Genomic DNA, 451,417 nt, shown 5'->3' with positions numbered 1-451,417 from the left:
ACGGTCGCGCTCCGCCTCGCCCAGCTGGGCGCTGCGGGCGGTCTCGACATAGAGCGCGGTCCATGGCGCGCGCAGGCGGTCGGCGAGGCGCTTGGCGTAGCGCACGAGCCCGGCGCAGCGCGGGTCCTCGCTGACGCAGACCAGCACGCGGTCCCCGGCCGCCCATGGCCCGGCGATGGCGTGGGCCCGCATGTGGGTCAGAAGCTGCTCGTCCACCCGCTGGGCGGTGCGGCGCAGGGCCAGCTCCCGGAGGGCGGTGAGGTTGCCGGGGGAGAAATAATTGTCCACCGCGCGGCGCGCCGTCTCCGGCACGTAGACCTTGCCCTCCTTCAGCCGCACCAGCAGGTCGCCCGGGGTGATGTCGATGATCTCGATATCGTCCGCCCGGTCGATCACCGCGTCGGGCACGGTCTCGCGCACCCGCACGCGGGTGATCTGCGCCACCACGTCGTTGAGGCTCTCCACGTGCTGGATGTTCAGCGTGGAATAGACGTCGATGCCGGCCGCCAGCAGCTCCTCCACGTCCATGTAGCGCTTGGCGTGGCGGCTTTCCGGGCCATTGGTGTGGGCCAGCTCGTCCACCAGCACCAGCGCCGGCCGGCGGGCGAGGATGGCGTCGAGGTCCATCTCCTCCAGCGTCCGCCCCCGGTAGGTGACACGGCGGCGGGGGACAACTTCCAGCCCCGCCACCAGCGCCTCGGTCTCGCGCCGGCCGTGGGTCTCCACCACGCCCACCACCACGTCCACGCCCTCGCGCCGGCGGGCGTGGCCGGCGGTGAGCATCTCGTAGGTCTTGCCGACGCCGGGCGCGGCGCCGAGGAAGATCTTGAGCCGTCCGCGCGCCTCCCGCCCGGCTTCCTCCAGCAGGGCCTCGGGCGAGGGGCGCCTGTCCGCGGCGCGGTCTTCCGTCATGGCCTTCTCCGGGGCCGGGCGTCATCGTCCGGACCGTGCGACTGGTCTGTCACCGGCGCGGGCCGTTGTCGAGGCGGCGGCCGCCGGTCGCGCCCAGCCTCGCCGCAGGACGGGCCGGGCGCCATAAAATTCGCGTATAGGTCCCGCGCGCGCTTTGGCATTCTCCTGGCGCCGCCGAGCCTCTAGAGTGCGCTCCCCATCCGCGTTCCCCCACACAGACGAGCCATCCATGACCGAGGACGAACTCGCCGCCCGCGTCCAGGGCGATAACGGCGTCACGCTCAGCCCCGACGAGGCGCGGGCCATCGCCACGCTGGCGCAGGAGCTGAACGGACGTGTCGCCGCCGCGGCGGATGCCCGGCCGGCCATGGAGGGCGCGCCGTGGAGCTTCGCCACGTTGCTGGTCGAGTTCGCCGGCACGGGGAAGGCGCGGGAATGAGCGCGCCCCGGACGGTTTTCCTCTTTTCCGGCGCGCGGGAGACATTGGCATGAGCGGGCATTTCACTCTCGGCGTCGTGGAGATGGCGGACGCCGTCGCCGACGGGGCCGTCACCGCCGAGGCGCTGGCCGATGAGGCCCTGACCCGGCTCGCCGCGCTCGGCCCGCGCTTCAACGCCATCATCCGCATCGATGCCGAGGCGGCGCGGGCATCGGCGCGCGCGGTCGATATCGCCCGGGCCAAGGGTGAGCCGCTGGGGCCGCTCGCCGGCGTGCCGCTCGCGCACAAGGATCTGATCTACCGCGCCGGCCGCCCCTGCACCGGCGGCTCGCTGATCCGGCGCGACTTCGTGCCGGACATCACCGCCAGCGTGCTGGAGCGGCTGGACGCCGCCGGCGCGCTCGATCTCGGCACCCTCCACCTCACCGAGTTCGCGCTCTCGCCCACCGGCTTCAACGCCCAGCTCGGCCATGGCCTCAGCCCGTGGAACACGCAGTACGGCTCCGGCGGCTCGTCCTCCGGCTCGGGGGCGGCGGTGGCGGCGCGGCTGGTGCCGGCCGCCCTCGGCTCGGATACCGGCGGCTCCATCCGCCATCCCTCGGCCATGTGCGGCGTGACCGGGCTGAAGCCCACCAACGGCCTCGTGCCGCTCTATGGCGCCATGCCGCTGGCGCCGAGCCTCGATTCCATCGGCCCGCTCACGCGCACCGCGCGCGACGCGGCCCGCATCATGACCGTCATCGCCGGCACGGACGCGCGGGATGCCTCGACCCTTCCGGCCCCGGCGCTGGACTTCGAGGGCGGGCTGAACGGCGACCTCAGGGGCGTCACCGTCGCCGTGCCGTCCGGCTACTACACCGAGCTCGCCACCCTGGAGATCGCCGCGCTCCTGGACGACAGCCGCGCGGTGCTGCGCGACGCCGGCGCCCGCATCATCGAGACCCGCAGCCCCGACATGGCGCTCGTGAACGCGCTGATGCAGGTGGTGATGGTGGTGGAGATGGCCACCCTGCACCGGCGCTGGCTGGCGGAGCGGCCGCAGGATTACGGCGCCATGGTGCGTGCCCGCATGCTGCCGGGCCTCGCCCTGCCGGCCACCCGCTATGCCGAGGCGCTGATGATGCGCGGCGCCATCGCCCGCGACTGGCTCGCCAGCGCCATGGGCGAGGCGGACATGGTGCACATGCCCACCCTTCCCGTGCCGGTGCCCTCCATCGCCGAGGCGACCGCGGGCACTCTGGAGGAGCAGGGCGTGGTGCTCGGCCGCGTCACCACCATGACGCGGGGCATCAATTACGTGGGCCTGCCGAGCCTGTCGCTGCCGTGCGGCTTCACCGCCAACGACCTGCCGGCGGCGTTCCAGCTGGTGGGGCGGCCGTTCAGCGAACCGGCGCTGCTGCGGGCCGGCGATGCCTACCAGCGCCGCACCGGTTTCCACACCCTCCTGCCGCCCGGCTGCGGTCCGCTCGCCTGAGCGGATCGCCGGATGCCAGCCCCCCGCGACCGGTCGAGATCCCGGACATGACTGAGACCGCCGAACTGCCCCCCGCGACCGGACCCGGATGGTCCGGGACGGGCTTCAACCTCGCCCGCTACTGCCTCGATCAGGGGGCGGCCGATGCGCGGCCGGCGCTGCTTGTTGCGGACGGTCCCGAGGGCAACATCGTCGAGACCTGGAGCTACGGCGCGCTCAGGGAGGCGGTGGCCCGCACCGCCGGCGGGCTCGCGGGCTACGGGCTGCCGCGTGGCGCGCGGGTGCTGCTGCGGGTGGGCAATACCTCGGAATTCCCTCTGCTGTTCTTCGGCGCCATCGCCGCCGGCCTCGCGCCGATTCCCACCTCGACCATGCTCACCCAGGCGGAGGTGGACCTCATCCTCGCCGATTCCGGCGCCGGGCTGGTGATCGGCGACGGCTCCGGCGCCATGCCGTCCGCTGCGGGCGGGGCGGTGGTGCTCGGGCCGGGAGACACGGCGGCGCTCGGGGCTTCGGCCCCGGCGGGCTTCGCCGACACCGCGCCGGACGATCTCGCCTTCCTCGTCTACACCTCGGGCACCAGCGGCCGGCCCAAGGGCGTCGCCCATGCGCAGCGGGTGGTGCTGGGTCGCAGGCCGATGCGCGAGGGCTGGTACGGTCTGAAGCCGGACGACCGTCTGTTCCACGCCGGGGCGTTCAACTGGACCTACACGCTGGGCGCGGGGCTGATGGACCCGTGGTCCGTGGGCGCCACCTCCGTCGTGCATCTGGGCGAGCGCCCGCCCGAGGCCTGGCCCGACCTCCTGGAGGCCACCGGCGCCACCCTGTTCGCCGCGGTGCCCGGTCTCTACCGGCGGATTCTGAAATATGCACGCATCACGCCCGCGCGGTTTCCCAAGCTGCGCCACGGGCTCACCGCCGGCGAGGCGCTGAAGCCGGCGCTCCATGCCGAATGGCTCGCCGCCACCGGCCGCCCGCTCTATGAGGCGCTCGGCATGAGCGAGATCTCCACCTATGTCTCGTCCGGCCCGCATGTGCCGACCCGGCCCGGCAGCCCCGGCAAGCCGCAGGCCGGCCGCCGGGTGGCGGTGCTGCCGGTGGAGCCGGACGCGCCGGGGGCGGATGCGCCGCTGCCGGTGGGGGATGCGGGCATCCTTGCCGTCCATCGCTCCGATCCGGGGCTGATGCTTGGCTATTGGGGCCTGCCGCAGGAGACCGCCGCCGCCATGCGCGGGGCGTGGTTCCTGACCGGCGACGTGGCCCGCTTCGATGCCGATGGCTACCTCTGGTACGAGGGCCGCGCCGACGACCAGATGAACGCCTTCGGCTATCGGGTGGCGCCGGAGGAGGTGGAGCGGGCGCTTGCCGGCCATCCCAACGTCGCCGAGGTGGCGGTGACGGAGACCGGCGCGGGCGATGTCTCGGTCATCACCGCCTTCGTGGTGCTGCGGGACGGCGTTCCGCCCGATCCCGCGCCGCTGGAGGCGCATGCGGCGCTCCATCTCGCCGACTACAAGCGCCCGCGGGCCTACCGCTTCGTCGCGGAGCTGCCGCACACCGCTTCCGGCAAGGTCCAGCGCCGCGCGCTCAGGGGCTGAGAGGCGACCGGAAAGGGCAGGCCGCCGGCATGCGGGCCTTGGCCCGTGCTTGGCCCGCGCCGACGCAAGCTCCACGCGGCGGCCCGTGAAACGGGCGGGAAGCGCCGTCAGCCTGCCGCGCGGCTGCGGCGTGCCTGTGCCGATACTCGCCGGCCAGAGAGGGCGGCTCACGGTCGCCCTACCGCGCGACCGGTCGATGTGCGAGCCAGCCGATGTGCGAGCCAGCCGTGGCACGCGGGCTCGCTGCCGCTTTGGCATGCGCCGTCGATCCACCAACGGTCGCGCCGGGCGCCGTCGGCCGCCTCCGGGGCGCGGCGCGCCACCATCCCGCCAGGCGCCCTCGCCGACTACAAGCGCCCGCGGGCCTACCGCTTCGTCGCGGAGCTGCCGCACACCGCTTCCGGCAAGGTCCAGCGCCGCGCGCTCAGGGGCTGAGGGGCGACCGGAAAGGGCCGGCCGCCGGCTGCGGGCCTTGGCCCGTGCTTGACCCGTGCCGACGCAAGCTCCACGCGGCGGCCCGCGAAACGGGCGGGAAGCGCCGTCAGCCTGCCGCGCGGCTGCGGCGTGCCAGTTCCGATACTCACCGGCCAGAGAGGGCGGCTCACGGTCGCCCCACCGCGCGACCGGTCGATGTGCGAGCCAGCCGATGTGCGAGCCAGCCATGGGCACGAGGACCCGCTGCCGCTTTGGCATGCGCCGTCGATCCACCAAGGGTCGCGCCGGGCGCCGTCGGCCGCCTCCGGGGCGCGGCGTCGCCACCATCCCGCCAGGCGCCCCCTCACGCCACCTGCGCCACCGGAGCCGTGCTGGCACGCGCATCCTCGAGCGCCATGCGCGCGCCCTGCTCGGCGATCATGGCGGTGGGAGTGTTGGTGTTGCCGGAGGTGATGGTGGGCATGATGGAGGCATCGATCACCCTGAGGCCGCCGATGCCCAGCACCCTGAGGCGCGCATCCACCACCGTGCCGGGGTCTTCCGGCCGTCCCATCTTCGCGGTCCCGACCGGGTGGAAGATGGTGGTGCCGATATCGCCGGCGGCTTTCGCCAGCGAGGCGTCGTCGTCGCCCACGGCGGGGCCGGGCAGGTATTCCTCCGGCCGGTAGGGGGCGAGCGCCTGCTGGCGCATGAGGCGGCGGGTGACGCGGATGGCGTCCGCCGCCACCTGCCGGTCCGCGTCGGTGGAAAGATAGTGCGGGGCGATGGCAGGCGCCGCATCGAGCGCGCGCGACGCCAGCCGCACCTCCCCGCGCGAGGTCGGGCGCAGGTTGCACGCCGCCACCGTGATGGCCGGGAAACGGTGCAGCGGCTCGCCGAACTTGTCGAGCGAGAGCGGCTGCACGTGGAACTGGATGTTCGCCCGCTCCTGGTGCGGATCGGAGCGCGTGAAGATGCCGAGCTGCGAGGGCGCCATGGTCAGCGGTCCGCGCCGGCGCAGGGCATAGTCCAGTCCCATGAGGGCGCGGCGCGGCAGGGAATAATAGGTCTCGTTCAGGGTGCGGATGCCGTGGACCTTGTAGATGGCGCGCTGCTGCAGGTGGTCCTGCAGGTTGCGCCCGACCCCGGGGCGGTCCAGCACCGGCGCGATGCCGAGCGGCGCGAGCCATTCGCCCGGTCCGATGCCGGAGCGCTGCAGCACCTGCGGCGAGCCGATGGCGCCGGCGCAAAGGATCACCTCGCCCTGCGCCCGCGCCTCCACCATCCGCCCGCCCTGCATGTAGCGCACGCCCACCGCGCGGCCGTTCTCGATCACGAGCCGGTCCACCAGCACGCCGGTCTCCAGCCGCAGGTTGGGACGCGAGAGGGCGGGCTTGAGGAAGCCGCGCGCGGACGACCAGCGGCGCCCGCGCTTCTGGTTCACGTGGAAATAGCCGACGCCCTCGTTGTCGCCGGTGTTGAAATCGGGAACCTTGCGCACGCCCATCTGCGCCGCCGCCTCGCCCACGGCGTCCAGCACGTCCCAGGAGATGCGCGGCGCCTCGATGCGCCAGCCGCCGCCCACCGCATGGATGTCGCTGGCGCCGAGGAAATGATCCTCCAGCGCCTTGAAGGAGGAGAGCACGTCGTCCCAGCCCCAGCCGGGCAGGCCCAGCTGGCGCCAGTGGTCATAGTCCGCCGCCTGGCCGCGCATGGAGATCATGGCATTGATGGCCGAGCAGCCGCCGATGACCTTGCCGCGCGGATAGGCGAGGGAGCGCCCGTTCAGGCCCGGTTCGGCCTCGGTGCGGAACATCCAGTCGGCGCGCGGATTGCCGATGGCGAAGAGATAGCCCACCGGAATGTGGAACCAGATCCAGTTGTCGCGCCCGCCCGCCTCCAGCAGCAGCACGCGGTGGCTCGGGTCCGCCGACAGGCGGTTGGCGACGATGCAGCCGGCGGTGCCGGCGCCGACGACGATATAGTCGAATTCGCCTTCCAGGCGCTCCGCCGGGCGGTCGGTGGCTTCCATGGCGTCTCTCCCCTCGCGCTTGATTGCCTCTTTGATCCCAGCTTGGAAATTTGCATTCAAGGCCGATAAACTCGGGACCATTCTGCAAAAATGCAGGCTATCGGGAACGGGCATGGACTGGGACGACCTGCGTATCTTCCTCCAGCTGGCGCGCACCGGCCAGATGGCGGCGGCCGGGCGCGCGCTGGGCATCGACGATACCACCGTCGGCCGGCGGGTGGCGCGGCTGGAGCGGCAGGTGGGGGCGGCGCTGGTGGCCCGCGCCGGGCGGCGCACCGTCATCACCGAGCACGGGCAGAAGCTGGCGCAGGCGGCGGAGGAGATCGAATCCCTCGTGCTGCGCAAGATCGTCGGCCTCGGCGAGGACGAGATGCAGGTGGCTGGCCGCGTGCGCATCGGCGCGCCGGAGGGCTTCGGCGTCGGCTATCTGGCGAGCCACCTCGCCGAGCTCTCCGCCGACAACCCGCGGCTGGAGACCGAGCTCGTCGCCCTGCCGCGCGCCTATTCGCTGGCGAGCCGGGAGGTGGACATCGCCATCACCCTCGACCGGCCGGCGGCGGGACAGGTGAGCGTGAAGCGCCTCACCGACTACACGCTGGAGCTCTACGGCACCGCCGCCTATTGCGCCCGGCGCGGCCGGCCGGCGAGCCTTGCCGACCTCGCCGGCCACCTGTTCGCCGGCTACATCCCGGAGCTGCTGTTCACCGCCGCGCTGGATTTCTCCACCCTGAAGGAGGGGGTGGCGGTGAGCCCGGTGGCGCGCAGCACCAGCGTCATCGCGCAGGTGAATGCGGTGGCGAGCGGCGCGGCCATCGGCGTCCTGCCCACCTTTCTCGCCGCCGCCCATCCGCAGCTGGAGGTGCTGCTTGCGGGCGAGGTGCTGCTGACCCGCAGCTACTGGATCTCGGTGCACGACGACCTGAGGCACCTCAACCGCATCAAGGCGGTGCTCGGGGCCATCACCGCCCGGGTGCGGGCCGACCGCGCCCTGTTCATCCGGCGATGAAGCGGGCGCGGGCCTCGCGGAAGCGGCGGGCGATGAATTCCCGCAGCACGGCGATGCGACGCACCCCGGCCGTGTCGGGATGCGCCAGCAGGAAATAGGATCGGCGGAAGGCGAGGGCGGGCAGGATGCGCACCAGTTCGTCCTGGTGGAGGGCGGCGGCGAAATCGTGCAGCACGCCGATGCCGGCTCCGGCCCGCACCGCCTCCATCTGCCCCACCACGCTGGCGCAGCGGAAGCGCCGGGCGGCGTGGCGCTCCAGCACGTCCGAATAGTCGAGGGCGGAGGCATAGGCGAGGTCCTCCACGCCCGTCACCACCACATGGGCGGCGAGATCCTCGGGCGCCTGCGGCGTGCCGTGGCGGGCGAGGTAGTCGCGCGCCGCGTAGGTGCCCAGCGTGTAGTCGGACAGGCGCGACACGACCAGCCGCCCCTCGGTGGGCCGGTCGAGCACGATGGCAAGGTCCGCCTCGCGCCGGGAGAGGGAGAAGGTGCGCGGCAGCGGCACCAGTTCCACCACGAGGTCGGGATGGAGCTGCGCCAGAGCCCCCAATTCGGCGGCGAGGAAGTAATTGCCGAGCCCGTCCGGCGCCCCCACCCGCACCGTGCCGGAAACGGCGGCTGCCTCCGTGCGCAGCGTTTCCGCGACGCCGAGCATCTCGGCCTCGATCCGCTCGGCCGCCGGCAGCAGCATTTCGCCCGCCTGGGTCAGCACGCAGCCGGCGGGCCGGCGATCGAACAATGGCGCGCCCAGCGCCTGTTCCAGCGCATCAAGCCGGCGCGCCACGGTGGCATGGTTCAACCCCAGCCGGCGGGCGGCCGCGAGCAGCTGCCCGTGGCGGGCGACGGCGAGGAAGATGCGCAGGTGGTCCCAATCCATGGCTTCAAATTTTGCACAATGGATGATGCGGAGAAAGTGTTGATGAGCGCGAGTTGAAGCGTGATGACAGGTGCTCCCTTCCGGCGGCACCGCCGCCCCAGCACGGGACCACGCATCATGTCCGCGCTTTCCGCTTCTGCCGCCTCTCCCTCCGCCGCGCCCGTCGCCATCCCGCACTACATTGCCGGCCGCCGTGTCGCCGGCACCAGCGGCCGCAGCGCGCCGGTGTTCAATCCCGCCACAGGCGCCCGCTCGGGCGAGGTGGCGCTGGCGTCGCAAACGGAGGTGCGGGCCGCGGTGGAGGCGGCGAAGGCCGCCGCGCCCGGCTGGGCGGCCACTACACCCCTGCGCCGCGCCCGCATCCTGAACGCCTTCCTGCGTATCCTCGAGGAGCGCATCGACGTGCTGGCCGCCGTCATCACCGCCGAGCACGGCAAGGTGCTCTCGGATGCCAAGGGCGAGATCCAGCGCGGCATGGAGGTGGTGGAATTCGCCACCGGCGCGCCGCAGCTGCTGAAGGGCGAGATCACCGAGGACGTGGGCACGCGGGTGGACAGCCACGCGGTGCGCCAGCCCCTCGGCATTGTCGCCGGCATCACCCCGTTCAACTTCCCGGCCATGGTGCCCATGTGGATGTTCCCGGTGGCGCTCGCCTGCGGCAACTGCTTCATCCTGAAGCCGTCGGAGCGCGATCCCTCCGCCGCTTTGCTGCTGGCGGAATGGCTGAAGGAAGCGGGCCTGCCGGACGGCGTGTTCGCCGTGGTCCAGGGCGACAAGACGGCGGTGGACGCCATCCTTCACGACCCGGACATCGACGCGGTGAGCTTCGTCGGCTCCACCCCCATCGCCCGCTACATCTACGAGACTGCCGCGCGCACCGGAAAGCGCTGCCAGGCGCTGGGCGGCGCCAAGAACCACATGATCATCATGCCCGACGCCGACATGGACCAGGCGGTGGATGCGCTCATGGGCGCGGCCTATGGCTCGGCCGGCGAGCGCTGCATGGCCATCTCGGTGGCGGTGCCGGTGGGCGAGGCCACCGCCGAGGCGCTGATGGCGAAGCTGGAGCCGCGGGTGCGCGCGCTCAAGGTCGGCCCCGGCACCGATCCCGAGGCGGAGATGGGCCCGCTGGTGACGCGCCAGCATCTCGACAAGGTGTCCGGCTATGTGGACCAGGGCGTCGTCGAGGGCGCGAAGCTGGTGGTGGACGGGCGCGGCCTCAAGCTCCAGGGCTATGAGGATGGATACTTCATCGGCGGCACCCTGTTCGACCACGTGACGGCGGACATGCGGATCTACCGCGAGGAGATCTTCGGCCCGGTGCTCTCCGTGGTGCGGGCGGCGGGGTATGACGAGGCGGCGCACCTCATCAACACCCACGAGTTCGGCAACGGCACCGCCATCTTCACCCGCGATGGCGACGCCGCGCGCGAGTTCGCGCATCGCATCCGGGTGGGCATGGTGGGCATCAACGTGCCGATCCCGGTGCCGATGGCGTTCCACTCGTTCGGCGGGTGGAAGGCCTCGCTGTTCGGCGACCATCACATGCACGGGCCGGAGGGCGTGCGCTTCTATACGCGCCTGAAGACCATCACCACCCGCTGGCCCACCGGCATCCGCGCCGGCGCCGACTTCGTGATGCCGACCATGCGCTGACGGCGCGCCCGGGCAGGGTGCTTCCCGGCCCGGGCTGCGAGCAATCACGCGCCTTCGCGACAACTTCCTCCGTTTGGGGGATGCGGGGCGGGTCGGTCCGGGCAAAACATGATACCGCGCTGCACGAGACCTCCCGAGGCAGCGCCGGCCGGATCGCTACCCCCGCACGCGATCCGGCCGGTCTTCCTTTCCTCTCCGTTTACCTCTCCCCAGTCCCGCGACCAGCGAGCCGGCTATCCGCAGGCGAGCGCGTGGTCTAGATCTGGGCGAAACGCGCCGGGGCCGGTACCGGCGCCGAAGTCGAGGGGAGGAACCGGTGTCGCGCGATGCCATCGGGCGCGAGGCGCCCGGACGAGCCGCTCTCGCACGCTGGGCGCCCGGCCTTGCGGCGCTCCTCGCCTATCGCAGGTCCGATCTCGCGCCCGATCTGCGCGCCGGCCTCGCCGTGGCGGCGGTGGCGATCCCCGTGGGCATCGCCTATGCCGAGCTCGCCGGCTTCCGGCCGGAGGTGGGGCTTTATTCCTGCGTCTTCCCGCTGGTGGCCTATGCGATGTTCGGCTCCTCGCGCCAGCTGGTGCTGGGGCCGGATGCGGCCACCTGCGCGGTGGTGGCCTCGGCCGTGGCGCCGCTGGCGGCGGGCGATCCCGCCACCTATGCCGCGCTGTCGGCGCAGCTGGCGCTCCTGACCGGGGTCATCTGCATCCTCGCCCGCTTCCTCCGGCTCGGCGTGCTGGCGGATTTCCTCTCGCGGCCCATCCTCGTGGGCTTCCTGAACGGCATCGCGCTCACCATCGTGCTCGGCCAGCTGGCCAAGATCACCGGCATCGCGGCGCAGGGCGACCACGTGCTGCGCGCCACCGCCGATCTCGTCCTGCGGCTCGGGGAGACGCATCTGCCCACCCTGCTGGTGGCGCTCGGCGCGTTCGCGCTGATGCTGGCCGGCGGCCGGCTGCTGCCGAAGTTTCCGGCGGCTGTCCTGGCCATGGCGGGGACCGGGCTCGCCGTGTTCCTGCTGGACCTGGACCTGCACGGGGTGAAGACCCTGGGCGCTGTGCCGGCCGGCCTGCCGGGCCTGACGCCGGTGCGGCTCGATCCGGATGCGCTCGCCTCCCTGCTGCCGGCCGCGGGCGGCCTCGCGCTGGTGAGCTTCACCAGCCTGATGCTCACCTCCCGCTCGTTCGCCACCCGCAACGGCTATGAGGTGGACCCGGACCAGGATTTCGCCGCGCTCGGGGCGGCCAACGTGGTGAGCGCGCTGACCCACGGCTTTGCCGTCAGCGGCGCCGATTCGCGCACCGCCATGGCGGACGCGGCGGGCGGGCGCACCCATGCGACCGCCCTGTTCGCGGCGCTGGCGGTGGGGCTGGTGCTCGTTTTCCTCACCGAGCCGCTGCGCTACGTGCCGGTGGCGGCGCTGGGGGCGGTGCTGGTGATGGCCGGCCTCTCCCTCATGGACCGCGCCACCGTCGTGCTCATCGCCCGCGCCGACCGGGGCGAGGCGGTGATCTGCCTGCTGGCGACGCTGGGCGTGGTGATGCTCGGCGCCACCAGGGGCATCCTCGTGGCGGTGGTGCTGGCGCTGCTGCGGTTCCTGCGCTCCACCGCCCGGCCGCGGGTCGAGATCCTCGGCAAGGTGGAGGGGATGCACGGGTTTCATGCCCTCTCCCGGCACCAGACCGCCACCGCCCCTCAGGGCATCATCATCTTCCGCTTCAACGGACCGCTGGTGTTCTTCAATGCCGGCCACTTCCGCCACGCCCTGCTGGCCGCCGCCGGCGCCGGCGCGCCGCGCGCCGTAGTGCTGGATCTGCTGCCGGTGACGGAGGTGGACGTGACCGGCCTGTTCACCCTCAAGGAGCTGACGGACACGCTGGCCGCGCGCGGCATCGCGCTGGTGGGGGCAGGGCGCCAGACCGAATGGCGCAACTGGATGGAGGCGCGCGGCTTCAGTCCCGACGCCATCGAGATCCATCCGACGCTGCGGCAGGCGGTGCGGGCGCTGTCGGAGGCCCCTGCCGCGCCCTCGCCGGCGTCGGACGCCGCATCCGGAACGCCCGACGGTTGATTTGTGTCATGGAACACGCAAGGCTTGCCCGTGCATAGCCTTCACCGATGCCAGCCGGCCGGGCAGGTCCCGGACCGGGTTGCCAAGGGCGGCGGTGCGGGGTTTGCAGAGGGAGACGTTGATGCCGTCCGCGATGCTGGCTGCCGAGGACACCGCCCCACGTCATCAGAAGTATGACCGCCTGATCGCCGCGGCCCGCGCCCTGCCGAAGCTTCGGGTGGCGGTGGCGCACCCCTGCGATGCGGTCTCCCTGGGGGCGGCGCTGGAAGCCGCCGGGCTGGGGCTGGTGGAGCCCATCCTGGTCGGCCCGCCGGCCAAGATCGCCGCCGCCGCCGCTGCGGCGGGCGCCGACATTTCCGCCGTGCGGCAGGTGGCCGCCGCCCACAGCCACGATGCCGCCGCCAAGGCGGTGGAGCTGGTGCGCTGCGGCGAGGCCGACGCCCTCATGAAGGGCTCGCTCCACACCGACGAGCTGATGAGCGCCGTGGTCGCCCGCGACACCGGGCTGCGGACCGCGCGCCGCATCAGCCATTGCTTCGTCATGGATGTCCCGACCCACCCGGATGCGCTGATCGTCACCGACGCGGCCATCAACATCGCGCCGGGTCTGGAGGACAAGCAGCATATCGTCCAGAACGCCATCGAGCTCGCCCACGCCCTGCGGTTCGACGAGGCGCGCGTGGCGGTGCTCTCGGCCATGGAGACGGTGAACCCCAGCGTGCCGTCCACCATCGAGGCCGCGGCCCTGTGCAAGATGGCCGACCGCGGCCAGATCACCGGCGGCATCGTGGACGGGCCCCTGGCGCTCGACAACGCCATCGACCTCGGCTCGGCCGAGATCAAGCACATCCATTCCCCGGTGGCCGGGCGCGCCAACATCCTGGTGGTGCCGGACCTCGAGGCCGGCAACATGCTGGCGAAAAGCCTGTCGTTCCTGGCCGGGGCGGACGCCGCGGGCATCGTGCTCGGGGCGCGGGTGCCGATCATCCTCACCAGCCGGGCCGATTCCAAGACCACCCGCCTCGCCTCGTGCGCCGTCGCCTCGCTGCTGGCCGAGGCGCAGCGGGCGGCCGCGCGGCTGGCGGAGGTCTGAGAGGGGAGGGCCGGTCGTGGCCAGGGTGCAGCTCGTCCTCAACGCCGGATCGTCCTCGCTCAAGTTCCAGGTGTTCCTGGATGACGGCGCGGACGTGCCCAACCGCATCTATCGCGGCCTGTTCGAGGGGCTCGGCACCGATCCCCACTTCAAGGTCAGGGATCACGAGGGCGCCATCGCCGGCGAGGAGCGCTGGCCGCGCGACACCGCATTCGGGTTCGAGGAGGCGCTGGCCCATCTCTCGGACTGGCTGTCCGCCCATCGCGGGGGGCACCAGCTCACCGGCGTCGGCCACCGGGTGGTGCACGGCGGGCCCAACTATACCCACGCGGTGCGGCTTACTCCCGAGATCATCGCCGAGCTGGACACCCTCTCGCCGCTTGCGCCGCTGCACCAGCCGCGCAGCCTGGAGCCCATCCGCATCATCGCCCGGCGGGTGCCGGGCCTGCCGCAGGTGGCGGCATTCGACACCGCCTTCCACCGCACCATGCCGGAGATGGCGCAGCTGTTCGCCATCCCCCAGTCGCTCACCGATGCGGGGGTGAAGCGCTACGGCTTCCATGGCCTGTCCTATGCGTACCTCGCCACCCAATTCCCCAAGGTGGACGAGCGGCTCGCGCGCGGCCGGGTGATCGCCGCGCACCTCGGATCGGGCGCGAGCCTGTGCGCCTACCAGGCCTCGCGCAGCCTTGCCACCACCATGGGCTTCTCGGCCATCGACGGGCTGATGATGGGGACGCGCTGCGGCACCATCGATCCGGGCGTGGTATTCTACCTGCAGCGCGAGCTCGGCATGAGCGCCGCCGAGGCCGAGCATTTCCTCTACACCAAATGCGGCCTCCTCGGCGTCTCCGGCATCTCCAACGACATGCGCGAGCTGCGCGAGCGGGCGGAGGCGGAACCGGGCGCGCGGCGCGCCATCGACCTGTTCGTCTACCGCATCAACCGCGAGGCCGGCTCGCTGGTGGCGGCGCTGGGCGGCATCGACGGGCTCGTCTTCACCGCCGGCATCGGCGAGAATGATCCCGCGACCCGCGCCGAGGTGGTGACCGCCCTGCGCTGGGCCGGCTTCGAGCTCGACGCCGAGGCCAACCGCGCCGGCGCCACGCGCATCACGCGGGGGGACGGGCCGCAGGCCTATGTGATCCCCACCGACGAGGAATGGACCATCGTGCGCGAGATGCGCGCGGTGCTCGCCGAGGGCACGACGTCAATCGAACGGCCGGTCGCGGGCTGAAGGAGGATCGGATGCATCCCCTGGACATGATGAAGGTCTATGGTCGCGTCGCCGAAATCTACCGCCTGCGCCTCGGCGAGGCGGTGGCGGCCTATGGCGAGACCATGCGCGGCGCGGCAAGCGCCTTCGCCACCGCGGTCCGCCCGCAGGACCCCGCCTCCGCCTGGCGCGATACGGTGTCCTACACCTTCGACGCGGCGCAGCGCTCGCTGATCTTCTGGGACACGCTGCGCCAGCGGGGCAACAACTGGATCGCCCACGAGAAGGCCGGCAAGCCGCCGCTGCTCGCCTTCGACTACGAGACCATCGCCGACGCCCGCGCCTTCGCCCGGCCGTGCAACTACGCGCTGGTGCGCATCCTGCCGCCCGACGGCGTGGCGCTGGACCCGGACAAGCGGCCGTTCCTCATCATCGATCCGCGCGCCGGCCACGGGCCGGGCATCGGCGGGTTCAAGGCGGATTCGGAGGTCGGCTTCGCGCTGAAGGCCGGGCATGCCGTCTACATGGTCATCTTCTTCCCCGAGCCGGTGCCCGGGCAGACGCTGGCCGACGTCTCGCTGGCCGAGGCCGAGTTCGTGCGCATCGTGCGCGAGCGCCATCCCACCCGCGACAAGCCGGTGGTGATGGGCAACTGCCAGGGCGGCTGGGCCGCCATGCTGGTGGCGGCGCTCGACCCGGACAACGTGGGGCCCATCGTGGTGAACGGGGCGCCCATGTCCTACTAGGCCGGCAACGATGCCGAAAATCCCATGCGCTACGCCGGCGGCGTGCTCGGCGGCGCGTGGACCGCCTCGCTCGCCAGCGACCTGGGCGGCGGGGTGTTCGACGGCGCCTATCTGGTGGACAATTTCGAGTATCTGAACCCGGCCAACACCTATTTCACCAAGTATTACACGCTCTATTCCAAGGTCGACACCGAGCCGGCGCGCTTCCTGGAGTTCGAGCGCTGGTGGGGCGGCTACTTCCTGATGAACCGGGCCGAGATCAAGTGGATCGTCGAGAACCTGTTCGTCGGCAACAAGCTCGCCGCGGGCAAGGCGGAATGGGCGCCGGGCAAGGCCTTCGACCTGAAGGCGGTGCGCTCGCCCATCATCGTCTTCGCCTCGCTGGGCGACAACATCACCCCGCCGCAGCAGGCCATCAACTGGGTGGCGGACGTCTACCCCACCACGCAGGCGCTCAAGGATGCCGGACAGGTGGTGGTGGGCCTCATGCACCAGTCCATCGGCCACCTGGGCATCTTCGTCTCCGGCGCCATCGCGCGCCGCGAGCATGCGCAGATCGTCGATCTGATCGAGTATGTGGAAGCGCTGGCGCCCGGCCTCTACGGCATGACCATCGAGGAGGATCGCTCCAGCGGCGAGCTGAAGTACGACGTCACCCTCACCGAGCGCCGGGTCGAGGACCTGCGCCTGCTGCAGAAGTACGACCGGCACGACGAGATCCCGTTCGAGGTGGTGGCCAACGTCTCGGAGGTGAACGCGCGGGCCTACGAGACCTTCGTGCACCCCGCCCTCTCGGCGGTGGTGACGCCGGAGATGGGTCGCGTCCTGCGCGCGCTGCATCCGCTGAGGGTGGCGCGCTGGGGCCTGTCGGACCTCAACCCCGCGCTCAAGGCGATGGCCCCGCTCGCCGATTTCGCCCGCAGCCAGCGCACGCCGCGCAACGAGGCCGGTCCGCACGTGGCGGCTGAGACCTTCATGGCGAGCGCCATCACCGCCGGCTGGGACGTGTTCCGCCGCCTGCGCGATGCCACCGTGGAGACCGAGTTCTTCCGTCTCTACGGCACCCTCGCCATGCTCGATCCCGACCTGACGGCGCCCACCAGCACCACGCTGGTGGAACAGGCGCCGGCCGAGGTTTCCGCTGCCCTTGCCGCCATCCGCGAGGGCGGCTTCACCGAGGCGGCGGTGCGCGTCGGCCTGCTGGCGCAGAAGCATGGGGAAGGCCAGCAGCGCCTGTCGGTGCTCAAGCAGATCCGCGAGCTGGTGGGGCAGGAGGTGGGCCTGCTGGCGCTGCCGGCCGACCAGGCCCAGGCCATCATCCGGCGCCAGTCGATCATCGTCGAGCACGCGCCGGACGAGGCGCTCGCCACCCTGCCGGCCCTGCTGCCCACGTCCGAGGCCCGCGCCCATCTCGTGGCGCTGCTGGATCGCCTGTCCACCCACATCGGGTTCGGCCCGGGAACCGCCGCGTTCGTGGCCGAGGTCCGGCAGGTGCTGGCGCCGGTGGCGCAGGTCATTCCCTTCCCGTCGTTCGGGGGGCAGGCGGTATGAGCGCCCCCGGCTCCGCACCGCTCGATCTGCCCGGCGCCGAGCTCCTGGGCTCGGCCCTGAAGGGGCGCAAGGCGCTCGTTCTGGGCATCGCCAACGAGCACTCCATCGCCTACGGCTGCGCCCGCGTGTTCCGCCGGCTCGGCGCCGACCTCGCCATCACCTATCTCAACGACAAGGCGCGGCCCCACGTGGAGCCGCTGGCCGAGGCGCTGGGGGCCAGCATCATCGCCCCCTGCGACGTGAGCCGGGCAGGTGACCTGGAGGCGGTGTTCGCGCGCATCGGCGCGGAATGGGGCGGGCTCGACATAGCGCTCCATTCCATCGCCTTCGCGCCGAAGGAAGACCTTCAGGGACGGCTGGTGGATTCCTCCGCCGAGGGCTTCGGGCTCGCCATGGACATCTCCTGCCATTCCTTCATCCGCATGGCGCGTCTCGCCGAGCCGCTGATGCCGGCGGGCGGCACGCTCCTGGCCATGAGCTACCACGGCGCCGACAAGGTGGTGCCCAACTACAACCTGATGGGCCCGGTGAAGGCGGCGCTGGAGAGCACGGTGCGCTACCTCGCGTTCGAGCTGGGGCAGAAGGACATCCGCGTCCACGCCGTCTCGCCCGGCCCGCTGAAGACCCGCGCGGCGTCCGGCCTCAAGGACTTCGACGTGCTGCTGGCGGAGGCGACCCAGCGCGCGCCCATCGGAGAGCTGGTGGATATCGACGACGTGGGCCTGACCACCGCCTTCCTCGCGACGCCGTTCGCGCGGCGCCTCACCGGCATGACCGTTTACGTGGACGGCGGGCTTTCCATCATGGCGTGACCGTCCGGGCGCCCTCCCCAAAAGGGGTGATCGGGGATAAGCTCATGCCGGAACCGTTGATCGGGGCGGCCGGCCCGGGGGATAGGGGCGGGCCTTGGTCCCGGTCTCGGGATTGCGTCATCACGGAGCAGGGTGCCGCGGAGACGGCGCCTGCATGACCGGGGGAAACGACATGGAGCGCGCCATCCTGCCTCGCGCGGCAACGCCTTCGCTCGTGCGCGCCCGCTTCGCGGGCCCCGTCCGGGCGGCCTGCGGCGCCTTCGCCGCGCTTGCACTGCTCGCCGCCCCCGCGGCCGGCCAGCAGCCGGGCGCGATCCCGGTGGGCGTGGTGCCCGCCACCCTCCAGCCGGTCTCCGATGCGCAGGAGTTCGTGGGGCGCGTCGAGGCGCCCGAGCGGGTGGACATCCGCGCCCGGGTGAAGGGCATGCTGGAAGCCGTGCTGTTCACCGAGGGCGAGACGGTGAAGGAAGGCCAGCCGCTCTACCGCATCGAGAAGCCGCCGTTCGAGGCCGACGTGCAGCAGGCCACCGGCGAGGTGGAACGCGCCAGGGCGGCCCTGAGCCTCGCCAAGATCCAGCGCGAGCGCGCCGAGGAGCTGCTGGCGCGCAATGCCGGCACCGCGGTGGCCAAAGACCAGGCGGTGGCCGGCGAGGAGTCCGCCAAGGGCGCCCTGCTGACCGCCGAGGCCGCGCTGAACACCGCGAAGATCAATCTCGGCTACACCGACATCGCCTCGCCCATCGCCGGCCGCATCGGCCGCACCGCCTTCACCCGCGGTCACATCATCGGCCCGGAGAGCGGCCCGCTGGCCACCGTGGTGAGCCAGAACCCCATGTATGTCACCTTCCCGGTCAGCCAGCGCGATTACCAGGCCGCGCAGAAGGACGAGGGGAAGGTCGACCTCTCCAATGTGGAGGTGCGCGTCAAGTTTCCCGACGGGACGGTGTATGACCAGGTCGGCAAGATCAATTTCGTGGACGTCTCCGTCAGCCGCAGCACCGATACCGTCATCCTGCGCGCCGACGTGCCCAACCCCTCCGGCAGGCTGGTGGACGGGCAGCTGGTGCGTGTCGAGCTGAAGGCCGGCACGCCGGAAGAGCGGATCGTGGTGCCGCAGGCGGCGCTGATCGCCGATCAGGGCGGCATCTATGTGTTCGTGGTGGAGGACGGCAAGGCGGTGGTCCGCCGGGTCAAGATCGGCGGCAACGTCGGCGCCAACGCCGTGGTCTCCGACGGGCTGAAGGCCGGCGAGCCGGTGATCGTGGAGGGCTTCGAGGCGCTGCGCCCCGGCGCCGCCGTGCGCGCCACCCCGGCCACCGGCCTGAAGGGCTGAGCCCATGCTCTCCTCCGTCTTCGTCGACCGCCCGCGGCTCGCCATCGTCATCGCCATCGTGACGGTGATCGCCGGCCTCCTGTCCCTGCTCGCCATTCCGGTGGCGCAGTATCCGGACATCATCCCGCCGCAGGTGTCGGTGACCACCTTCTACCCCGGCGCCTCCGCCGAGGTGGTGGATTCCACCGTGGCCCAGCCGATCGAGGCGCAGGTGGTGGGCGTGGACAAGCTCATCTACATGAAGAGCGTCTCCGGCGACGACGGCTCCTACACGCTGACCGGCTCGTTCGAGCTCGGCACCGATCCGGACATCAACACCGTCAACATGAACAACCGGGTGCAGGTGGCGCTGTCCAAGCTGCCGGAGGACGTGAAGCGCCAGGGCGTGACGGTGAAGAAGAAGTCGTCGGCGCTGCTCGGCGTGCTCGCCATCTCCTCGCCGAAGAAGACCTACGATCCGCTCTATATCTCCAACTACGTCACCATCAACATCCTGGACGAGCTGAAGAGCATTCCCGGCGTCGGCGACGCCTCGCTCTGGGGCCCGCAGGACTACGCCATGCGCGCCTGGGTGAAGACCGATCGCCTCACCGGCCTGAACCTCACCACCCAGGACGTGGTGAACGCCATCAAGGCGCAGAACATCCAGGCGGCGGTGGGGCGCATCGGCGCGCGGCCCATTTCCGACGACCAGCAGCTGCAGCTGAACCTGCGCACCAAGGGTCGCCTGTCCAGCGTCGAGGATTTCGAGAAGATCGTCCTCAGGACCAATCCGGACGGCTCGGTGCTGCGGCTCGGCGATGTGGCGCGGCTCGAGCTCGGCGCCGCCAACCTCGACCGCGAGACCCTGTTCAACGGCGGCCCGGCGGCGGTGCTGGCGCTCTACCAGTCGCCCGGCGCCAACGCCATCACCACCATCAACGCCGTCCGCACGCGCATGGACGAGCTGGCAAAGGCCTTCCCCGACGATCTCGCCTGGAAGATCACCTACGACCCCACCGTCTTCGTCACCGACACCATTCACGAAGTGCAGAAGACGCTGATCGAGGCGTTCATCCTCGTGGTGCTGGTGGTCTACCTCTTCCTCGGCTCGTTCCGCGCCACGCTGATCCCGACGCTGGCGGTGCCGGTGAGCCTGATCGGCACCTTCATCGTGCTGAACGCCATCGGCTATTCGGCCAACACTGTGTCGCTGCTCGCCATCGTGCTCGCCATCGGCATCGTGGTGGACGACGCCATCGTGGTGGTGGAGAACGTCGAGCGGGTGATGGAGGAGCATCCCGAGCTCTCCCCCGCCGACGCCACCAAGAAGGCCATGGCGGAGATCACCGCCCCCATCATCGCCATCACTTTGGTGCTGCTCTCGGTGTTCGTGCCGGTGGCCTTCATCCCCGGCATCTCGGGCGAATTGTTCCGCCAGTTCGCCATCACGGTGGCGGTGGCCATGTTCCTCTCGGCCATCAACGCGCTCACCCTCTCGCCGGCGCTGTGCGCCATCCTGCTGAAGCCGTCGCACGGGCCGAAGAAGGGGCCCATCGGCTATGTCATGCGCGTCATCGACAAGGTGCGCGATGCCTATGGCGCGGCGGTGGCGCGGCTCGTGCGCTTTTCGCTCATCGGCCTCGTGTGCGTGTTCGTGGCCTCGGGCGGCATCTTCGCTTTGTCGAAGGTGACGCCCACCGGCTTCCTGCCGGAGGACGACCAGGGCGCCTTCTTCGTGGTCGTGCAACTGCCCGGCGGCGCCTCTGTGGGCCGCACCACCGACGTGATCCGCAAGGCCGAGGCGCTGCTGAAGGAAGAGCACACGGTGGAGGACTACACCTCCGTCATCGGCCTCAACTTCATCGACAATTATTCCCAGCCCAACGCCGCCTTCATCGTCGTGACCATGAAGCCGTTCGAGGACCGCAAGGGCAAGGGCGACAGCGCCAATGCCGTGCTCGCCCGCCTCGGCGAGAAGATGCGGATGATCCCCGGCGGCACGGTGGTGCCGCTCGGGCCGCCGCCCATCGTCGGGCTGGGCACCGGCGGCGGCTTCTCCTTCGTGCTGCAGGACCTGCGGGCGGGCGATCCGAAGGTGCTGGCGCAGGTGCTGCGCGGCCTGCTCATCGCCGCCAACCAGGACCCGCGCCTCACCCCGCGTGTTCTCCACCTATTCGGCCACCAACCCCTCGATCCAGCTCGATATCGACCGCGACAAGGCGCAGGTGCTGGGCGTGCCGCTCGACAGCGTGTTCGCCGCGCTGCAGACCTCGCTGGGCGGGCTCTATGTCAACGACATGAACCTCTATGGCCGCACCTGGCAGGTGCAGGTCCAGGCGGAGGGCGAGGATCGCAAGAGCGTCGACGACATCTACCGCATCCACGTGCGCAACAATCAGGGCGAGATGATCCCGCTGCGCTCCATCGTCGAGGTGCGGGTGGAGGTGGGGCCGCCGGCGCTGATCCGCTACAACAACAAGCGGGCAGTGACCGTGCAGGGCACCCCGGCGCCGGGGATCTCCTCCGGCCAGGCGCTCGCCGCCATGGACGAGGTGGCCGCCAAGACGCTGCCGCAGGGCTTCTCCGGCGCGTGGACCGACACCTCGTTCCAGGAGAAGCGGGCGGAGGGCAAGACCGGCACCATCCTCGCGTTCGCGGTGCTGTTCGCCTTCCTGTTCCTGGTGGCGCTGTATGAAAGCTGGTCCATCCCGGTGCCGGTGCTGCTCTCGGTGACGGTGGGCATGCTGGGTGCCTATGCCGCCATCGTCATCGGCCAGCTCACCCTCGATCTCTACGGGCAGATCGGCATGATCGTGCTGATCGGTCTCGCCGCCAAGAACGGCATCCTCATCGTCGAGTTCGCCAAGGAGCGGCGCGAGCGCGGCGAGGACCTGCTGGTGGCGGCCACCGAAGGCTCGCGCCTCAGGTTCCGGCCGGTGATGATGACCTCGCTCGCCTTCATCCTCGGGCTCTACCCGCTGGTGGTGGCGCAGGGCGCGGCGCAGATGGCGCGGCAGAACGTGGGCACGCCGGTGTTCGGCGGCATGATCGCCGCCTCCTTCCTCGGCATCTTCGTGATCCCGCCGCTGTACGTGATGTTCCAGGGCCTGCGCGAGAAGCTGCGGCCGGGCGCCCGCCCCAAAACGAGCGCGCCGCCCGCCACGCCGGCGGAAGGCGGCGGCGCTCACTGACGGCAGGCGCCACGGGAAGGGGCTGAGGAACGGGCTCCGGCCTCAGGCCGCCCCGCCGCGTATGGCTGCGGCGGCCGCAATCCGTGGGGCGGCGGCAGCCGCCTTGCCGCACTGCAGCAGGGCGCGCATACTGGTCGTCCATTTTTTGGATCTTTTCCCGGGAATTTCAGCCATGCCTTTGAAGGAAGAGGATATTCAGGCCGGCAAGTGCTACAAGACGAAGGGCACCGAGAACTACAAGGTGGTGTCCATCACGCGCGGCATCGTCACCTACCAGACCTGGACCTCGCCGCTGCGCATCAACGTGGGCGTCAAGCAGTTCGCGGATGCGGTCTACAAGGAAGTGCCCTGCCCGAAATAGCCCGGCGCGGCCTCCGTCACGCAGCGAGCAGGCGCGGTCCATGCTCCTTCCCCGGGAGGGCCGGGCCTGTGCGGCATTGCGGCATCGACGGCGCGCGGAAGCGGCGGTATAGCTGACGGAACGCGCACAGAGAACGTTTACGGTGCTGTCGGTCGTCATCGCAACGCACAATTCCGAGCGCCAGCTTGTGCCCGTCCTGTCCGCTCTGGTGCAGGGCGTGACGGCCGGCATCCTGCGCGACGTCACGCTGGTGGACCACGGCTCCACCGACGGCACCGCCACCATCGCCGACGCGGCGGGGTGCGCGTTCCTCCAGTCGGTGAGCGACATGGGCATGCGCCTCAGGCAGGGGGCGGCGCAGTCGCGCGGCAGCTGGCTTCTGTTCCTGTCCGATCGCTCGATCCTGGAAGAGGGCTGGGCGCGCGAGGTCACCGCCTTCATCGAGACGGTGGAACGGCGCGGCCAGGCCGAGCGCATGGCCGGCACCTTCCGGCTGGCGGTGGATGGCTACGGCCTCGGCCCGCGTTTGGGCGAGGCGATGGCGGTGGCGCGCCTCGCCCTGTTCGGCCTGCCGGAGCCGGGGCAGGGACTGCTCATCGCCCACCGGAATTACGACCGCCTCGGCGGGCATCCCGCCGGGGGGCGGGCGGAACGACGCTTCCTCTCGCGCATCGGCCGACGCCGCATTCACCTGCTGCGGCCGCATGTGCTGCTGCCGGCTACCGCCGCCTGATCGCGCCCCAGCCGTCGCCGGGGCAAACCGCGCTGGACCGGCCGTTTCTTTGCGGTGCGTTCCCCAAACACCCCCTTGGCGAACGCCACAGCTTTGCGCATAGATGTCGATGCGGGGTCGGGCCAGCTGCTTTTCAGATGAGGCAGCGGGCACCGGTCGGTCATTTCTCGTGAGGAGGCCGGTCGAACGATCTGCGGGCGGAAGCCGGCGCGGGTGGAAAGCCCCGCGCGGCATGCTCCCTTACCGCGGCGCGCGCCCCGCCTTCCCTAACGGTGCCTTGCACCGAGGGAGCGGTCCATGGACCTTATCCGTCGTCTCCGTCATATCGGCCCGGCGCTGTGCCTTGCCGCTGCCGCGCTTGCCGCGCCGATCCTCGCGCCCGCCGCCGGGCATGCGCAGGAGCGCGAGTGGGCAGCCGGCCAGCTGCTGGCGCAGGTGCAGCGCCCGGCGGCGCCGGTGCCTTCCGCCACCCCCGCGCAGGCGCCGCAGGCACAGACCCCGCTGCCGCCCCGGCCGGCGAGCCTGAAGACCTTCCAGCGCTCCGACCTGATCAGCGGCCAGCGCCGCTATGAGCGCTACCTCCGGCGCGAGGTCTTCGCGCCCACCCAGCCGCTCGAAAAGGTGCGCCGCGACGCCGCCCAGGCCATGCAGCGCAACGATGCCCGCGCCGCGGCCGAGCTTTATGCCAGCCTCGCGGTGGCGCAGGCGCAGGACGCCGCGGTGTGGCTGCGGCTCGCCCGCGCGCTCGCCGCCATCAAGCCGAACGACGACGAGGATGCCTCCTCCTTCGTCGATAACGCGCTGGCCGCCGCCTATATCTCCTACCGCCGCGCGGCGACGCGCGCGGAGGAGGGCGAGGCGCTCTCCTTCATCGGCCATGTCTATGCCGACAGGCGCCTGTGGAACGCCGCCATCGACACCATTAAGGTCGCCATCGAGCTGCGCGACAACGCCGCCGACCGCACCTTCCTGGACAAGCTGAAGGAGGAGCACGGCTTCCGCCTCGTGGACTACACGGTGGAATCCGACGCAGCCGCGCCGCGCGCCTGCGTGCAGTTCTCCGAGGACCTCGCCGCCAACATCGACTTCGCAGCCTTCGTGCAGGTGGGTGGCATCGACAAGCCGGCCATCTCGGGGGAGGCGCGGCAGATCTGCGTGGACGGCCTGAAGCACGGCGAGCGCTACCGGCTCGCAGTGCGGCCGGGCATCCCCTCCGTCACCGGCGAGAAGCTGCGCAAGGCCACCGAGCTTTCCATCTATGTGCGCGACCGCCAGCCCTCGGTGCATTTCAGCGGCCGCAACTACGTGCTGCCGCGCACGGGCCAGAAGGGCATCCCCATCACCTCGGTCAACACCCGAGCGGTGAAGATCAACATCCTGCGCATCGGCGACCGGGGCCTCGTGCCCACCGCCATCCAGGGCGAGTTCCGCCAGGGGCTGGAGAGCTACACCCGCGAGCGCCTCGCCGACGGCACCGCCATCGCCATCTTCAACGGCACGCTGGAGGTGGACAATCCGCTGAACGTGGACGTCACCACCGCCGTGCCGGTCACCGAGGCGGTCGGCAAGCTGGAGCCGGGCGTCTACGTGATGACCGCTTTGCCGGAGGCCACCGGCAACGACGATGACTTCTCCACCCTCGCCACCCAGTGGTTCATCGTCTCCGACCTCGGCCTCACCGCGCTCTCGGGCACCGACGGCGTGCATGTGCTGGTGCGCGCGCTGGGCACCGCCGAGCCGGTAGCGGGAGCGGAGGTTCGCCTGATCGCCCGTTCCAACGAGGTGCTGGGCACCGTCCGCACCGACGCCAGCGGCTATGCCCGCTTCGATGCCGGCCTCTCGCGCGGGCCGGCGGGCCTCGGCCCGGAGGCGGTGGCGGCGCGCAGCGATGACGGCGACTATGCCTTCCTCTCCCTGCGCGAGACCGCCTTCGACCTGACCGACCGCGGCGTGTCGGGCAGCGAGGAGCCGGGCGCGCTCGACGCCTTCATGGCCACCGAACGCGGCGTCTACCGTTCCGGCGAGACGGTGCATTTCACCATCCTGCTGCGCAACGCCAAGGGCGATGCGGTGCCCAACCTGCCGTTGACCATCCAACTCGTGCGGCCGGACGGCGTCGCCGATCGCCGGATGGTGGTCACCGACCAGGGCGCCGGAGGCCGCATCCTCGACGTGGCGCTGCTGAAGGGCGCCATGACCGGCACCTGGCGCGCGAAGGCGCTGACCGATCCCAAGGCGCCCGCTGTTGGCGAGGTGACCTTCCTGGTCGAGGACTATGTGCCCGACCGGGTGGAGTTCGACCTGACCGCCCGCGAGACGCGCCTGCCGCGCAACCGCCCGGCCGAGGTGCTGGTGGACGGCCGCTTCCTGTTCGGCGCACCCGCCGCCGGCATCGACGTTGAGGCCGAGACCGAGCTGCGCGCCGCCGCCGAGCGTCCCGGCTTCACCGGCTTCCGCTTCGGCAATGCCGAGGACGAGGTGCTGGCCGAGCGCCAGCCCGTGGCCGACGCGCCGCGCACCGACCCGCGCGGCAAGGCCAGCATCCGCCTCGTCGCCGGCGAGCTGCCGCGCACCGCCCGTCCGCTGGAGATGGCGGCCTTCGTGCGGCTGGTGGAGAGCGGCGGCCGCGCGGTCCAGCGCACCATCGTGCTGCCGGTGGCGCCGGCGGGCAGCCAGATCGGCGTGAAGCCGCTGTTCTCCGAGCGCGTGCGCGAGGGCGATCAGGCGGCGTTCGACGTGGTGGTGGCCGGCACCGACGACAAGCTGCTCGCCGCCCCCGGCCTCAGCTGGAAGCTCTCCCGCGTGGAGACCCGCTACCAGTGGTACCGCGTGAGCGGATCGTGGGACTACGAGCCGGTGAAGATCGTCACCCGCGTCGGCGAGGGGCGGCTCGAGACCCGCGCCGACGGCCCGGCCCGCCTGACCGTGCCGACGGAGTACGGCCGCTACCGGCTCGAGATTTCCGGCGACGGGCTGCCGCTCACCAGCACCACGTTCGAGGCCGGCTTCGGCGGCGGCGCCAGCGCCGATACGCCGGACCGGCTGGAGCTGACCCTCGACCGCGCCGCCTACGCGGCCGGCGACACGCTCACCGCCACCGTCACCGCCCGCGCGGCCGGCACCGCCACCGTGCTGGTGCTGAACCAGGGGCTGTTGGAGCAGAAGGTGCTGAAGGTGGAGCCGGGCGCCAACAAGGTGGCGTTCCAGGTGGGCGCCGGCTGGGGGCCCGGCGCCTACGCGGTCGCCTTCATGCACCGCCCGCTCGACGTGGCGGCAAGCCGGATGCCCGGGCGCGCCATCGGCCTCGCGTGGTTCTCGGTGGACCGCGACGCCCGCACCCTGAAGGTGGAGCTCTCCCCGCCGCAGCAGGTGCGGCCGAACACCACTCTCGCCGTGCCGGTGCGCGTCACCGGCCTCGCGGCGGGAGAGAAGGCCTATGTCACCGTTGCCGCGGTGGACGTGGGCATCCTCAACCTCACCGGCTACAAGCCTCCGGCGCCGGACCAGACCGTGTTCGGCCAGCGGCGCCTGTCGCCGGAGATCCGCGACTTCTACGGCGCGCTGATCGACGGCATGCAGGGCGCGGCGGGACGGCTGCGCTCCGGCGGCGACGGCGGCGAGCAGGCCATGCTGGCGAGCCCGCCCAGCGGCCCGCCGCTGGCCCTGTTCTCCGGCCTCGTGGAGGTGGGTGCCGACGGCGCCGCCACCGTCAATTTCCCCGTGCCGGCGTTCGATGGCACCGCGCGGGTGATGGCGATCGCCTGGAGCGCGGGCAAGCTCGGCCATGCGGCGACCGACGTGGTGGTGCGCGACAAGGTGGTGATGCTCGCCACCCTGCCGCGCTTCCTCGCGGCCGGTGACCGCTCCAGCCTCAACCTCGACCTCACCAACGTGGAGGCGCCGGACGGCGACTACCGGCTCGATGTCTCCGCCACCGGCGCGGCCGTGGTGAGCGCGCCGGCAGCGCCGGTGACGCTGGCGGCCAAGCAGCGCCAGTCGGTGCGCCTGTCGCTGGAGGGGCGCGGCGCCGGCCCGGCGACGGTCACCGCGCGCCTGAGCGGGCAGGGGCTCGACATCGTGCGCACCTACGAGATGATGGTGCGCCCGGCCTATCCGGACATCGAGCGGCGCACCGTGCGCAATCTCGCGCCGGGGGAGAGCATCGCGGTCTCGCGTGATCTGCTCGCCGATCTCCTGCCGGGCACCGGCAGCGTGGCGGTAAGCGTGACGCCCTCCAGCACCATCGACGTGCCGGCCCTCCTCGCCGCCCTCGACCGCTACCCGTATGGCTGCACCGAGCAGGTGACGAGCCGGGCGCTGCCGCTGCTCTCCTATAACGAGCTCGGCGTGCTGGTGGGCCGCGCGGCCGATCCGGAAGCGGACCAGCGCATCCGCGACGCCATCGTGCGGGTGCTGGCGCGGCAGGGCTCGGACGGCTCGTTCGGCCTATGGACCGCCGGTGGCACCGACATCTGGCTCGACGCCTACGTGGGCGATTTCCTGACCCGGGCGAAGGAGAAGGGCTTCGCGGTGCCGGAGCAGGCGTTCGCCCTCGCCCTCGACCGGCTGCGCAACGTGGTGAACCTCTCCGGCGCCGACCTGCGCTCGCAGAGCGAGGGCATCGCCTATGCCCTCTACGTGCTGGCGCGCAACGGCCGCGCGCCGCTGGGCGACCTGCGCTATCTGGCCGACACGCGGCTGAAGGACCTCGCGACCCCGCTGGCCAAGGGGCAGGTGGGCGCCGCGCTCGCGCTGCTGGGGGATCGCGGCCGCGCCGAGCGGGCCTTCAACGTGGCGCTGGACGGGCTGCCGGCCAATCCCGGCGCCCCGGTGGCGGGCCGGTCCGACTTCGGCTCGGTGCTGCGCGATGCGGCTGCCCTCACCGTGCTTGCGCGCGAGGCCGGCCTCGACAAGCTGGCCGACGTGGCGCTGGCGCGGGTGGACGCGGCACGGGTGCGCACCGAGCGTACCTCCACGCAGGAGAATGCGTGGCTGGTGCTCGCCGCCCGCACCCTCGTCGCCAGCGCCGCCAACATGGCGCTGGACGTCAACGGCGGGCTCGCGCGCGGGCCGTTCGGCCGCAAGCTGTCGCGGACGGACCTCGACGCCGGCCCGCTGGTGCTGCGCAATGCCGGAACCGAGCCGGTGAAGGTGGTGATCGGGGTGAACGGCGCCCCGCTCGCGCCCGAGCCGCCGGTGGCCAAGGGCTTCACCCTGGAGCGGCGCTACTTCACCCTCGACGGCAAGCCGGCGGATCCCTCCAAGGCGGTGCAGAACCAGCGCTTTGCCGTGGTGCTCTCGTTCAGCGAGGCGCAGAGCGCGCTGGCCGACGTGCTGCTGGTGGACTACCTGCCGGCCGGCTTCGAGATCGAGAACCCGAGCCTGGTGCAGGGCGGCGACGGCGGCTTCACCTGGCTCGACGAGACCAGCGAGGCCGGCCACGTGGAGTTCCGCGATGACCGCTTCGTCGCCTCGGTGACGCGGCAGGAAGGCGACGACACCTTCATCGTCGCCTACACGGTGCGCGCCGTCTCGCCCGGCCGCTACGCCCACCCGCCCGCGGTGGTGGAGGACATGTACCGGCCCGAGCGGTTCGCCCGCACGGCGGCCGGCACCATGGAGGTCGCACCCGCCCGATGAACGCGCCGGCACCATCCGGACCGGACGGGCCCGCTCCCGTCGCGCCGGCTCCGGCCGCGCCGGAGGCGCCTGCGTCCCACGCGGCCATCCCCCCGCCACGGCCGCGCCGGGGCTGGCGGTGGCTGGCCGCCGGCGTGGCGCTGGCCGCAGCCTTGGTCGCGGGCGGCGGCTGGGCCGGGCTCGCCCATGTGCGGGCGAAGGCGCCGCCGCCACCGGAGCCGGCCGTCTCCGCCGAGGTGGTGGATCGGGAGGGACGCCTTTTGCGCCCCTTCGCCCTGCCGGACGGCCGCTGGCGCCTCGCCGCCGGGGTGGCGGACGTGGACCCGCGCCTCGTGGCCATGATCCTCGCCTATGAGGATCGCCGCTTCGCCCGGCATGGCGGCGTGGACGCGCTGGCGCTGCTGCGCGCCGCCGGCCAGGCCGCCACCTCGCTGCGGGTGGTCTCGGGCGGCTCCACGCTGACCATGCAGGTGGCCCGCCTCACCCTGCCGCCGCGCGCGCGCACCCTTCCTGCCAAGCTCGCCCAGATGCGCCGCGCGCTGGAGCTGGAGGCGCGGCTTTCCAAGGACGAGATCCTCGGCCTCTATCTCACGCTCGCGCCCTATGGCGGTAACATCGAGGGGGTGCGCGCCGCCTCCCTCACCTATCTGGGCAAGGAGCCGCGCCGGCTGACCCTCGGCGAGGCGGCCCTGCTGGTGGCGCTGCCCCAGTCGCCCGAGGCCCGCCGTCCCGACCGCTTCGCCGAGCGCGCCCGTGCCGCCCGCGACCGGGTGCTGGACCGGCTGCTGGCACAGGGCCTGCTGGCGGCGGACGAGGTGCGCCTCGCCAAGGCCGAGCCGATCCCCTCGGTCCGCCGCCCCATGCCGCAGCTCGCGCCCCACCTCGCGGTGGATCTGGTGGCGCAGCGGCCGACCGCCCCGCGCCACCTGAGCACCCTCGACGCGCCCTTGCAGGAACGGCTGGAGGATCTGGTGCGCGAGCGCACCCGTGCGCTCGGCCGCGGCCTGTCCGCCGCCATCGTGGTGATGGACAACGACAGCGCCGAGGTGCGCGCCTATGTGGCCGCCGCCGACTTCTTCGACCGCGCCCGCGCCGGTGAGGTGGATCTCGCCCGCGCGGTGCGCTCGCCGGGCTCGACGCTCAAGCCCTTCATCTATGCGCTCGCCTTCGAGGACGGCATCGCCCATCCCGAGACGCTGATCGAGGATCGGCCTGCCCGCTTCGGCGCCTGGCGGCCGGAGAATTTCGACCGCAGCTTCCAGGGCACGCTGTCGGTGCGCAAGGCGCTGCAACTGTCCCTCAACGTGCCGGCGGTGCGGCTGCTGGAGGCGGTGGGGCCGCAGCGGCTCGCCACCCGCATGCAGCAGGCCGGCGCCCGGCTGGAGCTGCCGCCCGGTGCCGCGCCGGCGCTGCCCATGGGGCTCGGCGGTGTCGGCATCCGCCTCGTGGACCTGACCATGCTTTATGGCGCTCTGGCCCATGGCGGCGAGGCGCGGCCGCTGGTCTACCGGCGCGATGCCGGCGCGCTCGCCGCTCCCCGCCGGGCGATGCTGGTGGATCAGGTGGCGGCCTGGTACGTGGGCCAGTGCCTCCTCGGCACGCCGGCGCCCGAGAATGCGCTGGGCGGGCGCATCGCCTTCAAGACCGGCACGTCCTACGGCTATCGCGACAGCTGGGCCGTGGGTTTCGACGGCCGCCGCACGGTGGGTGTGTGGGTGGGCCGGCCGGACGGGCAGGCGGTGCCGGACCTGACCGGCCGCGCCGCCGCCGCGCCGCTGCTGTTCGACGCCTTCGCGCGCATCGTGCGCACGCCGGCGACCCTGGGCCCGGCGCCGCGCGGCGCGGTCATGGCGGTGAATGCGCGCTTGCCGCCGCCGCAGCGCCATTTCGGCCGCACGCGGCAGGAGGACGCGCTTCAGGTGGTCTATCCGCCTGACGGGGCGCGCGTTTCCGGCACCGATGTCGATACGCTGGCGCTGAAGGTGGATGGCGGCACCTTTCCCGTCACCCTGCTTTTGGACGGCCAGCCGGTGGCGCGGGTGGAGGATCGCGGCCCGCTGTTCTGGGCGCCGCGCGGCCGCGGCTTCGCGCGCCTCACTGTGATCGACGCAGCCGGTCTGTCCGACAGCGTGACGGTGCGGGTGGAGTAGGCGCAAAAAAGAAAGTCCCGCGCCACCTTTCGGCGGGCGGGACAGGCACTGGGAGGAAACGAGGTACGCGTCAGCCGCGGCGCCAGGCGCCGCGGGGAAAGGTCCGGATCAGCGGCCGTTGGCCACGATCTGCGGGATGTCCTCGCGGGCATAGCCATGGCGGGCCAGCTCGCTGTTGGACATGCGGTTCAGGTGCTCGTAGCGATCCGCCATGCGGCGGGCTTCGGCGACGGCGGCGACGAACTCCGACACCATGGCGCCCATGCGCCCGAAAAGTCCGGTGTCGCGGCCGTGGGTTGCGGTGATCGTGGCCATGAATGCCTCCTGTTCGATGACGTTAAGATAGGTCATCTGCGTGCGATGCAATATGGCGATTTGTGCATGGCACCATTGCGCATGCCGTATGCCAGAGGCGGTATGGAAGTCTGTGGATGACGCGGAAGCCTGTTGAACCGCGTGCGGGAATTGCGTATAGAGCCGACCTGCCTTCGCGGCCGGCCCGTTCCGGCCCGCGCCTCGGCGCATCCGGCAGACCGTTGGGGGATAGTTCAACGGTAGAACCGCGGACTCTGACTCCGTTAATCCTGGTTCGAATCCAGGTCCCCCAGCCACTACCATGATACCCTTTTCAGTTTTAGTCGCTTCGGCAATTCCTGCGGCAGTGTCGCGGGTTAGCTGGAAGCCTGTCTGGGCCGAGACCCGCTGCTCGGCTTTCCGGGCCGTTCCGGCGCCGGTTTCTCGGCCCGGTCTGAGGCGGGGCCTTTTCAATTTCCGGATGCATCATTTTCCCGCTCCGGCAGACCGGTTCGCACGGGCGTAGAGACCGGTTCGACAGGTACATCAAACAGGTGGGGAGTGCCCGGATCAGAAGGTGAGGAAGCGTTGCTCTTGCGCAGCCCAGTCATGCGGGAGCGCTGCGGTCAGGCTGGTGATGGTCAGGTTGGCCGGAGCGGTGCCATCAGCGATGGCCCTGACGAGGCTGGGCGAGAGGCAGGCCAGCGGCAGGAGCCTTCGCACGTTGCGATCGCCCATCTCCTCGCGGGCTGCAATGTCTTCAATGGACAGAGAGCCGTCCATCACCTCGACCATCCAGCGCCGCGCCCGGCCGATGGCCATGAGGATCGCTTGCGATGCGTTGGGATCGAGCCGCGGGCGATGCGACGGCCCATGGGCGATGCCCTTGCGGCGCCCTTGCGGTTGCCAGGCGAAGGGGATGGAGACGGGCTCGGGCGCCGGATCGTCCTCGTTCGCTCTCAGCTCGACCACGAGCCGATCGCGCTGGAGGGTGATGCGGACGATCCGATCACGCAGTTCCGCCTTCTCCCATGGGAAGGCTCCGGCGATCGCCGCCTCGACCTCGGGTGCGGAGACCCGTGCGATCGTGCCTGCCTCGGCTTTGCGATGCTGGAGGAGCGCTTGGGAGACATAGTAGCGGTAGCGGACCCCCTTCTTGTTGGCATGGCTCGGGCTCATGTGGTTGCCGGCATCGTCGTGCAGCAGCCCGGCGAGGATGAAGACGCGGTTGCGCGCCGGTTCCCGCCGCCTGATGGCCGAGGCTGCCAGCTTGTCCTGAACAGCAGTGAAGGTCTCCGCATCGACAATGGGCTCGTGCTCGGCCTTGTGGACCTCCCCCTGCCAGCTGATCTCGCCGAGGTAGGTGCGGTTGCTGAGGATCTGTGCGGTCGCGCCGACACCGAAGCGATGGTCTTTGCGGGTGCGCACCCCCTCGGCGTCGAGCGCCTTCACCACGGCGCCGACCGAGCCGAGGTCGAGATAGAGCCGGAAGATGCGGCGCACGAGATCGGCATCGCCGTCCTCGACCACCAGCCTTTTGTTCTCGTTGCGATAGCCGAGCGGAACCGTGCCGCCCATCCACAGGCCCCGGCGCTTGGAGGCCGCGATCTTGTCCCGGACCCGCTCGCCGATCACCTCGCGCTCGAACTGGGCAAAGGACAGCAGCACGTTGAGGGTGAGCCGGCCCATGCTGCTGGTGGTGTTGAAGCTCTGCGTCACCGAGACGAACGAGACACCATGCTCGTCGAACAGCTCCACCAGCTTGGCGAAGTCGGTGAGCGAGCGGGTGAGACGGTCGACTTTGTAGACCACGACCGTGTCGATGCTGCCGCTGCGTACGGCCTCCAGCAGTTTCTGCAGTGCCGGCCGCTCCAGAGAAGCACCCGACAATCCGCCATCGTCATAGTGCGCGGGCAGGAGGCGCCAGCCCTCATGGGCCTGGCTCTTGATGTAGGCCTCGCAGGCCTCCCGCTGGGCATCAAGGGAGTTGAAGGCGAGATCGAGGTTGTGCTCGGTGGACTTGCGCGTGTAAATCGCGCAGCGCTGCGGCTTCTGGACCGGCTCACGCATCGGCGGCCCCCATTACACCAGCCGTCTCGGCCACACGTTTCTTCGACACTGGCCTCAGCCCAAAGAAACGCGGCCCGTTCCAGCTCGTGCCGGTGATCCGCTTCGCGATGGTGGAGAGGCTGGCGTAGGTCTCGCCATTCCACAGGAAGCCGCCCGGCACCACCACGACCTCGTGCATGACACCGTCATGCTCGCGCACCAGCACGGTGCCGGACTTGAGTCGGCGGCGGGGTTCCTGTCCCCGCCCTAGTCGGTCGATCTGCTCGGACAGGCTGCGCTCCAGCTTGCCGAGGCGCTGCTCCTGCAGGCGGTGGGCGATCAGCCGGGCGATCATGTCGCGCGACAGGCCGTCCGGCGCCGGAACACGGCAGAGGGCGCGGAAGCGCGACCGCAATTGGTCGAGGCTGGCTGCGGCAACCACAGCCAGTTCCTCTTCGAGCGAAGTCCCGGCGGCAGAAGCCGCCGGGATCTGATCAGGCCGGGCCGCCATGTCAGGCGGCCTCCGCGCGGACGCGGTAGACCGGCGCGCCGCCGCCTTCGGCCTTCTCACTGACCACCGCGAAGCCGCGCTTTCGCAAGCCGGTCAGTGCGGCCCGTGTCGTGTGCGGCAACCATCCGGTCACCTCGACCAGCATGGCCAGGGAGGCGCCCTGTGGCTTTTCCAGCAGGGCGAGCACGATGCCGAGTTTGCTGCCGGGCTTCGGGCGGATGGCGGAAGCAGCCGTCGTCGCGGCCACCGGCGTGGCCTTCCCGAGAGAAACTTCCGTCGTCTTCCGCTTGGAACGGGCCGGGATGGTGCTCGCCCCGACAGCTTTGGCGCCCGCGCGTCGGGTACCGGACTTCCCCACAGCGGGGGACTTGCGGCGAGCCCGCGTGGTCTGCACTTTGGTGGTCATCGTGATCTCCCTGCGATTGCGGCGGGCAATCTCGCCCGTCACCACCGCAACCCCGCTATGGCGCAGCACCGGCGGGGTTCCCTTAGGAGATCGGCGCCTCTCACCGCGCCGTCCCGCACAGCAATGCTCACTATGCACCGCCAGTCCAGTCCATCGACTTCGGGAATCGGGAATTTCGTGTGGGGCGGCGGGTTGAAGATCAGGCTTCATGGTCTTTGTGAAGCGCTCGCCGAAGATATGGCGAACTGCGCCTTTGCCATCGCCCATTCACGATGCGCCATCTTCCATGCCTTTTCGACCCGGTTCAAGAGCAGCTTCAGGGCGGCCTCGACGGAGAGGAAGTGGCGCGGGCCCGCACGGCCCGGCGCAGCTTGGTGTTGAGCGCCTCGATGTCATTCGTAGTGTAGAAGAAGCCTCAATGGCTTGCGACTTCTGCGCCAGTGATGAATCCTTCAGATAGCTCGCGCAATTTCTGGCACCGCCGTCATCCCGAAACGGGCCAAAGGGGCGATGCCCCCTGGACCTTGCCCTTGCGCCTAAGGTTGGCCGGAACAGATGATGCACAATCCGGCTCCAGAAAAGAGCATGCACCTCCGCCTTCGGCCCGATGGTGGCGGCCTTGAATGCAGCGTCGAGGGCGGCGGACATGAGCCGGGCGGGCTGGGTCCATGGACGGATCATCGCCACCCTTCCGGCCAGTGAAGCACCTTTACTCGTCTTCATCATTATCCTTGCGGCGGACGCGCTCCAGGGTGGCCGGATCGAACTTCGCCTTCAGGCGCGCACCCTGGGCATCAGTGGCCCGGACCTTGTAGCAGCCGTCGTCGGAGCGGATGGAGAGCACCGTCCAGCCCTCTGCCTCCAGCTTCTTCTGGAGCGCCTCGCGTGGCTGCCAGTCGGCCAGCGGCACGTTGCAATCGCGATCCGCGGCGGCCGGTGCCGCGGCGAGGCAGGCGGCCACGAGGCACCCCGCGAACCATGGGCTTTTCACCGTGTGTTCTCCTTCCGCCCCGGCCTCATGGGACGCACGCCAAGCTGACACCCACCTGAACGGTCTAACGGATTCTCTCGCCCGTTCCACTTCGGGCCGCGCTAGATTGCCATGCGGCGCGCCGAGGTGACAGATGCGTATCCTCCTGGTCGAAGACGATCCCGTCCTGGGCATGGCCGTGCGCGACCAGATCGTCGCGGACGGCCACGGCGCCGACTGGGTGACATGCCTCGGCGACGCCGAGGATGCCCTTCACGCTGCCGCCTTCGACCTGATCCTCCTCGACCTGATGCTGCCCGACGGACGCGGCTCGGATTTCCTCAGGCGCCTGCGCAGCGCGGGCGACGCGACGCCGGTAATGGTGCTCACCGCCCGAGACCAGATCTCGGACCGCATCGCCGCCCTCAATGCCGGCGCCGACGACTATCTGGTGAAGCCCTTCGACCTATTCGAGCTGTCGGCCCGCATCCGCGCGGTCGGCCGGCGCTATGCGGGCAATCCCAACCCGCTGGTCACGCTGGGCGACATCGAGGTGGACCTTGCCGCCCGCTCGGTGCGGCGGTCGGGGCGGGCCGTGGCGCTCACCGCCCGGGAATGGTCGCTGTTCGAGGCCTTCCTCCAGCGCCCGCACCAGCTCATGTCGAAGCCGCAGCTGGAGGAACGGCTCTATTCCTTCGACGCCGAGGTGGAGAGCAACACCATCGAGGTCTATATCGCCCGCCTGCGCAAGAAGCTCGGCGCCGACGTCATCGAGACCGTGCGCGGCATGGGCTATCGCCTCGGCACGCCGGGAGGCGGGGCGTGAGCGCGCCACGGCGGTGGAGCCTGGGCCGGCGCCTCGGCCTGTGGCTCGCTGTGTCGGTGGCGGCGCTGTGGCTTGCCGCGGCCACCGTGGCGGGGCTGGTGCTGCGGCACGAGATCGACGAGGTGTTCGACAGCGCGCTGCAGGAGGTCGCCCAAAGGGTGCTGCCGCTCGCTTATTCCGAGCTGCTCTCCCGCGAGGATGGGGCCATGCCCCAGCACATGGCTCCGGTCGGCCCGCACCGGGAATACATCACCTACGTGGTGCGGGACGGGGAAGACCGCGTGCTGCTGCAGTCCAGCGACGCCGATCAGATGGCGATTCCCGCCGGCCTCGTCCCCGGTTTTCACACCACGCCCCGGCTGCGCACCTACACGGAAGCGGCGGTGCGGGGCACCATCATCGTCACCACGGCGGAGCAGCTGGACCATCGCGCCGCCGCGGTATGGCGGGCGGTCATGGCGCTGATCTGGCCGCTTGTTGCCCTCGTGCCCATTGCGCTCGCCGGTGTCTGGCTCACGGTACGTCTCACGCTGAAGCCGGTGCTCGCCTTCCGCCAGGCCGTCGCCGCGCGCGGGCGGGGAAACCTCGCTCCGGTGCCGGAGCAGGGATTACCCGAGGAGATGGCACCCGTCGCGGGCGCCGTGAATGCCCTCATGGAGCGCCTGCGCGGGGCGCTGGAGGCGGAGCGGGGCTTCGCCGCCAACAGCGCCCATGAGCTGCGCACCCCCATCGCCGCCGCTCTGGCGCAGACCCAGCGGCTCGTGGCCGAGCTGCCGGAAGGGCCGGCGCAGGAGCGGGCACGCGCCATCGCAGGCGCGCTGCGCCGCCTCTCGCGCCTGTCCGAGAAGCTGCTCCAGCTCGCCAAGGCGGAAGGCGCCGGCCTGCTCGCGGAGGCGCCTGCGCCGCTCGCGCCCGTGCTGCGCCATGTGATCGCCGACCTCGACCGCCAGAGCGCCCGCGCCGGCGACATCGCCTTGACCATCGCGCCGGATGGCGGCCCCGTCAGCGATCTCGATCCCGACGCCTTCGCCGTGCTCGCCCGCAACCTCATCGAGAACGCGCTGAAGCACGGCGCGCCGGACACGCCCATCCATGTCCGCCTCGCCGCGGACCGGCTCGACGTCGCCAACCACGGCCCTGTGGTGCCGGCCGACCGCCTCGCCGTGCTGCTGCGCCCGTTCGAGCGCGGGCCGACGGGGGCGGAGGGCTCGGGCCTCGGCCTCGCCATCGCCGCCGCCATCTGCCGCGGGGCGGGGCTCTCTCTGGAAATCGCCTCGCCGATCCCGGGCGCAGCGGATGGCTTCAGCGCCATCGTGCGCTTTCCTGCGGACGCGCGATCCTGACGGGAAGCTGAACGCCATTGCGCGTGCGTTTCAGGCGGCTGTCAGGTTCGCTCGCAAGAATGCCGGCGTCATCACTCGCCGGGAGCTTCCCATGAAGACGCGCACCCTGATCGGAACAGCCCTTCTCCTTTCCACCGCTGGCCTCGGCGTGGCGCTTGCCGCCACGCAGATCGATCATCTCGACCTACCGTTCCACAGCCGGGACGAAGCCGTTCAGGCCACGGACCGGCCTGTTCGCCTCGCGGACAATGACCGCGGGCGCGAGTGGGGGGATGGCCATCACAGCCGCCGCGACGCCGGCCGCGACGACGATGACGAAGACGACGACGATGACGATGACGGCCGTTCGGGCGGTCGCCGCGGCGCGCTTCCCCAGAACGGCCCGGCCGACCCCAACGCTCCCGTGCCGGACAACGGCCTGTTCCAGGGCAAGGCCCGGCCCAAGGTCGAGGTGCAGTGACCTCCGCAAGGACGTCCGCCTGAACCCCGCGCAGCTCTCAAAGGAATAATCAGATGAAATTCTTTCTTCCCGCCGTGGCGGCCACCGCCACCCTGCTGTCGCCGGTGCTGGCCGAGGCGCGGCAGGTCACGTTCGAGACGACGCTGAAGCCTTATGGCGGCAACGGCGCCTATGTGGTGCTCTACGTCACCGATGCCGCCGGCGCCTACAAGGGCACGCTGTGGATGGCCGGGGGCAAGGCGAAATACTACCGCCACCTCTCCGACTGGCAGCGCGCCTCCGGCGGACGCCCCGCCGAGATCGACGGCATCACCGGCGCCAGCGTCGGATCCGGCAAGACGCTGAAGATCACCCTCGATCTCGCCGATGCCATGATCGACGCCGGCTACCAGGTCCATGTGGACACGGCGGTGGAGGACGGGATGGACAATCCCTCGGATGTGGTCGCCCCGCTGGCCTTGGCCGCATCGGGCAAGCCCGTGGCCGGCAAGGGCTATGTGAAATCCTTCACCGTCACCTTCTGATCCCCCTTCGGATACCCCCAAATGCTTCGCCGCCTCCATGGCCTTCCCGGCATCGCGCTGGCGCTGGCCCTCGCCGTCACCGCCCTCTCCGGCACGGTCCTTTCCGTGCAGCCGGCGCTCGATCGCGTAACCGTGCCGGCAATTCCGGCGGCGGCCAGCGTCGCGGACGTCGCGGCGCGGGTCGCCGCGCGCCATCCCGGCGTCAGCGCCATCCGGCTGCGGGCGGACGGCCGCCTCACGGCCGCCTTCGATGACGGCGGCACGCGTGGCGTGGAGCGCATCGATCCCGCCACCGGCGCGGGGCTGGGGCCTTACGCGGTGTCGGACACCACCCGCTTCATCACCAATCTCCACCGCGCCTTCCTCATGGGCGATGCGGGACGCGTGGGGGCGGCTATCGGCGCGCTGGCGATGCTCGGCCTCAGCCTCTCCGGCCTCATGCTGCTCGCCCGCCGCCTCGGCGGCGTGGGCGCGCTGCTGCGGCCCATCCGCGGCACCCCGGCGCAGCGCTGGCATGGAGAACTCGGCCGGCTCGCGGCGGTGGGCCTGCTCCTGTCGTCGCTGACCGGCCTGTGGATGTCGGCGGGCACCTTCGGGCTTCTGCCGGAAACCGCGGCGATGACCCCCGCCGTCACCGCCAGAGGCGGTGCGCCGGCGCCCGTCGGGACGCTCACCGGCCTGAACACCGTGAAGCTCAGGGACCTGCGCGAACTCACCTTCCCCGATCCTGCCGACCCCACCGACGTCTTCACCCTCGTCACCGCCGATGGCGAGCGGCTGGTGGATGCCGCCACCGGCGCCACCCTCGCCTTGACCCCGGCGACCGTGCTGGAGCGGATGAACGACCTCGTGCGCACGCTGCACACGGGGCGCGGCGCCTGGGTGCTCGGCCTTCTGCTCGGCCTCGCCTCGGCCATGGTCCCGGTGCTGGGCGCAACGGGTCTCGTCCTGTGGCTGCGGCGGCGGGCGGCGCGGCCGCGCATCGGCGCCAATGTTCCGGCGCGGGGGGCGGATACGGTGATCCTCGTGGGCAGCGAGGGCAATTCCACCTGGGGTTTCGCGGGCACCCTGCACGCGGCCCTCGCCGCCGCCGGCCACAAGGTCCACACCGCGGCCATGAACGATGTGAGCGCGGCGCATATGGCCGCCCCGCGCCTGCTGGTGCTCGCCGCCACCTATGGCGAGGGCGCGGCGCCCCAATCGGCCAGGCACTTCCTGTCCCGCCTTGCCAATCTGCCGGGACAGCCGGCGGTGGCGGTGCTCGGCTTCGGCGATCGCAGCTTCCCGCATTTCTGCCGGTTCGCGCGTGATGTCGCCGATGCGCTCGCCGCGCGCGGCTGCCCGCAGCTCTTGCCCATGAAACGGGTGGATCGCCGTTCGCCACAGGAATTCGCCCAGTGGGGCCACGATCTCGGCGACGTACTGGGGCACGACCTCACGCTCACCCATGTGGCGGAGCCGCCGAAGACCACCCGGCTGGTGCTCGTCGCGCGCGAGCTTTACGGCGAGGCGGTGGGGGCGCCCGTGGCGATCCTGCGCTTTCAGGCACCCGTGGACCCGCGCACCGGCGCGCCCGGCCTTCTGCCCGCCTTCGAGGCCGGCGACCTCGTTGGCATCGTGCTTCCCGGTGATGCCATGCCGCGCTTCTATTCGCTGGCCTCCTCCACCCGCGACGGCGTGCTGGAAATCTGCGTGCGGCTGCGCGAAGGCGGCCTGTGCTCCACCTTTCTGCACGCTCTTCAGCCCGGCGAAGGCATCGATGCCTTCATCCGCGAGAATCCGACCTTCCGTCCGGCCAAGGGACGCGGCCCGCTCATCCTCATCGGCGCGGGGGCCGGCATTGGGCCGCTCGCCGGCTTCGTGCGGGCCAATGCGGCGGGCCGGCCGGTGCATCTCTACTGGGGTGGTCGGAGCGCGGCATCCGACTTCCTCTATGAGCACGAGCTGGCCCAGCACCTCGCCGAGCGGCGGCTGACGACGCTGCGCACCGCCTTCTCGCGGGATGCGGACGAGAGCGCCTATGTGCAGGACCGCATCGCCGCCGACGCCCCGCGCCTGCGGGAACTGGTGAGGCAGGGCGCGCAGATCCTCGTCTGCGGCGGCCACGACATGGCCGAGGCGGTGACCCGCGCGCTGGAGCCGGTGGTGCGCCCGCTGGGCCTCGACCTTCCCACCCTCAAGTCGAGCGGACGCTATGTCGAAGATGTCTATTGATGCGCCTTGGGGTGCGACGACGCTCCGGCGCCGCGCCCTGAGCGGGCCGGCCATGGGCGCGCGCTGGTCCGCTACCTTCTTCGCCGCCGACGATATGGACGAAGCGGCCCTCACCCGCCGCCTTCAGGGCGCGGTGGAGCGGGTGGAACAGCAGATGTCCACCTTCCGGCCCGACTCCGATCTGGAACGGCTGAACGCCGCGCCCATCGGTGCGTGGACGCCCATCCCCCGCGAGCTGATGCACGTCCTCGCCACCGCCCTGGAGATCGGCCGCCTCTCGGGCGGGGCGTTCGACATCGGGGTGGGCGATCTGGTCAGGGCATGGGGCTTCGGCGCATCGCCCGGGCCCGATGGCGGACGCATCGCGGCGCTTGCCGGCCGGCCCTCCTTCGAGCCGCCCAAGACCTTCCAGCTAGATCCGGCCGGCGGCCGCGCTCGCCGGCTGGCGCCGCTGCGGCTCGACCTGGCCGGCATCGCCAAGGGTTTCGGCGTGGATGAGCTGGCCCGCGAGATGGGTGCGGCCGGCCTCTCCTCCTGGCTGGTGGGCATCGACGGCGAGATGCGCGCCGAAGGGCTGAAACCGGACGGCCGGCCGTGGACGGTGGCGCATGAGCGGCCGTCCGCGGGTGAGCGGGACATCCTCGGCATGCTGGAACTCTCCGGCGCCGCCGTCGCCACCTCGGGCAATTATCGCCATCGGGTGGAAGTGGGTGGGCGTGTCATCTCCCACACCATGGATCCGTCGCGGGGGGCGCCGCTGGAGAACGACCTTTGCGCCGTCACCGTGCTCGGCGCCACCTGCATGGCGGCCGACGCCTGGGCCACCGCACTGCTGGTGAAGGGCGCAAGCGAAGGCCCGGCCCTCGCCCGCCGCCTCGGCCTTGCGGCGCTCTTCGTGCGCGCTGACGGCATGGTGGAGGGGACGGGGCCGCTGGCTCCGCCCGCAGAGCCGCTGCCGGACAGCCGCTAGACGGCGTGACCGACCAGAGTGCCGATGGCCGCAGTCGCGGCCATGGCGATGGCGCCCCAGAAGGTCACCCGGATGGTCGGCTTCCAGATATCGGCGCCGCCCCCCCGCGCGCCCAGCGCACCCAGGACCGCGAGGCAGACCAGCGACCCGCCCGAGACGATCGGCGCGATCAGGGCGGTGGGTGCCAGAAGGGAGATGGCAAGCGGGATCGCCGCGCCGAGCGCGAACGTCACCGCCGATGTCAGCGCGGCCTGGATGGGGCGCGCGACCACATGCTCGGCCAGCCCAAGCTCATCCCGCGCATGGGCGGCGAACGCGTCCTTTGCCGTCATCTGCTCGGCCACCTGCCGCGCCAGCGCCGGCTCGACACCGCGCCGCACGTAGATCTGGGTCAGCTCGTTCAGCTCGCTTTCGGGATCCTCGGCGAGCTCGCGCCGCTCCTTCCGCAGATCGGCGTTCTCGGTGTCGGCCTGCGAACTCACCGAAACGTATTCGCCCGCCGCCATCGACATGGCGCCGGCGACGAGGCTCGCCACGCCCGCGACCAGGATCTCCGACGCATTGGTCGAGGCCGCCGCGACGCCCACCATGAGGCTCGCCGTCGAGATGATGCCGTCGTTGGCGCCGAGGACGGCGGCGCGCAGCCAGCCGATGCGCTCGATCAGGTGGTTCTCACGGTGGAGGGTGTACATGGCGATACCTGCCGGGAGGAGTTGCGGATTGGCGCGCAACATGGCGCCAGGGGAGTCGATCTACACAACTCTTTAGAATAAATCTAATCTGCTTGGGTGACGATGCGATGAGGCATGTCCTCGCCACGGCCCTCGAGATCGGGCGCTTGTCGGGCGACGCGTTCGAACATCGGCGTCGGCGATCTGATCAAGGCGTGGGGCTTCGGCGCAGCGCTGGGGCCCGATGGCGGGCGCATCGCCGCGCCCGCCGGCTGGCGCCGCTGCTGCTCGACCTTGCTGGCATCGCCAAGGGCTTCGGCGTGGACGAACTGGCGCGGGAGATAAGCGCGGCCGGCCTCTCCTCCTGGCTGGTGGGCATCGACGGCGAGATGCGGGCCGCACCCTCTCCCACATCATGGACCCGTCGTTAGGCGCACCGCTGGACAATGACCTGTCCGCCGTCACCGTGCTCGGCGCGACCTGCATGGCTGCGGATGCCCCGGCGACTGCGCTGCTGGTGCGCGGGGCGAGCGACGGCCCCGCGCGCGCCCGCGGACTGAGCCTTGCGGCCCTGTTCGTGCGGACGGATGGCGTGGTGGCCACGTGGCCCTGAGCAACATGGTCCAGAGCAACATGGCCCTGAGCAACATGGCCCTGAGCACCTGCCGGCGCGGACGGACCCTACCGTCCGGCGCCATAGCCTGCAGCCGCGCGACCGGGATATTCAGGTCGCGCGCCGTGAGCCGATTTCGCGGACGAGGGCTTTCCAGCGGAGGAGAGGTTCCTCCAGGAACTCTTCGCCATGCGCTGAGCGTTACCCGCCCGGAAAGACGAGACGCATGAGCGCGCCGCCGCCGGGTGCGTCCTCGATCCGGACGGTGCCGTTGTGCAGTTCCATCGTGGTGGCGACGATCGCGAGGCCCAGTCCCGCCCCGTCCGAACGGCTCTTGTCAAGGCGCCGGAAGCGCTCCAGCACGTCGCCGCGCCGCTCCGGTGGGATGCCGGGGCCATGGTCGCGCACCGCGCACTGCCCCCCGGGACCCGCGGTCACCTCGACGGCGGTGCCTGCCGGCGTGTGGGCCAGAGCGTTTTCCACGAGGTTCCGGAGCGCCCGGCCGATGGCGTCGCCGTGACCGGGCACGCGCGCTGCTCCCGCCTCTCGAAAGGTGATGGTTCGACCCCGCATGACCGCGAGCGGTATCAGCTCGGCCACCACCTCACGCGCGATGACGCCGAGATCGGCCCGGGTGTCCGGCGCGAGTTCCAATGCGGTCGCGTGCGACATGTCGAGCATCTGGTCCACGAGGCGCTTCATGCGCTGCGCGTCGGCCACGAGCTTCGCCTTCTCCACGCTGTCGGGCAGCTTGCCGATGCTCAGCATCATGATGGCGAGTGGCGTGCGCAGCTCGTGCGCCGCCTCCCCCGCGAAGTCCTTCAGGGCACGCACGGAGCGCTCGATGCGTGCCAGCATGACGTTGACCGACGTCACCAGCGCCTGCACCTCCCGCAACGAGGGCTCCGCCTCGATCCGGGTGGACACCTGGGCCGGGTCGATCCGGTCGATGGCGGCGATGGTGGTCTCGAGCGGCTTCAGCGTGGTGCGCACCACGCTGAAATTGAACAGGAGGAACATGAGCGAGAGCAGGATGAGCGGCAAGATCACGTGGAAGCGAATCTCGTTGAAGATGACCGGCACGAACGGCCGGAAGCCCTCGCCGGCGATGGCCACCGTGATCCAGTAGGGATGCCGCGCGACCTCGACGCGGCGGGTGCCCGTGAGCAGGAAGCGGCTGTCCCAGCTCTCGCGCTGGGTCCGGATGACCAGGAAGGACAGAGGCGGCTCGTCGGCGATCTTCAGGCTGGCGTCGTCGAACCGCGCCACCACGGCGCCGCCGCGCTCATGGATCAGGAAAGCGCGCCGCGTCCCGGCGGCGAGCGGATGCCGCAGCCCCTCCGGAACCGGGTTGCCGGCCCCTTCCCGCATCTGCGGGATTTCCCGGGCGATCCGGTCCGCCTCCGCGGTCACCAGGAGCTGGTCGAGCTCGTTGGGATTGTTGACATACATCCGCACGACGACGAGCAGCTCGACCACCAGGAAGACGAGCCCCACCAGAGCGAGGCGCACCGAGAGGCGAAAGAACAGGCTGTGCGGCGCGGTGGGCAGGCGGTTCGCGCTCACGGGGCGTCCCGTTCCGCGCCGGCATCGGCGGGATGCGGGGCCTGCGCCAGCATGTAGCCGATGCCGTGGGTGGTGTGCAGGATCACGTCCGCCCCGACGGCGGCGAGGCGCCGGCGCAGACGCGAGACCGCCGCCTCCAGAGCGTTGGGCGTCACCTCGGAAGAGAGGGCGTACATGGCTTCCTCGAGGCTGGTCTTGCTCACCACGTGCCCGGCCCGCCGCATCAGGCGCTCCAGCAGGTCCCGCTCCCGCGGCGGCACGTGGAGCAAGCGGCCGGAAACGCGCACCTCGTGCGCCACGGTGTCGAAATCGAGGTTTCCCAGCCTCAGGATGATGCCGAGGCAGCCGCCGGGACGGCGCAGCAGCGCGCGGCAGCGCGCCGCCAGCTCCGCCATGTCGAAGGGCTTCACCAGATAGTCGTCGGCCCCCGAATCGAGGCCGCCGACCCGGTCACCGAGACCGTTGCGGGCGGTGATCACCAGGATGGGGGCCCCGTTCCCGGCCCGCCGGATGGCGCGGATGAAGTCGATGCCGTCGCCGTCCGGCATGCCGAGGTCGATGAGCAGGAGGTCATAGGACATGACGGCCGCGCTCTCCCGCGCAGCGCCCAGGGAGGCGACGCGGTCGAGCACGAAGCCCTCGGCCTCCAGCCCCTCCGCGATCAGGGTCGAGAGCCGCGCATTATCCTCCGCGAGCAGAACCCGCATGGTCGACATCCGTTCCGCGGGCGCGGCGCTTGCGCCCCGTGATCATGGCGAGCACCAGGTTTTCCCGGTTTGCGACGCTTTTGGCGATGGCGGCGAGCACGTGCACCGCCGCCATGGCGAGAATGAGGTTGGACGAGACCTCATGTACCTCCTGCACCCATTCCACCCCCCAGAAGGCGTCGAGGGTCTGCATCCAGCCGGTGAGGCAGGTGAGGGCGAGCAGGCCCATGAGCGCGAGCGCCATGGCCCCGCCCGCCGGATTGTGGCCCACATAGCGCCGGTCGCGCCGGGCGACGATCGCGCGCAGGTGGGACACCACGGTGCGGGGCGCGGCGACGAAATCGGAAAAGCGCGCATGGGCGCTGCCGACGAAGCCCCATGCCACCCGTACGGCGAGCGCGGCGGCCACGGCGTAGCCCACATAACGGTGCGGCGCCTTGCCGCTTTTAAGGACGAAGCTGTTCAGCGCGACGCCGAGCACCACCATCCAATGGAAGATCCGCACCAGCGGATCCCAAACCGGAACGGTATACCGGACACGCGCCGATGCTTCGGATCGATGGGGCAGCGTGGCCATGGTTCAGTCCACGTTGTTCTCGACAATCTCGCCGGTCACGGGATTGAAATAGACTTCCGCCTTGCGGCCGTCCGCATTGTATCCGTAGATCTCGTAGCACCCGGTCGTGGTCTTCTTGAACACCTTGATGTCCTTGAAGCCCATCTGGCTGATCTTCTGCTTCATGGCCTCTTCACTGAGCCACTTGTCCTGCGGCTCCCTGGTGCAGGTCGGGCTCGCGAGCGCCGCGGAAGAGGCCAGGCACAGCGCGGCGGAAGCGATGAAAAATCTGCGGATCATCGGGTTTTCCTCATGCTGCGGGACGCGATGGACCAGGCCCGTCCCGCCGGCTCCGTCTCCTAGCGATTGCCGCTGACGAAAGCCTGACAGGCCGAGAGATGCGAAAACCCGGCAGCTATCAATTGTGGACCGCGTCAGGACGTCGTCAGCCCGCCCGCGTATCGAGGAGCCGCCGCTCCTTCGGGCGACGCCATCCTTTCGGGAGACCGATCCATGACCATCGTTCGCGGCCTTCTCGTTGCCGGCGTTCTCGCCTGCGCCTCGCTCGCCGCCGTCCCGGGCTTTGCCGCCGACGCCCTCAATCCGCAGACGAAGAAGAACCTGGAAGCGGCCATGCACGGCGAAGCCTTCGCCAACCTGAAGTACCAGGCCTATGCCGAGCGCGCGCGCAAGAGCGGCCATCCCGAGATCGCCAAGCTGTTCGACGAAAGCGCGAACGTCGAGGCCAACGAGCATTTCGCCCGCGAGGCGGATGCCCTCGGCCTCGTGAACAGCGACGAGGCCAACCTGCTGGACGGCATGGCCGGCGAACACTACGAAAACACCAAGATGTACGTCGAGTTCGCCGCTCAGGCCGATGCGGTGGGCGACAAGAAGATGGCGGAGCTGTTCCGCCAGATCGCCGCCGACGAAGGCGACCACTATGCGGCCTACAAGGCCGCGGTGGAAAAGCTGCGTGCCGAAAAGTGATCTTTCCGTGCGGCGCGAGCCCCTCTCGCGTCGCACGGCACCACGGTTGGCGGATCATCCAAGGCATCGTGCGCGTTCCGGCGGCGGGCCTCGCCGGCGTGCCCTGGTTTCCGCCTTTCGAGAGTTCCGAACTGCATCCGCCTCGGCGCCCCCGGGAGGACTGCGGTCATAGCGCCATGGCGCATGCCAGATCACCGGATTAACCTCCGCTGCGGCCAAGCATGCATCGCGGGGGCACAGATGGGGCGTTTCCTCGACCAGCGCGTTCTGCGCCGGAGCCTTGCGGGGGTTGCCCTGCTCGGCCTCATGGGCGGCGTTGCAGCATGGTGGCTCGACGATGCGGCGCTGGCCGCCCGGATCTGGACCGGCGGCACGCTCCCCGTCATCGTCTGGCTCGCCGTCGCCATCGCAAGGGATCTTGCCGCCGGGCGCATGGGCGTCGACGCGGTAGCGCTGCTGTCCATGAGCGGGGCGCTCGCGATGGGCGAGAGCCTCGCGGGTTCGGTCGTCGCCGTGATGTATGCCGGCGGGAACCTCCTGGAAGACATCGCCGTCGCACGGGCGGAGCGGGACTTGCGGTCGCTGGTGGATCGTGCGCCCCGCATCGCCCACCGCCGCGATGGCGACGCCATCATCGATATTCCCGTCGACACCGTCGCGCGCGGCGATCTGCTGGTGGTGCATGCCGGCGAGGTCATCCCGGTCGACGGACTCCTCGCAGACGGCGCCGCCACGGTGGATGAGGCGGCCTTGACCGGAGAGCCCATGCCGGTGGGCAAGGCGCGCGGCGCGCCGGTGTTCAGCGGCACCATAAATGCTGGAGAAGCCTTCGAGATTCGTGCCACCGCCGTCGCCGGCGACAGCACCTATGCCGGCATCGTGCGGATGGTGACGGCCGCGCAGACCGCCAAGTCCCCCTTCATCCGCCTTGCCGACCGCTATGCCCTGCTGCTGCTGCCCGCGACCCTGATGCTCGCCGGCCTGGCCTGGGCGCTGTCCGGCGATGATTTGCGCGCCCTCGCCGTGCTGGTGGCCTCGACACCGTGCCCGCTGATCCTGGCCGCCCCGGTGGCGTTCATCGCCGGTGTCGCGCGGGCTGCGCGGCTCGGCATTCTGGTGAAGGGCGGAGCAGCCCTGGAAGCGCTGGCCCGCATCCGCACCGTGGTGCTCGACAAGACCGGCACGCTGACGGTGGGCGGCGCCCGTCTCGTCGCGGTGGAGGTGGCGCCCGGCGAGAGCCCGGACGAGATCCTGCGCCTCGCGGCCTCCCTGGAGCAGGCCTCGCACCATGTGGTGGCGGCAGCTATCGTCTCGGCGGCCCGCGGGCGGGGCTTCGCGCTCGATGCGCCCGAAGCGGTGCGTGAGATCATGGGGGCCGGCCTCGAGGGCCGCGTCCGCGGGCGGCGGGTGAAGGCGGGTTCCTATGATCTCGTCTGCGGCGCCCTCCAGCCCGAGCCGTGGGCGGCGCGGGCGCTGCGGCGGGCGGCATGGCGGTCGGCGCTCGGCGTCTTCGTGGCCGTGGACGGCAAGGTGAAGGGGGCCATCCTGCTCGCCGACGAGCTGCGGCGGGAAGCGCCGCGCGCCGTCCAGTCCCTGCGCGCCGCGGGCGTGGCGCGCATCGTCATGCTGACCGGCGACAATGCCGAGGCGGCGGAGACCATCGGCGCCGCCCTGGACCTCGATTGCGTCCTCGCCAACCGCAGCCCCGGCGACAAGCTGGAGGCCGTCGCGGTGGAGCAGCGGCTCAACCCCACCCTGATGGTCGGCGACGGCATCAACGATGCCCCGGCGCTGGCCGCCGCCGGCGTGGGCATCGCCATGGGCGCGCGCGGCGCGAGCGCATCATCGGAAGCCGCGGATGCGGTCATCCTCGTGGACCGGCTGGATCGGGTATCGGACGCGGTTGCGATCGCCAGGCGCACGCGACGCATCGCAATGGAGAGCATCGGCGTCGGCATGGGGCTCTCCGGCATTGCTATGATCGCGGCCGCCTTCGGCTGGCTGCCGCCGGTGGCGGGCGCGCTGACCCAGGAGGCCATTGACGTGGCCGTCATCCTCAACGCCCTGCGCGCCCTGACGGCGGGCCGGAGCCTCGGCCATCGCGCGCTTGAGCCGGCCGTCACCCTGGCCCTTCAAGAGGACCATCGCGAGCTGGAGGCGACCCTCGACCGGATGCGGGAGATCGCCGATGCCCTGGACGATGCCACCGGCGCTGCCGCCGTCGCCCTCATCCGGGAAGCCGGCACGCTGGTGACCATCAGGATCGCGGCCCACGAGCGGCTGGACGAGGACAACGTCTATCCGCAGCTGCGTGCCGCCTTGCACGATGGCGACAGCCTCGCCGCCATGAGCCGCGCCCATCGCGAGATCCTCCATCTCGCGCGTCTGCTGAGCCGCCTCGCGGAGGGCCTGACCGCTGCCGATGCGGACCGCTACCTCATCCGCGACGCGCAACGCATGGTGGAATCCATCGAGGCACTGGTGCGCATGCACAATGCGCAGGAAGAAGACATCTATGAGAACGCCGCAGTCTGAGCCGATGCGCCATCACAAGGCGACGTGCAAGGTATGGATATCGCAGATTTCTTTTCGAGTGAGATGAGGTGATTGGGGTCTCGGCCAGTGGTTGGCTGATCCAGGCAGGTTGCGCTGCCGCGCGAGCGCATCGGTTGGTATCGAGGGGTTCATGCCAGGAGCCGGCAATGCCGGCTCTGGCGCTCGCTGCTGGTGACACGCCGCTGGTGACACGCCGCTCAAGGCGAGCCCCGCCGCCCTTCTTTTTCAACATCCAATGGGACATCCCACAGGCGTGTCTGCGCGCCTTCAGGTTTGGCGAGGGTTGTTCCATCTACCCGTGCGGCTCGGGGGCGAGCGTCGGGATCGACCTCCACGGTTGCGGTCTGGCCGGCCACGAGCCGAACTCCGGAAGGCATGCGGTCGATGGCGATGCGGACCGGAACACGCTGGGCGAGGCGCACCCAGTTGAAGGTGGGATTGATATTGGCGAGTAAGCCGGCACCGGTGGTCCGCTCACGGTCCTCGATCGCCGCGGCGATACTTTCCACATGACCTCTTAAGGAGCTGAGCTCACCCATGAGGCGGATTGTGACCGAGTCGCCCACGCGAATGCGGGGCAGCTTCGTCTCCTCGAAATAGCCCTCCACGCGCAGGGAATCCGCATTGAGAAGCGCAACGACCGCCTTGCCAGTGGTGACATAATCGCCTTTCTGCAGCTGAAGATTGGTTACGATGCCATCGACCGGAGCCTTGACATCGGAACGTTCGAGGTTGATCCGGGCAAGATCGCGTGCGCTCAAGGCCTGCCGGTATGCCGCGTCGGCCTGGGTGACTGCGGTCGCGGCCTGTTCGGCGTTCTGGCGCGATACCACCTCCTTCGCGCGCAAATGCTCGTATCGCTCAAGCTCACGCCTTGCCTGCTCCAGGGTGGCGGCACGTCCCTCCACGATCGCTTCGGCCTCCCGGAGGGCGATCTCGAAACGCTCGCGGTCCACGCGAAACAGGATGTCCCCCTTCTTTACCTCGGCATTGTCACGCGCGAACACCTCGTCGACGAGACCGGCGACGTCGGGGGCGATATTGACGACGTCGGCGCGCACCCTCGCATCCCTTGTCCAAGGCGCGTTCACGTAGGAGTTCCACAAGGCGCGCGCCATCATGATTGCACCGATTGCTGCTATGAGCGTGACCGCGATGCGTCCGCTTTGCGCTATGCTGAGCTTCATCCTGCAAGCCATTCAAGAAGATAGAAGGTGGCCCCCGCGAGAACAGTGAATACCGAGAGGTGGAACAGGGCGGGATGCCAGATAAACCGATCCGCGCCCACAGACGAGAGCAATCGCGCCTCCAGTCGGGTACTTACCAAGGCCAGCAGCGAGACCACGAGAAAGATGGGCAGGTAAACGCCAAGAATGTCCACTTCCGCGATCATGGTCGCTCCTCATGCGGCCGCAATCAACGCAGGGTGCTGCGCCGATGGCCGTGGGGGGAAAACCGGAGCGGACGCATCCGGAAACAGGGCTTGTCGCAGCCCGACAAGGGCGTGCACTGCGTTGTTTGCCGGCACCCCGACAGCCTCGGCAAGCACATCGGCAATCGCCTGGTCGATCTTCTCCCGCAAAGCCGGGTCAGGCGGGGTGGGCGTTCCGCTATCGGCCTGTACCGCGTAGTGCCGCGCTACCCCGGTCAGAACGGCATTGATCGGCTGCTTGACCTGTCCCGGTAGCGCACGCCTGTCACGCTGGAGGTCGAGGACATTGTAGCCGACACGCAGGTCCCTCAGCCCGTCTGCGGCGATCGGCCCGCTGAGGGCTCCCGCAGCGAGGCGTGGGACGAACTGGCCGAGCCGATCGAGGGTTCGACTGGTGAGAACGCCATGATCCTGGCGGCGCGCCCCCGCGGCAGTCGCGGCAAGATCACTCCAGCCTGAGCGCAGCAGGCGGCGCGCCGCGATCTCGACGCCGAAGGGCTTGGTCACCAGGACCCAGATCCACGCGAATGTCAGCCCCGCTACAACTGCCAAGCTTTCGTTCAGGTAAATGGTGAAATCGGCGCCGTAGCGGCTCTGGATCGCGAGGGAGCCTGCCCCGCCCGCAGCCAAAAGCAGGGTGGCGAGGGCGAGCTCCGGCCGGGGAATGAAGGCGCCCACGAGCAGGAAAGGCGGCGCCAAAACCAGCACGAGGGTCTCGAAATCCTGGACCAGAGGTACGATCGTGAAAAGCCAGACACCCGCGAGAATCTGCGCGACCGCGAACCATGTGATCATAGCTCGGATCAGCGGGGCTGGCCTGTCGAGGGCACCAAAGAAGCAGCATGCGACGGTAGTCATGGCGACAAAATTGGCACCGTTTGCCCACCCACTCTGGATCCAGGCGAAACTGGCGGAAAGTGTTGCGAGGGCTGCGGAGAGCGAGGAAACAGCGATCAGGCCGTGATCGTGATGGCGCGCGTTGCCAACGATGGGACGGTGATTCAGGACGGGATGGAAGGTCCTCCCCGGGTCCTCAGACTGCATTTGCTGGTGAAGGCAGAGGCAGTCCTGCCAGAGATCGATCAGCTCTTGCAGCCGGGAGTACGCATGAGCGCGCAGAAGCGCCGTCCAGTCATGAAGGTCCTCGACCCCAGGACTCAACGCGGCGAGCTGCTCGTACAGGTGTTTGGGGCTCGGCGGTGCTCGTGTCAGCGGCTCGGATATCCAGGCGGCGGTTTCGTCCGCAAGACGGAATAGCGGGTCATCCGCGCTCTCGCTGCTGCCTTGGCGCGTCGGCGCCAAGGCGCGCATGCGATCAGACAGGGAAGACAGGAGCGGCAGGAGATGCAACAGGCGCCCTCTCAGCTCGCGGGCCCCCCGGACGAGATCACGCGCCTTGGATTCGTGGGACAGCTGGAGGATCAAGGCGTCGAGAGCGGCCACATCGGCTGCGAGCTTCTGGCTGCGAGAAGCGCCGCCGGTCAGCGCCTCACCTCGCAGGGCCTCCACGGCGCACGCGCCGGCGTCGCGCAGGTAACCGGATACGCGACCGAAGAGGGCGCGAGCGACGCTCTGCGGAAAAATGGTCGCGCAGACCACGCTCGCGCACAGGATCCCGAGAATGATTTCCTCGCTGCGGGCGAGAGCCACGTCGAAAATGGTCTGCGGTGCCGAGACGGTGGGAAGGGCGATGAGCGGCAGGGTATAGGCCGCCAACATAAATGCGTAGGCCCGGGGCGTGCGATCGAGGAGCGCAAGATAGAGCAGGGTTGCGGCCCAGGCGGCCACGGCAAGGGACAGGAGCTCGGGCAGGTCCACGAACGCGGGCACGAGCACGATGGCCCCCGAAGCTCCGAGCAATGTTCCCAGGGTGCGATAGAGGGCCTTGGACATGGCGGCACCGGCCAGCGGACTCGCCACCACATAGACCGTGGTCATGGCCCAGTAAGGGCGCGGAAGGTCCATCGCCAAGGCAATGAATAGCGCCAGCATGGCGGCGGCGAAGGTCTTGATCGAGAACAGCCAGTCGCGCCAGGAGGGTAAGGTCAAGGCTCGGCCTCCATGCGGGTCCGGTTCTGTTGAAGGCGGCTATGGGCATCCTCGACGGCGTGAAGGACACGCAGCGCTGCCTCGATGTCCGCATCGCTGACCTCGGCCAGGACATGGGCGCGCAGGGCGTCCACCGCCTTTTCGGCGCGTTCGGCAAGGCGCTCGCCAGCCTCGGTGAGCCACAAGGTCTTGGCGCGGCGGTCACCGGGGTCGTCCTGACGCACCACGAGCCCGGCATCGCACAATCGATCCAAGAGACGAACGAGAGAGGGGCCCTCAATTCCGACATGCGCGGCGAGGGTGACTTGCCGCACCCCGCCACCCAGACGCTTCAGCCAAACCAGCGGTGCAGCGCGGGCCTCCGAGATGCCGGCAGCAACAAGCGCCGCCTCAGCCAGTCGCCGCCATTGACGACCCGCCTGCAGGAGATCGGACGTCAGACGTTGCTTTATCTGCATATTGTTCATTGCACAATGATAAGGTATGAATTAATAAGGATACAAACGTTATTGTCAATCGCCAGCGGCGTCCGTGCAGTGTGCCTGACTGCTGGGCGCGCTTGGAGGAAGAATGAACGCGATCGGCTTGCCGGGGGATCAGACGACCGAAGTTTTGCGTGAGGTTCTTCCAGACTTGTACCGCATCCGGCTTCCGCTCCCATTCCCGCCGCGTGAAGTCAACGCTTGGCTCCTCGGCGGCTCGGATGGCTGGACGCTCATCGATTGCGGGATTGATGACGCCCCGACACGCGCGATCTTCACGAACGTCCTTTCGGACTCGCGCCTGCGCGCGAAGCCCGTCACGCGACTTGTCGCGACCCATTTCCATCCTGATCACGTCGGGCTGGCCGGGTGGCTTCGAGCGCGCACCGGCGCGGAATTTCACATGAGCCGGCAAGAGTGGGAGCAGGCCCAATTTCACTCGCGTTTGGCCCCGTCGACAGCCATTCCCCAGATCGTCGCGCACCACGCCCGCGCGGGAGCGCCCCGCTCCTTTCTGGAGTTCTTGCCGCGCGATGGTTGGATCTTTTCCAAATCGGTCGGTCCGCTGCCGGAGCGCTATGTGCCCGTCAAGGACGATGACGTATTGATCCTCGCCGGCAGCGCCTGGCGTGTCATCGTGGCCGAGGGCCATGCGCCGGAAATGATCTGCCTTTACAGCCCGGAGCGGCGCGTTCTGATCGCGGCGGACCAGATCCTGGAGCGCATCTCTCCCCATATCGGCGTGCACCCATTCGATCCGATCGGTGATCCGCTTGGGATCTTCTTGAAGTCCTTGAGCCGGTTTGAGGCGCTCCCGGACGATATTCTGGTGCTGCCGTCGCATGGTGATCCGTTTCCTGGCCTCCACGCACGCATTGCGGCGCTCAGGGCGCATCATGCCGCGCATCTCGATCATCTGGTGGACTTCTGTCGGATGCCGCGCACAGTGATGGAGACGCTGGACGTTCTGTTCCGACCTCTCCCGCTGGATCAAATCGGCTTCGGGCTCAGCGAAGCGCTGGCCCATCTGCGGCATCTGGTCAATCTCCAGGCGCTGGATGAGGCATGCGAGGGCGACCGATGGAGGTTCGTGCGGCGATAGCCATTCTTGCCCATGGGAGCGCAGGGGGATCGTCGGCGCAGGATGGCTGGCGATCGGTGGGGCGCATGGGAGAGGACGAGGTGGCGAGTGGACCCTCTGCCACAGATGCGGTCTCGCACTCTGAGCGGGTGCTGGTCTCCGTTCGGCGACGAACGTGCCTCAGTCACAGTGGAGCAGACGTTTCCCGGGCTGAAGGGGTGACGGTTCGTGCTTGCTCAATTCCGTCGCATGCGCACCCGTTCAGGAGGCCTCTTCATCTTCGATGAATAGCGACCAGACGGCGACGAACAGGGCGGCGATCAGCGGACCAATGACAAAACCGTTCATGCCGATCAGGGAGAGGCCACCTACCGTGGAGACGAGGACCACATAGTCCGGTAGAAGAGTGCCTTTGCCCACCAGCGTCGGGCGCAGCAAATTGTCGATCGTGCTGATCACCAGCGTGCCGACCAAAAGCAGGATCGCGCCCTTCAGGTAGGCGCCCGAGAGCAGCAGGTAGCAGGCAGCGGGCACCCAGACGAGCCCCGCGCCGATCGCCGGAAGGAGCGAGAGGACCGTCATGAGCACGCCCCACAGGAGCGCGGCCTCGATGCCCAGCGCCCAGAACGCGACCCCGCCAGTGGCGCCCTGGATCGTCGCGATGATGACGTTGCCCTGAACCGTCGCCTTCACCACCGAGGAGAACTTGCCGAGGATGTGCTGCGTGTGGCGGTCGCTGAGCGGGCTCGCCCTGCGGATCAACACGATGAGGTCCGCGCCGTCACGGAACAAGAAGAAGAGCAGGTACAGCATCACGCCGAGGCCGATGAGGAACTGCGCCGTGTTCTGTCCGATGGCGACTGCTCCGGTGGCGATGGTCTGGCTGGCCTGGAGCAGGAAGGACGTCAGTTTGGTCTGGATCTCCGCGGTGCTGCCGAGACCGAGCGCCGAAAGCGCGTCAAGGACGACGGGCGGCAGCGCCCCCTGGACCTGCCCGATGAGCGCGCCGGGATCGAACTGACGTGTGCTGATGCGGGTGTAGAGGGCGGTGGCCTCCCGGGCGAGGGAAGCGAGAATCAGGGCGCCCGGAATGACGGCGATACAGATCGAGGCCAGCACGCTGAGTATCCCCGCGAGATTGCGACGCCCGCCCAGACGCTGCTCAAGCATCCGCTGCAGCGGATGGAACAGGATCGCGAGGATGACAGCCCAGAGGATGGCGCCATAGTAAGGCAGGAGGATCCAAACGAAGGCTGCGCTCACCAGGGCGACGGCGGTGAGAAAGCTGAGTTGCTGGATCGTCGTCCGCGGCATCAGGTACTGCGTGCCTCCATGGTTCGGGTGTCGTCCTGTCCTGAGTCAGGCCGCAGGCCGCGCCGGAGAGCTTGGCACCCGCGGCGGACGCGAAGCCTATCATGGCCGCTGGCGCGGCACGGGTGAAGGGTGGGCCGATCATCCAGGAGCCGGTCATGGTGCGGACGATTCGAACAGGCCGGCTGGTCGGCCGAGGAGCATGCGATGACGCAGGCCAAAGCGAATGGCGCAAGCAGCGGCCCTGCGCCACGGCATGTCGATTTCTTGCTGGTGGGCGGCGGGCTTGCGAGCGCGGTCGCCGCGCAGACACTGCGTGGCGAGGGCGCGACCGGGTCGATTCTGATCCTCTCCGCCGAGGATGTACCGCCTTATCACCATCCCCCGCTCTCCAAGCATCTCCTGACCGGTGCCGAGGGCGCGGAGCGGATCTTTGTCCATCCTGAGTCCTTTTATGGCGAGCACCGGATCGAGCTGGCCCTGGGCGCGCGGGTGAACGGCGTCGATCCGGGCAACCAGACCGTTACCACCGTGCGGGGCGAAAGGATCGGCTATGGCCAACTCCTCATCGCCACCGGGGCGGCGCCCAAAACCCTCGATGTGCCCGGCGCGTCGCTTCCCGGCATCTTCAGCTTGCGTCGCAAGGCCGATGCCGACGCCATCCGCGCCGCGATCGCGGAGGCGAAGGCGGCCGTGGTGCTGGGCGGCAGCTTCCTCGGCATGGAGATCGCCATGTCGCTCCTCGACGCCGGCCTGAAGGTGACGGTCATCGAGCAGGGGCCCGTGCTGCTGCGGCATCTGGAAGCCCCCGACCTCTCCCACTATTTCGAGCGGCATGCCGAGAACCGCGGTGTCAGTGTGATCCTCAACGACACAGTCGTGGCGGTCCACGGCCGCGGGCGGGTCGAAGAGGTGGAGACCTCGGCCGGCCGTCACGTGCCCTGCGACCTCGTGGTGGTCAGCATCGGCGTCACGCCGGCCACGGACTTCCTTGTCGGCAGCGGCATCACCCTTGAGGACGGCTATGTGGTGGTGGACGCCTTGTTGCGCGCGAGCGCCCCGAACGTCTTCGCCGCCGGGGACGTCACCACCTTCTACGATCCGGTCTTCGCACGGCGCCGGCACATCGAGCACTGGGACAACGCCGTGAAGCAGGGGCGGCTCGCCGCACGCAACATGATGGGCCGCCGGCTGCGCTATGACGAGGTCTCCTATTTCTTCTGCGAGGTGGGCGACATCGGCTTCAACGTGCTTGGCGCGACGGAAGAGGCGGATGACTGGATCGCGCGCGGCGCCCTCGACGAGGGATCCTTCGCGCTGTTCTACCTGAAGGGCGATGTGCCGCGAGCACTGTTCTCGGTGGGGCGCCCAGCGGACGAGACCCGCGTCGCCGAGGGCCTGATCCGCTACCGGGTCGGCCTCGGCGACATCCGGGAGCGCCTCAACGAGAGCACATTCGTCCTCGACCATATCCCGACGCAGACGGCGCTGATCCTCCAAGGCGGCGGTGCCCTGGGGGCGTTCGAATGCGGTGTCGTCAAGGCGCTGGAGGAGGAGGGTATCTTCGCCGACATCGTCGCGGGCGTTTCCATCGGGGCCCTGAACGGCGCCGTCATCGCCGGCAATCCACGCCACGCCAGCCAGGCCCTGGAGGCGTTCTGGTCCGACCTCGCGGTGGCGACGCCGCAGCTGCCCCACCCCGAGCTGCGGCGCGTCATGGCAGCGGCGCAGATCCTGACGCTGGGGGTGCCCAATTTCTTCACGCCGCGCTGGGTTGTGCCTCCCGTTCGCCCACAGGACTGGCTGGCCAACTGGACGAGCTTCTACGACACCGCGCCCGTGAAGGCGCTGCTCAGGAAATACGTAGACTTCGCCGCGCTCAAGGACAGCCCCGTGCGTCTTCTCGTCAGCGCCGTGGACGTGACGACGGCGACCCTCGAGGTCTTCGACAGCTATGTCGATGATCTGACGGCGGACCATGTGCTCGCGAGCGGCAGCCTGCCACCGGGCTTTCCCTGGACCATGGTGGGCGGCAAGGCCTACTGGGACGGCGGCATCATCAGCAACTCGCCGCTCGATCTCGTCATCGACCGCTGCGGACCGGACGGGAAACGGGTGTTCGTCGTGGACCTGTTCTCCGGCCGGCGGGACCTGCCGACCAACATGCTGGAGGTGCTCGTCCGGCGCGATGAGATCGTCTATGCGGAGCGGGTGCGCAGCGACGTCCAGCATCGCGCGACCATCGAGGCCTATCGCCGGCTGGTCGAGCACATCCTGGGCCAGCTCGAGCCCGCCCGGAGCGCACGGATCAAGCGCATCCCGGCCTATATCCAGCTCATGGGCGACGCTGCGGCGACCACCATCACGCGCTTCATGCGCGCCGGGGACACGGCCGAGCACGCGACCCGCGACTACGATTTTTCCGACATCGCCATCAGGGCGAACCAGGCCGAGGGCTATGCCGTGGCGAAGAAGGTTCTCGGCACGCCTTCTGCGCTGGGACAGGAAGGCCTTCGAGCGGGGGCGCTTTCAGCCCAGGAAGGCCCTGAAGCGCCGCAGGGAGACGTAAAATAAGATGGCGCCGATACCGGTGAGGGCCAGGAATTGTGGCCAGACCACGTCGAGCCCCGCGCCGCGGAACAGGATGGCCTGGGCCAGCATGACGAAATGCGTGTTGGGCGCGGCGGACATCATGATTTGGATGATCTGCGGCATGCTTTCGCGCGGGGTGACACCGCCCGAGAGCACCTGCATAGGCAGCAACACCATCATCAGCAGCAGGCCGAACTGCGGCATGGAGCCGGCAAGCGTTGCCAGGAAGATGCCCATCGACGTGGTTGCGAAGATCTGCAATGCCGTCCCCGCCAGAAACAGGGCGAGGGAGCCTTGGACGGGCACCGCGAGCAGCCACTGGACCACCGCCGTCAGGGAGATGGCGGAGGCGGCCAGCACCACGAGGCCCATGGACCAGATCTTGCCCACCATGATTTCGGCCGGCGTCACCGGCATGACCAGGAGGTGCTCGATGGTGCCATGCTCGCGCTCGCGGATGAGGGCGGCCCCGGTAAGCACGATGGCCAGCATGGTGATGGAGGAGATGACGTGGGTGACGGCGCCGAACCAGCGCTTGTTCAGCTCGGCATTGTAGCGGGCGCGCAGCACGAGATCGATGGGCACATTGGTGGCGCCGCGATAGCGGTTGAGAAACTCACCCACCTCTCCGGAGACGATGGCTTGGATGTAGCCGCCGCCGGTGAAGGCCTGGGTCATGCGCGTGGCGTCGATGTTGAGCTGGATGGCGGGCGCGCGGCCGGCAAGCAGATCGCGCTGGAAGTCAGGGGGAATGTCGAGGGCGAAGGTGTCGATACCCGCATCCATGCGGGCATCCATCTCCTGCGGCGCGATGAGCTTCGGCGGGGTGAAATAGGGCGGGTAAAAGGCGGTGGAAATGCGCACCGACACCGGCGACTGGTCCTCATCCACGATGCCGATGGCCGCCCGGTTCAGGGTCTCCGGCATCGCCCGGGACGCCGTATAGACGGAGATCGTGAAGGCATAAACGATCAGGAACACCAGCACGGGATCACTCGCGAGGCCGCGCAGCTCCTTGATGCCGAGCTGGAGGATATTGGCGCCGCGCATGGCTACGTCGCTTGCTTCCTGAGGAGGAGGACACCGATGCCCAACAGCACCGGCGCGGTGATCAGAAGAGGCACGAATGCGCTCCACAGGTCGGGGAAGTCCAGGGCTTTCGAGAAGGTGCCACGGGCAATGACCACGAAATAGGTGGTGGGGTAGATGCGCCCGATGAGCGCCCCGGCGCCCTCGAGCGAGGAAACCGGATCGGTCAGCCCCGAAAAATTCACCGCCGGGATGAGCGTGATGAGGGCCGTGCCGAAGATCGCGGCGATCTGGCTGCGCATGAAGGCGGAGATGACAAGTCCCATGCCTGTGGCGACGATGACGTAGAGCAGGGCGCCGAACGTCAAGGCCAGGAAGCTCCCGGTGAAGGGCACGCGAAAGATGAAAATGGCGACCGCCGTGAGCATCAGGAAGTTCAGCATGGCAAGGCCCACATAGGGGATTTGCTTGCCGACGAGGAACTCCGCCCGCGTCACCGGCGTGACGTAGAAATTGATGATCGATCCCAGCTCCTTCTCGCGCACCACGCTGAGCACCGCCAGCATGGCGGGTATCATCAGCAGCAGAAGGGGGATCACGGCCGGCGCCATGGCGACGAGGCTCTCGACGCCTGGATTGTAGCGGTAGCGCAGCTCCAGCCGGAAATCCCCGATGGCGGCCGCCTTGCCGTAGAGTTCGCGCGTCTTCCGGGCAAGCCAGTTCGCGTGGATGCCCTGGACGTAACCCTGAACGGTCTCCGCCCGGATCGGCATGGCGCCGTCGATCCAGGCGCCGATCTGCACCGTGCGCCCGTGCGCTACGTCACGCGCGAAACCGGGCGGGATCTCGATGGCGAGGCTGAGCTCGCCGCCGCGCATGCGCCGATCGAGGTCCGCATAGTCGGTGAGCGGCGGCTTCTGAATGAAATAGCGCGATCCGGCGATCTGCAGCGCATAGTCGCGGCTTGTCGTGGTATCGTCGCGATCGAGAACGGCGAATGAAAGGTTCTCCACATCCAGGTTGATGCCATAACCCACCACCAGCATGAGCAGCACGCTGCCCAGCATGGCGAGGGCGGCGCGGATCGGATCCCGTCGCAGTTCCAGCGCTTCGCGCCGGGTGCAGGCGAGCATGCGGCGCAGGCTGAAGATGGTGCCGCCATCGGTGGTCACCTCGCCGGCCCATTCCTCCGCCAGGTCCTTCGTCGCGGGCACCGGCCGCGGCCGGCTCGGCGCCGTGGCGGAGCGCGCCGCCACATAGCCGATGGCGTCTTCGAGATAGCCGATGAACGCTTGTTCGAGGTCTCGCGCGCCGCGCGTTTCGACGATCGCAGCCGGCCGATCGCTGACCAGCACCTTCCCCGCATGCATGAGCGAGATGCGGTCGCACAGGGCAGCCTCGTTCATGAAGTGGGTTGAGACGAAGATGGTCACGTCGTCCTTGCGGGAGAGGTCCGAGAGGATTTGCCAGAAGCCGTCGCGGGCGATCGGATCCACGCCCGAGGTGGGCTCGTCGAGGATCAGCATGTCCGGCCCGTGGATCATGGCGACCGCCAGCGACAGGCGCTGGCGGATGCCAAGCGGCAAAGCGTCCGGCAGCGTGTCGGTGACGCCGAAGAGACCGAAGCGCTGCACCATCTCGGCGATCCGCGCCGGAATGGTCTCAGCCTCAAGGCCGAACAGGCGGGCGTGGAGGTCGAGGTTCTGCGCGACGGTAAGCTCCGAATAGAGCGAAAAGCCCTGGCTCATGTAGCCCACGCGCCGGCGCACCGCCATGTCGTTCGGGTCCACCTCCTTGCCGAACAGGCGCGCCGTGCCCTCGCTCGCCGCCAGAAGGCCGGTGAGCATCTTCATGGTGGTGGTCTTGCCGCAGCCGTTGGAGCCGAGGAAGCCGAAGATCTCGCCTTTGCCGATGCGGAAGCTCACGTCGTCCACCGCCGTGAAGTCGCCGAACCGCATGGTGAGGTGCTCGGCCTCGATGGCCACCTCGCCGTCCGCCCCCTCCGGCCGGGGCGGGATGACCACCTCCCGATGCCCTTGACGCGCCTCCTCCGGCAGCAGCGCGATGAAGGCGGCATCGAGATCGGCTGCCCCCGTCCTCTTGAGCAGCTCGGCCGGCGTGCCGGTGGCGAGCACCTTGCCGGCATCCATGGCCCCCAGGAAGTCGAAGCGCGCCGCCTCCTCCATGTAGGCGGTGGCGACGATCACGCTCATGCCGGGCCGGTTGCCGCGGATGTCGTCGATCAGCTCCCAGAACTGGCGCCGCGACAAGGGGTCGACGCCGGTGGTGGGCTCGTCGAGAATAAGCAGTTGCGGATCGTGGATGAGGGCGCAGCACAGGCCGAGCTTCTGCTTCATGCCGCCGGAAAGCTTGCCCGCCGGGCGGTCCGCGAAGGGCGCTAGGCCTGTGCTCTCCAAAAGCTGCGCGATGCGGGCCTCGCGTTCCGCCCGCGCCTGCCCGAACAGCCGGCCGAAGAAGTCCACGTTCTCGAACACGGAAAGCGTGGGATAAAGATTCTTCCCCAGGCCCTGCGGCATGTAGGCGATCTGCGGGCAGGTGGCGCGCCGGTGCTTCGCATCGGTCATGTCGCCGCCCAGCACGTGCACCTCTCCGTGCTGGACGACCCGCGCCCCGGCGACGAGCGACAAAAGGCTCGACTTGCCCACCCCGTCCGGCCCGATCAAGCCGACCATGCACCCAGCCGGAATCTCAAGGTCGACGGCGTCGAGCGCCCGGGTCTTGCCATAGGTTAGCCCGACCGCCTTCAGGATCGCCACGGAAGGGACGGCGCCGGGCGGCGCTGCACCCGATCTCGCCGGGTTCACTTGACGAGCCCCTCTTGAAGGCGAGCGGGCCATTGGGCGTCGGGGTCGAGCCGCACATAGGCCATGCCCGGCAGGCCGGTCTTCACCTGCTGGATATATTTCTGCAAAAGGTCCGGCGGGATCTGCGCCTTGATGCGGAACATGAGCTTCAGGCGCTCTTCTTCCGTCTCGACGGTCTTCGGGGTGAACTGGGCCACGTCCGCCACGAAGGTGGCCTTCGCCGGGATGACGTATTGGGGCGCCGCGTCGAGCACGAGGCGCACCTCGGTGCCGAGGCCCACCCGGCCGGCCTGGGCGGTCGGCAGGAAGAAGGTCATGTAGACATCGCCGAGATCGACGAGATTGAGCACCCGTCCGCCGGCGGACAGCACCTCGCCGGGCTGGGCGACGCGGTATTGGATGCGGCCGGCGCGGGGCGCTCCCAGGACCGCGTCGTTGATGTCCGCCGTGATGCTGTCGATGGCGGCGCGGGCCGCGTCGACCGCCGCCTCCGCATCCACGATCATGGCCTTCGCCGAGCTGATCCCCGCCTCGCTGGCCGCGAGCTGCGCCTCGGCGGCGCCCACGGCAGCCTTCGCGGCCTCCGCATTGGCCCGGTCGTCGTCATAGACCTGCTCGGAGACGGCGTTGGTCTTCACGAGCTTGGCCGAGCGGGCGAACTTGCGGTTGGCGGCGTCGAGCTCGGCCTCGCGCTGGGCGATGGTCGCCTGCGCGGCGCGGCGCTCCGCCTCGCGCTGGGTGACGAGGCTCTTGGCCGTGTCGATGCCGATCCGGGCACGCTGCAACTGGGCCTGCGCCTGGCGGCGCTGGGCCTCGAGCTGCTCCGTGTCCATGTAGGCAAGGACCTGGCCGGCCTCGACGAAGTCGCCCTCGTTCACCAGGATTTCCCTGAGCCGCCCGGGGATCTTGGTGGAGACGTCGATCTCCGTTGCCTCGATGCGCCCGTTGCCTCTGGCGATGCCGGCGGGCAGGTCGCCGCTGAACAATGCCCGCCATCCGAAGTAACCGCCGCCGACCACGATCACGGCAAGGATGGCGAGCAGCAGGAGCTTTCCGGCCGAGGTCATGGAGGAGGAGGGCTCTCTTGTGAAAGGCAGGGCGCAGCGTCATCGTGCGTCCCCATCGGCCACGATGACGCTGAAGGGCAAGGCTGACGAACCACACGGTCAGGCTGCGGCCGAAACGCCCTTGCTGATCATCCCGGCGATCTGCTGACCGCTCTCCAGGCCGGAGCTGAGGGATTTCTGCACCAACTCCGCCTGCGCGGACAGCGCTTCCGCTGGATTGTCGCATTGGGCCAGCTTCGCCACATAGTCCGCCTGGATCTGAAGCTGACGCGCAGTGGCCGCGAGAATCTGCCGTGACGCGGTGGCGTAAAGATTCAGGGGAGTCTCAGCACCAGCCGCCAGCCAATTCGGCTTAAACGGAATCCCATTCAGAAAAGGACTGATCCATGATTGCATGTTCGAGGTATTGGCATCGTCGGCCATTGCAGCTATCCTTCCTGTATCGGATGAATACGCCATAAATACCAATATCGCTAAAATTTAGCGATCGCGCATTGATCCTCATCAACTGCCGTTGACCACCGGAGCACAGTACGCATAACTTGAGCTGGTAGCAATCATTTTGTGTGAGGTTCGATGGCCACTGAAGCTGCGGCACGATCCGCAGGCGCCACGCGGGACCGGATCCTCGACGCCGCCGTTCTGCGCTTCGCAAGGCATTCCTATGAGGAGACCGGACTGCGCGACATCGCGGCCGACGTCGGAGTGGACGTCGCCTATGTGCATCGCTGCTTCGGCTCCAAGGAACGTCTGTTCACAGCCGCCCTCAGGGCCACCGCGCAGTCCGGCAGGCTCCTTGGGGACGTCGCCGCCGATCCAGCCCGTGGGCTCGCGCGGCATGTCTTTTCCCGCGACGGCGTGCGGTCATCGGGCGAGGTCGGCCCACTCGACATTCTCATCCATTCCTTGTCGAGCCCTAAGGCTGCCGCCGTGCTGCGTGCCGTGATCGTGGAGGATTTCATCGTGCCGCTCAGCCGACGGCTCGACCGTCCCGCAATGCAGGAGGTGTCCATGATCATCGCCTTCCTCACGGGCCTCGGCATCCTCCGAAAGGTCATGGAACTCCAGCCTCTACAGGAGGGCGAAGGCGGCATCCTGGAACACCGCATCGCCAGGGCAATCGCCTGCATTCTTGGCGAGGGTGGCGTGGAGGACGCGTAACAACGGTAATCTGTCATGGTTTCGACTGTGGCGAGACAGTAGGGGCACCGATGGAGCCGGGGCGCGACGAGGGGTTCGAAAACGGCATCCTAGCCGTTCCGCGGCGATCGATGGCCCTGCTGCTGGTGCTGGCTGGGCTTGCCCGATGGCGTAGAAACGCGACATGCGCAGGCGATTTGCGGGCGGCCCCGTGACGCCATGGCAGATCATCGCGTTCGGGTTGACCGGAGGCCAGATCCCCCGCCCGGCATCCATCGCGGTCCTGCTCATCTGCATGCAGCTCAAGAACCTGAGCCCCGGCCTCGTGCCCGTCCTGCGCTTCGGCATCGGGCCTGCCCTGACGCCGGTGTCGGCCGGCGTTCTGGCGGCTCTCGGCATCCCGGCGCTCACCGAATATCTCGTGCGCCGACGGCGCGTGCCGGGCGCGCCAGGAGGGAAAGCCGCGATGAAGAAGGTGCAGGCGCCGGGACAGGCCGGCGCGCCGGTGGATCGATCCGCCATCTCGCGGACCGTCTGGGCCCTCGGCCTCGTCAGCATGTTCATGGACATCTCGTCCGAGATGATCCACGCGCTGCTGCCGCTCTTCCTCACCGGCACGCTCGGGGCGAGCGTCGCCATGGTGGGCCTCATCGAGGGCATCGGGGAATCCACCGCGCAGGTGGTGAAGGTCTTCTCAGGCCATATGTCGGACCGCCTGGGGCGTCGCAAGCCCCTCATCCTGCTCGGCTACGGGCTCGGCGCCGTCTCCAAGCCCTTCTTCGCCCTCGCCGGCGCGCCCGGGATGGTGCTCGCCGCGCGCTTCGCCGACCGCGTCGGCAAGGGCATGCGGGGCGCGCCGCGCGACGCCCTTGTCGCCGATGTCACTCCGCTCGAGATTCGCGGCCGCGCCTATGGCCTGCGCCAGGCCCTCGACACGGTCGGCGCCTTCGTCGGGCCGCTGCTCGCGATCGCGCTCATGGCACTGCTCGCGGACGACATGCGGGCGGTGTTCTGGATCGCCCTCGTGCCCGGCCTTCTCGCCGTGCTCTGCGTGGCAGCGGGCGTCGAGGACAGGTCCGCCGGCCTCGCCGAGGGGAGCCGGCCGCCGCCGGTCCGCCTCGGGGACCTCGGGCAGCTCGGCCGCCCGTTCTGGGGCGTCGTCGCCATCGGTGTGATCTTCACCCTGGCGCGCTTCAGCGAGGCATTCCTCGTCTTGAAAGCCCACGGCGAGGGGTTGCCGCTGGCCCTTGCCCCCCTCGTGCTGGTGGCCATGAACGTGGTCTACGCGCTCGCTGCCTATCCCGCCGGAGCGTGGTCGGACCGGGCGCCGCCGGAGCGGCTGCTGCTCGGCGGCCTCGCGCTCCTGGTCGCGGCCGATGTCGTCCTCGCCTTCGTGCCGGGGCTTGGGGGCGCCTTCCTCGGCATCGCGCTGTGGGGCGGCCACATGGCGCTGACCCAGGGCCTCCTTGCCAAACTGGTGGCCGAGCACGCGCCGCCGGCGCTGCGCGGATCCGCCTTCGGCTTGTTCAACCTCGCCACGGGCCTCGCCAGCCTCGCCGCCAGCCTCGCCGCGGGACTGCTGTGGGACGCCGGCGGCGCCCGGGCCACGTTCGTCGCCGGAGGGGTCTTCGCGCTGCTCGCCACCGGGCTCGTCGTGGTCTCGTCGCGCCACCGGGAGGCATGAGTTCCGGCCTGGAGCCGCATCCACCGGCCTGGATCTCTGGTCACTCATCTTCCAGCGGCTGGATGTGACGGAAGGCCCAAGGCAGGGCGAGGTCACAGAGGATTTTAACGCCCCGCACGGGATGAACGGCCAGGTTTCGCGACAGCTCGGAATGGCCCGGAACAGCGCGTCAGCGACAGCCGGGCTCGCCGCCGCCGCGAGGCTGGGGGCACCGGGGTGGTGCTCGCGGCAGCCGTCGGGTGGCGTGAACAGCCGGGGGCCATTGCGCCGGATTCCGGTCAGGCGTTCTGACGCTGGGGCCGTGTCGAGAACAGGGTTCGCGACAGCTCGCGCTGGAGGATGGGCTCGTCCGACTGCACGGCCGATTCCACCGCGGCCTCGATAGTGCGCGCGGTCAACAGCAGCTTCGGGCCGACCAGGGCGGTGAAGCCATCCGGCCCCAGGGAGGGCGATGCTGCGATGCTGCAGTTCAAAGCCACGATCTCCTCGTTCCAGCGCAGCCGCAGGGGTACCGCGCAGGCATAGGTGTCCGGCTGGGCAAGACCGAAGGATGAAGTGAAGCCGCGGCGCCTGAAGTCGGCGAGCGCTTGGGGCCAGTCCGCACCATGCCGCGCCCAGACGCCGGGCGTGCGCGCGCACAGCGCGGCAAGCAGGGCGTCGCGATCGGCCGGCGGCAGGGCTGCCAGATGGGCGCGGCCCATGGCACTGGGCAGAAGCGGCCACACCGGCCCCAGGTCCGCCATGACCGGGTTGCGACGTGGGTCCGGGGTGGATTCGATGGACACCACGGAGAAGCGGTCCCGCACGCCGAGGGAGACCTGCCCCGACAGCACCTCTGCCAGCTCGCGCATCACCGGCCGTGCCGCCCGCCATGGGCTGAGGCTCACCATCAGGGGATAGCCGAGCGTCAGCACCGCGTTGCCGAGTGCGTAGCGGCCGATGCGCCCGAGATGGCGCAGGTAGCCGAGCTCCACCAGCATCTTCGCCAGGCGGGAGACGGTGGATTTGGAAAAGCCCGTGCGCTCGGCGAATTCCTTGTTGCCCAAATGGAACTCCCCGGGACGGAAGGCGCAAAGCAAAGCGAGGCCCTTGGAGAGGGTATGCGAGGCGTGCTGACGTTGATCGCGATCGTTCGTCATGACCTACCTGCCCGCGGGCGCGGCGCGGGATCCAGCCATCGGCCCGCGGGGGAGGCGAATATGTTCATCGGCGTGGAAATGAGGTCCGCCTGCATTTTAACTTCACGCGCCCTGTTGCCGCTCGGTAGAGCTCGCCGGGATCCCCGGGAGATCGGGCTGGCCCCGTCTTCCGGCCGCCACACGGGGGTGGGCCCTCATCAGTTGAGCCAACGCTTTCTCCGCTTGTAGGTCTTCACGTTCCGGAAGCTTCTGTCCTCGCCGCCGGCTGTTCCGAGATAGAATTCCTTGACGTCCTCGTTCTCGCGCATCTCCGCCGCCGGTCCATCCATGACGATGCGGCCGGTCTCCAGGATGTAGCCGTAGGTCGCGTATTTCAGCGCCATGTTGGTGTTCTGCTCGGCCAGCAGAAAGGAGACGCCGCGGTGCTGGTTGAGGGCGCGGACGATCTCGAAGATCTCCTCCACCACCTGCGGGGCGAGGCCCATGGACGGCTCGTCCAAGAGGATCATGCGTGGCTTCGACATGAGCGCGCGGCCGATGGCGCACATCTGCTGCTCTCCACCGGAGAGGTATCCCGCCTGCGCCTTGCGGCGCTCGCGCAGGCGGGGAAAGGTCTCGTAGATTTCCTCGAGATCATGCCTGACGGCGGTCGCCCCCTCCCGGCGAGTATAGGCACCGGTGAGCAGGTTCTCCTCCACCGACAAGTGGCCGAAGCAACGCCGTCCCTCCAGGACCTGGATGCAGCCGCGGCGGACGAGGTCGTTGGCAGTCAAGCGGTCTACCCGCTCGCCAGCGAACACGACGGAACCCTTGGTGACGTCACCCCGCTCGGACCTGAGCAGGTTCGACACCGCACGCAGCGTCGTGGTCTTGCCGGCTCCGTTGGCGCCGAGGAGGGCGACAATGCCGCCCTCCCGCACCGTGAGGGAAACGCCCTTCAGCACCAGTGCGACGTGGTCGTAGACCACTTCGATATTATTGACGGAGAGTATGGTCGACGAAGCATCGTCCGCTGGAACTTCAGGATTCATAGCGCCATTCCCCGAGTAGGCTGTTGGTCAGGGCTCCTTGCTGCAGTCCCGCGGTGTGATCCCGTTCTCTTTGGCGTAGCGGGCAGCGGCCGCCTTCAGCATTGGTTCCAGCATGGCTTCGTCGGCGATGTACCAATCGGATATAATCTTCCACTGCTTGCCGTCCCATTGCTGGACCCGGGACGTATTCGCGCCTTCGTGATCCGAGCAGGAGATCTTGACAGGTTTGATCATACCCTCGAAGCCAAGCTCCTTCAGACGCCTTTCGTCAAGGGCGAGGTTCTCGATGCCCCAGCGCACCTGCTCGCCGGTGAGCGGCTTGTTGCCGTACTTGGCCATGGCGGTGCGGATCCCCTCGACCCCCAGCATGGCGCCCACCATGCCGCGATTGAACAGGACACCACTGGAATCGGTGGGTTTGGATTTGCCGAGCCCCTTGCCGTAGACGTATCTGTCGAGGTCATCATGGACGTGGGCGCGCCCCGCCCCGTGCTGCAGCATCAGCGCCTTGTAGCCCACCGCCTGCGCGCCAGCGGGGATGACGTCGGGCTCGGCGCCGGCGAACCAGACGCCGATCATCTTATCTCGCGGGAAGTTGACATTGGCAGCTTCCTGGATTGCGGTCGGGTTCATCACGCCCCACCCCCATATCACCACATAGTCGGGGCGCAACTGGCGGATCTGGAGCCATTGGGACTTCTGCTCCACGCCCGGGTTGGCGACAGGGATGAGCGTGAGCTGGAAGTCGTACTTCTTGGCGAGCGCCTCCAGCACGGGGATCGGTTCCTTGCCGAACGGGGAATCGTGGTAGAGCAGCACGATCTTGCGGCCCTTCAGCTTGGCGGGTCCACCCAGCTCCTTGGCGATGTGCTGGACGGCAACGTCGGCTGCCGTCCAATAGGTGCCGAGGAGCGGGAAGTTCCAGGTGAAGACGCTGCCGTCCTTCGATTCCGAGCGGCCGAAGCCGGCGGTGATGAGCGGGATCTTGTCCACCGGCGCCTTCTCGGTGAGGGCGAAGGTGATGCCGGTCGACAGCGGGTTGACGAAGGCGGCGCCAGTCGGCCCCTTGTTCTTGAGGCGCTCGTAGCATTCCACCCCCCGGTCGGTGGCGTAGCCCGTCTCGCATTCCTCGTAGATGATCTTCACCCCGTTGATGCCGCCGTCGCGCTGGTTGATCAGCTCGAAATAGTCGACGATGCCGTTGGCCCAGGGGATGCCGTTCGGCGCGAACGGGCCGGTCCGGTAGGACAGGACGGGGATGAACTGCCCGTTCTCCTGGCCGTGCGCTCCCAGCGGCAGGGCGGCCAATGCCGCCGCCAGAAGCGCACTGAGCTTCACCATGTGTGTCTTCATCGGCGTTTCCTCCCATGGAGTTTGGCCGGCTTTAGCCGGCTCTGGCGCTCCGCTTGCCGGCCCTCAGTAGGGGAACGGCCAACGTCGGAGTTTGTGCTTGGCGATGGCCCAGATGCGGGCGAGGCCATGGGGCTCGAAGATCAGCGTCAGAAGGATGAGGACGCCGAAGACGCCGAGCGTCAGGTTGGACGCCGCATCCGCCGAGATGGGGATCGAGAGCCAGCGCGGGACGCCTTCCACCGCGAGCGGCAGCAACCAGATGAACGCCGCGCCCAGAAAGCAGCCGATGATCGACCCGAGCCCGCCGATGATGACGAGGAACAGCAGCTGGAACGAGCGGTCGATGGAGAAGGCGTAAGGCTCCCAGGAGCGCAGGTTGACGAAGGCCCACAGCGCTCCCGCCAGCCCCAGGACGAAGGAGGAGATGGCGAACGCGGTCAGCTTCGACTGCATGGGGCGGATACCGATGATCTCCGCGGCGATGTCCATGTCGCGGATCGCCATCCATTGCCGGCCGAGATTGCCGCGCACGAGGTTCGACGCACCGAGCGCCACGAGCACGGCGATGGCGAGCACCAGCAGATAGCGTTCCACCGGCGTGTCCATGTGCCAGCCGGCGATGACGAGGGCCGGGGCGGTGACCGAGCCGGAGGGGGAATAGTTGGTGATCCATCCAACCCGCAGGAACGCCCAGTCCAGGAAGAACTGCGCCGCGAGTGTCGCCACCGCCAGGTAGAGGCCCTTGATGCGCAGCGATGGCATGCCGAAGGCAAGCCCGATCACGGCGCTCGCAGCGCCCGCCAGGAGGAAGGTGGCGATGAGCGGCATGCCTGGCAGATGAACACTCACATTGTAGGCGGAATAGGCCCCTATCCCCATGAATGCGCCGGCGCCCAACGAGATCTGGCCGCAATAGCCAACCAGCAGGTTGAGGCCGATGCCGGCGACGGCGAGGATGAGGACCGGTGTCAGCACTGCACTGAACAGATAGTCGCCGGCGAAGGGCGGAACACCCGCCACGTGGAGCAGTGGCACCAGGACGAAAGCGATCGCGAGGAGCGCGCGGATGCCCATGCGATCCTCCCGGATGGGAAAGATCGCCATGTCTTCCTGGTACTGATCGTGGAAATGCCCGGCCTCGCGATAGAACATGATCAAATCCGCTCAATGATGCGGTCCCCGAACAGCCCCTGCGGGCGCACCAGGAGGACCATGAGGGCGACGACATAGGCGAACCAGTGCTCGATTCCGCCACCGACGGCCGGGCCGAGGTAGACCTCGGCCAGCTTCTCGCCCGCGCCGATGAGGAGGCCGCCGACGATGGCGCCGGGAATGGAGGTGAGCCCGCCGACGATGATCACAGGCAGCGCCTTCAGGGCAACGTAGACCAGGGAGAACTGCACCCCCACCTTCGAGCCCCACACCGCCGCGGCGGCGATGGCGACAAAGCCAGCCACCATCCAGACGATGAACCAGACCCGGGTGAGCGGAATGCCCACCGATTGCGCGGCGGCGTGGTCGTCGGCCACCGCCCGCAGGGCGCGGCCCACCTGCGTCCTCTGGAAGAAGATCGCCAGAGCCACCACCAGCAGCGCCGCCAGCACGGCCGACCACAAATCGAGCTGATTCAGCAGGATGCCGCCGTCGAACACGCTCTCCAGCATGAACAGGCTGTCGCGCGGCAAGCCGATGTCGAGCTTGTAGACCTGCGCGCCGAAGATCTGCTGACCGAGGCCTTCCAGCACGAAGGTGATGCCGATGGTGGCCATGAACAGGGTGAGAGCGGTCTGGTTGACGAGCTTGCGCAGGGCAAAGCGCTCCACCGCCCAGGCGATGCCCGTCATCAGCGCGCCGGAGAACGCGATGGCGAGCATCAACGCCAGCCAGAAGGGCACCCGTGTCTCCAGCCAGCCGAGGGCGCGCACCAAAGCGAGCCCGGCCACCAGCACCATGGCGCCCTGGGCAAAGTTGAACACGCCCGAGGCCTTGAAGATGAGCACGAAGCCCAGCGCCACGAGGGCATAGAGAACCCCGGACAAGAGCCCGGAGACGAGCACCTCCACGAAGAACGCGACCTTGACCGGATCGAGCCCGACCATCATGCGCCTCCCCGTCCCAGATAGGCATCGATGACGCGCGGGTCGCTCTTGACCTCCGCCGGGGTGCCGTCGGCGATCTTGCAGCCGTGGTCGAGCACGACGATGCGGTCAGACAGGTTCATCACCACGCCGATATCGTGCTCGATGAGGGTGATGGTGATGCCGTAGGCTTGGTTCGCCTCGATGATGAAGCGGCTCATGTCTTCCTTTTCCTCGAGGTTCATGCCGGCCATGGGCTCGTCGAGCAGGAGGAGGCGCGGCTCCATGGCGAGCGCTCGTCCCAGCTCCACCCGCTTCTGCAGCCCGTAGGGCAGCTTGCCCACCGGCACCTTGCGGATGGCCTGGATCTCCAGGAAGTCTATGATCTCCTCCACCTTGCGGCGGTGCCCGATCTCCTCGCGCATGGCCGGCCCAACGCGCACCAGCTGGCTGAGGATGCCGCTTCGGATCTTCAGGGCGCGGCCGGTCATGATGTTGTCGAGGGTGGTCATGCCCTTGAACAGCGCCACGTTCTGGAAGGTGCGGGCGACGCCGCGCCGGGCCGCCGACCAGGGCCGGGTCCGGGCGTGGCCCTCGCCATCGAGCACGATGTGGCCGGCCGTCGGGCGGTAAAAGCCGTTGATGCAGTTGAGCATCGAGGTCTTGCCGGCGCCGTTCGGGCCGATGATGGCGCGGATCTCGCCGGCTCGGACGTCGAAGGAGACGTCGTTCAGCGCCTTCACGCCGCCGAAGCTGAGGCTGACATGGTTGATCTCCAGCAGCGGGGCGGGGCCAGCTGCGCCGCGCGCGGGCGGCGCTGCGGCGCCGACAACCGCCGCCCCGGATGCCGCTGCGGTGGCGGCGGTCGGAGAAAGAAGGGCGGTCATGCTGCGAGCGTCTCGGTGTTGTGGGTGCGCGGGCGGCCCGTCTCGCCCACCTCGGCGAGAACGAGCGTGGCCTCGATGCGGCCCTTGCGGCCGTCCTCAAACGTGACCTCGGTGCTCACGAAGCATGCGCGCGCGTCCGAATAGAGGGCGGCGATGAGATCGGCATACTTCTCCTGAACGAAAGCGCGGCGCACCTTGCGGGTCCGCGTCAGCTCGCCGTCGTCGGCGTCGAGCTCCTTGTGGAGGATGACGAAGCGGGAGATGGCAGCGCCCGCCATGGCAGGTTCCGCAGCAAGATCCCGATTCACCTGGCGGATATGGCCGCGGATGATGTCGTAGACCTCAGGCAGCGCGGCAAGCTCCTGATAGGAGCCGTAGGTCACGCCGTTGCGCTCGGCCCAGTTGCCCACCGCCGTCAGGTCGATGTTGATGAAAACGGCGACATGGTCGCGCCCGTCGCCGAAGGCCACCGCCTCCTTGATATTTGGGAAGAATTTCAGCTTGTTCTCGATGTACTTGGGGGCGAACAGGGTGCCGTCGGTGAGACGTCCCACGTCGTTGGCGCGGTCGATGACGCGCAGGTGCCCGTCCTGGCCGATGAAACCGGCGTCGCCGGTGCGCACGAAGCCGTCGGGGGTGAGGGTCTCGGCGGTGCGGTCCGGGTCGGCGAGATATTCCACGAACTGGCCCGGCGAGCGGAACTGCACCTCCCCATTTTCCATGATGCGGATCTCCACCCCTGGCGCCGGCGGACCCACCGTGTCGGAGCGGATCTGCCCGTCGGGCTGGGCCGATATGTAGAGGAAGGCTTCGGTCTGGCCGTAGAACTGCTTCAGGTTCACGCCGATGGAGCGGTAGAAGGCGAACAGGTCCGGCCCGATGGCCTCGCCCGCCGTGTAGGCGACCTTGATGCGCGAGAAGCCGAGCACGTTCTTGACCGGCCCGTAGATCAGCGCCTCGCCGAGGGCGTAGAGCAGGCGGCCGTGGAGCGGCACGTCGGCCCTCCTGTTGAGGATCGGCTCGCCCCAGCGCCGCGCCACGTCCATGAAGCGGGAAAACAGCCAGCGCTTGGCGCGGCCCGCATCTTCCATGGAGATCATGATGCGGGTGAGCAGATCCTCCAGCACCCGCGGCGGCGCGAAATAGAAGGTGGGGCCGATCTCGAAGATGTCGATGGCCACCGTTTCCGGCTCTTCCGGGCAGGACATGCAGAAGCCGGCCACGAAGGCCTGGGCGTAGTTGAGATAATGGTCGCCGCCCCAGGCGATGGGCAGATAGGCCAGCACCTCGTCGGTCTCGTCGAGGCCGTCCGCCGCGACCGTCTGACGGGCGGCGCTGATGGCCCGCTCGGATGAGATGACGGCGCCCTTCGGCCGCCCGGTGGTGCCGGAGGTGTAGAGGATGATCGAGGTGTCGCGGCCCCGGGTGCGGGCCACCATGTCGGTGAAGGCGCGGCCGAGGCCTCCACCGGTCGCCTCCTGCCGGCCGGAGGTCATGATCGCGTCGAGGCTGGCGAGCGTTGACGCCTCGCAGACATAATCGCGCATGCCGCGTGGGTCGTCATAGGCGATGAGCTGGAGCCCGGGCAGTTCGGGGATCACGGACAGGAGCTTGTCCACCTGCTCCTGGTCCTCGACGATGGCGGCGGTGACTTCCGCGTGGGCGAGCAGATAAGCCATCTCCTGGGCCACCGCGTCCGGATAGAGCGGCACCGGCACGGCGCCCACGCACTGGGCGGCGAGGATGCTCCAGTAAAGCCGCGAGCGGTTGACGCCGATCACCGCGACGCGCGCGCCGGGCACGATGCCGGCCGCCTTCAGGCCGAGCGCCAGCGCCTCGATCTCACGGGCGAGATCGGCCCAGGTCCAGGTCTTCCAGATGCCGTACCGCTTCTCCCGCATGGCGGGGCGGGCTGGCCGGCGGGCGGCGTTTTCGAGCAGCAGCTTGGGAAAGGTGTCTGCGGCGTAGGTGTCGGCCACCTTGCGTCCTCCCTCGACCTTCCTTGGATTTTTGGATGGATTTTGAACCATCGGAACGGAGCCTAGCAGCCAGCACAAAACTAAACAAGTGTTCAATCATGTTTGGAAACTAAATGATCGATCACTTAGTATCTTCGCGGTGAGTGCTGGAGCCGCCCCATTTGCTCCAGCTTCGCCGTTCTCCCGGCGGGCTCTGGCGGGCCTCCATGCCGCACGGGGGAGCCTTGGGTGGGATGGGTCCACTTGAAGCTCTGAAAAACGCGGACTTCCCGTCTCGCGCCGGCGCGAGATCCGCCCGAAAGGAACCGCAGGCCGGTTGCTTTTGAGGGGTTGGCGCCCGTCGTTTGTTCGAGGAGATGCAGATCAGCCGGCGAAGGCGGAACCGGCCCCATGGGCGGCAGTGAAGCGCCGCTCCTAGCACTGCCGCGTGGGGTGCTAGGCCTCCGGCTGGTTCGCCCCGCCACGGCGATTGGGGGCCCTTTTGCGATAACTCTGTGCCGGTGCTCAGCGTGTATCGATGATGCGGCGGCTATTTGGCGTGAGGGTCCCAGGCGGGGTGAGCAGGACCTCGCCGCCGAGCTTCGTGACGTCCCTGAGCGCTTGCGCGATCGCCTGCTCCATGCCTGCGTCGGCGGTTGCGCATTCCGCCTCGAGCCGCAGGGCATCCTGGTCCTGCGCGCGGAGGACCACGAGGCGGAGGTTCGCGATCTCGGGAAACCGGCGGGCGAGTTCGGCCACCTGGGTGGGGTGGACGAACATGCCCTTGACCTTGGCGCTCTCATCGGCGCGGCCCAGCCAGCCTGCGAGCCGCTGATTGGTCCTGCCGCAGGGCGAAAGGCCGGGCTTGATGGCCGAGAGGTCCCCGGTGGACAGGCGGATCATCGGGTAGTTGGCGTCGAAGCGCGTGACCACCACCTCGCCCACCGCTCCCGCCTCCACCGGCGCGCCGGTGACGGGATCGACAATTTCCACGATCCGGTCCTCGTTGAGGACGAGCCCATCCTCCGGCACGGTCTCATAGGCGATCAGCCCGAGATCGGCGGAGGCATAGCCCTGCAGGACCGAAACGCCGCGGGCCGACAGCTCCGCCCTGAGGGCGAAGGGAAGCGCCGCGCCGGAGACAAACCCTTTCGTCAGCGTCCGCATGCTCTTGCCCAAATCCGCGGCCCGGTCGAGCAGCAGCTTCAGAAAATCGGGCGTGCCGAGATAACAGGTGGCACCGTAACGGCAGATGCCTTCCACCTGCTGGTCGGCGTTGCCGACGCCACCCGCAATGATGGTGGCGCCGATGGCGTGCATGCCGCTCTCGACGAGGCGGGCGCCGGGAGTGAGATGGTGGGAAAAACAATTGATGGCGATGTCGCTGCGCCGCACGCCGGCGGCGTAGAGCCCGCGGGCGGTCCCCCACCAGTCGGGGCCGTGGCCTTCCGGCTCCGCCACCGGGCCAGGGGAGAGGAACAGGCGTTTGAAGGAGGAGACCGGCGCGCAGGCAAGCCCGCCCAGCGGGGGGGCTTCCGCCTGAAGCCGCATCAGGTCTGCCTTGCGTAGGATCGGGAGATGCGCGAGCGCCGGCCGGTTTGTCACGCCGGACGGGTCGATGCCGTCGAGGTGGCGGCGCCAGCCCGGGGCCTGCATGGCACGCGCGACAAGGCCCGGAAGCCGGCCGAGAAGGTCCTGCTCCCGTGCTTCGGGCTCCACGACCTCCCGGGTGCTGAAATAGGCATCGCAGATCGCGGGATTTCCTGCTGTCATGTTGGCGTCGCCCCCGCCTCAGGTGGCCGGATCGATGGGCATGTGGTCCGCGATGGTGCGGGCTTGCCCGCGGAACTCGGCGACCACTCTGCCGGTGACCCCGTTCACCACCGCGCAGTCATAGATGGCGGTCCGGGCGGTCCGGGCGCGCTCGCTGGCGCGGGCGATCAGGCGGTCGCCGGGCTGCACGGGCCGCAGGAAGGCGATGCTGCAGGTCTGGGCCACCGACTGGTGGCCGCGGCTGTTGCAGGCGATGGACAGGGCCGTGTCGGCCAAGGTGAACAGCACGCCGCCATGGCAGGTGCCGAAGGCGTTGAGCGCGGCCGGGGGCACTGTCATCGCCAGCTCGGCTGCGCCCGGACCGGCGGCGATGAGCTCGAAGCCGAAGGCGCCGGCCGGGCGGTCGCCCGACAGCATGAACTGCGCCCAGCGCAGGGCTTCGGCCGCCAGATCCTCCGGATGCTCCAGGGGCGCGTTCATACCGCCATCCTGTCGGCTTTCTGCGGGACCGCGACGGGCCGGGCAGCGCCGCCCGACAGCGCGTCCATGGCGACGCGCGCGGCCGTGTCGATGTCGATCTCGCCGCGCGCCGCCCGACCAAGCATCTCGATGAAGGCCGCGTCTTCCGAGCCGAGAATGCGGCGCCGCATCTCGGCTGCGGCCCCATCGGCAACGAGGCGGCGGATGCGGGCGCGCCGTCGCGCTTGGGCATCTTCCGGCCGCGTGGTCGCGCAGGCGTCCACCGCCGCGAGCAGCTCAACCATGCCACACCCCTCGCTGGCGATGGTCTCCAGCACCGGGACATCCGCCTCCTCCTCCCGGCGCAGGCTCAGCATCGCCTTGAGCTGGCGGACCGTGCGGGGCGCGAGCGGCAGGTCGGCCTTGTTCACCACCAGGATGCTGGCGATCTCCAGTATGCCCGCCTTGATGGCCTGCACGTCATCGCCGAGGCCAGGCGCGTTCACGACGATCCGCACCGCCGCCACGTCGACGATTTCCACCTCCGACTGGCCCGCACCCACGGTCTCGATCACGATGACATCCCGGCCTGCGGCGTCGAGCACATCCACCACGTGGTGGATGCTCCGCGAGAGCCCGCCGAGATGCCCGCGCGAGGCGATGGAACGGATGAAGACGCCCGGGTCATCCGTATGGCGGCCCATACGGATGCGATCGCCCAGCACCGCCCCGCCCGAAAGGGGGCTCGAGGGATCCACCGCAATCACCCCCACCGTGCGGCCGCTCTTGCGCAGCTCGGCCACGAAGGCGTCCACCAGCGTCGACTTGCCGGCTCCGGGCGGGCCGGTGAACCCGATCGTGAGCGCCCTGCCGGTCGCGGGAAGGATCGCAGCGTGCAGCGCGGCGGCGGCGCTGCCGCCTTCCTCCATGAGGCTGATGGCCCGCGCCACCGCGCGGGAATCGCCGGCGCGCAGCCGCTGCGCCAGCGGGATCGGGGACGGGGCCATGGCGGTCCCGTCAGGCGATGATGAGGGGGTGGCCGAAGCCCAGCTCGCGGCGCAGGCAGCCCACCATCTCGCCATGGGTCACGCCCGCCTCGGCGGCTTCCACCACCTTCTCGAACACGTTCTCCCGCGCGCTGTTGGCGGCCCGTGCCAGCGCGTCGAGGGCGCGCGCCACCGCGTCCTGGCTGCGCTCGCGCTTGAACGCCTTGAAGCGCGCCACATGCCGCTCCATGGCAGCCGGGTCCGGTCGCTCGGCGGGGGGAATGGTTGGGTCTTCCTCCACCTGATAGCAGTTGACGCCGATGATCTTGCGCTCGCCGGTTTCCAGCTGTTCCTGGAAGGCGAGGGCGGAATCGCCGATCATGGTCTGCACCAGCCCGGCCTCCGCGGCCTTGTACATGCCGCCTGCCGCGTCGATCCGCGCGATCACCGCCTCGATCTCCGCCTCCATCTGGTCGGTCAGCCGCTCCACATAATAGGAACCGCCGAGAGGATCGATCACGGCGCAGAGCTGCGCCTCGTCGCGCAGGATGTTCTGCGTGGCGACCGCGATGCGCGCCGTCTCCTCGCTGGGGCAGGCGATGGCCTCGTCATAGGCGTCCGTGTGCATGGACTGGAGCCCGCTGAGGATGCCCGCCATGGCCTGGACCGAGACGCGGGCGATGTTGTTCAAAGGCTGCTGCTGGGTGAGGTCGACACCCGAGGTCTGGCCGTGGAACTTGAAGCGCCAGCAGGCGGGATCCTGCGCGCCAAGCCGCTCCCGGGCAATGCGCGCCCAGATGCGCCGCCCGGCGCGGAATTTGGCGATCTCCTCGAAGAAGGAGATGGAAATATCGAAGAAGAAGGTGAAGCGCCGCAGGACATCATCCACGTCCATGCCGCGCTCGATGCAGTCCTGCGCGTACTGGATCGCCGAGGACAAGGTGAAGCCCATGGTCTCCGCGGGCGTCGCCCCGGCCTGCTGCATGTGCTGGCCCACCACCGACAGGGGATTCCAATTGGGCACAGCGCGCCGGCAGAATTCGATGTGGTCCAAAAGCACCCGCCGCGAGCCGGGTAGGGACAGCCGGTAGAACTGGTGGTTGGCGATGAAGTGGGAAATGTAGTCGCTCTGGTTCGACGTGCCGGTGATGCTGCGCCAGTCGATGCCGCGCCGGCGCGCCACCCCAAGAGTGAAGGCCAGAAGGGTGAACGGCGAAGGGTCGTTCATTGCGGTGGAGATGGTGCCGAGGGGCACCCCGTCGAGCGCCTCGTCCATGTGATCGGTGGTGTTCACCACCGTGCCGCAGGTGCCAAGCAGCACCGGATCCACCTCGTCGCAATCGATGCCGCGGAAGCCCGAGCAGCACGGTAGGAGGCTGATGGCGGAGGCCCCCGCATCAATGATACGGCGGACACGAATATTATAATCCTGCGGCGTGCCGAGGCCGATGAGCTGGCGCTGGGTCCAGGTGCGCCCGCGATGCATGGATGGGTAAATGCCGCGGGTGAAGGGATATTGGCCGGGAAAGCCGAGATCCCCCAGATAACGCTCGCCCGACCAGTCGCGCGGCGAGTAGAGCGGCTGGACCTCGATGCCGGACCGGTTGCGGACCGGCCGCTCGCCAGCCATCTGGCGCGAATAGTCGGACCGCCACTGACCCGACGCCTGCTCGAACCCCGGGAGTGGAAGTTGCACCGCGGCCTGGTTCATGAGTTTACCTCCGAATAGGTATCGGCGCGTTGGGCGCGCGACTTCTGGCCGAGGAGCGTCACGCATTCGACGATCTCATCGCGGCCAGCCCCCGGACCGAACACCCGGCTGACGCCGGCCGCGGCGAGCGCCGGCTGCTCCGCCTCCGGTACGATCCCGCCCACTACGACACCCACATGGGCGAGCCCCGCAGCGCGCAGTTCCTCCATCATCTTCGGAACGATCAGGTGATCAGTGGCGAGCGAACTGATGCCGATGACGTCCACATCCTCTTCAGTGGCGAGCTTCACGACGCCCGGGATGGTCTGCCAGGGCGGCGTGTAGATCACCTCCATCCCAGCGTCGCGCAGATAGGCGGCAACGATCCGGCTGCCGCGATCATGTCCGTCGAGGCCGATCTTGGTGACGAGAACACGCAGAGGTCGCATGCCGGCGCCGATCATTTCCTGCTCGTCTTTCGTGTTGGCTGGATACCGAACGAGGCGACAATCTCGTCGACGACGGGCTCAAGGCCGCCAACGGAGCCACGATACCAGACCGGGGTCCAGTTCAGGGCGCCGATGAGCAGCAGCCGCATCAGCTTGGGATTGCGTCCGCCAGGAAGATGGAGGCCATCGATCAGCGCGCGGAAGCGCTCCTCATAGCGCTCGCGCTGGCACTTCAACTCTTCCGTCGCTTCTGGCACGTCCTCGGGCAGCACGCGGATGATGACGCGCGCATAGGCGCTCTCGTCGAGGATGGATTCAAGATGGGCCCGGACGGCGCAGCGGAAGCGCTTCACTGGATCGTGCTCCTCCGCGATCGCCTCATCGAAGTGTCGGATGATGCGATCCACGCCTTCCTGATAGACGGCCAAAAGCAGAGCGTGCTTGGTCGCCACATGGAAGTAGACCGCCCCCGGCGTAACGTTCGCGACCTGTGCGATGTCCCGCACGGTGGTGGCGTGGTAGCCGCGCTCGGCGAAAAAGATGGCGGCAGCGTCCTGCAAGGCAGGCCAGCGGCTTGATTGGCGTTTCGAGGCAGTCGAGGTCAAGGCATCACCTATCTGACTAAACGATCGTTTAGCATGCGCCGGATCGCGGCGCAAGTCTTCCATGGCGTCAGCATGGTCAATCGGCATGGAATCCTTCCACGCCGAACTCCAGCTTTCGATGCGGAGTTCATTGCGATGGCTCGCGAGGATGCGCTCTCCATCGTCTTTCGGCGTTTCCCGGAGCCGAAACCCATCAACGCCACGGCTCTTGTAGTGGCGGTCGGCCGGCGCAGAGCCTCGAGCGCGGGCAAGACTGGACGCCTGGCTGGGGTTCGTCGGACGGCAGGCGACGCCAGGTGGCCGACCGCGACGAACCATCTGGCCTGCAACCCTGCTCCGCTCGCTCATTCCTCGGCTCGGGCAACGGCTGGACGCTCTGGTAACAGCTGCGCATGGGGGCCGCGTTTGACCGGGGTGATGAGCGGCGGTTCGACAGGCGGATCGACCATCAGGTTCCACTTATCTGACGTTGTCGAGGGTATAGTTTGACTTTGTCCTTGCCCAGTTGATGAGCTGGGAGAGCGCATCGACCTGGTCATCGTGCAGGGCGCTCGGGAAGGCGAGGAGCTCGGTCCGGAATTCATCGAGCCAGGGAGCGGAGTGCGGAAGGAGGACGGCTCCGGATTCGATGGGAGCCGTGCACCAGGACATGCGCACCACCTTGTCGGCCTCCGGCTTGATCTCCTTGGCGTAGATGTGATCGGCGCGCAGATCCTGGATGAGGCTCTGGCCCGAGCCCTTGTCCTCGATGAGCACGATGTCGGCGTTCCACTGCTTCTTCTCGGCAATGATCCGCTTCTTCAGGGCCGGATATTCGAGCCGCGCCCGGACCACATCCAGGATGTGGATGGCCTCCTTGTGGACGAGGGCGGTGATCCCGACCGAGTAGTCATTGAGTTCGTTGGCCTTGGAGGCGGTATCCCAGCTCTGCACGATCCTGGTCTGATAGTCCTTCTTCTCGGGCAACCGGGTCCACCTGCCGAACCACTCCCATTGGACCATGTTGCCGCCGGCCGGCACGGGCTCTTGCAGATATTGCGCGGAGTAGGCGGCGGATCCCATGGCGGCGCGCAGCTCGTCCAGAACGCGCTGCGGCTCCCGCTCGGGGTGGAGCAGGTCACCGGCCTTGCGGAAGTGGAACCGGCCATTGCCGATGGGCACCTGCATGTCTTCGGCGGCGATGGCCGAGAGGTTGAGGTGGGTCCAGCCTCCGGCCTTGAGCACGTGCCCCACCAGGTCGTCGACGTGGAGGCGCTGCATGACGAGGACGATGGCGTCGCTGCGCTTGTCGTCGAGGCGCGAGAGCAACGTCTCGTCGAACCAGTCGTTGACGTTGGTTCTGAGCGTATCGGAGCGGGCATCGTCCGCCTTCATGGCGTCATCGATGATGATGATCGAGCCGCCGCGCCCGGTCAGGGCGCCGCCCACGGTGGCCGTCAGGCGGAAGCCCCCGCGGGTGGTTCGGACCTCGTCCTCCGTGTCCTTGCGGGGATCGATCCGCATCAAGGGGAACAGCGCCTTGTACCACGCAGTCCGCATGATGCTGCGGCAGCTGTTGGCGTGGGCCGTGGCGAGGCCGCGCCCGTAGGAGGCGCAGATGATGCGCCGGTGGGGGTCATGGCCGAGCATCCAGGCCGGAAACGCAATGGAGGCATAGAGGGATTTGAGGCTGCGTGGCGGCAGGGTGATGACGAGGCGCTTGCAGTGCCCGTCGGCCACCAGGGTCAAATGGTGGGCCAGCGCGTCCAGATGCCAATTGTGCAGGTAATCGCGGCCGCCCGCCACGTCGTAGAAGCACCGTTCGGCGAAGGCGCCGAGATCCTGCCGGAGAATCGCCTGGAGCAGGCGCCCGTCGGAAAGGGCACCTGTCGGATTTTGGCCGGCGATGAACGGGAGCGGGTTCATGCGCCGTCCTCCTCGCCATCGCTGTGCCGGCGCGCGAAGCGTTCCAGGATCGCCTGGTCTTCCTCGACCAGCTGCTGCATGGTGAGCTTGTCGAACACCTCGGCAACCTCCTCCACGAGCCCCGCCTCGCGGGCGATCCGGAACACCTGATCGCTCGCCTTGGGATCGCCCTTCAGCGCATTGTTCAGGTTGGTGTGGACGAGCGCCTCGAGCTTCGTGATGCGTTTCGTGCCTTGGGGCGTTTGGACCTTGATCTTTTCGTTCAGGATCGCGCCGACGGTGGCCTTGAAGCTCTTGCTGCCCTTTTGCCTGCCCTTGGGATTGCCCGACTGGCCCGGCTTGAAGCGGGTGTCGCGCGGCGGGTTGCCGTAGCCGACCTTATAGGCCTCATCGCTTTTCCGGCGCTGCGCATCATCGCTCATGGCCGCTTGCCTCCCATCGTGGCCTGAACGGCCGCCTCCGCGCAGGACGGGGCCTCCGGCTCTGACTTGCGCCGCGCCGCGACCTCATCGAAGGTCTCGCCCGTGGCCGCGAGGATTGCATCGTCCCTGGCGAAGAGCTGCCAGCGCCGGATGGCGGTGTCGCAATGGGAGGGATCGAGTTCGATGGCCCGGGCGCGGCGGCCGGTCTTCTGCGCGGCGATGAGGATGGTGCCGGAGCCGCAAAACGGGTCGAGGACGATGCCGCCGCGCCGCGAGCAGTCCTTGAGCGCGTCCGCCACCATGGCCACCGGCTTCACCGTGGGATGAAGCTGCAGGGCCTCCCGCGATTCCTTCGTGGGCGAGGTGATGCCGCGATAGTTCCAGACGTTCGTGCGATGCCGCCCGTTCTGGCCCAGCTCGAACGCGTTGATATGGGGAGCGGTGCCGTTCTTGAAGGCGAAGATGAGCTCATGGCGGGAGCGGTAGAAAGTCCCCATCCCGGCATTGTCCTTGGCCCAGACGATGAGGTTCTTCAGCTCGCGGAAGACCGCCCGCCCGGCCGCGCTGATCTCCTCCATGTGGCGCCAGTCCATGCAGATGAAGTGGATGGAGCCGTCCTCGCTCCAGGCGGCCATGGGCCGGAATGCGGAAGTGAGGAACGCCACGAAGGCGTCCTGCGACATCTCCCCGGAGGCCATCACGAACTCGCGGTGTCCGTTCGAGTTGCTTACATTGCCGCGGATGCGGACATTGTAGGGCGGGTCGGTGAAGACCATCTGGGCCCGCTCAGCCCCGCCGTCGCGTGCGGTGGACATCAGGGCGCGATAGACCTCATCGTCCCGGGCATCGCCGCAGGCAAGGCGGTGGTTGCCAAGCCGCCAGATGTCGCCCGGGCGGCTCACTGCGAGGGGGACCGGCTCGGGCAGGGCGTCGTCGCGCTCATCCTGGGGCGTCTGCCCGGTCTCGGCGGTATCGAGGAGGGTGTCGACCTCCGCCACCGAAAAGCCGGTGATGGCGATGTCGATCTCGCCCGCATCCCCCAGGATCAATTCCAGCTCGCCGGCGAGAATGTCGTCGTCCCAGCCCGCATTCAGGGCGAGCTTGTTGTCGGCAAGCACATAGGCCCGCTTCTCCGCCGCGCTCATGGACGACAGCCTCAGGCACGCGATGGCGTCCATCCCGATGAGCTTCGCCGCCTCGACCCGGCCGTGGCCGGCGAGGATCATGTCGCCATCGTCGATCAGGACCGGATTGGTGAAGCCGAAGCGCCTCATACTATCGGCGATCTGCCCGATCTGCTTCTTCGAATGGGTGCGTGCGTTACGCGGATAGGGCTTCAGCCGGGCAACCGGGATCATCTCGATCCGCTCGCCATAGGTCTTGACCGGATCCCCCGGCGGCATGGAGCACTTTGCCTGTCGTCCCTTCATCTCTCAGGCTCCCGGGATTGCGCTGCCTCGCCGCCGGAGGCCGTGGCCTCCCGGATTTCCTGCCCGGCGACCTGCAGGCTCGTGACATGCAGCATCACTGCCGCGCTATAGAGCTTGAGCGAGAGGGGAAGCGCGTCGATCGTCCGCCCCTCCAACCCTGGCGGCATGTATCCGGCCCCGACCGTTTGCTCGAAACGGCGGATCGCTTCCTCGACCTTTGCAGGATCGGTCTGGTCGAAGGGAAGACCCGGATCGAGACCGAAGGCCTTTCGGGCCTCTGCCCGGCGCCGGGCGCGCGCCAGGCTTCTGGAAAGCGCATCAAATGCGGGGCGTGCGGCATCCCTGATGAACGACATGGACTGCACCAGGTCGACGATCAGGTCGAAAATGCTTTCGGGCGGCGCGGCATCGGCCCGCAATTGGGCCTCCCGGAGCAAGTCGGGCCCCTCCTCCCGCCATCGTTTCAGCGCGCGTCGGACGTCCTTGTCCTCATAGCCGCGCTGTCTCAGGAAAGGCGTGAGCTCGGCATGGGGCATGCCGATGGCTCCATCGGCGAACGCGGCGAGCACGCGGCGATCTTGCTGCGCGAACGGGGCCGTCCCCTTCGGCCGGCCACGGGGCCGTTTTGGCAGCGGATTGGATGGACGCGGGCTCATGGTCGAAACACTCCAGTGCCCGCAGTATCAGGAGGCCGATGGCCTTCGGGCAAGGGAAATGAATTCGCGGAAACGAACTTAAATATGCCCCCCATACACGGGGAGCGGACCGGATCTGCGGGGAGATATCCCTGCTCCCGCGGGCGGATTGCCTGCAAGGCAATCACAATTCCCTGCAGGGCGGTCCAGGGAATTTGCCGTGCAAGCCTTTGTTGGAGCACTCTTTCTCGGCGCGCCGAGGGCCCGGTTTTCCCCGGAACTCGCGGATTTTCCCTGCAAATTCCCCAAAAGCAGGGAATTCCCCGCAGAGACGGGTTCGCTGCAGACTGCCTCGTCAGCCACTCCCGTTTCCGACACAAGCCTCGGCTCTGCCTCGCGATTTTCGTCACGAGGGCTGTCCCTCCGCGGGCACGCCCGCGTGACGGCCCCTCCGCGGGCACGCCCGCGTGACGGCCGGTGTGTCCCCCAGCCCGAGCGGCGGCCCCGTCGGGGAGCCATCGTCGCAGGTCATCCCTTCCGGCGCCGGGATGCCGCGACCTGGAGCAGGGTGGCGGCGAGGGTGAGGCAGATGCCGAGCAGGCTCACCGCCGTCCAGCCGCCCATGCTCCAGCCGAGCGTCGCCAGCGCGGAACCGAGCGCGCCGCCGAGGAACATGGCGCCCATCAGCACCGTGTTGAGACGCGCCCTCGCCGCTGGGCGCAGGGCGAAGATGATGTGCTGGTTGGAGATCAGCGCGATCTGCATGCCGAAATCCAGCAGCACGACGCCGGTGACAAGGCCGGCGATGCTGCCCCACGTGCCGAAGATGAGCCAGGAGGCCAGCGCCACGCCGGCGCCCATCAGCACGGTGCCGGCAGTACCGTTCCTGTCGGCGAAGCGGCCGGCGAGCGGGGCGGCGAGGATGCCCACCGCTCCCACCAGTCCGAACAGGCCGGCGACGTCGGCGCCGAGCCCGAACGCGGGCTGGGCCAGGTGGAAGGGCAGGATGGTCCAGAACACGGTGAAGGCGGCGAACAGGGCCGCCTGCGTCAGCGCCGCGAGGCGCAGCGCCGGGAATTCCAGCCACAGGTGGCCGATGGAGCGCAGCAGGCTGCCGTAGCCCATGCTGGAATCGGGCGCGCTGCGGGGCAGGGTCGCGGCCATCAGTCCGGCGGCGGCGAGCGCGATGGGCACCGCCAGCCAGAACATCTCGCGCCAGCCGGCATGGGTGGCGACGAAGCCGGCGAGGGTCCGGCTGAGGAGGATGCCCGTGAGCAGGCCGGCCATCACCGTGCCCACCGTCGCCCCGCGCCGCTCGGGCGCGGCCAGATGGGCGGCCAGCGGAACGATCTGCTGGGCCACGGTGGCGAGAAAGCCGATGAGCAGCGAGGCCGCCACCATCGAGGCCGCGCCCGGCGCGGTCGCCGCCAGCGCCAGCGCCGCGGCGAGCAGGGTGAACTGGATGATGATGAGCCGGCGCCGCTCCACGAGATCGCCCAGCGGGACCAGCAGGAACAGGCCGACCGCGTAGCCGAGCTGGGTCGCGGTGGGGATGGCGGTCGACAGGGGGCCCGGCAGGTCCTTCACCATCAGCGCCAGCATGGGCTGGTTGTAATAGATGTTGGCGACGGCGGTGCCGGCGGCTGCGGCCATGGCGAAGGTGCGGCCGAGGCCGGGGGCCTCCTGCGCGGCGGCGGTCTCGATGGAGGGCGTCTCAAGCGGCATGGGATGTCTCCTGCGCCGCCATCCTGGGGCACGAGCATGGATCGTTCCTGCACAGATAAGGCCCTGGGCGAAACGTTATAGTCTGATTGCACGATGCATAATTATATCGCAGGGTGATATGATGGATTTTGTCGCCCTTGCCCTGTTCCGCGAGGTGGCGACCGCGGGCAGCCTTGCCGCGGCCGCGCGGCGGCTGCGGCTGTCGCCCATGAAGGCGACGCGGCTCATCGCCGGGCTCGAGGAGGAGCTGGGCGTCCGCCTCCTGCACCGGACCACCCGTGCCCTTTCCCTCACCGACGAGGGGGCGGTGTTCCTGCCCCATGCCCGCGCGCTGGTGGAGGAGAAGGCGGCGGCGCTGGCCAGCGTCACGGGCGCGCGGGCGGAAGCTTCCGGCCTGCTGCGCATCACCGCCTCGATCGCCTTCGGCCGGCAGGTGGTGGCGCCGCTGGCGGTGGAGTTCATGACGCTGCATCCCGCCGTGCAGGTGGACCTGCAATTGACCGACACGGTGCTCGATATCGTCGCCGAGGGGATCGACCTTGCCCTGCGCATCGCCGCGCCGGGCGACAGCGAGCTCATCGCCCGGCGGCTGGCCGACAGTCCGCAGCAGCTGGTGGCGACACCGTCCTATCTGGCGCGGTGCGGGACGCCCGCGACCCTGTCCGACCTGCTGCAGCATGAGTGCCTCACCAGCGGCGCGCGCGCCAACTGGAGCTTCGAGGCCGGCTCCGCGCGTCGGACGGTGCGGGTCGCCGGGCGCTTCACCGCCAATTCCGCCGACGCCATCCTGGAGGCCTGCCGCGGCGGGCTCGGCATCGCCAACCTGTCACGTTGGACCGTGGGAGGAGACCTCGCCTCCGGCCGCCTGAGGGAGATCACGCTCGAGGATGCGGTGCCGGTGCCGTTCGCCATCTGGGCGGTCTATCCCAGCCGGCGGATGGTGCCGGCGAAGGTGCGCCTGTTCATCGATGCGCTCGCCGCCCGGCTGGGCCCGAGCCCGGTGGCCGCCGACTTCGTGCACACCGCCGGGACGCCGGCCTGAGGCCGGCAGCGGGCGGGGCGGCCCCGTCAGGCCTCGCACGCCTCACGGGCCGCGACCGGAACATTCGCGCGGCCGAGCCACACCAGCAGCAGGCCGGCGGCCGCCAGCAGAGCGCCCGAGACGGGCACCGCCGCATAGCCGAGGCCGAGGCTGAGCACCGCTCCGCCCACCGCCGCGCCGATGGCGTTGCCCAGGTTGAACGCGCCGATGTTGATGGAGGAGGCGAGGCCCGGCGCCTCGGCCGCCGCCTGCATCACCCGCATCTGCACCGGCGGCACCAGCCCGAATGTGGCGGCGCCCCACACCAGCAGGCTCGCCGCCGCGCCCGCGTGGCTGGCGAGGGCGAATGGCAGCAGCAGCATGATGACGGCGACGGCTGCGAGGAAGATGCGCGTGGCGCCCTCCACCGACCAGTCCGCCAGCCGTCCGCCCAGCATGTTGCCGAGGGTGAAGCCGACGCCGATGAGCACCAGCGACAGGGTGACGAAGCTGTTCGTCGCGCCGGTGATCCGCTCGAGCACCGGGGCCACATAGGTATAGAGCGTGAACATGGCGGCCGAGCCCATGACGGTGGTGGCCATGGCCATGAGGACGGCCGGGCGCGTCAGCACCTTCAGCTCGCGCCGCACGTGGGGCACGGTGCCGGCCTCGCCGCGCGGCAAGGCGAGCCACAGGGCGGCGATGGCGAGGAGGCCGAGCCCGGCCGTCCCCGCGAAGGCCATGCGCCAGCCGATCTGCTGGCCGATCCAGGTGGCGGCCGGCACGCCGCCCACGTTGGCGATGGTGAGGCCCATGAACATGGTGGCGACCGCGCTCGCCTGCCGGTCCTTGGGCACCACGCTCGCCGCCACGATGGCGCCGAGGCCGAAGAAGGCGCCATGGTTGAGGCTGGTCACCAGCCGGGAGAGGAGCAGGGTGGTGTAGCCCGGCGCCAGCGCGGACATGAGGTTGCCGATGGTGAAGATGGCCATCAGCAGCATCAGCGCCGTGCGCTTGCCGAACCGGCTGAAGGCTAGCGTCATCACCGGCGCGCCCACCAGCACGCCCACCGCATAGGCGCTCACCAGCAGGCCGGCGGCGGGGATGGAGACATCCACCCCCTGCGCGATCACCGGCAGGAGGCCCATGGGGGTGAACTCGGTGGTGCCGATGCCGAACGCGCCGATGGCGAGGGCGACGAGCGGCCAGTTCATGCCGCCCGCGGTGGCGGCGGCGGTTTCGGAGGCGGGGGCAGTCATGGCGCGTCCTGTGTGAACGGGTGTCGGGGCAGCTGGCGGGATGCGGCGATCACGCATCCCAGGCGGGGGCGAGACCTTCCGGATTCACCCGCCGTCCGTCGGGGCGGGCGAGGGAGGCGATGCGCGCCATCTCCGCCGCATCGAGGGTGAAGTCGAACACGGCCATGTTCTCGGCGACGCGTTCCGGCCGGGCGGTCTTGGAGAGCACCACATGGCCCTGCTGGATGAGCCAGCGCAGGCCGACCTGCGCCGCGCTCTTGCCGCGGCGGGCGCCGATCTCCCGGAGCACCGGATCGCGCGGCACCGCCCCGTCCGCCATGGCGAAATAGGCGGTGAGCGCGACGCCCGCGGCCTTCGCGGCTGCCGCCATGGCGCTCTGGTCGAGATAGGGGTGCATCTCGATCTGGTTGGTGACGATGGGGGCGCGGCTCGCCGCGACCGATTCCCGCAACTGGGCGACGTTCTGGTTGCTGACGCCGATGAAGCGGGTGCGCCCGGCCTCGGCCACTTCATTGATGAGCGCGATCTGGTCGGCGACGGGCACCTTGTCGCCCGGCCAGTGGAGCAGCAGCAGGTCCACCTGCTCCACGCCGAGCTTGTCGAGGCTCTCGGCCACCGAGGGGGCGAACAGGGCAGGGCTGTATTTGTCCACCCACACCTTGGTGGTGAGGAACAGATCGTTCCGGCGCGCGCCGGCGGCGGCCAGCGCCCGGCCCAGGGCCGCCTCGTTGCCGTAGATCTGGGCGGTGTCGAAATGGCGGAAGCCGGCTTCCAGCGCCGCGGGCACCACGCGCTCCACCTCGGCATCCGACATGCGGAACACGCCGAAGCCGAGCGCGGGGATCTCGGCGCCGTGGGCGGTTACGGTCTGCATGGGTCTCTCCTGTCACCGGCGGACGCGGCCGGGCCGATGGGAATTGCGTTCCACGTGGATCGGAGATACGCCCCCGTCCACGCCTTGATAATCGCGTGCGCCTGCACATTATCTGTGAAGCTCTTTCACAGGCGGGTGCCATGGATAATCGTGCCGGCGAGATGCAGGTGTTCCGGCGGGTGGTGGAGGCGGGCAGCTTCTCGGAGGCCGCGCGCCTGCTGATGATGACTCCCTCCACCGTGAGCAAGCTCATCGGCCGGATCGAGGCGCGGCTCGGCGTGCGGCTGGTGGAGCGGTCCACGCGCCGGCTGTCCCTCACCGCGGAGGGGCAGGTCTATTACGAGCGCAGCGTCGCGCTGCTGGATGATCTCGACATTCTGGAGCGCGACCTCCTGCGCGGCGCCACCTGCGCCGGCGGGACCGTGCGGGTGAATGCGTCGGTCGCGTTCGGCATCATGGCGCTGGAGCCGCTCCTGCCCGCCTTCTGGGCGGAGCATCCCAACATTGCGGTGGATCTCTCCCTGTCCGACGAGATCATCGATCTCTACCTTGATCGCACGGATGTGGCCTTCCGCATCGGCCCGTTGCAGGATTCCTCCATGACCGTGCGGCGGCTGGGCATCGCCCGGCGCCGGATCGTGGCGGCGCCGGCCTACCTCACGCGCCATGGCGTGCCGCGGACGGCGGAGGACCTCGCCCATCACAACTGCCTCGGCTTCAATTTCCGCCGGGCCGCGCCGGTCTGGCCGCTGCGCGAGAGCGGGCGCATCGTCGACCGCGCGGTGACGGGATCGCTCCTCGCCAACAATGGCGAGACCGTGCGCCGCCTGGCGGTGGCCGCCGTCGGCATCGCCCGCCTCGGCGACTATCACGCCCGCGACGATCTGGCCGCCGGCCGCCTCGTCGAGGTGCTGGCCGACGTGGTGGAGAGCGACGAGGAGCCCATCAACGCGCTTTATCTCGGCGGCCCGAGGATGCCCCAGCGGGTGCGGGTGTTCCTCGATTTCATGTGTCCGCGGCTGCAGGCGTTCGTCGAGGGGTGAAGGCGCGCGCCGCCGCCGGGTCCGGTCGCGGCAGCGGGGCGGTAGCCTGCTCCCGGGCGACGGTCGCGTCCGGGTGTCCGCAGGCGGCGAGGTGGACAGGGGGGAGGTGCCTGTGCATGTTAGCGCCGTCGCGGCGGGTCCCCGGGCCCGCCGGTGTGAGGGTTGACGGAGGGTCGCGTGGCGGAAGTTGGGGGCCGCAAGGCGGAGATTCTCGAAGTGATTGCGGCCGAAGCCTCGATCGACCCGTCCATCATCGCGGCCGACACCAGCGTCTCGGATCTCGGCATCAGCTCCCTCGACCTGATCGAGCTCATCTTCAAGATCGAGGAGCGGTTCGGCGTCGAGATCCCGGCCGAGGGCGGCCCGCTGGAGAACACCGACGTGAAGGTGTTCGAGCTCCTGGACGCCATCGAGAAGATCATCGACGCCGGCAAGGGCACGGTGGCGCCGAACGCCCCGGCTTCATGAACGGACATCCCGGCATGCAGGCACCCCGCCGCGTCGCCATCACCGGCATGGGCGCGGTATCCGCCCTCGGTCTCGGCATTACGGCCCATCTGGACGCGCTGCGCGGGGCGAAGGGCGGCCTCGGGCCGCTGACGCTCGTCCCACACGACAAGGTGAAGACCCGCCTCGCCGGCGAGGTGCCCGCCTTCGCGCCCGAGGCGCATTTCGACCCGCGCCAGCTGGGCATGCTGGACCGCTCCGGCCAGCTCGCCCTCATCGCCGCGGCGGAAGCCATGGCCACCGCCGGCGCGGTGATCGACCCCGATGCCCGCCAGCGCGCCGGCGTCATCTTCGGCGCGGCGGTGGGCTGCCAGTCGCTCGAGGAGGGCTACCAGCGCATCCTCGTCGACAACGGGCGGCCGCATCCCTTCACGGTGCCGCGCGCCATGCCGTCCTCGGCGGCGAGCCACATTTCCATGGCGCACCGCATCCTCGGGCCGAGCTTCGCCACGGCCTCCGCCTGCTCGTCCGCCTCCCATGCCATCGGCCTCGCCTTCCAGATGGTGCGCGGCGGCCTGATCGACGTGGCGGTGACCGGCGGCTGCGAGGCGCCGCTCACCATCGGCATGATGAAGAGCTGGGAGGCGCTGCGCGTCACCTCCTCCGACACCTGCCGCCCGTTCTCCAAGGACCGCTCCGGCCTCGTGCTCGGCGAAGGCGCGGCGGCGCTGGTGCTGGAGGACATGGAGCGGGCGCGGGCGCGCGGGGCGACCATTCTCGGCGAGATCGTCGGCTTCGGCATGAGCGCCGACGGCGCCGACCTCACCGCGCCTGACGCGGCCAGCTGCGCGCGCGCCATCGCCGCCGCTCTCGACGATGCCGGCCTCGCGCCCGATGCGGTGGATTATGTGAACGCCCACGGCACCGGCACGGTGCTGAACGACAAGACCGAGACCGCCGCCCTGCGCGCGGTTCTGGGCGAGGGGCTGGCGCGGGTGCCGGTGTCCTCGGTGAAGGCCATGACCGGCCATTGCCTCGGCGCGGCCGGCGGGCTCGGGGCGGTGACGGCGCTGCTCGCGCTCGGCCACGGCTTCTTCCCGCCCACCCTGAACTTCCGCGAGCCCGACCCGGACTGCGACCTCGACTGCGTGCCCAACGCCGCGCGGGAGGGCGCGCCGGAGGTGGCGCTGGTGAACGCCTTCGCCTTCGGCGGCCTCAACGCGGTGCTGGCGCTGCGCAAGGCGGCCTGAGCCGCCCCGCGCCAGTTCGGAGGAAACGCCTCAGTCGATGGTGAGGCGGATCTCGCCCACGCCCTCGACCCCGCCTTCCAGCACATCGCCGCGCGCCACCGGGCCGACCCCGGCCGGCGTGCCGGCGAAGATCAGGTCGCCGGGAGCGAGGCGGAACAGGGTGGAGAGGGTGGCGATCATCTCCGGCACCTTCCAGATCATCTGGTTGAGGTCGCCGTTCTGGCGCACCTCATTGTTGATCTTCAGGAAGATGCGGCCGGCGGAGGGATGGCCGATGGTGCCCACGGGCACCACGGCGGAGCAGGGCGCGCCCTCCTCGAACGCCTTGGCGATCTCCCACGGCCGGCCCAGCTTCTTGGCCTCGGCCTGCAGGTCGCGCCGGGTGAGATCGAGGCCCACCGCATAGCCGAACACGTGGTCCAGCGCCTTCTCCACCGGAATGTCCTCGCCGCCGGACTTCAGCGCCACCACCAGCTCCACCTCGTGGTGCACGTCCCTGGTCATGCGCGGGTAGGAGATGGTCGCGCCGGAATGCACCAGCGTGTCCGGGTTCTTCTGGAAGAAGAACGGCGGCTCCTTGCTGGGGTCGTGGCCCATCTCCACCGCGTGATCGGCGAAGTTGCGGCCGACGCAATAGATGCGGTGCACCGGGAACAGCGCGTCGCTGCCCACGACGGGCAGGGCAGGGATGGCGGGGGGCGCAACGACGTAGCTCACCATGGGGAGGCTCCGGAAAAGGGGAGCTCCTGCATAGGCCCCGGCGCCGACGGAGGAAAGGGCGGATGCGCGCGCCTATTTCCCGTCCAGCCGGCGTGAGAAGACGACGCGCGGCTCCTCAGCGTAGCCCACGGCGGCGTAGAAGCCGCGCACCTGCTCGTTGTCGGGCCGCACCAGCAGCATCAGCTTGGGGACGGCCCGCGCGCGCAGCCAGTCCTCGGCGGCGGTGAGGAGCGCGCGGCCGAGGCCCCGGCCCCGCTGGTCCTGCGCCACCGCGAGGTAATAGACCCAGCCGCGGTGCCCGTCGTGCCCCACCATCACCGAGCCGGCGAGCGCGGTGCCCTGCCGCGCCACCAGGATGGTGGAATGGGGACCACGCCGGGCCAGCGCGATGTCGGCGTGGGGATCGTTCCACGGCCGGGTCAGGCCCGCCTCTTCCCACAGGGCGGCGAGGGCGGGGGTGTCGGCATCCTCGGCATGGCCGAGGGTGATGCCGGCGGGCAGGGCGGTAGACGCGGTCATGCGGGCATCTCGGATGAAGGAGCGGCGGGACGGGGCGCGGCGGCCCGGGCGAGACGGTCGGCGATGGCCTCGCCCAGCCCCGTGCGGGGCAGCGGCACCACCGCGATGGACGGAACGCCGGAGGCATCAAGGCTGCGCAGGGCGCCATAGAGCCGGGCGGCGGCTTCGGTGAGGTCGCCGGCGGGGCTGAGATCGAGGACCTGCGCGGCGGAGCCGGCGCCGGGCGGGCGGGCGCCGGCGAAGGTCAGGAGCGCCTCGCCGGGCGCGACCTCGCGCGCCTCCAGCCGCAGCAGCGCGCGCGGCGCGTAATGGGAGGCGAGCCGGCCTGGGGCGGCGGGGCGGGCATCGTCGAAGGCGGCGGGGCGGGCGAGGGGACGGCCCAGCGCCGCCTCGATCGCCTCCCGCGCAAGGCCGCCCGGCCGCAACAGCACGGGGTCCGGGCCGGTGAGGTCGAGGATGGTGGATTCCACGCCGACCGCCGTCGGCCCCCCGTCCAGCACGGCGTCGATGCGGCCGGCGAGGTCTTCCATCACATGGGCGGCGGTGGTGGGCGAGACATGGCCCGAGCGGTTGGCGCTGGGGGCCACGATGGGTCGCCCCGCGGCGGCGAGGAGGGCGCGGGCGACGGGCTCGGACGGCACCCGGATCGCCACGGTGTCGAGGCCGGCGCGGGCGAGGTCGCACACCGCCGGGCTGTCGGCAAAGGGCACCACGAGAGTGAGCGGCCCCGGCCAGAACCGGGCGGCGATGGCGCGGGCGCGGGCATCGAACCGGCCGATCCGCGCGGCGGCGTCGAGGTCGGTCACATGGGCGATGAGCGGGTTGAACGCCGGGCGTCCTTTCGCAGCGTAGAGCCGCGCCACGGCATCCGGGTTCCCCGCGTCGGCGCCGAGGCCGTAGACCGTCTCGGTGGGAAAGGCGACGAGGCCGCCCGTCACCAGCATCTTCGCCGCCGTGGCGATGGCTGCGGACGCGTCGGCAGGGAGCAGGCGCGTGGCCGGAGCAGCGGGCGACGGGGCGGGCGAAAGTGGCGAGGTCATGGTGTCGAAATCCGTGCCTCCAACCAATGACTGAGGCACGCCCCTTGACGAAGCAGGCCGCCAGCGCCGATGTGGTGGGCCGGCCGGCGGGGTGCTTAGAGCGCGCCCGCCGACGGCGGTCAAGCGCCCGCCCGGCTCGCGGCCCAAGGCACAGGCCCGCGCGCCCCGGAACGGGCCAACGGGAGAGGTCTGATGAGCTATCGCGCGCCGGTGGAAGAGGTCTCCTATTTTCTCAAGACCTGCACGACCCTGCCCCGCCTGATGGAGCAGGGGCTTGTGGACCTCTCGTTCGACGTGGTCGATCCGGTGCTGGAGGAGGCCGGCAAGTTCGCCGCCTCGGTCATCGCGCCGCTCGACCGCACCGCCGACAAGCAGGGCTGTTCCGCGAAGGATGGCGTGGTCACCACGCCGGAGGGCTGGCGCGGCGCCTATGAGGCGTGGACCGCCGCCGGCTGGAGCTCGGTGGCGGCCGAGGAGGAGTTCGGCGGCCAGCATCTGCCCACCTCCATCACCTCCGCGCTGACCGAGTTCTGGAACTCCGCCTCGCCCTCGTTCGGCATCGGCGGCGTGCTCACCATGGGCGCCATCGAGGCCCTCACCGCCCACGGCGCGCCCGAGCTGCAGCACACCTATTTGCCGAAGATGGTGGCCGGCACCTGGACCGGCACCATGAACCTCACCGAGCCGCAGGCCGGCTCCGACCTCGCCGTGCTGCGCGCCAAGGCGGTGAAGCAGGACGACGGCACCTATCGCATCTTCGGCACCAAGATCTTCATCTCCTACGGCGAGCACGACCTCGCAGAGAACATCGTCCACCTGGTGCTCGCCCGCCTGCCCGACGCGCCGGCCGGCACCCGCGGCATCTCCCTGTTCGTGGTGCCGAAGTTCCTGGTGAACGCCGATGGCTCGCTGGGCGCGCGCAACGACGTGGTCTGCGCCGGCATCGAGCACAAGCTCGGCCTGCACGGCTCGCCCACCTGCACCATGGTGTTCGGCGAGACCGGCGAGGGCGCCATCGGCTACCTCGTGGGCGAGGAGAACCGTGGCCTCGCCTGCATGTTCACCATGATGAACAACGCCCGCCTCGCGGTCGGCATCCAGGGCGTGGCGGTGGCCGAGCGCGCCACCCAGCGCGCCTTCGCCTATGCCAAGGAGCGCCGGCAGGGCAAGGCGCCGGGCGTGGAGGGCTCCGCCCCCATCATCGCCCATCCCGACGTCAAGCGCATGCTGCTGACCATGCGCGCGGAGACCGATGCCGCCCGTGCCCTGTGCCTTCGCACCGCCGACGCCCTCGACCGCTCCCACCGGCTGGCCGATCCCATCGCCCGCGCCGCCGCCTTCGCCGAGGCGAGCCTGCTGACCCCGGTGGCCAAGGCCTTCTCCACCGACATCGGCATCGAGGTGGCCTCCACCGGCGTGCAGGTGCATGGCGGCATGGGCTATGTGGAGGAGACGGGCGCCGCCCAGCACCTGCGCGATGCCCGGATCTTCGCCATCTACGAGGGCACCAACGGCATCCAGGCGATCGATCTCGTCACCCGCAAGCTGCCGCAGGAGGGCGGCGACGTGGTGAACGCGGTGATCGCCGATTACCGCGAGATCGCCGACGAAGTGGCGGCGCTCAACGCGCCGGAGTTCGGACACGCCGGCGTGCGCCTCGGCGAGGCGGTGGATGCCCTCGCCCGCGCCACCACCAAGATGCTGGACTGGCTGCCCGAGCAGCAGGCCAAGGCGCTTGCCGGGGCGACCCCCTACCTGCGCCTGTTCGCCCGCGCGGCGGGTGGCGCCTATCTCGCCAAGGTGGCGCTCGCCGCCCATCTGGAGCGTTCGGCAGGCGGGACCGACCCGCGCCTTGCGGCCCGCATCGCCATTGCCCGCTTCTTCGCCGAGAACCTCGCCACCGAGGCCAAAGGGCTGGAGGAGGCGGTCACCGGCGGTGCCGGCGGCGTGCTGGAAGCCGAGGCGGTGCTCGACGTCGCCTGACGCATCGCCCCTCCCCGCCGGTCCGCCGCCGGGGAGGGCCCGCCCGCTCAGGGCGCGGTGAACGTGTCGAACACGAAGTCCGGCGCGCTGGTGTTGTGGCGGGACGGCACGAGCCGCCCGGCCCACAGCATGGCCACATCCTGCGCATCGGTGAAGCCGAGCACCGGCGCCTCGCCGATGAGCGCCTTGGCGCCCGCCTGCGGCTGGGTGCGCCACGCCACGCGGGCCACATCGGCGTTGCCCTCGGTGACATACATGGAGCGCAGCGCCGCGAACGGGCCGGGCGGGGTGCCGTCCAGCTCCACGTCGAGGGCGATGCCGTCCCGGTCCACCTTGGCGATCTGCATCCGCGCCTTGCCGCCGCCGGCGAAATAGAGGGTGAATGAGCGGGTCTGCGGCGCGAAGTTGATCTCCTTCAGCCGCACCAGCGGCCGTTCCGCCTGCTCCACCGGGCCCACCAGGAAGGACGAGCCATAGGCCGTGCTGGCGAGATGGGCGGGGGAGAGCGGCCGGGCGCGCCAGTAGCCGTCGGGCGGATAGACCACCAGCACCTCTTCCGCCTTGCCCTCGGCACGCACCCACACCTGGATCATGTGCAGGCCCTGCACCACCTCGCCGCCCACCCGCACCGGCACGGTGGCCGCGCGCCAGAAGCTCGGGAAGATGTAGCCGGTGAGCCAGAGGTCGGGCGATTCGTAGAAGGTGATGCGCCGCGTGGCCGGCGGCGCGGGGGGCTCGGACGGCTTGGCCGGCGTGCCGGCGGCGGCGGGCGGCGGCGGCGCGGCGGGTACGGCGGGCACCACCGGGTCGCCGGACATGTCGCAGGTGTCGAAGTCCGGCTCGGTGCGGTCGAACATGAGCGTGCCGGCATAGGCCGGGTGGCGTGCCGTGATGCGGAAGCGCTGGACCGTGTCGGAGACCAGCTTGAGGGTCACGTTGTCGGTCTCGGCGCAGGTCGCCCCCACGCTCTCGTTGCGGACGGTGACGCCCACCGGCCCGGCCATGGCGGGGGCGGCGAGGAGCGCGCCGAGGGCGAGAGAGCCGAGGGCCAGCGGAAGACGGGTGCGCGGGGCGCAGGCGGGGAAGGCGGACATTGCAGGCTCCGGCGGGAGACGACGCGGCAGGCGCAGAACCATAAGCCCGCACCCGCGCCGAATGAACCCGCGCGGTTCGCTCGCCCACCAAATCGCGCGGGACGGCTGCGCGCCCTCTCGCAATCGCGGGCCGCGATCCCTATATGAGCGCAAGGTGACGCTGCGGCATGGACCGCGCGCAACGGAGGGTACGCACACCATGTCGAGGACCACCGGCCGCCAGCCCCGGGCCAGATCCCGCCGCCGCGCGCTGCTTGCCGCGCTCGCGGTCGCCGGGGCGTTCACGCTGGTCGCCGCCGATCATGCGGAGGCGCGCAAGGCCGGCTCGTTCGGCAGCCGCGGCTCGCGCACCTATACCTCCCCCGCGCCCACCACCACGGCGCCGGGCACCACAGCGCCGGTGCAGCGTTCCACCACGCCCCAGCCCGCCCCCTCCACCGCCGCCCGTCCCAACGCGACGGCGCCTCGCCCTTCCATGTTCGGCTCCGGCTTCGGTGGCGCGCTCATGCGCGGCCTGCTCATCGGCGGTCTCGTCGGCCTGCTGATGGGGCAGGGGCTGGGTGGCCTCGCCGGCCTGTTCGGCCTGCTCCTGCAGATTGCTCTCGTCGTGGGCGTGGTGATGCTGGTGCTGCGCTTCATGCGCCGCCCTCAGCCAGCCGCCGGCGGTGGCGTCCACTGGCGCGACCGCTCCATGACGCCGCGTCCGATGGGCGCCGGCGCCACGGGCCCGGTGCCCGGCGGGTCTGGTCCGGCGCCGCGCGGCTCGGTGCCGCCCTCCGGCTCCGGCCGGCCGCCGGCCGCGCGCGACGAGATCGGCATCGCGCCCGCCGACCTCGACACGTTCGAGCGCATGCTGGGCCAGCTCCAGACCGCCTTCTCCCGCGAGGACCAGGGCGAGCTGCGCGCGCTGACCACGCCGGAGGTGTTCGGCCATCTCTCCGACGAGCTGCGCGAGAATGCCGAGCGCGGCCTGCGCAACGACGTGACCGACGTGAAGCTGCTGCAGGGCGACGTGGCCGAGGCCTGGCGCGAGGGCCCGCGCGACTACGCCACCGTGGCCATGCGCTACGCCAGCCGGGATGTGATGGTGGATCGCGCCAGCGGCCGCGTCGTCTCCGGCGACCAGGGCTCCGGCGGTGAAAGCACGGAGGTGTGGACCTTCGTGCGCGAGCGCGGCGGTCCCTGGCGGCTCAGCGCCATCCAGGGGGCCTGAGGACGGGCGGCGGCCGGGGGCTTCCCGCCGCCACCGCGACGTGGTCTATAGCGGCCCCATGACGAGCGTCATCACCGTCAGCGGCATCGGCAAGACCTACGCGACCGGCCACGTCGCCCTCAAGGATGTGAGCCTCGACATCCAACGCGGCGAGATCTTCGCCCTGCTCGGCCCCAACGGGGCCGGGAAGACGACCCTCATTTCCATCATCTGCGGCCTCGTGAACGCCACCTCCGGCAACGTGAGCGTGGCCGGTCACGACAACGTGCGCGACTACCGGGCCGCGCGTGCCCTGATCGGCCTCGTGCCGCAGGAGCTGACCACCGATTCGTTCGAGAGCGTGTGGGCCACCGTGAGCTTCTCGCGCGGGCTGTTCGGCAAGCCCGCCAGCCCCGCGCACATCGAGAAGGTGCTGCGCAGCCTGTCGCTCTGGGACAAGCGCGACGCCCGCATCATGACGCTTTCGGGCGGCATGAAGCGGCGCGTGCTGATCGCCAAGGCGCTGGCGCACGAGCCGCAGGTGCTGTTCCTCGACGAGCCCTCCGCCGGCGTGGACGTGGAGCTGCGGCGCGACATGTGGCGCCTCGTGCGCGAGCTGCGCGATGCCGGCGTCACCATCATCCTCACCACCCATTACCTGGAAGAGGCCGAGGAGATGGCCGACCGGGTGGGCGTGATCGCCAAGGGCGAGCTGATCCTTGTCGAGGACAAGGCGACGCTGATGAAGAAGCTGGGCAAGAAGCAGCTGACCATCGAGCTCGCCGCCCCGCTCGCGAGCGTGCCGGCGCCCCTCGCGTCCTATGGCCTCGGGCTGTCGGGCGACGGGCAGTGCCTCACCTACAGCTACGTCGCCAACGCCGCCGGCGAGGAGGAGAACGGGCGCTCCATCGCCGGGCTTCTGGCGGCGCTGGCGGCGGAGGGCATCGCCTTCCGCGACATCCACACGGAGCAGAGCTCCCTCGAAGACATCTTCGTGAGCCTCGTGAGGCGCGCGCCGTGAGCGTCAACCTGCAAGCCATCCGCGCCATCTATGTGTTCGAGATGAACCGCACGCGGCGGACCATCGGCCAGAGCATCGTCTCTCCGGTCCTGTCCACCTCGCTTTATTTCGTGGTGTTCGGCTCGGCCATCGGCCCGCGCATGTCGGAGGTGAACGCGGTACCCTACGGCGCCTTCATCGTGCCCGGCCTGATGATGCTGACGCTGCTCACCCAGTCCATCAGCAACGCCGCCTTCGCCATCTATTTCCCGCGCTTCACCGGCACCATCTACGAGCTTTTGTCCGCGCCGGTCTCGCCGTTCGAGATCGTGGCCGGCTATGTGGGGGCGGCGGCGACGAAATCGGTGATGCTGGGGCTCATCATCCTTGGCACCGCGTCGCTGTTCGTGCCGCTGGAGCTGCGCCACCCGGTGTGGATGGTGTCGTTCCTGGTGCTGACGGCGGTCACCTTCTCGCTGTTCGGCTTCATCATCGGCATCTGGGCCGACGGCTTCGAGCGGCTGCAGATGATCCCGCTGCTGGTGGTGACGCCGCTCACCTTCCTCGGCGGCACCTTCTACTCGCTGGACATGCTGCCCCCCGCGTGGCGGGCCATCACCATGTTCAATCCGGTGGTCTATCTGGTCTCCGGCTTCCGCTGGAGCTTCTTCGGCCATTCGGACGTGCGGGTGGAGGTGAGCGTTGCGATGATCTTCGTCTTCCTCCTCGCCTGCCTCTTCATCGTGCGCTGGATGTTCCGCACTGGCTACCGGCTGAAGAGCTGAGCCCCGAAAGGCCTGTCATGTCCGAAGATTTTGCCCGCCCCACCTACAAGGCGTTTACCGAGCGCGCGCCGGATATCTATTCCGGCCTTGCCGCCCTCACCAAGGGCGTGGATGCCGCCGGCCTCGACAAGGGCCTGACCGAGCTCGTCAAGCTGCGCGCCTCGCAGATCAACGGCTGCGCCTTCTGCCTCAAGTTCCACCTCGGCGTCGCCCGCAAGGCCGGCGTGCCGCAGGAGAAGCTGGACCTTCTGGCGGCCTGGCCCGAGGCGCGCGTGTTTTCCGCCCGGGAGAAGGCGGCGCTGGCCTGGACCGAGGAGCTGACGCTGCTCGGCACCGGCGCCGCGTCGGAGGACGCCTGGGATGCGGTGCTGGAGGAGTTTTCCGCGGACGAGGCCCTGTTCCTCACCGTCGCGGTCGCCACCATCAACGCCTGGAACCGGATCGGCATCGCCTTCAATTTCGAGGCGTGAGGGCAGAACGACCTGTCATGGCCGGGACAAGCCCGGCCATGACTGATCAGATGCCGCGAGCGCGGCGCCGTCCCCTCACACTCCGCCGACGCACACGTACTTGATGTTCAGATAGTCGTCGCAGCCGTACTTGGAGCCCTCGCGGCCGACGCCGCTCTCCTTCACGCCGCCGAACGGGGCGACCTCGGTGGTGATGACGCCGGCGTTGATGCCAACCTGCCCGTACTCCAGCCGCTCCGACACCCGGAACGCCCGGCCCAGATCCTTCGTGAAGAAGTAGCAGGCAAGGCCGTATTCGGTGGCGTTGGCGTAGGAGATGGCCTCGTCCTCGGTCTCGAACTTGAAGAGCGGGGCGATGGGGCCGAAGATCTCGTCGCGCGCGAACGCCATGTCCTGGGTCGCGCCGGCGAGCACCGTGGGCTCGAAGAAGGTGCCGCCCAGCTCCGGCTGCTTGCCGCCGGTGAGCACGCTGGCACCCTTGTCGAGCGCGTCCTGCAGAAGGCGGTTCACCTTGGCGAGGGCGCGGTCGTCGATGAGCGGGCCGGCGGAGACGCCCTCCTCCAGGCCGTTGCCCACCTTCAGCTTGCGCGAGGCGGCGGCGAAGCGCTCCGCGAAGGCATCATAGATGCCGGACTGCACATAGAAGCGGTTGGTGCAGACGCAGGTCTGGCCCACGTTGCGATACTTGGAGGCGACCGCCTGCTCCACCGCCAGGTCGAGGTCCGCGTCGTCGAACACCAGGAACGGCGCGTTGCCGCCCAGCTCCATGGAGATCTTCTTCATGGTCTCGGCGGACTGCTTCATCAAAAGCTTGCCCACGGGGGTGGAGCCGGTGAAGGTCACCTTCTTGACGATCGGGTTCGAGGTCATCTCGCCGCCGATGGCGGGGGCATCGCCCAGCACGATGTTGACCACGCCCGCCGGGATGCCCGCCATCTCCGCCAGCACGCCCCAGGCCAGGCCCGAATAGGGCGTCAGCTCGGAGGGCTTGCACACCACGGTGCAGCCGGCCGCCAGCGCCGCGCCGATCTTGCGCGAGAGCATGGAGGAGGGGAAGTTCCACGGCGTGATGGCCGCGCACACGCCCACCGGCTCCTTGGTGACGAGGATGCGGCGGTTGGCCCACGGGGAGGGGATAACGTCGCCATAGATGCGCCGCGCCTCCTCGGCGAACCAGCGCACGTAGGCGGCGGAGGCGCCCACCTCGCCACGCGCCTCGGCCAGCGGCTTGCCCTGCTCGGTGGTGAGCAGGATGGCGAGCTCCTCGGAATTGGCGGCGATCAGGTCCGCCAGCTTGTGCAGCTTGGCGGCGCGCTCGGCGGCGGTGGTGGCGCGCCAGGTCTTGAACGCCTCGCCGGCGGCCTCGATGGCGCGGCGGGTCTCGGCGGCGCCCGCCTTGGGCACGGTGCCGATGAAGGCGCCGGTCGCGGGATTGTGCACGTCGATGGTGGCGCCGCTGTCCGCGTCCACCCAGGCGCCGCCGATCAGCATCTTCTCGCGCAGCAGCGTGAAGCGCGGGGTCTCGGAACGGGCGAGGGGCTGGGGTGCTGCCATGGGGGGGCTCCTTGGGGCAGGGAGTGCGGGCGCCGGACGGCCGGCATCGCCCGCGAGGGATGGACGGTGGAGGTGAAGAGAACCAGCGGCGCCGGATGCGGCGGGGGTCAGCGCACGCAGGTGATGGAATGGAACGGAACGACCTGCTCCTTCTGGCCGGACCCGGCCGCCACCTGGCATCGCAGGTAGTCGCGGCCCACGCTCATGGGGGCGAAGCCGGTGATGGTGTTGCCGCCCACCACCTGGATCACGATGGCCTGGCCATCCTTCTGGCTCACGATGTCGAGCACGGCGGCGCGGAAGTCGTCTTCCTTGAACTGGCATTGCATCGGCGTCCTCCCGGGGATGCCCGGCGCGTCCTTCCGGGGGACCCCGTGGCGCGCTTCCGGCGGCACTATAACGCCACGGAAGAGCACCTTGCCATGCGTGCAGCGCATGGTTTGCGGCACGGCCCCTGCGTACGCGCCGCATTGTATCCCGCCCCCGGCCCGCTGCGACCGCGCGCCGCCGGGACGGGGTTGATCGGCGTCAAGAGCTGACCTCGCGGAACGGCGTATCAAGGGGCGTCTGCCGACGGAGCCTGAATAAAATGCTCAAGGTCGCAATCATCGTCTGGCTCATTCTCAGCGTCACCTTCGCGGGCGCCGCGATCATGGTCGTGCTCGCCATGCCGTCGCTGGCGGGGCAGGACATGCGCCTCATTCCCATCGCCGCGGCCATCGGCGCGGTGGTCGCCATTCCGGCTGCGTTCTACGTGGCCAAGCGCATCCTCTCCGCGACCCGCGCCGGCACCTGAGGCTCACCCCCCCCCCCCCCCGCGCGATGGTGTGCCTGAGGCTCACCCCCGCGCGATGGTGTGGAAGAAGCTGCCGGTGACGGTTCCGCGCCGGCTGCCCGCCGGGCCCAGCGCCCGGCCTTCCGCGTCGGTCAGGTCGGCCAGCGGCGCATCGGCGCCGCGGTCGATGACCGTGGCGTAGTGGAACTCATGCCCGCGCACGCATGCGCCCACCGCGCCGAGGGATGACGGAGCGAGCAGCCGCGCCACGCGATAGCCGAGGTTCATCCGCCGCCGGGCGAAGCTGGTCTCCAGATCGAGGAGGCCGAGCAGCGCGTGGGTGTTGCCCTCCGCGTCGGTGAGGGCGCGCCCGAGCGTCATGTAGCCCCCGCACTCTCCATGCACCGGGCGTGTCTGCGCGAAGGCACGCGTTCCGGCAAGGAAGCGCTGCGCCGCCGCCAGCTGCCCGGCATGCAGCTCGGGATAGCCGCCGGGCAGCCACAGGGCGTCGCAGCCCGGGTCGGGCGCTTCGTCGGCGAGGGGCGAGAACGGCACGATCTCCGCCCCCATCGCGCGCCAGCCGGCCAGCACGTGGCCATAGACGAAGCTGAAGGCGGCATCCTGCGCCAGCGCGATGCGCTGCCCCGGCGGCGGCGGCAGGGCCGTTGCCTCGCCCGGCGCGGGAGAAAGGGCGGCGGCGGCCGCGCGGATGCCGTCGAGGTCGAGGTGGCGCTCGGCGAGATCCGCCAGCGCCGCGAGCCGGGTCGCGAGGTCGTCCGTCTCCCCCGCCTGCACCAGTCCCAGATGGCGTTCCGGCAGCACGATCGCGGCCTCGCGCGGGATGGTCCCCAGCACCGGCACGCCCAGCGGCGCCACCGCCTCGCGGATCATGCGCTCGTGCCGCGCGCTGCCGAGCTTGTTCAGCACGACCCCGGCGATGCGCACCCGCGGATCGTGGCCGATGAAGCCGCGCAGCACCGCCGCCGCGGTCTGCGACTGGCCGGAGACGTCGAGCACCAGCAGCACCGGCAGGCCGAGCCGCGCCGCGATGTCCGCGCCGGCGCCGGTGCGGCCGGGATCGCCCACGACCCCGTCGAACAGGCCCATGGCGCCCTCGCCCACCACGAACTCCGCGCCCGCCGCCGCGCCGTGCGCCAGATGATCCACCAGCGCCGGCGGCATGGCCCAGCTGTCGAGGTTGAGTCCCGGCCGGCCGGTGGCGGCGGCATGGAAGGCGGGGTCGATGTAGTCCGGCCCGGACTTCACCGCCCGCACCGCCACCCCGCGCCGCGCCAGCGCCGCCAGAAGGGCGAGCGTCACCGTGGTCTTGCCCGAGCCCGAGCGCGGCGCGCCGATGAGGAGGCCGTGCGGGACGGGAGGGCCGGCGGGGGTCATGGAATGGCTCCGTGATGCGGCCAGCCTGTCGGCGCAGCGGCGCGCCGATGCCGGGGCGGAGGGCGCACGGCGGGCATGAGCACGGTGCCGGGAGGAAGGCGCGGCGCACGCCGCAGCTTGCCCTGCCGCGATGGTCTGGCGGGGCAGGGGGATGGGATCGGTTCTGCCGCCGCGCGCAGTGGCGTATCCGGTGGGCCGAGCCACGGAGCGACGGAGCGATGACAACGCCCGGCCGTGCGCCGGTCCGGGGCAGGCTGGGACAGGAAAGGCGCGGCGGTCCCGTCGGGGCGTTGCGGCCTCAGCGCCTTGGGAGGCGCACATCCGTGCATCTGCGGCTCCGCCATCCCTCGCCGCCCGCTGCTAGGGAGAAGGGTCGATCTGACGGGGCGACAGCCGCGCCGCCCCCATGGCGCCGGCTGCACCCCGGTGATGTGTGGCAAGACCGGGAAGGATCGGCCGCCTCGGGCGGCATGGCCTCGGGCTGCTCTCGGCCTGTTCGTGACGGTCGGTCGGGGCGCGCGGCGGCGGACGGGTGGCGGCGGCTTCCTGCCCGCGCGGCGCCAGGGCGGGCTCTGGATGGGCCGGACGCGTCCGGCTCCGTGGCCATTCACCGCCATCCGATGGGGCGATGCGGCGGGGCGCCCGGCGCCTGGATGGGCCGCCGCTCCCGCAGCCACGCCGCGCGGACGCGGGCGTGGGCCCGGGACAGGCGAGCGGCCGCCCATGGTGCCGCGGACGCCGGTGTCCCTCTCCCGCCCACGCGCGGGCATGGTCCGGGGGATGCGTGCGCCGGGCGCGCTGGTATCCGCGCTGCCCCGAAATGCTCTATCAAGGCTTCCATGAGCGATGCGGCGAGCGATCTGCCCGATCATGATCCGTCCGGGGAAGTTCCCGACCGGCCCCTGCGGCGCGGCTGGACCACGGGCACCTGCGCGGCCGGCGCGGCCAAGGCGGCGTTCGCGGCGCTGGTGACCGGTGCCTTCCCCGATCCGGTGGAGGTGGCGCTGCCCGGCGGCACCCGCCCGGCCTTCGCCCTCGCACGTCACGAGCGGACGCAGGAGAGCGCCACCGCTGGCATCGTGAAGGATGCAGGCGATGATCCCGATGTCACCCACGGCGCGCTGGTGCTGGCGACCGTGCGGCGTGGCCCGCCCGGCGCCGGCGTCACCTTCCGCGCCGGCGCGGGCGTCGGCACGGTGACGCGGCCGGGCCTGCCGGTGCCGCCGGGCGAGCCGGCCATCAATCCGGTGCCCCGGCGCATGATTGCCGAGAACATCGCCGAGGTGGCGCAGGCGGCAGGCGTTGCCGCCGACGCGGAGGTGGAGATCGCCATCGCCGATGGCGCGCGCCTGGCGCTGAAGACGCTGAACCCGCGCCTCGGCATCGTCGGAGGCCTGTCGGTGCTGGGGACCACGGGCATCGTCGTGCCCTATTCCTGCGCCGCGTGGATCCACTCCATCCATCGCGGCATCGATGTCGCCCGCGCCATGGGCCTCACCCATGTGGCGGGGGCCACCGGCGATGCTTCCGAGCGGGCGGTGCAGGCGCTGCACGGCCTGAGCGAGGTGGCGCTGATCGACATGGGCGATTTCGTCGGCGGCATGCTGAAATACATCCGCGCCCATCCGGTGGCGCAGGTGAGCGTGGCGGGCGGCGTCGCCAAGATGACCAAGCTCGCCCAGGGCCGGCTCGACCTGCACTCCAAGCGTGGCAGCGCCGATCTGCCGGCCCTCGCCGATCTTGCCCTCGCCGCCGGGGCGCAGGAGGAGCTCGCCGCCCGCATCGGCGCGGCGCACATGGTGGCCGAGGCGTTCCAGATCGCCGGCGCGGCTGGCTTTCCGCTTGGCGACGCGGTGGCGCGCGCGGCCTGGGTCACGGCCGCCCGCGCGCTCGATCGTGCCGACGTGCGGCTGGAGGTGGTCGTGTTCGACCGCGACGGCACGCTGATGGGCCGCGCGCCCTTCGCCCCGTCGCTCGCCTGACAGGCGGTTCACGTGCCGCCCCCGCGGAAGCGGCGCACATAGGCCGTGTCATAGAGCGCGCTCTCGCGGAAATCTGCGGCGGCGAGCGCCCGCCCCACGAGGATCAGCGCGGTCCGCGCGATGGGCTCGGCTGCGAGCTGCCCGGCGATGTCGCCGAGCGTGCCGGTGAGGATGTGCTCGTCGGGCCAGGAAGCCCGCGCCACCACGGCGACCGGGCAATCGGCGCCCAGCACCGGCGTCAGCTCCTCGACCACCCTGTCCAGCGCATGGATGGCGAGATGGATGGCGAGGGTGGCGCCGGTGGCGGCGAAGGCGGCGAGCCGTTCCGTCTCCGGTATGGCGGAGGCGCGGCCGGAGACGCGGGTGATGACGAGGCTCTGCGCCACCTCCGGCACGGTGAACTCGCGCTTCAGGGCCGACGCGGCGGCGGCGAAGGCGGGCACGCCGGGGGTGAGGGTGTAGGGGATGCCGCGCCGGTCGAGCCGGCGCATCTGCTCCGCCACCGCGCTGTAGACGGAGAGGTCGCCCGAATGCAGCCGCGCCACGTCCTCCCCGGCCTCGAAGGCGCGCACGTATTCCGCCTCGATGCGGTCGAGGTCGAGCGGGGCCGTATCCACCACCCGCGCGCCGGGCGGGCACCAGGCGAGCATCTCCGCCGGCACGATGGAGCCGGCATAAAGGCACACCGGGCAACGGGCGATGAGGTCGCGCCCGCGCACGGTGATGAGATCGGCCGCGCCCGGACCGGCGCCGATGAAATGGACGGTCATGTGTCCTCCCGTCGCGCCAGCGCGCAGGTGACCGGGCCGAGCGCGAGGCGCGGGCCCATGAGATGCGCCAGCGGGCCGGCCGCCGCCAGCGCCGCGGTCTCCGCCGCCGAGGGCACGCGCAGCAGCGCCACCACCCGTTCGGAACGGGTCTGCGCGCGGCTGGAGGCGGCCTCCAGCTGGGTCTGCGGCACCAGCACCAGCGGCAGGCCGAGGCGCGCCGCCGCCTCGCTGATGCCGGCCTCCCCGCCCTTCACCGCCGGCGCCGCCATCAGCGAGACGTCCATGCGGGTGAGGGCGGCGCGGGCCAGCGCGGCATCGAGGGCGGCCACCACCTCGTCAGGGCTTACCCCGCGCTTCGAGCCGATGCCGGCGACGATCATGCGCCCTCCGTGCCGCGCGGCTTCGTCCATCGCCATTGGGTGACGGGCATGGCCGGCCGCCAGCCGCTCATGCCCTTCACCGGCGCGGCGCGGGAGAGGGCGACGCGCGCCAGCTCGCCGCCGAGGCGCGCGCGGGCGTCCAGCAGGATGTGCTCGGTTTCCAGCGTCACGGCATTGGCCACCATGCGGCCGCCCTCCTTCAGCGCGGCGCGCGCGGCCTCGAACACGCCGGGCTCGCTGGCGCCGCCACCCAGGAAGATCACATCCGGCCGGGGCAGGCCCGCAAGGGCGCCGGGTGCCGCACCCTCCACCACCGTCAGGTGCGGCACGCCCAGCGCGGCGGCATTGCGGGCGATGCGGGCGGCGCGGGTGGCATCCGCCTCGATGGCGATGGCGGCAAGCGAGGGATGCGCCAGCAGCCATTCGATGGCAATCGAGCCCGCGCCCGCGCCCACGTCCCACAACAGCTCACCGCGCCGGGGGGCGAGGGCGGCGAGGGTGAGGGCGCGCATCTCCCATTTGGTGATCTGCCCGTCGTGCTCGAACAGCGCGTCCGGCAGGCCGGCGACGCACGGCAGGAGCGGGGCGTCGTCCGCCGCCTCCACCTCCAGCGCGACCACGTTCAGCGGGCCCACGTCATCGAGCGCGAAGGCGTCCGCGCGGGTGGCCCGCACCCGCTCGCAGGGCCCACCCAGCGCTTCCAGCACCGTGAGGCGGGAGGCGCCGCAGCCGTGGGCGGTGGCGAACTCAGCCACCTGTCGCGGGCCATCGCCGTCGGAGGTGAGGAGGATCAGCCGCGCGCCCGGTTGCAAAAACGGGCGCAGGCGGGCGATGGGCCGGCCATGGAGCGAGACAAGGTCCGCCTCCTGCTGCGCCCAGCCGAGGCGCGCCGCCGCCAGCGCGAAGGCGGAGGGCGCGGGGAAGGCGCGCATCTCGTGCGCCGGCACGTGGCGGGCAAGGGTGGCGCCGACGCCGTACAGGAACGGATCGCCCGAGGCGAGCACGCACACCCGCCGCCCGCGCGCGGCCAGCACGGCGTCGATGCGGAACGGGCTCGGCCAGGGATGGGCGATGCCCGTCACCAGCCCTTCGGCGAGCGCCAGATGCCGCGCGCCGCCGAACACCAGATCGGCCCCGCTCACGGCCGCGCGGGCGGCGGGGGAAAGGCCCTCCGCCCCGTCCTCGCCGATGCCGACGATGGACAGCCAGCGCCCGGCTGGGGCACTTATGCCCGGCATGACCGGCTCAACCTCTTCCGCCATGGCTCCGCGCATCCTGATCCTCGGCGGCACCACCGAGGCGCGGGCGCTCGCCGGCCGCCTCGCCGGGGATGCCGGCCTCGATGTCATTGTGTCCCTCGCCGGCCGCACCGAGAAGCCCGCGCCCCAGCCGGTGCCGGTGCGGGTCGGCGGCTTCGGCGGGCCGGAGGGGCTCGCCGCCTTTCTTGCCGCCGAGGGCATCGCCGCCGTGGTGGATGCGACCCATCCCTATGCCGCGCGCATGTCCTTCAATGCCGCCGCAGCCTGCGCCGCCGCGGGCGTGCCGCTCGTCGCCCTGCGCCGGCCGCCATGGGAGCCCGTCGCCGGTGACCGCTGGCAGGAGGTGGCGGACGTGCCGGCCGCCGTCGCCGCGCTGGGGCGCCAGCCGCGCCGCGCTTTCCTCGCCCTCGGCCGCAACGAGGTGCGCGCCTTCGAGGCGGCGCCGCAGCACGCCTATGTGGTGCGCAGCGTGGACCCGGTGGAGCCGCCGCTGGCGGTGCCGGCCGCCGCCTACGTGCTCGGGCGCGGCCCGTTCGGCGAGGCGGAGGACCGGGCGCTGCTTCAGGCCCATGGCATCGACGTGATCGTCGCCAAAAACAGCGGCGGGACGGCCACCTACGGCAAGATGGCGGCGGCCCGCGCGCTCGGCATCGCGGTGGTGCTCATCGCCCGCCCGCCGGTGCCGGACGTGCCCGTGGTCGCGCGCGTGGCCGAGGCTGAAGCGTGGGTCCGCGCCCGCGTCGCGGCCGTCCATCATGCTCCGTCCGGCGCCGGGCGCGGCGCGTCGTCGAGGGGCGCCGAGCGCGGCGAATAGACGAGGGGCGCCCGGCCGGGGCGCTCGACGATCCGCGTCTGTGCGGTGCCGATGAGGACGCAGGTGGCCATGTCCGCCTGCGCCGGGTCCGCCGCGCCGAGGCTGATGAGGACGATGCGCTCGTCCGCACGCCCGGCGGCCCGGCCGAACACCACCGGCACGTCCGCCCCCAGCACCTCCCGCAGGATCTCGAACGCCCGCCCCAGCTGCCAGGGCCGCGCCCGGCTGATGGGATTGTAGAGGGCGATGACGAAGCCGGCCTCCGCCGCCAGCCGCAGGCGCTGTTCCACCAGCGGCCAGGGCTTCAGGTAGTCGGACAGGGAGATGGCGCAGAAATCGTGCCCCAGCGGGGCGCCGCAACGCGCCGCGACCGCCAGCATGGCGGTGACGCCGGGCACCATCTGGATCTCAAGCGCGCGCCATTCCGCCGGCCCGTGCTCCACCGCCTCGCACACGGCGGCGGCCATGGCGAACACGCCGGGATCGCCGCCCGACACCATCGCCACCCGCCGCCCCTGCGCCGCCGCCGCCAGCGCCGCCCCGGCGCGGGCGATCTCCTCGCGGTTGTCGGAGGCGTGGCGCTCCTGCCCCTCTCGCTCGGGCAGGCGGGCGAGGTAGGGCGCGTAGCCGAACAGGAGGTCGGCGCGGGCTACGGCCTCGGCCGCTTCCGGCGTCATCTGCGACGGGGCGCCCGGGCCGAGCCCCACCACCCACAGGCAGCCGTGCGCGCTCTCGTCCCAGCTCATGCCGCGCGCTCCCAGCCGGGCACCAGCACGATGGAGAAATAGGGCGCGCGCTCCTCGCCGCGCTCGCACAGGGGCACCAGCGCGCAGTCGGCCATGGTGCCGCGCTCCACATAGAGCGCCCGCTCCAGCCGTCCGGCGGCGGCGAGCGCGCGGCGGATCTTCGGCAGGTTGCGCCCCACCTTCATGATGACGGCGGCATCCGCCTCCTTCAGCCGGCGCGCCAGCTCCTCTTCGTCCAGCGTGCCGGGCAGCACCATCAGCACGTCGTCGCCCTGCGCGATGGGCGCGCCCGCCTGCGACCAGCAGCCGGACATGCCGGTGACGCCGGGGATGACCCGCGTGGGAAAGCGCGGTGCGAGGCGCACGTGCAGGTGCATGTAGGAGCCGTAGAACAGCGGGTCGCCTTCGCTCAGCACCGCCACCGTGCGCCCGGCGGACAGGTGCTCGGCCACCCGTTCGGCCGAGGCGTCGTAAAAGCCGCCGATGGCGCTGCGATAGGCGGGGTCGTGCCGGTGGATCTCGGTGGTCACCGGATAGTCCAGCGCCAGCTCCACCGTGTCCGGGCGGAAATGGGCGGCGGCGATGGCGCGCGCGTGGCTCGCATTGCCCGCCTTGGCGAAGTAGCCCACGACGTCCGCCGCCGCGATGGCCTTGACCGCCTTGAGGGTGAGGAGATCGGGATCGCCGGGGCCGACGCCGACGCCGATGAGCTGCCCGGTCATAGCCCCGCCCTCGCCAGCGCGTTCACGGCCGCCGAGGTGATGGCGCTGCCGCCGAGCCGCCCGCGCACGATGGCGAACGGCACGCCGCGCGGGTCGCCCGCCAGCGCGTCCTTGGATTCCGCCGCGCCCACGAAGCCCACCGGCATGCCGAGGATGGCGGCCGGGCGGGGGGCGCCCTTGTCCAGCATCTCCAGCAGGTGGAACAGGGCGGTGGGCGCATTGCCTATGGCCACCACCGCGCCCGCGAGCCGCTCGCCCCACAGCTCGAGCGCGGCGGCCGAGCGGGTGGTGCCGAGCTGCTCCGCCAGCGCCGGCACGGCCGGATCGTTCAGGGTGCAGACCACCGCGTTGCCGGCCGGCAGGCGGGCGCGGGTGATGCCGTGGGCCACCATCTGCGCATCGCAGAAGATGGGCGCGCCGGCCTTCAGCGCCCCACGGGCGGCGGCGACGAAGCCGGGGCCGAAGACGAAATCGCGCGCCGCCTCCACGAGGCCGCAGGCGTGGATCATGCGCACCGCCACGTCCTCCTCCTCCGGCGAGAAGCGGGCGAGGTCCGCCTCGGCGCGGATGATGGCGAAGGAGCGCTCGTAGATGGCGCTGCCGTCGCGCACGTAGTCATAAGGTCGGCTCATGGAACAGGGCTCACGGGACAAGGCTGACGGGGCGAGGCTTCACAGGGCGGGGCGTTCGGGGGGCGTGGCTTCTCATGTCGGGTCATCCGGTGCGCCCGTGCCCGCCCACAGGGCCGGCAGGTCGAGGCGCCGCAGGAGCTCGCGGCCGCTTGCGCCGGGGCATCGCACGCGTGCGCCGGCGAGGACGGCGAGGCGCGCGGGCAGGTCGTCCACCGCGACGACCGGTCCCACGGCCGCGACCGCGCGGCCCTCATGCACCAGGGCGATGCCGCCGTCCATGCCTGCGAGGGTGAGGGTGGCCGGCGTCGGCCGGGCGCACCCCTTGGTGCAGGCGGACAGATGCACGCTGACCGAGCCGTCGAGGAGGCCGGCGAGGGCGGTCGCCACCTCGGCCGCCATGGCGCGGGCGGGAAAATGGGCCGAGGCGCAGGCCGGCGCGCCCGGGCAGGCCGCCACCGCCGCCCGCGGATCGCCCGCCGCCACGATGAGGCCGAGCGCGCCCGCCCGTTCGGCGAAGCCCGCGACGGCCGCAGGCCCGAGCCCGGTGACAAGGAGCACCCGCTCCGGCGCCGGCCGCAGGTCGCGCGCGCCGGCGGCGTCCGCGAGATCGGCGATGGCCTCCACCAGCTCCGCCGGCCCGGCACCGAACGGCAGGCCGATGCCGACCGCGCAGCTGCCATCGGCGAGGGGGAAGGCGCCCAGAGGCGCCGGGGGAAGACGGTCCGCGGCCGGAAGGCTTGCGGACGAAAGGCGCAGCTTGGCGGGCGCAGGCGGCACAGGCGTGCCGTCAGCCGGTGGCGCCGACCCGGAACTGTCCGAGGCAACTTCCGCCACTTCGCCCGACCGCCCGGCGCCGGACGGCCCATGGGGATGGACCGCCGCATGCTCTGCCCGCCGGAGCGCGGGCGAGGCGTGGCGGAAAGGATCCGGGGTCGGCGACGCCGCCGCTCCCTGCCCGACGCCCGGGGGAGGGACGGCGGGCGCACTCGCCGCCGCATCCGCTTCCATCCGGCAGACGGCGGGTGGAGCGGGGGTGGGGACCGCCGGCGCCGGCGCGCCGTCAGCCGGCCGCGCGGGCTCGTGGCCGCCCGAGGCGAGGTTCGCGCCCGCCAGCCCGATGCCTGACTGCCCGAGGGGATGGTCCGCTGCATGACCCATCCGCTGCACCGCGCGGGGGCCTTCCGTCGCCCGCGTGAGAGGGGACGGAGCGGGGCCGCCGTGGGCGTCGGGATCGGCGCAGGACGACGCCCCCAGCCCATGCCCGGCGTCCCGGAGAGGGATATCTGGCGCGGCCGTCGCATCCGGAAGGATGCGGGCGGAACCAGCGGCGGCGCTTTCGCCGGGTCGAGCCGGCTCGTCGACCGTGGCAGAGCAGGCATGGGCTGGAGCCGCCCCGCCCGCGCGCGGCGCCGTGGGTTGCGGGTCGGTGTGGGACGGATTTCGGCCCGCCGCCGCCGCATCGGCATGGCAGGAGCCCGAAGTAGCCGGGTCCTGCCGCGCCGCCGCCTCGCGCCCGGGGAGGACGGGCGCGGGCACCCCGGCGGGCATTTCGGCACGGGAGGGTGCGCCGGCAGCGTCCGCCGGGCGCACCGCGCCCTGCGGCGCTTCAGAAAGATGGTGCGCCGGTGCGTCCCGGTCGAGGACGGGGTGTCCTGCCGCGCGCCACCATCCCTCCGCAAGATCGCTCGCCCGCGCGCCCGGCCCGCGCGCGGCGATGGCAGCGAGGGCCTCCAGCGTGCGGGAGCATGCGGCGTCGGTGTCGAGCGCCTGCGAGTCCCCGCCGCCGATGGTCACGGACCACACGCCATCGCCCACCGCCGCCAGCCGGATGTCGGCCTTGCGCCCGTCGAGCCGGATGGCGCCGCCGCCGTCGATCACGACGGACACTTTCGGCCCGAGCCGCCCCGCCAGCGCCTCCGCCGCATCGGCGACGCGCGCGGCCAGCGGCCGGGCGTCGGCGCGCTCGGTGGGGTCGAGGCCGCTCAGCGGCGAGACATCCACCGGCAGGCCGAGGCGCGGGGCGATGCCAAGGGCGAGCACCGCCTCCTGCAGCAGGCCCACCGTTTCCGGCTTCAGCCCGCGCACCTGCAGGCTGCCGCGCGCGGTCACCTCCACCATGCCGTTGCCGAAGGCGCGCGCGGCGGCGGCCAGCCCGCGCAGCTGCGCCGGGCTGAGGGCGCCGTCCTGCGGCACGAGGCGCAGGATCAGGCCGTCGCCCGTTTCCATGGGCGCCAGGAAGGCCGGGCAGGCGCCGCGGCGGGTGGGCGGGATCGGGCCGGACGGAACGGGGGCGGGGAAAACCGGGCTCATTCCGCCGCCTCCCGCGCGCTGTCGGCCTCGGCGTTGAGGGCGTCGAGATCGGCGTCGAGATCGTTGCGCCGGGCGTGCCAGAGGCCGCGCCGGCGGGCATCGGCGAGGCGGCGGGCGATGGCGCGCGCCGCGTCCGGATTGTGGGCGAGGAGGAAGGCACGCACCTGCGGGTCCGCCACATAGGCGGCGTGGATGCGGTCGAGCAGCGCCGCCGGCACCTGACCGGTGGTCTCGGCGAAGGCGACAAGCCGGTCCACGGTCTCGGCGAATTCCGCCGCGCCGCGCGGACCGTGCCGCATCTGGCCGCTGATGAACACCTGCGAGACCCGCCCGTGCACCAGCCGCGCCAGAGCCTCGGCGAGAGGGCGGGCGCGGGGGCGGTCGGGGTCGCTGGTGTCGAGGACCACCAAATGGGCAGCGCGACCCAGCGCGGCGCCGGCCGCCGCGAAGCCGCCGATGAAGGCGGCATCCTCGCTGCCGTCCAGCAGGTCGCGGGCGGCATCGTCGGCGCCATGCACCAGCGCGTCGGCGGTGGCGAGCCGGGCGGCGAACTGGCCGGGAGCCGGGCGGGCGGCGCCGTCCGGCCCGCCATAGGCGTGGGAGGCGGCCTCCAGATAGGCGCGGCCGAGCTCGGCGCGCTCCGTGAAGGCGCCGCGCTGCAGCTGGGCCTCGATGCCCGCGCCATAGGCCCCCGGCGCCGAGCCGAACAGGCGGTTCAGGTCCTCGCCCCGGCGGCGGGCGGCGGCCAGCGGGTTCTCCGCATCCTCCTCCTCGCGCGCCGCCACCGCGCGCACGGCGGCATCCAGAAGCGCGATCTGGGCCGGGAAGAGGTCGCGGAACAGGCCGGAGATGCGGAAGGTCACGTCGATGCGCGGGCGGCCGAGCACGGCGGGGGGTAGCACCTCGATGCCGGTGATGCGTCCGGTGGCGGCCTCCCACACCGGCCGGCAGCCGAGGAAGGCGAGGCCCTGCGCCATCTCCTCCCCGCCGGTGCGCAGGCTGGCGCTGCCCCACAGGTCCAGCACCAGCGCGCGCGGCCAGTCGCCATGCTCCTGGAGCAGGAGGCGCAGGGCCTCGTCGGCGGCCTTGCGGGCGAGGTCGCAGGCGGTGGGGGTGGGCAGGGTGCGCGGATCGGCGGTGTAGAGGTTGCGCCCGGTGGGCAGCACGTCGCGCCGCCCCCGCGCCGGGGCGCCCGCGGGCCCCGCGGGCACGAAACGGCCGTCGAGGGCGGTGAGGAGCGCGCGCGTCTCCGCATCGGCGCTGGCGCGGCGCGCGGGGTCGGCCTCGTCCGAGGGCGCATGGCCGAAGACGTGCAGGCCGTCCTTCACCGCCAGGTCCTTCAGGTCGCACAGCCAGGCATCGATGCGGCGCAGCGCCTCGTCGGGGTCTGTGCCGGCCGAAACGCCGGCGGTGGCGGCAAGGCCGGTCTCGGCGGCGCTCTCCACGATGAGGGCGGCGAGGCGTTCGCGGCGGCGGCGGTCGAGGCCGTCGGCCTGGGCATATTCATCCACCAGCCGCTCCAGCCGCTGCTCGGCCTCTGAAAGGCCTGCGGCGGCGAGCGGCGGCGGCAGGTGGCCGATGGTGACGGCGGCGAGCCGGCGCTTGGCCTGCGCCGCCTCGCCGGGGTTGGAGACGATGAAGGGATAGGCCACCGGCAGCGCCCCCATCACCGCCTGCGGGAAGCACGCCGGGGTGAGGGCGACGGCCTTGCCCGGCAGCCATTCCAGCGTGCCGTGGGCGCCCAGATGCACCACCGCATGGGCACCGAACGTCATGCGCAGCCACAGGCCGAAGGCGATGAGCGCGTGGCGCGGCGGGAGGGTCGCATCGTGATAGTCGGCGCGGCGATCGAGGGCCGCGCCGCGATCGGGGGCGAAGGCGACGGCGATATTGCCGAACCGCGCGAGGCGGAAGCGAAAGGCGCCGTCCGCCATCGCGCCATCCGCAACGTCGCGGTCGTCCTCCGGCGCGCCCCATGCGGCGCTCACCGCCGCCCGCGTGGCCTCCGGCAGGCCGGCGAACAGGTCGCGGTAGACGTCGAGGGGCAGAGCGGGGCAGGGGGCGATGGCGGCGAGCAGCGCGGCGGCGTCGGCGGGCGGGGTACCCGTGCTGTAGCCCGCCTCCTGCAGTGTCGCCAGGAGGCGGCAGGCGCTCTGCGGCACGTCGAGCCCCACCGCGTAGCCGCTGCGGCCCTCGGCGCCGGGATAGTCCGGCAGCAGCACGCAGAGGTGGCGGTCGGCGCGGGGCGTCGCGGCCAGACGGGCGAGGGCGGCGGCGCGATCCGCCACATGCGCCACCGCGTCGGGTTCCGGCCGGTTGAGGGCGGGCGTGAAGGCGAGATCGGCGTCGGCGTCTGCCAGATCCTTGAAGGAAATGGCGCCGGCAAGCACCCGGCCGTCCAGCTCGGGCAGCACCACGTGCATGGCGAGGTCGGCGGCGGAGAGGCCGCGCGGGCTCGCCGCCCAGGCGGCGCGGGCGGTGGTGGCGATGGCCGCCTGCAGCACCGGCGGCCCGCCGGCCGGGAACAGCTCCTGCGCCTCCCCAGCAGCGAAGGCGGTGGTGGTGAGGACGACGGCGGGATCGCACCCGGCCAGCGCCGCACGCACGGCCGCACGGCCCTCCGGCGCCTTCAGGCTGGGCACCAGCAGGGTGACGGGGGCCATGCCCCGCTGCTCGAGCGCGATCGCCAAGGCGTCCACGGCGGCGGTGTCGGCCGCCAGCCACTGGGAGCGATAGAGCAGGATGAGCGCCTTCGGCCGGGCCTCGGCGCGGCATGCGGCGTGGATGGCGGCCGCCTCGGCGAGGTCGGCGCCCGGCCGGTAATAGGCGACGGCCGGCACCGGGCGCGGCGCGGGAATCTCGCCATCCGCGCCATGCCCGGCGACGCGGGCCATGCGCCGCAGCAGCGCCGTCATGTTGTCCGGCCCGCCGGCGCGGAAATAGCCAAGCCAGTCCGAAAGCTCGCCGGCGGGCACGGTGGAGAGGGCGGCGAGGCGCGGGTCGTCCTGATCCTCGCCGGGCAGGAGCGCGAGAGCGATGCCCCGCGCCCGCGCCAGCGCCGCCAATTGCTCGGCGCCATAGCGCCACCAGTCGAGCCCGCCCAGCTGGCGCACCAGCACCACCTTCGCCCGCGCCGCCACCTTCTCCAGCCACAGGTCCACCGACATGGGGTGGGCGAGATCCTTCAGCCGGGCGAGGCGCAGGCTGGGTGGGGTCGGCTGCGCGCGGGAGAGGACGCGCCAGGCGCCGGCGAGGCCGTTGAGGTCGCTGTCGGTGAAGGAGAGCGTCACCATGTCGCCGGGCGGCTGGGCGAGATCGACCGGCTCGGCCAGATCCTCCAGGCTCGTCGATGTGGTGGCGAGGATGTGCATGGCGGGTGCCGGTCTCAGCCGAGGATGGCGCGTTCCACGGCGGCGCGGTCGAAGCCCTTGAGCCCGATCACCACCAATGCCCCGCGCCGCTCCTCGTGCGTGCCCCACGGCCGGTCGAAATGGTGCGACACCCGCGGGCCGACACCCTGCACCAGCAGCCGCAGGGGCTTGCCGGCGACGGCGGCGAAGCCCTTCACGCGCAGCACGTCCGGCGTCTCGGCGGCGGCGGAGACGCGCGCCGCCAGCGCGGCGGGATCGGCGATCTCCGGCAAGGGCAGGACGATGCTCTCGAACTCGTCGTGATCGTGGTCTTCCTCGTCGTCGTGATGGGTGCGGCGGGCGTCGATCGCGTCCTCCGTGCCGATGCCGAGGCCCAGCAGCACCGCCGGGTCCACCCGTCCGGCGCTGGCCCGCACCAGCTTCACCGCGCGCGGCAGCGCGCCGGCCACCGCCTGTTCCGCGGCCACAAGGCCGGCCGCGTCCAGAAGATCGCTCTTGGCCAGCACCACGAGATCGGCGCAGGCGATCTGGTCCTCGAACACCTCTTCCACCGGGTCGTCATGGTCGAGGCCGGCGTCGCCGGCGCGCTGGGCGTCCAGCGCCGCGAGGTCCGGGGCGACGCGGCCCTCGGCCAGCGCCGGGCCGTCGACCACCGTCACCACGCCGTCCACCGTCACGCGGCCCTTGATGGCCGGCCATTGGAACGCCTGCACCAGCGGCTTGGGCAAAGCGAGGCCGGAGGTCTCGATCAGGATGTGGTCCACTTTCGGCGCGCGGGCGAGGATCTGGTCCAGCGCCGGCACGAAATCGTCCGCCACCGTGCAGCACAGGCAGCCGTTGGCGAGCTCGACGATGGAGGTCTCGTCGCAGCTCTCGATGCCGCAGCCCTTCAGGATCTCCCCGTCGATGCCCACGTCGCCGAACTCGTTGACGATCACCGCGAGGCGCCTGCCGCCGGCATTTTCCAGCAGGTGGCGGATGAGGGTGGTCTTCCCGGCGCCGAGGAAGCCGGTGACGATGGTGCAAGGCACGCGGGCGAGGGACATCACATTTCCTCGGTGAAGGTGAGCGGGGGAATGCGGGCGACCATGCCGCGCTTCAGGCTGTCGGGCCGGCCGCGCCAGGGCATCACGCCCTCGGGCGCATCGGCGAGCAGGCGGGCACCGGCGATGAGGTCCGCTGCGGCGCCGGGGGTGAGATCGCCGAACACGTAGGTCCAGCCGTCGGGGCGGACGATGGCGGCGGAGAGCGCGCGCTTGCAATTGGCAAGGCAGCGCACCGCCTTCACCGCCACCCCGTCCGGGCAGGCGGTGGTGGCGGCCTCGGCGAGCAGGGCGCCGCCCGCGAGAGCTGCGGTATCGGCGTTGGACGCGCGGCAGGTGGTGCAGATGAAGATGGTGGCGGCCGGCGCGGCGGGCGCAGCGTTGGTGGGCGCAGGTGCGGCCTCGGCCTCCGCGGGGGAAGGGGCAGTCTGGGGAAGGTCGCCTCGCTCCACCGGCCGAATCCACGGGTGCGAAGGCCGCCCGCGCTGCGCGGGCTTCAAAGGGACGCAGAACCGGAGCACCCCGCCCGGCGCGGACCTCGTCGAAGGCAGGTCTCCTGGCTCGCGGATCAATGCCCCTGCCGCCTTCCCGGACGCCGCGAGAGCATCCAGTGGCGTCTGGCAGAGGCTCACCGCCGACAGTTGCGGGGGCAGCCGCGGCATTGGAGGAGAACCTCCGCACCGCATTCCCTTTTACGCCCGTGTGGGACCACGGGACCTTCGACGCCGCCACTAAAGGGATGGCGGCGGCCGTTGTCAAATGGCGCGGGTCGCGCCCGCATGCCCAGTCCGCGCGCGACCGGGACCGGGCACGGCCCGCGGCGGCGCTGCGGAGCGCGGTACGTTGCGCAGGCCTTGGGGGTGCCGACGTTCCGACGGCTCGGCGCAGATGCCGGCGCTTGAGGGCGATTGCGCCGGGGCGCTCCCGCCGCCGGCGACGCGGGCCGGGGGCGACGCGTCCCGCGCCCTCGTGTCGGCGGCGGTGCCTGTCCGGCGGGCAACCTTGGCCGGTCGACGCGATCCGTGAGGGGGGAGCGCATCGTCCGGCAGACGTTGCGCTCCCGTCCCCGGGTCGCTGCTAGGCCCGCTGCCCCGTCACATAGGCCCGCCAGCCGCCGAGGGCGGTGATCTCCTCGGCGCGCTCCACCGCATGGGCCTCGCACAGGAAGCCGGGGACCTCCGAGCCGTCCTCCAGCTTCAGCTTGCCGATGCCCAGCGGCGCCGGGATGCGGGCGACGAAGCGGCCGAAGGCGGCGGGGTCGAGCGCCCACACCTCCACCTCCAGCCCCGGGCCGGAAAAGCCAGGCTGGCGCACCACGCCCGGCTTCTGGGGCGTGGTGTCGGGCAGGACGAACAGGCGGTAGTCCGGGGCCGTGCGGCAGCGCTTCACCAGCACGCCGCCGGCTCCGGTCAGCTCGGGATTGAGGGGCATGCCCGAAAGGTGCGCGCCTACCACGGCGATAGGCACGGCCTCTGCGGAAACCTGCGACGGCGCGGCGCCGCTGAGCGGTCGATCCAGCGTCATTTTATCCTCCCTCACAAGGCTTCGAGCACGGCGACCACATCGCCGGAACGCACGGTGCGGCCGGGGGCGGCGCGGATCTCGCGGACCCGTCCCGCGGCATGGGCGGTGATGGAAATCTCCATCTTCATGCTCTCGATGATGGCGATGGTGGCGCCGGCCTCCACCACGCTCTCCTCCTCCACCAGCACCTTCCAGACGTTGCCCGGCACGTTGGCGGAGACGCCGAAGCAGCCGTCCGGCACCTCGCCCTCGCCCAGCACCGCGCCGCCGTCGTCGGCGACGAACGAGTCCAGCCCCTCCGCCTTCCAGCGCGCCCGCTCCGCCTCGAAGGCGGCCTGCTGGCGGGCCTTGCCGGCGGCGATCTCGCCCGCATTGGCGGCGAGGTTCGCGGCGTAGTCGGCGTAGGAGAAGCGGCTGTCCTCGATCCGCACCGGATAGGCCCCGTGAGGGAAGGCGTCGCGCGCCTCCATCAGCTCCTGGTGGGAGACCGGGAAGAAGCGGATCTCGTCGAAGAAGCGCAGCAGCCACGGATTGTCGCGGAAGGCCGGCGTGGAGCGCCATGTGTTCCACATCTGGATGGTGCGGCCGAACAGCTGGTAGCCGCCCGGCCCCTCCATGCCATAGATGCACATGTAGGCGCCGCCGATGCCCACCGCATTCTCCGGCGTCCAGGTGCGGGCCGGGTTGTACTTGGTGGTGACGAGGCGGTGACGCGGATCGATGGGGGTCGCCACCGGCGCGCCGAGATAGACATCGCCGAGGCCGAGCACCTGATAGCTCGCGCCGAAGATGATGTCCTTCACCGCCTGCTCGTCCTCCAGCCCGTTGATGCGGCGGATGAACTCGATGTTGTCCGGACACCACGGCGCATTGGCCCGCACCAGCTCCTGGTACTTGCGCATGGCGAGCTCCGCCTGCGGGTCGTTCCAGGAAAGCGGCAGATGGACGATGCGGCTCGGCACCACCACGTCCTCGGCCGCCGGCAGGCCTTTCTCGATCTCCGCGAGGGCATCAAGCAGCTTCACGCGGGGCAGGCTGGCCCCGTCGTAGTGGATCTGCAGGGAGCGGATGCCGGGGGTGAGGTCGATGAGGCCGGGCAGCTTCGCTTGGCTCACCGCCTCGGCCATGAGGTGCGCGCGCAGGCGCAGCGCCACGTCGAGGTGCATGTCGCCGAACTCGACGAGCAGATTGTCATCGCCCTGCCGGCGGTAGACCACGCGCACCGGCCCGTCCTCGTGGATGGCGAGGATGGGAGAGGAGGTCTCCTCCGGGGCGCCGACGATGGCCGGGCCGGCGATGGGGTCTTCCGGCCGGGGCAGGGGGATGAAGCGCACGCGGTCGCCGGGCTTCAGCTGGCCCATCTTCCACTGCTCGTCGCGGGCGATCACCGCCGGGCAGACGAAGCCGCCCAGCGAGGGGCCGTCCGGGCCGAGGATGATGGGCATGTCGCCGGTGAAGTCGATGGCGCCGATGGCGTAGGCGTTGTCGTGCAGGTTGGAGGGGTGCAGCCCCGCCTCCCCGCCGTCCGTGCGCGCCCAGCGGGGCGTCGGGCCGACAAGGCGCACGCCGGTGCGGGCGCTGTTGAAATGGACTTCATAGGTGGCCGAGAACAGGTCGGCGATGTCGGCGTCCTGGAAGAAGTCCGGGGCGCCGTGGGGGCCGTAGAGCACGCCGATCTGCCAGTCGCGGGTGAGCGGGGCGGGGGCGGGGATCTCGGCGGCCGGGGCGGTGGGACGCGCGGCCTTGGGAGCGAGATGGAGCGCGTCGCCCGCCTTCAGCGTGCCGGTGGCATGGCCGCCGAACTGGCCGAGCGCGAAGGTCGCCCGCGAGCCCAGCACCTCCGGCGCCTGGAAAGCTCCTGCAACGGCGAGATAGGCCCGCTGGCCCGGGCCATCGATGGCGCCGATGGCCAGCGTCTGGCCCGCCTTCACGGGGAAGGCGGCATCGTGCGGCACAGGCGCGCCGTCGAGCTTGGCAGGCATCAGGGCGCCGGAGAGGGCGACCGTCGCATCGTCGTGGAAGCGCAGGGTGGGGCCGTTGACCGTCATCTCCAGCGCGCAGGCGGTCTGCGCATTGCCCACCAGCGCGTTGGCACGGCGGAAGGAATGCTCGTCCATGGGGCCGGACGGCGGCACGCCCACGTGCCACAGGTTCAGCCGCCCGGGCAGCTCCTGAAGGCTCGACTGGGCGCCGGGGACGATGACTTCCACGCTCGTGGGGCGGAAGGCGAAATCCTTCAGCGCGGTCGTCGCCACCTTGCCGGAGGCGAGGAGGTCGGACGCGGCGATGGCCGAGAGGTACTGGAGATTCGTCTCGATGCCGCAGATGGAGGTTTCGCCGAGCGCCTTCTGCAGCGCGGCGATGGCCCCGACGCGATCGTCCGCCTTCACGATCACCTTGGCGAGCATGGGATCGTAATAGGGCGTCACCTCCGTGCCGGTCTCGATCCAGCCGTCGATGCGCGCCCAGTCCGGGAACTTCACTTCGGTGAGCAGGCCGGCGGAGGGCTGGAAGTTGGCGTGCGGGATTTCCGCATAGACGCGCACCTCCATGGCCGCGCCCTTCGGCGCGAGCGGGCCGGCGGCGGCGATGGGGTCTTCGCCCGCCGCCTGGCGGATCATCCATTCCACGAGATCGATGCCGAACACCGCCTCGGTGACGGGGTGCTCCACCTGCAGGCGGGTGTTCACCTCGAGGAAATAGAATTCCTGCCGCGCCGGGTCGTAGATGAACTCCACGGTGCCGGCGCTCTCGTACTTCACGCTCTGGCCCAGCTGAACGGCGGCCGCGTGCAGGCGGGCGCGGACGGCCTCGGACAGGAGGGGGGCGGGGGTCTCCTCCACCACCTTCTGGTTCCGCCGCTGGAGCGAGCAGTCGCGCTCGCCCAGCGCCACGACCTTGCCCTTGCCGTCGCCGAAGATCTGCACCTCCACGTGGCGCGCATCGGCCACGAAGCGCTCCAGATAGACGCGGGCATCGCCGAACGAGGCGCGGGCCGTGCGCTGGACGCGCTCGAACACGTCCTTCAGCTCGTCCGGCGTATGGCACAGCTGCATGCCGATGCCGCCGCCGCCGGCGGTGGACTTCAGCATCACCGGATAGGTGATGGCCTCAGCCGCCTTCAGCGCCTCCTCGGCGCTGTCGAGGAGGTCGGTGCCCGGCAGCAGCGGCACGCCGGAGGCTTTCGCCAGCTCGCGCGCGGTGTGCTTGAGGCCGAAGGCTTCCAGATGCTCGGGCTTCGGCCCGATGAAGGCGATGCCTTCCTCCGCAAGCCGCCGGGCGAAGCGCACGTTCTCGGACAGGAAGCCGTAGCCGGGATGCACCGCCTGCGCCCCCGTCGCCTTGCAGGCGGCGATGACGGCATCGACGTTCAGATAGCTCTCGGCGGCCGGCGCCGGGCCGAGGTGCACGGCCTCGTCCGCCTCCAGCACGCCGCGGGTGAAGCGGTCGGCGTCCGAATGCACGGCCACGGAGCTGATGCCCATGGCGCGCGCGGTACGGATCACCCGCCGCGCGATCTCGCCGCGGTTGGCGATGAGGATCTTCGAGAACATCTCAATCCTCCGCGCCGAACACGAGCACCTGGATGGGCGTCGGGTTGAAGCCGTTGCAGGGATTGTTGATCTGTGGGCAGTTGGAGATGACGAGGAGCACGTCCATCTCCGCCTTGAGCTCCACATAGTCGCCGGGGCCGGAGATGCCGTCGACGATGGCGAGTTGCCCGGTGGGCTCCACCGGCACGTTCATGAAGAAGTTGATGTTGGGCACGATGTCCCGCTTCGTCATGCCGTGCTTCGACACCTCGATGACGAAATTCTCGCGGCAGGCGTGCAGATACTTCACCTGATGGCCGAAGCGCACCGTGTTCGCCTCGCACGAGCAGGCGCCCGCGGATGTATCGTGGCGGCCGCAGGTGTCGGCGGTCACGGTCGCCATCACGTTGCCCTCGGTGGAGATCAGCCTGGTGCCGGTGGAGACATAGGCCGAGCCCTGCACCCGCAGCGTATCCTGCGAGGAATAGCGCTCGGAAAAGTCATCGGCCTTGTAGAACAGCGTATCCACCGCCTGCTGGCCTTCGAGATCGACGATGCGCACGCTCTCGCCGGCCTTCACGAGGCAGGAGAAGGGGGCGTTGGCGGGCACAAAGTAATCGCGCAGAGCAGAAGACGCATCGCGGACGGGAGAAGCAAAGAACCGGGTCATGAAAGCCTCCCTCAGCGCGCGTTGTTCTCGAAGCCGCGGACGGCCTCGATGGTGGCGGTGCGGCAGAGATCATCCGCGGCCGGGGCGGGCGCCTTGAAGCGGATGGCTTCCACCGGGGGCGGGGCATAATCCGGCGCCGGATCAAGCGGATGCGGGCAGTTGGAGAGGGCGACGATCAGGTCCATCTCCGCCCGCAGGTCCACGAAATCGCCGGTCTGGCGGGCGTCCTCGATCCAGCGGAAATTGCCGTCCGCGTCCGTGCGCACGGGGGCGAAGAAGGTGAGGGCGGGGGGAATGTCGCGCTTGTCGAGGCCGAGCTTCAGCGCTTCCAGAATGAAGTTGTCGCGCGTGTTGCGCAGCACGGTGTCGCCATAGCGGGCGCGGTTGGAGGCGGGGGTGGAGCCGCCCACCAGCGCGTCGTGCATGCCGGTGGTGTCCTCGATGAGGGAGAACATCACCCGCCCCATGTCGGAGAACAGCACGCGGCCTTTTCCGAGCGCGGAGGTCCACTGCACCTTCACCGTGTCGGCATAGTTGAGCCGCTCGGAGGCGTCGGCCGCCGACCAAGCGATCATCGAGACCGCCGCCGGCCCGTGGGCCAGATGGATGCGCAGCGCCTCGCCGGCCTTGAGCGGCGTGGACCAGTACCAGCCGCCGGGGATGGTCTCGGTGTGGAGCGCCGCGCCCTCGGGCAAAAGCGTGCCGCGCGGCGTCGCGCCGGGCAGGGCCTTGGGCGCATGCTGCTGGCCGGCGGCCTTCAGCTCCTCGTAGCGGCGCCTGTTCTCTTCGATGAACTTCTGGGTTTCGACGCTGACGGTCATGGCTTTTCTCCTCAAGCCGTCTTCAGCGCCGGGTCGTCCCGGCCGGTGCCCGAGGAAATGGCCGGGTCGTCCCGGCCGGGGGCGGTGGATTTCAGCTTCATCTGGCCCGCGATCCTTTTGGGCCAGACCTCGATGTCCTTGGCGATGGTGGCGCCGTAGCGGGCCTTCTCCTCCGGCCGGTTGCGGCGGCGCTCGAAGGCGATGATGCGGGTGGCCAGCGTGAAGGCTTCCTTCAGGTCGTGGGTCACCATCACCACCGTCATCTCGCAGGTGTTCCACAGCTTCAGCATGAGCTGGTGGATGTCGGCGCGGATGCCGGGATCGAGCGCGCCGAACGGCTCGTCCAAGAGCAGGATCTTCGGCTTGCGCATGATGGCCTGCGCCAGCGCGAGGCGCTGCTGCATGCCGCCGGAGAGGGCGGCGGGATACTTGCCCTCGGCCCCCTTGAGGCCGACCTCCTCGATGAGGGCGCGCGCCTCCTCCTCCACCGCCCGGCGGCGGGCGCCGAACAGGCGTCCGGTCAGGGGCGCCTCGGCCATCTCGGCGGCGAGCACCACGTTGCCCAGCACGGTGAGGTGCGGGAACACGGAATAGCGCTGGAACACCACGCCCCGGTCGGCGCCCGGCTCGGGGGCGATGGGCTTGCCGTCGATCAGCACCTCGCCGCGCGTCACTGTCTCTTCGGAGAGGAGGATGCGCAGGAAGGTGGTCTTGCCGCAGCCGGAGGGGCCGACGAGGGCCATGAAGGAGCGCGGCGCGAAATCGAGGCAGATGTCCTCGAGCACGATCTGCTCGCCGTATTCCTTCCACAGGTGATTGACGCTGATGGCGGTCATTTCGCGCCTCCGAACCAGGGGAAGAGGGCGCGGCGGGCGCGGGCCAGCGCGAAGTCGAGGAACACCGCGATGAGGGTGATCCAGGCCACGTAGGGCAGGATCACATCCATGGCGAGATAGCGCCGCACCAGGAAGATGCGGTAGCCGAGGCCACTGTCCGAGGCGATGGCCTCGGCCGCGATGAGGAACAGGAAGGCCGGGCCCAGCGAGAGCCGCAGCGCATCCATGAGGCGGGGCAGGATCTGCGGCAGCACCACCCGCAGCGCCATCTGCCAGGTGGAGGCGCCCAGCGTCTGCGCCTTGATCATCTGCTCGCGCGGCAGCTCCTCCACCCGCATGGCGAGGTCGCGCACGAGGTAGGGCGTGATGCCGATGGCGATCAGCGCGATCTTCGATTCCTCGCCCAGCCCCATGACGATGAACAGGATGGGCAGCAGCGCCAGCGGCGGCACCATGGAGACCATGGCGATGAAGGGCGCGAGGAGGGAGCGCACCAGCGGCAGCATGCCCACCAGCACGCCGATCACCAGCGCCACCGCGGTGGAGATGGCGAGCGCGGCCAGCAGGCGCTCCATGCTGGCGAGCGTGTCGGCCCACAAGAGGTAGTCGCCGGTGCGCGGATCGGCGGTGAAGGCAACCTTCACGATGGCCGCGCCGAGCGAGGACAGGCTGGGCAGCAGCTTGTCGTCGGGGTTCGCCGCAAGCCGCTCGGCGGATCCGAGCAGATAGGCGAGCACGGTGAGACCGAACGGCAGGATGGCGAGGAACAGCGCCGTTCCCCGATCCGGCCTGACATTGATGAGGCGCATAAGCGCTGCTCCTGAAGGGTGGAGGAAGGCGGGCGGGTTTGACGGCCGCCCGGCCCGGAGACGGGCCCTCCGGTCAAGCCGGAGGGCGGGATGCGGGGAAATGGCTCGCGTTGCTCCCCGGCGGGCTCCCCGTCCCCCAGCGACAGAGGGCCGGGGGGTGAGGGGGGGTTACCCCTCCGTCCGGGCGCCGGGGTGGGACGGTGAGAGCCCCCTCGCCCCCGGCTCCTCTCCCGCCCGAACGCGGCTGGCGCCGCGCTCGGCCCGGGCTGGCTGAAGTCGGCGGAAGCCGACTTCAAGGGGAGAGGGGAGGAGGTCCGTCCGGTTCCTCAGAGCTTGCCGTCGGCGACGAGCGCCATCCAGGTGTCGACGAAGCGCAGCTTCACGTTCTTGGCGTCGCCCAGCACCTTGCCGTCGGCGAGCGCGATGCCCACGGCGTCGGCGGACTTGGCGTTGGAGCCGAGCAGGTTCTTCTCGAACAGGAACTTGCGCACGCGGTCCATGGTGGTGCCCACGTCGCCCGAGCGCACGAAGGCCACCGCCTCGGGCGCCTTGGCGAACAGGCGGGTGGCGGCGAGCTGGGCGTCGAAGCCGGCGAGGTCGGTGCCGGAGGCCTTGCCCATGGCCTCGCGGGCCGCCTTGCCTTCCGGCGTGTCGGCGGTGAACAGCGCGGTGGTCTCGTACCAGATGCCGGCCAGCGCCTTGCCGAAGTCCGGGTTGTCCTTGAGCGTGTCGGTGTTGGCCACCAGCAGGTCCATGATCTCGCCGGGGATCTTGGAGCTGTCGAACACGTTGTGCGCGTTCTTGTCGGTCAGGATCTCGGAGACCAGCGGGTTCCAGGTGACGACCGAGGTCACGTCCTTGGTCTTGAAGGCGGCCACCATGTCGGCGTCGGAGGTGTTCACCACCTTCACGTCGCGCTCCTTGAGCTTGATGCTCTCAAGCCCGCGGGCGAGCAGATAGTGGGAGACGGAGAACTCCACCAGGTTGACCTTCTGGCCCTTGATGGCGGCGAGGTCCTTCTTGCCCTTGAGGATGATCGCGTCATTGCCGTTGGAGAAGTCGCCGACGATGACGGCGGTGGTGTCCACGCCGCCGGCGGCGGGCACGGAGAGGGCGTCCATGTTGGTGACGGTGAGGGCGTCGAAGGCGCCGGCCGTGTACTGGTTGATGCTCTCCACGTAGTCGTTGAACTGCACCACGTCGATCTTGAGGCCGTACTTGTCGGCCCACTTCTTCACGATGCCATGGTCGGCGGCGTAGCCCCACGGCATCCAGCCCACATAGATGGACCAGGCGACCTTGAATTCCTTCTTCGGGGCGGCCAGCGCCGGCTGGGCGCCGAGCGAGAGGCCGGCCACGGCGGCAAGGCCGAGCGCGCCGGCAAGGGCGGATTTCAGGCGTCGGGCAGAGATCGAGAACGGAGTGCGCATATAATTCCCCTTCGTCACAACGATTGGGAATTGGCGAGACCTAGTGCCGCCAATTCCTTGGCCACTGAGGTCTCCCGGGCTTTTGTCCCGCCGTGCACCCGCGCCGGATGTCTCCCGACGCGGTGGCAGCTCTCGGACCAGCCACACCCTCAAGGATGCCGGAACCCTAGCCACCAACTCGGACCTATACCAAGCAACCCGTGTGCCAGTCGCTCGGTTCAGTAGAATCAATCATTTGTGCGGAGGCGCGATCGCCGGGCTGCGCCGCGCATGGGCAGTGTCAGGTGAATATTTAGGCAGAGAATGGAATTTCTGTGCGCGTTGCATACAAGAATGGTCTCGCCTGACCGGGGGCGGCGCGGCATCCTGCGGCCGGCGGATGAAGGGGAGCGGGCATGCTGGACCGGCGCGCGTTCATGGCGGGAGCGCTCTGCCTCCCCGCGACACTGGGCGCGACACTGGGGCGGCCCGCCGCCGCCCGCGCCGCGACCGGTTATCCGCCGGTGCCGGCCGCAGCGCTCCAGGCCATGATCGACACCGCGGCAGCCGATGCGCGGCGCCGCCATGGCGCCCGGCTGGCGGTGGTGCTCGGCATCGTCAACCCCCGCGGCAACGGTCAACTCCTGTTCTCCGGCGGCGAGGGGCTCGCCAATCCGGACGGCCGGGCGCTCGTCCTCGATGGCGGCACGCCATTCGAGATCGGCTCCATCGCCAAGGTGTTCACCGCCAGCCTGCACTATGCGCAGCACGGCCCGTTCGAGGGCGCGCTCGGCCAGTGGCTGGCGCCCCGGCCCATGTCCGGCTCCATCGCCGCCATCCCGCTCGCGGATCTCGCCCGCTACCGCAGCGGCCTTGCGCAGGACAATCACGGCGCGCCCTATCCGCCCGGCACCATGCGGGCGTTTGCGCCCCTGTTCGCCTACCTTCAGGGCGCGGCGCCGGCCAACCCGCCGGGGCGCTGCTATTCCTATTCCAATCTTGGCTGGTCGCTGCTCGCCATGGCCGGCCATGGCGCCGCGCGCGGCGCCGCGGAGGCGTTCGCCGAGCGTTACGACACCGCGCTCTCGGCCTTCTGCGGCGGCCTCGGCATGAACGCCACCGGCATCTTCCGCCCGGCCCTGCGGCGCCGGCTGCCGCAGGGCTATCGCCGCACCTGGCAGGCGCTGCCCCGCGCCGCCGATTATGCGCCGACCGGGCCGGCGGGTGTCGGCTCCGGCGGCATCGTCAGCACCGGGGCGGACATGCTGGCCTTCCTGCGCGATGCCATGGGGTTCGGCGACGGCGGCGTGGAGAGCCGCGCCCACGCCTATCTTCAGGGGCAGGCCTTCGCCGCGCCGGCCTGCGGCGGCGGGCGGGCGCCGCGCACCGCCTATGGCTGGATCCTGCACGATGTCCAGGACCCTTCGCAGGCCCGCTCCGATCCGCTCACCCTCGTCACCAAGGATGGCGGGGTGGCGGGGTTTTCCGCCTGGATGGGCTTCCTGGCATGGCAGGGCACGGGCGCGCCCTCGCCGTTCGGCGTGTTCGCGCTGAGCAACGGCCCGCTCGCCCCCGCGCTCGGGCTGGAGGCCATGCGCCGCATCCTTGCCGCCTGAGCCCTGAAGAAACGTCACTCGCCAAGCGCGGCCGCGTGGGCTAAGCGGCACGGGGTTACGGGCGAGAGGACAGGCGATGCGGGGATTTGTCGGGCTGGCGGCGGCGGTGGTGCTGTGCGCGGCGCTCTATGTGGCGGGCACCCTGGTCGCGCCGGTGGCGTTCGCGCTGTTCGTCATCGCCGTGGTCTATCCCCTCCAGGCGGGGCTGGAACGCGCGCTGCCGAAGATGGCGGCGGTGCTGCTCACGCTGGTGGTGACGCTGGCGGTGGTGGGCGGCGTCTCCTCCGTGGTGGTGTGGGGCTTCAGCCACGTGGCCACGTGGGTGTTCCAGAACACCGCGCGGTTCCAGGCGCTCTATGCCCAGGCGGCGGAATGGCTGGAAGGGCACGGCTTCGTGCTGGCGAGCCTGTGGGCCGAGCATTTCGACGTGCGCTGGCTGCTGCGCCTGTTCCAGGACGTCTCGGGCCGCCTGCAGGGACTGGCGAGCTTCCTCGTCTTCACCTTCATCTATGTGCTGCTCGGCCTGCTGGAGGTGGATGCCATGGCGAGCCAGGTGCGGCGCCTGTCGGACACCGGCCGCGCGCCCTTCCTCGCCCCGGCGCTGGCGGATATCGCCGGCAAGCTGCAGACCTACATGGCGGTGCGCACGCTGATGAGCGTCGCCACCGGCGCGGTGGTGTGGGTGTTCACGCTGACGGCGGGGCTGGAGCTGGCGCTGGCCTGGGGCGCCATCGCCTTCGCGCTCAACTACATCCCGTTCATCGGCCCGTTCGTGGCGACGCTGCTGCCCACCCTGTTCGCCCTCGCCCAGTTCGAGAGCTGGGAGATGGCGGTGTTCGTGTTCGTCTGCCTGAACGTGATCCAGTTCCTCTCCGGCAGCTATCTGGAGCCGCGCCTCGCCGGCAAGGCGCTGGCGGTGTCGCCGTTCCTGGTGCTGTTCTCGGTGTTCGCCTTCGCGTTCCTGTGGGGCATCTCCGGCGCCTTCATCGGCGTGCCGATCGTGATCGCCGGCCTCACCCTGTGCGCCCACCATCCCGCCACCCGCCACTGGGCGGAGCTGTTCTCCGGCCGGCCGGCGGCGGGCTGAGGCTTGGGGCGCGCCGATCCGCGCGCCCTTCCGCAGACGGGACCGCGCTCAGCGCGGCGGCGGCAGGCCCGCCGCCACCCGCTCCGCGAGATACGGGAAGAACGGGTTGGAGGACATGCGCACCAGCATCTCCACCCCCACCACCAGCGCGCCATACTCGCCCCGCGCCGCGATGTCGCCGAGGCGGATGCCGAACGCGTCCTTCGGGTCCGGCACCAGCCCGTAGAGCCCGTCGGAGAGCGGGAACGGGATCGCCACGTGGGAGAGCGAATAGACATCCGCCGGGTAGGGCGCCGAGAGCGGGCGCACCGTTTCCGCCGTCGCCCCGGCCGGCATCTCGCGGATTTCCTCCGCGTTGGTGTCCGGCGCGGCATTGGTGATGACGGCGGTGCGGAAGCGGCGCGGCGCCGGCGGCAAAAGGCGGGTGAGGGCGGTGTCGGCGCGGCGCGTCAGCAACTGCTCGAACTGGCTGTTGCGGTTGATGTCGAACAGCACCAGCTCGCTGCCGTTGTCGTCGAGGCGGTTGTGCAGCTGCTCGATCACCGCGCGGGTGGAGACGGTGTGGTCCAGCACCGACTGGAAGGTCACCACCGGCGCCAGCCCGGTGAGGCGGCCGGAGCGGGCGTGGCGCTCGATGTTGGCCTGGAGCGTCTGCGTCAAAAGGAACGACTGGCGCGCGGCGTGGACCGGAAATGAATTGTACTTGAAGGGGTTGAACTCCGGGACAATGTTCAGCCACGCGGCCTTGGCGAAGGCCGGGAAGATGGCGGGCAGGCCGGCGAGGCCGGCGAAGCGGGCGAATTCCGTCACCCCCACCATGGGCGAGAGCAGCACGATGCGGTCCGGCCGCACCAGGGCGGGATCGTCCAGCGCATCGAGCGCATGCATCAGCGCCAGCGCCCCGCCGTTGGAATAGCCGACGATATGCACCGGCTTGCCCGGCCCGGCGCGGCGGCGCGCCTCGCGCATGGCGAGGCGGGTGGCGGCGATCCAGTCCTCGTAATCGGCGTGGGTGAGGGCGCCGGGCACCGTGCCGTGCCCCGGCAGGCGCAGCACGATGGAGACGAAGCCGCGCTGCGCATAAAGCTGGGCGAGGTGGCGATGGCTGTAGGGCGAATCGGTGAGCCCGTGCAGGAACACGGCGGCGCCGGCCGGCGGGCCGCCCGCGGGCTCCAGCACGTAGGTGCGGTTGAAATCCTGCGCGAACGCCGGCGGGTAGATGGGGCTGGCGGCGAAATAGCGGTTGAAGCGCACCCGGTCGGGCGGCGGCAGCTGGTCGGTCACCTCGGCCTTGACGGCGGCGAAGGCCTTGCCTTCCGCAGCCAGATAGGCCGCAAGGTCCGCGCCGGCCATCTCGGCGCGGGACATCTCCGGCGGCACGAAGGTGTGCCACGGCTCCAGCGGCGGGCCGCGCTGCGAATCCACCGCGCGCACCACGAAGACGGTGGCGACAACCGTCAGCACCAGCACGGCGGCGATCTTCGCCGCGCGCCTCGCTCCACGCCACACCGGCCCGACGATCCCCATCTGCGCACGATCCTCCGGAAGCCCGCCGCCTGCCGGGCGGGGAGGGCACAATAGAGCACGCGCCGATCAGGCCGCGCGACGAGCCGATCGGATAACGCGTTCTCCCCCATTGAGTAAGGGGGCGATTCGCCGAACGGATCTGGGCCGTCTGATCGGACCGCGCTCTGGAATGTCTGTCCCGCCAGGGAACCGCCCCGCCGCAGCTTGCCGCCCCGCCCGCGTCTTCCGCGCAGACCTGCCCGGCGCGGCGCCCCCTTGAAGCCGGCGGGTGGCGTCGCTATCTCCGCCCCGTGCCCCCTCGGAGGCCGTAGCGCCATGGAAAACCTGAAGCTCATCGCCCTCGACGAGGAAGACCTCGCCATCGTCTCCGCCCATCTGCAGGATGCGGTGGTGAAGACGGTGGACATGGGCTACCTGCCGCGCTCCCAGCGCTTCGCCATGCTGCTGAACCGCTTCGACTGGGACCAGCAGGTGTGCACCAAGGAGACAGTGCGCCGCCGCACCGGCCTGCATTTCGAACGGGTGCGGGACGTGAAGTGCCGCGGCATGGAGGAGGCGCGCCGCACCGGCGTGCTCAACCTGCTCGCTGTCACCTTCCTGCCGGGCGACGCGCCATCCGGCTTCGTGCTGCTGACCTTCTCCGGCGGTGCCGAGGTGCGCCTCGAGGTGGAGTGCATCGAGGCCGGAATGAGCGATCTCGGGCCCGCTTGGGGCTGCACCCACGCGCCGGCGCATCCGGGCGCGAGCGGCCGCGACGACGCCGCCTGAGGCCGGCCGCGCCCCGTCCCGGGCCCGCGCGGCGGGCGCATGTGGCCAAGGCAGGGCTTCCCTCGCGGGCGAACCTGCTCTAGCAAGGCGCCATGCCGATCCGTCTTTCTGTCGATCAACCGGATTTCGCCGATCGTTTCGCCGCCTTCCTCGGCTCCAAGCGCGAGGCGTCGGTGGACGTTCAGGACCAGGTGGCCGCCATCATCGCGGACGTGCGCGCGCGCGGCGATGCGGCGCTGGTGGATTTCTCGCGCACCTTCGACCGGGTGGACCTTGCCGCCCTCGGCCTCAGGGTGAGCGAGGCCGAGCTCGATGCCGCCCTCGCCTCCATTCCCGAAGAGACCCGCGCGGCGCTGGAATTCGCCAAGGGGCGGATCGAAAGCCACCACGCCCGCCAGAAGCCAGCCGACGACACCTATCGCGATGCCGCCGGCGTGGTGCTGGGGCACCGCTGGACCAGCGTGGATGCGGTGGGCCTCTATGTGCCGGGTGGCACCGCCGCCTATCCGTCGTCCGTGCTGATGAACGCCATTCCGGCCCAGGTGGCCGGCGTTCCCCGCATCGTCATGGTGGTGCCGGCGCCGGACGGCCAGATCGCGCCGCTGGTGCTGGCGGCCGCGCACCTTGCCGGCGTGCATGAGGTCTATCGCGTGGGCGGGGCGCAGGCGGTGGCCGCGCTCGCCTATGGCACCGAGACCATCCGGCCGGTGGACAAGATCGTCGGCCCCGGCAACGCTTATGTGGCGGCGGCCAAGCGTCAGGTGTTCGGCAAGGTCGGCATCGACATGGTGGCCGGTCCCTCCGAGGTGCTGATCCTGGCCGACGGCGACGCCAACGCCGACTGGATCGCCGCCGACCTGCTCGCCCAGGCGGAGCACGACACCGCCGCCCAGTCCATCCTCATCACCGACGCGCCGGCGCTCGCGGACCGCGTTTCCGCCGCCGTGGACGGCATGCTCGCGACCCTGCCGCGCGCCGCCATCGCCTCCGCCTCCTGGCGCGACCATGGCGCCATCATCCTGGTGGAGCGCCTCGCCGACGCCATCCCGCTGGTGGACCGCATCGCCCCCGAGCATCTGGAGATCCAGGCCGCGGACGCCGATGCGCTCGCCGCGCGGGTGCGCCATGCCGGCGCGATCTTCATCGGCGCCTGGACGCCGGAAGCCATCGGCGACTATGTGGGCGGCTCGAACCACGTGCTGCCCACAGCCCGGTCGGCGCGCTTCTCCTCGGGCCTCTCGGTGCTCGACTTCATGAAGCGCACCTCGATCCTGAAGCTCGACGCGGATGCGCTGGAGCTGCTCGGCCCGGCGGCCGTGCGGCTCGCGGCGGTGGAGCGGCTGGACGCCCACGGGCGCTCGGTCTCCATCCGCACCAACCGGTAAGCGGAGCGTGGAAGGCATGACGGAGAAGCCGGCGACCCGCCTGTGCGCGGTCACACTCGACGAGGGCTCCATCGGCCATGCGAGCCCCGACATCGAGCACGAGCGCGCCACTGCGATCTGGGACCTGATCCAGGACAATTCGTTCCTGCCCACCGGCGATCCGGGCGCGGGGCCGTACACGCTGCACATCTCGCTGGTGGACAACCGCCTGGTGCTCGACATCAAGCGCGAGGACGGCGAGCAGGTGGTGCAGCACCACCTCTCCCTGACGCCCCTGCGCAAGGTGGTGAAGGACTACTTCCTCATCTGCGAGAGCTACTACAGCGCCATCCGCAGCGCCTCGCCGAGCCAGATCGAGGCCATCGACATGGGCCGCCGCGGCCTGCACAACGAAGGCTCGACGCTGCTTCAGGAACGGCTCGCCGGCAAGGTCACGGTGGATTTCGACACCGCCCGCCGCCTGTTCACCCTCATCTGCGCCCTGCACTGGAAGGGCTGACGGCCATGGAGCCTTCCGCGGCCCCGAAGCGCTCAGCGCGGCCGCAATCGGTTCTCTTCATGTGCGGGCAGAACGTGGTGCGCTCCGTGATGGCGGCGGCGCTGACACGGCACCTGTTCGGCAAGTCGCTGTACGTCGGCTCGGCGGGGGTCATTGCCGGCGAGGCCGATCCCTTCGTCGCCGCCGTGCTCGACGAGATCGGGCTCGATGTGAAGAAGCACCGGCCGCAGAGCGTGGAGGAGCTGGAGGAGTACGAAGGCCTCAACTTCGACCTCGCCATCTCGCTCTCGCCCGACGCCCACCACCGCGCCCTCGAGCTGACGCGCACCAACGCCCTCGACGTGGAATACTGGCCCACCCCGGACCCCACCGGGGAAGGCGGCAACCGCGAGCAGCGGCTCGAGGCCTACCGCGCCGTGCGCGACGAGCTGGAGCAGCGCATCCGCGCCCGCTTCCGCCACCCCTGAGGCGCCGCTCGGCGCCGCTCGGCGTCGGGCGTTGGCGTTCGGCAGCGGGCCGTCCCGCAAGGCGGGAGGGGAGAAACGCCATCCGCCCACATGTCGCCTTGTCTGTCGCGCGCGGCTCTGCGAGGGTGCCGCCACGTCAAAACGCACGTGGGGACCTCTTCGCCATGCCGCTCAAGGGACTACTCGCCGCAACAGCGCTCGCGGGCGCGCTCGCCGTGTCCGGCGCCGCCTTCGCCGATCCGGTCAAGGTGGGCCTCGTGGCCACCCTGTCCGGCCCCTCGGCGGTGCTGGGCCAGCACATGCGCGACGGCTTCCAGCTGGCGGTGAAGGAGCTGGGCGGCAAGCTGGGCGGGCAGGATACCGAGGTCATCGTCGTGGACGACGAGCTGAAGCCCGACGTGGCGGTGCAGAAGGTGAAGGGCCTGCTGGAGCGCGACAAGGTGGATTTCGTCGCCGGCGTGGTGTTCTCCAACGTCATGGGCGCGGTGGCCAAGCCCGTGACCGCCAACGAGACCTTCCTCGTCTCCGGCAATGCCGGCCCCTCGCCGCTGGCCGGGGCGGGCTGCAACCCGTTCTTCTTCTCCGCCTCCTACCAGAACGACCAGAACCACGAGGTGCTGGGCCAGTACGCCCAGTCCAAGGGCTTCAAGAAGGTCGTGCTGATGGCGCCCAACTATCAGGCGGGCAAGGATTCGCTGGCCGGTTTCAAGCGCTACTACAAGGGCGAGGTGGCGGACGAGATCTACACCCAACTCGGCCAGCTCGATTTCTCCGCCGAGCTCGCCAAGATCGCGGCGCTGAAGCCGGATGCGGTGTTCACCTTCATGCCCGGCGGCATGGGCGTGAACCTCGTGAAGCAGTACCGGCAGGCCGGCCTTGCCGAGACCACGCCCTTCCTCTCCGCCTTCACGGTGGACGAGACGACCCTGCCGGCCACCGGCGAGGCGGCGCTCGGCTTCTATTCCGGCGCCGCCTGGGCGCCCGACCTCGACACGCCGGCCAACAAGGCGTTCGTGGCCGCGTTCGAGAAGGAATACGGCTACATCCCCGCGCTCTATGCGGCGCAGGGCTATGATGCGGCCAAGCTCATCGACAGCGCGCTGAAGGCCACCGGCGGCAAGACCGCCGACAAGGCGGCGCTGCGGGCGGCGCTGAAGAAGGCGGACTTCACCTCCGTGCGCGGCGACTTCAAGTTCAACACCAACCAGTTCCCCATCCAGAACTTCTATCTGGTGAAGGTGGGCAAGCGCGCCGATGGCAAGGTTGAGACGCAGGTGCAGGAGAAGATCTTCTCCAGCTACGGCGACGCCTATGCCGAGAAGTGCGACATGAAGTGAGGCGGCTCCCCGCTCCCGCAAGGGGCGGGGATGGCGGCTGAGGAGGCGGACCTCCTCGCCGCGTGCCGGCCGCCACGCCCTGGCCCTTTCCTGCACGGAGAAGGGGCGGGGCATCGGCCCCGCCGCTCCGGGCCTGCCTCGGGACGGCGGATCCGCCCGACCTGACGTGTCGCGTGCCGGCGGCGCCCGCACCCCCGGCGGCACAAGCGCCAGCGGCCGCCCTGCCGGGCTCCGGCGCAAGCAAATGCCGCAGGCGGCCTGCGCTGATCCGATGCCGGATCGCGCCGGCGCCGTCCGTTTCGTCCCGATCCCGGCACCCGCGCCGGTCGGGGCGCCAAGCCAGACCGATTCTCGCCCGCCCATGAGCCTCACCCTCCTCCTCGTCCAGATCCTCAACGGGCTGCAGCTCGGCATCCTCCTGTTCCTGGTGGCGGCGGGGCTGACGCTGGTGTTCGGGGTGATGGACGTGATCAACCTCGCCCATGGCGTGCAATACATGCTGGGCGCCTACCTCATGGTCACCGCCACGGCGCTCACCGGCAGCTTCTGGCTGGGCCTGCCCCTGGCGCTCGGCGTCGCGCTGGTGCTGGGGCTGGTGCTGGAGCGGCTCGTCATCCGCTACCTCTACGGGCGCGACCACCTGGAGCAGGTGCTGGCCACCTTCGGCATCATCCTGTTCATCAGCGAGGCGGTGCGGATGATCTGGGGCTCGGCGCCGCTCGCCATCCCCATGCCGCAGGCGCTCACCGGATCGGTCCGGCTCATGGACGGGCTGAATTATCCCCTCTACCGCCTGCTGCTCATCGGCGCCGGGCTGGCGGTGGCCGGCCTGCTCTATCTCCTCGTCACCCGCACCCGCGCCGGCATGCTGCTGCGCGCCGGCGCCACCAACGCGCCCATGGTGTCGGCGCTGGGGGTGGATATCGGCGCTTTGTTCGCCCGCGTGTTCGCCTTCGGCGCCATGCTCGCCGCCTTCGCCGGGGCGCTGGCCGGGCCTGTGCTCTCGGTGGAGCCGGGCATGGGCGACGGGCTGCTGATCCTCGCCTTCGTGGTCATCGTCATCGGCGGCATCGGCTCCATCCGCGGGGCGTTCGTGGCGGCGCTGCTGGTGGGGCTCATCGACACGCTGGGCCGTTCCTTCCTCACCGACCTCCTCAAGCTCGTCCTCTCCGCCCCGGCGGCGAGTGCGGCGGGGCCGGCGCTCGCCTCCATGAGCGTCTATGTGCTGATGGCGCTGGTGCTGTTCTTCCGCCCGCGCGGCCTGTTCCCGGCGCCGGCATGAGGACGCGCCTTTCCCGCCTTCTCCCCGCGCTCGCCGTGTTCGGCGCGCTCGCCGCCGTGCCGGCCTTCGCCGACACCTACATGCTCTCGCTGGTGGCGCGGGGCATGATCTTCGCGCTCGCCGCCACGAGCCTCGGCTTCGTGCTGGGGCAGGGCGGGCTGGTGTCGTTCGGCCATGCGGCGGTGATGGGCATCGGCGCCTATGCGGTGGGCATCCTGATGGAGGAGGGCACGCGCGACGCGCTGCTCTCCTTCCCCGCCGCCATGGCCGCGGCGGGCGCGTTCGCCCTTGTCACCGGCGCCATCTCGCTGCGCACGCGCGGCGTCTATTTCATCATGATCACTTTGGCCTTCGGGCAGATGGCCTTCTTCGTGGCGCAGAGCCTCTCGGCCTATGGCGGGGACGACGGCCTCTCGCTCGCCGCCCGCTCCACCGTGGCCGGCCAGAAGTGGCTGAAGGACCCGCGCATCTTCCATTTCACCGTGCTCGGCCTGCTCGTGCTCACGGTGCTCGCCTGCCGCATGCTGGCGCGCGCGCCGTTCGGCCGCGTGCTGGCGGCGGGGCGGCAGAACGAGCGGCGCCTGCGCGCCCTCGGCATCGATCCCTACCCCTACCGGCTGGTCGCGTTCGTCATCGCCGGCGCGTTCGCAGGGCTTTCCGGCGCGCTCTATGCCAACCTCACCGAGTTCGTGAGCCCGGCCTATCTCTCCTGGCACCGCTCCGCCGAATTCATCGTGATGGTGGTGGCGGGCGGGGCGACGAGCGTGCTCGGCCCGGTGGCCGGCGCGCTGGGCGTGGTGCTGGTGGAGGAGGGCCTGTCCCACCTCACCGAGCACTGGCGCATCCTGTTCGGCCCGCTGCTGGTGCTGCTGGTGCTGGGGCGCGGCGGCCTCGCGACGCTGCTGGGGAGGCGCGGCGATGGCTGAGCCACTGCTCTCCCTCACCGGACTTGCCAAATCCTATGGCGCGCTCGCCGTCACGGCGGGCGTCGACCTCGAAGTCGCGCCCGGCGAGATCCACGCGCTGATCGGCCCCAACGGCGCCGGCAAGACCACGCTGGTGGCGCAGGTGGCCGGCGAATTGGCGCCGGACGCGGGCGAGATCCGCTTTGCCGGCGCCGATATCACCCGCCTCAAGGCGCACCGCCGGGCGCGGCTCGGGCTGGCGCGCGCGTTCCAGATCACCTCCGTCTTTCCCGATTTCTCCGCCCGCGAGAATGTCGCGCTGGCGGTGATGGCGGCGCGCCGGCGCACCTTCCGCCTGCTGCGCCCCGCCGCGTCCGACCGCGCCGCGAACGTCGAGGCGGAGCGTCTGCTGGAAGAGGTGGGCCTTGCCGCCCGCGCCCATGTGGCGGCCTCCGGCCTCAGCCACGGCGAGAAGCGGGCGCTGGAGCTCGCCATGGCGCTCGCCGGCTCTCCCCGCCTGCTGCTGCTGGACGAGCCCATGGCCGGCACCGGCCCCACCGAATCGGCGGCCATGGTGGCGCTGCTCGCGCGGCTGAAGGGGCGCTATGCCATCCTCCTCGTGGAGCACGACATGGATGCCGTGTTCCGCCTCGCCGATCGCGTGAGCGTGCTGGTGGCCGGGCGCATCGTCGCCTGCGGCACGCCGGCGGAGGTGCGCGCCGATCCTGCCGTGCGCGCCGCCTATCTCGGGGAGGAGGCATGAGCGCGCTCCTCACCATCCGCGACCTGAAGGCCGGTTACGGCGGCGCGCCGGTGCTGTTCGGCGTCGATCTCGACGTGCCGGCGGGCGGCGCGCTGGCGCTGATGGGCCGCAACGGAATGGGCAAGACCACCACGGTGCGCGCGCTGATGGGCCTGCTGCCGGCGCGTGGCGCGCTCACCTTCGACGGCATGCCGCTCGCCGGCCTGAAGCCCCACCGCATCGCCCGCCTCGGCCTCGGGCTGGTGCCGGAGGGGCGACAGATCTTCCCGACGCTCACGGTGGAGGAGAACCTGATCGCCACCTCGGCCCCGCCGCGCGCCGGGCAGGGGGGCGCGGCGTGGACGCTGGAGCGCGTCTACGGCTTCTTCCCGCGCCTTGCCGAGCGGCGGCGCAACTTCGGCAATCGCCTCTCCGGCGGCGAGCAGCAGATGCTGGCCATCGGCCGGGCGCTGATGACCAATCCGCGCCTGCTCATCCTCGACGAGGCGACGGAAGGCCTCGCCCCGCTGATCCGCGAGGAGATCTGGGCGGTGCTCGCCACCCTCAAGGGGGAGGGGCTGTCGCTCATCGTCATCGACAAGCACGTGGGCGCGCTGGCCCGCCTGTGCGAGACGGCGGCGGTGATGGAAAAGGGCCGGGTGGTGCATGCCGGCCCCGCCGCCGCGCTGGCGGCCGATGCGGAGCTGGCGGCGCGCTACCTCGGGGTGTGAGGGGCTCGCGGCGGGGCGCACCGGCTACGCGTGCCGTCCCTCGCCGGTTTCCTCGTCGACCGTGCGGCCGCCCCCACCCGCGCGCCGGGATTGTACGAGGCGGTGCCGCGCCGATCGGCGACGACGGGCGTGCCCCTCCGGCGCAAGCCCACAAGGCCACCGCCCACAATCCGGCCGCCCAAACGAAAACGGCAGGCCGAAGCCTGCCGTCTGGTCGTCGGAAAAAGCGCCGCTCAGTTGTCGAGGAACGAGCGCAGCTTGCGCGAGCGGCTCGGGTGCTTGAGCTTGCGCAGGGCCTTGGCCTCGATCTGGCGGATACGCTCGCGCGTCACCGAGAACTGCTGGCCCACCTCCTCGAGGGTGTGGTCCGTGTTCATGCCGATGCCGAAGCGCATGCGCAGCACGCGCTCCTCACGCGGGGTGAGGGAGGCCAGAACCCGCGTCGTCGTCTCGCGCAGGTTGGACTGGATCGCCGCATCGATGGGCAGGATGGCGTTCTTGTCCTCGATGAAGTCGCCGAGGTGCGAATCTTCCTCGTCGCCGATGGGCGTCTCGAGGGAGATGGGCTCCTTGGCGATCTTCAGCACCTTGCGCACCTTCTCCAGCGGCATGCCGAGCTTCTCGGCCAGCTCCTCCGGGGTCGGCTCGCGGCCGATCTCGTGCAGCATCTGCCGCGAGGTGCGGACGATCTTGTTGATCGTCTCGATCATGTGGACCGGGATACGGATGGTCCGCGCCTGGTCGGCGATGGACCGGGTGATGGCCTGCCGGATCCACCAGGTGGCGTAGGTGGAGAACTTGTAGCCGCGGCGGTACTCGAACTTGTCCACCGCCTTCATGAGGCCGATGTTGCCCTCCTGGATCAGGTCCAGGAACTGCAGGCCGCGGTTGGTGTATTTCTTGGCGATGGAGATGACGAGGCGCAGGTTGGCCTCCACCATCTCCTTCTTGGCCTGGCGGGCTTCCTTCTCGCCCTTCTGCACCATCTGCACGATCTTGCGGAACTCGGCGATCTCCAGCCCGGTCTCGGTGGCAAGTCCGTGGATGTCGCCGCGGATCTCGTGGATGGTGTCCTTCTCGTGGGCGACGAAGCCCTTCCAGCCCTTGGTGCCGAGCTTGGAGACGCGCAGCACCCACTTGGGGTCGAGCTCGGCGCCCATGTAGTTCTTCAGGAAGTCGTCGCGGGTCACGCCATAGCTGTCGGCGAGGCGCAGCAGGCGGCCTTCCAGACCCACGAGGCGCTTGTTGATCTCGTAGAGCTGCTCCACCAGGGCGTCGATGCGCTGCTGGTTGAGCGAGAGGCTCTTGACGTCGGCGACCAGCTCTTCCTTCAGCTTCTTCGCCTTGCGCTCCTGCGCGGGAGAAAGCGTCTCGTTCTTGAGCTTGGACTCGACGTTCTGGTCCTGCAGGCGGCGCAGCTTGGTGTAGTTGGAGGCGATGGCGTCGAAGGTCTCCACCACCTTCGGCTTGATCTCTGCCTCCATGGCCGCGAGCGACATGGAATTCTCCATGTCGTCCTCGTCGCCCTCGGGGCCGGGGGCATCGCCGAGCAGGCCGTCCTCGCCCGCCTCGGGTGCGAGGGCGGCTTCCTCGCCGAGCGCGGCCGGCGGATTCTTGCCCTCGGGGCCGGCGTAGGTGGCCTCCAGGTCGATGATGTCGCGCAGCAGCACGCGGCCTTCGGTCAGCTCGTCGCGCCAGATGATGATGGCCTGGAACGTCAGCGGGCTCTCGCACAGGCCGGCGATCATGGCCTCGCGGCCGGCCTCGATGCGCTTGGCGATGGCGATCTCGCCCTCGCGGGAGAGCAGCTCCACCGAGCCCATCTCGCGCAGATACATGCGCACGGGGTCGTCGGTGCGCTCGGCCGGCTCGGAGCGGGTCTCCGAGCGCGCGACGGCGCGCGGCGCCGCCTCGGTCAGCTCGCCGCCCTCGCTCTCCTCCGGCTCGTCCGCGCTCTCGGCTTCCTCGCCGCCCTCTTCGGCCTCGGCTTCCTCGGCCTCGATGACGTTGATGCCCATGTCGTTGAGCATGGCGAGGGTGTCCTCGATCTGCTCGGAGGTGACTTCCTCGGAAGGCATCACCTCGTTGAGCTGCTCGTAGGTCACGTAGCCGCGCCGCTTGGCGTTCTTGATCATCTTCCGGACGGCGGCGTCCGAGAGGTCGAGCAACGGCCCGTCGGGCGCGTCGGTCTCCTTCTCGGGAGCCTCGGTCGCTTCGGAAGACTGCTTCGCCATAGACTTCTCCTGCGCATCCTGCTGGGTACCAACAGCAGAACGGCGGCGGGACCCCTCGGTCTCGCCACCTTTTGCCCTCGTTCCCGGGAGCGGCCTTCTTGATGCCATCCCGTTAAACCAGCCTGAACACGCTTCCAACCCCGATGGTGGTTGCGATAGGCTGCCTTCCATCCTGATTCGTCGGAAAGTATGGCATCTTTCGACGCCACCGGGTCCGAACGCAATAAAATGTCCGCACGCCCTCAGACGGACCGTGCGGCGCCCCGGCCAGAAGACGCACCAAACCCTTCCACCAGCGCTTCGGTTCCGTCCAGCGCCGACAGGCGCTCGCGGACATCCCGCAACCAGGCGAAATTGGCCTCGCTGGGATCTTCCCCCAGGGTGCGCTCGGCCTCCTTCAATTCCCTAGATAGCGCGTAAGCCTTGCGATGCAAGGCCATGCGCTGGTGCCACCAGAGCCGGACATCGGCCGGGGCGGTATCTGGATAAGCTGGCCAGTCGTGACGCGGGTTGGCCAGGGCCTTCACGCGGCGGGTCAGGGCATCGAGATCGTCGGTGCCGAGGCGCGCGGCGAGGGCTTCGGCGTCCAGCGCTTCCAGATGCGCCTCCACCAGCACGCGGCGCAGCCGGTCCGCCTCCGGATTGGCGAACGGCAGGCCGGCCACCTCCTCGGCGTCCTCGTCCAGCAGGAACGGATGGTTGATGAGGCAGAACAGCAGCAGCGCCTCGTTGCGGGGCAGGGCGGCCATGGGGCCGCGCACCAGCGCGCTGCGGGCGATCTCGGTGCTGCGCGGGGCCAATGGCGGAGCGGCGGGGGCACCGAAACGCCCGCCGAAGCGTCCGCCGGAATGTCCCCTGCCGGCGGGCTGCCAGCCCTCGCCGCGGAAGCGGCCGCGGCGGTCGCCCTGCGGCGCCACCAGCGCTTCGAACCGGCCGAGCAGGTCGGCGCGGTAGTGCTTTCGTACCGTCTCGTCGGCGATGGCCGAGACCACCTCGCTCAGCCGCGCCTCCAGCGCCGCCCGTCGCTCCGGCGTGTCGAGCGGGGCCTCGCTCTCGCGCGCCCAGAGCTCGGCCGCCAGCGGACGGGCCTGCGCCAGCACCTGCTCCATGGCCTCGCGCCCGGAACGGCGGATGAGATCGTCGGGGTCCTGTCCCTCGGGCAAAGAGGCGAAGGTGAGGCTGCGGCCGGCCTTCAGGTGGGGCAGGGCCAGATCCATGGCGCGATGGGCCGCGCGCCGGCCGGCCTTGTCGCCGTCGAACAGCAGCAGCGGCTCCTCCGACATGCGCCAGAGCAGCTGCAGCTGGTCCTCGGTGAGGGCGGTGCCGAGCGGCGCCACCGTGGCAGCGAATCCGGCTTCGGCCATGGCGATCACGTCCACATAGCCCTCCACCACGATCACCCGCCCACCCGACTGGGCGGCGGCGCGGGCGGAAAAGCCGTTGTAGAGCAGCGATCCCTTGTGAAAGAGCACGGTTTCCGGCGAGTTCAGGTATTTGGCCGGAACATCCTTCTCCAGCGCCCGCCCGCCGAACGCCACCACCCGGCCCTTCATGTCGGTGATGGGGAACATGACGCGGTCCCGGAACCGGTCGTAGGGCACGGGAATGTCGTCGCCGGCGATGAGGAGGCCCGCCTCCACCATGTCGTCGACGGGGACGCCCTGCTTGCCCAGCGCTTCCTTCAGATGAAAGCGCTCGCCGGCGGCATAGCCGAGGCCGAACCGCTTCTGGGTGGCCGGGCCGAGCTCGCGATCGGCGAGGTAGCCGCGCGCCTTCGCCCCGAGGCGGGACTGCAGCGTCTCCTCGAAATGCCGGGCGGCCAGCGCCATCACCTCATGCAGGGTGCGGCGGCGCTGCTCGCGGGCGGCGGCCTCCGGCGTCTCCTGCGGCAGGGCGAGGCCGGCCATGGCGGCCAGCCGCTCCACCGCCTCGCCGAACGGCATGCCCTCGGTCTCCATCAGGAAATCGAACACGTCGCCGTGCTTGCCGGACGAGAAGCAGTGGTAGAACCCCTTCTGGTCGTTGACGAAAAACGACGGGGTCTTCTCCGCGTTGAAGGGCGAGAGGCCGGCGAACTCGCGGCCCTGCTTCTTCAGCTTGACGCGCCGGCCCACCACTTCCGAAACCGGAAGCCGGGCGCGGATCTCGTCGAGGAAGGCGGGCGGAAAGCGCATGGGGCCGGGCGGTGTCCCTCTCGGCGGTCGCGGGACGGGCCGGCAGGCGCCGCGGGCCGCTCCGGCCGCCAGATAAGCCCGCCACAGTGGGTGGCGGCGGGCGTGTTGTAAAGGCGGCGACGGCCTGCCGGAGGCGCCGTCGCCGCGGCCCCCCGCCATCCACGTTATCCACAGCCTGCCGCTGCGTGCAGAATGGGCGGAGCACAAGCGATGCGACAGTGGACCGGCCCGCGGTCCGGCTCTAGCCTGATCCCCTCGCGCTTGGGGGAGCGGCTCTCATGGATCAGCTGATCGGATTTCTCAACACGATCTTCTGGGGTTACGTGCTCATCTACGGCCTGCTGGCGGTGGGCATCTATTTCACGATCCGCCTGCGGGTGATCCAGATCGTCCATTTCCCCGAGATGCTGCGCTCGGTGCTGCGCGCCAACGTCACCGACAAGTCCGGCATCACGCCGTTCCAGGCCCTGTGCACCTCGCTCGCCTCACGCGTCGGCACCGGCAACATCGCCGGCGTGGCGGTGGCGCTGACGCTGGGCGGACCGGGCTCCATCTTCTGGATGTGGGTGGTGGCGGCGCTGGGCATGGCCACCGCCTTCGCCGAGAGCACCCTCGCCCAGCTCTACAAGGTGAAGGACGAGCAGGGCCGCTATCGCGGCGGGCCGGCGTTCTACATCGCGCGCGGGCTGAACGCGCCGTGGGCGGGCGTGATCTTCTCGGTCTGCCTCATCCTGTCGTTCGGGCTGGTGTTCAACGCGGTGCAGGCCAATTCCATCGCCGAGGCGGTGGAGGGGGCCTTCGGCATCCCCAAGCTCGGCACCGGCCTGTTCATCGCGGTTTTGTCCGGCGTCATCATCTTCGGCGGCATCTCGGCCATCGCCCGCACCGCCGAGATCGTGGTGCCGTTCATGGCGCTCGCCTATGTGGCGCTGGCGCTGTTCGCGCTGGTCACCCACCTGTCCGCCGTGCCGGCCATGCTCGGCCACATCATCGGCAGCGCCTTCGGGCTGGAGCCGGCGGCGGGCGGCGTGGCGGGCGCGGTCGCCGCGGCCATGCTGAACGGGGTGAAGCGGGGCCTGTTCTCCAACGAGGCCGGCATGGGCAGCGCCCCCAACATCGCCGCGGTGGCGACGCCCGACCCGCACCACCCCGTCAGCCAGGGCTTCGTGCAGTCGCTGGGCGTGTTCATCGACACCATCGTGATCTGCACCGCCACCGCGCTCCTCATCCTGCTGTCGGGCGTGGAGCTCGGCACCCTCACCGGCACGCAGCTGACGCAGGCGGCGCTGGAGGCGCACGTGGGCGGGGTGGGGCGCTACTTCGTGGCCATCGCCATCTTCTTCTTCGCCTTCACCTCCATCATCGGCAATTACTCCTATGCCGAGAACGCGCTGGTGTTCCTCGGGCACGGGCATGTCACCGGCGTCATCGTGCTGCGCTGCGCGCTGCTGGCGATGGTGGTGTGGGGCGCGCTGCAGAGCGTCTCCACCGTGTTCGACGCGGCCGATGCCTCCATGGGGCTGATGGCGTCCATCAACCTCGTGGCCATCGTGCTGCTGTCGGGGACGGTGGCGCGGCTCGCCAGGGATTATCTCGACCAGCGCAAGGCCGGCCAGGAGCCGACCTTCGTGGCCGACGAGATGGACGGCCTGCCCGGCGGCATCGAGCGCGACATCTGGCGCCGTCCCTGACCCACGGCGCGCGCGGCGCCCCGGCGTTTTGCCGACGTGAAGCGGGCCGGGAGGCTCCGGCGTTGTCCCCGTGGCGCAGACCGGGAGGTTCCGGCGCAGTCCTCGTGACGCAGGCCGGGAGGCCCCGGCGCAGTCCCCGTGACGCAGGCCGGGAGGCCCCGGCCCGGTGCGGCCTCAGCCGGCGGTGAGGGCTTCCTTCACCCAGCCGGAGGCCTTGCCGAAATCGATGGCGCCGGCGTGGCGCTCCTTGAGCACGCCCATGGTGCGGCCCATGTCCTTGATGCCCTGCGCGCCGATCTCCGCGATCACCGCGGCGATGGCGGCGCGGGTGTCGGCCTCGGAAAGCTGCTGCGGCAGGAACGCCTGGATGTAGACGATCTCCTCCCGCTCCTGCTCGGCGAGCTCGGGGCGGGCGGCCTCCACATAGATCTTGGCGCTCTCCTCGCGCTGCTTGACCATCTTGGCCAGGAGCGCGCGCAGCTCGTCGTCGGTCAGCGGGTCCTTGCCCTGGCCGCGCTGCTCGATGTCGCGGTCCTTGAGCGCAGCGTTGATGAGGCGCAGCGTGCCGGTGCGGCGCTTGTCCTGGGCCTTCAGCGACTCTTTCAGGGCCGCGTTGATCTCGTCGCGAAGCACGGTTCGTCCTTACGGTTTGACGTGTGAAAATGCGGTATCGGGCGCCGGAGCCGGCGGAACGGCGGGCCCGCGGCCCCTCGCCTGGCGGGCGTGGCGCGGGAAATGCCGTCTCAGCCCTGCCGGCAGGCCCTGCGGGCGCCGCCCGGAAGGCATCGCGACGCACAAATTCCCGCGCGTGACGCTGGAAACCCGGCGCGCGAGCCTCTATCTAGGCGATCCATGACGAACGAACAAGACCACGCCCCGTCCGCCCCGGCCGAAGGCTGGAGCGACCCCAGGCCCACCGCCGTGCTCGTCCTCGCGGACGGCACCGTGCTCGAAGGATTCGGCATCGGCGCGGAAGCCACCCTCGCCGGCGAGGTGTGCTTCAACACCGCCATCACCGGCTATGAGGAGATCCTGACCGACCCGTCCTATGCCGGTCAGATCATCACCTTCACCTTCCCGCACATCGGCAACGTGGGCACCAACGAGGAGGACATCGAGACGGTGTCCATGGCTCAGGCGTCCGGCGTGCGCGGCGTCGTGCTGCGCACCGCGGTCACGGAGCCTTCCAACTACCGCGCCACGCGCCACCTGAACGACTGGCTGAAGGCGCGCGGCATCCCCGGCATCACCGGCATCGACACCCGCGCGCTCACCGCCCTCATCCGCGAGGCCGGCATGCCGAACGCGGTGATCGCCCATTCCCGCGACGGGGTGTTCGACCTCGACGCGCTGAAGGCCGAGGCGCGCCGCTGGCCCGGCCTCGTGGGCATGGACCTCGTGCCCGGCGTCACCTCGGCGCAGCGCTTCGACTGGGACGAGACCACCTGGGGATGGCCCGGCGGCTACGGCCGGCAGGACGACCCGCGCCTGCATGTGGTGGCGGTGGACTATGGCGTGAAGCGCAACATCCTGCGCCTGCTCGCCCGCGCCGGCTGCAAGGTCACGGTGGTGCCCGCCACCACCTCGGCCGAGGACATCCTGGCGCTGCAGCCGGACGGCGTGTTCCTCTCCAACGGCCCGGGCGATCCGGCCGCGACCGGGGAATATGCGGTGCCGGTGATCCGCGAGGTGATCGAGAAGGGCGTGCCCACCTTCGGCATCTGCCTCGGCCACCAGATGATCGGCCTCGCCGTCGGCGGCCGCACCGTGAAGATGCACCAGGGCCACCACGGCGCGAACCATCCGGTGAAGGACCTCACCACCGGCAAGGTGGAGATCACCTCCATGAACCACGGTTTCGCCGTGGATCGGGACAGCCTGCCCAAGAACGCGGTGGAGACCCACGTCTCGCTGTTCGACGGCTCGAACGCCGGCATCGCGCTGGCCGACAAGCCGGTGTTCTCGGTGCAGTACCATCCCGAGGCGAGCCCCGGCCCGCAGGACAGCCATTATCTCTTCGACCGCTTCGTGGAGATGATCGCGAAGCACAAGGCGGCGTGAGCCGCCGTTTCGGGGACTGCGCGGCGTGAGCCGCTGTCCGGGACGATGGGCGGCTCACGCCGCCTTGGCCCAGATGAACAGGGGCCGGTGCCGCGAGGCGCCGGCCTTTTCATTGAGTGACCTATCGGCGGAGGATCAGTCCTCGCGCCAGGCCCACAGCAGGTCGTGCATGCCGTCCTTCACGCGGAAGCCCTTGGCGGCGAGGTGGGCCTTCAGGTCGGCGCGGGTGCGCGGGGCGGTGCCCTGGTCATGCACCTCGATCACCATCTGCCGGATGCGGCGCAGCACGTCGTCCGGCGCGCCATAGAGCACGGAATATTCCGCTCCCTCGCAGTCCATCTTGAGGAGCGCGCACTGGGCGATGCCGTGGCGGGCGAACGCATCGGCGAGGGTCGTGGCGGTCACGGTCACCTTCGTGCCGCGGGTGCTCAGCAGGGAGCCGGAGGTGGACACGCCCCCCTCGTTGCCGCGGTGGAAGGTGAGCGCGCCCGTCGTCCCGGCCACCGCTTCCGGCACCGCATCGAGACGGCCCGCCGGGGCGAGGGCGGCATTGGCGGCGAGATGGGCGAAATTGACCGGATCGGGCTCGAAGGCGATCACCCGGCCGGCGCCCAGGCGATGAATCGCGAACATGCTGAAGGCGCCGATATTGGCGCCGATATCAAGAAGCGTGCTGCCTTCGGAGACCGCCAGCGGCATCCCGGTGAGGTAGGCCTCGTCGAAGAAGACCTCCTTGAACTCGTGCAGCACTTCCCGGGGGACCTTCACGTCGATCCCCGACCGCAGGCGGAAATGCGCGACCGGAGCCCGGGTCAGTCCGTACTTGAACGCGAAATAGGTCGGCCAGTTGGAGATGTTCCGGACGAGATTGACATAGCGCATGGGGAAACGGACCGCCGTGACCTTGGGCCCATGCCCCATGGACCCTTCTCTCCCGTCGGGAGCGGCTTCTGTTTAGCCCGTGACGCGACGTCAGTCGAGGAAATGACCGTTCTCCGCCACGTGGCGGGCCAGCCCCATGGTGTGCTCCCGCACCAGCCGCTCCGCCAGATCCGCATTGCGCTTCTCGATGGCCTCGACGATCCGGGTGTGGTCGACGATCGAGCGCTGGGCCCGGTGGTCCTGGCCGATGGTCACCTTGCGCACCCCCCGCATGTGGGGGAACAGGTTTTCCGTGGTCTCGGCGATCAGCTGGCAGCCGGACATGCGGATGATCTGCTTGTGGAAGGCGAGGTTGGCCTCGGAGTATTCGGAGACGAACTCCTCCGGATCGCGGTTGGCGAAGGCGCGCACGTTCTCGCGCAGCAGGCGGATCTCCGCGTCGCTGGCGCGCTCGCAGGCCAGCCGCGCCGCCATGCTCTCCAGCGCCGCCCACACGGTGATCATCTCGATGATCTCGCGCCGTGTCTTGCGCACCACGAAGATGCCGCGCCGGGGCACGGAGCGCACGAAGCCCTCCTGCTCCAAGAGGGTCATGGCCTCGCGGATGGGGGTGCGTGACACGCCCAGCTTCTCGGACAGCTGGCGCTCCTCGAGCCGGATCTCCTCGGGATGGCTGTAGATGTCCATCTCCATGATGGCCGCCTTCAGCGCCTTGTAGGCCTTCATCCGGAAGCTGGTTTCCGTCTCGATCGGCTTGACGTTGATATCCTGGTACGTCATCGCATCCCTTCGCCTTAGGCCAGTGCGGACGGCGCCGGGCGATTCCCCCGTTGCGCACCAAATACATCATAACAAATGGCAGGCGAATTGCGTGCCGGCAAGCAACGTCGCACGGGGGTGTTGTATTCCTATTGCGGTGCAGCATGGAATTTTGCGTCGTGTTGACGCAGTGCGCGTTGACAGAATGTATTTTGAATACCAGCATCCTTTCCAAAGAGCGGAGCCATCCCCCCGGGAAGAGCTCTGCCGATGGCGGCGAACAGACGCCGGGGAGGAAACCATGATCACTGTGGACGATATCCTGCGGGAGAAGCGCGACACCCGCATCATCACCCTGCGCATGCACGAGACCGTGGCCGACGCCGTCGCGGTGATGAAGCGGGAGAACATCTCCTCCGTCATCGTCAAGGACGTGTGCCGCACCGAGGGCAATACGGTGGTGGGCGTGTTCTCCGAGCGCGACGTGACCCGCGCGCTCCTGGAGCACGGCGCCGGCACGCCCAAGGTGGTGCTCGCCAGCCTCATGAAGCGCGAGGTCATCAGCTGCGCGCTGGAGGACAGCATCGAGCAGGTGCTGCGCCTGATGGTGGAGCATCAGGTGCGCCACCTGCCCGTCATCGAGAGCTACGCGCTGGTGGGCGTCATCAGCGCCACCGACCTGATGCGGCACTATCTCAAGGAATCCGAGGCGGCCACGCACGAGACGGCCGGCGGCTTCGCGCCCGGTCTCGAGGCCGGCCTCGCCGCCTTGCGGTGATTACCTGACGCAAAGCAATTGCAGGGGTCGCCCGTCGGTGTTACAGTTTTGTATCTGGCATACGTAATTCTTTGTACGGATATGCCACGGGCGACACCCTCAGGGCCAGCCAAAGCCGGCACAGACCGGCACCGCATCGCAAGGCAGGAATTCCGGGAGGGAGCATGGGCAAGGCGCTCGACGGCGTGCGCGTCCTCGACATGACGCACGTTCAGTCCGGCCCGTCCGCGACGCAGCTTCTGGCTTGGCTGGGGGCGGACGTGGTCAAGGTCGAGATGCCGCGGCGGGGCGACATCACCCGCACGCAGCTTCGCGACAAGTCCAACGTGGACAGTCTGTATTTCACCATGCTGAACGCCAACAAGCGCAGCGTGACGATCAACATCAAGACGACGCAGGGCCAGGAGGCGCTCAACCGCCTGATCGAGGCCAGCGACGTGATGGTGGAGAACTTCGGCCCCGGCGTGCTCGATCGCCAGGGCTTCGGCTACGAGGCGGTGCGCCTCCGCAACCCGCGCATCGTCTATGCCTCCATCCGCGGCTTCGCCGAGGGGTCGTGGGTGGATGCCAAGGCCTATGAAACCATCGCCCAGGCCATGGGCGGCGCCATGAGCACCACCGGTTGGCGCTCCGGGCCGCCCACCGCCTCCAGCGCCCAGATCGGCGACACCGGCACGGGCATCCATTGCGTGGCCGGCATCCTCGCCGCGCTCTACCAGCGCACCGTCACCGGCGAGGGGCAGAAGGTGGACGTGGCCATGCAGGACTGCGTGGTCAACCTGCTGCGGGTGAAGCTGCGCGACCAGCAGCGCCTCGCCGCCGGCCCGCTGGTGGAATATCCCGGCGCGCCGGGCGGCGAGAGCGTGCCCCGCGCGGGCAACTGCTCCGGCGGCGGCCAGCCCGGCGCCGCCCTGCGCTGCGCCCCGGGCGGCGAGAACGACTATTGCTACGTCATCATCCAGCCGCAGGGCTGGGCGCCGCTGATGCGCCTGGTCGGCCGCAAGGACCTGATCGACGATCCCAAGTTCGCCTCGCACGAGGCCCGCGCCCAGCGCCTGGAGCAATGCTTCGAGGTGATCGAGCGCTGGACCGCGCGACGCACCAAGATGGAGGTCATGGCGGCGCTAAACGCCATCGACGTGCCATGCGGCCCGGTGCTTTCGACCCGGGATATCCTGGAGGACCGCGCGCTCTACGATCGCGGCTTCCTGGTGGAGGTGCCCCACCCCGAGCGGGGCACCTACGTGACGGTGGGCTCGCCCATCCACCTGTCCGCCAGCCACGTGCCGGTGGAGCGTGCGCCGCTGCTCGGCGAGCACACGGACGAGGTTCTCGCGACCCTCGGCTACAGCAACGACGACATCGCCGGCATGCGTGCCGCCGGTGCGGTCTGACGGGAGGATCGCACCTCCGCCTTCAAAAACAATCCGCCGCCCCACGAGGGACAATAAAGAGGATGGGGCGGTTCAGCAGATCAAAAAAACAAGAAGTCTCAAGGGGTAGGAAAATGGAAGCAGCAGTAAAGGCGCCGGCGACAAATCGCTGGCTGCAACTGGTCGCGGGCGTCGTCTGCATGGTCGCAGCCGCGAACATCCAGTATTCGTGGACGCTCTTCGTTCCCGAGATCGTCTCCACGCGCGGCTGGACCCGTGCCTCGGTGCAGGTCGCCTTCACCGTATTCGTGGTGGTGCAGACCTGGCTGACGCCCATCGAGGGCTACTTCATCGACAAGTACGGCCCGCGGGTCATGGTCATCATCGGCGGCTTCTTCACCGGCCTGTCGTGGATCATGAACTCCTACGCCACCTCGCTCACCGCGCTCTACGTGGCGGCGGCCGTCGGCGGCATCGGCGTGGGCTGCGTGTACGCCACCTGCGTGAACGCCGCGCTGAAGTGGTTCCCGGATCGCCGCGGCCTCGCGGTCGGCCTCACCGCCGCCGGCTACGGCTCGGGCACGGTGCTGACCATCCTGCCCATCGCCGCCATGATCAAGTCGAGCGGCTACCAGGAGACGTTCTTCACCTTCGGCCTGGTGCAGGGCGCCGTGATCATGATCGCCGCCGCCTTCCTGCGCGCGCCGCAGAAGAGCGAGGTGACCTATTCCGCCACCGTCGCCCAGTCCCGCCGCGACTATACCCTCGGCGAGGCGCTCCAGACCCCCGTGTTCTGGATCATGCTCACCATGTTCATCCTGACCGTCTCGGGCGGCCTGATGGCGGTGGCGCAGCTGGGCGTGATCGCCGAGGACCTCGGCGTCAAGCACATCGACGTCAACCTGTACTTCTTCACCATGGCGGCCCTGCCGTTCGCCCTGATGCTGGACCGCATCCTGAACGGCTTCTCGCGGCCCTTCTTCGGCTGGATCTCGGACCACATCGGCCGTGAGAAGACCATGTTCTTCGCCTTCGCCATGGAAGGCATCGGCATCGTCGCCCTGGGCACGTTCGGCCACAATCCGTGGGCGTTCATCATCCTGTCGGGCGTCGTGTTCCTGGCCTGGGGCGAGGTCTACTCCCTGTTCTCGGCCACCGCCGCGGATACCTTCGGGTCCAAGCACATCGGCAAGATCTACGGCATGCTCTACACCGCCAAGGGATTTGCCGCCCTGCTCGTGCCGCTCGCCAACATCCTGATGGAGGCGACGGGCACCTGGACCACCGTGCTCTACACCGTCGCCGCCATGGACCTGACGGCCGCGTTCGGCGCCCTGTTCGTCCTCCGGCCCATGCTGGCCCGCCACCACCGGCTCAATGCCGAGGCGGCGGCCAAGGCCGAGGCCGCAGCGCCTCGCCAGGCGACGGCCTGATCCTTCCGTCCATCCGCGACCTGCGCCGGCCCGTCCTTTCCGACGGGCCGGCGGTTCCGGCCTCCGCCGGGACCGTCAGCCGCGGACCTTCGTTTCGCCACGGGAGCTGAACCCCCGGGCGTCCCCGCGTCCCTCCGCCGTCACACTTGGCGGCTCCTCAAGCCCCGGCTGCGCGCCGGGGCTTTTTTCGTTCTGGCGGAGGCGGGGAGGGCGCCGCGAGGGGTCCGGGACGGAACCTGCGGCTCGCGCCGGGGGCTCCGGAAGAGGCTGCGCGAAAGTCGATACGTGTAATCGCGGAGTGGTATGAAAGTGGAGAGTCTGTATACAGATGAGTCGGGATCTGTACCGCCGTGTCGAATCGCGTGCGTCGACTTTGCAGGGCGTCGTTCAAGACGGTGCCAGATCTGGGAAGATCGCTCCGCCTCCAGCGCCCAACGCCCTGAAACCGCAGCATGTAGCCGTTACATAGCCGTAACGGGCATTTTGTATACGATATTTTCGATACACCTTCCTCCGTGGTACGCGAGCGGGCCCCGCCAAAGAAGAAGGCCCGCATCAAGAATGGCGACCGTCACGGGCCGTTCATCGCTCTCGATGATCCCCAGTGAGAAAGGGAAGGAAATGTCTCAGAACACCTCGGCTCCCATGGCGGGGCCTGTGAGCGGTCCGCTCGGCGGACGCTGGCTGCAGCTCCTCATCGGCGTCATCTGCATGTCGATGATCGCCAACCTCCAGTACGGCTGGACGCTGTTCGTCGAGCCCATGAACGAGAAGCACCAGTGGGGCCGCGCCGCCATCCAGGTGGCCTTCACCATCTTCGTCGTGTTCGAGACCTGGCTGGTCCCGGTCGAGGGCTGGTTCGTGGACAAGTTCGGCCCGAAGATCGTGGTGTTCATCGGCGCCATCCTGTGCGGCCTGAGCTGGGTGATGAACTCCCGCGCCGACAGCCTCGCCATGCTGTATGTCTCGGCCGCCCTCGGCGGTACCGGCGCCGGCGCCGTCTACGGCACCTGCGTGGGCGCCGCGCTGAAGTGGTTCCCCGATCGCCGCGGTCTCGCCGCCGGCATCACCGCCGCCGGCTTCGGCGCCGGATCGGCCCTGACCATCGTGCCCATCGCGGCCATGATCAAGGCGCAGGGCTACGAGCAGACCTTCCTGTTCTTCGGCCTGCTGCAGGGCGCCGTGGTGCTGGTGCTCTCCTTCTTCCTGGCCGCGCCCAAGGAAGGCCAGCTGCCCGTCGTCACCACCTCCGCCGTCAACCAGAGCCGCCGCAACTACGGCCCCGGCGAGATGGTGAAGGCCCCGGTGTTCTGGGTCATGTACCTGATGTTCGTGCTGGTGGCCGCCGGCGGACTGATGGCGACTGCCCAGCTCGGCTCCATCGCCAAGGACTTCAAGATCGCCGACGTGCCGGTCTCGATCCTCGGCCTGACCATGCCGGCGCTGACCTTCGCCCTGTCCATCGATCGCGTGCTGAACGGCCTCACCCGCCCGTTCTTCGGCTGGGTGTCGGACAACATCGGCCGCGAGAACACCATGTTCATCGCCTTCGCGCTGGAAGCGGTCGGCGTGCTGGCGCTGGCCCACTTCGGCTCCAACCCGGTGATGTTCGTGCTCCTGACCGGCCTCGTCTTCTTCGCCTGGGGCGAGATCTACTCGCTGTTCCCGGCGACGTGCGGCGACACGTTCGGTGCCAAGTTCGCCACCACCAATGCCGGCCTGCTCTACACCGCGAAGGGCACGGCCTCGCTGGTGGTGCCCATGGCGTCGGTGGCCGTGGCGAGCCTCGGCAACTGGGATCTGGTGTTCATGATCACCGCGGCGGTGAACGCCATCGCGGCCCTCATGGCCCTGTTCGTCCTGAAGCCTCTGCGGGCCCGCTTCGTGGCCGGCGCGGCCGCGCCCGAGGTGGTCAAGGCGACCTCCGCCAAGGTGGCAGGCTGAGCTTCGGCAGGACTTGAGTTTGGCCCTCCTACCCCGGGCCTACCTTGAGGGAGCGGCATGTCCGCTCCCTCCTTTCTGCGTTCTGGTGGTCAGTTGTGGCGGGTGGCCAGCGAGACCTGGACCGAGCCGTCCGCCGCGCTGCGCACCGAGGCGAAACGCGATTCGGTGGGCTGCAGCAGCACGTCCTCGACCGGGATGCCCATGCCGCCGGCGACGGTCATGTAGGGCTTCTGGGCGCTCAGGCCGGTGACCGCGAGCGAGAGGACGATTCCGAAAAGGCCGAAGGCCGTCAGTTCAAGCGCGTTCATGTTCCATCTCCCGGCACCTCAAGTGCCGCTGACAGGGGGCATCGCCCCTGCGTCCCGTTCTTCTTAGCTGATGCCGGCCGCCTCGTGGTATACATAATACGCAGAGGTGCGCCGCATTGCTGCATAGCAGCATTGCTCGTGCCGCGTCGCAAGCGCGACGGCGCCGCACCCCCGCAGGACCTGCGGGCGATCGTTGCGGGAGAGGGGTGTCAGCCCCGGATGATGGCGCCGAAGTGGCCGATGAGGCCGGCCGTCGATCCGGATGTCCCCGCCGGTAGCGCGCCGCCGGTCACCGCCGGCAGGAGGGCGGTGGCCAGCTCCTTGCCGAGCTCGACGCCCCACTGGTCGAACGCATTGATTCCCCACACCGCCGCCTCCACGAACACCCGGTGCTCGTAGAGCGCGATGATGCGCCCGAGGGTGAAGGGATCGAGCTGCGCATAGGCGATGGTGATGGACGGCCGGTCGCCGGGGAACACGCGGTGCGGCGCGATGCGCGCGACCTCCGCCTCCGGCAGCCCCTTCGTCCTGAGCTGGGCCGCCGCCTCCTCCAGCGTGCGGCCGCGCATCAGCGCTTCCGACTGGGCGAGGCAGTTGGCCACCAGCAGGTCCTGGTGCTGGCGCAGGGTCGCTTCATGCCCCTCCGCCGCGATCAGGAATTCCACCGGCACGATGTCCGTGCCCTGGTGCAGCAGCTGGAAGAAGGCGTGCTGGGCATTGGTGCCCGGCTCACCCCACACGATCGGGCCGGTGGGTCGGCTCACCGGCGTGCCGTCGCGGGTGACGCGCTTGCCGTTGCTCTCCATGTCCAGCTGCTGGAGATAGGCCGGCAGGCGGGCGAGGCGCTGGTCGTAGGGGATGATGGCGCGGCTGGGATACTGGCACACGTTGCGGTGCCACAGGCCGATCAGCCCCAGCAGCACCGGCAGGTTCTGGTCCAGCGGCGCGGAGCGGAAATGCGCGTCCATGGCGGCGGCGCCGGTGAGGAACTCGCCGAACCGGAACGGGCCGATGGCGAGCATCACCGGCAGGCCGATGGCCGACCACACCGAATAGCGTCCGCCCACCCAGTCCCAGAAGCCGAAGGTCCGCTCGGCGGAGATGCCGAACGCCTGCACCCGCTCCAGCGCGGTGGAGACGGCGGCGAAGTGGGCGCCCACCGCCGCCTCGCCCAGCGCATCGGCGATGAAGGCGCGGGCGGTGCCGGCGTTGCACATGGTCTCCACCGTGGTGAAGGTCTTGGACGCCACGATGAACAGGGTGGTGGCCGGGTCCAGCCCCTTCAGCACGTCGGTGATGTGGGCGCCGTCCACGTTGGAGACGAAGTGGCAGCGCGGCCCGTCGTGATAGGGCGCCAGCGCGCCCGTCACCATGGCCGGGCCGAGATCCGAGCCGCCGATGCCGATGTTCACCACATCGGTGAACCTGCCGCCCCGGGCGCCGGCGATGCGCCCGTCGCGCACGGCGGAGGCGAAATCGGCGAGCCGGCGCAGGGTCTCCTCCACCCCCGGCTTCACGTCGATGCCGTCCACGCCCCACGGATCGTCGGAGCGGTCGCGCAGCGCCGCATGGAGCACGGCGCGGTCCTCGGTGAGGTTGATGTGCTCGCCCGCGAACATGGCGTCGCGCAGCGCTTCCACCCCGCCCGCGCGGGCAAGGTCGAGCAGCAGGCCCAGGGTCTCCTCGGTGATGGCGGTCTTCGAGAAATCGATGAGCAGGTCGCCATAGGCGACCGAGAACCGGTCGAACCGCTCGGGGGTCGCGAACAGGTCCTGGATGCGTCCGGTCCGGCGGGTCCAGGCGGCGGCGAGGGCCGCGAAGGCGGCGTCGGTCGCAGGTCCTGTGGCGGTCATGGGCGCACGGTCTCCGTTGGGGCGGTGTCGGCCGGCTGGTCCGGCCGCAGCGAGAGTGAATGCCGCAGGCGGCCGGATGCCTGCATTCACGGGCACCAAAGCACGTCCAGCGGCCGCCGGGCATTGCGCAGAATGGCGCAAATGGGCAGATCCGCCGCGCCGGCGCAGGCTTGCTCCAGCACCGCGCGCTTTCCCGCGCCCTCGATGTGCAGGAACAGCGCGTCCGCCGCCACCAGCGGGGGCAGGGTGAAGGTGATGCGCGGCTCGCCCGCCGCCTCGGCCCGCACGGCGGCGAGCGGCGCGGTGCCGGCGGGGTCGGTCACGGCGGCAAGGTTGTCGGCGCCGGGGAAGAAGGAGGCGGTGTGCCCGTCGTCGCCCATGCCGAGGATCACGGCGGCGAACGGCGCCGGCAGGTCCGCCAGCGCGGCCTCGGCGGTGGCCAGCCCGTCCTCGGGGGTGGCATCGCCTGTGTAGAGCGGCACGAAGCGCGCCGCCGCCGCCGGTCCCTGCAGCAGGTACCGGCGCACGAGGGCGGCGTTGGAGCGCCCGGAGGTTTCCGGCACCCAGCGCTCGTCCACCAGCGTCACCGCGATGCGGCGCCAGTCGACCGGGGCGCCGGAGAGCACCTCCAGGAAACGCGCGGGCGTCCGCCCGCCGGAGACGGCGAGGCTCGCCGCCCCGTCGCTGGAAAGGCGGGCCCTGAGCGCGTCCGCCACATGGGCGGCCAGCGCGCGGGCCAGCGCGTCCGGGTCCGCATAGACGGTAAGCGCGACGGGCAGGGCGGGGGATGGCGATGTCATGCGCGGCCTCGCACGGGCTCAGGCGTCATCGGCCCAGGTGCGGCCGTCGCGCTCGATGAGCGCGATGGCGGCGGACGGGCCCCAGGTGCCGGCGGTGTACGGCTTGGGCGCCTCGCGCGCGGCGCGCCACGCCTGCAGGATGGGGTCCACCCACCGCCAGGCGGCCTCCACCTCGTCGCGGCGCATGAACAGGGTCTGGTTGCCGCGCACCACATCCATGATGAGGCGCTCGTAGGCATCCGGGTTGCGCACGCCGAACACGCTGGCAAAGCTCATGTCGAGCGGCACATGCTGGAGCCGCATGCCGCCGGGGCCGGGGTCCTTGATCATCAGCCACAGTTTCACGCCCTCGTCGGGCTGCAGGCGGATGACGAGGCGGTTCGGGGCGATGGGGCCGGCCTGGCCGTCGAACACGGAGTGGGGGATGGGGCGGAACGCCACCACGATCTCCGACACCCGCGCGGCCAGCCGCTTGCCGGTGCGCAGGTAGAACGGTACGCCGGCCCAGCGCCAGTTGCCGATCTCGGCTTTCAGCGCCACGAACGTCTCGGTGCCCGACTCGCCCGATCCCAGCTCCTCCAGATAGCCGGGCACCGCGCCACCGGCGGAGGCGCCGGCGCGATACTGGCCGCGCACGGTGACCTGCGCCGCATTGGCCTCGTTGATGGGCTCGAGGGCCTTCAGCACCTTCAGCTTCTCGTCGCGCACCGCGTCGGCGTCGAGCGACACCGGCGGCTCCATGGCGACGAGGCAGAGCAGCTGGAGAATGTGGTTCTGCACCATGTCGCGCAGGGCGCCGGCGGTGTCGTAATAGCCGGCGCGCCCGGCGGTGCCGATGCTCTCGGCCACGGTGATCTGCACGTGGTCGATATGGGCGTTGTTCCACACCGGCTCGAACAGGGCATTGGCGAAGCGCAGCGCCATCAGGTTCTGCACCGTCTCCTTGCCGAGATAATGGTCGATGCGGAACACCGCCTCCTCGCGGAAGACCCTGCCCACCGCAGCGTTCACCTCCAGCGCCGAGGCGAGGTCCTTGCCCACCGGCTTCTCCACCACCACCCGTGTCTGCGGCGTGACGAGGCCATGGGCGCCGATGCGCGAGCAGATGGGATCGATGAGGTCCGGCCCCACCGCGAGGTAGAACACGCGCACCCGGTCGGGCGCGGCATCGAGCCGGCGGCGCAGGTCGTCCCAGCCGTCGTCGGAGGCGGCATCCACCGCCACGTAGTCGAGACGGTCGATGAACTGGGCGAGGCGGGCGGGATTGGCTTCCTCGATGCCGTCGGACAACTCCACCGCCTCGCGGGCGAATGCCTGGAAGTCGACGCGCGGCATGGCGCGGCGCGAGACGCCGATGATGCGCGCCGCATCGGGCATCTGGCCGGCGAGGTCGCGCTCGAACAGGGCGGGCAGCAGCTTGCGCCGGGAGAGATCGCCGGTGGCGCCGAACACGACGATGTCGAAGGGCTCGACCGTGACCACACGCGCCGCCATCTGCCTCTCCCCTGAAGCGGCGCGCCGCCCTTGCAGGCATCAACGCCGCACGCGCCCGCCGGATCCGCATATCGGCGGGGTCGCCGGCCGCGACCGGCAGCGACGCGCGCACTCTAGAGCACGCCGACAGGCGGCTGCAAAGCGCCCGCGCGCGCTCCAGCCGCTTTTGCGGGCGAAGCGGTAAGCGGGGCGTTACGCGGGTGCCGACCCGGGATGGACGGGGCCCCGCGGCGGGCGCGGACTTTACGCCGAGGGCAGGGGATTCGCCCTCGTCGCGCTCCCGGCGGGTGCCGGGCTGGCGTGCCGGTTTTCCTGATGGCGGGGGCGAAAGGAGGCGCCTGCGGAGCGGGTCGCATCCGGCCAGGGGGCCCGTTGGTGCTCTTGATGGGGCGCTCCGGGGGCGGGGACGGTCGCGTCCGGATTACGGTCGTTCCCGCCGGGGGAGCGGTTCCGGGGCACTTGCAGCCGGCAAACCTGCCGCCAGGGAGCACGAGCGGCCGACGCTGGCGCCGACGGATGCGCGCACGCACGCATTCGCTTCGTCTTTCAACGGGCAGAAAACCCGAAACGCAAATCCGCGCGAGCAGGCCCGCGCGGATGAAAACGGCTCGAAACTTCTGCTGTCAGCTGCGGCCGGGGGCGCGCCCCGGCACTGGCAGCCGGATCAGCGGGTGCGCGGCTTGGAGGGCAGCAGGCCTTCGCGCTGGGCGCGCTTGCGGGCCAGCTTGCGGGCGCGACGGATGGCCTCGGCCTCCTCGCGGGCGCGCTTCTCGGACGGCTTCTCGTAGTGGCCACGCAGCTTCATCTCGCGGAAGATCCCCTCGCGCTGCATCTTCTTCTTGAGCGCCTTGAGGGCCTGATCGACGTTGTTATCGCGGACGAGAACTTGCACGTGTTTACCTCTTCGAGCTGTTGCGCCGAGCCGGGGCCAACTTGATCTGAAAGTCCGGATCGCAAGAGACGAGGCTCGAACGCCCGTCTGCAACACGACCGGAAGAGCCGCTCTCTTATCAGAACGCGGATGGCCTGTCCACACTCCGATGCGGGCGCCGGTGCCGGGCCGCGCCTTGCGCCGGCTTGTTTTCGCACGCGGCGGGCCGGATCGGGGGCGGTGGCGGCCGCCCGCGGCGCCGGTGGCGGGCCGCCATGTCCCTGTCCTCAGGCCGCCGATTCCAGAGCCGGAATCGCGTGGCCTCCCGCCAGGCGCTGCGCCTCGCGGCACAGGGCGTCGAGCTCGCCGCGGATCTCCGCCTCGCCGAAGCAGTTCGCGGCCTCGCGGATGCCCTGCATGAAGCGCAGCTCGATCTGGATCATGCGCCAGCTGCAATAGCGGCCGGAGCGGGCCATGTGCCGGGCCAGATCGTGCAGCCAAACCTTGAAGCGATCCTGTTCCACCGGCATCCCCCGAAGACCGTTGGTATGATGATACAAAGGGCGGGTCGCGCAGATATGCGGCAGCGCCGGCGGCGAGTCGCCATGGCGATTCGCCTCAGTCTCCCAGCGTCAGGCTGGAGCGTGGCCGTCTCAGCAGCCCTCGTCGGGAATGTTGGTGCAGGCTTCCGGATCGCGCCGGACCCGCACCACGTGGCCCATCTTGCGACCGGCGCGGGCCTCGTCCTTGCCATAGAGGTGGACGTGGGTGCCGGGCTCCGCGAGGAGGGCATGCCAGTCATGCACATCCTCGCCGATGAGGTTGGTCATCTGCGCGCGGCCGACGCGCGCCACCTCGCCCAGCGGCCAGCCGGCGATGGCGCGCACGTGCTGCTCGAACTGGGAGGTCACCGCGCCGTTCTGGGTCCAGTGGCCGCTGTTGTGCACGCGCGGGGCGATCTCGTTGACGATCACCCGTTCGCCGGTGCCGGAGCAGACCACGAACAGCTCCACGGCGAACACGCCCTCATAGTCCAGCGCATCGCCGATGGCGCGGGCGATGGCGCGGGCGCGCACCGCCGCCTCGGCGGTCAGGTTCGCCGGGACGGTGGAAGTGTGGAGGATATGCTCGCGATGCACGTTCTCGGTCACGTCGAAGGCGCAGAACGCCCCGTCGGCCCGCCGCGCCGCCACCACGGAGACCTCGCGCTCGAACGCGACGAAGCCTTCGAGGATGGCGCTCTGCCGGCCCAGCGCGTGCCAGGCGGCGGTGAGATCGTCGCCGGGGCGGATCATCACCTGCCCCTTGCCGTCGTAGCCGAAGCGCCGGGTCTTCAGCACCGCCGGCAGGCCGAGGGCTGCCACCGCCGCCTCCAGCGATGCCAGATCGTCCACCGCGGCGAAGGGCGCGGTCTCGATGCCGAGGTCGCGCACGAAGCTCTTCTCGGCGAGCCGGTCCTGGGTGATGGCCAGCGCCTTGGCGCCCGGGCGCACCGGCACCCGCGCCGCCAGGAACTCGGCGGTGGCGAGCGGCACGTTCTCGAATTCGTAGGTCACCACGTCCACGCCGGCGGCGAAGCGCTCCAGCGCGTCGAAGTCGTCATAGGCCGCGCAGATGTGCGCCGCGCTGACGTGGAAGGCGGGGCTGTCGCGGTCGGGGCACAGGATATGGGTCTTCAGGCCCAGCTCAGCCGCCGCGAGCGCGATCATGCGGCCGAGCTGGCCGCCGCCGAGGATGCCGATGACGCTGCCGGGCTGGAGCATGGCTCAGGCGGGCTGCTCGGCCACGGCCGCGGTGCGCGCGGCGCGCCAGGCTTCCAGCCGCCCGGAAAGGGCGGCGTCGCCGATGGCCAGCACCGAGGCGGCGAGCAAGGCGGCGTTGGTGGCACCGGCCACGCCGATGGCGAGCGTGCCCACCGGCACGCCGGCCGGCATCTGGACGATGGAATAGAGGCTGTCGAGGCCGGACAGCGCCTTGGACTGCACCGGCACGCCGAACACCGGCAGCGTGGTGAGCGCCGCCACCATGCCGGGCAGGTGCGCCGCGCCGCCGGCGCCGGCGATGATCACCTTGAAGCCGTCGGCCTTCGCGCCCTTGGCGAAGGCGTACATGCGATCGGGCGTCCTGTGGGCGGAGACGATGCGGCACTCATGCGTGACGCCGAGCGCCGCGAGCGTCTCGGCCGCGTGGCGCATGGTTTCCCAATCGGACTGGCTGCCCATGATGACGGCAACGTCTGCCGCGCTCATTCCTCAAGACCCCGCAAAACGGAAAGCGCGGCTTTATAGGATCGGACGGCGCGGGGCAAGGGCCAAGCGCTCCCGCTCACCGCCAGCGGCGGTGCAGCCACAGCCACTGGTCGGGATATTCGCGCACCCAGCCCTCGATGACGCTGGTGACCGCCTGCATGGCGCCCACCACGTCGATCTTGCCCTCCGCATCGCGGGGGAGGGCGACTTCCTCGGTGATCTCCACCCGGAAGCGGGCGTCCGGCAGGCGGATGACGCGCATGCCGTGCACCGGGCACTCATATTGCCGGGCGAGACGGGCGAGGGTGGGATTGGTGGCGCAGGGCCGGCCGAAGAACGTGATCTCCGGCCCGCCGGTCCAGTACTGATCCACCAGCATGCCCAGATGCTGGCCCTCGGCGAGCATGCGCGCCATCTGGCGGCCGGCGTCGCGGCTGGCGCGGATGAGGCCGGGCATGGTGCCGGCGCGCATCTCCTCGATGAGGGCGGCGGCGCGCTTGTTGTTGGGCGCGCGGAACAGCACGCCGCCCGGCACGTCGAATTTGGCGCCGGTGATGGCGCACATCTCCCAGTTGCCGGTATGGGCGGTGAAGAACAAGGCAGGGCGCCCGTCGTCGCGCAGGCGGGTCAGAATGTCCGCGCCCACCACCTCCACACGGCCGGCGCCGGGATGGGCGGGATCGTAGTCCCACAGGCGGTCCTGCTGGGCGAACTCGGCGGAGAGGCGGCCCATGTTGGCCCACACCGCACGGGTCAGGGCATTCACCTCCGCCTTGCTCTTCTCCGGGAAGGCGGCGGCGAGGTTGCGCCGCGCCACCTTGCTGACCGAGAGGAACGGCCCCACGAGCCGTGCCCAGAAGGCCATGCCGCCGGCCGAGAGCCACAGCGGCCACAGGCGCAGCCACCAGACGGAGCCGCGCACGTAGCCCGCCACCAGCACCTCAAGCACCGGCAGGAGCTTCAGGCGGGTGCGGTGCAGGGCCTTGCGGACGGGGAGGGGAAGGCGGGACACGGCGCGATCCGCTGGTCCCGACCTAGAACTTCACCACGATCTTGCCGAACACCTTGCGGCTTTCCAGCCGCTCCAGGCCGTCGTTGAAGTTCTCCAGCGACACCACCGTGTCGATCACCGGCTTGACGCCGCGGCCCATCTTCTCGAGGCCGTCGGCCACGTTGCGGATGGTGGCGCCGAACGAGCCGAAGATCTTGTACTGGCGCTGGAACAGCTGCATCAGGTTCATCTGCACCGAGACGCCCGAGGTGGAGCCGCAGGTGACGAGGCGCGCGCCCGGCTTCATGGAGAGCAGGGAGGCGTTCCAGGTGTCGGCGCCCACATGCTCGAACACCACGTCCACGCCCACCTTCCTGGTGATCTTGCGGACCTCGTGCTCGAACCGGTCCTTGCGGTAGTTGATGACATGGTCGGCGCCCAGGGCCAGCGCCTTTTCCATCTTCTCGTCATCGCCCACGGTGGTGATGACGGTGGCGCCCACGTCCTTGGCGAGGCGGATGGCGGCGGAGCCGATGCCCGATCCGCCGGCGTGGACCAGCACGGTCTCGCCCTTCTCCAGCTTCGCATTGTCGAACAGCATGTGCTCGACGGTGGAGAAGGTGATGCCGGCGCAGGCCGCCTCCTCGAAGGAGACGCCTTCCGGCGCGGGGATGACCAGCCGCTCGGGCATGTTCAGCACGTCGCGGGCGAAGCCGTCGATGTGGAAGCCGAGCACGCCGCCCACGTTCTGGCAGAGATTGTCGCGGCCCTTCAGGCAGTTGGCGCAATGACCGCAGGTCATGGCGCCGTACATGGCCACCGTCTGGCCCACCTTCAGGCCGCGCACGTCGGCGCCCAGCGCCACGATATCGCCGGCGGCCTCGGCGCCCACCACGAGCGGCATCTTGCGCTTGGCGAAGGCCATGCCGCGCCAGCCCCACACGTCGATGTGGTTCAGCGCCAGCGCCTTCACGCGGATCTGCACCTCGCCGGCGCCGGGGGCTTCGGCCTCGGGAAGGTCGACGAGTTCGAGCTTGCGGTCGGAGACGAGCTGGAGGCCACGCATTGTTGTTCTCTTTTCCGGAGCCAGCCGCGCCTCGGTGCGGGCGGCGGCTCGCTGTTCTGCAGGTGAGGCGCCGGGGCGAGCCTTCGCCGGGCGGCGCCGTGGTTCAGCGGTGGGCGGCGAGCGAGGCGGAAAGCCCGCCATCCACCGGCAGGATGGCGCCGGTCATATAGCCCGCGCCGGGGGAGAAGAGGAAGGCCACCACCTGCGCCACGTCGTCGGGCGCGGCGAAGCGGCCGGCGGGGATCTGCGCCTCCATCTTCGCCCGGTAGTCGGCGAACTTCTCCAGCATGGCGGTATCGATGAAGCCGGGGGCGACGTAGTTCACCGTCACGCCACGGCGCGCGGTCTCGATGGCGAGGCCACGCACATGGGCGAGCAGCGCGGCCTTGGAGGCGGCGTAGGCGGCATTGCCCTGGTTCGCCTGCAGCGCCGCCACCGAGCCGATGGCAACGATGCGCCCGGCGCGCGCCCGCGTCATGGGCCGCACCAGCGCGCGGGTGAGGCGCACGAAGGCGAAGTGGTTCACCTGCATCACCACCTCGGCCTTGTCCTGGTCGATCATGGCGGCGAGCGTGTCGTAGGAGGCGCCGGCGTTGTGGCAGAAGCCGTACCAGGTCTCCCCCGCCTCCAGCTCCTCGGCGAACACCTCCACCGCGGCGCGGTCGGCAAGGTCGAGCGGGCGGGCGGTCACGGACGCGTCCGGGCGGATGGCGCGGATGTCGGCGATCAGCGCCTCCGCCTCGCTCACCGCCGAGCGGTAGGTGAAGGTCACGGGGTGCCCCGCCTCCACCAGCCGGCGCACGATGGCGGCGCCGAGCCCGCGTCCGCCACCGGTGACGAGGATGGGGGCGGTTGCGGGCGTGGTCACCGGCGTCCCCCCTCGGCCGCGCGCGCGGCGGTTCCGGCGCGGCCGTCGTCCACACCGCGCGCCGAACGGGCGAGGGGAGCGGACGGAAGATGGGCCGTGCGCACGCGGCGCGGGCGGTGGCCGTCGCCGCGGCCCTCGCCTTCACGGTGGGGAAGCGGGCGGGCCGGGGCCATGCCCATCAGGACGGCGACGATGTGCGCAGACCTCACGCCGGCTCCCCCGCCAGCACCAGGGACACGTTCTGCCCGCCGAAGCCGAACGAGTTGGAGATCACCCGCTTGACGGTGGCGTCGCGGGCGACGTTCGGCACCACGTCCAGCGGAATGGCCGGATCGGGGATGTTGTAGTTGATGGTCGGCGGGATGCGGCCGTTGGCGATGGTGAGCAGCGACACCGCCGCCTCGATCGCCCCGGCGGCCGTCAGCGTGTGGCCGATCATGGACTTGTTGGAGGAGATGGGCGTCGCGGCCAGCTTGTCCTCGCTGAACACGCCCTTGAGGCCCACATATTCCATGCGGTCGTTCTCGGGGGTCGAGGTGCCGTGGGCGTTGATATAGTCCACGGCGTCTGCGGTCACGCCGGCGTCGGCCAGGGCGTTCTTCATGCAGCCGACGATGGGACGGCCGTCCGGGCTGGAGCGGGTGCGGTGGAAATTGTCCGCCATCTCGCCGCAGCCTTCCAGCACGCCGAGGATCGTCGCGCCGCGCGCCACCGCATGGGCGTAGCTCTCCAGCACCAGCGCCGCCGCGCCTTCGGCCATGACGAAGCCGTCGCGGTTCTTGGCGAACGGGCGGGCGGCCTCCTCCGGCTTGTCGTTCGCCGTGGTCAGCGCCGACAGCAGGGAGAAGCGGATGAGCGCCTCCGGATGCACCGAGCCGTCGGTGCCCAGCGAGAGGGCGACATCGGTCTCGCCGCGGCGGATGGCCTCGACGCCCAGCTGGATCGCCGTCGCGCCGGACGCGCAGGCGGTGGAGAGCGAGATGGGCTGGCCGCGGGTGCCGAACTTGTCGGCGAGGCGATCCGCCACCGAGCCGAACAGGAACCGTTCGTGCCACGGGCGGAACTTGCCGGAGGCCGCCGCGCCGAGCAGGTCGTGATAGACGATGGGGTAATGGCCCACCGCGTCGGCGATCTGCCGCCGCTCGGGCCATTCCAGCTCCACCGGCGGCACGGCCGCGAACAGCGGGCCGGGGAAATCGCCCTTGGCGCCGATGCCGGATTCGGCGATGGCCTCCTCCGCCGCCAGGGTGGCGAGCTTCTCGGAGAGGTCGGGGGCGGCCACGCGGCCGTCGAACAGGAAGTCCACCGTGCCGGCGATGGTGGTGCGCATGCCCTCGATGGGGAAGCGGGTGATGGTGTGGATGCCGGATTCACCCGCGGTGAGGCGGCGCCAGTTGTCTTCCTTGCCCTGGCCGAGCGAGGTCACGAGCCCGATGCCCGTCACCACCACGATGGGGCGTCCGAACTTGTCCAAATGCGCCTGCGTCATGTCGCGGCTCCCGTCTGTGAGGCGCCCGCCCCAGGCGCGTATCCATGTGCGGCCGGGCGCCCCGCGAGGGCGCCGCTGCTGTCAGGCCGGAAAATAAGCCGAAGGCGGCGAAAAGGACAATGCGCGATCGTCCCATCCGCTGGTGGCTCGCCCTCTCGCGCGGGAGGCGGCGGCGGTGGAGGCTGCGTCCGCGTGCCCGAGGGGGCACAGGCGCCTGTCGCCCCCGGCCCCTCCCGCGCGGGGGAGAGGGAAACGCCCTCAGGCCTTCTCGACCAGGGCCGCGCCTTCGCCGCGCCAGTGGCCCACCTGGGTCACCACCGCGCGGGAGACGCCATCCGCCGGCTTTTCCAGCGGATCGCCGGCGAGCGGCGGGAACAGGGTGCCCTTCGAGACGGACAGCGCCGCCAGGGCGAGGCCGGCGATGAACTGGGCCTCGAAGCCATGGCCCATGCGGTTGGCCACCGCACGCACCGGCAGGCCGGCCTCGGCGAGGGCCGCGGCTTCCGCCTCGGTCGCGCCATGGGCGCCGGTGGTGCCGGAGATGACGGCGGTTCCGGGCGCGGCGCCGGCCTGCGCCAGCAGCGCCTTCACCTTGGCGGTGATGGCGCCTTCCACCGCGCGCCGGGCGCGCTCGGACCACACGCCCGACAGCCTGGCGATGGGCTTCGCCCCGCGGGCCGCGGCGTGCTCCGGCGATTCGAGCACGAGGAACGCCCCCATGGAGCCGGAGGCGATGCCCGGGGCCGTGAAGGCGGGGCGGAATTCGCCGCGCATGCAGAAATCGTCGAGATCGTTGAGGAGGAGCGTGTCCTCCCGCTCGGCATTGTAGGCGCCGCCCACGAGGGCGATGTCGCTCTGGCCGGCGGCGATGCGCGCATAGGCGATGCGGGTCGCGTCCACGCCGGCGCTCTCCTCGCCCATGAAGGTGCGGGACGAGCCGGTGACGCCGTGCACGATGGAGATGTTGCCGGCCAGCAGGTTGGAGAGCTGCGCCAGCGACAGGGTGGGCCGCAGGTCCGACAGCAGCCGCTCATTGAGCATGCGGCCGGCATCGTTGGAGGCGGACAGGTCGTTGAGGATGGCGGCATCGACCTCGAAGTCGCGCTCGCCCCCGCCCGCCGCGACGATCATGTCGGTCTTGGAAAGGATGTCGGTGTTCTTGGCGATGCCCGCCGCGTCGAGCGCGAGGCCGGCCGCATAGGTGCCGATGCGCTGCCACGGCTCCATCTGCCGCTGATCGCCCTTCTTGGGGATCTGCGTGTCGAAGTTCACCTTCACCAGCGGATGCACCACGTAGGGCGCGAAGGTGGTGGCGTCGGTGACCGGGCCGGCGCCGGAGGCCAGCGCCTCCCAATGGGCGTCGAGCCCCTCCCCCAGGGAGGAGACGAGGCCGATGCCGGTGATCCACACCTCGCGTCGGCCGGCTTTCGCGTCAGGCATCTGCGAATTCCGCAAGGGGGAAGGAGACGTGCTCGGCGACCTTCATCACGACCGCCTTCATCTTGCCCTCGGGCCAGGGCAGCACGCGGAAGGTCAGCTCCGCGCTGCAGATGGGCTTGCCCTCGAGGGTGGCGTGGGTCTTTGCCACCACGAAGCCGGAGCCCTCGTGCAGGATCTCGGAGTAGAGGTCGAGATTCTGGCCGGGCAGCACGAAGGTGCGCAGCTTGCCTTCCTTCACCGTGGCGAGGAAGGGCATCTTCTCGAAGCGGTTGCGCGCCAGCACCAGCCATCCGGTGGTCTGGGCCATGGCCTCGATGAGCAGAACGCCGGGCATGATGGGATAGCCGGGAAAGTGCCCCTCGAAGATGGAGCTCTCCTCGGGCACCAGTCCCTGGCAATGGATCTTCTGGAGCGACGGGTCGATGGTCACGACCCGGTCGATCATCTTGAAGACTTCAGGACGCATCTGGCGTTGGCCTCAGGCGGCCTTGGCAGCGACCAGCTCGTCGATGCGGGCGCACAGGTTCTTGAGCACGAAATACTGCTCGGTGGTGGCCTTGCCGTCGTTCACTTCCTGCGTCCACTGCTCCAGCGGCAGCTTGATGCCGAAAGCCTTGTCGATGGCGAAGGCGATATCGAGGAAGTCGAGGCTGTCGATGCCCAGATCGTCGATGGCGTGGCTGTCCGGCGTGATGGTGTCACGCGGAATGTCGCAGGTTTCCGCGATGATGTTGGCCACCGTGTCGAACGTCGAAGACATGGACTGACGCCTCTCGTATGCTCGGCGGTTCCTATCGCGGCCGGCCCGCGCATCTTGCGCGTGGGCGTCATGCAAAGGCACCGGCCAAATCCGTCAAACCGGCCGAGGGTTGGCCGCATGGCCCCTTCGGAATGAGTTGTCGGCCCCTATAGCGAAGGCTGCAAGAGGATTCAATGGCCGACGCGGAACGGCCCGCGCGGAAAGCTGTTCCGCGGCGCTGCCGCCCGTTGCGGTCCCTTCGCATGGCGGCGGCCCGCTGGCAAGGGGCGCGGCCGCCGGGCATCTCGCCGCGCCCTGTGTGGAGGTAGCAGGAAGCGGCTCTCAGGGCGCCGCGGTCCGCTCCAGCAGCAGGTTGCGCACGCCAGCGAGCAAATTGGCGCCGAACATGGCGCGCGGCGTGGCAAGGCGCGTGGCGGCATAGGCTTCCGCTACGGGCGCCGGCGCCGATTCGGCCAGCGCCGCCGTGGCGGCGAGGGCGGCGAGGCGGTCGGCGGCGTGGCGCGCCATGGCCTCCCGGTCGTTGCCGCCGAGCGCGGCCGCGACCGATTCGACCGCCTCCGCCGCGCCGGGCAGCCCCGCCGTCTGGCGGGCGAGGCTGGAGATGACGGCCGCCAGCGCCTGCGGCTCGCGCACGGCGACCCGGGCGAGGTCCAGGGCCATGACGTTGCCGGAGCCCTCCCAGATGGCGTTCACCGGCGCCTCGCGATAGAGCCGCGGCAGGCCGCTGTCCTCCACGTAGCCATTGCCGCCCAGCACTTCCATGGCCTCGGCGATGAAGGCTGGCGCCGCCTTGCACACGGCGAGCTTGACCACCGGCGTCAGCACCCGGGCGCGCGCCGCCTCCTCGGTGCTGCCGGCCGCCGCGCCGTCGAAGCTCGCCGCGAGGCGGAAGGCGAGGGCGGCCATGGCCTCCGCCTCCAGCGCCAGATCGGCCAGCACCATCGCCATGGCCGGCTGGTCGCTCAGCCGGCGCTGGAACACGCTGCGGTGCCGGGCATGGTGCAGCGCCCGCGCCAGCGCCGCGCGCATGAGGGCGGCGGAGGAGACCGCGCAGTCCAGCCGCGTCAGCTGCACCATGCCGAGGATGGTGGCGATGCCGCGGCCCTCCTCCCCCACGCGCCAGGCAAAGGCGCGTTCGAACTCCACCTCCGAGGAGGCGTTGGAGCGGTTGCCGAGCTTGCGCTTGAGCCGCACCAGCCGGAGCCCGTTGACGCCGCCGTCCGGCCGGAAGCGGGGCGTGAGGAAGCAGGTGAGCCCGCCCGGCGCCTGCGCCAAGACGAGGAAGGCGTCGCTCATGGGCGCGGAGAAGAACCACTTGGCGCCGGTAATTTCGTATTCCATGCCGCCGGTTGGTTCGGCGCGGGTGGTGTTGGTGCGCACATCGGTGCCTCCCTGCCGCTCCGTCATGCCCATGCCGATGGTCAGGCCGCATTTCTCCCAGAACGGCAGGAAGCGCCCGTCATAGGTGCGCGAGCGGATGCGGGGCAGGAACTCGCGCAGCAGCTCCGGGGCGGCGGAAAGGCTTGCCGGGGCGGCATGGGTCATGGTCAGGGGGCAGACGTGGCCGGCCTCCACCTGGCTCACCAGATAAAGCCGCGCCGCGCGGGCGGCATGGCTCGCCTCGCCCCGCGTTCCCGCGACGCTACCAGGCCGGGCGCCGGGGGGCGGATCCCAGGTGGAGCAGTGCAGGCCGGCAGCGACGCTCTGCGCCATCAGCGCGTGGTAGGCGGGATGGAATTCCACGATGTCGCAGCGCCGCCCCTGGGCATCGAGGGCGTGCAGCTCGGGCGGGTTGTCGTTGGCGAGGCGGCCGAGGGCGAGTTGATCCGCCCCGCCCCATTGCGCGCCGAACGCGCTCAGGGCGTCGCCGTCGGCGCCCCGGGCGCAGCCGGCGAGGGCGGGATCAGTGGCCGCCAGATTGACGTCGCCGTAGGGCGGGGGCTGGTTGCCCATGTCCCCGGCCGGTCCGGCCGGCGAGACGTCGCCGACAGGGCCGGGCGATGCGGCGTGGAGCGGCGTGGTCTCCATGGCGGTTCCTCTCCATGGCGTTTCCCCCGCGCCCGGCCTCTCTGGCGGAGGTGTGGCGACGGCAGGCCGGGCCGCGGGTGGTCCCGCGATCCCGGCGAACGTAGGCGGGGCTCGGCAGGGCTCCCGGTCAGGCGGCGCCCGTGGGCCTCAGATCGCCCCCGAGAAGGTATTGCACTGCTGCATGGAGCCGGTTTTCAGCCCGCGCGTGAACCAGTTGACCCGCTGGGCCGAGGTGCCGTGGGTGAAGCTGTCCGGCACCGCATAGCCCTGCGCCTGCTTCTGCAGCCGGTCGTCGCCGATGGCGCTGGCGGCGTTCAGCGCCTCCTCCACGTCGCCGGGCTCGAGGATGCGGAAGCGGGCATTGGCGTGGTAGGCCCACACGCCGGCGAGGCAGTCGGCCATCAATTCCACCCGCACCGAAAGATTGTTCGCCTCCGCCCGGGAGGAGGCGCGGGCCTGCGCCTGCTGCACCTTGGGCAGGATGCCGATGAGGTTCTCCACGTGATGCCCCACCTCGTGCGCGATCACATAGGCCTGCGCGAAATCGCCGCCGGCGCGGAAGCGGTTCTTCATCTCCTGGAAGAAGGAGAGGTCGAGGTACACCTTCTGGTCGAGCGGGCAGTAGAACGGCCCCATGGCCGACTGCGCGCCGCCGCAGGCCGAGCGCGTGGCGCCGGAGAACAGCACCAGCTTCGGGTCCTGGTAGGTCTTGCCGTCGGCGCGGAACAGCTCCGTCCACACGTCCTCGGTCTGGGCGAGGACGGCGGCGGCGAACCGGCCGAGCTCGTCCTTCGGCGCGCCCTGCTGGGTGGTGCGCGGCGCCGCCTGCTGCTGCTGCTGCGCGCCGCCGCCCATGCCGTTGATGGCCTCCAGCCCGCCGATGAGCACCGCCGGGTTGATACCGAGCGCCCAGCCGACAAGGCCGACGATGATGATGGTGCCGATGCCGAGGCCGCCCCGGCCGCCGGGCATCTGGAAACCGCCGCCGCCACTGCCGCGCCGGTCCTCCACGTTGTCGCTGGAGCGGAAGTCTTCCCACCGCATGGCACGTCTCCGTCGGCGTCTGTCCGGCGCGCCCCGGGGTAGCGGCAAGGCGCGATCCTGACCCATGGATTACAACGTGACGGATGCAATGCCCAGCCCGTCCGCGGGTTCCATGCTATTGAAGGTCGGCGTCCGGCGAATCGGCCGGTCCCAGCCGTGAAGAGATCCGCGTCCGCCCATGCCGCCCCGCCCGAAAGCCGCCCCGGAAGCCGCAACGCGCCGTGCCGCGCGCGGGGCAGGGGCGGGGCCGGACGGGCTCGATTTCAAGCGCGAGCGCGCGCTATACCGGCAGGGGCTCGCCCCGGTCGCCGGTGCGGACGAGGTGGGGCGGGGGCCGCTGGCAGGTCCCGTGGTGGCCGCCGCTGTGGTGCTCGATCCGCGCCGGGTGCCCAGGGGCCTCGATGATTCGAAGAAGCTGACGCGGCTGCGGCGCGAGGCGCTCTATGCCGAGATCTGCGCCACGGCGGAGGTGTCGGTCTGCCTCGCCCCGCCGGCGCGCATCGACCGGGACAACATCCGCCAGGCCACGCTCTGGGCGCTGGCCAATGCGGTGCGCGGCCTGCCGTGCCCGCCCGCCTTCCTGCTGGTAGATGGCAACGATCCGCCGCAGGTGCCCTGCTCGGTCGAGGCGGTGGTGGGCGGCGATGGGCTCATCGCCTCCATCGCCGCGGCGTCCATCGTCGCCAAGGTGGTGCGCGACCGGCTGATGGCCGGCGTCGGCGCGGCCTTTCCGGCCTATGGGTTCGAGCGGCACATGGGCTATGGCACGCCCGAGCACGGCGCCGCGCTGCGCGCCCACGGCCCGTGCCGCCACCACCGCCGCTCGTTCGCGCCGGTGCGGGAGCAGCAGCTCGGGCTGTTCGATCCGGTGGACGCGCTGGAAGCGGCCGACTGAGGGCCGCCGCCGGGCGCGATGCAGGCTCGGGCCAGCGGGAGCGGACCCGGCCGGGCCTCGCTCAGTGGTAGCCCTCGCCCTCCCGGACCTTGCCGCGGAAGATCCAGTAGACGAACACGATGTAGCCCAGCACCACCGGCAGCAGGAAGATGACGCCGAACAGCATCAGGATCTGGCTGGGCGGCGCGGCCGCGGTCTGCCACACGGTCAGGCTCGGCGGCACCAGATAGGGGAAGGTGGAGATGGCGAGGCCGAGAAAGCCGAGCACGAACAGCCCGATGGTGCCGAAGAAGGGCAGCATCTCCCGCCCGGTCCGCAGCCAGTGCCACACCGCATAGGCCAGGAGCGCGGTGAAGACCGGGACCGGGGCCAGCATGAACAGGTTGGGGAAGGTGAACCAGCGCTGGGCGATGCGCTCGAACGCGAGCGGCGTCCACAGGCTCACCACCGCCATCAGCGCCAGCACCGCGAACAGCAGCGGCACCGCATGGCTGCGCGCCCGCGCCGCCACGGTGCCGTCGGTCTTCATCACCAGCCAGGTGGCGCCGAGCAGCGCATAGCCCGCCACCACGCCGATGCCGCACAGCGCGGCGAACGGCGTCGCCCAGTCCAGCGGGCCGCCGGCGAAGGCGCCGTTCACCACCTTCGGCCCCTGCAGCAGGCCGCCCAGGATCACGCCCTGGGAGAAGGCCGCCACCAGCGAGCCGCCGGCGAAGGCCGCGTTCCACAGCCGGCGGCTGGATTGCGCCACCCATCGGAACTCGAAGGCGACGCCGCGGAACACCAGCGCCAGCAGCATGATGATCACCGGCAGGTACATGGCCGGCATCACCACCGCATAGGCCTTGGGAAAGGCGACCCAGAGGCCGCCGCCGCCGAGGATGAGCCAGGTCTCGTTGCCGTCCCAGAACGGGGCGACGGTGTTCATCATGGTATCCCGCTCCTTCTCCTCCTTGGCGAAGGGGAACAGGATGCCGATGCCGAGGTCGAAGCCGTCGAGCACCACGTACATGATGACGGCGACACCGATGATGACGCCCCAGATGACGGGGAGATACCATTCCATGGTCAAAGCCTCTCGCGCGTCGGATTAGGTTGGGGGAACCGGGCTCACGAGCCCGGCGTCATCTGGCCCTCGCCATGGGCGGCGGCGAGGGGGCGGGTGGGCCGCTCGCGGGCGGGCGGCTCGATCAGCTCGCCGCCGGGCCCGCGGTTGATCAGCCGGTTCATGAAGTAGATGCCGGTGGCGAAGATGATGCCGTAGACCACCAGGAACAGCACCAGCGTCAGCCCCACGCTCCAGCCGGCGATGGGCGACATGGCGTCCTCGGTCCGCAGCAGGCCCTCCACCACCCAGGGCTGGCGGCCCTGCTCGGTGACGATCCAGCCCGACAGGATGGCGATGAAGCCCAGCGGCCAGGACCAGGAGGTCACGTTCAGGTACCAGCGGGTCTCGGTGATGCGGCCGCGGAGCGCGAGCCAGGCGCCGATCCAGCCCAGCAGGATCATCACCACGCCGACACCCACCATGGCGCGGAAGCCGAAGAACGGGCCGAACACCGGCGGGCGGTCCTGCGGCGGGAAGTCCTTCAGGCCGGGGAACAGGCCGTCGAGGCGGTGGGTGATCATGAGCGAGGCGCCGTGCGGGATCGAGATCTCGAACAGGTTCTTCTCGGCCTTCTCATCCGGCCAGGCGAACAGCACCAGCGGCGCCGGCTTCGAGCTGTCCCAGTGGGCTTCCACCGCGGCGATCTTGGCCGGCTGGTAGTGGGCCGTGTTGAGGCCGTGGCTGTCGCCCACGAACGCCTGGATCGGCCCGACGATGGCGAGCATGCCGATGCCCATCACCATCATCACCTTGGACTCTTCCTTGAACTTTCCGGCCAGCAGGTAGCGCGCGCCCACCGCGAGCACCACCAGCGAGGTGGTGAGATAGGCCGCGAGCAGCATGTGCGGCAGGCGCCAGTGGAAGGAGGGGTTGAAGATGATCGCCAGCCAGTCCAGCGGCCAGGCGGCGCCGTCGCGGATCTCGAAGCCGGCGGGGGTCTGCATCCAGCTGTTGGCGGCGAGGATCCAGAAGGCGGACATGAAGGTGCCGAACGCCACCACGCAGCACGAGAGCACATGCAGCCACGGCGGCACCCGGTTCCAGCCGAACAGCATGATGCCGAGGAAGGTCGCCTCCAGGAAGAAGGCGGTCAAAACCTCGAAGCCGATCAGCGGCGCCACCACCGAGCCGACGAACTCGGCATAGCGGCTCCAGTTGGTGCCGAACTGGTAGGACAGCACGATGCCGGACACCACGCCCATGGCGAAGGAGACGGCGAAGATCTTGGTCCAGAACCGCGCGAGGCGGTGGAACACGTCGCGCCCGGTCTTCAGCCACACCAGCTCCAGCGTCGCGATGAAGGCGGAGAGGCCGATGGTGAAGGCGGGGAAGATGACGTGAAATGAAACCGTGAATGCGAACTGGATACGCGCGAGGGTCACCGGATCGAAATCCATCGGGTCCGCTCCTTGTCGTCCGCCTGGACCGGGCCGTGCATGGCCTTGCGACCGGCCTGCCCCTTGTCCGGTCCGCTCCATGCCCTTGCATCATGCGGGCCGGTTGCAGGGGGCGAGACATTCTCCAGAGGATAGCGGGACAATAGCCAAACACCATCGCGGCGTCGATACATCCGCTCCGTGCAGGCGGCCCTCGGGCACAGCCGCGTTGACGCAGCAGCAGGGTGTCGCAGCAACAGGTTGTCGCAGCGGTGATCCGGCCGGCGGACGCTTGAACGTGACGGTTGTGGGCGGTACCGTGCAAGCGGGATTGCAACCGGTGATGGCCTGCCCGCCGGGCCGCTCCGGTCAGGGGGCGATCCGGTCAGGGGGCGGCATGCTGACGGCTTCATTCTCGGGTCGCGCGATGGCGGGCGGTTCATCGTTCCGCGGGTCTTCGTCTGGGACCGCCTTTTCGGGAACGGCGCGGCGGGGAGCTGTCGTGCTGCTCGCCGGCCTGCTGCTGGTGCCGCAGCCGGCCCTGGCTGGCGCGCGCACGGCGCTGGGCGTCGCTGCGGGCGCGGTGCTGGGGGCGGCGGTGCTCGGCGCCATGGCGCGGGGGCATGCGACCCCGCAGCCGGGCGCGGGCAGCAAGTCGTCGGCGCCGCGCAAGTCGTCCAAGAAGAACCCGGCGCCCAAGCAGGACGGCGGCACCGCCAGCGCCGCCAACGACGACCCGTTCGCGAGCCCCGCCGGCGAGGCGCGGCCGGTCTCCTCCAAGCCCTGAGCGAAGGGAGCCGCGCCCCATGAACGACAGCGCCCGTCCGGGCATCTTCCAGGGGCTGCGCCGCGCCGGCGCGCTGGCGCTGGTGCTGGCCGCCCTTCTCCCCGCGGCCGCCCCGGCCGTCGCCGAGCCGCTGCTGGGCATGGACGAGGAGCTGGGGCAGGTTCGCGGCTGGGACATCGGCATCAACACCGCTGCCGGCAGCTGCATCGCCAAGGCGCGGTACGAGGATCGCACCACCGTCTGGTTCGGCTTCGGCGACAACGGCAAGGGCTTCTTCGCCCTGTCGAACCCGCGCTGGCGTTCCATCGACGAGGGCAAGTCCTACGAGCTGAGCCTGCTCGCGCGCGGTGCCGGGCGCTGGCGCGGCACCTTCAACGGCGGCTCGGTGGGCGACGAGCGGTCGCTGCTCGCCACCAGCCTGAAGGAATCCTTCATGCTGGACATCGCCCGCGCCGGCGGCATCGAGGTGCGCTACCAGGACAAGACCATCGCCCGCCTCTCGCTCTCCGGCTCGCTGGCGGCGCTGAACGCCGTGCTCGACTGCCAGAAGGACCTGATCGCCCGCGGCGACGGCGGGCAGCGTCCGCCCGCGGCCGCCAGCAAGGGCGGCGACGGCAAGGGCAAGGACGGGGACGGCGGCTCCAGCTCGGGCACCGCCTTCTTCATCAGCCCGGCCGGGCATCTCCTCACAAACTATCACGTGGTCGACGGCTGCAAGACGGTGCAGATCACCCGCGCGGGCTCGGTGCCTGAGCCGGTGCAGGTGATCGCCCGGGATTCGGTCAACGACCTCGCCCTGCTCAAGGCTGGCGGCGCGCCGCCGGCTTCGGTTCCCGCGCTGGCGTCGCGGGCGCGCATCGGCGACAGCATCTATGTCTACGGCTTTCCGCTGGCCGGCCTGCTGGCCTCCTCCGGCAATTTCACCGTCGGCAACGTCACCGCCGTGTCCGGCCTCAACGACGACAGCCGCATGTTCCAGATCTCGGCGCCGGTGCAGCCCGGCAACAGCGGCGGCCCGCTGATGGACCAGTTCGGCAATGTCGCCGGGGTGGTGGTGTCCAAGCTCAATGCCCTGCGGCTGGCCGCCGTCACCAAGGATCTCGCCCAGAACGTGAACTTCGCCATCAAGGCATCGGTGGCCACCACCTTCCTTGATGGCAACTCGGTGCCCCCGCCGCCCGCGCCGGCGACCGCGCCGCTCGATGCCGCGGCCATCGCCGAGCGCGCCAAGGCCTTCACCGTCTATGTGGAGTGCCGCTGAGGGCGGCACCGGCGGGCCTGCCCGCCGCCACGGCAGGCGGGACGTGGCGCGCCGCTCCTAGCTCTCCCGCGCGAGCATGGGGCCGTAGATGCCGACGAAGCCGGCGAAGGCGAGGCACCATGCGGCGGCGGCAAGGGTCATGAACGCCGTCGTCTCCTGCGGCCACAGCGCCATGGCGACGCGCGCGGCGAGCGCGACGGCCACCAGCGCATACACCGCCACCGTCCCCGGCGATGCGGCAAGGGCGCGCCCGGTGTGCCCAAGGGTCGCCCGCGTCATCATCGCGAGGGTCATGCCGCCGATGCCGCCGATGGCCCACACATGGAGGCCCACCGCCTCCGGCACGCGCTCCGGCGCCAGCGCGTGGGCCCCCGCGGCGAGGAAGCCGAGGGCCGCCAGCAGGAACGCCGCGTGCAGCACCAGCACCAGCGGATCGGCGCCGGTGCGCCAGCCGCGCCAGCGGGACAGGCGATAGAGGTTGCCGCCGCCGGCAAGCAGCAGGGCGATGCCGGTGGCGGCGCCCTCGGGCGCGATGACCCACCCGGCGAGGGCGAGCGCGGAAGCGACCAGCAGCACGCCGTCGCGCCGGTCGAACGGGGCGGGCCGCGCCTCCCCCCTTCGCGCCAGCCAGTTGCCGGTGAAGCTGGGCACCACCCGCCCCCCGAACAGCAGGATCAGCGCCACGATCAGCGCGAGGGCCGCGCGCGCCGCATCGTCGCCGCCGCCGGTCCAGTGCGCTTCCAGATGGAAGCCGGCATTGGCGAGCGCCAGCAGCACGACCACTCCCGCCACCTTCAGGTTGCGCCAGTTGCGCCCGGCGGCGATCTCCCGCGCGACCACGGCGGTGAAGACGGCGAGGAAGGCCACGTCGATCACCGCTGCAGGCAGCCAGCCGATGAGGTCCGAGACCAGCACCGCGCCCCGGCCCGCCAGCCACAGCAGGGCGAGGCCTCCCAGCGCCGCGCCGGCGACCGGGAGCCGGCCGGTCCAGTTGGGAATGGCGGTCAAAAGGAAGCCCGCCACCACCGCCGCGCCATAGCCGAACAGCATCTCGTGGGCGTGCCATGCGGTGGCGGAAAAGGCGGTGGGCAGCCGCAACGCGCCGAGGAACACCGCCGGCCAGATGGCGATGGCCGCGAGCGCGAACACGCCGGCACCCAGGAAGAAGGGCCGGAAGCCACGGCTGAGCAGCGCGGGGCCGGAATGCGGGCGGAGTGATGGACCAGGCATCGGGGCCTCCCTTTCACGCAGTTGGAACGGCGGCACCGCCCATGAGACGCGGGGCGGGCGGCTCAGCCGCCCTGGGGAACTGGCGCAGGCAACGCTGCCGCCCCGGGGACGTGTCGCGGGCGGCGCCGCCGCCCGTCGGGACGGAAGGCGCGCCTCAGCCGCCCAGCGCGGACATGTGGCGGGCGAGGGCGGGGCGGCCGCCGCGGGCGATGACGAAATCGTGCCCGCGCGGCTTGGCGCGCACGGCGGCGGCGATGGCGGCGGTGAGCGCATCCGCATCACCGGAGCGTAGCGGCGCTTTCAGGTCCACCGCATCCTCCTGCCCGAGGCAGGTATGGATGACGCCGGTGGCACTGACGCGCACGCGGTTGCAGTCCTCGCAGAAGGAATGGGTGAGCGGCGTGATGAAGCCGATGCGCCCGCCGGTCGCTCCCACCCGCGCATAGCGGGCGGGGCCGCCGGAGCGCTCGGGCGTGTCGGTCAGGGTCAGGCGGGTCTCGATCTGCCGGCGCAGGGTGTCGAGGGGCAGATACTGGTCGATGCGGTCGGCCCCCACCTCGCCGAGCGGCATGGTCTCGATGAAGGTGATGTCCATGCCGTTGCCATGGGCGAACGCGATCAGGTCGAACACCTCGTGCTGCGTATGGCCGGCCAGCGCCACCGCGTTCAGCTTCACCTTCAGCCCCGCCTCGCGGGCGGCGCGCAGGCCGTCCATCACGGTGCCGAGCGTGCCGCGGCGGGTGATGGCGCGGAAGCGGGCGGCGTCCAGCGTGTCCAGCGAGACGTTCACCCGCCGCACTCCGCACGCGGCCAGCGCATCGGCGTGGCGGGCGAGCTGGGTGCCGTTGGTGGTGAGCGTCAGCTCCTTCAGCGCCTCGCTGCGCAGGTGGCGGGAGAGGCCGGCGAACAGGTCCATGATGCCCTTGCGCACCAGCGGCTCGCCGCCGGTGATACGCAGTTTCGTGACGCCGGCGGCGATGAAGGCCGAGGCGAGGCGGTCCAGCTCCTCGATGGAAAGCACCTGGTTGCGTGGCAGGAAGTCCATGTCCTCGGCCATGCAGTAGACGCACCTGAGGTCGCAGCGGTCGGTGACCGACAGGCGCAGGTAGCTGATGCGGCGGCCGAACAGGTCGATGAGGGCGCAGGGGGAAGCGGACATCTCAGGGCTCCAGCGGGCCGGCGGGAGCACCGGTCTCGCGCAGGTCGCGGAAGGCGCCGCAGCTGCAGGTCTCGCCGCAGGGGGCGAGCGCGTCGGCGTCGAGTTCGAGGAAGGCGGCGATGGCGTGCAGGCGCGCGGCGCTCATGGGCTCGCCGGCGGCGGCGAGCACGGCGTCCAGCGGCCGCAGGGCGGCGAGCTCGGCCGTCGAGGCGATGGTGGTGCCGAGATCGCGCAGCAGCCCGTCGCCGATGCCGTAGATCCAGCCATGCACCGTCACCTCGGCGCCATGGGCCCAGGCGGCCTTGAGCACGGGCGTCGCGGCGAGGCGGCGCATCTGCATCTCCACGTTCAGCTCGCACAGGCGGTCGAGCCGTTCGGCGGCGTCGTCGGGCAGCGCGGCGCGGTGGCGGGCGAACAGGTCCACGACCGGGGCGAGCCAGTGGTCCGCCAGGGCGCCGCCCGCCGCACCCTCCGCGCTGGCGATGGCGCGCCGAACCCCGCCGCAGCCGTAATGGCCGCAGACAATGACGTGGCGCACGCCCAGCACCTCCACCGCATATTCCAGCACCGCCAGCATGTTCATGTCGCTGGAATGGACCACGTTGGCGATGTTGCGGTGGACGAAGATCTCGCCGGGGTCGAGGCCCACCACGTCATTGGCCGGCACGCGGCTGTCGGAGCAGCCGATCCATAGGAAACGCGGCGCCTGCTGCTCGGCCAGGCGGCGGAAGAAGCCGGGGTCCGCTGCCTTCTGGGCGTTGGCCCAGGCGAGGTTGTTGTCGAACAGCTCGTCGAGCACGGAGCCGCCGGGCCGGGTGGACGCATCGCGCGTCTCGGCCCCTGCCACCCGCGCGACGGTGCTAGGCCGGCCCATCGCCGTGCCCTCCGCAGCCGCCATGGCCGCCGCAGCCGCAACCGCCCTCCTGCGGCGCGGCGGCGGCCGCGTCCTGCTTCAGCGACCAGTCCACCATGGCACGCAGGCAGGTGGCGGCGGGATCGGCGCCGCGTTCCAGCGCCGTCATGAGGGCGAGCCAGTCCTCGTCCGAGGCGCCCTCGCTGAAGCGCGCGCAGGCGCCGGCCGCATAATCGGCCGCGCTCTCGCCGAAGCTCCTGCCGGCGGCCTCGACGCGGGTGGCGAGGGTGATGTCGCCGAGCCCGAGCAGGATCTCCCCGGCGAAGCGCTCGTCGTGCAGGCGGCGCAGGAGGGTTCCGAGCAGCATTCCCGCCTCCTACTGCACCAGCGGCGAGGCGGCGCCGTCGAGCGCCACCCCGCGGATGTCGGCGCGCCCGGCGAGGAGGCGCAGATACTGGCGCACCGCGATGTTCCAGGCGGAGCATTCCAGCTGGCCGGCGATCACCTCCTCCACCAGCTCGAACGGCAGGTCGCGCCCGTCGATGCGGTGGGCGAGGTGCACGACATGGATGCCGTAGCGCGTCTCCACCGGCTCGGGGTGGAGCGCGCCGGGCGCCATGGCCGCCAGCGCCGTCTCGAACTCGGGCACGGTCTGCCCCGGCCCGATCTGGCCGAGGCTGCCGCCCACCTCCCGCGAGGGGCAGGCCGAATGGGCCAGCGCCAGCTCCGCCAGGGTCGCGCCGCCGGAGGCGATGCGGGCGATGGCGTCAGCCGCCGCAGCGCGCGCCGCCGTCCGGCCCTCGGCATCGTCCGGGGCGGCGGGGAACAGGATGTGACTCACCTCGCAGAGGGCGCCGGTGCGGAAGGTGGCGCGGCGCTGCTCGAAGTAGCGCCGGCAGGTGGCTGTGTCGGCCTTCGGCACCTGCACCTCCCGCTCCAGCAGGGCGCGGATGGTGGCTTCCTCTTCGGTCTCGCGGCGCCCGTCCGCATCGGTTTCGGGCGTGCCGGTGATGCCGAGCCGCCCGGCGGTGGCCAGCAGCAGCTCGCGCACCACCAGCGCGCGGGCGGCCGATTGCCAGGCCTCCTTCGGGCTCGCGGCCGAATGGTTCTGGATCTCCCGCGCGATGTCGGCGCGGGGGATGATGATGCCGTCCACCGAGACTTCGTCGGGGCGGGTGGGGCGCGCGGACCGCGCGCGGGTGAGAAGCTCCACCATCGCCGTCACTCCGCAGGCTGGCCGACGGGACGGGCGGCAGGGCGCACGGCGGCCGTCGCCGGCTGCGGGCGCGGCGCCACGGCGGCGCGGCGGGGCAGGCGGGAGCGCACCACCTGGTAGCCCGGCCGGCCGAGATACCAGACCGGCGCGCTCCACACATGCACGAGGCGGGTGAAGGGGAAGACGAGGAAGATCGTCATGCCCAGCACGAGGTGCGCCTTGAAGAGGGGGCTCACGTCCGCGACATAGGCGGCGGCCGCGGGCTGGAGGGTGAGGATGCCCTGCGCCCAGTTCATGAATTTCACCATCTCGTGCCCGTCCATGTGGTTGAGCGAGACGAAGATGGTGGAGAGGCCGAGCGTCAGCTGCGCCCAGAGCAGCAGCAGGATGGCGGTGTCGCCGAAGCTGGAATTGGCCCGGACGCGCGGATCGAACAGCCGACGATGGGCGAGCAGCGCGATGCCGATGAAGCACATCGCCCCGGCGATGCCGCCCACCGTGATGGCGAGGCCCTGCTTGAAGCTGTGCGAGATGCCCAGCGCGTCGAACACCCAGATCGGCGTGAGCAGCCCGCCCGCATGGCCGATGAAGATGACGAGGATGCCCACGTGGAACAGGTTCGATCCCCAGCGCAATTGCCGCTTGCGCAGCAGCTGCGAGGAGCCGGTCTTCCAGGTGTATTGCTCGCGGTCGAAACGGATCAGGCTGCCCACCAGGAACACGGTGAGGCACAGGTAGGGATACCAGCCGAACAGGGCTGAATTGATTGCGGCGGACATGATGGTCCTCCCTCAGGCGGCAGGTTGGCGCGGCTGGCGCATGTCGCGCTGCGCCGCGCGCAGCTGGGTGCGGAAGCGGTCGACGGAGCAGGTGGCGGCATCGCCGGGGCCGAAGGTGACGGCGGTCTCCTCCCACTCCTTGTCGAGGGCCGCGAGCTCCGCGCGCAGGGCGTCGGCCGGGTCGGGGTTCTGAGGCGCGGCCCCGGCCGACGCCGCGCGGGCGTGGCCCGCGAGGCTGCGCACGGCGGTGAACACTGCGGCATAGGGCGAGCCGCGCTCGTCCAGCCGCTCCTCCAGCGTCGCGAGGATGTGGTCCACGTCGCAGAGCAGGTCCGCCGCCTCCGGGCCCGTCCGGGTCGCTGCGAATTCCAGGAACAGCGGCAAGTAATCGGGCAACTCGTTGGCCGCGATTGCGAGCCCGCCCGCCTCGTAGAGCGCGGCGAGATCCACCATGGCCTGCCCGCGGTCGCGGCTTTCCCCGTGCACGTGCTCGAACAGATGCAGCGAGAGCCGCCGCGTGCGGTCGAACAGGCCCACATAGGCCTCCTGCAGGTCGTAGATGTCCTCTTGCCCCAGCGCGCGCAGCAGGGGGGCGAGGCCGACGCTGGTGTCCGCATCCAGCCGCCCGTCCTGCAGCAGAGCCTCGGCGATGCGCGGGGCATCCTCCCTCAGCGCGGCGTCCGGATAGGCCAGGAGGCGGGAGAGCGCCATGAGAGACATGTTCTCGACCATCACTCCACCTCCATGGGGGTCTTGATGGCGACCTTCGGCGCCTTGGGGGTCTGCGAGGGGCTGCCGAACAGGTTCAGCCCGGTCTCGCCGCCGGAGCAGCCATTGCCGAAGGAGAACCCGCACGAGCCGCGCAGATCGAAGGTGTCCTCGCCCCATTCGCGATGGGCGGTGGGGATGACGAAACGATCCTCGTAATTGGCGATGGCCATCACCTGGTACATGTCGTCGATGGCCGCGCCGGTGAGGCCGACCTTCGTGGCGATGGCCTCGTCGATGCGTCCGTCGACGGTCTTCGCCCGCATGTAGGCGCGCATGGCCAGCATGCGTTCCAGCGCGAGGGCAACCGGCTCCTCGTTGCCGGCGGTGAGCAGGTTCGCGAGATATTTCAGCGGGATGCGCAGCGAGCGCACATCCGGCATCTCGCCGTCCATGCCCATCTGGCCGGCGGTGGCGGCGGACTGGATGGGCGAGAGCGGCGGCACGTACCACACCATGGGCAGCGTGCGGTATTCGGGATGGAGCGGGAAGGCGACCTTCCACTCCATGGCCATCTTCCAGATGGGGGACACCTTCGCCGCCTCGATCCAGGCGTCCGGCACGCCATCGGCACGGGCCTGGGCGATGACGGCGGGGTCCTTGGGGTCGAGGAACAGGTCGAGCTGCGCCTGATAGAGCCTGGCCTCGTCCTCCACGCTCGCCGCTTCCTCGATGCGGTCGGCGTCATAGAGCAGCACGCCGAGATAGCGGATGCGCCCGACGCAGGTTTCCGAGCACACGGTGGGCTGGCCCGCCTCGATGCGCGGATAGCAGAAGATGCACTTCTCCGACTTTCCCGAAGACCAGTTGTAGTAGATCTTCTTGTAGGGGCAGCCGGACACGCACATGCGCCAGCCGCGGCACTTCTCCTGATCGATGAGGACGATGCCGTCCTCCTCCCGCTTGTAGATGGCGCCGGAGGGGCAGGCGGCCGCGCAGGCGGGGTTGAGGCAGTGCTCGCACAGGCGCGGCAGATACATCATGAAGGTGTTCTCGAACTGGCCGTAGATGTCGGCCTGAACGCCCTCGAAATTCACGTCCTTGCGGCGCTTTTCGAACTCCCCGCCCAGGATTTCCTCCCAGTTGGGCCCCCACTCGATCTTCTCCATCCGCTCGCCGGAAACGAGGGAGCGCGGGCGGGCGGTGGGGAAGGCCTTGGATTCCTTGGCGGTGTGCAGGTGCTCGTAATCGAAGGTGAAGGGCTCGTAGTAGTCATCGATCTCCGGCAGGTCCGGATTGGCGAAGATGTTGGCGAGCACCCGCCATTTCGCGCCGATGCGCGGCTCGATGCTGCCGTTCTTTTTGCGGCGCCAGCCGCCCTTCCACTTCTTCTGGTTCTCCCACTCGCGCGGGTAGCCGACGCCGGGCTTGGTCTCCACATTGTTGAACCAGGCGTATTCGACGCCCTGGCGGCTCGTCCACACGTTCTTGCAGGTGACGGAGCAGGTGTGACACCCGATGCACTTGTCGAGGTTCAGCACCATGGCGATCTGAGCGCGGATCTTCATTGGGCCATCTCCTTGGCCGAAGCGTTGACGGAGGTGACGGGCTCGTCCTCGAGCCAGTCCACCTTGCTCATCTTGCGGATGACGACGAATTCGTCGCGGTTCGCGCCCACGGTGCCGTAATAGTTGAAGCCGTAGGACTGCTGGGCATAGCCGCCGATCATGTGCGTCGGCTTCAGCACGGTGCGGGTGACCGAGTTGTGGATGCCGCCCCGGTTGCCGGTCATCTGCGAGCCGGGGGTGTTAATGATCTTCTCCTGCGCGTGATACATCATCATCATGCCAGGCATGACGCGCTGGGAGACCACGGCCCGCGCGGTGAGCGCGCCGTTGGTATTGAACACCTCCACCCAGTCGTTGTCGGCGATGCCGGCGGATCTGGCATCGTCCTCCGAGATCCACACCACCGGTCCGCCCCGGTTCAGGGTGAGCATCAGCAGATTGTCAGTATAGGTGGAGTGGATGCCCCACTTCTGGTGCGGAGTGAGGAAGTTGAGCACGATTTCGCGGTTGCCGTTGGGCTTCGTGCCCTTGGTGCCGGCGATGGTCTTCAGGTCCACCGGCGGCTTCCAGGTGACGAGCTCCTCGCCGAACGCCCGCATCCACAGGTGGTCCTGGTAGAGCTGCTGGCGGCCGGTGAGGGTGCGCCAGGGGATCAGCTCGTGGACGTTGGTGTAGCCGGCGTTGTAGCAGACGGTCTCGCTCTCGATGCCCGACCACGTGGGCGAGGAGATGATCTTGCGCGGCTGCGCCTGCACGTCGCGGAAGCGGATCTTCTCGTCTTCCTTGGGCAGGGCGAGGTGCGCATGCTCGCGGCCGGTGTTCTGCGAGAGGGCTTCCCACGCCTTCACCGCCACCTCGCCGTTGGTCTCCGGCGCCAGCATGAGGATGACCTCGGCGGCATCGATGTCGCTTTCGATCTTCGCGAGACCCTTGGCCGGGCCATCGCGATGGGTGCCGTTGAGGGCTTTGAGCGCCTCCACCTCATGCCCCGTCTTCCAGGCGATGCCCTTGCCGCCGTTGCCGATTTTCTCCATCAGCGGGCCGAGCGCGGTGAAGCGGGCGTAGGTGGCGGGATAGTCGCGCTCGACCACGGTCACAGTGGGCATGGTCTTGCCGGGGACGGGCTCCACCGCGCCGGTCTTCCAGTCCTTCACATCCAGCGCCTGTGCCAGCTCGGCCGGCGTGTCGTGGAGGATGGGGGTGAGCACGGTGTCCGTCTCCACGCCCAGCACCTCGGGCGCGACGGCGGAGAAGGTGCGGGCGAGGCCCTTGTAGATCTCCCAGTCGGAGCGGGCCTCCCACGCCGGGTCCACCGCCGCCGAGAGCGGATGGATGAAGGGGTGCATGTCCGAAGTATTCAGGTCGTTCTTCTCGTACCAGGTGGCGGTCGGCAGCACGATGTCCGAGTAGACGCAGGTGGTGGACATGCGGAAGTCCAGCGTCACCAGGAGGTCGAGCTTGCCTTCGGGCGCGTCCTCGTGCCACGCGACCTCGGTGTTGCGCACCGCGCCCTCGGCACCGAGATCCTTGCCCATCACGCCGTGCTGGGTGCCGAGCAGGTGCTTGAGGAAGTATTCGTGCCCCTTGCCCGAGGACCCGAGCAGGTTGGAGCGCCAGACGAACAGGTTCCGCGGCCAGTTGTCCGGGTGGTCCGGATCATGGCAGGAGAGCTCCAGCTCGCCGCTCTTCAGCGCGGAGGCCACATAGTCCTTCACCTCCTTGCCTGCTGCCTTCGCCCTGGTGGAGATGGACAGCGGGTTCTGCCTCAGCTGCGGGGCGGAGGGCAGCCAGCCCATGCGCTCGGCGCGGACGTTGTAGTCGATGAAGCTCTTGTCCCATTCTCCCTTGGGCGCGGTGGGGGAGAGGATCTCGCCGGCGGTCAGCGTCTCGTAGCGCCACTGGTCGGTGTGGGCGTACCAGAAGGAGGTGGCGTTCTGGTGCCGGGGCGGACGCGACCAGTCGAGGCCGAAGGCGAGCGGCTGCCAGCCTGTCTGGGGCCGCAATTTCTCCTGCCCCACATAATGCGACCAGCCGCCGCCCGACTGGCCGATGGCGCCGCAGAACACCAGGAGGTTGATGACCCCCCGGTAGTTCATGTCCATGTGATACCAGTGGTTCATGGCCGCGCCGATGATGATCATCGAGCGTCCGTTGGTCTTCTCCGCATTGGTGGCGAATTCGCGCGCGACCGTGATGATGGCATCGCGCTTCACGCCGGTGATGCGCTCGGCCCACGCGGGGGTGAAGGGCACGTCCTCGTCGTAGGACGAGGCGACGTTGCCGCCGCCGAAGCCGCGATCGAGGCCGTAATTGGCCATCATGAGATCGTAGACGGTGGCGACCTTCATCACGCTGCCGTCCGCGCCCTGCACGAGGCGAACGGGCAGGTTGCGCGTCAGCACCTCGCCATGGTCGGTGGCGACGAAATGCTCGGTGGCGCGGCCGCCGAAATAGGGGAAGTCCACGGCGGCGATTTCATCTTCTCCGTCCGCCAGCGTCAGCTTGAGGCGGATGGCGCGGCCGGCGCCGTCCTTCTCCTCCAGGTTCCATTTCGCCTGCTCGCCCCAGCGGTGGCCGATGGAGCCTGCCGGCGCCACGAGATCGCCCGTGGTCTCGTCGAAGGCGACGGTCTTCCATTCGGGATTGTTGGTCTCGCCGAGGCCGCCGGGCAGGTCGGAGGCGCGCAGCATCCGCTCCGCCACCAGCCGCCCGTCCTGCTCCACGAGCCGCACGAGGAACGGCATGTCGGAATAACGGCGCAGGTAGTCGTCGAAATAGGGCACCTGCCGGTCGAGGTGATATTCGCGCAGGATCACATGGCCCATGGCGAGCGCCAGCGCGGCGTCGGTGCCCTGCTTGGGGTTCAGCCAGATGTCGGCGAACTTGGTGGCCTCGGCATAGTCCGGCGTCACCACCGCGCTCTTGGTGCCCTTGTAGCGGACCTCGGTGTAGAAATGGGCGTCCGGCGTGCGCGTCTGCGGCACATTGGAGCCCCACACGATGATGAAGCCGGCGTTGTACCAGTCGGCGCTTTCCGGCACGTCGGTCTGCTCGCCCCAGGTCTGGGGCGAGGCCGGCGGCAGGTCGCAATACCAGTCGTAGAAGGAGAGGCACACGCCGCCGATGAGCGAGAGATAGCGCGCCCCCGCCGCGTAGGAGACCATGGACATGGCCGGGATGGGCGAGAACCCCGCCACCCGGTCCGGGCCGTGCTTGCGGATGGTGTGGGCATTGGCGGCGGCGATGATCTCGTTCACCTCGTCCCACGTGGCGCGGACCAGCCCGCCATGGCCGCGGATGGAGGTGTAGGACGCGCGCTTGTCCGCGTTCTCGACGATGGAGGCCCAGGCCGCGACCGGCGGCAGCTTGGCGCGCGCCTCGCGCCAGAGCTTCAGGAGGCGGCCGCGCACCATGGGGTACTTCACCCGCGCGCCGGAATAGAGATACCAGCTGTAGGAGGCGCCGCGGGCGCAGCCGCGCGGTTCATGGTTCGGCAGGTCCGGGCGCGTGCGGGGATAGTCCGTCTGCTGGGTTTCCCAGGTGACGATGCCGCCCTTCACATAGATCTTCCACGAGCAGGAGCCGGTGCAGTTCACCCCGTGGGTGGAGCGCACGATCTTGTCGTGCTGCCAGCGCTTCCGGTAGCCGTCCTCCCACGAGCGGTCCTCGCGGGTGACGATGCCGTGGCCGTCGGAGAAGGTCTCGGTCTCGCGGCGGAAGAAGGTGAGCCGGTCGAGGAAATGGGACATGATAGGGCCTTCCGATTTACCGTCGGCATCGGTCGATGACCGACGCCAAGTGGGTGCGCTCAAGCGCCGCGCGGGCTTGACCCACGGTCCGCGAACTCTGCTCGCGGACCGTTGGTCTCACGCGGCCGCAGCCGGACGGGGAGTGGCGCGCGGGGCGATCCCGCGCTCGATGTCGTGCAGGAGGCCGCCCTTGCGGGTGTAGACGGCGAAGGTGATGACCAGGCAGCTCACATAGAAGCCGAGGAAGGCCCAGAGCGCGGCCTCCGGAGAGCCGGTGAGCGCGATGGAGGTGCCGTAGCCCTTGGGGATGAAGAAGGCCCCGAAGGCGGCGATGGCCGAGGTGAAGCCGGTGATGGCCGCAGCCTCCTTCTCCGCCTGCTTGCGGCGCGCCTCGGCGTCGGCGGCGGGCATCAGGCGGTCCATCTCCTTGCGCATGATCGCCGGGATCATCTGGAAGGTGGAGGCGTTGCCGACCCCGGTGGCGAAGAACAGCACCAGGAAGGAGGCGAAGAAGGCCGAGAATGCCCACGGCTCGGAGCGCATGCCGATGGACCACAGCACGCCCGAGACGCCCGCCATCATCAGCACGAACACATAGATGGTCACCCGCCCGCCGCCGTAGCGGTCCGCCAGCCACCCCGTGCCGGAGCGGGCCAGCGCACCCACCAGCGGGCCGAGGAAGGCGTAGGAGAGGGCGTTCACCTCCGGGAAGAGGATGTTCGTCAGCAGCGGGAAGCCCGCCGAATAGCCGATGAACGAGCCGAACGTGCCCGTGTAGAGCCAGCACATGATCCAGTTGTGCTTGCGCTGGAAGATCACCGACTGCTCGCGGAACGAGGCCTTGGCATCGGCGATGTCGTTCATGCCGAACCAGGCCGCGAAGGCGGACAGGATGATGAAGGGCACGAAAACGAAGCCCGCATTCTGCAGCCACAGCGGAGCCGGCCCGGCCGCCGCCTTCACCAGCGCCGGATCGCCGCCGAATTTGCCGAACAGGCCCATGGTGATGACCAGCGGCACCACGAACTGCACCACGCTGACCCCGAGGTTGCCGAGTCCGGCATTGAGCGCCAGCGCGTTGCCCTTCTCCGCCTTCGGAAAGAAGAAGGAGATGTTGGCCATGGAGGAGGCGAAGTTGCCGCCGCCGAAGCCGCACAGCAGCGCGAGGATCAGCAGCACCACATAGGGCGTGTCCGGGTTCTGCACCGCGTAGCCGATGCCGAGCGCGGGGATGATGAGCGACCAGGTGGTGAGCGTCGTCCAGAGCCGTCCGCCGAAGATCGGCACCATGAAGGAATAGAAGATGCGCAGCGTCGCCCCGGTCAGGCCCGGCAAGGCGGCGAGCCAGAACAGCTGGTCGGTGGTGAACCTGAAGCCCACCAGCGGCAGCTTCGCCACCACCACCGACCACACCTGCCAGATGGCGAAGGACAACAGCAGCGCCGGGATGGAGAGCCACAGGTTGCGCCGGGCGATGGCGCGGCCGGTGGAGGCCCAGAAATCCGGGTCCTCCGGCCGCCAGTCGGTCAGCACGGCGCCGGCCTTGCGCGGGGTGGCGGGGGCGGCGGGCACCGGCATGCCCTGCATCTCCGGCAGCTCGGGCAGGGTCGCAAGCTCGGCAGCCGAGGCCTCGCGCTCCATGTGCCGGACGGCGAGGTGCATCCAGGCAAGCGAGCCCAGGGCGATGACGAACAGCAGCATGAAGCAGCTGGTCCAAAGACCGGTCAGGTCGTTGAGCACGCCGAAGGCGAGCGGCAGGATGAAGCCGCCGAGGCCGCCGATCATGCCCACGAGGCCGCCCACCGCGCCCACGTTCTTTGGGTAGTAGACCGGGATGTGCTTGTAGACGGCGGCCTTGCCCAGCGCCATGAAGAAGCCGAGCACGAACACCGCCACGGTGAAGCCGACCACGCCCATTTCCATGTGGAAGGCGATGGGTCCGTTGATGCCGCGGACCACATAGTCCGTGGGCGGATAGGACAGGATGAAGGTGCAGAGGACGGAGACCAGGAAGGTCCAGTACATCACCCGTCGCGCGCCGTAGACGTCGGAGAGGTGGCCGCCATAGGCGCGGAACAGGCTCGCCGGCACCGAGAAGAAGGCGGCGATCATGCCGGCCTGCTTGATGTCGAGGCCGTAGACTTTCACCAGATACTGCGGCAGCCACAGCGCCAGCGCGACGAACGCGCCGAAGACGAAGAAATAATAGAGCGAGAAGCGCCACACCTGGACGTTCTTCAGCGGCTCCAGCTCCAGCCACGCGCTCTTCGGCTTGATGCCGAGGCGGCGGCGCTCGACGAGGACCGGATCGTCCCTGGTGGTGAGGAAGAAGACGATGGCCATCACCACGAGGGCGGCGGCCCACACCTGCGCCACCATCTGCCAGCCGAAGGCGACCAGCACGAAGGGCGCGAGGAACTTCGTGACCGCCGCGCCCACATTGCCGGCGCCGAAGATGCCGAGCGCGGTGCCCTGCTTGCCCGCCGGATACCAGCGCGAGACATAGGCCACGCCCACCGCGAACGAGCCGCCGGCGATGCCGACGCCCAGCGCGGCCAGCAGGAACTGCGGGTAGGTGTGGGCGTAGGTGAGCAGGAAGGTGGCGAGAGCCGCCGCAAGCATCGTCAGGGAGAAGACGATGCGGCCGCCATAGACATCCGCCCATACGCCCAGCGCGACGCGGATCAGCGAGCCGGTGAGGATGGGCGTGCCGATCAGAAGGCCGAACTGTGTGTCCGACAGGCCGAGGTCCTGGCGTATGCGGATGCCGATGATGGAAAAGATCGTCCACACCGCGAAGCACACGGTGAAGGCGAGGGTGCTCATGGCGAGGGCTGTCCGCTGGTTGGCGGTGCTGACCTCTTGCAAGGTTTGCATGGCTTCAACTCGGCTGTTGCGCTGGCACGGCTGCGTCGTGCTGCCGGGAAGCTGCGGGAGCCATGCGCTGTGATCTTTGACCTACATCAGTAAAATGTTTTGAATTGGTGGAATGTGATTCAAGTTGTTGGGCTATGAGCGCGCAATTACAAAGGTTGGCAGACGTATTTGCTTATTATGTATTTGTCGATTGACAATTATCAAACGTCGCTGTTGAGTGGGCCAACCCTCCCGCCGAGGACCGCATGAGGCCCGAAGACACCGCCGCCATCCGCGACCTGCCCCTGTTCCGCGACGCCCGCGAGGAGACGTTCGCCGAGCTGGTGCGCGCGGGCTACCTGCAGCGCTTCCCGCCCGGCGTCGTGCTCATCAACGAGAACGATGCGGCCGATTTCCTGCACGTCGTCGTGGAGGGGCTGGTGGAGATGTTCGCCGCGGGCGCGGGGCACGAGACCTCCCTCAGCATCGTGCGACCGGTGGGCACCTTCATTCTCGCGGCGGTGCTGAATGATGACGTGTACCTGCAATCCGCCCGCACGCTGGAGCGCTCGCAGGTGCTGATGATCCCGGCCGAGGCGGTGCGTGCCGCCATGGGCGCCGATCCCGCCTTCACCCGCGCCGTCATCGGCGAGCTGGCGCGCGGCTACCGGCGCGCGGTGAAGGAGGTGAAGAACCAGAAGCTGCGCACCGGCGCCGAGCGTCTCGCCAACTGGCTGCTGCAGGAGGCAGGCCAGGGCAGCGCGGTGCGCCTGCTGTTCGAGAAGCGGGTCCTGTCCTCGCTGCTGGGCATGACGCCGGAAAATCTCTCCCGCGCCTTCTCCACCCTGCGCGCCCACGGCGTCGCCACCCGTGGCGCGGATATCATGATCGAGGATCGCGCCGCCCTCACCGCCTTCGCCCGGCCCAATCCCCTCATCGACACGCCGGAGTGACGGCGCGCAGCGTCAGGTCCGCGGGCGCAGCAGGCACACTGCGCCCGCCGTCAGCGCCAGCACCGCGAGCGTGACGAGGCCGGGGTCCAGCGCATGCACCAGCGCCACGCCCGAGGCGCCCATCCAGTGGTCATGGACGCCGGTCGCGCGGTCGAGGCCGAACGACAGGCTGGCGGTGCCGGCCGCGACCCCGATGCTGGAGCCCAGCACCCGCATGAGGTTGAGCAGCGAGCCCGCCGGCGCTGCCAGCGGGCCGGGAGCGGCCTTCAGGGTCTCGTGATTGTTGGGGGCGATGAACACGCCGAGGCCCGCGCCGAACACCGCGAACGCGACGGTGCGCGCAAGGCTGCCCGCCTCGCCCATGCTCGCCGAGAGCCAGAGCAGGCCGAGCGCCGCGACGCAGCCCGCCATGCCGCACGCGGTGAGCCTCGCCGCCCCCAGCCGCTCCGCGAGAGGGCCGCTGAACGGCGCGACCAGCCCGAGCACCACCGGAATGACCGCGAGCCGGAAGCCGGCGGCGCGGGGGCTGTCGCCGTAGCCGTGCTCCAGCAGGAACGACATGAGGAAGAACATGCCGTAGAGCAGCGCATAGCCCAGTGTCACGGCCACCGCGCCGGCGGTGAAGGCGCCGCTGCCGAACAGGCGCAGCGCCACCAGCGGATGGACGGCGCGCCGCTCCCGTCGCACGAACAGCCACATGAGGGCGGCCGCGCCGCCGAGGCTCGCGATGACCGGGAGCGAGGTGGGCCCCCAGGCGGACAGGTGGTTCAGCGCCATCACCAGCAGCACCAGCGCCGGTCCCAGCAGGGCGGCGCCGCTCCAGTCGAAGCTCTGGCCCCGGTCTGTGGCTTGTTCGCGCGGCAGGGCGAGCCAGCCCGCGAGCAGCGCCACGACGGCGAACGGCACCGACAGCCAGAACACCCAGCGCCAGCCGAGCCCGGCCAGCACCAGCCCGCCCACCGCCGGCCCGGCGCTCATGCCCACGGCCTGGGCCGCGGCGAACACGCCGAGGGCACGGCCGCGTTTCTTCTCGTCCACGGCCGCGACGAGGATGGCGATGCTGTTGGCGCCCAGCATGGCCCCGCCCATGCCCTGCAGCACGCGGAAGGCGATGAGCTGCGGCAGGTCAGAGGCCAGGCCGCACAGGGCGCTGGCTGTGCCGAACAAAAGGTAGCCGAGCAGGTAGAGCGACTTGCGCCCGAACATCTGGCACAGCCGGCCGAACACCGGCAGGAAGGCGGCGAACGAGACCAGATAGGCGAGGGAGACCCAGCTCACCGCCTCCAGCGGCGCGTCGAAGGTGCGCCCCAGCGTTGGCAGGGCGAGCTGCACGATGGTGGCGTCGAGCTGGCCGATGAAGGCGCCGGTGCAGACCAGCGCCACCACGATGGCGAGGTGGGACGGATGGCGTTCCACCGCGGCAAGGGGCGCCGGCTCGCGCATCAGTCCGGCGATCAGCGCGCCGAGGCGGCCGCGCGGCGCGCCGGGGGGCAGGGCTCCGGTGTCGTTCATCGCCCGTCAGGAGGTTGGCCGAGGCCGGCGGCCCGGATCGCCGCTGCCTAGCACGGGCGTGGCCGCTCGCCAATTCCCGCGTGCCCGGGCGGTGGCGTCACTCCGCGGGAGGGCACAGACGATCCGATACCGGGATGCCGGGCGGGCCGCCGATCACCTGATTGCCGGGCGGTCGGGCCCTGCTCCGGCCGCATCCGGATGGGACGGGACGGAAGGCGGAAGGCGGAAGGCCTGCGGCTCGCCGGCCGACGCGGGAGCGCGGCGGGACGGGGCCTCGGGCGCCCGCTGCTTCCGCTTTCGCGCCGCCGGGGGCCGGCCGGCTATTGCCCGCGATAGGTGGCGTAGGCCCACGGCGTGACGGTGAGCGGCACGTGGTAGTCCCCGGTCGGCTCGTCGATGCAGAACACCACCGGCACCACGTCGAGGAAGGCGAAGGCGCTCTCCACCGCGCCGGTGCGGCGGAAATAGTCGCCCACGTGGAAGCGCAGCTCGTAGCAGCCGACCCTGAGAGGCGCGCCGGAGAGCAGGGGCTCGGCGGTCTGGCCGTGGGCGTCGGTGATGGTCTCCACCAGCGGCGCGGCGGTGCCGCAGGGCAGGGCGCCGGACACCTCGTGCAGCGCCACCCGCATGCCCGCCGCCGGCCTGCCGCGGCTGGTGTCGAGCACATGGGTGGTGAGGCGACCGGCGAGGTCCGGCATGTCGTGTCCGGCGATGCGGGCGGCGAGCCGGTAGCGGGTGATCTGGGCGATCTCGCGCAGGGCCGCCGCCATCTCGCCCGCCCGCGTGCCGGCGAGGCGCTGCTCGAATACCAGCAGCATGGCCGCGCGGCCGTAGTGGCGGGCGCAGAGCACGAAGGGAAAGCCGAATTTCGCGCGATAGGCGGCATTGAGCGCATCCCAGCGGGCGGCCTCGTCCTGCGGCAGCGCGCCCAGCGACAGGGCGCCCTGCTCGGAGGTCGACTCCGCCGTCATGGTGCCGGAGCGCGCGGCCGGCCCGGCGAGGTCCGGATGGCCGGCGAGCAGCGCCACCAGCTCCGGCTCGGGCAGGGCGGAGACGGTCTCCACCATGGCCCGGTGCAGGTCGTCGACGCTGGCGAACGGCCGCAGCGCCACCACCCGTCCGGCGACCCAGGGCGCGTGCTCCCATACCGAGGCGAGGTGGGCGGTGAATGCGGCTTCCGGGCACGCGTTCAGGTCGGCGAGGGTGGGGACGGGCTCGGGGGCAGGGACGGCCTCGGGCGCAGGGACGGGACGGGTCATGACACCACCTCCGCGAGAGCGCGCACCCGCTCGGCGGCGGGCGGCAGGAAGGAAGGATCGAAGATCTGGCCGGGGCTCGGCGGAGCGGCGATGCCCTTGGCCGCCGCGATCAGGGCGATGGCGGCGGAAAGGCGCGCCGGGTCCGCATCGCCGTGGCCGCGGACGGCGGTCTCGGGATGCGCCATCTCCAGCGCCAGCGTGCCGGCGAGGCGGGCGCGGTTGGCGGCGCGGTCCATGGACGGGTTGCGGCGCACCACCGCGTCGGTGGCGGCCTCCACATCGGCCACCACGTCGGCGAGGCCGCGATTGACGGCGCGCACCAGCCCCGCCACCACGTCCGGCCGCTCGCGCCGCAGCTGCTGCGACACCATCAGCGCCGCGCCGTAGAGGGACGGCACGTGATGCTGCCACTCGAAATGGCGCAGCGCGCCCTTCGGGTCGAGCCCCGCCTCGATGGACTGGGCGTTGATGGTGTTGACGAAGCCGAACAGCCCGTCCCATTTCCCGGCCAGCATGAGGGGCACGATGTCCTTGTGCGGCAGGTCGCTCACCTCCACCGAGGCCGAGGCGGGGTCGAGCCCGGTGGCGCGGCAGAATTCCGGGAACATGCGCCACGCGGCGTCATTGGGGTGGGACACCAGCCGCTTGCCGGCGAGGTCCGCGGGCGCCGCCACCGGTCCAGCCGCCGGCACGGCGATGGTGTAGGGCGAGCGGTTGTGCATGGCATAGACCGCCACCGGCGCCGTATCGGGATGGGCGGCGGCGAACTCCACCAGCGCGTTGAGGTCGCCATAGCCGGCATCGAAGCCGTCGTTGGCGATGCGCGGCACCGCATTGGCGAGGGTGTCGCCCTCGGTGAAATCCACGGCGATGCCCTCCTCGCGGAAGTAGCCGCGCTCGTCGGCCACGAAGAACCACGCCTGCGGGCCGCTGTAGAAGGTATTCAGGATGAAGTTCAGGCGCACTTCGGGCGTCGCCATCATCGTTGCTCCGGTGGCATGATCGGGGAGGGGCGGGCCGGGCGGTGCCCGGAGCGTGCGCGGGGGCGGCGGCAGTCCGCTCCCCCGCGCGGGGTTCAGTCTTCCTTCAGCGCCACCTGACGGGTCTTCTTGAAGCTGGGCAGCAGCATCAGGGCCAGCATCAGCGCGGACACCGCCAGCAGGCCGGCGCTGATGGGCCGGTCCACGAATGTCGCCGCATCGCCGCCCGAGAGCAGCATGGCGCGCTTGAAGTTCTCCTCCATCATCGGCCCGAGGATGAAGCCGAGCACAAGCGGCGTCGCCTCGAAGCCGAGCTTCGCCATCACATAGCCGAGCACGCCCATCATCACCGCGAGGTAGACGTCGAACGAGGCGTTGGCGATGGAATACACGCCGATGGCCGAGAAGAAGAGGATGGCCGGGAACATCAGCCGGTAGGGCACCTGCAGCAGCTTCACCCACAGCCCCACCAGCGGCAGGTTGAGGACCAGCAGCATCAGGTTGCCGATCCACATGGAGGCGATCATGCCCCAGAACAGGGGGGCGTGCTCGACCATCACCTGCGGGCCGGGAATGATGCCCTGGATGGTCATGGCGCCCGCCATCACCGCCATGATGGCGTTGGAGGGAACCCCCAGCGTCAAAAGCGGGATGAAGGAGGTCTGCGCGCCGGCATTGTTGGCCGCCTCCGGCGCGGCGACGCCGGCGATGGCGCCCTTGCCGAAGCGCTCCGGCGTCTTCGACAGCTTCTTCTCCAGCGCATAGGCGCCGAACGAGGCGAGCAGCGCGCCGCCGCCGGGCAGCACCCCCAGCACCGAGCCGAGGAAGGTGCCGCGCACGATGGGCCCGGCGCTCTCCTTCAGCTCCTCGCGTGTCGGAAACAGGTCCTTCAGCGGGATGGCGCCGATGCGGGTGAGGTCGCGTTCCAGGTTCAGCATGATCTCCGTGATGCCGAACAGGCCCACCGCCACCGCCACGAAGCTCATGCCGTCGGCCATGGCGTCGATGCCGAAGGTGAGGCGGGGCAAGGGCGAGTTGGCATCCGTGCCGGCGAGGCCGAGGAAGACGCCGAACAGGATCATCACCACCGCCTTGTGCAGCGCCCCGGAGGCCAGGACCATGGAGCACACGAGGCCGAGCACCATCAGCGAGAAGTATTCCACCGGCCCGAACTTCAGAGCCAGAGACGCCATGGCCGGTCCGAACTGGGCGATGAGCACGGTGGAGACCGTGCCGGCGAAGAACGAGCCGATGGCCGCGATGGCCAGCGCCGCTCCCGCCCGTCCGCGCCGCGCCATGGCGTAGCCGTCGAGCGTGGTCGCCACCGAATTGGCCTCCCCCGGCAGGTTGACGAGGATGGCCGTGGTGGAGCCGCCGTACTGCGCGCCGTAATAGATGCCGGCGAGCATGATGAGCGAGGTGGTCGGCGCGAGGTGGAAGGTCAGCGGCAGCAGCATGGCCATGGTGGCCACCGCGCCGATGCCGGGAAGCACGCCGATGAGCGTGCCGAGCAGGACCCCGAGGAAGCAGAACAGGATGTTCTCGAACCCTGCCGCGACGCTCATGCCGAGGGCGATATTGTGCAACAGTTCCATTGCCCGTCTCCTTCCTCAGCGCGGCCAGATCGGAATGGCGAGGCCGAGGCCCTTGACGAAGGCCACGGCGCCGAGCAGCGCCAGGACGGCGGCGAGATAGGGCGTCTCCCGGTGACGGGTGATTTTGCTCGCGAAGCTGGCGATGAAGGTGGAGGCGACCACCGCCAGCACGATGCCGTAACGGTCCACCAGCAGGCCGAAGCTGCACACGGACGCGGAAATCACCAGCAGCGGGCGCCAGTGGATCTGCTCCTCCACCTGCGCTTCGTCCCAGAAGCCGGCGAGCGTCATGCCCGCCCCGGCCAGCACGATCAGCCAGGCCACGGCGTTGGGCACGTAGCCGGGGCCCATCTCGGCAACGGTGCCGATCTCGAGGTCACCCACGGCGGCGAGGCAGTAGCCGCCGAGGGCGAGGATGAAGAGGCCGGACAGGAACTCCCGGCGCCTGAGGAGGCTTTCGGGGCGCGTCATGGCGGGCGGCCTACTTCTCGGTGGCGCCGGCGTCGATGATGAGCGGCCGCCACACCTCGATCTGGTCGGCGACGAAGGCGGCGTATTCCGGCGTGGTCATGGGACGGGTCTCGACGCCCCAGCCGAACAGCTTCTCCTTCACACTCGCCACGGTCAGGGCCTCGGCCACCGCCGCCTGGATCTTCGCGGTCAGCTCCGGCGACATGCCGGCCGGGCCGGACACGCCGAGCCAGTTCTCCAGCACGATGTCGATGCCCTGCTCGCGGAAGGTGGGGACGTCCGGCGCCTGCGAGATGCGCTGCGGGGCGGCGACGCCCAGCGCGATCGCCTCGCCCGACTTGATCATGGGCACGTTCTGGGCGAGCAGGTCGTAATACGCCTTCAGCACGCCGGCCTTGAAGTCCTGGATGGCGGGGGCGCTGCCCTTGTAGGGCACGTGGGTCATCGCGAGGCCGGTCTTCTTCTTCACCGCCTCGCCGAGGATGTGGCTGATGGAGCCGACCCCGCTCGACCCGTAGGTGAGCTTCTCGCCGCCCTTGGAGAGGGCGACGAGCCCCGACATGTCCTTCACGCCCAGGGAGGGCTGCACCATCAGGCCCGGGGCCGAGGCGCCGATATAGCCGATGTGGGTGAAGTCCTTCACCGGGTCGTAGGGGATCTTCTTGAACTGGGTGGGGGCGATGGTGAAGGGGGCGTTGTTGGCGAGGATGAGCGTGTAGCCGTCCGGCGCCTCCTTGTGCACCAGCTCCGCGGCCACTGTACCGCCGGCGCCGGGCCGGTTGTCGACGATGAACTGCTGGCCGAACTTCTCGGTCAGCTGCTGGCCGACGAGGCGGGCGACGATGTCGCTGGTGCCGCCCGGCGGGAAGGTCACGACGATGCGAACCGGCTTGGTCGGCCAGTCGGAGGACTGGGCGCGGGCCGCGCCCGGCGCGGCGATGGACAGCGGAACGGCAACGGCGGCGGTGAGGGCGGCGGCCAGAACGGCACGGCGGGAGGCGGCATGTCGGAGCAGGGACGGCATCGTCTGGGTCCTCAGGAAGGGTTCAGCGGCTTTGCGCCGTCTGGTTCATGAGGATGAGGCTAGGTAGTTCGAGCGTTGCCGTCCATCGCAGCTTGGGCAACAATCCGTTCTAGGAATTAGAATGGAGCCTGCCCGTGCGCCATCCCTTCGTCCCGGCCGCGCTGCGCTACATCGATCAGGTGGCCCGCTCCGGCTCCATCCAGCAGGCGGCGCGCGAGCTCAGGGTGGCGGCCTCGGCCATCGACCGGCAGATCCTGCTGATGGAGGAGGAGCTGGGCGTGCCGCTGTTCGAGCGGCTGCCGCGCGGCATGCGCCTGACCGCATCGGGCGAGGCCATCCTCGGCCTCATCCGCCGCTGGCGCATGGAGGAGCGGCGCGTGGTGGCCGAGATCCGGCGGTTGCAGGGGGTGCAGCAGGGCCACGTGCGTCTGTTCGCCATGGACAGCCATTCCACCAGCGTTCTCCCGCGCCTCGTGGAGCAGGTGGCGTCGGCCCATCCGCTCATCTCGCTGGACATCGAGATCGGCGGGCCGGACGAGGCGGCCGCGGCCCTTACCGGCGGGCGGGCCGACATCGCCCTCGCCTTCAATCTGCCGCCCCGGCGCGATCTGCAGGTGCTGTGGCGTGAGGAGCTGCCGTTCGGCTGCGTGGTGGCGCCCGCCCATCCGCTGGCGGGAGCCGCCTCCGTGAGCCTTCAGGAGATTTCCGCCCATCCGGTGGTGCTGCAGAGCCGGGCGCTGGCGATCCGCCGCATCCTCGATGCCCAGTATGGCTGGCTGTTCGCAGAGACGCGGGGGCGGATCGAATCCAACTCGTTGCAGCTGATGAAGCAGCTCGCCTGCTCCGGCCGCTATGCGCTCGTCACCTCCGAGCTCGACGCCGCGCCAGAGCTGGTCTCCGGCGCGCTCACCTTCATCCCGGTGCGCGACAAGGGCGCCGAGCCGCAGAGCATCTCCATCGCGGTGGAGGCGAAGGGGCACGATTCCGTGGTGCGGCTGGTGGCGCGGGCGGCGGTGGAGTGCGTCGAGGGTTGCCTCGACGAGGTCCGGCGCCATCGCGCGGGGTGACGGGCAGCGGGCGTCGCGGCGGGGCAGCGGGGCCTTCTGACCGGACCAGCCGGCGCGGTGCCCCGCGGTCCCGCAGGCATCACCCCGCCGCCGCGTCCTCCGGCGGGGCGGTGAGGGAGCCGCCCACGGTCCGCGAATTGCCCCGGAACAGGGCGATGATCTCCCCGTCCTCGCTCACTTCCACGTCGTAGACCCCGGAGCGCCCGGCCCGCGACACTTCCCGCGCCCGCGCGATCAGGCGCTTGCCGCGCGTGCCCGGCCGCAGGAAGGTGATGGTGCAGTGGGCGCCCACGGTGCGAAGATCGCGACTGTTGCAGGCAAAGGCGAAGGCGCTGTCGGCGAGGGCGAAGATGAAGCCGCCGTGCGCCGCCCCGAAGCCGTTGCACATGCGCGGCTCCACGCTCATGGCCAGGGTCGCGGTGCCCGGGCCCACCTCCAGGATCTCGATGCCGAGGCCGCGGCTGGCGTCGTCGGTGGCCCACATGGCCGCGGCGCTCAGCTGCGCGATCTCCTGCGCGGTGCGGTAGGGATGGTGGGTGCTCATTCCGGCCTCCCGGTGAAGTTGGGCGGGCGCTTTTCCATGAAGGCGCGGACGCCCTCGCGATAATCGGGGGTGCGGCCGGCCTCGCGCTGGAGATCGCGTTCGAGGTCGAGCTGGGCGTCGAGACTGTTGCCGGCCGAGGCGTTCAGCGCCGCCTTGATGCGGGCGAGGCCCTGCGTCGGCCGGGTGGCGAGCCGGGCGGCGAGCGCCCGTGCCTCGTCCATCAGCTCGCCATCGTCCACCGCCTTCCAGATCAGGCCCCATTGGGCGGCGGTGTCGGCGTCCAGCGGCTCCGCCAGCAGGGCGAGGGCGCGCGCCCGGGCATCGCCGATCAGGCGCGGCAGAAAGAAGGTGCCGCCGGAATCCGGCACAAGCCCGATGCGTGCGAACGCCTGGATGAAGGTCGCCGAGCGCGCCGCCAGCACGATGTCGCAGGCGAGCGCGAGATTGGCGCCGGCCCCGGCGGCGACGCCGTTCACCGCGCAGACCACCGGCTTGCGCAGCGCCCGCAGCCGCCGCACCAGCGGATTGTAGAGGGCCTCGATGCTGGCGCCGAGGTCCAGCGGGCCGGTGGCGCCCGCCCGTTCGGACAGATCCTGCCCGGCGCAGAAGCCGCGTCCGGCGCCGGTGAGGAGCACCGCCCGGCAGGCGTCATCGGCGGCGTGGTCGAGGGCGGCCGCGAGGGCCCGGCCCAGATCCGCGTTGAAGGCATTCAGGCGGTCCGGGCGATGGAGCGTCAGCTCCATCCAGCCGGGGTGCTCGGTCACGAGAAGCGGGGCATCCGAAGGCCCGGCTTCTGCCGCTGCTGGCGCCATGGGGTCTCCCTTCCGGGCTCCGGGGAGCCGCGTGGACGAATGGTCGTTGGGGCGTCGGGCCTGCCGAAGCCGACTGGACCCGTGCGGCGGCCGAAAAGACCCCGCCGCCGGCCGGAGCCGGGGCGGGGCAGTCGGGGCGCCGCCTCGGTCGGGTCAGGCGGCGCCCACAATGGTGATGGAACACACGTTCTGCGCCGGCGCGCCGCCCAGGTTGTGGGTGAGCGCGAGGCCGGGATTGGCAAGCTGGCGCTCGCCCGCCTGGCCGGTCAGCTGCAGCCAGCACTCGTAGAGCATGCGCAGGCCAGAGGCGCCCACCGGATGGCCGAAGCACTTCAGTCCGCCGTCCACCTGGCACGGCATCTCCCCGTCGGCATCGAAGGCGCCGTCCAGCATGCGCTTCCAGGCGGTGCCCTCATCCGCAAGGCCGATGTCCTCCAGCGTCACCAGCTCGGTGATGGAGAAGCAGTCGTGCAGCTCGGCAAGGCTCAGCTCGGCGCGCGGATCGCGGATGCCGGCCTCCGCATAGGCGCGGCGGGCGGCGATGCGCGCGGTATGGACATAGGCGCCGTTCCAGTCGCTCTGCTGCACCTCCCAGCCGTTGGAGGTGACGAGCTGGATCGCCTTCACCAGCACCGGCGACGTCCGCCCGAGGCTGCGGGCGATCTCCGGCGTGGTGACGATGGCGCAGGCCGCGCCGTCCGAGACCGGGCAGCAGTCGAACAGCCCGAGCGGATCGGCCACGAGGGGCGCGTTCACCGCCTGCTCGATGGTGATGGCCTTGCGCAGATGCGCGTTCCTGTTCTTCACCGCATTGGCGTGGCTCTTCATGGAGGTGTGCGCCATGGCCCGCTTCAGGTCGTCGGGGGCGACGCCGTGGCGGGCGCCATAGGCGCGGGCGAGCTGGGAGAAGTTGCCGGGATTGGTGTGGGTGGGCAGGTACATGGGCGCGAAGGTGCCGCGCGAGGCCGGCGGCAGGCCGGCAAAGCCGGTGTCCTTCAGCTTCTCCACCCCCACCGCGAGCGCGATGTCCACCGCCCCCGAGGCCACGGCATAGACCGCGCCGCGGAACGCTTCCGTGCCGCCGGCGCAGAAATTCTCCACCCGCGTCACGCCGATGGCGGGCAGGCGCAGCGCCTGCGCCATGGGTGTGCCGGCCTTGCCGGCGCCGATGTCGTCGTAGTGGGAGGAATACCAGGCGGCCTCGATCATGCCCGGCTCGATGCCGGCGCGGTCGAGCGCCTCCAGATAGGCCTCGGCCATCAGCTCTTCCTGGCCCACGTCCCAGCGCTCGCCGAACCGCGAGCAGCCCATGGCGAGAATGGCGACCCTGTCCTTGATTCCCTTGGCCATCGTGCGGCGCCTTTCTCTCAAGCTGAGGGCGAGGACGCGCGCGCGGCCACGGCCTTCCAGAAGTAGCGGCGGTATCCGGTGCGCTCGTCCATGTCCTTGATGCGGAAGACGAAGCGGACGGCATCGCCGAGGGCGATCTGCGCCGCGTCCGGGTCGGTGAAGTCCATCATCAGGCGGCCGCCGCCGGTGATGTCCACGAGGCCGTAGCAATTGGGCGGATGGCGCGAGAAGGCGAGGCGGTCGGCGGTGACGGTGGCCACCGTGCCGCCGAGGTCCGCCAGCGGCCAGGGCTGCTGCGGCTCGGCATAGAAACCGGCCTCCGCCGCGGCGAGGCGGGACGGGGGAAACTGCACGTGGCCGGTCTGCGGGCTGCGGCCGCCCACGAAGCCGAGCAGCGCCTCGGCGTTGCGATAGGCGGTGGTGAGCGCCTCGTTCACGGGCAGGCGTCCGCGCAGGCCGCGTTCCCAGGCGAGCTGGCCGCGGAAGATGGGCAGCTTCAGGTAGTTGGTCTCGGCGATGCCGTCGGCGATGACGGCGGAGGCGCCCGGGGGATAGCCGGCGAGGGCGTCGGTCGCCTCCAGCACCAGCGCCGTCGCGCCCTGGCCGAACTGGGCCACCACCACGCGCTCGCCCGGCCTCATGTCCTCCAGCGTGCGCGCCAGCATCACCAGGGCATGGGCAGCGCCGGTGTCGCCGCAGTCCGCCTCGAGCGCGGAGGCGAGCCGGGCGTGGCCGAGGCCGGCGGCCTGCGCTACCGCTTTGGCGCAGCCGGGGATGACGCCGGGCAGCACCACATGCTGGATCTCGCCCGCCGCGAGGCCGGCGTGCGCCAGCGCCTCGGCGATGGCCTGGGGCACGAAGCCGAGGAAGCCTTCCTCGCGCACCCAGCGTTCCTCCCAGTCGGTGGCGATGACGCGGTCGGCGGCACGGTAGCGCTCGATGAAGGGGGCGCTGATGCTGGCCCCGCCGCGATAGGCGAGACGCTGCGGCCCCGCGCCCACCAGCACCGCGGCCGCGCCGTCGCCGAGGCGCGCTTCCGCCGCGCTGCCGGCCGGGCTCACCGGGCTGTCGGCCGCCACCACGAGGGCGGGTCCGCCGCCCTCCAGCGCCGCCTGCAGCGCGAGGAGGCCGCAGCGGGGCGTGCCGCCGGTATCCTGCGCGAGCACGCGCGGCGACAGCCTGAGGGCGGCATGGACGAGGCTGGCATTCTGCGGCTCGGCGAACACCGGCGTCGTGCTGGCGAAGGCGAGGGCGCGGACCGCCTCCCGCGCTTGCGGAGCGTGGGCGAGGCAGGCGCGGGCGGCGGCGACGCCCATGGTGATCGGGTCTTCATCCCAGAAGGCGAGGGTGCGGGCGCCGCGCGCGTCGGATCTGGGCGTCAGCCAGTCCATGGCGGCGGCCATGCTGGCGCGGGCAAGGCGCAGGCGTGGCAGGTGAATTGCGATCGCTGTGATGCCTGTCACGGTCGTGTCCTCGCCCGTTGGCTTGATTGCGGCTTTGCGCCGGAGAGGGCGGGTGTCCGGCTGGCCGGCCGGCTTGGGCCGGGCGCAGCAGCGTCGGGGGCGCTGCAGCGAGGAAGCCGATTGCAACCCGTGTTTCCGAAATATAATAGTCAGAATGATCGGTCAATGAATAACCAATGGAGGGGCGCTTGAGCCGGGAGCATATCGTCATCATCGGGGCCGGCCAGGCTGCTGCATCTCTTGCCATCCGCCTGCGTGACAGCGGATATTCCGGTGCCCTAACCCTGTTCGGCGACGAGGGGCATCCGCTCTACCAGCGGCCTCCGCTCTCCAAGGCTTACCTTAAGAGAGATTGGACGGTTGATCGGCTTTATCTTCGCCCCGAAGCCTTCTGGTCGGATCGGGGCGTTCAGGTGGCCGCCGCCACTGCGGTCACCGCCATCGACCCTGCGGCCCGCACCCTGGTGGCGGGCGGCCGCACGTTCGGCTGGACGCGCCTTGCCCTCGCCACCGGAACGCGTCCCCGCCCCCTGCCGCCCGGCTTTGCGGGGCTGTCCGGAGTGCACGAGCTGCGCACCCTCGCCGATGCCGACCGGCTCGAGCGGGAGATCCGCCCCGGTCGTCGCCTGCTGGTGCTCGGTGGCGGCTATGTGGGGCTGGAGACGGCCGCCGTGGCGGTGCAGGCCGGCCTCGACGTGGTGGTGGTGGAGCGCGCGCCGCGCATCCTGGAGCGGGTCGCCTGCGCGGAGACCTCCGCCATCATCCGGGCCCTGCATGCCCGCAACGGTGTGCGCATCCTGGAGGGGCGCAGCATCGCGCGCGTGGAGGCGCGGGACGGGGCCATCGCCGGGGTCGAGCTGGAGGACGGCGAGCAGCTGGCCGTGGACGCGGCGCTGGTGGGCATCGGCGTGCTGCCGCGGGACGAGCTCGCCCGCGCGGCCGGCATCGCCTGCGACAACGGCATCGTGGTGGACGAATTCGGCCGCACCTCGGCGCCGGACGTCTGGGCGGCGGGGGACTGCGCCGCCTTTCCGTTCGAGGGCGTGCGGACGCGCCTCGAAAGCGTGCAGAATGCCGTGGATCAGGCCGAATGCGTCGCCGATGACATGCTCGGTCGCTCCCGTCCCTACGCGCCGGTGCCCTGGTTCTGGTCGGACCAGTATGACGTGAAGCTGCAGATCGCCGGGCTCAATCGCGGATATGACGCGGTGGTCCACCGGCGTTCCGAGCGGGGCGAATCGCTCTGGTATTTCCGCGCCGGCCGCATGATCGCGGTGGATGCCGTCAATGACGCACGCACCTACATGGCGGCCAAGAAGATGCTTGAGGCGGGCATGGCGATTTCCCTCGCCGAGGCCTCCGAGCCCGGCTTCGATCCGGTGGCGCGGATGCGGCGGCCGGCGGCCTGAGGCCGGTGCGTCAGTCCTTCGCGGGCGGCTGGCGGTCCGCCGGCGGGCCCGCGTGGGCGTAGCCGTTCACGAACAGATCCACGGTGCGGTCGGCCAGCGCCTCCGGCGTCACCGCCCCGTCCGCGTGATACCAGGTGTAGGTCCAGTTGATCATGCCGAAGAACAGCATGGTATCCACATGGGCCATCACCGAATCCTTGGCGAGGTCCGGGCGCAGCTGCAGCAGGATGTCCCGCACGTAGGCGATCAGCTCGCGCTGCTTGGCTACCAGCACCTTGCGCGTCTCCGGCGCCAGGAACTCGGCGCAGGTGAGCAGCGCCACGTGGCGGTCGCGCGAGACGGCGTAGACATCGAGGAACAGCCGGGTGAGCTGGCGGAACCGCTCCTCCGGGTCCTGGTAGCCGTAGAGCGTGTGCCGGCACTTCATGAGGAGCGCGTCCACATGCGAGGTCAGCATGTCGGAGAGGATCGCTTCCTTGGATGTGAAATAATGATAGAGGCGCGACTTGGAGCATTCGCAGGCTTCGGCGATGTCGCCGATGGAGGTGGCCGCATAGCCCCGCCGCGCGAATACCGACGCGGCCCGCTCGAGTATGGTATCGTGAATGTTGTCATATTCGGCTGAGCGTGTTCTCGCCACGGCGCCATACCCGCAAGAGTGTTCCGACCATTCGGTCTATAGGCGCGTAGGCTCCCGGTGCCAAGTCCGGGACACCCCGCGCCCGCGCGGTGGCGCCATGCGGCGGGATCATGGATGCCGGCCGCCGTTGCCTGCCACCTCATTCTCATTGATGCAGATCAAAATCGCCGTTTACATAGACCATCCGTTCGGTCTATTAATTTCGCAAGACACAGCGGCCGCCAGAGCCGCGACGAAGCAACGGTCGGAGTTCGGGGAGGAGCCTCATGCAGCACCCAGAAGTGGAGTCGCTCGACCGCGACGGTATTTTGAACATTCAGCGGGAGGGCCTCGCGGCGCTGGGCGCACGGCTGGCGCGGTGCGATACTTGGAAGGCGCATTTCGCCGAGGCCGGCATGAAGCCGGAGGATCTCGCGTCCGAGGACGGCCTTGCCAACGCCCCCTTCATGGACAAGTCGCTGCTGCGCGACCGCTACCCGTTTCCCTTCCTCACCGTGCCCATGGAGCAGGTGGAGCGCTTCGTCGCCACTTCCGGCACCACTGGCCTGCCGGTCACCTTCGGCATGACGAAGAACGACCTGCACCAGCTGCTGCCCTACCAGATGGCGCGGCTCCTCACCGCCGCCGGGGTCAAGCCGGGCTTCCGCGCCTACCAGGGCTATGGCTACGGCCTGTGGATCGGCGGACCGGCGCTGGATGCCGGCTTCTCGGCGGTGGGCTGCACCAATTTCCCAATCGGCCCGGGCCGTGGCGAACTCGCCGCCCGCTGGCTGCGCGACCACGCCTATGATGTCGCCTCCATGTCTCCGTTGTGGCTGATGACGCTGGTGCAGGCGGCCAAGGGGCAGGGCATCGATCCGCGCACGGAATGGACGCTGAAGGTGGCCATCCTCGGCGGGCAGTCGGTGTCCGCCGAGTTCCGCGCCCAGCTGGAATCCGAGCTGCCGGACGGCTTCATGAGCCAGAACATCTACGGCACGACCGAGGCCGGCGGACCCATCCTCGCCATCTCCACGCCCCACACCCACGCCGACGACGAGCTGCAGCTTCTGAACGAGGACACGGTGATCGTGGAGATCCTCGATCCCAAGACCATGAAGCCGGTTTCCGAGGGCGAGGTGGGCGAGATCGTCGTCACCACGCTGCGCAAGGAGGCCTCTCCGGTGGTGCGCTGGCGCACCCGTGATCTCGTGCGCCTGTCCCCGCGCCCCTACGACTGCCCTTCGGGCCGGCGCGGCATGCGCAAGATCGGCCGGATCATCGGCCGCACCGACGACATGATCAAATACAAGGGCGTCATCGTCTTCCCCTCGCAGATCGAGGATGTCATCGCCGGCATTCCAGGCCTCGCGCGGGAGGCCTGGCAGATCTACGTGGACAAGGAAGCCACCACCATCGGCAAGATGACGGTGGCGGTGGAGGCCGTGCAGGCCACCCAGCGCCCCGGCGAGGATGCCGCCGCGGACGTGCGCCGCGAGATCAAGGCGCGCCTCGGCATCAGCGTCAACGTGGAATGCCACCCGGAAGGCACGCTGCCGCGCTATGAGGCCAAGGCCACGCGCGTGCTGCACCGGCCCGAGGCGACGCACTGACGCCATCGCGCGGCAGGGCGGGGGCGGGAGGGGCCGGGGCCGCTCCGCGCCTCTACGTATCCACGCGCGCGGACAATCCCGATATCGCAGGCGACCCTTCCGTGAGCACTCCTGATCCCTACGCCAGCGTGCGCCAGCGCATCGCCGAGGCCACCTCCGCCTGGGCCGGAGGCATGACGCTGGCCGAGATCCGCGACAGCTTCGAGCGCTTCCTCGGCGATGGCGCCGGCGCGCCCGAGGTGACCCGCACGCCGCTGGAGATCGCCGGGCTTCCGGCCTGCGCCTTCGATCCGCCCGGCGCCGCGCCTGGGCGAATGCTGCTCTACTGCCATGGCGGCGGCTTCCAGATCGGCTCGATACGCTCCCACGGGGGGCTGATGGCGCGGATTGCCGACGCCGGTGGCATGCGCGTTCTCGGCTTCGACTACCGCCTCGCGCCCGAGCACCGTTTCCCCGCCGCGCCGGACGATGCCTTCGCCGTCTATTCGGCCTGCGTCGAGGCGGGCGAGACGCCACTGGCGCTGGTGGGGGATTCCGCCGGCGGCGCGCTGGCCCTCGGAACCGCCATGCGGGCCCGCGACTCCGGCCTGCCGCTGCCGAAGGCGCTGGTGCTGCTCTCGCCCTGGCTGGATCTGACCATGGCCGGCGCGAGCTACGTGGCGCTGGCGGAGAAGGATATCTTCTCCAAGCCCGCGCAGCTGAAGGCCATGGCGCGCACCTATCTGGGGCGGGAGCACCCGCCCTCCGATCCCGCGGCCTCTCCGGTGCTCGGCGACCTCGGCGGGTTGCCGCCCATGCTGGTCCATGCCGGCGGACACGACATCACCCTCGACGACAGCCACCTGCTGGCGCGCAACGTCGCGGCGCAGGGCGGGCAGGTCGAGGTCGAGGTGTTTCCCGGCATGTACCACCATTTCCAGGTGTTCGAGGAACTGCCCGAGGCGGCGGCCTCCCTCGCCCGCATCGGGGCCTTCCTCCGGGCGCTCTGACACGCCGGCCTGCTCCGGCGTGAGCGCTCCACTGGCCGGTCTTCCGTCACCGCCGGGAGGCCGGCCTTTTTCTGTCGATGCGGGTGAGCCTCAGCGCGGCGCGGGCGCATCGAGCCGTGCGGGGTCGAGGCCCCAGTCGGCGAGGATCTCGCGCGTGTGGGCACCCGGCGCCGCGGGTCCCTGCGTCACGGCGGCGGGTGTCGCGCCGAAGCGCGGAGCGGGGGCGGGCTGCAGCACGCCGTCGAGGGTCATGAAGGCGGCGCGTGCCTGCGCCTGCGGATGGGCGGCCGCCTCGTCCCAGTCGAGGATGGGCGTCACGCACGCATCGGTGCCGGCGAACAGGGCGGTCCAGTGATCGCGCGGCTGCTGGCCGAACACCTCCGCGAGGCGCGTCCGCAGCCTCGGCCATGCAGCCGGGTCGGCCGCATGGGTGAATTCCGCGGCATCGAGCCCCAGCCGGTCCAACAGCATCTGGTGGAACTTGCGCTCCACCGGCGCCACGGCGAGGAATTTCCCGTCGGCGCAGGCATAGGTGCCGTAGAAGTAGGCGCCGCCGTCCAGCAGGTTCGCCTCCCGCGCGGTGCCCCACAGGCCGCCGGCGCGGAACCCCCAGAACATGGCGGAGAGCAGGGCGGCACCGTCGGTCATGGCGGCGTCCACCACCTGGCCGCGCCCGGTCTGGTGCGCGCCGAGGACGGCGGCGAGGAGGCCGAAGGCCATCATCATGCCGCCGCCGCCGAAATCGGCCACGAGGTTCAAAGGCACCGGCGGCGGCGCGCCAGCCGGGCCGATGGCCGCCAGCGCGCCGGTGGCGCCGAGATAGTTCAGGTCGTGCCCGGCGGTGTCAGCGAGCGGCCCTTCCTGCCCCCAGCCCGTCATCCGTCCGTAGGCGAGGCGCGGATTGCGGGCCAGGCAGGCGTCCGGACCAAGGCCGAGGCGCTCCATCACCCCCGGCCGGAACCCCTCCAGAAGGGCATCGGCGCGGGCGACGAGATCGAGCATCACCGCCCGCTCCGCCGCGTCCTTCAGGTCGAGGGCGATGGAGCGGCGCCCGCGCGCGAGCACGTCGAAGCGCGTGTTCATGAGCGGGATCTCGGGCTTCTGGCCCTTCTGGTGCACGCGGATGACGTCGGCGCCGGCATCCGCCAGCATCATGGCGGCGAAGGGGGCCGGCCCGAGGCCGACCATCTCCACGATACGAAGTCCGGCGAGGGGGCCCGGCATGGAATGGTCCTGCTGTGTGGAGTGTCGGCCCGCTCCGGCGCGAGGCGCTGGCGGGCGAGGTGCGGAAGGGGCGGCTCAGCCCTGTCCGTCGGGCAGGTGAAGGGTGAGGCCATCGAGGTCCGGGGCGACCTTCAGCTGGCAGGACAGGCGCGAGCTCTCCCGCACCTCCTCGGCGAACTCCAGCATGTCGCGCTCCATGCCGGCGGCCGCGCCCACGCGATCGCTCCAGGGCGCATCCACATAGACGTGGCAGGTGGCGCAGGAGCAGGCGCCGCCGCATTCGGCGACGATGCCGGGCACGTTGGCGCGGCGGGCGCATTCCATGACGCTCAGCCCGTCCTGCGCGTCGATCTCGATGCGCTGGCTGTCGGGCATGACAAAGACGATCCGGGTCATCGGGGCTCCCCGTGGCTGTTGGTCTTGCTTGGGGTGAAGGGTCAGGCGCCGCAGCCCATGCCGCCGGAAACGCCCAGCACCTCGCCGGTGACGAAGGAGGCATCCTGCGAGGCCAGGAAGGCCACGGCGGCGGCAACCTCCTCCGGCTCGCCGAGGCGGCGCACGAGGGTGAGGGCGGCCATGTCGGCGAGGATCTTCTCGCCCACCTCGGCCACCGCCCGCTCCACCATGGGCGTGCGGATCGGCCCCGGCGCCACGGCATTGGCGGTGATGCCGTAGCGGGCATTCTCGCGGGCGATGGAGCGGGTGAAGCCGATCAGCCCCGCCTTCGCCGCCGCATAGACGGCGCCGCCCTTGGAGCCGAGCCGGCCGGCCTCCGAGGAGACGTTCACCAGCCGCCCGTAGCGGGCCGCCTGCATGGCCGGCAGGGCGAGGCGGGTGAAGAGGAAGGCGGTCTCCAGGTTCACCGAAAGGAGAAAGCGCCAGTCGTCAGCGGTGGTCTCGGTGAAGAAGGCGTGCTGGTCGGCGCCGATGTTGTTCACCAGCACGTCGAACGGACCGTGGTCCGCGAACAGCGCCGCGGCCGCCGCCGCATCCGTGCCGTCCATGTGCACGAAGACGGCGCCGCTCGCCTGCGCCAGCGCGGTGCCCGCGCCGGCATCGCGGTCGCAGAAGGTGACCGCCATGCCATCCGCGCCGAGGCGGCGGACGATGGCGGCGCCGATGCCGGCGCCGCCTCCCGTCACGAGCGCGCGGCGCCCCGGGGATGTCGCGTTCATCGCCCGGAGAACACCGGCTTGCGCTTGCCGATCACCGCTGCGAGGCCCTCGCGGGAATCGGCGGTGAAGGACAGCTCGGAGACGGTGCGCGCTTCCTCCGGCAGGGCGCGTTCCACGTCGAGCGCGTTCCACAGCAGGCGCTTGGTGGCGGCCATGGCGAGGGGCGCGGCGGCGGCATAGAAGCGCGCGGCCTTGCGCGCCTCCGCCTCAAGGGCGTCGTCGGGCACGCATTTGGTGATGAGCCCGATGGCCTGCGCCTCCGTCGCGTCCACGACGCGGTTGGAGAGCATGATCTCGGTGGCCCGGCGGAAGCCGACGAGATGCGGCAGGATCACCGAGGAGCCCGCATCCGGCGCCATGCCCACCCGGGTCGCGCCGGCGAGGAACTTGGCGCCGGCGCCGGCGATGACGATGTCGGAGGCGCAGACGAGGCCGAGGCCGCCGCCGCCGGCCGCATAGCCGTGGACCTCGGTGACGACCACCGCCTTCAGGCGGATGAGGGCGCCGACGGCGACCTGCAGATAGGCCGTCACCTCGCGCAGGAAGTCGCCGAGCGCCTCGCCCTTGGAGGCGAACTCGCGCACGTCGCCGCCGGCGCAGAAGTTGGCGCCGGCGCCGCGCAGGTGCACCACGCGCACATCCGGCGCGCGATGGCACATCATGATCGCCTTGTAGAGCGCCTGCATGAGCTCGATGTTCATGCCGTTGGCGGAGCCCGGGCGATTGAGCGTGAGGGTGGCGATGCCCTCCGCATAGTCGAGCAGGACCGGGCCCTCGCCGATCCAGGTCTCGACCGGTGCGTCGGCGCTGGCGGCGCCCGTGGTGCTGTGTGTCATGGCGCGCCTCAGACCAGGAAGGAGAGGGTGAAGATGGGCTTCTGGTTGTTGACGAGCGCGATCTTCTTGCGCACCAGCCGGAAGCCGCCGTCCACCAGCCGCAGCCGGTAGTCGTTGCGCGCGGCCCACAGGGTCTCGCCCCGCAGGTTGTCCTCGTAGATGAGGACGTTGGCGCGCACGTCCACCTCGGTGCCGCGCACCTCCACCAGCTCGATGTTGGAGATGACGCGGGCGAGCTCCGAGCGCGGCGTCTGGGTGTGGCGCCGGCCGGTCTTCAGCTGGCGGATGCGCACGCCGATGCGCGAGCGGTTGTCGTATAGCACCGACATCTGCCGCTCGGGGTCGATGTCGTCGCCATTGGCCGGGACCCAGTAGATGGCGTCGTCGGTCCAGAGCGCCTCCCACCCGTCGTAGTCGTGGGTGTCGGCGAGGCGCGCCTCCAGATAGAGGAACTGGGCGACCTGATAGTGGAGCGCCGCGGGATCGAGCTTGCCGAGGTCGGGCGCGGAGGCATCCGCGAAGGAATGGGCGAGGGCGGTCATCAGCGGGCCTCGGTCATCAGGTTGAGATAGTGGCGCCAGATGCCGCGCTGCGGCGTCTCGTCGGTGGAATGGGCGATGCGGAAGCCGTTCTCGTCGCGGCGCTCGCGGTGCAGCCCGCGCGAGAGCACCAGCCATTCGGGATCGAGGATCCTGGCGCCGCGGTGGTTGCGCTCGTACATCTCGGTGTCGTCGGCGAGCAGCAGGCCGGCGGGGCCCACCGAGCCCATGGTCTGCTGGCGCAGGCGGCGGTTCATGTCCGGCGCGCCCTTGAACTGCACGGCGGTGACGTGCTGGATGGTCTCGTCCACCGCCATCGGCTGCAGCACGAAGATCTGGATCTCGGCGATGAAGAGGTTCGGGAAGATCATGACGTGGGGCGAGCCGTCGATCATGATCTGGCGGGCGCGCTCCTCGCCATAGGCGGCATTCATCGCCGTCACGTAGTCGGGCAGGCGCTCCGGCGTGGTGCCGAACCACTGCAGCGGCTTGTCGTGCTTGCGCCATTCGGGGCGCAGGTCGAACTCGGTGTGGCCGTTGCCGTAGTCGCGGGTCAGCGCGGTGGAATCGGCGCCGTAGAGGCTGCCGATGCCCGAGCTCGTCACCTGGAACACCGAGCCGTGGACGAAGCCGGGGTGGTAGCCGTCCGTCTCGTTCTCCAGCATGAACTTCCAGTTGGCCTTGGTGCGGTGCTGGAGGAAGCCGGCGGTCAGCTCCAGCTCGCCGGTGGGCGAGTTGTCGAGCAACTGGTCGAGCGCCGCCTTGGCGCCGCCGAGGTGCTCCTCCAGCGAGATGCCTTCCGCCGCCATGGAGCCGAACACGAAGCCCCGATAGATGGCGATGCGCGGCACCTTGCCGAGGTTCAGCCCGGCCTTGCTCTGGCCCTCGTAGCCCTCCGGCAGGGCATAGCCCATGAGGTCGCCGGTGTTGGAGAAGGTCCAGGAGTGATAGGGGCAGGTGAAGCTGGTGCGGTTGCCCTTCTGGTAGGCGCACAGCTGGTTGCCGCGGTGGGGGCACTTGTTGAGCAGGAGGCGGACCTCGCCGTCCTTGTCGCGCACCATGAGCACCGGCATGGGGCCGATCGACTTGGTGACATAGTCGTTCTTGTTGGGAATTTCACTGGTGTGGCCGACGTAGACCCAGGTCTTGTACCAGATCTTCTCCAGCTCTTCCTTGAAGATGTCGGGATCGTGGTACAGCCGGCTGTTGACGCGCGTGGGCTCGATCAGCGCGGTGTAGTCTGGGACTGCGGCAGCTTGGGACACGGCGGCTTGCGGCATGGCGGCTCCACCCCTGCGGTTGCGTTGAATTGTTGGCTTATTCATCGAACGATCGGTCTAAATATTCCGTCGCCTTTGATGCATGTCAAGCGCGATGCGCGACCTCTTGGCGCGAAAAATTTCGGCCTGACCTTCGGCGTTCCGCTGGGAAAAGTGCGCCTAAGTAGCAGAATAAACGCATTAAAATCAGATCCGACGTGCCTCTGGAGCAGCTCCAGATTTTGGTGGAAATGCCTCTCGATCTGAATTAAAAAGATCGAACGATCTGACGAAAAAAGATCGGATAAGCGTGACGCCCCCTCGCTTTCCATCCGCAGGCTCCCCCGCGAACCGCACGGCCTGGCAGCTCGGAAGCGTCACCACCGTGCCTGGGGAGGACACATGAAGAAGATCGTGACGGGCGTGCTCGCGCTGGCCTTGATGACCACCGCCGCCAGTGCCGAGATCAAGATCGGCGCCATCATTTCGGAAACCGGCCCGGCCTCCGCGCTCGGCGATCCGGAAGCCAAGACCATCCGCATGCTGGTGGACGAGCTGAACGCCAAGGGCGGCATCAAGGGCGAGAAGGCCAGGCTCGTCCTCTATGACGACGGCGGCGATCCCTCCAAGGCCAAGACCTTCGCCACCCGCCTCGTGGAGGACGACGGCGTGGTCGCCATGGTGGGCGGCACCACCACCGGCACCTCCATGGCCATCCTGGCCGTGGCCGAGGACAGCAAGGTGCCCTTCATCTCGCTCGCCGGCGCCATCGAGATCATCGATCCGGTGAAGCCCTTCACCTTCAAGACCCCGCACACCGACCGCATGGCGTGCCTGAAGATCTTCGAGGACATGAAGAGCCGCGGCCTCACCAAGGTCGGCCTCATCTCAGGCACCGACGGGTTCGGCGCGTCCATGCGCAACCAGTGCCTGGCGGTGGCCAAGTCGTCCGGCATCGAGATCGTCGCCGACGAGACCTACGGCCCGAAGGATGCGGACATGACCCCGCAGCTGACCAACATCCGCAGCAAGCCGGGCATCCAGGCCATCCTGAATTCCGGCTTCGGCCAGGGCCCGGCCACCATCACGCGCAACTACGTCCAGCTCGGCCTGTCCATTCCGCTGTACCAGTCGCACGGCGTGGCCACCAACGCCTTCATCGAGCTCGCCGGCGCCAAGAACGCCGAGGGCGTGCGCGTGCCGGGAACGGCCCTGCTGGTCGGCGAGCTGCTGGATCCCAAGGACCCGCAGAAGCCGGTGGTGCTGGCCTACAAGGCCAGCTTCGAGAAGGCGGCGGGCGCCCCGGTCTCTACCTTCGGCGGCTATGCCCATGATGCCATGCGCATCCTGATGGAGGCGCTGGCGAAGGCTCCCTCCGCCAAGCCCGCCGCCATCCGCGACGCCATCGAGGGCACCACCGGCCTGGTCGGCACCACCGGCACCTACAATTACTCCAAGACCGACCACCTCGGTCTCGACCTGTCCGCCTTCCGGATCCTCGAGATCAGCAACGGCGGCTGGACGCTGGTGAAGTAGCCCCCTCAGCCGGCCGGGGTCTCCCGGCCGCGCGCCCGCCCCGGTCCGCGGACGCCTCGAAGGCGCCCGCGCCCGGGGCCGGCGCCCAAGCCCGCGGCGGCTCGCATGGGCCGGAAGACGGGCGAAGCCTTCCACACAGCCACGGACGGTGTCGCCCCGGCCGGCGGGGCGTGCCGCCTCAGCCGCCCGCGGGGACGGAGCCAAGCATGTCTGATCTCCTGCAGTTCCTGGTGTCCGGGTTCACGGTTGGCGCGGTCTACGCGCTCGTCGCCCTCGGCTTCACCATCATCTACAACGCCTCCGACGTGGTGAACTTCGCCCAGGGCGAGTTCGTCATGCTGGGCGGCATGATCTCGGTGGCGGGCGTCGCGGCGGGGCTGCCTTTGCCGCTCGCGGCCCTGATCGCCATCGTCATCACCGCGGCCATCGGCGTGGCGCTGAACGCCTTCGCCATCGAGCCGGCGCGCGGCGCGCCGGTGGTGTCGCTCATCATCATCACCATCGGCGCCTCCATCTTCATCCGCGGGGTGACGCAGATCGTGTTCGGCAAGGGGCTTCACCGCCTGCCGTCCTTCTCCGGCGAGACGCCGCTCCACCTGCTCGGCGCCACCGTGCTGCCGCAGAGCCTGTGGGTGGTGGCGGGCGCCGTGGTGATCTTCATCGGCCTGTGGCTGTTCTTCACCCGCACCCTCACCGGGCGGGCGGTGCTCGCCACCTCCAACAACCGGCTGGCCGCGCAGCTGGTGGGCATCAACACGAAGTTCGTGATGACGCTGTCCTTCGCCTTGTCCGCCGGCATCGGCGCGCTGGCGGGCGTGCTCATCACCCCCATCACGCCCACCAGCTTCGAGGCGGGCATCGCCCTCGCCCTCAAGGGGTTCGCCGCGGCCATGCTGGGCGGCATGGGCAACCCCAAGGGCGCGCTCGCGGGCGGGCTGCTGCTGGGGCTGATGGAAGCGCTGACGGCGGGCTACATCTCCTCCCACTACAAGGATGCGGTGGCCTTCTTCGTCATCCTCGCCGTGCTGTTCGCCTTCCCCCGCGGCCTCTACGGCAGCAATCCGACGGAGCGCGTGTGACCATGCGGCTCTCGGCGAAGCAATCCACGCTCCTCGTGCTGGCGGTCCTCATGGTGGCCAGCCCGTTCTTCTTCCCGTCCAACTATTATTACCGCGTCGGGTCGCTGGTGTTCGTGAACGCCCTTGCGGTGGTGGGCATCGTCATCCTCACCGGCTATGCGGGCCAGATCAGCCTCGGCCATGCCGGGTTCGTGGGCATCGGCGGCTATGCCTGCGCGCTCATGCCGGTGCATTTCGGCGTGCCGCCGGCGCTGGCCGTGGTGCTGGGCGCGGTGCTCTCCGGCGTCATCGCCTGGGCCGTCGGCCGGCCGATCCTGCGCCTGAAGGGCTATTATCTGGCGGTGGCGAGCCTCGGCTTCGGCGTGCTGGTGGCCATGGTGCTCTCCAACGAGGGGCACGTCACCGGCGGGCCGGACGGCATCAAGGTGCCCGACCCCGGAGTCCGGGCGCTGCTCGCCGGCCTGGGCCTGGAGCTGACCAACCCGCAGTTCTGGTACGCCTTCACCGGCCTGTTCCTGCTCATCGGCGCGTGGCTCGCGCTCAACCTCAACGACAGTCCTACCGGGCGGGCGCTGCGGGCGCTGCACGGCTCGGAGGTGGCGGCGCGGACCGTGGGCGTGGACGTGGCCCGGGCGAAGCTGAACGCCTTCGTCATCTCCGCGGTCTACGCCTCGGTCTCCGGCTCGCTGCTGGCGTTGCAGAACCGGCTCATCACGCCGGACGTGGCGGGCTACATGCACTCCATCGAGCTCGTCACCATGGCGGTGCTGGGCGGGGCGGGCTCGGTGCTGGGCGCCATCTTCGGCGCCGCGCTCCTCACTTTGCTGCCGCAGGTGCTGACCGTGCTGCAGGACTACGAGCACGTGGTGCTCGGCCTGGTGATGATGCTGGTGATGATCTTCCTGCCGGACGGGCTCCTGCCGAGCGCGCGGCGCCTGGTGCGGGGGAGGGGGGAATGAACCTGTCGCAAGCACGCCTCCTCGAGGTGGATGGCCTCGGCATCGCGTTCGGCGGCCTCAAGGCGGTGCGGGATGTGTCGTTCGGCCTGAAGGCCGGGGAGATCGTCTCGGTCATCGGCCCCAACGGCGCCGGCAAGACCACCCTGTTCAACATGATCTCGGGCGTCTATTTGCCCGGCTCCGGCACCGTGCGGCTGGACGGGGAGGACGTGACCGGCATGCGGCCGGACCTGCTCGCCGTCCGCGGCCTGTCGCGCACCTTCCAGAACCTGCAGATCTTCCAGCAGATGACCGTGCTGGAGAACGTGATCGTCGGCTTCCACCTGCACGAGCGCGGCCCGGTGCTGGCCGATCTCCTGGGCCTTCCCGGCTCGCGCCGCCGCTCGCGGGCGTCGGAGGAGGGCGCGCGGGCGCTGCTGGAGCGGGTGGGCCTCTCCCGCGCGGCGGAGCGCGAGGCCGGGGCGCTCTCCTATGGCGCGCTGAAGCGGCTGGAGATCGCCCGCGCGCTGGCCGCGAGCCCGCGCGTGCTGCTGCTCGACGAGCCGGCGGCCGGCTGCAACGCGGTGGAGACCGAGGAGATCGACCACCTCATCTGCGAGGTGGCGCAGACCGGCGTCGCCATCCTCCTGGTGGAGCACGACATGAAGCTGGTCATGCGCCTGTCCAACACCATCGTGGTGCTGGACCACGGCGAGAAGATCGCCGAGGGTGATCCCGCCACCGTCAGCCGCAACCCCAAGGTGATCGAGGCCTATCTCGGCACCGCCGCCACGGAGGGCGCCCATGCTCACGGTTGAGGGGCTACGCTCGCGCTACGGCCGCATCGAGGTGCTGCACGGGGTGGACCTGTTCGTCGGCTCGGGCGAGATCGTCACCGTGGTCGGGGCGAACGGCGCCGGCAAGACGACGCTGCTGCGCTGCCTTTCCGGCGTGCAGCCGGTGTCGGGCGGCGCCATCACCTTCCGCGGCGAGGCGCTCGCCGCCGTGCCGGCCTATCGCCGGGTGCAGCGCGGGCTCGCGCAATCGCCGGAGGGGCGGCAGATCTTCACCAACCTCAGCGTGGAGGAGAACCTGAGGCTCGGCGCCTTCATCTTCGCCGACGACCGGGTGGAGCGCGACATGGCGGATGCCTTCGCCATGTTCCCGGTGCTGAAGGAGAAGCGCAATCAGCTGGCGGGCGGCCTTTCCGGCGGCCAGCAGCAGATGCTGGCGATTGCCCGCGCGCTCATGGGCCGGCCCGCCTGCCTGCTTCTGGACGAGCCCTCCATGGGGCTCGCGCCCATCCTGGTGGCGCAGATCTTCGAGGTGGTGAAGGGACTGAAGGCGCTGGATGTGACCGTGCTGCTGGTGGAGCAGAACGCCTTCGGCGCGCTCTCGGTGGCGGACCGCGGCTATGTGATGGAGACCGGCCGCATCACCATGGGCGGCAGCGCGCAGGAGCTGATCGCCGATCCGCGCATCCGCGAGGCTTATCTGGGCATCTGAGCGCGATGGCGCGCTCAGAGCGCGGCGAGGATGGCGCCGAGCGCCTCCACCTTCTGCGGCCCGAGGCGGGCCTCGATGCGGGCCTGGCATGCGTCCCACACCGGCCGGGCCCGCGCCAGCAGGTCGCTGCCGGGGGCGGTGAGGGTGATCATGGATTCGCGATGGTCGTCCGCGCTGCGCCCGGTCCGCATCAGCTCCATGCGCTCCAGCACCCGCACGTTGCGGCCGATGGTGGAGCGGTCGAGCTCGGCGATTCGTCCAAGCTCGGTCAGGCTGAGGGAGCCGCGCGCCGCGACCATGCGCAGCAGCGCATACTGGGCGATGTTGATGCCCAGCGGCGCGAGCGCCTCGTCGTACACGCCGCTGAGCCGGCGCGTCGCCTTGCGCAGAAGGGTGCAGTAGCAGGCGGCGGACATGCCTGCGTGTATATGCCCGTTCCCCGTCCCTGTCCACATGGTGGCCTTTCCGGGTCTGGCCGGAGATCCACCGCGTGGGCCGCGACGGCCTCTTGAGCTTGGCCCGCTTTCCAGCATGATGGCGCATCTTTCCGGGGGAGCGCCATGGTCGCCGAGGTGAGTGTGCTCGTCGTCGGGGCGGGCCCGACGGGATTGCTGCTGGCCGCCGAGCTGCAGCGTCGTGGGGTGGACACCCTGCTGATCGACGCCCATGACGGCCCCCTTGCGTGGGACCGGGCGACGGTGGTCCATCCCCGTTCCATCGAGATCTTTGACGCCCTCGGCATCGCCGGGCCCCTGCTGGACGCGGGCGTGCGCCAGCGCCTGTGCCGCATCCATTCCGACGGCGTCGCGCTCGGCGAGATCGACCTGTCCCTCAGCGGCAGCCGCTATCCCTTCAACCTCGGCGTCTCCGAAGAGGTGACGGAGGCCATCCTCACCACCTATCTGGAGGGGCTCGGCGGCGCGGTCACGCGCTCCACCCGGCTGGTGGGGCTGGAGGAGCAGGGCGACGGCGTCATCGCCACCGTGGAGACCGGCGGAGAGGAGCGGCAGGTCCGCGCCCGCTGGGTGGTGGGCTGCGACGGCCACCGGAGCACCGTCCGCCAGATCGCCGGCATCGAGCAGGACGGCCACCCCATCGAGGAGCCGTGGGCGGTGTTCGATGCGGCCGTGGGCGGATGGCCCTATTCGCATGAAGGCAACTACGCCTATCTCGAGGACACACCGGTCATTCTCACCGCATTGCCGGGGGAGCGCTGGCGCATCTATCTGCGGCCCACGGGCGAGAATTCCGACATCGTGGCGGACGCCGCCGCGACCCTCGCGCTCTACCTGCCGGAGGCCTCGTTCGAGGCGGTGGCCAACCCCGTCCGGTTCCAGTGCTACACCCGCGTGGCGCAGAAATACCGCGCTGGCCGCCTGCTGCTGGCGGGCGATGCGGCCCACACCTGCAGCCCGGTGCAGGGCCACGGCATGAACAGCGGCCTGCAGGATGCCTTCAACCTCGGCTGGAAGCTGGCGCTGGTGGCGCAGGGCGGCCATGCCGAGGCGCTCCTCGACAGCTACGAGGCGGAGCGCCGGCCGGTGGCGCAGAAGGTCGTCGCATCCGGCGACGAGGCCGACCGCGCCCAGCTGCTGACCGATCCGGAGCAGCGCCGTGCGCGCGACGCGTTCATCCGCGGCATCTTCGCCAGTCCAGACACGCGCCACCACGAGGCCGTGGCCGAGGCCGAGCTCGACATCGACTATTCCGCCTCGCCCATCGTCATGGGCGCTGCCAACGACATGCTGGCCGCCGGCCGGCTGTGGCCCCACGGCATGGAGGTTCAGCCGGCCGAAGGGGTGCCCCACCCCATCGGCGCGCTCGCCAACCGGAGCGGGCACACCGCCATTCTGGTGGGCGCCGCGGCAGTGCCGCCGGAGGCGCTGACCACGCTCCACCGTACGGTGGCGGCGGGCGCGGCCGGCGTGCTCGTGGACGCGAGCTTCACCCTCTCCCCCCACGGGCCGGGCGCCGAGGGGCATGCGGGCATCGCCCCGGAGGCGCCGGAGCAATTGGGCGTCACCGGCGCGACGCTGTTCGTGGTGCGGCCCGACGGCTATGTGGGCCTGCGCGCCGACGCGCAGCACGCCGAGGCGCTGGCCGCCTATGCTGCCCGCCTCGCCACCGGCGGCTCCTGAGCGCCGGGGCGAGGTTCTTTCCGCCGCAGCAAACCGCAGGGAGGGCAGCGCCGCCCCCTCGATCGGCGATGGATGCGGTCCGGCCGCGAAGGATCCGACATGAGCGAGTTCGAGGTCCGCGATCCGCGTTTCCGCGGCCTGTTCATCGCCTCGGCGCAGCTGGAGCGTCCGTGGACGGGCGCGCGCTGGGTGGAGGGACCGGCCTATTTTCCGGCCGGCCGCTACCTCGTCTTCTCGGACATCCCCAACGACCGCATGCTCCGCTACGACGAGACCAACGGGGCGGTCTCCGTCTTCCGCGCGCCGTCACAGAACAGCAACGGCAATACGGTGGACACGGAGGGCCGTCTCGTCACCTGCGAGCACCGCACCCGCCGCATTACCCGCACCGACCATGACGGCGCAATCGTCGAGCTTGCCGCCCGCTTCGAGGGCCGGCGGCTGAACTCGCCCAACGACATCGTGGTGAAATCGGACGGCACCATCTGGTTCAGCGATCCGACCTACGGCATCGACAGCGACTATGAGGGCGATGCCGCGCCCTCCGAGCTCGGCCGGCAATGCGTCTACCGCCTCGATCCGCGCACGGGCGTGCTTGCGGCCGTGGTGACGGACTGCGTGCAGCCCAACGGCCTCGCCTTCTCGCCCGACGAGACCATCCTCTATGTCAGCGACACCGGCGCCAGCCACGAGCCGGACCGACCCCACGCGATCTTCGCCTATGATGTGCGCGGCGGCGGAAGCCTCGCCAATCCCCGCCTGTTCGCGCGGCTGGAGGAAGGCTTCTTCGACGGCCTGCGCTGCGACGTGGACGGCAACGTGTGGACCTCCGCGTTCCGCGCCATCCATTGCTATGCGCCGGACGGCGCGCTGCTGGGCGTGCTTCCCATGCCGGAGCGCGTTTCCAACCTGTGCTTCGGCGGCGCCAAGCGCAACCGCCTGTTCATCACCGCCCAGACGTCGCTTTATGCGCTCTACGTGAACACCCGGGGCGCGGTGCGCATAGGCGCGCCGGGCTGAGCCCTCACGCAGCGGCGGCGATGGCGAAGCGGGTGCGATAATCGCCGGGGGAGAGGCCGACGATGCGGTGGAACAGCTTGCGGAAGGCGCCGGCGTCCTCGTAGCCGACCGACCATGCGATCTGCTCCACCGTGCGGCGGGTGAATTCCAGCAGCTCGCGCGCCTTGCCGATGCGCAGGTGCTGGGCGTACTCGGTCGGCTTCATGCCGGTGGCGGCCTTGAAGCGGCGCTGGAACGTGCGCTCCTCCATGGCGATCACCTTCGCCATGTCCACCACGCTCACCGCCTTCGCCTCGCGTGCCTGAAGCCAGTGCTGCACCTTCAGGATCGCCTCGTCGCCATGGGTGAGATTGGGCGAGAAGCGGGAATAATAGCGCTGCTCCCGGCCGGGCGCGTCGATCAGCATGAAGCTGCCGGTGTCCGCCATCACGGTGGGGCCAAGCAGCCGGTCCACCAGCCGCAGGCCGAGATCGGTCCAGGCCATCAGGCCGCCGGCGGTCACGATGTCGCCGTCCTCGATCACCATGCGGTCGATGTCGAGCCGCACCTCCGGGAAACGCGCGCGGAAGGCGTCGGCGAACAGCCAGTGGGTGGTCGCCGGCCGCCCCGAGAGGAGGCCGGTGGCGGCGAGGGCGAACACGCCGCCACAGCTGGCCGCCAGCGTCGTGCCCTGGGCGTGGCGGTCCAAGAGCCAGCGCGCGCACGGCGCCGCCTCTTCCGCCTCCATGGGGCCGGTGAGCCGGCCGGGCACCACCAGCACCGCCGGCTCCATCGGGCGGGCGAGCTGCGGATGGGTGTCGAACGCGCGGCCCCAAGCGCCGTCCGCGCCCGGCTGCCAGTGGCTGACGCGCAGCACCGGACCGCCATGCTTCAGCGAGAACTGGCCGGCGATGTCCAGCAGGTCGGTCATGCCATGCACCATTGCCGACTGGCATCCCGGATAGAGGACCATGCCCACTTCGGCTTTTGGTTCCGCGGTTCCGACCTTCATCTGCTGCTCCTGACGGTTTTGGCGCGCTCAATGTCGGTTCTGCCAATCCCGATGATCGGTCGCCGGGCGTAATCCTTCAACCCATGGAACGCGACGTTCCGACGAAACGCCTCAACACACGGCAAGGATTACGGAAATGGCCACGATCACCACCGCCGACGGCGCCCGCATCTTCTACAAGGACTGGGGCCCGAAGGATGGGCAGCCCATCGTCTTCTCCCACGGCTGGCCGCTCTCCGCCGATGCCTGGGACGCGCAGATGGTGTTCTTCGCCAACGAGGGCTTTCGCACCATCGCCCATGACCGGCGCAGCCACGGTCGTTCCGACCAGGTGTGGTCCGGCAACACCATGGACCAGTATGCCGACGACCTCGCCGAGCTGATCAACGGGCTCAACCTGAAGGATGCGATCCTCGTGGGCCATTCCACCGGCGGCGGCGAGGTGACGCGCTATGTGGGCCGCCACGGCACGGCGCGCGTCGCCAAACTGGCCCTGATCGGCGCGGTGCCGCCGCTGATGCTGAAGACCGAGGCCAATCCCGGCGGCCTGCCGCTGGCGGTCTTCGACGCCATCCGCAAGGGCACGTACGACAACCGCTCGCAGTTCTTCAGGGATCTCACCATTCCCTTCTACGGCTACAACCGCGAAGGGGCGCAGATCTCCGAGGGCATCCGCGAGAGCTTCTGGCTGCAGGGCATGATGGGCGGCCTGAAAGGCCAGCTCGACTCCATCCGCGCCTTCTCCGAAAGCGACTTCCACGCCGACCTCAAGCGCTTCGACAAGCCCACCCTCGTGCTGCACGGTGACGACGACCAGATCGTGCCGATCGGCGCCTCGGCGCTGGAGACGGCGAAGCTGGTGCCCCATGCCGAGCTGAAGGTCTACCGGGGCGCCGACCATGGCCTGACGCAGACCCATCAGGACCGGTTCAACGCCGATCTCCTCGCCTTCATCAACGGCTGAAGCCGCGCCCCGGGCCGGTCATCCCGGCCCGCCCCCGCCGTCCCCCCAATTGCGGAGCCTCCCCATGTCCACCCAGTCTTCTCCCCGCGAAACCTTCCTCGTCACCGGCGCCTCCGACGGCATCGGCGCCGTCTATGCCGACCGCCTCGCCCGGCGCGGGCACAACCTCGTCCTCGTCGCCCGCCGCGCCGACAAGCTCGATGCGCTGGCCGCCGGGCTGCGCGCCGCCCACGGGGTGGAGGTGGAGACCCTGCCGGCCGACCTCGCAGCCCCCGCCGACCTTGCCCGCGTCGAGGCGCGGCTGGCCTCGGACGCGGCTATCACCGGGCTCGTCAACAACGCCGGCATCGCCGGCGAGGCCGCCTTCGTGGAGACCGACCCCGCCCTCCTGTCCGGGATGATCGCCCTCAACGTGCTCGCGGTGACGCGCCTTGCCGCGGCCATCGCGCCGCGGCTCGCGCAGCGGGGCGCCGGCACCATCATCAACATGAGCTCGGTGACGGCGCTGATGCCGGCCGCCTTCACGGCGGTCTATCCGGCCACCAAGGCCTTCGTGCTCGCCTTCTCGGAGGCGTTGCAGGCCCAGCTCGGCCCGAAGGGCGTGCGGGTGCAGGCGGTGCTGCCGGGCATCACCCGCACCGCCATCTGGACCGAGGAGGCGATGGAGCGGCTGCCGGCGGCCATGGTCATGACCGTGGACGACATGGTGGACGCCGCCTTCGCCGGGCTCGACCTCGGCGAGGCCGTCACCATTCCCTCGCTGCCCGATACCGGCGACTATGGCGCATACCTTGCCGCGCGCGATGGGCTGCGGCCCAACCTGTCCCTCAACCAGCCCGCCGCGCGCTATCGCGCCTGAGCCGGCCTTTCAAGGAGCACGCCCATGATCGCCGGCCTCTCCATTGACGCTTTCATCACCCTGCACGTGGTGATCAGCCTGATCGGCATCGCCACCGGCCTCGTCGCCATGGCGGCCCTTGCCGCCGGGCGCTGGCGGGCCGGCTGGCAGGCCGCCTTCCTCGTCACCACCGCGCTCACCAGCCTCACCGGCTTCCTGTTCCCGTTCAGCGGCGTGACGCCCGCATTCGTGTTCGGCGTCGTCTCGCTGCTGCTGCTGGCCATCGCCGTCGCGGTCCTGCCGGTGCGGGCGCGGCGCCGGTGGGCGGGCATCGCCTATGTGGTGAGCGCCACCCTCGCGCTCTACCTGAACCTGGTGGTGCTGGTGGTCCAGTCGTTCCAGAAGATCCCGGCGCTGCAGCGGCTGGCGCCGACCCAGAGCGAGCCGCCGTTCCTCGCCGGACAGGTGCTCGTGCTGCTGGTGGCGGTGGCGCTCGGCTGGCTCTCGGCGGCGCGGTCGCGGCCCACGTCGCTCCAGGCGGCACGCGGCTGACATGCGGGGGGCGGGAAACTGGCAGGTCCGGCGCCGCCCCGCGCCGGGCCGGCTCGCGTCCCCCGCGTCCGGGCCTAGACGATGTAGGAGAGGGGCGCCGGCTTGTGGGTGGCGCGGAACGCGGCGAGGCGCTGGGCGGCCTTGTCGCTGGAGGCCTGCAGGTGGGCCACCAGAGCCCGCCGGGCGGCCGCGTTCTGGCCCTTGCGCACCGCGCGGACGATATCGAGGTGCTCGTCCATGAACGGGTCCACGAGGCCGTGGGGCTTCAGCTCGGTCTGGATGTGCTTGCCCGAGACCAGGATGCAGCGGGTGCGGCGCAGCGCCTCGAAGATCTCCGGGTTGCGGCCGTAGCCGATGCAGTCGATGTGGAGATCGTTCTCCAGCACGTCGAGGTCGGCGCTCGGCACCTGCGGGTAGAGCGCGACCGCCGCCTTCAGCCGCCCCTCGATGGCATCGAGCTGGGCCGCCGGGATCTGGCCGATGGCGCTGTCGAGCGCGACCGGCTCCAGGAGGATGCGCAGCTCGTAGAGGTCGCGGAAGCGGGCCTCGTCCAGCGGCACCGTCCACCAGTGGGACTTCTCGCCCTTGGAGACGATGCCCACCTCGCGCGCATGGATCAGAAGATCCCGCGCCACCGTGCGCCCAACATCGAAATGCCGGGCGATGGCCAGCTCGTTCACGCGGAAGCGGCCGAACACCGAGGACAGGATGATCTCGCGCTCGAAATCGTAATAGAGCCCCTGCCAGGCGGCGGCCTTGCGGGCCTCCACCGGTTCGGCGCCGGCCTGCAGCATGTCGGCGGTGACCGGCACGCGGCGGGGCGCGGCGTCGCGGCCGACGATGAGGCCGCGGCCGTCGAAGCGCGAGAGGAGGCCGTCCGCCTCGAGCTCCGTCAGCGCCTGCTTCACCGGCGAGCGGGACGAGCCGAACAGGGCCGCAAGCGGGCCTTCCAGCAGCACGATGCCGGCGGGCAGCGTGCCCTCGGCGATGGAGCGGCGCAGCCGGCCGGCGATGACCGCATAGGCCGGCGTGCGGTCCACGACCGGCGGGGCTGCGGGCGCCCCGCTCAGGTGACGGCGCCGATCTGCCATGGCACGAACTCGTTGTCGCCGAAGCCGAAATCCTCGCTCGCCGTATGCGCGCCCGAGGCCACCGCGAGGATCTTCTCGAAGATCCGCTCGCCGGCCGCGGCGATGGTGTCCTCCCCGGTGACGATGCCGCCGCAGTTGATGTCCATGTCCTCGTGCATGTGCAGGTACATCTGGGTGTTGGTGGCAACCTTGATGCACGGGGCCGGCTTGAAGCCGGAGACCGAGCCGCGGCCCGTGGTGAAGACGACGACGTTGCAGCCACCGGCCACCTGGCCCGTCACCGCAACCGGATCGTAGCCGGGCGTATCCATGAACACAAAGCCCGTGCGGTCGATGATCTCGGCATATTCATAGACCGCTTCGAGCGGCATGGAGCCGCCCTTGGCCACCGCCCCCAGGGATTTCTCGAGGATGGTGGTGAGTCCGCCCGCCTTGTTGCCGTGGGAGGGATTGTTGTTCAGCTCCGCGCCGTTGCGCTCGGTATAGTCGCGCCACCAGGCGATGCGGTCCATCAGCTTCTGCGCCACCTCGGGGGAGACGGCGCGGCGGGTGAGCAGGTGCTCGGCGCCGTAGATCTCCGGCGTCTCGCTGAGCACCGCCGTGCCGCCATGCCGCACCACGAGGTCCGCCGCATGGCCCAGCGCCGGATTGGCGGAGATGCCCGAATAGCCGTCCGACCCGCCGCACTGCAGCGCCACCTTCAGGCCGGTCAGCGGCACGGCGGTCCGCTGGGCTGCGTTCGCGACCGGCAGCATCTCGCGGATGATGGCGCTCGCGGTCTCGATGGTCTTGCGGGTGCCGCCGAGGCCCTGGATGGTCATGGTGCGCAGGAGCTGACCTTCATGAAGTCCTTCGCGCTTCACGATCGGCTCGATCTGGTTGGTCTCGCAGCCGAGGCCGATCATCAGGATGCCGGCGAAGTTGGGGTTCTTCGCATAGCCGCCGAGCACGCGGGTGAGATAGGCGTAGCCCTCGGTCCTGGTGTTGATGGCGCAGCCGGTGCCGTGGGTGAGGGCGACCACGCCGTCCACGTTGGGAAAGCCGGCAAGCTCGCCCGAGCGGTTGAAATGGTCCGCCACCGCCTTCGCAACGGTGGCCGAGCAGTTCACCGAGGTGACGATGCCGATGTAGTTGCGCGTGCCCACCTGTCCGTCGTGCCGCACATAGCCCTCGAAGGTGCGCCGTTCCGCCTCCGGCAGCAGCTCGGTGGGGTGTCCGTCCTGCGCGAAATGGTGCTCGGCGTCGCTGTCCTGCATGGCGAGGTTGTGCAGGTGGACATGCTCTCCGGGCGCGATGTCGGCGGTGGCGATGCCGATGGTCTGGCCGTACTTCAGGACCTTCGATCCGGCCGTGATGGGGACGACGGCCATCTTGTGCCCGCTCGGGACCTCCGCCAGCGCCGTGATGGTGGCGCCACCCGCGGCCACGGCGGTGCCCGCCGCGATGCGCGCGCGTGCCACCCCGACATTGTCCGACGCATGCAGATGTATGAGCGGCGAGGCGGCGGGGCTGGTCAGCATGGCGGTTCCCTAAAAATGATCATTGCGTGCATCAATCAATCATGTTAGGGATAGTCTAGTCAAACGAAAAAAATAATGTCTATCAGGGACGTGGAGACGCCAATGCCTATCGGACATGGTCATTGAGCATCGTCCGGCTGCAATCAGATTGCGGTCTGATGTGTTTCTGCGCGTATTGCGCGCGGAGTTGTTCATTCCAGACGAAACGGATTCCAGGCCGTGGGCTATGAATTCGACTTTTCATTTCTGAGCGAGTATTGGCCGGATCTTCTTCACGGCGTCTGGCTCACCCTCGGCATGACGGCGGCCTCCGTGCTGCCGGGCTTCGCGGTCGGCACCCTGTGCGCGGTCGGGCGGCTGTACGGGCCGCCGGCGGTGCAGCGCGCCGTGACCATCTATGTGGAGGCGATCCGCAACACGCCGCTCATCATCCAGGTGTTCTGGCTGTTCTTCGGTCTCGCGGTTCTCGGCGCGAAGATCGATCCGTTCCCGGCCGCGGTGCTGGCGCTGGTGGTGAATGTGGGCGCCTACACGGCCGAGATCATGCGCGCCGGCTTCCGCTCCATCGCCAAGGGGCAGATCGAGGCGGCCAACTGCCTGGCGCTGACCCCCGCGCAGGTGCTGTGGTCGGTGCAGCTGCCGCAGGCGGTGGAGCGCGTCTATCCCGCGCTTGTCAGCCAGTTCGTGCTGATGATGCTCGCCACTGCCATCATGTCCCAGATTTCGGCGGAAGAGCTCACCGGCGTTGCCTACATGATCCAGTCCTTCACCTTCCGCGGGTTCGAGGTCTACCTCGTCATCGCGGTGATCTATCTGGCGATGGCCTCGCTTCTGCGCCTCACCCTGCTGGGCGTTGCGCACGTTTCCTTCCCCCGCCTGCGCCGTCTCGGCACGCCGTTGTGAGGTAAGCCATGCTGGGCCTGACCATCGAGCAGATCGCCTATCTCTTCCGCGGCGCGGGCTGGACCATCGTCCTCTCCCTGCTCGGCTTCGTGGGCGGCACGCTGCTGGGCCTGCCGGTGGCGCTCGCCCGCTCCTCCCGCAGCCGCATCCTGCGCTTCCTTTCCGCCGTGCTGGTGCAGGTGGTGCAGGGCATTCCGCTGCCGGTCATCATGTTCGTGGTCTATTTCGGCATCTCCATCGGCGGCTTCGACGTGCCGGCGCTGGTGGCCGCGGGCGTCGCCATGACGCTCTATTCCGGCGCCTATCTCGGCGAGATCTGGAAGGGCTGCATCCTCGCCGTGCCGAAGACGCAGTGGGAGGCCGGCGAGTGCCTCGCCCTCACCGGAACGCAGCGCTTCGTCTTCGTCATCCTGCCTCAGGCCCTGCGCATCGCCGTGCCGCCGACGGTGGGCTTCCTGGTGCAGATCGTGAAGAACACCTCCTATTCGGTGGTGATTAACTTCTTCGACCTGACCTATTCGGCGAAGGTCATCAACAATGCCACCTTCAAGCCCTTCACCGTCTTCACCATCGCGGCGGTGATCTACTTCGCCATCTGCTTCCCCATGTCGCTGCTCGCCGGCCGGTTCGAGCGCCGGCTCCACCGCAGCTGAGGGCGCGCCGTGGCCGTCTCCATCGCGTCCGTTCCCGTCACACCCGTTCCCAACGAGGGCCGCTCCATGACCCCCGCCGCCGCGCCGCTGGTGCGCTTCAAGGACGTCGAGAAGAACTTCGGCGCGCTCAAGGTGCTGAAGGGCATCACCCTCGATGTCGCCCCCGGCCAGGTGGTGGCGCTGATCGGCCGCTCCGGCTCGGGCAAGAGCACGGCCCTGCGCTGCGTGAACGGGCTGGAAAAGATCGACGGCGGCGAGCTGGACGTCTGCGGCCGCGCGCTGCACGCCGGCAAGGTGGACCTGCTGGAGCTGCGCAAGGACGTGGGCATCGTCTTCCAGAGCTACAACCTCTTCCCCCATCTCACGGTGGAGGAGAACATCACCCTCGCCCCGCGCAAGGTGCGCCGCGTCGGCAAGGCCGAGGCGCGGGAGATCGCCGCCGAGGTGCTGGAGGAGGTGGGCCTCTCCGACAAGGCGCAGGCCTATCCCGAGCAGCTCTCCGGCGGCCAGCAGCAGCGTGTCGCCATCGCCCGCTCGCTCGCCATGCGGCCGAAGCTGATCCTGTTTGACGAGGTGACCTCGGCGCTCGACCCCGAGCTCACCGGCGAGGTGCTGAAGGTGATCGAGCGCCTCGCCCGCGAGGGCATGACCATGATGCTGGTGACCCACGAGATGGCGTTCGCCCGCTCGGTCGCGAACACCGTCGTCTTCATGCACCAGGGCCGGGTCTGGGAGACCGGATCGGGCGCCATGCTCGCCGATCCCGCCACCGACGAATTGCGCCAGTTCGTCCGCAACGGCCTGTGACCATCCCGAAAGAGACAAACCGGAGGATACCAAGGATGCTCGACACGTTCACCCGCAAGGCCCCGCTCCTCGGCGCGCTGGCGCTCGCCCTCGGCCTCGCCGCCGGCCTTGCGCCCGCCGCGGCCGAGACGCCGGCTGGCATCAAGCAGCGCGGCAAGCTCATCGTCGCCATCGATGTCTCGCACCCGCCCTACGGCATGCTCGACGCGCAGGCCAAGGAGACCGGTTCGGACGTGGAGACCGCCAAGCTCCTCGCCCAGGACATGGGCGTCGCTCTGGAGGTTCTGCCGGTGTCCGGCGCCAACCGGGTGCCGACGCTCCTCGCCAACAAGGCGGACCTCGTGATCGCCTCCTTCTCCATCACCCCCGAGCGCAAGAAGGTGGTGGACTATTCCATCCCCTACGGCGTGATCCCGGTGGTGGTGTCCGCGCCCAAGTCCATGGCCATCAAGACCCCGGCGGATCTGGCCGGCAAGTCCATCGCGGTCGCGCGCGGCACCACCGCCGACATCGAGCTGACGCGTACCGTCAAGGAGGCCAAGGTCGCCGCCAGCATCGTGCGCTACGAGGACGAGGCGACCGCCAACACCGCCCTCGCCACCGGCCAGCAGGACGTTCTCGCCGCCGCGCTCTCCACCGCCAATTCGGTGGCCGGGCAGAATCCCGGCAAGGCGATGGAGGTGAAGCTGGAGATGGCCGCCTATCCCATGGCCGTCGGCCTGCGCAAGAATGATCCCGAGCTCAAGGCCTATGTGGACGGCTGGGTGAAGGCGAACCTCGCCAACGGCAAGCTGAACGACATCTACAAGAAGTATTTCGGCCAGTCGCTGCCGGAAAATCTTCCGGCGGAGTGAGGACAGGCCCGTCGCTGCTGTCCGAAAATCGCGTCCGGCGACGTCCCGCGCCGGCCGCTTCCCGCCCCGCGCCGCCCCCCTCCCTCCGGGCCGGCGCGGGGTGGATCCGCGGCGAGGGCGTGGCCGCTGTGTCATGGCCCTGATGAAACCCGGCGCGCCGGTTCGCGCCCTCACCCCGGATCCATCTCGAAGCTCAAGCGCCGGCGCCGCCGCACGGGCGGCCGCCGCGTGCCTGCGCCGTTCCCCAAGGAGCTGTCATGCCGTCTCCCGCCATCCCCTACCGCGGGCTGTTCCCGGTGGCCCCGACCCCGTTCAAGACCAACGGCGACCTGGATCTCGAAGGCCAGCGCCGCGTGCTCGACCTGATGGTCGACCAAGGCGTGGACGGCATCTGCATCCTCGCCAACTACTCCGAGCAGTTCCTCATCACCGACGAGGAGCGCCGCGTCCTCACCGAACTCGCGCTCGACCACGTGGCCGGACGGGTGCCGGTGATGGTCACCTGCTCGCACTTCTCCTCCCGTGTCGCCGCTGCCCGCGCCGCCCATGCGCGCAGCTGCGGAGCGAAGCTCATCATGGTGATGCCGCCCTATCACGGCGCGGGCATCAAGCTGGATGAAGGCGCCATCTTCGACCATTTCGCCCAGGTGGCCGAGGCGGCCGACATTCCGGTGATGGTGCAGGACGCGCCCTTGAGCGGCGTCACCCTGTCCGTTCCGTTCATGGTGCGCCTCGCAGCCGAGCTGCCGCTGGTGCGCTACTTCAAGATCGAGGTGCCGGGCACCGCCGCCAAGCTGCGCACCCTCATCGCTGCCGGCGGCGCTGCCATCGAGGGTCCGTTCGACGGCGAGGAGGCGATCACCCTCATGGCCGATCTCGATGCCGGCGCCACCGGCGTCATGTCCTCCGCCATGGCGCCGGACCTGCTGCGTCCCGTGCTGGAGCACCATGCGGCCGGTCGCCGGGCCGAGGCGGCCGAGGCCTACGCCCGGGTGCTGCCGCTCATCAACTACGAGAACCGCCAGTGCGGCCTGCGCGCGGCGAAGATCGTTATGATGGAGGGCGGCGTCATCGCTTCCGACGCGGTGCGCCACCCGCTGGAGCCGGTGCATCCCGCCACCCGCGCCGGCCTCATCGAGATCGCCCGCACCGTCAACCCGCTGGCCCTGAGCTGGGGCAAGTAAGGTGGAGCCCGCGACCCGTCGCGAGGACAGGAGCCAAGCCGTGACCGAGACCCCTGTTGCCGCCGCCGCGCCGGAGGCGATCTTCCCCGCCGCGCCCGCCAACCTCCTCATCGGCGCCTCGTCCCGCGCCGGCACCCATGGCGAGGTGCGCGGCATCGCCGCCGCCACCGGCGCGCCGCTGGAGCCCGCCTTCGGCGGCGCCACGCTTCAGGATCTCGACCGCGCCTGCGCCCTCGCGGCCGCGGCGTTCGATCCCTACCGCGCCCTGCCGCTGGACCGGCGCGCGGCCTTCCTGGAGCAGATCGCCGCCAATATTCTCGACATCGGCGACGCGCTCATCGTGCGCGCCATGGCCGAGACCGGCCTGCCGCGCGGCCGGCTGGAGGGCGAACGCGGCCGCACCGTGGGCCAGCTGCGCCTGTTCGCATCCGTGGTGCGCGACGGCGGCTTCCTCGACCTGCGCATCGACCCGGCGCTGCCGGAGCGCGCGCCGCTGCCGCGCTCCGACCTGCGCCTGCGCAATGTGCCGGTGGGGCCGGTGGCGGTGTTCGGCGCCTCCAACTTCCCGCTCGCCTTCTCGGTGGCGGGCGGCGACACCGCCTCCGCGCTCGCAGCCGGATGCCCGGTGGTGGTGAAGGCCCATTCCGCCCATCCCGGCACCTCGCTCCTCGTGGGGCAGGCGGTGCAGAAGGCGGTGGCGGATTGCGGCCTGCCGGAGGGCGTGTTCTCGCTGCTGTTCGATTCCGGCCGGGACGTCGGGCAGGGGCTGGTGGCCGATCCGCGCATCTGCGCCGTGGGCTTCACCGGCTCGCGCGGCGGCGGCACGGCCCTGATGAAGATCGCCGCCGCCCGGCCTGTGCCCATCCCGGTCTATGCGGAGATGAGCTCCATCAATCCGGTGCTGCTGTTCCCGGCGGCGCTGGAGGCGCGCGGCGCCGACATCGCCCGCGCCTTCGTCGGCTCGCTGACGCTGGGCGCCGGCCAGTTCTGCACCAACCCCGGGCTGCTGCTGGCTGTCGAGGGTGAGGGGCTCGACGCCTTCCTCGCCGCCGCCGCCGAGGCGCTGGCGGGGCAGGGCGCGGCGACCATGCTCACCCCCGGCATCCTCTCGGCCTATGAGGCCGGCGTCGCCCGCCTCGCGGGCAATGCTGCCGTCTCGACCGTCGCGCGCGGCGCGGCGGGGGAGGGACTGAAGGGGCAGGGCACCCTCTTCACCACGACGGCCGCCGCCTTCCTCGCCGATCCGGCGCTGCATGAGGAGGTGTTCGGAGCGGCCGCGCTGGTGGTGCGCTGCGCCGATGCGGCCGAGATCGCGGCCATCCTCGAGGCGCTGGAGGGCCAGCTCACGGCCGCGCTCCACATGGATGCGGCGGACCACGAGCGCGCCCGGGCGCTGCTGCCGCTGCTGGAGCGCAAGGTGGGGCGCATCCTCGTCAACGGCTTCGGCACGGGCGTGGAAGTGTGCCACGCCATGGTGCATGGCGGCCCGTTCCCCTCCACGGCGGACGGCCGCTCCACCTCGGTGGGAGCGCTCGCCATTGCCCGCTTCCTGCGCCCCGTCTGCTATCAGGACATGCCGGACGCCTTGCTCCCGCCCGAGCTGAAGGGCGAGGGCGCGCCGCACATGCCGGTCCGCCGCGACGGCAAGCTCGTGAAGGGAAGCGCTGCATGAACGCCCATCAGCCGTTCGAGATTTCCGGCCGCACGCGGGTGCTCGGCATCCTCGCCGACCCCATCGCCCACGTGAAGGCGCCGGCCGGCATCAATGCCATCGCCCGCCGCCGGGGGCGCGATGCGGTGATGGTGCCGTTCCAGGTGGCGCCGGAGAACCTCGCCGCCTTTGTGGCGAGCCTGCGGCACCTGAAGAGCTTCGACGGCGCGGTGGTGACCGTGCCGCACAAGGTTGCCGTCGTCGGCCTGTGCGATGTGGCCACCGATCGCGCCCGGGCCATCGGCGCCGCCAACGTGATCCGTCGCACCGCCGACGGGCGGATCGAGGCCGACATGCTGGACGGCGCCGGCTTCGTCGCGGGCCTGAAGGCCGGCGGCATCGATCCGAAGGGGATGGCCGCCCATCTTACCGGCGCGGGCGGGGCGGCCAACGCCATCGCCTTCGCCCTGGCCGAGGCCGGCGTGGCGCGCCTCACCCTCGCCAACCGCACCAGCGCCAAGGCCGCGGATCTCGCGGCGCGCGTCGCCGCCGCCTTTCCCGTCGTGCCGGTGGCGGTGGGCACGGATGATCCATCCGGCCACGACCTGATCGTCAATGGCACCACGCTCGGCATGCGGCCGGACGATCCGCTGCCCGTCGACGGCACGCGCCTCGCGCCGGACATGGTGGTGGCCGAGGTCATCATGGAGCCGGCGGAAACCGCGCTGCTCGCCGCCGCGCGGGCCAAGGGCTGCCGCACCCATCCGGGCCGGCCGATGCTCGATCACCAGCTGGAGCTGATGGCCGATTATTTCGGCCTCTGAGCGGGGGCGGCCGCCGCGCCGCCCATCGCGCCCCCCATGGACTGCAGCACCGCCTCGCTCGGCCAGCAATCCACCTTCAGCCCGGCGGACTTCTGATAGGCGCCCACGGCGGAGCGGGTGAGCATGCCGGCCTTGCCGTCGATCTTGTCGCCATAGAGGCCGAGGCGGGTGAGCTGGCGCTGCATGGCCTCGACCGACTTGGTCCGGAGCTGGGTGGAGGCGGACCACGGCGTGGCGAAGGGCGCGGGGTCCACCATCCGGTCGGAGAGGTGGCCGACGAACAGCACGTACAGGTCCGAGAAATTATACTGCTTGATGACGAAGTAGTTCTTCGTGGTGAGGAAGGAGGGGCCGTAGATCCCCTCCGGCTGCAGCAGCGAGGCCGGCTGCCCCTGCTCGGCGAAGGAGACGCGCTCGACCGGGGTGAAGCCGGCGCGCATCCATTCGCCGATGGATTTCTGCACCTCCGGTACCGCCAGGGTACAGTCCGCGCCGGCCGGCGCGCGCACCTCATAGGCCCAGTTGAGGCCGCCCTGCCAGCCCTTGTCGGCAAGCTGCTTGGCGGCCGAGCCGAGGGCGTCGGGCACCGAGTGCCAGATATCCACCCGCCCGTCGCCGTCCATGTCCACGCCGTGCTTGAAGTATTCGGAGGGCAGGAACTGGGTGAGGCCGGTGGCGCCGGCCCAGGAGGCGCGGAAATCCCGCCGCTCCACCGCGCCTTCGTCGAGGATCTTCAGGGCGAGGATGAACTCCTCGCGATACTGCTCCTTGCGCCGCCCCGCATAGGCCTGCGTCGCCACCACGCGCAGCGCATCGTAGGGGTTGGTATAGCGCCCGTAATCGGTCTCGCGGCCCCAGATGGCCAGCACCATGGTGCCGGGCACGCCGAACCGCCGCTCGATCTGCCCCAGCGTATCGCGATGCTTCTGCATCAGCCGCTGCCCCTCGGTGGCGAGGCGGGCGATGGTCGCCTCCTTCACGTAGCTCGCGGGCACCTGCACGAATTCCGCCTGCCCCGAGGCGCCGCTCGCCGGCCGCCCGGGCAGGGCGAGGTCGGGCAGCTTGTAGTCGGGCTCAAGGCCCCGCGTCTCCCGATCGAAGGTGGCGCGGGAGACCCCGGCCGCCTGCGCCTCCGGCCAGAGCGAGGCGATGAACTGGGAGAATGCGGCATCGGCGGCCTGCGCCGGAGCCGGTGACGCGACTGCCGCAAGCAGCAGCGCGAGGAGAAGAAGACGGCAGGATCTCACCGGATGGCCCACGCTTGGGTTTGCAACCGCGCGCAGGATACGCCGGGCGTCGTGTGGACCCAAATCCGGCAGGATTCGGTGTCCTGAGATTCGGTGTCCTGAGGCTCATTCCCCGTCGGGGGTCATGGCCATGATGTGGTCGAACGTGCGATCCGGCCGGAACAGGCAGCGCAGCTTCTTGATGCCCTCCGGTCCCTTGTCCGCCGTGCCGTCGATCCGGAAGCCGCCCCGCGCTTGCGCCGCCCGGCGCGCCGGTGAACTCGACCGACAGGCTGTAGCGGCAGGTGTCGCCGCGGCGTGCGGCGTTGCGCATCAGATAGACCTGCGCCCGATAGGTGCCGCCCGCCGGGATCGTGCGGCCGAACTCATTGCTCCCGGCCGCGCCCATGTGCACGGCCTGCGTCTCCCCCGACGCGAACACGTTGAAGAAGCAGAAGCGGTTGGACGGGGCGAACAGCAGCTGGAGCGTCTGCCCTTCCCGCGTTTCCAGGGTGTAGGCGACGCCGTCGTAGCCATGCACCTTGCCCTTCAGCGTCGCCGTGGTGGCGCCGGCGGGGAAGGCCACCGCCTCAATGCGATCGGCGGCGATGGCGGGAGCGCTTGCGAGCAGGGCTCCGGCGCAGGCGAGAAGGGCACGGTACATGCGGCCTCCATCGTCGCATCCTCGCAGGTTTCCTCCACCGGTGCTTGAGGCGCGTCAAACCTCGTCCGGTGCCATGTTCCGCGCCGACGAAACGGTCCGCAAAACCGCGCCGCGCCCCGTACCGGAGGGCCGTATGCGGCAGCTTGACACAGGCATCGGGCGGTGCGAGCCTTTGTCCGACAAAGCGGGCTTTCATGCAGATGTCCGACAGCCATACCGAGCGGTTCGACCGTATCCGCGTGCCGGCCGCCTACGAGATGGTGGCCGACGCCATCGAGGCGGAGATCGTCTCCGGCCGACTGCGCCCGGGCGACGAGATCGGCACGGAAGCGGCGCTGGTGCGGCAGTTCGGCGTGAACCGCTCCACCGTGCGCGAGGGCATCCGCGTGCTGGAGCAGGGCGGGCTGGTGCGGCGGGAGGCGAGCCGCAAGCTGTTCGTCTGCGAGCCGCGCGCCAGCGCGCTGACCAACCGCATGAGCCGGGCGCTGGTGCTGCAGGACGTGACGTTCCGCGAGCTGTACGAGGCGGCCCTCATCCTCGAGGTGGGGGCGGTGGAACGGGCGGTGGCGCTGGCCGACGGCGAGGCGCTGGCGGCGATGGAGGCCAATCAGGCGCGGCTGGAGGCGGTGCTCGACAATCCGGTGGCGGTGGCGGAGATCGATGCGGAGTTCCATGCGCTGCTGGCGCATGCCACGGGAAACCGCGTGCTGGAGCTGGCGCGCGAGCCGGCGGCGCGGCTGTTCTTCCCGACCTCCGAGATGATCTGCCGCCAGGTGCCCGAGGGGGCGACGCGCATGGCCGGGGCGCACCGTCACATCATCGCGGCGATCCGCGCCCGGGATGCGGAACAGGCGCGCACCTGGATGCGCCGCCATCTCGATGACTGGCGCAAGGGCTTCGTGCGCACCGGCCGCGACATGGACGCGCCGGTGGAGCGGATCTTCGCGCGCTATGCGCTCGGCCGGACGTCGTCGGCCTGGGAGTAGAACGAAAACCAGAATGATTCCCGGACGATGAGCCGGGAACGTCAGGGGAGGGAAGTGCCTTGGACAGGTTGACCCCGGGTGTTCGCGCCGGGGCGGCGGCGCCTGCCGTCGTCCGCTGGCCTGCAGTCGCTCCCCTCCCGCCCCGCCGGCGGGGGAGGCGGTCGTGAGCCGGCCGGGCGGGGGCGGAGGGGACGGGGCGGCGCATCTTCAGGTGCGGGATCTCGCCCTGTCGTTCGGCGGGCTGAAGGCGCTCACGGACGTCTCGTTCGAGGTGCGGCCCGGCAGCATCACCGCGCTGATCGGGCCCAACGGCGCCGGCAAGACCTCGCTTTTCAACTGCATTTCCGGCTTCTACCGGCCGCGCGGCGGCGCCATCCTGCTCGACGGCGCGGACATCACCGCCTCCCATCCGCCGGCGCGGGCGCGCGCCGGGCTGGCCCGAACCTTCCAGAACATCGCCCTGTTCAAGGGCATGACGGTTCTGGACAACATCAAGCTCGGCCGGCACGCCCATATGCGCACCAACCTGTTGCAGGCGCTCGCCTATTGGGGCTCGGCCCGGCGCGAGGAGATGGCGCTGCGCGCCGAGGTGGAGCGCGACATCATCGACTTTCTCGAAATCGACCACATCCGCAACCGCCCGGTCGCCTCTCTCTCCTATGGGTTGCAGAAGCGGGTGGAGCTCGCCCGCGCGCTCGCCATGCGGCCGCGCCTGCTGATGCTCGACGAGCCGGTGGCGGGGATGAACCGGGAGGAGACCGAGGACATGGCCCGCTTCATCCTCGACGTGAAGGAGGAGTGGGGCATCTCCATCCTCATGGTGGAGCACGACATGGGGATGGTGATGGACATCTCCGACCACGTGGTGGTGCTCAATTTCGGCAAGGTCATCGCGCAGGGCCTTCCGGCCGAGGTGCAGGGCGACCCGCAGGTGGCGGCGGCCTATCTCGGCTCGGGCGATCCGGCGGAACTGATGCGGCGGCTCGCCGGGGTGGGGGAGGCGGCCTGATGGACTGGCTGTTCTTCACCGAGGTGACGCTGGCCGGCCTCGGCTCCGGCGCGCTGCTCTCCCTCACCGCCCTGTCGTTCGTGCTGATCTACAAGGCGACGCGGGTCATCAACCTCGCGGTGGGCGAGATCCTGATGCTGGGCGGCTACCTGTTCTTCGCCTTCGTCACCGCCTTCGGGTTGTCCTCCTGGGTCGCCATCCCGCTCGCCATCGCCGGCGGCGGGCTGGTGGGGATGGCGGTGGAGCGGGCGCTGATCCGGCCTATGCTGGGGGAGAGCGCCATCTCCGTCTTCATGGTCACGGTGGGGCTCGGCTCGGTGCTGATCGGCGCGGTGGAGCTGGTGTGGAACACCGATCCGCGCGCCCTGCCGGACTTCATGGGCGCGGCGCCGGTGTTCATCGGCGAGGCCTACGTCTCGCGCAAGATCGCCATCGGCTTCGTCGTGGCGGCCATCGTCATCGCCCTGTTCCTGCTGCTGTTCCGCTTCTGGCGCGGCGGCATCGCGCTCAGGGCCACCGCCACCGACCAGGCGGCGGCCTATTCCTGCGGCATCGACGTGCCGGGCGTGTTCTCGCTGGCGTGGATGATCGCCTGCGCCACCGCGGCGGGGGCGGGCATCCTGGTGGGGGCGATCGGCGGCATCTCGCCCAACATGGGGGTGTTCGGCCTTTCGGCGCTGGTGGTGGTCATCATCGGCGGGCTCGACAGCGTGCTGGGCGCGCTGGTGGCCGGGATGCTCATCGGCGTGGTGGAGGCCTGGGCCGGCACCTTCCTCGGCGGGGACTACAAGCTCGTCACCACCTTCTCCCTCCTCATCGCGGCGCTGATGATCCGGCCCTATGGCCTGTTCGGCACCGTGGAAATCGAGCGGCTCTGATGCGCATCGCCACCGCGAAGGAAACCTACGTCGCCGACGAGGGCCTGCTCGTCACCGCCACCCAGCGGGCGTGGATGGGGGTGCTGGTCCTGGTGCTGGCGCTGGCGCCGTTCGTGCTCAACGCCTACTGGCTCTATCTCGCCTGCCTCGTGGCCATCAACGTCGCCAGCGCCACCGGGCTCAACATCCTCACCGGCTATACCGGCCTCGTCAGCCTCGGGCAGGCGGCGTTCATGGCGGTGGGAGCCTATGCGGTGGCGTTCCTGGAGGCACGGCTCGGCACGCCCTTCCTCCTCAACATCCTTGCCGCCGGCCTCGTGGCGGCGCTGGCGGGGGTGGCGGTGGGGCTGCCGAGCCTGCGGGTGAAGGGCCTTTATCTGGCCATCGCCACCATCGCGGCCTCCTTCATCCTCCACTTCGTGTTCACCCACTGGGCCGCGGTGACCGGCGGCGTGCGGGGCGTGAACGTGCCGCCGGCGCGGCTCGCCGGCATCGATCTCGTCACCCCGTTCGCGCTCTATTTCGTCATCGTGCCGGTCACGGCGCTGATGGTGCTCGGCGCGGCCAACCTGTTCCGCACGCGCATCGGCCGGGCCTTCATCGCCATCCGCGACCGGGACATCTCGGCCGAGGTGCTGGGCATCCCGCTGCTGAAGTACAAGCTGATGAGCTTCGCCCTGTCGTCCTTCTACGCCGGCATGGCGGGCGGCATGTGGGCCTATTTCTTCCGCGTGGTGACGCCGGAGAGCTTTCCCTTCGCCACCTCCATCTTCTTCCTCGCGGCGGTGATCGTGGGCGGGCTCGGCACCATCATGGGGCCGATCCTCGGCGCCGCTTTCATGACGCTGGTGCCGGAGCTGCTGAAATACGTGGTGGAGTGGCTCGGCCCGGTCTTCCCCAATGCCGGGGCGGCGCTGTCGCCGGTGCGCACCATCGTGTTCGGCGCGCTCATCATCCTGTTCCTCGTGTTCGAGCCGCAGGGGCTCGCCGAGCTGGTGCGCCGCGTCCGGCGCTTCTTTCACCTGTGGCCGTTCAGGACCTGACGGATCACCGCGCGTTCAGGAGGCGCCGGCCAACGGCGCCCGGATGAGGAAGACCGAAGGAAGGAAACGCCAATGACCAAGAGACGCCATTTCAGCAGACGCCAAGTCATGGGCCAGGTCATGGGCCTCGCCGCCGGCGCCGGCCTCGCCTCGGCCTTCCCCGGCCTCACCGTGCGCGCGCAGGAGAGGGAGCTGGTGATCGGCGGCTCCATCCCGCTCACGGGCGTGTTCGCCTTCGCCGGGGTGGCCATCGAGGCCGGCATCTCCGACTATGTGAAGCTCACCAACGAGGCCGGCGGCATCGCCGGGCGCAAGCTGCGCCTCGCCTATGAGGACACCGCCTACAAGGTCGACCAGTCGGTGGCGGTGTTCAACAAGCTCACCACCCAGAACGACATCCACCTCTACTATGGCGACTCCACCGGCTTCGCCAAGACCATCAACGAGGAGCTCAACCGCCGCGGCACCATCCTGATGGCCGGCGCCTCCTTCGGCAGCGAGCTCAACAATCCGGAGAAGTTCCCGTTCCAGTTCATGGCCGGTCCGGATTACGTGGAGATGATCGCCATCCTGCTCGAATACATCGCGAAGACGCAGAAGGGCGCGAAGATCGTCTTCGTGAACTCCGACACCGAGTTCGGCCGCGATCCCATCGAGGCGAGCGTGAAGCGGGCGAAGGAGATGGGCCTCGAGGTGGTGGGCCAGATCGTCACCCCGCCGAGCGCGGTGGACGTCTCCACCGAGATCCTGAAGCTGCGCCGCGCCAATCCCGACTACACCATCTTCCACGGCTACGTGCTGGCGCCGCTGCCGGAATTCCTCAATCAGGCCAAGCAGCTGGGGCTGAAATCGAAGTTCATGGGCACGTTCTGGTCCATGGACAACTCGCTGTGGGCCAACGTGGGCGAGCCCGCCGACGGCTTCATGGGCGTGATGCCCTACCGCTATTACTACGACACCGCCCCGGACGCGCCCATCCTGGAGAAGATCCGCAAGATGCGCCCCACCTATCAGGCCACCGGCTACATGCAGGGCTTCCTCACCGCCATGCTCATGGGCGAGGCGGCGAAGCGCACGCTGGACGCGGGCAGGGAGCTGAACGGGCGCAACCTGAAGGCCGCCCTCAACTCCATCAAGGATTTCGACACCGGTGGCATCATGGGCGTGCCCATCTCGGTGCCCGGCAATTCGGTGCCCGTGGGCCGCATCTACCAGTTCAGCGCCGCCGACAAGCAGATGAAGCCGGCGTCCGACTGGATCAGCCTGAAGAAATGACCGCCATGAGCGCCAACACCATCCTCGAGGTCAGCAACATCGAGGTCGTCTACAACAAGACGGTGCAGGTGCTGCGCGGCCTCTCCCTGCGGGTGGAGGAGGGCCGCGTGGTGGCCCTGCTCGGCTCCAACGGGGCGGGCAAGTCCACCACGCTGAAGGCGGTGTCGAACCTGCTGCCGCTGGAGGACGGGGCGGTCACGGCCGGGTCGATCCGCTTCGACGGCGCCCCGCTCGCCGCGCTGCCGCCGCACGGACTGGTGCGGCGCGGCCTGTTCCACGTGATGGAGGGGCGGCGCATCTTCGAGGATCTCACCGTGGAGGAGAACCTCGTCGCCGCCACCTATGCCCTCACCGGGCGCAAGGCCAAGCCCTCCTCCTTCGACCACGTGTACGCCTACTTTCCCCGCCTGTTCGAGCGGCGGAGCGGGCGGGCGGGCTATCTCTCCGGCGGCGAGCAGCAGATGCTCGCCATCGGCCGCGCGCTGGTGGCCGAGCCGCGGCTGATCCTTCTGGACGAGCCCTCCCTCGGCCTCTCGCCGAAGCTGGTGGAGGAGATCTTCACCATCATCGCCCGCATCAACCGCGAGCGCGGCGTCTCCATGCTGCTGGTGGAGCAGAACGCGGCGGTGGCGCTCGCGGTCTCGCACTACGGCTACATCATGGAGACGGGCAAGATCGTGCTCGACGGGCCCACCGAGCGCCTCATGGCCGACCAGGACGTGCGCGAGTTCTACCTCGGCATGGCGGGGGAGGCGGGGGCGCGCTCCTATCGCGACATCAAGCACTACAAGCGCCGCAAGCGCTGGCTCTCCTGAGCCGGCGACCCCGAGCCCGCCGCCGAGGCCCCGACCATGACCGCGCCCGCCTTTCCCGACCTGACCCTGCCGCAGATGCTGCGCGAGCGCGCCCGGCGCGAGCCGGCGCGCACCGCCATCCGCCAGAAGGATTTCGGCATCTGGAACCCGGTGAGCTGGAAGGCCTATTTCGAGCGGGCCGCCCATGCCGGCTATGGCCTGCGGGCGCTGGGCCTGCCCGCCGGCGGGCATGTGGCGGTGCTCTCCGAGAACCGGGTGGAGTGGGTGCTGGCCCAGCTCGGCGCCAACCTCGTGGGGGCGGTGGCGGTGGGCGTCTATCCCACCAGCCCGGCCAACGAGGTGGCCTACGTGCTCGGCCATTCGCAGGCGGAGATCGTGGTCTGCGAGGACCAGGAGCAGGTGGACAAGGTGCTGGAGCGGCGCGACGAGCTGCCCCGGCTGCGGCAGGTGGTGGTGATGGAGACCAAGGGCCTGCGCGGTTACGCCCCCGGCCTCGTGGTCTCGTTCGACGAGCTGCTGGAGCGCGGCGCCCGCCACATGGCCGCCGAGCCGGGACTGGTGGAGGCGGCGCTGGCGGCCCAGTCCCTGGCCGACATCGCGCTCGTCATCTACACCTCCGGCTCCACCGGAAAGCCCAAGGGGGCGATGCTCAGCTACGCCAACCTGCGGGCGCAGGCCATCGCCATCACCGAGCGGCTGGAACTGGACGCGGCCACCACCCACGTCTCCTATTTGCCCCTGTGCCACGTGGCCGAGCAGATGCTCACCACCATGACGCCCATCTATCTCGGCTCGCAGGTGAATTTCGGCGAGAGCATCCGCACCATCCAGGAGGACCTGCGCGAGGTGGCGCCCTCCATGTTCCTCGGCGTGCCGCGCATCTGGGAGAAGCTGCACGCCGCCATCTACATCAAGATGCTGGAGGCGGGCGGGGCGCGCCGCGTCCTGTTCGAGCGGCTGGTGAAGGCGTGCGAGCCGTTCGCCGAGACGCCGCGCGCGGCGCGCACCCTGCGCCAGCGCGCGCTGTTCTTCCTTGCCTATCTGCTGTTCTTCCGGGCGCTGCAGAACTTCATCGGCCTGCGCCGGGCCAAGGTGGCCATGACCGGGGCGGCGCCCATCTCGCCGCATATCGTGCGCTTCTTCCGCACCATCGGCGTGCCGCTGATCGAGGTCTATGGCGCCACCGAGACCTCGGGCATGGCCACCGGCCAGCGGCTCGACGACCTCAGGCCCGGATGCGTCGGCCCGGCGGCCGAGGGCGTGGAGGTGGCGCGCGGCGACCAGGGCGAGCTGCTGGTGCGCGGGGCCATCGTCTTCGCCGGCTACTACCGCAACGAGGAGGCCACCCGCGCCGCCCTGCGGGACGGCTGGCTGCACACCGGCGACGTGGTGGAGTTCGTGGACGGGCAGGTGAAGATCGTCGACCGCCTGAAGGACATCATGATCACCGCCGGCGGCAAGAACCTGAGCCCCTCCGAGATCGAGAACGTGGCCAAGGGCAGCGCCTTCATCAAGGAGTGCATCGTCATCGGCGAGGCGCGCAAATATGTCTCGGCGCTGGTCCAGATCGATTTCGAGACCGTGGGCAAGTGGGCCGAGGAGAGCAGCGTCGCCTACACCAATTTCCGCAACCTGGTGGAGAACCCGAAGGTGCGGGCGCTGATCGAGGGCGAGATCGCCCGCGCCAACGCCCAGCTGGCGCAGGTCTCGCACATCCGCCGCTTCCATCTGCTCACCAAGGAGCTCGACCACGACGACGACGAGGTGACGGCCACCATGAAGGTGCGCCGCTCCAACATCCACACCAAGTATTCGGCCGAGATCGAAAGTCTCTACGCCGGCGCGTGAGGCCGCCCGGAACCGGCCCGCGGAGGAGGGAGAGATGCCCGACGCCTTCATCTTCGATCATGTACGCACCCCGCGCGGGCGCGGCCGGGCGGACGGCGCGCTGCACGCGGCGACGCCGGTGCATCTCGCCGCCACCGTGCTCGGCGCCCTGCGCGAGCGCGCGGGCCTCGATACGGCGCGGGTGGATGACGTGGTGATGGGCATCGTCATGCCGGTGGGCGAGCAGGGCCAGTGCCTGCCGCGCATCGCCGCCCTCCACGCCGGCTACGCGCAGGAGGTGGCCGGCGTGCAGGTGAACCGCTTCTGCGGCTCGGGGCTGGAGGCGGTCAACATGGCCGCCGCCAAGGTCATGGCGGGGCAGGCCGACCTCGTGGTGGCGGGCGGCTGCGAGTCCATGTCGCGCGTGCCCATCCTGTCCGACGGCGGCGCCTGGAGCACCGATCCGGCGGTGGCGTTCGGCACCTGTTTCGTGCCGCAGGGCATCAGCGCCGACCTGATCGCCACCAAATGGGGCTATGGGCGGCCCGCGCTCGACGCCTTCGCCGTGGAGAGCCACCGCCGCGCCGCCCGCGCCTGGGCGGAAGGCCGCTTCGCGCGCAGCATCGTGCCGGTGCGCGACCACGTGGGCGAGGTGATGCTCGACCGGGACGAGACCGTGCGGGCGGGCTGCACGGTGGATGATCTGGCGCGGCTGAAGCCCGCGTTCGCGGCCATGGGCGCGGACGCCGGCTTCGACGACATCGCGCGCCTGCGCTACCCGCAGGTGGGGGAGATCGCCCACGTCCACCACGCCGGCAATTCCTCCGGCATCGTCGACGGGGCGGCGGCGCTCCTCATCGGAACACGCGAAGCGGGGGCGGCGGCGGGGCTTGCCCCCCGCGCCCGCATCCGCGCCTTCGCCGAGGTGGGCAGCGAGCCCACCATCATGCTCACCGCCCCCGCCTTCGCGGCGGAGAAGGCGCTGCGGCGCGCCGGCATGACGGCGGCCGACATCGACCTCTACGAGGTGAACGAGGCGTTCGCCGCGGTCGCCCTGCGCTTCATGGAAGCGCTGGCGCTGGACCCGGAGGCGGTGAACGTGAACGGCGGCGCCATCGCCATGGGCCACCCCCTCGGCGCGACGGGCGCCATGATCCTCGGCACCGTGCTGGACGAGCTGGAACGCACAGGCAAGGCCACCGCCCTCGCCACCTTGTGCATCGGCGCCGGCATGGGCGTCGCCACCATCATCGAGCGGGTCTGAGCCATGCTGCGCACTGAGATCGACGCCGAAGGCATCGCCACCCTCGTCCTCGACCTGCCCGGCCGCTCCATGAACGTCATGGACTGGGCGCTCGCCGCCGCCCTCGGCGCGCAGGTGGAGCGCCTTGCCGCCGATCCGGCGGTGACGGGCCTCATCCTCACCTCGGGCAAGGCGTCCTTCATGGCGGGGGCCGACCTCGCCATCATGCGCGACCTCGCCGCGCCGGGCGTCACGGCGGGCGATGCGGCGCGGCGGGTGGCGGCGATCGGCGCAACGTTCCGGCGCATGGAGACCTGCGGCAAGCCGGTGGTGGCGGCCGCGCCCGGCACCGCGCTGGGCGCCGGGCTGGAGCTGATGCTCGCCTGCCACCACCGCATCGCCGCCGATGCGCCGAAGGCGGCATTCGGCCTGCCGGAGGTGAAGCTCGGCCTCCTGCCGGGGGCAGGCGGCACCCAGCGCCTGCCGCGCCTCGTGGGCCTCGCCGGCGCCCTGCCGCTGCTGGTGGAGGGTCGCGCCCTCACGGCCGGGGAGGCGCTGGCCCTCGGCATCCTCGACGAGGTGGTGCCGACCGAGGGGCTGCTTCACGCCGCCCGCATGGTGCTGCGCGAGCGGCGGGTGTCCCCCGTCGCGCCGTGGGACGCGAAGGGGTTCCACTGGCCCGGCGATGCGCCCGCCAGTGCCCATGCGCAGGAACTGTTCGCCCTGTGGAACGCCCGCACCCTCGCCGCCACCTGCGGCAACGATCCCGCCCCGCGCGCCATCCTCTCCAGCGTGTATGAGGGCGCCCGCCTGCCCTTCGACGCGGCGCTGAAGGTGGAGCGGGACCTGTTCGCGACGCTGGTGCGGGGCCCGGTGGCGCAGGCGCGGATCCGCACGCAGTTCTTCGCCCGGCAGGCGAGCGAGCGCGCCGGCCGCCGCGCCGGCGATCCGGCCGATCCGCTGGTCGCGGCGGGCCGCGCCGCCTATGCCGCCGAGGCCCGGGCGCTGCTGGCCGAGGGCGCCTCCCCCGTGCTGGTGGAGAACGTGGCCCGCGCCGCCGGCTTCACGCGGGGGCCGCTCACCGGCGGCGGAGCGAGCGCCGCCTCGCCCGACGGGCCGTCCGCGGCGCCGCTGGCCGTGCTGCCGGAGGAAACGGCGTCCGCTGCCGCGCGCCGGCATCCGGACGCGGAGGCACCGCCGTCGCAGGCCGCGCCCGCCACGCCGCCGGAGGGATCAGCGCCGCCCGTATCGGGACCGACGGTGCAGCCTTCGCCCGGCGCGTCGGCCACCGGCTCGCTGCCCGCTGGCCGAGGCGCGTCCGCGCAGGGGACGCCCGTCATGCCGCCCGCCGGCGCGTCGCCGCCGTATCTGGCCCCCCTCGCCCCGCCCGTAGCCGCCCCTCCATCCGGCACCCCGCCATCCGGCGCCGTGTTCCCGCCCGCCGGCCCCGCGTGCGAGACCGTGCCCGCCCCTGCGCCCGAAGAGGCACGCGAGCGGCTGCTCCTCGCGCCGGTGCTGGCGGTCATCCGCGCGCTGGGGGCGGATCGGCCGGCGGCGCCGGATCTGGTGGATCTCGACGCCGTGACGGGATGGGGCTTTCCCGCCTGGACCGGCGGGCCCTTGTCCTACGCCGACAGGATCGGCGCGGCCGCGCTTGCCGCGCGCTGCGAGGCCCTGGCCGCCCGCCACGGCCCGCGCTTCGCCGCGCCGCCGCTGATCGTGACCCTTGCCGGCAGCCGCGCCGGCTTCCACGCCGGCTTCCACTCCATGCCCGGGACGGCGGCCTGAGCGCCGCCGCCCGTTTCCCTTTCCTCCCACCATCCGGACCGTCTCATGCCTCTTCCCGCCGCGCTTTCCGGCCGCCTCAGGATCCCCGCCGTCGCCTCCCCCATGTTCCTCACCTCGGGACCCGATCTCGTGGTGGAGGTGTGCCGCGCCGGCGTGCTCGGCACCTTCCCGGCGCTCAACGCGCGCACCAGCGAGGGCTTCTCGCAGTGGCTGGACGACATCGACGCCCGGCTCGCCGACGCCCCCGGCGCGGCGCCCTACGGCGTGAACCTCATCGTCCACAAGTCCAACCCGCGCCTTCAGGCGGACCTCGCCATCTGCGCCCGCCACAAGGTGCCGGTGGTCATCACCTCGCTGGGCGCGGTGAAGGATCTGGTGGACGTGGTGCACGGCTACGGCGGCCTCGTGTTCCACGATGTCATCAGCCGGCGCCATGCGGAGAAGGCGGCGGAGGCGGGGGTGGACGGCATCATCGCCGTCTCGGCGGGCGCGGGCGGCCATGCCGGCACCATCAGCCCGTTCGCTCTGGTGAGCGAGATCCGCCGCATCTTCGACGGCACCATCCTGATGGCCGGGGCCATCAACACCGGTGCCCAGATCCTCGCGGCGCGGGCAGCGGGGGCGGACCTCGCCTACATGGGCACCCGCTTCATCGCCACCCGCGAGGCGATGGTGAGCGAAGGGTTCAAGGACATGATCCTCGCCAGCTCCGCCGCCGATATCTTCTACACCTCGGCCATCAGCGGGGTGAACGCCAACTTCCTGCGCCCGAGCATCGTCGCCGCCGGGCTCGACCCGGACAATCTCAAGTCCCACGGCGCCCTCGACATGGCGAGCGAGGCCAAGGCGTGGAAGACCATCTGGTCGGCCGGGCAGGGGGTGGGCGGCATCGACGCGGTGATGCCGGCGGCCGAGCTGTGCGACCAGCTGGCGCGGGAATACCGTGCGGCGGTGGAGGCGGCCGCGGCCGATCCGTTCGTGGCGCGCATGGCGGCCGGCTGAGGCCGGCGCCGGGCGCCGTCAGCCGCCGGTGAAGGTGACGGCCAGCACCGTCATGTCGTCGAACTGGGGGGTGTCGCCCGCGTGCGCGCAGGCAGCATCGAGCACGGTGCCGATGAACGCCTCGGGCGGGAGGTGCAGGGCGGAAGCCGCCGTCTGCTCCAGCCGCTGCTGGCCGAAGGCGTTCTCGCCGGCGTCGATGGCGTCGGTCAGGCCGTCGGAGAACAGGAACAGGCGGTCGCCCGGGCCAAGGCGGGTGGTCACCGCGCGGGCCTTCGCCCCCTCCAGGATGGCGAGCGCCATGCCGGTGGCGGACAATTGCTCCACCGCCCCGCCCGCGCGCAGCAGCACGCAGTCGGTGTGGCCGCTGTTGCAGTAGGTGAGATCGCCGGTCGAAAGGTCGAGCACGGCGCAGAACAGGGTGACGAACAGCGTCTCGCCGTTGGTGGCATAGAGCAGGTCGTTCACCGCCGCCACCGCCCGCGCCACGTCCGGCGCGCTGCGCAGGCCCATGCGCAGGGCGGTCTGGGTGGCGCTCATGAACAGGGCGGCGGGGGTGCCCTTGCCGGCCACATCCCCCAGCGTCACCACGAGGTGGGTGGGGTCGATGAGGAAGTAGTCGTAGAAATCGCCGCCCACGTCCTGCGCCGGCAGCATGGCGGCGAAGATGTCGGCGCGCCCGCCCAGCGCGTCCGGCGCCAGCGGCGGCGGCAGCATGGAGCGCTGGATGGCGGCGGCATTGGCCATCTCCTGCCGCTCCGCCGCGCGCGTCATGATGGCCTCCGCCAGCCGGCGGAAGGAATGGGCGAAGTGGGTGAGCTCCGGCAGCGGATTGCGCAGCTCGTCCAGCAGCCGCAGGTCGAAGTCGAGCCGCTCCAGCGCGCTCAGGGCGTTGGCGTAGAAGCCGAAGGCGCGGTTGAAGGTCTCGAACCTCTGGCCGAACTGGCGCATCACCGCCGACAGCAGCGCCGGGTGGGCGCGGCCCGCCGCCTCCAGCGCCTGCGCCGAAAGCCGCACCGCGCGCACCGGCGCGCCCGCATCCACATGGGCGGTGCGGGCGACGCCGGTGAAGGCGCCGATCTCCCCCAGCACGGCCGGCGCCTCGAACGTGGCGAGCTCGACCCGGTCGTAGGGCGTGTCGATGATGACGGTGGCGGAGCCCTCGAGCACCAGCAGCGCAAAGGTGCCGGGATCGCCCTGCCGGATCAGGCGGGCGCCGGCGGGGGCCTCGATGATCTCGCCGCAGGCCACCAGCGCGGTGAGGTCGTCCTCCGCGAAGCCGTCGAAATAGGGATGCCCCGCCACCTGTCGCGCGATCCGTGCCGCCTCGTCCGGCGGCACCTGTCGCGCGATCCGTGCCGCCTCATCGGGCGGCACCTGATGCGCAATCGATGCCGCCTCGTCCGGCGCCACCGGGCGGCCCTCCTCCTGCGCTGGCGTCGCTGACGTCACGGAATGCCTTTCGGGTGGGCCCCCGGCGCGGGCGGGCCGATCCTCAACTTAGCCGCAGCATGCGCAGCGCGCGAGACAGGACCGCGAACAGCACGGCCGTGGACCAGCCGAACAGCAGCATTCCGTTGGCCGCCGTCATGGGGCCCAGCACGCGCCAGCGATGCTCCGGCAGAAGGTCGCCATACCCCAGCGTGGTGAAGTTCACGAAGGCGAAATAATAGGCGTCGCGCTCCTGCGTCACGCCGAGCTGCGTGTACATGACGGCCCAGACCGCCACCTCCATAAGGTGGGCGAGGGTGAGGAGCGTGCCCGCCGCGCACATCACGATGATGAGCGTCGCCAGCCGGTCGCGCGGCGCGAGTCGCTTGCTCGCGAAGCGGCCGAGCCGAACGACGACCACCGTCGCCAGCGCCTGGATGGCGATGGTCACCACGCTGATGAGCGCGCCGACGAGGAACTCTCCGTCCAGAAACCACACCTGCTCATTCTCCTGCTGGAAGCCGCCCCTCCCTCGCCCAGGATGCCGCGGCGGGCAAGGGGGCGGGGCCTGCGCCTGACCCGGCGCGCCGCGCCGTTCGGCCCCGGCGCACCCGCGGTTTCCCCCGAATTCGCCCGCGCGCATTGATCTTGACGGGCATCTGTGTATTTTGCGCCGCAATAATCCCCATCCCGGCGGGCCCGAGGCATTCGGACCCGCATTTTTGTGCTGGACGGCCCATGAAGCTGCGCAACATCGCCATCATCGCCCACGTCGACCACGGCAAGACCACGCTGGTGGACGAGCTGCTCAAGCAGTCGGGCTCCTACCGCGAGAACCAGCGGGTGGCCGAGCGCGTGATGGATTCCAACGACCTGGAAAAGGAGCGCGGCATCACCATCCTCGCCAAGGCCACCTCGGTGGTCTGGAAGGACACGCGCATCAACATCGTCGACACTCCCGGCCACGCCGACTTCGGCGGCGAGGTGGAGCGCATCCTGAACATGGTGGACGGCGCCATCGTGCTGGTGGACGCCGCCGAGGGCCCCATGCCCCAGACCAAGTTCGTGGTGGGCAAGGCGCTGAAGGTGGGCCTGAAGCCCATCGTCGCCATCAACAAGGTGGACCGCTCCGACGCCCGCATCACCGAGGTGGTGAACGAGGTGTTCGACCTGTTCGCCGCGCTCGACGCCACCGACGAGCAGCTCGACTTCCCCATCCTCTACGGCTCCGGCCGCAACGGCTGGATGGCCGACAAGCCGGAAGGCCCCTCCGACCAGGGCATGGCGCCCCTGTTCGACCTGGTGCTGAAGCACGTGCCGGAGCCCACCGTCGGCGAAGGGCCGTTCCGCATGATCGGCACGCTGCTGGAGGCCAACCCCTTCCTCGGCCGCATGATCACCGGGCGCATCACCTCCGGCTCCATCAAGCCGAACCAGCCCCTCAAGGTGCTGGCGCAGGACGGCTCGCTGGTGGAGCAGGGCCGCGTGTCCAAGATCCTCGCCTTCCGCGGCCTTGAGCGCCAGCCCATCGAGGAAGGCGTCGCCGGTGACATCGTCGCCATCGCCGGCCTCGCCAAGGGCACGGTGGCCGACACCTTCTGCGCCCTCGAGGTGACCGAGCCGCTGGCCGCCCAGCCCATCGACCCGCCCACCGTGACCATGTCGTTCATCGTCAACGATTCGCCGCTCGCCGGCACCGAGGGCGACAAGGTGACCAGCCGCGTCATCCGCGACCGCCTGTTCCGCGAGGCGGAAGGCAACGTGGCGCTGAAGATCGAGGAATCCACCGAGAAGGATTCCTTCTTCGTCTCCGGCCGCGGCGAGCTGCAGCTCGCGGTGCTGATCGAGACCATGCGCCGCGAGGGCTTCGAGCTCGCCGTGTCGCGGCCGCGCGTGGTGTTCCAGAAGGACGAGGCCACCGGCCAGGTTCTGGAGCCCATCGAGGAAGTCCTCATCGACGTGGACGAGGAATATTCCGGCACCGTCGTCCAGAAGATGAGCGAGCGCCGCGCCGAGATGATCGAGATGCGCCCCTCCGGCGGCAACCGCCAGCGCCTCGTGTTCTACGCCCCCACCCGCGGCCTCATCGGCTACCAGTCTGAGCTGCTCACCGACACCCGCGGCACGGCCATCATGAACCGGCTGTTCCACGAGTACGCCCCCTACAAAGGCGAGATCGCCGGCCGCACCAACGGCGTGCTCATCGCCAACGCGGCGGGCGAGGCGGTGGCCTATGCCCTGTGGAACCTGGAAGACCGCGGCCCGATGATGATCGAGCCCGGCTGGAAGGTGTACCAGGGCATGCTGATCGGCGTTCACAACCGGGACAACGACCTGGAAGTGAACGTGCTGAAGGGCAAGCAGCTCACCAACATCCGCACCACCTCCAAGGACGAGGCGGTGCGCCTGACCCCGCCCATCCGCATGACGCTGGAGCGCGCGCTGGCCTGGATCCAGGACGACGAGCTGGTGGAGGTGACCCCCAAGTCCATCCGCCTGCGCAAGCGCCTGCTCGACCCCAACGACCGCAAGCGCGAGGAGCGCAAGAAGGAATCCGAGCTGGCCTGAGCCCTCGTTTTCTTCCGAGACCTGACGCGACGGCCGGGCATTGCCCGGCTGTTTGCGTTTGCGGGCGGGATGGCGCGCGGGCACGACCGGACTGCGCCTTGGGAGGACCGCGCCGGAGGAGCTGGCAGAAGGGTTCCGCACGCCAGTTGCCGCCGCGATGCCGGAAGCGCGCTCGCTGGGCAGGCTGACGGGGGAGAGCGGCGGCCTTGCTTCGGCCCCGGTCTTGCCCGGCGCATCCCCGCGTGACGGGTCGGGCCGGTGCAACGGGCGCGGGCCATCTGAAGGTCGAGCCCGGTCGCGCCGGGGGGGCCGCCGCACCGCCGTCACCGCTCCCGCTTCTTGGCCCGCCCCGCCTTTCCCATTCCCGGGCGGTGCCCGCTTCGCTCCAGGCGCGGCTCGCTCGCCGTCCCATCCCACAGAGGCGGCGGCATGCTGCTCCGCCGTGGACCCTTCGGTCCCGCGTCCGGCCCGTGCCTGTCGCGGCGTCGCCCCCCGCTGGAATCGCTCCAGTCAGCAACTAGTTGCTATCGGCGCCGGCCTCCCGCGATGTCCAATCGCAGGCATGATGACGTCTGCCCCCACCCTTTCCACCGTCGAGATCGAGGAGATCCGCCTCGACCGGGCCCGCGCCCGGCTCCATCTCGCCTTCGCCGGCGGGCCGGGGGTGGCGCCGGCCCGCGCCAGCCTTGATGCCAGCGCCCTGCGCGCCGCCTGCCGCTGCGCCGGCTGCGTCGCCGACCGGGCGCGCGGCCGCTTCGATGCCGCCGGCTTTTCCGGCGTGACGCTCGCCACCGTCGCCCCGTTCGGGGCGCACGGGCTCAACCTGACCTTCTCCGATGGCCATGCGCGCGGGGTCTACCCCTTCGCCTATCTCGCCGCCCTCGCCACGGGCGCCGCGGCCGCAACCGACACTCCAGAGGTGACCCCATGAGCGAATTCGCCAGCGCGACGACACCCGAGATCATCGAGACCGACATCCTCGTCATCGGCGGCGGCACCGGCGGCCCCATGGCGGCCATCAAGGCCAAGGAGAAGAACCCCGCCCTCAAGGTGGTGCTGATGGAGAAGGCCAATGTGAAGCGCTCCGGCGCGGTCTCCATGGGCATGGACGGGCTGAACAACGCCGTCATCCCCGGCTACGCCACCCCCGAGCAGTATGTGAAGGAGATCACCGTCGCCAACGACGGCATCGTCCACCAGAAGGCGGTGATGGCCTATGCCACCGGCTCCTACCCGATGATCCAGTATCTGGATTCCATCGGCGTGAAGTTCGAGAAGGACGGCTCCGGCGAATACAACGTGCGCAAGGTGCACCACATGGGCACCTATGTGCTGCCCATGCCGGAGGGCCACCACGTCAAGAGGGCGCTCTACCGCCAGCTGCGCAAGCATCAGGTGCTGGTGACCAACCGCTACATGGCCACCCGCCTGCTCACCGGCACGGACGGCCGCATCGCCGGCGCCATCGGGGTGAACACCCGCACCGGGGAGTTCCTGGTGATCCGCGCGAAAGCGGTGGTGCTGGCCTGCGGCGCGGCCGGCCGCCTCGGCCTGCCGGCCTCCGGCTATCTGTTCGGCACCTACGAGAACCCGGCCAACTGCGGCGACGGCTATGCCATGGCTTACCACGCAGGCGCGGGCCTCGCGAACCTCGAATGCTACCAGATCAACCCGCTGATCAAGGATTACAACGGCCCGGCCTGCGCCTATGTCACCGGTCCGTTCGGCGGATACACCGCCAACAACAAGGGCGAGCGCTTCATCGAGTGCGATTACTGGTCCGGCCAGATGATGAAGGAGTTCTATTCGGAGCTTCAGAGCGGCAACGGCCCGGTCTTCCTCAACATGACCCATCTCGCCGAGGAGACCATCTCCGAGATCGAGACCATCCTGCACTCCAACGAGCGGCCCTCGCGCGGGCGGTTCCACGAGAAGCGCGGCACGAACTACCGCGAGAAGATGGTGGAGATGCACATCTCCGAGATCGGCTTCTGCTCCGGCCACTCGGCCTCCGGCGTGTGGGTGGACGAGAATGCCCGCACCACGGTTTCCGGCCTCTACGCCGCCGGCGACATGGCCAGCGTGCCCCACAACTACATGCTCGGCGCCTTCGTGAACGGCGGCATCGCGGGCCAGGACGCGGCCGATTACTGCGCCTCCACCGATTTGCCGGCCTATGACGAAGCCGATGTCGCCCGTGAGCAGGAGCGGGTGCTCGCCCCCACCCGCCGCGACGACGGCCTCACCCCCCACGAGATGGAGTACAAGGCCCGCCGGCTGGTGAACGACTATCTCCAGCCGCCGAAGGTCACCGCCAAGTATCTCATTGGCCAGGCCCGCCTCGCCGAGGTGCGCGATGATCTTTCCGCGCTGTGCGTGAAGGACCCGCATGAACTGATGCGGGCGCTGGAGCTGCAATCCATCCTCGACTGCGCCGACATGGCGGCGGCCGCCTCGCTCTACCGCACCGAGAGCCGCTGGGGCCTCTACCACTGGCGCGTCGACCACCCGGCCACCGACAACGAGAACTGGTTCTGCCACACCCTCCTCTACAAGGACGAGTTCGGCCGCATGGCCCACCGCAAGCACGCGGTGGACCCCTATGTGGTGGAGATCGATGCGGACGAGATGGGCGCCTACCACCAGCTGCGCACCCCGGCCATCGCCGCCGAGTGACCCCCGATACCCTGAATTCCGGAGCTGCCCCATGCCGTTCGCCAACCACATGACCTCCGTCCCGGTGACCGTGGACGACGACAAGTGCATCGCCGAGAAGGGCTGCCGCGTCTGCATCGACGTGTGCCCGCTCGACGTGCTCGCCATCAACCCGGCCTCGGGCAAGGCGCACATGAAGTACGACGAGTGCTGGTACTGCATGCCGTGCGAGGTGGACTGCCCCACCGGGGCGGTGAAGGTCGAAATCCCCTATCTGCTGCGGTGAGGCGCGCCATGCCCGTGTTCGACGATCTGGACGATGACATCGACGGCGTGGCCGAGCGCGCCCGCGACGCCGACCCCGGCATCCGCCGCGTGGCCATGCTGGACCTTGCCGAGAGCGTGGACCCGCAGGCGGTGGGGCTGCTGCTCGCCGGCCTGAAGGACGCCGATGCCGGCGTGCGCGAGGCCGCCGCCAAGGCGCTCGACGAGCATTCCGGCCTGCCCGCCGCCCTCGGCCTTGCCGATGCGCTCAGCGACGCGGTGGAAGCGGTGCGCCTCGCCGCCGCCGAGAGCCTCGCCGACAAGAAGGAGCCCGCCTCCGCGCCCCGGCTCATCGAGCGGGCGCAGGAGACGGAAGGCCCCTTCGCGGGCTTCGTCCGCACCTCGGCGCTGCGGGCCCTGCGCGACATGCAGGACGCCGCCGCCATGCCGGTGGCGCTCGCGGCCCTCACCGATCCGGACATGGCGGTGCGGCGCGAGGCGCTGGGCGTGCTCGGTTATCTCAAGGCCGATGCGGCGCTGCCCGCCCTGCTCATCGCCGCCACCGATCCCGAGCCGGCGGTGCGCCGGGCGGTGATGGCGGCGCTGGTGTTCGTGCGCAGCGGCACGGCCGGCGTGCCGGCCCTCGTCGCCGGCCTGCGCGATGCCCATTGGCAGGTGCGCGAGGAAGCGGCCTTCTCCATCGGCAAGGCGCTGATCGCCGAGGCGGTGGACCCGCTGATGACCGCCGCCAATGACGATGCCTGGCAGGTGCAGGCCAAGGCGGTGAACGCGCTGGGCCGCCTGAAGGCCCGCGCGGCGGTGCCGGTGGTGTCCGGCGCGCTCGGCCACGGCCTCTCCAACGTGCGCAAGGAGGCCGCCGCGGCGCTGGGCGAGATCGCTGATCCGGCCGCCGTGGTCGCGCTGGAGGCGGCCTATGACGATCCCGATCCCGACGTGCGCAAGCTGGTGCGCTGGGCGCTGGACCGCTGCCGCGCCGCCTGACGGGGCAGGGCGGGGGAGGTCTCTTCCGCCTTCCCTGCGCGCCCCTTTCCCGGCCTGCCATGAAACCGAACCGGACCTGAGGCACTTTCCCAGAAACAGACCGGAGCGCACCGCGCTCCGGCGTGGCGGGAGAGGCGCTGATGGCGAACGTGAAGACCGGGCCCCTGTGGTGGCAGTCCGGCGTGATCTACCAGGTCTATCCGCGCTCCTTCCAGGACACGGACGGCGACGGGGTGGGCGACCTCAACGGCATCACCCGCCGGCTCGACTATCTCGCCGCGCTCGGCATCGACGCCATCTGGATCTCGCCCATCTATCCCTCGCCCATGGCGGATTTCGGCTACGACGTGGCCGGCTACACCGATATCGATCCCCTGTTCGGCACCCTCGCCGATTTCGACGCGCTGCTTCAGGCCGCCCATGGGCGCGGGCTGAAGGTGATCCTCGATTTCGTGCCCAACCACACCTCGCAGGCGCACCCGTGGTTCGTGGAGGCGCGCGCCAGCCGCGCCAGCCCGAAACGGGACTGGTACATCTGGCGCGATCCGGCCGCCGATGGCGGGCCGCCCAACAACTGGCTCTCGGAATTCGGCGGCAGCGCGTGGGAATATGACGCCGCCACCGGCCAGTATTATTACCACGCCTTCCTCAAAGCCCAGCCGGACCTGAACTGGCGCAATCCCGCGGTGGTCGCGGCCATGCACGGCGTGCTGCGCTTCTGGCTGGAGCGGGGGGTGGACGGCTTCCGCATCGATGCGCTGTGGCACGTCATCAAGGACGACGCCTTCCGCGACAATCCGCCGAACCCCGATTTCCGCCCCGGCATGAACCCCCACGCCCGGCTCACCCAGCTTTATACCGGCGACCGGCCGGAGCTGATGGGCGTGATCGCCGGCTTCCGCGCGCTGGCGGACAGCTATGGTGCGCGCGTGCTCATCGGCGAGGCCTACCTGCCGCTCCACCGCATCGTCGCCTATTACGGTGAGAAGGGCGACGGCGTGCACCTGCCGTTCAACTTCACCCTGCTCGCCGCGCCCTGGCGCGCGGCGGAGCTGGGGGCGCTCATCGCCGCCTACGAGGCCGCCATTCCCGAGGGCGGGTGGCCGAACTGGGTGCTTTCCAACCACGACCGCCCCCGCGTCACCGGCCGGCTGGGGCCCGATCAGGCGCGGGTGGCGGCCATGCTGCTGCTGACCCTGCGCGGCACGCCCACGCTCTATTACGGCGACGAGATCGGCATGGCGCAGGTGGAGATCCCGCCGGACCGCATCCGCGATCCCTACGAGAAGAACGTGCCGGGCCTCGGCCTCGGCCGCGATGGCGCGCGCACGCCCATGCAGTGGGACGATGGCCCGTTCGCCGGCTTCTCCACGGTGGAGCCGTGGCTGCCGCTGGCGCCCGACTTCACCGAGGTGAACGTGAGGGCGGAGCAGGGCGAGGCCGGCTCCATGCTCACCCTCACGCGGGCGCTGCTGGCGCTGCGGCGCGGCCATCCGGCGCTGAGCGTCGGCTCGTGGCTGCCGGTCTCGGCCACCGGCGACCTGCTCGCCTATCTGCGGCAGGGCGACGGGGAGAGCTTCCTAGTGGCGCTCAACCTCGGTGGCGAGCCGCTCAGCGCGGCCTTCGCCGACCTGTCCGTGCGCGGCGCGGTGCGCATCTCCACCGCCGGCCCGCGCGAGGGGGAGGCCGTGCGCGGCAGCATCGACCTGCGGCCGAACGAGGGCGTCATCGTCCAGCTCTCCGGTTGAGGCGCATCCGCGCGGCGCCTGCAGGCGGAGCCGGCGATCCGGCGCCGGCCGGGTCGCGCGCTGCGCGCGTGGGTGGCGCATCAGGTCCATAAAATGGACCCTTTATCCGCCGCCGCGAAGGCCTTGTGTGGGATTATGCGTAACGCTATGGTCCCCGCCCGGCGGAGACCAGGCCTCGGCCGAAATGACAACTATGGTCCATATAATGGATCTGGAGGGGACGTGACGCGAGCGGGGAGAGGCGCGCCGGACGGCGCCCGTCCGGCCGGGCCGGACGCGGACACCGCGGCCGGGGGCACGCAGAGCATCGAGCGCGCGGTGGCGCTGCTGACGCTGGTGGGGCAGGCCGAGCCCGCCGGCGCGCGGCTCACCGATCTGGTGGCCGCATCCGGCCTCGCCAAGCCCACGGCGCGGCGCGTGCTGCTCGCCCTCGTGCGCGCCGGCCTGCTGGATCAGGACGATGCCTCCCGCCGCTACCACGTGGGGCCGGAGGCCTATGTGCTGGGCACGCGCGCGGCGGCGCGGTTCGGCATCCACGCCCTCGCCCTCGACGGCCTCGCCCGGCTCGCGCGCGCCACCGGCGACTGCGCCTTTCTCTCGGTGCCGCGCGGCGCCTTCTCCATCTGCCTGCACCGGGAGGAGGGGACCTACCCCATCCGCAGCCACGTGCTGCAGGCGGGCGACCGGCACCCCCTCGGCGTCGGCGCGGCCGGCCTCGCGCTTCTGGCGGCGCTGCCGGATGCGGAGGTGGAGCACGCCCTCGCCGCCAATGCCGAAACGCTGGCGGCCCATTATCCCGGCTATGACGTGCCGGCCCTGCGCCACCAGGTGGCCGAAGCCCGCGCCGCGGGTTACGCGCTCAATCCCGGCCTCTATGTGCCGGGCGCCTGGGGCATGGGCGTGGCCGTTGCCGGCCCGGACGGCCGGGCCGTCGGCGCCCTCTCCCTCGCCGCCATCGAAAGCCGGCTGACCCCCGCGCGCCAGCACGAGCTGGCGCCGCTGCTGCGGCAGGAGGCCGATGCGCTTTCCGCCGCGCTCGGCCGCCGCCTTCCCGCCGAGCCCGTGGCGCTCCGCCCGTCCGCACGCGCCGCGCGCGCCCCTTCCTGAGGCCGCCCGCCTCACCCCGCCTCACGCACGGAGCCGATCATGTCCGCCGAGCCCAGTCCCGCCCAGCCCCCGCGCGCGCCGCAGGGCGGCTTTCCCCGCGCCAGCCGGCGGGTGATGAACCTGGCCCACATCCTGCGCCAGTCCGCCCGCCGCTTCCCGGACCACATCGGCTTCGTGGAGGGCGACAAGGAGGTGACCTGGGCGCAGATGGACGCGCGGGTGGATGCCATGGCGGCGGAGCTCGCGGCGCGCGGCATCGCCAAGGGCGACCGCATCCTCGTGCAGTCGAAGAACTGCCTCGAGATGTTCGAGAGCATGTTCGCCGCCTTCCGCATCGGCGCGGTGTGGGTGCCCACCAATTTCCGCCAGGCGCCGGGCGAGGTGGCCTATCTCGCCTCCGCCTCGGGCGCGCGGCTGATGATCTGCCACGCCGATTTCCCCGACCACGTGGCCGCCGCCCGGGCGGAGGCGCCAGCGCTTGCCGACGTGATCGCCATCGGCGCCGCGCCGTTCGGGCCGGACTATGGCGCCCTCGTCGCCGCGCGGCTCGGCCAGTCGGCCCCGGTGGCGGACGTGGAGCACGACGACCCGTGCTGGTTCTTCTTCACCTCCGGCACCACGGGCCGGCCCAAGGCGGCGGTGCTGACCCACGGCCAGATGGCCTTCGTCATCACCAACCATCTGTGCGACCTGATGCCCGGCACCACCGAGCACGACGCCTCGCTGGTGGTGGCCCCGCTCTCCCACGGCGCGGGCGTCCACCAACTCACCCAGGTGGCGCGCGGGGCGAAGACCATCCTGATGCCGTCCGAGCGCTTCGACGCGGCCGAGGCGTGGCGGCTGGTGGAGCGCTGGCGCGTCACCAACATGTTCACCGTGCCCACCATCACCAAGCTCTTGGTGGAGCATCCGGCGGTGGCGGGCTTCGACCATTCCTCGCTGCGCTACGTCATCTATGCCGGCGCGCCCATGTATCGCGAGGACCAGAAGCGGGCGCTGAACGCGCTGGGCAAGGTTCTGGTCCAGTATTTCGGCCTCGGCGAGGTGACCGGCAACATCACCGTCCTGCCCGCCGCCCTGCACGATGCGGAAGATGGCCCGCACCTGAAGCTCGGCACCTGCGGCTACGAGCGCACCGGCATGCAGGTGCAGATCCAGGACGAGGCCGGCGCCGAGGTGGCGCCGCTGGAGACGGGCGAGATCTGCGTCTGCGGCCCGGCGGTGTTCGCCGGCTATTACGACAATCCCGACGCCAACGCGAAGGCGTTCCGTAACGGCTGGTTCCGCACCGGCGATCTCGGCCACATGGACGGCGAGGGCTTCGTCTACATCACCGGCCGCGCCTCCGACATGTACATCTCCGGCGGCTCTAACGTGTATCCGCGCGAGGTGGAGGAGAAGGTGCTGACCCATCCGGCGGTGGCGGAGGTGGCCATCGTCGGCGTGCCGGACCCGGTGTGGGGCGAGGTCGGGGTGGCGGTGTGCGTTCTGCGCGCCGGGGAGAGCCTGACCGAGGCGGAGCTGATCGGCTTCCTCGATGGCAAGGTCGCCCGCTACAAGCTGCCCCGCCGCGTGCATTTCTGGGACGAGATGCCCCGCTCCGCCTATGGCAAGACGCCGAAGAAGATGGTGCGCGAGGCGCTCGCCGCCCGCGGCCTGCTCGATCCCGCCGCCGGCGCCGCCTGAGGGTCGGCCGGCCCGGCGCGGGCAGGCCGTCGGCAGGCCGTCGCCGCGCGTGGACTGCGGCGCCGGAACGGGCGGGGCAGGGGGCGTGCCGTCCCCTCTCCGGTCCCGCGCCTGCCGGCCGTCCCCGCGCCGGCTGGCGCCCCCCCCCCCGGCGCGAAGGGGGGATGTCGCACGCGGCGCGACGGGGGAGTTGACGCGGCGCGAGGGCGCGGCATGGTCTTCCCAAGGGGCCGAATCCGGCGTGCCGATGGGGGACCGGGGATGGCGGAGGCCGGGATGGACGACAGCTCGCGCATGTTCGACCTCGCCATCGTCGGCGGCGGCATCAATGGCGCGGGCATCGCGCGCGATGCCGCCGGGCGCGGCCTGTCGGTGGTGCTGTTCGAGCAGGCGGACCTTGCCTCCGGCACCTCCTCCGCCTCCACCAAGCTCATCCACGGCGGGCTGCGCTACCTCGAATACGGCGCCTTCCGCCTGGTGCGCGAGGCGCTGGCCGAGCGCGAGATCCTGTGGGGCATCGCCCCGCACATCGTGCGGCCGCTGAGGTTCGTGCTGCCGCATCATCCGGGGCTGCGGCCGGCGTGGCTGATCCGCCTCGGCCTGTTCATCTACGACCATCTCGGCGGCCGGCGCCTGCTGCCGCCCACCCGCACGCTGGACCTGCGCCACGACCCCGCCGGCGCGCCGCTGCGGCCGGGCTATGCCCGCGCCTTCGAATATTCCGACTGCTGGGTGGAGGATGCGCGCCTCGTGGTGCTGAACGCCCGCGACGCGGCCGACCGGGGCGCCTCCATCCGCCCCCGCACCCGCGTCGTCGCGGCCCGGCGCGCGGACGGCCTGTGGCAGGTGGAGGCGGAGGGCGCCGGCCGGCGCGAGACGGTGCGCGCCCGGGCGCTGGTGGATGCCGCCGGCCCCTGGGCGGGAGAGGTGTTCGCCACCGCACGGGTCGCCCCGCCCGCCCGGCTGCGGCTGGTGCAGGGCAGCCACATCGTGGTGCCGCGCCTCTACCGGCACGAGCGCTGCTACATCTTCCAGAACGCCGACGGCCGCATCATCTTCGCCATCCCCTACGAGGGCGAGTTCACCCTCATCGGCACCACCGACCGCGACTATTCCGGCCGCCCCGAGGACGTGCGCGCGAGCCCGGAGGAGGTGGCCTACCTGTGCGCGGCCGCGAGCGAATATTTCGCCGCCAGCCTCGCGCCGGAAACGGTGGTGTGGACCTATTCCGGCGTGCGGGCGCTGGTGGATGACGGCGCCGGCAAGGCCCAGTCGGCGACCCGCGACTATGTCCTCACGCTTGATGTGCCGGAGGAGGGCGGCGCGCCGCTGCTCGGCGTGCTCGGCGGCAAGATCACCACCTATCGCCGCCTTGCCGAGGCCGCCCTCGACCGGCTGGCGCCGCACCTGCCGCCCATGGGGCCGGCCTTCACCGGCGGGGCGCCGCTGCCGGGCGGGGATTTCCCGCGCGAGGGGTTCCGCGACCTGGTGCGGCTGCTGCGGGCGGATTTCCCGGGGCTCGACCCGGCGCTGCTGCACCGCTGCGCCCGCGCCTACGGCACGCGCGCCTTCGCGCTGCTGGCCGGGGTGACTGGGGAGGATGACCTCGGCGAGTGGTTCGGCGCCCATCTGTGCGCCCGCGAGGTGGATTTCCTGATGGACACGGAATGGGCGGCCAGCGCCGACGACGTGCTGTGGCGCCGGTCCAAGCTCGGCCTGCGCACCTCGCCCGCCGAGGCGGCGCGTCTCGACGCCTACATGAAGCACCGCCGGAACGGCGGCTAGAAGAGGGCGCTCCACGGGATCGTGGAAGCGCCCGAGCCGGAGGAAACCTTGGCCGCCTACATCCTCGCCATCGATCAGGGCACCACCTCCTCGCGCGCGCTGCTGGTGCGGCCGGACGGGTCCGTCGCGGCTCTGGCGCAGGAGGAGCTGCCGCAGCATTTCCCCGCCTCCGGCCAGGTGGAGCAGGAGGCCGAGGACATCCTCGGCACGGTGCTGCGCTGCTGCCATGCGGTGCTGCGGCAGGCGGGGGCGGTGCCGGCCGATCTCGCCGGCATCGGCATCACCAACCAGCGCGAGACGACGCTGGTGTGGGAGCGCGCCACGGGGCGCGCCATCCATCGCGCCATCGTCTGGCAGGACCGGCGCACCGCCGATGCCTGCGCGCGCCTGACGGCGGAGGGGCACGGCGCGCTGGTGAAGGCCCGCACCGGCCTCCTCATCGACCCCTATTTCTCCGCCACCAAGATCGCCGCCATCCTCGACGCGGTGCCCGGCGCGCGGGCGCGGGCGGAGCGGGGCGAGCTCTGCTTCGGCACGGTGGACAGCTTCCTGCTGTTCCGCCTCACCGGCGGGCGGGTCCATGCCACCGATGCCACCAACGCCTCGCGCACCATGCTGTTCGACATCCACCGCGGCGTCTGGGACGAGGATCTGCTCGCGCTGTTCGGCGTGCCGCGCGCGCTGCTGCCGCAGGTGCGGGACTGCGCGGCCGAGTTCGGCGCCACCGACGCTGAGGTGTTCGGCGCGCCGGTGCCGGTGCGCGGCATCGCCGGCGACCAGCAGGCGGCGATGGTGGGGCAGGCGTGCTTCGCGCCGGGCATGGTGAAGTCCACCTACGGCACCGGCTGCTTCGCCCTGCTCAACACCGGTGCGACGCCGGTGGCCTCGCGCCATCGGCTGCTCACCACCATCGCCTATCAGCTGGACGGAAAGCGCACCTACGCGCTGGAAGGCTCGATCTTCGTTGCCGGAGCGGCGGTGCAGTGGCTGCGCGACGGGCTCGGCATCATCGCCCGCGCCAGTGACAGCGATCGCCTCGCCGCCACGGCCGACGCGGGGCAGGACGTGATTCTCGTGCCCGCCTTCGTGGGCCTCGGCGCGCCCTACTGGCGGCCGGAGGTGCGCGGCGCCCTGTTCGGCCTCACCCGCGCCACCGGCCCGGCGGAGCTGGCGCGGGCGGCGCTGGAGAGCGTCTGCTTCCAGACCTGCGATCTGATCGACGCCATGCACGCCGACTGGCCTGACGCCGCCGGCGGCACGGTGCTGCGGGTGGACGGCGGCATGACCGCCTCCGATTTCACCATGCAGCGCCTCGCCGACCTGCTGGGCGCGCCGGTGGATCGCCCGGCCCAGACCGAGACGACGGTGCTGGGGGCCGCCTATCTCGCCGGGCTCACCTGCGGCTTCTTCCCCGCGCCGGACCTGTTCGCCGAAAGCTGGCGGCTGGAGCGGCGATTCGTGCCGGCCATGGGGGCGGAGGAGCGCGGGCGGCGGCTCGCCGGCTGGCGGACGGCGGTGGACCGGCTCTTGGACGGGGATTGACCTTCCGCCCCACCTTCTGCCGAATGCGCGCTGGCGCGGAGGAACCGGCAATGACGGGCGACAACAGCTTCTCGCCGGAGGAACGGGCCGCCATCTACCGCTGCATCGGCGAGCGGCGGGACGTGCGGCGCAATTTCCTGCCCGATCCGGTGCCGGATGATGTGCTCGCCCGCGTGCTGGCGGCGGGCCATGCGGCGCCCTCGGTGGGCTTCCTGCAGCCGTGGAACTTCATCGTCATCCGCTCCGCCGAGACGCGGGAGGCGCTGCACGTGGCGTTCGCCAGGGCCAATGCCGAGGCTGCGGCCATGTTCGAGGGCGAGCGCGGCAAGCTCTACCGCACGCTGAAGCTCGCGGGCCTCCAGGAGGCGCCGCTCGCCCTGTGCATCACCTGCGAGCGGGACCGGGCCGGGCCGCTGGTGCTGGGGCGCACCCACCAGAGCGAGATGGACATCTACTCCACCGTCTGCGCAGTGCAGAACATCTGGCTGGCGGCGCGGGCGGAGGGGCTCGGGGTCGGCTGGGTGTCGATCCTGGCGCTGGACGACCTGCACCGCATCCTCGCCATCCCGGAGCACATCGTGCCGGTGGCGCTGCTGTGCATGGGCTATGTGGAGGCGTTCGCCGCAACGCCGGACCTGGAGCGGGCCGGGTGGCGCCAGCGGCTGCCGCTCGCGGATCTGGTGTTCTCGGAAACGTTCGGAACGCGCGCTCCGGCCGGCCTGACCGGGTGAGCGGCGGGCCGCCGGATCAGCGGCTCAGCACGACCTGCTGGCTGCTGTCGCCGATGACGCCCACGTAGCGGTTGGGGCCGGCGGGCTGCAGGCGGGCGGTGACCTTGCCCTGATGGTTCTGCAGCACCAGGTCCGAGCCCATCATGTCCCAGCCCTTGGTCATGAAGATCTCGCTGGGACAGGAGACGTCGGCCTGCGCCGAGAGGCCGCTGAGGCCACGATCGGTGCCGAGGCGCACCGGGCAGGTGTGGCGGCCGTCGTCCCAGGAGAAGGACCAGGCGCCGGAGAGCTGCTCCTTGGCGGCGCTGGGCGCATAGGCGACGCCGCCGGGATTGGCCGGGGGCGGGGTCAGCGGCACGTTGGCGGCGGTGGTGCGCGGGGTGATGGCGCCGGTGGCGGTCTCGGCCGAGGCGGAGGAGACATTGCCGGGCGCAGGCGAACTCTCCACCGCGCCGGTGGGCGCCGTGAGAACCCGATTCGCTGCCACGGCGGACGGCTTCGCCCCGAAGCCGTCGAGCTCGGTGCTGCACCCGCCAAGGGCCAGCGCCAGCGCCGCCGAAACCACAACCACCTTCATCAACACTCTCCGGACGTGCCCGCAAACCTAGCGCGTGCCTTGCTCTCCCGCCACTGCGGAAGCGCAAAAAACGCCCCAGTCAACGTTCGGACTGCCACCGGCCGGATCTGGGTCCGTTGCCGGCTGCAAAAGGAACCGCACCATTTCGACGGAACATGGCAGGAGCAAGGCCCCGGCGTTATCCAGATACCGATCATCCGCTACGATTGGACGCGATGGTTAAGGCGGTCTAAGCAACGCGCCTTACCCTGTTCCGCTCCCTGCCGTCGCCCTGCTGCCGGAGAAGCCCCATGGCCCTGCTCGATCCCCGCACGCTCACCCTCATCGTCACCGGCGCTACCTCGGGCATAGGCGCGGCGACGGCGCGGCGCTTCGCCAGCGGGGGCGCCCGCGTGGTGGCGGTGGGCCGCCGCGCCGACCGGCTGGAGGGGCTGGTGGCCGAGTTCGGCGACCTGATTCTCCCGCTGGAGCTGGACGTGCGCGACGAGGCCGCGACCTTCGCCGCCTTCTCCAGCCTGCCGGCGCCGTTCGATGCCTACAACGTGGTGTTCGCCAATGCCGGCCTCGCGCTCGGGCTGGAGCCCACCTGGGAGGCGAGCCTGGAAGAGTGGACCACCATGGTGGAGACCAACATCACCGGCCTGCTCTACACCGTGCGCTCCACCCTGCCGGCCATGGTGGCGCGCAAGCAGGGCCACCTCGTCTTCACCGGCTCCATCGCCGGCGACTACGCCTATCCCGGCGGCAACGTCTACGGCGCCACCAAGGCGTTCGTGAAGCAGTTCTCGCTGAACGTGTGGGCCGACCTCGCCGGCACCGGCGTGCGCGTCACCAACATCGAGCCGGGCCTGACCGAGACCGAGTTCTCCGTGGTCCGGTTCGGCGGCGACCAGGGCAAGGCTGACAAGGTCTATACCGGCACCCAGCCCATGACCGGCGAGGACATCGCCGAGCAGGTGTTCTTCGCCTGCACCCAGCCGCGCCACGTCAACATCAACCGCATCCAGGCCATGGCGGCGCAGCAGGGCTTCGGCCCGCTCTCCATCAAGCGCGACCCGGCCTGAGGATCGCGCGGGGAAACCGGCGCGGAAACGGGCGGCCGGGGGAAATCGGGTGGCCGGAGCTGGCGCCGCCTGTTCTGATGGGGTTCACTCGATGAACAGGAGCGTTCCGTGCTGGCGCCAGATCCTTCCGCCCTCGACCCGTGCGCCAAGGATGCCGGCGCCCCGCTCCCTACCCCCGGAGGTCTTGTGATGGCTCCCCCGGCGGCGCCGCTCGCCATTGCCGAGCGCGATTACGACGTGGTGCAGCGGGCGGTGGAATACATCTCCCGCCACATGCGCAGCCAGCCGGAGGTGGAGGAGATCGCCGCCGCCACCGGCGTCTCCGCCCGCGCGCTGACGGATCTGTTCCGCCGCTGGTGCGGCCTCACCCCCAAGGCGTTCCTGCAGGCGGTGACACTGGACCGCGCCCGCCGCATCGTCGCCGAATGCCCCAACGTGCTCGACGCCGCGCTGGAGCTGGGCCTGTCCGGGCCGGGCCGGCTGCACGACCTGTTCGTGGTGCACGAGGCCATGTCGCCGGGCGAGTTCAAGACCGGCGGGGCCGGCCTCGTCATCCGCTACGGCTTCCACCCGTCGCCGTTCGGGCTGGCGCTCGCCATGTCCACGCCGCGCGGCCTGTGCGGGCTTGCGTTCGCCGACCGGGGCGAGGAGGCCGCCGCCCTCGCCGACATGCGCCGCCGCTGGCCCAATGCCATGTATGTGGAGGACCCCGCCGCCACCGGCCCGCTGGTGGCGCGCATCTTCGATCCGGCGGCCTGGCGGGGCGAGCAGCCGCTGCGCATCGTCTTCATCGGCACGGATTTCGAGATCCGGGTGTGGGAGACGCTGCTGCGCATCCCCATGGGCCGGGCCACCACCTATTCCAGCATCGCCGAGCACGTCGGCAATCCGAAGGCGGCGCGGGCGGTGGGGGCGGCCATCGGGCGCAATCCCATCTCGTTCGTGGTGCCCTGCCACCGCGTCATCGGCAAGAGCGGGGACCTGACGGGCTACCACTGGGGCCTCACCCGCAAGCGCGCCATACTGGGCTGGGAAGCCGGGCACGTGGAACCGCCCGCCGGGGAGTAGGCCCCGCGGGTTCGCTCAGGTCGGTCCTTTTCTGGGAGGGCGGCGTCCTGCGGGACGCTGCGGGGAGGCGGGCCGTGGCCCAGCCATCCAGTGTCGCGGGCAGGGAGCCCGCGGGCGCGTCAGCCCTTGCGGGTGCCCTTGCGGGCGATCAGGGCGCGGGGGTCGATCTTCTGCATCGGGCCGGTGCGGCGGGCGCCGGTGCCGCGGATGGCCGCGGGGGCGTAGAAAATCTCGCTCCGCTGGGTCATTTCGCGGATCTGCGCCAGGCAGGCGCGCCGCAGGGTGATCTCGCTCATCTTCGTCCTTCCGGGTGGATGGGGGCCTTTAGCAGAGCGGGAGCCGCTTGGCTTCAGGTGTTTTGGAAATATTTCAGTCTCGCCGCAGGGGCGGCCGGTGCGGTGCTACCCCACCCAGCCCTTCAGCTCCCGTTCCACCACATGGGCGAGCACGCGCATGCCCTCGGGGCCGGCATTGAGGCAGGGGATGGCGGCGAACTGCTCGCCCCCGTGGTGCAGGAAGATCTCGCGGTTCTCGACCCCGATCTCCTCCAGCGTCTCCAGGCAATCGGCCACGAAGCCCGGATTGACGACGGCGAGCCGCTTCACGCCCTGCTTCGCCAGCGCCTCCACCGTCGCGTCGGTATAGGGCTGCAGCCATTCCTCCCGGCCGAAGCGCGACTGGAAGGTGAGCCTGAGGCGCGTGTCGTCCATGCCCATGCGCGCGCGCAGCAGGCGGGCGGTCTTGGCGCACTGGCAGTGATAGGGATCGCCCTTGAGAAGGTAGGATTTCGGCACGCCGTGGAAGGAGGCGAGGATCACCTCGGGCTCGAAATCCAGCGCCGCGAGGTGGCGCTCGAGGTCCGCGGCCACCGCATCGATATAGACCGGATCGTCGTGCCACGGCGGGGCGACGCGCAGGGTCGGCTGCCAGCGCATCTGCTTCAGCGCGTCGAACGCCTTGTCGCACACGGTGGCGGAGGTGGCGGCGGAATATTGCGGGTAGAGCGGCACCAGGAGGATGCGCTCGCACCCCTGCGCCTGCAGCGCGGCGATGCGCTCGGCGATGGGCGGCTTGCCGTAGCGCATGGCGAAATCCACCACGATGCGCCCGTCCACGCCGGAAAGATGGGCGGCGAGCGTCTCCGCCTGGTCGCGGGTGATGGTCTTCAGCGGGCCCTCGTTGCGCTCGGTGTTCCAGATGCTCGCATAGTCGCGGCCCTTGGGGCCGGGGCGCTTGGTGAGGATGATGGCGTTGAGCACGAACCACCACAGCGCGCGGTTCACCTCGATCACCCGCCGGTCGGAGAGGAATTCCTTCAGGTAGGCGCGCATGGACCAGTAGTCCGTCGCCTCCGGCGTGCCGAGATTCACGATGAGCACGCCGATGCGCCCGAACGCCACCTTCGGGTGGTCCTTGGGCAGATGGGAGGTGTCGGCACTGTGGGGGGCGGCGGTCATCGGCAATTCACCTGCTGCCGGCGAGGAACGGAACGCGGCGCAGCTGGCGCGCCGCCGGGCGGCCGGCGCTTCCCTTACGCACGACGCGCGCCGCCGGATGGCGGCACCGCGCCCGGTCGCAGGGCCGGGATGGCCGGGCCAGGGATAAGGTGAGGGATGGTGGGCGCGACAGGGATCGAACCTGTGACCCCTACGATGTCAACGTAGTGCTCTCCCGCTGAGCTACGCGCCCCCTCGCAGGAGCCGCCTCTATATCGGCTCGGATCGCCGGAGGCAAGGCACCTGTGACCGCGGATGTGCGGGCCTGTGGATGGCCGGCCCGTGGAGGCTCAGGCCGCCGCCAGCATCTTGCCGACCTCGCTCACGAGATCGCGCAGGTGGAAGGGCTTGGACAGCACCTTCGCGTCGCTGGGCGCCTCGCCGTCGGCATTCAGCGCGACTGCGGCGAAACCGGTGATGAACATCACCTTCAGGTCGGGATCGAGCTCGGTGGCGCGGCGCGCCAGCTCGATGCCGTCCATCTCCGGCATGACGATGTCGGTGAGCAGCAGCTCGAACGGCTCCTCGCGCATCCGCTCGTAGGCGGAGCGTCCGTTGTCGCAGGAAGCCACCGCATATCCGGCGTTCTGCAGCGCCTTCACCAGGAAGCGGCGCATGTCGTTGTCGTCTTCGGCGAGCAGGATCTTGGCCACGCCTCGTCCCCTGATGTCGTGTTCGGTCGCGCCCCGGCCGGGCACGGGGCTACATATGACTTGTCTCTCCCAATCGGGTAAATTCGAAGTGAAAGTTGCGCACCCTCTTCACAAGGCGCCGCGCGCCGGGCCATCATGATCGCCCGCGCTGGGGGAATTCCGGAACATTTCCAGTCTATTGGAAGATTGATGACCGCCTGCCTCGCTGACGTTATCGATCCTGCGTTCGAGGTGATCTCGCCGGACGAGACGACCGCGCCGTTCCTGTTCAACTCCCCCCACTCGGGCCGGATCTATCCGCGCGCCTTCGTGGAGCAGTCGCGGCTGGCCTTTCCCACCCTGCGCCGGTCCGAGGACACGTTCGTGGACGAATTGTTCCTCGACGCGGTGAAGGCCGGGGCGCCGCTGATGCGGGCGCTGTTCCCGCGCTCCTTCCTCGATCTGAACCGCGAGCCCTACGAGCTCGACCCGCGCATGTTCGACGGACGGCTGCCGCCGTTCGCCAACACCCGCTCGATTCGCGTGTCGGGCGGGCTCGGCACCATCGCCCGCGTGGTGGGCGACGCGCAGGAGATCTATCCCCGCCGGCTGACGGTCGCCGAGGGGCTGGACCGCATCGAGGCTTATTACAAGCCCTATCACCACGCCTTGCGCCGGCTGGTGGGGCGGATCCAGCGCAGCTTCGGCGTGGCCGTGCTGGTGGATTGCCATTCCATGCCATCCTCTTCCGCGCGCGATGACCTCGCCCGGGCTGACTGCGTGATCGGCGACCGCTACGGCACCAGTTGCAGCGAGGTGGTCACCGCCACCATCGAGGCGGGACTGTCGGCGCGCGGCTACCGGGTGGTGCGCAACAAGCCCTATGCCGGCGGCTACATCACCGAGCATTACGGCAACCCCGCTGCCGGCCTGCATGCGGTGCAGATCGAGCTGAACCGCGGCCTCTACATGGATGAGGCGCGCTACGAGCGGCACGGCGGGTTCGAGCGGGTGCGGGCGGACATGGCGGCGCTGGTGCCGGAGCTGTTCGCGGCGGTTGCCGACCAGCTGGCCGCCCCCCGTGCGGCGGCGGAGTGACGTCAGCCCTGCATTTTACAAAATGGAGCCTTGCGTTTTTCGAATGGCACGGCTACCAATGCTCGTGACGGCAACGTCTCTCCGACTTTCGTAGTAGGTGCCGCCCCTCGCCGGGTGGCGGGAGACGTTCGGATGTCGGGAGAGCAGGGCGGCGCAGATCGCTTCCTCCAGGCAGGCCAGGCCGGATCGGCTTCCCCGCGCACCGCAGCGGAGTGTAGGCCCAAAAAGAAAGGGGCCGTCCGCGTGAGCGAACGGCCCAAGTCTAGGGAGGAAACGCCCAAGGAGGGCAGCGACAGAGCGACGCCAATCGCCATGTCGCAATGCACAAATAGCCGAGTGCGGTGCCATAAATCAAGTGCGTGTTTGTCGCAGGCTGGGAAAAGTTCCTAAGACATTGTGTCGGAAGGTATTTTCCTGACCCTCCAGACGCGCCGGGCACGGCGCCCGCGTGCAGCTCCCCCGTTACGGGCGGCAGAATTTCGCACGCAGCTGCAGGACGAGTCGCCGCGAGGCCTGCCTCGGGGCACGCGAACGGCGTTGCGGGCCCCTGTGAAGCGCGGTGAAGACCGGCGCCGGGGGCGGGACATCCGGCCGGCAGGTCCGGCCGGGGATCGGGTTCGAGGGGAAGCGGCTTCACGCTCACGGGCGGAGAGGCCGCCAAGGCGCCCGCAGAGGCGCTGGCATGGACGGCCACCCGTAGGGGCCGCGCAGCAAGGTGCCCGCAGAGGCGCCGGAAAAAGCCGGGCGAAAGGCCGGAACGGTGTGGTGACGATCGGCCGGCAAAGGCCGGCGCCCCCCGGACGGCAGGACGGACGGTCGCATAGGGTCCGGCGCATGGCGCAGGACCCGGGACCGGCGCTGAGCGAGACCCCGAAAAATAAAGGGGCCGCTCACGTTGCCGGAGCGGCCCAAGTCTAGGGAGGAAACGCCCAAGGAGGGCAGCGGCACTGCAGCAAGCAATGCCGCGCCGCATCAATATGCGAGTGTCCCGCGCCGGCTTCAAGTCCCTTCCAGGCGCATTGTTTGGGCAGACATCCGCCACTTAAATGCTTTGAAATCCAGACCGTTGTGAAGGCGCTGCCTTTTTGCTGCGCAGCTTGGCGCGGGCTGCTGCCTGCCGGTTGCCCAGCGTGCGATGCGGCAGCATGGCGGATGGCGCCATCTTTTTCCTTGGCAGGGGGCGAGCGGCGCGCTTTCTTGCGGCCCCTGACGGGCGGCGGCCCGGTTTCAGCTGCCGGCCCGCGCCATTGCTGCCTTCCTGCTGCTGCCTTCCTGCGTGGAGCCCCCATGACCGCGGTCGATTTCGACGCCTTCGTCCACCAGCTCGCGACCGTTTCCGGCGAGGCGATCCTGCCGTTCTTCCGCACCGCCATCGGCGTGGAGGACAAGAGCGCGGGCCGCGCCTTCGATCCGGTCACCCAGGCCGACCGCGCCGCCGAGCAGGTGATGCGCAAGCTCATCCGCGAGACCTTCCCCGCCCACGGCATCATCGGCGAGGAGTTCGAGAACGTGGCCGCCAGCGCGCCCTACACCTGGGCGCTCGACCCCATCGACGGCACCAAGTCGTTCATCGCCGGCCTGCCCGCCTGGGGCACGCTGATCGGCCTGCTGAAGGACGACGACCCGGTCTACGGCATGATGCACCAGCCCTTCATCGGCGAGCGCTTCTTCGGCGACGGCGGCGTCGCGCGCTATCGCGGCCCGGCCGGCGAGCGCATCCTGTCCACGCGGGACTGCGGGCGGCTGGAGGACGCCATCCTCTTCACCACCAGCCCGCGCCTCATGAATGGCGAGGACCGCGCCGCGTTCGAGACGGTGGAGGAGAAGGTGCGGCTCTCGCGCTACGGCGGCGATTGCTACGCCTACTGCATGGTGGCGGCCGGCCTGATCGATCTCGTCATCGAGACCGGCTTGCAGGACCATGACGTGATCGCGCTGGTGCCCATCATCGAAGGCGCGGGCGGCATCGTCACCAACTGGGAAGGCGGCTCTGCCGTGGCCGGCGGGCGTGTGGTGGCGGCCGGCAACCGGCGCCTGCACGAGGCGGCGCTGCGCACCCTCACCGCCTGAGGGCGACGGGCGCGTCAGAGGGCCGGCGCGTCAGAGAATCGGCGTGCCGGGGATGAAGGCGTCGAACGCCGCCCAGAACTGGGCGCGGAAGATGTCCCGCTCCATCAGCAGCTCGTGACGGCTCGCCGGCACCACCACATGGGCGCCGGCGATGAGCCGGGCGGAGAATCGCTCGATCGCCGTGTTCGACACCAGCCGCTCGCCCCCCGCGGCGATGATGAGCAGCGGCTGGCGGATGCGGCTGATGGTGTCCGGGTGCGTCAATTCGGCGATGGTGGCATAGGCGCCGGCCAGCCAGCCGATGGTCGGCGCGCCGAGATCGAGCTGCGGGAAGCTGCGGGCGAGCTCGATGGTGCGGTCGAATCGCTTGCGGTCGGAGGTGCAGGGGTTGCCCTCGAACCGCATCCGCGACAGCGGCCGGCCGCGCCCACCGGGCACGAAGGCGCGGGCGAATCCCACGTGGGCGAGCACCGACGCCAGCGGTCGCACCACGCCCTCCAGCGGCACCGCCTCGATCCCCAGCATGGGGGCGCTCAGCACCATGCGGTCGAACCAGCGCTGCCCCTCCAGCACCGAGGCGAGCAGGATGGTGCCGCCCATGGAATGGCCGAGCGCGAAATGGGGCGGCGGGCAATCCGGCAGCAGCACCTCGCGGGCGAATGCCTCGATGTCGCGGCAGTAGTCGGAGAAGCGCGTCACGTGGCCCTTGAGCGGGTTGCCCAGCAGGCGCTGGGAGCCACCCTGTCCACGCCAGTCGAGCATGGCCACGGCGAAGCCGCGCGAGCGCAGCTCCCGCACCACCTCGAAATACTTTTCGATGAACTCGGCCCGGCCGCCGAAGATGGTCACCGTGCCCTTGCCCGGGCCGCCGCCTTCCGCCGGCCAGCGCGCGAACCTGAGGCGCACGCCGTCTGAAGCCGTCACCTCGCCGGTCACGCAGCCGTCGGGCACCGGATGGTTCGGAAGGGCGAACAGGGTCATGGGGAGCTTTTCGGCCGGCGTTCGTGCGACGGGCGGCCGGGGCGGCCGGGTCCCCGCGAGGGTTACACGCTCACGCCGGGCTCCACAATCGCGGCCTCGTGGGCAGGGCCCTCAGGGCGCGGTGTGGAAGCCGATCACCTGCATGCCGCTGATCTCGCCGCTCTCCGCGTCGAGCACGAGGCGGACCCGCTCGCCGCGCGGGCCGGTGGCCTCGGCGAGGAAGCTGCGGCCGCGCTGGCGCACCGCGCTCACGTCCACGAAGCCGCGCGCCCGGAGGCTGGGCGCCACCTCCTCGGAGGTCAGCGGCGCGCCGTGGACCGGGTGGGACTGGTAGGGCTGGTAGGGCGCGGAGCGGGCCACCAGCGGCGATGGCATCTGCGCCGCGATGGCATCGCTGCGCATCGCCATGCGCGGGGGCGTCACGCCCAGCATGCCCGCCTCGGCCCAGGAAGAGGCGGACCAGGAAGAGGCGGACCACGAGGACGCGGGCCAGGATGGCGCGGGGTGCGCCTCGCCACCGGCCGGCGGCGGCCGGGCGGTCAGCACACCGGGGCGGGCCCCGGCCTCGGCGGCGGTGCACTGGGCGGCCACAGGGGTCGCCGGCGCCACAAGCACCGGAAACAACAGCACCGAAAGGGCGGCGAGAACCGCTCGCATGGCCGCTCCTCCCTTTCCGCCCTCCCGGGTCGGATGGAGCATCACGTTGGGAAAGCAAGTCTAGGCGGCGCGGTTGAACGCAACCCGACACCGCCGTTCATCTGCCGTTCATCCGGCGGCCCGGCTCGCGCTTCGGCTGGGGTCTTGACGCCCGCGCGGGGCCTTCCCACATCGCTGGAGGGCGCCGGGCAACACCTGACGGCGCCTTCACGGACCCGGCTTCGGCGGGTCCCGCATGTCGCTTCAAAGGAGGATATGCCATGCGTGGTTTTGACCTGTCTCCCCTGTACCGCAACACCGTCGGCTTCGACCGCCTGTTCTCGCTGCTCGATTCCGTCGGCGGCGTGGATGCGGCCCCGACCTACCCGCCCTACAACATCGAGCGGACCGGCGAGAACGCCTACCGCATCACCGTTGCCGTGGCGGGCTTCACCGAGGCCGAGCTCGGCATCGAGGTGAAGGAGAACACCCTCACCCTCAAGGGCGAGAAGAAGACGACCGAGGTCTCCGACGCCGGCCAGATGCTGTATCGCGGCATCGCCGCCCGCGCCTTCGAGCGACGCTTCCAGCTCGCCGACCATGTGGAGGTGAAGGGCGCCGTGCTCGAGAACGGCCTGCTGCACGTGGATCTCGTGCGCAACATTCCCGAGGCCAAGAAGCCGCGGATCGTTCCCATCTCCACCGGCGCCGATGCGCCCCGGACCATCGAGGGGTCGGTCGCGCCCGCGCAGGCGGCCTGAACGCACCGGCTTCCGCGCCGCGGAGCCTGACATACGGGGCCCTTGCCCCGATCGGAGGCGGCACCACCGGTGCCGCCTTTTTCATGTCCCGCACCTTTCATGTCCCGCACCGTGCCCTGCAGGGGTGCCCTGCGGACGCGGGGCTTGATCTTGCCGGCGGGGCGCGGGAGGAGGGGGCGATCGCCAGAAGAGGTCGCGCCCCGTGTCCAACGCCCGCAAAGTGCTCGTCACCACCCGCCTGTTCGATGATGCCGCCACGCAATGGCTGGAGGCGCGCGGCTTCGAGGTGGTGCCCTCCGGCCTGCCGGGCGACGCCCTCGACACCTTCATTCCCGACGACGAGATGCACCGCCTGCTCGACGGTGTCGGCGGCTGGATCGTCGGCCAGCGTTCGGTGACGCGGGAGCTGCTTGCCGCCCATCCCCATCTGACGGTGATCGCCCGGCGCGGCGTGGGGCACGACCGGGTGGATGTCGCCGCCGCGCGCGAGCTCGGCCGGGTGGTCACCATCGCCGCCGGCGCCAATGACGCGGCGGTGGCGGACCATACGCTCGCGCTCATGCTCGCGGTGCTGCGCCGGCTGAAGGAGAGCGCCGCCGCGATCGCCGCCAACGACTGGCGGGTGGTGACGGGGCTCGACCTCACCGGCAAGACGGTGGGGCTGGTGGGCCTCGGCCGCATCGGCCGGGCGGTGGCGCGGCGCGTGGCGGGGTTCGACACGCAGGTGCTGGTCTCCACCCGCACCCCCGATGCCGGCGTGCCGGGCGTCTCCTACGTTTCGTTCGACGAGCTCATCGCCCGCGCCGACGTGGTGAGCCTGCACGCGCCGCTCGGCCCGCAGACGCAGCATCTGGTGAACGCCGCCGTGCTGCGCGCCATGAAGCGCGACGCGGTGCTGGTGAACACCTCGCGCGGCGGCCTGGTGGATGACCGCGCGCTCCTGGCCGCGCTGGAGGCGGGCGAAATTCTCGCCGCCGGGCTCGACGTGTTCGAATCGGAGGCCGATCCGGCGCTGGAGCCGGTCGCCGCGGCCTTGGCCGCCCGGCCGGATGTGGTGGCCACCGCCCACGCCGCCGGCTCCAGCCGCGAGGCGCTGGGCCGGGGCAATCTCATCGCCGCCCGCTGCGTGGCGGCGGCGCTGGACGGGGAAGCCTTCCCCGACGGCTGCCTCATCGCCGACGGCCGCTGAGCCGGCACCAGGGGGCCGGCGGTCGTCGCCCCCTTGCCAATTATGACTGATGATTTATGATAATCGTCACTCATTGAGGGAGAGGGCCGGCGTGAACGTGCGTGTGAGGGAGACGGCGGACGAAACCCGCGAGCGCATCGTGCGCGTTGCGGAACAGCTGTTCCGCCGCATGGGCTTCGCCAAGACCGCGGTGGCGGACATCGCCGCCGAGCTCGGCATGTCGCCCGCCAACGTCTACCGTTTCTTCCCCTCCAAGACCGCCATCGTCGGCACCATCTGCGCCCGCAGCCTCGCCGAGATCGAGACGGAGGTGGCCGCCATCGCGGCGGGGGAGGGCACGCCGCAGCAGCGCATCACCGACGGCTATCTCGCCATCATGCGCTACCACAAGGACAATTTCCTCGAGGAGCGGCGCGTGCACGACATGGTGCTGGTCGCCATCGAGAACAATTGGGAGTCCATCGAGGCGCACAAGGCCCGCATCGGCTGCATCATCGCCCGCATCCTCGCGGAGGGCATGGCGCAGGGCGTGTTCGTGCCGCACGACCCCAAGGTGGTGAGCCAGATCATCCTCGGCACCTGCGTGCGCTTCTGCCATCCGGTCATGGTCGCCCAGAACATCGACGAGGACCTGGAGGCGAGCCTTCGGGCCACCATGGGTTTCATCCTGCGCAGCATCGAGGTTGAGCGCACGCCCCTGTCCTGACCAAGGCTTGCGGGCAGCGCCTTCGCGCGCCGGAAAAGTGACGAAAGACGATTTTCATCAGCGTTAAGCCGTTGATTCACATTCGACAGGAGACCGCCATGCCCACCGCCGCCTGTCCCCTTCCCCCACCGGGGCGCGCCCGCCGCCTCGGAGTGCTGGCCGCGCTGGCGCTGGCGCTGGCCCCGGCCCTGTCCGGCTGCGGCGAGGGCACGAATGCCCAGCCGGTCGCCACATCGCGGCCGGTGCAGGTGACCACCGTCGCCTTCCGCCCGCGCGAGGCCGAGAAGACCTTCGTCGGCGTGGTGCGCGCCCGCCGCGAGGTGGATCTCGCCTTCCGAGTCGGCGGCAAGGTGGTGCAGCGGACCGTGGAGGTGGGCGACCGGGTGAAGCCCGGCGACCTGGTGGCGCGCATGGACCCGGAGGACCTGCGCCTCGAGCTGGAGAGCGCGCGGGCCGAGATGGCCGCCGCCACCGCCAACCTCGCCCAGACCTCCGCCGAGGACGGGCGCTATCGCTCGCTCTCGGCCAAGGGCGTGGCCTCCGCCGCCGATCTCGACCGCAAGTCGCTGGCCAAGGAGGAGGCGGTGGGCCGCCTGCAACGGGCGCAGCGCGCGCTGGAGCTGGCGGAGAACCGTCTCTCCTACACCGATCTTCTCGCCGACGCCGCCGGCGTGGTGGTCGCCACCGCCGCCGAGCCCGGGCAGGTGGTGTCCGCCGGGCAGACCATCGTCCGCGTGGCGCGGCTGGAGGAGAAGGAGGCCGTTGTCTCCCTGCCGGAGACCGCGCTGGCCGATGCCCGCGCCGCCGATGCCTTCGTCACCCTGTGGGCCGAGCCCGGCCGGCGCATTCCCGCCCGGCTGCGGGAGCTCTCGCCGCAGGCCGACGCCACTTCGCGCACCTATCCCGCCCGCTTCACCCTCGACGGCGCCGACGAGACGGTGGCCCTCGGCATGACCGCCACCGTCACCCTGCGGCCGAAGGACCAGCAGCAGGTGGCGCGGCTGCCCCTGTCCGCCATCATCGACCGGGGCCATGGGCCCAACGTGCTGGTGGTGGAGCCCGGCGCCAGCACCCTTGCTGCGCGGCCGGTGACCATCGCCGCCTATACCGAGGATTCGGTGCTCGTCAGCGATGGCGTGAAGCCGGGCGAGACGGTGGTGGCGGTCGGCGTCCACACGTTGCTGCCGGGCCAGAAGGTGCGCATCGCCCGCGCCCAGGGCGGCGCCGAGATGGCCGCGAACGTGCCGCCTGCCACCGGCGCGTCCGGTTCCGCCGGCGCGCGGGAGAGCCGGCCGTGAGCGGCGCCGGCATGGAGCCCGCCCCCGGCGGATCGCAGCATACCCCCGCGGACCATGGCGCCCCGGGCGCGGTGCAAGGAGCCGCCCCGGGCGCGGCGCAGACCGACGCCGGCGGGCGGTTCAACCTCTCGCGCTGGGCCATCACCCACCGCGCGCTCACCTTGTTCGCCATCCTCTTGCTGGCGGCCTCCGGCTTCTACGCCTACCTCAATCTCGGCCGGGCCGAGGACCCCTCCTTCACCATCAAGGTGATGGTGGTGAATGCCGTGTGGCCCGGCGCCACCGCCTCGCAGATGCAGGCGCAGGTGGCCGATCCCATCGAGAAGAAGCTCCAGTCCCTGCCGCACCTCGACCGGGTGGAGAGCTATTCGCGCCCCGGCGTCACCTTCGTGCAGGTGCTGCTCTCCGACACCACGCCCCCGCGCGAGGTGAAGGAGCTGTGGTACCAGGTGCGCAAGAAAGTCTCCGACATGCGCGGCGAGCTGCCCGCCGGGGTGATCGGGCCGGGCTTCGACGACGAATACGGCGACGTCTACTCCGCCCTCTACATGCTCAGCGGGAAGGGCGTCGGCCCGGCTGAGCTGAAGCTCCAGGCCGAGCGCATCCGCCAGCGCCTCCTGCGCGTGCCGGACGTGGAGAAGGTGGACCTGATCGGCGAGCGGCCGGAGCGTATCTACATCGAGTTCTCCCACGCCCGCCTCGCCAATCTCGGCGTCACCCCGCAGCAGATCTTCGACAGCGTGGCGCGGCAGAATGCCGTGGTGGCCGGCGGCGCGGTGGACACGCGCTCCGACCGCATCAACCTGCGCCTCACCGGCGCCTTCACCGGCGTCGAGGCGGTGGCAGAGGTGCCGGTGGCGGTGAACGGCGCGCTGGTGCGCCTCGGCGACATCGCCACCGTGCGCCGCGGCTATGAGGACCCGCCCTCTTTCCTGGCCCGGCAGAATGGCGAGCCGGCGGTGGGCATCGGCGTCGCGCTGGCGCAGGGCGCCAACATCCTCACCCTGGGCGAAAACCTCAAGGCCGCCATGGCCGAGGCCACCGCCGAGCTGCCGGTGGGCATCGACGTGACGCAGATCGCCGACCAGCCCCACATCGTCGGCGAATCGGTGGGCGAGTTCCTGAAGACCTTCGCCGAGGCGCTGGTGATCGTGCTGGTGGTGAGCTTCCTCTCGCTCGGCTTCCGCACCGGCATCGTGGTGGCGCTTTCGGTGCCGCTGGTGCTGGCCATCGTCTTCCTGGTGATGTTCGCCGCCGGCATGGACCTGCACCGCATCACCCTCGGCGCCCTCATCATCGCGCTGGGGCTGCTGGTGGACGACGCCATCATCGCCATCGAGATGATGGTGGTGAAGATGGAGGAGGGCTGGGACCGCATGCGCGCGGCCACCTATGCCTGGACCTCCACCGCCTTCCCCATGCTCACCGGCACGCTGGTGACGGCGGCCGGCTTCCTGCCGGTGGGCTTCGCGCGTTCGTCCTCGGGCGAGTATGCCGGCGCCATCTTCTGGGTGGTGGGCATCGCGCTGGTGGCGTCCTGGTTCGTGGCGGTGATCTTCACGCCCTATCTCGGCACCGTGCTGCTGCCGGACATGAAGAAGGGGCACGCCCACGAGCTGCACGACGGCCGCCTCTACCGCATCCTGCGCCGCGTGCTGGAGGCGTGCCTGCGCCATCGCTATGCGGTGATCGCCGCGACCGTGCTCATGTTCGCGGTCTCCGTGGTGGGCTTCGGCTTCGTGCAGCAGCAGTTCTTCCCCACCTCCACCCGGCCGGAGCTGTTCCTGCAGATGCGCCTGCCGGAAGGCACCTCCATCTCCGTCACCGAGGCCACTGCGAAGAAGGCGGAGGCGCTCGTCGGCGCCGATCCCGACGTGGCCACCGCCACCACCTATGTGGGGCGCGGCTCGCCGCGGTTCTGGCTGGGGCTGAACCCGGTTCTGCCCAATCCCAACTTCGCGGAGATCGTCATCGTCGCCCGCGACATCCCCGCCCGCGAGCGGCTGAAGGCCCGGCTCGACGCCGCCGTGGCCGAGGGCGCGCTGTCGGAGGCGCGGGTGCGGGTGGACCGCTTCGTGTTCGGCCCGCCGGTCGGCTTCCCGGTGCAGTTCCGCGTGGTGGGGCCGGACCCGCTGGCGGTGCGCGAGATCGCCGACAGGGTGCGCGGCGTCATGGCCGCCGAGCCGGACGTGATCGACCCGCACCTGAACTGGGGCGAGCAGGTGAAATCCATCACCCTCGCCGTGGACCAGGACCGCGCCCGCGCCATCGGCACCTCCCCGCGCGACCTGGCCGAGACGCTGCAGACGCTGCTCTCCGGCTACACGGTGACCCAGCACCGGGAGGGCAACCTCCTGATCGACGTGGTGGCCCGCGCGGTGCCGGAGGAGCGGGTGGACCTGGAGCACCTCGCCGCGCTCACCGTCACCACCCGCAACGGGCTCGCCGTGCCGCTCGGACAGGTGGCGCGCATCGCCTATGCCCATGAGGAGCCCATCCTCTGGCGGCGCGACCGCGACCTCGTGCTCACCGTGCGCGGCGACGTGCGCGACGGCGTGCAGCCGCCGGATGTCACCAACCGCCTGTGGCCGCGTCTCGCCGAGATCCGCGCCGGCCTGCCGCCGGGCTACCGCATCGAGATCGGCGGCAGCATCGAGGAGAGCGCCAAGGCCAACGCCTCGCTGGCCAGGGTCTTCCCCATCATGATCATCGTGATGCTCACGCTCCTGATGATCCAGCTGCAGAGCTTCTCCCGCCTCGCGCTGGTGCTGGTGACGGCGCCTCTGGGGCTGATCGGCGCGGCAGGGGCTCTCCTGGTGGCGCACATGCCGTTCGGCTTCGTGGCGCTGCTCGGCCTCATCGCTCTGGCCGGCATGATCATGCGCAACACGGTGATCCTGGTGGACCAGATCGACCACGACATCCGCGACGGCCACGCTCCGCACCGGGCCATCGTGGACGCCACCCTGCGCCGCGCGCGCCCGGTGGTGCTCACCGCGCTGGCCGCCGTGCTGGGCATGATTCCGTTGGCGCGGAGCGTGTTCTGGGGGCCGATGGCGGTGACCATCATGGGCGGTCTGCTGGTGGCGACCGTGCTCACCCTGCTGGTGGTGCCGGCGCTCTACGCCACCTGGTTCCGCGTGAAGGCGGAGGCGCCGGAGCCCGCCGCCGTGCCGCATCCGGCCGAATAGGCGCGGAAGCGTCCTTCGCCTGAAGATGATCGGGCCCGGCGGTCACGCCGGGCCCGATCGATTCGCGGACGGCTCAGACCTTCTTCAGGCCGAGGCCGAACAGCAGCGTGCCGACGCCGTTGACGATGAGGTCCACGCCCAGGAACAGGCCGAGGATGTAGAGCGAGTTCACCGGCCAGCGGGCGATGATGATGAGGCCGAGCAGCAGCGTCACGATGCCGGACACCACGATCCAGCCCCAGCCCGCGCCGGGGCGGCCGCCCACGCCGGCGAAGATGCGGAAGATGCCTTCCACCGCCAGCGCCACGCCGATCATCAGCGTGAGGATGCCGGCGCCCAGCAGCGGGTTGGACATGATGAGGCCGCCGGCCACCACATAGAGCACGCCGGCGAGCAGCCAGTAGAAGAAGCGGCCCCAGCCCTTCACGCGGAAGGCGTGGATGACCTGCACCACGCCGCCCACGAGAATCAGCGCGCCCACGTAGAGCGCCGTCACCACGGTGGAGGCGAGCACATGGGCGAGGGCGACGAAGCCGAGCACGATGAAGGCGATGCCGAGCACCACGAACCAGCCCCAGCTGGCGCGCACGGCGTGCAGCTGGTCGGCGACGGTGGATGCGGGGGTGGGCGCAGATGCAGGCGTAGCCATGGTGCCTCTCCAGTCAGCTTGATCGCTGCGGGGGCATCATATCCAAGACGCGCGCGGAGGTAAGGGGCGTCCGGCTCCGGCACAATGCGGAGGTGTGGCCGGCGGGGGTCCGGAAACGGAGCCGGCCCCGCTCCGGGAAGGAGGCGGGGCCGGGATCTGACGCTCGATCAGCCGGGGGCGGGCGCCGTGGGTGCGGGCCCGGGACAGGCTCAGCGCTGGGCGGCGGGCTTGCCGGCGGAGGCGGTGGCCACCGGGGCGGCGGGCGCCGGGCCCGAGGCCTGCGGGGTGCCGCCGGTCTTGGGCAGGATCACCACCTTGGTGCCCACCTTCGCGCGGTCGTAGAGGTCTTCCACGTCGGCGTTCAGCATGCGGAAGCAGCCGGAGGACACGAACTTGCCGATGGTCTGCGGCTCGTTGGTGCCGTGGATGCGGTAGACGGTGCCGCCGAGATACATGGTGCGCGCGCCGAGCGGGTTGCCGGGGCCGCCGGCCATGAAGCGCGGCAGGTAGGGCTGGCGCTGGATCATCTCCGCCGGGGGACGCCAGTCGGCCCATTCCTTCTTGCCGGTGATCTTCTCGGTGCCGGCCCAAGTGAAGCCCTCGCGGCCGACGCCGATGCCGTAGCGCACGGCCTTGCCGCCGCCGAGCACGTAATAGAGGTACGTGTTGGGCGTATCGATCACGATGGTGCCGGCCGGCTGGGTGGTCACATAGTCCACCGTCTGGCGGCGGAAGCGCTCCGGCACGGGCTCGGTGGGGTCCACGTTCTCGATGCGCGGGCCGGACGGGGCCTCGGTGGTGCCGGGCACGACGGAGGCGTTGGATTCATACACGCCGGCCGGGGGCTGGCCCGCGTTGGCGCTTGCGTAGAGCGCGTCCTGGTCCACCGCGCCGCGGCCGCTCTGGCCGTAGGTCACCTGCTGCGGCGGCTCATAGGCGGCGGGCTGGCCGTAGCCGGCCTGCGGCTGCTGGCCGTACTGGGCCGGCGGGGCGTTGTAGGTCTGGCGCGCGTCCGGCTGGCCATAGGGCTGCTGGCCGTAGGCGCCCTGGGCGGGAACCGCCGACGGCTGCGGCCCGCCATAGGACGGCACCGCGCTGGGGGCGCTGGAATAGGTGGGCTGCACCGGCTGCGGATAGGCGCCCTGCTGCGGGTAGCCCTGCTGGGGATACGCCTGCTGCGGATAGGGCTGGGCCGGGGCGCCATAGCCCGGCGCGGGCTGCTGGCCGGACGGCGGCGCCAGATCGGTGCGCTCCATTTGGCCGCGGTTCACCGGCTGCTGGCGGGCATAGGGATCGGAATAACCGGGCGGAGGCGCGCCATAGCCGCCCACGTTGCCGGGCGGAAGCGCGCCGGTCTCTTCCTCGTCGGCGCCGTTGCCGGGAAGGCTGTAGTTCGTGCCATAGGCACCCTGGCCGAAGGCCGGCGCAGTGAGAACCGATGCCCCGAAGGCGGCGAGGAGGAGTTTGTGGCGCAAGGTCATGTTTGTGGTGTTAACCGTGAAACGTGACGAAATTGGAAACGGGGCCAGGAATTTTTCGCGCCCCCGCACGGTAGCATAGTATGGCTTTGTGCCGAGCTTAGCTGGCTCCGGACATGCCTCTGCCGCAGCGTGTAGGCTCTGGGCCGGCGGGGCGCAACGCCCGTTCGCGCAGCGCCGCTGATCGTGATCGGCATGGCTCGCCGCGATGGCGCGCAGGGTGCTTGAATGTGGCGCGGTAAGGATATAAAGATATCTTTATGTCATATCGCCCCGTCCGGCAGGCCGTTTCCTTCCCCGCCACGCTCGAATGCCTGAAGGCTGCGGGCGAGGATACGCGCCTGCGCCTGATCGCGGTGCTGGCCGAGGCGGAGCTGACGGTGTCCGACCTCACCGAGATTCTCGGCCAGTCGCAGCCGCGGATTTCCCGCCACCTCAAGCTGCTCGCCGAGGCCGGGCTGGTGGAGCGCCACCGCGAGGCGAGCTGGGTGTTCTACCGCCGCGCCAGCGAGGGGGTGGGCGGCCGGGTCGCCGGCCAGCTGCTCGACCTGCTCGACCGCGACGACCCCGTGCTCGCCGGCGACCGCGCCCGGCTGGAAGCGGTGCGCGCCGCCCGCGCGGCCGCCGCGCAGGCCTATTTCGCCGCCCATGCGCGCGAGTGGGACGAGATTCGCCGCCTGCACGTGCCGGAGGCGGCGGTGGAGGCGGCGGTGCGCCAGGCGCTCGGTTCCGCCCCCATCCGCGCGCTGCTCGACCTTGGCACCGGCACCGGCCGCATGCTGGAGCTGTTCGCCCCCGACATCGAGCGCGGCATGGGCGTGGACCTCTCGCCGGACATGCTCGGCGTGGCGCGCATCAACCTGGAGCGCGCCGGCATCCGCAACTGCCTGCTGCGCCAGAGCGACATCTTCGCAGTGCCGGCCCCGCGCGATTCGTTCGATGCGGTGATCGTCCACCAGGTGCTGCATTATCTCGACGACGGCGGACGCGCCCTGAAGGAGGCGGCGCGGGTGCTGCGTCCCGGCGGCCGCCTGCTGGTGGTGGATTTCGCGCCCCACGGCCTCGAGTTCCTGCGCGACGCCCACGCCCACCGCCATCTCGGCTTCGCCCGCGAGACCGTGGAAGCATGGCTCGCCGGGGCGGGGCTCGACCTTCAATCCTTCCGCACCCTTGCGCCCGAAGGCGGGCGCGAGGACGGCCTCACCGTTTCGCTCTGGCTCGCGCGCGATCCGCGCGTTCTGATGGCCACAGCCGACCGCGACAGGGAGATCGCCTGATGATGACGCCCCCCACCGCCCCGGTGCGGGCGAGCCGCGAACTGGACCGGCCCCCGGTCTCGGTCTCGTTCGAGTTCTTCCCACCCAAGACCGAGGAGATGGAGAAGACCCTGTGGTCCTCCATCGCCCGCCTCGCGCCCTTGTCTCCGGCGTTCGTCTCGGTGACCTACGGGGCCGGCGGCTCCACCCGCGAGCGCACCCACGCCACGGTGGAGCGCATCGTGAAGGAGACCGACCTCCACCCTGCCGCCCACCTCACCTGCGTCGCCGCCAGCCGTGACGAGATCGACGAGGTCATCCGCTCCTACAAGACGGCGGGGGTGAAGCACATCGTCGCCCTGCGCGGCGATCCGGTGACCGGCGTCGGCACCCGCTACGAGCCGCACCCGGACGGCTATCCCTACGCCTGCGACCTCGTGGAGGGCATCCGCCGCATCGGCGATTTCGAGGTGTCGGTCTCCGCCTATCCGGAGAAGCACCCGGAAAGCGCCAGCCTCGATGCGGACATCGACCATCTCAAGGCCAAGGTGGATGCCGGCGCCACCCGCGCCATCACCCAGTTCTTCTTCGAGAATGACGTGTATTTCCGCTATCTCGACAAGGTGCGGGCGCGCGGCATCGACATTCCCATCGTGCCCGGCATCCTGCCGGTGACCAATTTCAAGCAGGCGTCCAACTTCGCCACCCGCACCGGGGCGAGCGTGCCGGCGTGGCTGCTGAAGCGGTTCGAGGGGCTGGACGACGATCCGGAAACCCGCAAGCTCATCGCCGCCGCGGTGGCCGCCGAGCAGGTGACGGACCTCGTTGATCGCGGCGTCACCGACATCCATTTCTATACGCTGAACCGGGCGGACCTCGTCTACGCCATCTGCCACCTGCTCGGCCTGCGCCCCGCTGCGGACGCCGCGCCGCAGGCGCTGGCGGTCTGACGCCCCTGCTCTGAGCTTTTCCCCGGCGCCCGCCGCGCCGGTTGCCCCTCTCCCCGGCGCCCGGCGCCGGAGCCCTTCACCGAGGCGCCGCGCGCCCCGAGACCGAGACCGCACAGATGAGCGCCTCCACCACCAGCGCCGCCACCGCCCGCGCCGCCAACATCTTCGCCACCCTGAAGGCGGCCGCCGCCGAGCGCATCCTGGTGCTGGACGGCGCCATGGGCACCATGATCCAGCAGCTGAAGCTGGACGAGGCCGGCTATCGCGGCGCGCGCTTCAAGGACTGGCCGCGGGACGTGAAGGGCAACAACGACCTGCTCAGCCTCACCCAGCCCGACGCGGTGCGGGCCATCCACCTCGAGTATTTCCGCGCCGGCGCGGACATGGTGGAGACCAACACCTTCTCCGGCACCTCCATCGCCCAGTCCGACTACGGCATGGAGGAGATCGTCTACGAGCTGAACTTCGAGAGCGCGAAGCTCGCCCGCGAGGCTGCCGACATCGCCCAGGCCGAGGACGGCCGCCCGCGCTTCGTCGCCGGCGCCTTCGGCCCCACCAACCGCACCGCCTCCATCTCCCCGGACGTGAACGACCCCGGCTTCCGCGCCGTGACCTTCGACGAGCTCGCCGCCGCCTATCACGAGCAGGCGCGGGGCCTCGTGGATGGCGGGGCCGACATCCTGCTGGTGGAGACCATCTTCGACACGCTGAACGCGAAGGCGGCCATCTTCGCCATCGAGCAGCTCTATGCGGAGCGCGGGTTCCGCCTGCCGGTGATGATCTCCGGCACCATCACCGACCTGTCCGGCCGCACCCTCTCAGGCCAGACGCCCTCTGCCTTCTGGTATTCCCTGCGCCACGCGCAGCCCTTCTCCATCGGCCTCAACTGCGCGCTGGGCGCCCGGGAGATGCGCGCGCACGTGGCGGAGATCGGCCGGGTGGCGGACACGCTGGTGTGCGCCTATCCCAATGCCGGCCTGCCTAACGAATTCGGCATGTATGACGAGAGCCCGGAGGCCATGGCGGCCCTGGTGGGCGAGTTCGCGGCGTCCGGCCTCGTGAACATCGTCGGCGGCTGCTGCGGCACCACGCCCGCGCACATCGCCGCCATCGCCGGCGCGGTGAAGGGCAAGGCCCCGCGCCCCGTGCCGGAGCTGGAGCCGCGCCTGCGCCTCTCCGGCCTCGAGCCGTTCGAGCTGACGCCGGAAATCCCGTTCGTGAACGTGGGCGAGCGCACCAACGTCACCGGCTCCGCCCGCTTCCGCAAGCTCGTCACCACCGGCGATTTTCCCGCCGCGCTGGCGGTGGCGCGCGACCAGGTGGAGAACGGCGCGCAGATCATCGACATCAACATGGACGAGGGCCTGCTGGACAGCGAGGCCGCCATGGTCACCTTCCTCAACCTCGTCGCCGCCGAGCCGGACATCGCCAAGGTGCCGGTGATGGTGGATTCGTCGAAGTGGGAGATCATCGAGCAGGGCCTGAAGCGCCTGCAGGGCAAGGGCATCGTCAACTCCATCTCCCTCAAGGAGGGCGAGGACGCCTTCATCGAGAAGGCGCGCCTCGTGCGCGCCTATGGCGCCGCGGTGGTGGTGATGGCCTTCGACGAGGAGGGGCAGGCCGACTCATTCGAGCGCAAGACCTCCATCTGCGCCCGCGCCTATCGCATCCTGACCAAGGTGGTGGGCTTCCCGCCGGAAGACATCATCTTCGATCCCAACATCTTCGCGGTGGCCACCGGCATCGAGGAGCATTCGGGCTACGGCGTCGCCTTCGTCGAGGCCACCCGCTGGATCCGGCAGAACCTGCCGCATGCCCATGTCTCCGGCGGCGTCTCCAACCTGTCCTTCTCGTTCCGCGGCAACGAGCCGGTGCGCGAGGCCATGCACGCGGTGTTCCTCTATCACGCCATCCAGGCGGGCATGGACATGGGCATCGTCAATGCCGGCCAGCTCGCCGTCTATGACGAGATCGAGCCGGCCCTGCGCGAGGCCTGCGAGGACGTGGTGCTGAACCGCCGCGCCGACGCCACCGAGCGCCTGCTGGAGATCGCCGAGGGCTTCAAGGGCGCCGCCGGCAAGGAGAAGAAGGAGGCCGACCTCGCCTGGCGCTCCTGGCCGGTCGCGAAGCGGCTGGAGCATGCCCTCGTCAACGGCATCACCGAGTTCGTGGAGGCCGACACCGAGGAGGCGCGCACGACCGTCGCCCGTCCCCTGCACGTCATCGAGGGCCCGCTGATGGCCGGCATGAACGTGGTCGGCGACCTGTTCGGTGCTGGCAAGATGTTCCTGCCCCAGGTGGTGAAGTCCGCCCGCGTGATGAAGCAGGCGGTAGCCTATCTCATGCCCTTCATGGAGAAGGAAAAGGCGGAGATGGGCGTCACCTCCGCCTCGGCCGCCGGCAAGGTGCTGATGGCGACCGTGAAGGGCGACGTGCACGACATCGGCAAGAACATCGTCGGCGTCGTGCTCCAGTGCAACAATTACGAGGTGATCGACCTCGGCGTGATGGTGCCGACCGCGAAGATCCTTGAGGTGGCGAAGACCGAGAAGGTGGACGTGATCGGCCTCTCCGGCCTCATCACCCCCTCGCTGGACGAGATGGTGAACGTCGCCGCCGAGATGGAGCGTGAGGGCTTTTCCGTGCCGCTGCTCATCGGTGGCGCCACGACATCGCGCGTCCACACGGCGGTGAAGATCGCCCCGCGCTACGAGCGCGGGCAGGCGGTGTACGTCACCGATGCCAGCCGCGCGGTGGGCGTGGTCTCCAGCCTGCTCAACGCCGAGACGCGCGGCGGCTACGTGGCCGACGTGCGCGCGGAATATGCCAAGCTCGCCGAGGCCCACGCCCGAGCCGATGCCAACAAGCAGCGCCTGACCCTCGCCAAGGCCCGCGAGAATGCGCTGAAGCTGGATTTCGCCGGCCATGTGCCGGAGAAGCCCTCGTTCCTCGGCACCCATGTGTTCGAGGACCACGACCTCGCCGACCTCGTGCCCTTCATCGACTGGACGCCCTTCTTCCAGTCGTGGGAGCTGCAGGGCCGCTATCCGGCGATCCTCGACGACGCGGTGGTGGGCGAGCCGGCCCGCGCCCTGTTCAAGGACGCGCAGGCCATGCTGGCGCAGATGGTCGCCGAGAAGTGGGTGGCCGCGCGCGCGGTGGTGGGCTTCTGGCCGGCCAATGCGGTGGGCGACGATGTGCTCCTGTTCCGCGACGATACCCGCAAGACGCCGCTCGCGACGCTCCACACCCTGCGCCAGCAGCTGGCGCGGCGGGAGGGCCGTCACAATCTGGCGCTGGCCGATTTCGTGGCGCCGCTGGAGAGCGGCGTGGCCGACTATGTGGGCGCATTCGCCGTCACCGCCGGCATCGGCGAGGAGGAGCGGGTGGCTGCCTTCAAGGCGGCCAACGACGACTATTCCGCCATCCTGCTCAAGGCGTTGTGCGACCGCCTCGCCGAGGCCTTCGCGGAGCGCATGCACCATCTGGTGCGCACGAAGCTGTGGGGCTATGCGGCGGACGAGGCGCTCGGCAACGACGAGCTGATCGCCGAGCGCTACCGCGGCATCCGCCCGGCGCCGGGCTATCCCGCCCAGCCTGACCACACCGAGAAGGCGACCCTGTTCCGCCTTCTGGACGCCACCGCCAAGGCCGGCATCCACCTCACCGAGAGCTTCGCCATGTGGCCCGGGGCGGCGGTGTCCGGCCTCTATTTCGCCCACCCGGAGAGCGCCTATTTCGGCGTCGGCCGCATCGAGCGCGATCAGGTGGAGGACTACGCCGCCCGCAAGGGCTGGAGCGTGGCGGAGGCGGAGCGCTGGCTCTCCCCCATCCTCAACTACGATCCCGCCCGGGTGGCGGCGGCGGAGTGAGGGGGCGCGGGCGGCCGATCCAGCGCGGCACCCGCGCCGCATAGGCGGCGAACGCCTGCCCGAACCGGGCCGCGAGGTGGCTCTCCTCGCGGCTGGCGGCGAGACGGTCTGTCGCCAGCGCGGCGACGGGCGCGGCCACCACCAGCCAGGGATTGAGGAGCGCCAGCCCCAGCCCCAGCGTCAGCAGCGTGTAGCCCAGGTAGATGGGATTGCGGCTGAGCGCGAACGGGCCGTGGGTCACGAGGCGTTCCGCCGGCCGGTGGGGCAGGATGTTGGTGCGCGCGCGATGCAGCGTCGCCAGCGCCCACAGGTCCAGCGTGAGACCCGTCACCGCCAGCACCGCGCCCACCCCCCGCGTGGCGGTCTGCGGCAGCAGCGCCGGCCATCCGAGCGGGAGCGCACTTTGCAGGGCGACGCCGGTGGCGAGCGCCGCGGCATAGATCATCGGCGGCCAGGGCAGGCGGTTGGGCCGGCGGGCGATGTCGTCGGGCTGTTCCATGGCGCCGTCCCTCCCTGCCTTCCTCGTCGGATCGGCCGCTTGCGGAGGACGCCCCGCCCTCAGCGCAGCGCCGCCAGCGCCCCGAACGGGCGGCCGATTCCCTCCGCATAGGCATTGGCGAGCGCGACGAAGCCGGCCACGTCGATCTCCTCGGCGCGGGCGGTCTCCTCCACCCCGGTGGCGGCGAGCAGGGCGCCGGCGTCCACGCCCAGCGACTTCAGGCTCTGGCGCAGCATCTTGCGGCGCTGGCCGAAGGCGGCCTCCGTGACCCGCTCCAGCGCCGAAAGCGGGCAGGGCAGGGGGGCAGCGCGCGGCACCAGATGCACCACGGAAGACGTCACCTTGGGCGGCGGCACGAAGGCGGAGGGCGCCACGTCGAACGCGATCTTCGCCTGCGTGCGCCAGCCCGCCAGCACCGCGAGACGCCCATAGGCCTTGGAGCCCGGCGCGGCGACGATGCGCTCCGCCACTTCCTTCTGGAACATCAGGGTGAGGGACGAGAACCAGGGCGGCCAGGGATCGGTGGAGAGCCAGCCCACCAGCAGCAAGGTGGCCACGTTGTAGGGCAGGTTCGCCACCACCCGCACCTCGCCGTCGCCGATGAGGGGGCGCACGTCCACCTTCAGCGCGTCGCCGGAGATCACCTCAAGCCGGCCGGGATAATGGTCGGAAATCTCGGCCAGCGCCTCGAGGCAGCGCGGATCGCGCTCGATGGCGATGACACGGCGCGCGCCCAGCGCCAGCAGGGCGCGGGTGAGACCGCCGGGGCCGGGCCCCACCTCCACCACCGTGGCATCCTCCAGCGGGCCGGAGGCGCGGGCGATGCGGCCGGTGAGGTTGAGGTCCAGCAGGAAGTTCTGGCCCAGCGACTTCTGGGCGGAGAGGCCATGCCGCCGGATGACGTCGCGCAGCGGCGGCAGGTCGTCGAGCGCGCTCACGCCGGCACCGCCGCGGGGCGGTCGGCGCGCGCGTCCGCATCCGCCAGGCGCCGCGCCAGCTTCAGCGCCGCCATCAGGCTGGAGGCATCGGCGCGGCCGGTGCCGGCGATGTCGAAGGCGGTGCCGTGGTCCGGCGAGGTGCGGATGAAGGGAAGGCCGAGGGTCACGTTCACCCCGTCGTGGAACGCCAGCGTCTTGGCGGGGATGAGCACCTGGTCGTGATACATGCCCACCGCCACGTCATAGCCCGCGCGGGCCTGCGGGTGGAACAGGGTGTCGGCGGCGAGCGGGCCGCGCGCGTCGATGCCCTCGCGGCGCAGGGCCTCCACCGCCGGGCGGACGATGGTCTCGTCCTCGGTGCCGAGGGTGCCGTCCTCGCCCGCATGGGGGTTGAGGCCGCAGAAGGCGAGGCGCGGCCGGGAAAGGCCGAACCGGCGGGTCATGTCGCGGGCGACGATGCGCCCGGTCTCCACCAGCAGCTCTCCCGTGAGCCGGTGCGGCACGTCGGCGAGCGGCACATGGATGGTCGCCGGCACCACGGCGAGCAGCTCCGACCAGATCAGCATCACCGGCCGGGGCGCCGGCACGCCGGGGCGGGCGGCGTGGGCGGCGAGGAACTCGGTGTGGCCGGGAAAGGCGAAGCCGGCGGCATACATCACCGATTTCGCCAGCGGGTTGGTGACGACGGCCGCGGCGCGTCCGCCGTCCACCAGCGCCATGGCGGCCTCGAGGCTGGCCAGCACGCAGGGGCCGCAGCTTTCATCCGGGCGGCCGGCGGCGGCAGTGGCAGCCGGGCCCGCGGGCAGCACCGGCAGGGCGTGGGGGAAGCGGGCCGCGGCCTCCTCCGGCGTGGTTTCCGCCAGCGGCACGCACAGCCCGAGCTGCCGGGCGCGGGCGCGCAACGCGCCGGGATCGCCGGCAACGATGAAGGCCGGCAATTCCGCCTCAGCGCGCCGCAGCCAGGCGGCGAGGGTGATGTCCGGGCCGACGCCAGCCGGATCGCCAAGCGTGAGGACGAGGGGGGCGGGCGCGGCCATCACATCAGCGGCGGTATTCGATGAGGGACTGCTTCCTCAGCTCCGCAAGGAACTTCTTCGATTCGGCGGTGAACTGGGCGGCGGTCAGCTCGTCCTTGATCTCGCGCTTCTGCGAGCTTTCGCCCCGCACCTCGCGCTTGCCGCACATGGCGAAGGTCTCGACGCCCGACTGCGCCACCTCGGGCGGGGTCAGGCGGCCGACCTCGGTCTTGTCGAGGATCTGCTTCAGCTGCGGCGGCATCTCGGAGGAGAGGCGCGTCACCTTCGGCCGAACCACCACCTCCTTGATCGAGCGCGCGATCTCGGCGCCGGCGTCGCAGTCGGTGAAGCGGTTGCGCAGGGAATTGGCCTCGGCCAGCCGGGCGGCATGGTTGCCGCCGTTGCGCGGCACCACGAACACGATGGGCATCAGCGTGTATTCGGTGGCGATCAGCTGGGTCTGGCCGCGCTTCTGCAGCGCCGCGATCACGTCGGCGTCGCGCACGTTCACCGCGCCGGAGCGCGAGCGGACGTACTGCGCCCACACATAGTCGGCCAGCAGCTTCTGCTTGAAGGTGCGGTCGTCGAGCCCGGCCTGCTTGAAGCCGGCGGTCAGCTGCTCCGACGTGCGGCCGGTGCGCTCGGCCATGGACGCGTACATGCGGTCCACGTCCTTCTGGTCCACGTCGAGCTTGAGGCGGATGGCCTGCTGGATCTTCAGGCGCTCGTCGATGAGGTCATCGAGCGATTCCTTGGCGGATACGCTCTTGCGCTCGATCACCTCGTGCATGCGCTGGCGCTGGGAGATGTCGTAGGTGGTGATGGGATCACCATTGACCATGACCACAATCTGCTGCGCCCGCGCCGGGGCGGCGGAGCAGAGGGCGAGGAGGCCGAGCGCGAAGGTGAGGAAAAGGGAGTGGCGAGACGGCATGGTCCTGTCCGAGGGTCACCCTGCGACTTCTGTCGCCTTCCTGTGGCGGCAATGCGGCCGCGCGCTGCGCTCCCGGCCGGGCGATGGTCACGGTTGCGGGATGGCGCGGGGCCATGCCACGCATCGGCCACGGGTCCCGCACCGGGCAGAGGCCCGGCACCGACCCCGGGCCGGCGCGATCACTGCGGGGTTTCGGTGCTGGAGCCGAAGGAGGTGGAGAAGCCGCCTTCGCCCAACGTCCTGAGGCCGATGCGGAACATCACCTTGTTCACCGGCGGCGCGTTGGGGCCGTTCATGGTGTAGTCGGAGATGTAGTTGAGGGCGAGGGTGAAGCAGTCGTCGATATAGCTCAAGCCGACCAGGGTGTAGTCGAACTCGCCGGCCGCGATGTCGTAGCGGATGGCGCCGCGCACGGCCCAGTTGTCGTTGAGCTTGTAGGAGGCGTTGGTGAACACGCCCTCGCGCTTGTCGTAGTAGCCGAGCAGCGGCTGAGCCTCGTAGCGGCCGTAGGTGAGCACCACGTTGAGGCGCTCGATCTCGGCGCGGGCCTGCAGCTCGAAGCGCTGCATGGAGAAATTGTCGTTGTCGAACCGGAAGCGCGTGACCAGCTCGAGGTTCTTCGTGGGCGAGTAGCCGAACTTGGCGATGTAGTCCGAGGCCGTGCTCTCGAGGCCGGATTCAAGGCCGGTGTTGGCCATGTCGCCGTAGGCGAACGAGTTCTTGCCGAACAGGTTGTAGGACTGGCCCACCACCGCCGTGAACAGGCCGGCGCCGTTGATGGCGGCCGAATAGGTCACGCCGAGGTTCAGGCGGCTGCCGCCCTCGACCCGGTCGTAGCCGGAATACTTGTTCACCTCGAACAGGTTGGTGTCGTCGAACACGAGGCTCTGCGCGTCCTCGTTGGGGAACTTGCCGATGCTCCCCTCGTTCGGGCGGATGATGACCTGCGCGCGCGGCTCGATGGTCTGGGTGCCCCAGCTCTCGGCGGAGATGAAGGGGTATTTGTAGTCCACGCCGACCGCCGGCATGCCGCGGATCAGGTCGTCGCTGCCGGACTGGAGCGGGTTCTGGCCCGGGAAGGTGGGGCCGTACATGTAGCTGAAGGGCAGCGGGTCGGTGTTCACGGAGGCGACGTCCACGCGCGCCGTCACGAACGGGGTCCAGACCTGGCCGATGGAATCGGTGATGGACTTCTTCCAGTACAGGTCCGCCGACAGGCGGGTGTAGTCGCCCGGCGCGCCGCGCAGCAGGCACTGCTCGGGGTTGGGGGCGAGCAGGGTGCAGGCGCCCGCGGGCACGCCCACCGCGCCGACAGCGGAGGTGAGGGCCGAGGTGCCGATGAAGTCGGCCTGCTCGCGGGTCAGGCTGGTGAGGTTCACCTTCAGGCCGGCCTCGCCGCCCCACAGCGCCTTGTCGAACACCTTGTTGTAGTTCAGCGTCCCGACGATGGGCAGGCGGTCCTGGTCGTCGGTCACCGACAGGCCGAGGAAGTAGAGGCCGCGCACGTCGAAATAGGAGCGGTCGCCCTGGCCGGTCAGATAGACGCTCGAGGTCTTGGTGGTGGTGGCGTCCGGGATCAGGTTGTAGTCGCGCAGGAAGGTGCGGTCGGAGGCGATGGTCGCATCCCAGCCGAACGTCCAGAACTTGTTGATGGCGAACGCGCCGCTGCTCTCCACGGCGCCGCGGCTCTCGCGGTAGCCGGGCAGGAACTCGGCCACGCCGTTGGACACGTTGATGAACGCGTCCTTGTCCTGCTGCAGGATGCCGGCGGCGCGGATGGTGTAGCTGCCGTTGATGAGCCGCTGGCGCCACTCGCCCTGCATCAGCACGCCCTGCTGGGTGGTGAAGGCGGGGGTGAGGGTCAGGTCGCGATCCGGCGCGATGTTCCAGAAGAACGGCGTGCCGACCGCGTAGCCGATCTGGCTCGAGGAGAAGAACTCCGGCATCAGGAAGCCGGTCTTGCGCTTCACCGTCGGATCCGGTGAGGACAGGTACGGGAAATAGGCCACCGGGAAGCCGAAGAACTCCACCCAGGCGTCCTGGTAGTAGATCATCTTCTCGTCTTCGTTGTGGATGATCTTCTTGGCCTTGATCTGCCACAGCGGAGGCTTCGAGGGGTCGTCCTTGCACGGCTCGCAGGCCGTGTAGACGCCGTTCTGGAACACGGTGACGTTGCCGTCCGTGCGGTCGGCGCGGGTCGCCGCGAAATGGGTGTTGTCCGGCGTGTCGAGCCGCAGCGAGTCGATGAAGCCCTGCTTGAAGTCCTGGGTCAGCTCGAGCGTGTCGGCGGTGACGACCTTGCCGTCCTTGTCGCGCAGGCGGACGTTGCCCTGGGCGCGCAGGCTGTTGGCCTTGCGGTCCAGCACCACCCGGTTCGCCTCCAGAACGGAGCCGTCATAATAGATCTGGACCGTGCCGACGGCGGCCACCGTCTCGCGCTGGTAGTCGTACTCGAGCTGGTCGGCCGTCACCAGCATCTTCTGGTTCGGGTCGAGCTTGCGCCCGTTGAGCACGTTGGAGCCGAGCGGGCCCTGCTGCGCCTGGGCGAGCGCCGGCCGGGTGGAGGCGGAAAGGCCGACACCGACGAGGCTCGCCGCGAGCAGAAGGAGGCCGGCCACAGACGCAAGCCCGCCCGTCCGGCGCGCGTTGCCGCGCCGGCCCCTGGCGATATTGCCTCCGGCGGGGAGAAGCCCTGCCGTCATCCGTCCTCCCGATGCAACAGAATGAGGACCCCCACCAAGATGCCCGTAACCGCAGGAAACCATGCTGCAGCAACAGGATGAACGATTCCCGCCTCGCCGAGGTCTTCAGCGAGCTTGGTCCCAACATAAAGCAGAAAGCCCGCCAGCACGCCACCGAGAATCGTCTGCCCCACCCCGCCGAAGCGGAACACCCGGAGCCCCACCACCGCGGCAATGAGTACCATTGCCACCAGCAGAAACGGCCGCGCCAGAAGACTCTGGAGTTGGAGGCGGTATTTTTCGGCGCCGAAGCCGGACTGTTGCGCACTGCGAATAGCCGCCGGAAGTTGCCAAAACGACACGGTTTCCGGGGCTATCAGCGAATCCTGGACCTGCTTGGGATCGAGCTTCGTGGCGATCAGGTAGGTATCATAGGATTGCAGATCGAGGCCCGGGACCAGCACCCGGGCGTCGGTAAGAATCCATGCACCATCTCCCAAAGTTGCGGTTTTCGCCTCCACACGCTCAAGCAGCAGTCCGGCCTTGTCGAACTCGAAGACCACCACGTTGGAGAGCACGCGCCCGCCCTGCCGCGAGGCCTGGGCCTGGATGATGGCCTGCCCGTCCACGCTCTGCTGGCGCACCCAGAACTCCTTCTTGCCCTGGGGCATGATGGCGGAGGACGAGGAAGCGAAGATCTCGCCCTCGATCTGGTTCGCGCGCTCCTTGAAGTCGGCGGAGACCGGGTTGAACACGGTGCTCGCGAAGATGCCGACCAGGAACGCCACCAGCACCGGCGGGGTGATGAACTGCCAGACCGACAGCCCCACCGCCCGCGCCACCACCAGCTCCAGCCGGCGCGAAAGCATGACGAAGGTGGCCATGGCGCCGAACAGCACCGCGAACGGCAGCAGCTGCTCGGTGAAGGAGGGGGCGCGATAGATGGTCAGCAGCGCCAGGGTGGTCACCGTCACCTGCTCGCGGTCGGCGGTGCGGCGGGCCATCTCCAGGAAGTCCACGAGCACGATGAGCGTGACGCACGACATGAAGATGAGCGCCACGGCGCTCGCGAACCGGCGCGCGAAATAGAGGCCGAGGATGCGTCCGATCATGGGCGCTGGGCCGCCGTGCGTCGCGTCAGGCGCTGCCGGATGTCCTCGCCCAGCGTCACCACGGCTGCCGGCACGCCGATGCGGATCCAGCCCTGGATGATCATGGCGCAGATGACGACGGTGACGATGGGCAGGAGGTAGATGAGCGGCACCGCGGACGCCTGCGTCTTCAGCTGCCCGGCGATGGCGAAGTTGCCGATCTGCACCGCGCCCATGGCCGGGATGATGGCGGTGAGCGCCGCGCCGCGGCTCTGGCGGGTGGTGCGCGGGCGCGAGAGGGCGGCCGCGGCGATGAAGAAGAAGGCGAGCGGATACAGGCCGGCCGACAGGCGCTTGTGCAGCTCCTCCCGGTAGCGTCCGGGGAAGAAGCGCACGTACATGTCCTGCGCCGGCGGGTTGAGGACGAAGCTCAGCGGCCGCTCCATGGGCTTGATGTCGAGGCCGCGCGTGTCCGGCGCGAGCGAGGACAGGTCGAAGGCATAGCGCTGGAATTCCACCACCGAGGAGTTGGACGGCTTGTCCTTCTCCTTGTCCTTGCCGTCCGCCGGGGCGGCGGGCGCGGCGGCGGCCGGGAGCGCGGGCTTGCCGCCGCCGGGCCGCAGGGAGGTGCCCTCGGGCCGGTCCTTGTCGAGGAGCGGGGCGCCGCGGCGGTGGATGGAGCCGTTCTCCAGCACCAGGAAGATGCCGGCGTCGCTCTCCACGATCTGGCCGCGGTCGGCGAGATAGGTGGAGACTTCCCGGTCGCGGGCGTCATTGATGAAGATGCCGCGCATCACCCCGTTGGCCGCGCGCTCGCGCACATGGAACACCAGCCCCTGCGACAGGTTCACGAACCGCCCCGGCTGGGCGACGAAGGAGACCACGTCGGCGCGCACCTTGGTCACCTGCTCGCGGAAGGTGGCAAGGCTGGCCGGCACCAGATGCACCGCCAGCAGGGCGCAGAAGACCGAGACCAGGCAGGCGAGCATGATGAGCGGACGCAGCAGCCGCCACGGGCTCATCCCGGCCGCCGCCATCACCACGATCTCGCTGTCGCCGTTCAGCTTCAGCAGGGTGTAGGCGGTGGCGATGAACAGGGCGGCGGGGGAGATGACCGCCACCAGGGTGGGCATGGTGAGGCTGGTGATGGCCACGAAGGCGATGATGGTCTGGCCCTGGCTGGTCACGAGATCCAGCTGGCGCAGCGCCTGCGTCGCCCAGATCATGCCGGCGAGCACGACCACAACGCCCAGAAACGCCACCGCCGCGGTCGTGAAGATATAGCGATCCAGCCGGCCCATCACTGCGTGCCTCAATGCGCGGAGCCGCCCCTCACTCGCATTCCCCCCATTTCGGGCGGGCTTTGGATAGCCGGAAGCCGCGTCCGGCGCAAATGCCGCTACGGCGGGGGCCGCCGCGGCATCAGCCTTTTTGCGCCTAGGCGGCCAATCCCACCATGCGGAGCGCGAACAGATAGACGAGCGCAACCTCGTCCAGCCGGTCGAATCGGCCCGCCGCGCCGCCGTGGCCGGCATCCATGTTGGTGCGCAGCAGGACCGGGGCGCCCCCGGTGCCGGCGGCGCGCAGGCGCGCGATCCACTTCGCCGGCTCCCAGTAGGTCACGCGCGGGTCGGTGAGGCCGGCGAGGGCGAAGATGGCCGGGTAGGCCTGGGCGCACACGTTGTCCACCGGCGAATAGGCGCGGATGCGCTCGAACGCCTCCGGATCGGCGATGGGGTTGCCCCATTCGGGCCATTCCGGCGGCGTCAGGGGCAGCGTGTCGTCCAGCATGGTGGTGAGCACGTCCACGAACGGCACCTCGGCGACGATGCCGCCGAACAGGTCCGGCCGCATGTTGGCGATCGCCCCCATCAGCATGCCGCCGGCCGATCCGCCCTGCGCCACCAGCCGCCCCGGGCGGGTGAGGCCGCTCGCCACCAGATGCTCGGCGGCGGCGATGAAATCGCTGAAGGTGTTGGTCTTCTTCGCCAGCTTGCCGTCGGCATACCAGCGCCAGCCCTTGTCGGTGCCGCCCCGCACATGGGCGATGGCATAGATGAAGCCGCGATCCACCAGCGACAGGCGGCTGGTGGAGAAGCCGGCGGGGATGGTGATGCCGTAGGCGCCATAGCCATAGAGCAGAACCGGCGCCGAGCCGTCGAGCGGCGTGTCCTTGCGGTAGAGCAGGGACACCGGCACGGTTTCCCCGTCCGCCGCCGGGGCGTAGAGGCGCCGGGTCACGTAATCGTCGGGATCGTGGCCCGAGGGCACCTCCTGCCGCTTCAGCAGCACGCGGGCGCGGCTCGCCATGTCGTAGTCCCACACCTCGGCCGGCGTGGTCATGGAGGCGTAGGTGAAGCGCACCTGATCGGTGTCGAAGGCGAAGCCGGGATCGAGGCCGAGGGCGTAGGCTTCCTCGGCGAAGGCGATGGCATGCTCGCTGCCGTCCGCCAGCGCGCGGATGACGATGCGCGGCAGCCCCGCCTCCCGCTCAAGCCGGGCGAGGTGACGGGCGAACACGGTGTGGCTGAGAATCATCCGGCCGGCGTGGTGCGGCACCAGATCGCGCCAGTTCTCGCGGCCGGGGGCGGCCACCGGCGCGGTGACGAGCTTGAAGTCCTCGGCGCCGTCCGCATTGGTCAGGAGAACCAGCGCGTCTTCGCCATCGAGCGCGGGATGGTGCTCCACGTCATAGCGCACGCCGATGGTGCGGGCGGCGACCAGCCGGGGCGCGGGCTCCGGCGCGGCGAGGTCGATGAGGTGGACCTCGGAGGTTTCGTGGTCGCCGCAGGAAATGAGGCCGAAGCGGCGGGAGTGGGTCTCCCCGAGCGAGACGAAGAAGCCCTTGTCCGGCTCCTCGTAGACCAGCACGTCCCCGGCCGGGTCGCTGCCCACCACATGGCGGAAGACCTTGGACGGGCGGTGCTCCGCGTCCCGGCGGATGTAATAAAGTACCGTCCCGTCGGCGCTCCACAGCAGGTCGCCGGTGGTCTCCTCGATCAGGTCCGGCAGGTCCGCGCCGGTGCCAAGGTCGCGGATGCGGATGCCGTAGAGCTCTGCGCCGGCGGTGTCGGCAGACCAGGCGAGGCGGGCGTGGTCCGCCGTGTGGCGCCAGTGGCCGAAATGGAAATAGGCCTTGCCGGCGGCTTCCAGATCGCCGTCGAGGAAGATCTCCTCGGTGCCGTCGGGCAGGCGCTTGCGGCAGAACAGCGGATGCTGCCCGCCCTCCCGGTGGCGGGAATAATAGGCAAACGCCCCGTCTGGCGCCGGAACGGAGGTATCATCCTCCTTGATCCGGCCGCGCATTTCCTGCACCAGCTTGGCCCGCCCCTCCGCGAGGGGGGCGAACCAGGCGTCGGACCACGCGTTTTCGGCCTCGAGATAGGCGCGGATATCGCCGTCGAGGACGCCCGGGTCGCGCATCACCTCGCGCCAGTTGTCGGCGCGCAGCCAGGCGAAGTCGTCGGTGAGGGTGATGCCGTGGACGGTGCGCTCGGTCGGCCGGCGCGGCGCGCGGGGCGGCTCAGTCGCCACGACGGCTGCCGGCATCGGGCGCAAGCGAGAGGGCGGTGCCGTTCATGCAGAAGCGCAGGCCGGTAGGGGCGGGGCCATCCGGGAACACATGGCCGAGATGGCTGTCGCAGCTGGCGCAGCGGACCTCGATGCGGCGCATGCCGTGGGAGGTATCCTCGTGGGTCACCACTGCGTCCGGCGACACCGGCGAGAAGAAGCTCGGCCAGCCGGTGCCGGAATCATACTTCGCCTCGGAGCGGAACAGCGGCGCGCCGCAGGCCACGCAGGAATAGAGGCCCGAGCGCTTCTCGTCCCAGTAGGGGCCGGTGAAGGCGCGCTCGGTGCCCTGCTGGCGGGTGATGCGAAACTGCTCGGGCGTCAGGCAGGAGCGCCACTCGCTCTCGCTCTTGACCACCTTGGCCTCGCTGGTCTCCTGAGGCGAAGCGCTGCGGGCGGGATTGGACATGGGAGGCTTTCCCCGATCTCGTGTGCGGCAGAGGTAGGCATTCCCCCGCCCTTCGGCAAGACGCCCGCCCTGCGCCGGGCACGGCCTCACGGGCCTTTGTCCCCGCCGGGGCGGGGGCGCACAGTCGCGGCGCGCGCGGTCAAGAAGAGACGGGGGCGGCCCTAGATATCGGTTGCAAACGCCGGGGCCTGAAACTAACAGGGATCATGCACCGGTTCTTTCGGTTTGCTGTAGGGGCGACCGGTCGCGACATCAGGCTGAAGGTTCCCGGGCGGCGCGGCCGCTGCATCGCAGATTGCGAATAGCCGATTCGTTTCGGCCGCCTCGCGTCTGAAGGCTGCGCCGGTCGAAATCATCTTGGCGCGGACGCGAACGTCTTGCGCCCGGCGCCTTGAGCCCCGAAGTCTTCGTCGGATTGCCCCGGCTTGTCCCATTCGAGGCGAATCTTACTGGAACGCGAAGAAGGTCCCATGAGCGAAAACACGGAATCGACGGCCTATATCGAGCTCGCGACGGACATCGTGTCGGCCTATGTGAGCAACAACACGGTCGCCCCCGCCGAGCTGCCGGCGCTCATCAACGAGGTCCACGCCGTGCTGACCCGCCTCGGCCAGGGCGCCGCGGTCGAGCCCCTTGCAGAGCCGGCGAAGCCGGCCGTGCCGGTGAAGAAGTCCGTGCATCCGGATTTCATCATCTGCCTGGAGGACGGCAAGCAGTTCAAGTCGCTCAAGCGCCACCTGCGTACCCGCTACGGCATGAGCCCGGAGCAGTATCGCGAGAAGTGGGGCCTGCCGGTGGACTATCCCATGGTGGCGCCCAACTATGCCGCCGCCCGGTCCGAGCTTGCCAAGCAGATGGGCCTCGGCCAGCAGCGTCGCCGCGGCCGCTGAGGACGACGCATCCCGGCGCCGAATACTTTCGCAAAATGAAAAAGGCCCGGCGCATCGCGCCGGGCCTTTCTCGTCAGGTCCTGAGCTCCTCACTCGGCGGCGAGGCGCACCTGCGGCTGGGCCTCGAGCACGGCGGCGTCCACGTGGCTCTCGAAGCGGGTGAAGTTCTCGCGGAACATCTCCACCAGCTTGCGCGCGGTCGCGTCGAACGCGGCCTTGTCGGCCCAGGTCTTGGACGGATAGAGCACGTGCGGCTCGATGCCCGGCACCGAGGTCGGCACCTCGAAGCCGAAATAGGGATCGGTCCGGAACGAGGCGCCCTTCAGCGAGCCGTCGAGCACCGCCGTCAGCAGGGTGCGGGTGACCTTGATGGGCATGCGCCGGCCGACGCCGAACTTGCCGCCGGTCCAGCCGGTGTTCACCAGCCAGCAATCGACCCCGTGCTCGGCGATGAGGTCGCGCAACAGGTTGCCGTAGACCGAGGGATGGCGCGGCATGAAGGGGGCGCCGAAGCAGGTGGAGAAGGTGGCCTCCGGGTCCTTCACGCCCTTCTCGGTGCCGGCGACCTTGGCGGTGTAGCCGGACAGGAAGTGGTACATGGCCTGCGCCGGGGTGAGCCGGGCGATGGGCGGCAGCACGCCGAAGGCGTCGCAGGTGAGCATCACCACGTTCTTCGGCTGGCCGGCGCGGGCGGTGGCGCTCGCGTTGGGGATGAAGTCCAGCGGGTAGCAGGAGCGGGTGTTCTCGGTGAGGCTGCCGTCGTCGAAGTCCGGCACGTGGGTCACCGGATCGAGCACCACGTTCTCCAGCACCGTGCCGAAGCGGTTGGAGGCGGCGAAGATCTCCGGCTCGGCCTCGGCCGACAGGCGGATGGTCTTGGCGTAGCAGCCGCCCTCGAAGTTGAAGACGCCGTTCTCGCCCCAGCCGTGCTCGTCATCGCCCAGGAGGGTGCGGTTCGGGTCGGCGGAAAGGGTGGTCTTGCCGGTGCCGGACAGGCCGAAGAACAGGCAGACGTCGCCATCCTTGCCCACGTTCGCCGAGCAGTGCATCGGCATGATGCCGGCCTTCGGCAGGATGTAGTTGAGCGCGGTGAACACCGACTTCTTCATCTCGCCCGCGTAGGACGAATTGCCGATGAGCACGATGCCGCGGGTGAAGTTGACCGCGATCACCGTCTCCGAGCGCACGCCGTGGCGCGCCGGGTCGGCCTTGAAGGACGGCAGGTCGATGATGGTCATCTGCGGCACGAAGCTGTCCAGCTCGGCCCGCTCGGGGCGGCGCAGCATGGTGCGGATGAACAGCGAGTGCCAGGCGAACTCGGTGAAGACGCGGACCTTGATGCGGGCGGCCGGATCGGCGCCGCCGTAGAGGTCCTGGGCGTAGAGGGACTTGTCCTCGGCGGCGGCCAGGAAGTCCTGGTAGAGGGTCTCGAACTGCGCGGGGGTGATGGCGCCGTTGTTGTCCCACCATACCTCGGCCTCGGTGTCCGCGTCGCGGACCACGAACTTGTCCTTGGGGCTGCGGCCGGTGTGGGCGCCGGTGGCGGCCACCAGCGCGCCGCCGGAGGAGAGTCGGGCCTCCCGGTTGGCCAGCGCATGCTCGTAGAGCGCGGGCTCCAGGAGGTTCCAGTGGACGGCGGTGAGATGTTTCAGGCCGAAGCTGTCGGCGCCGCAGGCGCTGTTCCGGTGACCGGTCTCGAGCACGGAAGGTACCTCCAAAAGTTGTCACCGGCCCAGCCGGCTCCCTTTGCGGCAATGGCGTCTTCCCGCGCCCTGTCCGCGGGCGCAGGCTATAAGCAGACTTCACCCAAGAATACTATATCCAAAAGGGCGAACTTCACGCTGCAGATGCGTTGCGCGCCTGCTGCACCAGCGAGACGAGTTCCTGGCGCACGGCCGCAAGATCCATGACCCGACGGGAAAAGTCGAGGCGCCGCACCGCATCACCATTGCGTATTTCACACCCGTCCGGATCGAGGGAGAGCATGCGCCAGTCGCCGGCCGGAGCGCCCAGCAGGGCCGTGGCATAAAGCCCGACCGCGTCGGCATGGTCCTCGTTCATGTGGGAGATGACGCCGTCCACCCCTGCCGCGAGCGCTTCCGCACCGGCCCAGTCGCTCAGGAGCGCGGCGCCCGGCACATCCACGATGCGGCCGAAGCCCTCCACGAGGTGGGCCTCCTCGATGGCGACGGCGAAGAACGAAAAGTCGGGGAAATCCACATATCCGGCGGCGGCGTCATGTCGCGCCAGGTAGCGCGCGCGCACCTCCGGCTCGGGCGCCGCGACGATGCGCCCGATGAGGCTGGCGCGCGGCGCGTTCAGCGGGTCCTCGGTGCCGGAGGCCGACACCAGCAGCGAGACGCGCTCGTCCCCGCCGATGTTGCGGGTGTGGCGCGCGAGGCGGGAGATCAGCAGGGTCGGACGCCCCTGCGGATCGGTGCCCACCGCGACCAGCGAGGCATAGGGTCCGCCCGCGGGCTCGAGCGTGGCGAGCGCGGCGAAGCGCGCCTCGCGGATCAGGCGGCGGACGGTGGTGGCGGCAGACGACGTCATGCGGGTCCTCGGGTTTGGTCCTCGGGGCAGAACGTTGGCTCAGGTCCCGGACTGGGCCCTTGGCTCGGCAGGCCCGGCGGTCGCCGGGGCGCGGTGTGGGCGGCACTGGCCGGCGGCGCGGTGGCGCGAACCGCTTCCCGCGCAGCGGCCGTTCCGGGTGATCGGACGCCGGCCGAGCGGTCGCCGGCATGATGAGACAGGGCGCGCCAGGAAGGCAAGCTTCGCACGCGCCGCGCGGGCCTCTCGCCCGCAGAAGTTTGGCGGTGGTGGAGAATCCCGCTATTTTGCGGCAATCGACTCTTGTGTGTCACATTTCGGCCACGTGAAGCGGGTTCACCGCTGGGGGTAGGCCACAGTGCAAGGCCCGTGTCCGCACGGCCGAAAAGAGGTGTCATGCCCACCATCGCCCTCGTCGACGACGATCGCAACATTCTCACCTCGGTCTCCATCGCGCTGGAGGCGGAAGGCTATCGCATCGACACCTACACCGATGGCGCCTCCGCGCTCGACGGCTTCAAGACCAATCCGCCCGATCTCGCCATCCTCGACATCAAGATGCCGCGCATGGACGGGATGGAGCTGCTGCGCCGCCTGCGCCAGAAGACCGACATGCCGGTGATCTTCCTCACCTCCAAGGACGAGGAGATCGACGAGCTGTTCGGCCTGAAGATGGGCGCCGACGACTTCATCAAGAAGCCGTTCTCCCAGCGCCTGCTGGTGGAGCGGGTGAAGGCGGTGCTGCGCCGCGCCGGCGCCAAGGACGGCGCCGCCCCGCGCGAGGTGGACAGCGCCAAGGTGCTGGAGCGCGGCAACCTGCGCATGGACCCGGAGCGCCACACCTGCACCTGGAAGGGCGAGTCGGTGACCCTCACCGTCACCGAATTCCTCATCCTGCAGGCGCTGGCCCAGCGCCCCGGCGTGGTGAAGAGCCGCAACGCGCTGATGGACGCGGCCTATGACGACCAGGTCTATGTGGACGACCGCACCATCGACAGCCACATCAAGCGGCTGCGCAAGAAGTTCAAGTCGGTGGACGACAGTTTCGAGATGATCGAGACCCTGTACGGCGTCGGCTACCGGTTCAAGGAGTGAGCACCGCCGCGCGGCGCCGCGGGTGCAGGACGGCATGACGGCTCACATCGACGAGGCCCCGCCCGAAGGGGCGCGCGAGACGCCCGGCGGCATCGTCGGGTGGCTGAAGCGCGTGCGCCGCTTCGTCGCGTTCAAGGGCTTTTCCTCGCTCACGCGGCGCATCGTGCTCCTGAACCTCGCCGGCCTGTGCGCGCTGGTGTCGGGCATCCTCTATCTGTCGGAGTTCCGCTCCGGCCTCATCGACGCGCGCATCCAGAGCCTTCTGGTGCAGGGCGAGATCATCGCCGCCGCCATCGCCTCCTCGGCCCAGGTGGAGACCAACGCCATCACCCTCGACCCCGACCGGCTGCTGGAGCTGCAGGCGGGCGAGAGCTATGGCCCCTCGGACGACGGCTTCGCGCCGCTGGAATTCCCCATCAATCCCGAGCGGGTGGCGCCGGTGCTGCGCCGCCTCGTCGGCCCCACCCGCACCCGCGCCCGCATCTATGACCGCGAGGGCCAGCTGCTGCTGGATTCCCGCTCGCTCTATTCGCGCGGGGACATCCTGCGCTACGACATCCCCTCGCCCAACGAGCCGAAGCCCGGCCTGATCGACCGGTTGTGGCAGGGGGTGCAGCTGTGGCTCGGGCGCGGCGACCTGCCGCTCTACCGCGAGTTCGGCCCGCAGGCCGGCAAGAATTATCCCGAGGTCGCCTCCGCCGCCACCGGCGCCAAGGCGAGCGAGGTGCGCGTCGACGACCGCGGGCAGGTGGTGGTCTCGGTCGCGGTCCCGATCCAGCGCTTCCGCGCCATCCTCGGCGTGCTGCTGCTGTCCACCCAGAGCGGCGAGATCGACGCGGCGGTGAAGGCGGAACGCTTCGTCATCGTCCGCGTGTTCCTGGTGGCGGCGGCGGTGATGGTGCTGCTGTCGGTGCTGCTGGCCGGCACCATCGCCGATCCCGTGCGCAAGCTGGCCGCGGCGGCCGAGCGGGTGCGCCGGCGCATCAAGACGCGCGTCGAGATCCCCGACTTCACCTCCCGCGCCGACGAGATCGGCCATCTCTCCGGCGCGCTGCGCGACATGACGAGCGCGCTCTACAACCGCATCGAGGCCATCGAGAGCTTCGCCGCCGACGTGGCGCATGAACTGAAGAACCCGCTCACCTCCCTGCGCAGCGCGGTGGAGACCCTGCCGCTCGCCAAGACCGACAATTCCCGCGGGCGGCTGATGGAGGTGATCCAGCACGACGTGAAGCGGCTCGACCGCCTCATCTCCGACATTTCCGACGCCAGCCGCCTCGATGCCGAGCTGCAGCGCCAGGAGGCGGTGAGCGTCGACCTGAAGCAGCTGCTGGAGATGGTGGTGGGCCTCGCCCAGGACGTGCGCAAGGACGACGGCGTGTCCGTCTCCCTCGCCTTCGAGCGGGCGCCGGGGGCCGCGGCCACCTTCGAGATCGCCGGCCATGCCTCCCGCCTCGGGCAGGTGGTGGACAACCTCGTCTCCAACGCCCGGTCGTTCTCGCCGGCCGGGGGCTCCGTCCGCGTCACCTGCCGGCGCCTCAAGGACGGGGCGGAGATCGTGGTGGACGACGACGGCCCGGGCATCCGCCCGGATGCGCTCTCGCGCATCTTCGAGCGCTTCTACACCGACCGTCCGCACCAGGGCTTCGGCCAGAATTCCGGCCTCGGCCTGTCGATCTCGCGGCAGATCGTGGAGGCCCACGGCGGGCGCATCTGGGCCGAGAACCGCACCACGACCGGGGCTGACGGCACCCCCGGCGTCGCCGGCGCCCGCTTCGTGGTGCGCCTGCCGGCGGGTTGAGCCATGGTCGACGGCGCGCCCAGCATCCACGCCAGCTGCGTCGCCATCGACGGGCAGGGGGTGCTGATCCGCGGGCCGTCCGGGGCCGGCAAGTCCACCCTTGCCCTGCGCCTCATCCTCGACGCTCCGCGCGCACTGCCCCCGGCCGAGCTGGTGGCCGACGACCGCGTCCTGCTCACGGTGGAGGCGGGGGAGCTGGTCGCCCGGCCGGTGCCACAGCTCGCCGGGCTGGTGGAATTGCACGGCGTCGGCATCCGCCGCATGGCGCATCGCGATTTCGTCGCACTGCGTCATGTGGTCGATCTTGCGGCACCAGACGCCCTGCGAATGCCGCTTCGTTCGGCCCGTCGCATCGTTATCCAAGGCATTGAGCTGGAACGCATTCCGCTCGCCGATGCAGCCCTGGCGCCACTGGTTCTCGCTTGCATTCTCAGGTCGCGGGACCACGAAGATTAAATGTGCTTTTGTGCGTTGCACCCCTTGCGTAATTTTTGAGCCGATCTGAATATGGCCCTCCCGCAGCGCGGGAGGCCCTCATCCCGAGCGGTGAGGGCGGAGGAAGCATGATCGGTCTCGTCCTCGTCACACACGGCCGCCTCGCAGACGAATTCTGCTCCGCCCTGGAGCACGTGATGGGTCCGCAGACCCAGATCGCCGCTATTACCATCGGGCCGGACGACGACATGGAGCGTCGCAGGCAGGACATCATCGAGGCGGTGGAGCGCGTGCGCACCGGCGACGGGGTGGTGATCCTGACGGACATGTTCGGCGGCACCCCCTCCAACCTTGCCATCTCGGTGATGAACGCGCCGGATGTGGAGGTGGTGGCGGGCATCAACCTGCCCATGCTGGTCAAGCTCGCCAAGGTCCGTGGCGAGATGCCCCTGGAGCAGGCGGTGGACGTCGCCCAGGAAGCCGGTAGGAAATACATCAATGTCGCAAGCCGCGTCCTTTCGGGAAAGTGAGCCCTTCGGCATGCACGAGGCGAGCGATCCCGCCGCCGAATGCGGCAGGCCGGTACCGGCGGACGCGCTGGTGCGCTCCCTTCCCATCGTCAACAAGCGTGGCCTGCACGCCCGCGCCTCGGCCAAGTTCGTGCAGACGGTCGAGAAGTTCGATGCCCGTGTCACCGTCTGCCGCGGCGGCGAGGCGGTGGACGGCAATTCCATCATGGGCCTGATGATGCTGGCCGCCGGCCCCGGAACCTGCGTCACCGTCACCGCCACGGGCCGCGAGGCCGGGTCGGTGATGGATGCCCTCGATACCCTGGTCGCCGACCGGTTCGGCGAGGAAGAATAGGCCCCGGCCGCCCGGTTTCCCGGCCCGGCTGCCACCGCCGTTTACCGCGATCCCAAGTTGCTCTGGCCCGTCGGGGCAAGGTTGCCTATCTCTTAACTTCGATCTCCCGCGCGCCCTTGCGCGGGGATCCGGGACGGGTCCGCCCGCGTAGCAGGGTCATGTTCGAGCCGAGGAGCCATTCGCCCGGTGCCGAGCCGGCGCCGCGAGGCGCGCGGTGGACCCTCGGCCTGTCCGCGAAGCTGCTCGCCCTCACCATCGCCGTGGTGGCCGTGGCCGAGATCGCGGTTCTGGTGCCCACCATCGCCAACTACCGCATCGCCTGGCTCTCCGACCGGCTCGCCGCCGCGCGCACCGCCGCGCTCGCGCTTGACGCGGCGCCGCAGGAGGGCATCTCGCCCGATCTCACCCGCCAGCTGCTGGAGAGCGTGGGCGCGCGGGTGATCGTGGTGAAGCGTGAGGACACGCGGCGCCTGCTCGCCGCCTCCGACATGCCGCCCGAGGCGAATGTCCACATCGACATGCGCGAGACCACCCTGTGGTCGGCGGTGATCGGCGCCTTCGACACGCTGATGGCGCCGAACGGGCGCATCCTGCGCGTGGTGGGCGATCCGCCGCGCGGGGCGGACTTCATCGAGATCGTGCTCTCCGAGACGCCACTGCGCGCGGCCCTGCTGCGCTTCGCCGCGACCGTGCTGCTGGTGTCGCTGGCGGTGGCGATCGTCGCCGGTGTGCTGGTCTACGTCAGCCTCAACTGGCTGTTCGTGCGGCCCATGCGGCGCCTGACCGAGCGCATCTCCGCCTTCCGCGAGAACCCGGAGGACGCCTCCCGCATCATCGTACCGTCCGGCCGCTCGGACGAGATCGGCATCGCCGAGGAGGCGCTGGAGGAGATGCAGCGCGAGCTGAGCCAGACCCTGCACCAGAAGAGCCATCTGGCGGCGCTGGGGCTCGCGGTGTCCAAGATCAACCACGACCTGCGCAATCTGCTCTCCTCGGCGCAGCTTCTGTCGGATCGCCTCGCCTCGGTGCCGGACCCGACGGTGCAGCGCTTCGCGCCCAAGCTGCTGGCGGCGCTGGACCGCGCCATCACCTATTGCGAGCAGACCCTCTCCTACGGCCGCGCCAAGGAGCCCTTGCCCGAGCGGCGCCACGTCGAGCTATCCCACCTCTTCGACGAGGTGCGCGACACCCTCGGCCTGCAGGGCGGCAGCGGCATCGCCTGGGTGGTGGACGTGGAGCGCGGGCTCGTCGCCGACGCCGATCCCGACCAGCTGTTCCGCGTCATCCTCAACATCGCCCGCAACGCCGTGCAGGCGCTGGAGGCGCGCGCTCCGCTCGATCCCGACCGCGACCAGATCCGCGTCCGCGCCCGGCGCAAGGGGGCGGTGGTGGAGATCGAGATGGGGGATACCGGCCCCGGCATTCCCGCCGGCCGGCGCGAGCACCTGTTCGAGGCGTTCGTTTCCTCGGCCCGGCGCGGCGGCACCGGCCTCGGCCTGCCCATCGCCGATGAGCTGGTGCGCGCCCACGGGGGCGAGATCCGGCTTCTGGACACGCAGGTGGGCACCACCTTCCGCATCACCATTCCCGACCAGCCCCAGAGCCGCCACCACCGCCGCGAGCGCATCCGCGCTTAGGGGCCACGCGGGTGGGGCCCTGGGTGGGCCCTTTGCGGCAGCGGTCCTTGCGCGTGCCGGGCTGTTCGCGCGCGAACGCACTCAGGCACAGGGCACTTCCGGGCAAGGGTATTTCCGGGGCAAGGGCAGCTTGGGCAGAGAGCGTTTCGGAGCCGGGGAGCTTCGGCGCATTCGGCTGCAGGCTGTGCAGGGCTCTCGGCCCGGCCCTGTCCCCGCGGGTCGGGATGCTGGCGGTTCCGCGGGTTGGCTCGGATCGCCTCCGCGCCCTACGCAGCGGCGGTGTCCGGCGGGAAAGCGGTTCGGGCCATGGTTCCGGCCGAGTTTTCCACATCCCCGCCGCCGCCTGCTGATTTCCCCCACCCACGGTCTTGCGCGCCCCGCCGAAAAGGAGTACCTCCCGTGTCCTCGCGGCGCTCCAAGCCGCGATGCCCCGGGAGGCTCCACCCTCCCACCCCGGCTCCCGCCGGGTCCGGGCAACAGGCGCCGGTAGCTCAGCTGGATAGAGCACCAGACTACGAATCTGGGGGTCGGGAGTTCGAATCTTCCCCGGCGCGCCATTCAACTCAGTGAGATATAGAACAGTTTCGGACATTCCGTCCCAGGGTCCTGTTGAATTTTATGAATTCAGCCGGTCTTGGAGGGATGGATACCCCTGCGCGCCCTATAGTGATCAGGCGTGCCCAAGTGACCGGCCAGAGGAAGTGCAGCCTGCTTTTTCCTCAAGGGGGATCGCCGTTATACGCGGCGATTGCGCCAGCCCTCTTGCCAAGGTTGGGCGAGGGGGGCGATCCATTGCAAATAAACCAAAATAAATCATAGGCTTATGCAGGTTCGCTGGTTCCGCGGCCGAAACGGTTTTCGCTGCCGCACCCGATTGAAGCGCTTCCTGGGCCCGTTTCCGCGCCGCGATCGTTGAGCGGGACGGCCGCCAGCCATTCCTGTCCTTCGCGCCTTGTGCATCGCGACCATCCGTTCCAGCAGGAGGCTCTCGCGCCTCGTCCGCTCCTCCGCGCGATCGGCGGGGACCAGAAGGCGGATGAGCCGCGCGTCGCCTGGGCCGGCTCTATCGCCAGTCAATGCGTACGCATGTCTCGGGACGGTCAGCGCTCCATGCGTCGAGCCTTGCCGAGAACGTGCCGCATGTGGGCGGGCGATAAGGCCGAGGCGCATTCATGAAGCGTAGAGATGACTTCATGCGGTTTGGTGCACCTAATCGCTGGACCGGTCGTGGCCTAACTTCCAGCCACCGTGTGGGGGCTTTGGCACGCCCGGAGGATAAGCCATGCAGAAGCGCATACTCGGCAAGAGCGGCCTTGAGGTTTCGGCCATCGGCTTCGGCTGCATGGGGCTCAATTTCAGTTATGCCCACGCGCTGAGCCGGGAAGATGCCGTCGCGCTGATCCGCAATGCGGTCGATCTGGGCGTGACCTTCTTCGATACCGCCGAGGTCTACGGCCCGTTCACCAACGAGCAGATCGTCGGCGAGGCCCTGCGCCCCGTGCGCGATCGGGTGGTGATCGCCACCAAGTTCGGCTTCAACATCGTCGACGGCAAGATGGCGGGCATGAACAGTCGGCCGGAGCATATCAAGGCGGTGGCCGATGCCTCGCTGAAGCGCCTTGGCGTCGAGGTCATCGACCTCTTCTACCAACACCGCGTCGACCCTAACGTGCCCATCGAGGAGGTGGCGGGGGCCGTGAAGGAACTGATCGAGGCGGGCAAGGTCAAGCATTTCGGCCTCTCCGAGCCCGGCGCTCAAACGGTCCGCCGCGCCCATGCCGTGCAGCCCGTCACGACCCTGCAGAACGAATATTCGCTGTGGACGCGCGGTCCCGAGACCAACGGCATCCTTGAGACCTGCGAGGAGCTCGGCATCGGCCTCGTTCCCTACAGTCCTCTCGGGAAGGGGTTCCTGACCGGCGCCATCGGCAAGGACACGAAGCTCGGCGAGAACGACTTCCGCAAGATCCTGCCGCGCTTCACCCCCGAGGCCATCGAGAAGAACCTGGCGCTTGTCGATCTTCTGAAGCGCATCGCCGCTGCGAAGCAGGCGACGCCGGCCCAGATCGCCCTGGCCTGGCTGCTGGCCCAGAAGCCCTGGATCGTGCCCATTCCCGGCACCACCAAGCTGGCCCGCCTCGAAGAGAACCTGGGCGCCGCCAGCGTGGATCTGACCGCCGCGGACCTCGCCGAGATCCGCAAGGCGCTCAGCGAGATCGACATCGAGGGCGAGCGCTACCCTGAGCAGCTCATGGCCACCACGGGGCGCTGATCCGTGACACCCGGCCTCAGCGCCCCTGTGCAGGAACTGCTTGAATGGACGGAATGACGCCATGAGCACCAACATCGAAGGCAAGGTCGTCGTCATCACCGGCGCCAGCAGCGGCCTCGGCGCGGCGACCGCTCGGCATCTGGCGGCCGAGGGCGCCAAGCTGGTCCTCGGCGCGCGCCGGCTTGACCGGCTCCAGGCCCTCGCGGGCGAACTCGGCATGCCGGCCGCGGCCGTGGTGGCGACGGACGTCACCGACGCCGCCCAGGTCAAGCATCTCGTCGACACCGCCGTGGCTCTGCACGGACGGCTGGATGTCATCCTCAACAACGCCGGCCTCATGCCCCACTCGCCGCTGGAGCGCGGCAAGATCGCCGACTGGGACCGGATGATCGACGTCAACCTGAAGGGCGTGCTCTACGGCATCGCCGCGGCCCTGCCGCACATGACCGCGCAGAAGAGCGGGCACATCATCAACGTGTCCTCGGTGGCCGGCCACAAGGTGCGCCCGGGCAGCGCGGTCTATGCCGCCACCAAGGCCGCGGTCCGCATGCTCTCTGAGGGGCTGCGCCAGGAGGTGAAGCCCTACAACATCCGCACCACCATCATCTCGCCCGGCGCGGTTAAGTCCGAGCTGCCGCAGAGCGTCACCGAGGCGGATGTCGCCAAGGGCATCGCGGACTTCTACGCGGCCTATGCCATTCCGGCCGAGAGCTTCGCCCGCATGGTCGCCTTCGCCATCGACCAGCCGGACGACGTGGACGTGAACGAGATCCTGTTCCGCCCCACGGCGCAGGAACTGTGACGGCCATGTTCGATGCAGGCCCGGAGGCGGAGCGCGACGTTGATGCGGGGATGATCGCCGCGGTGACGGACGGTTCGAACCCTCCGGACGACGTTCCCCGTGCTCCAGCACACGCCGCTACGCCTGGGACATCGTCGTTCAAGCGGGGCCACAGTGCGACGGCGCGGGGCGAGACGCAAGGCGCCCGCTGGCGCGTGCTCGGGACGCTCAGCGCCCTCATGGGGTTCGCCTCCATCTCCACCGATCTCTACCTGCCCGCCATGCCGGCCATGAGCCGCGCGCTCAACGCCGATGCCGGCCTGATCGAGCTGACGGTCTCCGGCTATCTGGTCGGCTTCAGCCTGGGCCAGCTCCTGTGGGGGCCCATCAGCGACCGCCACGGCCGGCGCCTGCCGGTGGCGCTCGGGATGGTGCTGTTCATCATCGGGTCGGCCGGCTGCGCGCTGTCCTTCGACGCCTGGACCATGATCGGCTGGCGCATGGTGCAGGCGGTCGGCGCCAGCGCCGGCGTGGTGCTGGGGCGTGCCATGGTGCGCGACCTCTATTCCGGCTATCGCGCGGCGCAGATGATGTCGACGCTGATGACGGTGATGGCCATCGCGCCGCTCGCCGGCCCTGTCGTCGGCGGCCAGATCCTCGCGTTCGCCGGCTGGCACGCCATCTTCTGGACGCTGGTCGGCGTCGGACTTGCCACGCTCGTGGCGGTGCTTCTCCTGCCCGAGACCCTGCCGGCCGAGCGGCGCCAGCCTGAGCCCCTCAGCGGCGCCCTTGGCCGCTATGGCCTGCTGCTGCGCGACCGCCGGCTCCTCGCCTATGCGGGGGCCGGGGGCTTCTTCTACGCCGGCATGTTCGCCTATATCGCCGGCACGCCCTTCGCGTACATCAGCTATCATCACGTGCCGGCCGAGCTCTACGGGCTGCTGTTCGCCCTCGGCATTGTCGGTATCATGGCCACCAACCTCGCCAATGCCCGGCTCGTGGCGCGCTTCGGCAGCAATCGGCTGCTGGCCGCCGGGACGATGGTGGCGGCGATCGCCGGGGTGCCGCTCGCCGCTTGCGCATGGTTCGGCTGGGGTGGGCTGTGGGGGCTCGTTGTCCCCTTGTTCGTCTTCGTCTCCGCCACCGGCTTCATCGTCGCCAATTCCATCGCCGGCGCGCTTGCGGATTTCCCCACGCGGGCGGGCGCGGTCTCGGCGCTGATCGGCGCCATCCATTACGGCAGCGGCATCCTCGGCTCCGCTCTGGTCGGAGCCTTCGCCGATGGTACGCCTTGGCCCATGGCGTGGGTGATCGCGCTCACCGGCATTGGCAGCCTGCTGTGCGTGCGGCTCCTGCCCGCGGGCCGCGCAGCCTCCTAGAGCGCCTCACCGTTTCACGGCCTCGGCGAGGCGCTCTATGTCCTTGTTTCAACGTGCTTTCTTCGAGCGAACCAACATCCGCCTCTCCCGAAACCACTCTTGAGGGACGCATGAGCATGAAGACGATCGCCACCGGCATAGCCGTCGCCGCCCTTTCCGCCACCGGGGCCGAGGCGCAGGACACCCGGCGTCCGCGGGTGGCCCCGCCTGCCGTCTACGAGGTGGCGCCCGGCCTCGGCCATTTCACCGACGACGTGCTGTTCGGCGAGGTCTGGCGCCGCCCGGCGCTCGCGCCGCGCGACCGCAGCCTCGTCACCCTCGCCGCCCTCATCTCCACCGGCAAGACGGCGCAGATCTCCGGGCACGTCCGCCGCGCCCTCGACAACGGCGTGACGCCGGGCGAGATCGGCGAGCTGATCACCCAGCTTGCCTTCTATTCCGGCTGGCCGAATGCCATCTCCGCCGTTATGGAGACCAAGACGGTGTTCGACGAACGCGGCATCGGCACTGTGGCGCAGAGCGATGCGGCACGCATCGCTCTGGAGGCGGCGGCGGAAGCGGCCCGTGCCGCCACTGTCGAGGCCGCCGTCGCCCCGACGGCGCCCGCCCTGGCCGATTTGACCAATCGCGTCCTGTTCGGCGACCTGTGGCAGCGGCCGGACCTCGCGCCGCGCGACCGCAGCCTCGTGACCCTGGCGGCGCTGATCGCCATCGGCCAGCCCGAGCAGCTTCCCTTCCATGCCAATCGCGCCATGGACAATGGCCTGACCCGGGATGAGGCGGCGGAGGTGCCGGCGCATCTCGCCTTCTATGCCGGCTGGCCACGGGCGATGTCAGCGGTTCCGGTCCTGCAACGCGTCTTCGCCAGCCGGGACACGGCGAAACCGTCGACCGATGCGGACCTGCGCATCGTCCGCTCCGCAACGGACCCGGGAGCGGCCGCGCCGCCGGCCAACTTCACCGGTGAGGTCCGGGTCTTCGGGCGCTATCAGGGGGATGCACCGGCCCGGATCGGTGGCGCGCTGGTCGCATTTTCGGCCGGGGCGCGGACCGTCTGGCACACCCATCCCCTCGGCCAGACCCTCTACATCGTCTCCGGCCGCGGCTGGGTCCAGAAGGTCGGCGGCCCCATCGAGGAGGTGCTGCCTGGCGACGTGGTCTGGATCGGGCCGAACGTGCGCCACTGGCACGGCGCCGCCGCCGATGCGGCGATGACGCATCTCGCCGTCGCCGAAGCGCTCGACGGAACCGTGGTCACCTGGATGGAGCAGGTTCCGGAGGAGGTCTATCGCGCCGGCCCGGCGTCGGGGAGCAAAACGCGCGACTGACGCCATAGAGGGAAGGGGGCCAGCCTCCTGCCGTGGTCGAGCGACCTGCTTGCGGTGCTGGATATCGCTCAGCGCCAGCGCCAGCGCGCGGATCGCCTCCTCGGCGGCCCGCATGCCCCTTTCGAAAACCCCGTGCGTGCTGGAAAAGCCGGATGCGCCGGTCGCCGCGCCTGCGAAGAGCAGATGGTTGTCGAGGGGGCGTGCCAGCGCGCTGCGCGTCGATCCCTGTCCCGGCAGGAACGGCTGCAGGCGCCGGCGATGCTTGGCGTTTCTACCCAGTTGGAGGCAATGAGCGGCCTCAGATGGGCGCCCGCCGCCGCGCCGAGCAGCCCTCAGATCTGGTCGACGTCTCGCGCGGACGTCTCGCGCGCAAGCGGCCCCGGCATCGCGGGTCACCGCCCGCGCGCCGTCACCGCCCCCGATGCACTCGATCGCGGGCGGTTCGAACGGGTGGATGGAACGGGGGCCGGTCATCGGATCGTGGGGATCACCCAGGATATGGCTTTCGCGCGAAGCCCCGGTCCCACGAGCCGCCGTGCGGCGCCGGCACCGACGATGACAGCTGCATCGCCGGGAGAGTCTCGTGCGTCCCCTATCGGCTCGGCGACCCGGCGCGCACCGCATAGCGCAGGTGCACGAGGCCGTGCTCCAGAGCCGTGCAGGAGGTGAGGGAGAGCTCAGCCTTGCCGGCGAGGCCCTTGGCGCCGTCCAGCACGATCGCGGGGCTGTCCGCCCGCCAGTCGAGGGCGGGGGCGACAAGGAGGCTGAATTCGTCCACGAGCCCGGCGGCGAAGAAGGCGCCGTTGATGGTGGCGCCGCCTTCCAGCAGCAGCCGGTGGATGCCGAAGCTGCAGCCGAGCGCGTCCAGCAGGGCGGCGAGATCCATCCCGTCGGTCTCCGCCACGAGGTAGGAGACGCCGTCCGCCGCCAGCTCGGCGAGGTGGCTGTCGGCCACGTCCCGCCCCAGCAGGACCACCACGTGGTCGCCGTCCATCTCGCCGCCGGCGAAGTGGAGCCGCCCGGAGGGATCGAGCGCGACGGCGAAGCTGCCGGGCGTGGGTGTCGCCAGGTCGATCGCCACATGGCAGGGGCGCTCGACCGCGACCTGCGCCGCAGGTGGATGGGGGGCCGCGTTCGTCATCTCCGCCATGGTCACGCGGCCGACGATCCAGGCATCGCCTTCGAGCGCCTCGTGTACCTGCTGGTAGGCGGCGGACCACTGGGTGCGGGTGCCGTCCGGGCTCACGGTCCAGCGGCTGGGATGGAGCCGGCCGTCGAGAGACGAGATCATGTGGCAGATGACGTAAGGCTTCATGGCGCGACAACCGGAACGAGGGGCGGCGAGAGCGTGGGGCTTCAGGCGGCCTGCGGAGCCGCCAATGAGGCCATGTCGATGACGAAGCGATAGCGCACGTCGGCGCGTTCCAGCCGAGCGAAGGCGTCGTTGATCTGGTCGATGCGGATCATCTCCACGTCGGGCAGCACGCCGGCCTTCGCGCAGAAGTTCAGCATCTCCTGCGTCTCGGCGATGCCGCCGATGGGCGAGCCGGCGATGCGCCGCCGCCCCAGCAGGAGCGGCACCGTCGACGGCTCGCTGAGTGGGCCGACCTGCCCCACCAGCACCAGGGTGCCATCCACGTCGAGCAGCGGCACGTAGGGGTTGATGTCGTGCTTTACCGGCACGGTGTCGATGATGAGGTCGAAGCTGCTGGCCGCCGTCTTCATGGCCTCGGCATCGGATGACACCAGCAGCCGGTCGGCGCCGAGGGCGAGGGCGTTGGCCTCCTTGGCCCTGGTGCGGCTCAGCACGGTCACGTCGGCGCCCATGGCGGTGGCCAGCTTCACCGCCATGTGGCCGAGCCCGCCGAGACCGACCACGCCCACCCGGCTGCCCGGTCCCACGTTCCAGGTGCGCAGCGGCGAATAGGTGGTGATGCCGGCGCACAGCAGCGGCGCCGCCTTGGAGATATCCAGCCCGTCGGGCACCCTGAGCGCGAATTCCTCGCGCACCACGAGGTGCTTGGAATAACCGCCGTAGGTCGGCGCCAAAGGCTCGCAGGAAAAGCGGTCGGTGTCGGAATAGGTCTGGACATTGCCCTTGCGGCAGAGCTGCTCCAGGCCATTGCGGCACTGGTCGCACTCCTGGCAGCTGTCCACCATGCAGCCGACCGCCACGTGGTCGCCGGCCTTGTAGCGCGTCACCTCGCCGCCCACCGCGATGACGCGGCCGACGATCTCGTGGCCCGGCACCAGCGGATACCGGCTCCAGCCCCAGTCGTTGCGGGACTGGTGGAGGTCGGAGTGGCACACGCCGCAATAGAGAACCTCCATGGCGACATCGTTGGGGCGCAGGTCGCGGCGCTCGAAATCGAACGGCACAAGTGGCGCATCCGCAGCGCCCGCGGCGTATCCGAAGGTCTTCATAGGCTCATCCTTGTTCGAGCCGCCGGCACCGTGCGGCTCGCCGATAACCTAGTCGTGAGCCATTCGAGGGATTAGCCGCCATAAACTGCATGGAGCTATGTTTGGAGTTCATGAATGCGGCGCGAGGATCTGGTCGATCTCAACGCTTTCCTCATCGTGGCCGAGGAGAGCAGCTTCACCCGCGCCGCCGCCCGGCTCGGCACCTCGCAGTCGTCCCTGAGCCACACGGTGCGTCGGCTGGAGGCGCAGCTCGGCGTGCGGCTTTTGACCCGCACCACCCGGAGCGTGGCGCCCACGGAGGCGGGCGAGCGCCTGCTGCGCACGCTGAAGCCGGCGCTGGACAGCATCGGCGCCGAGATCGCCTCCCTGAGCGAGCTGCGCGAGAAGCCGGCCGGGACCATCCGTATCACCGCCTCCCAGCATGCGGCCGACACCGTGCTGTGGCCGGCGCTGGAGCGGCTGCTGCCCGACTATCCCGACATCCACGTGGAGCTCAGCATTGATTCCAGCTTCACGGACATCGTCACCGAGCGCTTCGACGCCGGGGTGCGGCTCGGCGAGGCCTTGGCCAAGGACATGGTGGCGGTGCGCATCGGTCCGGATCTGCGCATGATCGTGGTCGGCGCACCGACCTATTTCGAACGGCATCCGCCGCCCCGGACGCCCCATGACCTCGCCGGGCATCGATGCATCAACCTGCGCATGGTCACCTCGGGCGGCCTCTATGCCTGGGAGCTGGAGAAGGACGGACGCGAGATCCGGGTGCGGGTCGAAGGGCAGCTGACCTTCAACAGCGTCCCCGCCATCGTTCGCGCCGCCGCCGCCGGATTCGGCCTGGGCTTCGTCATGGAGGACCAGGCCGCAGCGCATCTTGAGGACGGCCGCCTGGTGCGCGTGCTGGAAGATTGGTGCCCGCCGTTCCCAGGCTATCACCTCTACTATCCGAGCCGTCGCCAGCCGTCCGCCGCGTTCGCGGTTCTGGTGGAGGCGCTGCGCCACAGACAGTGACGGCCCGCCATTCATGAATGCCGCAGATAGCCTCATGCGGGCGAGGCCGCCTAATCGCTCGGGCTCACCTGCTGTAGCGTAAGACCAGCTCGTCACCCCAATGTGGGAGCGGGTCGTTTGTTCCTCCCACACGATCGAGGGCGGCCTGAGCCGGATCGGCCGGTCTCTCGCCGGCGTCAGGCGCCGCAAGGCCGGCAGCCTCAAGGGCGCCGGCCGTTCACAGGGCGTGCGTGATCCGTCGCCCGGGACGAAGCCCGTCTCGAAGCCTGTCCCGCCAATCCCCGCGTGATGGATCCGGGCACGAGCATGACCATTGCGGTGCCCTGTGCCGCGGACCGCGCCAGCATCGTCGCGCCGACCTGACGGGACTGCCGGCGGCCTCTTAGCGAGCCGCCTCCACCTCTAGCCAAGGAGCCTGTGATGGCGAAGCTCAACATCAACGGCAGGACCGTCGAGTTCGACGTCGAGGACGACACCCCGCTGCTCTGGGTCATCCGCGAGCATGCGGGCCTCACCGGCACCAAATATGGCTGCGGCGTCGCCCAATGCGGCGCCTGCACGGTGCACCTCGACGGCGTCGCCACACGCTCCTGTGCCCTGCCGGTGAGCGCTCTCACCGAAGACCAGAAGATCGTCACCATCGAGGGGCTTGGCGAGAAGGAGCCCCATCCGGTGCAGCAGGCCTGGGCCGAGCTCGATGTTGCCCAATGCGGCTACTGCCAGGTGGGCATGATCATGGCCGTCTCCTCGCTGCTGGCGCAGAACGCCACGCCCAGCGACGACGAGATCCGCTCCGAAATCACCAATATCTGCCGGTGTGGCACCTATCTGCGCGTGCTGGCGGGCGTGAAGCTCGCCGCCGCGCGGATGGCGACGAACCGTGGCTGAGGAGGGCTAGCCCATGAAGGCCAATGCTTCGACCCCTGCTTCTTCCCCCTCCCGCGCCACGCTCTCGCGGCGCGGCTTCCTGGCCGGCTCGGCGGCGGCTGCGGGCGCCTTCTCCTTCGGCTTCTCCTTTCCGCTGCCTGGAAGCGCGATGGCGCAGCAGGCCGCGGCGCCGGAGGTCAATGCCTGGGTGGTGATCCAGCCCGACGACACCGTCATCATCCGCATCGCCCGCATCGAGATGGGCCAGGGCTCTCTCACGGGCCTCGCCCAGCTGGTGGCCGAGGAGCTGGACTGCGACTGGGACAAGGTCCGCTTCGAGCTGGTGAAGCCCATGGCCAACCGCAGCCGCGACCGGGTCTGGAAGGACCTGTCCACCGGCGGCTCGCGCGCCATCCGCGGCTCTCAAGAATATGTCCGCACCGGAGGCGCCACCGCGCGCGCCATGCTGGTGGAAGCGGCGGCGCGCGGCTGGGGTGTGCCGGCCGGCGAATGCCGCGTCTCCAGGGGCGTGATCACCCATCCCGCCAGCAACCGCTCCACCACTTATGGCGCGGTGGCCGCGGCGGCGCACGGGATCACGCCCCCCGCCATCGTCACGCTGAAGGATCCGAAGACCTGGACCATTGCCGGCCAGCCACTGAAGCGCATCGACACGATGGACAAGCTGAACGGCTCGCTGGTCTATGGCGTGGACTTCTCCATGCCCGGCATGCTGGTGGCGGTGCCCAGAGCCTGCCCGGTGCATGGCGGCAGGCTGAAGAGCTTCGATGCCGCCGCCATCTCCGGCATGCGCGGGGTGAAGCACGTCCTCAGGGTGGATGACGAGACGGTGGCGGTGGTCGCCGACACCTTCTGGCGCGCCAAGACCGCCCTCGACGCCCTCCCCATCCAATGGGACGAGGGCGCCGGCGCCAAGGTCTCCAGCGAGACCATTGCCGCCCTGCTGCACGAGGGCCTGAGCGCCGATACCCGCTTCGTCGGCAACACCGCTGGAGATGCCAAGGCGGTGCTCGCCGGCGCCTCCCGCGTGATCGAGGCGGACTACAGCTTTCCCTACCAGAACCACGCCCCCATGGAGGTGCTCTGCGCCACCGTCCGCTGGACGTCGGAGCGCTGCGAGATGTGGGGGCCGACCCAGGTGCCCGACCTCGCGCTGGAGACCATGGCGACCGCCGCCGGCCTGCCGGTCGAGGCGTGCGAGGTGCATGTCATGCGCATCGGCGGCAGCTTCGGCCGCCGCCTCTTCGCCGATTATGTGCGCATGGCGACGCTGATCGCGAAGCAGGTGCCCGGCACGCCGGTGAAGATGATGTGGACCCGCGAGGAGGACATGGCCCAGGGCCGCTTCCACCCGGTCACCCAGTGCCGCATGCGCGCCAGCCTGGATGCGAAAGGCGATGTGGAGGCCTTCCACATGCGCATCTCGGGGCAGTCCATCATGGCCTATATGCGCCCGGCCATCATGACCGACAACGGCGACCCCATCACCTTCCAGGGCCTGATGCCCGGCGGCGCCGAGATGGCGATCGGCTACACCTTCCCCAATCTTCTGATCGACCACGCCATGCGCAACCCGCACATCCGGCCGGGGGCCTGGCGGGGCGTGAACCTCAATCAGAACGCCGTCTATCTCGAATGCTTCATCGACGAGATGGCCCATGCGGCGGGCCAGGACCCGCTGGCCTTCCGGCGCCGGCTGATGGCCAATCATCCCAGGCACCTCGCCGTGCTGGAGGCGGCCGCGAAGGGCATCGGCTGGGAGACCACCAGGCCGCCCGAAGGCCGCGCCCGGGGGCTCGCGCAGGTGATGGGCTTCGGCAGCTATGTGGCGGCTGCGGCGGAGGTGTCGGTGGTCAAGGGCCAGCTGAAGATCCACCGTATCGTCGCCGCCACCGATCCCGGCCATGTGGTGAACCCGCAGCAGGTGGAGGCGCAGGTTTCCGGCTCCTTCGTCTATGGCCTCTCCGCCATGCTTTATGGCGAGTGCACGGTGAAGGACGGCCGCATCGAGCAGTCCAACTTCGACACCTACAACGTGATGCGCCTCGACGAGATGCCCGAGGTGGAGGTGATCGCCGTGCCCTCAGGCGGCTTCTGGGGCGGCGTCGGCGAACCCACCATCGCGGTGGCCGCCCCGGCGGTGCTCAACGCGGTCTTCGCCGCCACCGGCAAGCGCGTGCGGAACCTTCCCCTGAAGAATGTCGATCTCGGCATGAGCTGAGCATTTCGTGCCCCCAAGGAGCCACCGGGGGTCGGCAGGGTAGATCCTGCAAACCCTGCCTCGTTCGATGGAAAGTTTCCACCATCGGCATTTCTGCGGCGTCATGAACGCCTTCTGAGCTGCCGAACGAGGCGAGGCGTCCGTTTCTCCCCACCTGAATGGTGGCTCTCTCTGGCGCTGTCGCAGGCGGTTCCGGGCTGCTCTTGTCCGGCGCCGCATCAGCTCAGACGGGTGTTCCCATGGACGCGATGGTGATCGGGTATCCAGACCGAAAGGGTGTTTCCATCGCGCACAGCCCTCGACAACCGTTTCGTGCGCAGGCGGGCCGCCGGGGTCCGGGGCCGGCTGCTGGAAGCGGTCTCGGCCGCGTGCGACCGAGCCGGTGGAAATGCGGCGAGGCACATCGCGGCCATGATGGGCTTCCTGATCATGCGCGGCTCCTACCAGCGGTTCGTCGGCAGAACGACGAGCTGAGCGACCTGGACGTGAGCCGGCTGCTGTACGGCGAACATCACGCATTCGGCGACGTCGCCAGCCTCGAGCGCCATCTGAAATTCATCGTAATACTTGCGCTCGAGCTCCGGATCGCCGCGATAGCGGTCGAGGATGATCCCGGTGCGCGTCAATCCCGGGAGGATTTCCGTCACCCGGATCGGGGTCTCGGCAAGCTCGGCCCGCAGGATGTCCGAGAGCATGTGCACACCGGCCTTGCTCGCGGAATAGGCTGCCATGTCGGCCACGATGCGGATGCCGGCGACCGAGCCGAGGTTGACGATGTGACCGCGGCCGCGCTCCACCATTCCGCCGACAATCCCGCGGGTGAGGCGCATGAGGCCGATGAGGTTCACCTGCACGACATCGCGCCAGTCGTCGGCCAGCCCCTTGTGCAGCGGCTTGCGTCCGCCGCGGTCGTGGCCGGCGCAGTTCACCAGGATCTCCGGCGCGATGCCGTCGCCGGAGATCCGTTCCAGGAACCGATCGACCGAGGCGTCGTCGGCCAGGTCGACCACGAACGGGGTTGCTTCCGCCGCGATTGACTCCGACAGGCGGTGCAGGCCGTCGGCATCTCGGTCGACGAGAAGAACATGCCGGCCCTCCTGCGCGAGACGAAGCGCAACGGCCTTTCCGATGCCGCTGGCTGCGCCGGTGACGAGGGCCGTTCCGTCTGAGACAGTCATGGTCTGATCCTGACTTCGTTCGGGGTTCACCAGATCAGGCGCCGAGATAGGCTTCCCGGATGTCTTCGTTGTTCAGCAGTTCGTCGCGGGTTCCTGCGAGCACGATGCGGCCGCTGGCGAGCACGTACCCCCGGTGGCAGGCCTCGATCGCCTCGATGGCGCGCTGCTCCACGATCATGACCGTCAGGCCGTCATTGCGGTTCAGCGCGATGAGCACCTCGAAGATCTGCTCCACGAGGGCGGGGGACACGCCCATGGACGGCTCGTCGAGCATGAGCAGGCGTGGCGAGGAGATGAGCGCGCGGCCGATGGCGAGCATCTGCTGCTGGCCGCCGGAGAGCATCCCCGCGTGCTGGCGCCCGCGCTCGGCGAGGATGGGAAACAGGCTGTAGATGCGATCGAGATTGTCCTTCAGGCGACCGCGGTCCCGCAGGGCGCAGGAGGCCACCTGAAGGTTCTCCTCCACCGTGAGGTCGCCGAAGATCTGCCGCCCTTCCGGGACATGCGCGATCCCGAGATGGGCCCGGTCCGGGGGCTTCACGCCGTTCAGTTCGGTGCCCTCGAAGGTGATGCGGCCGGAGCGGCTGCGCACGACGCCCGAAATCGTGCGGAAGAGCGTCGTCTTGCCCGCGCCGTTGGGGCCCACGATCGAGACGAACTCGCCCTCGTTCACCTCGATCGACACCGCATTGATGGCTGCGATCTGGCCGAAGTAGGCCGAGACGGACTCAAGCTTCAGCATGCTGCACCCATTTGCGTCCGAGGTAGGCCTCGATGACCGTCGCATTGGCGATGACCTGTGTCGGCGCCCCATCGGCGATGATCGCGCCGCGATCGAGCACGACGAGACGGTCCACCAGCTTCATCATCGCGTGCATGGTGTGCTCGATGATGACGATGGTCGTTCCCTCGTCGCGTAGCTTGCGGATGACCGGGATCATCTGGTCGATGTCTGCGCTCGACAGACCGGCGAAGCTCTCGTCCATGAGGATCAGACGCGGACGGCCTGACACCGCACGCGCGAGTTCCATGAGCCTGAGTTCGCAATTGGTGAGCTCGCTGGCCCGGACCTCGCAGCGGCCGGAGAGGCCCACGAGGCGGAGCGCGTCCTGGGCGGCGGCGATGGCATTCGCGTTGTTGGCTTCACGCAGGAACGACCCGACGACGACGTTCTCGAGGAGGCTCAGGCGGGGAAAGGCGCGCACGGTCTGGAAGGTGCGCCCGAGCCCCGCATGGCAGATCTCGTGGACCTTCAGGCCGCAGAGCGCGCGGCCGTTCAGCCGGATCCGGCCGGCCGTCGGCCGCACGAAGCCGCTCACGGCGTTGAAGAGCGTGGTCTTGCCGGCCCCGTTGGGGCCGATGACGCCGACGATCTCGCCGGCACGGATGCCGAGGGATACGTCGCTCAGGGCGCGGATGCCTCCGAAGGCGATGCTGATGCCCTCGATTTCCAGCATCGGTTCTCCGCCCGTCGCAGGGCTGCCGGGTGCGCGTGTCTCCGGCGTCGCAGGGGCTGCCGCCGCGGGGCGGGGCGCCTCGATGGGAAGGCGGCCGGCGGCGCGCCGGGGCAGGCGATCGGCGATCGCCCAATAGACGCCGTTGGGCATGAGCAGGATGACGCAGACGATGGCGCTGCCGAGGATGAGCCCCTGGATGCCGGGAATGGCGGCGCCGAAATGGGCATAGAGGAATTCCGTCGCCGGTATCAGCAGGATGGAGCCGATCACCGGGCCCCACACCGAGGCGAGGCCGCCGAACATGGTGACGATGAGCGCCTGGGACGACACATGGACCCCGAACACCGAATGGGGCGTGAGCACCAGCAGGACGGCCGCGTAAAGCCCTCCCGCAAGGCCGGCCATGGAGCCCGAAAGCGCGACCGCGCGCATCTTCCAGCGGAGCACCGGCAGGCCGGCGGCGCTCGCAGCCAGTTCGTTCTGGCGAATGGCGACAAGCGCCAGCCCGAAGCGGGACCGTTCGACCACGATGGCGACGACCAGGCACGTGGCGAGCAGCGCCAGGCAGATCAGGGCCGGCACCCGCCCGTCCGCGAACTGCAGGCTCCGCCAGGGGCTGTCCCGATCCATCGGAATGACGAGCTCGCTGAAGCCAGCCCACTCGAACAGGTAGAGCAGCGCGAGCGGATAGGCGAGCATGGCGAGGGTGAAGTAGGTTCCCTTCAGGCGCAGGGTGATGGCGCCGATGACGACACCGGCCATTGCGCCCACGAGAGCGCTCATCGCCAGCCCGATCCACGGGCTGATGCCCCAGTGCTCCGCAAGAATGCCGACAGTATAGGCGCCGAGGCCGAAGAAGGCTGCATGGCCGAAGCTCACCAGGCCGGCGAAGCCGCCGAGTATGTTCCAGGAAATCCCGAGCACGGCCCAGATGGCGACGAGGGTCGCGATCAGCTGGGCATAGCTGTTGGTGGTGGCCGCGATGACGAGGGCGCAGGCGATGATGAAGGCCAGCGCGATGCCGATCGGGCGGGAGAGCGAGGAATTGAAGATCATCTAGGCGCGCTCCGTCACCTTGCCGAACAGGCCCTGCGGCCGGAGAATGAGGATCAGGATGAAGGCGACGAAGATCGACGTCGTCTGCAGCTGCAGAGGAATGAACAGCGTCGACATCTGCTGCAGCCAGCCGAGGATCAGCCCGCCCCAGAAGGCGCCGCCGATGCTTCCCATGCCGCCGAGGACGACGCCGGCGTACATGATGACCGTGAAGTCCTGCCCCGTGTACGGTTGGAACGGCTGGTAAGTCGCCATCAGGACGCCGGCCACGGCGGTGAGCGCGACGCCGATGCCGAAGGCGCGCATGTACTGGCGGGCCACGTCGATGCCGAGGTACGTCGCCGCCACGGGGTTCGCGGCGGCCGCCCGCAGTTCCCGGCCCCATCGCGTCCGGCGGATGAAGACCGCCAGCGCGAGCGCGACCATCACCGCGATGATGGCCGAGAACAGGCGCGCCTGGTTGAGGAACAGGTAGATTTCATCGCCCCACAGCGGCCCGAGCTGCAGGGCCGACGTGGACTGCGCCGTGCGCACCGAGTTCGGGGTCGAGCCGAACAGCATCAGTCCCGCGCTCTGAAGCATCAGGGACAAGCCGAGCGTGAGGATCAGCTGGGGCGAATGGCCCCCGTCCTCCGCGTTCAGCACGTTTGCGCCGGTGACGCGGGCGAGCGCCAGCCGGTCGATCGCCACGCCCACAAGATAGAAGACCGGAACGGCAAGGGCAGCCGTCGCAATGATCCACGCGTATCCTGCCGGTTGCCGGCTGGCCAGCGCTGTGACCACGACGAGGCAGAAATACATGCCCATCGTGAGAAATTCACCCTGGGCAAAGTTGATCACGCGCATGACGCCGAAGATCATGCCCAGGCCAAGGCACATCAGGCCGTAGTTCGTTCCGACGATGATGCCGGTCGCTATGGTCTGCAGCACGGTTTCCAAAGACGAATAGTCCATTTCACCTCGCATCCCCGCGCACGCCGGCGCAAGGCGCGCGGCCCCGGCCAGGTCCGCGAAGGGGGTTCCCTCGCGATACAAGCGACTTGGTGTGTGACGGGCCGTCGGCGGTGTGCCGGCCAAGCCCCGGCCGGCACACCGCTCTCGCTCAGCTCGGTTTCGGCCAGACGAGCTGAGATTGCGCGCTGCCGCCCGGGTAGACCGAGACGGGGATGCCCTTCCGCCACTGGACGAGAATGGCCGGGCCATTCCTGCGCCGTCCCTTGGCGTCGAAGCCAAAATTCTCGCCGGCGAAGAACCGGGCGGCCGGGCTGTCGGACGGCGTCGCCGCCAGGGCGCGGGAAATGTCTTCCTTGTCGACGGAAGGCGCCCGCTCGATGGCGTCGCGGATCAGCATCACCTCCCCGTAGGGGGACAGGGTGTCGGCGGTGATCCAGGGCTCGCCGCCCGCCTTGCGCAGCTCGGCGACCGTCTTCGCCATGGCAGCGGTGGGCCAGTTGGATGTGAGGCCGAGCAGGCCATCGACCAGGGAGGCGTCGACTGACTTCAGCAGGTCCGGGCTGCAGACCGTCTGCGTGGGCACGAAGATCGGGAACTTCTGGTTCAGTCCGAATTCGCCCCACTTGTCGATGATCGACTTCAGATCGGACGTCGTCGTTGAGTACAGCACAAGAAGATTGGGCCGCGCTGTACGCAGGCGCTGGATGAGCGGGGTTGCATCCGACAAAGGCGTCGTGAACGCCTGGTCCACGACCACCTCCACGTTCAGGCCGGGGACGACCTGCGTCTTGAGGAGTTCCATGTAGCTGCGCGCGGGCGTGGTGCCGTCGTTCACGAGCGCGATGCGGGAAATCTCCACCTTCTGCGCGCGTGCGCCGGCGACAAGCGCCGGGAGCGATTGCTTGGCGAGCTCGGTCAATGTCGCGGAGGTCGCGAACACATTCTTGTAGCCGCGCTCGGTCAGGGAATCGAGCCAGGAGAGGGTGAGCCACGGCAGCCCGGCGCGTTCCGTCACCTCGGTCACCGCGAGCGTGAAGGACGACAGCCAGGCGCCGACGCCAGCCACCACCTCCGGCTCCTGCGCGATCAGGCGCTGCGCGGCATTCTTGGCGCGCTCGATGGAATCGCCGGCGTCATACACGACGAGCTGCAGCGGGCGCCCGCCCTTCGAGGCGACGCCGCCAGCGGCGTTGACGTCGTTGACCGCCTGCTGCGCGCCGAGCCGCATGAGCTCACCGGACCGCGCCCACGGACCCGACAGGGGCGCGATGAGCGCCACCTTGATCGGCGTCTTCGCCTCCTGTCCCAGCGCGCAGCGGGACGACAGAACAGCGGGTGCGGCAAGTGCCGCGCCCAGCACAGAGCGCCTTGTTATCTTGTTCATTGAAAGCGTCCTCCCAGATTTTATCTTTCGCGGGCAAATTCTTCGGTTGCCGCATTCGAATTCTTCAGAATTGCAGGTCGGCCGCCCCGCGAGGCGCGGATGTGTTCGATCCCGCCATCCGGACAGGCGATCGCCGGCTAGGCCACGCGGCCGCCGCCATCCAGGTAGAGCGCCGCGCCGGTCATGTAGGCGGCACCGGCCACGAACAGGATCGCATCGGCGACGTCCTCCGGGGTGCCGATCCGGCCCACGGGAAGCCGGCCGGCCGCGTGCGTGAACATCTGCTGTCGTCGGTCCTCCCCGATGTTGGCCCAGTAGGGGGTGTCAAGAAGGCCCGGCGACACGCAGTTGACGCGGATCGGCGCGAACTCGAGCGCCAGCGCCCGTCCCATGGCTTCCAGGGCGCCGTTGACGGCGGATTGGACGGCGGACGTGGGGCTCGGGCGTACGGCGAGATAGCCGGATACGAGGGTCAGCGACCCCGCCGTGTTGATCCGGGCCGCGCGCGCGATGCGGTAGCTGCCCCAGAACTTGGTCTCCATGGCGCGCCGGGCATCGTCGACCGCGGTTGCCCTGAGGGATCCAACGGGGCTTCCGCCGATGGAAACGACGACGTGGTCGAAGATGAGCGTCTCGCGATCGAGCTGCTCGACATCGGCGTCGCGGGTCACGTCGAGGACAATGCCCTCGACGCCAGAGCCGAGCTGTCTCATCGCATCGGCAAGTTTATCCGCGGTGGATGCGGCGATCACAACGCTGGCGCCGTGCGCCAGAAAGGTGCGGGCCGTGGCCAGGCCAACGCCGGAGCTTCCCCCGACAATCAAGACCTTCTTGTCCTTGAAGCTGGTCATCTGCATCGCTCCGACACGCGCTACATCAGATGGACAAGTTTTTGGGAGAGATAGGCATCCAGCCCCTCGCTGCCGCCCTCGGCGCCGTATCCGGAGTCCTTGACGCCGCCGAACGGCATCTCGGGCAATCCGATCACACTCTCATTGATGATGAGCGAGCCACATTCCACCTCGGCCACAAGTCTCTGGATGGTCGCGCTCGAGCGTGTCACCGCATACGCCGCAAGGCCGTAAGGCAGCCGATTGGCCTCCCGAATGGCCTCGTCTTCCGTCTTGAAGCTGGACACGACGGCGATCGGTCCGAACGCCTCGACGGTCCGCAGCAGGCTGTCTTCCGGAAGGTCGGTGACGACCGTGGGAGCGAAGAAATACCCCTCGTTTCCAACCCGGTGCCCGCCGGTCACGATCCGTCCCTGTCGCTGGCGCGCGTCCTCCACGAACGTTTCCATGGCCGCGAGGCGACGGGCGTTGGCGAGCGGCCCAAGCTGCGACGTTTCATCAAGGCCGTTGCCGATCCTTGTCTGGGCGATGCGGCTGCTGAAGCGCGAGACGAATGCGTCGTAGACATCCTGATGCACGATGAAGCGGTTGGGCGTCGCGCAGGTCTGGCCGCCGTTGAAGAGCTTCATCTGCGCGAACCGTTCGACGGCGAAGTCCAGATCGGCGTCCGCATGGATGATGACGGGCGCGTGGCCGCCGAGCTCCATGGTCATGCGCTTCATCTGTCGTCCTGCCTGCTCGGCGAGGAGCTTGCCGACGGGGACCGAGCCCGTGAACGAAATCTTCCGGACTTCCGGGTGGTCGATCAGGAAGCGCGAGATCTCGGCCGGAACCCCGAACACCAGGTTCACCACGCCCTTGGGCACGCCCGCATCGCTCAAGGCGCGAACCAGTTCCGCCGGCGCGGCGGGCGTCTCCTCGGGCGCCTTCGCGACGATCGCGCACCCCGCGGCAAGCGCCGGCGCCACCTTTCGCGTGAGCTGGTTGATGGGGAAGTTCCAGGGCGAGAACAGCGCAACGACGCCCACCGGCTGGCGGACAGTAGCCTGCAGGGCCGAGCCGTTGCGCGCGGGAATGACGCGGCCGTAGGCCCTCAGACCCTCAGCTGCAGCCCATTCCAGCTCGCCTGCCGCCCGCGTGGCCTCGAACGTCGCCTGCGCCAGGGGCTTGCCTTGCTCGAGCGTCAGCAGCCGGCCGATATGGCCGGAGCGCTCACGCAGCAGCGCGGCCGCCTTCAGCAGGATCTGGGAACGGTCGAATGCCGAGGTGGCGCGCCATACCTTCAGCCCTTCGCTCGCGGCCTGGACGGCGGCCGCCAGATCCTCCTGCTCGGCCTTGGCCACGCTGCCGATGACCGCTTCCGTCGCGGGATTGACAATATCCAGCCGGTCCCGTCCCGCGCCGTCTCTCCATGCGCCGTCGATGAACAGTCTGACGTGATGGCAATCGTTCTCAACCTGGCTCACCGCCATGCTCCGATCTTTGCAGGTTCCGAAAGGCCGACGCTGCCAAATGGGCGCGGCCAAAGGAGGTGTCAGCGATGTGTCAGGCCGCCGTTCACCGCGATGCACTGTCCAGTGACGAAGTCAGAGGCGGACGACAGCAGGAAAAGCAGCGGGCCGATGAGATCATCCGGCACCTGCATCCGGGGAATGCACTGGGATTCAATCAGCTTGTTCTTGAGGGCCGGCGTCAGCGTGGCGCGCGGCACCTCGGTTTCCGTTGCACCGGGCACCAGGCAATTCACGGTGATGCCGGCCTGGCCCAGCTCGCGCGCCATGGAGCTGGTCATGCCTTCGACTGCAGCCTTTCCGCCGACATAGTGCAGATAGTTCTTCAGTCCGAGCGGGACAGAAGACGACGAGACATTGATGATGCGCCCCCATCCCTTTTCGCGCATACCTTTCACCGCGGCCCGCGAGCAGTAGAAGACGCCATCGATATTCACGCCCAGCACCTTGCGCCATTCTTCCGTGGAGATCTCATCAAACGGGCGCATGGTGAGAGAGGAGAAGATCGCGGCGTTATTGATAAGGATATCCGCCGCTCCGAGCTTGCTCTCGACGTCGGAAAATGCGCGCGCGACGCTGTCAGGATCCGCGACGTCGCAGTGAACCGCCACCGCGCGACCGCCCTGCGCCACAATCTCTTCGGCGACGGATTGGCCGGATGATGAATTGATGTCGAGGACTGCCACCGCGGCGCCTGCAGCCGCGAGTGCCTGCGCATATGCACGCCCGAGTCCCTGTCCGCCTCCAGTGATGGCAGCAACCCTGCTGCTTACATCAAGAGTAGGCAGTGCGATAGAATTTGCCATTGGTGCTCCTTGCGTTTCGAAGGCCCGTGAAAATTGATTGTTTATCGCCTGGCAACCGCGAATACGCAGGTTGTGCCCGGCTTTGGCCTGCAAGCTCTGTAGCTCGTAAATAGCAGACTGACAGTTCAGAAATTATCTGTCAAGAGTCGGTTCGGCAGTTCTGCGTCGTGGGGGCAGCATGCGGAAAAGGACGGAAGGCGCTGGTCGGCCAGTCGATCTCGAGCTCAGGGAGCGCGTTCTGCGCATCTCGTTTCAGCTGCTGCGTGAAAAAAAGAATCTGAGAACGATCACGATCGATGAGATCGCCTCGTCAGCCGAAGCGAGCAAGGCGACGATCTACAAGCAATGGAGCAGCAAGTCGGCCTTGTTCGTCGACTGCTTTTTTCATGCGGTGAATACGGAACTGGCCTTCGACAAGAAGATGCCGCCTCTCGAGGCGCTTCGGAAGCAGTTCCTGGCGCTGGGGCGCATCCTTGGCAGCGAGGATGGCGAGGTCCTGCGCGCCTTCATTGCAGAATCATGCTTCGACGACGAAGTCAGGAAAGCGCTGCAGGAGCAGTATTTCCTTCCGCGCAGGAAGGCCGCCATCGCCTTCATGCGGGGCGCGATGGAGCAGAACGCGATCAGCAGCAGCACGCGCCCGGAAATCGCCGTCGATGCGCTTTACGGCGCGTATTTCTATGCGCTGATGACTGGCTTCCGGACCATAGACGAGGAATGGTGCTGCCGCATCTTTGATGCTGTCGTCAACGGCCTGGCGCGGCGCGATTGACTTCGCCTCGGCGCTCCTGCGCGTGCATGCGGTCCCCCCTCAGCTTGCAGTTGGGAGGGCCATCGGCGGCGTTTATTTCGGGGCGCCAAGAACGGCGATCTCGTCCCTGAGCACCTCGTTGGCCACGCGGATGGCGGCAAGGGCGGTCGGCGCGCCGCAGTAGGCGATGCCCTGGATCAGTACCTCGCGCAGCTCCGTGACGGTGCAGCCGTTGCGGAGCGCGGCAGGCAGGTGCGCGGCCAGCTCCTCCGGCTTGTCGAGCGCGATCAGGAAGGAGATCACCGCGATGCTGCGCAGCTTGGGCTCCAGCCCCTCTCGGGACCAGATATCCTCCCAGATGTTCTCTACCAGCAGCTTCTGGATCGGGGCATTGAATGCGTCGGTTCGCGCGGTAGCCCTCGCGACATAGTCGGGTCCGAGAACCGCGGTGCGCCGTGCCAGCCCGCGCTCGTACTTGGATGTCATGGTCGTTCTCCGAGGCTTCTGGCGGGGGGCGCGGCAGGCTGGAGCCAGGGCCGCATGCGGAAGGTCATAGCAAATCCGGGGCCACGCTGTCCCGCCAGATGCAACGGTATTCGGTCGAGTGCATCGCGAGCCGTCGCGGGCCGCGGTTGTGCTCGCGGCGGTGTGTGGCGGACTACGCGCAAAGCCGAGGCAACTTGTATTCACCGACGACATGGGTGTACCTGTTGTGGACAGCCTCTGCGTTGGTTTTAAAAGAAAATGTGCTGGCACACGTCTTGCGCGGGGCGGTCGTCCGGAATTTCAACTTCGGCCCCGGACCATTGGGAGAGACGTGATGCAGACCAAGGCAGGACAAGTGTTGAGCTGGATGGCGGCCTTAGGCTGCGCCTTATGGGCGTGCACGGCCGCGTTCGCTCAATCGACCGCCGAGAACCCGGTGAAGATCGGCGCGATCGTCGACATGACAGGCGTCTACTCGCGGCACGGCGGGCCGGGCATGGTGGCTGCGGTCAAGATGGCGGTCGAGGATTTCGGCGGGCGCGTCAACGGCCGCCCCATCGAGGTGCTCTCGGCCGATTACCAGAACAAGGTGGACGTGACCTCCGGCGTCGCCCGGCGCTGGTTCGATTCCGACGGCGTGGAGATGGTGATCGAGTCCACCGACAGCGCGTCCGCGCTCGCCCTGTTCCGGCTCGGCGCGGAGAAGAAGCGGGTGATCATCGGCGCCGGCTCAGCCACCACTGCGCTGACCAATGCCGGATGCATGCCCTACGGCATCCATTACGTCTACGACACCTACGCGCTGGCCACCGGCACCGGCTCGGCCATCGTCAAGGAGGGCGGGAAGTCATGGTTCTTCATCACCGCCGATTATGCCTTCGGGCACGCGCTTGAAGCAGACACCAGCCGCGTGGTCGTGGCGGACGGCGGCAAGGTGGTCGGCAATGTCCGCGCGCCCCTGTCCTCGACCGATTTTTCCTCCTACCTGCTGCAGGCGCAGTCGTCGCGTGCGCAGGTGATCGGTCTCGCCAATGCGGGGGGCGACTTCGTGAATTCGGTGAAGCAGGCGAGCGAGTTCGGCGTCGTCCAGGGCGGCCAGAGCCTCGCCGCCATGCTGGTGTTCATCACCGATGTGAAGGCGCTCGGGCTCGATGTGGCGCAGGGCCTGAAGTTCACCACCGGCTTCTACTGGGACCGGGACGAGGCGAGCCGCGCGTTCGCGAGGAAGTATTTCGCGCGGACGAACGCCCAGCCCTCCATGGTCCAGGCGGGCGCCTATTCGGCGACCATGCATTATCTCAACGCGGTGAAGGCCGTCGGCTCGACCGATGCCGAGAAGGTCTCCGAGTGGATGAAGGCCAACAGGATCAATGACTTCTTCGCCCAGAACGGCACCATCCGCGCCGACGGGCGGATGGTGCACGACATGTTCCTGGCCCAGGCCAAGACGCCGGCGGAATCGAAGGGCGAGTGGGACCTGATGAAGATCCTGCGGACGATCCCCGGAGACGAGGCGTTCAAGCCGCTGGCCGATTCCAGCTGCCCGCTCGTCAAGAAGAGCTGAGCGCGCTGCCTCCCGCGTTCAGGCGCGGGAGGCCATCTCGCCGAGCTTCTTGTAGAGGTAGGACCTCGAGATTCCGAGCTCCTCCGCCACCTTCTTCTTGTTGCCCTGGTGCCGCTCCAGCGCCTCGCGGATGAGCGCGAGCTCCACATTGCCGACGGTCTGGCGAATGGTGGCGGAGCCGGCGACGGGCGCCGGCGCGGCAACGGAGGCGGCGGGCTCGGCCTCTTCCAGGGCGCGGAAGTCTCGGGCGGTGAGCTCGCCGCCATCGGCGAAGATCATGGCGCGCTGCACCTCGTGATGGAGCTGGCGCACATTGCCCGGCCAGGAGACGCCCTGCAGCAGGTCCAGCGCCTTGGGGTGCACCCGCCGCACGCTGGAGCCGATCCGCTGGCCGATCCTCTGCACGAAATGGCGTACCAGCAGCGGGATGTCCGAGGCGCGCTCGCGCAGGGGCGGAACCCGCAGGGTGACGCCGTTGATGCGGAAGTAGAGATCGGCGCGGAACTCGTCCTCGGCGATGAGGCGCTTGAGGTCACGGTTGGTGGCGCTGATGAGCCGGAAATTGGTGGTGCGCGCCCGGTTGCTGCCCACGCGCTCGAACCCGCCGCTCTCGATCACCCGCAGCAGCTTCACCTGCGTTTCCAAGGGCATGTCGCCGATCTCGTCGAGGAAGAGGCTGGAGCGGTCCGCCATCTCGAACTTGCCGGCCCGGCCCTCGCGCCGGGCGCCTGTGAAGGCGCCTGCCTCGTAGCCGAACAGCTCGCTTTCCACCAGCGTCGCGGGCAGGGCGCCGCAATTGACGACCACCATCGGCCGCTGCACCCGGCGGCTGAGATTGTGGATGGCGTGGGCCACGAGCTCCTTGCCCGAGCCGCTTTCGCCGGAGACGAACACCGGCACGTCGAGTGGCGCCACCTTGCGTATGTCCTGCTTGAGGCGGCGGATCGGCTCGCTCTCGCCGACGATCTCGTCGAGGCCGAACGTGCGATGCCGCAGGCCCACGAGCTCCTTCTTGTAGTAGTCCACCTCGGCGCGCAGCGAGGAGATCTGGCGCGAGAGCTCGTGCACCTCCTCCGGCGCCTTGAACATCACGCGGCCGATGGCGCCCACGATCTCGCCGTCGCGCAGGATCGGCACGCGGTTCACGACCCGCGTCACGTCGCGCATTTCCTGCACCTGGCCGATCTCCGCCACGCCGTTGCGGGCGACGACGTGGAGGCGCGTGTTCTCGATCACCTCCTCCACGGAGCGCCCGACCGCGTCGCCGCGCGCGTGGCCGAAGAAGCGTTCGTGGACGGGGCTCAGATAGCGCAGCACCGCCTCGCGATCGACCACCGTGATCCCCTCGTAGGGGTTGGTGAGGAAGTGGTGGAAGATGTCGAAGGCGATGTCGACGCTCATGATGAAGTCCACCAGCGTGGACGAGTTGTCCTCGGCGTGGACAAGCACAGCCGTCATGTTGTCGCGCGCCGGACCGGACACCGCCACGTAGGACTGGCCCGCATGGGCGAGGGTGGAGATCCGCCGGTCCCTGCCGGGCCCTTTCATGTGCGCGGCCACGGCCTCCGCCAGCCCGCTGCCCTGCGCTGACGCGGCGGCGTAGGCGAGTGCGCCCTTGGCATCAAGGACGACGATATCGAGGGGAGCGTTCATCCCGATTCCAGTGTTTTTCTTGAGGACACAACCTTGGTCCGAGTGTCCCTTCCGCAAACATCTAGCCAGAGCGGCAACGACTGGGCAAGCGAGAAATTCTCACGATTTCGGACACTTCAGCCTATTGGCACAGCGCTTGCTCATTGCACTGCGTCCAACTGGTGCCGACCATGAATATTGCGAAAACCCCTAAGCCTGATCTGAGCGCATCCCACCATGCGGAGCGCACGGGCGCGGATGGCGGCCTGCCGGCGGCGAGCCTGCCCGAGGGGCGTGCCAACGAGGGGTTCCGCATTCTCGGCGACGTGCGGGTGCTGGATCTCACCACCTCCATCGCCGGCCCGTACGCCTCGATGCTGCTCTCGGATTTCGGCGCCGAGGTGATCAAGGTGGAGCGTCCGGGCGGGGACGACGCGCGCCATTGGGGCCCGCCCTTCCTCGATGGGGAATCGCTCTGGTTCCTGGCCGTGAACCGGAACAAGAAGAGCGTCGTTCTCGATCCCGCCGGCGCGCATGGCCGGGCGGTGCTGGAGCGCCTGCTCGACAAGGCCGACGTGGTGGTCGTCAATCAGCTGCCCGCGGCGCAGCGCAAGCTGGGGCTGGACGCGGCAACGCTGCGCGAGGCGCGTCCCGGCCTGATCCATGTCTCCATCACCGGCTTCGGCCTGTCCGGCCCGCGGGCGGCCTTGCCCTGCTATGACCTCATCGCCGAAGGCTACAGCGGGGTGATGGATCTCACCGGCCCGGCCGAGACCGAGCCGCAGAAGGTGGGCGCCCCGGCCGCCGACATGCTGGCCGGCGCCGATGCCGCCATGGCCGTGCTGGCCGCGCTGCACCGGCGCGCTGCGACCGGGCAGGGGGCGAGCATCGACATCTCGCTGACCGAAAGCATGATTCGCTTCATGTCGCCGCGCATGGTGCCCTATCTCGGCTCGGGGGAGGTGCCGCGACGCTCCGGCGGGCGCGACAGCGTGATCGCGATCTATCAGGCGTTCGACACCCTCGACCTGCCGTTGACGCTCGGGCTCGGGAACGATGCCATCTGGCGGCGCTTCTGGGAGGCGGCCGGCCATCCCGAGGAGGGCGCGCGCCCCGACCGCGCCACCAATGCCGATCGCCGCGCCCGGCGGGCGGAGATCGTCGCCCGCATCCAGGCGATCCTGCGCACCCGTCCGCGCGCGGAGTGGCTTGAGCGGCTCGCCGCCGCGCGGGTCCCGGCGGGGCCGATCTACCGTCTGGACGAGGTGGTGCAGGATACGCACTTCCAGGCGCGCTCGACATTCTTCCGCATCGCGGACGCCGGCCACGACATTCCCCAGGTGGGGCTCGGCATTCAGCTCGACGGCGCCCCCGCCGGCTTCTTCACCCGCCCGCCCCACCTCGGCGAGCACACCGAGCCGGTGCTGCGCGATCTGCTCGGATATGATGACGCGGAGATCGGTGCCCTGCGCGCGCAGGGCGTCATCTGACGCCGGAACCGGCCCAGAACCATAAATCAGCAAGGAACGCCTTCTCATGCCCTACGAGACGATTCTGTACAGCGAGGACGGCCCCGTCGGCACCATCACGCTGAACCGGCCGGACGACGGCAACATGTTCAACGCCGTCATGTGCCGGGAACTGCGCGACTGCATCGAGACCATCCGCAACGAGACGCGGACGCGCGTCGTGGTCCTCACCGGCGCCGGCGACAAGTTCTTCTGCACCGGCGGCCGCAAGGACGGGCTCGAGAAGACCAACCTCTATGCCGGCGTGCTGCCGACGCTGGAGATGTACGATGCCATCGAGCGCCTGCAGAAGCCGGTGATCGCCTCGGTGAATGGCTTCGCGGTGGGCGGCGGCAACGTGCTGCAGATGGTCTGCGACCTCGCCATCGCCAAGGAAAGCGCCGTGTTCCGGCAGGTGGGGCCCATGGTCGGCTCGTTCGACGCGGGCTACGGCACGTGGTTCCTGGAGGATCTCGTCGGCAAGCGCCGGGCCAAGGAGATCTGGTACCTCAACGAGAAGCTTACCGCGCGCCAGGCGCTGGAGTATGGCCTCGTCAACAAGGTGGTGCCCGACGATCAGCTCGCCGCGGCCACCCGCGACATGGCCCTCACCGTCGCCGATCGCGGCCCCCTCGCCATCGCCTCGCTGAAGGCGGCGTTCTCGGCGCGCCATTCGGGCGTCGGCGGCCTCGCCCGCATGGCGCACGACCTGCTGCTGCGCGGCTATCTGGAGACCGACGAGGCGCACGAGCTGGCCGAATCCTTCGCGCAGCGCCGCAAGCCCGATCCCGCCCGGTTCGGCAAGTAAGGCGGGGCGGGCCATGCAGCCGACCCTCCTGACCCTCCACGATCCCGCGACCGCCCGCGGCTATTACGCCAGCGGCCAGTGGCGGGAGGAGACGCTGTACGACCGCGTCGCCGCCCATGCCGCGGCGCGGCCCGACGGCTTTGCCCTGCGCGACGGGCGCGTCCGCCTGCGCTGGGCCGCGCTGGTGCGCTGGGTGGATGCGGTGGCGGCGGATCTCGCCGCGGCCGGGCTTCGGCGCGGCGACCGTGTGGGCGTGTGGCTGCCCAACCGGGTCGAGGCGACGGTGGTCTTCCTCGCCTGCTCGCGCGGGGGCTTCGTGTGCGTGCCCTCGCTCCACCAGAACCACACGGTGGGGGAGGTGGCGACGCTGATGGAGCGCTGCGGCGCGGCGGCCCTCGTGGCCCAGCCGGGCTGGGGCGCCGATGCCGACCGCCACGACATCCTCGCCGCCGCGCTCGCCTTGCCGGCCATGCGGCGCGTCTATGTCATGGACGGCACGGCGCCGCTGGCGTCCGAGCGCATCGCCGCCTTCCCCGGCAAGAGCGGACCCGCGCCGGCCGAACCGCCGGTGGCGAACCCGGACAAGATCGTCTACCTCGCCTTCACCTCCGGCACCACGGGCCAGCCCAAGGGGGTGATGCACTCGGACAACACGCTGCTCGCCAACGGCCGCGCGCTGGCGGGGGACTGGGGCCTCGGTGCGGACGGGGTCATCTATTCCCTCAGCCCGCAGAGCCATCACATCGCCACCGTCGCGCTGGAGCAGATGCTGGCCTCCGGGGCCGAGCTGGTGGTGAACGACCTGCCCAAGGGCGCAAGCCCCCTCGATCGGATCGTCGAGACGGGGGCCACCTACGTGATGGGCGTGCCCACCCACGCCATCGATATCTTGGGCGAGATGGAACGCCGTGGCCTCGACCGCATGGGCACGGTCAGGACCTTCTACATGGCCGGTGCCGCCATTCCCATGGAGGTGGCACGGCGGTTCCTCGCGCTCGGCATCACGCCGCAGAACATCTACGGCATGACCGAGAACGGCTCGCACCAGTACACGCGGCCGGATGATGACGTGGAGACCATGGTCCGCACCTGCGGCAAGGCCTGCGCGGCCTACGAGGTGCGGATCTTCCGTCCGGAAGCGCCGGACCTGGAGGCGCTGCCGGGGGATGTCGGCGAGATCGGCGGGCGCGGCGCCTGCCTCATGCTCGGCTATTTCGGCAACCAGCCGGCCACCGAACGCTCCTTCAATGCAGGCGGCTGGTTCCTGTCCGGCGACCTCGGACGCTTCGACGACCGGGGGAACCTGGAGATCGTCGGCCGCTCGAAGGACCTCATCATCCGCGGCGGGCACAACATCTATCCCTCGCAGATCGAGGATCTCGCCATCCGCCATCCGGCGGCGTTCAAGGTCGCGGCGTTCCCGGTCCGGGACGACCGGCTCGGGGAGAAGGTGTGCCTCGCCGTGATCGCCCGGGAAGGCGCGCGGATCGAGGCCGAGGAGATGCTGGCGCACCTCTTCGAGGCGGGCCTCTCCAAATACGACATGCCGGAATTCTTCATCGCGATGGATGCCTTCCCCCTCACCGCCAGCGGCAAGGTGCTGAAGCGGGAGATGGTGGAGCAGGTGCGCGACGGTCGGCTCTCGCCGCATCCGGTGCGCTTCCGGGCGCCCGAGCCGCCCCTCGCCAAAGGCGCCTGACAAGGACGAGCGCACATGGTCAATCTCACACGCGACGGCGACCTCGCCGTCATCACCCTCGATCGGCCGGAGGCGCTGAACGCGCTCTCCTTCGCCATCATCCGCGACATCGGCGCGGCCATTGATGCGGCGGCGGACTGGGACATCCGCGCCCTCGTCTTCACCGGCGCGGGCGAAAAGGCGTTCTGCGCCGGCGCCGACATCAAGGAGCTGATCGGCCGCGAGCTGATGGCCGAGCGCTCCGGCGCGGAGCTGGGCCAGCGCACCTTCGCCAGGCTCGACACCTTCAAGGTGCCGTCCATCGCCGCCATCAACGGCTATGCCTTCGGCGGCGGGCTGGAGCTGGCCATGGCCTGCACGTTCCGCATCGCCGCGCCACGGGCGAGGATGGGCCTGCCGGAAATCAAGCTCGGCCTGATCCCCGGCTATGGCGGAACGCAACGCCTGCCGCGCCTGGTGGGCGAGGCGAGGGCGCTGGAAATGGTGCTCACCGGCCGCACCGTCGGCGCCGAGGAAGCGTTCGCCATGGGTCTCGTGAACCGGCTGGCCGAAGGCGACGTGCTGGCGGCGGCGAAGGCGTTCGCTGCGGAATTCACCGGCTACGGCTTGCCCGCTCTGTCCTTCGCCCGCGAGGCGGTGCAGCGCGCGCTCGGCACCCCGCTTTCGGAAGGCCTGCGCATCGAGGCCGATCTGTCGACCCTTGCCTACCGCACCCACGACGCCGCCGAGGGGCTCGCGGCCTTCGTCGACAAGCGCAAGCCCACCTTCCAGGATCGCTGACATGGCTTCCCGCACCATCTTCCTCACCGGCGCCAGCCGGGGCATCGGCGCCGTGGTGGCGCTGGAGCTTGCCCGCCGCGGTCACCGCGTGGGCTGCTTCTCGCGCCGGGGGACCGGGCCGGAGGGCCTGGAGATCCCGCCCGCTCTGAAGGACCACCTCGTTCCCTTGCAGGGCGACGTGAGCGACGCCGCCGCCGTCGCCGGCGCCCTCGAAGCCTTCGCCCGCATCGCCGGCCCGGTGGACGGCATCGTCAACAACGCCGGCGTGCACGTGAACGGCCGCTCGGAGAGCCAGCCGCTTGCGGAATTCGACGAGGTGATGCGCACCAACGCGACGGCGACCTTCTCGGTCTGCCAGAAGGCCTATCCACACCTCGTGGCGGCGGGTGGCGGGCTGATCGTCAACATGGGCTCGTTCTTCGACAAGCTCGGGGTGAAGCACAACACCGCCTATTGCGCCTCCAAGGCGGCCGTGGCGGCCATCACGCGCTGCCTTGCGGTGGAATGGGCGCCGAAGAACATCCGCGTCGTGACGGTCGCGCCCGGCTACATCGAGACCGACCTGAACAAGGAGTTCCTCGCCTCGGACAAGACGCGCGCCTTCCTCGCGTCCCGCATCCCCACCGGCGGCCCGGCGGGGGCGGAGCAGGTGGCCCGTCTCATCGGCAGCCTGTTCGACGAGCCCATCCCCTTCCTGACCGGCGAGACCATCTATCTCGATGGCGGCCAGGGCATGGCCCACTGACGGCGGAGGCACACATGACCGTCATCTCCCGCCTCGACACCCTGCTCGGACTGCCCGAGGACGAGGCCCTGCTGCTCGACAACGTGCGCGATTTCGCCCGCAGCGAGATCGCCCCGCGCGCGGCCCACCACGACGAGACCAAGGAATTCCCCTGGGAGAACGTGAAGGGCATCAATGCCCTCGGGCTCAACGCCATGTTCGTGCCGGAAGCCTATGGCGGGGCGGGGTTGTCCTATCTCGCCTATCTCGCCTGCGTGCGGGAAATCTCCGCCGCCTGCGCGTCGACCGGCATCATCTGGGCCACCAACTTCCACGCCATCAAGCCGGTGATCGACTTCGGCTCGGAGGAGCAGAAGCAGCGCCTCCTGCCGCGCATTGCCGAAGGCGGCCTCGCCGCCCTGGTCATCACCGAGCCGGATGCGGGCTCGGATGCCACCGGCATGCGCACGAAGTTCACGCCCGAGGGCGATGACATCGTGGTGAGCGGGTCGAAGACCTTCATCACCAATGGCGACGTGGCCGACGTCTACGTGGTGTTCGGCAAGTGGTCTCAGACCGACGACCCTAAGGCCGCCATCTCCTGCCTCGTCATCGAGAAGGGCACGCCGGGTCTGTCGGTGGTGCGGCTGGAAGACAAGATGGGCCACCGCGCATCCTCCACCGCGACGCTCGCCTTCGACAACTGCCGGGTGCCCAAGGCGAACCTCCTGCGCGGCCCTGGCGAGGGCCTCAAGCTGCTGCTCGCCTCCCTCAACAAGTCCCGCCCTTCGGTGGCCGCGCACGCCCTCGGCATCGCCCGCGCCGCGTTCGAGGAGGCGACCGGCTACATCAACGGCCGCCGGCAGTCCGGCAGGAAGATCATCGAGTTCCAGGGCATCCAGTTCCTGCTGGCGGATCTCGCGAGCGAGCTTGCCCTGTGCGACTCGTTCCTGATGCAGGTGGGGCGGATGGTGGATGCCGGCATCTCCGACATCGGCATCGAGGCGTCCATCCTGAAGATGCGCGCCTCCGACCTCGCCATGCGCATGGCGACAGAGGCCGTGCAACTGCATGGCGGCTACGGATACGTCAAGGAATACAAGGTCGAGCGCCTGATGCGCGACGCCAAGATCACGCAGATCTGGGAAGGCACGAACCAGATCCACCGCCAGCTCATCGGCCGCAGCTTCATCGAACGCTGAGAGACCTCACATGACCGACAGGATCACCATCGGCGTCGCCGGCTCCGGCACCATGGGCACGGGGATCGCCATCGTCGCCGCGCGCGGCGGGTTTCCCACCATCATCTACGACATCGACCAGGCGCGCGCCGACGGCGCGGTGGCGCAGATGAGGGCGTTCTTCGCCAAGTCCGTCCAGCGCGGCAAGCTCGCCCAGGAGCAGGTCGACGAGATCATGGGCCGGGTGTCCGCCACCAGCGACATCGCGGCCATGGCGCCGTGCGGCCTCGTCATCGAGGCGATCTTCGAGGAGCTGGAGGTCAAGGGGAAGCTGTTCTCCGCGCTCAACGCGGTGTGCGGGCCGGAGACGCTGTTCGCCTCCAACACCTCGACCCTCTCCATCACCGAGATCGCCGCCAAATCCGGCCGCGACGACCGCTTCGTGGGCATGCATTTCTGCCTGCCGGCGCAGCTGATGAAGCTGGTGGAGATGTCCCCCGGCATCAACACCTCGCCGGAGAGCTTCGAGGCGGCCTGGAAGATCTGCGAGGCGATGGGCCAGCGTCCGGTGAAGACCCAGGACGCGCCCGGCTTCATCCTCAACTACTTCCTCGTTCCCTTCAACAACGACGCCATCCGCCTCGTGGAGGAGGGCGTCGCCGAGCCGGCGGAGATCGACAAGGCCATCAAGGGCGCGCTCGGCTACGCCATGGGGCCGATGGAGCTGCTCGACCTCGTGGGGCTCGATACCCAGGTGCTGCTCTGCGAGGCGCTCCATGGCGTCACCCACGAACCGCGTGCCGCCTGCCCCCCTTTGCTGCGCCGCATGGTCGCCGCCCGTCGCCTCGGCCGCAAGACCAAGCGCGGCTTCCTCTCCTACGAGACCGCCGCCATCTTCGGAGCCTGATGCCATGTCCTCGTCCGCTCCCACCCATCGCGTGATCCAGACCGGCGACAGCCGTTCCTTCCCCGAGGCGCACCCGTTGCTCGCGGCGGCATCGGCTGAAGGCGACGTGCTGGTGCTCGCCGGCACCGGCGCGGGCCGCGCCTTCGCCGAGGTCGCCGATACGTCGGCCCATGTGGCCATCCTGATCGAGCTCGGCACCGAGTGCCTCGGCGTCCATACCGGCGAGAGCCGGGGGGAGGAGGGCTCGAACGTGCTCGGCTTCGCCCGCTTCCGCCTCGGCGATGCCAGGCCTTCCGATCTCGTGGAGATCGTGCGCCAGCCGAACACGGCCCCGGCCGCGCTGGCGGCGGCTCGGGCGCTGTTCGAGGCGCACGGGCTGAAGACCGCGGTGTGCGGCGACTTCCCCGGCCGGATCGTCGACAGGCTGGTGCGGCCCTATTACAACGCCGCCCTCGGCCGGCTCGATGCGAAGCTCGCCACCGCCTCCGACATGGACCTGACGCTCAGGCTCGGCCTCGGCTATCCGGAAGGTCCCATCGAGCTACTGGAGCGCACCGGCCTTGCCGCGCACCACGACGTGACCTCGGCGCTGCACGAGGCGCTCGGGAACCCGGCCTATGCCCCCGCGCGGCGCGCGCAGGTGGCCAAGGCGCGCCAGCTGAAGGGGAGGGCATGATGCGGCCGCTGGAAGGTCTCCTCGTCCTCGATTTCTCTACCCTGCTGCCGGGACCGCTGGCGAGCCTCGTGCTCGCCGAGGCCGGCGCCCGCGTGGTGAAGATCGAGCGTCCCGGACGGGGCGACGAGATGCGCTCCTACGAGCCCAGGGTGGGCGAGGACAGCGTGAATTTCGTCATGCTCAACCGCGGCAAGCAGTCCATCGCCATCGACCTGAAAGCGCCGGACGCCATCGAGCGGCTGAAGCCCCTGCTCAAGACCGCGGACGTGATCATCGAGCAGTTCCGCCCGGGGGTGATGGACCGCCTCGGCCTCGGCTATGAGGCGGTGCGGCGGCTCAATCCCAAGCTGGTCTATTGTTCCGTCACCGGCTGGGGCCAGGCCGGTCCCAAGGCGCAGGTGGCGGCGCACGATCTCAACTACATGGCGGAAACCGGCGTGCTCGGGCTCTCCGCCGGCGCGGATGGCGCCCCCGTCCTGCCGCCGGTGCTGGCGGCGGACGTGGCCGGCGGCACGCTGCCGGCGATCATCAACATCCTGCTCGCCCTGCGCCAGCGCGACCTGACCGGCTACGGCTGCCATCTGGACGTGGCCATGGGCGACAACCTCTTCACCTTCCTCTACTGGGCGCTCGGCGAAGGCTTCACCGGCAACGGCTGGCCGCAGGGCGGGCAGTCGCTCGTCACGGGCGGAACGCCCCGCTACCAGATCTATCGCACCAGTGACGGCCGCTATCTGGCGGCGGCGCCGCTGGAGGACAAGTTCTGGGAGAACTTCACCGCCATCATCGGCCTGCCGGATCAGCTGCGCGACCCCGCCGCCCCGGCCGAGACCGTGAAGGCCGCCGTGGCGGAGCGCATCGCCGCGCGCACCGCCGAGGAATGGCGCGCCGCCTTTGCGGGCAAGGACGTGTGCTGCTCCATCGTCGCCACGCTGGAGGAGGCGGTGGCCGACGCGCACGTCGCCGCCCGGGGCCTGTTCGCCCACACCCTGAAGGCGGACGGACGCGAGCTGCCGGCCCTTCCGGTCCCGCTCGCGCCGGTGTTCCGCCCGGCGGCCACCCGCGCCTGCGCCCCTCGTCTCGGCGAGACCGTCGATCCCCTGCTTTCCGTCTGAGGACGTTTCCATGCTCAGCTTTCGCGTACACGAGCACGGCGCCCCTGCCGCGCTCCGCCTCGACACGTTGCCGGACCTGCGGCCTTCGGCGGGGCAGATGGTGGTCGATGTGAAGGCCGCGGGGATCAACTTCCCCGACGTGCTGGTGGTGTCGGGCAAATACCAGATCCTGCCGCCCCGTCCCTTCACGCCCGGCAAGGATCTCGCCGGCGTGGTGCGCGAGGTGGGAGCTGGCGTCACCGGTTTCGCACCCGGCGACCGCATCATGGCGCAGGTGGAGCATGGCGCCTTCGCCGAGCAGGCGACGGTCACGCCGGCGCAGAGCTACAAGCTGCCGGACGGCCTCTCCTTCGAGGCGGCCGCGGCCATGGGCCTTGTCTACCAGACCGCCCATTTCGCGCTGGTGGAGCGTGGCCAGTACAAGCGCGGCGAGACCGTGCTCGTGGGTGGTGCAGCCGGCGGCGTCGGGCTCGCCGCGGTGCAGATCGCCAAGGGCCTCGGGGCCAAGGTGCTGGCCGGCGTGCGCTCGCCGCAGGAGGCGGAGGCGGTGCGCGCGGCGGGCGTCGATGCGGTGATCGACCTCGCGGGCCCCGACCTGCGGGAGAGCGTGCGCGCCCAGGTCCACGCCGCCACCGACGGACGTGGCGCCGATGTGGTGCTCGACCCCCTCGGCGGCGACTTCTTCGGCGCGGCCCTGCGCGCCATGGCGTGGTGCGGCCGGCTGGTGGTGATCGGCTTTGCCGCGGGCGACATTCCCACGCTGAAGGTCAACTACCTGTTGTTGAAGAACATTTCGGTCTGTGGCCTGCAGTGGTCCGACTACCGCGACCGCGCGCCCGAACGCGTCCAGCAGGTGCAGCAGGAGCTGTTCGACCTGTGGCGGGCGGGGGCGGTCATCCCCCGGATCATGCGCGCGCTGCCCTTCACCGGCTTGCCGGAAGCGCTGGATCTGGTGGCGCAGGGCAGGGTGCAGGGCAAGGTCGTGGTCTCGTTCGCGGGGGGCGGAAAATGAGCGTTCTTCCAGCATCGTGCACGGTCGGAGTGATCGGCGCGGGAGCGATGGGGGCCGGCATCGCGCAGGTAGCGGCGCAGGCGGGGCACAGCGTGCTGCTCCATGACGCGCAGGAGGGCGCGGCCGAGAAGGGGCGGTCCGGCATCCTCGCCGGCCTGGACGGGCTCGTGCGCAAGGGCAGGCTCGCGCCGGAAGAGCGCGACGCCGTCGCCGGCCGCATTGCGGTCGCCCCTTCCCTCGATGCCCTCACGGGCGCCGGGCTGGTGGTGGAGGCCATCGTCGAGAAGCTGGAGGTGAAGCGGCAGGTGTTCGCCGCGCTCGAGGCGGTGGTGGCGGCAGATGCCATCCTCGCCTCCAACACCTCCTCCCTCTCCATCACTGCCATCGCCGCCGGGCTGAAGCATCCGGAGCGCGTCGCCGGGCTGCATTTCTTCAATCCCGCGCCGGTGATGAAGCTGGTGGAGATCGTCGCCGGCCTCGCCTCCGGCCGCGTCGTGCTCGACACCCTGTTCGCGACCGCCGAAGCCTGGGGAAAGGTGCCGGTGCATGCCACCTCGACGCCCGGCTTCATCGTCAACCGGGTGGCCCGGCCCTTCTATGCCGAGGGCCTGCGCCTCCTGGAGGAGGGCGCCGCCGACCCCGCCACCCTCGATGCCGTGCTGCGGGAGGCCGGCGGCTTCCGCATGGGGCCGTTCGAGCTGATGGACCTCATCGGCCACGACGTGAATTTCGCGGTGACGAGCTCGGTGTTCCAGGCCTATTTCTGCGACCCGCGCTACCGCCCGTCCCTGACCCAGCAGGAGCTGGTGGCAGCCGGCTGGCTGGGCCGCAAGTCCGGGCGCGGCTTCTATGACCATGCGGCCGGCGCCGCGCCCCCCGCGCCGGCAACGTTGGCGCCCCAGCCGGCCCCGCGCGCCGCGACCATCGAAGGCGACCTCGGCCCGGCCGAGCCGCTGGTCGGCCTCTGCGAAGCCGCCGGCATCGCGGTGACGCGGGTTTCGGGCGCCGGCCGCATCCGGCTGGACGGGGCGCGCCTCGCCCTGACCGACGGGCGCACGGCGACGGCGCGCGTGGCCGCTGGAGAGCCGTCCGATCTGGTGCTGTTCGACCTCGCGCTTGACTATGCGAGCGCCCGCCGCATCGCGCTCGCCCCGGCGGATCAGGCCGGCGAAGGGGCACGGGCGGCGGCGGCCGGGCTGTTCCAGGCGATCGACAAGGCGGTGTCGGTGATCGACGACGTGCCCGGCCTCGTGGTGCTGCGCACCGTCGCCATGCTCGCCAACGAGGCGGCTGAGGCGGCTCTTGTGGGCGTGGCATCCCCCGCCGGCATCGACCGGGCCATGACCTTCGGCGTGAATTATCCGCGCGGCCCGCTCGCCTGGGCCGACGCGGTGGGGCCGGCACGCATCCTCGCCGCGCTGGAGGCGCTGCAGGCGGCCTATGGCGACGACCGCTACCGGGCTTCGCAATTCCTGCGCCGCCGCGTCGCGTCCGGGCGCACGCTCGCAGGGTGAGCCTCGGCCGTGCTCCCTCGGGGCCGCATGGCCGCGGGCTGGCGTCGGTCCCATGCCCCTGATGGGAGGTGATGCCGCGCAGGAGGCCCATGGCGGTCCTTCCCCGCAGGCTGACCGGCCCGCGGCCATCGGGCGGAGGGCATCTGCCGCGTGGACGGGGGATCGGCACCTGTTCCCGGGAGGTCAGACGTTCCGTTCACGCCGGGGTCGAGCGGGCTCCCCGGCCGCTGCCGCCGGCGCGCCCACCGCTCCGGTCCGGCCCGACGGCCGGGCGCTCAGGACCCGTGCTGCGCCAGGGCCTTCGCGGCGGTCACGTGGGTGAGGGCGCGCGGCAGCAGGACGGCGAGACGGGCGCCCCAGGCGGCCTGCTCCTCCGGTCGGGCAAGGAGATCCTGCCGGATCTCGATGCCCACATGAAGGATGCCGCGTTGCTCGCCATGCACGGGGATGGTCCAGTCCGTCGCGTCTCCGACATCATAGGGCTCGTTGTCACCCACCGTCAGTCCGTCCTCGCCCCGCAGCACCTCCAGCAGGGTGCGCGCGAGCCGGCTGTCGCGGTGATGCAGGACACCGGCATGCCACGGGCGCCGCATGCCGCCGAACACCGGCGTGAAGCTGTGCATGGCGATGAGCACCGCGGGTCGTCCCTGCGCCTGTCGGCGGTCGATCTCGGCGGCGATGGCGCCATGATAGGGCGCGAAGATCTCGGCCGCGCGCGCAGCCCGGCCGGCGGCATCAAGGCCGGTGTTGCCGGGGATCTGCGTGCCGTCGCTGGCCTCGGGGATGGACTGGGCGGTGCCGGGCGGCCGGTTGCAGTCGATCACGAGGCGAGAATAATTCTGTTGAATGAGCGTGGCATCGAGTAGGCCTGACAGCGACCGGCACACGCCGGCGATGCCGAGATCCCACGCAATGTGACGCTCGCGGTCCGCCGCGGACAGGCCGAGCGTGCCCAGAGACCGGGGAAGCTTGTTCCCCGCATGATCCGCGACGATGAGGAACGCGGATGCCCCGTGGGCATTGAAGACCGTGACCGGCTGCATCTCGTCCGCTGCCAGTACGCAAGAAGTGCCGCTCACGTCAGAAGGCCCTTTCCCGGCCGCGCCACTCACGGGACGGCTCCGCCCCGCACCATATCCCACCGAGGCGCGGCACGCCCGCGCTCGCCGAGGCCCCGATGCTGATTCATGCTGGTTACGAGATTTCCTACAATTGCCCGGCGCCGACGCCGATGATCCTCACGCTGAGCGTCCATCCCTCGCGGATCAACGATCTCGTGAGTCTCGACCGCGCGCTGTTCGACCCACCGCTCGCCGCCAACACCTACCACGACGGCTTCGGCAATTTCTGCCACGTCATCGAGGCGCCGGCCGGGGCGCTCACCATGCGGACGGATTTCGTCATCCGCGACAGCGGCCTGCCGGACGATGTGGCGCCGGATGCGCCCCAGCATGCGCTCGGCGACCTGCCGGTGGACGTGCTGCTGTTCCTGCTCGGCAGCCGCTATTGCGAGACCGACCGCCTCGGCAGCTTCGCCTGGGCGCGGTTCGGCCATGTGCCCAAGGGCTGGCCGCTGGTACAGGCCATCTGCGACTTCGTGCACGGGCACATCGCCTTCGACTATGCCCACGCCAGCCCGCTGAAGACCGCCTTCGACGCCTACACCAGCCGGCAGGGCGTGTGCCGCGACTTCGCCCACCTCGCCATCACCCTGTGCCGCTGCATGAACATTCCGGCGCGCTATTGCACCGGCTATCTCGGTGACATCGGCGTGCCGCCCGATCCCGCGCCCATGGATTTCAGCGCCTGGTTCGAGGTCTATCTCGGCGGGCGCTGGTACACGTTCGATGCCCGCCACAACACCCCGCGCATCGGCCGCATCCTGATGGCGCGGGGGCGCGACGCCACCGACGTCGCCATGGTGACCTCGTTCGGCCCCTCGACGCTCTCGGGCTTCAAGGTGGTGACGGCGCAGACCGCCTGAGATCGCTCATCGCCTTGCGGGCCGTCATTGGATAGACTGACGCGACCGGCCGTGCCGGTGTCCGGGCGATCGGCCATAACGTGGCCGGGGATTCGTGACGACCTTCAGATTGGATGTCTTTTGCAGGTTCTCGTTAGGGACAACAATATCGAGCAGGCCCTCAAGGTTCTCAAGAAGCGTATGCAGCGGGAGGGCGTCTTCCGGGAAATGAAGCAGCGGCGCGCCTACGAGAAGCCCTCGGAGCGGCGCGTGCGTGAGCACGAGGAGGCGGTGCGCCGCCATCGCAAGGCCGCGCGCAAGAAGGCGCAGTGGGAAGGTTCCATCGCCTCGCCCAAGCCGCGTGTGCGCAAGCCGGCGGGCGCGGCCGCACGCTGAGGCCTGCGGCCGGGCGGGGAGCGCACATCCCACCGCCCGGCTGTCTGCCTTCGGCTTGTGCCGTCAGTAGAAAGGCCGGGCTAGCCGCGCGCTTGCGAGGCGCGCGCCATCTGCTGCGAGGGCTTCGACCACCCAAGTATAGACCCCGCCGACGCACGGCGCCGGGTAGGGCACCGCACCCCTGGACACGAAGCCGCGGGGCGGTACCTGTACATCGCCTGCCCCCAGCGCGCTGCCGTCGGGGCTGATCAGGGTGAAGCGCAGCCGTGCGGCGCCCGTCGGCACGTTCTGCACCTCGAACTCCGGGCTGCCTGCGTTGGCCGCGCACAGCGGCGTGCCGATCCAGGTAAAATCCAGCGTCAGGTCCGCCGCGCGGGCGTGAACGGGGCCGGTGAGGATGGGACCCGCGATCGCGCAGAAAAGACAGGCAAGCAGCCGCACAATTCTCATCACAATCCCTTCACGCTCATCGCTGAGACCGAGATATTCATAGCAGAGCAAATCTCTGCCGGACGGTGGAAAGCATGATGGGTTTGACTTTTATGTGCGATAAGCCAGCTTTCCCCCGCCACGTTGTGCTAGGTTTGAGGACATGGATACGAAATTCGAAACCAACGGCTGGGTTGAATTCATCGCTGGCTTCCGTTCCCCGACAGGGCGGTTCCAGATCGTGCGGGTCCTGCCGTCGGACACCGACGAGCCCAGCTATCGCCTGAAGGGCGAGCGAGAAGCCTTCGAACGCGTGGCGCGGCAATCCCAATTGCGCCCCTGCGAGGAAGCATAGGCTTCATTTCAAATGGTTGCCCTTGCTATCGCCATAATAGTCTCCTATGTTTAGTTCGTCTGAATTTGACGGCTGATTTTCCGGCGCCTCGCTGCGTCAGACGATAACTCCCTTCAATTTCTACCATCTGTTCAGCCGGCTGACGCTGGCAGAGCATTCACGCGCGATTGAAAGGAAATCGTCATGAATATCGGAACCGTGAAGTGGTTCAACGCAACCAAGGGCTTTGGCTTCATTCAGCCTGACAACGGCGGCACGGACGTGTTCGTGCACATCTCCGCCGTCGAGCGGGCCGGAATGCAGGGCCTGACCGAGGGGCAGAAGCTCCAGTTCGACATCGTCCGCGACAGCAAGTCCGGAAAGAGTTCGGCCGGAAATCTTCAGGCTGCGTGATCGCGATCCGGCGGACCACGGATGTACTGGCCGCCGAACCGATTGCCTGAGGCACTCCACGACAAGGCTTCATCTCTTTGAGGTGGAGCCTTTTTGTTTTGTCACGGCGGTATCCGGCTTAGAGGATTTGACGTATCCGTGGTATAATGGATTATAATACCCATAACCACGCATCAAAATCTTCGTTCCAGTGCCGACAATCGGCGCCAGCTGGAAGAATCCGTCGACCGCGCCATGGCGCGCTACAGGGGCGACTTCGAGGCCGTCCGCGAGAAGACGGCCCGGCTGCGCGCCGAGCGGGAAATGCGCGAGGCGGAGGAGGCCGCTCCCCCGGCCACCGACCGGGTGCGCCGACGGAAAGCCTGACGGGCGCCCGCCGGGCCTGTCGTGGTCTCCCCGGCCGCGGATGAAGCTTGGGCCGATCCCACCGCTTGGACGCTGCAAAGGCACCTCCGCAAGGACGAGCGCATCTCCACGAAATGCGCGGTCGACATCGCGCCGGATCGCCATGACCTGTCCGCATGGACAGCACGAATGCCAGCGGTGCGCTCGACGGCTTGACGCTGCCGGGCCGCGAGGCTACCCGTTCGAGCGCAGGCGCCCTGCGCGCGCTGCCGTAGGCGTTACCGTCATCCAACGCGTCCCCGTCGAGAGGATCCCAGCTGGGAGGTCTCGATGCGAGAGACGCTGGAGATGACGACAGCCAAAGCCGCTGGACCGTCTTCCGGCCTCTCCCTGATCGGAACAGAGAGGCAACCACCATGAAGACGACAGGCAACACGGTTCTCATCACTGGCGGCACCAGCGGCATCGGCCGCGCGCTGGCCGAGGCTCTGCACGACCGCGGGAACACGGTCATCGTCACAGGGCGTCGGCAAGCCCTGCTCCAACAGATCGTCGCGGCTCGCCCTGGCATGGTGGGGCTGCCTCTCGACCTGAACGATCTGACCTCGCTGCAGCAGGTCGCGGCCATCGTTCGGGAGCGCTTCCCGACACTGAACGTCCTGGTGGCGAATGCCGGCATTTCACGACCTGAGGACATGATGGCGCCGGACTGGAACACGGCAGGCGCCGAGACGATCGTTGCCACGAACATCCTCGGCGTGCTGCGCGTCATTGCGGCCTTTCTGCCCCTGTTGAAGCAGCGGCGGAATGCGATCGTCATGGCGACGAGCTCGGCCCTCGCCTTCGTGCCGCGCGCCGACTTTCCGACCTACTGCGCGAGCAAGGCCTTCCTGCATTCCTGGCTTACATCGCTCAGGCACCAGCTGCGAGCGGTCCCGATAGAGGTGCTCGAATTGTCGCCGCCCTATGTCCGGACAGAGCTGACCGGCGCGCAGCAAGCCTCGGATCCGCGAGCGATGGCGCTCGACGCCTATGTGGCGCAGGTGCTGGACCTGCTCGACCAGGGAAATCACCCGCGGGGCGAGATCCTGCTGGACCGTGACAAGCCGCGGCGATGGGCCGAAAGAGACGGTTCCTACGACACCGTCTTTGCGGCGTTGAATCCCGGCTAGCGCGACGCTTCCCCGACGATCGTTCAGGCGGCGGCATCCCTCGGCTATGACGGCTCGGCCCGGCGCAGTCGCGACTTCAAGCGGCACGTCCGACGGCCGGCCTCGGAGGGGCCGGCCGCCTGCATACCGGCGAGATCATGTGGGGCCCTCGCGGGCCAACGGCCGGTTGCCGGCGCCGCGGCTGATCGTCCGCCGCGGCGCCGCTGGCGCGCTGTCTCTCCGCCGGAGGCCCCCTCATCGGGACGAGCGCTTGACGATCAACCTACCAGAAGGTAGACAGGGCCATGGGGAACCTGTCTACGAAATCTGACGACATCTTGGCTTGCGCACGCGCTCTCATCGTTGCCGGCGGCTACAATGGGTTCAGTTATGCCGACATCGCGGATGTGGTCGGGATCCGCAAGGCGAGCATCCATCATCATTTCCCAACCAAGGCCGACCTGGTCCGAACGCTCGTCGCGCGCTACCGGGCGGAAGCCGAAGCGGGGATGGCGAATCTCGAGCTTCAGGCGCCGGGTGCGCTTGAAAAGCTCCGGTCCTACGTTCGGTATTGGGAAGCATGTATCGCCGATGCCAGCGCTCCATTTTGCGTCTGTGCCTTGTTGGCAAGCGAGATCCCCGCCCTACCCGAGGAAGTCGGCCTGGAGGTTCGGGCGCATTTCCGCTCCCTTTCGGCGTGGCTGACCTCCGTGATCGAGCGCGGCGCGCGACACGGGGAGCTTTATCTGGCGAATACTCCGCGTGCCGAGGCCGAAGCGTTCATGGCTGCGGTTCACGGCGCGATGCTTTCCGCGCGGGCCTATGGTGATCCGAAGATGTTCGGCTTCGTGACGGGCCTGCTCCTGGACCGGCTTGCTTCGCGAGAAGAGCCGCGGCGGTGAAGGTCGCGGCCATCATCGAGTTGACAGCCGATTGGCTGGTCCAAGTGTGATGTGGCCAGCGGAAGGACGCATCTTGCCCTTAAAAACTACCGACTAGTTGGATGGTATATAGACGGAGATGGGAATGTTTGCGATTTCACCGCTCGGCTGGGTTCATACGCTCGGTAGCCTGCCGGCCATTCCGCTGGCGGCCTATATGTTTGCCCGCCATGGCCGGATCGTGCCTCGGTCGATACCCGGCGTCGCCTATTTCGTTTCGATGATGGCCGGCGCTGTCACCGTGTTTCTCGTCGCGCACCAGCCGGTGAGCTACGGCATCGGCGCGGCGACGATCCTGTTCCTGCTCGCCGGATACGGCGTCGGTCGTATTCGGCTGCTGGCGCGCGCCGGCAGATATCTCGAAACATTCTTTCTCAGCCTCACGGCGTTCCTGCTGATGGTGCCCACCGTCTCGGAGGTCCTGCGCCGCGTTCCGGACGGCCATCCCATGGTGACCGACCTGCGCTCGCCGCTTCTGCTCGGTGCCCAGGCCAGCCTCCTCGGCCTCCTCATTGTTGGCCTGACCGCCCAGTTCATTTATTTGCGCCGGGTGGGCAAGCGGTCGGCCTTTGCCGCGCCAGGCATCGCGTCGATCAAATGATCTGGGCGCTCAGAGGGTCGTGCCGCGGCGGCTTTGCTGAGGATCGACTGCAATGTGCATCACTTCGGCAGGATCAAGGGGCGATGCCGGGTGACGTGCCCTCCATTTTCCAACCGGTCACACGTCAGGGCCGACTGAGTTTCGGGTTGCGAGGGTCTCCTGCCGGAGGCCCGGCATTGCCGACAGCCGGTTGATGCGGTTCGCCGCGCTCCGGTCCGAAAGCGGTTTGCCGGGTGGCGCACCGGCGCGGTCACGCCTGATGCCGCGCCGGCCTGTCATTCCGGGCGGCAGCCGGCGGGCCATCCGGCGTCCGCGGTGGCCCCTCCCTCCGCGACGAGCCAGCGCGCGAGCGCTTCCATGTTCCGCGGATTGCGCGTCGCCCTGCGCCGGACGAGGTAGAAGCCCATATCCAGCTCGACCGCCGCCCCCAGCACCCTGAGGCGGTCGGAGGCGAGATGCGCGTCGAGATAGCGGGCATCGGTAAGGACGATGCCCGCCCCCGCCAGGGCCGCCTCGAGCGCCTGCGCCCTGTTCTCGACCACGACGCCGCCCTCCGGGGGCGTGTCCTTCTGCCCCGTCTCCCGCCACCACCGGGGCCAGTCGCGATAGCGGGCGCGGGCGCGGATGAGCGGCCAGGCGGAGGAGGGCGCGCGGTCGAGCGCAAGGCCTGGGGCCGCCGCGGGGACCAGCGTCTCGCGGAACAGCAGCGTCGCATCCACGCCCGGCCAATCGCCCGCCCCGTTGCGGATGGCGCAGTCCACGTCCTCCTCATCGAGGTCCACCACCCTCTGCGTCGTGAGCACGGCGATCTCGATGCCGGGATGCGCGCGCTGGAACCTCGGCAGACGCGGCAGCAGCCAGTTCGCGGCCAGCGTGTTCACCGTCGACAGCCGGATCTGCCGGCGCCGCCGCTGCAGCGGCGCGACGGCCGCCTCTATCTTCCCGATGGCATCGCCCATGGCGGCGAGCAGGGCGACGGCGTCGTCGGTCAGCACACAGATCCGCCCGGTCCTGGCGACCAGCTGCGCCCCGAGCTCGGCCTCCAGATCGGCGATGCGGTGGGAGAGCGCCGACCGCGAAATGCCCAGCGCCTCGGCGGCGGCTCCCTGGCGCTTGTGCCGCGCAAGCGCATCAAGGGCGGCAAGGCCACGCAGCGACGGCAGACCGGACGACATGGGCCTTCCTCTTCCCCGGCTCGCACCGACCGGACAGAATGGTGAGAACTTCTCACCAATTTGAGCGCAAACATCCGCTAGTTTCCAGCAGGGATGAACACCCAGGAGCACTTCATGACAGCGCCCGCGCCGCTCGCCGCGATGGACGTGCCGCCACGCCGCAAGCCCTCGAACTACCCCGCGCCATTCGCGGCGCGCATGTCTGGCCGGGAGAAGCGCCAGCTCGGCGACGCCTTCGGCCTCTCGCGCTTCGGCGTGAACCTCACCACGCTGGCGCCCGGGGCGCAGTCCGCCCTGCTCCATCGGCACACGCGGCAGGAGGAGTTCGTCTACATCCTCAGCGGCACGCCCACCCTGCGCACGGACGAGGGGGAGTTTGCCCTCCGCCCCGGCATGTGCATCGGCTTCCCTGCGAACGGGCGGGCGCACCACCTCGTCAATCGGAGCGGGGAGGACGTCAGCTACCTTGAGATCGGCGACCGGGACCCGCAGGACGCAGGCGAATATCCGGAGGACGACCTCGTGGCGCGCTTTTCCGCGCAGGGCTGGTCCTTCACCCGCAAGGATGGGACGCCGTGGTGAGGCACGCATGATTTCCCACGTGAACGTCGGAACCAATGACATTGCTGCCGCCAGGCGCTTCTATGATCCGCTGATGGCCCGCCTTGGCTGGCGTCTGCGCTTCTCAAACAGCGCGGGCGGCCGGGCGGGGTGGGAGCCGGCGTCAGGAGGCTGGCCCCTGTTCCTTCTGGGTCGCCCCCACGACGGCGGCCGGGCCACGTCCGGAAACGGCGCGATGGTCGCCTTCCTCGCGCCGGATCGCGCCACCGTGGACGACATCCACCGCATGGCGATCACCGCCGGTGGCGCCGACGAGGGCCCTCCCGGCCTGCGGCCCCACTACCATCCAAACTATTACGGCGCCTACTTCCGCGACCTCGACGGTAACAAGATCTGTGTCTGCTGCCACGCGGCCCAGGAGGCATGAGCCATCCCGAGGAACCGACCATGACGCTCACCAGAGAACGGATGCTCCATCATGCGGACGCCTGGATCGCGGCCTGGAACAGGCGCGATGTCGAGGCGGTCGCATCCGCCTTCACCGACCATGCCCGCTTTCGCAGCCCCTTCGCCCTGGAGTTGACGGGATGCTCCACGCTCGATGGCCGGTCGGCGATCGAGGCCTACTGGCAACAGGCGCTGGCGCGGATCGATCGCATCGAGTTCCGCCTGCTCTCGGCCATCTGTGATGAGCCCGCCCAGCGCATGGTCGTCCATTACGAAGCCACCCTCGGCCATACGACGCGCCGCGCCTGCGAGATCTTCGTCTTTCGCGGCGGGATGAAGGTCGAGGCGGAGGCGCTTTATGGCGACACCTTTCCCCTTCCGGGCGGGGATTGATCGCCCCGCGCCTGCGCCTGCGTCAGTCCTCCCAGCGGGAGGCGGGCGGCGGCACGGCCCGGGGTCCCTGGCCGATGGCGACGCCGGCCATGATGACGGCTGCGGACAGGATCAGGCCCAGGTCCGGCCCCTCGCCCAGGATGACGGCGGCAAGGCCGATGCCGACAGCTGGGGTCACGAGAACCCCGAGCGCCGCCGTGGCCGCCGGGACTCTGCGGTTCACCACCGTCATCGCCCAGTAGCCGAGGGCCGTTCCGATCACCCCGTTATAGGCGAGCGCCAGGAGCGCGGGCGTGCCGATCCGCATGGGCGGAGGCCCCTCGACCAGGAAGGCCAGGGCCGCAAGCACGACGGTCGCGATGCAGCACTGCCAGGGCAGGAGCTGGAGGGGCGTCGCCGTCCAGCGGTGGGCACGTATGGCGATGATGCTCACCGACCAGCACAGCGCCGCGAGGACCGGCAGGGCGTGGCCGAGCACGGCTGGCCTGCTGCTCCAGTCGATGGCGCCCGGGCCGGCCAGCAGCAGCAGGCCGGCCATGCCGAGCCCGATGCCGGCGGCCTGCCGCGCGGTGACCCGTTCCCGCAGGATGAGGAAGGCGGCCGGCGCCACCCACAAGGGCGTCGTGTAGCCGAGCACGATGGCCCGCCCCGCCGGGACGAGCGTCAGCCCGGCGGTCATCAGGGCTGCGAACGCGACCATGTGGAAGAGGGCGATGACGAGGACGATGGACCAGTCCCCCCGCGGGGGAAGCGCGAGCTGCCGCGTGGCCAGAAGGGCGGGAAGGAGCACTGCGACTGCCATCGCGGTGCGTATGGTCACGGCCCACAGGGGCGGAACATCCGCCACCGCGAGCTTCATGACCACCCAGTTCAGGCTCCAGGCCAAGACGACAAAGATGAAGAGCCCGACGGTGGACAGGAACTGCCCGCGAGGCGGCCATGCCGGCCCGGCGGACGAGGGCGCGTGCGGAGATGTCATGAAGCGGCCGGCGCCTCGATCGAGCCTCACGCGAACTGCTCGCCGTGGCCGACGGACCAGTTCTCCCTGGGCGCATCGGCGATAACCACGAACACGTCCTCGGACCGGATTCCCGGGCTGGCGCCGAGCAGGTCGGCGATGCGCCGGAACAGCACCTTCTTCTGCTCCGCCGTGCGCGTGTTGAAGACGGTGATGTTGATGTAGAGGAGATCATCGCTCCTGTTCACGCCGAAGGCCGCGCCATAGCGGAAATTGCCGGGCGCGTGCTCCGAGATGGTGATGAACTGGTCGTCCTCCGGCACGTCGAGCGCCTCCCGCAAGGCCCGGTAGAGGCTGTCTAGGATGGCCTGCCGATAGGCTTCGGGCTTTCCGGCGCGCATCGAGACGTGAATGAGCGGCATGAGCGGTTCTTTCCTGTGGTCCGCTCAGAGGTTAGGCGTGAGCCATTCATTTTGAAATCTTATGATATTGAATATCAGAAATAAGATCTGGCAATGGCGACGCGCCCCGCCTTGGCACGATGCGCCGCCCTAGGTGGCTCACCCCACAATGCGATGGCGCTGGTTTGTCACCATCGGAAAGGGGCCCGCCAATCGGCTGCTCCTTGAAGGGGCGCCAAGGCCACGCACATTGTGCGATCAGAGCTGCAGCGATGAAGCTCCGGTCGCGGAGCGCGCGTGGCGCTACGGGGTCAGCGCGAGCATCGCACGGACGTGGCGCTCCCGCTCGACGGCGGGGGGTGAGCCGCGGGGGCCGAACAGCGCCGAAGCTGCGTCCTGTCCGCCGTGGAAAGGGCTGCGATCGTCCCGTTCCGGGCAGAGGCCCGCCGGCCGCCGGATGAATTTTTCCTTGCCATGAAGGACGTCATCCGCAGGGGTGGGATCCCTTTATCGCGAGCGCGCGTCTGCCGATGCGCATCAGGATATCGACGTGTCGGTAGCCGCAGGAGCGATGGGCGTGCCCGGCATCTTCCTGGAGGGATTGCGACGCTGCATCACGACGTAGCTCCCCCCGCCCACCAGCAATCCGGCAAGCCATGAAAGGTCGATGCCGCCGAGCGCGAGGGCGATGGGGCCCTGCGCCAGCTCGATGGAGCCCATCTGGCACGACCATGCGGCCACAACGCCGAGACCGAGCGCGGATATGCCGGCCCAATTCACGTCGCCATGGGGGCAGGTGTCGTGAGGTTCATAAAGTGCGGGCACGTCCACGCGGCCACCCCGCAGCAGGAAGAAATCCGCAAGGGTGATGCCGGCCCGCGGGCTGATCCAGACCACCATCGCAACCATCGCATTCTCGAACGAATGCGCGAAGTCGCCGGACTGCAGGAAGAGATAGAGGATGATCACCGCGACCAGGTCGGATGCCACGGAAACGGTCCAGCGCGGCAGGCGCACATCGAGGGCGAGCGTTGCGAGCGCGGCGGAGTAGATGACGACGATGTTGGTGGCGATGGGGCCGTGGAGCAGGACCAGCAGAACCGGAAGCGCCATCACGCCGAACGCCGTGATGATGAGCTGGGCGGGGTCGGAGCCGGCGCCGCCGGACGCGATCGCCGCGCCGAGAAACGAGAGCCAGATGGTGGGCACGAACATGCCAAGGAAGGTCGCGCCGAAAACCTGCCGGCCACTCAGGCAGGTTCGGGTGAAGCGCGTATAATCGGAGGCATAGACGAGCTAGGAAATGCCCCAGCCGATGCCGATCGCCGTCATCAGCTGGCTCATGGCTGCGATCTTGGCGGTGCCGGAGAGTGTCGTGGCGGACCACTGCACGTCCACCCGCATGAAGGCAAGCGCCGTCATCGCCACCATCAGCAGCAGGATAACCGGCATGGTGTAGCGCTCGAAATACTTGATCGCGTTGAAGCCCCACGCCGCGATGCCGACCTGCGCGAGCATAACGCCGTGTGCGATGAGATATTTGAGCTAGACACTGCACTCGATTCCCATCCGCTCCAGCGCGGCGACGGCGAGCACGATCCAGGTGTTGATCGCCACCCAGCCCATGGGCATGAGCACCTGCATCAGCGTCGGCAGAAAGGCGCCCCGCCGGCCGAAAGCGAGGCGGGGCAGGACCATCTGCGGCACGCCCGACCTGTGGCCCATGACGCTGCAGGCGCCGAAGAGGGCGCACCCCGGGAGGTTACCGACGATGATGACCGCGATGGTCTCGACCAGTCTCAGCCCAAGACGGATGCCGAGCGCGCCGAGCACCCAGTTGATCGGCGCAATGTTGGCGCCGGCCCAGATCCAGAACTGGTCGAGCGCGGAGGAGGATCGCGGGCTCGTGCGTGGGGTCGGCTGGGCCGTAGCGGATGGCGACGTCGATCGCGCCGGCGCGCAGGTTCGCGACGTCCTCGGTCGCGTCCACATGGACGACGATGTCGGGGAACATGGCGTTGAAGCGTCCGAGCCGCGGCATCAGCCGGCGTTCCGCGAAGGCCCGCGTGGTCGAAACGGTGATGGCCTCGCCCGAGCGCTCCTCGCGCAGCGTCGAGAACGCATCTGCCAGCCGGTCGAGGTCGTCGCGCAGGGTGGGGAACAGCGTCCGGCCCGTCCGTGTCAGCGAGACCGAACGCCCGGAGCGGTCGAACAGCTTCACGTCGAGCATTGCCTCCAGATGGCGGACCTGATGGCTCACCGCGGCGACGGTGACATGCAGCTCGTCTGCGGCCGCGGTGAAGCTGCTGTGGCGCGCGGCCGCCTCGATGGAACGGATGGCATTGAGCGGGGGCAGTTTTCGGAAGGCGGGGCTCCACGTTGTTGGAAAGGTCATCAGGGCGCGCGGACGTTCGCCGCGATGGCCGGGATCCTCATCGTCCGTGGTCAGAGGATGGCGAAGTGGGCATCCGTCGGGTGCATGGCGTTGACCGGAACCATGTCCTGCGGGCAGGCGGAGAACACGGCGATCAGGTCCATCTCCGCCCGCAGCGAAACATGCTGCCCCGCTGCGCTGGTCGGCGATGCAAAGGCGGGCCGACCGTCGTGGCCCACCGGGACGTTCATGAAGAGGTTGAGCGGGCTCGGGACGTCCGGCGCCGTGGAGCCCAGTTCCCGGAGCGCCGAGGCAAGATTGTCAGCGCAATTGTCGTGATGGCCCTGGGCCCCGAGCTGCCGATACCGATGGGCGTCGCAGGCCGCGATCAGCATGTCGTGGACGCCGGGGGACGTATCTTCGACCAGGGTCAGGATGGGCCGCCGGCGGTTGGTGACCAATGTGTCGTCGACCTGCAGGAACAGCCTTAGCATTGAGGCCCGGGAATGTTCCATCGACATGAATTCGGCAACATCCGCGGCGCTGAACGCCTAAGTGTCGATGACTTGCCTTCGATGGGTATTGATGACCTGGACGGTTCGTCCTTTCTCGACGTGTGTGGCGATGCCGCATCATGCCGGAATGCGCACGGCTTCGTGCTGGCCGATTTGGGAGCGCGCGCTCAACACTTGTGTTTCCTCGTTGCGAGGTTGCGCCGTGCGACCGGTTCACTCGAAAAAATCACAGCGTCCCATGCAAATCCAATAAATCAGATTGGCTTCATTATAAGAATTTCAAATGGGTAGATCATGCGCATCTGCCAGCTCGAATGCTTTCGAGCCCTGATGATCCACGGCCCCATGACCCGGGCGGCGGAGCTGCTCGACATCTCGCAGCCTGCGGTCAGCACAACCATCGCCGCCCTCGAGCATGAGGTCGGCCCCACCTTGTTCGTGCGGCGGGGCGGGCGGCTGCAGCCGACGCCGGAGGCCCATCTGTTCTTTGCCGAAGCCGCGCGCGCCCTGGAGGCGGTCGAGAACACCACGCGGATCGCCGGAGAAATCCGTGCCGGGCGCCGGGGGCACCTCGCCATCGCCGCCTACCCCAGCATCTCCATCAGCCTTCTGCCGCGGATACTGGCGCAATTCCAGAAGAAGCGCCCGGAGCTGCAGATGAAGATCATTACGCGCAACTCGATGATGGTTCGGGAGCTGATGTCGACCCAGCAGTTCGACTTTGTCATTGCGGAACTGCCAATCGACTATCCCACGTCACATGGAAGTATTCTCCTATGCGTGCGAGTGCATGATGCCGGCGGATCACCCTCTCGCGGGCCGTCCCGAGGTCACCCCGGCGGATCTCGACGGCGTGCCGTTTGTCACGCTCTTTCGCGGGGATCCGATCTATCAGCAGCTTGCCGCCGCTTTCTCCGAATATGGCGCGCGATGGAGCGTGGTTGCGGAAACCGAGGTCTTTTCGACAGCTTGTGAGCTGGTTCGCGCAGGGTGCGGCGTCGGATTGATCGACCCGATCGTAAGCGCAGCCTTCACCGCCGATATCGTCCGGCGCCCCTTCCGCCCGACGATTACTTATGAGATCGCATTGCTCTATCCGACGCACGAGGAGCTTTCGCAGATCTCACGGGATTTTATCAAGATGCTCAGGGCGCATCTGAAAAATCCACTAGGATCATGACAACGCGGTGGCCGAGAGCTTCTTCAACCTGCTCAAGCGCGAACGCATCCGCCGCAATGTCTACCGCACGCGCGACGAGGCCCGCCTCGACCGCGCGCGGGAGGCGGATGCGCCCGCGGACGAGACGGAGCGCCGGGCGCGCCAGCCGGCCTATGTGGCGCGCATCTCGGTGCGCGAGGGCGGCCTTGACACGGAGCAGGGCTGGAAGACCATCGAGCCGGGCATGGCGGTGACAGCGGAGGTCAAGACGGGGCAGAGGCGCATCGTCGAGTACCTGCTGTCGCCGCTGCTGAGATACAGGCATGATGCGGGGAGGGAGAGGTGACAAAGCCACTCGGAACGTCACGTATGTATGTAGCGATGCTCTATATTATTATATCAATATCCTACGTGATTGCGCCACTAGACCTATCCGCCCAGGTCATTCCTCCTGGAAGGAGGGATAGCTTGTCGATTCCACCGTTTCTCGGTCATAGATCAATCGAGACATTCCCTGTATACGCCACAATAAATGGATCAAAATGGAGAATCCCAAGAAATTATCTGGAGAGCGCCACGCTTGGAAGGACGGATGGGTACAGAGATAATTACTCAGTAACAGTTCTTTTATACATGATAATAACATATCCTGATTTTAAAGGCACGATCAGCGAGACGCTTAGATGTTTTGGCCCCCAAAATTGTCCTCAATCAATATCAATTGCAACTCCACAAACTAAATACACACTTGATAGTGACAAAAATATCGAAATATTTAATTCATCAAGAAAAACTATATATGATCTAAAAATAATAAGCATGGATGGGTTTCAGTATATTTATGCCGGACATGTATCTGATGATTCGCAGGATATGATATTTATAAGGTGTAACAACCCAGAGGATAAACAAATTATCGTACACGTATGCAGTGTTAGATTTAATGTATTTGGTTTGCATTTTTGGTATGCGTACAAAGATGATCTGTTGCCAAAATGGAAAGAGATTCACAACGGCGTTAAAGGGCTTCTAACTTCATTTCATGTCGGAGATGATCAATGACCATGCGACTTTCGCCCACTGCACTGGCTAAGATTAAGCTCGTGCTTTCTGACGACTCCAACCCAAAACGATGCTTCACTTTTGGCCGTTCCAAGGCATCGCGCAGGGCGGAGGTGGGGTCGGTCTGGGCCCGCAGCGTGGCGATGGCGAAGCGGAAGACGCTGCCGATGGTCGATCGCAGCCGCCGCGCGCTCTCCCGCGGCCCGCTCCGCTCGACCTGCTGCAGGAGCGCGAGAATCTCGACCGGCGTGATCTCGGCGATGGGGCGCTTGCCCAGGGCGGGGCCGGCGAGGCCTTCCAGCAGCCACTTGACCTTGGCGATGATGGCCGGCGCCGAATCGCGCGCGGCGAGGCGCGCCATGTCGTCGGCGGCCAGGGTCTCGAAGGTGTTGCCCTCGCTGATGGCGGCGTTGATCTTGTCGAGCTTGCGCGCGGCGGACGGGTCTCGCCCGTCCAGCAAGAGCTTCTTGGCGTCCTCGCGCTTCTGGCGCGCGGCGGCGAGGGAGACGGTCGGGTAGGGGCCGAACGCCAGTTGCTTGGGCTTGCCGGGGAAACGATAGGCCAGGCGCCACAGCCGGCTTCCGTTGGGATTGACGACGAGGTGCAGGCCGCCGCCGTCGACAAGCTTTCAGGCCTTCTCCTTGGGCTAGGCGGTGCGCAAAGCCAGATCCGTGAGGGCCATGTGTAGGCATCTCCTTGTGGGCATGACGTCGATGCCTACAAGCATGCCTACACGCGCGCGAGCCTCAACCGGACCTCAGTGGACCCAGACACGCCGCGCGACTTAATGCTTTGATTTCTCGTGCTAAATGGGCGTTGTCGGACGTCTTCGGAGAGGCAAATGGTGCCGCGGAAGGGATTCGAACCCCCGACCCACGCATTACGAATGCGTTGCTCTACCAGCTGAGCTACCGCGGCACGTCCGCACTCTTTACGGGCGCGGGGCGGCGTTTTCAAGGGCCGAGGCGCGCGCACGATCCACAGGAGCGCCGCGGCGGGCGCAAGGGCGCGCGAGCGTGGGCCGCAAGGGCCCGACGATGCCCGACGGAACGTCCGCGATGGCCGCGCCGGAAACGGGCGGAAACGTTCCGGCCCAGGATTGGCCGGAACTTAGGGGGAGGGGGTCCATCCGGTACAACGGGGCGGCAGGGCGGGGCTCATCTGCTAGGTGGCGACCGGCCCAGGCTTCCGTGCCGGCTCGGCGGTGCGGCCGCGGCGGTCGCCGGTGTGGCCGACGCGCGGTTCAGACCACCTGCCGCAGGCCCGGCACGGCGCGCACCAGCCGGTCCACGGGTTCGGCGCCGACGGTCTCGCGGGCATAGCCGACGATGTCGCGGACCGCGCTCTGCACCTGGGGCATGGTGAGGCCGTGGGCCATCATGGCATCCGCCACGCGGATCAGCTTCGCCATGCCGCCGAAATGCCGGTCGCCGAGGGCGGGGGCCTCGTCGTCGGGCCCCTCGGCCGCCAGCGCCTGCGCCCACGGATGGACCGCGAACAATGGCTCCAGAGCCTCCGGGGGCGCTTCCCGCCCCAGAAACCGGATGACGATGACCACGAGGGCGCGGGCCGTGCCCTCGTCCACGCCCAGCTGCGCCTTCAGGCGCTCGACCAGCTCGTCCACTGCACTCTCCTTAGCGCCGCATCGCCGGGAGGCGGTGGGCAGAGTGCCGGGCGGGCGGGACGCGCGCAAGGGGCGTGCAAGGAGGGCGACGCAATTTGCTTGCCCGTCCGCCGGACGCGCGCGACAACTCCCCAAGACACCAGACCGGGCGCTTCCGGCGATTCGGCCGGAGGCGCGCGCCGCCTTCGAGGATCCGCCATGGCCCGCCCCCCCGCGAACCGTCCGCCTGCGACCGGCCCGAGGAAGATTTCCCCGCCGGCCACGGAACAGGCGCCGGCGCCTGCCGCCGGGCCGGTGGCCGATCCCGATACGGACGGGCGCATCTTCATCGGGCGCAGCCCCGCGGCCGATGGGGGCGCCGGGTTCAAGGACGAGTATCTCACGCTGCGCCTCGCCAACCGGCACGGCCTCGTCACCGGCGCCACCGGCACCGGCAAGACGGTGACCCTGCAGGCGCTGGCCGAGGGCTTCTCGCGCGCCGGGGTCCCGGTGTTCGCCGCCGACATCAAGGGCGACCTTTCCGGCATCGCCGCGCAGGGCGAGCCGAAGGACTTCCTTCTGGAACGCGCGCGGGAGGTGGGCATCGCCTACGCGCCGGATACCTTCCCCGTGATCTTCTGGGACCTGTTCGGCGAGCAGGGCCATCCGGTGCGGGCCACCGTCTCCGAGATGGGGCCGCTGCTGCTCGCGCGCCTGATGGGGCTGAACGAGACGCAGGAAGGCGTGCTCAACATCGTCTTCCGCGTCGCCGACGAGCAGGGCCTGCTGCTGCTCGACCTGAAGGATCTGCGGGCGATGCTGGCGGACGTGGCGAAGAATGCCGCCACCCTCACCACCACCTACGGCAACGTCTCGTCCCAGACCGTGGGCGCCATCCAGCGCCAGCTGCTGGTGCTGGAGAATCAGGGGGCGGACAAGTTCTTTGGCGAGCCGGCGCTCGACATCGCCGACCTGATGCGGGTGGACCGCTCCGGCTACGGCACCATCTCCATCCTCGCCGCCGACAAGCTGATGGGCGCGCCGCGGCTCTATGCCTGCTTCCTCCTGTGGCTGCTCTCCGAGATGTTCGAGCGCCTGCCCGAGGTGGGCGATCCGGACAAGCCGAAGCTGGTGTTCTTCTTCGACGAGGCGCACCTGTTGTTCGACGACGCGCCCAAGGCGCTGCTGGACAAGGTGGAGCAGGTGGTGCGCCTGATCCGCTCCAAGGGCGTCGGCGTCTATTTCGTCACCCAGAACCCGCTCGATGTGCCGGAGCGCGTGCTGGCGCAGCTGGGGAACCGGGTGCAGCACGCGCTGCGCGCCTTCACCCCGCGCGACCAGAAGGCGGTGAAGGCGGCGGCGGAGACGTTCCGGCCCAATCCGGCGCTGGACACGGCCAAGGTCATCATGGAGATGGGCAAGGGCGAGGCGCTGGTCTCGACGCTGGAGGGCAACGGCGTGCCGTCCATGGTGGAGCGCACCCTCATCCGCCCGCCGTCCGCGCGCGTCGGGCCGCTCACGGCGGCCGAACGGGGCGCGATCCTGGCGAAGAGCCCGGTGGGCCACGTCTATGACGCCGCCGTGGATCGCGAATCGGCGTTCGAGATGCTGCAGGCGCGGGCCGAGGAGAAGACCCAGCCGCAGGAGGCGGCGGCCTCGGATGGCGGCGGCTTCCTCGGCGGTGTGCTGGACAGCGTGCTGGGCACCGGCGCGCCGGAGGCGGAGAAGACGGCCGGCACCCGGTCCCCCGGCACGCGGGCGGGCGGGACGGCCGGCGGGGCGGCGGCGCGCGGCGGCAGCAGCCGCATGACCACCACCGAGGTGGTGGTGCGGCAGGTGGCGCGCTCGGTGGCGAGCCAGGTGGGCACCCAGCTCGGCAAGGCGATCCTGCGCGGCATCCTCGGCTCCCTGAGCCGCTGACCCGGTCCGCGACCCGCGACGCGTCGCGGTCGATCGCATATCGCAAAAGCGTATTTTGTTGCGTCGATCGGGCGAGGGCGGTAAGTTTATGTTTACGCCGATGGGATTGCGGGGTCGCACCGGCGGAGATGCTCAACGCGCGCGCCATGCCGCATCCGTCCCGACGGACTGCCCGGAGGCGCGCCACGAACTGGAGCGCCTCATGAAGGTGTTGCCGACCGCCCGCATTCTTCTCGTTGATTCCCACTCGGAGCGTCGCCACGCGACCCGCCTCGCCCTTTCGGCGCTGGGCGTCGGTTCCGTGCGCGAGGCCGCCTCGCTGGACGAGGTCGCGGACCCGTCCCTGCTCGGCTCGGCTGACGTTCTCGTGGTGCAGGTGGACGACCCGGATGCGGCGCCGTCCAACCCCTTCCGCTTCGGCGCCGGCATTCCCGCCGTGCTCGTGGCGGAAGTGCCGGCCCAGCAGCTGGTCCGTGCTGCCGGCCGCGCCGGCTATGATGCCGCCCTCGGCGCGCCTGTCGCGCCGCGCCTGCTCTATCGCCGCATCGGCTCGGTGATGCAGCGCGCCCGCCGTCTGGCGCGGCCGCTCGCCGCCACCGTCTCCTCGGCCACGCTGGCCCCGGCCGTGGCGCCGGCGCCGGCCCCGGCCGCGCCCCAGACGGCCGACCTCGCCGCCGCGAGCTGATTCCGGTCCTCCCTGGCCGCGGGCCTCGGCCCGCGGTCCTGCGGACGGGGGCACCGCCCGGTGCCGGATCGACCGTCGGGCGCCATCATCCAGATCCGTCTTGCCAGATGCGCGCGAGGACGCGAGCATCCGTCGCGATTCCGGGCCCCGGCCCGCGTGACGGAGGACGAGATGGCGAACCTGGATGCAACGCTCAGTGCCGTGGATGACGGGCTCGACGCCGCCCTCGCGCGCCTGTTCGACTTCCTGAAGATCGCCTCCATCTCCACCGATCCGGCCTATGCCGACGCCTGCCGCGCGGCCGCGGACTGGGCGGCGGACCAGCTGCGGGGCCTGGGATTTGCAGCCACCGTGCATGCCACCCCGGGCCATCCCGTGGTGGTGGCCCGCACCGACACCGGCGCGCCGCGCCGCGTGCTGTTCTACGGCCATTACGACGTGCAGCCGGTGGACCCGCTGGACCTGTGGCAGACGCCGCCGTTCGAGCCGCGCTTCGGCGAGACGCCGGACGGGCGGCGCACCATCGTCGCCCGCGGCGCCTGCGACGACAAGGGACAGGTGCTCACCTTCCTCGAGGCGCTGCGTGCCTTCTCCGCCGCCGGCGACCGCCCGCCGGTGGATGTCACCGTGCTGCTGGAAGGCGAGGAGGAGTGCGGCTCGCCCAGCCTGCCCGCCTTCCTTGCCGCCCACGCAGGCGAGCTTTCCGCCGACGTGGCGCTGGTGTGCGACACCGGCATGTGGGACCCGAAGACCCCCTCCATCACCACCTCCCTGCGCGGCATCCTGCACAGCGAGCTGACCATCGAGGGGCCGGACCGCGACCTGCATTCCGGATTGTTCGGCGGGGCCGCACGCAATCCCATCCAGGTGCTTTCGGGCATCATCGCCGCCGCGCGCGATGGCGAGGGCCGGGTGACGCTGCCCGGCTTCTACGACGACGTGCGCGAGATGCCGGACGAGGTGCGCGCGCGCTGGGCCGGCCTCGGCCTGACGGCGGAAGCATTCCTCGGCCCGGTCGGGCTCTCGGTGGCGGCGGGCGAGGCCGACCGGCTGGTGATCGAGCAGATCCAGTCGCGCCCGACCTTCGAGGTCAATGGCATCTTCGGCGGCTATACCGGCGCCGGCACCAAGACCATCATTCCCGCACGCGCCTCCGCCAAGATCTCCTTCCGTCTGGTGGCGGACCAGGACCCGGCGAAGATCCGCGCCGGCTTCGAGGCGTTCGTGGCGGCGCGCGTGCCGGCGGACTGCCGGGCCGTGTTCCATTGGGGGGAGGGGGCCCGCGCCTTCCTGGTGCCGCCCGAGAGCCCGGACCTGACCCGCGCCGCCGGGGCGCTGGAGGCGGAATGGGGGGTGCCTCCCGTCACCATCGGTTCGGGCGGCTCGATCCCGGTGGTGGGGCAGTTCCGCGACCGGCTGGGCGTGGACACGCTGCTGATCGGCTTCGGCCTCGACGACGATCGCGTGCACTCGCCGAACGAGAAGTACGACCTCACATCGTTCCACAAGGGCACGCGCAGCTGGGTGCGCATCCTTGAGGCGCTGGCCTGAGGCGGGCTGACGTTACGGCCGACTTTTGTGCGTCGCGCAATCGTGCAAGGAAGGCCGTATCCGGGTTCGACGGAACGCCCTGAGCACGAGCACCAGCCGAGAGGACGCCCGATGGAACGCCCTGCGAACAGGTTTGACCCGGAGGGGCTGCTTTCGGCGTGGCGCTTCGACGGACGGGGCGGCGCGACGCGTCTGCCGCTGGAGACGGCGCTGGCCGAGAGCGGGCCGGACGGCGGCTTCGTCTGGCTCCATTTCCGCCACCTGCCGCGCGCGCCGCAGACCTGGCTGAAGCAGACCAGCAGCCTCGACCCCTCGGTGGTGGAGACGCTGGGCGAGGACGACTGCCGCCCGCGCTGCGCCATGTTCACGGACGGGGCGCTCCTGTCGCTGCGCGGCATCAACCTGCAGCGCAACGCCCTGCCGGAAGAGCTGGTCACCATTCACCTGTGGGTGGATGCGCGCCGGGTGATCTCGGTGCAGCACGATTTCTTGTCCGCCATCGCCGATTTCGACGACGCGCTGATGCGCGGGCGCTGCCCCCGCACCCAGGGCGAGTTCGTGGCCGAGCTGTCCATGCGCCTCGTGGAGCGCGTCGACGCCGTGGTCGACAAGCTCATCGACGAGGCGGACGAGCTGGAGGACGCGGTGCTCGCCTCCGGCGCGTCCGAGCTGATCCCGAAGCTCGCCGTGCTGCGCCGCGTCGCCATCAAGCTGCGCCGGCACATCGCCCCCCAGCGCGAGGCGCTGAACCATTTCGCCCTCGAGGACGACGCCTGGATGGGGCCGAAGGACCGGAACCGCCTGCGCGACGCCGCCGATCGCGTCACCCGCTTTTCCGAGGAGCTGGACAGCGTGCGCGAGCGCGCCGCCGTCATCCGCGACCAGATGGTGGACGCCCGCGCCGAGCAGATGAACAAGTCCATGCTGGTGCTGGCGGTGGTGACGGTGGTGTTCGCCCCCATGACGCTCATCTCCGGCATGTTCGGCATGAACGTGGGCGGCATTCCCGGCAATACCGATCCGGAGGCGTTCTGGGCGCTGGCGCTGGCGATGATCGCCCTCGGCTTCGTGCTGCTGTGGCTGTTCCGTCGGCTCAAGTGGATCTGAGCGCCGCGCGCGTCGGGCAAGGACGCGGAAAATGAAAGGCCGGGCGCTGGGCCCGGCCTTTTGTCCTGTGCTTCGGGTCGGCGCGGGTCACTGCCGGTCGGCGAACACGCTCGGGAAGGGGCGGCCGCGCACGTCGTAGACGGTGGCGTAGGTGACGCCCTCGCGCTCGATCTTCACCAACTGCGGGGCCTTCACCTCGGCGCAGTAGAATTCGCCGAGCTTCAGGTAGAAGTCCGCGCTGCTGCTGTCGTAGGTGGTCTCGTAGCGCGGCCCCAGCTCGGCGGCGGCGGCGAAATAGGGGCCGCAGACCGCGACGCGCAGCTTGCGCCCCTGGGGCAGGGAGCGACGATGCTGCTCCACATATTCGTCCAGCTCCTCGGCGGCCTGCTTGAAGGCGAGGCCCCAGTAATCGAGCATGAACTGTCCGTCCGCGCGCTGGATGCCGCCGGCGATCCGGTTGTAATAGGTATATTCATACGGGTGGAGGCTGCGGAAGTCGGCCGCCGTGAGGCCCACGCCCAGCACGAACACGGCGGCGACACCGGCCCGCGCCATGCGCGGGAGGCTCTGGGCCTTCTCCCACAGCCATGCCGCCGCGAAACCGCCGAGGATGGACAGGGCGGGCGTGATGAACACGAAGTGGCGGATGCCGTTATAAACCACCGGCCGGGCCGCCACCGTCAGCAGCACCGGGAAGGCGGCGGCGACGGCGACCATGAGGATGCGCGCGCGCCGGGCCGGCTTGTCCTTGCCGAACAGCGCGGTCACCACGGCCCCGGCGAACCCCGCGATCACGAGGCCGAGGAAGAGTTCCGGCATCTGCACCGAGAACAGGGTCGGCACGTAGGAGCGCGGCATGTCGGGCACCAGGATCGGCCGGCCCTCGAACATCTCGTGCCACGGCACTTCCCAGAAGTGTGAATAATACTTCAGCGCAACCAGCGGGTTGAGCGGCTCGGCGACGCCCCACGGCCAGATCACGCCCATGACCACATAAGCCAGCGGCAGGCCGAGGCAGAGCAGGCCGACGAAGCGCAGGGCGCGGCCCAGGGCCGGCCGCAGGCCCAGGCTCCGCGCTTCCGCGACCAGGGTGAAGCCGATGCCGGTGACGATGAACACGCCGCTCATCAGGCCCATGACGCGGGTGCCGATGGCGAGCCCGAGGGCAAGGCCGAACAGGATGACGGTGCGCGGGGTGGGGTTGGGGAATTCGTCGAACGCCCGGACCATCGCATAGATGAGGCCGGCGCTGGCGACGGCGAAGGGTGCATCCTTCGCGTTCATGAACATGTGCCCGTAATAGAGCGGGCAGATCAGCAGCAGCGCCACCGCCGCGAAGCCGCCCCAGGGGCCGGACAGGCGCCGGGCGATGCGCCACACCACGAACAGGCCGGTGATGCCCACCACGCCGCCGAGCAGGCGCCGGATGTCGAACACGTCCACGAACGGGAAAATCCGGGAGAGCCAGTTGGCCAGGAGGTCGAAACCGCCGCCGTAATAGTACAGGTTGACGAAGGAGAATGCCTTCTGGTTCGTCATCCCCGAGGCGTAATATTTGTAGAGGAGATCGCCGTACTGGGAGTGGGTGAAATCGTCCCAGCCGAGCCCGTAATCGGAGAAGGTGAGGGCGGCGATGACGGTGATGGCCGCCAGAAGGACGAGGGTGAAGGCATCCGCCATGGCACCCGGCCGACGATCGATCTCTCGGAACGACATGGAAACTACGACCCCGACGAAGACCCCGACAAACAACTCCGGCGCGCGACCACCGTCAGAGGTAGATCATACCTCCGGCAACGGAGTCTGGGATACCTTGATACCGCTTGGGGCGGCGCGCGTCACAGCTAAGATTCACTAGGCGAAGATCGCAACAAAATTATGCAATGCGCTGCAAAAAGTTGCGGCCAATATGGAGTGAAATTGCGGCGGCCGCACAGGGCTACGTAAGGAGAGGTGCGGCGCGAAACCTTGTGGCGCCAGAGTCGTTCACCGCAAGGAGAGGAAATTTACCGGCAATTTGTTTGACCGGGAGAGGCGCCCCCCGGCCGATGCCGGAGGGCGCTCTTTTAATCACGCAGCCTTGCTGTACAGCTCGGCCACATATTCCCAGTTGACGAGATGGTCCACGAACGCCTTCAGGTAGTCCGGGCGCCGGTTGCGGTAGTCGATGTAGTAGGAGTGCTCCCACACGTCGACGCCGAGAATCGGGGTGGCGCCGGTCACCAGCGGGCTCTCGCCGTTGGCGCTCTTGGCGACGACGAGCTTGCCGTCCTTGAGGGCGAGCCACGCCCAGCCCGAGCCGAACTGGCCGACGCCGGCGGCGATGAAGTCTTCCTTGAACTTCTCCACCGAGCCGAGGTCCTCGATGATCTTCTTCTCGAGCTCGCCCGGAATGGCGCCGCCGCCGTTCGGCTTCATCCAGTTCCAGAAATGCAGGTGGTTGTAGTGCTGGCCGGCGTTGTTGAAGAGCGGGGCATTCTTGCCGAACGACCCGACCACGATCTCCTCAAGGGATTTCCCTTCAAATTCAGTTCCCTTTAGGAGATTGTTGCCATTGTTGACATAGGCGAGGTGGTGCTTGTCGTGGTGGTATTCCAGCGTCTCGCGCGACATGTAGGGGGCGAGGGCGTCATACGCGTAGGGCAGGTCGGGCAGCGTGAAGGACATGAAATGATCTCCGCAATCTATCCGGCGTCGCGCTCGGGGCGAAATCGCGGCCCCGGCGCCATACCGGGTATACGACATGTCCGAGCGTGGACCTAGATAGGGTGGCGTCCGCCGCCAAACAACCTTGATCCGGCCGATTTTCCCGGCGAGGTACCACCTGGAGTAAGAGACGGCCTGAGGCCGGCAAGCGGAAGTGGGGTGCGAGATGTGGTGGTTCCTTGTCCTTCTCGGCGTTCTCGTCGCCCTGGCGGGGCTGTCGGTGATCGCGCTTGGCGTGGTCATCTTCCAGTCCACCTTCGGCAACACGCTGATCACCACCGGCGCGGTGGCGGCCTCGGGCGGCTTCGTCATCACCGCCATGGGACTGGTGCTGCGCCAGCTGGAGCGGCTCACCCGCCAGATGGACCGCATCGCCCCCGAGGGTGAGGAGGCGCCCGCCCCGCGCCTGTCCGCCCGCGCCGCCGTCCCCCGCCTCACCGCCGAGGAGGCCGGCGAGCCGGAAGCGCTGCCTGCCGCCCCCGTTCCGCCCGCCCTGCCGCCGGCCGAACCGCCGCGCGAGCGTCTCGCCGCCCCCTCGCGCCCGGTGCCGCAGCTCGCCCCCGCCGAGCCGTCGGTGGAGCCGGCCGATCCCATGGTGGAGGCCCGCCGTCAGCGCCTGCAGCGCCGCGGCGATGCGCCGGCCCCGCCCGTCGCCCCCGCCGCTCCGCCCGCAGCATCCGCGCCCGCCGCGCCGTCGCGTCCGCGCACCGGCTACGAGCCGCCGGCGCGTCCGGCCCGCGCCGCGCCGGAGCCCGAGCCGGCGCCCCGGCCCGAGCCGGAGGAGCCGCGCATCCTGAAGTCCGGCATCGTCGGCGGCATGGCCTACACCCTCTATTCCGACGGCTCGATCCAGGCCGACCTGCCGGACGGCGTGGTGCGCTTCGCCTCCCTGCAGGAGCTGCGCGACCACGTGGCGCAGTCCCAGTCCGGCCGCTGACGCACGGGCACGGCCATCCGGCTCGCGCGGCCGGGCGGCAGCGGGTGACGACCAAGGTCCGGCCCTGCCGGCACGCGAGGCATCTCCGGTCTGCTGCCGCCTGAACCTGTCGCCGCGTGTCGCGATCTGCCGCCGCGTGAGCTGGCGCGCCTGCGTACCGGCACGCCGATCCGTGCACACCGCGGATTCGCGCCGTGTGCGTCGCCCTGTGGCCGCCGTCCTCGCGTCCCGTGTCTGGCGCGCGGCCCCGCCTCATGCATTTGCCGCGGAGGCCGCATGGCTCTATGGAGCGGGCCCATGTCTCCGGTGCGAGCGACGCACGCCGCCGTCCGGCAGCCCCAGACAGCCCCAGGTAGCCCTCCAGGTAGCCCCATGTATCCCAGCGAATCCGGCCTCCCCTTCGACGACATCCGCCAACTCGTCGCCACCATCCCCGGTCCCGACGAGGGCGCGCGCGCGGGGGCGCTGGCGCGGCAGGAGCGGCTGGTGAAGCCGCCCGGCGCGCTGGGCCGGCTGGAGGAGATCGCGGTTCACCTCGCCACCTGGCAGGGCAATTCCCTGCCCACCGTCAACCGGCCCATGGTGGCGGTGTTCGCCGCTACCCACGGCATCGCCGAGCGCGGCGTCTCGCCCTATCCGGGCGCGGTGACGAAGCAGATGATGGACACCTTCACCGCCGGCAAGGCCGCGGTGAACCAGATCTGCGCCACCTTCGACGCCGGCCTCAGGGTGTTCGATCTGGCGCTCGACTATCCCACCCCGGATATCACCACCGATGCCGCGCTGGACGAGAAGGCCTGCGCTGCCACCATGGCGTTCGGCATGGAGGCCATCGCCGGCGGGTCGGACCTGCTGTGCCTCGGCGAGATGGGCATCGGCAACACCACCATCGCCGCCGCCATCTGCCACGGCCTCTACGGCGGCGATGCCGAGGACTGGGTGGGCGCGGGCACCGGCGCCTCGGGCGAGGTGCTGGCGCGCAAGGTCGAGGCGGTGAGGGCCGCCATCGCCTTCCACCGCGATCATCTCGACGATCCGCTGGAGGTGCTGCGCCGGCTCGGCGGGCGCGAGATTGCGGCCATCGCCGGCGCCATCATCGCCGCGCGGCATGAGAAGGTGCCGGTGGTGCTGGACGGCTATGTGGTGACCGCCGCCGCTGCCGTGCTGCATGCGCTGAACCCGGCCGCGCTGGATCACTGCCTCGCCGGCCACATCTCGGCCGAGAAGGCCCATGGCGCGGTGCTGAAGCGGCTCGGCCTCAGGCCGGTGCTCGATCTCGACATGCGCCTGGGCGAGGGCTCGGGCGCGGCGCTGGCCATCGGCGTGGTGAAGGCGGCGGTCGCCTGTCATCGCGGCATGGCCACCTTCGCCGAGGCCGGCGTCTCCGACGGCGCCTGAGGCGGTTTCTCGTCCCCGGCCCCTCAGCCCTTGCCGAGGGCCCGGGCGGCCGGAAAGCGCACCCGCGCCCGCGTGCCGCCGCCGGGGCGTCGCACCAGCGTCAGCGCGCCGCCGTGCAGCCCGGCCAGTCCGCGGACGATGGCGAGGCCGAGCCCTGCGCCGCGGCCCGAGGACACATCCAGCCGGCTCTCGCGCGGATGCGGGGCGCCCAGCGGCAGCTCGCGCTCGTCGATGCCGGGGCCGGTATCCTCCACCGCAAGGAACGGCGCGCCATCCGGTTCGGTCCCGGCCACCAGCGCCACATGGCCGCCGGCCGGCGTGAACTTCACCGCATTGGCGAGCAGGTTGAGCACGATCTGGCGCAGCGCGCGCTCGTCTCCCCACAGGCGCGGAGCGGAGGCCGGGGCCGTCACCGCCAGCACCACGCCGGCCGCAGCGGCCGCCGGAGCCATCATGGCCGCGCACTCGTCCGCGAGTTGGTCGAGCCGGACCGGCGTCTCCATCAGCGAGCGATGGCCGCTCTCGATGCGGGCGAGGTCCAGCAGGTCGTCGGCCAGTGCCAGAAGGTGCCGGCCGGAGGCATGGATGTCGCGGGCGTAGCCGCCGTAGGCCGCGACCCGGTGCGGACCCAGCACCTCGTCCGCCATCATCTCGGAAAAGCCCATGACTGTGTTGAGCGGGGTGCGCAGCTCGTGGCTCATCTCGGCCAGAAAGCGGGACTTGGCAAGGCTTTCGGCAGCGGCGCGGCGGTGCTCGGCCTCGGCGGCGGCGGCCCGGCTCTCGGCGGCGCAGAGCGCGCGGGCGAGCCGCCGCATCCTGGCCAGCAGAAGCCCGGCAGCCAGCCCCGCCGCAGCTGCGCCTGCAAGCGCGCCGGCCACTCCCGCCACCCCCCCGCCGGCCAGCGCGAGGCCGCAGATGCCGAGCGCGGCCACCACCGGCGCGAGCGGCACCCGCTGCGGGAAGGGCGGCAGCGACCGTGCGAGAGGGGAGGACAGGGCGTTCGCCGCGGCGAATCCATCCCCCTCGGCCGCGGGCCCCGGCGTGGGGCAGGCGGCGTCGTCGAGCGGGGGGCAAAGGGGGCCGGACATGCGGCAGAAGCCCTTCTCGGGCGCGGCCGGCCTCGACGGAGACTCGGTTTGCGCGCCGACGGATACGCTGGATCGACTCCTGCGGCAGTCGCGGTTAACGAGCGGTTAACGACCACGGCCGATGCTGCGTGCCTCCACCGGAGTCGTGCGAAAAGGCAAGCCATGCGCCCCCTCGACATTACGCTGGCCGTCCTCATCCTCGCTGGGCTCGCGGCGGTGACGGGGCTGCTGGGCCGGAACGAGGAGCTTGCCGGACCCGCAACGGTCATCGACGGCGATACCCTCGACATCGCCGGGATCCATGTGCGGCTGGCCGGGATCGACGCGCCGGAGCTGAAGCAGCAGTGCGTGCGTCGCAACCGTCCATGGCCGTGTGGCGAGGCGGCGCGCCGGGCGCTGGAAGAGGCCATCGGTGGCGCCAGGGTCTCGTGCGCTTCGAGCGAACGGGATGTCTACGGCCGGCCGGTGGCACGCTGCCGCGCGGGAACCCTCGACCTTGCCGACCACATGGTGCGCGAGGGGTACGCGCTGGCCTATCGGGGTCGCGACTATGCCGGCGCCGAGGCGGAGGCGCGGGCGGGACGCAGGGGGGTGTGGTCCGGCACCTTCGAGCCGCCGGCGGAGTGGCGCGCCGCCCACCCGCGCCGATCCTGAGGGCGGGCGCCGGCCGGTGCCGGGCCCAACGGGGCCGCACTTGCGCCATGCCCCAAGGCATGGTCTTTCGCTGGGCAAAAGACAGCAAAAGAGGAGATGCCGGCACCATGAAGCTCTACGACTCGGGACGGGCGCCAAACCCCCGGCGCGTACGCATCTTCCTGGCAGAAAAGGGTATTTCGGTCCCGACCGCGCAGGTGGACCTGGGCAAGATGGAGCATCGCTCCGAGGGCTTCACCCGCCTAAATCCGCGCCAGCGGGTGCCGGTGCTGGTGCTGGACGACGGCACGGCCATCTGCGAGACCATGGCCATCTGCCGCTATTTCGAGGCGCTGCAGCCGGAGCCCAACCTGTTCGGCCGCACGCCGCTGGAGCAGGGGCTGGTGGAGATGTGGCAGCGCCGGGCGGAGCTGGAATTGCTGTTCCCGATCATGATGGTGCTGCGCCATCTCAACCCCGGCATGGCCCAGATGGAGATGCCGCAGGTCGCCGAATGGGGCGAGGCCAACAAGCCCAAGGTATTGGCCGCGCTGGATTTCTTCAACGATGCCCTGACCGACCGGGCGTTCCTTGCGGGGGAGCGGTTCACGGTGGCGGACATCACCCTCCTGGTGGCGATCGACTTCATGCGGGTGATCCGCACCGAGGTCTCGCCCACCCTGACCCATCTCGCCCGGTGGCACGACGTGGTCTCCCAGCGGCCGAGCGCAAAGGCTTGAGAGACATGAAGCTGAAGGTGGTGGGCTGCGGCGATGCGTTCGGCTCCGGCGGACGCGGGCACAGCTGCTTCCGCGTGACGTCCGGGGCGGCGACCGCCACCCTGGATTTCGGCGCCAGCGCCCTCGTGAACTTCAACAGGTTCGACATGGGTTCGGCGGACATCGACTTCATCTTCCTCAGCCATCTGCACGGCGATCACTTCGGCGGTATCCCGTTCCTGCTGCTGGACGGCCAGTTCGTCCGGCAGCGGACCCGCGCGCTCGTCATCGTCGGCCCGCCCGGCACCCGCGCGCGGATCGAGGCGGCGCAGGAAGTGCTGTTCCCCGGCACCCTCGGCCTCGACTGGCGCTTCCCCTGGCGGGTGGAGGAGGTGGAGCCCGGCTCCACCAGCCACCACGGCCCGTTCACCCTGACCACCACCGAGGTGCGCCACCCCTCCGGCGCGGCCGCCACCGCGCTCCGCCTGACCGATGGCGTGCGCACCCTTGCCTTCTCCGGCGACACGGAGTGGACCGACGCCCTGCCGCGGCTCACGCACGGTGCGGACCTGCTCATCTGCGAGAGCTTCGCCTTCGCCGGCATGCCCTACGGCCACCTCTCCTACGAGACCATCTCCGCCCGGCGGGCGGAGCTCGGGGCCGGGCGCATCCTGCTCACCCACATGAGCGACGGCATGTGGGCCCGACGGGGGGAGGTGGACACGTCCCATTTCATCGTCGCCGAGGACGGCATGGAGCTCGATGTCTGAGGGCGCGCTGGCGGCGCTGGTGGCGCGCATCCGCGCCTGCCGGGTGTGCGTCGAGACGCCGCGCGGGGCGCCCATGCCCCATGAGCCGCGCCCGGTGCTGCGGGTGTCGCCCACCGCCACCATCCTGGTGGCCAGCCAGGCGCCGGGCACGCGGGTCCATGCCAGCGGACTGCCCTTCACCGATGCGTCGGGCGACCGGCTGCGGGCGTGGATGGGGGTGAGCCGCGAGGAATTCTACGATGCGGCCCGCATCGCCATCGCCCCCATGGGCTTCTGCTTTCCCGGCCAGGATGCGCAGGGCGGCGACCTGCCGCCGCGCCGGGAATGCGTCGCCACCTGGCACGACGCGCTGTTCGCCGCGCTGCCGCCGTTCCGGCTGATCCTGGCGGTGGGGCGGCCGGCGCAGGCGTATCATCTGGGGCGCCTCGGCCTCGGCGCCCATCTGAAGCCGAGCCTGACCGAAACGGTGGCCGGCTGGCGGGACGTGCGCGCGGCCGGCGCCGCGCTGCCGCAGCCGGTGGCGGTCTACACATTGCCGCACCCCTCCTGGCGCAACACCGGCTGGCTCAAGCGCAACCCCTTCTTCGAGGCCGACCTCCTGCCTCGGCTTCAGGCCGATATCGCCCGCGCGCTGGGTCGGCAGCACGGCGATGCGGACCCCGCGACGGTTGCCTAAGCCCTGAGCAGCGCACATATGTCGGGCTTTGAAGTTTGGGCGTCGCATGCGAATCAAGGATCTGTTCCGAAACATAGCGGTCCGCGCCTGCCCCCCGTTTCGACGCGCGCGACCGCAGGGAGTGAAGGTGATGAGCAACCACACGGCCGAGCTCAGCGAAGATCAGGTGCGCGCCGCGCTCGCCAAGGTGCGCACGCCGGAGGGCGTCGCCCTCTCGGTGTCCCCGGCGCTGGCCGGCGTGGTGGTCACCTCCGGCAAGGTCTATCTCTCCATCAATGTGGACCCGGCGCAGGCCCGCGCCTGGGAAGACGTGCGCGGCGCCGCAGAGGCGGCGGTGAAGGCGGTGCCCGGCGTCGCCTCCGCCCTCGTCACCCTCACCGCCGAGCGCAAGGCCGAGGCCGCGCCCGCGCGTCCCGCCGGCGGCCATGGCCACGGCCACGCCCACGGCGGCGCGCCGGCCCCGCGCGGCATCGCCGTTCCGGGCGTTGCCACCATCATCGCGGTGGCCTCGGGCAAGGGCGGCGTGGGCAAGTCCACCACCTCCATCAATCTGGCGCTGGCGCTGCGCGATCTCGGCCTCAAGGTCGGCCTGCTGGACGCGGACATCTACGGCCCCTCGGTGCCGCGCCTCACCGGCGTCGCCCAGAAGCCGGAGACCACATCCGACGGCAAGACCATGCTGCCGCTGGAGAATTTCGGCCTGCAGCTGATGTCCATCGGCTTCCTCGTGGAGGAAGACACGCCGATGATCTGGCGCGGGCCCATGGTCATGTCCGCCATCTCGCAGATGCTGAAGGACGTGAAGTGGGGCCCGCTCGACGTGCTGGTGGTGGACATGCCCCCCGGCACGGGAGATGCCCAGCTGACCATGGCCCAGCAGGTGAACCTGGCCGGCGCGGTCATCGTCTCCACCCCGCAGGATCTGGCGCTCATCGACGCCCGGCGCGGCGTCGCCATGTTCGAGCGGGTGAACGTGCCCATCCTCGGCGTGGTGGAGAACATGTCCCATTTCGTCTGCCCCCACTGCGGCGGGCGCTCGGACATCTTCGGCCACGGCGGCGCCCATGCGGAGGCGGACAAGCTGGGCGTGCCGTTCCTCGGCGAGATCCCGCTGCACATGCGCATCCGCGAGATGTCCGACGCCGGCCTGCCGATCCTCGTCTCCGACCCGCAGAGCCCGCAGGCCGAGGCCTACCGCCATGTGGCGCAGGGGGTGAAGGCGGCCCTCGACCGCGCCACGGCCTCCACCCGGCAGGCGCCGCGCATCGTTATCGAGTGACGGTGCGCGGGGCCTCCCGGCCCCCGTGACTTTAGGATAAGTGTTGGCGACAGGAGTACCGCGCGCGTTGCCAGCGGCGCGGGCGGTGCTCTAGAAGAGAGGTACGGTGGCCCGCCGCCCGGCGCGGCCGCACGCCCAAGAACGCAGTGCCCAAGAACGCCACGCCCAAGAACGCAGTGCCAAGAACACCTCAGGGAGCTTCCCATGAAACGCCGCGAGTTCCTCACCGCCGCCAGCGCGGGTGTTGCCGCTTCCGCCGCCGTCGCCATGCCGGCGATCGCCCAGTCGGCGCCCGAGATCAAGTGGCGCTGCACCTCGTCCTTCCCCAAGTCCCTCGACACCATCTACGGCGCCGCCGAGCTCATGGCGAAGCAGGTCGCGGAGATGACCGACGGCAAGTTCCAGATCCAGGTGTTCGCGGCGGGCGAGATCGTGCCCGGCCTGCAGGCGCTCGACGCCACCACCAACAAGACCGTGGAGATGTGCCACTCCGCGTCCTACTACTACGTGGGCAAGGACCCCACCTTCGGCATGGGCACCGCCATCCCGTTCGGCTTCAACGCCCGGCAGATCAACGCGTGGTTCCTGTTCGGCAACGGCCTGACCCTGCTGAACGAGTTCTACAAGAAGTACGGCGTCGTCATGTTCCCCGGCGGCAACACCGGCGGCCAGATGGGCGGCTGGTTCCGCAAGGAAATCAAGTCGGTGGCCGATCTTCAGGGCCTGAAGATGCGCATCGCCGGCATGGGCGGAACGGTTCTGTCCAAGCTCGGCGTGGTGCCGCAGCAGCTCGCCGGCGGCGACATCTATCCGGCGCTGGAGAAGGGCACGATCGACGCCGCCGAGTGGGTCGGCCCCTATGACGACGAGAAGCTGGGCCTCTACAAGGTAGCGCAGTATTACTACTTCCCCGGCTGGTGGGAGGGCTCCGCCGCCCTCAACTTCTTCGTCAACCAGGACAAGCTCGCCGAGCTGCCGAAGACCTACCGCGCCGCGCTGACCTCCGCCATGGCGCAGGCCAACGAGAGCATGCTCGCCAGCTACGACGCCAAGAACCCGGTGGCCATCCAGAGCCTCGTGAAGGCCGGCACCCAGCTGCGCCGCTATCCTGCGGACGTGATGGACGCCGCCTACAAGGCCTCGCACCAGATCTACGACGAGATCAGCGCCAAGAACGAGGATTTCAAGAAGATCTGGGACGACATGAAGGCGTTCCGCAACAACGCGTACCTGTGGTGGCAGATCGTCGAGTTCACCTACGACGACTTCATGGTGCGCGCCCGCACCCGCGGCTGATCCCGCGCCGTCCCGAACGCATAAAAGGCCCCGGAGCCGCCGCTCCGGGGCCTTTTTCGTCAGCGGCTGGGGCCGGGGGTGGCCTGGGTGCGGCCGCCTTCCTGCGCCGGGCCTTTGTGGGTGTCCGGCCCCGGGGCGGTGCCGGAACGGGGCGTCACGGTGCCGGTGGTATCCACCACGGCGCCGCCGCTGCCGCTGGGGCCGGGGGTGGCCTGGGTGCGCCCGCCTTCCTGCGCCGGGCCGCGGTGGGTATCCGGGTTCGACCGGGTCCCCGATCCCTGCGCCATCGCGGTGCCGGACAGGGCGATCAGGGCCGCGGCGGCGAGGGGGCCGACAAGCTGGGTCATCCTCATGGGTTTCTCCTTCGAGGGTGGCTGATGCAGACACAACCCCCGAAGTTGCGATCCGGTTCACCGCCGCGCCGGGGCCGGCGAGCGGCGGGCCGGCGGATTTCCCACCCGTGCGCGTTGCCGGCCGAACCGGGCGAGTCTGCACCGCCTGCGCCTTTCCCGGGCGGGCTGAAACGCTTCAGGTTCTGGATTCGGCGCATTTTCTTCGCGCGAACCGGTATCCACTTTCCGCGAAAATGCTCTAGTGTCCGGCCGCCCGCGGCCACGCCGCGCGGCCAGTTGTTGCGAGCTTCACATGATCGACCCCGCCCTTCCCGCGCACATGCGCCCCGACCGTTCCTTCCAGGCCCTGCTGCTGACGCTGCAGCGCTTCTGGGCGGATCAGGGCTGCGTGATCCTCCAGCCCTACGACATGGAGGTGGGCGCCGGCACGTTCCATCCGGCCACCACGCTGCGCGCGCTTGGTCCGCGCCCGTGGAAGGCCGCCTACGTGCAGCCCTCGCGCCGGCCGAAGGACGGCCGCTACGGCGAGAACCCCAACCGGCTCCAGCACTATTACCAGTTCCAGGTGATCCTGAAGCCCTCGCCCGAGAACCTGCAGGAGCTGTACCTCCAGTCCCTCGCCGCCATCGGCGTGGACCTCGCGCTGCACGACGTGCGCTTCGTCGAGGACGACTGGGAGAGCCCGACGCTCGGCGCCTGGGGCCTGGGCTGGGAGTGCTGGTGCGACGGCATGGAGGTGTCGCAGTTCACCTATTTCCAGCAGGTGGCCGGCTTCGAGTGCGCGCCGGTGGCCGGCGAGCTGACCTACGGGCTCGAGCGCCTCGCCATGTATGTGCAGGGGGTCGAGAACGTCTACGACCTCAACTTCAACGGCCGCGAGGGGCCTGAGAAGACCACCTATGGCGACGTGTTCCTGCAGGCCGAGCAGGAATATTCCCGGCACAATTTCGAGGCCGCCGACACGCATATGCTGTTCGAGCAGTTCCGCATGGCCGAGGCGGCCTGCCACAAGTATCTCGCCTTCGGCGACAAGGGCGAGACCCACGAGATGGTGCTGCCCGCCTACGACCAGTGCATCAAGGCCTCCCACGTCTTCAACCTGCTGGACGCGCGGGGCGTGATCTCCGTCACCGAGCGCCAGAGCTACATCCTGCGGGTGCGCGAGCTGGCCAAGGCCTGCGGCGCCGCCTGGCTCAAAACGGCCGCCGGCCGGGCCGCCTGAGCCACCCCGCGCTCCCCCGCCGCGCCCTGTTTCTTTCCGCCTCCGGGCGGCCCGGATCGATCCCATGCCCGACCTTCTGCTTGAACTCTTCAGTGAGGAAATCCCGGCCCGCATGCAGGCCCAGGCGGCCGATGCGCTCAAAAAGCTCGTCACCGATCAGCTGGTGGAGCGCGGCCTGCTCTATGAGGGCGCCAAGGCCTTCGTGACGCCGCGCCGCCTCGCCCTCGCGGTCCATGGCCTGCCGGGTCGGCAGGCGGACCAGCGGGAGGAGAAGAAGGGCCCGCGCGTGGGCGCGCCGGAGCAGGCGGTGGCCGGCTTCCTGAAGGCCGCGGGGCTCGCGTCGCTCGATCAGGCGACCATCCAGTCCGATCCCAAGAAAGGCGATTTCTACGTGGCTGTGGTGGAAAAGCCCGGCCGCGCCACGCCCGAGGTGATCGCCGAGATCGTGCCGGAGATCGTGCGCAAGTTCCCGTGGCCCAAATCCATGCGCTGGGGCAAGGACAGCGCCCAGGCCGGCTCCCTGCGCTGGGTGCGCCCGCTCCATTCCATCGTCTGCACCTTCGGCGCGGAGGGGGACGAGCCGGAGGTGGTGGCCTTCGAGGTGGACGGCATCGCCGCCTCCAACGTCACCCGCGGCCACCGCTTCATGGCGCCCCAGCCCTTCACCGTGAAGCGGCTGGACGACTGGATGGCGAAGCTGGAGGCCGCGAAAGTGGTGGCCGACCGCGACCGCCGCAAGGACATCATCCTCAACGACGCCAAGGACCTCGCGCTTGCCGCCGGGCTTGAGCTGGTGGAGGACGAGGGCCTGCTGGAAGAGGTGGCCGGCCTCGTGGAATGGCCCGTGGTGCTCATGGGATCGTTCGAGGAGCGCTTCCTCGACATTCCCGACGAGGTGATCCGCGCCACCATCCGCGCCAACCAGAAGTGCTTCGTGCTGAAGAACCCGGCCACTGGGCGCCTCGCCAACCGCTTCCTGCTCATCTCCAACCTCGTGGCCTCGGACGGCGGCACCGCCATCGTCGCCGGCAACGAGCGCGTCATCCGGGCCCGCCTGTCGGACGCCAAGTTCTTCTGGGATACGGACCGGGTGAACGGCCTCGCCAGCCGCCTGCCGAAGTTCCAGTCCATCACCTTCCACGAGAAGCTGGGCTCGCAGGCCGAGCGCATCGAGCGCATCCGCCGGCTCGCGGTGGAGCTGGCGCCGAAGGTCGGCGCCGCGCCGGCGCTGGCGGAAGAGGCCGCGCTCCTCGCCAAGGCGGACCTGCTCACCGAGGTGGTGGGCGAGTTCCCCGAGCTGCAGGGCCTCATGGGCCGCTATTACGCGGAAGGCGAGAACCTTCCCCCGGAGGTCGCCGCCGCCTGCGAGGAGCACTACAAGCCGCAGGGCCCGAACGACCGCGTGCCCACGGCGCCCGTCTCCGTGGCCGTGGCGCTGGCGGACAAGATCGACACCTTGGTGGGCTTCTGGGCGATTGATGAGAAGCCGACCGGGAGCAAGGACCCCTATGCGCTGCGCCGGGCGGCGCTGGGGGTGATCCGGATTGTGCTGGAGAATGGGATTCGGGTTGGTCTGATTGAATTGATTCTGAGTCACCATAAGTTGATGTATCAAGTCGAGCGTTTTGCGTTCCGTTTATTGGGTCGCGACGTCGGCGGGGATTTTGTATATCCCGAGTTCTGGAACGATATCGAATGGCCTAGAAATGGGCTTGATGGTGATGAACGCTGGCCGGTTGATGATTTTGAATTCAGTCTGGATGATGAGATTTGGGTTTATGAAAAAAGCATCACCCCTCATGATGCTGCCCCCTTGCTCGTGTCGCAGGGGCTTGTCCCCGAACATCGTAAGCAGATTGAACAGAGTTCGTTCAAATTGCAGTCCGCCCGGTCTGTCAGCACCGACCTCCTCGCCTTCTTCGCCGATCGCCTGAAGGTCTACCTGCGCGATCGCGGCGCGCGGCACGATCTCGTGGATGCCGTGTTCGCCCTGGAAGGGCAGGACGATCTGTTGCTCGTCGTCCGTCGCGTGGAGGCGCTCGGGCGCTTCCTCGACACGGAGGACGGCAGGACGCTGCTCGCCGGCTATCGCCGGGCGGTGAACATTCTGCGCATCGAGGAGAAGAAGGACGGTCGCGCGTTTGCCGGTCCCACCAATGCCGCGCTCCTGAAGGAGCCGGCGGAGGAGCGCCTCGCCGATGCCATCGACACGGTGAAGCATCGCGTGGCGGCGGCCGTGAAGGCCGAGGATTTCGCCGCGGCCATGGTGGCCCTCGCCGACCTGCGCGCGCCCGTGGATGCCTTCTTCGAGGCCGTGACCGTCAACGACGCCGATCCCGCTCTGCGCGAGAACCGGCTGAAGCTTCTGGACGAGATCCGCGCCGCCACCCGCGGCATCGCCGATTTCGACCGCATCGAGGGCTGAGCGCGCCGCGCCCGCCGGCCCGTTTCGCCTTCCGCAGCATCCGATGGCCGGGCCGTGTGCCCGGCCATTTTCATGTGCGCCCGCTGCGGCGTCCCGCGTTCACCGGCGCCTCGTGCCGGGGTCTGCTGCGGAGCGGAGGAGGGTGAAAGTAGCCAAAGCGTAAATTTCGCAATCTGCGAACCCGGTGACTTTCCTTTACTGTTTGAAAACGCCCTGTTCACGAACCGTTAGGACAAGTAAAAATCCTGTTTTTCTCGCGCCTTAGCAAAGTTTTCATCGGCGCCTGACATCTTGTCTTGGGTTTGGGATGAGTAACAGGTGCGTAGCATGACCGATGCCTATCGGCCGAGGGTGAAATATGTGATCGGGCCGGACGGTGGACCCTTGACCATCGCCGACCTGCCGCCGCCGGATACGCGGCGCTGGGTCATCCGCCGCAAGGCGGAGGTGGTGGCGGCGGTGCGCGGTGGCCTCCTGTCCCTCGAGGAAGCCTGCAAGCGCTACACGCTGACGGTGGACGAGTTCCTCTCGTGGCAAGCCTCCATCGACCGCCACGGCCTGCCCGGCCTGCGCACCACGCGCATCCAGCACTACCGGCAATAAGGCGCTCCGCGCCCCGCATCCGCCCCGGACGGGCCGCCCCGCGCAGTGGTCCCCCCTGCGGTCCGATCAGATCGGCGCGGGCGCCAGCGCGGCGGCGATGAAATCGGCCAGCGCCGCGCCGCCCTGTGCCGGCGATCCCACATTCTCGATCACGAGGTCCGGCGCCACGTCCACCTCGGGGCTGCGCCGCAGCCGCTCCTCGATGTCGGCGGCGTCCTCGCGGCCCCGCGCGGCGAGGCGGGCGGCGCGCACGGCGGGCGGCGCCGTCACCTGCACCACGCGCACGCGGGCAAAGCGCGCCCGCGCCTCCGGCAGGGTGGCGCGTGATCCGTTGGCCACCACCACGCCGCCGGCCGCGATCGCCTGCGCGACCTCCGGCCCGAGCGCGTAGGACAGGCCGTGCGCCTTCCAGCACAAGGGGAAGCGGCCGGCCGCGCGCCCGGCCTCGAACTCGGCCTCGGCGAGGGTGCCGTGGGCCTCCCCCGCGCCGGGCGGGCGCGTCACCAGCCGGCGCGCGAACAGGACGCGCGCATCGTCCGCGAACCGCACGCGGGCAAGGTCGATCAGCGTGTCCTTGCCGGCTCCGGAAGGACCCACCACCAGCAGCAGCGTGCCCGGCCCGAGGGTGTCCTCGCGCGCCGGTCTGCCCGTGTCCGCTCTCATGCCACCCTGCTTCCCGCGCGATGGACGGCGCGCACCACCGGCATGTCGCCGGCGAGGCGCACGCGGACGAGGTCCGCCCGCTTGCCTTCGCCGATCTCGCCCCGGTCGGCAAGCCCCGCCACCTCCGCCGGCGTCTTGGTGACCATGCGCACCGCGCGGGGCAGGTCGATGCCGGGCACCCGGCGGGTCAGGTCGAACGCCGCCCACAGCAGGCTGGAGGGCACGTAGTCCGAGGAGAGGATGTCGAGGCAGCCGATCCGCGCCAGCGCCTCGGCGGAGACGTTGCCGGTGTGCGAGCCGCCGCGCACGAGGTTGGGCGCGCCCATCAGCACGCGGATGCCGGCCTCGTGGGAGAGCTTGGCGGCGGTCTCGGTGGTGGGGAACTCGGCCACCGCCACCCCGTCGCCGATGGCTTCCGCCACATGCTCCATGGTGCCGTCGTCATGGCTCGCCAGCACGCAGCCGTGGGCATGGGCCAGCGCCACCAGCCCGGCGCGGTTGTCGCGGGCGTAGCGGGCGTGGAAGTCGAGCCGCGCGGCGACGATCACGTCCATCTCGTCGGCGGTGATGCCGCTCTTCTTCATGTAATAGGAGCGGAACTGGTCCACGGTCGCGAACTGGCGCTGGCCGGGCGTGTGGTCCATGAGGGAGATCAGGCGCACGTCGGTGCGCGCCATGATGGCGGCGGCATCCTCCACCACCGTGTCGGTGGGCACCTCGCAGCGCAGGTGGATCAGGTGGTCGGCGCGCAGCACGCCGGCGGCGCCGGCCTCCTCCAGCGCGGCGATGAGCAGGGGAGCGTCGCCATCCATGCCCACCGCCTTGCGGTCCGGCCACACGCGCAGGCTGTCGAGCACCGTGGTGATGCCCGAGGCGGCGATCTGCGCGTCATGGGCCAGCACGGCGGCGAGCGGGTTCCAGCGCACCCTGGGGCGGGGGGAAAGGTGGCCCTCCACATGGTCGGTGTGCAGCTCCACGAGGCCGGGCAGGAGGAAGTCGCCCTCGAGATCCTCGGCGCCCACGGGCACGGCGCCCGTTCCCACGGCGGCGATGATGCCGTCGCGCACCGCCACATGGCCGTGCACCACCGCATCGGCCAGCACCAGCCGGGCGTTGGCGAATACCTGCTCCATTGCGTCCTCCGGTCAGGCGGAAAAGCGGGTGACGTCCACCACCCGGTCGGCGACGGCATCGCGCGTCGCCGCATCGTGGAAGATGCCGAGGACGCCGCAGCCGGCGGCCTTCTTCTCGCGGATGAGCTCGATCACCACCGCGCGGTTCTCGGCGTCGAGGGAGGCGGTGGGCTCGTCCAGCAGCAACAGCGGATGGGCGGAGATGAAGCCGCGCGCCACGTTCACCCGCTGCTGCTCGCCGCCGGAGAAGGTGGCCGGCGGCAGAAAGAACAGGCGCTCCGGCAGGTTGAGGCGGGCGAGCAGGACGCCGGCGCGGGTGCGGGCCTCCTCGGCCGGCACGCCCTCGGCGCGCAGCGGGGCGGCCACCACGTCCAGCGCCGGCACGCGCGGGATGACGCGCAGGAACTGGCTGACATAGCCGATGCGGGCGCGCCGCAGCCGCAGCATCTGCCGCGGCGCGGCGCCCGCCACCTCGGCGGTGCCTTCGTCGTCGGCGATGCGGATGGAGCCGGCATCCACCCGGTAGTTGCCGTAGATCATCTTCAGGATGGAGCTCTTGCCCGCGCCCGAGGGGCCGCCGAGGGCGACGCATTCGCCGGCCGCCACCGTGAAGGAGACGCCTTCGACCACCGGCAGGCGCAGCCCGTCGCGCAGGTGCAGGGTGAAGCTCTTGGCGAGGTCCGCCACGGCGAGCAGCGGCGGAGGTTCCGCGCGCGGCAGGGTAGGGGTGGGGGCAGGGGCGAGGCTTGCGGGCATCATGCGGCGAGCACCGAGGAGACGAGAAGCTGGGTGTAGGGCTCGCGCGGGTCGTCCAGCACCTGGTCGGTGAGGCCTTCCTCGATCACGCGGCCGCCGCGCATCACCATGATGCGGTGGGAGAGCAGGCGCGCCACCGCCAGATCATGGGTGACGATGACCACCGCGAGGCCGAACTCCTCCACCAGCGAGCGGATGAGGTCCAGCAGGCGTGCCTGCACCGACACGTCGAGGCCGGAGGTGGGCTCGTCCATGAACACGAGGCGCGGGCGGGTGACGAGGTTGCGGGCGATCTGCAGCCGCTGGCGCATGCCGCCGGAGAAGGTGCGCGGATCATCGTCCATGCGCTCGGTGGCGATCTCCACCCGGCGCAGCCAGTCGGCGGCCTCGGTGCGGATGGTGCCGTAGTTGCGCCAGCCCACCGCCATCAGCCGCTCGCCCACGTTGCCGCCGGCCGAGACCGCCATGCGCAGGCCCTGCTCGGCATGCTGGCGCACGAAGCCCCAGTCGGTGCGCAGCAGCAGGCGGCGTTCGGCCTCCGAGAGGGTGGCAAGGTCGCGCAGGCTGCCGTCGCGCATGCGGTAGGAGACGCGGCCGGCGCTGGCGGCAAGCTCGGTGGAGAGCAGGCCGAGCAGCGTGGACTTGCCGGAGCCGGATTCCCCGACGATGGCCAGCACCTCGCCCTCATGGAGGGAGAGGTCCACGTCGCGGCAGCCGATGCGGCCGCCGTAATCCTTGCCGAGGCCCTCGGCGATGAGAAGGGGCGCGTCGTCGCTCATTGCCCGGCCTCCGCCGGCTGGAGGGGGCCCGGCACGGGCGGGTCCGAAATCGGAGGGGCAAGGTCCACGTGGAAGCTCACGCCGTGGCGGGCGAAGCCCAGCCCCTCGTAGAAGGCATGGGCGCGGGTGCGCCGCGAGCCGGAGGAGAGGGCGAGCTTGTAGCAGCCCTTTTCCGCCGCCACCGCCATGGCGTGGCGCATCATGGCCGCGCCGATGCCGGCGCTCTGGCGGTCCGGGGAGACGGCCACGCCCTCCACCACCGCCGAGCGGGCGCCGAGATGGCCGAAATTGTCCATCACCAGCAGCGCATGGGTGCCGACGATGCCGCCCTCGTCCTCGGCCACGTAGAGCACATAGTCCGGATAGAGCGCGAAGCGGCGGAACAGGTCGCGCGCCGCCTCCGGCTCAAGCACCGCGCCGGCGTCGAGATCCGGCTGGGCGTGCAAGGCGAGGACGCCGGGCAGGTCCGCCTCGGTCGCCGGACGGATGACGAGCGCGCTCATTGTGCCGCCTCCGCCGGAAAGCCGGCCATCTCGCCGCGATGGCCCTCGTCCTGCCGGGTGGCGCAATGGTCGGTGTCCGAGCACACGAACATGCGCTTGCCGCGATCGTCGAGGATCACCTCGTCGAGATAGACGCCCGCCGCCCCGCACAGGGCGCAGGGCGCATCGAAGGCCTGCACGCGGAACGGATGGTCCTCGAAATCCAGCGAGGCGACGCGGGTGTAGGGCGGGATGGCATAGATGCGCTTCTCCCGGCCCGCGCCGAACAGCTGCAGCGCCGGGCTGTCGTCCATCTTCGGGTTGTCGAACTTGGGGATGGGGGAGGGGTCCATCACGTAGCGGCCCGCCACCTTCACCGGATAGGCGTAGGTGGTGGCGATATGGCCGTGGCGGGCGATGTCCTCGTAGAGCTTCACCTGCATCAGCCCGTAGTCGGCCAGCGCATGCAGGCGGCGCGTCTCGGTCTCGCGCGGCTCGAGGAAGCGCAGCGGCTCGGGGATCGGCACCTGGAACACGATCACCTGCCCCGCGGCGAGCGGCGCTTCCGGGATGCGGTGACGGGTCTGGATGATGGTGGCGTCCTGGGTGCGGGTGGTGGTGGCCACGCCGGCGGTGGTCTCGAAGAAGGTGCGGATGGCCACCGCGTTGGTGGTGTCGTCCGAGCCCTGGTCGATCACCTTCAGCACGTCGTCGGCGCCGAGGATGGCGGCCGTCACCTGCACGCCGCCGGTGCCCCAGCCATAGGGCATGGGCATCTCGCGCGAGGCGAACGGCACCTGATAGCCGGGGATGGCGATGGCTTTGAGGATCGCCCGGCGGATCATCCGCTTCGTCTGCTCGTCGAGATAGGCGAAGTTGTAGGTGATGGCGGGCATGGAAGCGCCATTTTTGGATGCGGCGCTCATTCGGCGGCCTCCCTCAGATCGCCGCCGGCCGCTTCCGGCGGCGTGGCTCCCGCCTCGGCGCGCATGCGGCGCACCAGCTCCAGCTCGGCCTGGAAATCCACGTAGTGCGGCAGCTTCAGGTGCTCCACGAAGCCGGTGGCCTGCACGTTGTCGCAATGGGAGAGGACGAATTCCTCGTCCTGCGCCGGGGCGGTCTGCTCCTCCCCCAGCTCCTGCCAGCGCAGCGCCCGGTCCACCAGCGCCATGGACATGGCCTTGCGCTCGCACTGGCCGAACACCAGCCCGTAGCCGCGCGTGAACTGCGGCGGCTGGGTGGCCGAGCCCTTGAACTGGTTCACGCTCTGGCACTCGGTGACCTCGATGTCGCCGAGGGGCACGGCAAAGCCCAGCTCCTCCACGTGCAGGCGCACCTCCACCGTGCCGAAGCGGATCTCGCCCACGAACGGATGGGTGCGGGCATAGCCGCGCTGGGTGGAATAGCCGAGCGAGAGCAGGAAGCCCTCGTCGCCCCGCGCCAGCGCCTGCAGCCGCAGCGCCCGGTCGGCCGGGAAGGCGAGGGGCTCGCGGGTGAGATCGCGCGGGGCGGCGCCGTCATCCACCGGCGACCGCTCGATGAGGCCCTCGTCGCCGAGGAAATCGGTGACACGGGGCATGGACGGGGCGGGGGGAACGGTGGAGGGCAGGGGCGCGGCAACGGCAAGCGCCTCTCCCCTCTCCCGCTGCGGGAGAGGGGCCGGGGGCGGCGGAGGCGATCCAGCCGCGACACCGGCGCCAGCGCGCCCGGGCTCCTCCGCCTCACCCCAACCCGCAGCGGCGAGGGGATCTGCGGCCCCCCGATGCAGCGCCGGAGCCGGCGTCTGCCCTTCCGGGTGCGGGGCCGCCGGCGAGGGCTGCCCGGCCGGAGCGCCGGCATCGGTCGCGAGGCGCTCGTCCAGCAGGCGGTGGGTGTAGTCGAAGGTGGGGCCCAGCACCTGCCCGCCCGGCAGGTCCTTGAAGGTTGCGGAGATGCGCCGCGCCACCCGCATGCTCGCCGTGTCGATGGGCAGCGAGGCCCCGAAGCGGGGCAGGGTGGTGCGGAAGGCGCGGGCGAGGAAGATCGCCTCGATGAGATCGCCCCGCGCCTGCTTGATGGCGAGCGCCGCCAGCGTGCGGTCGTAGAGCGAGCCCTCGGCCATCACCCGGTCCACGGCGAGGGAGAGCTGGCCGGAAATCTGGTCGAGGCCGATCTCCGGCACGCCCTCGTCGCCCCGCCGGCGCCGGGCCAGCAGAGCATGGGCGTTGCGGATGGCCGCTTCGCCGCCTTTCACCGCCACATACATGGCTCAGCCCTCCAGGATCGGGGTGATGCTGCGCGGCAGGCCCGCCACCGCGCCGGGCGCGACCAGAAGAAGATCGACGCCGAGCGGGAACAGCGCCCGGTTGGCGAGCAGTCGCACCGGCAGATCGGTCGGCAGGGGCGCCGCCGAAACCGCGCGGCGGCCACGGATGCCGGGGCCTTCCAGCACCAGGGCGCCGGCGGCTTCCGCGAGGGTCTCCACCGCGACCACCAGTGTCGCCGAGCGGTCGGGATAGTCCGGCTCGCCCTGCGCGAAGCGGGCGAAGTCGGGCAGGGCGGCGGCATCGCCGATGAGGGCGAAGCGCGCCGCGCCCGGGTCTTCCACCACCGGCGCGCCGGTGTGGAACGCGAGGAAGCGCGCCACGCCCGGCACTGCGGCCAGCGGCGCGTCGAGGAACACGGGGGTCTCGTAATCGAGCAGGCTCAGCGCCACCGCCGCCATTTCCGGCGACAGCGGCGCCGGCGGGGCGAGATCGGTGGCGAGCGGGACCGGGCGTCCCGGCTCGGCCATGGCACGCATCACCGCGCTGAAGGTGCGCTGGGCGTCATGGACCGGATCGGCGAAGCCGGCGGCCAGCGCCTGCGCGCTCTCCCGCGGGGGGAATGCGCCGACGCGCGGCGCGGGCGCGCTGGCATCCAGAACGGGCAGGCCATGCGGAGCGGCCATCAGTCCTCTCCCCGCGTCATGGTGAAGAAGTTGACCCGCGTGGCATCGGTCTCGGCTGCCGTTGCGGCCGCCTCGGCGGCGAGGCGGCGGCGCACCGGGCCGAGGGCGTCGCGCACCGCGAGCTTGAGGGCCGGGTCCTGCCACAGGGCGTCGAGGGTGGCAGCGGCCTCCGCCTTGCCGGGGTCGCGACCGAGCAGATAGGCGATGCCGGTGGCGCCGCCTTCCACCTGCACGGCGGCGCGGGTCACCGTGGTCTCGCCGAGATTGAACGGCGCGCCGTCGCCGCCGGTGCGGCCCTCCACCATCACCAGCCCCACCTCGGCCGGGCGCAGGCGCCTGAGCCGGGGCAGCGGCTGGAACCGCTCCACCGCGCCCTCCAGCTCCTTGCGGGTGGCGCGGGCAAAGAGCGCCATCATGGCCTGCCGCTCGGAATCGGCGGCGGCCGGCACGTCGCTCGGCTGTGAAACAGGGGCGTCGGGCACCATGCGCGCCTCGCAAATCTTGCACCCGCTACGGATGGCAGGCGTCGGCAATCAGGGCGGGAGGCCCTGCTGGACTTGATTTGTATAATAGTCTATACAATTATGCAAGACGGCTGGACCGTCAGCGGGAGGCAGCAATGGCGGGAACGCCGCGCAGAGTGGCAGCCGAGCGTCACACGCCGATGACGCAGGAGGGGACGGACCCCGCCGCGCAGCACGCCGGCGAAGACGGCGCCCAACAGGCCGCGCAACAGGCCGCGCCAGACGGCGGCCCCGGCGAGGCCGTGGCCCGCGGCACCGGCGTCACCCTGTGGCGACAGATCGCGGGGCGGCTGGAGGAGCAGATCCTCTCCGGCGCGCTGAAGCCCGGCGCCCGCCTGCCGGTGGAGGCCGAGCTCGCGGAGGCGTTCGGCGTCAACCGCCACACCCTGCGGCGGGCGCTCGGCCATCTCGCCGAGCAGGGGCTGATCGAGGCGACGGCGGGGCGTGGCACCTTCGTGAAGGAGCCGCCGCTGCGCTACCCCATCGGCCCGCGGACGCGCTTCTCGGAAATCGTCTCGGCCGGCGGGCGCGAGCCGTTCGGCCGCTTCCTCGGCTCCTCGGTGGAGGAGGCCGGCGCCGAGGTGGCGCGCGAGCTCAATCTGCCCCAGGGCACGCCGGTGCTGCGCATCGAGAGCGCGCATGAGGCGGATGGCGTGCCGATTTCGCTCGGCACCGCCTGGTTTCCCGCCGCCCGCTTCCGCGACCTCGACCTGATCTATGCCGCCACCGGCTCGCTCACCCGGGCGCTGGCGATGCTCGGCGTCGACGACTACCGCCGCCGCGAGACGCGCATCACCGCCCGCCCGGCCAACGCCCGGGAAATGGAGCTGCTCTCCCTCGCCCCCGGCCGCGCCGTGATGGTGCTGGAGCGCCTCGACGTGGAGCCGGGCGGCACCCCGCTGCAATGGGGCCGCTCCTCCTTCGCCGCCGATCGCGTGCAGCTGGTGTTCAAGCCGTAGCGTCCGGACCGGCCTAGTCCGTACGTGGCGCGTTCGCCGCTTCCCTCGCGCCCGCGCCAGGAGCTTGCGCGGGCGTGATCTTCCGTCCCACGTTCACCCATCCCACTGGAGGTCTGCCCATGGCCGTTGTCGCCGATCACGATGCCCTGCGCCGCATCTATGGCACGCCCTCCGGCCGCAGCGTGGCCAAGGAGCTGGACCGGCTGGACCCGCACTGCCTCGGCTTCATCGCCCTGAGCCCGTTCGTGCTCATCGCCACAGCCGATGCGCAGGGCCGTGCCGATGTCTCCCCGCGCGGCGACCTGCCGGGCTTCGTGACGGCGAGCGCGCACGAGCTGCTGATCCCCGACCGCCCCGGCAACAACCGGCTGGATTCGCTCGGCAACATCCTCGCGACCGGACAGGTGGGCCTGCTCTTCCTCATTCCCGGCGTGGACGAGACCCTGCGCGTGAACGGGCGCGCCGAGATCCGCGACGATGCGGAGCTCACCGGGCGCTTCGTCGTCGGCGGCAAGGCGCCGCGCACGGTGCTGCGGGTGGAGGTGCGCGAGGCCTATCTGCACTGCGCCAAGGCCTTCATGCGCTCGCGCCTGTGGGATGTGGAGGCGCAGGTGGAGCGCGGCGCCCTGCCCACCATGGGGGAGATGCTGCGCGACCAGATCGCCGGCAAGGAGCCCGGCGCCGGCCCCGCTTCCCCGTTCGCCACCGCGGCGCCGGAGAGCCAGGAGGCCATGGTGGCGCGCTATCGGGAAATCCTCTACTGAGGCGCCCCGCTCGCGGCATGGAGCGCGAGGTCGCCTCGCGGCGCGATGCCCGTGGCCGACTCATGGCGCACCCGCGCGTCGTCGCCTCACGGCTCACTTCAGCGCGGTCGCCTCACGGCTCACGTCGTACGCGGTCGCCTCACGGCTCACGCGTACGTGGTCGCCTCACGGCTCACGCGTACGTGGTCGCCTCACGGCTTACCTTCTGCGTCGTCGCGTCACGGCTCCAGGCGCGCGCGGCCGATGATGGAGAAGCGCAGGCGCGACGAGATGAAGTCGATGACCGCAACCATCACCAGCATCATCAGGATGAGGAACGACACCTTCTGCCATTCCAGCACGCGGATCTGCTCGGCGAGGTGCAGCCCCAGCCCGCCCGCGCCGACGATGCCGACGATGGTGGACTGGCGGGCGTTGGATTCGAAGTAATAGAGCAGCTGGCTCGCCAGCACCGGCAGCACCTGCGGCAGCATGCCGAAGCGCACCGCCTCGGCCCCCGAGCCCCCGGTGGAGACGACGCCCTCCACGGGCTTGCGGTCCAGCGCCTCCACCGCCTCGGAGAACAGCTTGCCGAGCTCGCCCACGCTCGCCGTGGCGATGGCGAGGATGCCCGCGAACGGGCCGAGGCCCACCACCGTCACATAGATCAGCGCCCAGATCAGCCGGTCCACGCCGCGCACCGTGTCGAGCAGCCGGCGCACGGCGAAATGGGCGAAGATGTTGGGGATGACGTTGCGCGCCGCGAGGAAACCGAACGGGAAGGCGATGAGCGCCCCGCCCAGCGTGCCGAGGAAGGCGATGGCGAGCGTCTCGCCCAGCGCGTGGATGTAGAGCGGCAGCTGGGTGCCGGGGTTGGGCGGCAGCATCAGCGTGACGAAATGGGCCAGCTGGGCGAGGCCCGATCCGATCCGCTCGAAGCTGAAGCCGAGCCGCCAGGTGCCGAAGACGGCGATCGCCGCCAGCACGCCCGCCACCAGCGCGGCGCGCATCCGCCCGCCGGGCGGGGCGGGATGGGCGGCGGCGAGGCGGGCGCGGGCCTCGTCGGTGAGGGTGATGCGGGCGCGGGTCATCGGGGCGCGGGTGGTCTGGCCGTCGCTCATGGCCGCCCCTCCAGCCCGAGCAGGTGATGGCGGACCCGCTCGGTGACGAGATCGATGATCATCACCGTGGCGATGATGAGCAAAAGGATGGCGGAGACGTCCGAGTAGTAGAACTTGCGGATGGCCTCCACCAGATCCTGGCCGATGCCGCCGGCCCCCACGAAGCCCATGATGGAGGCCTCGCGCACGTTGATCTCGAACCTGAGCAGGCCGTAGGAGGCGAAGTTGGAGGCCACCTGCGGCACCACCGCGAAGCGCACCATCTTGGGCCAGGAGGCGCCGGACGCGACCGCGCCCTCCACCGGCTTCATGTCGATGTTCTCCACCACCTCGGCGAACAGTTTGCCGAGCGCGCCCATGGTGTGGATGGCCAGCGCCAGCACCCCCGGCAGCGGCCCCAGCCCGAAGGCGACCACGAACAGCAGCGCGAACACCAGCTCCGGCACCGTGCGGCAGAATTCCAGGAACCGGCGCGCGCCGAGGCGGATGAACGGGTTCCGCACGAGGTTGGCGCTGGCGAGGAAGCACAGGAAGAAGGCGCCGATGCTGCCGGCCAGCGTGCCGAGATAGGCGATCAGGATGGTGTCGAGCAGCAGCTTCAGCCAGCCGTCGAGGTTCCAGTACCACTCGGCGAGGTCGGCCCCGAGGGAGGACCAGCGCAGGGTCGGCGTGATGCTCCAGAAATAGTCGGTCAGCCGCCCGGAATTGGCGATGAGGACGGATGGCTTCACCTCGCCCATCCAGCCGGCGAGCACGATGCACACCGCCACCACCGCGGCCACGATGAGGCTGTGGCGCCGGCGCGCGCGCACCGCCGCGTCGTAATGCGCGAACAGGGGCGCGAGCTGCTCGTCGGGCAGGCGGGTGATGGCGTGGGACACGGGGCGTCGGCCTTCCGGAAAGCGCGGCGCCGCCGCCCGGACCCGCCGCGACCGGCAAAAAGCCGGCCGTGGGGGCGGGGCGGCGGCGCCTGCCGGGCTCAGGACTTCTTCTTGCGCAACTCGTCCACGAACTTGTTCAGCTCGATGATCTGCACATAGGCTTCATTGTCGATGGGCTGCCAGGGCTTCTGCTTGCCCTCGTAGATCTTGTCGAAGGCGGCCGGGTCGTTCTTCTGGATGGAGAAGAAGGCGTCGCGGATCTTCGCCTTCAGCTCGGCCGGCATGTCGGCGAGATAGGCGTAGGGCGAGTTCACGATCTGGTCGGACTTGAAGATGATGCGGAAGTCGTCGGACTTCGCCATCCCCTTGCGCTCCATGCGCTTGAGGTTGGATTCCTGCTCGTCGTTCCACCAGTTGAAGGCGGCGTCGCAGGTGCCCTGCTGCACGGCGATCACCGCATTCTCATGCGAGCCGGCATAGACCACCTTGCCGAAGAATTCATCCGGCTTCAGGCCCATCTTGTTCAGGGCGAAGCGCGGCACGTTGTTGCCGGAGGTGGAATTGGGATCGACGAGGCACAGGTTCTTGCCCTTCAGGTCCTCGATGGACTTGTAGGGGCTGTCGGCCTTCACATAGAGCACCGAGTGATAGCCCTTGGTGCCGTCGGCATTCACCTCGATGGCGAAGGCCTCGATCTTGGCGCCGGTCATCAGCGCGCGGGCGAAGGAGGAGGGGCCGTAGGAGGCGATGTGGATGTTGCCGGCGCGCTGGCCCTCGATCACCGCCGCATAGTCGTTGGCGATGCGCAGGGTCACCTTGGTGCCGAGCTGCTTGGAGAGATAGTCCATCAGGGGGGTGAAGCGCTCGGTGACGCCGGAGGCGTTCTCGGCCGGGATGATGGCGAACACCAGCTCGGGATACTTGGCCTTCCACTCCTGCGCGGCGGCGGCGCCGGCAGAGACGGCGAGCGCGGCGGCGGCCGCGATCAGGGTACGACGGTTCAGCATTCTCGGCTCCTGTCGGAACGGGGGAGGGCGGTAGGGGCCCGCGCACGCGCGGACGGTTTCGGGCGAACGGGTTTGGGCGAACGGGTTTGGGCGAACGAAAGGCCCCGGCCGCGCGGCCGGGACGGGGCGCCGGCGCTCAGGCCAGCGCGGCGGCTTGCGGAAGCGCGGCGCCGGCGGGCGCGGGGGCGCGGGCGGGCAGGTCCATCACCTCCCCCGCCTCGAGGCCGTAGAGGTCCTGCGCCACCTGATCGGTGAGCGCGGCGGGAGCGCCGTCGAACACCACCCGGCCCTGCGCCATGCCCACGAGGCGGTCGCAATAGGTGCGGGCGAGATCGAGCGAGTGCAGGTTGCACAGCACGGTGATGCCGAAGTGCCGGTTGATGCGCAGGAGCGCATCCATGACGATGCGGGTGTTGCGCGGGTCGAGCGAGGCGATGGGCTCGTCGGCGAGGATGAGCGCCGGCTCCTGCGCCAGCGCGCGGGCGATGGCGACGCGCTGCTGCTGCCCGCCGGAGAGGCTGTCCGCGCGCTGGGCGGCGAGGGGGGCGATGTCGAACTGGTCGAGGGCGGAGAGGGCGATGGCCCGGTCCTCGGCGCTCCAGCTCTTGGTGAGGGCGCGCCAGGCGGGCACGGTGGCGAGCCGGCCCATGAGCACGTTGGTGAGCACGTCCAGCCGCCCCACCAGGTTGAACTGCTGGAAGATCATCGCCGCCTCGGCGCGCCATTGGCGCAGGGCGTGGCCCTTGAGGGCGGTCACGTCGCGGCCGTTGAACAGGATGCGCCCGGCGGAGGGCTCCTGCAGGCGGTTGATCATGCGCAGGAGCGTGGACTTGCCGGCGCCGGAACGGCCGATCACCCCGACGAAGCTACCTTCGCCGATGGAGAGATCCACGTTGGAGACGGCGGCCTTGTCGCCGAAGCGGCGGGTCAGGCCCTCGATCACGAGCATCAGGTCGCTCCGTTGCACGACGCAGACCCGATACAGGAGAAGCGCAACAGGCTTGTGACGTTTGCGCTACGCCGGCCGGCGGAGGGCATCGCCGCGGACGACGGCGGGCGCCCCGACGCTGCGGCCATGGGCTGCGGGCGGCGTCATCGCGGCGTCATTGTCGTGTCATGGCCGGGGCGGTCCCGGCGGCAGTGCGCATCGCACGAGGGGGCGCCCGCCATCGCGCGTCGGGAGAAGGGCGCCAGGGAAAAGGGAGACGCCGGAGAGCTTGCGCTCCCCGGCGTCACGGGATCGACCGACTCGCGTTTCTTGTTGTGTTGTGCGGCCCGGCAGGCGGGTGCCCGGCGTCTGGCGTCAGACCATGCCGAGCAGCACCGCGCCTATGAAGGCAAAGGCGGCGCAGGTCTCAAGCAGGCTGAGCAAATGGCCGAAGGTCACCGCTATCCTCGCCATGTCGATCTCGTGACAAAGCTTACCAATTTCTCAAAATGCTGAAAGAGGTAAGATGTGCTGCATTGCCGTTCCAGTCCTGTTGCGCCGCATGACTGGAAAGGCGGAATTCCTCCCGTTTCACGCACTTGGCATGCGGGTGCGTTGCACACGCCAATACCGTGAAATAATGTATTTCAGCCGGCGATCGCCTGTTCCAGCAGATTCGCCACCGCCAGAGCCTGCCGGTCGCGGCCGAAACGGCCCACCACCTGCACGCCCACCGGCATTCCGCCGGGTGCCGAGAGCCCTGCCACATTGAGGCTGGGACAGCCCATCAGGGTCCACAGGCGGTCGAACATGGCCGATCCGGTGGAGGCGAGGCCCGCCGGCGCCGGGCCGGGGGCGGAGAAGGTGACGAGCGCATCCACCTCGCTGAACAGGTCGCCCAGCCGGTGCCGCGCCCGCTTGGCGACGCGGCGCGCCTGGTCGTAGGCGTCGGGCGGGATGGCGCGGGCGGCGTCGAGATGGGTGGCGAGAAGCTGCGAGAGCAGGGCGCGGTCGTGGTCCAGCTCTTCCCCGAGCGCGAGGGCCGCCTCGAAATTCTGGATCACCGGCTGGATGGCGTCGGCCTCCTCCAGTTCCGCCGGCAGGTCGAGATCGAACACGCGGGCGCCGGCCGCCTCCAGCGCGCGGGCCGCGGCCTCAAGGGCGGCGTGGGACGCCGGCTCGGCCGCATCGGCGCGGGCGGTGCGCACCACGCCGACGCGCGGGGCCTGCGCCACCTGCGCGCCGATGTCGAGATCGCGCCCGGTGATGGCGGCGGCGGCGAAGGCGGCGTCCCGCACCCGGGCGGCGAACAGGCCCACGGTGTCGAGGTGCCAGGAAAAGGTCTTCATGCCCAGCGTCGGCAGGGTGCGGAAGGTGGGCTTGTAGCCGGTGATGCCGCAGAAGGCGGCCGGGCGGATGATGGAGCCGGCGGTCTGCGTGCCGAGCGCTACCGGCAGCATCCCCGCCGCCACCGCCGCCGCCGAGCCGGCGGATGACCCGCCGGGAGTGTGGGTCGGCCGGCGCGGGTTGCGGGTCACGGACGGCTCGAGGAAGGCGAACTCCGTGGTCACGGTCTTGCCGACGATGATGCCGCCGGCCCGCCGCGTCATGGCCACCACCGGCGCGTCGATGCGCGGGCGGTGACCTGCGTAGATGGGGCTGCCGTAGGTGGTGGGAAGGTCGCGGGTGTCGAGGATGTCCTTCACCCCCACCGGCAGGCCGGCGAGCGGTCGCTCGGCCAGCCCCGGAGCCGCGCCCGCCGCGCGCGCGGCGTCGAGATCGAGGGCGCTGAAGGCCCGGATCTCCTCCTCCCGCGCCGCGATCGCCTCCGCCACCTGCTCCAGCACCGCCGTGGGGGTGGTGCGTCCGGCGCGGATGTCGGCGGCGAGGTCGCGGGCGTGAAGCAGGGACATGGGCGGCGGGCTTTCCGGGGATCGGGGGCAGGACGGCAGGAAGGGGCCGGCGGGAAGATGTGCCGCAGGGCGCAGGGTAACCGGATGCCCGGTTGCCCGATCGCCCGGCACCTTGGCCGCCCGCCGGGCGTGATGCAATGGCCGGCGGGGGGTGGTCGTGCCCGGCCGCGCGGCTGGCGGCTACTGCGCCGGCAGGATGCGGCGGCCGGTGCGCGCCGCCTCGTCATAGACGCGGGTATCCCCCGGCTTCAGGGAATAGCAGGTGTCGGCGATCACCGGCCGGCCGGCGGCGAGCAGATCGGTGACGGTGGCGAAACGGTAGCCCTTCGCCTTCAACGCCGGGATGAGCAGGCGCAGCGCCTCGGCGGTATGCTTGCCGCGGCCGTTGGCGTGCATCAGCACGATGGAGCCGGGGCGGATGGCGCGCAGCATGTCGTCCGCCATGCCCTTGGCGCCGATGAAGGCGGGGTCGCCGGAATCCACATCCCACTGGATGGCGAGGTGGCCGCTGTCGTTCACATAGGCGAGGGATTCAGCGCTGCACGAGCCGTAGGGGAAGCGGAACAGGGCGCTGCCCGCCGGCTGCGGGATCATGCAGCCCTTCGCCACCACATCCTTCTGGCGCAGGGAAATGGCGATGTCGGCATCGTCCACCTGCCGGCGCATGGCCTCGCCGGTGCGCACGGTGAGGTTGGCATGGGACCAGGTGTGGTTGCCCATCTCGAACAGGCGGTCCGCCACCAACTGGTTGCCACGCTCGGCATGGCTCATCAGCCACTTGCCGCCGCCGAAGAAGGTGGCCGGCACGCCCTCCGCGCGCAGATAGTCCACCAGCGCGCCGTCGTAGCCGGAGATTTCGCTGGAGGCCTCGCACAGGTCGAAGGTGAGGGCGACCATCTTCACCCCGGCCGGCAGCTCCACCCGGCGGATCGAGCCGCGCTGCTGCGCCGGCACCGGGGCGCGGGTCGCCGTCGCCATCTCCGGCAGCTCGACGGGCGCTCCGGCGCGCGGCCGCACGATCTCCTCCCCCGGCCGGGCGGCGAGGGCGGACGGCGGATAGCAGGCGGGACCATCCGCCCCGGCGGCGCGCGCGGGCAGGGCCCACAGCAGGGGCAGGAGGGCGAGGGCGGCGAGGCGCGGGCGCGAAAGAGCGGACAAGGCGAAACTCGGGTGGTCTGGGGCAGCTGGACGCTCCGCATAAGCCCGGTCGGCGCCCTTGACCAGATGCGGCGGGTCACATGCTGTTGCGCGCGGAAACATCAGCGTGGCCACAGGCTGTCATCAGCAGATTCCATTTGAGAAGCCGCCGCCGCCGGAGTAACCGGCCGGACGTCCCCCGCGCGGGGACGAGCCGAGGACCCGCCCCGAGGACCCGCCCCATGAACCTCCTCTCCATCCAGTCGCACGTCGCCTACGGCCATGTGGGCAATGCCTCGGCCGTGTTTCCGCTGCAGCGGCTGGGGGTGGAGGTGTGGCCGATCCACACCGTCCAGTTCTCCAACCACACCGGCTACGGCGCCTGGCACGGGCAGGTGTTCGAGGCGGCGGTGATCGGCGACCTCGTGGCCGGCATCGCCGAGCGCGGCGCGCTGCCCCGGTGCGACGGCGTGCTCTCCGGCTACATGGGCTCGGCCGACATCGGCGGCGCCATCCTCGATGCGGTGGAGCGGGTGCGCGCGGCCAATCCCAAGGCGGCCTATTGCTGCGATCCGGTGATCGGCGACGTGGGGCGCGGCATCTTCGTGCGGCAAGGCATTCCCGAGTTCATGCGCGAGAGGGCGGTGCCGGCGGCCGACGTCATCACCCCCAACCAGTTCGAGCTGGAGCTGCTCTCCGGGCGGCGCTGCGTGTCGCTGGACGATGCGGTGGCGGCGTGCGCGGTGCTGCATGCGGCCGGCCCCCGGGTGATTCTCGTCACCAGCCTGCACACCGCCGAGACGCCCCCCGACAGCCTGGACCTGCTGGCGTCCGGTCCCGACGGGCGCTTCCTCGTGCGCACGCCGCGTCTTGCGGTCTCGCCCAACGGGGCGGGGGACGCCATCGCCGCGCTGTTCTTCCTGCACGTGCTGCGCACCGGCTCCACGGCGGAGGCGATTTCGCGCGCCGCATCCTCCATTTACGGGGTGCTGGAGCGGACAGAAAAGGCACAGTCGCGGGAATTGCTGCTGGTGGAGGCGCAGGAGGAGTTCGTGGCGCCGTCCCGGCTCTTTTCGCCCCTCCCGATCTAGGCAAGACTGAGCCTGAACCGGTCCGTGCGCGGGGGCGCGGGGCTGACCTTGAGCGTCGAGACCATTCATCCATGCCGCGCCGCTATGTGATCCTGGACGTTTTCACCTCCCGTCCCTTCGGGGGCAATCCGCTCGCGGTGGTGCTCGATGCCGCCGGCCTCGATGACGCGGCCATGCAGCAGATCACCCGCGAGTTCAACCTGTCCGAGACGGTGTTCGTGCTGCCGCCGCGCAATCCGGCGAACCGCGCGCGCATCCGCATCTTCTCGGTGGCGCACGAGATGCCGTTCGCCGGCCATCCCACGGTGGGTACGGCGGTGCTGCTGGCGCGCGAGGACAAGACGGCCAAGGGCACCCTCCGCCTCGAGGAGAACATCGGCACCATCACCTGCGAGGTCACCCTCGCGGGCGAGGACGGACGGCGCGGCGCGGCCGTCTTCACCGCTCCGCGCAAGGGCGAGATCGAGGCCGCCGACATCCCGCGCGAGGCCTGCGCCGAGGCGCTGAACCTCGATCCGTCCGACATCGGCTTCGATGCCCATCGCCCGGTGGTGGCGAGCGCGGGCGTGCCGTTCCTGTTCGTGCCGCTCGCCGACCTGACCGCGCTTGCCCGCGCCCGCCGCGACGAGGCCGCCTTCCTCGCCACCCTCGGCGCCTATGGCGAGGCGCTCTACCTCTACACGCTGGACGAGGAAGGCGATGCCGACTTCCGGGCCCGCATGTTCTCCCCCGGCCTCGGCATCGTCGAGGACCCGGCCACCGGCGCCGCCGCCGCCGCCTTCCCCTGGGTGCTGCTGGACGCGGAGAACCGGGTGGACGGCCACCACAAGGTGCGCATCGACCAGGGTTTCGAGATGGGCCGCCCCAGCCGCGTGGATCTCGGCTTCACGGTGAAGGGCGGCGCGGTGCAGGGCGCCACCATCGGCGGCTCCGCCGTGGTGGTGGCCGAGGGGGTGCTGCACATCTGAGGGTCGTCAATACCTGCCATTGACAGAACTCAGGCGTGAGATCGTGCGAATGTGCGATCGCGGTCTTGGCGGGAGCAGGATGCAACATATCTTCGCTGCATCGCACTGTTCCCGCTCACCCACCCCGGAGGGTTTCCCATGAGCGCGCCGTCCCTGTTCGACAGCTTCCGCCTCGGCGATGTGACGCTTTCCAACCGCATCGTCATGGCCCCCCTGACCCGCAACCGCGCCGTCGCCGGCTTCGTGCCGAGCCCGCTCGCGGTGGAATATTACGCCCAGCGCGCCGATGCCGGCCTCATCATCACCGAGGCCTCGCAGATCTCCCAGCAGGGCCAGGGCTACCAGGACACCCCCGGCATCTATTCCGACGCCCAGGTGGAAGGCTGGAAGAAGGTGACCGATGCCGTCCACGCCAAGGGCGGGCGCATCTATATCCAGCTCTGGCACGTGGGCCGCGTCTCCCACACCGCGCTGCAGCCGAACGGCGGCGCGCCGGTGGCGCCCTCGGCCATCCGCGCCGAGACCAAGACCTTCGTGAACAATGGATTTGCCGAGACCTCCGAGCCGCGCGCGCTGGAGCTGTCCGAGATCCCCGGCCTCATCGAGGACTATCGCCGCGCCGCCGCCAACGCCATCCGAGCCGGCTTCGACGGCGTCGAGATCCACGGCGCCAACGGCTATCTGATCGACCAGTTCCTGCGTGACGGCGCCAACAAGCGCACCGACGCGTACGGCGGCTCCATCGCCAACCGCGCCCGCTTCCTGCTGGAGGTGGTGGATGCCGTGGTGGGCGAGATCGGCGCCCAGCGCACCGGCCTGCGCCTCTCGCCCGTGGCGCCCGCCAACGGCCTGACCGATTCCGACCCGCAGCCGCTGTTCAACTACGTGTTCGACGAGCTGGAAAAGCGCCACCTCGTCTATATCCATGTGGTGGAGGGGGCGACCCAGGGCCCGCGCGACATCAACCCGAACTTCTCGTTCGAGGAGCTGCGCGTGCGCTATTCCGGCGCCTGGATGGTCAACAACGGCTACGACCTTTCCCTCGCCAAGACCGCGGTGGCGGAAGGCAAGGCGGATCTCGTCGCCTTCGGCCGCGCCTTCATCTCCAATCCGGACCTGGTGGAGCGCCTGCGCCGCGGGGCGCCGCTGAACGAGCTGGACCGCGCCACCCTCTATGGCGGCGGCGCGGCCGGCTACACCGATTATCCCACCCTCGCCGACGAGGCCGCATGAGCGACGGCGGATGGGGCTTGCCCTGGGCGGTGGAGCGGCGGATCGCGCCGGTTCACCGCCTGGATTTCCGCGCGGAAGCGGGCGGATGGCCGGAGATGGAGCCCCTGAAGGGCGAGATCGAGGCCCATTTCGCCCGCCGCGCGGCGGAAAATCCGCATCTGTGGAATGGCCCCATCCTGCTTTTGCGGGATTTCACCTTCTCCGGCGGGACGCTTTCGGGAGCCTTCCGCCGGAGCGACTTTGCCGCCTTCACCTTCTGGCGGGACAACGGCTGGCGCGACCTCGGCATGGTCAACGCCTTCGCCCTCGCCGCCATCGAGGGGGCGGACGGCGGCTTCGTGCTCGGCGTGATGGGGCCGCAGACGGCTTCGGCCGGGCGCACCTATTTTCCCGGCGGCACGCCGGACCCCTCCGACATCACCGCTGACGGCCGTGTGGACCTGCACGCCTCCATGCTGCGCGAGCTTGCGGAGGAGACCGGCCTCCTCCCGTCAGACATCGCCCGCGATGGCGGCTTCACCGGCCTGTTCGACGGGCCGCGCGTGGCGCTGCTCGGCCGGCTCGTGTTCGACGCGCCGGCGACCGAGCTGGCGGTGCGCATCCGCGGCTTTCTCGCCAGCGAGGCCGCGCCGGAGCTCGCCGACGTGGCCGTGGTCCATTCGGAGGCCGACCTTACCCCGGCGATGGCCCCGTTCGCCGTGGACTACATGCGCTGGCGCTGGGCGCAGCGTTGAGAAGGCAGGGGCGCGGCATCAGCCCGCGTCCGCCGATCGGTCCCAGCCGGCGCACCGGGCGATGGCCGCGCGTTCCACCTGATCGCACCAGCGGGCTGCGGGATATTCCGGTGCGCCGGACGGAGCCGCGCGGCGGCAGAGCCGGAACAGCCGGACGGCAAGTGTCGTGAAACTGGAGATCCGCATCGCGTCATGCCTGAGGGGCCCGGCCGCGGGCGAGGCGCAGGCCACCGCCCGCGCGGGGTAGGCGGGAAGGCTCCTGGCCGGCATCTTTCACCGGTGGAGCCGCCGGAAATCCGCGCGTCTCAGGCGTATTGGGCGAGGCCGTTGCCGAGCGACCAGTTTTCCCGGACGCCCTCGATCAGGTTCACGAAGACGTCCTCGGGCCGGATGCCGGGATTCGTTCCGAGCTTGCCCGCGATCGCCTTGTAGAGCGCCTTCTTCTGCTCCGGCGTCCGCGTGTTCATGGCGCTGATCTGGATGAACACCACGTCATCGCTGCGGGCGATGCCGGCATAGGACGCGCCAAAGCGGAAGTCGGACGCATCATGCTGGGTGATGGTCATGAACTGGTCGTCGTCCGGCACGTTGAACGTCTCGGTGAGGGCGCCATAGATGCCGTCGAAGATGGCCTGGCGGTAGGCGTCCGGCTTGCCGGAGCGCAGGGAGATGTGGACGAGGGGCATGGCGGTTCCTCCGATTGGACCCCTCCGAGGCTATGCCGCGCTCCATCATTTTGATATTCTATCGGACCGAATATCAAAGATAATGAATCGATATGACTGCCGCGCCCCTCGATCTCGATTCCGTGCTCGCCTTCCTGCGCATCGCCGAGATGGGCAGCTTCACCCGCGCGGCCGAGGCCATGCAGACCACCCAGGCCGCGGTGAGCCTGAAGCTGAAGCGGCTGGAGCAGCGGCTGGGGTGCCGCCTGGTGGAGCGCACCCCGCGCCACGTGCAGCTCTCGGCGCGCGGCGAGGCGTTCCTCGACCATGCGCGCGAGCTCATGGAGGCGAACGACCGCGCCCTCTCCCTGTTCGTGGCGGCGCGGGCGCGCCTCACCATCGGCATCAGCGACCATGTGGCCGGGCCGGAGCTGCCCGCCCTCATCGCCCGCATGAACGCGCAGGACCCGCAGCTGCTGATCGAGATCCGCATCGGCTCCTCGGGCAATCTGCTGCAGGCGTTCGACCGGCGCGAGCTCGACACGGTCATCGTCCGCCTCCACGCCGGGCGCGATGACGGGGAGTGCCTCGCCGAGGAGCGATTCGGCTGGTTCGCCGCGCCGTCCTGGCAGCACCGCGCGGGCGAGCCGCTCCCGCTCGCCACCATGGCCGAGCCGTGCGGCGTGCGGGCCCTGGCGGGCCGGATGCTCGATGCGGCCGGGGTGGCGTGGACGGAGGTGTTCGTCGGCGGCGGCGTGACGGCGGTCGCCGCCGCCGTCATGGCCGGGCTGGGGGTGGCCGCGCTCTCGCCGCGCATGGTGCCGTTCGGCGCGATGGACGTGGGCCGCAGGCTCGGCCTGCCGGAGCTGCCGCGCCTGCCGGTGCTGCTGCACACCCGCGTCACGGACGACCGCCCGCGCGAGGCCCTCGCCGCCCTCGCCGCCGCCTACCGCAACGCCGTGCGGGGCTAGGGCCCCCACCCCTTGCGCTCGCCGTGCGCCTCCGGTATGAGCTTGCTCCCGATTGAATGAGCGAAGAGTAGAGCGCCCGTGTCGTTTCGCACGACCAAGACTGCCGCTTCTGCCCCCCGGACCGTGACGGTTCCGGGCAACGCTCTCATTCTGCGCGCGCTTCTTCTCCTTAGCCGCCCCTGAGGGCCGGCCGGGCTTGCGCCTGGGCACTCAGGGGAACCGCCGCCGCCGGGTACAGACCCGACGCCCGTTTCGGCTTATGATCCGGCCAAACCGCCCGCACGAGAGGGGCACCGCGCCGGACCGCGAGAGGACCGCATTCCATGACCGCCAGCCACAGCTCCGCCACGCCCGTATCCGCCGGCACGTCCGAGCGTGATCGCGTCATCATCTTCGACACCACCCTGCGCGACGGCGAGCAGTGCCCCGGCGCCTCCATGACCTTCGAGGAGAAGCTGGAAGTCGCCGCGCTCCTCGACGAGATGGGCGTCGACGTGATCGAGGCCGGCTTCCCCATCGCCTCCATCGGCGATTTCGAGAGCGTGGCCGAGATCGCCCGCCGCACCAGGAACGCCACCATCGCCGGCCTCTCCCGCGCGGCGCTGAACGACATCGACCGCTGCGCCGAGGCGGTGAAGCACGCGCGCCGCGGCCGCATCCATACCTTCCTCTCCACCTCGCCCGTGCACATGAAGTACAAGCTCCAGAAGGAGCCGCACGAGGTGCTGGAGATGATCGTCGCCTCCGTCACCCGCGCCCGCAACCATGTGGAGGACGTGGAGTGGTCGTCGGAGGACGGCACCCGCACCGAGATCGATTTCCTGTGCCGCTGCGTGGAGGCCGCCATCAAGGCCGGCGCCACCACCATCAACATCCCCGATACCGTGGGCTACACCACGCCGGGCGAGTATGAGGCCCTGTTCCGCACCGTGATCGAGCGCGTGCCGAACTCGGACAAGGCCATCTTCTCGGTGCATTGCCACGACGACCTCGGCATGGCGGTGGCCAATTCGCTGGCCGGCCTCGCCGGCGGCGCGCGGCAGATCGAATGCACCGTCAACGGCATCGGCGAGCGTGCGGGCAATGCCGCGCTCGAAGAGGTGGTGATGGCCATCGAGACCCGTTCCGACGTGCTGCCCTATCGTTCCGGCATCAACACCAAGATGCTGACGCGCGCCTCCAAGCTGGTGTCGGCGGTCACCTCCTTCCCGGTGCAGTACAACAAGGCCATCGTCGGCCGGAATGCCTTCGCCCACGAGAGCGGCATCCATCAGGACGGCATGCTCAAGCATACCCAGACCTACGAGATCATGACCCCCGAGAGCGTGGGCGTCTCCAAGACCTCGCTGGTGATGGGCAAGCACTCCGGCCGCGCCGCCTTCCGCGACAAGCTCAAGGCCATGGGCTACGAGCTGGGCGAGAACGCGCTCAACGATGCCTTCGCCCGCTTCAAGGATCTCGCCGACCGCAAGAAGGTGGTCTACGACGAGGACATCGAGGCGCTGGTGGACCAGGAGATCGCCGCCGCGCACGACCGCATCAAGCTCATCTCCCTGTCGGTCATCGCCGGCACCCGCGGCCCGCAGCGCGCCACCATGCGCGTGGAGGTGGACGGCCGCACGGTGACGGAGGAGGCCGAGGGCAACGGCCCGGTGGACGCCACCTTCAACGCCATCAAGGCGCTGGTGCCGCACCAGGCCAAGCTCGACCTCTACCAGGTCCACGCCGTGACCGAGGGCACGGACGCGCAGGCCGAGGTGTCGGTGCGGCTCGAGGAGAACGGCAAGGTGGTCACCGCCCGCGCCGCCAATCCCGACACGCTGGTGGCCTCCGCGCAGGCCTACATCACCGCGCTCAACAAGCTGCAGATGAAGCGCCAGTCCGTGAACCCGCAGAGCGCGGTCGGCTGACGCCGCCTCCCTGCGCATCCCTCCGCATCGAAAGGCCGCCTCCGGGCGGCCTTTCCGCGTTCATGGGGGCCGTGGCGTCATGGTGCGGTGCGGTAGCTGGGGAGGGCGAAGAAATTCGCGCGAGCCCCGATCCGGACGGTTTCGGGGGCGGCGCGGGGCGCGCCTGCGGGGCCGCGATGGGGCGCCGTAGGGGAAATTGACGTAACGCCAGCGTGTTGGACCTTCCGCCGGTCCGCGATGCAGTGCCGAAGGGATGGGTGTGCAGGCGCAAAACGCCTGTGCCGCCAGCAGCTTCGCCGATCCGCCGCCGCGGATTCGGGCTTGACGGTTCCCCAAGGGCGACCTTCAAAAGGGAGGTAAGGGGCGTCCTCGAGAAACAGCACCCGGAGGAGGAAACACGATGCGTATCCTGACAGCGGCGGTGGCCTTGGCCGCTGCGCTCGGCCTGGCGTCCGCGGCCGGCGCCCAGACCTACCCCAGCCGGCCCATCACCATGATCGTCCCCTTCGCCGCCGGCGGTCCCACCGACACGGTGGCGCGCCTCGTCGCCGAATCCATGACGAAGACGCTCGGCCAGCAGGTGATCGTGGAGAATGTGGGGGGTGCCGGCGGCACCCGCGGCGCCGGCCAGGTGGCGAAGGCGGCGCCGGATGGCTACACCGTGCTGCTGCACCACATCGGGCAGGCGACCGCCGCCAGCCTCTACCGCAAGCTGCCCTACAATCCCGCCACCGATTTCGAGGCCGTCGGCCTCGTCACCGCCGTGCCCATGACCATGATCGGCAAGACCGGCCTTGCCCCCAAGACCATGGCCGAGGTGGTGGAGTTCGTGAAGGCGAACAAGGAGAAGGTGACCTACGGCAACGCCGGCGTCGGCTCCGCCTCGCACCTGTGCGGCATGCTGTTCATGTCCACCATCAACGCCCAGATGACGACGGTGCCCTATCAGGGCACGGGCCCGGCCATGAACGACCTGGTCGGCGGCCAGATCGACCTGATGTGCGACCAGACCACCAACACCACCGGCCAGATCAAGGGCGGCAAGGTGAAGGCCTATGCGGTCACCACCAAGGACCGGGTGAAGTCGCTGGCGGACGTGCCCACCATGCAGGAAAGCGGCCTCAAGGACTTCGAGGTGGCGGTGTGGCACGGCGTCTACGTGCCCAAGGGCACGCCCAGGGAGATCGTCGACAAGCTGAACGCGGCCATCGACACCGCGCTCGATGACCCCAAGGTGGTGGCCCGCTTCGCCGACCTCGGCACCGAGCCGGAGCCCAAGAGCCGCCGCAGCCCGGCCTTCCACAAGGACTTCGTGATCGCCGAGATCGCCAAGTGGAAGCCGGTGATCCAGTCCGCCGGCGTCTACGCCGACTGACGGCGCGGCGGCGTCCCGCCCGCCCTCGCGGATGGCGGGCGCAGATGGCGGGCGCATGCCGCCGGCGCCGCCGGTCGCCTCGGGGAGGGCGCGCCGCGCTGCGGTTTCGCCGCCACCGCGGTCCCCACGCCGCCGTCGCGCAGATCCGGCGCTGCCAATGGGCGGCGCCGCAGTTCCGCCGCCCGCGCCCCCGGCCGGGCGGCGTCCGCGTCCGCAGGGGACCATGCCCGGCGGCCGCCCATACCAAGACCGAACCGGCTGGGAGGGGACATGAACATCATTCGCAACCCCAAGGACGTCATGTCCGGGCTGCTCTTCATCGCGCTCGCCGCGCTGTTCGCCTGGCAGGCGCTGGACCTGCCCATGGGCACGGCGGTGCGCATGGGGCCGGGCTACTTCCCGATGGTGCTGGCGGGCCTCATGGGCCTGCTCGGGCTGATCGTGCTCATCAACGGCCTGCGCTTTCCGGGCGAGATGCCGAGCGGCGTCGCCTGGCGGGCGCTGGCGGTGCTCACCTTCGCGGTGGCGTTCTTCGGCTTCGCGGTGCGGCCACTGGGCTTCCTGCCGGCGCTCGCCATCTCGGTCTTCGTCTCGGCGCTGGCCAGCACGAAGTTCCGCCTCCTCACCGCGCTCGCCAACACGGCGGTGATGACGCTGTTCGCCTGGGTGGTCTTCATCAAGGGGCTGGGCCTGCCGCTGCCGCTGCTCGGCCCGTGGCTCGGCGGCTACTGAGGGGGCGGCGATGGAACTGTTCGACAACCTCGCCCTGGGCTTCTCGGTCGCGCTCTCGCTCCAGAACGTCCTCTACTGCTTCGTGGGCGTGCTGCTGGGCACGCTGATCGGCGTGCTGCCGGGCCTCGGGCCCATCGCCACCATCGCCATGCTGCTGCCCATCACCTTCGGGCTGCCGCCGGTGTCCGCGCTCATCATGCTGTCGGGCATCTATTACGGCGCGCAGTATGGCGGCTCCACCACCGCCATCCTCATCAACCTGCCGGGCGAGAGCTCGTCGGTCGTCACCGCCATCGACGGCCACCAGATGGCCAAGAAGGGCCGCGCCGGCGCCGCGCTCGCCACCGCCGCGCTGGGCTCCTTCTTCGCCGGCACGGTGGCGACCTTCCTGCTCGCCGTGTTCGCCCCGCCGCTGGCGGACCTCGCGCTGCAGTTCGGGCCGCCGGAATATTTCTCGCTGATGGTGCTGGGCCTCATCGCCTCGGTCACGCTGGCGTCCGGCTCGGTGGTGAAGGCCATCGCCATGATCGTGCTGGGCCTGCTGCTCGGCCTGTCGGGGCAGGACATCTACACCGGCGTGCCGCGCTTCACCTTCGAGCTGCCGGAGCTCTCCGACGGCTTCGACTTCGTGGCGCTCGCCATGGGCATGTTCGGCATGGGCGAGATCATCCGCAACCTGGAGGACGAGCACGCCCGCTCGCTGGTGGCGGCCAAGGTGAAGAACCTGATGCTCACGAAGGAGGAGTTCAAGCGCATCATCGCGCCGGTGCTGCGCGGCACGGCGCTCGGCTCGTTCCTCGGCATCCTGCCGGGGGGAGGGGCGATGCTCTCCTCCTTCGCCGCCTATTCCATCGAGAAGAAGATCTCGCGCACCCCGCAGGAGTTCGGCCGCGGCGCCATCGAGGGCGTGGCGGGGCCGGAGAGCGCCAACAACGCCGGCGCGCAGACCTCGTTCATCCCCATGCTGACGCTCGGCATCCCCTCCAACCCGGTGATGGCGCTGATGATCGGCGCGCTCATCATCCAGGGCATCACGCCGGGCCCGAACGTGGTGACGGAGAAGCCCGACCTGTTCTGGGGCGTCATCGCCTCCATGTGGATCGGCAACTTCATGCTGGTTCTGCTGAACCTGCCGCTGATCGGCCTGTGGGTGCGGCTCTTGACCGTGCCGTACCACATGATGTTCCCGGCCATCGTCGCGTTCTGCTGCATCGGCGTCTACAGCGTGAACAACAACACGTTCGACGTCTACTCCATGGCCCTGTTCGGCGTGCTCGGCTACGCGCTGGTGAAGCTCGACTGCGAGCCGGCGCCGCTGCTGCTCGGCTTCGTCATCGGCCCCATGCTGGAGGAATACCTGCGCCGCGCCATGCTGATCTCCCGCGGCGACCCCATGGTGTTCGTCACCCGTCCCATCTCCGCCCTGCTGCTGGCGCTGGCGGCGGCGGCGCTGGTGGTGGTGCTGCTGCCCTCGGTGCAGAAGACCCGCGAGGAGGCGTTCAAGGAATAATCCCCCGCGTTCCCCCGGCGGCCGGACCTGTGGAAAACCGGTCGCCGGGGCTCTTGCCAGCCCGGAAAGCATTTGCTACACGAACGCCTCCTTCGGGGGCCACCCCGGACGGGCGCATAGCTCAGTTGGTAGAGCAGCTGACTCTTAATCAGCGGGTCCTAGGTTCGAGCCCTAGTGCGCCCACCACTCTTTCCCGAGACACCGGAAAGACCAGTTTGCAGCTTGGCTTGCAGGCGATCTTCCGTCTCGGTGCCGCCTCCTTCAGCTTCGGCATCGCCGCATCTGCCCCGGGGCGCGAGACTGTTTCCGCGACCGCAGGTTCCGGCAGCGCGCGCGGCGCCCTCCGGCCCGGTCACCGGCATGTGTCGCCCGCCGGAGCGCGGCACGTTGAATTCGCTGCAGTGGAGTCTTATGCGTGATCGCCATGGATACCCGCGCCAGCGCCGATAACGCCTTGCATTCCCTGTCCGTGATCCGGCCCCACGCCGGAGGGGCGGCGCCGTTCCTGCCCATGAGCCGGGCGGAGATGGACGCGCTGGGCTGGGACGCCTGCGACATCGTGCTGGTCACCGGCGACGCCTATGTGGACCATCCGAGCTTCGGCATGGCCATCATCGGCCGCCTCCTGGAAGCGCAGGGCTTCCGCGTGGGCATCATCGCCCAGCCGGACTGGCAGTCGGCGGAGCCGTTCAAGGCGCTCGGCCGGCCGCGGCTGTTCTTCGGCGTCACCGGCGGCAACATGGATTCCATGGTGAACCGCTACACCGCGGACCGCCGCCTGCGCCACGACGACGCCTATACCCCGGCGGGGGAGGGCGGCCGGCGGCCGGACCGCTGCACCATCGTCTACACCCAGCGCTGCCGCGAGGCGTTCAAGGACGTGCCGATCGTGCTCGGCGGCATCGAGGCCTCGCTGCGCCGCATCGCCCATTACGACTACTGGTCCGACAAGGTGCGCCGCTCGATCCTGGCCGACGCCAAGGCGGACCTTTTGATCTACGGAAACGCCGAGCGCGCCGTGGTGGAGGTGGCGAACCGCCTTGCCGCCGGCGCGGCCCCGCGCGAGCTCGACGCGGTGCGCGGCGTCGCCCTGTTCCGCAAGGTGCCGGAGACCTATACCGAGCTCCACGCCGACGATCTCGACGATGCCGACGAGGGCGCGGCGCGCCGTCCGGGTGACGTGGTGATCCGCCTGCCGTCCTGCGAGCAGGTGGAGGAGGACAAGGAAGCCTATGCCCGCGCCTCCCGCGTGCTGCACCGGGAGAGCAACCCCGGCAACGCCCGCCCGCTGGTGCAGCGCCACGGCGACCGCGACCTGTGGCTGAACCCGCCGCCCATCCCGCTCACCACGGACGAGATGGACGCGGTCTACGACCTGCCCTACGCCCGCGCGCCGCACCCCGCCTATGGCGATGCGAAGATCCCGGCGTGGGACATGATCAAGTTCTCGGTGACCATCATGCGCGGCTGCTTCGGCGGCTGCAGCTTCTGCTCCATCACCGAGCACGAGGGCCGCATCATCCAGAACCGGTCGGAGGGCTCGATCCTGCGCGAGATCGAGCAGATCCGCGACCGGACGCCGGGCTTCACCGGCGTCATCTCGGACATCGGCGGCCCCACCGCCAACATGTACCGGATGGCCTGCAAGGACCCGAAGATCGAGGCCGCGTGCCGGCTGCCGTCCTGCGTGTTCCCGGACATCTGCCCCAATCTCAACACCTCCCACGACGACCTCATCCGCCTCTACCGCAAGGTGCGGGAGGTGAACGGCGTGAAGAAGGTGATGGTGGCCTCCGGCGTGCGCTACGACCTGGCGGTGAAGAGCCCGGAATATATCCAGGAGCTGGTGACCCACCACGTCGGCGGCTACCTGAAGATCGCTCCCGAGCACACCGAGCGCGGCCCGCTCGACAAGATGATGAAGCCGGGCATCGACACCTATGACCGCTTCAAGGAGATGTTCGACGCGGCGGTGCGGCGGGCCGGCAAGAAATACTATCTGATCCCGTATTTCATCGCCGCGCATCCGGGCACGACCGACGAGGACATGATGAACCTCGCGCTCTGGCTGAAGAAGAACCGCTACCGCGCGGATCAGGTGCAGACCTTCCTCCCCTCGCCCATGGCGACGGCGACCGCCATGTACCACACCGGCGTCAATCCGCTGCGCCCGGTGCGGCGCGGGGGCAGCGACACGGTCAACGCCATCAAGGGGCTGCGCCAGCGGCGGCTGCACAAGGCGTTCCTGCGCTATCACGACCCGGACAACTGGCCGGTGCTGCGCGAGGCGCTGAAGCAGATGGGCCGTGCCGATCTCATCGGCCCGCGGCCGGACCAGCTGGTGCCGGCCCATCAGCCGCCCGGCACCGGCAAGGCCGCCGGGACCGCGCGCCCGGTGCGCCGCGCCGGCGGGGCGCAGCGCTTCACCACCAAGGGCGTTCCGATCAGGAAGAAGTAGCGTCCCCGGCCTCCGGGGCCGTCGCCTCGCGGGTCAGCACGGCGGCGAAGAAGCCGTCGGTGTCGTGCTGCGCGGGGGTGAGGGCGAGATAGTCGGACTGCCCCGGACGGGCGAGCTGCGGCGCCACCTCGGCCAGCGGCACCACGCGGAACGCGGGATGGGCGGCGAGGAAGGCGGCCACCTGCGCCTCGTTCTCCTCCGACAGCAGGGAGCAGGTGGCGTAGACCAGCCGCCCGCCGGGCTTCACCAGCCGCGCCGCGCTGGCGAGGATGCGCGCCTGCAGCGGCAGCAACGCCTCCAGCCCCAGGCCGAGCATGCGCCAGCGTGCGTCCGGATTGCGCCGCCAGGTGCCGGTTCCGCTGCACGGGGCATCCACCAGCACGCGATCGAACGAGCCCTTGTGGCGCTTCACCCAGCGGTCGGTCTCGCTGGCCAGCGCCCGCGTCTCGATGTTGTGCAGCCCGGCGCGCCGGAACCGTTCGGCGGCACGCTTCAGGCGGGTTTCCAGCACGTCGCAGGCGATGACATGGCCCCGGTTGGCCATCTGCGCGCCGATGGCCAGCGTCTTGCCGCCGGCGCCGGCGCAGAAGTCCACCACGCGCTCGCCCGGTCGCGCATCGACCACCAGCGCCACCAGCTGCGAGCCCTCGTCCTGGATCTCCACCGCGCCGCTCTTCAGCATGGGCAGGCGCGAGAGGGAGGGGCGCGTGGCGACGCGGATGCCGAAGGGCGCCATGGGCGAGGCGGTGGCCGGCAAGGCGAGGTCGCGCAGGCCCGACAGCACGTCCTCCCGCGTCGCCTTGAGGGGATTGACGCGCAGGTCCAGCGGCGCCGGCGTCAGCAGCGCATCCATCTCCGGCCCGAACGTGTCGGGGAACCGGCGGCGGAGCGGCTCCATCGCCCAGTCCGGGCACTCGAAGCGCACCGCGTCCGGCATGGCGGCATGGTTGACGGGGCAGCCGTGCAGCTTGACCAGCAGCGACCGCTCATTCTCGCTCAGCGGGTCGGGCGTGAGCTTGCCGCCGGTGAACAGCCGCTGCACCTGATCGCGCGTCTGGCCCTCGCCGAGCGCGAGCCAGGCGAGCAGGCGGTTGCGCGGCAGGTCCTCGCGCCCATGCCTGGCCAGCCACCAGCCGAGGCGTGCGTGGTGGCGCAGCAGCGCATAGAGCAGCTCGGCCACACGGCCCCGATCGGCCTCATCGAGGTCGCGGCGAAAGCGGAACCACGAGGAGACGATCGCATCGGCGGGGCGCGCGACGCGATCGACTTCGTGGATCAGCTCGAGGGTGGCTTGCAGACGGGCGGCAGGGGTCACGGAAGGGCGGCCAGACCTAGAAAACGGCGCGGCACCATAGACGACGGCTCTGCCGTTGCCTATCGATTCGCGCCGTTCCGGCCCGCCGCGCGGCCCCGCGGGATGGATCTCCCGCGGGATGATCGATCCGCAGGGCGCCCTCAGGCGGCGCTGACGAGGCCGCCGGCGAGGGTGACCCGCCGCTGGTGATAGGCGGTATCGCCGAACATCAGCTCGATCATGGCGAGGCGGCGGAAGTGATGCGCGCCGATATATTCCATGGTCATGCCGATGCCGCCGTGCAGCTGCACCGCCGTCTGGCCCACGAAGCGGGCGGCGCGGTTGATCTGCACCTTGGCGGCGGAGAGGGCGACGGCGCGCTCGGCCGCGTCCTCCGCCTCCACCATCATGGCGGCATAGAGCGCCATGGAGCGGGCCTGCTCCAGCGCCACGAACATGTCCACCGCCTGGTGCTGCAGCGCCTGGAACGAGCCGATGGCGACGCCGAACTGCTTGCGCGTCTTCAGGTATTCCACCGTCAGCTCGTGCAGCGCCTCCATCAGGCCCACCGCCTCGGCGCACAGGGCGGCGATGGCGCCTTCCACCACCCGCTCGACGATGACGAGCCCCTCGCCCTCCGGGCCCAGCACCGCGTCGGCGGGGATGAACACGTCGGAGAGGATCACGTCCGCCGCGCGCCCGCCGTCCTGGGTGGGATAGGCGATGAGGCTGACGCCGGCCGCATCCACAGGCACCAGGAACAGGGTGATGCCGGCCGCGTCGCGCCGGTCGCCGGCGGTGCGGGCGCTGACCACGAGGGTCGCGGCGGCATCGGCGTTCAGCACCACGCTCTTGCGGCCGTCGAGGCGGAAGCCGCCGTCCACGGCGCGGGCGGCGGTGGCGACATCGTTGAGGTCGTAGCGCGCCTGCACTTCGGAATGGGCGAAGGCGAGGCCGGCTGTGCCGTCCATCAGGCCGGGCAGCAGCGCGGCGCGCTGGGCCGGGCCGCCGGCGAGGCGTACGGCGCTGCCGCCGAGGATGACGCTGGCGAGGTAGGGCTCGGGCGCCAGCGCGCGGCCGAGGGCCTCCATCACCACCAGCGTTTCCACCGGGCCGCCGCCGAAGCCGCCATCTTCTTCCGCGAACGGCAGGCCGAGCAGGCCCAGCTCCGCCAGCTCCGCCCACCGCGCCTTCGGAAAGCCGAGCGGCTCGGCGCGGGCCGAGGCCAGCTGCTCGATGCCGGGATAGGTGTCGGCCGCCCAGCGCCGGACGGTATCCTTGAGGAGCGACTGCTCGTCGGTCAGGTCGAAATCCATGGAGCCCTCCTCACAGGCCGAGGATCGCCTTGGCGATCACATTGTGCTGGATCTCGTTGGATCCGCCGTAGATGGACACCTTGCGGTGGTTGAAATAGACCGGCGCCGCCGCGTCCGCCCAGGCGAACAGGGCCTCGGCATCATTGTCGCCGGCGCCGTCGCGCAGGGCGGGCAGGGCCTGCGGGCCGGCCAGCTCCAGCAGCAGCTCGGTGGTGGCCTGCTGCAGCTCGGAGCCCTTGATCTTCAGGATGGAGGATGCGGGGTCGGGCTTGGTGGGGTCGCGCGTCGCCTGCGCCGCCACCACGCGCATCTGGGTGATCTCCAGCGCCTTCAGCTCGATCTCCACGCTCGCGAGGCGGGAGCGGAAATCGAGGTCGTCCCACATGGTGCCGGCGCCGGCCGGGGTGGTGCGGGCGAGACGCTTGATGCGGGCGATGCGCTCCTTCGACATGCCGATGCGGGCGATGCCGGTGCGCTCGTTGGCGAGCAGGAACTTGGCATAATCCCAGCCCTTGTTCTCCTCGCCGACCAGATTCTCCACCGGCACCTTCACGGCGTCGAGGAACACCTCGTTCACCTCGTGCCGGCCGTCGATGGTGATGATGGGCCGCACGGTGACGCCGGGGCTCTTCATGTCGATGAGGATGAAGGAGATGCCCGCCTGCTTCTTGGCGTTGGGGTCGGTGCGGGCGAGGCAGAACATCCAGTCGGCATACTGGCCGAGCGTGGTCCAGGTCTTCTGGCCGTCGATGATGTAATGGTCGCCCTCGCGCACCGCGCGGGTCTTCAGCGAGGCGAGGTCCGAGCCGGCGCCGGGCTCGGAGAAGCCCTGGCACCACCAGTCCTCCAGGCTCTTGATGCGCGGCAGGAAGCGGCGCTTCTGCTCCTCGCTGCCGAAGGTGGCGATCACCGGGCCGACCATGTGGCAGTTGAACTGCAGCGGCAGCGGCACCGCCGCCTGCATCAGCTCCTCCATGAAGATGTAGCGCTCAACGGCGCTCCACGGCTGGCCGCCATGCTCCACCGGCCAGCCCGGCACGGCCCAGCCCTTGTCGTTCAGGATGCGCTGGGAGGTCACGTAGTCCTCGCGCGCCAGCTTGCGGCCCTCCGACACCTTGGTGCGGATCTCGGCCGGGATGGCAGTGCGGAAGAAGGTGCGGACCTCCTCGCGGAAGGCGATTTCTTCGGGGGTGAAGCGCAGGTCCATGGATCAGGCCTCCGGATTGATTTCGATGAGGCCCGCGGCACCCATGCCGCCGGCGATGCACATGGTGACGACCGCATAGCGCACGCCGCGCCGGCGCCCCTCCAGCACCGCGTGGCCGACGAGGCGCGCCCCGCTCATGCCGAACGGATGGCCCACCGAGATGGCGCCGCCGTTGACGTTGCAGATCTCCGGGTCGATGCCCAGCGTGTCGCGGCAATAGAGCGACTGGGAGGCGAACGCCTCGTTCAGCTCCCACAGGCCGATGTCGGAGACCTTCAGCCCATTGCGCTCCAGAAGGCGCGGCACGGCGAAGACCGGGCCGATGCCCATCTCGTCCGGCTCGCAGCCGGCGGTGGCATAGCCGCGGAAGATGCCGAGCACCTGCGCCCCCCGCCGCGCCGCCTCGGTGGACGACATGAGCACGCTGGCGGAGGCGCCGTCCGAGAGCTGCGAGGCATTGCCGGCAGTGACGAACTCGTCCTCGCCGCGCACCGGCTTCAGCTTGGCGAGGCCCTCCAGCGTGGTGTCGGCGCGGTTGCCCTCGTCGCGGGAAAGGGTGACGCTCTCGCGCCGGGTCTCGCCGGTCTCCTTGTCGGTCACCGCCTTCTCGACGGTGATGGGCACGATCTCGGTGTCGAACAGGCCGGCCTGCTGGGCCCGGGCGGTGCGCTGCTGGCTCTCGAGGGAGAAGGCGTCCTGCGCCGCGCGGGTGATGCCGTAGCGCCGGGCGACGTTGTCGCCGGTCTCGATCATGGTGACGTAGATGTCCGGCTTGTGCGCCATCAGCCAGTCGTTGCGGAACAGCTCGCGGTTCACCGGCTGCACCAGCGAGATGGATTCCACGCCGCCGGCCACCGCCACCGGCACGCCGTCGAACGCGATGCGCCGCGCCGCATGGGCCACCGCCTCCAGCCCCGAGGCGCAGAAGCGGCTGACCGTGACGCCGGTCGCGGTCACCGGAATGCCGGCCACCAGCGCCCCGTGGCGGGCGACGTTGCCGCCGGTGGCGCCTTCAGGATAGCCGCAGCCCATCACCACCTCCTCCACCTCGGCGGGGTCCACCTTGCCGCGGGCAAGGGCGTGGCGGATGGCGTGGGCGGCCATGTCGGCGCCCTTGGTGATGTTGAGCGCGCCGCGCTGCGCCTTGCCGATGGGCGTGCGCGCGGTGGAGACGATGACGGCATCAGCCATTGGGCTTCCTCGTTCTGGTCTTCAGTGTGTTTCGGGGGCTTCGCCGGCGGCCGCGGCCACTTCCGCCATCAGCACCTTGGGCAGGAGCTTGCCGACGGGGCTGCGCGGCAGCTCGGCGCGGAATTCCAGCGCGCGGGGCATCTCGTGGCGGCCGAGCCGGTCGGCGAGGAAGTCGGTGAGCGCGTCGAGGGTGAAGGGCTCGGCCCCGGCCTTCAGCTTCACGTAGGCCTTGGCGGACTGGCCGCGATAGGCATCGGGCACGCCGATGACGATCACTTCCTCCACCGCCGGATGCTCGTAGATCGCGCTCTCCACCGCCGCCGGATAGACGTTGAAGCCCGACGAGATGATCATGTTCTTGCGGCGGTCGACGATCTCGAACAGGCCGCTCTCGTCCATGCGCCCCATGTCGCCGGTGAGGAACCAGCCGTCGTGGAAGGCGGCGGCGGTGGCCGCCTCGTCGCCGAGATAGCCCTTGAACACGTTGGGCCCGCGGATGGCGATCTCGCCCACCTCGCCGGGGGGCAGCGCCTCGCCCGGCGCGTCCATGGCGACGATCCGCAGGGCGAGGCCGGGCAAGGGAATGCCGATGAGCCCGAGCCGGCGCGGCACCCGGAAGGGCACCCGCGAGCCGGCGGGGCCGGTCTCCGTCATGCCCCAGCCGTTGTTGAGCTGGGTGCCGATGATGGCCTCGATGCGCGCCTGCACCTCGAACGGCAGCGGCGCGCCGCCGGAGACGCAGGACTTCAGCGGGGAGAAGTCCACCGCCTCCACGCCCGGCCGGTTGAGCAGCGCCACCCACATGGTGGGCACGCCGGAGAACTGGCTGGCCTTCAGCTCGCTCACGTCACGGATCAGCCGCTCCACGTCGAACCGCTGGCGCAAAAGGATCTCGTTGCCGTCGCGCAGGTGGCGCAGCAGCACGGTGGTGAGCGCATAGATGTGGAACAGCGGCAGCACCGCCACCACCTTCTCGGTGCCGGCAACGAGCGGGCGGCCGCCGTCGCGCCACAGGCGATACATGCTCACCGCCGAGGTGAGGTTGCCGTGGCTGAGCATGGCGGCCTTGGGCAGGCCGGTGGTGCCGCCGGTGAACTGCAGCACCGCGATATCGTCCACCGAGGGCAGTGGCGCGTGGAGCGGAGCATCGCTGAACAGGCCGGCGAGGGGGCGCACGCCCGGCCGCGCGGGCAGGGGCAGCGGCGCGGTCTCGCCGGCGCCCCACATGGCGTCGTCGCCCACCAGCACCTCGTCCACCACGCCGGTGTCCAGCATCTCCAGCGCGCCCGGCAGGAAGCCGGGCAGGTTGGTGGTGATGATGCGGCGCGCGCCGGTGGCCTTCAGCTTGTGGATGATCTCGCGCCGGGCATCGAGCGCGCTGATGTGCACCACCCGCGCCCCGAGCCGTGCCAGCGCGAAGAAGGCGATGGGGTGCCAGGGCGTGTTGGGCAGCAGCAGGGCGATGTTGTCGCCGCGCCGCACCCCGTCCTGCGCCAGCCCGCTGGCGAGGCGCTCCACGAGGCGGCCGAGCGCGGCGTAGCTGATCTTCGCGTCGCGGAAATCGAACGCGGGCCGTTCTGCTCCGGCTGCTACACCGGCGGCGAGCAGGTCCGGCAGGGTGGTGATCTCCAGCGGCGCGGACCAGTCGCACACGTCCGGAAAATGCGCCTGCCAGGGCGGCGCCTCGCCACCCGGCGCGTGAGACGGCGCAGGGGAGTGGCCTTGCGCCATCACGCCGCCTCCGCCGCGAACGTGCCGGGCCCGGCCGCGAGGCGCCTCAGCAGCGCCGCCGGCTTCAGGCTGTCGTCGCCGGTCTCGGCGGCCATCTCCTCGAGGCCGGCGACGATGCGGGCAAGGCCCACGCCCTCGGCCCAGTGCATGGGCCCGCCGGTGAAGGACGGCCAGTTGTAGCCGTTGAGCCAGATGACATCGATGTCGCCGGAACGGGCGGCGATGCCCTCCTCCAGGATCTTCGCGCCCTCGTTGACCATCGGGTAGAACAGGCGCGCCTGGATCTCCTCGATGGTGAAGCTGCGGCGGGCGATGCCGCGCTCGGCGGAGAGCGCGGCGATCAGCGCCTCCGTCTCCGGATCGCGGGTGCCCGCGCGGGCGCCCTCGGGATAGAGATAGAAGCCGCGCCCGGTCTTCTGGCCGAACCGGCCCTGCTCGGCCAGCGCATCCGCCACCGGGGCCTTCACCGCCTTGTCGCCGGCCGCCTTGCGGGCGCGCCAGCCGATGTCGATGCCGGCGAGGTCCGCCATGGCGAACGGGCCCATGCGGAAGCCGAAATCGGTCACCGCCGCATCCACCTCGTGGGGCAGGGCGCCGGCGAGGAGCAGGCGCTCGGCCGCCTCGGTGCGGCGCGCCAGAATGCGGTTGCCGACGAAGCCGTAGCACACGCCCACCACCACCGGCAGCTTGCCGAGCTTGCGGCCAAGATCGAGGCCGGTCACCAGCACGTCGGGCGCCGTTTGTTCCCCGCGCACCACTTCCAGCAGGCGCATCACGTTGGCGGGGCTGAAGAAATGCAGGCCCACCACATCCTGCGGCCGGCTGGTGGTGGCGGCGATGGCGTCCACGTCGAGATAGGAGGTGTTGGTGGCGAGGATGGTGCCGGGCTTCGTCACCCGATCGAGGGTGCCGAAGATCTCGGCCTTCACGCCCATGTCCTCGAACGCGGCCTCCACCACGATGTCGGCATCGGCCGCCGCCTCGAGGCCCACCTTGGGGGTGATGAGAGCCATGCGCGCGTCCATCGCCTCCTGCGAGAGCGAGCCGCGCTTCACCGAGGTGGCGTAATTGGCGCGGATGCGCTCCACGCCCACGTCGAGCGCCTCGGCCTTCACCTCGATGAGGGTCACCGGGATGCCGGCCTGGGCGAAGCACATGGCGATGCCGCCGCCCATGGTGCCGGCGCCGACGACCGCCGCAGAGGCGATGGGCCGGGCCTTCACCTCCTTGCCGATGCCGGGGATGCGCGCGGCCTCCCGCTCGGCGAAGAAGACGTGGCGCAGGGCCTTGGAGCTCGGGTCCGCCACCAGCGCCTTGAAATGCGCCCGCTCGGCGGCGAGGCCGTCAGCGAACGACCGCTCGAACACGCCGCGCACGGCATCGATCAGCGCCGGCACGTTGGGAACGCGGGCGGAGCGCTTGAGCGCGTCGGCGGCGGCAGCCTCGAAGGCGGCGCGGTCCTCGGCGGTCAGCTTGTCCGCGCCCTCGCGCGCCCGGGGCCAGGTGCCGGCGGCGGCAAGCGCCAGCGCGCGCTCGGCAGCGGCCGCCACGAGGTCGCCGTCCGCGATGGCGTCGGCGAGGCCGAGGCTGAGCGCCTTCTGCGCCGTCACCTGGTCGCCCGTGAGCATGAGGGCGAAGGCCGGCGCGGCGCCGATGAGGCGCGGCAGCCGCTGGGTGCCGCCGGCGCCGGGAATGATGCCGAGCTTGATCTCGGGCAGGCCCAGCCGCGCGCCGGGCGCCACCACTCGGGCATGGCAGGCGAGGGCGAGCTCCAGCCCGCCGCCGAGCGCCATGCCGTTGACGGCGGCGACCACCGGCTTCGGGCAGTCCTCGATGGCGGCCAGCACGTCCGGCAGGGCAGGGGGAACGGGGGGCTTGCCGAACTCGGAGATGTCGGCACCGGCCACGAACACCTTGCCGGCGGCAGCCAGCACGACGGCCTTGACGGCCGGGTCGGCGGCGGCGGCCGCGATGCCCTCCGCGATGGCGCCCCGGACCGCCGCGCCGAGCGCATTGACCGGCGGATTGTCGATGACGAGCACGGCGACGCCGTTCGAGACCTCGGTGCGGACCGGAGCCATGTTGTCTCCCTTGTGTTCTGCTATGCAGAATTGCCGTCTGCAATTTTCTGAAGACGTGCCTTGCCGAATGTGTCTTGTCAAGCGCGCTTGTCGGTCAATCAGTGGTGTTATGGTAGGTGTGTGGGATATTTTGTTCCATCATGCAGAACTGATGACCGCATAATTGACATGTGGCGGGAGGGCGTGCCATTCATCCACCAGCCCCGGGCGCCGGTCGCGTGACGGGGTCAGAACGCGGAGAAGCCGCGCGGAAGGGGAGGTCTTTGCTGTCCGGACCGGGTCCGCGGCGGCGGCCGCCACACGTCCCGCGCATGCTCTTCCCGCCAGATCACCGCAGCCGCGGTCGCGTGGCGGACGGCGCGCGCCGCTCCGGTCGCGGACACGTCTGCGACCGCCGGGGCGGCCGCGCCGAGGGGATCGGCCGCCCGGCGTCAGAAACGCTCAGGGAGGACATACATGGTCGACAGGACAATCGTGTCGGCGGCGCTGGCGTTCGGCGTCACGCTGGCGGCAGGCGCGGCGGGGATCGCGAGCGCCTCGGCCCAGGATGCGCCGAAGACCTTCACCATCGGCGCGCACATGCCGCTCACCGGCTCGCTCGCCCGCTCCGGCCAGGCCTTCACCGAAGGCATGCAGGTGGCGGTGAAGATGTGCAACGCCGCCTCGCCCAAGTTCCAGGTGAAGGTGGACCTCATCGACGACGAGAGCACCCCGGCCAAGGCGGTCTCGGCGGTGGAGAAGCTGTCGTCCGACGGCGCGGTGGCGCTGATCGGCGGCTACGGCTCCAACATCATCGGCCCGGCGTCCGACGCCTCCGACAAGCTCGGCAAGGTCTACATCACCGCCGGCGCCGTCTCCGACGAGCTGACCAAGCGCGGGCTGAAGACCTTCTTCCGCATCAACAACAATGCCGGCTACGAGCGCGGCATCGCCACCCTCATCGGCGACCTGAAGCCCGCGAAGGTGTCCATCGTGGCCTCCACCAAGGAGGCGCCCGCGCTGCTCGCCGAGGGGCTTGAGAAGGACCTCGCCGCCAAGGGCATCGCCGTGACGGTGCACAAGTTCGATCCGGCGATCACGGATTTCAAGCCGATCATCAACAAGATCAAGCTGCAGGACAAGCCGGACATCATCATGATGTCGGCCTACGAGAACGACTACGTGGGCATCATCCGCGCCGCCAAGGTGCTGAAGCCCAACGTGAAGCTGATCGTCGGCACCTGGTCCCTCGCCACTCCGAAGATGTACACCGAGTTCCCCGACCTGATGAACAACGTGGTCGGCACCTCCTTCCTGCCGTTCCCGGTGGAAGTGAAGGACGAGGAGGGGCGCAAGTTCTCCGAGATCTACAAGCAGTCGTACAATAAAGAGATCGAGTATCTCTCCACCCTGAGCTTCGTGGAGACCATGGCGCTGTGCGAGGCCATCGTCCGCGCCGCCGAGGCGGGCACGCTGGACAAGGGCGGGCTTGCCGCCGAGATGCGCAAGACCGACCGCAACAGCCTGCTCGGCCGCATCCAGTTCGACGAGACCGGCGACAACCCCAACTTCGCGCTCTCCATGGGCCAGCACCGCGACGGCAAGATCGTGCTGGTGTCGCCGAAGTCGGCCGCCACGGGCGAGATCGCCTATCCCGCCCTGCCGTGGTGAGGCGAGGCTGACATCGCGGCCCGCCGGCACCGGCGCCGGCGGGCCGCATCCTGCCGGTGCCCCGACCCCGGCCTGCTCCTCACCGCCGCTCTGTAGCGCCCGCCTTGCCCCATCCGAGGTGACATGACTGAACTCATCCTGCAGGCGCTGTTCTCCGGCGTGCTCATCGGCAGCGTCTATGCGCTGGTGGCCCTCGGCCTCGCCCTCGCCTTCGGCGCCATGCGCATCATCAACCTCGCCCATGGCGAGCTGGTGCTGCTCGCCGCCTACATGGCCTATCTGGTGGAATCGCGCACCGGGCTCGATCCCTATTTCGCCATCCCGCTCGCGCTGGTGGTGGTGGCGGCGGCGAGCTTCGTGCTGTTCCTGCTGGTGGACCGCATCAAGGACCACCGCGAGCTGAACTCGCTCATCCTCACCTTCGCCATCGGCATCATCCTCACCAACGCCATCCTCCTGGTGTTCGCCAGCGACGTGCGCACCACCGCCTCGCCCTTCCTGCAGGATGCGGTGTCGCTGGGCGACCTGTTCGCCATGCGCAGCGAGATCATCGCCTTCGTGCTCTCGCTGGTGCTGATGGGCGCGCTGTGGTGGTGGCTGAAGTCCAGCTGGTACGGCCGCGCGGTGCGCGCCGTCTCCTCCAATCGCGGCGCCGCCAAGCTGATGGGCATCAACCCCACCCGCATCGAGACCGTGTCCTTCCTGGTGGCGGGCGCGCTCGCCTCGTTCGCCGGCGTCGCGCTCTACACCATGAGCGTGGTGCAGCCGGCCACCGGGCACGCGCTGACGGTGAAGGCCTTCATCATCACCGTGCTGGCGGGCGTCGGCTCCATTCCCGGCGTGTTCCTGGGCGCGGTGCTGCTCGGCGTCACCGAGGCGCTGACCGTGACGCTCGCCTCGTCCGCCCTGCAGGAGCTCGCCGGAATGGTGCTGTTCCTGCTCGTCCTGTTCCTGATGCCGAACGGCCTGTTCGGCGCGCGCGCCCGTCGCGGCTGAAAGGCGAAGCCATGCCGGTCACTTCCAACGCATCCGCGCAGGCCGCGCCCGCAGCCGCATCGCAGCGGGGTCGCGGCGCGCTCATCGGCGCGGGCCTCCTCGCGCTGGCGCTGCTGCCGCTGGTGGCGGGCGCCAGCCCCTACATGCTGGGCCTGCTGATCTCGGCGCTGATTCTCGCCGGCCTTGCCCTGTCGTGGGCGCTGCTGGGCAATCTCGGCGGCATGGTCTCGTTCGGCCACGCCGCCTTCTTCGGGGTGGGCGCCTATGGCTCGGCGCTGCTGGCCGGCAAGCTCGGCGTGCCGGTGCTGCTCGCCATCCCGCTGGGCGGGCTGATCGCCACGGTGTTCTCGCTGGCCATGCTGCCGGCGCTACGGCTCTCCGGGCCGTACTTCGCCCTCGCCATCCTCGCCTATGCGCAGATTTTCCGCATCCTCGCCACCGAGCTCGACTGGCTCACCGGCGGCGCGGCCGGCCTGCAGCGCTATCCCGGCCTGCCGACGGTGCTCGGCTTCAACCTCGCGGACCGGGCCGGCAGCTACGTGCTGGTGCTCGCCTGCGTGGTGGTGTTCGCGCTGGTCTACATGGCGCTGCGGCGCAGCCATGTGGGCACCGCCTTGCGCGCCATCGCCGACAGCGAGGACGCCACCCGCGTGGTGGGCGTCAACGCCACGGTGCTGAAGACCTGGATGCTGCTGCTTTCCGCCTTCATCGCCGGGGTGTTCGGCGCGCTGAACGCCCACATCATCGGCTTCCTGGAGCCGGACTATGCCTTCTCCGGCATCTGGAGCGTCATGCCCATCATCGCCGCGGTGTTCGGCGGCTATCGCAGCGTGCTGGGGCCCATCTTCGGCGCGGTGGTGATCTATCTGTTCGACCAGGTGATCGCGAAAAGCCTCATTCCGGTGGGCCACCAGATCCTGCTCGGCATCGTGCTCGCCATCATGGTGCTGCTGGCGCCCAACGGGCTGTCCGGCCTCGTCGCCCGCTTCCTGCCGCGCCTTGCCGGCCGCAGTCTCTCGAACGCGGAGAAGGGCCATGCTTGAGCTCGACGCCGTCACCGTCCGCTTCGGCGGCCTCACCGCGCTGTCCGGCATCTCGTTCCGCATCGCGCAAGGCGAGATCCTCGGCCTCGTGGGGCCGAACGGGGCGGGCAAGACCACCCTGTTCAACTCCATCTCCGGCCTCGTGAAGGCGCGCGGGCGGATCAGCTTCAACGGGCGGGAGGTGACCTCCCTGCCGCTGCACAAAAGGGCGCGGGCGGGCATCGGACGCACCTTCCAGATCCCCCAGCCCATGCACCATCTGACCGTGCGCGAGAATCTCGCGGTGGCGCAGGTGTTCGGCGCCGGGCGGTACGACGAGAAGCGGATCGACGAGATACTCGCGGTGATGGAGCTGTCCCACAAGGCCGATGCCGATGCCGCCACCGCTCTGGCGCTGCAGGAGCTGAAGCGGCTGGAGATCGCCAAGGCGCTCGCCACCGAGCCGAAGCTGCTGCTGCTGGACGAGGTGCTGGCCGGCCTCGAGAGCAACGCGAAGCGCTCCTTCATGCTGAAGCTGAAGGAACTGCACGCGCTGTTCGGCCTCACCATCGTCATCGTCGAGCACGACATCGAGACCATCTCGGGCCTGTGCACGCGGGCGGTGGTGCTCAACTTCGGCCAGCTCATCGCCGATGGCACGCCGGCCGAGGTGTTCAACAATCCGGCCGTGGTGGAGAGCTACACGGGGACCGCCCATGCTTGAGACGCGCAACCTCTCCTCCGGCTACGGCGCCATCACCGTGCTGTGGGACGTGAACCTCACGTTCCGCGCCGGCGCGCTCACCGCCATCGTCGGCCCCAACGGCGCCGGCAAGACCACGCTGCTGCGCACCCTCACCGGGCTTCTGCCATTTAGCGGCGAGATCCTGATGGATGGCGCGCCGCTGAAGGGGAAGACCTGGGACCTCGCGGCCCAGGGGCTGGTGATGGTGCCGGAAGGGCGCCTCGTGTTCCGCGACATGTCGGTGGAGGAGAACCTCTGCCTCGGCGCCTATTCCGAGCGCTGCCGGGGCGATCTTTCCGCCAACCTGGAGCGTATGTACGCCTTCTTCCCGCGCCTGAAGGAGCGCCGGCACCAGCTCGCCGGCTCGCTCTCCGGCGGCGAGGCGCAGATGGTGGCCATGGGCCGCGGGCTGATGGCCAAGCCGCGCATCCTGCTCATCGACGAGCCGTCGCTGGGCCTCGCCCCGGTGATCGTCAACGAGGTGTTCGACATCATCCGCCGGCTGAAGGGCGAGGGCACCACCATCGTCCTGATCGAGCAGAACACCCGCATTGCCCTCTCGGTGGCGGACGACGTGCACCTCATGCGCTCGGGCAAGGTGATCCTGTCCGAGAAGGCGGAAGGGCTCGATCTCGACCGGCTGCATGATCTCTATTTCGCCCGCGAGGGCGCGAAGGAAGGGGCCGGGCAATGACCATGCCGTCAGATCGTCTTCCCCCCGCCTTCCGCGGCACGCTGGCGCTGCCGGTGATCGCCTCGCCCATGTTCATCCTGTCGGGGCCGGAGCTGGTCATCGCCGAATGCCTCGCCGGCGTGGTCGGCGCCTTTCCGGCGCTGAACGCCCGCGCGCCCGACACGCTGGATGGCTGGCTCACCCGCATCAAGGCCGAGCTCGCCGCCGCCCGCGCCGCCGACCCCACCCGGCGCATCGCCCCGTTCGCGGTGAACCAGATCGTCCACGCCTCCAACGACCGGCTGGAGCGCGACATGGAGACCTGTGTCGCCCATGAGGTGCCGCTCATCATCACCTCGCTGCGCGCGCCGGGCGACGTGGTGCGGCAGGCGCATTCGTATGGCGGCGTGGTGTTCCACGACGTGACCACCGTGCGCCACGCGGAGAAGGCGCTGGAAGCCGGAGTGGACGGCCTCATCCTGGTGTGCGCCGGAGCCGGAGGCCATGCCGGCACGCTGAGCCCGTTCGCGCTGCTGGGCGAGGTGCGGCGCTTCTACGACGGGCCGGTGGCGCTCGCCGGCGCCATCACCACGGGGGAGGCGATCCTCGCCGCGCAGGCGCTGGGGGCGGACTTCGCCTATATGGGCACGCGCTTCATCGCCACGGCGGAATCCCGCGCGGTTGCGCCCTACAAGGAGATGATCGCCGACGCGCAGGCGGCCGACATCCTCTATTCGCCCTTCTTCACCGGCGTGCCGGGCAATTACCTCAAACCCTCCGTGGTCGCCTCGGGCCTCGACCCGGACAACCTGCCCCATGCCGACAAGACCGCCATGAGCTTCAGCTCCGGCAAGGTGAAGGCGTGGCGCGACGTGTGGGGCGCGGGGCAGGGGGTGGGCACCATCGCCGATGCGCCGCCGGTGGCCGAGGTGGTCGCCCGCCTTGCCCGCGAATATGCCGACGCCCGCGCCCGCCTCGCCGTCGATGCGGCGGGCTTCGCCGCCTGAACGCCGACACCGTACCGCCCCCCGCCCCGGGGAGCGCCAGAAGGATCAGGAGCCGCCGCCATGACGCAGAGCCTCATCGTCACCGACCCGCACCCCGGCGTGCGCCTCCTCACCATGTCCCGGCCGGAGCGCCGCAACGCGCTGGACCGCGCCACCTACAAGGCGCTGGGCGATGCCTTCGCCGCCGCCGGTGAGGATGAGGCGGTGCGCGTGGTGGTGCTGACCGGGGCCGGAAACTGCTTCACCGCCGGCAACGACCTCGCCGATTTCCAGGACACCTCCAACGCGGGCGAGCCGAGCGCCGGCCTCACCTTCCTCAACGCCCTCACCGGCTTTTCCAAGCCGGCGGTGGCGGCGGTGGAGGGGTTCGCTGTGGGGATCGGCACCACCATGCTGCTGCATTTCGATCTCGCCTACGCCGGCGCCGGTGCGCGCTTCCGCCTGCCGTTCGTCAATCTCGGCCTGTGCCCGGAGGGGGCTTCGAGCTACCTGCTGCCGCGCATCGCCGGATCGAAGCGCGCGAGCGAGCTGCTGCTGCTGGGCGAGGTGTTCGGCGCCGAGGTGGCGGCGGAGGCCGGCATCGTCAATGCGGTGACCGAGGCGGGCGGGGCCCTTCCCCTCGCGCTCGAGAAGGCGCAGGCGCTGGCGGCGCTGCCGCCGCGCTCGCTCGCCACCACCAAGCGCCTGCTGCGCGCCGCCACCGCCGGCCCGGTGGCGGCGGCGCTGGCGGCGGAGGCCGAGCAGTTCCACGCGCTGCGTCTGGAGCCGGCCGCGCAGGCTGCGTTCGCCGCCTTCTTCAGGAAATAGGGCCTGCGATGCGTCCGGCCGCGAATCCCCGATAATGGCGTGGTTCGGGGCATTGGCCGCAGCGCCCCGGACGCCATCGAGAGCACGACCATGAAACACACCGATCCCGATCTCGAGACCGAAGGCGACGGCAAGGACGACCGCCACTTCGTGACCGCCCTCGCGCGCGGGCTGGAGGTGCTGGCCTGCTTCAAGCGCGGCGAGACCTTCCTCGCCAACCACGAGATCACCGAGCGCTGCAAGCTGCCGCGCTCCACGGTCTCGCGGCTCACCTACACCCTCACCAAGCTCGGCTACCTGCATTACGTGGAGGAGGTGGGCAAGTATCGGCTCGGCACCCAGCTGATGGCCCTGAGCACGGTGGCGCTGGGCGGTCTCGACGTCCGCCAGATCGCGCGGCCCGCCATGCGCGAGCTGGCGAACTTCTCCAACGGCACGGTGGGTCTCGCGGTGCGCGACCGCCTGTCCATGCGCTACGTGGAGTGCATGCGGGGGCCGGCGGCCATCTCGCTCAACATCGAGGTGGGGGTGCGCATGTCCATCGTGCGCTCGTCCATCGGCCGCGCCTTCATCGCCGCCCTGACGCCGGCCGAGCGCGCGCCGCTGTTCGAGGAGCTGCGCATGCTCGATCCGCTCGCCTGGCCCAAGGTGCGCGAGGCGCTCGAGAAGGCGATCGAGGATCACGCCACGCTCGGCTGCTGCTGCTCGTTCGGCGAGTGGCAGGAGAGCGTCAGCGCCATCGCCGTCGGCTTCCGGCCGGGGCGCGGCCTGCCGCCCATGGCCATCAATTGCGGTGCCCCCACCGTCATCACCGCCCCCCAGTTCCTGCTCGACGAGGTGCGCCCGCGGCTCGTGGAGATGGTGCGCGGGCTCGACGGGGTGATGGGGGCCTGACCGCGTGCCAGCTGGAGCTTGCGTCGATGAGTGAAACCAATCCCGCCGCCGCCCGCGGGCAGGCCGACGATCTGCCGCTCGCCGGCGTGCGCGTGCTCGACCTGTCGCGCATCCTCGCCGGGCCGTGGTGCGCGCAGGTGCTCGGGGATCTCGGGGCGGAGGTGGTGAAGGTGGAGCACCCCGAGCGCGGCGACGACACCCGCGACTGGGGCCTGCGGACCGGCGCCACCAACACCTCCTACTTCGATGCGGTGAACCGCAACAAGACGTCCGTCGGCATCGATCTCTCGACGCCCGATGGCCTCGCCCGCGTCAAGGCCATGGCGCGGGACGCCGACGTGCTGGTGGAGAATTTCAAGACCGGCGGCGCCGACCGCCTCGGCCTGGGCTACGAGGCGCTCAGCGCGGAGAACCCCGGCCTCATCTACTGCTCCATCACCGGCTATGGCTCCGGCGGGCCGGAGGCGACGCGCCCCGGTTATGACCTGCTGGTGCAGGGCGAGGCGGGGCTGATGGCGCTGAACGGGGAGGCCGGCCAGCCGCCGCTCAAGTTCGGCGTGGCGGCGGTGGACCTCTTCACCGGCCAGTATGCGGCGCAGGCGGTGCTCGCGGCGCTCTACCAGCGCACCCGCACCGGCCGGGGCCGGCGCGTGGAGCTGGCGCTGTTCGACTGTGGCCTCGCCATCACCTCCTACTACGGGCTCGAGGCGCTGGTGCAGGGCAAGGACCCGCCACGCTACGGCAATGCCCATCCCTCCATCGTGCCCTATGGCGTGTTCGAGGCGGCGGACGGGCCGCTCGTCATCACCGTGGGCAACAACGCCCAGTTCCGGCGCTTCTGCGCCGCCGTGCTCGGGCGGCCGGAGCTGGCGGATGATCCGCGCTTCGCCACCAATCTCGAACGCTCGCGCAACCGCGCCGAGCTGTTGCCGCAGATCGGTGCCGAACTGCTGCGTCACCGGCGCGCGGACCTTCTCGCCAAGCTGCGCGCCGAGGGCATTCCCGCCGGCGAGGTGCTCGGCCTCCATGCCGCCCTCACGTCCGAGCGTGCCCGTGCCGCCGGCATGGTCATCGGGGCCGCCGCGGAAGCCGGGGAGGGCGCGGGTACCGCCGAGGGACGCGAGGCCGCGGCGCGCTATGTCCTCGCGCCGCCCTATCGCCTCGACGGCCGGCGCGTGCCGGTGCGTAACCTGCCGCCGCCACTGGCCAAATAGGCCGCTGGGGAAAGCGACCTTGGGCGTGGCCCCACTTGTGCGCGCGCGCCATGCCGTCGCGCGTGCGGCGTGATCCTGCGGGACGGACGGTGGCGGCCGCGATAAGGTCGCCGCGTTTTCAGGGGCGCGACGACGCGCCCTTCCGCGAGAGAAGGTTGCCCATGCTGTCCAAGCGGCATTTCCTCAAGATCCTGGCGGCCGGCGGCCTGACCGGCCCGGCGCTGTTCCCGCTCGCGGCCTCTGCCCAGCCGGCGCCCGCCCGTCCCGGCTTCTTCAAGGCGAAGGACATCGCCGAGGCCGGCTTCATCTACGGCCTGCCGATCGTGATGAACTACGGCGTGATGTACGAATACGTCATCGACCGGAACTCGGGGCAGTTCAAGGCGCCGTTCAACCAGATCTCCAACGAGGCCCGGGTCTTCACCTGGCAGGACACCTCGATCCCGACGCCCAACAGCGACACCCCGTATTCGCTGGCGTGGCTCGACCTGCGCACCGAGCCCATGGTGATCTCCGTTCCGGCGGTGGACCCCAAGCGCTATTATTCGGTCCAGCTGGTGGACGGGAATACCTTCAACTACGGCTACATCGGCAGCCGCGCCACCGGCAGCAATGCCGGCGATTATCTGGTGGTCGGCCCCAGCTGGACCGGCGAGACCCCGTCCGGCATCGGCAAGGTGTTCCGCGCCTCCACCGCGTTCGCGCTGACCATCTTCCGCACCCAGCTGTTCGACGCCTCTGACCTCGACAATGTGAGGAAGGTCCAGGCGGGCTATCAGGTGCGCCCGCTTTCGGCCTTCCTCGGGCAGGCGGCGCCGCAGGCTGCGCCGGCGCCCGATTTCCCCAAGTTCTCAAAGGATCTCGCCCGCACGGATTTCTTCGAGTTCCTCGATTTCGCGCTCCAGTTCGCGCCGGCCCTTCCCGAGGAGCGCGCCATCCGCGAGCAATTGGCCACCATCGGCGTGGGTCCGGGCAAGACGTTCGATTTCAAGACGCTCTCGCTGGAGGACAAGGCGGAGATCCTCCTCGGCCTGAAGGAGGGCCAGCGCAAGGTGACCGAGGCGGTGGCGGCCTTCGGCACGAACGTGAACGGATGGCGCGTTGGCGCGGCCGCGGGCGACGCCGCCTTCTTCCATGACGACTGGCTGCTGCGGGCGGTGGGCGCTCAGGCTGGCATCTATGGCAATGACGCGGTGGAGGCGACCTATCCGCTCACCCGCCTCGATGCCGACGGCGAGACCCTCGACGGGTCGAAGCACGACTACACGCTGACGTTCCCTGCCGACAGCCTGCCGCCGGTGAACGCCTTCTGGTCGGTCACCATGTATGACGGCAAGTCTCAGCTGCTCATCAAGAACCCGATTGACCGCTATCTCATCAACGCGCCGATGCTGCCTAACCTGAAGCGCAACGCCGACGGGTCGCTGACCATCCACATCCAGAACAAGTCCCCCGGCGCGGACAAGGAGAGCAACTGGCTGCCCGCGCCCGATGGCCCGATCTATCTGGTGATGCGCCTGTACTGGCCCAAGGACACGCCGCCCTCCATCCTGCCCGCGGGCAAGGGCACCTGGCAGCCGCCGGGCATCCGCAAGGCCTGACCGGCACGGGCGGCGCGCCCCGGTCGGGTCAGGCGACCTGACCGGCGGGGCGCGGGCCCGTCCGTGCGCTCACAGCCGCAGGCCGGCCTGCTTCAGCAGCGGCAGGGTTGTCCGGGCGAAATAGTCGAAGTCGGCGGCGAAATCGTAGAAATTGAACTGCACGCCGTCGATGCCGGCCTTCTTCAGCGCCGCCAGCTGGTCCACCACCTGCTCGGGCGTGCCGATGATCTCGATGTTGCCGCCGAGGTTCTGCCCCTGCTTGTGGCTGGCATCGCGCCGGCCCTTCCAGGCCACCGCGTCGCTGTCGTAGCCGCGATGGCCGAATGAGGTGTGGGTGGGCGCGGGCACCCCGTCGGCGATGGCGCGCGCATAGGCGTGGGCCTCCGCCTCCGTGTCGCGGCTGACCACGACCGGGTTGATGATGGTCTTCACCTCGCGTCCCCTGGCGCGGGCGCGGGCCTTGATGGCGGCGATGTGGTCCGGCAGCGTTTCGAGCGCGCTGTCGATGTGGGCGCCGCCCGGCGAGGTGATGAACAGCAGGTCCGAATGCTCCGCCGCGAAATCGATGCCGGCGTCCGAGCCCGTGGCGGTGACCAGGATGGGGCGCCCGAAGGCCGGCTTGGGCGTGATGTAGCCGTTGACGATCCGCCACGGGTTCAGCCGCCCTTCGTGGGAGTAGTTCTCGGGATCGCTCCACAGGCGGTGCAGCACCTCGAACAGCTCGGCGGTCATCTCGTAGCGCCGGTCGTGGTCGATGCGGTTCCAGCCGAACATCTCGTGCTCGATGGCCCGGTGCCCGGTGACGATATTGATGCCCCAGCGCCCCTTGGCGATGTGGTCGAACGTTGCGCCGATCTTGGCGATGTGCAGCGGGTGCCACGGGCCGTAGAGCACGTGCAGCGTGGAGATGAGCAGGATGTTCTGCGTGCGCGCCGCCATGGCGCCGAGCGCCACGAAGCTGTCGAGGGAAGCCTCCCCGTCATAGCCGCCCTTGGGGAGCCACTGGGTGCGTGAGAAAGCGATGTCGAAGCCCAGCGCGTCCGCCTTCTCCACCAGCGCCAGATTGTAGTCGAAGGTCCAGCTGTTGCTGGTGGGATGATCCGAGAAATGGATGTCCTGCAGGTTCAGGAACAGCCCCAGCATCAGCGGCTGGCGGGCGGAGCGCGACAGCGGGCTGTCCGGGAAATCCAGCGGGCCGCGCAGGGTGGGGCCGCTCTGGGGCGCGGCAGCGGGAGATGAGAGAGCCGGTTGGGCGGACATGGCGATCCTCGCACGTGGGGACGGCCGGCAGGCCGGAGCCCGGTCTCAGGGCAGGGGCGGGCGCGCCGTCTGCCGGCGCGCGGAAGGGCGGGCGGACCGGCGCTCGCCGGTCCGGACCACGGATCAGCCGGCGGCGGCGAGCGGCGGCGCGTCCTTGACGGCGACGGCCCGTTCGGTGGCGCGGGCCGCGGCCCGCTCGGCCACCCGCCGGGCCGCATCCCCGCCACCGGTCAGGGGCGCGCGGCCTTCCACCGGGTGGCTGGGGTCGGTGTAGAAGCGGGTCGAGGCATGGCCTTCTGGCACCAGGGAGGCGACGAAGGCCTCGTCCTCGGCCGTGAAGTCATAGGCCAGCGCCTCGACATAGCTGTCCCACTGCTCCTCGGTGCGCGGGCCGGCGATGGCGGCGGTGACGAGCCGGTTGTTGAGCACCCAGGAGAGCGCGAAGGTGGTGGCGCTGATGCCCCGCGCCTGCGCATGGCGGGCGATCTCCTGCGCGATCAGCAGCGAATCCTCCCGCCACTCGGTCTCCAGGATGCGCCGGTCGCCACGCCCCGCCCGCGAGCCCGCGAGTGGCGCCACGCCGGGCGCATACTTGCCGGTGAGCACGCCGCGCGCCAGCGGCGAGTAGGAGACGACGCCCAGCCCGAAATGATGGGCGGCGGGCAATTGCTCCACCTCCGCCGTGCGGTCCACGATGTTGTAGAGCGGCTGGCTGGCGATGGGCCGGTCGATGCCCAGCTGGTCGGCGAGGCGCGCCACCTCGGCGATCCGCCAGCCGCGAAAGTTCGACACCGCGAAATAGCGTACCTTGCCGGCGTGGATCAGGTCCGCCACGGCCCGCACCGCCTCGCCCAGCGGCGCATCGAAGATGGCGCGGTGGAAATAGAGGATGTCGATGTAATCGGTGCCGAGGCGCCGCAGGCTCGCCTCCGCGGCCTCGATGACCCACTTGCGCGAGAGCCCCTGCCGGTTCGGCCCTGCGCCGGCGGGGTTGCCGAGCTTGGTGGCGAGCACATAGGCGTCGCGGTCCGCCGCGATCACGCGTCCCACCACCTGTTCCGTCGCGCCGTTCTGGTAGGCATCGGCGGTATCGACGAAGAAGAAGCCCTGTTCCTTCGCCTTGTGGATGATGCGGTGGGCGGTGGCCTCGTCGGTGGGGCCGCCGAACATCATGGTGCCGAGGGCGAGCTGCGGAACCTTGAGGCCGCTCGCGCCGAGATAGCGGTAGTCGGGCGTGGTCATGGGGAGCCTCTTGCTGTCCTAGTGGAGCGCTGCTGCGGGCGCGTGATGGCAGGCCACCTGCTGGCCGCCGCCCGCCGGGAGCAGGGCCGGGTCGGCCTGCGCGCACAGCGGGGTGGCGAGGGGGCAGCGGGGATGGAAGCGGCAGCCGGACGGCACGTTGCGCGCGCTCGGCAGGTCGCCGGCGAGCGGCGCGGCATGGCGCCGGCGGCCGGCGGTGGGCACCGCCTCCATCAGCGCGCGGGTGTAGGGGTGGAGCGGGCGGCTGAAGATCTCCTGCCATGTCCCGGTCTCGACGATGCGGCCGAGATACATGACCAGCACCCGGTCGGCGAAATAGCGCACCACCGACAGGTCGTGGGAGATGAACAGGTAGGAGAGGCCGAAGTCCGCCTTCATCCGCGTCAAAAGGTTCAGGATCTGCGCCTGGATCGACAGGTCGAGGGCGGAGACCGGCTCGTCGCAGATGACGAGGCGGGGCTTGAGGATCAGCGCCCGCGCGATGCCGAGGCGCTGGCGCTGGCCGCCGGAGAATTCGTGCGGATAGCGGGCGAGCGCCTCCGCCGGCAGGCCCACCCGCTCCAGCGCCGCGCCGGCCGCCTCCGCGCGCGAGGCGCGGGTGCCGATGGAATGCACCTCCAGCGGGCCTTTCAGGATGTCTCCCACCGTGTGGCGCGGGTTGAGGGAGGCGAACGGGTCCTGGAACACCATCTGCGCCTGCCGGCGGTAGCCTTTCAGCGCGCTGCCCCGTAGCGTCCCCACATCCGTGCCGTCGAACAGGATGCGGCCGGCCGACGGGTCCACGAGGCGCATCAGCACCTTGGCGAGGGTGGACTTGCCGCACCCGCTCTCGCCCACCAGTCCCACCGTCTCCCCCGGCTCCACGGTGAAGGAGACGCCATCCACCGCCCGAAGCGGCGCGCCGCCGGCGCTGTAGCCGGCGTGCAGGTCCTCAACCGACAGCAGCGGCATGGCGCACCTCCGCGACAGGGGAAGTCGCCGCCGTGACCGGGCAGGCGACGAGATGGCCGGGCGCGACCGCGGCCAGATCCGGCGCGGCGGCGTGGCAGGCGGCACGGGCGAGGGGGCAGCGCGGGGCGAAGGCGCATCCGGCCTGCCCGGCAGCCGAGGCGATGGAACCGCGGATCTCGGTCAGCAGCCCGCGCGACGAGTGCTGGGCCGCATCAAGCCGTGGCGAGGCAGCGAGCAGGCCGCGCGTGTAGGGGTGGAGCGGCGCGCCGAACAGGGTCTCGAAGGGGGCCTCCTCCACCTTGCGGCCGGCATACATCACCGCCACCCGGTCCGCCCATTCCGCCACCACGCCGAGGTCGTGGGTGATGAGCAGGAGGCCCATGGAGAGATCGCGGCGCAGCGCGTCCAGAAGGTCCAGCACCTGCGCCTGGATGGTCACGTCGAGCGCGGTGGTGGGCTCGTCCGCGATCAGCAGGCGCGGCGAGCAGGCCACCGCGATGGCGATCATCACCCGCTGGCGCATGCCGCCGGACAGCTCGTGCGGATACTCGCTCACCCGCCGCTGCGGCTCGGGAATGCGCACGAGGTCGAGCAATTCCACCGCGCGCGCCAGAGCCGCCCGGCGCGACAGGCCCTGATGCAGGCGGACCACTTCCGCGATCTGGTGGCCGATGCTGAGCACCGGGTTGAGCGAGGTCATGGGCTCCTGGAACACCATGGCGATGTCGCGGCCGCGCACGTCGCGGAGCGCGCGGTCGTCCAGCCGGGCGAGGTCGCGCCCGCCGAACAGCACCTCGCCGCCGGCGATCCGCGCCTGCGGGGGCAGAAGACGCAGCAAGGCGAGGGCGGTGAGCGACTTGCCGGAGCCGGATTCACCCACCAGCGCCAGCGTCTCCCCCGCCTCCACGGTGAGGGAGAGGCCGCGCACGGGCGTCGCCTTGGGAAAGGCGATGGAGAGGTCGCGGACGTCGAGCAGGGGCGCCATCTCACGCCTCCCCGGACAGGCGCGGGTTGAGCGCGTCGTTGAGCCCGTCGCCGATGAGGTTGAGGGCGAGCACGGTGAGCACAATGGCAAGGCCGGGGATGGCCGAGAGATACCAGGCGGTGCGCAACAGGTCGCGCCCCGAGCCGATCATGGACCCCCAGCTGACCACGTTGGGATCGCCGAGCCCCATGAACGACAGCGCGCTTTCCATCAGGATGGCGGTCGCCACCGTCACCGAGGCGAGCACGATCACCGGCGGCAGAGCGTTCGGCAGGATCTCGCGGAAGATGATGCGGGCGTGGCCGTAGCCCAACGCGCGGGCGGCGGCGACGAACTCCTTCTCCTTCAGCGCGCGGAACTGGGCCCGCACCAGCCGCGCCACCTGCGGCCACGAGACCGCGCCGATGGCCAGCGTGATCGCCGGCACCGAGGGCTCGGCGATGGCCACCAGCACGATCAGCAGGATGAAGCCGGGGACGGTCTGGAAAATCTCCACCAGCTTGGTGAGAACGTCGTCCGCCACGCCGCCGAAATAGCCCGCCGTCGCGCCCACCAGCACGCCGGCGAGGAGGCCGACCAGCGTCGCGGTGGCGCCGATGAGCAGGCTCACCCGCGCCCCGTGCACCAGCCCCGCAAGCACGTCACGCCCCAGCGCATCGGTGCCGAGGGGAAAGCGCGGGTTCTGCCCGGGCCAGATCAGCGGCCGTCCCGCCATCTCCAAAGGATCGTCCGGGAACAGGACGGGCGCCAGCAGCGCCGCCGCCAGCACGATCGCGAGGATGAGAAAGCCGGCCGCCGCCGTCGGGTTGGCGAGGAAGGCAAGGAGCGCGCGCCGGCCGCCGGCGGGGGCGAGGCGCTGCACCTCCTGCGTTGCCGCGCGGGCGGCGTCGGGCGCATGGACATTGGGCCAGGGTTCGGCCTCGCCCGCGGCGGGCGGCATCGCCGCTTCCTCCCGGAGCGGGGAGAGGCGCGGGTCGGCGGACGCGCGGGCATGGGCGGGCGCGAGGGCCTCGGTGGCGTGCATCAGCGCACCTCGATGCGCGGGTCGAGAGTGGCCTGCAGGATGTCGATGGCCGCATTGATGGCCACCACCAGCAGGGACGAGAGCAGGAGAATGCCCAGCAGCACGTGGAAATCGCGCCCCAGCACCGCTTCGTAGGCGAGCCGGCCGAGGCCCGGCCAGCTGTAGACCGTCTCCACCACCACCGCCCCGCCCATGAGCCCGGCGAGGTGCACGCCGGCCATGGTGGTGACGGGGATGAGCGCGTTGCGCAGCACGTGCCCGGAGGTGACCGCGACCGGCGAGAGCCCCTTGGCGCGGGCGGTGCGCACATGGTCCTGCGCCTTCACCTCCAGCATCTCGCTGCGGGTGAGGCGGGCGTAGATGGCCACGTAGAACAGGCCGAGCGAGAGCGCCGGCAGCACCAGGTGCCGCGCCCGGTCTGCCAGCGCCTCGAGGCCGGTGAGGCCGGCGCCGATGGTCTGCGCGCCGCCGCTCGGCAGCCAGCCGAGCTTCACCGCGAACAGCACGATGAGCATTAGCCCGATCCAGAAGCTGGGAATGGAATAGAACAGCAGCGAGACGACGCTCAGCACCTTGTCCGGCACCCGCCCGGCGAAGCCCGCCATCACCGCCCCGAGCGTGACGCCGATGAGGAGCGCGAAGCCGAGGGCGAAGCCCATCAGGCTCAGCGTGTTGGGCAGGCGCGCGGCGATGAGGTCGGATACCGGCTGGTTGAAGCGCGGCGACACGCCGAGGCTGAACTGGGCGAGGTTGGAGAGATAGGCGCCGAGCTGATGCAGCACCGGCAGGTCGAAGCCGAATTTGGACTTCAGCGCCGCCAGCGTCTCGACAGTCGCCGCGCCCGCCTCTCCCGCCAGCACGTCGGCGGCGTCGCCGGGGGTGAGGCGCAGCAGGAAGAAGTTGAGGATGACGATGCCGATCACGGTCGGCACCGCCTGCAGGGCCGCGCGGCGCACGGCCCTGAGGATGCGGGGCAGGCGCCTCATGCCTGCCTCCGCCGGGCGCCGGCCGTCCGGCGGCAGGCCGAAGTCGAGCGGCGCATGACTTACTTCTCGATGTAGACGTCGGCGAAGGAGGCATCGACGCCGGTGACGCCGATGGTGTGGTTCTTCACCTTGGTGCGGAACAGGGTGACGCCGTCGGGCGCGACGAGGCCGAGGGCCGCGACATCGTCGTGAACCGCCTTCTGGAACGCGGACCACAGCTGCTGGCGCTTCTTCGGGTCCGGCTCCACCGCCGCCTCCTCGAGCAGGCGGTCCACCTCCGGGTTGCTGTAGTGGGAGGCGTTGGAGAACGGCAGGCCGATGCGGAAGTTCTTCGACCACAAGGTGCGCTGCACGCCCAGCGTCGGGTCGAAGACGTTCTGCAGGGATTCCAGCGTCAGGTCGAAGTCGCGGCCGGTATAGGTCTTCTGGATGTAGGTGGAGAAATCGAAGAACTGGAAGTCCACCGCGATCCCCACCTTGGCCAGGGACTGCTTGATGAAGTCGCCCGCCGCCTGGGTGTTGAACGGGTTGGCATAGAGGCGGAGCGTGAAGCGGGTGCCGTCCGCCTTGCGCGGATAGCCGGCCTCGTCCAGCAGACGGTTGGCGGCCTTCAGATTGTAGCCGTAGGGCTCGATGGAGGGGTCGACGAAGCCCTTGAGATTGGGGCTGATGACCGAAGCCGCCACCTTGCCGTAGCCGAAATACACCACGTCCAGCAGCTTCTGCAGATCGATGGCCTGGGCGATGGCGAGCCGCACCCGCTTGTCCTGCAGCACCGGCCGCTCGAAATTGAAATAGAGCTGCGTCATGCGCCCGGCATAGTCATAGCCGCGCGTCTCGGCGCCGAGGCCGGGCAGGGCGGAGACCCGTGCGAGATCGGCATAGGGTACGGGCGGGCCGCCGGCGAGATCGAGCTCGCCCGCCTCGAAGGCGGCGGAGCGGGCGCTCTGGTCGGCGATGAAGCGGATCACCACCCGGTCGAGGTAGGGCTTGCCCGTGTCCCAGTAATCCGGGTTGCGATCTAGGATGATGTGGCTGCCGCGCACCCATTCCTTGAAGATGAACGGCCCGGTGCCGACGGGGGCGGAGGCGTTCTTGTTGGTGAGCGGGTCGGTGCCCTCATAGATGTGCTTGGGAACGATGGGCGATTCGTTGGCGTCGAGCGCCGTCAGCAGGTAAGGCGCTGGCTTCGACAGGGTGATGACGGCCGTGTACGGGTCCGGCGTCTCCACCGCGGTGACGGAGGCGAAGGTGCCGCGCCCGCGCGGGTGGTGCTCCTTCAGCAGCTTGATGGAATAGGCCACGTCCTCGGCGGTGAAGGGCTTGCCGTCGTGCCACTTCACGCCCTCGCGCAGCTTGAAGGTGTAGGTGAGGCCGTCCGGGCTCACGCTCCAGGCGGTGGCGAGGGCGGGCCTGGGCCTGAAGTCGAGATCATAGGTGAGGAGGCCTTCCGTCACCTTGGGCGAGACGCGCTGGGTCGGCCCGGCGGTATGGGCGATGGTGACCAGCGTGGACGGCTCGTGCTCCACCAGGAAGCGCAGCACGCCGCCCTTCACCGGCTGGCCCTGCGCGGCGCTGTCCGCCCATGCGGCTCCAGAGCCGCCGGCGCTGCCCAGCAGCAGGGCAAGGGCACCCGCCAGCACCGTGCGCCGGCCGATCTGCGCGTGGACGCCGAGCCCTTGCGCAAGGCTTCGGGGCACGGACGGCACGGACTTGGGCGGCAGCGGCATCGGGCTTCTCCTCGCAGCATTCGGGAGCCCCACGATAGGAGCGCGGCCCCCGTGGTCAATCAAAAATACATAAAATCCATAAAATAAATAAACTAATGCCGCTATGCAGATTGGGGCCATGTCCGCCGGCGTGCGCGGGGAGGAGGCGCCAGGCGCTCGCGATGTCATGCGTGCCATGTCCGGATGTCGTCGTGCCCCAAGGCGAGGCGTCACCGCGCCGTAGCCCGGCGCCCCTTCATCCGACCGGCATCGGGTCGCGGACGGACCACCGGGAGCCATTCGCCGATGCCCGAGATCGGGGCCCGGAATGCAAGAAGGGGAGCGGCATGGCCTGCCGCTCCCCTTTCGATCACGTAAGGCCCGTGGGGCCGCGTCAGCCCCTGTGCGCCCGGCTCTCCTGGATGCGTTTCAGCGCCGTCTCGAGCGCGTCCACATCCTCCCGCGTGTTGTAGAAGGCGAGGGAGGGGCGCACGGTGCTCTCCAGCCCGAACCGGCGCAGGATCGGCTGGGCGCAATGATGCCCGGCACGCACCGCGATGCCCTCGCGGTCGAGCGCGGCGCCCACGTCCTGGGTGCGGCATTCGTCCAGCACGAAGGAGAGCACGCTCGCCTTGTCCCGCGCGGTGCCGATGAGCTTGAGGCCCGGCACGGTGAGGAGGCGTTCGGTGGCATAGACCAGCAGTTCGTGCTCGTAGCGCGCGATCACCTCCATGCCGATGGCCTCGACATAGTCGATGGCCGCGCCCAGCCCCACCGCGTCGGCGATGTTGCCGGTGCCGGCCTCGAACCGCTCGGGCGGGCCATTGTAGATGGTCTTCTCGAAGGTGACGTCGGCGATCATGTTGCCGCCCCCCTGCCAGGGCGGCAGATGGGCAAGCACGTCTGCCTTGCCATAGACCACGCCGATCCCCGTGGGACCGAACACCTTGTGCCCGGAGAAGACGAAGAAGTCCGCATCCAGCGCCTGCACGTCCACCTTCATGTGGGAGACGGACTGGGCGCCGTCCACCAGCACGCAGGCACCGTGGCGGTGGGCGATGGCGGTCATCTCCCTCACCGGCACCACGGTGCCGAGCGCGTTGGAGACCTGGGCCAGCGCCACGATGCGCGTGCGCGGGCCGAGCAGCTTCCCGTATTCCTCCAGGATCACCTGCCCGGTGTCGTCCACCGGCACCACCTTGAGGCGCGCGCCCTTCTCGGCCGCAAGCTGCTGCCAGGGCACGATATTGGCGTGGTGCTCCAGATGGGTGACGACGATCTCGTCGCCCTCCTTCACGTGGCGGCGGCCATAGGTCTGGGCCACGAGGTTGATGGCCTCGGTGGCGCCGCGCACGAAGATGATCTCCTTCACCGAGCCGGCATTGAGGAAACGCCGCACCTTCTCGCGCGCGGCCTCGTAGGCGTCCGTGGCGCGGGCCGCGAGGGCGTGGGCGGCGCGGTGGATGTTGGAATTCTCGTGCTCGTAGAAGCGGGAGAGCCGATCGATGACCGCCTGCGGCTTCTGCGTGGTCGCTGCATTGTCGAGCCAGATCAGCGGCTTGCCGTGCACGCTCTGCTGCAGGATGGGGAAATCCCGCTTTACCGCGTGGGGATCGAACGGACGGGCCGGCAGCGCGAGGTTGGGCACCAGCGCGGGCGAAAGTCCGGCGGAGATGCCGGACAGGTCGAGGCCCGGCGCGGCGCGCGGCTCGGCGGCAGGAGGCGCGACGGGCGCGGCCTGCGGCAGGGCCGGGGTCTCGGCCGTCGCCCGTCCCGCGGCCTCGGGGCGATGCAGCGGGTCCGCGGGCCCGAGCTCGCGCAGGAAGTAGAGGCTGCCCGGATCGTCCGGAAGCGCGCCGGCGGGCAGGGCCGGTGCCTCGGTCCCGGCCGGCGGCCGGCGCGTGTCGAGGGCAAGGGCGCTGGCGATGCCGGGCGGGAGCGCGCCGAAGCTGAAGGCGCCGGGGAAATCCGGCAGCGCCAGTCCGGGGGAGCCGCCGGGCTGCGGCAGTCCGGGCACGCCGGGCACGGCGACGGCGGTGGGCGCATGCGGCGCCGGAATGTTCGGCGTCGGCACCACGGAGGGGACGGTCACCGGCGGCAGGTCCGGGCCGGCGGTTGGCGGGCGTGCCGGGGCGTGGGGCGCAAGCGTCGCGGCCGGCGAGACGGACGGCACGTCGCCGGGGCTCGGCGGCGAGGACGGAAGCGTCAGCACGTGGGGCGCCGCCGGCTCCTGGCTGGGCGCGGCCTGAAAGAAGGCATTGGCGATCCGGCCGATCACGGCGGGATCGAGCCATGCGGGTGGCGCGCCCACGTCGCCGGGATCGGGCGCGGACCCGGCGGCCGGGCCGGACGCAAGGTCCGGTCCGGCGCCGGCGGGAATGCCCGGCTCAGACATAGGTGTCAGGATAGCCATGATACTTGCCGACCTCGACATCGGTGAGCACGGCGAGCGCATCGTGGGTGAGCACGGCGGCCGAGCAATAGAGCGAGATGAGGTAGGAGGCGATGGCCTTGCGGTTGATGCCCATGAAGCGCACCGAGAGGCTCGGCGCCACCTCGCCCGGCACGCCCGGCTGGAACAGGCCGATGACGCCCTGCTTCTTCTCGCCGGTGCGCAGCAGGAGGATGTTCGTCTTGCCGTTCTCGTCGATGTAGAGCTTGTCGGACGGCACCAGCGGCAGCCCGCGCCAGGTGAGGAAGGGCGTGCCGAACAGGGTGACGGTGGGCGGCGGCACGCCGCGGCGGGTGCATTCGCGGCCGAAGGCGGCGATGGCGCGCGGGTGGGCGAGGAAGAAGGCCGGCTCCTTCCACACCTTGGTGATCAGCTCGTCGAGGTCATCGGGCGTCGGCGCGCCGGTACGGGTGGAAATCTTCTGCGAGGGCGCGGTATTGGCGAGCAGGCCATATTCCGCGTTGTTGATGAGCTCCGCCTCCTGCTTCTCCTTCACCTTCTCGATCAGCAGGCGCAGCTGCTCCTGGATCTGGTCGTAGGGGTGGGAGTAGAGGTCGGAGACGCGGGTCTGCACGTCGAGGACGGTGGTGACCGCATTCAGCGAGTATTCGCGCGGCGCGTCCTCGTAGTCGACGAAGCTCTCCGGCAGGTCCGGGTCCTGGTCGCGGCGCGGCGAGCATTCCACCTGGGCGTTGATCTCGCCGTTGTATTCCTTCACCCGGTTGAGGCGGTAGATGCCGGCCTCCACCGGGGTCCAGGGCAGGAAGGAGACCAGCCAGCGCGGGGTGATGCCCGACCACTGGGCGCGGGTCTTGGTGGCATTGGCGAGCTGCCGCGCGGCAGCCTCGCTCAATGTCCTGCGGATGGCAGGCTCTTCGGTCATGCGGTTCCCCCGTTGCGGTGAAGGTTTGGCGCGGCGGCGCCTGTCGAGGCGGGCTCGGGCCCGGCGCCGGAGCGCGTCTGGGCCTGGGTGATGTGGCTGCCGGCGGGCACGGAATGGGTGAGCCAGACGTTGCCGCCGATGGTCGAGCCCCGGCCGATGGTGATGCGGCCCAGCACCGTGGCGCCGGAATAGATGACCACGTCGTCCTCGACGATGGGATGGCGCGGCGCGCCCTTGATGATGGCGCCGCGGGCATCGGTGGGGAAATTGCGCGCGCCCAGCGTCACCGCCTGGTAGAGCCGCACCCGCTCGCCGATGATCGTGGTCTCGCCGATGACGACGCCGGTGCCGTGATCGATGAAGAAGCTGCCGCCGATCCGCGCGCCGGGATGGATGTCGATGCCGGTGCGCGAATGGGCGATGTCGGCGATCAGCCGGGCGAGGAACACCGCGCCCAGGCGATAGAGGGCATGGGCGATGCGGTGGTGCACCACGGCGGTGAGGCCGGGATAGACCAGCAGGATTTCCGAATAGCCGGTGGCGGCCGGATCGTTCTCGTAAGCGGCGCGCAGGTCGCTCACCAGCAGGCCGCGGATCTCGGGCAGCTGCTGGGCGAACGCCCGCACGACGGCGTTGGCCTCCCGCTCGAACGCCGTGTCCGGCCGATCCTCACCGGTGCAGAAGGGCAGGCTGCGGCGGGTCTGCTCGGCGAGGGTGGAGAGCGCCTCGTTGAGGGTGGCGCCGACGAAATAGTCGATGGTCTCGGCGGTGAGGCCGGGGGGGCCATAATGGGCGGGAAACAGCGCGGCCGCCAGCCCGCGCAGGGCCGACACGATCGCCTCCCGCGACGGCGGGGGGCGCAGCAGGCCGCGATGGCGGATGTTGTGCTGCACGTCGCGCGAGAGCTTCAGCGCCGCGACCACGGCGTCGAGATTCCAGCTCCTGCCCGCCGTCCCGTCGTCCGTCCGGTCTTCGCCATCGAGGGCATGCGCGCTCCGGCCATCGACGTCGATCCCCCTGACCGCCATCCCTGTCCCCGCCACTGACACCGCCGGGCCGCTCAGGCCCAGTCCCATTCATGGATGGCATGGGCGCTCCATCCTGTCCAGTTAATCCATAAAATAAATCAAAACAGTGTGATTGCGGGGCGGTTCGTTCTCCGCGCGGTTGGCGCAGCGCGAACCCGCGACGGCCCGGGCGCGCGCAAGCGTTGGAGACTCCGGGCTTCGGGCTCGCCCCGCGGCATGGGCGGTACGAGGGTGGGCAAAAATAGCGATAAATTTGATAGATATTATTGACTAACAAAAACCGTGCGCGGTATCGTTAAATCCACCCGAAAATATTGTGCTTTAAGGAACAGGACACATGCGGCATCCCGGCCTTTGGACAGCAACGCTGGCGGCAGCCGTCGCGGCGCTCATCTCCGCCACACCGGCGATGGCGCAGGGCACGCAGCCGGCGGCATCGGCCGAGACGCCGAAGCGTGGCGGCACGCTCACCGCCATCATCCAGCCCGAGCCGGTGATCCTCACCGCCGCGCTGAACACCGCCGCGCCCACCGGTGTCGTCACCGGCTCCATCTTCGAGGGGCTGGTGGACTATGACGCCGACCTCAATCCCGTCCCCGCCCTCGCCGAGAGCTGGGAGACCTCGAAGGACGGCCTGACCTTCACGCTGAAGCTGCGCGACGGGGTGAAGTGGCACGACGGCAAGCCCTTCACCTCCGCCGACGTGAAGTGGACGCTGGAGGAGGTGTGGAAGAAGATCCACCCGCGCAA

395 protein-coding genes, 5 tRNA genes, 8 pseudogenes and 2 riboswitches (2 of these 410 cut by a window edge) are annotated in these 451,417 nt (G+C 70.0%); of the genes and pseudogenes, 199 read left to right on the top strand and 209 right to left on the bottom strand.

Features of this window, described 5'->3' with window-relative positions; translation table 11 throughout:
• Positions 1–912: the start of a DUF4118 domain-containing protein gene (locus V5F49_RS06130; protein WP_394115977.1), read on the bottom strand. The gene continues 1,797 nt to the left of window position 1, outside the view; 912 of the gene's 2,709 nt are visible here — the first part of the coding sequence; it begins with the start codon at positions 910–912; its stop codon lies beyond the left edge, outside the window.
• A 229-nt stretch (positions 913–1,141) separates the two neighbouring features.
• Here V5F49_RS06130 and V5F49_RS06125 point away from each other — a divergent pair, with 229 nt between their 5' ends.
• Genes V5F49_RS06125 through V5F49_RS06115 form a run of 3 tightly spaced genes read left to right on the top strand, consistent with a single transcriptional unit; the run spans position 1,142 to position 4,423 of the window.
• On the top strand, positions 1,142–1,351 hold the full coding sequence (locus tag V5F49_RS06125; protein ID WP_394115978.1) for a hypothetical protein: 210 nt from the start codon (positions 1,142–1,144) through the stop codon (positions 1,349–1,351).
• A 49-nt stretch (positions 1,352–1,400) separates the two neighbouring features.
• Positions 1,401–2,825, top strand: coding sequence for an amidase (locus V5F49_RS06120; protein ID WP_394115979.1), 1,425 nt, complete (start codon positions 1,401–1,403; stop codon positions 2,823–2,825).
• Between the two features lie 47 nt (positions 2,826–2,872).
• Entirely contained in the window at positions 2,873–4,423 is a 1,551-nt protein-coding gene (locus V5F49_RS06115) for an acetate--CoA ligase (RefSeq protein WP_394115980.1), read from the top strand.
• A gap of 778 nt (positions 4,424–5,201) precedes the next feature.
• On the opposite strand, the gene V5F49_RS06110 is transcribed toward V5F49_RS06115, so the two are convergent.
• Positions 5,202–6,869, bottom strand: a complete 1,668-nt coding sequence (locus tag V5F49_RS06110; protein ID WP_394115981.1) for a GMC family oxidoreductase — start codon at positions 6,867–6,869, stop codon at positions 5,202–5,204.
• A gap of 112 nt (positions 6,870–6,981) precedes the next feature.
• Between V5F49_RS06110 and V5F49_RS06105 the strand changes: the two genes are divergently transcribed.
• A complete protein-coding gene (locus V5F49_RS06105; RefSeq protein ID WP_394115982.1) occupies positions 6,982–7,875 on the top strand; it encodes a LysR family transcriptional regulator in 894 nt (297 codons plus the stop codon).
• On the opposite strand, the gene V5F49_RS06100 is transcribed toward V5F49_RS06105, so the two are convergent.
• The gene (locus tag V5F49_RS06100) at positions 7,862–8,752 is read right to left on the bottom strand and encodes a LysR family transcriptional regulator (protein WP_394115983.1); all 891 of its coding nucleotides are present in this window, start codon (positions 8,750–8,752) and stop codon (positions 7,862–7,864) included. The two genes, V5F49_RS06105 and V5F49_RS06100, sit on opposite strands and share 14 nt — an antisense overlap.
• Positions 8,753–8,869: 117 nt before the next feature.
• Between V5F49_RS06100 and V5F49_RS06095 the strand changes: the two genes are divergently transcribed.
• From V5F49_RS06095 to pbpC, 12 genes and pseudogenes are all read left to right on the top strand, one after another.
• On the top strand, positions 8,870–10,408 hold the full coding sequence (locus V5F49_RS06095; RefSeq protein WP_394115984.1) for a CoA-acylating methylmalonate-semialdehyde dehydrogenase: 1,539 nt from the start codon (positions 8,870–8,872) through the stop codon (positions 10,406–10,408).
• Between the two features lie 316 nt (positions 10,409–10,724).
• Positions 10,725–12,473 carry a SulP family inorganic anion transporter gene (locus tag V5F49_RS06090; RefSeq protein ID WP_394115985.1) on the top strand — a complete coding sequence of 583 codons (1,749 nt, stop codon included), beginning with the start codon at positions 10,725–10,727 and terminating at the stop codon, positions 12,471–12,473.
• 121 nt (positions 12,474–12,594) lie between these two features.
• Entirely contained in the window at positions 12,595–13,566 is a 972-nt protein-coding gene (locus tag V5F49_RS06085) for a phosphate acetyltransferase (protein ID WP_394115986.1), read from the top strand.
• Between the two features lie 16 nt (positions 13,567–13,582).
• A complete protein-coding gene (locus tag V5F49_RS06080) occupies positions 13,583–14,803 on the top strand; it encodes an acetate/propionate family kinase (protein ID WP_394115987.1) in 1,221 nt (406 codons plus the stop codon).
• A pseudogene (locus V5F49_RS06075) lies at positions 14,728–17,079 on the top strand (DUF3141 domain-containing protein). The gene V5F49_RS06080 and the pseudogene V5F49_RS06075 overlap by 76 nt, the downstream one beginning before the upstream one ends.
• Positions 17,076–17,891 carry an enoyl-ACP reductase FabI gene (gene fabI, locus V5F49_RS06070; protein ID WP_394115988.1) on the top strand — a complete coding sequence of 272 codons (816 nt, stop codon included), beginning with the start codon at positions 17,076–17,078 and terminating at the stop codon, positions 17,889–17,891. Before V5F49_RS06075 ends, fabI begins: the two are co-directional and overlap by 4 nt.
• Positions 17,892–18,045: 154 nt before the next feature.
• A complete protein-coding gene (locus V5F49_RS06065) occupies positions 18,046–19,224 on the top strand; it encodes an efflux RND transporter periplasmic adaptor subunit (RefSeq protein ID WP_394115989.1) in 1,179 nt (392 codons plus the stop codon).
• A 4-nt stretch (positions 19,225–19,228) separates the two neighbouring features.
• Positions 19,229–22,397 (top strand): annotated as a pseudogene (locus V5F49_RS06060) (efflux RND transporter permease subunit).
• A 172-nt stretch (positions 22,398–22,569) separates the two neighbouring features.
• A complete protein-coding gene (locus V5F49_RS06055) occupies positions 22,570–22,758 on the top strand; it encodes a hypothetical protein (protein WP_394115990.1) in 189 nt (62 codons plus the stop codon).
• A gap of 142 nt (positions 22,759–22,900) precedes the next feature.
• Positions 22,901–23,491 carry a glycosyltransferase gene (locus V5F49_RS06050; RefSeq protein ID WP_394115991.1) on the top strand — a complete coding sequence of 197 codons (591 nt, stop codon included), beginning with the start codon at positions 22,901–22,903 and terminating at the stop codon, positions 23,489–23,491.
• Positions 23,492–23,788: 297 nt separating this feature from the next.
• Positions 23,789–29,131: an alpha-2-macroglobulin family protein gene (locus tag V5F49_RS06045; RefSeq protein ID WP_394115992.1), complete on the top strand. Its 5,343-nt coding sequence runs from the start codon at positions 23,789–23,791 to the stop codon at positions 29,129–29,131.
• Positions 29,128–31,281, top strand: coding sequence for a penicillin-binding protein 1C (pbpC, locus tag V5F49_RS06040; RefSeq protein WP_394115993.1), 2,154 nt, complete (start codon positions 29,128–29,130; stop codon positions 31,279–31,281). The genes V5F49_RS06045 and pbpC overlap by 4 nt, the downstream gene beginning before the upstream one ends.
• A gap of 108 nt (positions 31,282–31,389) precedes the next feature.
• On the opposite strand, the gene V5F49_RS06035 is transcribed toward pbpC, so the two are convergent.
• Positions 31,390–31,596, bottom strand: a complete 207-nt coding sequence (locus V5F49_RS06035) for a hypothetical protein (protein WP_394115994.1) — start codon at positions 31,594–31,596, stop codon at positions 31,390–31,392.
• Between the two features lie 222 nt (positions 31,597–31,818).
• Here V5F49_RS06035 and V5F49_RS06030 point away from each other — a divergent pair.
• Positions 31,819–31,892, top strand: a tRNA-Gln gene (locus V5F49_RS06030).
• Positions 31,893–32,145: 253 nt separating this feature from the next.
• Here V5F49_RS06030 and V5F49_RS06025 read toward each other — a convergent pair.
• From V5F49_RS06025 to V5F49_RS06005, 5 genes and pseudogenes are all read right to left on the bottom strand, one after another.
• On the bottom strand, positions 32,146–33,645 hold the full coding sequence (locus tag V5F49_RS06025; protein WP_394115995.1) for a recombinase family protein: 1,500 nt from the start codon (positions 33,643–33,645) through the stop codon (positions 32,146–32,148).
• Positions 33,638–34,135: a DUF2924 domain-containing protein gene (locus tag V5F49_RS06020; RefSeq protein WP_394115996.1), complete on the bottom strand. Its 498-nt coding sequence runs from the start codon at positions 34,133–34,135 to the stop codon at positions 33,638–33,640. Before V5F49_RS06020 ends, V5F49_RS06025 begins: the two co-directional genes overlap by 8 nt.
• 1 nt (position 34,136) lies before the next feature.
• Positions 34,137–34,541 (bottom strand): DUF3489 domain-containing protein, encoded by a 405-nt coding sequence (locus V5F49_RS06015; protein WP_394115997.1) that lies wholly within the window; start codon positions 34,539–34,541, stop codon positions 34,137–34,139.
• 207 nt (positions 34,542–34,748) lie between these two features.
• Positions 34,749–34,947 (bottom strand): annotated as a pseudogene (locus V5F49_RS06010) (transposase); the annotation flags it as partial.
• A 303-nt stretch (positions 34,948–35,250) separates the two neighbouring features.
• Entirely contained in the window at positions 35,251–35,532 is a 282-nt protein-coding gene (locus tag V5F49_RS06005) for a PepSY domain-containing protein (protein WP_394115998.1), read from the bottom strand.
• Between the two features lie 133 nt (positions 35,533–35,665).
• Here V5F49_RS06005 and V5F49_RS06000 point away from each other — a divergent pair, with 133 nt between their 5' ends.
• From V5F49_RS06000 to V5F49_RS05975, 6 genes are all read left to right on the top strand, one after another.
• Positions 35,666–36,337, top strand: a complete 672-nt coding sequence (locus V5F49_RS06000) for a response regulator transcription factor (RefSeq protein WP_394115999.1) — start codon at positions 35,666–35,668, stop codon at positions 36,335–36,337.
• Entirely contained in the window at positions 36,334–37,680 is a 1,347-nt protein-coding gene (locus tag V5F49_RS05995; RefSeq protein ID WP_394116000.1) for a sensor histidine kinase, read from the top strand. The genes V5F49_RS06000 and V5F49_RS05995 overlap by 4 nt, the downstream gene beginning before the upstream one ends.
• Positions 37,681–37,771: 91 nt before the next feature.
• On the top strand, positions 37,772–38,140 hold the full coding sequence (locus V5F49_RS05990; protein WP_394116001.1) for a hypothetical protein: 369 nt from the start codon (positions 37,772–37,774) through the stop codon (positions 38,138–38,140).
• Between the two features lie 53 nt (positions 38,141–38,193).
• Positions 38,194–38,664 (top strand): DUF2271 domain-containing protein, encoded by a 471-nt coding sequence (locus V5F49_RS05985; RefSeq protein WP_394116002.1) that lies wholly within the window; start codon positions 38,194–38,196, stop codon positions 38,662–38,664.
• Positions 38,665–38,685: 21 nt separating this feature from the next.
• Positions 38,686–40,878 (top strand): PepSY domain-containing protein, encoded by a 2,193-nt coding sequence (locus V5F49_RS05980; RefSeq protein ID WP_394116003.1) that lies wholly within the window; start codon positions 38,686–38,688, stop codon positions 40,876–40,878.
• A 52-nt stretch (positions 40,879–40,930) separates the two neighbouring features.
• Positions 40,931–41,848 carry an FAD:protein FMN transferase gene (locus V5F49_RS05975; RefSeq protein WP_509210750.1) on the top strand — a complete coding sequence of 306 codons (918 nt, stop codon included), beginning with the start codon at positions 40,931–40,933 and terminating at the stop codon, positions 41,846–41,848.
• Here the strand turns inward: V5F49_RS05975 and V5F49_RS05970 are convergent.
• A complete protein-coding gene (locus V5F49_RS05970) occupies positions 41,845–42,540 on the bottom strand; it encodes a VIT1/CCC1 transporter family protein (RefSeq protein WP_394116285.1) in 696 nt (231 codons plus the stop codon). The two genes, V5F49_RS05975 and V5F49_RS05970, sit on opposite strands and share 4 nt — an antisense overlap.
• 107 nt (positions 42,541–42,647) lie before the next feature.
• Here V5F49_RS05970 and V5F49_RS05965 point away from each other — a divergent pair.
• Positions 42,648–43,132: pseudogene (locus V5F49_RS05965) on the top strand (FAD:protein FMN transferase).
• Positions 43,133–43,333: 201 nt separating this feature from the next.
• Here the strand turns inward: V5F49_RS05965 and V5F49_RS05960 are convergent.
• The 4 genes from V5F49_RS05960 to V5F49_RS05945 all read right to left on the bottom strand — a co-directional run bounded on the left by V5F49_RS05960 (position 43,334) and on the right by V5F49_RS05945 (position 46,261).
• Complete coding sequence (locus V5F49_RS05960; protein ID WP_394116005.1) at positions 43,334–44,698, bottom strand: sensor histidine kinase; 1,365 nt, start codon at positions 44,696–44,698, stop codon at positions 43,334–43,336.
• The gene (locus tag V5F49_RS05955) at positions 44,695–45,405 is read right to left on the bottom strand and encodes a response regulator transcription factor (RefSeq protein ID WP_394116006.1); all 711 of its coding nucleotides are present in this window, start codon (positions 45,403–45,405) and stop codon (positions 44,695–44,697) included. Before V5F49_RS05955 ends, V5F49_RS05960 begins: the two co-directional genes overlap by 4 nt.
• Complete coding sequence (locus tag V5F49_RS05950; protein ID WP_509210749.1) at positions 45,380–45,910, bottom strand: cytochrome b/b6 domain-containing protein; 531 nt, start codon at positions 45,908–45,910, stop codon at positions 45,380–45,382. Before V5F49_RS05950 ends, V5F49_RS05955 begins: the two co-directional genes overlap by 26 nt.
• Before the next feature lie 75 nt (positions 45,911–45,985).
• Positions 45,986–46,261, bottom strand: coding sequence for a PepSY domain-containing protein (locus V5F49_RS05945; RefSeq protein ID WP_394116008.1), 276 nt, complete (start codon positions 46,259–46,261; stop codon positions 45,986–45,988).
• 213 nt (positions 46,262–46,474) lie between these two features.
• Here V5F49_RS05945 and V5F49_RS05940 point away from each other — a divergent pair, with 213 nt between their 5' ends.
• Both V5F49_RS05940 and V5F49_RS05935 read left to right on the top strand, forming a co-directional pair.
• Complete coding sequence (locus V5F49_RS05940) at positions 46,475–46,951, top strand: rubrerythrin family protein (protein WP_394116009.1); 477 nt, start codon at positions 46,475–46,477, stop codon at positions 46,949–46,951.
• Between the two features lie 240 nt (positions 46,952–47,191).
• Entirely contained in the window at positions 47,192–49,486 is a 2,295-nt protein-coding gene (locus tag V5F49_RS05935) for a heavy metal translocating P-type ATPase (protein WP_394116010.1), read from the top strand.
• A gap of 218 nt (positions 49,487–49,704) precedes the next feature.
• Here V5F49_RS05935 and V5F49_RS05930 read toward each other — a convergent pair whose 3' ends face one another.
• The 4 genes from V5F49_RS05930 to V5F49_RS05915 are packed head-to-tail and all read right to left on the bottom strand — an operon-like array spanning position 49,705 to position 53,455.
• Positions 49,705–50,694: an efflux RND transporter periplasmic adaptor subunit gene (locus tag V5F49_RS05930; RefSeq protein WP_394116011.1), complete on the bottom strand. Its 990-nt coding sequence runs from the start codon at positions 50,692–50,694 to the stop codon at positions 49,705–49,707.
• Positions 50,691–50,900 carry a DUF1656 domain-containing protein gene (locus V5F49_RS05925; RefSeq protein WP_394116012.1) on the bottom strand — a complete coding sequence of 70 codons (210 nt, stop codon included), beginning with the start codon at positions 50,898–50,900 and terminating at the stop codon, positions 50,691–50,693. The genes V5F49_RS05930 and V5F49_RS05925 overlap by 4 nt, the downstream gene beginning before the upstream one ends.
• 9 nt (positions 50,901–50,909) lie before the next feature.
• Positions 50,910–52,988 carry an FUSC family protein gene (locus V5F49_RS05920; protein ID WP_394116013.1) on the bottom strand — a complete coding sequence of 693 codons (2,079 nt, stop codon included), beginning with the start codon at positions 52,986–52,988 and terminating at the stop codon, positions 50,910–50,912.
• The gene (locus tag V5F49_RS05915; protein WP_394116014.1) at positions 52,985–53,455 is read right to left on the bottom strand and encodes a MarR family winged helix-turn-helix transcriptional regulator; all 471 of its coding nucleotides are present in this window, start codon (positions 53,453–53,455) and stop codon (positions 52,985–52,987) included. Before V5F49_RS05915 ends, V5F49_RS05920 begins: the two co-directional genes overlap by 4 nt.
• Positions 53,456–53,558: 103 nt before the next feature.
• Between V5F49_RS05915 and V5F49_RS05910 the strand changes: the two genes are divergently transcribed.
• A complete protein-coding gene (locus V5F49_RS05910) occupies positions 53,559–54,572 on the top strand; it encodes an MBL fold metallo-hydrolase (protein ID WP_394116015.1) in 1,014 nt (337 codons plus the stop codon).
• Between the two features lie 240 nt (positions 54,573–54,812).
• Here V5F49_RS05910 and V5F49_RS05905 read toward each other — a convergent pair whose 3' ends face one another.
• Positions 54,813–55,865: an AI-2E family transporter gene (locus V5F49_RS05905; protein WP_394116016.1), complete on the bottom strand. Its 1,053-nt coding sequence runs from the start codon at positions 55,863–55,865 to the stop codon at positions 54,813–54,815.
• A gap of 204 nt (positions 55,866–56,069) precedes the next feature.
• On the opposite strand from V5F49_RS05905, the gene V5F49_RS05900 reads away from it, so the two are divergent.
• On the top strand, positions 56,070–58,436 hold the full coding sequence (locus tag V5F49_RS05900; RefSeq protein ID WP_394116017.1) for an FAD-dependent oxidoreductase: 2,367 nt from the start codon (positions 56,070–56,072) through the stop codon (positions 58,434–58,436).
• Here V5F49_RS05900 and V5F49_RS05895 read toward each other — a convergent pair.
• The 4 genes from V5F49_RS05895 to V5F49_RS05880 form a co-directional block, all read right to left on the bottom strand.
• The gene (locus V5F49_RS05895) at positions 58,392–59,504 is read right to left on the bottom strand and encodes an ABC transporter permease (protein WP_394116018.1); all 1,113 of its coding nucleotides are present in this window, start codon (positions 59,502–59,504) and stop codon (positions 58,392–58,394) included. The two genes, V5F49_RS05900 and V5F49_RS05895, sit on opposite strands and share 45 nt — an antisense overlap.
• Positions 59,505–59,506: 2 nt before the next feature.
• Positions 59,507–62,341 carry a ribosome-associated ATPase/putative transporter RbbA gene (gene rbbA, locus V5F49_RS05890; protein WP_394116019.1) on the bottom strand — a complete coding sequence of 945 codons (2,835 nt, stop codon included), beginning with the start codon at positions 62,339–62,341 and terminating at the stop codon, positions 59,507–59,509.
• Positions 62,305–63,375 carry an HlyD family secretion protein gene (locus tag V5F49_RS05885; protein ID WP_394116020.1) on the bottom strand — a complete coding sequence of 357 codons (1,071 nt, stop codon included), beginning with the start codon at positions 63,373–63,375 and terminating at the stop codon, positions 62,305–62,307. The genes rbbA and V5F49_RS05885 overlap by 37 nt, the downstream gene beginning before the upstream one ends.
• A 99-nt stretch (positions 63,376–63,474) precedes the next feature.
• Positions 63,475–63,798 carry a phasin family protein gene (locus V5F49_RS05880; RefSeq protein ID WP_394116021.1) on the bottom strand — a complete coding sequence of 108 codons (324 nt, stop codon included), beginning with the start codon at positions 63,796–63,798 and terminating at the stop codon, positions 63,475–63,477.
• A 153-nt stretch (positions 63,799–63,951) separates the two neighbouring features.
• On the opposite strand from V5F49_RS05880, the gene V5F49_RS05875 reads away from it, so the two are divergent.
• Both V5F49_RS05875 and V5F49_RS05870 read left to right on the top strand, forming a co-directional pair.
• Positions 63,952–64,536 carry a TetR/AcrR family transcriptional regulator gene (locus tag V5F49_RS05875; RefSeq protein WP_394116022.1) on the top strand — a complete coding sequence of 195 codons (585 nt, stop codon included), beginning with the start codon at positions 63,952–63,954 and terminating at the stop codon, positions 64,534–64,536.
• Between the two features lie 445 nt (positions 64,537–64,981).
• Complete coding sequence (locus V5F49_RS05870) at positions 64,982–66,199, top strand: MFS transporter (protein ID WP_394116286.1); 1,218 nt, start codon at positions 64,982–64,984, stop codon at positions 66,197–66,199.
• 278 nt (positions 66,200–66,477) lie between these two features.
• Here the strand turns inward: V5F49_RS05870 and V5F49_RS05865 are convergent, their stop codons facing one another.
• From V5F49_RS05865 to V5F49_RS05780, 18 genes are all read right to left on the bottom strand, one after another.
• Entirely contained in the window at positions 66,478–67,338 is an 861-nt protein-coding gene (locus V5F49_RS05865; protein WP_394116023.1) for an IclR family transcriptional regulator, read from the bottom strand.
• 197 nt (positions 67,339–67,535) lie between these two features.
• Complete coding sequence (locus tag V5F49_RS05860; protein WP_394116024.1) at positions 67,536–68,369, bottom strand: ABC transporter ATP-binding protein; 834 nt, start codon at positions 68,367–68,369, stop codon at positions 67,536–67,538.
• Between the two features lie 27 nt (positions 68,370–68,396).
• Complete coding sequence (locus tag V5F49_RS05855) at positions 68,397–69,722, bottom strand: ABC transporter substrate-binding protein (RefSeq protein ID WP_394116025.1); 1,326 nt, start codon at positions 69,720–69,722, stop codon at positions 68,397–68,399.
• A 63-nt stretch (positions 69,723–69,785) separates the two neighbouring features.
• Positions 69,786–70,874, bottom strand: coding sequence for a branched-chain amino acid ABC transporter permease (locus tag V5F49_RS05850; RefSeq protein WP_394116026.1), 1,089 nt, complete (start codon positions 70,872–70,874; stop codon positions 69,786–69,788).
• A 2-nt stretch (positions 70,875–70,876) separates the two neighbouring features.
• Positions 70,877–71,824 carry a branched-chain amino acid ABC transporter permease gene (locus tag V5F49_RS05845; RefSeq protein ID WP_394116027.1) on the bottom strand — a complete coding sequence of 316 codons (948 nt, stop codon included), beginning with the start codon at positions 71,822–71,824 and terminating at the stop codon, positions 70,877–70,879.
• A complete protein-coding gene (locus V5F49_RS05840) occupies positions 71,821–72,687 on the bottom strand; it encodes an ABC transporter ATP-binding protein (protein WP_394116028.1) in 867 nt (288 codons plus the stop codon). The genes V5F49_RS05845 and V5F49_RS05840 overlap by 4 nt, the downstream gene beginning before the upstream one ends.
• Positions 72,684–74,666 carry an AMP-binding protein gene (locus tag V5F49_RS05835; RefSeq protein WP_394116029.1) on the bottom strand — a complete coding sequence of 661 codons (1,983 nt, stop codon included), beginning with the start codon at positions 74,664–74,666 and terminating at the stop codon, positions 72,684–72,686. The genes V5F49_RS05840 and V5F49_RS05835 overlap by 4 nt, the downstream gene beginning before the upstream one ends.
• A 504-nt stretch (positions 74,667–75,170) precedes the next feature.
• Entirely contained in the window at positions 75,171–76,418 is a 1,248-nt protein-coding gene (locus tag V5F49_RS05830; RefSeq protein ID WP_394116030.1) for a phenylacetate--CoA ligase family protein, read from the bottom strand.
• 18 nt (positions 76,419–76,436) lie between these two features.
• Positions 76,437–76,898 (bottom strand): hydroxyphenylacetyl-CoA thioesterase PaaI, encoded by a 462-nt coding sequence (gene paaI, locus V5F49_RS05825; protein WP_394116031.1) that lies wholly within the window; start codon positions 76,896–76,898, stop codon positions 76,437–76,439.
• On the bottom strand, positions 76,895–77,884 hold the full coding sequence (gene meaB / locus V5F49_RS05820) for a methylmalonyl Co-A mutase-associated GTPase MeaB (RefSeq protein ID WP_394116032.1): 990 nt from the start codon (positions 77,882–77,884) through the stop codon (positions 76,895–76,897). Before meaB ends, paaI (V5F49_RS05825) begins: the two co-directional genes overlap by 4 nt.
• Positions 77,885–77,894: 10 nt before the next feature.
• Complete coding sequence (locus tag V5F49_RS05815; protein ID WP_394116033.1) at positions 77,895–79,574, bottom strand: pivalyl-CoA mutase large subunit; 1,680 nt, start codon at positions 79,572–79,574, stop codon at positions 77,895–77,897.
• Positions 79,571–80,017: a cobalamin B12-binding domain-containing protein gene (locus tag V5F49_RS05810; RefSeq protein ID WP_394116034.1), complete on the bottom strand. Its 447-nt coding sequence runs from the start codon at positions 80,015–80,017 to the stop codon at positions 79,571–79,573. Before V5F49_RS05810 ends, V5F49_RS05815 begins: the two co-directional genes overlap by 4 nt.
• A complete protein-coding gene (locus V5F49_RS05805; protein ID WP_394116035.1) occupies positions 80,014–80,955 on the bottom strand; it encodes a TetR/AcrR family transcriptional regulator in 942 nt (313 codons plus the stop codon). Before V5F49_RS05805 ends, V5F49_RS05810 begins: the two co-directional genes overlap by 4 nt.
• A gap of 111 nt (positions 80,956–81,066) precedes the next feature.
• Complete coding sequence (gene terL, locus V5F49_RS05800; RefSeq protein ID WP_394116036.1) at positions 81,067–82,512, bottom strand: phage terminase large subunit; 1,446 nt, start codon at positions 82,510–82,512, stop codon at positions 81,067–81,069.
• Positions 82,509–82,934 (bottom strand): DUF5681 domain-containing protein, encoded by a 426-nt coding sequence (locus tag V5F49_RS05795; RefSeq protein ID WP_394116037.1) that lies wholly within the window; start codon positions 82,932–82,934, stop codon positions 82,509–82,511. The genes terL and V5F49_RS05795 overlap by 4 nt, the downstream gene beginning before the upstream one ends.
• Positions 82,931–84,364 carry a site-specific DNA-methyltransferase gene (locus tag V5F49_RS05790; protein ID WP_394116038.1) on the bottom strand — a complete coding sequence of 478 codons (1,434 nt, stop codon included), beginning with the start codon at positions 84,362–84,364 and terminating at the stop codon, positions 82,931–82,933. The genes V5F49_RS05795 and V5F49_RS05790 overlap by 4 nt, the downstream gene beginning before the upstream one ends.
• Entirely contained in the window at positions 84,361–84,933 is a 573-nt protein-coding gene (locus tag V5F49_RS05785; RefSeq protein ID WP_394116039.1) for a hypothetical protein, read from the bottom strand. The genes V5F49_RS05790 and V5F49_RS05785 overlap by 4 nt, the downstream gene beginning before the upstream one ends.
• A 594-nt stretch (positions 84,934–85,527) precedes the next feature.
• Complete coding sequence (locus tag V5F49_RS05780; protein WP_394116040.1) at positions 85,528–86,724, bottom strand: MFS transporter; 1,197 nt, start codon at positions 86,722–86,724, stop codon at positions 85,528–85,530.
• 118 nt (positions 86,725–86,842) lie between these two features.
• Between V5F49_RS05780 and V5F49_RS05775 the strand changes: the two genes are divergently transcribed.
• Complete coding sequence (locus tag V5F49_RS05775) at positions 86,843–87,766, top strand: LysR substrate-binding domain-containing protein (RefSeq protein ID WP_509210748.1); 924 nt, start codon at positions 86,843–86,845, stop codon at positions 87,764–87,766.
• A 26-nt stretch (positions 87,767–87,792) separates the two neighbouring features.
• On the opposite strand, the gene V5F49_RS05770 is transcribed toward V5F49_RS05775, so the two are convergent.
• Complete coding sequence (locus tag V5F49_RS05770) at positions 87,793–89,004, bottom strand: MFS transporter (RefSeq protein ID WP_394116042.1); 1,212 nt, start codon at positions 89,002–89,004, stop codon at positions 87,793–87,795.
• A 49-nt stretch (positions 89,005–89,053) separates the two neighbouring features.
• Positions 89,054–89,878, bottom strand: a complete 825-nt coding sequence (locus V5F49_RS05765) for an aldo/keto reductase (protein WP_394116043.1) — start codon at positions 89,876–89,878, stop codon at positions 89,054–89,056.
• 140 nt (positions 89,879–90,018) lie between these two features.
• On the opposite strand from V5F49_RS05765, the gene V5F49_RS05760 reads away from it, so the two are divergent.
• From V5F49_RS05760 to V5F49_RS05750, 3 genes are all read left to right on the top strand, one after another.
• Positions 90,019–90,921 carry a LysR substrate-binding domain-containing protein gene (locus V5F49_RS05760; RefSeq protein WP_394116044.1) on the top strand — a complete coding sequence of 301 codons (903 nt, stop codon included), beginning with the start codon at positions 90,019–90,021 and terminating at the stop codon, positions 90,919–90,921.
• 177 nt (positions 90,922–91,098) lie between these two features.
• A complete protein-coding gene (locus V5F49_RS05755) occupies positions 91,099–91,389 on the top strand; it encodes an acyl carrier protein (RefSeq protein WP_394116045.1) in 291 nt (96 codons plus the stop codon).
• Positions 91,390–91,403: 14 nt separating this feature from the next.
• Positions 91,404–92,618: a beta-ketoacyl-[acyl-carrier-protein] synthase family protein gene (locus tag V5F49_RS05750; RefSeq protein WP_394116046.1), complete on the top strand. Its 1,215-nt coding sequence runs from the start codon at positions 91,404–91,406 to the stop codon at positions 92,616–92,618.
• A 30-nt stretch (positions 92,619–92,648) separates the two neighbouring features.
• On the opposite strand, the gene V5F49_RS05745 is transcribed toward V5F49_RS05750, so the two are convergent.
• From V5F49_RS05745 to V5F49_RS05735, 3 genes are all read right to left on the bottom strand, one after another.
• Positions 92,649–93,338: a fumarylacetoacetate hydrolase family protein gene (locus V5F49_RS05745; RefSeq protein ID WP_394116047.1), complete on the bottom strand. Its 690-nt coding sequence runs from the start codon at positions 93,336–93,338 to the stop codon at positions 92,649–92,651.
• 72 nt (positions 93,339–93,410) lie between these two features.
• Positions 93,411–93,857 carry a GNAT family acetyltransferase gene (locus V5F49_RS05740; RefSeq protein ID WP_394116048.1) on the bottom strand — a complete coding sequence of 149 codons (447 nt, stop codon included), beginning with the start codon at positions 93,855–93,857 and terminating at the stop codon, positions 93,411–93,413.
• On the bottom strand, positions 93,854–94,897 hold the full coding sequence (locus tag V5F49_RS05735; protein WP_394116049.1) for an L-threonylcarbamoyladenylate synthase: 1,044 nt from the start codon (positions 94,895–94,897) through the stop codon (positions 93,854–93,856). Before V5F49_RS05735 ends, V5F49_RS05740 begins: the two co-directional genes overlap by 4 nt.
• A 192-nt stretch (positions 94,898–95,089) precedes the next feature.
• Here V5F49_RS05735 and V5F49_RS05730 point away from each other — a divergent pair, with 192 nt between their 5' ends.
• On the top strand, positions 95,090–96,880 hold the full coding sequence (locus V5F49_RS05730; protein ID WP_394116050.1) for an acyl-CoA dehydrogenase family protein: 1,791 nt from the start codon (positions 95,090–95,092) through the stop codon (positions 96,878–96,880).
• 47 nt (positions 96,881–96,927) lie between these two features.
• On the opposite strand, the gene V5F49_RS05725 is transcribed toward V5F49_RS05730, so the two are convergent.
• On the bottom strand, positions 96,928–97,974 hold the full coding sequence (locus V5F49_RS05725) for a hypothetical protein (protein WP_394116051.1): 1,047 nt from the start codon (positions 97,972–97,974) through the stop codon (positions 96,928–96,930).
• Positions 97,975–98,173: 199 nt separating this feature from the next.
• Between V5F49_RS05725 and V5F49_RS05720 the strand changes: the two genes are divergently transcribed.
• The 4 genes from V5F49_RS05720 to V5F49_RS05705 are packed head-to-tail and all read left to right on the top strand — an operon-like array spanning position 98,174 to position 101,421.
• Positions 98,174–99,187 (top strand): Tim44 domain-containing protein, encoded by a 1,014-nt coding sequence (locus tag V5F49_RS05720; protein WP_394116052.1) that lies wholly within the window; start codon positions 98,174–98,176, stop codon positions 99,185–99,187.
• Positions 99,188–99,245: 58 nt separating this feature from the next.
• Positions 99,246–100,187 (top strand): ABC transporter ATP-binding protein, encoded by a 942-nt coding sequence (locus tag V5F49_RS05715; protein WP_394116053.1) that lies wholly within the window; start codon positions 99,246–99,248, stop codon positions 100,185–100,187.
• 41 nt (positions 100,188–100,228) lie between these two features.
• Positions 100,229–100,951 carry an ABC transporter permease gene (locus tag V5F49_RS05710; protein WP_509210778.1) on the top strand — a complete coding sequence of 241 codons (723 nt, stop codon included), beginning with the start codon at positions 100,229–100,231 and terminating at the stop codon, positions 100,949–100,951.
• Between the two features lie 17 nt (positions 100,952–100,968).
• Positions 100,969–101,421, top strand: coding sequence for a carboxymuconolactone decarboxylase family protein (locus tag V5F49_RS05705; RefSeq protein ID WP_394116055.1), 453 nt, complete (start codon positions 100,969–100,971; stop codon positions 101,419–101,421).
• 75 nt (positions 101,422–101,496) lie between these two features.
• Here the strand turns inward: V5F49_RS05705 and V5F49_RS05700 are convergent, their stop codons facing one another.
• Both V5F49_RS05700 and V5F49_RS05695 read right to left on the bottom strand, forming a co-directional pair.
• Entirely contained in the window at positions 101,497–102,975 is a 1,479-nt protein-coding gene (locus V5F49_RS05700) for an NAD-dependent succinate-semialdehyde dehydrogenase (RefSeq protein ID WP_394116056.1), read from the bottom strand.
• A gap of 107 nt (positions 102,976–103,082) precedes the next feature.
• The gene (locus V5F49_RS05695) at positions 103,083–103,304 is read right to left on the bottom strand and encodes a hypothetical protein (protein ID WP_394116057.1); all 222 of its coding nucleotides are present in this window, start codon (positions 103,302–103,304) and stop codon (positions 103,083–103,085) included.
• A 260-nt stretch (positions 103,305–103,564) separates the two neighbouring features.
• Here V5F49_RS05695 and V5F49_RS05690 point away from each other — a divergent pair, with 260 nt between their 5' ends.
• Positions 103,565–103,771, top strand: a complete 207-nt coding sequence (locus V5F49_RS05690) for a hypothetical protein (protein WP_394116058.1) — start codon at positions 103,565–103,567, stop codon at positions 103,769–103,771.
• Between the two features lie 42 nt (positions 103,772–103,813).
• Here the strand turns inward: V5F49_RS05690 and V5F49_RS05685 are convergent, their stop codons facing one another.
• Positions 103,814–105,145 carry a cobyrinic acid a,c-diamide synthase CobB gene (locus V5F49_RS05685; protein ID WP_394116059.1) on the bottom strand — a complete coding sequence of 444 codons (1,332 nt, stop codon included), beginning with the start codon at positions 105,143–105,145 and terminating at the stop codon, positions 103,814–103,816.
• An 839-nt stretch (positions 105,146–105,984) separates the two neighbouring features.
• Between V5F49_RS05685 and V5F49_RS05680 the strand changes: the two genes are divergently transcribed.
• Complete coding sequence (locus V5F49_RS05680) at positions 105,985–107,127, top strand: cobalt-precorrin-5B (C(1))-methyltransferase (protein WP_394116060.1); 1,143 nt, start codon at positions 105,985–105,987, stop codon at positions 107,125–107,127.
• A gap of 8 nt (positions 107,128–107,135) precedes the next feature.
• Here V5F49_RS05680 and cobM read toward each other — a convergent pair whose 3' ends face one another.
• Genes cobM through cbiE form a run of 3 tightly spaced genes read right to left on the bottom strand, consistent with a single transcriptional unit; the run spans position 107,136 to position 109,539 of the window.
• On the bottom strand, positions 107,136–107,897 hold the full coding sequence (cobM, locus tag V5F49_RS05675) for a precorrin-4 C(11)-methyltransferase (RefSeq protein ID WP_394116061.1): 762 nt from the start codon (positions 107,895–107,897) through the stop codon (positions 107,136–107,138).
• Entirely contained in the window at positions 107,894–108,277 is a 384-nt protein-coding gene (locus V5F49_RS05670; RefSeq protein ID WP_394116062.1) for a cobalamin biosynthesis protein, read from the bottom strand. Before V5F49_RS05670 ends, cobM begins: the two co-directional genes overlap by 4 nt.
• Positions 108,274–109,539: a precorrin-6y C5,15-methyltransferase (decarboxylating) subunit CbiE gene (gene cbiE, locus V5F49_RS05665; RefSeq protein WP_394116063.1), complete on the bottom strand. Its 1,266-nt coding sequence runs from the start codon at positions 109,537–109,539 to the stop codon at positions 108,274–108,276. The genes V5F49_RS05670 and cbiE overlap by 4 nt, the downstream gene beginning before the upstream one ends.
• Here cbiE and V5F49_RS05660 point away from each other — a divergent pair.
• On the top strand, positions 109,538–110,350 hold the full coding sequence (locus tag V5F49_RS05660; RefSeq protein WP_394116064.1) for a cobalt-precorrin-6A reductase: 813 nt from the start codon (positions 109,538–109,540) through the stop codon (positions 110,348–110,350). The two genes, cbiE and V5F49_RS05660, sit on opposite strands and share 2 nt — an antisense overlap.
• Here V5F49_RS05660 and V5F49_RS05655 read toward each other — a convergent pair.
• The 14 genes and pseudogenes from V5F49_RS05655 to V5F49_RS05590 form a co-directional block, all read right to left on the bottom strand.
• Positions 110,290–111,096, bottom strand: a complete 807-nt coding sequence (locus V5F49_RS05655; RefSeq protein WP_394116065.1) for a precorrin-3B C(17)-methyltransferase — start codon at positions 111,094–111,096, stop codon at positions 110,290–110,292. The two genes, V5F49_RS05660 and V5F49_RS05655, sit on opposite strands and share 61 nt — an antisense overlap.
• Positions 111,093–111,818, bottom strand: coding sequence for a precorrin-2 C(20)-methyltransferase (locus V5F49_RS05650; protein WP_394116066.1), 726 nt, complete (start codon positions 111,816–111,818; stop codon positions 111,093–111,095). Before V5F49_RS05650 ends, V5F49_RS05655 begins: the two co-directional genes overlap by 4 nt.
• Positions 111,815–112,450: a precorrin-8X methylmutase gene (locus V5F49_RS05645; RefSeq protein ID WP_394116067.1), complete on the bottom strand. Its 636-nt coding sequence runs from the start codon at positions 112,448–112,450 to the stop codon at positions 111,815–111,817. Before V5F49_RS05645 ends, V5F49_RS05650 begins: the two co-directional genes overlap by 4 nt.
• A gap of 72 nt (positions 112,451–112,522) precedes the next feature.
• Entirely contained in the window at positions 112,523–114,760 is a 2,238-nt protein-coding gene (locus V5F49_RS05640; RefSeq protein ID WP_394116068.1) for a ferredoxin-like domain-containing protein, read from the bottom strand.
• Positions 114,757–118,131: a cobaltochelatase subunit CobN gene (gene cobN, locus V5F49_RS05635; RefSeq protein ID WP_394116069.1), complete on the bottom strand. Its 3,375-nt coding sequence runs from the start codon at positions 118,129–118,131 to the stop codon at positions 114,757–114,759. Before cobN ends, V5F49_RS05640 begins: the two co-directional genes overlap by 4 nt.
• A 14-nt stretch (positions 118,132–118,145) precedes the next feature.
• Positions 118,146–119,177: a cobalamin biosynthesis protein CobW gene (cobW, locus tag V5F49_RS05630; protein WP_394116070.1), complete on the bottom strand. Its 1,032-nt coding sequence runs from the start codon at positions 119,175–119,177 to the stop codon at positions 118,146–118,148.
• On the bottom strand, positions 119,177–119,626 hold the full coding sequence (locus V5F49_RS05625; protein ID WP_394116071.1) for a DUF1636 family protein: 450 nt from the start codon (positions 119,624–119,626) through the stop codon (positions 119,177–119,179). The genes cobW and V5F49_RS05625 overlap by 1 nt, the downstream gene beginning before the upstream one ends.
• Before the next feature lie 77 nt (positions 119,627–119,703).
• Positions 119,704–119,910: riboswitch (cobalamin riboswitch) on the bottom strand.
• A gap of 341 nt (positions 119,911–120,251) precedes the next feature.
• Positions 120,252–120,641 (bottom strand): annotated as a pseudogene (locus tag V5F49_RS05620) (allophanate hydrolase-related protein); the annotation flags it as partial.
• A 68-nt stretch (positions 120,642–120,709) separates the two neighbouring features.
• Positions 120,710–124,252 carry an urea carboxylase gene (gene uca, locus V5F49_RS05615; protein ID WP_394116072.1) on the bottom strand — a complete coding sequence of 1,181 codons (3,543 nt, stop codon included), beginning with the start codon at positions 124,250–124,252 and terminating at the stop codon, positions 120,710–120,712.
• Position 124,253: 1 nt separating this feature from the next.
• The gene (locus V5F49_RS05610) at positions 124,254–124,901 is read right to left on the bottom strand and encodes an urea amidolyase associated protein UAAP2 (protein WP_394116073.1); all 648 of its coding nucleotides are present in this window, start codon (positions 124,899–124,901) and stop codon (positions 124,254–124,256) included.
• An 11-nt stretch (positions 124,902–124,912) separates the two neighbouring features.
• Positions 124,913–125,722: an urea amidolyase associated protein UAAP1 gene (locus V5F49_RS05605; RefSeq protein WP_394116074.1), complete on the bottom strand. Its 810-nt coding sequence runs from the start codon at positions 125,720–125,722 to the stop codon at positions 124,913–124,915.
• 11 nt (positions 125,723–125,733) lie between these two features.
• On the bottom strand, positions 125,734–126,558 hold the full coding sequence (locus V5F49_RS05600; protein WP_394116075.1) for an ABC transporter ATP-binding protein: 825 nt from the start codon (positions 126,556–126,558) through the stop codon (positions 125,734–125,736).
• Positions 126,555–127,367: an ABC transporter permease gene (locus V5F49_RS05595; RefSeq protein ID WP_394116076.1), complete on the bottom strand. Its 813-nt coding sequence runs from the start codon at positions 127,365–127,367 to the stop codon at positions 126,555–126,557. Before V5F49_RS05595 ends, V5F49_RS05600 begins: the two co-directional genes overlap by 4 nt.
• A 326-nt stretch (positions 127,368–127,693) precedes the next feature.
• On the bottom strand, positions 127,694–128,797 hold the full coding sequence (locus V5F49_RS05590; RefSeq protein WP_394116077.1) for a putative urea ABC transporter substrate-binding protein: 1,104 nt from the start codon (positions 128,795–128,797) through the stop codon (positions 127,694–127,696).
• A gap of 69 nt (positions 128,798–128,866) precedes the next feature.
• Positions 128,867–128,978, bottom strand: a riboswitch (guanidine-I (ykkC/yxkD leader).
• 214 nt (positions 128,979–129,192) lie between these two features.
• Between V5F49_RS05590 and V5F49_RS05585 the strand changes: the two genes are divergently transcribed.
• Together V5F49_RS05585 and V5F49_RS05580 are read left to right on the top strand one after the other, a co-directional pair.
• Positions 129,193–130,392, top strand: coding sequence for a serine hydrolase domain-containing protein (locus V5F49_RS05585; RefSeq protein WP_394116078.1), 1,200 nt, complete (start codon positions 129,193–129,195; stop codon positions 130,390–130,392).
• A 76-nt stretch (positions 130,393–130,468) separates the two neighbouring features.
• Positions 130,469–131,479: an AI-2E family transporter gene (locus tag V5F49_RS05580; protein WP_394116079.1), complete on the top strand. Its 1,011-nt coding sequence runs from the start codon at positions 130,469–130,471 to the stop codon at positions 131,477–131,479.
• Positions 131,480–131,527: 48 nt separating this feature from the next.
• On the opposite strand, the gene V5F49_RS05575 is transcribed toward V5F49_RS05580, so the two are convergent.
• Positions 131,528–133,006 (bottom strand): alpha/beta hydrolase, encoded by a 1,479-nt coding sequence (locus tag V5F49_RS05575; protein ID WP_394116080.1) that lies wholly within the window; start codon positions 133,004–133,006, stop codon positions 131,528–131,530.
• A gap of 315 nt (positions 133,007–133,321) precedes the next feature.
• Here V5F49_RS05575 and V5F49_RS05570 point away from each other — a divergent pair, with 315 nt between their 5' ends.
• The 9 genes from V5F49_RS05570 (at position 133,322) to V5F49_RS05530 (ending at position 141,122) form a co-directional block, all read left to right on the top strand.
• Complete coding sequence (locus V5F49_RS05570) at positions 133,322–133,774, top strand: DUF2948 family protein (protein ID WP_394116081.1); 453 nt, start codon at positions 133,322–133,324, stop codon at positions 133,772–133,774.
• Between the two features lie 92 nt (positions 133,775–133,866).
• A complete protein-coding gene (gene hisD, locus V5F49_RS05565) occupies positions 133,867–135,159 on the top strand; it encodes a histidinol dehydrogenase (RefSeq protein ID WP_394116082.1) in 1,293 nt (430 codons plus the stop codon).
• A 16-nt stretch (positions 135,160–135,175) separates the two neighbouring features.
• Entirely contained in the window at positions 135,176–135,658 is a 483-nt protein-coding gene (locus V5F49_RS05560) for a UPF0262 family protein (RefSeq protein ID WP_394116083.1), read from the top strand.
• 5 nt (positions 135,659–135,663) lie between these two features.
• The gene (locus tag V5F49_RS05555) at positions 135,664–136,125 is read left to right on the top strand and encodes an arsenate-mycothiol transferase ArsC (RefSeq protein WP_394116084.1); all 462 of its coding nucleotides are present in this window, start codon (positions 135,664–135,666) and stop codon (positions 136,123–136,125) included.
• Positions 136,126–136,289: 164 nt separating this feature from the next.
• Complete coding sequence (locus V5F49_RS05550) at positions 136,290–137,462, top strand: ABC transporter substrate-binding protein (RefSeq protein WP_394116085.1); 1,173 nt, start codon at positions 136,290–136,292, stop codon at positions 137,460–137,462.
• A gap of 361 nt (positions 137,463–137,823) precedes the next feature.
• Positions 137,824–138,744 (top strand): branched-chain amino acid ABC transporter permease, encoded by a 921-nt coding sequence (locus tag V5F49_RS05545; protein ID WP_394116086.1) that lies wholly within the window; start codon positions 137,824–137,826, stop codon positions 138,742–138,744.
• Complete coding sequence (locus V5F49_RS05540; RefSeq protein ID WP_394116087.1) at positions 138,741–139,670, top strand: branched-chain amino acid ABC transporter permease; 930 nt, start codon at positions 138,741–138,743, stop codon at positions 139,668–139,670. Before V5F49_RS05545 ends, V5F49_RS05540 begins: the two co-directional genes overlap by 4 nt.
• Positions 139,663–140,412 (top strand): ABC transporter ATP-binding protein, encoded by a 750-nt coding sequence (locus V5F49_RS05535; protein ID WP_394116088.1) that lies wholly within the window; start codon positions 139,663–139,665, stop codon positions 140,410–140,412. Before V5F49_RS05540 ends, V5F49_RS05535 begins: the two co-directional genes overlap by 8 nt.
• Positions 140,409–141,122 carry an ABC transporter ATP-binding protein gene (locus V5F49_RS05530; protein ID WP_394116089.1) on the top strand — a complete coding sequence of 238 codons (714 nt, stop codon included), beginning with the start codon at positions 140,409–140,411 and terminating at the stop codon, positions 141,120–141,122. Before V5F49_RS05535 ends, V5F49_RS05530 begins: the two co-directional genes overlap by 4 nt.
• Positions 141,123–141,355: 233 nt before the next feature.
• Here V5F49_RS05530 and rpoD read toward each other — a convergent pair whose 3' ends face one another.
• On the bottom strand, positions 141,356–143,356 hold the full coding sequence (gene rpoD / locus V5F49_RS05525; RefSeq protein ID WP_394116090.1) for an RNA polymerase sigma factor RpoD: 2,001 nt from the start codon (positions 143,354–143,356) through the stop codon (positions 141,356–141,358).
• Positions 143,357–143,598: 242 nt separating this feature from the next.
• Entirely contained in the window at positions 143,599–145,530 is a 1,932-nt protein-coding gene (gene dnaG / locus V5F49_RS05520; RefSeq protein WP_394116091.1) for a DNA primase, read from the bottom strand.
• A 278-nt stretch (positions 145,531–145,808) separates the two neighbouring features.
• Here dnaG and V5F49_RS05515 point away from each other — a divergent pair, with 278 nt between their 5' ends.
• Positions 145,809–147,221 (top strand): alanine/glycine:cation symporter family protein, encoded by a 1,413-nt coding sequence (locus V5F49_RS05515; protein ID WP_394116092.1) that lies wholly within the window; start codon positions 145,809–145,811, stop codon positions 147,219–147,221.
• A gap of 174 nt (positions 147,222–147,395) precedes the next feature.
• Here V5F49_RS05515 and V5F49_RS05510 read toward each other — a convergent pair whose 3' ends face one another.
• Positions 147,396–147,854 carry a GatB/YqeY domain-containing protein gene (locus V5F49_RS05510; protein ID WP_394116093.1) on the bottom strand — a complete coding sequence of 153 codons (459 nt, stop codon included), beginning with the start codon at positions 147,852–147,854 and terminating at the stop codon, positions 147,396–147,398.
• A 219-nt stretch (positions 147,855–148,073) separates the two neighbouring features.
• On the opposite strand from V5F49_RS05510, the gene carA reads away from it, so the two are divergent.
• A complete protein-coding gene (gene carA / locus V5F49_RS05505; protein ID WP_394116094.1) occupies positions 148,074–149,282 on the top strand; it encodes a glutamine-hydrolyzing carbamoyl-phosphate synthase small subunit in 1,209 nt (402 codons plus the stop codon).
• A 135-nt stretch (positions 149,283–149,417) separates the two neighbouring features.
• Here carA and V5F49_RS05500 read toward each other — a convergent pair whose 3' ends face one another.
• Together V5F49_RS05500 and V5F49_RS05495 are read right to left on the bottom strand one after the other, a co-directional pair.
• On the bottom strand, positions 149,418–150,203 hold the full coding sequence (locus V5F49_RS05500; RefSeq protein WP_394116095.1) for an FkbM family methyltransferase: 786 nt from the start codon (positions 150,201–150,203) through the stop codon (positions 149,418–149,420).
• 51 nt (positions 150,204–150,254) lie between these two features.
• Positions 150,255–150,944, bottom strand: coding sequence for a GntR family transcriptional regulator (locus V5F49_RS05495; protein WP_394116096.1), 690 nt, complete (start codon positions 150,942–150,944; stop codon positions 150,255–150,257).
• Between the two features lie 280 nt (positions 150,945–151,224).
• Between V5F49_RS05495 and V5F49_RS05490 the strand changes: the two genes are divergently transcribed.
• From V5F49_RS05490 to oxlT (V5F49_RS05475), 4 genes are all read left to right on the top strand, one after another.
• The gene (locus tag V5F49_RS05490) at positions 151,225–151,701 is read left to right on the top strand and encodes a CBS domain-containing protein (RefSeq protein ID WP_394116097.1); all 477 of its coding nucleotides are present in this window, start codon (positions 151,225–151,227) and stop codon (positions 151,699–151,701) included.
• A 164-nt stretch (positions 151,702–151,865) separates the two neighbouring features.
• Positions 151,866–153,095 (top strand): formyl-CoA transferase, encoded by a 1,230-nt coding sequence (gene frc / locus V5F49_RS05485; protein WP_394116098.1) that lies wholly within the window; start codon positions 151,866–151,868, stop codon positions 153,093–153,095.
• 113 nt (positions 153,096–153,208) lie between these two features.
• The gene (oxlT, locus tag V5F49_RS05480) at positions 153,209–154,507 is read left to right on the top strand and encodes an oxalate/formate MFS antiporter (protein ID WP_394116099.1); all 1,299 of its coding nucleotides are present in this window, start codon (positions 153,209–153,211) and stop codon (positions 154,505–154,507) included.
• Positions 154,508–155,128: 621 nt separating this feature from the next.
• Complete coding sequence (gene oxlT, locus V5F49_RS05475; protein ID WP_394116100.1) at positions 155,129–156,451, top strand: oxalate/formate MFS antiporter; 1,323 nt, start codon at positions 155,129–155,131, stop codon at positions 156,449–156,451.
• An 89-nt stretch (positions 156,452–156,540) separates the two neighbouring features.
• Here the strand turns inward: oxlT (V5F49_RS05475) and V5F49_RS05470 are convergent, their stop codons facing one another.
• From V5F49_RS05470 to ypfJ, 17 genes are all read right to left on the bottom strand, one after another.
• The gene (locus tag V5F49_RS05470) at positions 156,541–156,759 is read right to left on the bottom strand and encodes a hypothetical protein (protein WP_394116101.1); all 219 of its coding nucleotides are present in this window, start codon (positions 156,757–156,759) and stop codon (positions 156,541–156,543) included.
• A gap of 209 nt (positions 156,760–156,968) precedes the next feature.
• On the bottom strand, positions 156,969–158,612 hold the full coding sequence (pgi, locus tag V5F49_RS05465) for a glucose-6-phosphate isomerase (protein WP_394116102.1): 1,644 nt from the start codon (positions 158,610–158,612) through the stop codon (positions 156,969–156,971).
• A gap of 86 nt (positions 158,613–158,698) precedes the next feature.
• Positions 158,699–159,412: a 6-phosphogluconolactonase gene (gene pgl / locus V5F49_RS05460; protein WP_394116103.1), complete on the bottom strand. Its 714-nt coding sequence runs from the start codon at positions 159,410–159,412 to the stop codon at positions 158,699–158,701.
• Positions 159,413–159,430: 18 nt separating this feature from the next.
• Complete coding sequence (gene zwf, locus V5F49_RS05455; RefSeq protein ID WP_394116104.1) at positions 159,431–160,906, bottom strand: glucose-6-phosphate dehydrogenase; 1,476 nt, start codon at positions 160,904–160,906, stop codon at positions 159,431–159,433.
• A gap of 664 nt (positions 160,907–161,570) precedes the next feature.
• Positions 161,571–161,798 (bottom strand): 30S ribosomal protein S21, encoded by a 228-nt coding sequence (gene rpsU, locus V5F49_RS05450; RefSeq protein WP_394116105.1) that lies wholly within the window; start codon positions 161,796–161,798, stop codon positions 161,571–161,573.
• 266 nt (positions 161,799–162,064) lie between these two features.
• Positions 162,065–162,301: a hypothetical protein gene (locus V5F49_RS05445; RefSeq protein WP_394116106.1), complete on the bottom strand. Its 237-nt coding sequence runs from the start codon at positions 162,299–162,301 to the stop codon at positions 162,065–162,067.
• A 129-nt stretch (positions 162,302–162,430) separates the two neighbouring features.
• The gene (locus V5F49_RS05440) at positions 162,431–163,540 is read right to left on the bottom strand and encodes a 5-(carboxyamino)imidazole ribonucleotide synthase (protein ID WP_394116107.1); all 1,110 of its coding nucleotides are present in this window, start codon (positions 163,538–163,540) and stop codon (positions 162,431–162,433) included.
• 3 nt (positions 163,541–163,543) lie between these two features.
• Complete coding sequence (purE, locus tag V5F49_RS05435; protein WP_394116108.1) at positions 163,544–164,026, bottom strand: 5-(carboxyamino)imidazole ribonucleotide mutase; 483 nt, start codon at positions 164,024–164,026, stop codon at positions 163,544–163,546.
• A gap of 76 nt (positions 164,027–164,102) precedes the next feature.
• Positions 164,103–165,038 (bottom strand): lipid A biosynthesis lauroyl acyltransferase, encoded by a 936-nt coding sequence (locus tag V5F49_RS05430; RefSeq protein WP_394116109.1) that lies wholly within the window; start codon positions 165,036–165,038, stop codon positions 164,103–164,105.
• Positions 165,039–165,060: 22 nt separating this feature from the next.
• On the bottom strand, positions 165,061–166,083 hold the full coding sequence (locus V5F49_RS05425; RefSeq protein WP_394116110.1) for a zinc-binding dehydrogenase: 1,023 nt from the start codon (positions 166,081–166,083) through the stop codon (positions 165,061–165,063).
• Positions 166,084–166,186: 103 nt separating this feature from the next.
• Complete coding sequence (locus tag V5F49_RS05420) at positions 166,187–166,951, bottom strand: SDR family oxidoreductase (RefSeq protein ID WP_394116111.1); 765 nt, start codon at positions 166,949–166,951, stop codon at positions 166,187–166,189.
• Between the two features lie 205 nt (positions 166,952–167,156).
• The gene (locus V5F49_RS05415) at positions 167,157–168,440 is read right to left on the bottom strand and encodes a beta-ketoacyl-ACP synthase (RefSeq protein ID WP_394116112.1); all 1,284 of its coding nucleotides are present in this window, start codon (positions 168,438–168,440) and stop codon (positions 167,157–167,159) included.
• Between the two features lie 258 nt (positions 168,441–168,698).
• Positions 168,699–169,880: a beta-ketoacyl-ACP synthase gene (locus tag V5F49_RS05410; RefSeq protein ID WP_394116113.1), complete on the bottom strand. Its 1,182-nt coding sequence runs from the start codon at positions 169,878–169,880 to the stop codon at positions 168,699–168,701.
• Positions 169,873–170,346 (bottom strand): 3-hydroxyacyl-ACP dehydratase FabZ family protein, encoded by a 474-nt coding sequence (locus tag V5F49_RS05405; RefSeq protein WP_394116114.1) that lies wholly within the window; start codon positions 170,344–170,346, stop codon positions 169,873–169,875. The genes V5F49_RS05410 and V5F49_RS05405 overlap by 8 nt, the downstream gene beginning before the upstream one ends.
• Before the next feature lie 12 nt (positions 170,347–170,358).
• Complete coding sequence (locus tag V5F49_RS05400; RefSeq protein WP_012113283.1) at positions 170,359–170,640, bottom strand: acyl carrier protein; 282 nt, start codon at positions 170,638–170,640, stop codon at positions 170,359–170,361.
• Positions 170,641–170,961: 321 nt separating this feature from the next.
• Positions 170,962–172,593: an acyl-CoA dehydrogenase family protein gene (locus tag V5F49_RS05395; protein ID WP_394116287.1), complete on the bottom strand. Its 1,632-nt coding sequence runs from the start codon at positions 172,591–172,593 to the stop codon at positions 170,962–170,964.
• A gap of 222 nt (positions 172,594–172,815) precedes the next feature.
• Positions 172,816–173,712 (bottom strand): KPN_02809 family neutral zinc metallopeptidase, encoded by an 897-nt coding sequence (gene ypfJ, locus V5F49_RS05390; RefSeq protein ID WP_394116115.1) that lies wholly within the window; start codon positions 173,710–173,712, stop codon positions 172,816–172,818.
• Between the two features lie 178 nt (positions 173,713–173,890).
• Between ypfJ and rnhB the strand changes: the two genes are divergently transcribed.
• Positions 173,891–174,607: a ribonuclease HII gene (rnhB, locus tag V5F49_RS05385; RefSeq protein ID WP_394116116.1), complete on the top strand. Its 717-nt coding sequence runs from the start codon at positions 173,891–173,893 to the stop codon at positions 174,605–174,607.
• A gap of 61 nt (positions 174,608–174,668) precedes the next feature.
• On the opposite strand, the gene cydB is transcribed toward rnhB, so the two are convergent.
• The gene (gene cydB, locus V5F49_RS05380) at positions 174,669–175,673 is read right to left on the bottom strand and encodes a cytochrome d ubiquinol oxidase subunit II (protein WP_394116117.1); all 1,005 of its coding nucleotides are present in this window, start codon (positions 175,671–175,673) and stop codon (positions 174,669–174,671) included.
• Positions 175,674–175,717: 44 nt separating this feature from the next.
• Complete coding sequence (locus V5F49_RS05375) at positions 175,718–177,112, bottom strand: cytochrome ubiquinol oxidase subunit I (RefSeq protein WP_394116118.1); 1,395 nt, start codon at positions 177,110–177,112, stop codon at positions 175,718–175,720.
• A 481-nt stretch (positions 177,113–177,593) separates the two neighbouring features.
• Here V5F49_RS05375 and V5F49_RS05370 point away from each other — a divergent pair, with 481 nt between their 5' ends.
• Together V5F49_RS05370 and V5F49_RS05365 are read left to right on the top strand one after the other, a co-directional pair.
• Complete coding sequence (locus V5F49_RS05370; RefSeq protein ID WP_394116119.1) at positions 177,594–177,878, top strand: hypothetical protein; 285 nt, start codon at positions 177,594–177,596, stop codon at positions 177,876–177,878.
• A 19-nt stretch (positions 177,879–177,897) separates the two neighbouring features.
• Entirely contained in the window at positions 177,898–179,139 is a 1,242-nt protein-coding gene (locus V5F49_RS05365) for a S1C family serine protease (RefSeq protein WP_394116120.1), read from the top strand.
• Between the two features lie 57 nt (positions 179,140–179,196).
• Here the strand turns inward: V5F49_RS05365 and V5F49_RS05360 are convergent, their stop codons facing one another.
• The 10 genes and pseudogenes from V5F49_RS05360 to V5F49_RS05315 form a co-directional block, all read right to left on the bottom strand.
• Positions 179,197–180,369: an NnrS family protein gene (locus tag V5F49_RS05360; protein ID WP_394116121.1), complete on the bottom strand. Its 1,173-nt coding sequence runs from the start codon at positions 180,367–180,369 to the stop codon at positions 179,197–179,199.
• Between the two features lie 154 nt (positions 180,370–180,523).
• Positions 180,524–181,528: a GTP 3',8-cyclase MoaA gene (gene moaA / locus V5F49_RS05355; RefSeq protein ID WP_394116122.1), complete on the bottom strand. Its 1,005-nt coding sequence runs from the start codon at positions 181,526–181,528 to the stop codon at positions 180,524–180,526.
• Positions 181,529–181,700: 172 nt separating this feature from the next.
• A pseudogene (locus V5F49_RS05350) lies at positions 181,701–182,327 on the bottom strand (carbonic anhydrase); the annotation flags it as partial.
• A gap of 61 nt (positions 182,328–182,388) precedes the next feature.
• Positions 182,389–182,748 carry a hypothetical protein gene (locus tag V5F49_RS05345; RefSeq protein WP_394116123.1) on the bottom strand — a complete coding sequence of 120 codons (360 nt, stop codon included), beginning with the start codon at positions 182,746–182,748 and terminating at the stop codon, positions 182,389–182,391.
• A 9-nt stretch (positions 182,749–182,757) separates the two neighbouring features.
• On the bottom strand, positions 182,758–183,597 hold the full coding sequence (locus tag V5F49_RS05340; protein WP_394116124.1) for a peptidylprolyl isomerase: 840 nt from the start codon (positions 183,595–183,597) through the stop codon (positions 182,758–182,760).
• Positions 183,598–183,602: 5 nt separating this feature from the next.
• Positions 183,603–184,376, bottom strand: coding sequence for a respiratory nitrate reductase subunit gamma (gene narI, locus V5F49_RS05335; protein WP_394116125.1), 774 nt, complete (start codon positions 184,374–184,376; stop codon positions 183,603–183,605).
• 12 nt (positions 184,377–184,388) lie between these two features.
• Positions 184,389–185,108 carry a nitrate reductase molybdenum cofactor assembly chaperone gene (narJ, locus tag V5F49_RS05330; RefSeq protein ID WP_394116288.1) on the bottom strand — a complete coding sequence of 240 codons (720 nt, stop codon included), beginning with the start codon at positions 185,106–185,108 and terminating at the stop codon, positions 184,389–184,391.
• Positions 185,108–186,652, bottom strand: a complete 1,545-nt coding sequence (gene narH, locus V5F49_RS05325; protein WP_394116126.1) for a nitrate reductase subunit beta — start codon at positions 186,650–186,652, stop codon at positions 185,108–185,110. Before narH ends, narJ begins: the two co-directional genes overlap by 1 nt.
• Entirely contained in the window at positions 186,649–190,401 is a 3,753-nt protein-coding gene (locus V5F49_RS05320; protein WP_394116127.1) for a nitrate reductase subunit alpha, read from the bottom strand. Before V5F49_RS05320 ends, narH begins: the two co-directional genes overlap by 4 nt.
• A gap of 117 nt (positions 190,402–190,518) precedes the next feature.
• Entirely contained in the window at positions 190,519–193,278 is a 2,760-nt protein-coding gene (locus tag V5F49_RS05315) for a nitrate/nitrite transporter (RefSeq protein ID WP_394116128.1), read from the bottom strand.
• A 245-nt stretch (positions 193,279–193,523) separates the two neighbouring features.
• On the opposite strand from V5F49_RS05315, the gene V5F49_RS05310 reads away from it, so the two are divergent.
• Positions 193,524–194,210 carry a cyclic nucleotide-binding domain-containing protein gene (locus V5F49_RS05310; protein WP_394116129.1) on the top strand — a complete coding sequence of 229 codons (687 nt, stop codon included), beginning with the start codon at positions 193,524–193,526 and terminating at the stop codon, positions 194,208–194,210.
• Between the two features lie 12 nt (positions 194,211–194,222).
• Here V5F49_RS05310 and V5F49_RS05305 read toward each other — a convergent pair whose 3' ends face one another.
• The 6 genes from V5F49_RS05305 to V5F49_RS05280 all read right to left on the bottom strand — a co-directional run bounded on the left by V5F49_RS05305 (position 194,223) and on the right by V5F49_RS05280 (position 201,051).
• Positions 194,223–195,722, bottom strand: a complete 1,500-nt coding sequence (locus V5F49_RS05305; RefSeq protein WP_394116130.1) for an MFS transporter — start codon at positions 195,720–195,722, stop codon at positions 194,223–194,225.
• A 320-nt stretch (positions 195,723–196,042) separates the two neighbouring features.
• Positions 196,043–196,981 carry a 2-oxo-4-hydroxy-4-carboxy-5-ureidoimidazoline decarboxylase gene (gene uraD, locus V5F49_RS05300; RefSeq protein ID WP_394116131.1) on the bottom strand — a complete coding sequence of 313 codons (939 nt, stop codon included), beginning with the start codon at positions 196,979–196,981 and terminating at the stop codon, positions 196,043–196,045.
• Positions 196,978–197,961: an ABC transporter substrate-binding protein gene (locus V5F49_RS05295; protein WP_394116132.1), complete on the bottom strand. Its 984-nt coding sequence runs from the start codon at positions 197,959–197,961 to the stop codon at positions 196,978–196,980. Before V5F49_RS05295 ends, uraD begins: the two co-directional genes overlap by 4 nt.
• Positions 197,962–198,056: 95 nt before the next feature.
• A complete protein-coding gene (locus tag V5F49_RS05290) occupies positions 198,057–199,556 on the bottom strand; it encodes a tripartite tricarboxylate transporter permease (protein WP_394116133.1) in 1,500 nt (499 codons plus the stop codon).
• Positions 199,557–199,571: 15 nt separating this feature from the next.
• On the bottom strand, positions 199,572–200,027 hold the full coding sequence (locus V5F49_RS05285) for a tripartite tricarboxylate transporter TctB family protein (RefSeq protein WP_394116134.1): 456 nt from the start codon (positions 200,025–200,027) through the stop codon (positions 199,572–199,574).
• A gap of 10 nt (positions 200,028–200,037) precedes the next feature.
• A complete protein-coding gene (locus tag V5F49_RS05280) occupies positions 200,038–201,051 on the bottom strand; it encodes a Bug family tripartite tricarboxylate transporter substrate binding protein (RefSeq protein WP_394116135.1) in 1,014 nt (337 codons plus the stop codon).
• 134 nt (positions 201,052–201,185) lie between these two features.
• Here V5F49_RS05280 and V5F49_RS05275 point away from each other — a divergent pair, with 134 nt between their 5' ends.
• The gene (locus tag V5F49_RS05275; RefSeq protein WP_394116136.1) at positions 201,186–202,118 is read left to right on the top strand and encodes a LysR family transcriptional regulator; all 933 of its coding nucleotides are present in this window, start codon (positions 201,186–201,188) and stop codon (positions 202,116–202,118) included.
• Positions 202,119–202,197: 79 nt separating this feature from the next.
• On the opposite strand, the gene paaI (V5F49_RS05270) is transcribed toward V5F49_RS05275, so the two are convergent.
• From paaI (V5F49_RS05270) to V5F49_RS05255, 4 genes are all read right to left on the bottom strand, one after another.
• Positions 202,198–202,662: a hydroxyphenylacetyl-CoA thioesterase PaaI gene (gene paaI / locus V5F49_RS05270; protein WP_394116137.1), complete on the bottom strand. Its 465-nt coding sequence runs from the start codon at positions 202,660–202,662 to the stop codon at positions 202,198–202,200.
• A complete protein-coding gene (paaG, locus tag V5F49_RS05265) occupies positions 202,659–203,405 on the bottom strand; it encodes a 2-(1,2-epoxy-1,2-dihydrophenyl)acetyl-CoA isomerase PaaG (RefSeq protein WP_509210777.1) in 747 nt (248 codons plus the stop codon). Before paaG ends, paaI (V5F49_RS05270) begins: the two co-directional genes overlap by 4 nt.
• A 222-nt stretch (positions 203,406–203,627) precedes the next feature.
• On the bottom strand, positions 203,628–204,824 hold the full coding sequence (locus tag V5F49_RS05260) for an acetyl-CoA acetyltransferase (protein WP_394116139.1): 1,197 nt from the start codon (positions 204,822–204,824) through the stop codon (positions 203,628–203,630).
• A gap of 17 nt (positions 204,825–204,841) precedes the next feature.
• Positions 204,842–206,287, bottom strand: a complete 1,446-nt coding sequence (locus V5F49_RS05255; RefSeq protein WP_394116140.1) for an OB-fold domain-containing protein — start codon at positions 206,285–206,287, stop codon at positions 204,842–204,844.
• 188 nt (positions 206,288–206,475) lie between these two features.
• Here V5F49_RS05255 and V5F49_RS05250 point away from each other — a divergent pair, with 188 nt between their 5' ends.
• A complete protein-coding gene (locus V5F49_RS05250) occupies positions 206,476–207,696 on the top strand; it encodes an NAD(P)/FAD-dependent oxidoreductase (protein ID WP_394116141.1) in 1,221 nt (406 codons plus the stop codon).
• A gap of 10 nt (positions 207,697–207,706) precedes the next feature.
• On the opposite strand, the gene V5F49_RS05245 is transcribed toward V5F49_RS05250, so the two are convergent.
• Positions 207,707–208,336, bottom strand: coding sequence for a TetR/AcrR family transcriptional regulator (locus V5F49_RS05245; protein ID WP_394116142.1), 630 nt, complete (start codon positions 208,334–208,336; stop codon positions 207,707–207,709).
• A 266-nt stretch (positions 208,337–208,602) separates the two neighbouring features.
• On the opposite strand from V5F49_RS05245, the gene V5F49_RS05240 reads away from it, so the two are divergent.
• Both V5F49_RS05240 and V5F49_RS05235 read left to right on the top strand, forming a co-directional pair.
• Positions 208,603–209,928, top strand: coding sequence for a phenylacetate--CoA ligase family protein (locus V5F49_RS05240; RefSeq protein ID WP_394116143.1), 1,326 nt, complete (start codon positions 208,603–208,605; stop codon positions 209,926–209,928).
• A 101-nt stretch (positions 209,929–210,029) separates the two neighbouring features.
• Positions 210,030–210,917, top strand: a complete 888-nt coding sequence (locus V5F49_RS05235) for an alpha/beta hydrolase (RefSeq protein WP_394116144.1) — start codon at positions 210,030–210,032, stop codon at positions 210,915–210,917.
• A gap of 90 nt (positions 210,918–211,007) precedes the next feature.
• Here V5F49_RS05235 and V5F49_RS05230 read toward each other — a convergent pair whose 3' ends face one another.
• The 6 genes from V5F49_RS05230 to V5F49_RS05205 form a co-directional block, all read right to left on the bottom strand.
• Positions 211,008–212,141, bottom strand: coding sequence for a CaiB/BaiF CoA transferase family protein (locus V5F49_RS05230; RefSeq protein WP_394116145.1), 1,134 nt, complete (start codon positions 212,139–212,141; stop codon positions 211,008–211,010).
• Between the two features lie 75 nt (positions 212,142–212,216).
• Complete coding sequence (locus V5F49_RS05225) at positions 212,217–212,537, bottom strand: 2Fe-2S iron-sulfur cluster-binding protein (protein WP_394116146.1); 321 nt, start codon at positions 212,535–212,537, stop codon at positions 212,217–212,219.
• Between the two features lie 41 nt (positions 212,538–212,578).
• Entirely contained in the window at positions 212,579–213,316 is a 738-nt protein-coding gene (locus V5F49_RS05220; protein WP_394116147.1) for an SDR family NAD(P)-dependent oxidoreductase, read from the bottom strand.
• Positions 213,313–214,152: an enoyl-CoA hydratase/isomerase family protein gene (locus V5F49_RS05215; RefSeq protein ID WP_394116148.1), complete on the bottom strand. Its 840-nt coding sequence runs from the start codon at positions 214,150–214,152 to the stop codon at positions 213,313–213,315. The genes V5F49_RS05220 and V5F49_RS05215 overlap by 4 nt, the downstream gene beginning before the upstream one ends.
• A gap of 8 nt (positions 214,153–214,160) precedes the next feature.
• Positions 214,161–214,694, bottom strand: a complete 534-nt coding sequence (locus V5F49_RS05210; protein WP_394116149.1) for an aromatic-ring-hydroxylating dioxygenase subunit beta — start codon at positions 214,692–214,694, stop codon at positions 214,161–214,163.
• The gene (locus V5F49_RS05205) at positions 214,694–215,971 is read right to left on the bottom strand and encodes an aromatic ring-hydroxylating oxygenase subunit alpha (protein WP_394116150.1); all 1,278 of its coding nucleotides are present in this window, start codon (positions 215,969–215,971) and stop codon (positions 214,694–214,696) included. Before V5F49_RS05205 ends, V5F49_RS05210 begins: the two co-directional genes overlap by 1 nt.
• 381 nt (positions 215,972–216,352) lie before the next feature.
• Here V5F49_RS05205 and V5F49_RS05200 point away from each other — a divergent pair, with 381 nt between their 5' ends.
• The 5 genes from V5F49_RS05200 (at position 216,353) to V5F49_RS05180 (ending at position 221,009) form a co-directional block, all read left to right on the top strand.
• On the top strand, positions 216,353–217,486 hold the full coding sequence (locus V5F49_RS05200; RefSeq protein ID WP_394116151.1) for an ABC transporter substrate-binding protein: 1,134 nt from the start codon (positions 216,353–216,355) through the stop codon (positions 217,484–217,486).
• 206 nt (positions 217,487–217,692) lie between these two features.
• On the top strand, positions 217,693–218,565 hold the full coding sequence (locus V5F49_RS05195; protein WP_394116152.1) for a branched-chain amino acid ABC transporter permease: 873 nt from the start codon (positions 217,693–217,695) through the stop codon (positions 218,563–218,565).
• A 2-nt stretch (positions 218,566–218,567) separates the two neighbouring features.
• On the top strand, positions 218,568–219,524 hold the full coding sequence (locus V5F49_RS05190; RefSeq protein WP_394116289.1) for a branched-chain amino acid ABC transporter permease: 957 nt from the start codon (positions 218,568–218,570) through the stop codon (positions 219,522–219,524).
• Complete coding sequence (locus V5F49_RS05185) at positions 219,521–220,321, top strand: ABC transporter ATP-binding protein (RefSeq protein WP_394116153.1); 801 nt, start codon at positions 219,521–219,523, stop codon at positions 220,319–220,321. Before V5F49_RS05190 ends, V5F49_RS05185 begins: the two co-directional genes overlap by 4 nt.
• Positions 220,308–221,009 (top strand): ABC transporter ATP-binding protein, encoded by a 702-nt coding sequence (locus V5F49_RS05180; protein ID WP_394116154.1) that lies wholly within the window; start codon positions 220,308–220,310, stop codon positions 221,007–221,009. Before V5F49_RS05185 ends, V5F49_RS05180 begins: the two co-directional genes overlap by 14 nt.
• Positions 221,010–221,023: 14 nt before the next feature.
• Here the strand turns inward: V5F49_RS05180 and V5F49_RS05175 are convergent, their stop codons facing one another.
• Complete coding sequence (locus V5F49_RS05175; protein WP_394116155.1) at positions 221,024–221,425, bottom strand: MarR family winged helix-turn-helix transcriptional regulator; 402 nt, start codon at positions 221,423–221,425, stop codon at positions 221,024–221,026.
• Positions 221,426–221,569: 144 nt separating this feature from the next.
• On the opposite strand from V5F49_RS05175, the gene V5F49_RS05170 reads away from it, so the two are divergent.
• Complete coding sequence (locus V5F49_RS05170) at positions 221,570–223,147, top strand: FAD-dependent monooxygenase (RefSeq protein ID WP_394116156.1); 1,578 nt, start codon at positions 221,570–221,572, stop codon at positions 223,145–223,147.
• Between the two features lie 99 nt (positions 223,148–223,246).
• Positions 223,247–224,167, top strand: a complete 921-nt coding sequence (locus V5F49_RS05165) for an SMP-30/gluconolactonase/LRE family protein (RefSeq protein WP_394116157.1) — start codon at positions 223,247–223,249, stop codon at positions 224,165–224,167.
• A 4-nt stretch (positions 224,168–224,171) separates the two neighbouring features.
• Here V5F49_RS05165 and V5F49_RS05160 read toward each other — a convergent pair whose 3' ends face one another.
• Entirely contained in the window at positions 224,172–225,158 is a 987-nt protein-coding gene (locus tag V5F49_RS05160; protein ID WP_394116158.1) for a GlxA family transcriptional regulator, read from the bottom strand.
• Positions 225,159–225,294: 136 nt separating this feature from the next.
• Here V5F49_RS05160 and V5F49_RS05155 point away from each other — a divergent pair, with 136 nt between their 5' ends.
• The 3 genes from V5F49_RS05155 (at position 225,295) to V5F49_RS05145 (ending at position 227,512) form a co-directional block, all read left to right on the top strand.
• Entirely contained in the window at positions 225,295–226,122 is an 828-nt protein-coding gene (locus tag V5F49_RS05155; RefSeq protein WP_394116159.1) for an alpha/beta fold hydrolase, read from the top strand.
• A 64-nt stretch (positions 226,123–226,186) separates the two neighbouring features.
• Positions 226,187–226,981: an SDR family NAD(P)-dependent oxidoreductase gene (locus V5F49_RS05150; protein WP_394116160.1), complete on the top strand. Its 795-nt coding sequence runs from the start codon at positions 226,187–226,189 to the stop codon at positions 226,979–226,981.
• A 24-nt stretch (positions 226,982–227,005) separates the two neighbouring features.
• Positions 227,006–227,512 carry a hypothetical protein gene (locus tag V5F49_RS05145; RefSeq protein ID WP_394116161.1) on the top strand — a complete coding sequence of 169 codons (507 nt, stop codon included), beginning with the start codon at positions 227,006–227,008 and terminating at the stop codon, positions 227,510–227,512.
• Between the two features lie 74 nt (positions 227,513–227,586).
• Here V5F49_RS05145 and V5F49_RS05140 read toward each other — a convergent pair whose 3' ends face one another.
• Positions 227,587–228,603 carry a GntR family transcriptional regulator gene (locus tag V5F49_RS05140; protein WP_394116162.1) on the bottom strand — a complete coding sequence of 339 codons (1,017 nt, stop codon included), beginning with the start codon at positions 228,601–228,603 and terminating at the stop codon, positions 227,587–227,589.
• Positions 228,579–230,123, bottom strand: coding sequence for a D-arabinonate dehydratase (locus V5F49_RS05135; RefSeq protein WP_394116163.1), 1,545 nt, complete (start codon positions 230,121–230,123; stop codon positions 228,579–228,581). The genes V5F49_RS05140 and V5F49_RS05135 overlap by 25 nt, the downstream gene beginning before the upstream one ends.
• A 219-nt stretch (positions 230,124–230,342) precedes the next feature.
• Here V5F49_RS05135 and V5F49_RS05130 point away from each other — a divergent pair, with 219 nt between their 5' ends.
• The 7 genes from V5F49_RS05130 (at position 230,343) to V5F49_RS05100 (ending at position 236,999) form a co-directional block, all read left to right on the top strand.
• Positions 230,343–231,026, top strand: a complete 684-nt coding sequence (locus tag V5F49_RS05130) for an amino acid ABC transporter permease (RefSeq protein WP_394116164.1) — start codon at positions 230,343–230,345, stop codon at positions 231,024–231,026.
• Positions 231,027–231,034: 8 nt separating this feature from the next.
• Complete coding sequence (locus V5F49_RS05125; protein WP_394116165.1) at positions 231,035–231,679, top strand: amino acid ABC transporter permease; 645 nt, start codon at positions 231,035–231,037, stop codon at positions 231,677–231,679.
• A gap of 66 nt (positions 231,680–231,745) precedes the next feature.
• Positions 231,746–232,486 (top strand): amino acid ABC transporter ATP-binding protein, encoded by a 741-nt coding sequence (locus V5F49_RS05120; protein ID WP_394116290.1) that lies wholly within the window; start codon positions 231,746–231,748, stop codon positions 232,484–232,486.
• A 35-nt stretch (positions 232,487–232,521) separates the two neighbouring features.
• The gene (locus V5F49_RS05115) at positions 232,522–233,340 is read left to right on the top strand and encodes a transporter substrate-binding domain-containing protein (RefSeq protein ID WP_394116166.1); all 819 of its coding nucleotides are present in this window, start codon (positions 232,522–232,524) and stop codon (positions 233,338–233,340) included.
• A 257-nt stretch (positions 233,341–233,597) separates the two neighbouring features.
• On the top strand, positions 233,598–234,524 hold the full coding sequence (locus V5F49_RS05110; protein ID WP_394116167.1) for a dihydrodipicolinate synthase family protein: 927 nt from the start codon (positions 233,598–233,600) through the stop codon (positions 234,522–234,524).
• A 79-nt stretch (positions 234,525–234,603) separates the two neighbouring features.
• Positions 234,604–236,196, top strand: a complete 1,593-nt coding sequence (locus tag V5F49_RS05105) for an aldehyde dehydrogenase (NADP(+)) (protein WP_394116291.1) — start codon at positions 234,604–234,606, stop codon at positions 236,194–236,196.
• The gene (locus V5F49_RS05100) at positions 236,193–236,999 is read left to right on the top strand and encodes a shikimate dehydrogenase family protein (RefSeq protein ID WP_394116168.1); all 807 of its coding nucleotides are present in this window, start codon (positions 236,193–236,195) and stop codon (positions 236,997–236,999) included. Before V5F49_RS05105 ends, V5F49_RS05100 begins: the two co-directional genes overlap by 4 nt.
• Here the strand turns inward: V5F49_RS05100 and V5F49_RS05095 are convergent.
• Positions 236,984–238,246, bottom strand: coding sequence for a lytic murein transglycosylase (locus tag V5F49_RS05095; protein WP_394116169.1), 1,263 nt, complete (start codon positions 238,244–238,246; stop codon positions 236,984–236,986). The genes V5F49_RS05100 and V5F49_RS05095 overlap by 16 nt on opposite strands.
• Positions 238,247–238,376: 130 nt before the next feature.
• Between V5F49_RS05095 and V5F49_RS05090 the strand changes: the two genes are divergently transcribed.
• The 11 genes from V5F49_RS05090 (at position 238,377) to V5F49_RS05040 (ending at position 250,755) form a co-directional block, all read left to right on the top strand.
• Positions 238,377–238,937, top strand: a complete 561-nt coding sequence (locus V5F49_RS05090) for a hypothetical protein (protein ID WP_394116170.1) — start codon at positions 238,377–238,379, stop codon at positions 238,935–238,937.
• Between the two features lie 146 nt (positions 238,938–239,083).
• A complete protein-coding gene (locus V5F49_RS05085; RefSeq protein WP_394116171.1) occupies positions 239,084–239,875 on the top strand; it encodes a FadR/GntR family transcriptional regulator in 792 nt (263 codons plus the stop codon).
• A 163-nt stretch (positions 239,876–240,038) separates the two neighbouring features.
• Positions 240,039–240,884 carry an ABC transporter ATP-binding protein gene (locus tag V5F49_RS05080; RefSeq protein ID WP_394116172.1) on the top strand — a complete coding sequence of 282 codons (846 nt, stop codon included), beginning with the start codon at positions 240,039–240,041 and terminating at the stop codon, positions 240,882–240,884.
• Positions 240,884–241,762 (top strand): branched-chain amino acid ABC transporter permease, encoded by an 879-nt coding sequence (locus tag V5F49_RS05075; protein WP_394116173.1) that lies wholly within the window; start codon positions 240,884–240,886, stop codon positions 241,760–241,762. Before V5F49_RS05080 ends, V5F49_RS05075 begins: the two co-directional genes overlap by 1 nt.
• A complete protein-coding gene (locus V5F49_RS05070) occupies positions 241,762–242,805 on the top strand; it encodes a branched-chain amino acid ABC transporter permease (RefSeq protein ID WP_394116174.1) in 1,044 nt (347 codons plus the stop codon). Before V5F49_RS05075 ends, V5F49_RS05070 begins: the two co-directional genes overlap by 1 nt.
• A gap of 108 nt (positions 242,806–242,913) precedes the next feature.
• Positions 242,914–244,080 carry an ABC transporter substrate-binding protein gene (locus V5F49_RS05065; RefSeq protein WP_509210747.1) on the top strand — a complete coding sequence of 389 codons (1,167 nt, stop codon included), beginning with the start codon at positions 242,914–242,916 and terminating at the stop codon, positions 244,078–244,080.
• 5 nt (positions 244,081–244,085) lie between these two features.
• Positions 244,086–244,895, top strand: coding sequence for an ABC transporter ATP-binding protein (locus V5F49_RS05060; protein ID WP_394116176.1), 810 nt, complete (start codon positions 244,086–244,088; stop codon positions 244,893–244,895).
• A gap of 36 nt (positions 244,896–244,931) precedes the next feature.
• Positions 244,932–246,743, top strand: a complete 1,812-nt coding sequence (locus tag V5F49_RS05055) for an AMP-dependent synthetase/ligase (protein ID WP_394116177.1) — start codon at positions 244,932–244,934, stop codon at positions 246,741–246,743.
• 34 nt (positions 246,744–246,777) lie between these two features.
• Positions 246,778–247,986, top strand: a complete 1,209-nt coding sequence (locus V5F49_RS05050) for an acetyl-CoA C-acetyltransferase (RefSeq protein ID WP_394116178.1) — start codon at positions 246,778–246,780, stop codon at positions 247,984–247,986.
• Between the two features lie 3 nt (positions 247,987–247,989).
• Positions 247,990–249,753 carry an enoyl-CoA hydratase-related protein gene (locus tag V5F49_RS05045; RefSeq protein ID WP_394116179.1) on the top strand — a complete coding sequence of 588 codons (1,764 nt, stop codon included), beginning with the start codon at positions 247,990–247,992 and terminating at the stop codon, positions 249,751–249,753.
• Between the two features lie 45 nt (positions 249,754–249,798).
• Entirely contained in the window at positions 249,799–250,755 is a 957-nt protein-coding gene (locus V5F49_RS05040) for an NAD(P)H-dependent flavin oxidoreductase (RefSeq protein WP_394116180.1), read from the top strand.
• Positions 250,756–250,773: 18 nt separating this feature from the next.
• Here V5F49_RS05040 and V5F49_RS05035 read toward each other — a convergent pair whose 3' ends face one another.
• Both V5F49_RS05035 and V5F49_RS05030 read right to left on the bottom strand, forming a co-directional pair.
• The gene (locus V5F49_RS05035; protein ID WP_394116181.1) at positions 250,774–252,204 is read right to left on the bottom strand and encodes a PP2C family protein-serine/threonine phosphatase; all 1,431 of its coding nucleotides are present in this window, start codon (positions 252,202–252,204) and stop codon (positions 250,774–250,776) included.
• A 43-nt stretch (positions 252,205–252,247) separates the two neighbouring features.
• Positions 252,248–252,682 (bottom strand): ion channel, encoded by a 435-nt coding sequence (locus V5F49_RS05030; protein WP_394116182.1) that lies wholly within the window; start codon positions 252,680–252,682, stop codon positions 252,248–252,250.
• Positions 252,683–252,921: 239 nt separating this feature from the next.
• Here V5F49_RS05030 and typA point away from each other — a divergent pair, with 239 nt between their 5' ends.
• From typA to bluB, 11 genes are all read left to right on the top strand, one after another.
• Positions 252,922–254,751, top strand: a complete 1,830-nt coding sequence (gene typA / locus V5F49_RS05025; RefSeq protein WP_394116183.1) for a translational GTPase TypA — start codon at positions 252,922–252,924, stop codon at positions 254,749–254,751.
• Positions 254,752–255,313: 562 nt separating this feature from the next.
• Complete coding sequence (locus V5F49_RS05020; RefSeq protein WP_394116184.1) at positions 255,314–255,682, top strand: DUF971 domain-containing protein; 369 nt, start codon at positions 255,314–255,316, stop codon at positions 255,680–255,682.
• On the top strand, positions 255,679–257,427 hold the full coding sequence (locus tag V5F49_RS05015) for a fumarate reductase/succinate dehydrogenase flavoprotein subunit (protein WP_394116185.1): 1,749 nt from the start codon (positions 255,679–255,681) through the stop codon (positions 257,425–257,427). The genes V5F49_RS05020 and V5F49_RS05015 overlap by 4 nt, the downstream gene beginning before the upstream one ends.
• Before the next feature lie 31 nt (positions 257,428–257,458).
• Positions 257,459–257,692 carry a 4Fe-4S dicluster domain-containing protein gene (locus V5F49_RS05010; protein WP_393981809.1) on the top strand — a complete coding sequence of 78 codons (234 nt, stop codon included), beginning with the start codon at positions 257,459–257,461 and terminating at the stop codon, positions 257,690–257,692.
• Between the two features lie 8 nt (positions 257,693–257,700).
• Positions 257,701–258,672 carry a HEAT repeat domain-containing protein gene (locus tag V5F49_RS05005; protein WP_394116186.1) on the top strand — a complete coding sequence of 324 codons (972 nt, stop codon included), beginning with the start codon at positions 257,701–257,703 and terminating at the stop codon, positions 258,670–258,672.
• A 140-nt stretch (positions 258,673–258,812) separates the two neighbouring features.
• Positions 258,813–260,420 carry an alpha-amylase family glycosyl hydrolase gene (locus V5F49_RS05000; RefSeq protein ID WP_394116187.1) on the top strand — a complete coding sequence of 536 codons (1,608 nt, stop codon included), beginning with the start codon at positions 258,813–258,815 and terminating at the stop codon, positions 260,418–260,420.
• 222 nt (positions 260,421–260,642) lie between these two features.
• Positions 260,643–261,527, top strand: a complete 885-nt coding sequence (locus V5F49_RS04995; protein ID WP_394116188.1) for an IclR family transcriptional regulator — start codon at positions 260,643–260,645, stop codon at positions 261,525–261,527.
• Positions 261,528–261,566: 39 nt separating this feature from the next.
• Entirely contained in the window at positions 261,567–263,213 is a 1,647-nt protein-coding gene (locus V5F49_RS04990) for an acyl-CoA synthetase (protein ID WP_394116189.1), read from the top strand.
• 276 nt (positions 263,214–263,489) lie between these two features.
• Complete coding sequence (gene glpD, locus V5F49_RS04985) at positions 263,490–264,998, top strand: glycerol-3-phosphate dehydrogenase (RefSeq protein ID WP_394116190.1); 1,509 nt, start codon at positions 263,490–263,492, stop codon at positions 264,996–264,998.
• Positions 264,999–265,046: 48 nt separating this feature from the next.
• Positions 265,047–266,540 (top strand): glycerol kinase GlpK, encoded by a 1,494-nt coding sequence (gene glpK, locus V5F49_RS04980; RefSeq protein ID WP_394116191.1) that lies wholly within the window; start codon positions 265,047–265,049, stop codon positions 266,538–266,540.
• A 50-nt stretch (positions 266,541–266,590) separates the two neighbouring features.
• Complete coding sequence (gene bluB, locus V5F49_RS04975) at positions 266,591–267,271, top strand: 5,6-dimethylbenzimidazole synthase (RefSeq protein WP_394116192.1); 681 nt, start codon at positions 266,591–266,593, stop codon at positions 267,269–267,271.
• Between the two features lie 16 nt (positions 267,272–267,287).
• On the opposite strand, the gene V5F49_RS04970 is transcribed toward bluB, so the two are convergent.
• Positions 267,288–267,848 (bottom strand): protease inhibitor Inh/omp19 family protein, encoded by a 561-nt coding sequence (locus V5F49_RS04970; RefSeq protein WP_394116193.1) that lies wholly within the window; start codon positions 267,846–267,848, stop codon positions 267,288–267,290.
• A gap of 290 nt (positions 267,849–268,138) precedes the next feature.
• Between V5F49_RS04970 and V5F49_RS04965 the strand changes: the two genes are divergently transcribed.
• Both V5F49_RS04965 and V5F49_RS04960 read left to right on the top strand, forming a co-directional pair.
• On the top strand, positions 268,139–268,912 hold the full coding sequence (locus V5F49_RS04965; RefSeq protein ID WP_394116194.1) for an SDR family NAD(P)-dependent oxidoreductase: 774 nt from the start codon (positions 268,139–268,141) through the stop codon (positions 268,910–268,912).
• A 189-nt stretch (positions 268,913–269,101) separates the two neighbouring features.
• Positions 269,102–269,980: a methylated-DNA--[protein]-cysteine S-methyltransferase gene (locus tag V5F49_RS04960; protein ID WP_394116195.1), complete on the top strand. Its 879-nt coding sequence runs from the start codon at positions 269,102–269,104 to the stop codon at positions 269,978–269,980.
• A gap of 119 nt (positions 269,981–270,099) precedes the next feature.
• Here V5F49_RS04960 and V5F49_RS04955 read toward each other — a convergent pair whose 3' ends face one another.
• The 4 genes from V5F49_RS04955 to V5F49_RS04940 all read right to left on the bottom strand — a co-directional run bounded on the left by V5F49_RS04955 (position 270,100) and on the right by V5F49_RS04940 (position 272,093).
• A complete protein-coding gene (locus V5F49_RS04955; RefSeq protein ID WP_394116196.1) occupies positions 270,100–270,276 on the bottom strand; it encodes a hypothetical protein in 177 nt (58 codons plus the stop codon).
• Between the two features lie 105 nt (positions 270,277–270,381).
• Positions 270,382–271,437, bottom strand: a complete 1,056-nt coding sequence (hemH, locus tag V5F49_RS04950; protein ID WP_394116197.1) for a ferrochelatase — start codon at positions 271,435–271,437, stop codon at positions 270,382–270,384.
• Positions 271,438–271,594: 157 nt separating this feature from the next.
• Positions 271,595–271,669: transfer RNA gene (locus V5F49_RS04945), tRNA-Val, on the bottom strand.
• A gap of 97 nt (positions 271,670–271,766) precedes the next feature.
• Complete coding sequence (locus tag V5F49_RS04940) at positions 271,767–272,093, bottom strand: response regulator (RefSeq protein ID WP_509210776.1); 327 nt, start codon at positions 272,091–272,093, stop codon at positions 271,767–271,769.
• A 225-nt stretch (positions 272,094–272,318) separates the two neighbouring features.
• On the opposite strand from V5F49_RS04940, the gene V5F49_RS04935 reads away from it, so the two are divergent.
• Positions 272,319–273,206 (top strand): N-formylglutamate amidohydrolase, encoded by an 888-nt coding sequence (locus tag V5F49_RS04935; protein WP_394116199.1) that lies wholly within the window; start codon positions 272,319–272,321, stop codon positions 273,204–273,206.
• A gap of 1,287 nt (positions 273,207–274,493) precedes the next feature.
• Positions 274,494–275,276 carry a histidinol-phosphatase gene (gene hisN, locus V5F49_RS04930; RefSeq protein ID WP_394116200.1) on the top strand — a complete coding sequence of 261 codons (783 nt, stop codon included), beginning with the start codon at positions 274,494–274,496 and terminating at the stop codon, positions 275,274–275,276.
• A 30-nt stretch (positions 275,277–275,306) separates the two neighbouring features.
• Here hisN and V5F49_RS04925 read toward each other — a convergent pair whose 3' ends face one another.
• Both V5F49_RS04925 and V5F49_RS04920 read right to left on the bottom strand, forming a co-directional pair.
• Entirely contained in the window at positions 275,307–276,257 is a 951-nt protein-coding gene (locus tag V5F49_RS04925; protein WP_394116201.1) for an alpha/beta fold hydrolase, read from the bottom strand.
• A 111-nt stretch (positions 276,258–276,368) separates the two neighbouring features.
• The gene (locus V5F49_RS04920) at positions 276,369–276,914 is read right to left on the bottom strand and encodes a hypothetical protein (protein ID WP_394116202.1); all 546 of its coding nucleotides are present in this window, start codon (positions 276,912–276,914) and stop codon (positions 276,369–276,371) included.
• A gap of 260 nt (positions 276,915–277,174) precedes the next feature.
• Between V5F49_RS04920 and V5F49_RS04915 the strand changes: the two genes are divergently transcribed.
• The 5 genes from V5F49_RS04915 to V5F49_RS04895 all read left to right on the top strand — a co-directional run bounded on the left by V5F49_RS04915 (position 277,175) and on the right by V5F49_RS04895 (position 284,038).
• Entirely contained in the window at positions 277,175–277,654 is a 480-nt protein-coding gene (locus V5F49_RS04915; RefSeq protein ID WP_394116203.1) for an Hsp20 family protein, read from the top strand.
• Between the two features lie 202 nt (positions 277,655–277,856).
• Positions 277,857–278,843 (top strand): phosphoglycerate dehydrogenase, encoded by a 987-nt coding sequence (locus V5F49_RS04910; RefSeq protein ID WP_394116204.1) that lies wholly within the window; start codon positions 277,857–277,859, stop codon positions 278,841–278,843.
• A 91-nt stretch (positions 278,844–278,934) separates the two neighbouring features.
• A complete protein-coding gene (locus V5F49_RS04905; protein WP_394116205.1) occupies positions 278,935–279,549 on the top strand; it encodes a TetR/AcrR family transcriptional regulator in 615 nt (204 codons plus the stop codon).
• A 98-nt stretch (positions 279,550–279,647) separates the two neighbouring features.
• A complete protein-coding gene (locus V5F49_RS04900) occupies positions 279,648–280,847 on the top strand; it encodes an efflux RND transporter periplasmic adaptor subunit (protein WP_394116206.1) in 1,200 nt (399 codons plus the stop codon).
• A complete protein-coding gene (locus tag V5F49_RS04895) occupies positions 280,844–284,038 on the top strand; it encodes an efflux RND transporter permease subunit (RefSeq protein WP_394116207.1) in 3,195 nt (1,064 codons plus the stop codon). The genes V5F49_RS04900 and V5F49_RS04895 overlap by 4 nt, the downstream gene beginning before the upstream one ends.
• Positions 284,039–284,111: 73 nt before the next feature.
• Here V5F49_RS04895 and V5F49_RS04890 read toward each other — a convergent pair whose 3' ends face one another.
• On the bottom strand, positions 284,112–284,687 hold the full coding sequence (locus tag V5F49_RS04890; RefSeq protein WP_394116208.1) for an HdeD family acid-resistance protein: 576 nt from the start codon (positions 284,685–284,687) through the stop codon (positions 284,112–284,114).
• 209 nt (positions 284,688–284,896) lie between these two features.
• On the bottom strand, positions 284,897–286,162 hold the full coding sequence (locus V5F49_RS04885) for a L,D-transpeptidase family protein (RefSeq protein WP_509210746.1): 1,266 nt from the start codon (positions 286,160–286,162) through the stop codon (positions 284,897–284,899).
• A 263-nt stretch (positions 286,163–286,425) separates the two neighbouring features.
• On the opposite strand from V5F49_RS04885, the gene V5F49_RS04880 reads away from it, so the two are divergent.
• The 3 genes from V5F49_RS04880 to metH all read left to right on the top strand — a co-directional run bounded on the left by V5F49_RS04880 (position 286,426) and on the right by metH (position 292,243).
• Positions 286,426–287,442 (top strand): ArsR/SmtB family transcription factor, encoded by a 1,017-nt coding sequence (locus V5F49_RS04880; protein WP_394116210.1) that lies wholly within the window; start codon positions 286,426–286,428, stop codon positions 287,440–287,442.
• Positions 287,442–288,371 carry a methylenetetrahydrofolate reductase [NAD(P)H] gene (gene metF, locus V5F49_RS04875; RefSeq protein WP_394116211.1) on the top strand — a complete coding sequence of 310 codons (930 nt, stop codon included), beginning with the start codon at positions 287,442–287,444 and terminating at the stop codon, positions 288,369–288,371. Before V5F49_RS04880 ends, metF begins: the two co-directional genes overlap by 1 nt.
• Before the next feature lie 116 nt (positions 288,372–288,487).
• The gene (gene metH / locus V5F49_RS04870; RefSeq protein ID WP_394116212.1) at positions 288,488–292,243 is read left to right on the top strand and encodes a methionine synthase; all 3,756 of its coding nucleotides are present in this window, start codon (positions 288,488–288,490) and stop codon (positions 292,241–292,243) included.
• On the opposite strand, the gene V5F49_RS04865 is transcribed toward metH, so the two are convergent.
• The 9 genes from V5F49_RS04865 to msrB form a co-directional block, all read right to left on the bottom strand.
• Positions 292,206–292,742 carry a methyltransferase family protein gene (locus V5F49_RS04865; RefSeq protein WP_394116213.1) on the bottom strand — a complete coding sequence of 179 codons (537 nt, stop codon included), beginning with the start codon at positions 292,740–292,742 and terminating at the stop codon, positions 292,206–292,208. The two genes, metH and V5F49_RS04865, sit on opposite strands and share 38 nt — an antisense overlap.
• 59 nt (positions 292,743–292,801) lie before the next feature.
• Entirely contained in the window at positions 292,802–293,680 is an 879-nt protein-coding gene (rsmA, locus tag V5F49_RS04860; protein WP_394116214.1) for a 16S rRNA (adenine(1518)-N(6)/adenine(1519)-N(6))-dimethyltransferase RsmA, read from the bottom strand.
• Positions 293,677–294,717 (bottom strand): 4-hydroxythreonine-4-phosphate dehydrogenase PdxA, encoded by a 1,041-nt coding sequence (gene pdxA / locus V5F49_RS04855; protein WP_394116215.1) that lies wholly within the window; start codon positions 294,715–294,717, stop codon positions 293,677–293,679. Before pdxA ends, rsmA begins: the two co-directional genes overlap by 4 nt.
• 4 nt (positions 294,718–294,721) lie before the next feature.
• A complete protein-coding gene (locus tag V5F49_RS04850; RefSeq protein ID WP_394116216.1) occupies positions 294,722–295,630 on the bottom strand; it encodes a peptidylprolyl isomerase in 909 nt (302 codons plus the stop codon).
• A gap of 179 nt (positions 295,631–295,809) precedes the next feature.
• Positions 295,810–298,248 carry an LPS-assembly protein LptD gene (locus tag V5F49_RS04845; protein WP_394116217.1) on the bottom strand — a complete coding sequence of 813 codons (2,439 nt, stop codon included), beginning with the start codon at positions 298,246–298,248 and terminating at the stop codon, positions 295,810–295,812.
• Between the two features lie 80 nt (positions 298,249–298,328).
• The gene (lptG, locus tag V5F49_RS04840; protein ID WP_394116218.1) at positions 298,329–299,423 is read right to left on the bottom strand and encodes an LPS export ABC transporter permease LptG; all 1,095 of its coding nucleotides are present in this window, start codon (positions 299,421–299,423) and stop codon (positions 298,329–298,331) included.
• Positions 299,420–300,703, bottom strand: coding sequence for an LptF/LptG family permease (locus tag V5F49_RS04835; protein WP_394116219.1), 1,284 nt, complete (start codon positions 300,701–300,703; stop codon positions 299,420–299,422). The genes lptG and V5F49_RS04835 overlap by 4 nt, the downstream gene beginning before the upstream one ends.
• 136 nt (positions 300,704–300,839) lie before the next feature.
• Positions 300,840–302,951: a S9 family peptidase gene (locus V5F49_RS04830; protein WP_394116220.1), complete on the bottom strand. Its 2,112-nt coding sequence runs from the start codon at positions 302,949–302,951 to the stop codon at positions 300,840–300,842.
• Complete coding sequence (gene msrB / locus V5F49_RS04825; RefSeq protein ID WP_394116221.1) at positions 302,926–303,381, bottom strand: peptide-methionine (R)-S-oxide reductase MsrB; 456 nt, start codon at positions 303,379–303,381, stop codon at positions 302,926–302,928. Before msrB ends, V5F49_RS04830 begins: the two co-directional genes overlap by 26 nt.
• 470 nt (positions 303,382–303,851) lie before the next feature.
• Between msrB and V5F49_RS04820 the strand changes: the two genes are divergently transcribed.
• The gene (locus V5F49_RS04820) at positions 303,852–304,271 is read left to right on the top strand and encodes a Ros/MucR family transcriptional regulator (protein WP_394116222.1); all 420 of its coding nucleotides are present in this window, start codon (positions 303,852–303,854) and stop codon (positions 304,269–304,271) included.
• Between the two features lie 89 nt (positions 304,272–304,360).
• Here the strand turns inward: V5F49_RS04820 and V5F49_RS04815 are convergent, their stop codons facing one another.
• Together V5F49_RS04815 and V5F49_RS04810 are read right to left on the bottom strand one after the other, a co-directional pair.
• A complete protein-coding gene (locus V5F49_RS04815) occupies positions 304,361–305,974 on the bottom strand; it encodes a phosphoenolpyruvate carboxykinase (protein WP_394116223.1) in 1,614 nt (537 codons plus the stop codon).
• A 133-nt stretch (positions 305,975–306,107) separates the two neighbouring features.
• The gene (locus V5F49_RS04810; RefSeq protein WP_394116224.1) at positions 306,108–306,824 is read right to left on the bottom strand and encodes a HugZ family pyridoxamine 5'-phosphate oxidase; all 717 of its coding nucleotides are present in this window, start codon (positions 306,822–306,824) and stop codon (positions 306,108–306,110) included.
• A 393-nt stretch (positions 306,825–307,217) separates the two neighbouring features.
• On the opposite strand from V5F49_RS04810, the gene V5F49_RS04805 reads away from it, so the two are divergent.
• From V5F49_RS04805 to V5F49_RS04755, 11 genes are all read left to right on the top strand, one after another.
• Entirely contained in the window at positions 307,218–307,916 is a 699-nt protein-coding gene (locus V5F49_RS04805; protein WP_394116225.1) for a response regulator transcription factor, read from the top strand.
• A 34-nt stretch (positions 307,917–307,950) separates the two neighbouring features.
• Positions 307,951–309,717 (top strand): sensor histidine kinase, encoded by a 1,767-nt coding sequence (locus V5F49_RS04800; RefSeq protein ID WP_394116226.1) that lies wholly within the window; start codon positions 307,951–307,953, stop codon positions 309,715–309,717.
• 3 nt (positions 309,718–309,720) lie between these two features.
• Entirely contained in the window at positions 309,721–310,173 is a 453-nt protein-coding gene (locus V5F49_RS04795) for an HPr kinase/phosphorylase (protein WP_394116227.1), read from the top strand.
• 107 nt (positions 310,174–310,280) lie between these two features.
• A complete protein-coding gene (locus V5F49_RS04790; RefSeq protein WP_394116228.1) occupies positions 310,281–310,682 on the top strand; it encodes a PTS sugar transporter subunit IIA in 402 nt (133 codons plus the stop codon).
• A 10-nt stretch (positions 310,683–310,692) separates the two neighbouring features.
• On the top strand, positions 310,693–311,016 hold the full coding sequence (locus V5F49_RS04785) for an HPr family phosphocarrier protein (protein WP_394116229.1): 324 nt from the start codon (positions 310,693–310,695) through the stop codon (positions 311,014–311,016).
• Positions 311,017–311,174: 158 nt separating this feature from the next.
• Positions 311,175–312,653, top strand: a complete 1,479-nt coding sequence (locus V5F49_RS04780) for an ATP-binding protein (RefSeq protein WP_394116230.1) — start codon at positions 311,175–311,177, stop codon at positions 312,651–312,653.
• Between the two features lie 480 nt (positions 312,654–313,133).
• Positions 313,134–313,210: transfer RNA gene (locus tag V5F49_RS04775), tRNA-Arg, on the top strand.
• A gap of 725 nt (positions 313,211–313,935) precedes the next feature.
• Complete coding sequence (locus V5F49_RS04770; RefSeq protein WP_394116231.1) at positions 313,936–314,925, top strand: aldo/keto reductase; 990 nt, start codon at positions 313,936–313,938, stop codon at positions 314,923–314,925.
• Positions 314,926–314,986: 61 nt separating this feature from the next.
• On the top strand, positions 314,987–315,727 hold the full coding sequence (locus V5F49_RS04765; protein ID WP_394116232.1) for an SDR family oxidoreductase: 741 nt from the start codon (positions 314,987–314,989) through the stop codon (positions 315,725–315,727).
• Between the two features lie 194 nt (positions 315,728–315,921).
• The gene (locus V5F49_RS04760; protein WP_394116233.1) at positions 315,922–317,085 is read left to right on the top strand and encodes a multidrug effflux MFS transporter; all 1,164 of its coding nucleotides are present in this window, start codon (positions 315,922–315,924) and stop codon (positions 317,083–317,085) included.
• 116 nt (positions 317,086–317,201) lie between these two features.
• Positions 317,202–318,413, top strand: coding sequence for a (R)-mandelonitrile lyase (locus V5F49_RS04755; RefSeq protein ID WP_394116292.1), 1,212 nt, complete (start codon positions 317,202–317,204; stop codon positions 318,411–318,413).
• A 592-nt stretch (positions 318,414–319,005) separates the two neighbouring features.
• Here V5F49_RS04755 and V5F49_RS04750 read toward each other — a convergent pair.
• A complete protein-coding gene (locus V5F49_RS04750) occupies positions 319,006–319,728 on the bottom strand; it encodes a RibD family protein (RefSeq protein ID WP_394116234.1) in 723 nt (240 codons plus the stop codon).
• A 41-nt stretch (positions 319,729–319,769) separates the two neighbouring features.
• Entirely contained in the window at positions 319,770–320,837 is a 1,068-nt protein-coding gene (locus tag V5F49_RS04745) for an NAD(P)-dependent alcohol dehydrogenase (RefSeq protein ID WP_394116235.1), read from the bottom strand.
• A gap of 114 nt (positions 320,838–320,951) precedes the next feature.
• On the opposite strand from V5F49_RS04745, the gene V5F49_RS04740 reads away from it, so the two are divergent.
• The 3 genes from V5F49_RS04740 to V5F49_RS04730 all read left to right on the top strand — a co-directional run bounded on the left by V5F49_RS04740 (position 320,952) and on the right by V5F49_RS04730 (position 324,954).
• The gene (locus V5F49_RS04740) at positions 320,952–321,845 is read left to right on the top strand and encodes a LysR family transcriptional regulator (RefSeq protein WP_394116236.1); all 894 of its coding nucleotides are present in this window, start codon (positions 320,952–320,954) and stop codon (positions 321,843–321,845) included.
• A 420-nt stretch (positions 321,846–322,265) separates the two neighbouring features.
• Positions 322,266–322,733 (top strand): (2Fe-2S)-binding protein, encoded by a 468-nt coding sequence (locus V5F49_RS04735; protein WP_394116237.1) that lies wholly within the window; start codon positions 322,266–322,268, stop codon positions 322,731–322,733.
• Between the two features lie 13 nt (positions 322,734–322,746).
• On the top strand, positions 322,747–324,954 hold the full coding sequence (locus V5F49_RS04730; protein ID WP_394116238.1) for a xanthine dehydrogenase family protein molybdopterin-binding subunit: 2,208 nt from the start codon (positions 322,747–322,749) through the stop codon (positions 324,952–324,954).
• Positions 324,955–325,394: 440 nt separating this feature from the next.
• Here the strand turns inward: V5F49_RS04730 and V5F49_RS04725 are convergent, their stop codons facing one another.
• The 8 genes from V5F49_RS04725 to V5F49_RS04690 form a co-directional block, all read right to left on the bottom strand.
• Positions 325,395–326,132, bottom strand: coding sequence for an SDR family oxidoreductase (locus tag V5F49_RS04725; RefSeq protein WP_394116239.1), 738 nt, complete (start codon positions 326,130–326,132; stop codon positions 325,395–325,397).
• Positions 326,133–326,166: 34 nt separating this feature from the next.
• Complete coding sequence (locus V5F49_RS04720; protein WP_394116240.1) at positions 326,167–326,874, bottom strand: ABC transporter ATP-binding protein; 708 nt, start codon at positions 326,872–326,874, stop codon at positions 326,167–326,169.
• Positions 326,861–328,645, bottom strand: a complete 1,785-nt coding sequence (locus tag V5F49_RS04715; protein ID WP_394116241.1) for a branched-chain amino acid ABC transporter ATP-binding protein/permease — start codon at positions 328,643–328,645, stop codon at positions 326,861–326,863. Before V5F49_RS04715 ends, V5F49_RS04720 begins: the two co-directional genes overlap by 14 nt.
• Positions 328,646–329,599 carry a branched-chain amino acid ABC transporter permease gene (locus tag V5F49_RS04710; RefSeq protein ID WP_394116242.1) on the bottom strand — a complete coding sequence of 318 codons (954 nt, stop codon included), beginning with the start codon at positions 329,597–329,599 and terminating at the stop codon, positions 328,646–328,648.
• 148 nt (positions 329,600–329,747) lie between these two features.
• Positions 329,748–330,959: an ABC transporter substrate-binding protein gene (locus tag V5F49_RS04705; RefSeq protein ID WP_394116243.1), complete on the bottom strand. Its 1,212-nt coding sequence runs from the start codon at positions 330,957–330,959 to the stop codon at positions 329,748–329,750.
• A 161-nt stretch (positions 330,960–331,120) separates the two neighbouring features.
• Positions 331,121–331,834, bottom strand: a complete 714-nt coding sequence (locus V5F49_RS04700; RefSeq protein ID WP_394116244.1) for an SDR family oxidoreductase — start codon at positions 331,832–331,834, stop codon at positions 331,121–331,123.
• 20 nt (positions 331,835–331,854) lie between these two features.
• Positions 331,855–333,306: an NAD-dependent succinate-semialdehyde dehydrogenase gene (locus V5F49_RS04695; protein WP_394116245.1), complete on the bottom strand. Its 1,452-nt coding sequence runs from the start codon at positions 333,304–333,306 to the stop codon at positions 331,855–331,857.
• Between the two features lie 62 nt (positions 333,307–333,368).
• Entirely contained in the window at positions 333,369–334,151 is a 783-nt protein-coding gene (locus tag V5F49_RS04690; protein ID WP_394116246.1) for an SDR family NAD(P)-dependent oxidoreductase, read from the bottom strand.
• Positions 334,152–334,329: 178 nt separating this feature from the next.
• Between V5F49_RS04690 and V5F49_RS04685 the strand changes: the two genes are divergently transcribed.
• Positions 334,330–334,923: a TetR/AcrR family transcriptional regulator gene (locus V5F49_RS04685; RefSeq protein ID WP_394116247.1), complete on the top strand. Its 594-nt coding sequence runs from the start codon at positions 334,330–334,332 to the stop codon at positions 334,921–334,923.
• A gap of 72 nt (positions 334,924–334,995) precedes the next feature.
• Here V5F49_RS04685 and V5F49_RS04680 read toward each other — a convergent pair whose 3' ends face one another.
• Positions 334,996–335,388 (bottom strand): carboxymuconolactone decarboxylase family protein, encoded by a 393-nt coding sequence (locus tag V5F49_RS04680; RefSeq protein WP_394116248.1) that lies wholly within the window; start codon positions 335,386–335,388, stop codon positions 334,996–334,998.
• Positions 335,389–335,755: 367 nt separating this feature from the next.
• Between V5F49_RS04680 and V5F49_RS04675 the strand changes: the two genes are divergently transcribed.
• Positions 335,756–336,952 (top strand): ABC transporter substrate-binding protein, encoded by a 1,197-nt coding sequence (locus tag V5F49_RS04675; protein ID WP_394116249.1) that lies wholly within the window; start codon positions 335,756–335,758, stop codon positions 336,950–336,952.
• Between the two features lie 18 nt (positions 336,953–336,970).
• Here the strand turns inward: V5F49_RS04675 and V5F49_RS04670 are convergent, their stop codons facing one another.
• Positions 336,971–338,605: a sigma-54 interaction domain-containing protein gene (locus tag V5F49_RS04670; protein ID WP_394116250.1), complete on the bottom strand. Its 1,635-nt coding sequence runs from the start codon at positions 338,603–338,605 to the stop codon at positions 336,971–336,973.
• Between the two features lie 170 nt (positions 338,606–338,775).
• Between V5F49_RS04670 and V5F49_RS04665 the strand changes: the two genes are divergently transcribed.
• The 11 genes from V5F49_RS04665 to paaH are packed head-to-tail and all read left to right on the top strand — an operon-like array spanning position 338,776 to position 350,508.
• Positions 338,776–340,074, top strand: a complete 1,299-nt coding sequence (locus V5F49_RS04665) for a CaiB/BaiF CoA transferase family protein (protein WP_394116251.1) — start codon at positions 338,776–338,778, stop codon at positions 340,072–340,074.
• 46 nt (positions 340,075–340,120) lie between these two features.
• The gene (locus V5F49_RS04660) at positions 340,121–340,900 is read left to right on the top strand and encodes an enoyl-CoA hydratase-related protein (protein ID WP_394116252.1); all 780 of its coding nucleotides are present in this window, start codon (positions 340,121–340,123) and stop codon (positions 340,898–340,900) included.
• Between the two features lie 13 nt (positions 340,901–340,913).
• The gene (locus V5F49_RS04655; protein ID WP_394116253.1) at positions 340,914–342,599 is read left to right on the top strand and encodes a class I adenylate-forming enzyme family protein; all 1,686 of its coding nucleotides are present in this window, start codon (positions 340,914–340,916) and stop codon (positions 342,597–342,599) included.
• Between the two features lie 15 nt (positions 342,600–342,614).
• Positions 342,615–343,379, top strand: coding sequence for an enoyl-CoA hydratase/isomerase family protein (locus V5F49_RS04650; RefSeq protein ID WP_394116254.1), 765 nt, complete (start codon positions 342,615–342,617; stop codon positions 343,377–343,379).
• A 1-nt stretch (position 343,380) separates the two neighbouring features.
• On the top strand, positions 343,381–344,124 hold the full coding sequence (locus V5F49_RS04645; protein ID WP_394116255.1) for an SDR family NAD(P)-dependent oxidoreductase: 744 nt from the start codon (positions 343,381–343,383) through the stop codon (positions 344,122–344,124).
• Positions 344,125–344,138: 14 nt separating this feature from the next.
• Positions 344,139–345,305, top strand: coding sequence for an acyl-CoA dehydrogenase family protein (locus tag V5F49_RS04640; protein ID WP_394116256.1), 1,167 nt, complete (start codon positions 344,139–344,141; stop codon positions 345,303–345,305).
• A gap of 10 nt (positions 345,306–345,315) precedes the next feature.
• Entirely contained in the window at positions 345,316–346,191 is an 876-nt protein-coding gene (locus tag V5F49_RS04635) for a 3-hydroxyacyl-CoA dehydrogenase family protein (protein ID WP_394116257.1), read from the top strand.
• A 4-nt stretch (positions 346,192–346,195) separates the two neighbouring features.
• A complete protein-coding gene (locus tag V5F49_RS04630; protein ID WP_394116258.1) occupies positions 346,196–346,867 on the top strand; it encodes a 3-hydroxyacyl-CoA dehydrogenase family protein in 672 nt (223 codons plus the stop codon).
• The gene (locus V5F49_RS04625; protein ID WP_509210745.1) at positions 346,864–347,982 is read left to right on the top strand and encodes a CoA transferase; all 1,119 of its coding nucleotides are present in this window, start codon (positions 346,864–346,866) and stop codon (positions 347,980–347,982) included. The genes V5F49_RS04630 and V5F49_RS04625 overlap by 4 nt, the downstream gene beginning before the upstream one ends.
• Before the next feature lie 10 nt (positions 347,983–347,992).
• Positions 347,993–348,994, top strand: a complete 1,002-nt coding sequence (locus V5F49_RS04620) for an NADPH:quinone oxidoreductase family protein (RefSeq protein ID WP_394116260.1) — start codon at positions 347,993–347,995, stop codon at positions 348,992–348,994.
• Positions 348,991–350,508: a 3-hydroxyacyl-CoA dehydrogenase PaaH gene (gene paaH / locus V5F49_RS04615; protein WP_394116261.1), complete on the top strand. Its 1,518-nt coding sequence runs from the start codon at positions 348,991–348,993 to the stop codon at positions 350,506–350,508. Before V5F49_RS04620 ends, paaH begins: the two co-directional genes overlap by 4 nt.
• A gap of 275 nt (positions 350,509–350,783) precedes the next feature.
• On the opposite strand, the gene V5F49_RS04610 is transcribed toward paaH, so the two are convergent.
• The gene (locus V5F49_RS04610) at positions 350,784–351,587 is read right to left on the bottom strand and encodes an N-formylglutamate amidohydrolase (RefSeq protein ID WP_394116262.1); all 804 of its coding nucleotides are present in this window, start codon (positions 351,585–351,587) and stop codon (positions 350,784–350,786) included.
• A 98-nt stretch (positions 351,588–351,685) separates the two neighbouring features.
• Here V5F49_RS04610 and V5F49_RS04605 point away from each other — a divergent pair, with 98 nt between their 5' ends.
• Together V5F49_RS04605 and rpsU (V5F49_RS04600) are read left to right on the top strand one after the other, a co-directional pair.
• Positions 351,686–352,492: a transglutaminase-like domain-containing protein gene (locus V5F49_RS04605; protein WP_394116263.1), complete on the top strand. Its 807-nt coding sequence runs from the start codon at positions 351,686–351,688 to the stop codon at positions 352,490–352,492.
• A gap of 120 nt (positions 352,493–352,612) precedes the next feature.
• Positions 352,613–352,867 carry a 30S ribosomal protein S21 gene (gene rpsU / locus V5F49_RS04600; RefSeq protein WP_394116293.1) on the top strand — a complete coding sequence of 85 codons (255 nt, stop codon included), beginning with the start codon at positions 352,613–352,615 and terminating at the stop codon, positions 352,865–352,867.
• Positions 352,868–352,930: 63 nt separating this feature from the next.
• On the opposite strand, the gene V5F49_RS04595 is transcribed toward rpsU (V5F49_RS04600), so the two are convergent.
• Entirely contained in the window at positions 352,931–353,368 is a 438-nt protein-coding gene (locus tag V5F49_RS04595) for a hypothetical protein (protein ID WP_394116264.1), read from the bottom strand.
• 91 nt (positions 353,369–353,459) lie between these two features.
• Here V5F49_RS04595 and V5F49_RS04590 point away from each other — a divergent pair, with 91 nt between their 5' ends.
• Positions 353,460–353,651: a hypothetical protein gene (locus V5F49_RS04590; RefSeq protein ID WP_394116265.1), complete on the top strand. Its 192-nt coding sequence runs from the start codon at positions 353,460–353,462 to the stop codon at positions 353,649–353,651.
• A gap of 183 nt (positions 353,652–353,834) precedes the next feature.
• Positions 353,835–354,044: a cold-shock protein gene (locus tag V5F49_RS04585; RefSeq protein ID WP_394116266.1), complete on the top strand. Its 210-nt coding sequence runs from the start codon at positions 353,835–353,837 to the stop codon at positions 354,042–354,044.
• A gap of 69 nt (positions 354,045–354,113) precedes the next feature.
• Here the strand turns inward: V5F49_RS04585 and V5F49_RS04580 are convergent, their stop codons facing one another.
• Entirely contained in the window at positions 354,114–354,554 is a 441-nt protein-coding gene (locus V5F49_RS04580) for a hypothetical protein (RefSeq protein ID WP_394116267.1), read from the bottom strand.
• 251 nt (positions 354,555–354,805) lie between these two features.
• Between V5F49_RS04580 and V5F49_RS04575 the strand changes: the two genes are divergently transcribed.
• The 3 genes from V5F49_RS04575 to V5F49_RS04565 all read left to right on the top strand — a co-directional run bounded on the left by V5F49_RS04575 (position 354,806) and on the right by V5F49_RS04565 (position 357,082).
• Entirely contained in the window at positions 354,806–355,561 is a 756-nt protein-coding gene (locus tag V5F49_RS04575; protein ID WP_394116268.1) for an SDR family oxidoreductase, read from the top strand.
• Between the two features lie 284 nt (positions 355,562–355,845).
• Complete coding sequence (locus tag V5F49_RS04570; RefSeq protein ID WP_394116269.1) at positions 355,846–356,442, top strand: TetR/AcrR family transcriptional regulator; 597 nt, start codon at positions 355,846–355,848, stop codon at positions 356,440–356,442.
• Between the two features lie 124 nt (positions 356,443–356,566).
• Positions 356,567–357,082 (top strand): hypothetical protein, encoded by a 516-nt coding sequence (locus tag V5F49_RS04565; RefSeq protein WP_394116270.1) that lies wholly within the window; start codon positions 356,567–356,569, stop codon positions 357,080–357,082.
• A 275-nt stretch (positions 357,083–357,357) separates the two neighbouring features.
• Here V5F49_RS04565 and V5F49_RS04560 read toward each other — a convergent pair whose 3' ends face one another.
• Positions 357,358–358,257 carry a LysR substrate-binding domain-containing protein gene (locus V5F49_RS04560; protein WP_394116271.1) on the bottom strand — a complete coding sequence of 300 codons (900 nt, stop codon included), beginning with the start codon at positions 358,255–358,257 and terminating at the stop codon, positions 357,358–357,360.
• 114 nt (positions 358,258–358,371) lie between these two features.
• On the opposite strand from V5F49_RS04560, the gene V5F49_RS04555 reads away from it, so the two are divergent.
• From V5F49_RS04555 to V5F49_RS04545, 3 genes are read left to right on the top strand one after another with little or no spacing between them, the layout of a single operon-like run.
• Entirely contained in the window at positions 358,372–358,839 is a 468-nt protein-coding gene (locus tag V5F49_RS04555) for a cupin domain-containing protein (protein ID WP_394116272.1), read from the top strand.
• A gap of 7 nt (positions 358,840–358,846) precedes the next feature.
• Positions 358,847–359,245: a VOC family protein gene (locus V5F49_RS04550; protein WP_394116273.1), complete on the top strand. Its 399-nt coding sequence runs from the start codon at positions 358,847–358,849 to the stop codon at positions 359,243–359,245.
• On the top strand, positions 359,242–359,658 hold the full coding sequence (locus V5F49_RS04545) for a nuclear transport factor 2 family protein (protein WP_394116274.1): 417 nt from the start codon (positions 359,242–359,244) through the stop codon (positions 359,656–359,658). Before V5F49_RS04550 ends, V5F49_RS04545 begins: the two co-directional genes overlap by 4 nt.
• A 22-nt stretch (positions 359,659–359,680) precedes the next feature.
• Here V5F49_RS04545 and V5F49_RS04540 read toward each other — a convergent pair whose 3' ends face one another.
• The 7 genes from V5F49_RS04540 to V5F49_RS04510 form a co-directional block, all read right to left on the bottom strand.
• The gene (locus tag V5F49_RS04540) at positions 359,681–360,637 is read right to left on the bottom strand and encodes a DMT family transporter (protein ID WP_394116275.1); all 957 of its coding nucleotides are present in this window, start codon (positions 360,635–360,637) and stop codon (positions 359,681–359,683) included.
• Between the two features lie 26 nt (positions 360,638–360,663).
• Positions 360,664–361,038 (bottom strand): tautomerase family protein, encoded by a 375-nt coding sequence (locus V5F49_RS04535; RefSeq protein WP_394116276.1) that lies wholly within the window; start codon positions 361,036–361,038, stop codon positions 360,664–360,666.
• 516 nt (positions 361,039–361,554) lie between these two features.
• Positions 361,555–362,271: a cytosine permease gene (locus tag V5F49_RS04530; RefSeq protein ID WP_509210775.1), complete on the bottom strand. Its 717-nt coding sequence runs from the start codon at positions 362,269–362,271 to the stop codon at positions 361,555–361,557.
• A 42-nt stretch (positions 362,272–362,313) separates the two neighbouring features.
• On the bottom strand, positions 362,314–362,535 hold the full coding sequence (locus tag V5F49_RS04525; protein WP_394116277.1) for a hypothetical protein: 222 nt from the start codon (positions 362,533–362,535) through the stop codon (positions 362,314–362,316).
• A gap of 27 nt (positions 362,536–362,562) precedes the next feature.
• The gene (locus V5F49_RS04520) at positions 362,563–362,868 is read right to left on the bottom strand and encodes a cytosine permease (protein WP_509210774.1); all 306 of its coding nucleotides are present in this window, start codon (positions 362,866–362,868) and stop codon (positions 362,563–362,565) included.
• Positions 362,780–363,412 (bottom strand): LysR family transcriptional regulator, encoded by a 633-nt coding sequence (locus tag V5F49_RS04515; protein ID WP_394116278.1) that lies wholly within the window; start codon positions 363,410–363,412, stop codon positions 362,780–362,782. The genes V5F49_RS04520 and V5F49_RS04515 overlap by 89 nt, the downstream gene beginning before the upstream one ends.
• A gap of 50 nt (positions 363,413–363,462) precedes the next feature.
• Positions 363,463–363,912 carry a DUF1989 domain-containing protein gene (locus V5F49_RS04510; protein WP_509210744.1) on the bottom strand — a complete coding sequence of 150 codons (450 nt, stop codon included), beginning with the start codon at positions 363,910–363,912 and terminating at the stop codon, positions 363,463–363,465.
• Positions 363,913–364,200: 288 nt separating this feature from the next.
• Here V5F49_RS04510 and V5F49_RS04505 point away from each other — a divergent pair.
• From V5F49_RS04505 to V5F49_RS04490, 4 genes and pseudogenes are all read left to right on the top strand, one after another.
• Positions 364,201–364,599 (top strand): annotated as a pseudogene (locus V5F49_RS04505) (LysR family transcriptional regulator); the annotation flags it as partial.
• 67 nt (positions 364,600–364,666) lie between these two features.
• Positions 364,667–365,086: a LysR substrate-binding domain-containing protein gene (locus tag V5F49_RS04500; protein WP_509210743.1), complete on the top strand. Its 420-nt coding sequence runs from the start codon at positions 364,667–364,669 to the stop codon at positions 365,084–365,086.
• 7 nt (positions 365,087–365,093) lie between these two features.
• The gene (locus tag V5F49_RS04495) at positions 365,094–365,411 is read left to right on the top strand and encodes a hypothetical protein (protein WP_394116280.1); all 318 of its coding nucleotides are present in this window, start codon (positions 365,094–365,096) and stop codon (positions 365,409–365,411) included.
• The gene (locus V5F49_RS04490) at positions 365,408–366,127 is read left to right on the top strand and encodes a hypothetical protein (RefSeq protein WP_394116281.1); all 720 of its coding nucleotides are present in this window, start codon (positions 365,408–365,410) and stop codon (positions 366,125–366,127) included. Before V5F49_RS04495 ends, V5F49_RS04490 begins: the two co-directional genes overlap by 4 nt.
• On the opposite strand, the gene V5F49_RS04485 is transcribed toward V5F49_RS04490, so the two are convergent.
• The 4 genes and pseudogenes from V5F49_RS04485 to V5F49_RS04470 form a co-directional block, all read right to left on the bottom strand.
• A complete protein-coding gene (locus V5F49_RS04485) occupies positions 366,084–366,587 on the bottom strand; it encodes a phage integrase central domain-containing protein (protein ID WP_509210742.1) in 504 nt (167 codons plus the stop codon). The genes V5F49_RS04490 and V5F49_RS04485 overlap by 44 nt on opposite strands.
• 24 nt (positions 366,588–366,611) lie before the next feature.
• Positions 366,612–366,701, bottom strand: a pseudogene (locus tag V5F49_RS04480) (Arm DNA-binding domain-containing protein); the annotation flags it as partial.
• Positions 366,702–366,969: 268 nt separating this feature from the next.
• Positions 366,970–367,045 (bottom strand) — tRNA-Thr (locus V5F49_RS04475).
• Between the two features lie 325 nt (positions 367,046–367,370).
• Positions 367,371–367,751, bottom strand: a complete 381-nt coding sequence (locus tag V5F49_RS04470; RefSeq protein ID WP_394114392.1) for a hypothetical protein — start codon at positions 367,749–367,751, stop codon at positions 367,371–367,373.
• Between the two features lie 198 nt (positions 367,752–367,949).
• Here V5F49_RS04470 and V5F49_RS04465 point away from each other — a divergent pair, with 198 nt between their 5' ends.
• The 4 genes from V5F49_RS04465 to V5F49_RS04450 all read left to right on the top strand — a co-directional run bounded on the left by V5F49_RS04465 (position 367,950) and on the right by V5F49_RS04450 (position 372,993).
• Positions 367,950–369,650 carry a helicase HerA-like domain-containing protein gene (locus V5F49_RS04465; RefSeq protein ID WP_394114393.1) on the top strand — a complete coding sequence of 567 codons (1,701 nt, stop codon included), beginning with the start codon at positions 367,950–367,952 and terminating at the stop codon, positions 369,648–369,650.
• 202 nt (positions 369,651–369,852) lie between these two features.
• Positions 369,853–370,335 carry an ANTAR domain-containing protein gene (locus V5F49_RS04460; RefSeq protein ID WP_394114394.1) on the top strand — a complete coding sequence of 161 codons (483 nt, stop codon included), beginning with the start codon at positions 369,853–369,855 and terminating at the stop codon, positions 370,333–370,335.
• Positions 370,336–370,506: 171 nt separating this feature from the next.
• A complete protein-coding gene (locus V5F49_RS04455; RefSeq protein WP_394114395.1) occupies positions 370,507–371,886 on the top strand; it encodes a M20/M25/M40 family metallo-hydrolase in 1,380 nt (459 codons plus the stop codon).
• Between the two features lie 111 nt (positions 371,887–371,997).
• A complete protein-coding gene (locus tag V5F49_RS04450) occupies positions 371,998–372,993 on the top strand; it encodes a zinc transporter ZntB (RefSeq protein WP_394114396.1) in 996 nt (331 codons plus the stop codon).
• Between the two features lie 87 nt (positions 372,994–373,080).
• Here the strand turns inward: V5F49_RS04450 and V5F49_RS04445 are convergent, their stop codons facing one another.
• Both V5F49_RS04445 and V5F49_RS04440 read right to left on the bottom strand, forming a co-directional pair.
• Complete coding sequence (locus V5F49_RS04445) at positions 373,081–374,709, bottom strand: glycosyltransferase family 39 protein (RefSeq protein ID WP_394114397.1); 1,629 nt, start codon at positions 374,707–374,709, stop codon at positions 373,081–373,083.
• A 354-nt stretch (positions 374,710–375,063) separates the two neighbouring features.
• Positions 375,064–375,660: a superoxide dismutase gene (locus V5F49_RS04440; RefSeq protein ID WP_394114398.1), complete on the bottom strand. Its 597-nt coding sequence runs from the start codon at positions 375,658–375,660 to the stop codon at positions 375,064–375,066.
• Between the two features lie 205 nt (positions 375,661–375,865).
• On the opposite strand from V5F49_RS04440, the gene V5F49_RS04435 reads away from it, so the two are divergent.
• Both V5F49_RS04435 and cobT read left to right on the top strand, forming a co-directional pair.
• Positions 375,866–376,636: a hypothetical protein gene (locus tag V5F49_RS04435; protein WP_394114399.1), complete on the top strand. Its 771-nt coding sequence runs from the start codon at positions 375,866–375,868 to the stop codon at positions 376,634–376,636.
• A 372-nt stretch (positions 376,637–377,008) separates the two neighbouring features.
• The gene (gene cobT / locus V5F49_RS04430) at positions 377,009–378,034 is read left to right on the top strand and encodes a nicotinate-nucleotide--dimethylbenzimidazole phosphoribosyltransferase (protein ID WP_394114400.1); all 1,026 of its coding nucleotides are present in this window, start codon (positions 377,009–377,011) and stop codon (positions 378,032–378,034) included.
• Positions 378,035–378,057: 23 nt separating this feature from the next.
• On the opposite strand, the gene V5F49_RS04425 is transcribed toward cobT, so the two are convergent.
• On the bottom strand, positions 378,058–379,122 hold the full coding sequence (locus V5F49_RS04425; RefSeq protein ID WP_394114401.1) for a sensor histidine kinase: 1,065 nt from the start codon (positions 379,120–379,122) through the stop codon (positions 378,058–378,060).
• 162 nt (positions 379,123–379,284) lie between these two features.
• Here V5F49_RS04425 and V5F49_RS04420 point away from each other — a divergent pair, with 162 nt between their 5' ends.
• From V5F49_RS04420 to V5F49_RS04395, 6 genes are all read left to right on the top strand, one after another.
• Positions 379,285–379,776: a thermonuclease family protein gene (locus V5F49_RS04420; protein WP_394114402.1), complete on the top strand. Its 492-nt coding sequence runs from the start codon at positions 379,285–379,287 to the stop codon at positions 379,774–379,776.
• Positions 379,777–379,883: 107 nt separating this feature from the next.
• Positions 379,884–380,495, top strand: a complete 612-nt coding sequence (locus V5F49_RS04415) for a glutathione S-transferase family protein (protein ID WP_394114403.1) — start codon at positions 379,884–379,886, stop codon at positions 380,493–380,495.
• Between the two features lie 5 nt (positions 380,496–380,500).
• Positions 380,501–381,244, top strand: coding sequence for an MBL fold metallo-hydrolase (locus V5F49_RS04410; protein WP_394114404.1), 744 nt, complete (start codon positions 380,501–380,503; stop codon positions 381,242–381,244).
• Positions 381,237–381,920: a uracil-DNA glycosylase family protein gene (locus V5F49_RS04405; protein WP_394114405.1), complete on the top strand. Its 684-nt coding sequence runs from the start codon at positions 381,237–381,239 to the stop codon at positions 381,918–381,920. Before V5F49_RS04410 ends, V5F49_RS04405 begins: the two co-directional genes overlap by 8 nt.
• A gap of 130 nt (positions 381,921–382,050) precedes the next feature.
• Positions 382,051–383,199, top strand: coding sequence for an Mrp/NBP35 family ATP-binding protein (locus tag V5F49_RS04400; RefSeq protein WP_394114406.1), 1,149 nt, complete (start codon positions 382,051–382,053; stop codon positions 383,197–383,199).
• 204 nt (positions 383,200–383,403) lie between these two features.
• Entirely contained in the window at positions 383,404–384,495 is a 1,092-nt protein-coding gene (locus V5F49_RS04395; protein ID WP_394114407.1) for a TRAP transporter substrate-binding protein, read from the top strand.
• Between the two features lie 59 nt (positions 384,496–384,554).
• Here the strand turns inward: V5F49_RS04395 and V5F49_RS04390 are convergent, their stop codons facing one another.
• Positions 384,555–384,848: a hypothetical protein gene (locus V5F49_RS04390; protein WP_394114408.1), complete on the bottom strand. Its 294-nt coding sequence runs from the start codon at positions 384,846–384,848 to the stop codon at positions 384,555–384,557.
• A 295-nt stretch (positions 384,849–385,143) separates the two neighbouring features.
• Here V5F49_RS04390 and V5F49_RS04385 point away from each other — a divergent pair, with 295 nt between their 5' ends.
• From V5F49_RS04385 to sciP, 3 genes are all read left to right on the top strand, one after another.
• Positions 385,144–386,070 carry a glycine--tRNA ligase subunit alpha gene (locus V5F49_RS04385; RefSeq protein ID WP_394114879.1) on the top strand — a complete coding sequence of 309 codons (927 nt, stop codon included), beginning with the start codon at positions 385,144–385,146 and terminating at the stop codon, positions 386,068–386,070.
• Positions 386,071–386,134: 64 nt separating this feature from the next.
• On the top strand, positions 386,135–388,495 hold the full coding sequence (gene glyS / locus V5F49_RS04380) for a glycine--tRNA ligase subunit beta (RefSeq protein ID WP_394114409.1): 2,361 nt from the start codon (positions 386,135–386,137) through the stop codon (positions 388,493–388,495).
• Between the two features lie 327 nt (positions 388,496–388,822).
• Positions 388,823–389,098 (top strand): CtrA inhibitor SciP, encoded by a 276-nt coding sequence (gene sciP / locus V5F49_RS04375; RefSeq protein ID WP_012113328.1) that lies wholly within the window; start codon positions 388,823–388,825, stop codon positions 389,096–389,098.
• 66 nt (positions 389,099–389,164) lie between these two features.
• Here sciP and phnN read toward each other — a convergent pair whose 3' ends face one another.
• From phnN to phnG, 9 genes are all read right to left on the bottom strand, one after another.
• The gene (gene phnN, locus V5F49_RS04370; protein ID WP_394114410.1) at positions 389,165–389,761 is read right to left on the bottom strand and encodes a phosphonate metabolism protein/1,5-bisphosphokinase (PRPP-forming) PhnN; all 597 of its coding nucleotides are present in this window, start codon (positions 389,759–389,761) and stop codon (positions 389,165–389,167) included.
• Positions 389,758–390,894: an alpha-D-ribose 1-methylphosphonate 5-triphosphate diphosphatase gene (locus V5F49_RS04365; protein ID WP_394114411.1), complete on the bottom strand. Its 1,137-nt coding sequence runs from the start codon at positions 390,892–390,894 to the stop codon at positions 389,758–389,760. Before V5F49_RS04365 ends, phnN begins: the two co-directional genes overlap by 4 nt.
• A 12-nt stretch (positions 390,895–390,906) precedes the next feature.
• Positions 390,907–391,650 (bottom strand): phosphonate C-P lyase system protein PhnL, encoded by a 744-nt coding sequence (phnL, locus tag V5F49_RS04360; RefSeq protein WP_394114880.1) that lies wholly within the window; start codon positions 391,648–391,650, stop codon positions 390,907–390,909.
• On the bottom strand, positions 391,650–392,429 hold the full coding sequence (gene phnK / locus V5F49_RS04355) for a phosphonate C-P lyase system protein PhnK (RefSeq protein ID WP_394114412.1): 780 nt from the start codon (positions 392,427–392,429) through the stop codon (positions 391,650–391,652). Before phnK ends, phnL begins: the two co-directional genes overlap by 1 nt.
• Positions 392,426–392,932 carry a GNAT family N-acetyltransferase gene (locus V5F49_RS04350; RefSeq protein ID WP_394114413.1) on the bottom strand — a complete coding sequence of 169 codons (507 nt, stop codon included), beginning with the start codon at positions 392,930–392,932 and terminating at the stop codon, positions 392,426–392,428. The genes phnK and V5F49_RS04350 overlap by 4 nt, the downstream gene beginning before the upstream one ends.
• Positions 392,929–393,837, bottom strand: coding sequence for an alpha-D-ribose 1-methylphosphonate 5-phosphate C-P-lyase PhnJ (locus V5F49_RS04345; RefSeq protein ID WP_394114414.1), 909 nt, complete (start codon positions 393,835–393,837; stop codon positions 392,929–392,931). The genes V5F49_RS04350 and V5F49_RS04345 overlap by 4 nt, the downstream gene beginning before the upstream one ends.
• Complete coding sequence (locus tag V5F49_RS04340) at positions 393,834–395,156, bottom strand: carbon-phosphorus lyase complex subunit (protein WP_394114415.1); 1,323 nt, start codon at positions 395,154–395,156, stop codon at positions 393,834–393,836. Before V5F49_RS04340 ends, V5F49_RS04345 begins: the two co-directional genes overlap by 4 nt.
• 3 nt (positions 395,157–395,159) lie before the next feature.
• Positions 395,160–395,693, bottom strand: coding sequence for a phosphonate C-P lyase system protein PhnH (phnH, locus tag V5F49_RS04335; protein ID WP_509210773.1), 534 nt, complete (start codon positions 395,691–395,693; stop codon positions 395,160–395,162).
• A 146-nt stretch (positions 395,694–395,839) separates the two neighbouring features.
• On the bottom strand, positions 395,840–396,325 hold the full coding sequence (gene phnG, locus V5F49_RS04330) for a phosphonate C-P lyase system protein PhnG (protein ID WP_394114417.1): 486 nt from the start codon (positions 396,323–396,325) through the stop codon (positions 395,840–395,842).
• Between the two features lie 281 nt (positions 396,326–396,606).
• Here phnG and phnF point away from each other — a divergent pair, with 281 nt between their 5' ends.
• Entirely contained in the window at positions 396,607–397,323 is a 717-nt protein-coding gene (gene phnF / locus V5F49_RS04325) for a phosphonate metabolism transcriptional regulator PhnF (RefSeq protein ID WP_394114418.1), read from the top strand.
• Positions 397,324–397,442: 119 nt separating this feature from the next.
• Positions 397,443–398,087 carry a pyridoxamine 5'-phosphate oxidase family protein gene (locus V5F49_RS04320; protein ID WP_394114419.1) on the top strand — a complete coding sequence of 215 codons (645 nt, stop codon included), beginning with the start codon at positions 397,443–397,445 and terminating at the stop codon, positions 398,085–398,087.
• 218 nt (positions 398,088–398,305) lie between these two features.
• Here the strand turns inward: V5F49_RS04320 and phnE (V5F49_RS04315) are convergent, their stop codons facing one another.
• The 6 genes from phnE (V5F49_RS04315) to V5F49_RS04290 form a co-directional block, all read right to left on the bottom strand.
• On the bottom strand, positions 398,306–399,157 hold the full coding sequence (phnE, locus tag V5F49_RS04315; protein WP_394114881.1) for a phosphonate ABC transporter, permease protein PhnE: 852 nt from the start codon (positions 399,155–399,157) through the stop codon (positions 398,306–398,308).
• A gap of 26 nt (positions 399,158–399,183) precedes the next feature.
• Complete coding sequence (gene phnE, locus V5F49_RS04310) at positions 399,184–400,068, bottom strand: phosphonate ABC transporter, permease protein PhnE (protein WP_394114420.1); 885 nt, start codon at positions 400,066–400,068, stop codon at positions 399,184–399,186.
• A 98-nt stretch (positions 400,069–400,166) separates the two neighbouring features.
• Positions 400,167–401,075, bottom strand: a complete 909-nt coding sequence (gene phnD, locus V5F49_RS04305; RefSeq protein WP_394114421.1) for a phosphonate ABC transporter substrate-binding protein — start codon at positions 401,073–401,075, stop codon at positions 400,167–400,169.
• A gap of 136 nt (positions 401,076–401,211) precedes the next feature.
• Positions 401,212–402,024: a phosphonate ABC transporter ATP-binding protein gene (gene phnC / locus V5F49_RS04300; protein WP_394114422.1), complete on the bottom strand. Its 813-nt coding sequence runs from the start codon at positions 402,022–402,024 to the stop codon at positions 401,212–401,214.
• Between the two features lie 626 nt (positions 402,025–402,650).
• Entirely contained in the window at positions 402,651–403,910 is a 1,260-nt protein-coding gene (locus V5F49_RS04295) for an amidase (protein WP_394114882.1), read from the bottom strand.
• A 186-nt stretch (positions 403,911–404,096) separates the two neighbouring features.
• Complete coding sequence (locus tag V5F49_RS04290) at positions 404,097–405,074, bottom strand: polysaccharide deacetylase family protein (RefSeq protein WP_394114423.1); 978 nt, start codon at positions 405,072–405,074, stop codon at positions 404,097–404,099.
• Positions 405,075–405,295: 221 nt separating this feature from the next.
• Between V5F49_RS04290 and pdxY the strand changes: the two genes are divergently transcribed.
• From pdxY to V5F49_RS04270, 4 genes are all read left to right on the top strand, one after another.
• Positions 405,296–406,144, top strand: a complete 849-nt coding sequence (gene pdxY / locus V5F49_RS04285; protein WP_394114424.1) for a pyridoxal kinase PdxY — start codon at positions 405,296–405,298, stop codon at positions 406,142–406,144.
• A 71-nt stretch (positions 406,145–406,215) separates the two neighbouring features.
• Positions 406,216–407,112 carry a PhzF family protein gene (locus tag V5F49_RS04280; RefSeq protein ID WP_394114425.1) on the top strand — a complete coding sequence of 299 codons (897 nt, stop codon included), beginning with the start codon at positions 406,216–406,218 and terminating at the stop codon, positions 407,110–407,112.
• A 138-nt stretch (positions 407,113–407,250) separates the two neighbouring features.
• Complete coding sequence (locus V5F49_RS04275; RefSeq protein WP_394114426.1) at positions 407,251–408,345, top strand: alkene reductase; 1,095 nt, start codon at positions 407,251–407,253, stop codon at positions 408,343–408,345.
• Entirely contained in the window at positions 408,342–409,079 is a 738-nt protein-coding gene (locus V5F49_RS04270; protein ID WP_394114427.1) for an NUDIX hydrolase, read from the top strand. The genes V5F49_RS04275 and V5F49_RS04270 overlap by 4 nt, the downstream gene beginning before the upstream one ends.
• A gap of 305 nt (positions 409,080–409,384) precedes the next feature.
• On the opposite strand, the gene V5F49_RS04265 is transcribed toward V5F49_RS04270, so the two are convergent.
• Complete coding sequence (locus V5F49_RS04265; protein ID WP_394114428.1) at positions 409,385–409,765, bottom strand: tautomerase family protein; 381 nt, start codon at positions 409,763–409,765, stop codon at positions 409,385–409,387.
• Between the two features lie 92 nt (positions 409,766–409,857).
• On the opposite strand from V5F49_RS04265, the gene V5F49_RS04260 reads away from it, so the two are divergent.
• The 7 genes from V5F49_RS04260 to V5F49_RS04230 all read left to right on the top strand — a co-directional run bounded on the left by V5F49_RS04260 (position 409,858) and on the right by V5F49_RS04230 (position 418,700).
• Complete coding sequence (locus tag V5F49_RS04260) at positions 409,858–410,715, top strand: LysR family transcriptional regulator (protein WP_394114429.1); 858 nt, start codon at positions 409,858–409,860, stop codon at positions 410,713–410,715.
• 323 nt (positions 410,716–411,038) lie between these two features.
• A complete protein-coding gene (locus V5F49_RS04255) occupies positions 411,039–412,625 on the top strand; it encodes a 2-isopropylmalate synthase (RefSeq protein ID WP_394114430.1) in 1,587 nt (528 codons plus the stop codon).
• Positions 412,626–413,025: 400 nt separating this feature from the next.
• Positions 413,026–414,000 carry a tripartite tricarboxylate transporter substrate-binding protein gene (locus tag V5F49_RS04250; protein WP_394114431.1) on the top strand — a complete coding sequence of 325 codons (975 nt, stop codon included), beginning with the start codon at positions 413,026–413,028 and terminating at the stop codon, positions 413,998–414,000.
• 270 nt (positions 414,001–414,270) lie between these two features.
• On the top strand, positions 414,271–414,732 hold the full coding sequence (locus tag V5F49_RS04245; RefSeq protein ID WP_394114432.1) for a tripartite tricarboxylate transporter TctB family protein: 462 nt from the start codon (positions 414,271–414,273) through the stop codon (positions 414,730–414,732).
• A 10-nt stretch (positions 414,733–414,742) separates the two neighbouring features.
• Positions 414,743–416,242, top strand: a complete 1,500-nt coding sequence (locus tag V5F49_RS04240; RefSeq protein WP_394114433.1) for a tripartite tricarboxylate transporter permease — start codon at positions 414,743–414,745, stop codon at positions 416,240–416,242.
• Between the two features lie 110 nt (positions 416,243–416,352).
• Positions 416,353–416,428 (top strand) — tRNA-Lys (locus V5F49_RS04235).
• Positions 416,429–416,666: 238 nt separating this feature from the next.
• Positions 416,667–418,700 (top strand): YgiQ family radical SAM protein, encoded by a 2,034-nt coding sequence (locus V5F49_RS04230; RefSeq protein WP_394114883.1) that lies wholly within the window; start codon positions 416,667–416,669, stop codon positions 418,698–418,700.
• Here V5F49_RS04230 and V5F49_RS04225 read toward each other — a convergent pair.
• From V5F49_RS04225 to V5F49_RS04200, 6 genes are all read right to left on the bottom strand, one after another.
• Positions 418,687–420,015: an RsmB/NOP family class I SAM-dependent RNA methyltransferase gene (locus V5F49_RS04225; protein WP_394114434.1), complete on the bottom strand. Its 1,329-nt coding sequence runs from the start codon at positions 420,013–420,015 to the stop codon at positions 418,687–418,689. The two genes, V5F49_RS04230 and V5F49_RS04225, sit on opposite strands and share 14 nt — an antisense overlap.
• 140 nt (positions 420,016–420,155) lie before the next feature.
• Positions 420,156–421,310: an acyl-CoA dehydrogenase family protein gene (locus V5F49_RS04220; protein ID WP_394114435.1), complete on the bottom strand. Its 1,155-nt coding sequence runs from the start codon at positions 421,308–421,310 to the stop codon at positions 420,156–420,158.
• Positions 421,311–421,320: 10 nt separating this feature from the next.
• The gene (locus V5F49_RS04215) at positions 421,321–422,517 is read right to left on the bottom strand and encodes an acyl-CoA dehydrogenase family protein (RefSeq protein ID WP_394114436.1); all 1,197 of its coding nucleotides are present in this window, start codon (positions 422,515–422,517) and stop codon (positions 421,321–421,323) included.
• Between the two features lie 3 nt (positions 422,518–422,520).
• Positions 422,521–423,708, bottom strand: coding sequence for an acetyl-CoA C-acyltransferase (locus V5F49_RS04210; RefSeq protein WP_237355872.1), 1,188 nt, complete (start codon positions 423,706–423,708; stop codon positions 422,521–422,523).
• 21 nt (positions 423,709–423,729) lie between these two features.
• Positions 423,730–425,439 (bottom strand): AMP-binding protein, encoded by a 1,710-nt coding sequence (locus V5F49_RS04205; protein ID WP_394114437.1) that lies wholly within the window; start codon positions 425,437–425,439, stop codon positions 423,730–423,732.
• Complete coding sequence (locus V5F49_RS04200) at positions 425,439–427,520, bottom strand: 3-hydroxyacyl-CoA dehydrogenase NAD-binding domain-containing protein (protein WP_394114438.1); 2,082 nt, start codon at positions 427,518–427,520, stop codon at positions 425,439–425,441. Before V5F49_RS04200 ends, V5F49_RS04205 begins: the two co-directional genes overlap by 1 nt.
• Positions 427,521–427,976: 456 nt before the next feature.
• Between V5F49_RS04200 and V5F49_RS04195 the strand changes: the two genes are divergently transcribed.
• The 10 genes from V5F49_RS04195 (at position 427,977) to V5F49_RS04150 (ending at position 438,129) form a co-directional block, all read left to right on the top strand.
• A complete protein-coding gene (locus tag V5F49_RS04195) occupies positions 427,977–429,170 on the top strand; it encodes an ABC transporter substrate-binding protein (protein WP_394114439.1) in 1,194 nt (397 codons plus the stop codon).
• Between the two features lie 123 nt (positions 429,171–429,293).
• A complete protein-coding gene (locus V5F49_RS04190) occupies positions 429,294–430,166 on the top strand; it encodes a branched-chain amino acid ABC transporter permease (RefSeq protein WP_237355876.1) in 873 nt (290 codons plus the stop codon).
• A gap of 11 nt (positions 430,167–430,177) precedes the next feature.
• On the top strand, positions 430,178–431,209 hold the full coding sequence (locus V5F49_RS04185; RefSeq protein ID WP_394114440.1) for a branched-chain amino acid ABC transporter permease: 1,032 nt from the start codon (positions 430,178–430,180) through the stop codon (positions 431,207–431,209).
• A complete protein-coding gene (locus V5F49_RS04180; protein ID WP_237355878.1) occupies positions 431,202–431,912 on the top strand; it encodes an ABC transporter ATP-binding protein in 711 nt (236 codons plus the stop codon). The genes V5F49_RS04185 and V5F49_RS04180 overlap by 8 nt, the downstream gene beginning before the upstream one ends.
• On the top strand, positions 431,905–432,627 hold the full coding sequence (locus tag V5F49_RS04175) for an ABC transporter ATP-binding protein (protein ID WP_394114441.1): 723 nt from the start codon (positions 431,905–431,907) through the stop codon (positions 432,625–432,627). The genes V5F49_RS04180 and V5F49_RS04175 overlap by 8 nt, the downstream gene beginning before the upstream one ends.
• Positions 432,624–433,613: an NAD(P)H-dependent flavin oxidoreductase gene (locus tag V5F49_RS04170; protein WP_394114442.1), complete on the top strand. Its 990-nt coding sequence runs from the start codon at positions 432,624–432,626 to the stop codon at positions 433,611–433,613. The genes V5F49_RS04175 and V5F49_RS04170 overlap by 4 nt, the downstream gene beginning before the upstream one ends.
• 60 nt (positions 433,614–433,673) lie before the next feature.
• Entirely contained in the window at positions 433,674–434,420 is a 747-nt protein-coding gene (locus tag V5F49_RS04165; protein ID WP_393986706.1) for an enoyl-CoA hydratase-related protein, read from the top strand.
• A gap of 90 nt (positions 434,421–434,510) precedes the next feature.
• On the top strand, positions 434,511–435,314 hold the full coding sequence (locus V5F49_RS04160) for an IclR family transcriptional regulator (RefSeq protein ID WP_393986705.1): 804 nt from the start codon (positions 434,511–434,513) through the stop codon (positions 435,312–435,314).
• A gap of 26 nt (positions 435,315–435,340) precedes the next feature.
• Positions 435,341–436,528 carry a CaiB/BaiF CoA transferase family protein gene (locus tag V5F49_RS04155; protein WP_394114443.1) on the top strand — a complete coding sequence of 396 codons (1,188 nt, stop codon included), beginning with the start codon at positions 435,341–435,343 and terminating at the stop codon, positions 436,526–436,528.
• A gap of 161 nt (positions 436,529–436,689) precedes the next feature.
• Positions 436,690–438,129 carry a DUF1254 domain-containing protein gene (locus V5F49_RS04150; protein WP_394114444.1) on the top strand — a complete coding sequence of 480 codons (1,440 nt, stop codon included), beginning with the start codon at positions 436,690–436,692 and terminating at the stop codon, positions 438,127–438,129.
• Between the two features lie 69 nt (positions 438,130–438,198).
• Here the strand turns inward: V5F49_RS04150 and V5F49_RS04145 are convergent, their stop codons facing one another.
• The 10 genes from V5F49_RS04145 to epsC form a co-directional block, all read right to left on the bottom strand.
• A complete protein-coding gene (locus tag V5F49_RS04145) occupies positions 438,199–439,389 on the bottom strand; it encodes an LLM class flavin-dependent oxidoreductase (RefSeq protein WP_394114445.1) in 1,191 nt (396 codons plus the stop codon).
• 123 nt (positions 439,390–439,512) lie between these two features.
• Positions 439,513–440,631: an aldo/keto reductase gene (locus V5F49_RS04140; RefSeq protein ID WP_394114446.1), complete on the bottom strand. Its 1,119-nt coding sequence runs from the start codon at positions 440,629–440,631 to the stop codon at positions 439,513–439,515.
• An 18-nt stretch (positions 440,632–440,649) separates the two neighbouring features.
• Complete coding sequence (locus V5F49_RS04135) at positions 440,650–441,600, bottom strand: ABC transporter ATP-binding protein (protein WP_394114447.1); 951 nt, start codon at positions 441,598–441,600, stop codon at positions 440,650–440,652.
• Positions 441,581–442,585, bottom strand: a complete 1,005-nt coding sequence (locus V5F49_RS04130; protein ID WP_394114448.1) for an ABC transporter ATP-binding protein — start codon at positions 442,583–442,585, stop codon at positions 441,581–441,583. The genes V5F49_RS04135 and V5F49_RS04130 overlap by 20 nt, the downstream gene beginning before the upstream one ends.
• Position 442,586: 1 nt before the next feature.
• Positions 442,587–443,525 (bottom strand): ABC transporter permease, encoded by a 939-nt coding sequence (locus tag V5F49_RS04125; protein WP_394114884.1) that lies wholly within the window; start codon positions 443,523–443,525, stop codon positions 442,587–442,589.
• Positions 443,526–443,608: 83 nt separating this feature from the next.
• Positions 443,609–444,595: an ABC transporter permease gene (locus tag V5F49_RS04120; protein WP_394114449.1), complete on the bottom strand. Its 987-nt coding sequence runs from the start codon at positions 444,593–444,595 to the stop codon at positions 443,609–443,611.
• Positions 444,596–444,654: 59 nt separating this feature from the next.
• Positions 444,655–446,325, bottom strand: coding sequence for an ABC transporter substrate-binding protein (locus V5F49_RS04115; protein ID WP_394114450.1), 1,671 nt, complete (start codon positions 446,323–446,325; stop codon positions 444,655–444,657).
• Positions 446,326–446,698: 373 nt separating this feature from the next.
• A complete protein-coding gene (locus V5F49_RS04110) occupies positions 446,699–448,717 on the bottom strand; it encodes a family 2A encapsulin nanocompartment cargo protein cysteine desulfurase (RefSeq protein ID WP_394114451.1) in 2,019 nt (672 codons plus the stop codon).
• The gene (locus tag V5F49_RS04105) at positions 448,692–449,639 is read right to left on the bottom strand and encodes a family 2A encapsulin nanocompartment shell protein (RefSeq protein ID WP_394114452.1); all 948 of its coding nucleotides are present in this window, start codon (positions 449,637–449,639) and stop codon (positions 448,692–448,694) included. Before V5F49_RS04105 ends, V5F49_RS04110 begins: the two co-directional genes overlap by 26 nt.
• A complete protein-coding gene (gene epsC, locus V5F49_RS04100; RefSeq protein ID WP_394114453.1) occupies positions 449,636–450,667 on the bottom strand; it encodes a serine O-acetyltransferase EpsC in 1,032 nt (343 codons plus the stop codon). The genes V5F49_RS04105 and epsC overlap by 4 nt, the downstream gene beginning before the upstream one ends.
• Positions 450,668–451,004: 337 nt before the next feature.
• On the opposite strand from epsC, the gene V5F49_RS04095 reads away from it, so the two are divergent.
• Positions 451,005–451,417, top strand: the 5' portion of a protein-coding gene (locus tag V5F49_RS04095; protein ID WP_394114454.1) for an ABC transporter substrate-binding protein. It continues 1,219 nt past the right edge of the window; only the first 413 of its 1,632 coding nucleotides appear in the window; the start codon lies at positions 451,005–451,007; the stop codon falls past the right edge of the window.

The organism is Xanthobacter lutulentifluminis, assembly GCF_043194675.2.
GTDB lineage: Bacteria > Pseudomonadota > Alphaproteobacteria > Rhizobiales > Xanthobacteraceae > Xanthobacter.
This window is presented reverse-complemented; position numbering and strand designations above follow the sequence as displayed.

What these genes read in the sequence shown, in the direction of transcription:
- V5F49_RS06125 (WP_394115978.1), top strand. Translation starts at nt 1,142, where the DNA reads ATGACCGAGGACGAACTCGCCGCCCGCGTCCAGGGCGATAACGGCGTC.
- V5F49_RS06120 (WP_394115979.1), top strand. Translation starts at nt 1,401, where the DNA reads ATGAGCGGGCATTTCACTCTCGGCGTCGTGGAGATGGCGGACGCCGTC.
- V5F49_RS06115 (WP_394115980.1), top strand. Translation starts at nt 2,873, where the DNA reads ATGACTGAGACCGCCGAACTGCCCCCCGCGACCGGACCCGGATGGTCC.
- V5F49_RS06110 (WP_394115981.1), bottom strand. Translation starts at nt 6,869, where the DNA reads ATGGAAGCCACCGACCGCCCGGCGGAGCGCCTGGAAGGCGAATTCGAC.
- V5F49_RS06105 (WP_394115982.1), top strand. Translation starts at nt 6,982, where the DNA reads ATGGACTGGGACGACCTGCGTATCTTCCTCCAGCTGGCGCGCACCGGC.
- V5F49_RS06100 (WP_394115983.1), bottom strand. Translation starts at nt 8,752, where the DNA reads ATGGATTGGGACCACCTGCGCATCTTCCTCGCCGTCGCCCGCCACGGG.
- V5F49_RS06095 (WP_394115984.1), top strand. Translation starts at nt 8,870, where the DNA reads ATGTCCGCGCTTTCCGCTTCTGCCGCCTCTCCCTCCGCCGCGCCCGTC.
- V5F49_RS06085 (WP_394115986.1), top strand. Translation starts at nt 12,595, where the DNA reads ATGCCGTCCGCGATGCTGGCTGCCGAGGACACCGCCCCACGTCATCAG.
- fabI (WP_394115988.1), top strand. Translation starts at nt 17,076, where the DNA reads ATGAGCGCCCCCGGCTCCGCACCGCTCGATCTGCCCGGCGCCGAGCTC.
- V5F49_RS06065 (WP_394115989.1), top strand. Translation starts at nt 18,046, where the DNA reads ATGACCGGGGGAAACGACATGGAGCGCGCCATCCTGCCTCGCGCGGCA.
- V5F49_RS06055 (WP_394115990.1), top strand. Translation starts at nt 22,570, where the DNA reads ATGCCTTTGAAGGAAGAGGATATTCAGGCCGGCAAGTGCTACAAGACG.
- V5F49_RS06045 (WP_394115992.1), top strand. Translation starts at nt 23,789, where the DNA reads ATGGACCTTATCCGTCGTCTCCGTCATATCGGCCCGGCGCTGTGCCTT.
- pbpC (WP_394115993.1), top strand. Translation starts at nt 29,128, where the DNA reads ATGAACGCGCCGGCACCATCCGGACCGGACGGGCCCGCTCCCGTCGCG.
- V5F49_RS06035 (WP_394115994.1), bottom strand. Translation starts at nt 31,596, where the DNA reads ATGGCCACGATCACCGCAACCCACGGCCGCGACACCGGACTTTTCGGG.
- V5F49_RS06025 (WP_394115995.1), bottom strand. Translation starts at nt 33,645, where the DNA reads ATGCGTGAGCCGGTCCAGAAGCCGCAGCGCTGCGCGATTTACACGCGC.
- V5F49_RS06020 (WP_394115996.1), bottom strand. Translation starts at nt 34,135, where the DNA reads ATGGCGGCCCGGCCTGATCAGATCCCGGCGGCTTCTGCCGCCGGGACT.
- V5F49_RS06015 (WP_394115997.1), bottom strand. Translation starts at nt 34,541, where the DNA reads ATGACCACCAAAGTGCAGACCACGCGGGCTCGCCGCAAGTCCCCCGCT.
- V5F49_RS06000 (WP_394115999.1), top strand. Translation starts at nt 35,666, where the DNA reads ATGCGTATCCTCCTGGTCGAAGACGATCCCGTCCTGGGCATGGCCGTG.
- V5F49_RS05990 (WP_394116001.1), top strand. Translation starts at nt 37,772, where the DNA reads ATGAAGACGCGCACCCTGATCGGAACAGCCCTTCTCCTTTCCACCGCT.
- V5F49_RS05985 (WP_394116002.1), top strand. Translation starts at nt 38,194, where the DNA reads ATGAAATTCTTTCTTCCCGCCGTGGCGGCCACCGCCACCCTGCTGTCG.
- V5F49_RS05980 (WP_394116003.1), top strand. Translation starts at nt 38,686, where the DNA reads ATGCTTCGCCGCCTCCATGGCCTTCCCGGCATCGCGCTGGCGCTGGCC.
- V5F49_RS05975 (WP_509210750.1), top strand. Translation starts at nt 40,931, where the DNA reads ATGGGCGCGCGCTGGTCCGCTACCTTCTTCGCCGCCGACGATATGGAC.
- V5F49_RS05970 (WP_394116285.1), bottom strand. Translation starts at nt 42,540, where the DNA reads ATGTACACCCTCCACCGTGAGAACCACCTGATCGAGCGCATCGGCTGG.
- V5F49_RS05955 (WP_394116006.1), bottom strand. Translation starts at nt 45,405, where the DNA reads ATGCGGGTTCTGCTCGCGGAGGATAATGCGCGGCTCTCGACCCTGATC.
- V5F49_RS05945 (WP_394116008.1), bottom strand. Translation starts at nt 46,261, where the DNA reads ATGATCCGCAGATTTTTCATCGCTTCCGCCGCGCTGTGCCTGGCCTCT.
- V5F49_RS05940 (WP_394116009.1), top strand. Translation starts at nt 46,475, where the DNA reads ATGACCATCGTTCGCGGCCTTCTCGTTGCCGGCGTTCTCGCCTGCGCC.
- V5F49_RS05935 (WP_394116010.1), top strand. Translation starts at nt 47,192, where the DNA reads ATGGGGCGTTTCCTCGACCAGCGCGTTCTGCGCCGGAGCCTTGCGGGG.
- V5F49_RS05930 (WP_394116011.1), bottom strand. Translation starts at nt 50,694, where the DNA reads ATGAAGCTCAGCATAGCGCAAAGCGGACGCATCGCGGTCACGCTCATA.
- V5F49_RS05925 (WP_394116012.1), bottom strand. Translation starts at nt 50,900, where the DNA reads ATGATCGCGGAAGTGGACATTCTTGGCGTTTACCTGCCCATCTTTCTC.
- V5F49_RS05915 (WP_394116014.1), bottom strand. Translation starts at nt 53,455, where the DNA reads ATGAACAATATGCAGATAAAGCAACGTCTGACGTCCGATCTCCTGCAG.
- V5F49_RS05910 (WP_394116015.1), top strand. Translation starts at nt 53,559, where the DNA reads ATGAACGCGATCGGCTTGCCGGGGGATCAGACGACCGAAGTTTTGCGT.
- V5F49_RS05905 (WP_394116016.1), bottom strand. Translation starts at nt 55,865, where the DNA reads ATGCCGCGGACGACGATCCAGCAACTCAGCTTTCTCACCGCCGTCGCC.
- V5F49_RS05900 (WP_394116017.1), top strand. Translation starts at nt 56,070, where the DNA reads ATGACGCAGGCCAAAGCGAATGGCGCAAGCAGCGGCCCTGCGCCACGG.
- V5F49_RS05895 (WP_394116018.1), bottom strand. Translation starts at nt 59,504, where the DNA reads ATGCGCGGCGCCAATATCCTCCAGCTCGGCATCAAGGAGCTGCGCGGC.
- rbbA (WP_394116019.1), bottom strand. Translation starts at nt 62,341, where the DNA reads ATGGCCCGCTCGCCTTCAAGAGGGGCTCGTCAAGTGAACCCGGCGAGA.
- V5F49_RS05885 (WP_394116020.1), bottom strand. Translation starts at nt 63,375, where the DNA reads ATGACCTCGGCCGGAAAGCTCCTGCTGCTCGCCATCCTTGCCGTGATC.
- V5F49_RS05880 (WP_394116021.1), bottom strand. Translation starts at nt 63,798, where the DNA reads ATGGCCGACGATGCCAATACCTCGAACATGCAATCATGGATCAGTCCT.
- V5F49_RS05875 (WP_394116022.1), top strand. Translation starts at nt 63,952, where the DNA reads ATGGCCACTGAAGCTGCGGCACGATCCGCAGGCGCCACGCGGGACCGG.
- V5F49_RS05870 (WP_394116286.1), top strand. Translation starts at nt 64,982, where the DNA reads ATGAAGAAGGTGCAGGCGCCGGGACAGGCCGGCGCGCCGGTGGATCGA.
- V5F49_RS05865 (WP_394116023.1), bottom strand. Translation starts at nt 67,338, where the DNA reads ATGACGAACGATCGCGATCAACGTCAGCACGCCTCGCATACCCTCTCC.
- V5F49_RS05860 (WP_394116024.1), bottom strand. Translation starts at nt 68,369, where the DNA reads ATGAATCCTGAAGTTCCAGCGGACGATGCTTCGTCGACCATACTCTCC.
- V5F49_RS05855 (WP_394116025.1), bottom strand. Translation starts at nt 69,722, where the DNA reads ATGAAGACACACATGGTGAAGCTCAGTGCGCTTCTGGCGGCGGCATTG.
- V5F49_RS05850 (WP_394116026.1), bottom strand. Translation starts at nt 70,874, where the DNA reads ATGTTCTATCGCGAGGCCGGGCATTTCCACGATCAGTACCAGGAAGAC.
- V5F49_RS05845 (WP_394116027.1), bottom strand. Translation starts at nt 71,824, where the DNA reads ATGATGGTCGGGCTCGATCCGGTCAAGGTCGCGTTCTTCGTGGAGGTG.
- V5F49_RS05840 (WP_394116028.1), bottom strand. Translation starts at nt 72,687, where the DNA reads ATGACCGCCCTTCTTTCTCCGACCGCCGCCACCGCAGCGGCATCCGGG.
- V5F49_RS05830 (WP_394116030.1), bottom strand. Translation starts at nt 76,418, where the DNA reads ATGACAGCAGGAAATCCCGCGATCTGCGATGCCTATTTCAGCACCCGG.
- paaI (WP_394116031.1), bottom strand. Translation starts at nt 76,898, where the DNA reads ATGAACGCGCCCCTGGAGCATCCGGAGGATCTGGCGGCCGAAGCCCTG.
- meaB (WP_394116032.1), bottom strand. Translation starts at nt 77,884, where the DNA reads ATGGCCCCGTCCCCGATCCCGCTGGCGCAGCGGCTGCGCGCCGGCGAT.
- V5F49_RS05815 (WP_394116033.1), bottom strand. Translation starts at nt 79,574, where the DNA reads ATGAACCAGGCCGCGGTGCAACTTCCACTCCCGGGGTTCGAGCAGGCG.
- V5F49_RS05810 (WP_394116034.1), bottom strand. Translation starts at nt 80,017, where the DNA reads ATGATCGGCGCCGGCATGCGACCTCTGCGTGTTCTCGTCACCAAGATC.
- V5F49_RS05805 (WP_394116035.1), bottom strand. Translation starts at nt 80,955, where the DNA reads ATGAGCGAGCGGAGCAGGGTTGCAGGCCAGATGGTTCGTCGCGGTCGG.
- terL (WP_394116036.1), bottom strand. Translation starts at nt 82,512, where the DNA reads ATGAACCCGCTCCCGTTCATCGCCGGCCAAAATCCGACAGGTGCCCTT.
- V5F49_RS05795 (WP_394116037.1), bottom strand. Translation starts at nt 82,934, where the DNA reads ATGAGCGATGATGCGCAGCGCCGGAAAAGCGATGAGGCCTATAAGGTC.
- V5F49_RS05790 (WP_394116038.1), bottom strand. Translation starts at nt 84,364, where the DNA reads ATGAAGGGACGACAGGCAAAGTGCTCCATGCCGCCGGGGGATCCGGTC.
- V5F49_RS05780 (WP_394116040.1), bottom strand. Translation starts at nt 86,724, where the DNA reads ATGCCGCTTGAGACGCCCTCCATCGAGACCGCCGCCGCGCAGGAGGCC.
- V5F49_RS05775 (WP_509210748.1), top strand. Translation starts at nt 86,843, where the DNA reads ATGATGGATTTTGTCGCCCTTGCCCTGTTCCGCGAGGTGGCGACCGCG.
- V5F49_RS05770 (WP_394116042.1), bottom strand. Translation starts at nt 89,004, where the DNA reads ATGACTGCCCCCGCCTCCGAAACCGCCGCCGCCACCGCGGGCGGCATG.
- V5F49_RS05765 (WP_394116043.1), bottom strand. Translation starts at nt 89,878, where the DNA reads ATGCAGACCGTAACCGCCCACGGCGCCGAGATCCCCGCGCTCGGCTTC.
- V5F49_RS05760 (WP_394116044.1), top strand. Translation starts at nt 90,019, where the DNA reads ATGGATAATCGTGCCGGCGAGATGCAGGTGTTCCGGCGGGTGGTGGAG.
- V5F49_RS05750 (WP_394116046.1), top strand. Translation starts at nt 91,404, where the DNA reads ATGCAGGCACCCCGCCGCGTCGCCATCACCGGCATGGGCGCGGTATCC.
- V5F49_RS05745 (WP_394116047.1), bottom strand. Translation starts at nt 93,338, where the DNA reads ATGGTGAGCTACGTCGTTGCGCCCCCCGCCATCCCTGCCCTGCCCGTC.
- V5F49_RS05740 (WP_394116048.1), bottom strand. Translation starts at nt 93,857, where the DNA reads ATGACCGCGTCTACCGCCCTGCCCGCCGGCATCACCCTCGGCCATGCC.
- V5F49_RS05735 (WP_394116049.1), bottom strand. Translation starts at nt 94,897, where the DNA reads ATGACCTCGCCACTTTCGCCCGCCCCGTCGCCCGCTGCTCCGGCCACG.
- V5F49_RS05730 (WP_394116050.1), top strand. Translation starts at nt 95,090, where the DNA reads ATGAGCTATCGCGCGCCGGTGGAAGAGGTCTCCTATTTTCTCAAGACC.
- V5F49_RS05725 (WP_394116051.1), bottom strand. Translation starts at nt 97,974, where the DNA reads ATGTCCGCCTTCCCCGCCTGCGCCCCGCGCACCCGTCTTCCGCTGGCC.
- V5F49_RS05720 (WP_394116052.1), top strand. Translation starts at nt 98,174, where the DNA reads ATGTCGAGGACCACCGGCCGCCAGCCCCGGGCCAGATCCCGCCGCCGC.
- V5F49_RS05715 (WP_394116053.1), top strand. Translation starts at nt 99,246, where the DNA reads ATGACGAGCGTCATCACCGTCAGCGGCATCGGCAAGACCTACGCGACC.
- V5F49_RS05710 (WP_509210778.1), top strand. Translation starts at nt 100,229, where the DNA reads ATGAACCGCACGCGGCGGACCATCGGCCAGAGCATCGTCTCTCCGGTC.
- V5F49_RS05705 (WP_394116055.1), top strand. Translation starts at nt 100,969, where the DNA reads ATGTCCGAAGATTTTGCCCGCCCCACCTACAAGGCGTTTACCGAGCGC.
- V5F49_RS05700 (WP_394116056.1), bottom strand. Translation starts at nt 102,975, where the DNA reads ATGGCAGCACCCCAGCCCCTCGCCCGTTCCGAGACCCCGCGCTTCACG.
- V5F49_RS05695 (WP_394116057.1), bottom strand. Translation starts at nt 103,304, where the DNA reads ATGCAATGCCAGTTCAAGGAAGACGACTTCCGCGCCGCCGTGCTCGAC.
- V5F49_RS05690 (WP_394116058.1), top strand. Translation starts at nt 103,565, where the DNA reads ATGCTCAAGGTCGCAATCATCGTCTGGCTCATTCTCAGCGTCACCTTC.
- V5F49_RS05685 (WP_394116059.1), bottom strand. Translation starts at nt 105,145, where the DNA reads ATGACCCCCGCCGGCCCTCCCGTCCCGCACGGCCTCCTCATCGGCGCG.
- V5F49_RS05680 (WP_394116060.1), top strand. Translation starts at nt 105,985, where the DNA reads ATGAGCGATGCGGCGAGCGATCTGCCCGATCATGATCCGTCCGGGGAA.
- cobM (WP_394116061.1), bottom strand. Translation starts at nt 107,897, where the DNA reads ATGACCGTCCATTTCATCGGCGCCGGTCCGGGCGCGGCCGATCTCATC.
- V5F49_RS05670 (WP_394116062.1), bottom strand. Translation starts at nt 108,277, where the DNA reads ATGATCGTCGCCGGCATCGGCTCGAAGCGCGGGGTAAGCCCTGACGAG.
- V5F49_RS05660 (WP_394116064.1), top strand. Translation starts at nt 109,538, where the DNA reads ATGGCTCCGCGCATCCTGATCCTCGGCGGCACCACCGAGGCGCGGGCG.
- cbiE (WP_394116063.1), bottom strand. Translation starts at nt 109,539, where the DNA reads ATGGCGGAAGAGGTTGAGCCGGTCATGCCGGGCATAAGTGCCCCAGCC.
- V5F49_RS05655 (WP_394116065.1), bottom strand. Translation starts at nt 111,096, where the DNA reads ATGAGCTGGGACGAGAGCGCGCACGGCTGCCTGTGGGTGGTGGGGCTC.
- V5F49_RS05650 (WP_394116066.1), bottom strand. Translation starts at nt 111,818, where the DNA reads ATGACCGGGCAGCTCATCGGCGTCGGCGTCGGCCCCGGCGATCCCGAT.
- V5F49_RS05645 (WP_394116067.1), bottom strand. Translation starts at nt 112,450, where the DNA reads ATGAGCCGACCTTATGACTACGTGCGCGACGGCAGCGCCATCTACGAG.
- V5F49_RS05640 (WP_394116068.1), bottom strand. Translation starts at nt 114,760, where the DNA reads ATGAGCCCGGTTTTCCCCGCCCCCGTTCCGTCCGGCCCGATCCCGCCC.
- cobN (WP_394116069.1), bottom strand. Translation starts at nt 118,131, where the DNA reads ATGCACATCCTCGCCACCACATCGACGAGCCTGGAGGATCTGGCCGAG.
- cobW (WP_394116070.1), bottom strand. Translation starts at nt 119,177, where the DNA reads ATGTCCCTCGCCCGCGTGCCTTGCACCATCGTCACCGGCTTCCTCGGC.
- uca (WP_394116072.1), bottom strand. Translation starts at nt 124,252, where the DNA reads ATGTTCTCGAAGATCCTCATCGCCAACCGCGGCGAGATCGCGCGGCGG.
- V5F49_RS05610 (WP_394116073.1), bottom strand. Translation starts at nt 124,901, where the DNA reads ATGACCCGGTTCTTTGCTTCTCCCGTCCGCGATGCGTCTTCTGCTCTG.
- V5F49_RS05605 (WP_394116074.1), bottom strand. Translation starts at nt 125,722, where the DNA reads ATGACCGTCAGCGTCGAAACCCAGAAGTTCATCGAAGAGAACAGGCGC.
- V5F49_RS05600 (WP_394116075.1), bottom strand. Translation starts at nt 126,558, where the DNA reads ATGACCGCCATCAGCGTCAATCACCTGTGGAAGGAATACGGCGAGCAG.
- V5F49_RS05595 (WP_394116076.1), bottom strand. Translation starts at nt 127,367, where the DNA reads ATGCGCCTCATCAATGTCAGGCCGGATCGGGGAACGGCGCTGTTCCTC.
- V5F49_RS05590 (WP_394116077.1), bottom strand. Translation starts at nt 128,797, where the DNA reads ATGCGCACTCCGTTCTCGATCTCTGCCCGACGCCTGAAATCCGCCCTT.
- V5F49_RS05585 (WP_394116078.1), top strand. Translation starts at nt 129,193, where the DNA reads ATGCTGGACCGGCGCGCGTTCATGGCGGGAGCGCTCTGCCTCCCCGCG.
- V5F49_RS05580 (WP_394116079.1), top strand. Translation starts at nt 130,469, where the DNA reads ATGCGGGGATTTGTCGGGCTGGCGGCGGCGGTGGTGCTGTGCGCGGCG.
- V5F49_RS05575 (WP_394116080.1), bottom strand. Translation starts at nt 133,006, where the DNA reads ATGGGGATCGTCGGGCCGGTGTGGCGTGGAGCGAGGCGCGCGGCGAAG.
- V5F49_RS05570 (WP_394116081.1), top strand. Translation starts at nt 133,322, where the DNA reads ATGGAAAACCTGAAGCTCATCGCCCTCGACGAGGAAGACCTCGCCATC.
- hisD (WP_394116082.1), top strand. Translation starts at nt 133,867, where the DNA reads ATGCCGATCCGTCTTTCTGTCGATCAACCGGATTTCGCCGATCGTTTC.
- V5F49_RS05560 (WP_394116083.1), top strand. Translation starts at nt 135,176, where the DNA reads ATGACGGAGAAGCCGGCGACCCGCCTGTGCGCGGTCACACTCGACGAG.
- V5F49_RS05555 (WP_394116084.1), top strand. Translation starts at nt 135,664, where the DNA reads ATGGAGCCTTCCGCGGCCCCGAAGCGCTCAGCGCGGCCGCAATCGGTT.
- V5F49_RS05550 (WP_394116085.1), top strand. Translation starts at nt 136,290, where the DNA reads ATGCCGCTCAAGGGACTACTCGCCGCAACAGCGCTCGCGGGCGCGCTC.
- V5F49_RS05545 (WP_394116086.1), top strand. Translation starts at nt 137,824, where the DNA reads ATGAGCCTCACCCTCCTCCTCGTCCAGATCCTCAACGGGCTGCAGCTC.
- V5F49_RS05540 (WP_394116087.1), top strand. Translation starts at nt 138,741, where the DNA reads ATGAGGACGCGCCTTTCCCGCCTTCTCCCCGCGCTCGCCGTGTTCGGC.
- V5F49_RS05535 (WP_394116088.1), top strand. Translation starts at nt 139,663, where the DNA reads ATGGCTGAGCCACTGCTCTCCCTCACCGGACTTGCCAAATCCTATGGC.
- V5F49_RS05530 (WP_394116089.1), top strand. Translation starts at nt 140,409, where the DNA reads ATGAGCGCGCTCCTCACCATCCGCGACCTGAAGGCCGGTTACGGCGGC.
- rpoD (WP_394116090.1), bottom strand. Translation starts at nt 143,356, where the DNA reads ATGGCGAAGCAGTCTTCCGAAGCGACCGAGGCTCCCGAGAAGGAGACC.
- dnaG (WP_394116091.1), bottom strand. Translation starts at nt 145,530, where the DNA reads ATGCGCTTTCCGCCCGCCTTCCTCGACGAGATCCGCGCCCGGCTTCCG.
- V5F49_RS05515 (WP_394116092.1), top strand. Translation starts at nt 145,809, where the DNA reads ATGGATCAGCTGATCGGATTTCTCAACACGATCTTCTGGGGTTACGTG.
- carA (WP_394116094.1), top strand. Translation starts at nt 148,074, where the DNA reads ATGACGAACGAACAAGACCACGCCCCGTCCGCCCCGGCCGAAGGCTGG.
- V5F49_RS05500 (WP_394116095.1), bottom strand. Translation starts at nt 150,203, where the DNA reads ATGGGGCATGGGCCCAAGGTCACGGCGGTCCGTTTCCCCATGCGCTAT.
- V5F49_RS05495 (WP_394116096.1), bottom strand. Translation starts at nt 150,944, where the DNA reads ATGACGTACCAGGATATCAACGTCAAGCCGATCGAGACGGAAACCAGC.
- V5F49_RS05490 (WP_394116097.1), top strand. Translation starts at nt 151,225, where the DNA reads ATGATCACTGTGGACGATATCCTGCGGGAGAAGCGCGACACCCGCATC.
- frc (WP_394116098.1), top strand. Translation starts at nt 151,866, where the DNA reads ATGGGCAAGGCGCTCGACGGCGTGCGCGTCCTCGACATGACGCACGTT.
- oxlT (WP_394116099.1), top strand. Translation starts at nt 153,209, where the DNA reads ATGGAAGCAGCAGTAAAGGCGCCGGCGACAAATCGCTGGCTGCAACTG.
- oxlT (WP_394116100.1), top strand. Translation starts at nt 155,129, where the DNA reads ATGTCTCAGAACACCTCGGCTCCCATGGCGGGGCCTGTGAGCGGTCCG.
- V5F49_RS05470 (WP_394116101.1), bottom strand. Translation starts at nt 156,759, where the DNA reads ATGAACGCGCTTGAACTGACGGCCTTCGGCCTTTTCGGAATCGTCCTC.
- pgi (WP_394116102.1), bottom strand. Translation starts at nt 158,612, where the DNA reads ATGACCGCCACAGGACCTGCGACCGACGCCGCCTTCGCGGCCCTCGCC.
- pgl (WP_394116103.1), bottom strand. Translation starts at nt 159,412, where the DNA reads ATGACATCGCCATCCCCCGCCCTGCCCGTCGCGCTTACCGTCTATGCG.
- zwf (WP_394116104.1), bottom strand. Translation starts at nt 160,906, where the DNA reads ATGGCGGCGCGTGTGGTCACGGTCGAGCCCTTCGACATCGTCGTGTTC.
- V5F49_RS05440 (WP_394116107.1), bottom strand. Translation starts at nt 163,540, where the DNA reads ATGCTCCAGCCCGGCAGCGTCATCGGCATCCTCGGCGGCGGCCAGCTC.
- purE (WP_394116108.1), bottom strand. Translation starts at nt 164,026, where the DNA reads ATGAGCGCGGCAGACGTTGCCGTCATCATGGGCAGCCAGTCCGATTGG.
- V5F49_RS05425 (WP_394116110.1), bottom strand. Translation starts at nt 166,083, where the DNA reads ATGCGTGGCCTCCAGCTCGTCTCCGACCGCAAGCTCGAACTCGTCGAC.
- V5F49_RS05415 (WP_394116112.1), bottom strand. Translation starts at nt 168,440, where the DNA reads ATGACGCAGGCGCATTTGGACAAGTTCGGACGCCCCATCGTGGTGGTG.
- V5F49_RS05410 (WP_394116113.1), bottom strand. Translation starts at nt 169,880, where the DNA reads ATGCCTGACGCGAAAGCCGGCCGACGCGAGGTGTGGATCACCGGCATC.
- V5F49_RS05405 (WP_394116114.1), bottom strand. Translation starts at nt 170,346, where the DNA reads ATGCGTCCTGAAGTCTTCAAGATGATCGACCGGGTCGTGACCATCGAC.
- V5F49_RS05400 (WP_012113283.1), bottom strand. Translation starts at nt 170,640, where the DNA reads ATGTCTTCGACGTTCGACACGGTGGCCAACATCATCGCGGAAACCTGC.
- V5F49_RS05395 (WP_394116287.1), bottom strand. Translation starts at nt 172,593, where the DNA reads ATGGGCAACCAGCCCCCGCCCTACGGCGACGTCAATCTGGCGGCCACT.
- ypfJ (WP_394116115.1), bottom strand. Translation starts at nt 173,712, where the DNA reads ATGCGGTGGGAAGACTTCCGCTCCAGCGACAACGTGGAGGACCGGCGC.
- rnhB (WP_394116116.1), top strand. Translation starts at nt 173,891, where the DNA reads ATGCCGCCCCGCCCGAAAGCCGCCCCGGAAGCCGCAACGCGCCGTGCC.
- cydB (WP_394116117.1), bottom strand. Translation starts at nt 175,673, where the DNA reads ATGGAATGGTATCTCCCCGTCATCTGGGGCGTCATCATCGGTGTCGCC.
- V5F49_RS05375 (WP_394116118.1), bottom strand. Translation starts at nt 177,112, where the DNA reads ATGGATTTCGATCCGGTGACCCTCGCGCGTATCCAGTTCGCATTCACG.
- V5F49_RS05365 (WP_394116120.1), top strand. Translation starts at nt 177,898, where the DNA reads ATGAACGACAGCGCCCGTCCGGGCATCTTCCAGGGGCTGCGCCGCGCC.
- V5F49_RS05360 (WP_394116121.1), bottom strand. Translation starts at nt 180,369, where the DNA reads ATGCCTGGTCCATCACTCCGCCCGCATTCCGGCCCCGCGCTGCTCAGC.
- moaA (WP_394116122.1), bottom strand. Translation starts at nt 181,528, where the DNA reads ATGTCCGCTTCCCCCTGCGCCCTCATCGACCTGTTCGGCCGCCGCATC.
- V5F49_RS05345 (WP_394116123.1), bottom strand. Translation starts at nt 182,748, where the DNA reads ATGCTGCTCGGAACCCTCCTGCGCCGCCTGCACGACGAGCGCTTCGCC.
- V5F49_RS05340 (WP_394116124.1), bottom strand. Translation starts at nt 183,597, where the DNA reads ATGGTGGAGCTTCTCACCCGCGCGCGGTCCGCGCGCCCCACCCGCCCC.
- narI (WP_394116125.1), bottom strand. Translation starts at nt 184,376, where the DNA reads ATGTCCGCCGCAATCAATTCAGCCCTGTTCGGCTGGTATCCCTACCTG.
- narJ (WP_394116288.1), bottom strand. Translation starts at nt 185,108, where the DNA reads ATGGTCGAGAACATGTCTCTCATGGCGCTCTCCCGCCTCCTGGCCTAT.
- narH (WP_394116126.1), bottom strand. Translation starts at nt 186,652, where the DNA reads ATGAAGATCCGCGCTCAGATCGCCATGGTGCTGAACCTCGACAAGTGC.
- V5F49_RS05320 (WP_394116127.1), bottom strand. Translation starts at nt 190,401, where the DNA reads ATGTCCCATTTCCTCGACCGGCTCACCTTCTTCCGCCGCGAGACCGAG.
- V5F49_RS05315 (WP_394116128.1), bottom strand. Translation starts at nt 193,278, where the DNA reads ATGCAAACCTTGCAAGAGGTCAGCACCGCCAACCAGCGGACAGCCCTC.
- V5F49_RS05310 (WP_394116129.1), top strand. Translation starts at nt 193,524, where the DNA reads ATGAGGCCCGAAGACACCGCCGCCATCCGCGACCTGCCCCTGTTCCGC.
- V5F49_RS05305 (WP_394116130.1), bottom strand. Translation starts at nt 195,722, where the DNA reads ATGAACGACACCGGAGCCCTGCCCCCCGGCGCGCCGCGCGGCCGCCTC.
- uraD (WP_394116131.1), bottom strand. Translation starts at nt 196,981, where the DNA reads ATGACCCGTCCCGTCCCTGCGCCCGAGGCCGTCCCTGCCCCCGAGCCC.
- V5F49_RS05295 (WP_394116132.1), bottom strand. Translation starts at nt 197,961, where the DNA reads ATGGCGACGCCCGAAGTGCGCCTGAACTTCATCCTGAATACCTTCTAC.
- V5F49_RS05290 (WP_394116133.1), bottom strand. Translation starts at nt 199,556, where the DNA reads ATGGAACTGTTGCACAATATCGCCCTCGGCATGAGCGTCGCGGCAGGG.
- V5F49_RS05285 (WP_394116134.1), bottom strand. Translation starts at nt 200,027, where the DNA reads ATGACGCGCCCCGAAAGCCTCCTCAGGCGCCGGGAGTTCCTGTCCGGC.
- V5F49_RS05280 (WP_394116135.1), bottom strand. Translation starts at nt 201,051, where the DNA reads ATGCCGTCCCTGCTCCGACATGCCGCCTCCCGCCGTGCCGTTCTGGCC.
- paaI (WP_394116137.1), bottom strand. Translation starts at nt 202,662, where the DNA reads ATGAGCACCCACCATCCCTACCGCACCGCGCAGGAGATCGCGCAGCTG.
- paaG (WP_509210777.1), bottom strand. Translation starts at nt 203,405, where the DNA reads ATGGAGCTGACGCTCCATCGCCCGGACCGCCTGAATGCCTTCAACGCG.
- V5F49_RS05260 (WP_394116139.1), bottom strand. Translation starts at nt 204,824, where the DNA reads ATGGCCAAGGGAATCAAGGACAGGGTCGCCATTCTCGCCATGGGCTGC.
- V5F49_RS05240 (WP_394116143.1), top strand. Translation starts at nt 208,603, where the DNA reads ATGCAGCACCCAGAAGTGGAGTCGCTCGACCGCGACGGTATTTTGAAC.
- V5F49_RS05230 (WP_394116145.1), bottom strand. Translation starts at nt 212,141, where the DNA reads ATGCCGGGCCCCCTCGCCGGACTTCGTATCGTGGAGATGGTCGGCCTC.
- V5F49_RS05225 (WP_394116146.1), bottom strand. Translation starts at nt 212,537, where the DNA reads ATGACCCGGATCGTCTTTGTCATGCCCGACAGCCAGCGCATCGAGATC.
- V5F49_RS05220 (WP_394116147.1), bottom strand. Translation starts at nt 213,316, where the DNA reads ATGAACGCGACATCCCCGGGGCGCCGCGCGCTCGTGACGGGAGGCGGC.
- V5F49_RS05215 (WP_394116148.1), bottom strand. Translation starts at nt 214,152, where the DNA reads ATGACACACAGCACCACGGGCGCCGCCAGCGCCGACGCACCGGTCGAG.
- V5F49_RS05210 (WP_394116149.1), bottom strand. Translation starts at nt 214,694, where the DNA reads ATGACCGCCCTCGCCCATTCCTTCGCGGATGCCTCCGCGCCCGACCTC.
- V5F49_RS05205 (WP_394116150.1), bottom strand. Translation starts at nt 215,971, where the DNA reads ATGCCGCAAGCCGCCGTGTCCCAAGCTGCCGCAGTCCCAGACTACACC.
- V5F49_RS05200 (WP_394116151.1), top strand. Translation starts at nt 216,353, where the DNA reads ATGAAGAAGATCGTGACGGGCGTGCTCGCGCTGGCCTTGATGACCACC.
- V5F49_RS05195 (WP_394116152.1), top strand. Translation starts at nt 217,693, where the DNA reads ATGTCTGATCTCCTGCAGTTCCTGGTGTCCGGGTTCACGGTTGGCGCG.
- V5F49_RS05190 (WP_394116289.1), top strand. Translation starts at nt 218,568, where the DNA reads ATGCGGCTCTCGGCGAAGCAATCCACGCTCCTCGTGCTGGCGGTCCTC.
- V5F49_RS05185 (WP_394116153.1), top strand. Translation starts at nt 219,521, where the DNA reads ATGAACCTGTCGCAAGCACGCCTCCTCGAGGTGGATGGCCTCGGCATC.
- V5F49_RS05180 (WP_394116154.1), top strand. Translation starts at nt 220,308, where the DNA reads ATGCTCACGGTTGAGGGGCTACGCTCGCGCTACGGCCGCATCGAGGTG.
- V5F49_RS05175 (WP_394116155.1), bottom strand. Translation starts at nt 221,425, where the DNA reads ATGTCCGCCGCCTGCTACTGCACCCTTCTGCGCAAGGCGACGCGCCGG.
- V5F49_RS05170 (WP_394116156.1), top strand. Translation starts at nt 221,570, where the DNA reads ATGGTCGCCGAGGTGAGTGTGCTCGTCGTCGGGGCGGGCCCGACGGGA.
- V5F49_RS05165 (WP_394116157.1), top strand. Translation starts at nt 223,247, where the DNA reads ATGAGCGAGTTCGAGGTCCGCGATCCGCGTTTCCGCGGCCTGTTCATC.
- V5F49_RS05160 (WP_394116158.1), bottom strand. Translation starts at nt 225,158, where the DNA reads ATGAAGGTCGGAACCGCGGAACCAAAAGCCGAAGTGGGCATGGTCCTC.
- V5F49_RS05155 (WP_394116159.1), top strand. Translation starts at nt 225,295, where the DNA reads ATGGCCACGATCACCACCGCCGACGGCGCCCGCATCTTCTACAAGGAC.
- V5F49_RS05150 (WP_394116160.1), top strand. Translation starts at nt 226,187, where the DNA reads ATGTCCACCCAGTCTTCTCCCCGCGAAACCTTCCTCGTCACCGGCGCC.
- V5F49_RS05145 (WP_394116161.1), top strand. Translation starts at nt 227,006, where the DNA reads ATGATCGCCGGCCTCTCCATTGACGCTTTCATCACCCTGCACGTGGTG.
- V5F49_RS05140 (WP_394116162.1), bottom strand. Translation starts at nt 228,603, where the DNA reads ATGGCAGATCGGCGCCGTCACCTGAGCGGGGCGCCCGCAGCCCCGCCG.
- V5F49_RS05135 (WP_394116163.1), bottom strand. Translation starts at nt 230,123, where the DNA reads ATGCTGACCAGCCCCGCCGCCTCGCCGCTCATACATCTGCATGCGTCG.
- V5F49_RS05125 (WP_394116165.1), top strand. Translation starts at nt 231,035, where the DNA reads ATGCTGGGCCTGACCATCGAGCAGATCGCCTATCTCTTCCGCGGCGCG.
- V5F49_RS05120 (WP_394116290.1), top strand. Translation starts at nt 231,746, where the DNA reads ATGACCCCCGCCGCCGCGCCGCTGGTGCGCTTCAAGGACGTCGAGAAG.
- V5F49_RS05115 (WP_394116166.1), top strand. Translation starts at nt 232,522, where the DNA reads ATGCTCGACACGTTCACCCGCAAGGCCCCGCTCCTCGGCGCGCTGGCG.
- V5F49_RS05110 (WP_394116167.1), top strand. Translation starts at nt 233,598, where the DNA reads ATGCCGTCTCCCGCCATCCCCTACCGCGGGCTGTTCCCGGTGGCCCCG.
- V5F49_RS05100 (WP_394116168.1), top strand. Translation starts at nt 236,193, where the DNA reads ATGAACGCCCATCAGCCGTTCGAGATTTCCGGCCGCACGCGGGTGCTC.
- V5F49_RS05090 (WP_394116170.1), top strand. Translation starts at nt 238,377, where the DNA reads ATGATGTGGTCGAACGTGCGATCCGGCCGGAACAGGCAGCGCAGCTTC.
- V5F49_RS05085 (WP_394116171.1), top strand. Translation starts at nt 239,084, where the DNA reads ATGCAGATGTCCGACAGCCATACCGAGCGGTTCGACCGTATCCGCGTG.
- V5F49_RS05075 (WP_394116173.1), top strand. Translation starts at nt 240,884, where the DNA reads ATGGACTGGCTGTTCTTCACCGAGGTGACGCTGGCCGGCCTCGGCTCC.
- V5F49_RS05070 (WP_394116174.1), top strand. Translation starts at nt 241,762, where the DNA reads ATGCGCATCGCCACCGCGAAGGAAACCTACGTCGCCGACGAGGGCCTG.
- V5F49_RS05065 (WP_509210747.1), top strand. Translation starts at nt 242,914, where the DNA reads ATGGGCCAGGTCATGGGCCTCGCCGCCGGCGCCGGCCTCGCCTCGGCC.
- V5F49_RS05060 (WP_394116176.1), top strand. Translation starts at nt 244,086, where the DNA reads ATGAGCGCCAACACCATCCTCGAGGTCAGCAACATCGAGGTCGTCTAC.
- V5F49_RS05055 (WP_394116177.1), top strand. Translation starts at nt 244,932, where the DNA reads ATGACCGCGCCCGCCTTTCCCGACCTGACCCTGCCGCAGATGCTGCGC.
- V5F49_RS05050 (WP_394116178.1), top strand. Translation starts at nt 246,778, where the DNA reads ATGCCCGACGCCTTCATCTTCGATCATGTACGCACCCCGCGCGGGCGC.
- V5F49_RS05045 (WP_394116179.1), top strand. Translation starts at nt 247,990, where the DNA reads ATGCTGCGCACTGAGATCGACGCCGAAGGCATCGCCACCCTCGTCCTC.
- V5F49_RS05040 (WP_394116180.1), top strand. Translation starts at nt 249,799, where the DNA reads ATGCCTCTTCCCGCCGCGCTTTCCGGCCGCCTCAGGATCCCCGCCGTC.
- typA (WP_394116183.1), top strand. Translation starts at nt 252,922, where the DNA reads ATGAAGCTGCGCAACATCGCCATCATCGCCCACGTCGACCACGGCAAG.
- V5F49_RS05020 (WP_394116184.1), top strand. Translation starts at nt 255,314, where the DNA reads ATGATGACGTCTGCCCCCACCCTTTCCACCGTCGAGATCGAGGAGATC.
- V5F49_RS05015 (WP_394116185.1), top strand. Translation starts at nt 255,679, where the DNA reads ATGAGCGAATTCGCCAGCGCGACGACACCCGAGATCATCGAGACCGAC.
- V5F49_RS05010 (WP_393981809.1), top strand. Translation starts at nt 257,459, where the DNA reads ATGCCGTTCGCCAACCACATGACCTCCGTCCCGGTGACCGTGGACGAC.
- V5F49_RS05005 (WP_394116186.1), top strand. Translation starts at nt 257,701, where the DNA reads ATGCCCGTGTTCGACGATCTGGACGATGACATCGACGGCGTGGCCGAG.
- V5F49_RS05000 (WP_394116187.1), top strand. Translation starts at nt 258,813, where the DNA reads ATGGCGAACGTGAAGACCGGGCCCCTGTGGTGGCAGTCCGGCGTGATC.
- V5F49_RS04990 (WP_394116189.1), top strand. Translation starts at nt 261,567, where the DNA reads ATGTCCGCCGAGCCCAGTCCCGCCCAGCCCCCGCGCGCGCCGCAGGGC.
- glpD (WP_394116190.1), top strand. Translation starts at nt 263,490, where the DNA reads ATGGACGACAGCTCGCGCATGTTCGACCTCGCCATCGTCGGCGGCGGC.
- bluB (WP_394116192.1), top strand. Translation starts at nt 266,591, where the DNA reads ATGACGGGCGACAACAGCTTCTCGCCGGAGGAACGGGCCGCCATCTAC.
- V5F49_RS04970 (WP_394116193.1), bottom strand. Translation starts at nt 267,848, where the DNA reads ATGAAGGTGGTTGTGGTTTCGGCGGCGCTGGCGCTGGCCCTTGGCGGG.
- V5F49_RS04965 (WP_394116194.1), top strand. Translation starts at nt 268,139, where the DNA reads ATGGCCCTGCTCGATCCCCGCACGCTCACCCTCATCGTCACCGGCGCT.
- V5F49_RS04960 (WP_394116195.1), top strand. Translation starts at nt 269,102, where the DNA reads ATGGCTCCCCCGGCGGCGCCGCTCGCCATTGCCGAGCGCGATTACGAC.
- V5F49_RS04955 (WP_394116196.1), bottom strand. Translation starts at nt 270,276, where the DNA reads ATGAGCGAGATCACCCTGCGGCGCGCCTGCCTGGCGCAGATCCGCGAA.
- hemH (WP_394116197.1), bottom strand. Translation starts at nt 271,437, where the DNA reads ATGACCGCCGCCCCCCACAGTGCCGACACCTCCCATCTGCCCAAGGAC.
- V5F49_RS04940 (WP_509210776.1), bottom strand. Translation starts at nt 272,093, where the DNA reads ATGCGCCGCTTCCTGGTGAAGGCGCTGCAGAACGCCGGATATGCGGTG.
- V5F49_RS04935 (WP_394116199.1), top strand. Translation starts at nt 272,319, where the DNA reads ATGACCGCCTGCCTCGCTGACGTTATCGATCCTGCGTTCGAGGTGATC.
- hisN (WP_394116200.1), top strand. Translation starts at nt 274,494, where the DNA reads ATGACCGCGGTCGATTTCGACGCCTTCGTCCACCAGCTCGCGACCGTT.
- V5F49_RS04925 (WP_394116201.1), bottom strand. Translation starts at nt 276,257, where the DNA reads ATGACCCTGTTCGCCCTTCCGAACCATCCGGTGCCCGACGGCTGCGTG.
- V5F49_RS04920 (WP_394116202.1), bottom strand. Translation starts at nt 276,914, where the DNA reads ATGCGAGCGGTTCTCGCCGCCCTTTCGGTGCTGTTGTTTCCGGTGCTT.
- V5F49_RS04915 (WP_394116203.1), top strand. Translation starts at nt 277,175, where the DNA reads ATGCGTGGTTTTGACCTGTCTCCCCTGTACCGCAACACCGTCGGCTTC.
- V5F49_RS04900 (WP_394116206.1), top strand. Translation starts at nt 279,648, where the DNA reads ATGCCCACCGCCGCCTGTCCCCTTCCCCCACCGGGGCGCGCCCGCCGC.
- V5F49_RS04890 (WP_394116208.1), bottom strand. Translation starts at nt 284,687, where the DNA reads ATGGCTACGCCTGCATCTGCGCCCACCCCCGCATCCACCGTCGCCGAC.
- V5F49_RS04880 (WP_394116210.1), top strand. Translation starts at nt 286,426, where the DNA reads ATGTCATATCGCCCCGTCCGGCAGGCCGTTTCCTTCCCCGCCACGCTC.
- metF (WP_394116211.1), top strand. Translation starts at nt 287,442, where the DNA reads ATGATGACGCCCCCCACCGCCCCGGTGCGGGCGAGCCGCGAACTGGAC.
- metH (WP_394116212.1), top strand. Translation starts at nt 288,488, where the DNA reads ATGAGCGCCTCCACCACCAGCGCCGCCACCGCCCGCGCCGCCAACATC.
- V5F49_RS04865 (WP_394116213.1), bottom strand. Translation starts at nt 292,742, where the DNA reads ATGGAACAGCCCGACGACATCGCCCGCCGGCCCAACCGCCTGCCCTGG.
- pdxA (WP_394116215.1), bottom strand. Translation starts at nt 294,717, where the DNA reads ATGGCCGCGCCCGCCCCCCTCGTCCTCACGCTTGGCGATCCGGCTGGC.
- V5F49_RS04850 (WP_394116216.1), bottom strand. Translation starts at nt 295,630, where the DNA reads ATGCCGTCTCGCCACTCCCTTTTCCTCACCTTCGCGCTCGGCCTCCTC.
- lptG (WP_394116218.1), bottom strand. Translation starts at nt 299,423, where the DNA reads ATGATCGGACGCATCCTCGGCCTCTATTTCGCGCGCCGGTTCGCGAGC.
- V5F49_RS04835 (WP_394116219.1), bottom strand. Translation starts at nt 300,703, where the DNA reads ATGGGCCGGCTGGATCGCTATATCTTCACGACCGCGGCGGTGGCGTTT.
- V5F49_RS04830 (WP_394116220.1), bottom strand. Translation starts at nt 302,951, where the DNA reads ATGCCGGCAGCCGTCGTGGCGACTGAGCCGCCCCGCGCGCCGCGCCGG.
- msrB (WP_394116221.1), bottom strand. Translation starts at nt 303,381, where the DNA reads ATGTCCAATCCCGCCCGCAGCGCTTCGCCTCAGGAGACCAGCGAGGCC.
- V5F49_RS04820 (WP_394116222.1), top strand. Translation starts at nt 303,852, where the DNA reads ATGAGCGAAAACACGGAATCGACGGCCTATATCGAGCTCGCGACGGAC.
- V5F49_RS04810 (WP_394116224.1), bottom strand. Translation starts at nt 306,824, where the DNA reads ATGACGTCGTCTGCCGCCACCACCGTCCGCCGCCTGATCCGCGAGGCG.
- V5F49_RS04805 (WP_394116225.1), top strand. Translation starts at nt 307,218, where the DNA reads ATGCCCACCATCGCCCTCGTCGACGACGATCGCAACATTCTCACCTCG.
- V5F49_RS04800 (WP_394116226.1), top strand. Translation starts at nt 307,951, where the DNA reads ATGACGGCTCACATCGACGAGGCCCCGCCCGAAGGGGCGCGCGAGACG.
- V5F49_RS04795 (WP_394116227.1), top strand. Translation starts at nt 309,721, where the DNA reads ATGGTCGACGGCGCGCCCAGCATCCACGCCAGCTGCGTCGCCATCGAC.
- V5F49_RS04790 (WP_394116228.1), top strand. Translation starts at nt 310,281, where the DNA reads ATGATCGGTCTCGTCCTCGTCACACACGGCCGCCTCGCAGACGAATTC.
- V5F49_RS04785 (WP_394116229.1), top strand. Translation starts at nt 310,693, where the DNA reads ATGCACGAGGCGAGCGATCCCGCCGCCGAATGCGGCAGGCCGGTACCG.
- V5F49_RS04780 (WP_394116230.1), top strand. Translation starts at nt 311,175, where the DNA reads ATGTTCGAGCCGAGGAGCCATTCGCCCGGTGCCGAGCCGGCGCCGCGA.
- V5F49_RS04770 (WP_394116231.1), top strand. Translation starts at nt 313,936, where the DNA reads ATGCAGAAGCGCATACTCGGCAAGAGCGGCCTTGAGGTTTCGGCCATC.
- V5F49_RS04765 (WP_394116232.1), top strand. Translation starts at nt 314,987, where the DNA reads ATGAGCACCAACATCGAAGGCAAGGTCGTCGTCATCACCGGCGCCAGC.
- V5F49_RS04755 (WP_394116292.1), top strand. Translation starts at nt 317,202, where the DNA reads ATGAAGACGATCGCCACCGGCATAGCCGTCGCCGCCCTTTCCGCCACC.
- V5F49_RS04750 (WP_394116234.1), bottom strand. Translation starts at nt 319,728, where the DNA reads ATGAAGCCTTACGTCATCTGCCACATGATCTCGTCTCTCGACGGCCGG.
- V5F49_RS04745 (WP_394116235.1), bottom strand. Translation starts at nt 320,837, where the DNA reads ATGAAGACCTTCGGATACGCCGCGGGCGCTGCGGATGCGCCACTTGTG.
- V5F49_RS04740 (WP_394116236.1), top strand. Translation starts at nt 320,952, where the DNA reads ATGCGGCGCGAGGATCTGGTCGATCTCAACGCTTTCCTCATCGTGGCC.
- V5F49_RS04735 (WP_394116237.1), top strand. Translation starts at nt 322,266, where the DNA reads ATGGCGAAGCTCAACATCAACGGCAGGACCGTCGAGTTCGACGTCGAG.
- V5F49_RS04730 (WP_394116238.1), top strand. Translation starts at nt 322,747, where the DNA reads ATGAAGGCCAATGCTTCGACCCCTGCTTCTTCCCCCTCCCGCGCCACG.
- V5F49_RS04725 (WP_394116239.1), bottom strand. Translation starts at nt 326,132, where the DNA reads ATGACTGTCTCAGACGGAACGGCCCTCGTCACCGGCGCAGCCAGCGGC.
- V5F49_RS04720 (WP_394116240.1), bottom strand. Translation starts at nt 326,874, where the DNA reads ATGCTGAAGCTTGAGTCCGTCTCGGCCTACTTCGGCCAGATCGCAGCC.
- V5F49_RS04715 (WP_394116241.1), bottom strand. Translation starts at nt 328,645, where the DNA reads ATGATCTTCAATTCCTCGCTCTCCCGCCCGATCGGCATCGCGCTGGCC.
- V5F49_RS04710 (WP_394116242.1), bottom strand. Translation starts at nt 329,599, where the DNA reads ATGGACTATTCGTCTTTGGAAACCGTGCTGCAGACCATAGCGACCGGC.
- V5F49_RS04700 (WP_394116244.1), bottom strand. Translation starts at nt 331,834, where the DNA reads ATGACCAGCTTCAAGGACAAGAAGGTCTTGATTGTCGGGGGAAGCTCC.
- V5F49_RS04695 (WP_394116245.1), bottom strand. Translation starts at nt 333,306, where the DNA reads ATGGCGGTGAGCCAGGTTGAGAACGATTGCCATCACGTCAGACTGTTC.
- V5F49_RS04690 (WP_394116246.1), bottom strand. Translation starts at nt 334,151, where the DNA reads ATGGCAAATTCTATCGCACTGCCTACTCTTGATGTAAGCAGCAGGGTT.
- V5F49_RS04685 (WP_394116247.1), top strand. Translation starts at nt 334,330, where the DNA reads ATGCGGAAAAGGACGGAAGGCGCTGGTCGGCCAGTCGATCTCGAGCTC.
- V5F49_RS04680 (WP_394116248.1), bottom strand. Translation starts at nt 335,388, where the DNA reads ATGACATCCAAGTACGAGCGCGGGCTGGCACGGCGCACCGCGGTTCTC.
- V5F49_RS04675 (WP_394116249.1), top strand. Translation starts at nt 335,756, where the DNA reads ATGGCGGCCTTAGGCTGCGCCTTATGGGCGTGCACGGCCGCGTTCGCT.
- V5F49_RS04670 (WP_394116250.1), bottom strand. Translation starts at nt 338,605, where the DNA reads ATGAACGCTCCCCTCGATATCGTCGTCCTTGATGCCAAGGGCGCACTC.
- V5F49_RS04665 (WP_394116251.1), top strand. Translation starts at nt 338,776, where the DNA reads ATGAATATTGCGAAAACCCCTAAGCCTGATCTGAGCGCATCCCACCAT.
- V5F49_RS04660 (WP_394116252.1), top strand. Translation starts at nt 340,121, where the DNA reads ATGCCCTACGAGACGATTCTGTACAGCGAGGACGGCCCCGTCGGCACC.
- V5F49_RS04655 (WP_394116253.1), top strand. Translation starts at nt 340,914, where the DNA reads ATGCAGCCGACCCTCCTGACCCTCCACGATCCCGCGACCGCCCGCGGC.
- V5F49_RS04650 (WP_394116254.1), top strand. Translation starts at nt 342,615, where the DNA reads ATGGTCAATCTCACACGCGACGGCGACCTCGCCGTCATCACCCTCGAT.
- V5F49_RS04645 (WP_394116255.1), top strand. Translation starts at nt 343,381, where the DNA reads ATGGCTTCCCGCACCATCTTCCTCACCGGCGCCAGCCGGGGCATCGGC.
- V5F49_RS04640 (WP_394116256.1), top strand. Translation starts at nt 344,139, where the DNA reads ATGACCGTCATCTCCCGCCTCGACACCCTGCTCGGACTGCCCGAGGAC.
- V5F49_RS04635 (WP_394116257.1), top strand. Translation starts at nt 345,316, where the DNA reads ATGACCGACAGGATCACCATCGGCGTCGCCGGCTCCGGCACCATGGGC.
- V5F49_RS04630 (WP_394116258.1), top strand. Translation starts at nt 346,196, where the DNA reads ATGTCCTCGTCCGCTCCCACCCATCGCGTGATCCAGACCGGCGACAGC.
- V5F49_RS04625 (WP_509210745.1), top strand. Translation starts at nt 346,864, where the DNA reads ATGATGCGGCCGCTGGAAGGTCTCCTCGTCCTCGATTTCTCTACCCTG.
- V5F49_RS04620 (WP_394116260.1), top strand. Translation starts at nt 347,993, where the DNA reads ATGCTCAGCTTTCGCGTACACGAGCACGGCGCCCCTGCCGCGCTCCGC.
- paaH (WP_394116261.1), top strand. Translation starts at nt 348,991, where the DNA reads ATGAGCGTTCTTCCAGCATCGTGCACGGTCGGAGTGATCGGCGCGGGA.
- V5F49_RS04605 (WP_394116263.1), top strand. Translation starts at nt 351,686, where the DNA reads ATGCTGATTCATGCTGGTTACGAGATTTCCTACAATTGCCCGGCGCCG.
- V5F49_RS04590 (WP_394116265.1), top strand. Translation starts at nt 353,460, where the DNA reads ATGGATACGAAATTCGAAACCAACGGCTGGGTTGAATTCATCGCTGGC.
- V5F49_RS04585 (WP_394116266.1), top strand. Translation starts at nt 353,835, where the DNA reads ATGAATATCGGAACCGTGAAGTGGTTCAACGCAACCAAGGGCTTTGGC.
- V5F49_RS04580 (WP_394116267.1), bottom strand. Translation starts at nt 354,554, where the DNA reads ATGGCGATCCGGCGCGATGTCGACCGCGCATTTCGTGGAGATGCGCTC.
- V5F49_RS04575 (WP_394116268.1), top strand. Translation starts at nt 354,806, where the DNA reads ATGAAGACGACAGGCAACACGGTTCTCATCACTGGCGGCACCAGCGGC.
- V5F49_RS04570 (WP_394116269.1), top strand. Translation starts at nt 355,846, where the DNA reads ATGGGGAACCTGTCTACGAAATCTGACGACATCTTGGCTTGCGCACGC.
- V5F49_RS04565 (WP_394116270.1), top strand. Translation starts at nt 356,567, where the DNA reads ATGTTTGCGATTTCACCGCTCGGCTGGGTTCATACGCTCGGTAGCCTG.
- V5F49_RS04560 (WP_394116271.1), bottom strand. Translation starts at nt 358,257, where the DNA reads ATGTCGTCCGGTCTGCCGTCGCTGCGTGGCCTTGCCGCCCTTGATGCG.
- V5F49_RS04555 (WP_394116272.1), top strand. Translation starts at nt 358,372, where the DNA reads ATGACAGCGCCCGCGCCGCTCGCCGCGATGGACGTGCCGCCACGCCGC.
- V5F49_RS04550 (WP_394116273.1), top strand. Translation starts at nt 358,847, where the DNA reads ATGATTTCCCACGTGAACGTCGGAACCAATGACATTGCTGCCGCCAGG.
- V5F49_RS04545 (WP_394116274.1), top strand. Translation starts at nt 359,242, where the DNA reads ATGAGCCATCCCGAGGAACCGACCATGACGCTCACCAGAGAACGGATG.
- V5F49_RS04540 (WP_394116275.1), bottom strand. Translation starts at nt 360,637, where the DNA reads ATGACATCTCCGCACGCGCCCTCGTCCGCCGGGCCGGCATGGCCGCCT.
- V5F49_RS04535 (WP_394116276.1), bottom strand. Translation starts at nt 361,038, where the DNA reads ATGCCGCTCATTCACGTCTCGATGCGCGCCGGAAAGCCCGAAGCCTAT.
- V5F49_RS04525 (WP_394116277.1), bottom strand. Translation starts at nt 362,535, where the DNA reads ATGCTCGCGCAGGTCGGCATCGCGGCGTGGGGCTTCAACGCGATCAAG.
- V5F49_RS04515 (WP_394116278.1), bottom strand. Translation starts at nt 363,412, where the DNA reads ATGACCTTTCCAACAACGTGGAGCCCCGCCTTCCGAAAACTGCCCCCG.
- V5F49_RS04510 (WP_509210744.1), bottom strand. Translation starts at nt 363,912, where the DNA reads ATGTCGATGGAACATTCCCGGGCCTCAATGCTAAGGCTGTTCCTGCAG.
- V5F49_RS04500 (WP_509210743.1), top strand. Translation starts at nt 364,667, where the DNA reads ATGGAAGTATTCTCCTATGCGTGCGAGTGCATGATGCCGGCGGATCAC.
- V5F49_RS04465 (WP_394114393.1), top strand. Translation starts at nt 367,950, where the DNA reads ATGGCCCGCCCCCCCGCGAACCGTCCGCCTGCGACCGGCCCGAGGAAG.
- V5F49_RS04460 (WP_394114394.1), top strand. Translation starts at nt 369,853, where the DNA reads ATGAAGGTGTTGCCGACCGCCCGCATTCTTCTCGTTGATTCCCACTCG.
- V5F49_RS04455 (WP_394114395.1), top strand. Translation starts at nt 370,507, where the DNA reads ATGGCGAACCTGGATGCAACGCTCAGTGCCGTGGATGACGGGCTCGAC.
- V5F49_RS04450 (WP_394114396.1), top strand. Translation starts at nt 371,998, where the DNA reads ATGGAACGCCCTGCGAACAGGTTTGACCCGGAGGGGCTGCTTTCGGCG.
- V5F49_RS04445 (WP_394114397.1), bottom strand. Translation starts at nt 374,709, where the DNA reads ATGTCGTTCCGAGAGATCGATCGTCGGCCGGGTGCCATGGCGGATGCC.
- V5F49_RS04440 (WP_394114398.1), bottom strand. Translation starts at nt 375,660, where the DNA reads ATGTCCTTCACGCTGCCCGACCTGCCCTACGCGTATGACGCCCTCGCC.
- V5F49_RS04435 (WP_394114399.1), top strand. Translation starts at nt 375,866, where the DNA reads ATGTGGTGGTTCCTTGTCCTTCTCGGCGTTCTCGTCGCCCTGGCGGGG.
- cobT (WP_394114400.1), top strand. Translation starts at nt 377,009, where the DNA reads ATGTATCCCAGCGAATCCGGCCTCCCCTTCGACGACATCCGCCAACTC.
- V5F49_RS04425 (WP_394114401.1), bottom strand. Translation starts at nt 379,122, where the DNA reads ATGTCCGGCCCCCTTTGCCCCCCGCTCGACGACGCCGCCTGCCCCACG.
- V5F49_RS04420 (WP_394114402.1), top strand. Translation starts at nt 379,285, where the DNA reads ATGCGCCCCCTCGACATTACGCTGGCCGTCCTCATCCTCGCTGGGCTC.
- V5F49_RS04415 (WP_394114403.1), top strand. Translation starts at nt 379,884, where the DNA reads ATGAAGCTCTACGACTCGGGACGGGCGCCAAACCCCCGGCGCGTACGC.
- V5F49_RS04410 (WP_394114404.1), top strand. Translation starts at nt 380,501, where the DNA reads ATGAAGCTGAAGGTGGTGGGCTGCGGCGATGCGTTCGGCTCCGGCGGA.
- V5F49_RS04405 (WP_394114405.1), top strand. Translation starts at nt 381,237, where the DNA reads ATGTCTGAGGGCGCGCTGGCGGCGCTGGTGGCGCGCATCCGCGCCTGC.
- V5F49_RS04400 (WP_394114406.1), top strand. Translation starts at nt 382,051, where the DNA reads ATGAGCAACCACACGGCCGAGCTCAGCGAAGATCAGGTGCGCGCCGCG.
- V5F49_RS04395 (WP_394114407.1), top strand. Translation starts at nt 383,404, where the DNA reads ATGAAACGCCGCGAGTTCCTCACCGCCGCCAGCGCGGGTGTTGCCGCT.
- V5F49_RS04390 (WP_394114408.1), bottom strand. Translation starts at nt 384,848, where the DNA reads ATGAGGATGACCCAGCTTGTCGGCCCCCTCGCCGCCGCGGCCCTGATC.
- glyS (WP_394114409.1), top strand. Translation starts at nt 386,135, where the DNA reads ATGCCCGACCTTCTGCTTGAACTCTTCAGTGAGGAAATCCCGGCCCGC.
- sciP (WP_012113328.1), top strand. Translation starts at nt 388,823, where the DNA reads ATGACCGATGCCTATCGGCCGAGGGTGAAATATGTGATCGGGCCGGAC.
- phnN (WP_394114410.1), bottom strand. Translation starts at nt 389,761, where the DNA reads ATGAGAGCGGACACGGGCAGACCGGCGCGCGAGGACACCCTCGGGCCG.
- V5F49_RS04365 (WP_394114411.1), bottom strand. Translation starts at nt 390,894, where the DNA reads ATGGAGCAGGTATTCGCCAACGCCCGGCTGGTGCTGGCCGATGCGGTG.
- phnL (WP_394114880.1), bottom strand. Translation starts at nt 391,650, where the DNA reads ATGCCCGCAAGCCTCGCCCCTGCCCCCACCCCTACCCTGCCGCGCGCG.
- phnK (WP_394114412.1), bottom strand. Translation starts at nt 392,429, where the DNA reads ATGAGCGACGACGCGCCCCTTCTCATCGCCGAGGGCCTCGGCAAGGAT.
- V5F49_RS04350 (WP_394114413.1), bottom strand. Translation starts at nt 392,932, where the DNA reads ATGAGCGCGCTCGTCATCCGTCCGGCGACCGAGGCGGACCTGCCCGGC.
- V5F49_RS04345 (WP_394114414.1), bottom strand. Translation starts at nt 393,837, where the DNA reads ATGAGCGCCGCATCCAAAAATGGCGCTTCCATGCCCGCCATCACCTAC.
- V5F49_RS04340 (WP_394114415.1), bottom strand. Translation starts at nt 395,156, where the DNA reads ATGTATGTGGCGGTGAAAGGCGGCGAAGCGGCCATCCGCAACGCCCAT.
- phnH (WP_509210773.1), bottom strand. Translation starts at nt 395,693, where the DNA reads ATGCGTGCCATGGCCGAGCCGGGACGCCCGGTCCCGCTCGCCACCGAT.
- phnG (WP_394114417.1), bottom strand. Translation starts at nt 396,325, where the DNA reads ATGGTGCCCGACGCCCCTGTTTCACAGCCGAGCGACGTGCCGGCCGCC.
- V5F49_RS04320 (WP_394114419.1), top strand. Translation starts at nt 397,443, where the DNA reads ATGGCCGTTGTCGCCGATCACGATGCCCTGCGCCGCATCTATGGCACG.
- phnE (WP_394114881.1), bottom strand. Translation starts at nt 399,157, where the DNA reads ATGACCCGCGCCCGCATCACCCTCACCGACGAGGCCCGCGCCCGCCTC.
- phnD (WP_394114421.1), bottom strand. Translation starts at nt 401,075, where the DNA reads ATGCTGAACCGTCGTACCCTGATCGCGGCCGCCGCCGCGCTCGCCGTC.
- phnC (WP_394114422.1), bottom strand. Translation starts at nt 402,024, where the DNA reads ATGCTCGTGATCGAGGGCCTGACCCGCCGCTTCGGCGACAAGGCCGCC.
- pdxY (WP_394114424.1), top strand. Translation starts at nt 405,296, where the DNA reads ATGAACCTCCTCTCCATCCAGTCGCACGTCGCCTACGGCCATGTGGGC.
- V5F49_RS04280 (WP_394114425.1), top strand. Translation starts at nt 406,216, where the DNA reads ATGCCGCGCCGCTATGTGATCCTGGACGTTTTCACCTCCCGTCCCTTC.
- V5F49_RS04275 (WP_394114426.1), top strand. Translation starts at nt 407,251, where the DNA reads ATGAGCGCGCCGTCCCTGTTCGACAGCTTCCGCCTCGGCGATGTGACG.
- V5F49_RS04270 (WP_394114427.1), top strand. Translation starts at nt 408,342, where the DNA reads ATGAGCGACGGCGGATGGGGCTTGCCCTGGGCGGTGGAGCGGCGGATC.
- V5F49_RS04265 (WP_394114428.1), bottom strand. Translation starts at nt 409,765, where the DNA reads ATGCCCCTCGTCCACATCTCCCTGCGCTCCGGCAAGCCGGACGCCTAC.
- V5F49_RS04260 (WP_394114429.1), top strand. Translation starts at nt 409,858, where the DNA reads ATGACTGCCGCGCCCCTCGATCTCGATTCCGTGCTCGCCTTCCTGCGC.
- V5F49_RS04255 (WP_394114430.1), top strand. Translation starts at nt 411,039, where the DNA reads ATGACCGCCAGCCACAGCTCCGCCACGCCCGTATCCGCCGGCACGTCC.
- V5F49_RS04250 (WP_394114431.1), top strand. Translation starts at nt 413,026, where the DNA reads ATGCGTATCCTGACAGCGGCGGTGGCCTTGGCCGCTGCGCTCGGCCTG.
- V5F49_RS04245 (WP_394114432.1), top strand. Translation starts at nt 414,271, where the DNA reads ATGAACATCATTCGCAACCCCAAGGACGTCATGTCCGGGCTGCTCTTC.
- V5F49_RS04240 (WP_394114433.1), top strand. Translation starts at nt 414,743, where the DNA reads ATGGAACTGTTCGACAACCTCGCCCTGGGCTTCTCGGTCGCGCTCTCG.
- V5F49_RS04230 (WP_394114883.1), top strand. Translation starts at nt 416,667, where the DNA reads ATGGATACCCGCGCCAGCGCCGATAACGCCTTGCATTCCCTGTCCGTG.
- V5F49_RS04220 (WP_394114435.1), bottom strand. Translation starts at nt 421,310, where the DNA reads ATGGATTTCGACCTGACCGACGAGCAGTCGCTCCTCAAGGATACCGTC.
- V5F49_RS04215 (WP_394114436.1), bottom strand. Translation starts at nt 422,517, where the DNA reads ATGGACCTGCGCTTCACCCCCGAAGAAATCGCCTTCCGCGAGGAGGTC.
- V5F49_RS04210 (WP_237355872.1), bottom strand. Translation starts at nt 423,708, where the DNA reads ATGGCTGATGCCGTCATCGTCTCCACCGCGCGCACGCCCATCGGCAAG.
- V5F49_RS04205 (WP_394114437.1), bottom strand. Translation starts at nt 425,439, where the DNA reads ATGGCGCAAGGCCACTCCCCTGCGCCGTCTCACGCGCCGGGTGGCGAG.
- V5F49_RS04200 (WP_394114438.1), bottom strand. Translation starts at nt 427,520, where the DNA reads ATGGCTCCGGTCCGCACCGAGGTCTCGAACGGCGTCGCCGTGCTCGTC.
- V5F49_RS04195 (WP_394114439.1), top strand. Translation starts at nt 427,977, where the DNA reads ATGGTCGACAGGACAATCGTGTCGGCGGCGCTGGCGTTCGGCGTCACG.
- V5F49_RS04190 (WP_237355876.1), top strand. Translation starts at nt 429,294, where the DNA reads ATGACTGAACTCATCCTGCAGGCGCTGTTCTCCGGCGTGCTCATCGGC.
- V5F49_RS04185 (WP_394114440.1), top strand. Translation starts at nt 430,178, where the DNA reads ATGCCGGTCACTTCCAACGCATCCGCGCAGGCCGCGCCCGCAGCCGCA.
- V5F49_RS04180 (WP_237355878.1), top strand. Translation starts at nt 431,202, where the DNA reads ATGCTTGAGCTCGACGCCGTCACCGTCCGCTTCGGCGGCCTCACCGCG.
- V5F49_RS04175 (WP_394114441.1), top strand. Translation starts at nt 431,905, where the DNA reads ATGCTTGAGACGCGCAACCTCTCCTCCGGCTACGGCGCCATCACCGTG.
- V5F49_RS04170 (WP_394114442.1), top strand. Translation starts at nt 432,624, where the DNA reads ATGACCATGCCGTCAGATCGTCTTCCCCCCGCCTTCCGCGGCACGCTG.
- V5F49_RS04165 (WP_393986706.1), top strand. Translation starts at nt 433,674, where the DNA reads ATGACGCAGAGCCTCATCGTCACCGACCCGCACCCCGGCGTGCGCCTC.
- V5F49_RS04160 (WP_393986705.1), top strand. Translation starts at nt 434,511, where the DNA reads ATGAAACACACCGATCCCGATCTCGAGACCGAAGGCGACGGCAAGGAC.
- V5F49_RS04155 (WP_394114443.1), top strand. Translation starts at nt 435,341, where the DNA reads ATGAGTGAAACCAATCCCGCCGCCGCCCGCGGGCAGGCCGACGATCTG.
- V5F49_RS04150 (WP_394114444.1), top strand. Translation starts at nt 436,690, where the DNA reads ATGCTGTCCAAGCGGCATTTCCTCAAGATCCTGGCGGCCGGCGGCCTG.
- V5F49_RS04145 (WP_394114445.1), bottom strand. Translation starts at nt 439,389, where the DNA reads ATGTCCGCCCAACCGGCTCTCTCATCTCCCGCTGCCGCGCCCCAGAGC.
- V5F49_RS04140 (WP_394114446.1), bottom strand. Translation starts at nt 440,631, where the DNA reads ATGACCACGCCCGACTACCGCTATCTCGGCGCGAGCGGCCTCAAGGTT.
- V5F49_RS04135 (WP_394114447.1), bottom strand. Translation starts at nt 441,600, where the DNA reads ATGCCGCTGCTGTCGGTTGAGGACCTGCACGCCGGCTACAGCGCCGGC.
- V5F49_RS04130 (WP_394114448.1), bottom strand. Translation starts at nt 442,585, where the DNA reads ATGGCGCCCCTGCTCGACGTCCGCGACCTCTCCATCGCCTTTCCCAAG.
- V5F49_RS04125 (WP_394114884.1), bottom strand. Translation starts at nt 443,525, where the DNA reads ATGCCGCCCGCCGCGGGCGAGGCCGAACCCTGGCCCAATGTCCATGCG.
- V5F49_RS04120 (WP_394114449.1), bottom strand. Translation starts at nt 444,595, where the DNA reads ATGAGGCGCCTGCCCCGCATCCTCAGGGCCGTGCGCCGCGCGGCCCTG.
- V5F49_RS04115 (WP_394114450.1), bottom strand. Translation starts at nt 446,325, where the DNA reads ATGCCGCTGCCGCCCAAGTCCGTGCCGTCCGTGCCCCGAAGCCTTGCG.
- V5F49_RS04110 (WP_394114451.1), bottom strand. Translation starts at nt 448,717, where the DNA reads ATGGCTATCCTGACACCTATGTCTGAGCCGGGCATTCCCGCCGGCGCC.
- V5F49_RS04105 (WP_394114452.1), bottom strand. Translation starts at nt 449,639, where the DNA reads ATGACCGAAGAGCCTGCCATCCGCAGGACATTGAGCGAGGCTGCCGCG.
- epsC (WP_394114453.1), bottom strand. Translation starts at nt 450,667, where the DNA reads ATGGCGGTCAGGGGGATCGACGTCGATGGCCGGAGCGCGCATGCCCTC.